The sequence below is a fragment of the Bacillus sp. NSP9.1 genome (assembly GCF_000465465.2).
GTDB classification, from domain to species: Bacteria; Bacillota; Bacilli; order Bacillales; family Bacillaceae; genus Bacillus; species Bacillus sonorensis_A.
Genome location: NZ_CP048273.1, coordinates 749,730 through 1,206,368 on the forward strand (window position 1 = coordinate 749,730; position 456,639 = coordinate 1,206,368).

Below are 456,639 nucleotides of genomic sequence, written 5' to 3' on the forward strand. Positions count from 1 at the left end.
TTCGGTCAGCCATGATTCCGCCAAGTCCGGCTCCCGCTCCTGAAGCGAGCGCAAGCGGCGTCATCCAGTATCCCGCTTTTTCGGGTGCGACATGCAAATATTGTTCCGCATAGGCGGGAATAAAAATCACGGCCGCTAAAAGACCTCCTGATAAAAAACCGATCAAAAGCGTCCACTGGAACACTTTATTTTTCAGCAAGGTATAGGCGAGTATCGGATCACCGCCTTTTGATTCCACACGTTTTTCATAGAAAAACAACCCGGTAAACAGGGTGGCGCCGATGATCAAAAAAAGGTAGACGCGCGGATCGGCGAGGCCGGCGAGTATATCTTGGCCATCGAGGTTTGTGATGCCGTACATCACAGATAAAATCGCCAGGGATAATATCACTGTTCCGGCGGTATCGAGCGGTTTTGCTTTTGCCGCCTTTGTTTCGATCATAAACGGAAAGCTTAGCGCGATCAGTCCCGCAGCAATCGGCAGGTTGATCAAAAACAGCCAATGCCAGCTTCCGGTAAGGTCCAAAATAAAGCTGCCGATATTTGGCCCGAGGACCGCTGCGATTCCATTCATCGCCCCTAACAGCCCGAGTGCCGTTCCTTGTTTTTCCTTTGGCAATGTCGCAAGGATGTGGGAGCTTCCGATGATAAAGATTCCCCCTCCGCCGAGCGATTGAATCAGCCGGGCAAGCAAAAACATCGGGAAATTCAGGCTTAAGGCAACGAGAAGAGAGCCTGTGCCGAACAGCAGCACCTCAATGATAAATAGCTTTTTTCGTCCGTAGCGGTCGGATAATTTCCCCACAATCGGCACGCTGACAGCTAAGCCGAGAGTATAAAGCGTGATCCCCCAGGCTCCCCATGATGGTGATACATCAAAAGAATGATTGATTGTCGTAAGAGCTGCGGAAATGATGCCGTTGTCTAAAGCAGCCATAAACACCCCGATCGTAAACAGAAAAATGGCCCGTTTTTGGTTTGTATCATGTTTCGTCAAAGCTTTGGACACGGTGTTTTCCCCCCCCCTTGTTAATTAATTTTAAGTGAATAATTCACTTAAAATGAACTAATTTTATCATCTTAGAAAAAAATGGTTTTGTCAAAGGTGATTTTTCAACAAAAAAAGCTGCACCGCGCCGGGTGCAGCTTGTCCCTAATCTTCCTGATTGGCTTTAAGCGCTTTTTCAAGAATGGTAAGGCCTTCGTTCACTTTGTTTTTCTCCTGCTCATTCATCATTTGGAGCGCTTTTTTTAGCTTTTCGTGCCCTTTTTGATATAAGCTTCGGAAAATATCTTTCGCTTCCTCTGTTAATTCGACGACGATCGCACGCCGATCTTGCGCGGAATGCGTTCTTTTAATAAAGTTTGCCTGTTCAAGACGGCTGAGCAGCCCGGTCATATTTGACAGGGAGGCGCCCATTTTTTCGGCAATTTCAGAGACTTTCAAGTTTCCATGATTGTTGAGCAGCATCAACACTTTCATTTGCGGCATACTGATATCGAGCTTCATCCATTCGGATACGTCTCCGAGTCCCGCGGCTGTCAGCACTTTCATATAAAGGACCCATGTTTCTTTTTCCTCCGGGGAGAGGATGTCCTCATTCAGCACGGTTGTATCGTGAATGTTGTATTCCACGGTCTCTTCACTTCCTTTAAACATTCCTCTTTTCATACTACTGATTTTCCGGCCTGAAAGAAAGCCCGGAAAACGATGTTTCTAAAGGCGGCGGCAGCGCCTTCTGCAAAAATTGTTTTAGGTTTATTTTGAAAGTGATAGAATAAAGCTGTATGTCAAGTTCTTCACCTTTAGAAAAGGAGGGTGCAATCATCATGCCGAAAGTTCGAACAAAAGATGTAATGGATAAATTTAAACTTGAGCTCATCAGCGGAGAAGAAGGGATCAACCGTCCGATCACGATGAGTGATTTATCAAGACCGGGCCTTGAAATGGCGGGTTATTTTACATATTATCCAAAAGAGAGGGTCCAGCTTCTTGGAAAAACGGAAATCACCTTTTTCGAGAAGCTTCCCGAGGAAGACAAAAAACAGCGGATGCTTTCTTTATGCACGGAAATTACACCGGCGATCATTCTGTCGCGCGATTTGCCGATCCCGCCTGAATTGATTGAAGCGTCGGAAGAAAACGGTGTGCCTGTTCTGCGTTCCCCGCTCAAGACGACGCGTCTGACCAGCCGCCTGACGAATTATCTTGAAAGCCAGCTTGCTCCGACGACTGCGATCCATGGCGTGCTTGTCGATGTCTACGGTGTCGGGGTGCTGATCATTGGAAAAAGCGGCGTCGGAAAAAGTGAAACGGCGCTGGAGCTTGTCAAAAGGGGCCACCGTCTTGTCGCAGACGACTGTGTTGAGATCAGGCAGGAAGATCAGGATACATTGATCGGAAGCGCCCCTGAATTAATCGAGCACCTTCTTGAAATCAGAGGTCTCGGCATCATCAATGTCATGACGTTGTTCGGCGCCGGTGCCGTCAGAAGTTTTAAACGGATTACACTTGTGATGAGCCTTGAGCTTTGGGAGCAGGGAAAACAATACGACCGTTTAGGCCTTGAAGAGGAAACAATGAAAATCATTGATACTGACATTCCAAAGCTGACCATTCCGGTCCGTCCGGGAAGAAACCTTGCCGTCATTATCGAAGTGGCCGCCATGAACTTCAGGCTGAAGCGTATGGGTCTGAACGCGGCGGAGCAATTCACTCATAAACTGGCGGATGTCATTGAAGATGGTGAGCTTGAAGAATAGGAGATGACAATATGAATGAAACGATTGAACCTTTGAATCCGATTGCCTTCCATCTTGGGCCGATCGCCGTACATTGGTACGGTATCATCATCGGTCTCGGCGCTTTGCTGGGATTGTGGCTTGCGGTCAGAGAAGGCGAACGGAGGGGGCTGCATAAAGACACGTTTGTCGATCTGGTGCTTTTTGCGATCCCGATTGCGATTTTGTGCGCAAGGGCGTACTATGTCATTTTTGAATGGGGCTACTACAGCGAACACCCCGACCAGATCATTCAGATTTGGAACGGCGGTCTTGCGATCCATGGCGGTCTTATCGGAGCCGTCCTGACCGGACTTATCTTTGCAAAGGTAAAAGGCCTGTCATTTTGGAAGCTTGCCGATATCGCGGCTCCCAGCATTCTTTTGGGCCAGGCCATCGGCCGCTGGGGAAACTTTATGAATCAGGAAGCGCACGGAGGCTCCGTATCAAGAGCGTTCTTAGAAAATCTCCACCTGCCTGATTTTATCATCAACCAAATGTATATTAACGGGCAATATTATCAGCCGACGTTTTTGTATGAGTCATTATGGAGCTTCACGGGTGTTGTGATTCTGCTTCTTTTAAGAAAAGCGAATTTAAAGAGGGGCGAACTGTTTTTAATCTATGTCATTTGGTATTCTATCGGCCGCTACTATATTGAAGGCCTTCGGACGGACAGCCTGATGCTGACGGAAGCGCTGCGCATGGCGCAGGTTATTTCAATCGTGCTGATTATCATCGCGGCCGCGCTGATTCTATTCAGACGCTTGAAAGGCGGAGAGATTAAACGATACCAGGAGATGTAGATTGTCATTAAAGGGGAGACAGCAATGAAGGGAACGTTGAAAGCCGGACTGGAAGCCGGTCTGAAAACGACGTGGACACTCGGCAAGGTGATCTTTCCGGTGACACTGATTGTCAGCCTGCTTCAGCATACACCGGTCATGGACTGGCTGATCAAGATGATCACTCCGGCTATGGGAATTTTCGGTCTTTCGGGAGAAGCGGCGATACCGCTTGTGCTGGGCAACATGCTCAACCTGTATGCGGGGATCGCCGGGATTTTGACGCTTGATTTAACGGTTAAAGAGGTCTTTATATTGGCGATCATGCTGTCGTTTTGCCACAACCTGATCATCGAATCGACAGTCGCTTCAAGGGTCGGCATCAAAATATGGGTCATTTTACTCGTCCGCATCGGTCTCGCTGCCTTCGCCGCTGTTATCATCAATCTTGTTTGGCACGGCGGGCAGGACGCGGCTGAATACGGCCTCGTTTCAGCGCAGAGCACAGCTCCGTCCGGCTGGCTTGACATCGCGCTTGAGGGCGTCACAAAAGCGGGGCTGGGGATCCTTCAGCTTGCCGCCATTGTGATACCGTTGATGATCATCATTCAATATATGCGGGATCTCGGCTGGCTAAACACTTTTTCAAAGTGGTTTGCACCGGTGACGAGAATGCTCGGGATGAAAGAAAACACATCGATGACAATGGTCGCCGGGCTGACGATCGGACTGGCGTATGGTGCCGGTGTCATGATCAAAGCCGTTGAGGAAGACGGCGTCAGCAAACGCGATGTCACGCTTGCCTTTATTTTTCTTGTCGCCTGCCATGCTGTTGTCGAAGACACATTGGTATTTATTCCGCTCGGCATACCTGTCTTGCCGTTGCTAATGATCAGGCTTGTGACAGCGGTGCTGCTGACAATCGCCGTATCGCGTTTGTGGAAAAAACCGGGATATTCCGTTCGGAGAAAGGAGGCTTTCTATGAAAATTAATACGGTTTTATTTGATTTGGATGGAACGCTTATCAATACAAATGAGCTGATAATCGCGTCGTTTTTGCATACGCTTGATCATTATGCACCCGGCCGGTATCAGCGGGAGGATGTGCTAAGTTTCATCGGCCCGTCATTGTATGAAACCTTCAGCAGCATACATCCGGATCAAACAGATGAGATGATCAGGATGTACCGCGAATTCAATCATCAAATGCATGATGAGCTTGTCACAGAGTATGAGACGGTATACGAGACGCTTGAGCGTCTGAGAGCTGAAGGATACAAGCTCGGAATTGTTACAACCAAGCTGCGGGATACCGTCAACATGGGGCTAAAGCTTACCGGTCTGGATGCTTTTTTTGAGACGGTAGTGACCCTTGATGACGTAGAGCGGCCAAAACCGGACCCGGAGCCGGTGCTGCTCGCGCTTTCAAAGCTTGACAGCCGTCCCGCGGAAGCGATCATGATCGGTGATAATTACCACGATATATTAGCGGGGAAACATGCGGGAACAAAAACCGCGGGTGTCGCGTGGACGATAAAAGGAGAAGAAAGCCTTGCCAAGCACCACCCCGATTATATGCTCAGCAAAATGAGCGACCTCCTTCAAATCCTTGGAGTGGAAACAACTTGAGAAAAACGAAACGCTATCCGGTGTCAGGCGCCAATTCGTTATGGCACGTCTATCAGACGGTTCCGTTTTTCAAAGTGGTCAAAAATTTCATCGTCATACAAGCGGCGCGCTATACGCCTTTTTTAGGGGTCAAAAATTGGCTGTACCGGACCTTTTTGCGAATGGAGATCGGTGAAAAAAGCTCATTTGCCCTGATGGTCATGCTTGATGTGATGTTTCCCGAAAAAATTTCCGTCGGACGAAACACCGTGATCGGCTACAATACGACCATTTTAGCCCATGAATATTTAATCAAAGAGTATCGGCTCGGCGAGGTTAAAATCGGTGATGAAGTGATGATCGGAGCGAATGCGACGATCCTTCCCGGTGTTGAAATCGGCGACGGCGCAGTCATCTCCGCCGGTACGCTCGTCCACAAAGATGTTCCGCCCGGAGCGTTTGTCGGCGGCAATCCAATGCGGCTTATCTATACAAAAGAAGAAATGGAAAAACGTTTGAAAACCCCTGCTGAATGACGGCAGGGGTTTTCAAGCTTGTAATGTCTGAAAAAAGACATCTTCCTCCTAAAAATCCGGCTCCTGTTTCATGTTAAAATGAGGAAAAAGAAAAGGAGAAACTTGATAATGAAAAAGAAATTGTGGGTATGTCTCGCTTTTTCAACTGTTTTGGTGTTTCTGACGTATGTGAAAGCGGATGCTGCGGAGAGGATGATTGTCGGCTATACGACTGGCGACAGCGCTTCATATCAATCGCTGGCCGCATATCATGACTATATCAATTCGATCGCCACCGATACATTCGCTTTTGATGCCAAGGGAAATCTCATAGGAGAAGCGCCTGAAAACCAGCTCTCCTTTGCAGAAAAGCACCAAATCAAGACATGGGCTGTGATCTCCAATTATAACGAAGCGATTCAAGATTTTGACGGGGATTTAGCTTCCGCGGTTATGACAAACGAAACAAACAGAAAACGCTTTACGGATCAGCTTGTGAGCCTGGCTAAAGGGCATGGTTATGATGGCATCAACATCGATTTTGAAGCTGTTTTTCCGGAAGAGCGATCCGGATACACGAAATTTATCCAATACATCTCTGATATTTTAAAAAGGGAAGGAATCCAAACGATGGTTTCCGTGCCGGCCAAAAGCGCCGATGACCCGGAGGATGATTGGAGCTGGCCTTATGATTACGGGAAAATCGGAGCCGCCGCCGACTTTGTACAAGTGATGACATATGATGAACACGGCAGCTGGAGCGAGCCGGGATCAGTCTGCAGCATGGGCTGGATCAAAAGCTCACTCGAATTTGCAGTCGAAGAAATCAGCTCGGATAAAGTGATCATGGGGATTCCATCGTACGGATATGATTGGGATTTAACAGATCAAGGCAACAACACGTTGAAACAATGGAATGAAATTCGGACGCTCAAAAATGAGACGGGGGCCAAACCGAAGTATGACAGCGGAACAGCATCCATGACGTTTTCTTATGTCGATCAGAAGCGTCATCAGCATGTCGTTTGGTATGAAAATGAAAACACGGTAGAAATGAAAAGCCGCCTCACAAACGATGATCATCTAGCCGGGGTCTCGGTATATTCATTAGGTTATGAATCCGAGTCCTTCTGGCAGGCTGTTCAAAAAGGAACAGAATAACACAACCTAAAAACAAGCTTGCCGGTGACTCGGCAGGCTTGTTTTTCCGTTAGGAAGCAATCACAATCGCCTGGCTGCCCATTTGCTTCCATGATTTTTCAAAATTGCTTTTATCTGTTTTCCGGTTTTTATAGCCATATGGATCGTTCAGATAAACATAGTTTTCATCATAGCCTGTAACAGCCACACTGTGTACACTGTAAGTCACATCGACTTTGCCGCTTGGCGTCTCCCAAGTCTCCATATCATTCACCGTGTTGAAATGAACGGTTGTAATCACCCAAACCGGTCTCCCTTTATTCAGCTGTTCGTAAATATCTTCAGGACTGTTTCCTGTCAGGTCGATGACTTTGTCTCCTGCATAAGATGAGGCTAAATCATAAATCGGCCCATGGTAGACGCTGAGACCGGGGCCGTTTTCCATATCGCCGACAAAGCCGTCATTTGGATTTCCTTTCAAGCCGTTTTCATATTGCAGCGGCACCCTTTTGATTTTTTCAGCCAATTCATTCTTTGTCACATCATATCCGCTGTAGTTTAAAATCATCGCCAGGCTGGCAACTTCACAGCCGTTGTAAAGCTTTGGCGAATCCATTTGTTTGATCAGGGGAACGTCCAGGGGAGCCCGGCTCGTTTCCTTCGTTTTAATGCCTACAGTTGTTTGGAAATTTTTGATGCCCTCAGCCAGCGGGCTCAGCGCATCTCTAGAAAACAGGATCAGAACGGCGGTCATGACTGCTGTAAGGAATAAAATAAGAAAAAACGTTTTTAAAATTTTCATATCGATCTCCTGTTCATACAATGCTGATTAACCGTAAATAAGTAGTCCTTTTTTATTATATCATCAAGCTGTTCATGAAATAAAAGAAAGAATTGCCCAGCCCCATGGCCCATTTGAATATCATCTGTTGCTTTTGATTCTTTTATCTGTTAGCATATTATCATATTAGCGAACTAAAGGATTCGGAATATTCCTTCTAGCGTATATGGGGGTGCAAGTGTATATGTTTATGTTCGAAAAACCGTACGGCATGAGAGACACTTTGCCTGAACTTTATGAAACAAAGAAAAAGGTGCGTTCATCTTTGACAGAGGTTATGGTTTTGTGGGGATATCAGTTTGTAGAGACGCCTACGCTGGAGTTTTATGATACCGTCGGTGTTCAATCGGCGATATTAGACCAGCAGCTTTTTAAGCTCCTGGATCAGGAGGGGAAAACCCTTGTTTTAAGGCCTGACATGACCACACCGATTGCAAGGGTGGCGGCGTCCAAGCTCCATAAAGAAAACCATCCGCTCCGAGTCGGATATGCGGCGAACGTTTTCCGGGCTCAGGAACGCGAAGGCGGCCGCCCCGCTGAATTCGAACAGGTAGGGGTCGAACTGATCGGCGATGGATCGACAAGCGCTGATGCCGAAGTGATCGCACTCGTGATTTTCTCGCTGAAAAAGGCGGGGCTGTCCTCTTTTAAAATCTCGATCGGTCATGTCGGCATTGCCGATGCTTTGTTTATGGAGGTATTGGGCAATGAAGAAAGGGCGCAAGTGCTGAGAAGGTATTTATATGAAAAGAACTATGTCGGTTATCGTGAGCATGTGAAGTCGCTGAATTTATCATCCATCGATAAAAGCAGACTGCTTGAGCTGCTGAAGCTTAGGGGCGGTATTGAAACGTGCGGCAAAGCAGAGCAGCTCGTCGATTCCGAAAAAGGAAAAAATGCGATCACAGAACTTGAGACGCTTTGGGAAACGCTCGGTGACTACGGATGTACGAATGATATCAAACTCGATTTCAGCATGGTCAGCCATATGAGCTATTACACGGGCATTTTATTTGAAGTTTATGCCGAAAACGTCGGCTTTCCAATCGGAAACGGCGGCCGCTATGATCAGCTTCTCGGTCATTTCGGCTCTCCGGCCGCGGCCACCGGCTTTGGAATCAGGATCGACAGGCTTCTGGAAGCTTTGAACCCAGACGAGGAGCAGGAAGACATGGATGTCGTGATTTTCAGCACAGAACAGCGGGCGGAAGCGATCAAATTTGCCGAAGAAGAGCGGCTGAAAGGCAAAAAAGTCGTTGTGCAGGATTTAGCGGGAATCGAAAATATCGACCGGATGACCAAATCTTTTCAAAATGTAACCTATTTTATCGGGGCCAGAAAGGAAGAACAGCATGGATAAGGAATTGACGATTGCGATGCCGAAAGGACGGATTTTTGAAGAAGCCGCCGGATTGCTGCGGCAAGCCGGCTATCAGCTTCCGGAAGAATTCGATGATTCAAGAAAGCTGATTCTTGATGTCCCTGAAGAAAACCTTCGCTTTATTCTCGCCAAGCCGATGGATGTGGCGACATATGTTGAGCATGGAGTGGCTGATGTCGGAATCGCCGGCAAAGATGTCATGCTTGAAGAAGAGCGTGATGTGTATGAGGTGCTTGATTTGAAAATCAGCAAATGCCACCTTGCTGTGGCCGGCCTGCCTCTGGCGGCGGCCGGCGGAGTTGCACCGCGGGTCGCGACGAAATATCCAAACGTCGCATCAAGCTATTTCAGGGAACAGGGAGAGCAGGTGGAAATCATCAAGCTCAACGGCTCGATTGAGCTCGCTCCGCTCATCGGCCTTGCCGACAGGATCGTTGACATTGTGTCGACGGGGCAGACTTTGCGGGAAAATGGTCTTGTAGAAACAGAAAAGATTTGTGAGATCACGTCCCGGTTGATCGTAAACCCTGTCAGCTACCGAATGAAGGATGAAGTGATCGATGAAATGGCTTCACGGCTGTCTCTCATTGTGGAAGGGGAAAAGACAAAATGAAGATTATATCCATCAGCGGAAACGCGGCTGTTTCATTAAAACGTTCCATCAGCTCCGGGACGGAAGAACAGAGAAAAGCGGTCTGTGCGATCATTGAAGAAGTGAAGAAAAATGGAGACGCGGCTCTTTCTGCTTATACCCGGCAGTTCGACGGAGTCGATATTGCCGATTTCCGCGTTTCTGCACAGGAGATTGAAGAAGCATACGGCAAGCTGAAACAAAGTGATCTCACCACCTTAAAAGCGGCGATCTTCAATATCAAAGAGTACCATGAACGCCAGCTGTCATCTTCGTGGTTTTATCACCGGAAGGACGGGACGATGCTCGGCCAAAAGATCACGCCGCTGGATTCAGCCGGTGTTTATGTACCAGGCGGGACCGCCGCTTATCCATCATCTGTCATGATGAATGTGATCCCTGCACTTGTCGCGGGCGTCAAGCGGATCGTCCTCGTCTCCCCGCCAGGAAAAGACGGCAAATTGTCTCCCGGTGTTTTGGTTGCGGCGGCCGAGCTCGGCATAGCAGAAATGTGCAAAATCGGTGGTGCACAGGCGATCGCGGCATTGGCATACGGAACGGAAACGATTCTGCCCGTTGATAAGATTACGGGGCCGGGGAATATTTATGTCGCTTTGGCAAAGCGGGAAGTATTCGGCCAGGTTGATATTGACATGATTGCAGGGCCAAGCGAAATCGCGGTGCTTGCCGATCAGACGGCAGACCCGCGGGAGGTGGCCGCTGATCTTCTGTCACAGGCTGAACATGACACAATGGCTTCAAGCATTCTTGTCACCGACTCCCGTCTGCTTGCCGAAGCGGTTCAACAAGAGATCGAGCAGCAGCTTGAGCGTCTGCCGCGAAAAGAGATTGCCCGTCAGTCGATTGAGGACTACGGCCGCATTTATGTTGCAGATACGCTTGATGATGCGGTCTCTGCGGTGAACGAGCTTGCTCCTGAACACTTGGAGATTTTAACGGCTCACCCTGAGGCGCTGCTAGGGAAGATCAGACACGCAGGCGCCATTTTCCTGGGGCGCTACAGTTCCGAACCTGTCGGTGATTATTTTGCGGGCCCGAACCATGTGCTGCCGACAAACGGAACGGCCAAATTTTCAAGCCCGCTCAATGTCACAGACTTTCAAAAGCGATCCAGCATCATTTCATACAGCAAGGAAGCGTTTGCGGAAAACGCTGAAAAAATCGCAGCCTTCGCCAGATTGGAAGGGCTTGAAGCCCATGCCAGAGCAATCGAATTCAGAAACCGGGAGGAAGACCGATGAGAAAAGCCGAACGGGCAAGAAAAACGAATGAGACAGACATTAAATTGTCCTTTAACATCGATGGAGAAGGAAAAGCAGACATTCAAACAGATGTCCCCTTTATGACGCATATGCTTGATTTATTTACAAAACACGGACAATTTGATTTTTCTGTTGATGCAAAAGGCGATGTGGAAATCGATGATCACCATACAACAGAAGACATCGGCATATGCCTGGGGCAGGCGCTTTTGGAAGCGCTCGGCGATAAAAAAGGCATCAAGCGCTACGGTTCAAGTTTAGTGCCGATGGATGAAGCGCTCGCCCAAGTCGCTGTCGATTTAAGCAACAGGCCGCATCTTGAATTCAGGGCCGAGTTTCCGAGCCAGAAGGTAGGAACATTTGATACGGAGCTTGTCCACGAATTTTTATGGAAGCTGGCTCTCGAAGCAAGGATGAACCTTCATGTGATCGTTCATTACGGCACAAATACACACCACATCATCGAAGCGATTTTTAAAGCGCTGGGACGCGCGCTTGATGAAGCGACAATGATTGATCCACGTGTCAAAGGAATTCCATCAACGAAAGGAATGCTGTAAATGATCGGTGTCATTGACTATGGAATGGGCAATTTGTACAGCGTTTCTAAAGCGCTTGAGCGGATTGATGCCCCTTATTTTGTATCGGAGTCGCCAGGCGAGCTTCAGAAAGCTGACAGCTACATCCTTCCCGGTGTCGGCGCTTTCCGGGATGCGATGGAGATTTTGCATAAAACAGACCTGATCCCCTTTATTCGGGACGCTGTCAGTGAAGGAAAGCTTCTTCTCGGCATCTGCCTAGGGATGCAGCTTTTGTTCGCCGAAAGCGAGGAGCAGGGAACAACAGAAGGTCTCGGACTGTTAAAAGGGAAAGCCATCAAGCTGAAGGGGAGCGATCAAGCCGGAAACCGCCTGAAAGTCCCGCACATGGGCTGGAACCGCCTGACGGTTCATCGCGATTCACCGCTTTTGCAGGAAACTGAGGAAGGGTACGCGTATTTTGTCCATTCCTACTATATCAGCGGTATGGATGAAGAAGCATTGCTGGCCAGTGCGGATTACGGTGTTCGCATTCCCGCCGTCGTAGGTTTAGGCAATGTGTACGGCGCCCAATTTCATCCGGAAAAAAGCAGCACGGTCGGAATGTCGATTTTAACACGGTTCCAACAGCTGACAGAAGAACAGAAGGTGAAAAAATGAGCGGATTTACATTATATCCTGCCATCGATATGAGAAATGGAAAATGTGTAAGGCTTGTACAGGGAGACTATGCAAAAGAAACGGTATACGGCGATTCCCCGCTGGAAATGGCGTCTCTTTTTGCCGGCGAAGGCGCCGATTGGATTCATCTTGTTGATTTGGACGGCGCCAGGGAAGGGAAAAAAGTAAATGACAGCCATGTGGTAAGGATCGCCAATGAGCTGAATGTCGATGTACAGGTCGGCGGCGGCATCAGAACCGAAAAAGATGTCTATGAATATTTGTCACAAGGCGTAGAAAGGGTTATTTTAGGAAGCTCAGCCGTTTCAAACCCGGATTTTGTCAAAAGGATGCTGAATACATATCGGCATCACATCGCCATCGGACTTGATGCAAGAGACGGGTTTGTCTCGACGGAAGGCTGGCTTGAAACATCGGCCGTGAAAGCGGAAGAGCTTGGCCGTGAGCTTGCAGGAGAAGGTGCGGAGGTTTTTATCTTTACCGATATTGCAACGGACGGTATGCTGTCCGGGCCGAATATCGACAGCACGGTTCAGCTTGCAAAAGCAACCGGCAAGCAGGTGATTGCCTCCGGAGGCGTCAGCTCCCTCGCCGACCTTGAAGCATTGGCGATCCGCAGCGCAGACGGCGTCAGCGGCGCCATTGTCGGAAAAGCTCTTTATACAAACAAATTCACCGTGTCTGCAGCGCTTGAAAGGGTGGGAAGCAAGTGATCACAAAGCGAATTATTCCATGTCTGGATGTGAAGGACGGCCGGGTTGTCAAGGGCATTCAGTTTCTTGAACTGAAAGATGCCGGTGATCCGGTCGAACTTGCTGAGATATATGACAAAGAAGGCGCTGATGAACTCGTTTTTCTCGATATTTCCGCTTCTCATGAAGGGAGAAAAACGATGGTTGACGTTGTGGAAAGAGTGGCGGCAAAGCTCGCCATTCCGTTTACTGTCGGCGGGGGCATCAATCATCTTGAGGATATGAAAACAATTTTGCGGGCGGGAGCGGACAAAGTGTCCGTCAACACAGCGGCTGTTCTCCGCCCTGAACTGATCGCAGAAGGTGCGGCATTCTTCGGCTCGCAATGCATTGTCGTCGCCATTGATGCGAAATATGATCAAGACGCGGGCCAATATTTTGTATACACCCATGGCGGCCGAAAAAAAAACGATCTTGAAGCTGCATCATGGGCGAAGGAAGCCGTTCGGCGGGGCGCCGGTGAAATCCTGTTGACAAGCATGGATTCAGACGGGGAGAAAACCGGCTTTGACCACAGGCTGACAAAGCTTGTATCAGAAGCGGTTCCGGTCCCAGTCATTGCATCGGGAGGCGCGGGAAGCGCCGCGCATATGCACGCGGTATTTGAAGAGGGCCAAGCAGACGCCGCTCTGGCCGCTTCAATTTTTCATTATAAAGAAACATCTGTCAAAGAAGTGAAAGCTTATTTAAAAGAGCGCGGGGTGAATATCAGATGATAACGGCAGAAGAATTGAATTTTAATGAAGCTGGTTTAATCCCGGCGATCGTCCAGGATGCAGCAAGCAAAGAAGTGCTGACCCTGGCTTATATGAACAAAGAATCGTTCCAAAAAACACTGGATACAAAGGAAACATGGTTTTACAGCCGCTCACGCGGAGAGCTGTGGCACAAAGGAGCCACATCGGGCAATATCCAGCGTGTCAAGGATATCCGCCTGGACTGTGATCAGGATGCGCTTGTCGTGCTTGTTGAACCGGCAGGTCCGGCCTGCCATAAAGGAACGTACAGCTGTTTTACTTCATTGGACGGACACAAGACAGCCGGAGGAGACCGTTTCGCGATCATAAACGAACTTGAATCAGTGATTGCCGAGCGTCAGGCTGAAATGCCTGAAGGAGCTTACACGACATATTTGTTTCGGGAAGGCGTAGATAAGATTTTGAAAAAAGTCGGCGAAGAAGCTGCGGAAGTTATAATCGCTGCAAAAAACCGGAATCATGAAGAATTGAAATGGGAAGCGGCGGATCTCCTCTATCATCTGCTTGTCCTTTTAAGGGAACAGTCACTCCCGCTTGATGAAGTGTTAGACGTATTGAAAAAACGTCATGAAGGAAACGAATGATTTGACCAAAAGGGGCTTGTACCCCTTTTGTCCGTTTTTCACCCGATGTTCAGGCTCATCACCAGCTGCTCTCCGATAGGGCCCATTTTTCTTTCTCCGGTGTCTTTAAAGCCTGCTTTCCCATACAGACGCTGTGCCGCAGTGTTTTTATGATTGACGGCTAAAACGATTTCATCACATTGGCTGAATTCCCTGCCGGTGAATTCCGGAAGTTTGAGCATCCCCATTGTGCCGAAGCCTTTACCTTGCTGTTTATAATCGATTGATAAAGCTGTCAGCAGCATTGCCTTACGGTTTTTCGTATAATCTTTCACCCTGTCGCTTGTGTGTAGAATAAAGAATCCCACGGGTGTCCCTTCATTTAAAATCACGATTGGATGCTGTCCGTCTGCCGGGCTTAATACATCTTTAGGAAAAGCGGTAAATCGGCTTTGTTCTTCCGGAAGCTCGAACGCAAGCAATACGGGCAGATGTTCCTCGGAAAAATGCACAAGTTCCAGCTTGTTGTCCAAATCATGTCCCCCCTTTTTTATTATCATATAACGGGAACGTATATTCGTCATCTATAGAATTTCAATATTCTGAGGCAAAAAACTCTTTTTTACGGAATGATTCGCTGGAAAATAATGATGAAAAATAACGGCTTAACATCCGATATAAAGCGTGTGCGGAGCAGATGACAGCTGCATGCATCAGGGAGAAAAAAGTCAAAATCCGCTGGTAAAAGTGGAAATTGGAGAGAATTTTCTCGAAACTTGTTTTTGACCTGTTAAGCCTGCTGGAAACTATGTTATACTACTCACGGTATACAGTTTGAATTGGAGGGTATCTGTGGGAAAGTACACTTCTGAACACCAAAAAAACACGACGATTGTCCAGCTGTTTCAAGACGGACAATATTTATATCATAAAGGGCTGAAAGCGTACAGAGAACGAAATTTATCCCGCGCGAGCAAGCTCATTCAGAGAGCGATTTTTCTTGAGCCCGACAACACGGGCATGCTGAGTCAGCTTGCCGTCATTTATACAGAAATGGGCTTTTACCAGCAGTCAAATGAACTTTTAGATTTTATATTGAAAAACATGAATGAAAAAATGACGGAATGCTACTATTTTAAAGCGAACAACTATGCTCATCTCGGCCTTTTCCAGGAAGCTTATAAAGCGGCAGAGACGTATTTGAAAGAAGACCCAAACGGTGAATTCAGCGCGGAAAACGCAGAGCTCCTTGATTTATTGGATATGGGGGAAGAAGGTCAAGGCTTCTCGGAGTATGATCAGGATGATTTGATCCTGAAACAGGATCGGGCGAAGTCGCTGCTTGAGAACGGACAGCTTCAGGAATCCATCGTGATGCTAGAAGAGATTATCGCCGATTATCCGGAATTTTGGTCGGCTTACAACAATTTGGCGCTTGCGTATTTTTATGCGGGCGACGTCCAAAAAGCCAAGGCGACGATTTTTACCGTTTTGGAAAAAAGCCATGGAAACCTGCATGCGCTATGCAATCTGCTTATTTTTTACCATTATGAGCGAAAAGACGACAAGGTTAAAGAGCTTTCTGAACAGCTCTCCAATATTTATCCGATGCTGATTGAACAAAGGTATAAGCTCGGGGCCACACTTTCGCTCGTCGGCAGGCACGATCTCGGTTTTAAATGGCTGAAATCTCTTTACCGTATGGGTTTTGAAGGAGATGAAACCTTTTATTACTGGCTCTCCTGCTCCGCATACTTTACAGGCCGCACCCAGTTTGCCCGCTCCGTATGGAAAAAGATGCAGGAGGAGCACCCTGATGCCGCCCGCATGGAGCCGTGGAAAGAACGGCGGGAAAAAACCCCCGTTCAGCGCACGCTTGAAGAACGCCTTGCCGCATACTATATCAGCGGAAGAAAAGGGGAAAAAGAACAGCTTAAAGCCGTGCTTGATTCAAAAATGGCCAAAACGACGTTTGAAGACCAGTTTATCAGGCTCGTGCTGTACGGTGAAAACGGAGAAGCCGCCGCATCGAAGGAGGCGCTTCTTGCGTACAGGACGGCAAAAGCGATTGAAGAGGCGGACAGATCCGCAATCGAACAGGAAGCGATGTGCTTTTGGATATTCCATGTCATTCAGCAGATCAGGGCTTACGGCCTTCAGCTGAAAAACGCCGGCGGTTTGGCCGCGGCCATCTATTTCATCTGGAAAACAGCGCACCATGAGCGCCTCACCAAAGCTGAAACGGCAAAGCTTTTTCACATCTCGCCGGGAACGCTTTCCAAATATGAACGTACATTAAAAGAGCATCTATAAACAGGTATGAACGGACGTTCAGCCTGTTTTCTTATTGTGTGAGCAAAAAGATAGCGCTTATTCATGATATTTTATAGGATATGGGTAAGGAAGATACAAGAAGGGAATCTTATTTGAAGAGGATTGGACTGCTTGCCGACAAAAGCAGCAAGAAGATTCATGAAGGAGTGAACATTGTGTCAGAAGAAAAGATTTATGACTGCATTATTATAGGAGCGGGTCCTGCAGGAATGACAGCGGCCGTCTATACATCGAGGGCGAACCTGTCAACATTGATGGTTGAAAGAGGGGTTCCCGGCGGACAAATGGCCAATACAGAGGATGTTGAGAACTATCCGGGGTTTGAAAGCATTCTGGGGCCTGAACTTTCAAATAAAATGTTTGAGCACGCGAAAAAATTCGGAGCGGAATACGCATACGGCGATATCAAAGAAGTCGTTGACAACGGAGACACGAAGATCGTCAAAGCCGGTTCCAAAGAATTCAAAGCCCGTGCTGTCATCATCACAGCCGGCGCTGAATACAAGAAGCTCGGCGTTCCGGGCGAAAAAGAGCTCGGCGGCCGCGGCGTTTCCTATTGTGCGGTATGTGACGGCGCATTCTTTAAAAACAAAGAGCTCGTCGTTGTCGGAGGCGGAGATTCTGCTGTAGAAGAAGGCGTCTACTTAACCCGTTTCGCTTCAAAAGTAACGATTGTTCACCGCCGCGATAAACTGAGAGCGCAAAGCATTCTTCAGGCCCGGGCGTTTGACAACGAAAAGATCGACTTCAAGTGGAACAAGACGGTCAAGGAAATCCACGAACAAGACGGAAAAGTCGGCAAAGTGACGCTTGTTGATACCGTCACAGGCGAGGAAGAAGAATTCCGTACGGATGGCGTCTTTATCTACATCGGCATGCTGCCGCTGTCAGAGCCGTTTAAAAACCTCGGCATTACAAATGAAGAGGGCTACATTGTAACAAACGAACAGATGGAAACAAAAGTCGATGGCATCTACGCCGCCGGGGACATCCGTGAAAAAACCCTTCGCCAAATCGTTACTGCAACAGGCGATGGAAGCATTGCCGCACAGAGTGTTCAGCATTACATTGAAGAGCTGAATGAAAAAGAAAAGGCTGTAAAATAACGCCATTTAATCGTCATCATGTTTTAACCGCGCTGTAACACCAGTGAAACAAAAATTCGTTATGATTGGTACAGTAATTGACCCCCTTTTATAATGAATTCTTTTGGCACGGATTGTCATAATCCGTGTCCTTTTTTTGACCGGATCACTTTTTACAAATTTTCGCAATTTGTTCATATTTACGCGATGAACAGGCGGATTTTGCTGTAAAATAGAATGCAAGAACAGTTTTCGCAAGCGCTTTCATTTTCTTGTTTATCCCTGTTCTGCAATCTGCCGGTCCGCGTATTCAAAATGGCCGGATTCATCCAGGAAAAGACGTTTTTTACAGTTGGACTGCATGTTCATTGTGACTGGCTCCAGGAAACGGTATAATAGAAAAAAGAATTGAAGGAATTAAAGGATGGGTGACAGACTTGCAAAGAGTGACGAATTGTGTGCTGATTTCCGATGATCAAGTCCTTTTGCTGCAAAAACCGCGCAGAGGCTGGTGGGTGGCTCCCGGCGGGAAAATGGAACGCGGGGAAACGGTAAGGGACGCCGTCATCAGAGAATACCGCGAAGAGACGGGCCTGTATGTGTTAAACCCGAAGCTGAAAGGAATATTCACCTTCATCATAAAAGAAAATGATCAGGTTGTATCAGAATGGATGATGTTCACGTTCGTCGCCGATCATTATACTGGAAAGCATGTGGAGGAGTCTGAGGAAGGCATCATTAAATGGCATCAGACAGAGGACATAGAGAATTTGCCGATGGCGCCCGGCGATGTTCACATACTTGACTTTATGATGAAAGGCAAGGGTCTGCTTCACGGCACCTTTACTTATACACCTGACTTTGAACTGCTGTCCTACCGTCTGGATCCGCAGCGCGACTAAGCTTAAGGGGGGAAAAGCATGAATGCAAACGGAAGCCATGACATTCAGCTTGTGATAATAACCGGTATGTCTGGAGCAGGGAAAACAGTGGCGATTCAAAGTTTTGAAGACCTCGGTTTTTTCTGTGTCGATAATCTGCCGCCGTCCTTGCTCCCGAAGTTTTTGGAGCTGATGAAAGAGTCAAGTTCAAAAATGAGCAAGGTGGCTCTTGTGATGGATTTGCGCGGAAGGGAGTTTTTTGACAGCCTGATTGAGGCGCTTGATGAAATCGGTGAAACGTCTTGGATCACCCCGCGCATTTTATTTTTGGATGCAAAGGATTCGATTCTTGTGTCAAGGTATAAAGAAACAAGGCGGTCACACCCTCTCGCCACGACAGGACTGCCGCTTGAGGGAATCGAAACCGAACGCGAGCTTTTGGAGGAACTGAAAGGCCGATCACAGATTATTTATGACACATCTGATATGAAGCCGAGGGATCTTCGCGAAAAAATCGTCCAGCACTTTGCGACTGACGCGGGACACACCTTTACGGTAAACGTCATGTCATTCGGTTTTAAATACGGAATTCCGATTGACGCCGACCTTGTATTTGATGTGAGGTTTTTGCCGAACCCGTACTACATTGACAGCATGAGGCCGCTGACAGGCAAGGATCACGAAGTGTCTTCCTATGTGATGAAATGGAATGAAACGCAAAAGTTTCTTGAAAAGCTGACTGATCTTTTAAGCTTTATGCTCCCTTCGTACAAGCGCGAAGGAAAAAGCCAGCTCGTGATTGCGATCGGCTGCACAGGCGGTCAGCACCGCTCTGTGACGCTTGCGGAATATCTTTCCGATTATTTTAAAAAGGACTTCTATACTCATGTTACTCACCGGGACATCGAGAAAAAGAGCAGAAAATAGCATGGCTGATCAGAAAAAAATCGCGATATTTGGCGGCGGAACAGGTCTTTCTGTTTTGCTGAGGGGATTAAAGCACCAGCCGGTCGACATTACGGCGATTGTGACGGTCGCTGATGACGGCGGCAGCTCCGGGAGATTGCGGAATGAGCTGTCCATTCCCCCGCCCGGGGATGTCAGGAATGTGCTGGCCGCGCTTTCCGACGTTGAACCTCTCGTTGAAGACCTGTTTCAGCACCGCTTCAACAAAGGCGGCGATTTGCTCGGCCATTCGCTTGGAAACTTGATTTTGGCGGCGATGACGAATATAACCGGTGATTTCTTTCACGCCGTCACCGAAATGAGCAAGGTCTTAAATGTGCGGGGCAGAGTGCTCCCGGCTGCAAATACAAGCGTTGTACTTCATGCGGAAATGGATGACGGAAGAATCATATCGGGCGAGTCGACCATACCGTCCTACGGCCGGCGGATCAAAAGGGTGTTTCTAACCCCGGAAAAGATCGAGCCTGTTCCGGAAACAATTGAAGTCATACGCGAGGCTGATCTGCTCATACTTGGACCCGGCAGCCTGTACACGAGCATTCTGCCGAACTTGCTCGTCCCGAAAATAGGGGAGGAAATATTAAACGCAGCGGCTAAAAAGGTCTATATTTGCAATGTGATGACACAGCCCGGCGAAACGCTATATTACAGCGCTGCCGACCATGTCAAAGCGCTTAATCAGCATTTGGGAAGTCCGTTTATTGATACGATCCTTGTCAACAGCGAGGAAATTCCCGGGGATATCCGGGAAAGATATGCAAAAGAACAGGCTCAGCCCGTACAGTTCAACATTGACGATCTGACCGAGATGGGGCTTGAAGTCATCAAGGATCAGATTGTCACGTATGAGAATGGCGTCATCCGCCATGATACACATAAAGTCGCTTCGCTTCTTGTTGATTTGTTAAAAGAATAGCAGGCCTTGGAATGGGGGTGTCTAAAAAATGTCATTTGCATCGGAAACGAAAAAAGAACTTACAAACCTTGAAGTAAAGGATTGCTGCGCTAAAGCGGAACTTTCTGCCCTCATTCGGATGAACGGTTCATTGTCTTTTTCAAACCGAAAAGTGGTTCTCGATGTCCAAACCGAGAACGCGGCCATTGCAAGAAGGATTTATACTTTGCTCAAGAAGCAATATGACGTATCCGTCGAGCTGCTGGTGCGAAAGAAAATGAGACTGAAAAAAAACAATGTGTACATCGTGCGCCTGATCGAAAACGCAAAATCAATTCTCGAAGACTTAAAAATTCTCGGAGACAACTTCGTCATCGTCAGAAGCATTTCGGAAGACCTCGTCAAGAAGAGATGCTGCAAGAGGTCTTATATGAGAGGTGCGTTTTTAGCCGGAGGATCTGTCAACAATCCGGAGACATCTTCCTACCATCTCGAAATTTTTTCGATGTACAAAGAGCATAACGATTCATTATGCAGCCTCATGAACCTTTTTCATTTGAACAGCAAAACACTCGAGCGGAAAAAGGGATATATCACTTATCTGAAGGAAGCGGAAAAGATCACAGAATTTTTAAATGTCATCGGCGCACACAATTCTCTGCTTCGCTTTGAAGACGTCCGGATCGTGCGCGATATGAGAAATTCTGTCAACCGTCTCGTCAATTGCGAAACGGCTAATCTAAACAAGACGATCGGCGCTTCGCTCAGACAGGTTGAAAACATTAAATTCATCGATGAAAAAATCGGCCTTGATGCTTTGCCCGAAAAGCTGAGGGAAATTGCACAGCTCCGCATCGATTACCAGGAAGTGACCTTAAAGGAGCTCGGGGAAATGATGACGAGCGGGAAAATCAGCAAATCGGGCATCAATCACCGCCTCAGAAAACTGGATGAAATCGCAGAACAACTGCGTTCAGGACAATCTGTCTCTTTGAAATAATCTGCAGGGAATGGGGGAGATCGTATGGTGCAAAAAAAAGTGGAAATTCTTTTGAAAACAGGCCTGCAAGCCCGGCCGGCGGCACTGTTTGTTCAGGAAGCCAACCGTTTTCAATCAGATATCTTTCTCGAAAAGGGAGAGAAAAAAGTGAATGCGAAAAGCATCATGGGGCTGATGAGCCTTGCTGTCAGTTCGGGGGCGGAAGTCACGCTCATCGCCGACGGAACCGATGAACAGGAAGCCCTTGATACGTTGACCGCATATGTTCAAGAAAAAAGCTGAACCTCTTTCGGGGTTTGGCTTTTTATTCAAAGTGAAAGGGGAATCATGATGACGGCTCTGCTCGATTCGCTCTATAAGAGGATCGGATACCGGTCCAATCAGCCTGTGACATTTGCCGATCTGCCTGAATTTTTATCATTAATGGCCCTTCAGTTTCCTTTTGAAAACAGTGCGGTTTTAAACAAGGAACGGATACCGATGACAAAAGAAGGTTTGGCGGACGCCTTGCTCAACAATCAGCGGGGCGGATTATGCTATGATTTAAACGCTTTTTTATATTATATTCTGAAGGAAATTGGTTTTTCTGTTGAGCTGGTTCAGGGAACGGTCTTCAAAGAAGATACGCAAACATGGACGCTGACAGGAACACATGTCGCCGTTGTCCTGCGGGAAGGCCATGATACTTATCTCCTTGACACGGGCTTCGGCACCAATCTTCCGCTTGCACCTGTCCCGTTTTCAGGAGAAACCGTCACTTCGAAAACGGGGGCTTACCGCGTCAGAAAGACCAAGACGGATAAAGGCGATTATCTTCTTGAAATGAATAAAGGTGAAGGCTGGCAGAAGGGGTATGCCTTTACATTAAAGCCGATCGATGAAAAAGTGCTCGCAAGCGTTCGCGATGTCATTTTTGATGATGAAGGATCACCATTTAATCAAAAGCCGCTCGCATCCAAACTGACGAAGAACGGAAAAGTGATTTTGTCAAAGGATCATTTGACAAAGCATACGGAATACGGGGTGACAAAAGAAAAGGTGAAGGACGGGGAATTTGCAAACATTTTTAAAGATATATTCTTTGATGAATAGCATAGCTTAGCCGGCATGCCGGCACCCGTCAAAAAACTTCTTTCGTTCAGGCGCCTCTCAGGTCATCCACAAGAAGATACGAGAATACAAGTGTTTGTCTTGAGAAGATTCGGTGTGAACAAAAAAGGATCGGGCGATTACCGAAAAACAAATGGGGTTTCTGTTTTTGATCCCGTTTGACGTCGGATCCATGCCGCCTCCCTGCGTATAAAGTGCTCAGCAATATGCTCGGCTCCAATCTGATGTTGAGCGCAGCAGCCGACATCGACGTTTATTTTATCTTCAAGACCGCTTACTATACGGCTCGGAAGGTGTATGAACAGGCCGTTTGACATCATATTATATTTAATAAAGTAAAAATAAAAGCTGGTGAACCATATCGAGCGATTCGCCAGCTTTTGTTTTTTTGTATCTGAGCGATGGTCATCCGTCACTCATTTCCTCACGGCGAGAAGTTTAAGCTCGATGTTGATGTCCACTTTGCACAAAGGTGTGGTGTAGTCTTCGGACGCCGCGGTTTGTTTGACATAACCAGATGCGCTCCCCACATCTTTTTGGTAAAGCGTTCGGCCTTCTTCGCTTTTCCGTTTTTAATGCTCCTTTTCTTTTCGTGCCTCATACACCGGATGATAGTCCACTTGGCGATTTTCGTAATGTACTTGTTCACATCTTGCTATTTAAACGAAACTCGAACACGCATCATTTCTCATCATTCTTCTAACTGGACGCCACGGCGGCGTAATTGGATGTACTCCGATAGCCCGATGTCCATATTAAGGATCATTCAACCTTTTATCGTGTTCCACAATGTTGTTCCATATAATTGTGACCCCAATCTTCTAATGCTTTGAGAATTGGAAATAGACTTTCACCTTGTTTTGTCAAGGAATATTCTACTTTAGGGGGAACAACTGGATATACTTCTCGATGAACGAGTCCGTCTTCTTCCAAATCCCTAAGTTGAGTCGTCAACATTTTCTTTGTGATAGCCGGAATGAGTTTTCTAAGTTCTCCAAATCGCTTTGTTCCTTTTAAGCCTAAATGACATAAAATAATCAGCTTCCATTTACCCTCTATAACAGACAATGTTAGTTTCTTCTCAGAATACATGCCGTCATCTTTTTCCTTCATCTGTTCTAAATGTTTTTTTCCCCAGTCATATAACATATCTAGAATGGGCAATAAACTTTTCCCTTGTTCTGTTAAGGAATACTCTACTTTAGGGGGCGCAACGCGATACACTTCCCGATGAATGAGTCCGTTTTTCTCTAATTCTCTCAGCTGATTCGTTAACATTTGTTGTGTGATTTTAGGTGTTAATTGCTTAAGCTCGTAAAAGCGTTTTGTTCCTTTTAAACCTAAATGACATAAAAGAGTCAGTTTCCATTTTCCCTCTAGGATAGACAATGTTAATTCTTTTTCAGGGTATATTCCTTTGATTGTTTTCGTCATCATCCCATCCCTCTCTCTTGCATTAGTCTATTTTAAGATACTATATCAGAAAAAAGTGCCTACTTACATAAATAAGGTTTTGTATCTATTATAGATGATGACAAATTTCTATATAGAAGATTTAGTGATTTGATTTATCTGGATAGGATAAAAATTTGACCAGCAGGAGGAATAATCAATGAAATTACAATTAGCGTTAGATCTTGTCAACATTCCGGAAGCGAAGAAAGTCGTCAAAGAGGTAGAAGAACATATTGATATCGTAGAGATTGGTACACCCATTATTAAAATTGAAGGGCTTAAAGCTGTTCAAGAAATAAAAGAAGCTTTCCCCGGGTTGCAAGTATTGGCAGACTTAAAAACAATGGATGCTGCAGCGTATGAAGTACAGAAAGCTTCCGAAGCAAATGCGGATATCGTGACGATTCTAGGCGTGGCTGAAGATGAATCGATTAAAGGAGCTGTTGAAGAAGCGAAAAAGCAAGGGAAGGAGGTTCTTGTTGATTTGATCGCGGTGAAAGATATCGAAGCGCGGGCAAAAGAGCTAGATACATTCGGCGTCGATTACATTTGTGTACATACGGGCTATGATCTTCAAGCCGTCGGTAAGAACTCATTCGAAGATCTTCAAACTATTAAACGTGTTGTTCAACATGCTAAAACAGCTATCGCCGGCGGAATTAAACTGGAAACATTGCCAGAAGTGATCAAGGCCCAACCGGATTTGGTTATTGTCGGCGGGGGAATCGCTGGGCAGGAAGATAAAAAAGCTGTTGCAGCCAAAATGCAAGACATGATTCAACAAGGTTGATCCGATGAAGACTACTGAATTTTTACAGGAAATCATGAAGGAGCTCAATCATTCAGTAGGTTTAATCGCTGATGAGGAAGCTGAAACATTAGTAGACAAAATTCTTGAATCCAAAAAGATCTTTGTGGCTGGAGCCGGCAGATCAGGATTTATGGCAAAATCCTTTGTGATGCGAATGATGCATATGGGGATCGACGCTTATGTTTTAGGTGAAACGGTGACGCCGAACTTTGAAGAACATGATATTTTAATGATCGGCTCAGGTTCAGGTGAAACGAAGGGGTTGGTTACCATTGCTGAAAAGGCAAAAAGTATTGGCGGAACAATTGCCGCTGTTACATTAGTACCGGAATCAACGATTGGAAAGCTTGCTCATTTCACCATTCAATTACCCGGGGCAGTCAAAGACCGAACCAACAGCGATTATCAAACCATTCAACCGATGGGCTCACTATTTGAGCAAACCCTTTTGCTTTTTTATGATGCGGTTATCTTAAGGTTGATGGAGAAAAAGGGATTAGATACAAATAAAATGTATGGAAAACATGCCAATCTAGAATAATTGCAGGGGTCTGTCCTTTGTACACCATCGGCCATTTCGTTCACAACACGCGCCTTCCCGGAAGGAATGAGGTCGGATGAATCCATACTGCTTAGAATCAGTATGGAAAACGTAGAAAAAAGCTGTCCCAAAAGGTCAATTTCTTATGATCTTTTGGGACAGCTCTTTTTTTATTGAAAGGCCGAAAACGCGTTCCAGTTCTTTTTCGCCTTTAGGCGTGACGGTGACAGCTCTTGTTTTCGGACGGCGCCTGATCCAATCCATGCGGAAAAATAAGTCCAGCAATGCGGCCCCTAAAGCTCCCGCAATATGGTGCCGTCTTTCGCTCCAATCGAGGCACTTGTGGCAAAAGGAGCGGCGCTTTCTTCGGACTTGGGAAATGTCGATACCCAGTTCTTTGAAGCATGCGGCGCCTTTTTCAGTCACAGCAAAAGCGCTCTCCTCTTCTTGCAAAAATCCCATTTCCACAAGCCGTTCAGCAAGTATGACACCGAGTGTCCCGGCCAGATGATCATAGCATGTCCGCGCTTTTCGGAGCGCTTGATCTTCGGCTGACTGCCTGAGGGAGCGAATCTCGCCGGGGGGTGCAATGTTCAGAAGACCTTCCAGCGCTTGGGCAATGTTTGCGTTTTTCAGGCGGTAATAACGATGCCGGCCTTGTTTTTGGCAGAACAGCATATCGGCATCCGCCAGCTTGGAAAGGTGAAAGCTTGCAGTCTGCGGCTTAATACCAGCAAAGCCGGCAAGCTCACTGGCCGTATAGAAGCGGTCATCGAGCAGTGCGGTTAACATGGCTGCCCGCGAAGAATCGCTGACAAGCTTTGCGGTCTCGGCCATTTTCGTCGGATGAGCGTTCATCACGTTTCCTCCTCCTAAAATGTAATCGATACTTCGATGATAATCGAATGAATGATGAATTACAATGAAAGTATGATAGGAGGAGAGAGAGATGAACCAAACAATCAAAGAGATCGAGCCAAGTATTTTATATTACGGGACGCCTGTCATTTTGCTCAGCACGCTGAATGAAGACGGTTCAACAAATATCAGTCCGCTTTCATCTTCCTGGGCGCTCGGGGACTGCATCGTGCTCGGAGCCGGCACCTCAGGAAAGGCCTTTGAAAACATCCAGAGGGAAAGACAGTGTGTCATCAATGTACCTGATCCATCATTATGGAGAAACGTAGAGCAACTCGCTCCTTTAACCGGCAAGCATCCCGTCCCAAAAGACAAAGAACGGCTCGGCTTCACTTTTCACAAACGAAAATTTGCGGCAAGCGGCTTTATGCCGGCTCCTTCCCTGTCGGTCAAGCCTGATAGAATCGCTGAATGTCCGCTTCAAATCGAAGCCGAGGCCGCGAGCATCCGGATTCCTGAACATTCTCCATTCTTCGCAGTCATCGAAACAAAAGTGCTGAAAGTCCATGCACATGAGCGCATTATCAAAGAGGGAAATCACATTGATCCGCAGAAGTGGAGCCCTTTGATTTATAACTTCAGACATTACTTTAGACTCGGCGATGAGCTTGGTAAGACGTTTCGAGCCTGAGCTGCGTATCGCCAGACGGCTATCTCAATTCTTTCACAATGTTCTGCGGCCGTCTTCCTTCAAGGCCGTCAATCATGTTTTTTGCGGCGCATTTCAGCATGTTGATATGAGTGATGCGGGTGGATGAGCCGATATGGGGAAGGAGTGTGACATTGGGAAGACTGATGAGCGGATTGTCCCCGGCAATCGGCTCTTTTTCAAATACATCAAGCCCCGCCCCTTTAATCCATCCTTCCTCCAACGCTTTGATTAACGCTTTTTCATCAACGGTTTGGCCGCGGGAGATGTTAATAAAGATGGCCGACTTTTTCATCCGCTTTAATTCGCGTTCTCCAATGAGGTGATATGTTTCCTCTGTAAGCGGTGTGATCAGAACGATGAAATCTGAACGCTCCAGAAGCTGATGAAAATCCGTATACACGGCGCCCGTTTTCTTTTCGGTCTCCGGTTTGCGGCTGCGATTGTAGTAAAGGACCTCCATGTCAAAGCCAAAGGCGGCCCGTTTGGCGACCTGCTCGCCAATGCGTCCCATCCCGATGATACCGAGTGTTTGATGATGAACATCGCTTCCAAACAATGTTTCATCATCCTCGGACTTGGTCCATTTGCCTTGACGGACATAGCGGTCAAGCTCAGCGATTCGGCGAGCTGAAGCCAGAATCAGCCCAAAGGCGAGATCGGCGACGGTATCGTCAAGAATGTATGGTGTATGCGTCCCAATGACAGAATTCTCTTTCATCGCTTCAATATCAAAATTGTCATAGCCGACGGAATTGTTGCTGACGATCTTTAATTTCGGTGCACAGGATAATAATTCACGATCAATTTTTGTTCCGGACGTCAAGAGACCTTCCGCTTCCCCGATTTTTTCAAGCAGCGTGCCCCTGGGAATACGCTCCCGCGACGGCCAAATTTCATATGTACAAGCTTTGCTGAGAAGCTCCTCAATCTCTTTCGGTATCGGTTTTGTCACGTATACAAACGGCTTCATCTGCATTCTCCCTTTCGAAAAATAAGATCTACTGCCATTATAGAGGAAAAACGGATTTTGCAAAAACACAGGACTATCAGATCATTTGTTTAAGAAACACATATTCATAAATTATTGTTTCAATTTTTTAATTTATTTTAATACATGAATATGACTATAAATCCAAAAGTTTACTTTCCTAATTTGTTTCCAGTTTTGTTTTTATAGGTGAAGAAAAGCGTAGATTTTATTATTTTAGAAAGATATAAAATTTGATTTTTAAAAATTTTCAGTACATTTTTAGTGAATTTTTGGAATCAAATCCAAAGGCAGGATCCATGTGCTATAATGCGTCTGTAACAATATCAAGGTCATATGACTATGAAAAGGAGTGAGAGAAGAATGGCTAATTTATCTTCCATTTTGAAACACAACCAGTCTTTTGTAGAGGAAGAGGGGTACAAGTTTTACGAAACGACAAAATTTCCTGAGAAAAAGCTTGTGATTTTGACATGCATGGATACACGTTTATTGGAGCTGCTCCATCATGCTATGGGGTTGAAAAATGGAGACGCAAAAATTATCAAGAATGCGGGAGCCGTTGTTTCTCATCCTTTTGGAAGCGTGATGCGCAGCATTCTTGTTGCCGTTTATGAACTGAAGGCCGAAGAAGTCTGCGTCATCGGCCATCATGAATGCGGCATGGCCAGTCTAAATGCTTCATCTATTCTCGAAAAGGCTAAACAGCGGGGAGTGGGAGAGGACTGCCTGGAACTATTAGAAAACGCCGGGGTCGATTTGCGGTCGTGGATGACGGGTTTTGCCAGTGTAGAAGACAGTGTCTCACACAGCGTCAATATGGTGCGGAATCATCCGCTGATGCCGCCGGATGTTCCCGTTCATGGATTGGTGATCGATCCAAGGACCGGCCGTTTGGAAGTTGTAGAAGATGGATATGTTCAGGAAGATGCACCACTCTCAGGTATAGGTAGAACGTGATGGGGAGGATTGGATGAATGCTACGTTTTTCAGGCAGATTTGAAGGATATAACCTGAAACGGTTTCAAAAAGATATTGTTGCAGGGACGGTTGTAGGCGTCGTTGCGATTCCGCTCGGCATGGCTTTTGCGATTGCCTCAGGCGTGAAGCCGGAGCACGGCCTTTACACCGTGATCGTCGCCGGGATTTTAATCTCTCTTCTTGGGGGATCGAAATACCAGATAGGCGGGCCAACAGGCGCGTTTGTGCCGATTTTGTTCGGAATCGTGCTGCAATATGGATTTGAGAATCTGTTAATCGCCGGTTTTATGGCTGGAGCGATATTGGTCATGTTGGGGCTGCTGAAGCTCGGAAAGGTGATCAAATTTATTCCCCGCCCCGTCATTATCGGGTTCACAGCCGGGATAGCAGTGATTATTTTTACCGGGGAAATCGCAAAGTTTTTAGGCTTAAAAGATGTCGAGAAGCATGAAAGCTTCTATATGAATATGAGGGAGATCGTCATTAATCTCGATACCATCGGTTTTTACAGCGTTTTGACAGCTGTTGTATCCCTCTTCTTTGTGCTTTTTACACCGAAGATTTTGCCGAAAGTGCCAGGTGCGCTGGCCGGCCTTTTCATATCGACGGTGATGGCGACCATGCTGTTTCCGGAACAAGTGGTCACCATCGGCTCCGCATACGGAGAGATCCCGCGCAGTTTACCGAGCTTTCAGTTTCCGGAACTGTCATTGGAAAAGATCATCTATTTGCTTCCGCCGGCGCTTGCGATTGCAATGCTTGGAGGAATTGAGTCACTGCTTTCCGCAATGGTGGCCGACAATATGAAAAGGACAAGACATGACAGCAACAAAGAGCTTGTCGGGCAGGGGATTGCGAATATGGCGGCGCCGCTGTTTGGAGGCATTCCAGCGACAGGCGCGATTGCCCGCACGGCGACAAATATTAGGACCGGAGCTGCTTCACCGGTTTCGGGAGTCGTCCATGGCGTGTTTGTTCTCCTTGTTCTCCTCTTGTTTGCGCCATATGCCTCACTGATCCCGCTTGCAAGCATGGCGCCGATTTTAATGGTTGTCGCCTGGAACATGAGCGAGCGGAAAGAGTTCGTTAATATTTTGAAAATTAAAAATTCCGATTCCGTCGTTCTTGTCGTCACCTTTCTTTTAACGGTATGGCAGGACCTTGTATTTGGCGTGGCCGCCGGGATCCTTCTGGCGATTATCATGTTTATCGCGCGGATGAGCCAGTCGTTCCGCATTAAGAGGGATGCGTCAGAATCGATTATTCAAGCGGCTGCCACAGCGGAGGAAAAGAAGTTTCACCGCTCAGTCAGCATCTACACGGTCGAAGGCCCGCTCTTTTTTGGCTCATCAAACTCGTTGGTCGATTCGATTTTGGACAAGAATCCCCCGCCAAAACTGTTAATTTTGATGATGAATAAAGTAGATTATATGGATTCGTCAGCAGAAGGCTGCCTGATGACGATTGTCGATCGCGTTCATCAGCAAAACGGAAGGGTCATGATTGTCGGCCTTCAGCAGCAGCCGCGTGAGCTTCTGCATAAAACAGGCCTGTTTCATAAAATCGGTAAAAAGCATTTTGTCGACCGGCCTGAACAAATCTTTGATGTGACATAATCGTTGAAACCGCCTGTTTCGATAACAGGCGATTTTTTATTGATCGTTTGCTTTGACAAAAGCGCCTTTTTTCATTACAGCAACAGCCGTCTCTTTCATCGAACGCACATTCTCCGAAAGAGCGGAAGCGGGGACTTTACAGCCGTGAGCGACGACTTTTGGGTCGATCCAGCGTACTTTTAATGTTTGATGAACGGTGAAATCGTCCTTGCTGCCTTGTTTGACATGCGCTTGGGCCATACCGAGCTTTTCCATCCTGTCTCTGAAGCGGGACTCCTGCCTAAGCGTCGCGAGCAGTTCCCTGTCGGTCTTAAAAAAATCGTCACGACTGATCAGTTTTGTCTCCAGCGCCTGCTGCAACAGCCGGCTGAGCGTGTGCAAGGCATATACATTGAGGGGATCCATGAAAAAGCCGGTCACTTCCCGATAATAAAGGCGTGTGAACCATTCGGCATGCTCGACTGAAGTACAGCAGATTTCATTTTCAAATACGGTCATCCCCGTTCGTATAAATTCGGCAATCTCCTCTTTGGCGGCAAAGCCGTAAGCATAAGAATCGCGAAGCGTGTAATCGATCCGGTCTGCACATAACGCCGGAGCGGGCTGTTCGAGCAATGTCCATTTTTTGACGTCACCTAAAATCTCTTCCCAGCTGAATCCGTATGTATGGAGAATGTCCGGTATATCAGAATGCCTGACCCATTTGTCAAACACACGCTCATGATAATCTTCATTTTCCATCTGAAATACATCATCAACGACATGGGAAAATGCCGTATGGGAAACATCGTGAAGCAAGCCGGCGATTTGTTCCTCAAGGCTGCCTCCGAGCTTCCGAATCAATAGCATCACACCGGTGCTGTGTTCAAAGCGGCTGATGTTCCATGAAGGATTGACGAGAAAGCATGCTCCGCCCTGATGGATGCCTTTAAGCCGCCGAAGTGCGTTTGAATCGATTAAATCGATGAGCACAGGTTCCAGATCAGCTTTTCCGTAAAGGCGGTCATCAATCTTCATCCTGCCGGAATCTTTCCGTCAGTTTTTTTTGATGGGCTTCCATCATCTCTTCCAATGTGATGTCGTAAATGCCGGCGAGCATGATCAAGTTTCCCATGACATCGCCCATCTCTTCGACAAGCTCCTGTTTTAATTGAAGCGCCGGCTTTTTCGCCTCGTCCGGCCGGTCTCTGCCGATTTCATAGGTCCTGACAGCCCTTGCCAGCTCACCTGTTTCCTCCATCAGAAAACCCATGCGGATGAAAGGGCCGTATTCGCTCCATCCCCTTTTTTGATAAAATGCTTTCGTCCATTGTTCCGCATCTGTTAACACTAATAAACACTCCCATTCAAAAAATTCTATTATATTATCGCACATGAAATGAACAATATATAGTACAATGTTAATTGTTTTAATCAGTATATTGAGTTGGAGTGAATGGGATGAAAACGGTATGCGTATATTCAGGGTCAAATATGGGAGCGAATCCGGAATACAGAAGTAAAGCGGCCGAGCTCGGCGCTTACATAGCCCAAAAAGGGATCCGGCTTGTCTACGGAGGATCAAGAATGGGATTAATGGGTGTGATTGCGGATACCGTACTGGAAAATGGCGGGGAAGTGATCGGTGTCATGCCGAAGGGACTTTTTAAAGGGGAAGTTGTCCATCAGCAATTGACAGAGCTGATTGAAGTAGAGGGCATGCATCAGCGCAAAGCAAAAATGAGTGAATTGGCCGATGGCTTCATCGCGATGCCCGGCGGATTCGGTACATTTGAAGAGCTGTTTGAAGTGCTGTGCTGGGCGCAGATCGGCATCCACCAAAAACCGATTGGACTCTACAATGTGAACAATTACTATGAACCGCTGATGCAAATGCTGAAGTACAGCATCCAAGAAGGCTTTTCAAACGAATCACACCTTCAGCTGATCCATGCTTCCGAAAGTCCGGATGAATTGATCGGGAAGATGAATGATTATCATTATCCGGTGTTAGAGAAAAAGTGGAAGGATTTTTAAAGATTCATTACATAAGGAAATGAGGGGGAAGCCGGCAAAATGCTTATAAGAAAAGAGCTGCCATCGGCAGCTCTTTGACTTATTTTTGCGAGTCGACATTGCGTGTCAGCACTTTATCAATCAAGCCGTATTCTTTTGCTTCTTCGGCCGTTTTGAAGTTGTCGCGGTCTGTATCGCGCTCGATCACTTCAAGCGGCTGTCCTGTGCGCTCAGCAAGGATTTTGTTCAGCTTGTCGCGCAATGAAAGAATGCGCTTCGCGGCAATTTCAATTTCAGTCGCCTGACCTTGGGCGCCTCCAAGCGGCTGGTGAATCATCACTTCACTATTTGGAAGGGCATAGCGTTTCCCTTTCTCACCGGCAGCAAGAAGGAACGCACCCATGGATGCCGCCATTCCCGTACAAATCGTAGAAACCTGCGGCTTGATAAACTGCATGGTGTCATAAATCGCCATACCGGCTGTGATTGAGCCGCCAGGGCTGTTAATGTAGATGCTGATATCTTTTTCAGGATCTTCAGCTTCAAGGAATAAAAGCTGTGATACAATGGAGTTCGCAACATTGTCATCGATTGCCGATCCCAGCATAATGATGCGGTCTTTCAACAGGCGTGAGTAAATGTCATACGCTCTTTCCCCGCGATTCGTCTGTTCAATGACTGTAGGTATTAAATTCATAATGCTCCTCCTTCACCTTAAAAGGTAAGTATGTAGTTTTATCATACATTTTTGGTCAATAAAGGTCAAACAAAAAGCAGTCTTCATCAAAAGACATACTGGGCTTTATTTTTCCCACTTTCAATTAAATTCAAACAATACGGCAAAAATCCTTCATCAAATCGGGATAAAGGCAAACAAATTTAAAGATACTGGCATTGACTTATTTAAGATAAGCCCTTATAATATGTATTGCTGACGTTAAAAAATATGCGCTCGTAGCTCAGCTGGATAGAGCGGTGGTTTCCGGTACCACGTCTGCCGGGGGTTCGAATCCCTCCGAGCGCGTCATATACGTTTTAGCCCCGTCAGATCAACATTTTCCGACGGTCCGTTAAAGCGAAAAGGGTCCGAATGGACACGAACCGGAGCGAAATGTGACCGGCCAAAATCGGTTGGTTCGCATCACCTAAAACGATATAGTCCGATTCAGCAAACGCAACCTCGCGGATAAATAAATCCGGGAGGTTTTTTGTTGTGGCCGTTTTGAAACGTAGGAAAGGTGTCAGGAATCGGCGCGAGACGGGACGGAATGGGAAGAACTGAAGCAGCTACTTACGGAAATGTCGGAGTATTCGGTACCTTTAACGCATGTATTCGTCAATCAGTACGGAGAAAAGCTCGCCAAAGATTCTTTACGGAAAAGGGCTGACAAATACGGAGAGAAGGCGGATCGGAAAAAGAATGCCGTCCAAAGAAGAAGACACAGACAACCGCCAAAAACGGCTGAATCTGTTGGCGCTCTAAGGCCGAATCCGATTTTTGCGTGTTCTATTTTCGCACACTAAAAAGGCACCTTAATTGGGCCTTAATTTCATGTTCGGAAACAGTATTCGATTGTTGTTTGATCATAACTTATTTTGAATTCCGTCTTTATAAACTACTTTTCTTCATCAGACTTTTTCACTTCTTCAAACCATAAGTCAAAAATATCATCAGGTAACAGCTCATCATCATTTGAATATACTAAATCGTATCTATAGTTACCCTTCAGACTGTTTTGCTTTACATCGTAAATTAATTTTATTTCTGTAGGCATCTCATGGTCAAATTCAGTGCATTTACTATGGATTTCTTTTAAATTTTCAATCCCGATATCTAAAACAGCCTCTTGCCGATTTTCTGATGTATCGTATTTCTCACTATCTTCTACTGCATCGTTAATCTTATGCTTATACACATACTTGCCATTTATTTTATAAAAAACATCAAATGCATACATATCTGGTTCATATGAACAATAAATATAAACAGCATCTGCCTGATTATCAACATACTCAAGACAAATATCGACCATATCTGTTTGTAATTCAGATAAATAATCTTCAAATGTTTTAGTCACAAAATCACTCCTAATTCTCTAAAGTTACTTTCTTTAAATTGCCATCGTGTTTCCTTTTCCACAAGATTAATCGACGCGTTCAAATTGGACGACCGGACAGTTAAGTATTCGCAAATTTGCGCAATCACCTTTAAAGCGACGAACTCTCCGGCTGTCAACTCAACTTTTATTTTCTCCTATTTCCTCGACATGAAATAATTCTTCAATAGGCACATTTAATCCCCTGTTAATAATGGAACCCGACAGGAAATGCGAGTGGAAGATCGTACAGGACTTCGCACTTTTCGCCGATTCCCCATTCGCCCTGTTCTTAATTTCGAGACCGTTAATCGCAATAAGTGTCTGTAAAGGGTTGCGGATGCTCGAACGGATATAAAATCGGGTTAGGTTTCCGGTACCATGTCTGCCGGGGGTTCGAATCCCTCTGAGCGCGTCTGGTAAACTGTGAAAAGACAAGGGTTAGGCATTTGCCGTCCTTGTCTTTTTTATACTTCAAACCAATCATTTTCGATCGCATTTTCACTTTCATCTAAAATAAATGATAAAAATGATCTGCCGTATGGTACATGCCTTTTTCTTAAGCACTCCAATTGACCACGGGATGTAAAGAAAGAAGAATCTGCTCTTTTTGAGAAGGCGGAAAATAGGATGGCTGAATACCTACATAAAGAATACAAAGGGATAGAAAAGATTACGTACTATGATGATTGCTTTATTGACTCAACTGGAGCTATTACCGTGAAAGGTTATTTGAACGGTGATAAATCTAAAGAGTTCGATGGCTTATATGATCCAGTAGGTGATAAAATAGGTAGCTCATCTGTAGATGCAGAAGAAAAATAAAGCCTGTCATTCTGTTACTTCTGATAGTTAAAATCAAATGCTATTTTTTTGTGAAGTAACTCAAATAGTTAGATTGGTTATTTTTGTTGAAGAACTTGGGTAGGACTGAATTATACAGAAATCAGGCCTTTTTATTTATCACATTTTCGATCTCTTGTTAAAAATGCCAAAGAATTTTAATTATCGCAAAAACAGCATCACTCTAGTATACCACCCTAAATCTAGCATTAAAAAAACAGGTGCCCAAGGACACCCGTTTCCCTAATCGCGAACCGAACGAAAGTGTTTGATTTTCAGATTTTCAAAGACGGCTGTCCCGTTTTCGGCAAAGAGTGTGATGCCTGTATCATTGATGCCTGGGAATGCTAGATTTGAATGTGTCGTTTGGCCGTCATCAATAAATGTTTCAATCGTGTTTTTGTCTACGATAATCGTCAAATGAACTCTTTTTTTGTTCGGGTCAAAGGGGGCTCTGCTTTCAATAAACGTGCGGGTGCTGTCCGGCTGTCCAGTAGCTCCTCTATTCACATAAGAGTATCCGCCTTCAACAAAAATGCCTGTGTCGATATGACGCTTTCGATCTGCTGATTCCCTGAGCCTCAATCCCACATTTGTGAGATCAGACCATGTGATATCCGTTTCAAGCTGATAAGTGTCGCCTTTGACATGGAGCGTTTTTGAACCGGTCACCTTCATTTTTTCGAACTCATCGGTTGAAACGGTCAGCTCATCCAATTGGTCGATCGGCTGAGAGGCGAGAGTATAAGAATTGCCGCCTTTTCGTTTTAGTTGAATTTGGCGAACGATCGAATCGGTGCCGTTAAAACCTTCCCGCCATGTCGGCGTGCGGGTTGAATAATCCCAGTTGTTCATCCATGCCAAAGCATAGCGTTTGCCGTACGGGTCGCTGGCCTTACCGTCCTCAAACGTTACCCCCGCATACCAGTCAAAGCCGTAGTCCAGCCACTGGGGCTCTTCATCGTCTGCAGAGAATTCCGTTCCATTGAAGCTGCCTGTCCAGTATGCATACGTATTCGGTTTTCCGTCAGCTTTGCCATTGGCGCTGGCGCCAAGCACCCATTTGTATGTCCCGTCATCTGCACGCATCTTAAAGAGGTCAGGACATTCTATAATGCCGATATTCCGTGTCTGAAATCCTCCTGTATAGCGCCATTCTTTCAGGTTGGCAGATTCGTAAAAACCGATTTTCTCTCCTTCCGCAAGAACCATGACCCATTTATGATCCTGTTCATCCCAAATCACTTTCGGATCTCTGAAATCTACGGTGCCCGGATTTTGCAAAACCGGTTCATCACTGTAAGGCTTAAATGTTTTTCCTCCGTTTTTGCTGTACCATAAAAATTGCTCTTCTTTTCCGTTATCGGCCGAAGGCTGTGTCATGATGGCGATGACCGTGTCCTCGCCAAATCCCGCCGTGTTTTGTGAGTCGACAACAACCGAGCCGGACCATGGATCACCATTTTTGGTTGTATATTTCGGGATGGCGACACCTTCATCTTTCCAATGCACAAGGTCGTCTGACACCGCATGGCGCCACTCCGTCCCATTGCCGTCCGGATAATCGCGATTATAGAGATAATAGTAATGATATTCTCCATTGAAATAGACAGGCTTCTGTGGGTCGTTTTTCCATTTGTCAGGCGTTGTCAAATGGAATGCCGCCCGATATTCCGGAGTGCCCGAGTGTTCTCCTCTTTTTTCCGAGTCCCGGACTGAAGCCATCATCACCATGAAGATTCCAAGACAAACAGTTAAAATGCTGATCCGCTTATATACTGTTTTCTTCAAGCAAATTCCCCGCTTTATTTTCTTAGATGACATACGAAAAGAAAATGCCGATATTCACCGGCATTTTCCTCTGTTGATTTATTCGTTCACTGTTAATTGTCCCTGCGCAAGAATGCTGTTTTTGACAACGGATGTTTTCGATCCTTTGATCTTCAGCAAAAAGCTTGGTGCAAACGTGCTGTGGTGTTCGGTTGAAATACCTCTGTTTGTAATATAGCTCGTGATCACGACATTGTTGCCCTCGGCTTGCGGCACTGCAAAATGTGAGTAAGTAAATGTGATGTCATTGTAATCTTGATCCATGTGCAGCACAAGTCCGGTTTTGTTTAACGGTTTGAACGGTCCAGTTAAAGAATCGGATACATACCCGAGCATGTAGATGTCTTTTTCGCCGATGCCGTCGATGGTCATTTTTGAGCCCCTTGAGTCAGTGAACAGATACCATTTGCCATTCATTTTAAAGAGATTGGCGCGTTCGATTTCATCTGTCACTGTATTGGAAGCGATCAATGGCTTCATGACTTTTTTCAATGTATAATCATCGTTTAATTCAATGATTCCGAGCGCTCCATTTGCTAAAGAAGCATCCTTTTTCTTCGAACCGTTGAGCAGTTTGCTGCTTTCTTCCCTGAAGAAGTTCTTGCTTCCGCCGTAGTAGGTTCTGTTCAAGAGAGAATTTTCCCCTTGATAGCCGGTTTTTGTTCCTGTATTGGCTTCAAAAACGAGATATTTGTGGCCATGGTCTTCAACATAATGCGGATCTCTCATCGTATGGTTGTCGCCGGAACTGTAATTGCCTTCATCAATGAATTGCTGGATGTTTTGATAGACTGTGCCGTTACCGCCGTCAAAAACGGATTTGTAATCCTCGACACCTTCTATTTTCAGTGAATCGCGATCTGGCTGGGAGAAATTAACCTGTGCGGTCGCCAGTGTTTGTTTGCCGTATTGCTTGCCTGAAAAAGAAGTGTAAAACAATCTGACTTTTCCGTCTTTTGTCAGTGTTGCAGAGCCTGACCATTCCTGTGTTTGAAGTTTTAGGTATGGATCGTTGGGATCGAATTTATCGCTGTCCTTAAACACTTTGCCGGCGTTTTTCCAGCTGTTGATTGATTTTTCGCCTTCCTTTTTATAGAACATGTAGATGGATGTGTCATCGACATTATTCGGGTTGCCTGCTAAAGCAAAAACAAGCTGATAGCCATGGTATGTAGCGACTGTCCCGTCGGCGTTTTGCAACGGCCAGCTGTCCCACACGTCTAGATCAAACTGCTTTCCTGAACCGTCATAAGCTTTTGCCGAAGGAATGTTTTGAATCGTGTTTGCATCAAATTGAGGTACTTTAAATTGTTCACTCTTTTGCTGCTCAGGGATTTTCAGCATGTCTTTCCTTGTAATATGGGAAAATCCGTAGCTTTTTTTGTAATCTTTTGTTCCGCTTTCTTTTGCAAAAGCTTGCGGCGCTCCTCCAGCGAGCAATGCTGCTGCAAAGGTTAATGCTGTAGCTTTTTTTGCAATGTTTTTGATGTTCATCGAAATTCCTCCTTTTGATTTTTGATCGTGTGCATATGTCTTAAAAATAAGCTTCGCCCCATCATCACCCCTATTCGCAGGATTGCAACCCTTAAAAGAGCAGAAAAAAGACCTAAAATGTGTAAGGTTATGCACGGCGAAAGATAGACTTTGCCCTCTACACATTTTAGGTCTTGCCTGATGAACAGTAACAATCCCGACGTTATTGAATTACCATCATTCTAATATACTCATGTCTAGGACTCAACTGGTCTAAGTTCCTCTTTTATCATCCATTTTTTTGCAAATGACATCAATTATAAGTGAAAAGACACCTTTTTTATATGAATCTATAGTCCATATAAGGGGGGAAATCGTCAATCGCTGAAATCAATATACATCGGTATAGTTTCCCAAAAGGCGTCTGGAATCACGAGCTTTCGCTGATCATGTCTTGACAGGGTTGTTTGAATATCGGCCTCTTTTCCGGCTTGGACTTTTTGAAGCCATTCCGGATCCATCAGAAGTCCCCGCCCGATTCCGACGAGATCGGCTCCTGTTTCGAGCGCTTGAAGGGCGTCTTCCGGTGTGTGTACTTGCCCGGCTCCGATCAGGGGGATGCGGTCCCCGGCGGCTTCCTTGATCAGTTCCATCCTTGTGCGGGATCTGTCTGCACCACGGCGCGGGAAGGACCGGAAATCAATGAGAGAAACGTGCAGGTAATCCAATGCTTGTTCCCGCAGTACATTGACGAAAGACAACGTTTCATCCATCGTGATTCCAGGTGTTTCCGGCTCTTCGGGCGAAAATTTGTAGCCGATGATAAAGGATGGTTTATGGCAGCTTTCCGCTACGCGTCTGATTTCTTCTATGATCTGAAGCGGAAACCTCATCCGTTTTTCTAAAGTGCCGCCCCAGCTGTCATTGCGCCGGTTGTAATAAGGGGAGAAGAACTGATGGATGAGAAACCCGTTTGCACCGTGAATTTCGACTCCGTCAAACCCGGCTTCGATCGCTCTTCGCGCCGCCTGGCCGAAAGAATGGATAAGGTCTTGAATTTCTTGGTCAGACAGCGCTCTTGGTACAGGTGCATTCGGTTGATTCGGAGCGACAGCGCTGGCGCTGACTGTTCGTTCTATACCTTTGGCTCCGGAATGGAACAGCTGCAGGATTGCTTTTGCTCCGTGTTTCTTTAAAGTGGCTGCAAGCCGGGTTAATCCTGGGATTTGCTCATCGTTCTCAGCTCCGGGGATGCCGGGAAATCCGGTTCCGGGCTGTACGGTTGTCGCAGATGTGATGACCATCCCGACTTCTATTGCCCGCGCGGCATAATAGACCAGTTCGTCATCAGAAATGAATCCTCCCGGCAATGAGGATGAATGCCCCATTGGCGGCATGATGATCCTGTTTTTCAATTGGATTCCGTTTTTAAAAGTAAACGGGTTGAATAAGGAAGCGTATTGTTTTTTCATGTTTTTTTCTCCTTTTTGATATAACAATAGCAACCACCGGGAGGCTCCACAAGAACGCAATTTTTTTATATATGCTTTATAAAAATAAACCGTAAGATCGTTCTCTTGAATGCTCTGGCGTCCATATGGTAGGATCAAGTCAAAATTGGCGAATGAGGCAATGGAGGAATTGCTATGTATTCAGCTGTCGACCATAAAAAATGCTCTTCTTTAATTCAGGATGTATTGAAAATTTTCTCTGGCAAATGGTCATTTTTGGTTCTCGCCGAACTCATTCAGGGCAAGCGGCGATTCAACGAGCTCAGAAGGAACTTGGGAAACGTCAACACGAAAGGATTAACTGACACATTAAGACATCTTGAAGAAAGCGGTATGATTTCCCGGAAGGTGTTCCCAACGGTTCCTATTACTGTTGAATATGCATTAACAGAAAAAGGTAAAGCGTTCCACAGCATCTTTAAAGAGATGGCCGCGTGGGGGGAAAAGTGGATGGATGAACGTGAACGATAGCCGAAAAAATAACGAAACCCGACTTTTCAGAGTCGGGTTTTTTTCGATCTAAAATGATTTCAAAAGATGATCTCTGTATGTTTTCGCGCTTTCGGCGAGCTCGCTTTCACCGGTTGAACCGGCTCCGTAAAACACGTACGGCGGAAGATAGGTTGCGCTGATAAAATTGCTTGTCGCCTGAAAAGGGCGTAACAGTTCGCTGATGGAGTAGTGGTTCGAACCTCCTGCCTGATAGGCTTCTTCAGGAGCCCCCGCGGAAATTGCGACCATGAATTCCTTGCCGCGAAGCGCAGTCCCGTTTGTTCCATAAGCCCAGCCGTAAAGCAGGACATGATCCAGCCATTTTTTTAATAACGGTGGTGAACTGTACCAATAAAGAGGAAATTGAAATACGATCCGGTCGTGTTCTTCACAGAGACGTTGTTCTTTTTCCACGTCGATCATCTCGTCTGGATATTCCTTGTACATATCGCGGAAAGTAACAACCGGTTCGTCTTGCAGCCCTTTCGCCAAGGCTTTGTTCACAATCGACTGTTCCATATCCGGATGAAACGCCATCACTAATACTTTCATCTATTCATCACCTGCTTTCCATTTTCTTCATTCTAATAGATTCACCGCAGTCGGCACAACAAAAAAGCATCGCCCTCTGTCAAAGGAATCGTCAGGTGACAAAGGTCACTTTATATCCGGCATTTGGCGCATTGAGCCGAAAGGGAGGAGCCTCTTGATCCGAGTTTCTTCCTTTATATATGAACATGAGCAAAAAGTCTTTAAGCACTGAGTGGTTAAAGACCGCCATCTGAGTAAATAAGACAAACATGTGAAAACGGAGCTAAAGACGTATGTCATTCGGTTGATGGGAACATTATATAAATATGACAATTCGGAATTTTTAGCAGATTTGATTTGGATTGACTGATTGCTGCGTCAACTAAAGCATCTGTATGAAGGGTTTAAAGTCAAAAGCTCTTAAAAATGAATGAGTGCTGTAAACTAATGGTTTCTTGTCCTCATGAGGAAATTCTCAATCTCCTGAACGGTCAGTCCCATTTCTTTCGCTTCAAGCATAAGGGCTCTCCATTCGTCAATGTTGGCCTGTGTCAGCTCCCTGTTTCGGTAAAGGTGCCGCTCTTTCTTTTTTTGTTTGAGGCGGTGTGTAAATTGAAACAGTTCCTCCTGATTCATACCAGCTTGTACGGCCTGCACCAAATGGGTTCTCCACTCATCTTCATGCTCAGCCCGCCGGTAAAGGATGACTTCGGTATCGAACAGCTCCTTTAAATCAACTTTCAGCGCCCGGGAGATTTTTTTAAGAAATTCAACGGACGGGTTTCTGTGAACTCCGCGTTCAATTTTGCTTAAATACGATTTTGATACACCTGCTATATCCGCAAGCTGGTTGATGGAGTAGCCTTTTCTCTTACGGTACATTCGGATGACTTTCCCGATCATGCTCTTTCCTCCCCTTCCCCTAGCCATTCAGTTTAAAACGCTTACTTGTTCATTATAAGAAATTATTTGTTCTTTATAAAATTCAAAAATTTAAGATATCGACAGGAAACAAAAGAAAACGAACGAATTTGTTCTCTAAAAAGAACTATATAGCTAAATTCAGCATTTTTCAATTCAAATTTTTTCTTTTATAATCCAATCATTAACAAACGGCATTCCTGAGGAGGCAGTCAAGCATGAAGGAAAACATTAATTTTAGAGAACTGATTGCGATTATACGAAAAAGAACCGTTCTCATTCTTTTTTTGACAATATGTTCAACATTGACTTGCGGCATCTTTCAGTACTTTGTGCTGACCCCTGTCTATCAGGCATCAACGCAGATTTTAGTCAATGAGAAAAAGGGAAGTGCCACTTTCAGCGATATTCAAATCAACCTGCAATACACGAGAACGTTTCAGGCGCTGCTGAAAAACCCGGTGATTCTCGAACAAGTTAAAAAAGAGCTTGATTTGCCGTATTCAGCGGCCAGCTTAAGCGAGAAAATTACAACGAGCACTGAAAGCGAGTCGGAGATTATCAATATTAGCGTTCAAGATGAAAGCCAGAAAAGGGCGGCCGGAATCGCGAACACTTTAACGGCCGTTCTCAAAAAAGAGATCAAAAACATCATGAACACCGACCGTGTCACTGTGCTGTCAAAGGCTGAAGTCGTCGATTCTCCGAGTCCTGTCAGGCCGAATTACAAATTGAATATGCTGCTGGCGTTCGGTGCCGCTTTGATGACCGGAATCGCCTTGGCATTCTTCCTTGATTTTATCGACGACACGGTAGCGCGCCCGTCTCAAGTGGAAAAAGAGGCCGGGTTCATCTATTTGGGAAGCATTGAACAAATGAAACACAAAAAAAGCCGGTTCCGCGGAGATCACGATTCGAACATCCGCGTGAAAACGGGAAGGAGTGAGCCGCTTGGCTATTAGAAAAAAACGCTCTCGCAAATATCAGTCGGCACTTGTTGCCCTGCATCAGCCGAATGCCCCGATTGTCGAACAGTACCGGACGATCCGAACGAATATTGAGTTTTCTTCTTTTGAAAAGCCGTTCAAATCATTGCTCATCACTTCCGGCCTTCCAGGAGAAGGAAAGTCGTTTTCCGCCTCAAACTTGGCGGTTGTGTTTTCACAGCAGGAGAAAAAAGTTCTTTTGATTGATGCGGATTTAAGAAAGCCGACGATTCATAAGATCTTTGAGCTTAACAACCAGTCGGGGATGACGAATATTCTGATGAAAAAAACGTGTCTTGAACATGTCGTTCAAGAAAGCCAGGCGGAAAATCTCCATGTGCTGACAAGCGGTCCGATTCCGCCGAATCCGTCAGAGCTTCTCTCGTCCCAGGCTATGGAAGAGCTGCTTACAGAAGCGTACAGCCGATATGATCTGGTCATCTTTGACTCACCTCCGCTTTTGCCGGTGGCTGACGCGCAAATTTTGGCGAATCAAGTGGATGGCAGCGTTCTTGTCATCCTGAGCGGAAAAACAAAGCTCGATAACGCAATTAAGTCGCGGGATGCGCTTCATTCTTCAAAAAGCGAGCTGCTTGGCGCCGTCTTAAACGGACGGAAAGTGAAAAAAGCCCGTCAATATAATTACGCAACAATGTAATACATGGAAAGCGGCGCTGCCGCTTTCAGGCGATGTCTCCTTGCCTTTATCAATGGAGGCACTCGGCCCTGTTGTGGGCAGTTTTTTGAAGCTGCCTTAGATGCAAGTCGTCGCTGGCGGGGCGTGAGGACGGGTTAAATGCCCATTTTTATTGTATGTACTTTCTTATTTTAGATCCTAAAAATCGCCCGTATCTTTTTAGCTTATGGGATTTTACCTTAAAAAGATCCCATAAGCTAGAAAGATACATTAGGAGGTAGGAAATTGACATATCGGAGAAGGCTTTCCATTATTACCGCACTCGATTCGTACTTGGTTTTGCTGTCTATTTTCATCGGGTATCAGCTGATTTTGCCATCATATGATTTGTATCCTTCGGAAATGCTGCTGATGACCTCGTTGATTCTGCTTGCCGCCCAGCACTTATTCGCCCATTGTTTTCATCTTTATAAAAAAGTGTGGGAGTATGCGAGCATTGGAGAATTGTACATTCTTTTAAAATCGATCACCCTTTCACACCTGGTGACAATCGCAATTGAGCTGCTGATATTCCAAACCGTCCCCGTGCGCCTTTTATGCTTAAGCTGGCTTTTCCAGTTGCTGTTGATCGGCGGTTCACGGATGATGTGGCGGATCATCAGGGAACAGGTGAACAAGGAAAGCAAAGGCTCCGCAAGGGCGCTCATCATCGGAGCAGGTTCAGCCGGAAGCTTGATCGCAAAACAGCTCTTGCAGAAACCGGAATTGAATATTAAGCCTGTCGCATTCATTGATGACGACAAAACAAAATACCGGCTTGAAATCATGGGTCTGCCCGTTTTGGGCGGAAAAGAGCAAATTGTTGAAGCCGTCCGGCGATGGAATATCGACAGAATCATCATTGCCATCCCCTCGTTAAGCGTCACACAGATGCAGGAGATGTATAAAGCCTGTGCGCAGACAGGTGTAAAAACGCAAGTCATGCCGAAAATCGACGAGATTTTGCTTGGCAGGCATCCTGTCGGTCAGCTGCGCGATGTCAGAGTGGAGGATCTCCTCGGAAGGGAGCCTGTTCAGCTTGACACGAGCGAAATTTCCAATACCGTCAAGGACCGTGTCGTAATGGTGACGGGCGCCGGAGGTTCGATCGGCTCGGAAATTTGCCGGCAAATCAGCAAATTCAAGCCGAAATCGATCGTTTTGGTCGGTCATGGAGAAAACAGCATTCATTCGATATTGCTTGAGCTAAAAGAGAAATTCGGCCGAAATGTCAGTTATCATCCGGAAATTGCCGACATTCAGGACAGGGAAAAAATGTTTTTGCTGATGGAGCGCTATAAACCGAATGTCATTTACCATGCAGCTGCACACAAACATGTTCCGCTCATGGAACATTGTCCGAAAGAAGCGATCAAAAACAATATTCTGGGGACGAGAAATGTCGCCGAAGCCGCAGATGAAACCGGTGTGGAAACGTTTGTCCTCATCTCGTCGGACAAAGCGGTCAACCCCGCCAATATAATGGGGGCGACAAAACGGTTTGCGGAAATGCTGATTATGAATCTCGGCAAAACAAGCAAAACCAAGTTTGTCGCCGTCCGGTTCGGCAATGTGCTCGGCAGCAGGGGAAGCGTCATCCCGATCTTTAAAAAGCAAATCGCAAAAGGCGGTCCTGTCACCGTCACACACAAGGATATGACGAGGTATTTCATGACGATTCCCGAGGCCTCCAGGCTGGTGATTCAAGCGGGAGCGCTTGCCAAGGGAAGACAGATTTTTGTGCTCGACATGGGCGAGCCCGTGAAAATCGTCGACCTCGCCAAAAACCTGATACAGCTGTCAGGCTACACGACTGATCAAATCAAAATCGAATTTACCGGCATCCGCCCCGGCGAAAAAATGTATGAAGAACTGCTCAATCAAAATGAAGTGCTGGCTGAACAGGTATTTCCAAAAATCCATATCGGCAAGGCGGTTGATGTCGAATGGACGGTGTTGAAGGCCTTTATGGAAGAGTTTATGTATTTGCCTGACAACGAGCTGAGGGAGCGTTTGTTCAGCGCTATCGGACAGCATGAGAAAAAGCTGGTGACAGCGCACTAGGGGGACATGATCATGCCAAGAACGGTTTTGTTTTGCGCGACGGTTGACTACCACTTTAAAGCCTTTCACCTGCCATATTTAAAATGGTTTAAGGAACAGGGCTGGAACGTTCATGTAGCGGCAAAAGGGGAGATGACCCTTCCCTATGTCGACAAAAAATACGATATCGATATCAAGCGCTCTCCGCTTCAAGCGAGCAATTTGGCGGCCTATCGCGATCTCTCGCGGATCATAGATGAGAATGGCTACACTATCGTCCACTGCCACACGCCGATGGGAGGGGTGCTGGCCAGGCTTGCCGCCCGAAAGCAGAGAAAAACAGGAACAAAAGTGATCTATACGGCACATGGTTTTCATTTTTGCCAAGGTGCGCCTTTCAAAAATTGGCTGCTGTATTATCCGATTGAAAAAACGCTGTCTCGTTTGACCGATTGCCTGATAACGATCAATGAAGAAGATTTCCGCCTTGCGAAAGGTTTGTGTAAAACGATGCGCACGGAAAAAATCCACGGCATCGGAGTCGATACGAACCGGTTTCATCCTGTCGATGAAAAAGAAAAAATGCTGCTCAGAAGGAAACATGGATTCAATGAAGATGACTTTATCCTCATTTATCCGGCGGAGCTGAACACGAATAAAAATCAGGCGCTGCTCATCGAAACGGCAGCATGTTTAAAAGACAGGGCACCGAACCTGAAGCTCGTTTTTGCAGGCAAAGGGCAGATGGAAGAAAAGTACCGCAATCTGGCGGAACAAAAAGGCGTCGCTTCCACCGTCATATTTGCGGGCTTTCAAAAGGAGATTCACGAATGGATTCAGCTTGCAGATGTATCTGTCGCATCAAGCATCAGGGAGGGCCTCGGCATGAATCTGCTCGAAGGAATGGCCGCTGGAAAACCAGCCGTTGCAGCGGATAACCGCGGGCACCGGGAAGTCATTCAGGAGAGTGTCAACGGTTTTCTGATTCCGCAAGGAGATGCCGGAACGTTCAGCGACAGAATCTTGCAGCTTTATCGTTTGCCTGCACTGCGAAAACAGATGGGTGAGGCGGGAAGAAGGACGGCCGCCGCATATTCGGAGCAGCGTACGCTCAAAGAGATGGCCGGCATTTATTCTACCTTCATGGAAAACGAAGCAGCTGAAAGGAGGCAGAAAGGATGACGGACGGACAAAAGCCGAAAGTTTCTGTCATTATGGGAGTCTATAATTGTGAAGACACGCTTGCCGAAAGCATTGAGTCCATTTTGGACCAAACCTATAAAAATTGGGAACTGATTATTTGCGATGATGCTTCAACAGACCGCACTTATGAGATCGCGAGGACATACGCCGAGCATTACAGCGGTAAAATCAAACTGATCAGAAATGAGAAAAACAAGCGGCTGGCGGCGTCGTTAAACCATTGCCTCAAGTATGCGGAAGGAACATATATCGCGCGCCAGGACGGCGATGACATTTCTTTGCCGAGGCGATTTGAAAAACAGGTTGCGTTTTTAGAATCCCAGTCCCATTATCAGGTCGTCGGAAGCGGGATGATCGCTTTTGATGAAGAGGGTGTGAGAGGCGTCAGAATGATGCCGCCCTCTCCGGGACCAAGAATCATGGCGAAGGGGACCCCGTTTTGCCACGCGACGATCATGATGCGCACGGAAGCTTACCAGGCTCTTGAAGGATACCGTGTAGGCCGGCGAACAAGGAGAATGGAAGATATCGATCTTTGGCTCCGCTTTTTTGAAGCGGGCTTTCGGGGCTACAATCTTCAGGAAGCTTTGTACAAAGTAAGGGAAGACGAATCGGCGTTTAAAAGGAGAAAGCTCAGCTATTCCATCGATAATGCCTGTATTGTCTTGACGGCGTGCAGACGGCTGAAACTGCCGCTTTCGGACTATGTATATGTATTGAAACCGATCATCAGGGGGCTCATGCCACCTTTTGTCATGAACAAATATCATAAAAAAAGATTGATGAATGAAGGCGGAGGGGTCGTAAAACATGAGTGACGGAAGCGCGAGACCAAAAAGGGTGCTTCACATCGTCAGCGGAATGAACCGAGGCGGTGCGGAGACGATGATTATGAACATGTACCGCCATACAGACCGGCGCCATGTTCAATTTGATTTTATTTCCCACCGGGAGGAAACGTGTGACTATGATCCTGAGATCATCCGCCGCGGCGGCCGCGTCTTCTATGTGCCGAGCATCGGCCAATCCGGTCTGATGTCCTATATCAAAAACGTCAGGGACATTTTAATAGAAAAAGGCCCGTATTCGGCCGTGCACGCCCACACGGATTTTCAGACGGGCTTCGCCGCTTTGGCGGCAAAGCTTGCCGGTGTTCCCGTCCGGATCTGCCATTCCCATAATACGGCCTGGAAGCCGAATCCCCGGCTGTGGGATACGGTTCAGCTTCACATATTCCGCCGCCTGATCCTCTCTTATTCTACGGCTCTATGCGCCTGCGGCCGTGATGCCGGCCGGTTTTTGTTCGGCGGAAAAAAGATGAGGAACAAAGCGGTTCATCTTTTGCAAAACGGGATTGACCTTGACCGTTTCAGAGAAACGAACAGCCTTGCAAAAGCGGAGATCAAAAGAAGATTCGGCATTCGGGAAAACACAATGGTCATCGGACATGTCGGCCGGTTTTTCGAGCAGAAAAACCACGCGTTTCTGCTTGATCTCACAGCACATTTGAAGAACTCGGGCATCTCCTTTCAAGCGGTTTTCGCGGGAGACGGCCCGCTGCGCCCGCAAATAGAAGAAAAAGCGGCCCGTCTCGGTTTGGAAGGCGATATTCATTTTCTCGGGGTTGTCGAAGACATTCCGGCGCTCATGCAGACGTTTGACGTTTTCGTCATGCCTTCTTTATTTGAAGGGCTGCCGCTCGTTCTCGTAGAAGCGCAGGCTTCAGGTCTTCCTTGCGTTGTGTCCGACAACATTACGGAGGAGACGGATTTGGGCCTCGGTTTGTTGCAGAGGGTGAGCCTTGAAACGGGTTTTGAGCGGTGGACGGAAGAAATCGTTCGCGCGGTGCAGACGGAAAAGCCGCGCTGGCCGGATATTCAGCACAGCTTGACGGAAAGAGGCTATGACGCGAAGGCCAACTTAATGAGACTGATGAATATCTATTCGATCCCCGCTCAAGAAGGACAGTAAATCATGGCTGTTTATATGTTGAATTTGGGGGTCGTTTTTATCTGGTCATGGTTTGCGAAAATGTACGGCAGAGAAGATCACAGACTCGCGACAGGCTATCGGCCGAATGCGATTCTTGCCATCATCCCGCTTATGTCATTGATCATTGTTGCCGGATTAAGATACAAGGTCGGGACGGATTACCAAACGTATATGCTGCTTTATGAATTGGCAGGCAAATACAAGAGCATAGGGGAGATCTTCGGATTCGGCGCCGCCAAAGCGTCGACAGATCCCGGATTTACAGCGCTTTTATGGATCTTGAATAAGATCACGGACGACCCGCAGATCATGTTTGTCACTGTGGGCGCGATCACCTACATTTTGATCGTCCGGACGCTTTATGTATACGCACGGCCGTTTGAACTGGGCATGTTTTTATTCATCGGCATGTTTTACTACTATGCCTCATTTAATGGCATCCGCCAGTATATGGTCGCAGCCGTTCTGTTTTGGGCGGTCAAATATCTGATCAGGGGAAACTGGCTCCGCTATACCATGATCGTGCTGATCTGCTCGCTCTTTCATTCTTCGGCATTGATCATGATTCCGGTCTATTTCATTGTCAGAAGAAAAGCGTGGTCGCCTGTTCTCGGCTGTCTGACTCTTCTGTTTTTGGCGGGGACTTTTTTATATCAAAAATTTCTTTCCGTATTCCTCGTCGTTCTGGAAAACAGCTCCTACGGACACTATGAAGAGTGGCTGATGAGAAACACAAACGGGATGAACGCGATTAAAATCATCGTTCTTCTTCTCCCGCTCGTGCTCGCTTTCATCTGCAGGGAGCAGCTGCGAAAGCACTGGCCTGAGATCGATTATATCGTCAACCTTTGTCTGATCGGATTATTGTTCGGGATTTTGGCGACAAAGGATGTCATTTTTGCGAGGTTCAACATTTACTTTGGCCTTTATCAGCTGATTCTCGTTCCATATTTTGTGCGGATTTTTGAGCCGAAATCGAATGCGCTTCTTTATGTTTTGATTTTGATCTGTTATTTCTTATACAGTTTTATGCTCATGCCGTTCGATTCTTCGGTGCTCCCGTACAGAACGATCTTTGAACGGTGAGCGATAGTAGATCAGGCCGGGCGGATTGATTCCGTCTTGTGAAAAATGTCGACAAAGGAGTAATCATATTGGAAAATCCAGCAGTTAGTCTACTGGTCGCAGTATATAATACAGAAGCTTTTTTGCCGAATTGTTTACAATCGCTGGTCAGCCAGACCTTAAAAAACATTGAAATCATTATCGTCAATGACGGTTCGACGGATGGAAGCCAGAAGATTATCGACCACTTTGCCAAAAAAGACAGCCGCATCAAAACGATCGTTCAGGAAAATCAAGGCCTCGGCGCTGTCCGGAATAAAGGCATTGAAGCGGCAGCAGGGGAGTACTTGGCTTTCATCGATTCGGATGACTGGATTGAAGCGGACTATTGCCGGTCCATGTATGAAAAAGCACAAGCCGAAGACGCCGATCTCGTCATCTGCGATTACGCGGTAGACATTCAGGATACGGAGAAAACGGTCTATCCCGAAATCGCCAAAACATACGCAGGAAAGCCGAAGGATGCCTTCATCAAAGATCTCCTGAGGGGGAAAGTGAGCGGTTTTTCCTGGAATAAACTTTACAGACGGAGGCTGATTGAACAGCATCAGCTCGTTTTTCCGCTTCGGGACGAACTTGAAAATATCGAAGATCAATATTTCAGCTTTAGATGCCTGCTCTATGCGAATGCTGCGGTGTTTGTGGAACAGCCGCTTTATCATTACAGGGTTCACCTGTCTTCGATTGTCCAAAAGTATCAGGCGGGGCTGTTTGACGACGGGCTTGCCCTTTATGAAGCCAACATGGATTGCCTGACAAAGCGCGGGGAGCTCCCGGCTTTAAAGGAGGAACTGCAGGTCTTTCTCATCAACCACGGCTGCAACAGCATTTTGAATGAAGTCAAGAGCAGAAACAAAAGCCCTTCGGCTGAGAAATATAAAAACATCCGCCGTATTTGTACGTGTCCCGAATTCAGAGGGAAAATACCAGCCGTCGATTTGACGGCTTTTGATTCAAAGAAAAAGCTGCTTCTTTTGCTGGTTCGCTGGCGGCTGATTCCGGCCGTGTATGGATTCGCAGCAATCTATCAGAAAATGATCGAGTACAGAATGAAAAAATAGGCGGTGAGGACATGACCTTTCAGGAATGGAAAATCAATCTCGCGGAGTGGCTTCTGCTGAAGGTGAAATATCCTTCGGAATATATGATGGGAACGCCGGGGTTAAAGCGGTTTGAGCAATACAAAGGCAAGAAGAAAATCATTCTGACTTTAATTCCTTCCCATGATAATTTGGGCGATCATGCCATTGCCCTGGCAAGCAGGACATTCGTAGAAAACGAGTTTGCCGATTTTGAAGTCATTGAGATTGGCATCAATGAGATTTATAAACACGCCAAAGCGCTGAGGCGCATCCGTCATCCCGAGGATATGGTGTTCATCATCGGCGGCGGCAATATGGGCGATTTATACAGACATGAGGAATGGACAAGGCGCTTCATCATGAAGAAGTTTAAGCATTATAAAATCGTTCAGCTGCCGGCCACTGCCCATTTTTCTGAAACGCCTTACGGTCAAAGGGAATTGAAGAGGGCGAAAAAGATCTATAATGCCCATCCGCGCCTCCTGATGATGGCGCGCGATGAGACAACCTATCAATTTATGAAACGGCATTTTTCAAAGCAAACGATTTTGAAGCAGCCCGATATGGTGCTCTATTTAAAAAAAGAGCAGCAAACTGAACGGGACGGTGTATTCGTTTGTTTGCGGGAAGATAAGGAGAGCTTTCTCAAACCGGAAGAGCGGAAAACGCTCCTTTCGGCTGTTCGCGACGAGTATGGGGAGGCTAAAACGTTTACGACGACGATCGGCAAACGGGTCAGCCGCGTCTCGCGCGAAAAGGAGCTCAATCAGCTTTGGAATCGGCTGAGAGGCGCAGAGGTAGTCGTCACAGACCGGCTCCACGGCATGATCTTTTGCGCGATTACAGGAACTCCTTGTGTTGTGATCCGTTCGTTTGACCATAAGGTTGTTGAAGGGTTCCGCTGGCTGCAACATGTTCCGTTCATGAAGCTTGTGGAGAATCCGAACACAGGGGAGGTCCTCCGCGCGATTGAAGAATTGATCAAAAACGATTCATCGTATCAAGAACCACCGTCAAGGGACCATTATTTTATCAATCTAAGACAAAAAATCATAGGTGATATCAAATGAGGCCATATGTCAGTATCATTGTTCCAATGTACAATGTCGAAGATTATATCGAAGAATGTGTCAATTCATTGCTCAGACAGACGCTGAAGAATATTGAAATCATCCTCGTCGATGACGGATCTCCCGATAGATCGGGTGAGATCGCGAGACGATATTGCGGACAGGACGCCAGAGTCAAAGTGATCCACAAAAAGAACGGGGGGCTCAGTTCAGCAAGAAATGCGGGTCTCCAGGCGGCGACGGGTGACTATGTCGGGTTTGTCGACGGAGATGACTATGTCGCGGCGGAGATGTTTGAAAACATGTACGCGGCCGCCAAGGAAGATGATCTTGATATCGTGATGTGCGGTTATCATAAATGCTACGGCAAGGAGCAAGCCTATTTTCCGCCTTCATTGCCGGCAGGACGCCTGCTTTTAAGCTGGGATATTAAACGCGCGCTGAAAAAGGCGCACGAAACCCAGTTTATCTGGTATGTGTGGCGGAATCTGTACAAGCGCCGCATGCTGAAAGAAAACGAGCTGTATTTTTATGAAGATATTCGCTTTGCAGAAGATTCGCCGTTTAATCTTTATGCTTTTTATGCCGCCAAACGGGTGAAGGCGATCGATGAAGGCTATTACATGTACAGATCGAATCCGCAAAGCCTGACGGAGATCCCTTATAAACCGTATATGGATGAAAGCCTGAAAAGGCAATTTCGGGCGAAAAAGAGGTTTTACGAGACTTTTGAGCTGCTGGATGAATGTGCTGACGATCTGCAAACATACATGTGCAAGCACCAGATTCCGATGCTTCTGGCCAATGCCTGCGCCGAACCGAAGCCTTCAAAGCAGGTGAGGCGTCATATTAAAGACATCCTCTCTTATCGGATGGTGCAGTCATGTATCAAATCAACGTCCATTCGCAATGAAAAGCTCTTAATCGGTCAACGTCTCGTCTTGCTGTTGTGCAAGCTGAACGTTCCGTTCCTGCTCGAACTGTTTTTTAAACGAAATCTGCCCAGTAAGGGATGAGCCTTTTGAATAAGACCTTTTTCTTGAATCTCGGCGCCAATATGGCGTACTTTGTGTTATCCGTGCTGTTTTCAATGTGGCTGACTCCGTTTGTGATCAAAAACCTCGGGGTGGAGGCATTCGGTTTCGTTAATTTAACGCAAAATATGATCAATTATTTTTCGATTATCACGGTCGCCCTGAGCGCGGTCGTTGTCCGCTTTTTTTCGATTCATGCCCACAGGGGGGCGCTCGCTGAAGCGCGGGGCTATATGAATACTTACATTGTGTCATCGCTAGTCCTTGCCCTTGTCTTGCTTGTGCCGCTCTCCGGAACAGTGTTTTTTGTCGACAAGATCATCCGCGTGCCCGCCAGCCTCCTGGGAGATGTGCAAATCGCCCTGTTGATCGGCAGCATGCTATTTTTACTCACCTTTTTCATGTCGGGGTTTGCCGCCGGGCCGTTCTTCGCCAATAAAATCTATATCACGAGCTCGATCCAGGCCGTCCAAATGCTCATCCGCGTTGTGAGCGTACTGTGCATTTTCTCATGGTTTGCGCCGAAAATCTGGCACATTCAGCTTGCGACTCTGATCGCTGCAGTCTCGGCGTCCATTTTATCGATTCTGTTTTTTAAAAAATTAATTCCGTGGTATAGGTTTCGCGTCAAGGATATGTCGCTGAAAAAATGCAAGAAGCTGCTGCAGGCTGGGGGATGGAGCTCTGTCAGCCAGATCGGTGTGCTGCTTTTTCTGCAAATCGACTTGATGGTCGCCAATGTTATGCTGGGCGTTTCAGCGTCCGGGATGTATGCGGCGATCATACAGTTTCCGCTGTTAATACGGACGATGTCAGGCACGCTCGCCGCCGTTTTTTCACCGACGATTACGCTTTATTATTCAAAAGGCGACAAAAAAGGGCTTGTCCGCTACGCCAATCAGGCCGTCAGGTTTAACGGAATTCTGCTCGCTTTGCCGGCGGCGCTCTTGGGCGGGCTTGCCGGTCCGTTTCTTACGCTTTGGCTCGGCCCTTCATTCGAGCATTTAAAATGGCTGTTATTGATACATGCCGGATACTTGGTTGTTTCATTAAGCCCGGCGCCGCTTTTTTACATTTTCACAGCTTACAACAAGCTGAAAACGCCGGCTTTGACAACGGTCGCCTTCGGAGGCTGCAACTTGCTCTTGGCTATTGTTTTGAGCGGTCCTGCAGGCCTTGGGCTTTACGGGATTGCAATTTCCGGAGCTGTTGCCTTAATGCTGAAAAACGTTGTCTTCACGCCGATTTACGCATCGATCATCACAGGCGAGAGAAAACGGGTTTTCTATAGAGGGATTTACGCGCCGCTTGCCGGAGCTTCCTTTACATTGGGCGTGCTGTTTGCCATGCAGTTCTTTTTTTCGATCGACAGCCTGCTTTCCCTGATCATGACGGCGCTTGCGGCATCCGGAGCGTATGTGTTGTTTGCCTATTTTGTCATGTGTACGAAAGAAGAACGCCATGCCTTGTCAGCCAAGCTGCAGGCATTTCGGGCTTCGGCATCGATCCCTTTTCAGAAGGGATTTTTTAAATAAACGAAAGGGGTGCGGTTTCATGAAAGCGAAACGTTTTTTCGATCTTGTATGCGCGGTCATTTTGCTGATTGCTCTCAGTCCGGCCATGCTTTTCACAGCTTGTCTCATCAGGTGGAAAATCGGCTCGCCTGTCTTATTTCGCCAAACCCGTCCGGGACTGAACGGCGAACCTTTTACATTATATAAGTTCAGGACGATGACTGATGAAAGGGATGAAGCGGGAAACCTGCTCAGCGACGAAATCCGGCTGACAAAAACGGGCAGGCTGATCAGAAAAACGAGCCTGGATGAACTGCCGCAGCTGATCAATGTCATCAAAGGCGATCTCAGTCTTGTCGGGCCCCGTCCGCTTTTGATGGAGTATATTCCCCTTTATACAAAAAGGCAGTGGAGACGGCACGAAGTCAGACCGGGCATCACAGGCTGGGCGCAAATCAACGGCAGAAACAAAGTGACATGGGAAGAAAAATTTGAGCTCGATGTCTGGTATGTGGATCACCGGTCTTTTTTGCTTGATCTGAAAATCCTTTTGCTGACCGTCGGCAAAGTGCTGAAATCTGAAGGCGTCAGCCAGGACCGCCATGTGACGGCGGAAAAATTCACAGGAAGAAGGAATGCCTGATGCAAGCAATCGTGATTATCGGAGCCGGCGGCCACGGAAAGGTCATCAAGGACATCGTTGAAGAGTGTCCGGATCTGTCGCTTGCCGGCATTCTCGATGACCGGTTCGAGTCGCTTGCTCGTAAAAACGGCTTGTATTATGGATCTGCACATGCGACAGGCGAGATGCTGCGCTTCTTTCCGGATGCGAAATTTATCATAGCTGTCGGCAGAAATGAAGTGAGAAAAAAGCTATTTGAAAGCCTCGGCCTTCCGCTGGAGCGGTATGCGGTGCTCGTTCACCCGTCTGCTGTCATCAGCAGCTCGGCCCGAATTGAAAACGGAACGGTTGTGATGGCGAAAAGCGTCATCCAAGCTGACGCCCATATCGGGATGCACAGCATTATCAATACCGGTGCGATCGTCGAACATGACAATCGAATTGGCGACTATGTCCACCTTTCACCGGGAACGATTTTGACCGGAGGCGTAACCGTTATGGATGAGGCGCATGTCGGAGCGGGAACGGTCGTCATTCCTGGAAAAAGGCTCGGGCGGAGAAGCGTGACGGGAGCCGGCGCTGCGGTGATTGACGATATTCCTGATGATTCAACAGCAGTCGGTGTTCCTGCAAGAGCAATCAAATCACAGTTGTAAAAAGGGTGAAAAATATGAGTCAGAACAAGCGAATTTATTTATCGCCGCCGCATATGGGCGGGGAAGAAGAGCGCTATGTCGCCGAAGCGTTTCGGACAAACTGGATCGCGCCGCTTGGCCCCCTCGTCGATCAATTTGAAGAAAAACTTGCCGCTTATGCGGGTACGGCCGGGGCTGCAGCGGTCAGCTCGGGTACGGCCGCGATTCACCTTGCGCTCAAGTTATTGGGAGTCGGAAAGGGCGATACCGTATTTTGTTCTTCTTTTACATTTGTCGCCAGCGCCAACCCGATTTTGTATGAGCAGGCCGAGCCGGTGTTTATCGATTCCGAAAGAGACACATGGAACATGTCGCCTATAGCGCTGGAGCGCGCCCTTGATGAGGCGGAGCGTACGAGAAATCTTCCGAAAGCCGTCATCGTTGTCAATCTATACGGTCAGAGCGCCAAAATGGACGAAATCATCGCCATTTGCGACAAATATGCGGTGCCCGTCATTGAAGATGCGGCAGAATCCCTCGGATCAGAGTATCAAGGAAGAAAGAGCGGAACATTTGGCCGCTTTGGCATATACTCGTTCAACGGCAATAAGATCATCACGACCTCGGGCGGCGGGATGCTTGTCAGCGATGACGAAGACGCTTTGGCAAAAGCGCGCTTTTTAGCTACTCAGGCCCGGGAGAAGGCGATCCATTACCAGCATGAAAAAGCGGGCTACAATTACCGGATGAGCAATGTGCTTGCCGGAATCGGCATCGCCCAGCTCGCCGTATTGGATGACAGAGTGAACGCCAGACGCGCCGTTTTCAAGCGCTATCAGGAGGCGCTCTCTGAGATGGACGGTGTAGACTTCATGCCTGAGCTCGGCATGTCAAACCGCTGGCTGACGACATTGACATTTGATGAAAAGAAAATTCAAACATCACCAGCGGAGCTCATCGAACAGCTGGCCGCTGAAAATATTGAAGCGCGCCCGTTATGGAAACCGCTGCACCAACAGCCGCTTTTTCATGGCGCTTCCTATTATCCGCATGATGAAAGCGAATCTGTCAGCGACGATTTATTCCGCAGAGGGCTTTGTCTGCCGTCAGGCTCAAATCTGACACATGAGGAACAAGACCGGATCATTCAGCTTCTGATCGACCGGATCAAATACAAATGAGGTGCTAATCATGGCGATTACATATTCCATGGACAGCTTGAAAGATAAGCTGGCCGACATTTTGGATGTCATTCCGAGGCACTCGGAAGTCGTTTATTTGGACTACCCGCTTTACGGGAATGTTGGCGACTTATTGATCATGAAAGGAACGGAAGCTTTTTTTCAAGCATACGGGATTCAGGTTCGCGAAAGATGGAACGCAGAAAACTTCGCCTGCGGCCGTAAAATTCCCAAGCATGCGATCATTGTCTGCCAAGGCGGCGGCAACTTCGGCGATTTGTACCCCCACTTTCAGCAATTCAGGGAGCGGGTTATCGAGCACTATCCGGACAACCGGATCGTGATTCTGCCGCAGTCTATTTATTACGAAAAGGAAGAAAACATCAAACGGACGCGGGACATTTTAACACCGCATCCCGACCTCCACTTATTCGCCAGGGAAACGGCGTCATTCCAATTTGCGGCTGAGCACTTCGGCATCAAGAATCTCAGAATGATGCCGGATATGGCCCATCAGCTCTGGCCGATCGCCCCTTCTGAAAAGCCGTCGGCATCTGTGCTGCGGTTGATCAGAACGGATAAAGAAGCAAACAGCAGCTTACAAACGGCGGGAGAGCCTGACACGTATGACTGGAACGTGATTTTATCAGACCGTGACAAGCGGGGGATCAAACGGCTGCAAACATTAAATATTCTCAACAAAAAAGCGGGCAATCCGCTGCCGATTGCTTCTTATTGGAGACGCTATTCCGACAGCCTCGTCAGCAAATCGGTCCGTTTTTTCAGCCGCTATGAATCAGTCATCACATCAAGGCTGCACGGCCATATTTTATCGTGCCTCCTGGACAAGCAAAACGTCGTCATCGACAACTCTTACGGGAAAAACGCGAACTATTACAATACATGGATGAAACACATCCCGAACACAGAGCTGATTCAGAAAAACGAATCGGAAATAGAAAAGCCGCCTGTTCATGTGTAACAGACGGCTTTCCCCATTATGCTTCTCCGCGCTTTACCTTGTTATAGGCTTCATCCAAATGCTGAATCCGTTTTAAGACAACGGCGTTTTTTGTCAGCTGATCCTGCACAAGTGTTGAAACGACCGAGCGGTAATAGCTGTTCATCGCATGGATCTTATCCTCATTCGGGTTCATTTCAATATGGGTTTTAAAGTTTTCGATAAAATACGGTACTGAAAAAAGTTCTGTCAATGAAAACACTCCTTTTTATGTCTATACGGTACGGAACCGATCGTGTAAACTATAAGTGGGAGGGGGAGAAGATGATGAAATTGCATGTACAGCAGCAGCAAACGGTAAAACTTCATTTGACACAGGGGCTTACACAAGCCATTCAATTGCTGCAGTATTCCTTGGCTGAACTAAACAGCCGGCTTGATGAGCTCTCACTGGAAAACCCTCTTATCGAACGGAAAGACACCGATATTCCCCGATCATTTTACCATAAAACCAATCACCAATTACAACGAGACTCCGGGACGGCGCATGAGGATTTGCAAGGCGCGTTAAAGCGGCAGGCGCTCGACTTGCAATTGTCAGACCGGGAAAAGCGCATTTTCGGCTACTTGGTTGAATCGCTTGATTCAAACGGGTATGTCAATGAACAGCTTACCTTTATCGCCTCCGCCCTGTCTGTGCCCGGAGAGGAAGTGGAAACCGTTCTGGCGAAGCTGCAGACACTTGAACCGGCCGGAGTCGGAGCGCGTTCTTTAAAGGAATGCATTCTCATTCAATTAAGGCGCCTCCCAAGGCAGACGGCGGATGCTGAGAACGTCATTTCCGGCTATTTCGAACTTTTTGCCAAAAAGGCATGGAAGGAGCTTTCCGCGAGAACGGGCCTTTCCCTTTCACAGCTTCAGGATATTCAGGATCTTGTCGCAGAACTGTCTCCGAGGCCCGGTTTGCTTTACGAAGCTGAGGAGCGGAACGTCTATATTGAGCCTGATGTGATCATTTACATTCAGGACGGAGCATTGAGTTTGGAGCTCAGCAGCCGCTCGTTTCCGGACATCCAGCTTAATTCATTTTACGAGCCAATGCTCAAAGCACGGACCAATGATGATACAGCCGCTTTTTTATCAGACAAATACAGTCAGTGGAAATGGCTTGATCATGCCCTCAGGCAAAGAAGGGAAACGATGAAAAGGGTGATGGGGGAGATCCTCGTTCGTCAAAAAGATTATTTTCTCAAAGGGAAAGAAAAGATACAGCCCTTGACATTAAAGGATGTCGCCGATGTCCTCGGCATTCATGAATCCACGGTGAGCCGGGCGGTGAAAGGGAAATTTGTGCAGACACCGTATGAGCTCTGTGAACTGAAACGGTTTTTTTCGGCAAAAGTGAAGGATGTCTCAGACGGCCATACGTCAAGCCATACGGTCAAAGTGCAGCTCCGTCGTCTGATCGAAGAGGAAAATAAAATGAAACCGCTTTCTGACCAAAAGCTGGCTGACCTGCTCAAAGAACAGCACGGCATCGTCATCTCCCGGCGAACGGTCGCCAAATACAGAGATCAGCTCAACATCTTGCCTTCATCCGTGAGAAAACGCTATGAATAGAGGCCGTCCGGCAATGCCGGCGGCCTTTTTTTACGGGATCATCCAGGAAAACAGATGATGCTGCAAAAATGTGATGATACAGACAAGGAACAAGAGAAATAAGCTGTGCTTCAATGTAAAGCGGAGCAGATCGGATTCTTTTCCCGCGAGTCCGACAGCCGCGCAGGCAACCGCAATCGATTGCGGGGATATCATTTTTCCGGTGACACCTCCTGAGGAATTGGCCGCCACCGCCAGGACGGGCTCCATTCCGACCGATGTTGCGGTGACTTTTTGCAGACTGCCAAACAACAGGTTCGCTGAAGTATCCGAGCCTGTGATGAAGACCCCGAGCCAGCCGAGCACGGGAGAGAAAAACGAAAACATCGCACCCGTCATCGCCAGTGACATGCCGAGCGTTGTGCTCATCCCGGAAGAATTGGTGACATAGGCGAAGCCCACGACGGAAGCGATCGTCAAAACGGGCTTGCCAAGCTCTGTCAGCGTTTCGGCAAACACCTGCCCCCAGTCTTTCCAGGTGATTGCAAGCACAAACTTTGCCAGCACGGCCGCAAGCAGAATCGCCGTACCCGCCGATCCGAGCAGTTCAAGTTTAAAAAGAGCCTCAATCGGCTCTCCAGATGAGCCGATGATTTGATTGTGCAGGAAAGGCACACCTGGTGCGAATGACAGCCGTCCGCCGATTTCATTTAAAAGCAGCAGCACTGGATTTGCCCCTTGATAATGCCCGACGAGCGCCTGCTTCACGGAAGGAATCCCCCAAAGGGAAACCATGGCGGTCAACAATAAAAACGGTGTCCATGCCTTGAAAATTTGCCCCGGTGAATAGGCAGCCGCCTGATCTCTTGACTGCGATTCTGCGGCAGCCGCCGCTTCCTTCTCGTGCGGAAATTTGAATGGCGTTTTCGGCTTCCAAAACTTTAAGAACACGGCAAGGGCGATAAGCGAAACGATCGCCGACAAAATATCCGGGAGCTCCGGTCCCAGGAAGTTTGAGCTGAGATATTGGGTTACCGCAAACGAAATGCCCGACACGAAAATCGCCGGCAGCACTTCAAAAGATCTGCGAAATCCGCTCATGATCACGATCAAATAAAACGGAATAAAAACAGATAAAAACGGAAGCTGGCGCCCGACCATTTTTGAAATGTCCATCGCCGGAATGCCGGTCGGACCCTCCACCGCAATAATCGGTATGCCAATCGCGCCGAAGGCCACAGGCGCCGTATTGGCGATTAAACAGAGGCCTGCCGCATATAAAGGATTGAAACCGAGACCTGCTAGCAGTGCCGCCGAAATGGCGACCGGCGCTCCAAAACCTGCCGCCCCTTCTAAAAACGCGCCGAATGAAAACGCTATCAAAAGTGCTTGCAAACGACGGTCATCTGTAATCGAGAGCACCGAGTGCCGAATGATTTCAAATTGCCCGCTTTTAACGGTCAGCTTGTACAAAAAAACAGATGTGATGATGATCCAGCCGATCGGCAAAAGTCCATAAACTGCGCCCTGTGACGCCGACATGACCGCTTTCTCCGCAGGCATGCCGTAAACGAAAACGGCCAGCGCCAATGCGATCAGCAAGGTCGTCAAGCCGGCCATATGCCCCTTCATTCGTTTGACGGCCAAAGCCCAGAAAAAATACAAAATCGGGATAAGCGCCGCAAGTGAAGACAGCAGCAAACTGTTTCCCAAGGGTGTATACTCTTGTGTCCATCCCATTTTTATTCCCCCTTTGTTTTAGTCATCTGATGACATGATGACAAGACCAATCATTTAGCATTATATTTCTGAATCTTCAAAATTACAATCTTTTTTTTTGCATGGCGCCCAAGCTATATGTTCCGGACGCAAAGAACGGTATAATAAGAAAAATGACGCATCATGCCCAGTCTGTCTACGAGGTGAAGAAATTGAAATACAAGCAAATCAAGACGAAAAAAATATACGAAGAAGTGGCGGAAGCCCTTCTTGAATCGATCAAAAACGGGGAGCTCCAGCCGGGTGATCAGCTAGATTCCGTTCAGTCGCTCGCCGACAGCTTTCAAGTCAGCCGTTCGGCCGTCAGGGAAGCGCTGTCAGCCTTAAAAGCGATGGGAATGGTAGAGATGAGACAGGGGGAAGGCACCTATGTGAAAAGGTTTGAACCTGAACAGATTTCGATCCCTCTTTCTGCCGCACTGCTGATGAAAAAGAAGGATGTCGCAGAGCTTCTTGAAGTCCGCAAAATTCTGGAAATCGGCGTTGTTTCCGGTGCGGCGCAAAAACGCACGGAAGAGGATCTGGAAAATATGCGCACGGCGCTCGAGGATATGAAGCTGGCCGACGGCAACGACGAACTCGGCGAAAAAGCGGATTTTGCCTTTCATTTGGCGCTTGCCGGTGCATCGCAAAACGATCTCCTGAAAGGCTTGATGAATCATGTATCATCCCTTTTGATCGAAACGATGAGAGAAACGCGCAAAATCTGGCTGTTTTCCAAAAAAACATCTGTAAAGCGCCTTTATGAAGAGCACGAGGCTATCTACGAAGCCGTAAAAGAAAAGGACGGCGAAAAAGCGGAACAGGCGATGCTCAACCATCTGACAAACGTCGAAAAGGTGCTCTCCGCCTACTTTGAAGAAACAAAACAGGCCGACGAATCAGGTATTTGAAAGCAGGCGGAAGCCTGCTTTTCATGGATAGGCCCTCTATGATAACGAATAAGAAACCCCTTTCAAAAAATGTTCACAAGTTGTAAGATGAAGAAAGAGGGTTTTTTACCCAAGTCATCAGATGACCTGATAAATGAGGTCTGGAGAGGGGATCAAGATGAAAGTTTCACTGTTTATCACGTGTTTGGTTGACATGTTTCAGACGAATGTCGGAAAAGCAACCGTTGAACTGCTGGAGCGGCTCGGGTGTGAAGTCGATTTTCCTGAAGGGCAGATCTGCTGCGGGCAGCCGGCTTACAACAGCGGCTATGTCAAAGACTCCAAAAAAGCGATGAGGCGGATGATTGAAACATTTGATGATGCTGAATATGTCGTCAGCCCTTCGGGATCATGCGCTTTCATGTTTAAGGAATATCCGCACCTGTTCCAGGATGAGCCTCTATGGGCGGAAAAGGCGCAGCGGCTTGCTGATAAAACGTATGAGCTGACAGATTTTATCGTCAATGTTTTGAAAATCAACGACGTGGGGGCGAGATTAGAGAAAAAGGCGACTTATCACACATCATGCCATATGACAAGGCTTTTGGGCGTTAAGGACGCGCCGATGAAGCTGTTACAGAATGTGAAAGGGCTTGAATTTACACCGCTGCCGCGCCAACATGACTGCTGCGGATTTGGCGGTACTTTTTCGGTGAAAATGTCGCAAATATCAGAGCAGATGGTTGATGAAAAAGTGGCTTGTGTCGAAGATGCGGGTGCGGAGGTGTTGATCGGGGCCGACTGCGGCTGTCTGATGAATATCGGAGGGCGGATCGGCAGAAAGAATAAGCCGATCGAAGTCATGCACATTGCAGAGGTTTTAAACAGCAGATAACAGATATCCGGTCATTTCACAGATAGAGGGGGACATTGGTCATGGCAATGAAGATCGGAACGGAAACATTTAAAGAACGCGTATCAGATGGGCTTGATAATACGTTTATGAGGGGGGCCGTCTCAAGCGCCCAGGAACGGTTAAGAGCACGGCGGCTTGAGGCGGCAGAAGAGCTCGGAAACTGGGAAGAATGGCGGTCGCTTGCCGAAGAAATCAGGCAGCACGTGCTGGAAAACCTAGACTATTATCTTGAGCAGCTCGCCGACAACGTCGCCAAAAAAGGCGGACACGTTTTCTTTGCCGAGACGGCCGAGGAAGCGACAGGCTACATCCGCGAAGTCGTGAAAAAGAAAAACGGCAAAAAAATCGTCAAGTCAAAATCGATGGTCACGGAAGAAATCAATATGAATGAAGCGCTTGAAAGCGAAGGCTGCGAAGTGGTGGAAACCGATTTGGGAGAGTACATCCTTCAGATTGACGACCATGATCCACCGTCCCATATCGTTGCACCTGCGCTCCATAAAAATAAAGAGCAGATCCGCGATGTCTTTAAAGAGCGGATCGACTACCGCAAAACGGAAAAGCCTGAGGAGCTTGTCATGCACGCGCGGGCCGTTCTCAGAAAAAAATTCCTGGAGGCGGACATCGGCATCACGGGCTGCAATTTTGCGATTGCCGATACAGGGTCTGTCAGCCTTGTCACAAACGAAGGGAACGGACGCCTCGTGACGACCATTCCGAAAACGCAGATTACCGTGATGGGGATGGAGCGAATCGTCCCGTCATTTGACGAGTTTGAAGTGCTTGTCGGAATGCTGACGAGAAGCGCGGTCGGTCAAAGGCTGACAAGCTATATCACAGCATTGACGGGGCCGAAGCTGCCGGACGAAGCGGACGGGCCGGAGGAATTCCACCTCGTGATCGTCGACAACGGGCGTTCGAAAATTCTCGGGACCGACTTTCAATCCGTTCTCCAATGCATCCGCTGTGCGGCCTGCATCAATGTCTGCCCGGTCTACCGCCATGTCGGCGGACATTCCTACGGCTCGATTTATTCCGGGCCGATCGGAGCGGTGCTCTCCCCGCTTCTCGGCGGATACGACGATTACAAAGAACTTCCTTATGCATCATCATTATGTGCGGCCTGCTCTGAAGCCTGTCCTGTCAAAATTCCGCTTCATGAGCTGCTGTTAAAGCACCGGCAGCGGATCGTCGAAAAAGAAGGGCGCGCACCGATTTCCGAAAAGCTGGCGATGAAAGCGTTCGGTCTCGGAACATCGACGCCATCGCTTTATAAAATGGGCTCAAAATGGGCGCCGGCGGCGATGAAGCCGTTTCAAGAAGGCGAAAACATTACGAAGGGTCCGGGACCGCTGAAGCAATGGACGCAAATCCGCGACTTTCCTGCGCCGAACCGATCCAGGTTCCGCGACTGGTTCCAGGACAGACAGAAGGGGGAAGACAGATGACAAACGGAACGATTCAAAACAAGGACAGCTTTTTAAACCGGATTGCGGAACGGCTAGGCCGCAGCAGGCGGACAGCCGGCGTCTCTGTCCCCGATTACGCACATCAGCCGCAGCACCGTGTGTATCAAGGCTTTACACAGGATCAGCTTCTCGGCGTCTTAAAGGAGCATTGCCGGAAGATTCATACGGAACTGCTTGAAACAGATACTCTCGGCCTGTATGAGGCCCTTTATGATCAAGCATCACGATTCGGAGGCGGCCCTGTGATTGTTCCGAAAGACGAGCGTTTTCAAGAATACGGACTGTCAAGCCTTTTAACAGACAGATGGCCGAATGAAGGCACACAAGTATGGGAGTGGAATGCGGCAGCCGGCAGAGAAAATATTCTGCGGGCGGAACAGGCGAACATCGGCATTACATTCAGCGAGGTCACGCTTGCGGAATCCGGAACAGTCGTCCTTTTCAGCTCGAAAGATAAAGGACGCTCGGTGAGCCTCCTGCCAACGACATACATTGCGATCGTTCCAAAGAGCTCGATCGTCCCGAGGATGACACAGGCAAGCCGGATGATCACAGACGGCAAAGTCACACCGTCATGCATCAACTATGTGACGGGACCGAGCAACTCAGCCGATATTGAAATGGACCTTGTTGTCGGTGTCCATGGTCCGGTGAAAGCCGCATATATCGTGGTAACCGACCGCTAGAAACATACCTTCAGAGCATATCAGCCTCTGAAGGTATTTACATCAGGTCAGTTTCTAGGGAATCACAGGGAGAATAATGGCAGACGGGTGCTGCTTGTCATGCAAAATGGTTTGCAATGCTGTTTGAGCATCATCTCTTTGCCCGGCGCCGATATCAAACCCGGTATTGGGATTTCGATCCCAACGTGGAAAATGGCTGCTTGTAACATCCAAGCGGAGTTAAATACATTGCTTGTGGACCACAGATCGATTTCGTCGAGATATGCTTTTCCCGGTTTGATCAGGCTGGGCTTTTCTCCTTCCGAGACATTCCGAAATCGGGCCCGAATGATTCCGTCTGTCAAATTGTATGCCGAGCATCTGGATGCACATCAATTAAGCGGACGACAAAATCAGTATCCGGTGTACTCGATGCAGCCCAGGGCCTGACTTTTACCGGACCCGTCACCTCCATGTTTTCTTCGAGAATAGGTGAGCTGTACACCAGTACATCTTGCCGCTCTTCAATGTCTCTTTGCTCAAAGGCTCCGCTTGTAAAAATCCGGCGGCATCATGATGGCTCCTCTTTTGTAGGAACAGGTTGTAATGGATCGTAGAGAAAACGATCAGGTGTTTCCCGTTCAGGAGGAGTGATACTGCGTGTTCCATCTCCATGACAGGTGTTCGCATGACCGCCGCTATGCAGATAATATGCCGTAACTTCGCGTTTCCAAGTAAATGTCCACAAAAAACCTCATTTCAATGCCCCTTCCCGCATCAAAAAGATCGCTCCTGGAAAATGCCGGAGCGGCTGCTTTAAACGGTTTTGAATTGTGCTCCATTCCCGCCATTGCGTAAATGCGTAATTAGACGAACCTTCCGATCCGCCCGCTGCTGTAAGGAACTTATATACACCTTCCAGCCTGGGGGAAAGTCAAGCTGCAACCGTTTTTCGAACGATTTAAGGTAATGTTAAGGATCAGATTATTTTCCGATAATGTTCGCTTACTATAATGGAGGGAGTGAAGGAGTGACACGTCTTGTGGACAATCTGTCTGAATGAATGTAAAAGTCTTTTTAAAAGTGTAAAATCGCTCATTATGATCGTGCTGATTTTTTGGGTAAGCTATAAAGTTGCCGACCTCATAAAAAGCGCGCCGACCGAGGCTGTTCGGGAAATGGGCCTTGGTGAAAACCCCTACGAAGCCGGAATCTCGGTTATCGTCTTTTTGTTTGGTTTTCTGCTGGTTTCGGGATTGTCCCATGACATGATCAGCCGGGAAGTCCATTCGCGGACGATCAGATTTCTTGTGACCAAAACCTCACACAGCAAAATTATTTTGGGGAAATTTTTGGGTGTCTTATTGTTTTGGTTTCTTTGCATCACGGTATCTTTCATATTGGTGATGATGGTTTCCAAATCTTTTTTGGGGCTGGGGGCTGTTGAATGCATGGCGTTTCTTGCAGCTGCAATCGCTTTAAATCTGCTGTTTTCCGTCATCTTTTCCAAGCCTGGCATGACCATGTTTTTCGCGGTTGTCTTTTCCCTGCTTTTCCCGGCCGTCAGCTATTGGGCGATCAATTCTCAAAACGCGATGATCAGCTGGTTTCAATTTGTGACACCCTATTATTATTCCGATCTTGGGGGCTGCTTCAGCCTGATCAACTTAGTTTACGCCGCCGTGGCTTTGTCCGGGGCCATCGTGATCTTGAAAAGGAGAGACCTATAATGAATGTGGTGATCGAGGCAAACGGATTGACGAAAAGCTACGGGGCGAAAACGGTCGTCAACAAGGTCGATCTGCAAGTGGAAAAAGGCGAGATTTACGGATTTCTAGGCCGCAATGGCGCGGGGAAATCGACATTTATGAATATGATCACCGGCATCACTCAGCCGTCTGCGGGAAGCTTTCGATTATTAAACGAATCTTCGCTTGAAAAAGTGAAGCACCGGATTGGCGTGCTGCCGGACTATTCCATGTTTTATGATTCGCTGACAGCGGTCGGCCACTTGAAATATTTCGCCAAGCTCAACGGATGCAGGGCATCAACAAAGCGGTGCGAAACCGTTTTGGAAAGGGTTGGTCTCTTGGAAGACGGGTATAAAAAAGCGGGCCGTTTTTCATTCGGCATGAAGAAAAAGCTAGGCATTGCCCAGGCTATAATTCATGATCCTGAGCTGATCTTTTTGGATGAACCGACCTCCGGTGTTGATGCCGAATCGGCTCTCTATATACATAAACTACTTATCGATCTGCAAAAAGAGGGAAAAACGATATTCATGACTTCTCATAATCTTTATGAGATCGAGAAAATGTGTACAAGAATCGCAATTATGAAGAACGGAAGCATTTTAAAAGAAGGTACGATTGATGAGTTACGGAAACACTTCATGTCGAACATTTCCGTTCAGATTCGCCATTCGGATATTCCTGATCAGCATTTCGGTCTGATCAACGGCTTCCTCGAATCAGCCGGGGAACAGCTTGAATACCGCGGTCGTGAAATCTCGATTATCGTAAATTCGGAGGAAAAAATTCCGGCTATCGTCAGAGTATTGACCAACTGCAAGGTGGGCATTTACAGAATTCATGTCGATGAACCGTCGCTTGAAGAGATTTTTTTGGATGACACTGAGAAGAGCAGTGTGTCGTCGATATGAATTTAAAAAGACCCTGAAGTGTTTTTCAGGGTCTTTTTGATGTCGTATCCGTTGATCTATGGCCTGAAAGGATGGCTCCAACCGGCAGATTAAATCTGTTCACGTTTCATAAAATCATCCAGCATGGCGTGAAATTGTCTGATATGTCCGCTGTTTCTTTTCCACATGATATAGGTTTTGGAAGCGGGCAATTTGATGTTTGGTATATCGACCGTGATCAGTCTTTTTTCATTTTGATCATGCTTAATCATATATGCCGGCAGGAATGATGCGCCGATTCCCGCCTTCACCATGTGAAGTGCCGCATCAATTTGTCCGGCGGACATCGTTTGTACGCCTGGGTAATGCACAAGAATGGTCCTTAACAGATCATCCCCTGTGGAAGAGTGATCATGCGTCAGCAGCCTGTAGCGGCTGAAAATGGTGCCGGCATTAGCAGGGCCGGTTTCTTGATACGGGGCGGCAAGGCATAGTGTTCCTTCGCATATGTGCTGATAGTAAAGACTGTTAGTATTTGGGTCGTTTCGCGATATTCCGATATCAGCTTTATTGTCTTCAACTGCTTTTTTGATGTCATCTGCCTCGGCCACAATGGTTGAAATCTCCATATCCGGCTGTTTTTCGATAAAAGCCGGCAAAAACCGGGGCAATATATAGGAAGCGATGTAGGGATGTACTGCCAATCTAATCATGCGGCTGTAGCCCTGCTTCCATTGAGCCACCTTCTGCCTTCCCGAATTGTACACATTCATCATGTCTTTCGCATAAGGCAAAAACAGTCTGCCCTCGTCGGTGAGAACGACACTTCTTCCGGTATGTATAAATAATCTCATATCCAATTCGTTTTCCAATTTTCGAATATGCTGAGAAACGGCAGGCTGGGTCAGGTAAAGCCGTTCAGCCGTTTCTCTGAAATTTTCTGATTCTGCAGCGGCGATAAAAGTCTGCAGCCATTTTAAATCCATGAACATATCTCCTAACAGGTCCCAATCTATAACAAAACATTATCTCAAAAAAGCCGTTTACTTATCAATGATTATACATCGATTCGTTTAATATAAATAGAGAATCAAAAATTGAAAGAAGGATAGACATGAACATTTACGTAGAAGCAAAGCCATATTTGCATGATAAGTATTCTAAATACGCGAAAGATGAATTCAGGAGAAAGGGGCATCCATTTGTTTCATTTCCTATTGGATTTGAACATCTTCCTAAAGGGGCAAAAACGATTGCACTGACATTAATCGATCATGATGCGATTCCTGTATGCGGGTTCAGCTGGATTCATTGGACAGCCGCCAACATTCCAGCGGACATAAGGGAGCTTCCTGAACATGCAAGCGAAGAAAGGCAAGATTTAATGATCCAGGGACAAAACAGCTTCGCCTCTGAGCTTGGGGGAAGCCGGGACCCTAAGATTATTCACCAGTACTGCGGACCGACACCTCCTGACAAGGATCACTTCTATACATTGACAGTGTATGCTCTAGACGCTGAACTGGAGCTAGAAAGAGGATTTTACTTAAATGACCTGTATAGAAAAATCAAAGGACACATTTTAGCCGTGGCAGAACTTGATTTGAAAGCAAGAGTGTAAGAAAAACACTGTTTTCTGAATGCATCAGAAAACAGTGTTTTCATTTTGATTAAGGTAATTTATTCAGCGGTTTCAGCTTGATGTTTTTCCTCGTGTTTTCTCCCAAATTAATCTTAAATTCATACGGGCTGTAGCCTTCCGCAAGCACTCTGATCGTGTAGGCTCCTTGATATGCGTTCAGGTTGTATTCGCCTTTTCCGTTTGTCACAGCAGGGGTGACGGAAGCGTCTTCGATCAGATAGAGGGTGGCGTTTTCAACAGGCTTCCCTGTGACCGCGTCTTTGATCGTCCCGCTGAGCACTCCTTCCTTTGCTTCTTCAAGCATCAAGTTTTCGAGGATCGTGTCTTTTCCCCATCCTAGTTCCACCTTTTTCGTGACGGTTTTATAACCGTATGCTTCGGCTTTAAGTGTATATTCCCCTCCTGTATGCTTCAGGGCGAACTTTCCAGTCTCAGGGTCGGAATAGGTCGATTTTTCGGTTTCAGCGATGCTGACTTTTGCTTGAACAGGGGGGAGCCCTGTCTGAGAATCATTCGGTTTTGGTTGATTCTGTTTTGCCATTTTGGAATTTAAACCTAAACCGCCAAATGGATGATAGAGTTCAACATCATCAAGGTAAAAACCGTCTTTTTGAACGGTGCCGTTTGATACGACTCTCCATTTGATTTCGATGCTTGATGTCCGATATTTATAGCCAGTGAGCGGTATCTCTTCATCAATCCATTTGGATGAAGAGCCGGTGTATGTTTTAACGATTTCCCATTTTGGATCAGGTTCATAAGGTCTAATCATGAGATAAGCGAAGTCTTTGTCATCTTCAAGTTCATACCATGCTTTAAACCTGAGATAGGTTCTTCCTCCCATCGGCAATTCGACGGTCGGCATGTATAAGTCCATTTCGGCATCAGCGTCATAAGGACCATTTAAGTTTGTAGCGAATACCTTTTCACCCGAAGCGGCTGCGTTCGGTCCTGAAGCCGGTGTCCCCCATTCCCAGCTGTTATGCTTTCCTTCGCTGAACCAGCCGTTTGTCCCTGATTCAAAATTTTCTTGATAACCGCCGGTAATCCGGTCGGAAATCGGCAACTCATAAATCTGCGATTCCGTCTTGTTTCCGCTGAAATCAGTTGCGATCCATTTGTAATTTAAGGTTTGGCCGCTTTTTCCAAAAGTGATTTTTGTTTGATATATGTCGATTTGCGCGTTCCCATTTGCCGCATTCACTTCCTCCGTCTTCCATTCAGACATCCCCGCAATTTTATATGCGAGCTCCGCTTTGCTGACGCTTGTGTTGTCTGATATTTGCGCGGTCAGCTGAACAGGACTGTTTTCAAACGCTGCGGTCGGCATTTGATGGGAGATGGACGGCGGCTCCTCGTCAACGCCTTTTTTTCTGACTTCTCCTTTAATGATGGATTTGCTGACATTGTAGGTTAGAAAGACGCTGACTAAGCCATAGCCGTAGCCGTTGTTTGGTGACTCGGAAAATTCATTGTCCGTTAATTTATTTGTATGTTTTGTTAAGATTTCTTTCATTTCATTCGGCGTAACTGTGGCATCGATCTGCTTCAATATGGCCGCCGTTCCCGCAACATGCGCTCCCGCCAGCGCTGTTCCTTTCAATCCTTCTTCGTATGATTGATTTAAAGCGGAGGTGCGGATCTCCTCTCCCGGGGCGGATAGCTCGGGTTTGATTGCTTTGTCAGGGGAAGGCCCCTGTAATGAAAAATCAGACAAGGTCAAATCTCTATTGACAGAGCCGACTGTAAACGCTTCTGGATAGTTGGCTGGACTTGATATTGTTCCGGGGCCGGCGGGATTCTTGTCATCCGCGTCTCCGGCCGCAAATACCGGAAAGATCTCGGCTTCTCTCCAGGTTTTTAAGATGTCCTTGTACCACTCATCAAGGCCTGGGCCTCCGCCCCATGCATTATAGACGACATCAGGGGCAAGTTCAGGATGGGGATTTCCCTCCGCATCTTTCGGGGCTAATATCCATTCGCCCGCCGCTAATAGGTCGGTATCTTTTCCGCTCGCATCCGTAAACGCTTTAACCGCGATCCACTTCGCGCCGGGGGCGACGCCGATTTCGTTGTATCCGTCCGGTTCAGAACCGACCATCGTTCCCATTACTTCGGTTCCGGAACCGATGTCGTCATATGGCGCTTCCCTTCCGTTGACCGCGTCAAACCAGTTCAGCGTATGGCTCGGATCATCGGGATGCTCAGGATCGTATCCTCTGTACTTTTCTTTTAATGCAGGGTGATCCCATTCCACTCCCGAATTGATTGTGGCAACGACTGTACCTGAGCCGTCATAGCCGTGAAGCCACCAAGCTATTTGAGAACCGATTATCTCTATATTCCATTCGATCTCTTTTTTTCGGGGTTCTGATATTTTCGCAGAAGTTTTAATCGGTTTGTACAGCTTTCTCGTTTCATTTGGGAGGATTTTCTCCACTTCATCATAGGCGGCTGCTTTTTCCATGACTTCTTTCGTGCCGTGAACGGCGATCGCGTTAACAATGTAATAGGATCGGATGTGGTCGGCATGACCTTTCTTTTCTTGCGTCTTGAGGAATGTCTTGAGGTTTCTTTGGGTGTCGTCAGCTGTCATGCGAAGGGAAGAAACAATGGCTGAGCGTTTTCGATCTTCTGCTTGGCCGGTGGTTTGTTGATTTTTTTGACTGGTTTCCTTTCCTTTGCTGACGGCTTTTTTAGGATCAGCTTTTTCCTTCAGCTTAATCAGAAAAGTGACTTTTTCGCTTTGTTTAAATTGCGAATAGAGGGTGGCGGAAATCTTTGCTGATGGACGGTCTTTAACCGCAGCTGCAGGTTCTTGCTGAAACATTGCCGCTGTAAGCAACATCATGATGTATAAGATCATAACAGAACGCTTTTTCATGTTTTTGTCCTCCTTTGTCATTTTACAGTTCTAATGTAACCAATGAGATTTGCGAGATTTGTCGTTTTTTGAAAATAAATTCTAAAAATTTACATTATCAAAAGGAATCCTGGCCGCTTGTGAGAAATGATAGATACATTGGTCGAAAAATGATGTTGGAGGAGGGGGCAGATGTGCAAAACAAAAAAACAAGCCTTCTTAACAATAAGAACTACCGCTCTTTATGGATGGGGCAAGCCGGAAGTGTCATGGGGGACTGGTTCAACCAGGTGGCGATGGCCCATGCTTTACTTCATGCGAGTCAGCTCAGGCGTTATCATCCCGCTGGACAGCTATATGCTGCAGACCAACACGAGGGAAGAAGTCCGCGGGCGCGTGTTTTCATTTCATCTTGCAACGTACGGGGGATTTATGCAGCTGTCATATCTCGCTTCAGGCTTTGCTTATGACCAATGGGGAATTCCATTGGTCGGGCTGGTGATAGGGGCGGTTTCATTAATTTGCGGAACTGGCTGGCTGATTCAGTATATGCAAGGAAAGCTGGGACCTGCCGACAGGGCTTATTCCGGCGGGGCTTATCGCCGGGATGTCTCCAAATGAGAAAAACACCCTGTATGTAAAAGGGTGTTTTTTAAAGGGAGCATTCAGGCTTTAATATTTCCACAAAATCGACATGTCGCCGACTGTCTTTTCATCGATCACATTTCCGTCCTTGTCGACCTTGACAAAATATTTTCCTCCATTGGTTACATTTTTGTATTCGGTCTCAGATGTACCGTCATCGTTTTGTTTAAATGTAAATTGCACTTGTGCGATTAATGTGCCGCTGTTGAGGTCGACATAATACGAATCGAAGCTGACATGGCTCCAGTCCTCTTTTTCAGCGGGGATGTCGGAAATGATACCGATTTTTTCTGCGGGATCATTGACGATCACCCCGTAATCCTTTTCTAAGTTTTCGGTTTGAATACCCGCCTCATCGAGTATTTGTTCAATCTGGCTAAATTCTGTGTCAGTCGGTGAAGTATACCGATTTTCAGGGAGGTCTTTCGCAAAGCTGACAGGCGATGAACCGAAGACAAGCGTCATAACGGACAAGAACAACATTAACGAAAGCTTCTTCATGGATTCTCCTCCTTTAGCGAATCATTGATTCGGTTCACACTCTATCATCGTTAAAATATTTTGTAAAGTTTGAATAATATATCAATTTAACTATTTTTTTCGGAGGATATAGGACTGTTTTTCTTGAGAGTCTCTATGTGAATCACTCCATTCGAGAAAAAGTTGTGCTGTTTTTCTCTTGTATTTTCTGATAGAAAAGGCGATTTTCCTTGAAAATAAAGAAAAATTCAAATTTTAAAAAGAAGTTCTATCATTTTATATTGACAAAGTGAAAATAAGAACGTATATTATATGAATATATTTTCAGTGGATAATAAAACACAGAGAACGGGAGCAGTAAAAGATCCTTCATTAGCCAAGAGAGCTGCGGGGCGGTGTGACGCAGTCTAATGAATCTTTGAACTCGCCCGGGAGTGGACTTGCTCAAAAAGGAAAGACATCGATCCTGCAGGCTTTACGGCTGACCTTCGTTATCGGGTTTTTAAGCTGGGTTCTTATGAAAAGGAATCAAAAAGAGTGGTACCGCGGTAGGCGTTCAAAGGCTCATCGTCTCTTTATCTTCAAAGTAAAGAAGAAAAAGAGACGATGAGCCTTTTTAATTGATATAGAGGAAGTGAAAAAGTTGGAAAAAGAAATGCAGAAGCTTGAGCGAACGATGACAGCCCGCCATATTATGATGATGGCGCTGGGCGGAGCCATCGGAGCGGGATTATTTAAAGGAAGCAGCAATGCCATCGATTTGGCCGGGCCGTCCGTGATGATCGCTTATTTGATCGGCGGAGTCATTTTGCTGTTTATCATGCAGGGGCTCGCAGAAATGGCGGTTCGAAATAGTAAAGCGAGAACGTTCAGAGATCTGGTGCAATCGATTTTGGGACCGTATGCCGCATACTTTTTAGATTGGATTTACTGGAAAATGTGGGTGCTGAATATTGCCGCAGAGGCTGTCGTTGCTGCGATATTTTTGCAGTACTGGCTTCCGGGGATGCCGGTTTGGGTGCTGGCGCTGTTTGTTTCCCTTGTTATCACCAGTGTGAATTTGCTTTCTGTCAAAAGCTTTGCAGAGACTGAATATTGGCTCGCTTTGCTTAAAATTACAGTGATTGTCGTCTTCATCATATCCGGATTTATATTGTTATTTTTCTCTTTTGGCCATCACTCTGCTGTGGGATTTTCGAATTTGACAGATCATGGCGGCTTTTTCCCGAACGGCGCCGGCGGGCTCATTACGGCAATGCTTGTTGTCATTTACTCTTATGGAGGAACTGAGATCATCGGCGTGACCCTTGCGGAGACGAAACGCCCGGAACAGGTCGTCCCCAGAGCTGTCCGCGGCACACTGACGCGAATTATTGCCTTTTATCTTCTGCCGTTTTTCATCATCGTCAGCCTGATTCCGTGGAATCAAGTCAACAGTGTGCCGGAAAGCCCTTTTGTCATGGTCTTTAAAATGATCGGGATTCCCGGAGCGGATCACTTGATGAATGCCGTCATTTTATTGGCGGTCATCTCATCGATGAACTCAGGACTTTACGGAGCCTCCCGTGTGTTGTATACACAGGCTTCTGACGGCCGGGTGCCGAAAGTTTTTGCAAAGCTTTCCGTTCGAAAGGTGCCGGTTTACGCCATTTTGCTATGTACGTCATTTTTATATTTAGGCGTATTGTTTTCCTTATTTGCGGGAAGTCAGACATTCGAGTATTTGATGGGGTCTCTCGGCTATACGGTCCTGATGATCTGGATGCTGATCGCCATTGCCCATGTGAAATCGAGAAAACGCGGCGCAATCGTAACAGAAGGCTACTATGTGAAATGGTTTCCTTATACGACCTGGCTGGCGATTCTTGCGCTTGCGGCTATACTCATCGGCGTCATTTTGACCACGTCGATCGTCATCACCGTTGTCACGGCAGGTATTTACCTGCTCATTACTGCCGCTTATTTTTTGAAAGGGCGAAACCAAAACGTCAATGCTTAAGCTGCTATGCTTGCCTCCTTCCTCAGGGGGCAAGCATTTTAAACATTAGTTCGAGAATGGTCGAACTAATTTCTTTTAATCCCGCCCTCTGTTATGTTATCGTTCTATCTGACAATACACTCTAGGAAGAAGGAGAAAATATGTCAGTAGAGCCTTTTAAACATACAAAGTATTCCGTGCTGAATTTGTCCCCAATCGTACAGGGCGGAAATGCGGCGCAATCCTTCAGGGATTCCATCGATTTGGCGCGCCATGCCGAAGACTGGGGATACCACAGGTTCTGGCTGGCCGAGCATCATAATATTGAAGGTGTTGCAAGTTCGGCCACTTCGGTATTGATCGGCTATATTGCCGGGGGAACGAAGACGATTCGTGTCGGGTCCGGCGGCATTATGCTTCCCAATCACTCTTCCCTTGTGATTGCCGAGCAGTTCGGAACGTTGGAGTCCCTTTATCCGGGAAGAATCGATTTAGGACTCGGCCGGGCTCCGGGCACCGATCAGCTGACAGCGAGGGCATTGCGGCGGAACATTAGCAGCGGAGAGGACTTTCCAGAGCAATTGGAAGAGCTGCGCCGATATTTTAAACCGTCAGGCAATGTGAGAAATCATGTGCGCGCCATTCCGGGGGAAGGCCTTGATGTGCCGATTTGGCTGCTTGGCTCCAGCGGATTCAGCGCCCGTCTCGCGGGAGAGCTCGGTCTGCCGTTTGCGTTTGCAGCCCACTTTTCACCGGCGAATACGATACCTGCTTTAGAGCTGTACAGGAGCTCGTTTACACCCGGTATATTGGATGAGCCGTATGCGATGGTCGGCGTGACCGTGATCGCCGCCGATACGAATGAGAAAGCACAGCGCCTTGCGACATCCCACTATCAGAAATTTTTAGACCTTGTCCGGGGGGCTCCGACTCAGCTCAAACCGCCTGTAGACGATATGGATCAAGTCTGGACGCCGCGAGAAAAAGCGATGGTCAATGAACAGCTCAGCTCCACCATCATCGGAGGTCCAAAAGAAGTGAAGGCAAAGCTTGAAGATTTTATCCAGACGACGCAGGCAGACGAAATCATCATCAACTCAGAAACATTTGATCATGGAGACAGACTGCGCTCATTTGAAATCATCGCCGACGTATGGAAAAACGGATAATCGGTAAAAAGCAACGGTATGGCAATGTCCATCCGTTGCTTTTTAATGTTTCAGAATATGGATCATGACCTTTGATTCGAAGGGCTCGTGCGGCTGACGTATTTTCGCAATATATTGATTCCCCGACATGTTCACGAAAAATTCTCAGGTGAAATGAAAGCGCTAACCGAAAAAACGTTGACAGAAAATACAAATATAATTATTCTATAATTGTACGTACTAATTGAGGTTTGAGTTCTTACGTTTCAAAATATGTACGTACAAGAAAACTTCACATTGAAAGCGCTTTATCATTTCGTGGGAGGAGAGGCAAATAATGAAGAACAATCCAGCTCAGTTAGAAACAGAAGTGTCAGTTGCTCGAAGCCATTCAATGGGATTTGTGATATTGATTTCATGTGCGGCGGGTCTCGGCGGTTTATTGTACGGCTATGATACAGCGGTCATATCCGGTGCAATCGGTTTTCTGAAGGATTTGTACAGTCTGACCCCATTTATGGAAGGCCTTGTGATATCGAGCATCATGATCGGGGGCGTTGTGGGCGTTGGCATATCCGGTTTTCTGAGCGACAGGTTCGGAAGGAGAAAGATTTTGATGACAGCGGCGCTGTTGTTTGCGATATCAGCGGTCATTTCAGCTCTTTCACAGAATGTGTCCACATTAATCATCGCAAGGATCATCGGCGGTTTGGGAATCGGAATGGGGTCTTCTCTGTCTGTCACGTATATAACTGAAGCGGCGCCGCCTGCGATCCGCGGCAGCTTATCTTCCTTATATCAGCTCTTTACGATATTGGGGATCTCCGCGACTTACTTTATCAATCTCGCAGTTCAGCGGTCTGGTACATATGAATGGGGTGTGCACACCGGCTGGAGGTGGATGCTTGCCTATGGTATGGTGCCGTCGGTCATTTTCTTCCTCGTGCTGCTGGTTGTGCCGGAAAGTCCGCGATGGCTGGCGAAAGCCGGAAGGACAAATGAAGCGCTAAAGATTCTGACACGTATTAATGGAGAAAAAGTGGCAAAAGAAGAATTACAAAACATTGAAGATTCCTTGAAGATCGAACGGATGGGGTCGTTGTCACAGCTTTTCAAACCGGGCCTCAGAAAGGCGCTGTTCATCGGGATTTTGCTGGCGCTGTTCAATCAAGTCATCGGCATGAACGCGATTACCTATTACGGTCCGGAAATTTTCAAAATGATGGGCTTCGGCCAAAATGCCGGATTTGTTGCAACATGTGTCGTCGGTGTCGTCGAAGTGATTTTTACCGTGATCGCAGTTCTCTTGATCGATAAAGTCGGGCGGAAGAAGCTTATGTCCATCGGTTCTGCCTTCATGGCCATTTTTATGATCTTAATCGGTACATCATTTTATTTTCATCTGACTGAGGGACTGATGCTGACCTTCTTTATTTTAGGATTTGTCGCCGCCTTCTGTGTATCGGTCGGTCCCATCACATGGATCATGATTTCTGAAATATTCCCGAATCACCTGAGGGCGCGGGCCGCAGGGATTGCGACCATTTTTCTATGGGGAGCCAACTGGGCGATCGGACAATTTGTGCCGATGATGATCAGCTCGCTGGGGCTTGCCTATACCTTCTGGATTTTTGCGGTGATTAATATTCTCTGCTTCCTGTTTGTTGTCACGATCTGTCCTGAAACAAAAAATAAGTCGCTTGAAGAAATAGAGAAGCTTTGGACAAAATGAAAACGTTTTAATAAAGACGAGGCCCTTTCGAGAAAAGGGCTTTTTATGATGGATGCACCTTTTTGGAGGATGGGAATAAAATAGAGATGATAGGAAACAATGCTGAATAAGACGGTTGTGTGAAGATGTGCGAATATTGTCGAGGAATTGACGCTTAACAGTTGAATAAACGATTTAACCCTGTTAAAATAATGAATGTAAGCAGGAGTAATTTTTTTTTGGCTGAGGTGGGACGTTTTCAGTCATAGCGGGACAATATTTGTCCATGACGGGATGAAAGGAACGTTTGACATGAATCAACTAATACAGGCTCAAAAAAAATTATTGCCGGATCTTCTCGATGTCATGCAGAAAAGGTACGAAATTTTGCAGTACATAAGGCTGACTGAACCGATCGGCAGAAGAAGCCTTGCCGCCAGTCTCGGAATCAGCGAGCGGATTTTAAGGGCGGAGGTTCAGTTTTTAAAAGAACAAAATCTCCTCGAGATCAAAACGACCGGCATGACATTGACAACGGAAGGATCTGACCTGCTGAAAATTCTCGAAGATACAATGAAGGATGTTTTAGGCTTAACCCATTTGGAAAACACATTAAAAGAGAGGTTGAACCTTGAACAGGTCATCATTGTCTCAGGAGACAGCGACCATTCCCCATGGGTCAAAAAAGAAATGGGGAGAGCGGCCGTCGCATGCATGAAAAACAGGTTTAAAGGGGAAAATATCGTCGCCGTAACCGGAGGTACGACCCTTGAAGCCGTAGCAGAAATGATGACGCCCGACTCGAAAAACCGCAAGCTGCTTTTTGTTCCGGCAAGAGGCGGACTCGGCGAAAACGTCAGGAACCAGGCCAATACGATCTGCGCTCATATGGCTGAAAAAGCATCCGGTACATACAAGCTGTTATTTGTTCCGGGTCAGCTAAGCAAAGAAGCCTATTCTTCCATCATTGAAGAGCCTTCTATCAAAGAGGTGCTGCAGACGATTCAATCGTCCAGTATGGTGATTCATGGAATCGGGGATGCTAAAACAATGGCCGAACGAAGAAACACACCTGAGGAAGATTTGAGGAAGATCGAAGAAAATGAGGCTGTTGCAGAGGCTTTCGGCTATTATTTTGACCGTCATGGAGAGGTCATTCATAAAGTGCACAGCGTAGGCATTCAACTGGAGGATCTTGATTCGATCCCCAACATCATCGCGGTGGCGGGAGGCTCATCAAAGGCGGAAGCCATCGAGGCTTACTTTAAAAAGCCGCGCAACACGGTTCTGATCACTGATGAAGGAGCCGCAAAACAGTTATTAAGGGAAGTTTCTTCCCTCAATATAAATTAAATATCTCTTATTTACTTAAAGGAGGAAATCATCATGGCAGTAAAAGTCGGTATTAATGGTTTTGGTCGTATCGGACGTAATGTATTCCGCGCAGCATTGAATAATCCTGAAGTAGAGGTTGTAGCAGTTAACGATTTAACAGACGCTAACATGCTTGCTCACCTATTACAATATGACTCAGTACACGGAAAATTGGACGCGGAAGTTTCTGTAGACGGAAGCAACCTTGTTGTAAATGGCAAGACAATCGAAGTTACAGCTGAACGCGATCCTGCTAAATTAAGCTGGGGAAAACAAGGTGTTGAAATCGTTGTTGAATCAACTGGTTTCTTCACAAAACGCCCAGATGCGGCAAAACACTTAGAAGCTGGCGCGAAAAAAGTCATCATCTCAGCTCCTGCAAGTGAAGAAGATATCACAATCGTTATGGGTGTAAACGAAGATAAATACGATGCAGCTAACCACCAAGTTATCTCTAATGCATCTTGCACAACAAACTGCCTTGCGCCGTTTGCAAAAGTTCTGAATGACAAATTCGGCATCAAACGCGGTATGATGACAACTGTTCACTCTTACACAAACGATCAGCAAATCCTTGATCTTCCGCACAAAGACTACCGTCGTGCGCGTGCAGCAGCTGAAAGCATCATCCCAACAACAACTGGTGCAGCGAAAGCCGTTTCCCTTGTACTTCCTGAACTAAAAGGAAAACTGAACGGCGGAGCAATGCGTGTTCCAACACCAAACGTATCACTTGTTGACCTTGTTGCTGAACTTGACAAAGACGTAACAGCAGAAGAAGTAAACGCAGCGTTTAAAGAAGCAGCAGAAGGCGAACTTCAAGGCGTTCTTGGCTACAGCGAAGATCCGCTTGTATCTAAAGACTACAACGGCAATGCCAACTCTTCTACTATCGATGCCCTTTCTACAATGGTGATGGAAGGCAGCATGGTGAAAGTGATTTCTTGGTATGACAACGAAAGCGGATATTCTCACCGCGTAGTTGACCTTGCCGCTTACATTGCAAAACAAGGTCTTTAATTCGTAACCTTAAGAATCAGACTTGGTTCTGATAGACAAAAAGCGCTATAATGAAAGCGGACAAGGGAAGGGGATACACACTCCCTTTCCCTTTTTCCATATGCGCCGGGATTTTCGAGTTTTCAGGCTTGTAAATCATTTAAAGGAGGAACTCCTCGAGTCATGAACAAAAAATCAGTAAAAGACATTGATGTAAAAGGCCGCGTTGTTTTCTGCCGTGTTGACTTTAACGTTCCGATGAAAGAGGGAAAAGTTACGGATGATACGCGGATCCGCGCTGCACTTCCAACGATTCAGTACTTAACAGAGCAGGGAGCAAAAGTTCTTCTGGCCAGCCACTTGGGCCGTCCGAAAGGTCAAGTTTCTGAAGAGCTCCGCCTGACTCCTGTAGCAGCACGCCTTGGAGAGCTGCTTGGCAAGGATGTGAAGAAAGCGGACGAAGCCTACGGTGACGCCGTAAAATCACAAATTGCCGAAATGCAAGAGGGAGACATTCTCGTACTTGAAAATGTCCGCTTCTATCCTGGAGAAGAAAAAAATGATCCTGAGCTTGCAAAAGCGTTTGCCGATCTGGCAGATATTTATGTCAATGATGCGTTTGGAGCGGCTCACCGCGCCCACGCTTCAACTGCGGGCATCGCTGAACACCTTCCGGCTGTTGCGGGCTTCTTAATGGAAAAAGAGCTTGAAGTGCTGGGTAAAGCCCTGTCAAACCCGGAACGTCCGTTTACAGCGATTATCGGCGGAGCGAAAGTAAAAGACAAAATCGGTGTCATCGAAAGTCTTCTTGATAAAGTCGACAATTTGATCATCGGCGGCGGTCTTGCTTACACATTCGTTAAAGCGCTGGGATACGAAATCGGCAAATCCTTGCTTGAAGAAGACAAAATTGAATTGGCCAAATCGTTCATGGACCGCGCCAAAGAAAAAGGCGTCAACTTCTACATGCCAGTTGATGCACTTGTAGCGGACGACTTCTCAAACGATGCCAATACGAAGATCGTGCCGATCAGCGAGATTCCTAGCGACTGGGAAGCACTTGATATCGGTACGGAAACGAGAAAAACGTATGCCGATGTCATCAAAAACAGCAAGCTTGTCGTTTGGAACGGACCGATGGGCGTCTTTGAAATCGATGCGTTTGCAAAAGGAACAAGAGCGGTCGCTGAAGCTTTAGCAGAGGCAAAAGATACATACTCTGTCATTGGTGGAGGAGACTCTGCAGCTGCTGTTGAAAAGTTCGGTCTTGCTGACAAAATGAGCCATATTTCAACCGGTGGCGGAGCTTCCCTTGAATTTATGGAAGGCAAAGTACTTCCAGGCGTCAAAGCATTAAACGATAAATAAGAACAAAACACAGCATAAGGAGTGGAGCACATGAGAAAACCAATTATAGCCGGCAACTGGAAGATGAACAAAGTGCTTTCAGAAGCTGTAAGCTTTGTAGAAGAAGTGAAATCTTCCATCCCTGCAGCGGATAAAGCGGAAGCTGTTGTCTGTGCACCTGCGCTGTTCCTTGAAAAGCTGACTTCAGCCGTAAAAGGCACTGACCTTAAAGTCGGCGCGCAGAACATGCATTTTGAAGAAAGCGGTGCTTTCACAGGTGAAATCAGCCCTCTCGCTTTAAAAGACCTAGGGGTTGAATATTGCGTGATCGGCCACTCTGAGCGCCGTGAAATGTTTGCCGAAACAGACGAGTCAGTCAACAAAAAAGCGCATGCCGCGTTCAAATACGGCATTGTGCCGATCATCTGTGTGGGTGAAACGCTTGAAGAACGTGAAGCCGGCAAAACAAATGATCTTGTTGCCGACCAGGTGAAAAAAGCGCTCGCGGGTCTGACAGCTGAGCAGGTATCTGCTTCTGTCATCGCATATGAGCCAATCTGGGCGATCGGAACAGGAAAATCTTCAACAGCCCAAGATGCAAATGAAGTTTGCGCACACATCCGTAAAACAGTGTCAGCTGAATTTGGACAAGCTGCAGCAGACAGCATCCGCATCCAGTACGGCGGCAGCGTAAAACCTGTGAACATTAAAGAATACATGGCCGAATCCGATATCGACGGCGCTCTTGTAGGCGGCGCAAGCCTTGAAGCACAGTCTTTCGTGCAATTATTGGAGGCAGGTCAATATGAGTAACAAGTTAGCCGCGCTCATCATTTTAGATGGGTTTGGACTAAGGGACGAAACCGTCGGAAACGCCGTAGCGCAAGCGAAAAAACCGAACTTTGACCGCTATTGGAACAAGTATCCGCACCAGACGCTGACAGCTTCAGGAGAAGCGGTAGGTCTTCCAGACGGCCAGATGGGCAACTCGGAAGTCGGCCATCTGAATATCGGCGCAGGCCGGATCGTTTACCAAAGTCTGACGCGCGTGAACGTTGCGATCCGCGAGGGAGAATTCGAACAGAACGAAACATTCCTTGCCGCGATGAAGCACGCCAAAGAAAAAGGCACAAACCTCCACTTGTTCGGACTGCTGTCTGACGGCGGAGTTCACAGCCACATTCACCATTTGTACGCACTCTTGAAGCTTGCGAAAAAAGAAGGCGTTGAAAACGTCTATATTCACGGCTTCCTTGACGGCCGCGATGTAGGCCCGCAAACAGCCGAGAAATATATCAAAGAGCTTCAGGAGCAAATCGAAGAAATCGGTGTCGGCGAAATCGCCACATTGTCGGGCCGCTACTATTCAATGGACCGCGACAAGCGCTGGGACCGCGTTGAAAAAGCGTACCGCGCGATGACATACGGAGAAGGACCGAAATATCAAAATCCGCTCGATGTCGTGAAAGATTCTTATGAAAACGGAATTTACGATGAATTCGTCATTCCTTCCGTCATCACAAAAGAAAACGGCGAGCCTGTTGCGACAATCAAGGACAACGATGCGGTCATTTTCTACAATTTCAGACCTGACCGTGCGATCCAGATTTCCAACACGTTCACAAATGATGATTTCCGCGACTTCGACCGCGGAGAAAATCATCCGAAAAACCTTCATTTCGTCTGCTTAACGCATTTCAGTGAAACGGTTGACGGGTATGTAGCATTCAAACCGGTCAATCTCGACAACACAGTCGGTGAAGTGTTGTCACAAAACGGACTGAAGCAGCTTCGCATCGCTGAAACTGAAAAATATCCGCACGTCACATTCTTTATGAGCGGCGGACGCGAAGAGAAATTCCCGGGCGAAGAGCGAATCTTAATCGACTCGCCTAAAGTCGCAACATATGACTTGAAGCCTGAAATGAGCGCATATGAAGTAAAAGATGCGCTTGTCAAAGAAATTGAGGCTGAAAATCATAACGCGATCATCCTCAACTTTGCCAACCCTGACATGGTCGGACATTCAGGAAAAGTCGAGCCTACGGTCAAAGCAATCGAAGCAGTTGACGAGTGCCTCGGCGAAGTCGTTGATGCGATTCTTGCAAAAGGCGGCCACGCGATTATTACGGCCGATCACGGTAACGCAGACGTGCTGATTACCGAAGAAGGCAAGCCGCACACCGCCCATACGACAAACCCGGTTCCTGTCATCGTCACAAAAGAAGGCGTGACATTAAGAGAAGGCGGAATCCTCGGGGATCTGGCGCCAACTCTTTTAGACTTGCTGGGCGTTGAAAAACCGAAAGAAATGACAGGATCGTCATTAATTCAAAAATAAGCATTGAAGGAGAGAAACAAACATGCCATACATTGTAGATGTTTATGCACGTGAAGTATTAGACTCCCGCGGTAATCCGACGGTTGAAGTTGAAGTATATACTGAATCAGGAGCTTTTGGACGCGCGCTTGTTCCAAGCGGAGCTTCCACTGGCGAATATGAAGCTGTTGAGCTTCGCGACGGCGACAAAGATCGCTACCTTGGAAAAGGTGTTTTAACTGCCGTTAACAACGTAAACGAAATCATCGCCCCGGAAATCCTTGGCTTTGATGTGACTGAACAAGTATCAATCGATAAACTATTGATCGAACTTGACGGAACTGAAAACAAAGGCAAGCTCGGCGCCAATGCGATCCTTGGTGTATCAATGGCCGTTGCCCGCGCAGCTGCTGATTTCTTACAGATTCCGCTTTACCAATACCTTGGAGGATTCAACTCCAAAACGCTTCCAGTACCGATGATGAACATCGTCAACGGCGGAGAGCATGCGGATAACAACGTTGACATTCAAGAATTCATGATCATGCCTGTCGGCGCAGAAAACTTCCGTGAAGCGCTTCGCATGGGCGCGCAAATTTTCCACAGCCTGAAATCAGTTCTTTCTGCTAAAGGAATGAACACTGCTGTAGGTGATGAAGGCGGATTCGCTCCAAACCTTGGATCTAACGAAGAGGCGCTGCAAACAATCGTTGAAGCGATCGAAAAAGCCGGCTTCAAACCTGGCGAAGAAGTGAAATTGGCTATGGATGCTGCATCTTCTGAGTTCTACAACAAAGAAGACGGCAAATACCATCTGTCCGGCGAAGGCGTTGTGAAAACATCTGCTGAAATGGTTGACTGGTACGAAGAAATGGTTTCTAAATACCCAATCATCTCAATCGAAGACGGTCTTGATGAAAACGACTGGGAAGGCCACAAGCTGCTGACTGAGCGCCTTGGCTCAAAAGTTCAGCTTGTCGGAGACGACCTTTTCGTAACAAACACGAAAAAGCTTGCTGAAGGTATCAAAAACGGTGTTGGCAACTCCATCCTGATCAAAGTAAACCAAATCGGTACATTGACTGAAACATTCGATGCGATCGAAATGGCAAAACGCGCAGGCTACACTGCTGTTATCTCTCACCGCTCAGGTGAAACGGAAGACAGCACAATCGCTGACATCGCTGTCGCAACAAACGCAGGACAAATCAAAACAGGTGCTCCGTCTCGTACGGACCGTGTTGCGAAATACAACCAGCTTCTTCGCATCGAAGATCAACTGGCTGAAACTGCACAATACAACGGAATTAACTCTTTCTACAACTTGAACAAGTAAGCATAAAAAAGAGCTTGGCCGTGTGATGCGGCCAAGCTTTTTTTAAGTGTGCAAGCTGAATTTCCTTTACCCTGACAAAAGCTGTCAGGGTTTTTGATTATAATAGGCTGTATCAATTGCGATTGGAGTGTTACTGGATGCAGTCGAAAACAGTTTATCTTTATGCATTTCATACCATGTCAGATTGGGAATATGGATATTTAATGGCCGAACTGAACTCGGGAAGATATTTCAAAAAAGATACGGCACCTTTAAAAGTCATGACAATAGGAGTGAATAAAGAAATGGTGACGACGATGGGAGGGCTGCGCATAAAACCGGATATCTCCCTTGATGAGTGGACGCCTGAGAGTACGGATCTAATCATTTTACCCGGAGGGAATACTTGGGGAGAAAAGATTCATCAGCCGATCTTGAAAAAGGCCGGCGAAGCTTTAGAGCTTGGCGCGATGGTTGCCGCAATTTGCGGTGCAACTGCGGGACTGGCGAATAGCGGATATCTGGATTCAAGAAAGCATACAAGCAATGACTTGGCCTATATGAAAATGGTCTGTCCTCATTATAAAGGAGAACCGTTTTATGAGATGGGACCAGCGGTATCTGATGGGAATCTGGTTACTGCATCAGGAGCGGCTCCTCTCGAATTCGCAAGGGAAGTACTGAAAACATTAGACGTGTTTGCATCGGATACATTGGATTCATGGTATCAACTCAATAAGACCCACCAACCTGAATACTTCTTCAAGCTAATGAATTCAATCAATAAATGAGCTGAAAGACCAAGAGTTTAGCCGATGCCGAAGCATGGTTTTTTCGGCGGAAAAGCTAAATTTCATGAGTGAAAAAGGTTTTTTTCTTTATTTTATGTTCTGCTTGATATGGTATAATCTACCTCGTATTAGAAGCTCTGCTCACTCAAGGGAAGTCTTGCTCATCCCCTTCTGAAAGGGGGTGATAAAGATGACAGCATATGAAACAATCTCTTTAATGATTGCTTTTGGCATGCTGATTGCCGTGTTGTCAAAGAATAAAGAAAAATAGACCGCCCCTTGAGCCTGGAAAGTGATAGGGAGTGGTCTATTTTTGGATCAATCTGAGCAAGCCCTTTCGATGGGCTGGCTTTTTGTACAAGCCGAAGTGTTGGAGCACTTCGGTTTTTTTAGTATATGCAACATGCTTCCTTATATCATAAAGAATTTTCATTAATTTGTAAATGGCGAAAGCAAATTGTTGTTTTTAAAAATCAATCGTCAGATTACGCATCGGCAAGTGATTTTTATCCCATACAGAAAAACACTAAGTTCGACCTTGGGCTCCAACACCCCTTCAACCAAAGAAGAACCCACCCGTTATCACAGATTTTTCACAGGCTTCAGAAACCAGGCGGGAAGAAAACCGCTGATGCCAATGATCAAAAAACCAATGATCGACAACAGCGCAATCGCGATGGGAGAGAGCGCTTGCTGAAGGCTGTAAGCCGTGCAGGAAAGCAGCACGCCTAATCCTAAAGCGATGAGGTAGACCTTTTGATTCGTAAAAAACAACGTTTCAGATCTTTTGAATTTGATATAAATTAAAGGAAGCCCCGTATAGCCTCCTATGATAAGTGTGAATAACATCGCTAAAATAAACTGAAGTATTGCTGAAACATTTACTCCGAACATGTCTCCAAATGAAACTGACCAGCTGCTTAACATCACAAATCCTAAAAGATAGAGAATGGATAAGGTCAAATGTTTCATTTAAATCCCTCCAATTGAATACATTTATTCAGAACACATGAATCTGCTTATTTGTTTTATACTGATGTTCTTTGGATCGGCAGGATTGTGGTTTGCGAATATTTCAATCTTATTCGTTCTATGCTCTTCATTATTCGGCTTTTCCTTTGGTTTCATTACGATATTTCTGCAAAAAACAATTGCAAAAAATATTGAAGATCACCTTCAAACAAGTGCATTCTCCCTTTTTAGTTTAATGTCATATTTGGCAGTGGGGTTTAGCGGATTTATTTTTTCACCGATTGTCAATCACAGTATTAAGTTGCCATTTATCATAACTCCATTGTTTTCATTGATATTTGCAACTGTCTTCGTATTATTCAGTAAGCCAGCAAAAAAGGCTCGTAATGAAAAGTCGATGTGAGTACTTCAAAAAAATAATCATCAGGATATACAGTGATTCAACAAGTCCTGGTTGGAAGATCTGCTAAGAAAACAGAGTTGTGAGCTGATAACATGATATTCGAAAAAAACACCCTCTCCTATATAAATAAGAGCGGGTGCAAATCGTTACACTTTAAACTGCGAAATCTTCTCCTGCAAATCCTGCGCCATGACGGCCAGGTCTTCTGACGCCTTGGCGATTTCCGCCGTAATCGATGACTGTTCTTCTGTTAGAGCGGAAGAATTGTTAATATGCTCGTTTGTGTTGACCGAGTAGTCCTGCACCTGTTTGGCGATGTCGCGCATTTGTTTCGTATTTTGCGTCGCTTTTTGGACATCATCCGTCACCAGCTGAATATTGGAGGTGACATCGCGAATCGATTGATGGATGCTTGAAAAGGATTCTCCCGTTTGTTTGACTTTGGCGATGCCTGTATGGGCTGCTTGCTGGCTTGCCTTCATCGATTCGACAGAATGAGAGATTTCGTCCTGGATCGATTGAATTGTCGCTGTAATGTCTGTAGACGCATTTTTCGTTTCTTCCGCCAGCTTCCGCACTTCCTCTGCGACGACGGCAAATCCTTTTCCGGATTCGCCTGCTCGTGCCGCTTCAATCGCGGCGTTTAAGGCGAGCAGATTGGTCTGTTCAGAAATGCTTGATATCAGGCTGGCCATCTTGTTAATATCCGCCGATTTTTGTTCAAGCAGTTCGATTTTTTCTGCTGTTTCCGTCATTTTTTCATGCAAATGTGTAATATCTTGTATGACTTCTTTGACCGTCTCACTTCCTTTGTTTGCCAGAGCGGTTGAGTGGGCGGATTTTTTGCTGACCTCCTGGACCGCTTCCGATATCGTGCTGATTTCATCTAGCAGCGTATCGCTTGTCGAAGACATCTCAAGTGCCAGATTGGTTTGCGAACCTGCGTCGTTTGCGACTTCCTGCATCGTGTTGGCTGTTTCATGGACCGCCGAGTGAATTTCTTCGGCGCTTGCGGACAGCTCTTCGGCAGTTGAAGCGACTGTTTCCGCCCCGCCGGCAACATCAGACATCATCGTTTGCAAGGCTGCTGCTGATTGGTTGTAGTATGCCGCCATTTGTCCGAATTCATCGTTGGTATCAGCTGCTGCGCGATGTGTCAAATCCCCTGTCGATAAATGTTTTAAATAACCGTTGATCACCTTGGCTTCTTTCGATACTCTTCTTCCGAGAAAGACGATGATGAGAATCATGATGATGATGGCACCCAAGCTCAGCAGGATCAGCTGCTGAACCAATTGTGACAGCGATTCGTACAGTTCCTCATCGGGAGCGACAAGAACGAGCTTCCAATTTGTTTTAGGGAGCGTGTTGTAATATAGCTCATATTTTTTCCCGGCTGAAGTGGAGACGATCATTCCTTGTTTCTTTTGCGCGGTTTCCTTCCATTGCTCCGCCGTGAGAAGATCGGAAGAAATCGACTGCTCGAGCCGTTTGTCTTTGTCAGGATTGGATAAATATGTGCCATTTTCATCAAGCAAAACGGCATAGCCTGTCTTTTGAACCTTGATGCCGGATACTAGCTGCTGGACTGAATCCAGAACATAGTCGCTTGTAATAACCCCTGTATTTTTTCCATCTGCATTTTTAAACGACAGCGCAGTGGTAATAAATGTTTGTTTTAGATTGTCGTCATAATAGGGAGCAGACCAAATGATGTCATCGGTTTTAATGGCTTCTTTATACCAATCCTGGCTGAAATAATCGTATGAAGGCTCTTCATAGTCCCGCGTGTATACAAGCTGATCGCCGTCTTTATATACGTAAGGTCCGGCAAACTTTTCTTTTTTGCTGTACGCATATGGTTCATACCAGATGCCGATTCCGAAAGTTTGTTGATTGAGGGGCAGCAAGTTTTCAAAGTAACGTTTGTATTCCGTTCGGCTCAATGGAGTGCGCTGTGCCTCGGCAGCCGCTTTAACCCCCGTCAGATTCCGTTCGTGTACGGTAAGACTCTTATCCATTTGCTCGATTGTCTTTGCAAGCGATTCATTCATTTGCTTCGAAATCATTGAATTCAGCTGTCTTTCCGATTCTTTATAGCTGATAAACATGATCACGGATAAAACCACAGCGAGGAGCGGTATCAAGATCATGATTTTCCAAAGAGTCGGCAAGTTTTTAAAGTTCATGTACTTCAATTTGTAACCTCCTTAACCCCCTTGATTATGATTAATATCGTCTATGTATCAGACGGTTTTCACTGGATAATTCCCACCTGTTGGTCTGAAACGGTGCATGCGGGCGTTCTTGGCACTTAAAAGAAATTTTTGCGGAATGGATATTGACACTGCAGGGTGGATCAGATAATCTAAATGATAATGAATATCATTTAGAAAAGGAGATCATCGATGAAACGTCTGAAATGGATGACGCTGCTTGCTGTGCTTGTCCTCTTATTGGCCGCTTGCGGAAATCAAAATACAGATACGTCTGCGGACAAGGATGGCAAAGGGTCTTATACCGTAAAACATGCAATGGGGAACACAAAGATTAAAGGTACACCGAAAAAGGTTGTTGTATTGACCAACGAAGCGACAGAAGCAGTTCTCGCCTTAGGGATCAAGCCTGTCGGAGCTGTGCAGTCATGGCTTGGAGACCCGTGGTACGACCATATTAAAGATCAAATGGACGGCGTCGAGAATGTCGGAACAGAGACAGCGCCGAATATTGAGAAAATCGCCAGCCTCAAGCCCGATCTGATTATCGGCAACAAAGTGCGCCAGGAGGAAGTGTATGACAAGTTAAGTGCGATCGCGCCGACAGTCTTTGCTGAAACATTGTCAGGAGAATGGAAAAGCAATTTTGAACTGGCTGCGGAAGCCCTCAACAAAAAAGATGAAGGCGAAAAAGTCATCGCCGATTTCGATCAGCGGGTCAAAGACATTCATGACAAGCTCGGCGACAAAGTGAAACAAAAAATCTCACTCGTCCGCTTTACAGATGCCGATGCCCGCATCTATCATAAAGCATCTTTTGCGGGAACGATTTTGGACGAACTCGGTTTTGAAAGGCCAAAAAGCCAGCAGGCCAATGATTTGGGACAAATGGAAGTAACGAAAGAGCAGATCCCTGATATGGATGGAGACGTGCTTTTCTACTACACCTATGAGACAGGCGATGACAAGGCAAGCGCCATTGAAAAAGATTATGTCAATGATCCGCTTTTTAAAAACTTAAGCGTCTATCAAAAAGGTCAAGTACATAAGGTGAGCGATGCCATCTGGAATACAGCCGGCGGCGTCCTGGCGGCGAACTTGCTGCTCGATGATATCGAAAAATACTTTTTAAAATAGTCTTATTCGAAAAAACCAAACAGAGCTCTGAGCATCTGTTTGGTTTTTCTAATGTGATCCAGCAGCTAAAAAATAAATTCCTCCTTACGATAAATATAGTATAAAATGATTATGTGAGGTTTTTATAATAGGAGGAAAGTCATGAATTTTTGTAAAGAATGCGGCAGGGAATTAACTGCTAAAGCCCGTTTTTGCAAACATTGCGGGTTTCAGGCGGACGGCAGCGGAACATCTATATCTGAAGAATCCGCACGCCAAGACATACATAAGCCGAAGATGTCCAAGAAAAAAATAATCGTACTGGGTGCCATTGTCGTATGCTGTGTCCTGCTGTTTGCAGGCTATAAAACGGGTGAAGCCCTGACGTCAAAGGAAAAGTTAATCAGCGATTTTGAAAATGCGCTCGACCATGAAGATGCCGAGAAAGCGGCGCAGCTGCTGCAATCTTCAGATGTCGACCTGGCCATCACAAAAGAAAATGTCAAACCGCTGCTGACATATTTAAAAGAGAATCCAGATGATGAAAAGGAACTCATTTCTTCTTTGAAAAGCGATTCCGGCAATCAACTTGTCTCAATCGAAAAATCAGGCAGGCACTTTTTTATTTATGACCGCTATGTTTTAAATGTAGCCCCTGTTTATTTAACGATCAAGACGAACTATAAAGATACGGATCTATTTGTAAACGGCAAAAAGGTCATGACAACCCAAAAAGAGAACTTTGAGAGAAAGTTCGGGCCGTATGTTCCGGGTGTATATGAAGTTAAAGCCAAGCTGAAGAACGATCTGACCGAGCTGAAAAAGACAGAAAAGGTCGAGGCGTTGGAAAGCGATGTCAACGTTGATGTAGCTGTCGACGGTCACAAGGCGAAGCTGGTGTTCGAAGACGGATATGAAAAGCTGAAAGGGACGCTCTGGATTGATGGGCAAAAAACGAACATCGATCCATTTAAAGGAACATCCTTCGGGCCCGTGCTGACAGACGGTTCAATGTCTGCCGAAGTTGAAGGGGAATTTCCGTGGGGAACCTTAAAAAGCGCAAAAACGCCGATTGACAGTTCTGACATTCAAGTCAATCTTGCTTCAGATCAAACATTTATGGATCAGATGATGAAGACGCTTGTGAAGCATACGAAAGAAGAGATGAAGGCTTTGGCAAGCGGAAATGTCAACGATTTGACCGTTGCCGCCCCGTCGTATAAAAGCGATTTGAAAGAGATCATTGCCGGTTATAAAAGCTCTGGCACGTATTACAAAGGCACTTATCTATCCACCGTATTTGATCTCGATTCTTTCCGGCTGTACAACGAGGATGGCAAATGGAAAACCGATATTGACGGGGTTGAAAAGCACAAATCAGCCTATTTTGACGACTACAGCTCACCTGATATGGCAGAAAACGAAAACGGATTTACGTATACGCTGGTCTATTCCGGCGACCAACACAAGTGGCTGGTCGAACAAGCCGACCCCTCGAGCTTTATAAACATCGAAAACAAAAAAGAAATCAAAAACGACAAGCCGCAGGAATATACATCGGCATGGGCTTCTGAAAAAGGGGCTTCCAAAAATACTTCATCAGGCGAAGAGCTGACAGACCGCAAAGTCGAGTCAGCGATTGAAGGCTATTTGTATAGTTTGCAGGATGCCATCAATGAGAATGATTTTTCATTGGTCGCCGACAATTTGCAAAAAGGAAGCTCGCTTTACAATGATCAAAAAGCATTGGTGAAAAAATTAAACGGAAGCGGGACACAGGAGGAAGTCGTTGATTTCAGCGTTACCAGCTGGAAGCAAAACGGTTCTGCTGTCACGATCAAAACTGAGGAGAAAATCAATATTATCAAAAATGGCAAAGAGCAAGTGAAAACATACCATTGGACATACCAGGCCGTTGTTGAAGACGGCGAGGTGTTATTGACCTCGATACAATAGTAAAAAGCCTTTTTTCCCCACGTGGAAAAAAGGCTTTTTTTCTTAAAATATCCGGTTTAGAATAGAGCCGCCAATATTGGCGAAATAATCGAGAAACAGATTGCTCATCGCCCGGACTGCAATCAATGTCATCAAATAAACGAGCAGTGTTGAATAAATCATATCGACGGCGCCTTTCGCCTTTTCATGGTAGCTGTAAAGAACGGCCGGCGGAATCAAAAAGACAATGCCGCAAAGCGCGAACAATAAAACACTTAAAAACAAGGCCGTTTTCATCAATGATAACAGAAAAGCGATAACGAGAAGCGCTGTAAATGGGACTAAGAGCGCCCCAAAACGTCCCATGACTTCTTTAAATGGCGCCTGAGCCCCTTGGATTCTCACACCTGCGTATGTAAAAACAAATAATAAGAAAATATAAATAGCAAAGGTAAAAGCGGGTTTGACTACGATATCAAAAAACGTCGGCATCATGTCAGAGCCGCTCCAAATCCCGGAATAGCGCCCTAAAGAATCGAAAAAGCCCTTTAACCCGAAATAAAATGTCAATGGAACGATAATCGCAAAGACAACCATCGTGATGATGCTGTTAGTGAAATGCTGTTCTCCGGCGTTTTTCATCTCTTTGTACGGGCGTTTCAACGCTCTTAAACAAAATGAAAAGTACATGGATGAAGCTTTTTTCGCCGCTTCCACATACATTTGCGTCTGCGCCGTCTCCGCTTTAGTCCCGGCGCTGTCACTCTCTGCGGACAGATTTGCACCGCAGTTCTCGCAAAATCTTCCGCCATCTGTTTGATGGCCGCATTTTGAACATGTCATTAAATACATTCTCCTTTAAACTAGTTATTTTGTCCTATCTGAAAATTCATTATAAATGAAAATGGAGCGGAATGTAATAGCTTTAAAAAAGTTTCAGCAAGCATCATCCGAGGTAAAAACAGAATATCTGTTGATGATTTTGTGTTCAGAAAGGAGCGACCTTATGTTTAGTTCTATCATTCATGTTTTTGTTTCCTTGTTCGCCGTCACAAATCCGATCGGCAACGTTCCCATCTTTCTTGCCCTTACGGAAGGATATCAGGCGGAGGAACGCACCGTTTTAGCGAGAAGGGCCGCCATATTATCCTTTCTCATTATGATCGGGTTTTTGCTTTTCGGTGAACTGATCTTTCAGGTATTCGATATTAACATTCACGCATTTCGGGTGGCAGGCGGGATTTTTATATTCGGAATCGCCTATAACCTGCTGAATGCCAAACAATCGCATGTTCAGACGCTCCATCATGAAGAACATCGGGAAAGCAGGGAAAAGGAGGATATTTCCGTGACACCGCTGAGCATTCCGATCATTTCAGGACCGGGAACGATTGCGACTGTCATGAGTCTCTCGGCCGGAAGCCGATCACTGCTTCATTTCGGCGAAATGATCATCGGCATTGCCGCCGTGCTTTTATTGACCTTTGCAGCGTTTCACTATTCAACATTGATCAGCAGCAAACTGGGCCGGACGGAAATGAATGTCATCACAAGGCTGATGGGACTGATTTTAGCCGTGGTGGCCGTTGGCATGATCGGGACGGGGCTGAAAGGGTTGTTTCCGATATTGGCCGGGTGAGGAAAAGTGAAAAGCTGCACGGCTGTGCAGCTTTTTAGCGATTATGATGGCTTTGGCACATATTTGAAAATGTCTTCGCTTTCGAAAAACTCGATCAAGTTGTCAAGCCACTGATAGTAGTCGAGCCACTGTTTTGTTTCTTTCAGAAGGTCGTTGATTTTTTCTTCCGTTTCAGGGGAAATGTGTTCCTCTTCAAGCGCTTCTAAAAGCTCTTTTCTGATCTTTTTTCCGATCATCCGGTTTTTTTTAACGACCTTGCTCCAGTTGGCGGCAAACAGTGAAATAAATGTCTGATAATAATCCTGTTCAACATCGTATAAGTCTTTGCGGACGCCTTTTTCAAAAACCTTTTCAGCGATATTCAAATCGAGCATTTCGCGGACGACCTGGCTCATTCTCGTTTTGCTCATCCCCGTTGCATCAGATAGTTCATTTAAGGTCATCGGCTTTCTGTTCATATAGATGATTCCCAGCACGCGGCCGACAGTTGATGATATAGCATATGTATTCATGTTTTCGGCAATTTTTTCTATAAAATATTCTTCAGCTTGTTTAATCGTTTTTAAAACGTTTTCTTCCAAAGCGCATCACCCCAAGGACAGCCAATTTTATTGTCAATATATCATAATTTGGTTAGCGGTTGAAAACAATAAAATGAAAGCAAAACTAAGGATTCGGCCGCTATCTTAAGAATAAGCGGCTTTTGAAAGAAGTAAACATATTTTTTTAAGCATTATTCATACATTTTAAACACTTTATAAACTTTTTATTTTACAAAGTGTATCCTATAATAAACGAGATGTTGAAATATTTAAATAATAGTTGGAGGTGTGCTGATTGCTAAAGCTAGAAAATGTATCCAAGGTTTATAAAGGCGGCAAAAAAGCCGTCAACAGCATTAACCTTGATATCGCAAAAGGGGAATTCATCGTTTTTATCGGGCCCAGCGGCTGCGGGAAAACGACGACGATGAAAATGATCAACCGGCTCATTGAGCCTACTTCAGGAAGCATTTACATCGACGGAGAAAATATTTTGGATCAGGACCCGGTTGAGCTGCGCCGCAAGATCGGCTATGTCATTCAGCAGATCGGCCTTTTCCCGCATATGACGATTCAGCAAAATATCACGCTCGTGCCAAGGCTGTTGAAATGGCCGGAAGAAAAAAGAAAAAAACGGGCAAAAGAGCTGCTCCAGCTCGTCGACATGGGGCCGGAATATTTGAGCCGCTATCCCCACGAGCTAAGCGGCGGACAGCAGCAGAGAATCGGCGTGCTGCGGGCGCTTGCGGCGGAACCGCCGCTGATTTTAATGGATGAGCCATTTGGGGCGCTTGATCCGATTACCCGCGATTCGCTTCAGGAAGAATTTAAGAAGCTGCAGAAATCATTGAACAAAACGATCGTCTTTGTCACGCACGATATGGACGAAGCGATTAAACTCGCCGACCGGATCGTTATTTTGCGCGCGGGTGAAGTCGTGCAGGTCGGTACGCCTGATGAGATTTTGCGCAATCCGGCGGACGATTTTGTCGAGGAATTTATCGGAAAAGAGCGGCTGCTTCAATCGCGCCCTGATGTCGAGCATGTCGAACAAGTGATGAACTCCAACCCGGTTACGGTGACAAGCGAAAAAACCTTGTCAGAAGCGATTCAAATCATGAGGGAGCATCGCGTCGACTCGCTGCTTGTCGTTGATGATAACCATGTCTTAGAAGGGTATATCGATGTTGAAATCATTGATCAAAACCGCAAAAAAGCCGGAACGGTCGGAGATGTTCTCAGCCGGGATATCTACTCTGTTCAGAAGGGCACAATGATCAGGGATACCGTCAGAAAGATTTTAAAAAGAGGGTTTAAATATGTTCCGGTTCTTGATGAAAAGGGACGCCTTGTCGGCATTGTAACAAGGGCAAGCCTTGTGGACATCGTCTATGACTCCATCTGGGGAGACGAAAACCATCTTGTCCAGAGTTAATGGAAGGAGAGGGCACCAATCATGAATGAAATCATTCAATTTTTGCAGAAGAATGGCGGAGAAATGCTTTATAAAACAGGTGAGCATTTATATATTTCGGTCATAGCCGTTCTGCTTGGCATCATCGTGGCTGTTCCGCTCGGTGTATTGCTGACGAGAATGAAAAAAGGGGCGGGCGTTGTCATCGGTGTTGTCAACATTGTTCAGACGTTGCCAAGTCTCGCGATACTGGCATTTTTCATTCCGCTGCTCGGCGTGGGAAAGATCCCCGCAATTGTCGCGTTATTTTTCTATTCAGTCCTACCGATTCTAAGAAATACGTATACAGGTGTAAAAGGCGTCAACCAAAACTTGCTGGAGTCCGGAAAGGGAATCGGTATGACTGCATGGGAACAAATCCGCCTTGTCGAGCTGCCGCTGTCGGTTCCGGTGATCATGGCGGGTATCCGCACGTCAACCGTTTATTTAATCGGTTGGGCGACGCTCGCTTCATTCATCGGCGGCGGCGGCCTCGGCGACTATATTTTCATCGGGCTCAACCTGTACCAGCCTGAATATATCATCGCCGGCGCGGTGCCTGTCACGATATTGGCGATTCTGATCGATTACATTCTCTCGAAAACCGAAGACAAAGTCACACCTGAAGGATTGAAAGGGATGAAGGAAGTATCATAAGGAGTTGGCATTCATGCAGAAGAAAAAACGAAGATTAGTCACAGCCTTCGTGCTGGTGTTTGCGCTTTTATTAAGCGGCTGCAGCCTGCCCGGTCTCGGCGGGGCTTCCAAAAACACGATCAAAATCGGATCGCAAAGCTTTACGGAATCTGAAATTATGGCGAATATGCTCGCCCAGCTGATCGAGCATGACACCGATTTAAATACGGCGCTTGTCAAAAACCTCGGCTCAAACTATGTCCAGCACCAGGCGATGCTCGGCGGCGACATCGACATTTCGGCCACGCGCTATTCCGGCACAGACTTGACGAGCACGCTTGGCAGGGAAGCGGAAAAAGATCCGGAAAAAGCGCTTAAAATCGTCCAAAAGGATTTTAAAAAGAAATTTAACTATAAATGGTATGATTCCTACGGATTTGATAATACGTACGCGTTTACCATCACGAAAGAAATGGCTGAAAAAGAGCACTATGACACGATTTCCGATTTGAAAAAAGACGCCGACAAGCTGAAGCTCGGGGTGGATAACGCCTGGCTGAAAAGAAAAGGCGACGGATACCAAGGATTTAAACAAACATACGGTTTCGCATTTGGTTCAACCTTTCCAATGCAAATCGGTCTCGTTTATGACGCCGTCAAGAACGGCAAGATGGACATCGTCCTCGCCTATTCGACGGACGGCCGGATCAAGGCCTATAATCTGAAAATATTAAAGGATGACAAACATTTTTTCCCTCCGTACGACTGTTCTCCTGTCGTCCCGGAAAAAGTGCTGAAGGCCCATCCGGAACTTGAGGGTGTCATCAGCAAGCTGATCGGGAAGATCGACACCGAGACGATGCAGGAGCTGAACTATGAAGTCGATGGAAAGCTGAAAGAACCTTCTGTCGTCGCAGAAGAATTTTTGAAAAAGCATCATTATTTTGAGTGATCAGGGAGGGATGATTGAAATGGAAATGCTGAAACAGCTTTGGACGTACTATGCGCAAAACGGCGGCTATGTGCTGCACGAATTTTACCGCCATTTTCTCATGTCGGCCTACGGCGTCTTGTTTGCGGCGATCGTCGGGATTCCGATCGGGATTTTCATCGCCAGATACAGAAAGGCGAGCAGATGGATCTTTTCCATTACAAATGTGATCCAGACGATTCCGGCATTGGCGATGCTTGCCGTCCTCATGCTCGTGATGGGCCTCGGGGCGAACACGGTCATCCTTTCATTGTTTTTGTATTCGCTCTTGCCGATCATCAGAAATACGTATACGGGAATCGTCAGCATTGAGCACGCCTATCTCGAATCGGGAAAAGCGATGGGGATGACGAAGTTTCAAGTGCTGCGGATGGTCGAGCTTCCCCTGGCATTATCCGTCATTATGGCGGGTCTCAGAACCGCTTTGGTGATCGCGATCGGCATTACCGCGATCGGAACCTTCATCGGCGCCGGCGGTCTCGGCGACATCATCGTCAGAGGGTCAAACGCGACGAACGGAACAGCGATTATCCTGGCGGGCGCGATTCCGACCGCGCTGATGGCTGTCATCGCCGACCTGATTATGGGATGGCTCGAGGGCGTCTTGAGCCCGGTCAAAAACCGCAAAGGCCAAGCGCCGAATCCAGATGGTGTCTAGAAAAATAAAAGCCCGAGTTTCTGTTTAAAGGAAACTCGGGCTTTTTATGATTTCCGCTTCTCGGCTTCACTCACCAAAAAGTGAAAATACTGCTCAAGATTTAATATATCTTCTCGTGACAAGCTGTCCCATTTGCGCGCGTCAAACAGCCACAGGTCTTCCGCGTCGTGTTTTGCCGCAATATCATATATGGTGAGGTACTCCGGCTGCTCTTCACAGATTTCCCCCGGCGCCATATAACCGGCGATGTCCATCAGCTGTTCATATGGGATCTTCAAGGCAGCGGCCAACTTTCTGATCGTCGCCGGCTTCGGCACTCCGCGATGCCCGTTTTCGATTCTGGAAATGGTCGCGGCGCTCACCCCGGCGTACATCGCAAGCTGATTGACCGACAATCCTCTTTGTTCGCGCAGCTCTTTCAACTGCTCGCCGAATGTTGTTTTCATCACCATCACCTCGCCGTCATCGTGTTATGTAACATTTTAATACAAATGTTGACTAAAGGAAACAGTTCAGGTGGAAAAATATTGACAAAAGTTAACATAAGGTATAAAATAGCAGCAAGAAAAGTGTACAGGCTTACAAGAGGAAAAGCGGAGGGAGCTGGAATCAGGAGTTGTTCCGTCTGCGTGCTTCCTGCACGAGAAAATTGAAATATTTCTCGAGGTTCTCGATGTCAGCCTTTGACAGAAGCCTCCATTTTTCCGCGTCAAATAATGAAAGGTTCTCAAGCTGATATTGAGAAACGATGTTGTTGATGGTATCGTAGCCGCTTCTTGACTCATTGACGGCGGCCGCGCTGATATAGCCGGCTGATGCCATCAGCTCCTCATACGGAATTTTCAAGGCGTCGGCCAGCTTTCTGATCGTCGCCGGCTTCGGTACACCGCGGTGGCCGTTTTCGATTCTTGAAATGCCGGCGGAACTGACGCCGGAATACATCGCGAGCTGATTGACAGTCAGCTTTTTCCGCTCCCTTAACTCCCTCAATCGACTTCCAAAATCCGTCATCTTCAAAACCTCACAATCTCTTATATTCAATATTTTAGTATGAATATTGACTACAGGAAACATATGGATGATAAAAGTATTGACAAAAGTTAACATATCAATTATGGTTGATATAGATAAAAAGAAATATAAAACAAAAGGAAGGGGAGTCATAATGGTAAAAAAGATTCATATCAGGAGAGATTTTGTTCTTCAGTATATGGTTGAGCATAATCTTTCCTTAAATCAGCTTGCCATTGAAATCGGTGTATCCCCGGCAACACTTAGCAGAGTCCTTAATGGGGAAAGGAGGCCGGGTCAGCTTGTCATTGGAAAAATGATTCAGTATTTCAACAAAAAATTCGAAGATCTCTTCTATTACAAAGATGTTGACAAAAGTCAATGAAACAAGGAAAAAAGGAGGCCGCACAAATTATGAAAAATACGGGAATTGTCCGGAGAATCGATGAGCTTGGAAGGGTGGTGCTCCCGGTGGAAATGCGGAAGGTGCTGAACATCAATGAAAAGGACCCGCTGGAAATATACAGTGAAGGTGAAAGCATCATTTTGACAAAATACGCCGCCAACATGGCCTGCCTGATGACAGGGGAAATCACGACGCAGAACAAAACGTACGCGGGCGGCAAGATCGTGCTCAGTCCCCGCGGTGCAGAGATGCTTTTGCAAGAGATGAAGGAGGTCTTGAAACAGAAACACCATGCTGCATATTGAATTAAAGCGGAGCCTTTCCAATCATGTGTGTATACGCCTTTCCGGGGCTGGCAAAAAATAAACAAGACGGTCGATTCAGCCCGTGACAGCAACTTCGTTTTCATGTAAAATAAAACTATTGTCAGCCAGTTTGCCTGGAGGTGTAGGAAATGACCGCATTTTTAACGGTCTTATTAGTGATTGTTTGCGTTGCACTTATCGTTGTCGTGCTGCTGCAATCCAGCAAAAGCGCAGGATTATCGGGCGCGATTTCCGGAGGAGCCGAGCAGCTTTTTGGAAAGCAGAAAGCAAGAGGATTGGATTTAATTCTTCACCGGATTACGGTTGTTTTAACCGTGCTTTTCTTTTTCTTAACGATTGCGCTTGCTTACTTTGTATAAGACAATGAAGCATGAGGTCTGATGTTGAAGTCAGGCCTTTTTCCTATTTGCCGGCCTCTGTCTTGCGGCCGGTTCTATTTATTAAGTTTGTTTCCAGATCAAACGTGGAAGAATACATATGAAAAGGAGACAGTGAATCATGAAAATCGTCAAACCACAACCTTTCACATTTAAAGGCGGAAAAAAAGCCGTCCTGCTGCTGCACGGATTTACGGGAAACACAGCAGATGTGAGAATGCTCGGGAGATATTTAAATGAAAGGGGCTATACGTGCCACGCTCCTCAATATCAAGGACACGGCGTCCCGCCGGAAGAACTTCTTTCCACAGGCCCTGAAGACTGGTGGAAAGACGTCATGGACGGTTACGAATATTTGAAATCGGAAGGATATGAACAAATAGCGGCTTGCGGACTGTCTCTCGGAGGGGTTTTTTCTCTGAAATTGGGTTACACTGTACCCGTAAAGGGAATTGTTCCAATGTGCGCGCCGATGTATATCAAAAGCGAAGAGACGATGTATCAAGGTGTGCTTGATTATGCCCGCAATTATAAAAAATTTGAAGGCAAAACACCGGAACAGATTGACGCCGAAATGGAAGAATTCAAAAAAACGCCGATGAACACATTAAAGGCTTTACAGGAGCTTATCGCCGATGTCAGACATCATGTAGACATGATCTACTCGCCGACGTTTGTAGTGCAGGCCCGCCATGATCATATGATCAATACGGACAGCGCAAACATCATCTACAATGAAGTCGAGACGGATGATAAAAAACTGAAATGGTATGAAGAATCAGGGCATGCCATCACTTTGGATAAAGAGCGTGAAACATTGCACGAAGATGTGTATCAATTTTTAGAAACGTTGGATTGGCAGCCTTAAGGAGGTCTGGTTAGTGGAAAAAGAAGAATTTATGGATAAGCTTCTTTCCTTTATGAAGGAAGAAGCATATAAACCTCTGACAGTTCAGGAACTGGAGGAGATGCTTGAGATTACAGATGCAGATGAATATAAAGAGCTTGTCAAGGCATTGGTGAGCCTTGAAGAAAAAGGGCTTGTCGTCCGAACGAGAAGCAACCGGTACGGATTGCCGGAAAAAATGAATTTAATCAAAGGAAAGATTTCGGCGCACGCCAAGGGCTTTGCGTTTCTCCTTCCTGAAGACGCCGCGCTTGATGACGTCTTTATTCCGCCTTCCGAGCTGAATACGGCGATGAACGGAGATACGGTGCTCGTCCGCATGAGCACGGCAACCGGAGGCACAAAAAAAGAAGGCTCTGTCATCCGCATCATTGAGCGGAACGTTCAGAAAATCGTCGGTACGTATACGGAGACGAGAAATTTCGGGTTTGTCATTCCGGACGATAAAAAAATCACAAACGACATCTTTATTCCGAAACACGCCAAAAACGGCGCTGTCGAGGGCCATAAGGTCGTCGTCCGCCTGACAAGCTACCCTGAAGGACGGATGAGCGCCGAGGGGGAAGTCGTTGAAATTCTCGGCCATAAAAACGATCCCGGTATTGATATCCTATCGATCATTCATAAACACGGTCTTCCCGGGGAATTTCCGAGGGAAGCGTTGGAACAGGCCGGCGCCACACCGGAAACGATCGATGAAAAGGATCTTCAGAATAGACGCGATTTGCGCGATCAAACGATCGTCACGATCGATGGCGCGGATGCCAAAGATCTCGATGACGCCGTTACCGTTACAAAACTTGAGAACGGGCATTATAAACTCGGCGTTCACATTGCCGATGTCAGTCACTATGTAACAGAAGGATCGCCGATTGATCAAGAGGCGTATGAACGGGGAACGAGCGTTTATTTGGTCGACAGGGTCATTCCGATGATCCCGCATCGGCTCTCGAACGGCATCTGCTCTTTAAATCCGAAAGTCGACCGCTTGACGATGTCGTGTGAAATGGAAATTAACGGCCAAGGACAAGTCGTAAAGCATGATATTTTTCAAAGCGTGATTAAGACGACTGAACGGATGACATATTCGGACGTCAACAAAATTTTAGTTGATGATGATGAAGAGCTGAAGCAAAAATATGAAGCTCTTGTGCCGCTGTTTAAAGATATGGAAGAGCTTGCCGCCATTTTACGCGACAAGCGGATGAACCGCGGAGCCGTCGATTTTGATTTTAAGGAAGCGAAGGTTCTTGTCGATGAGGAAGGCAAGGCGAAAGACGTCGTGATCAGAGAGAGGTCAACGGCGGAAAAGCTGATTGAAGAGTTTATGCTTGTGGCCAATGAAACGGTCGCTGAGCACTTTCATTGGATGAACGTGCCGTTTATTTACCGGATTCACGAGGACCCGGATCAGGAGAAGCTGCAGAGATTTTTGGAGTTTGTCGCCACATTTGGCTATGTGGTCAAAGGGACGGCCGGCAGCATCCATCCGAAGGCGCTCCAGAACGTGCTCGATGAAGTGAGAGACCGCCCGGAAGAAGCCGTCATTTCTACGGTGATGCTCAGGTCGATGAAACAGGCGAAATATGACCCGCAAAGCCTCGGCCACTTCGGGTTGTCAACTGAATTTTACACCCACTTTACATCGCCGATTCGCCGCTATCCTGATTTGATCGTCCACAGGCTGATCAGGACATACTTGATTCAGGGCAAGACCGATGAAGCAACAAGGGAAAAATGGGCGGAGAAGCTTCCGGATATTGCCGAGCATACGTCAAATATGGAACGCAATGCCGTCGACGCGGAGCGGGAAACTGACGACCTGAAAAAAGCGGAATATATGATGGATAAGATCGGTGAGGAATTTGACGGCATGATCAGTTCGGTCACGAACTTCGGCATGTTTGTCGAGCTTCCGAATACGATTGAAGGACTGGTCCATGTCAGCTTTATGACGGATGATTTCTACCGCTATGATGAACAGCATTACGCGATGATCGGCGAAAGGACGGGCAATGTCTACCGGATCGGCGACGAGATTACGGTCCGCGTCGTCGACGTCAATAAGGACGAACGGAACATCGACTTTGAAATCGTCGGAATGAAAGGATCGCGCCGCAGGCCGAAACCTGAAGGCAAACAGAAGGGGAAAGATTCCAAAAAGACGGCGCCTGCTTCTGACAAAGGGGAATGGTTCACAAAGCCGAAAAAGAAAAAAGTAAAGAAAAAACGCGGTTTCCAAAACGCACCGAAGCAGAAAAGAAAGAAAAAGAAAAAATAATCCCGGCACGCGTCACAAAAGGGGCGGCGAAATTGTAAGAAAGGCGTTCATTTGGTAGAATAAAACGTATTCGCCGCCTTTTCGAAAATGAAAGACTTCAGGCGGGAGGAGGTTGCCGTATGCCAAAGGGAGAAGGGAAGGTTGTTTCCCAAAATAAAAAAGCAAACCACGATTATTTTATAGAAGAAACATATGAAACAGGCATTGTGCTTCAAGGGACCGAAATCAAATCGATCCGCGCCGGCCGCGTCAATTTAAAGGACGCGTTCGCCAAAATTGAGAGGGGAGAAGTGTTCCTTCACAATATGCATATCAGCCCGTACGAGCAGGGAAACCGCTACAACCATGATCCTTTGCGGACGAGGAAGCTTTTGATGCACAGAAAGCAGATCAACAAGCTGATCGGTCTCACAAAAGAACAGGGCTATTCGCTTGTACCGCTTAAGCTTTATTTAAAAAACGGCTTTGCCAAAGTGCTGCTCGGCCTTGGAAAAGGGAAGAAGAAATTTGACAAGCGCGAGGACTTGAAGCGCAAAGACGCCAAACGAGAAATTGAACGGGCGTTCCGCGACCGTCAAAAAGGCTTGATCTAAGCCTCTGGCCATGTTATTCTATATAAACGCGGTCACAAAGATTACCATTTGAATTGATGTGTAATCTTGATATAATAGGAATACAGCCAGTTTTTCCGACATCCTTCACAAGGGGACGTTACGGATTCGACAGGGATGGATCGAGCTTGAGTTGCGAGCCGAGAGGCGATCTCGTAAACACGCACCTAAATATAACTGGCAAATCTAATAACCAGAACTTAGCACTAGCTGCCTAATATAGCGCAGCGAGCTCTTGCCCGCATCGCCTATGTGCCGGTTAAGAGCCCATAACGAAGTAGGCTACGCTTGCGCTCCCGTCTGAGAGCGCAGGAAGAGACCCATCAGACTAGCTCTCTGAGGGCCCGCCCGCAGGCACGAAGATGAGCGAATCCAAATATGCAGGGCTACGCTCGTAGACGCTGAAGCAATCGACGTTTCTGGACGTGGGTTCGACTCCCACCGTCTCCACCATACATATGATGGTGGTTTTTTTGTTTTTGGGGATTTTTTATGTTTGTGTAAGAGCGGTGAACGGCTTCATGAACATATGAATGATACTGCTGGAGGACGCCGGGCTCATGCCATGAGAAAATTCAAGGACGTTTTCCATATTGTAAGAGATTTTCAACATTCCCTGCACAGACATTACACCAAGATATATCAGGAACATTCATAAAGAGACAATTGACAGACAATGGACGGCAGCTTTGCCGATCAGCGTTGAAATGTATGTCGAAAAGACGGCGAGATTCACAGTCAAACGGTTTAAAATGCCGCTGAATTGATCGCTGAATCATCAAACAGAAAAAATCACCATACATGTCCGGCAATAAACCCGTCCTACAGATTTAGGAGGCGCTGGCTGCCCTTTATTACTAGGCGCCAAAAATAACGGTATTGATGGCTTTTACGGGCCGAAGACGGCTAAGACGGTCAAACGGTTCTAGCTGATGCACGGGCTGTCTCCTGACGGCATTTACGTTCCAAAGACAAAGGCAAAACTTGAATCACTATTGAAATAATACAAAAAGGCCCTCTTTCACGAGGGCTCAGCTTTTTAAAATTTAACTCGTCTATAGGTATTCATTAATGTCCAATTCCCATACTGTCTGACCATCTACTAAAATTATATTTGGCGGATCATCATAAAGAGAGATCTCAACCAAGGAGCTTTCCCCTTGACTTAACCAATCATATACACTGCCTTCGTTATTAGTAGGGTGGGATATAATGTTATTCACTCTAAAGGCAACTGCATAATATTCTGTGTAATTGATATCATCATCCTCTAATCCAGTATCTGTTTCGCTCCGCTCATTCAATCAAACCGTTGACGCTTTGGCGATGTTCTTATACTCCTTTTTCTTTCCGCGATTATGAACCACTTCTACTCAACATACGGATGTTTACAAAACAAACCTTTGTCCTGTTTTCTTTTAAATAAAATGAAATTAGTTCATAAGAATTAATTTTTAGATTTGTGAAAAAGAAATGATAAAAGACACTTAATAAGCTAAAAAAATTATGGTAAGTTTTTGAAGGTGTTAAATGTAAAAGTTTGTATGACTAACACTTATGACAGAACGGTGGTCAAAAACTTTAAGTCGGTTATTAAATATGAACTGCAGGAGGGGATGTGAGAAAGAAGAGCAAAGCGCCGGCAGATAAATCACCGGTCAGGTTACTGCGGTTGATTGAAGACGGCCAAGATTCAGAACGCGTTCTTCCGGAAGAGACTTATGCTCGGCTTCGCGAAGGAATGGAGCTCTGAAAGAAGCCGCTTCAAGATCAGAAATCGCCCCAAATCCGGATCACACTTTCCAAAGACAGGGGCTGCCGCCGGAAAAATCAGCAACTCACCTGATTTTATAGATAAAAGGAGGATGTTGGTTATGAAAATGAAGTGCAGTGCATGTTTATTGGTTCTGGCGCTATTCATAAGCTGTATACCTGGGAAGTCTGCACTTGCTGCCAGCACTACCATTGCAAAGCATGTAGGAAATTCAAATCCGCTAATAGACCATCATTTAGGAGCGGATCCCTTTGTGCTGACCTATAACGGAAGAGTCTACATCTATATGTCCAGTGATGATTATGAATATAACAGCGACGGAACGATTAAGGATAATTCATTCGCCAATTTGAACAAAGTGTTCGTCATATCTTCAGCGGATATGGTGAATTGGACAGACCACGGAGCCATTCCGGTAGCGGGTGCCAATGGCATCAATGGAGGCCGGGGGATTGCGAAATGGGCAGGCGCGTCCTGGGCCCCGTCAGTCGCAGTTAAAAAGATAAATGGTAAGGATAAATTCTTCCTTTACTTTGCAAACGGCGGCGGAGGCATCGGGGTTCTCACCGCAGACAGCCCGACCGGGCCGTGGACAGATCCGATCGGAAAAGCGTTGGTTACAACGAGTACACCAGGAATGAACGGCGTTGTTTGGCTTTTTGATCCGGCAGTGTTCGTAGATGACGATAGCCAAGGTTATCTGTATGCCGGCGGAGGCATCCCTGGCGGTTCAAATCCAACACAGGATCAATGGGCAAATCCTAAAACAGCACGAGTCATCAAATTGGGGGCCGATATGACCAGCGTTGTTGGAAGCGCGTCTGTGATTGATGCGCCTTTCATGTTTGAAGACTCGGGAATGCATAAGTATAACGGGAAATATTACTATTCCTATTGCATCAATTTCAGCGGTGCGCACCCGGCCGATATACCGCCGGGTGAAATCGGTTACATGACCAGCTCAAGCCCAATGGGTCCTTTTACGTATCAAGGGCATTTTCTGAAAAATCCGGGTGCATACTTTGGAGCCGGGGGTAACAACCATCATGCAGTTTTCAATTTTAAAAATGAGTGGTATGTGGTGTACCATGCTCAAACTGTCAGTTTCGCTTTGTTCGGAGCCGGCAAAGGATACCGTTCTCCCCATATTAATAAGCTGGTGCATAATCTGGATGGGTCCATTCAAGAGGTTGCAGCAAATTATAAAGGTGTAGGACAGCTTGCCAATCTGAATCCATATAACCGGATAGAAGCTGAAACGTTTGCCTGGAATGGACGCATTTTGGCAGAGAAATCTTCAGCATCTGGTGGGCCGGTAAATAATCAAAACATCACAAGCATTCATAACGGAGACTGGATCGCTGTAGGAAATGCCGACTTCGGCGCGCGCGGAGCCAGGACGTTTAAAGCAAATGTGGCATCCGCTGTAGGCGGGGAAATTGAAGTGCGTCTTGACAGTGTGACCGGAAAGCTTGTGGGAACGCTGAATGTACCTTCAACAGGAGGAACGCAAACCTGGAGAGAAGTCGAAACTGCTGTAAGCGGCGCGACCGGTGTTCACAACGTCTACTTTGTATTTACCGGAAACAGTTCAGGCAACTTGTTTAATTTTGATTACTGGCAGTTTACACAAAATTAGCACCGGTGCCGGCAAAAAGGCGGTTTCAGAGGTGAGAAAAACTTTCGGCTGCAGTGAAAGAGTCATATACCGCAACCGAAAACGAAGTTTCAAAAGACATCGTTTTATGGAGAATATGTTGTTTATGAGAGGATGAAAGCGTGTGAAAAAATGTATTTGTGTATTGTTGGCATATGTAACGATGCTGTCGCTCATGTTAACCGGGCCGGCCGCTGCTGAAGTTTTAGCAGCCAGTGACGCGAAAGTTAATTTATCAGCAGAAAAACAAGTGATTCGCGGTTTTGGAGGAATGAACCACCCGGCTTGGATTGGGGATCTGACAGCAGCTCAAAGAGAAACCGCTTTTGGTAATGGAGGGAATCAGTTAGGATTTTCAATCTTAAGAATTCATGTGGATGAAAACAGAAATAATTGGCACAGAGAAGTGGAGACGGCAAAGAGTGCGATTCAACATGGAGCAATCGTTTTTGCTTCCCCCTGGAATCCTCCAAGCGATATGGTTGAGACCTTCAATCGTAATGGTGACACATCCGCTAAACGGCTGAGATACGATAAGTATGCCGCATACGCGCAGCATCTTAACGATTTCGTTACCTATATGAAGAATCATGGTGTGAATCTGTATGCGATTTCCGTACAAAACGAGCCCGATTACGCACATGATTGGACGTGGTGGACGCCGCAAGAAATGCTCCGCTTTATGAGAGAAAATGCCGGCTCGATTAATACCCGTGTCATCGCGCCTGAGTCATTTCAATACTTGAAAAATATGTCGGACCCGATTTTGAACGATCCGCAGGCGCTTGCCAATATGGATATTCTTGGCGCACATCTTTATGGTACACAGCTTAGCAATTTCGCTTATCCTCTGTTCAAACAAAAAGGCGCGGGAAAAGATCTTTGGATGACGGAAGTATACTATCCGAACAGTGACAACAACTCTGCGGATCGCTGGCCAGAGGCATTGGATGTCTCCTACCATATTCACAATGCGATGGTAGAGGGGGATTTTCAAGCCTATGTTTGGTGGTACATCCGCAGATCATACGGTCCTATGAAAGAGGACGGCACGATCAGCAAACGCGGTTACAATATGGCTCATTTCTCAAAATTTGTTCGCCCCGGCTATGTAAGGGTTGATGCAACGAAGAACCCTGATACAAACGTTTACGTATCTGCCTATAAAGGTAACAACAAAGTCGTTATTGTTGCCATTAACAAAAACAACTCAGGGGTCAATCAAAACTTTGTTCTGCAGAATGGCGCTGTTTCACAGGTTTCCAGATGGATAACGAGCAGCAGCACCAATCTTCAGCCTGGAACGAATCTCAATGTAACAGGCAATCATTTTTGGGCTCATCTTCCAGCTCAAAGCGTGACAACATTTGTAGCTGACCTCCGCTAACTTTCACGACACTACGTATGAAGCGGAGCCGAAACCTGTTATTCGGGCTAAACAGGTTCTGGTTATACGACTGAATCTGATGCAGCCATTGCGTTGAAGATAGGAGCAGGCAATCAGGGCATTGATGTTAATGAGAGAAGGTGCCGCTTTCACTGGCGGCGCCTATCCCGTAAATTTAGGTTTATTTTTTCGGAAACTTCACCTCCGGATATGACGGATTCGGCTTCTTGAGCAAATCCCCGCCGACTCCTTTTAAATGCTTATTAAAAAAATCCAAAACATACTGATTGACGATGTCTGCGCCTCGTCCGCCATCGATTTCTCCCGTCATGCCGATCCATTTCAAAACCTTTGAAAATAGCTGAAAGTCGGTGAAATTGTAATGCTCCGTTCCTTTTATATATACCATTGATGCGTTGTCGATGATGCTGTATTCCTTTTTTCTTTCCTCAATCATGTTGTGAAACGCTTCTTTCGTTAACCCCGAATTTTTGATTTCTTCCTCGGATATATTGCCGCTCAGAGCCTTGTTCCTTATCGTGATAAAACTGCTTGATTCCATAAACAAAAACGGTTTTGAAATGGCTTGTTTATCGCCTATATTGTAAAGCGACCCGTCCATATTGATTCCGGCTTTAATGTTTTGATTCGAATAAGCGGTGTTAAAAGCGGTGGCTCCGCCAAATGAATGTCCCATCATGCCGATGTTGTCGAGATCGATTTTTCCTTTGAAGCTTCTGCCGTTCAAGTTCTTTAACTGATCGATGACAAATTCGGCGTCCTGCGTCCAAATGTTTCCGAGCTTTGCGCTGTTCTCGGAAACACCGTTCATGTATTGTTCCGTTGTTAAGCCTGTGACCCGTCCGTCGGGAAAAGCGGTCGCCATCGTGCTGTATGTATGATCAATCGCGACTGCGATAAATCCGTGGCTGGCCAGATTCTCGGCTTGTGAAGCGTGCAGCAGCCGGCTTGTTCCGAATCCGTGGCTGATCACGACAACCGGATAACGATTTTCCGATGAGGAGATTTCAGCATTTTCATATGAGTTGGTTCGAATGTAGCGCCAATAGTCCAAAGCAAATGCAGGCACGTGTAATTGCTCAGCGAAATTTCCGATATACTGATCGAAAAAACGATCTTCAGGGAAGAGGGGCTGTAGCTTTTCGCCATTCTGCTGTTGTGCCGGATACCAGACCTGAATCATCAGCTCTCTTTTGTCATCGGGATCTTTCGTCAGCACTTCATCTCTGTTCTGATCGACCAAATGAAATGTTTTCGTCCCAACCGCATATGCGCCGTCAGGCTTCGGCAGGTGAAACACAGGGAGATAAACAGCCAGAAAGACAGAGAGGAGCAGCAGGGCGAACATGAGAAAAGACAAACCGTATCTTAACGGCTTCCACATGCTCATGCGCAGCTTTTTACCAAAAAACACAGTGAGCGAGAGGAAAAGGGCAATCAAATAAACAAACACCATTTGCCATCTATAGCCTTCGAAAACGAGCTGTCCGGCTAAGAGACCGATGCTGGCCACGGCGAGTGGAAACGCCCATTTTTTCGGCATCTTTTGCTGAAAGAACAGCAGAAAAGCGGAGAGAGTTAATAATATTTCCAATATTCTCATTATGCTTCTCCTTAAATTGATTATTTTGTCTTATATATAACGGATTTCCCATTCTTTTGGTTGCAGTGATATTTTTGTACACAAAAAAACGCCGGATGACCCGGCGGCTACAGCTTATATTTGACGAGCTTTCTAAAAATGAAAACCAAAGCACATACAGCAGCGAACGACAAAAGGAATTTGAGGAAGAAAACAGAAGCAAGCCATTCTTTGTTTAAGATTGCGAGTATTACTTGACCCGCAAACACGGCGGCAAATATTGATAAAATGATTCTCAAACCTTTCCCCTCCTGAAAATATGCTCCATTTTCCTCAATATAACATATTTTTTCATTTTGGACATTAGGTCTGTTTGATCTGTTTGATGGCTGCGACAATCGGTTCTCTGGCCGTTTCTTCTAATGTGTCAATCTTCGGGGCGAGAGGTACATCAAATCCGGCATGGGAGTGATAGAAATCAAACAGCAGCGTGCCGACCGGATGTTGTTGCTGATCACCGATGACCGTCCAAAACACTCTGGAGCGGCAGTTTTCAGCTCCCCATTTTTCCATGGATTGTCTGAAATTCAGTCCTTTCCCAATGAAAAAATCGCCTTTTTTCGCGGTTTGAATCATTGTAAAGCCGGACTGTTCGAGACTTGCAAATACAGGCGGAAGCAGTTTATCCAAGTAAAGTCCGTAAGTCGCATCCTCCAATTCGGGAAACGCTTTTAAGAATTCGTCCCGATGATCTTCAAGCGTTTGTTTCCAATGGGCATCCACATAGCTTTGCACTTGTTCGCCGATTTCTTTCATCGACATGTCCTGTCTGAAACGAATTGTTTCCATCAACGAAAACCTCCTTTTCATCACTGTATATTCAGTTTATAACATTCATGCAAATGATAAAGTTTGTCAGAATATTGATTCCTGCGATGAAGAAAACTTTATCATGCGGTTTAGAATGGATCGTCAATATGAGAGCGAACCGGACCTCTGCCGCGGATAAAGGATTTTATCGATTGTAAAAAAGGAAACGGCAATCATGATTTCCGCCGAAGTCGTCAGCAGAACGTCGTCCAGCAATTCGTCCGCTGTATAAATGGCGGCCCATAAACAGCCGATTGTGATCATTTCGGCGGCAAAAAACGTGATCCTTCGATTGAAGCGCAATAATTGAATGCTCTGGATGAGCAGCTTTTCGGCCGGTTCCATGACGAAGGTCAGCACGATATAAAAAAGGGTAAACATTAGCAGGGACCCGACCGTTTGGTAAAATGCGCCCGACAGATGAAACAGAATCGAGATCCCGAGAAAGTGGGCGAAATAAACGAATATAACCGATAAGCAGCAAATAACGAAATGTTTCATGACACAGCTCCTTTACGATATGTACACACAGCCGTAGGCTTGCAGGATATGTCTCCTGCAAGCCTGGCTGGTTATTTCTTAGCAAATTTCACGACCGGATGCTTTTCTTTAGAGAGCATTTTTGTAAACTCGCTGCCAACGTCAAGATGCTGGCGGACAAGCTCTTCTGGTACGAGGGCAAGCCACTGGTTTAAAGAAATGTCAGCATAATGGTCGTCTTTAAAGATTTCCAGGAAGCGAAGCGGTTCGTCTCCTGTATTTTGGATATAGTGCCCCATCGCAAACGGCACATAGCCGACATCACCGGCCTGATAATTAAATGTTCTGGCATGTCCGTCAGCCGCGAAAACCGTCATTTTCGCTTTGCCGGAAATATAGTACTGCCACTCGTCTGTATTCGGATGCCAGTGCAGCTCCCGGACGCCTCCGGGTTCGACTTCCACCAACGCCGAGGCGATCGTTTTCGACGCTTTAAAATTGGTGGAATCGGCAATCCGTACTTTGCCGCCGCTTGAGACGATCGGTTCCTGTTCAAGCAATTTGTAGCTGAAAGATTCCGGAACCGTTCCGTTCGGGCTTTCAACCTTGTCTTTCTCAAGCGAGCCCGGAACCGCTTTTTGGAAAATATATTTTTCCTCAGGCGGAAGTGATGCGACGACGTCTTTAGAGATGCCGAAGTTTGCGGCAATGACATCATCTGGTGTATGGGCGAGCCAATCTGTCACCTGGAAGGTGCTGTTTTCAGAGAAGGAGCCGTCATCGAAGACGAGCAGGAATTCACAGCCGTCTTCAAGGCCTTGAAGCGAATGCGGAATCCCGGACGGAAAATACCATAAATCGCCCGCCTTCACATCATCAATAAAGTTTCTGCCGTCCTGGTCGACAGCTGTAATTCTTGCTGATCCATAAATTACATAAGCCCATTCGGCTTCCTTATGCCAGTGCAGTTCTCTGATGGCACCCGGTTTCAGCCTCATGTTGACAGACGCGATATTATCGGAGATCGGCAGCTCGCGGACGGTGACTTCCCGTGCGTATCCGCCCTTTTCGAGACGGTTATGGACATCGGAAAATGAAAATTTCATGTTTGGTACTGTTCCGTGGTCGGTTTCAGGCGGCACGAGCATGTCCGGATTTTGCCGGTCGCGCTCAACGTTGTGCGGAATTTTCGTTTCCGCTCCTTCTTCTCCTCTGATCGGCTGCGGAATTTGTTTGTTTTTTTCCATGTGATATCCCCTCTTTCTAAAATGTAAAGGAGAGCTGAAAGGCCTTTCGTTTTCCCCTTCTGTCATGTTAAGTGAAAAAAGTGAGGCCGATGTCAATCCTCGGTGTCATTTTTTTCTTTGATCAATTCGATCAGTTCATCGATCTTCTTTTCAAAACGCGTGAGCAGGTAAATTGCCAATACAGCGGGAAAGCCGACATTGCCGATTTGCTTCGCTGCTTCCTCAATGAATGTGCTGTCCATATATACCACCTCCTATCTTATGAAGTGACGAAAGTTTGAAAAATGTAAGCAAAGAACTATTTTCTCTGGATGGGAACTTATGTTTGCATGTTAATAGAGGAGATGAGTTTACTTTTTTTTCATTTCTTTCATCTAAATAAATAGGAGGCGGTTTTTATGATTGATCAAACGTTACTGCGTTCGAAAATCAAGGAGATCACAAGGCATCCGCTTGTGAAGCATTTTTTGAGCAACCCCCGGTATGAACGGCTTTTCAACCACGTATTGGACCATCCGGATTCAAAAGAGGCAGAATGTCTCGATCGTGAATTTAAACGGTTTTACAAAAACATCCGCATGATCAAATACATCAACTCGATGATCCGGATTTTCTCCGTTGACTTTGATAAAAGAGTCCGGAAAAACCGAGAACGCTTTCCGCTGATGATCGACGACAGTCCAACCTTGCCTGAGCCGCCCCACGGGGACCTGTTAGATGACGTTTTGGAACACGAAGAGGATTTAAGCGAGCATCTGCAGGACCGGTTGCTTTACGAGGCGTTTTTACAATTGACGGACAAGCAGAAACAAGTGCTGGCGCAAGTTTATCTTCACGGGAAATCCATGCAGGAAATTGCTGACTCCTTGGGAGAATCGAGGCAAAATATTTCGAGAATTCATAAGAGGGCGATCGAAAAAATAAGAATGCTGCTGAATTCTAAGGCAGAGGGGAATGATAACAGTGAGTCTGCACGATGAAAAAGATATTGAAAAATTGCTGGAAAACTTCACACCGATGATCAAAAGCAAGTTAAACAACACATCCTATCAAGAGAGGGAAGATCTTGAGCAGGAGCTGAAGATGAAGATTTGCGAAAAAGCGGAGATGCTTTTAGGTCAAGAGGTGCCTGGTTTTTGGGAGTTTATCGCGGAATTGCTGAAAGTCCTTTAATCTGAGCTGTTTTGCTTGCGTTAAGCGGTCGGAAGTGATAAAATTTTTAACATTTGATTAATGGAATGTCCAAGCTGCTTTCATTGAAATCATGGTGATGATTTGTTTTCATATGACTGAAGGTTTAACAATGTAAATGGATGAGGGTTCCATTTTTTATCTTATAAAAACATGGATCAGATAGGTGGTAAGATATCATGAAAAATCAATACCGAGTATTGTTGTACTATAAATATGTTCATATCGAAGATCCCGAACGGTTTGCACAAGAACACCTTGAGTTCTGCAAAAGCCTGGGATTAAAAGGTCGCATCCTTGTCGCAGAAGAAGGAATAAATGGCACCGTATCGGGAACGGTTGAGCAGACAGAGGAATATATGAATGCCATGAACAACGATCCGCGCTTTGCAGATATGGTCTTTAAAGTGGATGAAGCCGATCAGCACGCTTTCAAAAAAATGCATGTCCGCCATCGCGATGAGCTTGTGACACTGCGCCTTGAAGATGATATTGACCCGAATGAATTAACGGGGAAATACCTCGAGCCAAAGGAATTTTATGAAGCGATGCAGAATGAAGACACGGTCGTCGTCGACGCCCGAAATGACTATGAATATGACTTAGGCCATTTTCGCGGGGCGATCAGACCCGACATTAAAGCATTCCGCGATTTGCCTGAATGGATCCGTGATAACAAAGAAAAGCTCGAAGGCAAGAAAATTTTGACCTACTGCACGGGCGGAGTCCGCTGTGAGAAATTTTCCGGCTGGCTGAAAAAAGAAGGCTTTGAAGATGTTTCCCAATTGCACGGGGGGATCGTAACTTATGGCAAAGATCCCGAGGTTCAAGGAGAGCTGTGGGACGGCAAATGCTATGTCTTCGATGAAAGGATCAGCGTTCCGGTCAATCAAAAGGAACACGTCGTGGTCGGACGGGACTACTTTACCGGAGAACCTTGCGAGCGCTATGTCAACTGTGCCAATCCGGAATGCAACAAGCAGATTATCTGCTCAGAAGAAAATGAGCACCGCTATTTGCGCGGCTGCACACATGAATGCCGGGTCCATCCGCGAAATCTGTATGTAAAAGAACATGGGCTGTCTGATGAAGACGTCCGGATGAGACTTGAAAAGTTAAAAGAGGAAGAACATACAGCAAAGGGATAAAAGAGCAGATCTTTTATCCCTTCTTTTTTACCTTGCGGACGGATCCTCTCTTGGATCAAGCAGTGAACTGCATTCCCGGCCTCTTGGAAAAGGAATCACCTGTCTGTAAGGCGGCGGAGGGAGATCAGCGTCGCGGTCTTCCAATTCCGGTATATCGATTCTGACCATGTCCGAATCGCGCTGACTTTTCAGTTCATTGACGATGATCCGGCCAATTTGCCTTCCAAGTCTGAGGCCGCCTTCACCGTTTACATTGTAATGTACCCCGCCGTATACCCTTGACATCGCGTTTTCCTCGGCGAGCTCTCGCAATCTTTCCGCTTCCGTCGGGAAGTAATAGCTTAAGACGACTTCCGCACATCCGGAAATACCGGCATGGCCTGAAGGGTATGAAGGAAACTTCGGTGTGCAAATGATGGTCCGTAAGCTTTGATCAAACTGATTCGGCCGCGGAATCTCCCAAAGATATTTGAAGTACCAGACGACAACAAATGTATCATTGATGGCCGCATGGACATTCGCGAGCAACCTGGCCGCTCTCGCCGGCGTTAAGCCGTACGTATCAATGAGACGGTCGATGATCGGCGTCCATTGCTTTGTGGCCGGACCTGATCCCCAATACTCGGCGATCGTGATCTGTTCAGGGGTGAGGTTTCGCAAGATTTGCCTCACATTGTCAAGCTCTTCACCTTCAAAATCGATCGTATCGGGGTGACGGATGTCAAAAGCGATCGGACATCCGCCCGGATCGAGAAAATCGCCGGATGGACTCCGTTTTAAGAAAAAGGTCGGCCAGGAGCCTGCGGTCGAATCGACCGGCTGAGGAACACGCTTTTCTCCTGCATAGGCTAATTCAGACCATAGACGCGGCAGGTTTTTGCACTCATTTTTGCATTTTAGCATCGCAAAACTTCCTTTTTGTGTAAAATATTGGAACGTTATATTATATAAAATAAAATCGGTGATGCAATGGACAAATTCTATCAAAGGAATGCCTTTTTTTTCGGCTACCCGAATATTTGTCCTGCTGTTTTCCATACTAACAAACAACAAACGAAAGGCAGGTAGCAAAAATGGCAAAGACTCTTTATATCACAGCACATCCTCATGATGAGAGAGCATCGTACAGCATGGCCGCTGGAAAAGCGTTTATTGATTCCTACAAAGAAGCGCACCCGGATGATGAAGTGACTCACCTTGATCTCTATCGGGAAAACATTCCGCAAATTGACGCGGATGTTTTCAGCGGATGGGGAAAGCTTCAGTCAGGTTCGGGTTTTGAGCAGCTTTCCGATGACGAAAAGGCCAAGGTCGGCCGTCTGAACGAGTTGAGCGAACAATTTATCGCACAAGATCAATATGTCTTCGTCACACCGCTGTGGAATTTCTCTTTTCCGCCGGTGATGAAAGCTTACTTTGACGCGGTCGCTGTGGCAGGGAAAACATTTAAGTATACAGAAGAAGGTCCGATCGGACTGTTAACAGATAAAAAAGCGCTCCACATTCAGGCGAGAGGCGGTTATTATTCAGAAGGACCTGCGGCAGAACTGGAAATGGGACACCGTTATATCAGCGTCATGATGCAGTTTTTCGGCGTGCCGTCATTTGAAGGCTTGTTTATAGAAGGCCATAATGCAGAGCCGGATAAAGCCGAAGAGATCAAACAAAATGCGATCGCCCGGGCGAAGGAATTGGGACGGAGATTTTAAAAAAACCGCGGAGATATTTCCGCGGTTTTCTTTATTCGTTGAAGAAAATGGTTTTGTTCAAGTTGCTGCTTTTTTGCGCGGCTTCGATGATCCGGATGACGGCGAGGCCATCTTCGGCAGAGACCGGCGGTTTGCTGCCTTCAAGGATGCTTGAAGCAAGCTGTTTGTAAAAGGTTACATAAGAGCCTTTCAGCGTCTCAATGGTTTCTTGTTTGACTTCATCCCCGTCGATCACCGTCAGCTCTCCGAAATTCTCGGCGACACCTTTTCCCCAATCATCGCCGGCCGGTTGTTTTCCTGCTCTCAGCGCATCTTCCTGGCCGTCAATTCCGTATTTGATAAAGCTGCCTTTTGACCCGTGCACTAAGTAGCGGGGGCCGTTTGCCGCAACGATTGAGCCGGAGTGCAAAACCGCCTGAAGCTTGCCGTAATGCAGGACGACATGAAAATAGTCGTCTGTTTCCGCATGGTCCCGTTGAGCTGTCACTTGAGCGGTGATGCTGGCCGGCATACCGAATAAATGCAGAGCCTGATCGATCAGGTGCGAGCCCAAATCATAAAGCGCACCGGAACCCGGTCCTTTCTGCTCTCTCCAGCGCTGTCTGACATTTGGCCGGAAGCGGTCCCAATAAGCATGGAAGGTGTTGACTTCTCCGAGACGGTCGTCCTTGATCAGCTGCTTGATCGTCAAAAAGTCATTGTCCCATCGTCTGTTGTGGTATACGCTGAGGACGACGCCTTTTTCTTCAGCTATTGCAATCAGTTCTTCCGCTTGCTGAGGCGAGGCCGTCATCGGCTTTTCCAGGACGACATGCTTGCCGGCGAGAAGGCATTCCTTTGCCATTTCATAATGGAGTCCGCTCGGCGTTGTCACGATGGCGAGGTCAATGTCGGGATCACCGGCGATCTCTTCGATTGAACGGACGGTTTCCGCCTCCGGAATGTCCTGCTCGACTTGTTCTCTTCTTGATGTCATCACTTTTTTGATCGCAAATTCCTCTAATACCGAAAGTAAAGGCGCGTGAAAAACAGAGCCTGACAACCCGTATCCCAACAAGCCTGTGCGAATTTTGTCCACTTTCATTCTCCTCCCTTTATGTTTGTGTGATATGTAATCAACTGTGTCTCTCATATTTATTTTACCCTGTTTCCGCGGATGAACAAACCGTTCCGCATTCCTTCTAAATGCCCTTCAACTTTCAGACTTTAGTTGGTGGACAGCAGCTGGTTTTAATCTGTAAAATTTTACATAGTGAAAGGAGTGAGAGAGCATGGCAAACATTTTAATGATCAATGTTCCGGCAGAGGGGCATGTGAATCCGACTCTCGGCATCGCCAAGGCTTTTGCAGAAAGAGGTGACAATGTTCACTATATTACAACAGAGAAATTTAAAGAAAGGCTTGAAGCCCTCGGTGTCAACGTTCACCTTCAGCCTGATTTGATGGGGATGCTGGAAGGCGAAGAATCAGTGCTGAAGCTTTTTATTCGGATCGCGCAGGATACTTTGCGTGCCGCTAAGGAATTGGCGGGAGAGATCGATTTTGATTTTGTTTATTATGATACATTCGGCGCGGGCAAGCTGGTGCGCGACTACCTGGGGATTCCGGGTGTTTCTTCGTCAGCCTCATTTTTATTCAGCGAAGAATTTATGAAATCCCACGGTCCGATCAAAGCCGCCCAGGGAAACACGGAAGTTGAAGCTCTCATCAGGGAGATCAAAGACGAGTACGGTGTAGAACCGGAAAGTCCGGCACAATTCATGAGAAATGACGGCGAGCTAAACATCGTCTATACAAGCCGCTATTTTCAGCCGGACAGCAGCCGTTACGGCGGCCAATACGTCTTTGTCGGCCCGAGCTTTCCCGAGCGAAAAGGTTCACGCCGCGGCTTCCCGTTGGAGGAGCTCCGCGGAGAGCGGGTCCTTTATATCTCAATGGGGACCGTTCTGGACAATAAAGAAGACTTTTTCAATATGTGCATTGATGCATTTTCGGACTTTCAAGGGAAGGTGGTCATCGCCGCCGGGGAAAGGACCGATCAAAGCAAGCTGAAAGAAGCGCCTGACCATTTTATGATTTCCGCTTATGTGCCTCAATTAGAGGTGCTGAAAGCTGCCGACGTCTTCATCACACACGGTGGAATGAACAGCGTGAATGAAGGGATTCATTTCGAAGTGCCGCTCGTCGTCATTCCGCACGACAAAGACCAGCCCATCGTCGCCGGCCGTGTAACCGAGCTTGGCGCCGGCTGTGCACTGAGCGAGGATGAAGTGAACGCTGAAACCTTAAAGAAGGCTGTACATGAAGCATTGGCGAATGAAGCCTATTTACAGGGCATTCGAAAGATCAAGGACAGCTTTCAAAACGCAGGCGGAGTCGAGCGGGCGCTGGAGGCTATTGACCGGTTTGTAGAAGAAAAGAAGCTCGGACGATCGGCTGACCATTCTAGCATCTCTTAAAAGCCATGGAATATTTCTTCCTGAAAATCTAAAATGGAAGATTTTATCACCATTTTGTTTCCTCAACTGTCTGCCGCAGGTTATCGTTGAAGCAGGCTTGCTGAAGGGGGATGTCAGATGGAGAAGCATTGGGATGCATTTATAGATGAGAAGCTTGAAATGGCACCAGAGAACAGCGCTGGAAGCTTAAAGAATACGATTTTTGCGGTTAAGGACGTTTTTGCCGTAAAAGGTCATGCGAATGCCGCGGGAAATCCGGATTGGCTGAGGACGCACGGTCCTTCTGAAAAAAATGCCGCAGTGATCGACCTTCTGCTTATGGAAGGGGCGAGGCTGAAAGGGGCGACACATACAGATGAACTGATGTACAGCCTGAACGGGGAAAATGCCCACTATGGAACACCGGTGAATCCAGCAGCCGAACAGAAGATTCCCGGAGGCTCATCAAGCGGTTCTGCCGTAGCGGCCGCTAGCGGTTTGGTCGATTTTGCCCTCGGTACGGATACGGGCGGCTCTGTCAGGATTCCTGCGTCATACTGCGGCATCTTCGGATTTCGACCGACTCACGGAGCGGTATCGACAGAGGGTGTGATCCCGCTTGCCAAAAGCTTTGATACAGTTGGCTGGATGGCGAAGGATATCGGCGTCTTGCATACTGTAGGCCGCGTCCTGCTGGGCGGAGGAAACAGCGTCCGGAAGGGGTTTGACAGACTTTATTTTGAAAAAGAGGCATGGGGGATGCTTGAAGATCAAGATTTGGCGCAAGTCTATGCGTACGCCAAGGATTTGATCGGCGGCGAAATGGCTTGGATCAATGCGGCGGACCATGGGCTGCCTGAGTGGCAAGAGATGTTCAGGGTGTTGCAAGGCTTGGAAATTTGGGAAGAACACGGAGAGTGGATCACACGTGAAAAGCCGGTGTTCGGCCCGGGAATAGCAGAGCGGTTTCAATGGGCCGCAACGCTAAAAAAAAGCGATCATGAACACGCGTTGACAAAAAGAGAAGCGATCAAAAGAAGGCTTTCTGATTTGCTCGGAGACACCGGCCTGCTTGTTATTCCGACGGCACCCGGCACTCCGCCGCTCCGGGGATTGCAGGAATCAGAATTAGAGGAAAGAAGGGCCCGCACCATTCAGCTGACATGTATAGCCGGACTGGCCGGGCTGCCGCAGATTACGATCCCTTTGTCCGCCAAAAATGGAGAGCCGCTCGGATTATCATTGATTGCCGGTTGGAGACAAGACTTAAAGCTTCTGTCGTGGGCGGAAAGGCTCGTGTTGTCGCTTCAACCGTGAATTGAAAGCATATGATGCCTCCGCATCATATGCTTTTTTTGTCAAGATGCTTGCGGAAAACATTGTTAACTGGTAAACTATAAAATAGTTAACCGGTTAACGATAAAGAGAAAGGAAATGAAAAGAGTGGAAAACAGCACATATGAACAGGCATTTCAAGCCGTACAGGAATTTATCCTGAAAAGGGAAAAGCGGGCTCAGCACGAACAGCAGACGCTTGCGAAGGAAGCTTTTCAAAATGATGAAGGGATGCACAAGAATTGGACGCTGACACAGCTTCACATCGTCTCGATCATCAATGAGAGCGAAACCCAGGTCAACAATGCTTTACTTGCCGCACAATTGCATGTGTCAAAGGCGGCCATTACAAAAGCCGTCAATGTTCTGATGAAGCACAACATGATCGAGTCGCACAAAAAACCAAACAACAACAAAGAATTATATTACACATTAACAGAGGAAGGAAAAAAGCTGGCTCGTGTCCATGACCGCATGCATGAAATCGCCAAACAGCGCTACAGCAGTCTGTTTGCGCAGTTCTCAGAATCTGAGCTGCAAACGGTCATCCGCTTTTTATATGAATGGGCAAAACACATCTGACAGCGAGAGAGGTATTCTGATGAATAGAGAAGAAGCAAAACAATTTTTAAGCCGAATGTATCAAGATATCGTTTCAGAAATGAATATTGAAAAGATTCCTGCGTACTTCAGCAGCGGCTATGTTCAAGTGACAGACGGCAAAAAAATGGATCTTGGCGAATTGACAGAGCACATGCTGACATTAAAGGAAGTGACCCGTTCGATATCGGTTTCACCTTTTCAGCTATTTTTATTTGATGAGGATCTACAAAGTGCAACATTGAGATATATGGTCGAGGTCGCCAAAAAGGATGGAAGCAGCGGGAAGATCGAATTAATCGCCATTTTCAAGCTGGACAATCATCAAATCATTTCCTGCCATGAACTCTCAAAGGTAATGGAAGGAGGAGGCGGTTTTGCCGGGATGGCCAGTATAAATGAAGGGAAAGCCTCCCCGTGGGAGGGGGAGGCCTTGTCATAAGCTAACGTTTTTGATCAAACAATATTCGAAGTGAGACGGGGCCGCGCGTATACAGACCTGTCTCGCGGTAAACGAAGTCTTTCTCCAGCTTAATGTTCCGCATATGGTCCAGGACGATGTTTGCGACAATCTCGATTTCCGTCTTGGCAAAACCGGCTCCTACACAATTGTGGACGCCTGAACCAAATGCGAGATGCCGGGCCGCGCCGCTGAATGCGCTTTTGATATCAAGATCGCCGCGGTGGATGTTGAATTCATCCGGCCGTTCAAATGCCTCAGGATCGCGGTTGGCGGCGCCGATCATACAGAATACAGTCGTTCCTTCCTTCAGTTTGACACCGCCGATTTCCGCGTCTTGAGACAACTGCCGCGGTATCAGCTGAACCGGCGGCTTATAGCGCAATGTCTCGGCAATCGCTTTCGGCAAAAGTGTACGGTCTAAAAGGACAGCGTCCATTTGCTCGGGATGGTGCAGCAAATGGTAGATCATCAGCGCGAGCGTCTTGTCAGCCGGTTCTGTAGCGGCAAGCAGGATGTTGAGGATCAGCGCGCGGATATCCCTGTCCGACATGGCCACACCTTCGTAATCTGAAGTACAGAGAATGGATATTAAATCTTGTCCGGGATTTTCGCGCCTTTCCGCGATGATTGGATTCAAATATTCAGCAAGCTGTTCGCTGCAAGTCAGGGAATGCTTGCGGTCTTCCGGCGACTGATTCAAACTGGTGATGAAATCGGCGACCCCGCTGTGCCAATGTCTGACCGTTTTATGATCAGTCTTGTCCAAACCTAAAATGTCCATTGTGACGCAAACAGCGAAGGTTTTGCCAAAATCGTTGACAAGGTCGATCCGCCCTTTGTCCAAATGCGGCGCCAAAAGCCTTTCGGCGTTCTCTTTGATGAGCGGAGTAAGGTGATCAAGGGATTTGCCCATAAAACGGCGCAGCACAATTCTGCGTTTCGCCGCATGTTCTTTGCCTTTCATCTGCGCCAGTACAGGTCCGCGCATCACAGGCTCCGCCCGTTTGGCGAGCGATTTCGTCGTAAAGACGTCCTGATTCTGAAGCACGTGGCGGACATCCTGATATCGGCTGATGAAATAGCTGTCAAGCGATTCTTCATAATGCACGGGATCTGATTCGCGAAGGTATGAGAAATATTTGTACGGATCCTCATGGTATTGTTCAGACAACACGCTGAATGTTTTAAGCGATTGATTCATACTCGTTCCTCCTGCATGTTTTTAGATTCCATGCTGCCGTCCGGTTCGGAAACCATCAGATACCCTTGATTCGGGCGCATTCTGACGGCAAATTCATTTCTTGAAATCCGTTCACCCAGCTTCCAGGGCCGGTGGTAAGCAAGAAGTGTTTCTTCCACGCCTAAAATATCCGGAGCGCCGATGAAAAACGGAAGCTCGGCAATGACGTATTCAACTGCAAGATTCAGCATGGCGTCATTCACATCTCCAATGGCAAGCTGAGTCCCGCGGGCTCGTCCAAGGATCGCCGCATGGGACATGTCCAAGCATGCCTGGCGGAAATGCGGCTGCTCGCTAAAGGCGTGCTCAACTTCCTGACGCAGGCTAATGTATGCGGTCTGTTCTGCAAAATCCGAGAATGTATGGATCGCTTCCGGGTTTCCGCCGTGCGCCACGAGCGCTCTTTCAGCAAATCTTCTGTTTCGGGAGACCTCTTTTCTCACCTTTCGTTCGGCTTTTCCTTTTGGAGTGCCGAGCGCTTCAAGGAGGTTGGCGGCTTCCTTACCCGCCAGAAGGACGGAAACATCTTGAAATTCATCGAGCGCCCAGCCGATGAGACGGTATATATAGTCGTCAGAGAATCGGCTGTTAAAAGGGCTGATCCCAATTAAAACATGGCGGCGGCGCGTCAATATTTCATGGCAGTTTTGAGACAGCGTCTCTGTTTTGAATAAGCTGTGCTTGCTCTCAATCATAAGCTCTGTCATTGATTTCCTCCTTAGCGGATATAAGATTTTAAAATCAATGATGCATCGTCATACGGCTGATCGAGCTGGGAATAGGCTGATTTCGTTTCGGCATAAATCATGAAGAAAGTGTGGGGGTATGGACATTTGTTCAAGTGAAACATAAAGGTTTACTAGTAAACAATAGTCATTTTATCCCTAACTTTTCCAAGTGTCAACACGATTCTATGCAAAAATATGAAAATATTCGCAATATACCTCATTGAAACTGAGCATATGTAATTAGATGTAAAGCGGGATTCTTCATGATTCAAGGTGTCTTCGCTTGAAGAGGACGCAAATATAAAAGGTATGTAAATAGACGTAAAAATTGTTAAAAATCCCATCGTTGACATTTATTATTGGGGAGGTTACAATTAATTTTGTTAACTGGTAAACAAAAGTTGTGAAAGAAGATCATATTGTTCACGAATAAACAAAATAAGGCAGGCGGTTTTCAAATGAAACCCTTGAAATTAAATTCTTCTTTTGTCTTGTATTTAGTGTGTATGAGCGCGTTTTTTGCTTCATTAAATCAAAATATTTATTCACCTATCATTCCTTTGATTAGAGATTCGTTTCACGTTTCGGTTGCGATGGTGAATTTGTCCGTTTCCCTATTTATTTTCATTACAGCGGTGATGCAGATCATTCTTGGCTCGCTTGTCGATTTTAAAGGTGCGAGGTTTGTTGTGATCGCAAGCATTATCCTGACCGTCATCGCCACGATCGGCTGTGCCGCCGCTCAGGATTTTACTTCGTTTCTTATCTTCAGGGTGCTTCAGGCTGTCGGGACGGCAGCGCTTCCTCTCGTCGCAGCCACGACGATCGGCCGATTGTTTGAAGGAACGAAGCGGGGCAGTGCAATGGGTACTTATCAAATGCTGCTTTCCGTAGCGCCCGCAGCGGCGCCGATTCTGGGCGGCTTCATCGGCGAACGCTTTAACTATCCGGGTATTTTTTGGTTTTTGGCCGTGCTGTCCGTCATTTTGTTTTTGGCGAACGCGTTTTTCTTTCCGCGGGAGAACGGAAGAAAGAAGACGAACCTGACCGTAAACAAACTATTGTCACACTACAGGGACATATTCAAAAACAGGACGGGGAACGCGATTCTCATTTTAAGCTTTTTCATTTTTTTCATTTATTTCTCCATCATCGTTTATTTGCCGATTTTATTAACGGACAGGTATCACCTTGATCTGAACATCGTCGGTCTTCTTTATTTGCCGGTAGCGGTCAGCACGATTGTCGGCAGCATACTGTTCAAATCGATTCAAAAGAAAGTAAAGCTCGGACGCCTGTTTTTGTACGGCAATTTAACGGCGGCCGGAGGCATCGTGTTTTTCGGCTTTACGCATACGTTCTCACTTGTTTTCATGTCCGTCGCCCTGGTCCTTTTCGGCATCACAATGGGGCTCATCCCGCCGCTGTTCTCGACGATGATGACGAACGAATTTGAGGAAAGCAGAGGCAGTGCGATGGGGCTGTTTAATTTTATCAGATATACGGGTATGGCCGCAGGACCTGTCCTGTCGGGGATTTTTTTAGAAAGGCTGTCATCGGTTTTTGTATTTGGCTGTTTCGGAATCGCATATGCGGCCGTCAGTCTGGTGATGTTGATGGCTGTGCTGAAAACGCGGCAAACAAACACAACAAAACAGCATGAAAAAGCTGCCAGATCATGAGTCTGGCAGCTTTTTTTGTCACATTCGCTCTGTTTCCCACATCGCTTTCGTCTGTCTTTTTTCAGACGCATAAGCAAACATCGTCAGCATCAGGCCGCATAAGGTCATCAGCGCACCGCCTGTGGCAAGGTATGTGTAATAGCCGGACGCATTGAGAATGAGTCCGCCGATCCATGCCCCAAGCGCATTGGCCAAATTAAAAGCCGCAATGCTGACAGAAGTGGCAATCGTTGTTCCGTATTCGGACGCGGCCACGACTTTTGTTTGCAACAGCGGCACCGTTCCAAAGGCACCTGCCCCGAATAAAAAGGTAACGATGATGGCGCCGGCCGGATGTCCGGTTACAAAAGGAAAGACGGCAAGGATCGACATCAATGCGATCATCACGCCGATCATCGTGCGGGTTAATAAATGAAACGGAACTTTCCCCGCATAGAAATTGCCGACGACACCGCCAAAGCCATAAGCAAAAAGGGAAGCGGTAATCCCAAGGCTCCCAAAGCCGGCTGAGTGCCTCAGCATCGGTTCGATAAACGTATACGCGATGAAAACGCCTGAATAGCCGAAGATCGTAATGGCAAAAGAAAAGAGAACCTGTTTATTTTTAAACACACCCCATTCGTGGATCAGTTTTGGCACTACTTTTGGCTTTCTGTGCGGCACGGTCATAAGAATGCCGATAAAACCGATCAACCCGAGGCATGCGACCATCGCAAAAACAACCCGCCAGTTGAAAAGGTCGCCCAAAAAAGAACCGAAAGGAACGCCCAGCATCAGTGCGATGGTCAAGCCGCCATTCATGGAGGCTGCGGCGGCAGCGCGTTTTTCAGGCGGCACCATTTCGCTGACGAATACCATTGTCGTCGCAAAAAATGCGCCATGGATGGATGCGGATAAAATTCTGGATATCAATAAAACGGTGAAATTTGGCGCAAATATACTGAGTGTATTGGCTATTATAAAAATCCCCATCAAGCCCAGCAATACCGGTTTGCGCGGCAGTTTCACCGATAAGATCGTCACGATCGGCCCCGTCAGACAAACGCTTCCCGCATAAGCCGTGACCAAAAGGCCGGTGGAAGAAATCGGGATAGAGAGATCGTTTGAAATAGAGGTTAATATGCCCATCACAATGTATTCCGTAAAGCCGATGGAAAACGTGCAGATCATAAAAATCATGATGATCAGTTTGACTGGTGTGTTGTGTTTTCTGTTCATCGCTATCCCTCCTCTTTAAAAACATGAATTTATATATTAAAAAATGAAAAGGAGGATTTCAAGAGCCTTATGCAGCCGAATGTCTTCTGCCGAGCTAACGGCTGGCGGCAAAAAAAGCACTGACAAGAATGTCAGCGCTTTCCGCGAATTTCAATTTTTTTATTTTGGCTGCTTGGTCTTCTTTACATGCCCGTCTTTAGATCAATTCGATCTGACCAGGACGGAAGACACTTCATCATTCCACGTTCTCGATCCGTCGCCGACCGGCCCCAGCAGATTATACAGACCGCCGGTGTTGGCGAGCGCAAGGGCATTGCCGCCGCCATTGGCATCGATGTAAACATATGTGTAATTGCCGTGAGGATGGGTTCTGACAGATGAAACGGCATCATTGGCGTTTCCGGCAAGGTTGGTCATGACATTGGCATATGCCTGAATGGACCATCCTCCTCCGTTGATGTTTTCATAAAGCGTACTGTAAATCCGGTCTGCCGGGAAAAATTTGTGTTTCGGTTTTACGGGATGCTGTTTGACATATTGGTCAAATGCGATTTTGTTGTTAAAACTAACGGCCGTCTGTGTGCCATCTTCATCTTGAGTAAGTACTTGATAATGTGAAATCTTCTTGTTCCCCTCTTTAGCCTGTGCGCTGTGTTGGACGCTTCCGAACAGCACGAGACCGAATAGGCTGAGAAAAGCGAGCAGTCTGACAGCAATTTTCATGTTTAAAACCTCCTTATTTTCCACACGTCTTTGGTGTGGTCTATGCAAGGTTACTATAAGTAATGATAGATTACAATATATACCATGTAAAATAATTCTATTTTCTTACGGAAATATAAATTATGATATGTTGTTCCTTGTTTAACAAAATCGCGCGTTAAAAAAAACGCTTACAAAATAAATCAATATATGATACTCTAAAAACAAAAATATTCAAAAGTAAACAAACAAAAACGGAGTGATTGATATGGTGGAATATTTATGGTCTGATGAGAAAGCTGCCGAATGCACCGGTCTTGCTGAACTCGTGTACCGCTCCAACCTGATCGGCTCTGACCGTTCGGTTTGCAACTGGGGCGGCGGCAATACTTCGATGAAAACGGTAGAAAAAGATTTTCGCGGCCGTGACATTGATGTGATGTGGGTCAAGGGCAGCGGATCAGACTTGGCGGCCATGACAGCCGAGCAGTTTACCGGATTGAAACTCGAGGACATTCAGCCGCTGATCGAGCGCGAGCATATGACTGACGAAGAAATGACAGCTTATCTATCCCATTGCATGATCGACGGCAGACACCCGCGGCCATCGATTGAAACGCTTTTGCATGCTTTTCTGCCCTTTCCGCACGTGGACCACACACATCCGGATGCCATCATCAGCATTTGCTGCGCTGAAAACGGGAAGCAGCATGCAGAAGAGATTTTCGGCAGCCGTTTTGTATGGGTTCCTTATGTACGGCCTGGATTTGCTTTATCCAAAATGATCGCCCAAGGGGTGAAGAACAACCCGAATGCGGAGCTTGTGCTGATGGAAAAGCACGGTCTTGTCACATGGGGCAAAACGGCAAAAGAAAGCTATGATCAGACAATTGCCGTGATCAGGGAAGCGGAAGCGTATATTAAACGGCGGTCAGCCGAGACTCAACCGTTCGGAGGCAAGGCGTGTGATGCGCTTCCGGCTGATGAACGAAAGCGCATCTTTGCAGACATCATGCCCGTTATCCGCGGCCTTGTCAGTGATCAAAAAAATCTGCTCTTGACATGGAGCGATTCGGATGAAGTGCTGGAATTCGTGTCAAGCAAACATGCTCCGGCGCTTTCACAAATCGGCGCCGCCTGCCCGGATCACCTCGTTCATACAAAGCGCGTTCCGGCATACATCCCGTGGAACCCGTCTGAAAACGACTCAAACCGCCTGATTGAATTGATCAAAACAGAGATCGCCAGATTTAAAGATGAATATAAAGCCTATTTTGAGCGAAACAAGCAGGAAGGAGACCGCATGTTTGAACCGGCGCCGCGCGTCATCCTCATCCCGGGACTCGGTATGGTCACAACCGGAAAAAGCCTGGCGATGGCGAAGGTGACCAGGGATTTATACCATCGGGCGATCGCCGTCATGAAAGGGGCGGAAGCCCTTGGAAACTTTGTTTCTCTTCATGAAGAAGAGTCCTACAATGTTGAATATTGGCCGCTTGAACTTTATAAGCTGACACTTGCTCCGCCGGAAGCCGAATTTTCCCGCAAGACGGCCTTTGTGACGGGAGGAGCTGGAGGAATCGGCAGTGAGACGTGCCGCCGCCTTGCTGCTGAAGGAGCGCACGTCATCGTCGCTGATATTAATCAGGAAGGTGCAGAAAAAACGGCGGCGGAGATTAATGAACAGTACGGAGGGGAGCGGGCGGCGGCCGTCCGGCTCGACGTGACGAAAGAAGAGGAAGTGCGGCAGGCTTTCAAAACAAGCGTCCTCAAGTACGGGGGAATCGACATTCTTGTCAATAATGCGGGGCTTGCCACATCAAGCCCGCTTGATGACACGAGCCTTGAAGAATGGAATCTGAATATGAATGTGTTGGGAACAGGATATTTCTTAGTCGCCAGAGAAGCTTTTAAACAAATGAAAAAACAAAATAACGGTGGAACCATGGTGTTCGTCGGCTCCAAAAATTCCGTCTATGCAGGCAGGAACGCTTCGGCATACAGTTCCGCAAAAGCGCTGGAAGTCCATCTGGCGCGGTGTATCGCCGCCGAAGGCGGAGCGTACGGAATCCGCGTGAACTCCGTTCTTCCTGATGCCGTTCTTCAAGGATCGGCGATCTGGGATTCGAAATGGCGTGAAGAAAGGGCGGCCGCTTACGGGATTGAGCCGGACCGTCTTGAGGAGCATTACCGGAAGCGGACGGCTCTGTCCGTCAATATTTATCCCGCTGACATTGCTGAAGCGATCGCTTATTTTGCTTCGGATAAGGCGGCAAAAACAACTGGGTGTATGCTGACGGTTGACGGAGGCGTACCGGCTGCATTTTCAAGATAATCGAAAAAGCGGCCTGAGGGCCGCTTTTGAAGACAAAGGGGGAAAAGGGAGATGAAAGGTGAAAGGCATTGGATCATACCGGACGGCTTTATCCCGCCTCAAAGCTCCGGGAGTCTCACCAGCCATGAATCGATTTGCGTTTTGAATTGCCATGAGGAGGATGCGGAGCTTCACATCACAGTCTATTTTGAGGATCGGCCGCCGCTTGAGGGGATGGTGGAGACGGTTGGCGGCAGAAGAACAAAACATATCCGCACAAGCTCGCTGGAGACATCGGGAGCGCGTATTCCCGAAAATGTTCCTTATGCCATTGAGATTGAAAGCAATCTGCCCGTTATCGTCCAGTACAGCCGGATGGATACAACACAGCCTGAACTGGCTTTAATGTCGACAATGGCGTATCCGCTACCAATAAAATAAAGGGGATGGGTGTACAATGAGTGATCAATCTTACGCTTTATTTGAACAGCAGCAGAAAGACAGGGGGATCAGCCTGACGGAAGCAATCGAAAAAATGAAAGCGCTTAAAATCGAAACGCCTTCATGGGGGTACGGAGATTCGGGCACACGTTTTAAAGTGTTTCAGCAAGAAGGTGTGCCAAGAGATCCTTTTGAAAAAATGGAGGATGCCGCAGTTGTCCATAAGCTGACTGGCGTTTGTCCGTCCGTTGCCATCCATATTCCATGGGACAGGGTCGATGATTATGCAAAGCTGAAAGCACACGCCGAAGATCTGGGTGTTGCGATCGGGGCCGTCAATCCGAACCTGTTCCAAGACGATGACTACAAATTCGGCAGCATTACCAATGTAAAAACGGAGATTCGCAAGAAAGCGACAGACCATCTGCTTGCATGCGTGGACATCGCAAAACAAACCGGCTCAAAGGAAATCAGCCTCTGGCTTGCCGACGGAACCAACTATCCGGGGCAGGCTGACATGAGAAAGAGGAAAAGCTGGATGTATGAATGCCTGAAGGAAGTGTACGCGGCGCTTGCTGATGATATGCGGCTTCTGATTGAGTATAAATTTTTTGAGCCGGCTTTTTACCATACCGATTTGGCGGACTGGGGCATGGCCTTCAATCTGGCGCAAAAGCTCGGTCCAAAGGCTGATGTGCTCGTCGATACCGGCCACCATCCGCAAGGAACGAACATTGAACATATTGTTGCCTATTTACTCGATGAGCAGCGTTTGGGCGGCTTTCATTTCAACAGCCGCAAATATGCGGATGACGATTTAATCGTCGGCGCCCACAATCCGTACGAATTGTTTCTCATTTTTTATCAAATTTTAGACGCCTCCCGCGATACTGACCCACATGTGAGGAGGAAAGCGGAACAGATTTCCTACATGCTTGACCAATGCCATAATCTTGAGCCGAAAATCCCGGCTGTGCTGCGCTCGGTCGTCAATGTACAGACCTATTATGCAAAAGCGCTTCTCATCAATTTTGAAGAAGTCAAAGAAGCGCAGGAAAACCACGATGTCCTTGCTTGTGAGGCGGCGGTGCGCGAAGCTTTTGAACTGGATGTGAAGCCGCTTCTTCATGCCGTACGCGAGGAGATGAATGTCCCGGCCGATCCGCTGAAAGCCTATCAGGAAAGCGGATATGCCAAAGAAATCCTCGTGCGCGGCAAAGGCGGTGCAAGCTGGTGACAATCTTGGCATTTGATCTCGGGGCGGGCAGCGGAAGAGCTTTTGCAGGGTATGTTGACGACAGCCTGATCAAAGTGCGGGAAATTCACCGTTTCGCAAATGAGCCCGTTCAAGCGGGGAAGCATCTGTATTGGGACATTCTCCGCCTCTTTCATGAAATCAAACAAGGGGTGTTGAAAGCGAAAAACGGCTGCGGCCGAATCAGCTGCATCGGGATCGATTCCTGGGCGGTTGATTTCGGCCTCCTTGATCAAAACGGAGAATTGCTGGGAAATCCTTATCATTACCGCGATCCCCGCACAGAGGGTGTGATGGAGGAAGTATTTGAAAAAATAGGAAGGGAAAAGATATTTGCACATACGGGCATTCAGATGCTGCCCTTCAATACGATGTTTCAGCTTTACGCGCTGAAACGGGCGAATTCTCCACTCCTCGAGCGCGCTGAGACGCTTTTAATGATCCCCGACTTGCTCCGTTACTTCTTGACAGGCGAGAAAAAAAGCGAATGGACCAATGCGACAACCACCCAGCTGTTTAATCCGACAATCTCCGGCTGGGATCGTGAACTGATCAGCCGCCTCGGTCTTCCGGCTGCGATTTTCCCAAACGACATCCTCAAACCCGGAAGTGAAGCAGGGCGCCTTACATCATCTGTATGCGCAGAATTGGATGTTCCGGCAGTGCCGGTGATCGCGGTCGGTGAACACGATACGGCTTCGGCGGTTGTCGGCGTTCCCGCGGAAACGAAAGACTTCGTCTACTTGATCTGCGGGACGTGGTCGCTGATCGGAACGGAGCTCGACAGGCCGATCATGAGTAAGGACGCTTTAGACTGGAACTTTACAAATGAAGGCGGTGTCGGCGGGACATTCCGTTTCCTGAAAAACATTATGGGATTATGGCTTTTTCAGCGCTGCCAAGCCGATTGGGAAAAAAGGGGGCTTATGTTTACGAACGAAGAACTTGTCAGGCTTGCCGGACGGTCCGCTCGTTTTAAAGCGGTGCTCGATCCTGATGACAGCATGTTTCTCAATCCCGTCAATATGCCTGAAGCGATTCAGACCTACTGTCGGAACACAAACCAGGAGGTGCCGGAAACGCCTGGAGAGATCATCCGCTGTGTCCTGGAAAGCCTTGCGTTCAAATACCGTTTTACCTTGGAGCGGATCGAGCGGCTGACCGGAAAACAGTACGAAGGGCTTCACATGGTTGGGGGAGGCATTCATAATGAGCTGCTCTGCCAGTACACGGCGAATGTATTGGCCAAAAAGGTCTGGGCGGGGCCTTCCGAGGCGAGTGCGATCGGCAATGTTGCCGTTCAGGCGATGGCGCTTGACATGTTTTGGGATGTTCAGGAAGCGCGTCATGCCATTAAAGCCTCCTTTCCGCAAAAAACGTACACACCTGAAGATGTGCGGGCCTGGGAAGCGGCTTATCAACATTATTACGAACATATTCTGTAGCGTCTCTTCCCGCTGAACCGCTGATGCGCTATCATGGAGAAAACAGTGATTTTTCAATAGAGGAAGGAAGTAAACGGATGCTTGTAGCTGAAAGACACCAAAAAATCGTTGAGCTTGTCAATCTGCGTTCGAGCGTGCGCGTCACCGAGCTGAGTGAAATTTTCTCCGTCACGGAGGAAACGATCAGGCGCGATTTAGAAAAGCTTGAAAAAGAAAACAAGCTGAAAAGAAGCCATGGGGGCGCCGTCAGTGTACAGACCGAGGAAGCCGAGATTCATTTTCGAAAACGGGAGATTACAAACGTCGCGGAAAAGAAAATGATTGCCTATGAAGCCGTCAAGCTTGTGGAAAGCGGGGAACGGATCATCCTCGATGCCAGCACGACGGCGTGGTATATGTCCAAAACGCTCGGAAACATCCCGCTGACCGTCATTACGAATTCAGTCAGAGTGGCGATGGAGCTTGCGAAAAAAGAAAAGATAACGGTGATTTCCACCGGAGGGATGCTGCTTCCTGAATCGATGTCATTTGTCGGGCCTCTGGCGGAACGTTCCCTTGATTTGTATCACGTCAACAAAACGTTTCTCTCATGCAAAGGCGTCGATCCCGAGAGCGGCTTAAGCGATTCAAACGAATGGCAGGCCCTCTTGAAAAAGCGTATGATCGACATCGCCGACCAGACGATTTTAATGGCGGACAGCAGCAAATTCGGCAAGCGGGCATTTTCGCAGATCGACCGGCTTCACGACGGATATCACATCATCGCGGATTCAGGGATCGATCAAGGAAGCCTCGAAGAGCTGAAGGAGAAAACCGAACAGATCACCATTGTCGGCTAAATCAGGTCTGAGCACTTTGGTTTTAAATTACAGCCCGATTCAGATAAAATAGAAGAGTAAAAAAAGAAAGGAGATGTTTTTGATGGCGAAGAAAGTGTTGATTGTAACAGGTGACGCTGTGGAGGCATTAGAGGTGTATTACCCTTATTACCGCTGTCTTGAAGAAGGTTTTGAAACAACGATTGCCGCGCCTAAAAAGAAAAAAATCCATACGGTTGTTCATGACTTCTTAGATTGGGATACATATACGGAAAAACCGGGCTATTTAATTGATGCGCACGCTTCATTTGACGAGGTCGACCCTTCCGAGTATGACGGCCTGATCATCCCCGGCGGACGAGCGCCTGAGTTCATCCGGATGTATGATTCCTTATTAAAGATCGTCGCCCATTTCTTTGAAGAAAATAAACCTGTCGGTGCCATCTGCCATGCGAGCCTGATTTTCACAAGCCTGAGAGAACATCTGAAAGGCCGTGAGCTGACGGCTTACATTGCCTGCAAACCTGAAGTTGAAGCGGCTGGCGCGACATACATCGAAGAAAAGCTCCATGTGGAAGGAAACCTTGTTTCAGGACACGATTGGTCGAATCTTCCTGAGTTTATGAGGGAATTCTTCAAAGCATTAAATAAATAAAAGCGAAACAGACACACCCCGCAGCCAATGCGGGGTATCTTTTTTTAGACATGTTTCCTTTTGCATTTTATAATGGTAACAAGGTTGTGGCAGACTATAACTGAAAGAGAGGTGTTCCGATGTCAGAACATCATGATGATCATATGCTTAACCCTAAAAGTTCCAAAGAAAAGGAACAGATCAAAAACCGCTTGAAAAGAATCGAGGGACAAGTCAGAGGTATTCAAAACATGATTGAAAACGACCGCTATTGCGTCGATATTTTGGTGCAAATCTCCGCCGTTCAGGCGGCCATGCAAAAGGTGGCTTTCAGCCTGCTGGAAAATCATACACACCACTGTGTAGCCAACGCCGTGAAAAAGGGCGAGGGAGATGAAGCCATTGAAGAGCTTCTCGATGTATTTAAACGGTTTTCAAAATCATAACGTATTGAAATACCCTACAGGGGTATGGTAATATAAAATCAAGGAGGTTTTCAATATGGAACAAAAAACGTTGAAAGTCGAAGGAATGTCTTGCAATCATTGTGTTCAGGCTGTTGAAGGAAGCGTCGGCGAGCTTGGCGGCGTTGAAGCGGTAAAGGTGGATCTGGGCGCCGGCACTGTCGAAATTTCTTTTGATTCAGAAAAAGTATCGCTGAAGGAGATCGTTGATACGATCGAGGATCAGGGGTATGATGTCGCAAGCTAGGAAAAGCGTTCGCGCTTTATCAAGCGCGGTTTTTTCTGCACTGAATATACCTGTTAGGGGTATATAAGGAGTGATAAACATGGATGGACAAAAGGAGGCCACACTGCAAATATCCGGCATGACGTGTGCAGCATGTGCAGCGCGGATTGAAAAAGGGCTGAAACGGCTTGACGGAGTTGAAGACGCAAATGTGAATTTAGCTTTGGAAAAATCCAAAGTCGTCTATGATCCCGCTCAAGTCGATGTCGGACAGCTGGCTGAAAAGGTGGAGTCGCTCGGTTATCAAGTAGCTGTCGAAAAAGCCGAATTTTCCATCTCGGGCATGTCATGTGCGGCTTGTGCAAACCGGATCGAAAAGCGCCTCAACAAACTGCCTGGCGTCAAAAGCGCCGCCGTAAATTTCGCGCTTGAAACGGCTGCAGTCGAATACCATCCCGGCGCGGTTTCTCCGGAAGATATGGAAGAAGCTGCACAAAAGCTCGGCTACAAGCTGGAGTTGAAAAAAGACCGCACCCGGGACAGCTCGGCCGAGCAAAGAGAAAAAGACATTGAAAATCAAACAGGCAAATTGATTTTTTCCGTGATCTTGTCTTTTCCTCTCCTTTGGGCAATGGTCAGCCATTTCAAATTCACGGCTTTTATCTGGCTGCCGGACATGTTCATGGATCCATGGGTGCAGTTCGCTTTGGCTACACCGGTGCAGTTTATCGTCGGCAGGCAGTTTTATATCGGGGCCTATAAAGCGCTCCGCAACAAAAGCGCAAACATGGATGTGCTGGTTGCGCTGGGGACGTCGGCCGCTTATTTCTACAGCTTTTATTTAAGTATTGAAAGTCTTAGACGCGGCCATCACGCCGAAGGCCTCTACTATGAAACGAGCGCCATTCTTCTGACACTGATTATTTTAGGAAAGCTGTTTGAAGCGAAAGCGAAAGGCCGCTCATCAGAAGCGATCAAAAAGCTGATGGGGCTGCAGGCGAAAACGGCGACCGTTGTCAGAAACGGCGCGGAAATCACGGTGCCGATTGAAGAGGTTTTAGCCGGTGATATCATGCATGTCAAACCGGGGGAAAAAGTTCCCGCCGACGGAGAAATCGTCGAAGGACGTTCAGCCTTGGATGAATCGATGATTACCGGTGAAAGCATCCCTGTTGACAAAACGGTTGGAGACGCGGTGATTGGCGCCACCATCAATAAAAACGGATTTATCAAAGTCAAAGCCGAAAAAGTCGGCAAAGATACCGCTTTAGCGCAAATTATTAAAGTGGTGGAAGAGGCGCAAGGATCAAAAGCGCCGATTCAGCGCCTGGCCGACCGGATTTCAGGAGTATTCGTGCCGATCGTTGTGGCGATCGCCATTGTGACGTTTATCGTTTGGTACCTTTTGGTGAGCCCCGGAGAATTCGGGACAGCGCTGGAAAAATTGATCGCGGTGCTTGTAATCGCGTGTCCTTGTGCGCTCGGGCTGGCGACGCCGACTTCGATTATGGCGGGGTCCGGCCGCGCCGCTGAATACGGCATTTTATTTAAAGGCGGCGAACATTTGGAGACGGCCCACCGTTTGGAGACGATCGTGCTCGATAAAACAGGAACCGTAACAAATGGAAAGCCGCAGCTGACCGATGTCCGTCCGGCACCGTGGATTGAGGAAGCACAATTTCTCAAACTGGCCGGTTCGGCGGAAAAAAACTCCGAGCATCCTCTTGCCGAAGCGATTGTTGAAGGAATCAGCGAAAAAGGGATTGAGCTGACAGGTCCTGAAAGCTTTGAAGCGATACCCGGATACGGTATTGAGGCGGTTGCCGGCGGCCAACCGATTTTGATCGGTACAAGACGCCTCATGGAGCGGCATGATATTGACATTCATGAAGCAAGCACCGAGATGGAAAAGCTTGAAAGCCAAGGAAAGACGGCGATGCTTGTCGCTGTTGACGGACGCTATGCCGGGCTGATTGCCGTGGCTGATACGATCAAAGATACGTCAAAAGCGGCTGTCGAAAGGCTGAAAAACATGGGGCTGGAGGTCGTGATGATGACCGGCGACAACCGGAAGACGGCTGAGGCGATTGCGGCTGAAGCGGGGATTGAGCATGTGATAGCCGAAGTTCTCCCGGAAGGAAAAGCAGATCAGGTGAAAAAGATCCAGGCGGAAGGCAAAAAAGTCGCCATGGTTGGCGACGGAATCAATGATGCTCCGGCACTGGCGGCGGCCGACACCGGAATGGCGATCGGAACCGGAGCAGACGTCGCCATGGAAGCAGCCGATATTACCTTGATCCGCGGCGATTTGAACAGCATTGCGGACGCGATCGGCATGAGCAGGCTGACGATCAGAAATATTAAACAAAACCTTTTCTGGGCGTTTGCTTACAATAGTGTCGGCATTCCGTTTGCCGCTTTGGGGCTTTTGGCGCCGTGGATCGCCGGAGCGGCGATGGCCTTCAGTTCAGTGTCGGTCGTGCTGAATGCGCTCAGGCTGCAAAAGGTGAAACTGGAATGGAGGAACCCGTCGTGAACAATAAAAGAGTGCTCATCTGGGCGGTTTCAGCGATTGTATACGTCGGCATCGTCATCGGCGTATACACCATCTTCTTCAGCCAGAATTCCGCTCCCGCAGAACATTCGAGCCATCAATCAGAAATGAAATGACATCTGGATGTTGAACCGGACGCCTGCAAATCAGGAAGGCGTCCGGTTTTTTGTGATTTAATATTTGCCATCACTCATGCACATCAGAATTTTTTCTTCTGCGATTTTTTCATCTCTTCTTTGGTTTTCTCGGGTCGTTTGCATCGGGATGCTCCTTTACATAGCGCCGCAGCTGATTGGAAAATGCCGTTCAGAATCGCTGAGCGTCTGATATATGTCAGAAGTCATTTGAAACAGGCCGCCTTTCATCTGGAAACCTCCTTTTATAGTTCTATTGTATCGGTTTGCGAGAGAGGATGAAGAAAAAATCAAGATACGCTATTTTTGAGGGGCAAGCCTGGCAAGATCGTGGGGCGGGCTCTGAAAGAGATGGAAACAAGCATAAAAAAACTGCTGTACTTGATGTACAGCAGCGCAAGTTTATTCGGCGAGCCCTTGATGGATCCGGTCGAGGTTTTCTTTCATCATATCATAATATGAATCTCCGGCTTCCCCCGGTTTTCCGATGGAGTCTGTGAAGACTTTTCCTTTGATCGGCACGCCGGTTTCCGCGGACAAGCTTTCCATGCTTCGCGGGTCAACGCTTGTCTCAACAAATAACGCCGGAACGTCCCTTTTCTTCACCGTGTCGACGATTCTTTTCATCTGGCCCGGTGTCCCTTCATTTTCGGTATTAATCTCCCAAATATAATTGGCGTCGACACCGTAGGCCGAAGCGAAATATTTAAAAGCGCCTTCGCTTGTCACGAGGATGCGGCGTTCTTTCGGGATGTCTTTGAAGCGGTTGACGGCATCGTCATGGAGCTTTTGCAGTTTTTCGATATAGGTTTTCGCGTTTTTTTCATAGTCTTCTTTATGATCAGGATCGTTTTTGATCAGCGCGTCTCTGGCATTTTTGGCATATCGAATCCCGTTTTCAATATCGAGCCAGGCATGCGGGTCTTCTTCCGTTTCTTTTCCTTTAGAGGTGAGGTGCTTTGCTTTGACCCCTTCGCTCAGCTTGTAGACTGGGGCGTCATCGCCCGCTTTTTCAGCCGTTTCAAGCAGCTTGTTGAACCAGCCGTTGCCCGTTTCCAGGTTCAGTCCGTTATAAAAGACGATATCGGCATCCGTCGTTTTTTGGACGTCTTTTGGAAGCGGATCGTATTCGTGCGGATCTGTGCCGACCGGTACAATGCTGTAGACATCAATGTGGTCACCGCCGACATGTTTGACGATGTCATAGAGAATGGAGTAGGTGGTGACGACTTTCAATTTTCCGTTTTCACCGCTGCTTTCTTTCGATGAGCAGCCGGCGGCAAAAAGCATGACCACAGCCGCCAAAATCGCAAATGTTCGCAAGGTTTTCATGATTTGTTTTCCCCCTTTATGTTCGATTAATGTTGAAGCTCTGCCCTTTTTCTTCTTGACTTCAAAGATCTCCACAGCACGCCCTGTTTTGGTGAAAACGTAAAGGCAAGACCGAAGAGAATGGTGGCCACCAGTACGATCGCCGCTCCTGATGAGAGGTTGTACGTGTAGCTTAAACCGAGACCGATGACGGCTGACAATGCGCCGAAGAATGCGGCCATATAGATCATCACCCAAAGCCGGTCCGTTAATAAATAAGCGGTGGCGGCCGGTGTGATCAGCATCGCGACGACGAGAATAATGCCGACGGTCTGGAGAGACGCGACGGTGACCAGTGTTAAAAGCGTCATTAAAAAGTAGTGGATCAGCCGGTTCGGCAACCCGTAGACGGCAGCCATCGTCGGATCGAAAGACGTGATGAGCAGTTCTTTATAAAATAAAAAGACCGCTGTGAGAATGATGATGCCGATGACGAGCGTGGTCCACATGTCTGATGAACGGACGGCCAGGACGTTGCCGAACAAAATGTGGTACAGGTCGCTTGAGCTTTTCACAAGTGTGATCAAGATAATGCCGATGGCGAAAAACGCCGTAAAGACGATGCCGATGGCCGAGTCGTTTTTAATCCTGCTGTTTTGGCTGACATAGCCGATTCCAAGTGCCGTCAGAACCCCTGTAAAGACGGCTCCGAAAAAGAAATTGACGCCGAGCATATACGAGATGGCGACACCTGGGAGGACGGCGTGGGAAATGGCGTCACCCATCAGCGCCATCCCCCGTAAGATAATAAAGCAGCCGATCACACCGCAGATGATCCCCACCATCATCGAAGTGAACAGCGATTTTTGCAGAAAGGTGTAGTCCATCAAGCCGCTGATAAATTCCATCAGATGGCCCCCCTTTCTGTTTGCAGAAACGGAAGCTGCGATTCATAAGCTTTCATCATGACCTCGGGCTTGAGAATGTCGGTGACAGGGCCTGTTTGAATCAGCTTTTTGTTCAGCAAAATTAATTCGTTGAAATAGCTGTCCGCCTTGCTTAAATCGTGATGGACGACAAGGACGGTTTTTCCTTCGTCACGCAGTTCCTTTAAGATGGCGATAATCATGTCTTCGCTTGTGACATCAATGCCGACGAATGGTTCATCAAGGCAAAACAGCTCCGCATTTTGGGCGAGGGCCCGCGCGAGGAAAACGCGCTGCTGCTGTCCGCCCGACAGTTCGCCGATCTGACGCTTGGCAAATGACGCCATCCCGACTTTTTCCAGGCAGTGGTATGCCAAGTCTTTATGGCGCTTTTTCGGGCGGCGGAGAACACCGAGTTCAGGGTATGTTCCAAGCAGAACCGTATCGAGCACATTGATGGGAAACGTCCAATCCATGTCATTCCGCTGAGGGACATAGGCGATTTTTTTGCGAACGTCTTTAAGCGGTTTTCCCAGCAGGCGGATGTCGCCTTTATCCTTCGGAATCAGCTCCAGTACGGCTTTTAATAGCGTTGATTTTCCGGCGCCGTTCGGTCCGATTATACCGGCCATTCTGCCCTGGCTGATTGAGAAAGTGATATTGTGGAGCGCTTCAGTGCCATGGTATGAAACATATAAATCTTTTACAGTGATTGCGGGTTTCATAGTGTTCATTAACCCCTTTCTATGTCTATATCAAATTTGACCTAAATACAATATTTTTATCTTAGTAACTTTTTATTACCTTAGGCTATTTTTTTTACCTAATGCAACTTTTCTAGAATTCTAATACATATCTCCCAAAATGTAAAGCGTGAAAATACACAAAAAATGACGAAAGCCATGCAGAATCCTCTGCATGGCCTTTTTTATTTTGTCAGCGTTGAAATTGAAAGGTATCGATCGAAATGCTTCCTTGGAAAACGAAATAAATATGGTGTGTTCCTGCTGTTCTTTTGACGGGTGTTTCGAGTGTTTTCCAGTTTTGCAGTCCCGATGTGTCAGGGATCTTTAAAGAACCGATTTTTTTGCCTTTTCCCGGATGCCCAAGGTAGATGCCGACTTCTCCGCCTCCGCTGCTTGCGGCTCTGATTTTCAAATGCTTTTCACCTTTGAAGCGGACATCTTTATAGGAGATCCATGCGCCGTTTTCGTCATTTTTGACCGCATCACCGCCTGATTTGGACTCTTCGGTGATCTGTACGCCTTTGTAGTCGTCATAGTTTTCGGCTTTTGTTTTTTGCGCCGGGTTCCGCTTCGGAATTGTTTCTCCGTCAACAAGGATCGGCTTTGTCCGGCGGATATCTGTTGATGAGCTGCCGACGGCGATTCGGTAAGGGCCTTTTTCAACGGCAAACTTTTCTCTTGTCACATCCCAAAAGGCAAGGTCTGTTTGCTTCAGCTTGAAAGACACGGTCTTCGTTTCCTGCGGAGAAAGCGTGATCCGCTTGAAGTCTTTTAAATCTTGTTTTGCCTGCTTAACCCGTGTTTTAAACCGGGGGGAGGTATAGAGCTGGACGACTTCATCACCTGTTTTGTTTCCCGTATTGGTGATCTTGACTTGAACCGTGACGGCTCCCCGTTTTTTTAAGGTGTTTGAGGAAACGGATAAGCTTGAATAGCGGAATGATGTGTATGATAAACCGTGTCCGAACGAATACAGGGGATCGCCGTCAAAATATTTGTACGTTCTCTTTCCTTTGATGATGTCGTAGTCCGTCATATCAGGGAGGTCCCTGGCAGATGTGTACCACGTTTGTGTTAACCGTCCCCCGGGATTTTTATCACCGAAGAGGATGTCGCTCAGAGCGCTTCCCGCTTCCTGTCCCCCGTGGGAGGTATACAAAATCGCGGGGATGTGTCTGTCGGCCCAATTCAGTGCGAACGGATAGCTGCTGATGACGGCTAGCACTGTGTTCGGATTGGCTTGATGGACAGCTTTGATCAGCTCTTCCTGGGCGAAAGGAAGCTTGATATCCTCTCTGTCTTCGGTTTCCCGGCCGTTGATGTAAGGGTTGTTTCCGACGAAAACGATCGCTTTGTCAGCCGATTTCGCCAATTGGACGGCTTCATCTATTCCGTTTTTGACGATGGTTTTTGCAAACCTTTCTGCCGCTGAAGCCGGTTTTTCCGCGGAGGCCGTTAAGGTGCCGTCTGTTGCGGCGGAGATGAATTTGCCGTTGGCTTTGTTTTTGATAGCGAACGTTCCGTCAGACAGCTTTTCGAACTGAAAGGTTTCGCGAACCGTCCAGCCGTTCGGCTGTTTTTGATTGGCGATTAAACGACCGTCGTCTTGAAGCGAGACATAGCGGCGATTCGCTTGGGCGCGCAGTGTGTATACATCGCCTCCCCAGTCGGCCAAGTCGAATGTCTCATTGTGCTCAAGCTTCTCCGCTGCGGCTGCTAGCGGCTGTTTGCCGCCGCGCCCGGCCGTTACATATTTTCCGGTCAGTATGGATTTGAATCCGGCATGTTCGAGGCCTTCTGCAAAAGAGACACGCTCTTCGCCGATTTTGTCTTTGATTCCGTCAAGCGGGGTGATTTGATAAGGCATCGTACCGCTGTACCAATCTTCATAAAGCGTATTCCCGAGGTGGCCGATGACTGCAATCTGTTCTTTTTTCCGCTTATTGAAGGGGAGAAGCTGTTTGCTGTTTTTTAATAAAACGATTGATTTTTGCGCGGCTTCTTTCGCAAGCCTTTGGTGCTTTGGACTGTTGATGACGTCATCAGTCAGGCGGCTGTACGGATTGCGTTCATCGGGGTCAAATTCGCCTGTGCGAAAGCGGAGGCTGAATACGTTTGCCAATGCCTGATCCAGGTCTTTTTCGGAAATTAGCCCTTTTTTTAACGCTCCCGTGATGGCGTTCTTTGTCAGCTCGGGATTTTGATCCTGATCTGTGAAGCTGTCAACGCCTGCTTTGACAGCGTGGGCATGTGCTTCTTCATGGTTGTCGTAGTAATGGTGGTCATTGACAATCCCTGACGGATCATAAGCATCGCTTACGATAAAGAAATCGTCCCCGGCCCATTTTTGTTTGACAGTGCTTTGAAGGAGCGGGCTCAAAATCGCGGGCTTGTCGTTGATGGAATGGTAAGCGGGCATCAGGCCGAACGCCGCTTTTTCGGTAATGGCCGATTCAAACGGCTTCAAATAATATTCCTGCATATTCCTCGGGTCAATGCTCGCTGAACTGAAGCCCCGGTTCGTTTCCGTATTGTATCCGAGAAAGTGTTTTAAAGTTGGAATCGTTTTCAAATAGAAGGGGTCATCTCCCCTTAACCCTGCCGCATAAGCGGTTGACATTTCTCCTGTTAAAAAAGGGTCTTCAGAATAGCCTTCTTCATTTCTGCCCCATCTTGGATCGCGGAGCAAATCGACGACGGGAGCCCAGACATTGACGCCGTTTGCCGCCGGATCAAGATGATGAAAACCGCGGACCTCGTCACCGACCGCTGAGCCGACCTCCTTGATCAAGGCGCGGTCCCAAGTGTGGGCGAGCCCGACGGCTTGGGGAAAAACGGTCGCTTCCCCGAGCCAGGCAACACCGTGAAGCGCTTCGGTACCCGTCTTGAAAGCAGGAATGCCGAGGCGGGGAATGGCCGGCTGATACTGATGCATCAGCGACACTTTTTCAGCGAGCGTCAGATGGGAGATCAAGTCACTGACTCTTTTCTTAACGGGAAGCTTGGGATTTTGAAACGGGAAATCGTATCTCGGGGCCTTGCCTGCCGCCGGCTGCGGCAGACTGAAACCGGCGGCAAGGAAGGCGCACAACAAAGACAAGAGGAGGATCCGGGTGATCTTCAGCATGTCTTTCACTCCTTTTAGAAAAAAATCACAACATCGCGATCCGCTTCTTTTGGCCGAATCGCACTTCCTTCCTGAAGGGCCTCCAATGATCCGTTTATCACTGTGCTGACGGGGGAATGACCGCGGATCAAAAGCCTCCATTTCTTTTGGGTGCCTTGAGCTTGAACCGTAATGGTGTTTTGCTTTCGAAAAGCCTTGATCGTCATCACTTCGCATCTTTCGTTATATATCGTCCGTTCAGCTGTGCATCCGTCTTTCAAATGGTAGAGGCAAAACGAAACATCATCGAGGTAGTCGTAATCAGGACGGTCTGCTTCACAGCCGAGCGGCAGCAGCGTGTTTTCCCTGACGAAGAGGGGAAGCCCCATATAGCCGTATTGCTCTTCCTTCCACTCTCCGCCTTCGGTGTCTTCTCCTGTTAAAAGGTGTGTCCACGTTCCTTTCGGCAGATAGTAGCTGACAGCGCCGTCTTCCCGAAAAATCGGCGCGACAAGCAAAGCATCCCCCAGCATATATTGTCTGTCAAGAAAGTCGCAAGTTCTGTCTAGAGGGAATTCGAGCAGCATCGCCCGCATCAGCGGGACGCCTTCTGTGTGCGCTTCATATGCGGCGGCATACAGATAAGGCATCAGTCTGTGCTTCAATTTGACAAAATACCGCATCACATCTGACGCTTCTTCGTCAAACAGCCACGGCACCCTGTACGATTCGCTGCCATGGAGGCGGCTGTGCGTCGATAAAAGTCCAAATGCCGTCCAGCGTTTATACAAGTCGGCAGTCGCCGTGCTTTCAAAGCCGCCGATGTCATGGCTCCAAAACCCAAAGCCGGAAAGGGAGAGGGACAGGCCGCCGCGCAGGCTTTCCGCCATTGAATCATAGCTGGCAAAACAATCTCCGCCCCAGTGAACGGGAAACTGCTGACAGCCGGCAGTCGCCGAACGGGCGAAGACGACGGCTTCCTGTTCACCGCGTTTTTCCTTCAGCAGGTCAAACACGGTTTTGTTATATAAAAATGAATAATAATTATGCATTTTCTCAGGGTCTGACCCGTCAAAATAGACCGCATCCGCTGGAATTCTTTCGCCGAAATCCGTCTTAAAGCAGTCGACTCCCATATCCAGCAGTCTTTCAAGCTTTGAACAGTACCAATCGCGCGCTTTTGGGTTGGTAAAGTCGACGATCGCCATTCCCGCCTGCCAGCGGTCCCACTGCCAGACATCGCCCCGGGCGTTCATTAGAAAATAACCGTTTTCTTTGCCTTCTTCAAAAAGCTTTGATTTTTGAGCGATGTAAGGGTTGATCCAGACGCAGATTTTAAGCCCTTTGTCTTTCAAGCGGCCGAGCATTTCCTGCGGATTTTGAAAAAAGCGCTCATCCCATTCAAAATTGCACCATTCGAATTCTTTCATCCAAAAACAGTCAAAGTGGAAGACGCTGAGCGGAATATCCCGCTCCTTCATGCCGTCGATAAAGCGGGTGACCGTCTCTTCCGAATAATCGGTTGTAAAAGATGTCGACAGCCACAGTCCAAACGACCATGGCGGCGGAAGAGCCGGTTTTCCTGTCAGACGGGTGTAATTCTTAAGCACTTCTTTTGGTTCTGATCCGCTGATAATGAAATAATCAAGCGATTCGCCTTCAACCGAAAATTGCGCTTTTGAAACGACTTCAGAACCGATTTCATAAGAGACGAGTTCAGGATGATTGACAAAGACGCCGTACCCTTTGTTCGACAAGTAAAACGGGACATTTTTATAGGCCTGTTCAGTGCTTGTGCCCCCGTCCTTGTTCCAGATATCAACGCTCTGGCCGTTTTTCACAAATGCCGTAAAGCGCTCCCCGAGGCCGTAGATCATTTCACCGACGCCGATATCGAGCTGTTCCCTGATAAAGGTGCGTCCGTCATCGCCCGCGATGTAGGCGAGGCTGTTCGGCTCGCTGCCTGTGAGCTTCTGTCCGTCCCGCGAAAATTGATAGCGCCAATCTTGTTGATTTACGGTGACGCTTAAGCGGCCGCTTTTCAGCGTCAATTCATTGTCCGTATTTGAAACGAGAGGCTTCGTGTCTGTCATTTGCAGCTTAAATTCCGGTTGTTTTGGCGACCTTCCTTTATAATGAAAAACCTGCACGCGGATCACATCCCTAAACGGGCTTGAAAACCTGACGGTGAGCATGCGGGTATCCAGCGTGTCTCCTCTTTTTTGAATCGCTTTGACGGGTCCGTAAACCGTTAATGAATGTTCATCAATCCGGTGGTCGTAAGCTTCTTTTGGCGTGCTGATCTCATACCCGTCACGGGTCAGCCAGTAGCCGTCGGAAAATTTCATGGTAAAGCACCCTTTCTTTTTACTTGATTGAACCGCTGACAAGCCCTTTGACAAGATGTTTTTGCAGCATGACAAACATGATGATGACCGGAACAACCGAAATGACGGCAAATGCCATCAGATGATTCCACTGAATGCCGTATTGGCTGATCACATTGTAGATGCCCGCCGTAAGCGGCCACAATTCCTGGTTTCTGTTGAATGTCATGCTGTAAATTAAATCGCCCCATGCGAAAAAGAAGGAAATCGCTCCGCTGACGGCAATTCCCGGCATGGCAACAGGCAAAATGATGCGGACAAACGCTGTAAAACGGCTGCACCCGTCAATTTTGGCGGCATCTTCAAGCTCCTTCGGTATCCCGAGAAAAAAGGTTCTGAGCATCAAAACCGAGAAAGGGATGCCAAGTGTTGCGGCGGCCAAAATCGGTCCGATGTACGTGTTGAGGATGTGCAGCTTGTTAAACGCGATAAACAGCGGCGTCAAAATAACGGTCGCCGGCAGCATCTGCGTCACCAGAAACAACAGGATGAACCATTTCCTGCCGCGGATTGGAAAGCGGGCCAAACCGTAGGCGGAAGGGACGGCCAAAAGCAGAACAATCGCGGCCGCAACTCCCGAAATCAGCACGCTGTTCATGAAATGTCCGGTGACACCCTCTTTAAAAACAGCTTGAAAATTGGAAAGCTGGAATGTCTCAGGCCACAAGGAAGGCGGCATCTTAAACAATTCGGCTTCGCTTTTCAAGGCCGTGACGATCATCCAGTAAACGGGAAAGAGAAACACAGCCGTGATGAAAATCCCGATGATGTTGAGGAGCCATTCTTTTCGTCGCGGCATGACTACATCACCTCATCTTTTTTAATCAGCCGCAGATAGACGAGACTGACCAAAAGGAGAATCAAAAACAAGACATTGGCGCTGGCAGCTCCCATACTGAATTGAAACTCGTTAAAAGAATAGCGGTAGCTCACGGTTGAAAGGACTTCGGTCGACTGTACCGGACCGCCGCCCGTCATCACAAAGACAAGGTCGAACACTTTGAAGGTGTAAATAAAGCCGAGCATCATGACGACGGTAATCACCGGGCGCAATAAGGGCAGGGTGATATGGATGAATTTCTGGAAACGGGCTGCGCCGTCAAGGCTGGCGCTTTCATAGACATCTTCCGGAAGCGAACCGAGGCCGGCGGATATGAGCAGCATATTGAAAGGGATGCCGACCCAGATGTTGGCGATGATGACAGACCAAATCGCAACATTCGGGTTTGACAGCCATGGGACGGGGTGGTCAATGATGCCCCATGAAAGCAGGAGCTGGTTGAAAACCCCTTCACCCGAAGCCATCATAAATTTAAATAAAAGCGCCGTAACCGTCAGCGGAATCAGCCAGCTTACCATCATCAGCCCGCGGAGAAACGGGGCGAGGCGGAACTTCATGCTGAAAAACAAGGCCAGCAAAAAACCGGCCGCAAATTGAAAAACAACGCTTCCGACGGTGTAAAGCAGCGTGTTTTTCAAAGAAACCCAGAATACGTTTTCTTGAGCGAGCCGCTTGTAATTTTCAAACCCGACAAAGCCGGCGTCCTGGGAGGCGAAGTTGGCAAGCGACAGGTTCTGAAAACCGAGCAGAATATTGTAGATCAAGGGATAGCCGATCAGGGCCAACATAAACAGGACAGCCGGAAAAATAAAGAAATACCCTTCCCATTTTCGGACGAACGCTTTGATCATGATCAAACTCCTTATTTTAGTGTTTCGACCTTCCGTGCGGCCTCATCCAGCGCTTCCTTCGGTGTTTTGCTTTCACTCAGAGCCTGCTGAAGAGCCATTTGCAGCGATTCGGAAATGTGCGGCCAGTCTTTGGAAGGCCCCCGCGCCGATGCGATATCCATGATTGGGATAAACGACTTTAGATTCTGATCCGTTTTCCAATGATCCGACGATTCGAGCAGATCTTTCCGCGGCGGAAAAACGCCGGTTTCCGCCGTCAGCGTTTCAAGCCGGCCGGGATCGAGGAGCCAGGTGATAAAATCCCATGCACCTTCGGTATTTTTCCCTTTGACAACGGCGAGATTTTCTCCGCCGAGAGCAGATGCATATCTTTGATCTTTCGGGATAAAAGTGATGCCGTAATCCAGTTGTTCGGCTCCTTTTAACCGTTCAATATTCCAGGAGCCGTTGATCATCATGGCGAGCTGTCCCGCCGCAAACTGTCTGGCCAGATCATCCTGTGTGGCGTTTAACACTTCTTTGCTCATCGCGCCTTCCTTGACTAAATCGGTTAAAAATTGCAGGGAATGTTCGGCTTCCTTTGATTGGAGGCTGTCAAAATCTGCACCCGCAGACAGGAGGAACGGGTAAAATTGAAAAGCGCCTTCCTCCGATTTGACCGCCGACATCGCAAAGCCCTTCGTCTGGCCTTTGCTCGCTTTTTTGGCCGCTTCCTTCAATTCGTCCCACGTTTTCGGCGGCCCCGTCACTCCGGCTTCCTGGAGCAGATCGTTGTTGTAAAACAACGCCAGTGCGTTGCTTGCAAACGGAATGCCGTAATACTTTTCTTGATAACGGGCCGATGATAAAGGTCCTTCATAAAACTGATCGATCTGCCCCCATTTTTCAATTCTGTCCGTCAAATCCTCAAGAACACCCATTGCGGCAAATGAAGCATTGTCGACATTGTCGAGAAACACCGCATCAGGCAGCGCATTTCCGGCTGTCCCCACGGAAAGCTGCTTTTTAACTTCGTTAAAAGGGATGTATTCTGTGACCACTTGAAACCGGTCCTGTGATTGGTTGTACTGATCGACCAGTTCATGGTAAAGCTCCTGCTGTTTGCCTGTGAAATAATCCCATACTTTGACTTCTTTTGCATTCTGCCCATCTGTACCGTCGCCGCTGCATCCGGAGGCAAACACGAACAAAAAGGCGAGGCAGATCATCATCAGACATCGTTTTTTCAAAGACGCTCACTCCTTGTGAATGAAAGCTTGTTAGTTTAATAGCTAAACTAAGTATATTGAGACAGCGTTTCCAATATGCCCATTTGCGTTTTACCGGCAAGAAAAGGGACCGATTCATACAAAAGAGCGATTGACACATTTTCCGGATCGAGCATATAATAAGGTTACATAATATATGCATATATGCTCATATATAAAATGAACCGTCACGGCGCTTAAAAGAAAGGTGAGAGAGATGGACAAAGTGAAGCAAGAATACATGCTAAACGGCCTTGACTGCGGGAACTGCGCGCAGAAAATTGAAAATGAAATCGCCGGCATGGAAGGAATTGATGCGTGCTCGGTCAATTTTGCCACAACCACTCTGACCGTCAGGGTCAACAAAGACACAAGCCAAAACATATCCTCGGAAATCGAGAAAAAAGTGACGGCCATTGAACCGCACGTACATGTGGCACTGAAGGAAGGCGCCTCTTCTTCAACGCATACCGCAGGAAAGCGCATGAAAAAAACGATCGCAAGACTGATCGCGGGAACCGTTCTCGGAGCGGCAGGCTTTCTTTTTTCTGCCGGCGGTGCACCTGAATTTCTCTTCTTTATCCTTGCTTATCTTCTCATCGGCGGTGACGTCGTGTTAAGAGCGGTTAAAAATATGTTTCGCGGCCGGGTTTTTGATGAGCATTTCTTAATGACGATCGCGACGATCGGCGCATTCATCATCAAGCAGTACCCGGAAGGTGTCGCCGTTATGCTGTTTTACCAAATCGGCGAGCTGTTTCAGGGAGCCGCTGTCAACCGCTCGCGAAAATCGATCAGCGATTTGATGGACATCCGCCCCGACTACGCCGATCTGCAAACAGAGGACGGGACGGCCAAGGTATCCCCGGACATTGTCAAAGCAGGCGATGTGATCATCATTAAACCGGGGGAAAAAATCCCTCTTGACGGCAAGGTTTTAGAAGGAAAGTCGATGGTTGATACTTCTGCGCTAACCGGGGAATCCGTGCCGCGCGAAGCGGCGCCCGGGGAAGAGGTGCTCAGCGGCTTTGTCAATAAAAACGGCGTGCTCAAAGTCGAAGTCGTCAAGGAATACAGCGAATCGACCGTATCTAAAATTCTTGATTTGGTTCAAAATGCGAGCGCAAGAAAAGCGAAAACCGAGAACTTTATCAGCAAGTTTGCCAAGTATTATACGCCGTTCGTCGTCATTGTCGCCCTTCTTCTCGCATTTGTGCCGCCTTTGATCGTTCCGGGAGCTCTATTATCGGATTGGGTTTACAGAGCGCTTGTCTTTTTGGTCATTTCTTGTCCATGCGCGCTTGTTGTCTCTATTCCGTTAGGCTTTTTCGGAGGCATCGGTGCGGCATCAAAAGCCGGCATTCTGGTCAAAGGAAGCAATTATTTAGAAGCGCTCAATGATGTCAAATATGCTGTATTTGATAAAACGGGCACATTGACAAAAGGTGAATTTGCCGTCGTCAAACTGACACCGGCCCATCAGGACATAACGGAGGAAAAGCTCCTTGAATACGCGGCGTTCGCCGAATATCACTCCGCACATCCGATCGCCGAATCGATCCGCGACACATACGGGAAATCCGTATCAGCCGAAGCCATTCAAGATTACAATGAAATATCCGGCTACGGGGTGAAGGCGGAAGTGAACGGAACGGTCATTTTGGCCGGAAACGCCAAACTGATGGAGAAAGAAAATGTTCGCTATCAGGAGAAAAACGGCATCGGAACGGTGATATATGTGGCGGCCGACGGAGAGTTTATCGGTTCGATTTTGATTGCCGACGATATAAAAGAAGATGCCCGGCAGGCGATTTCATCCTTGAAAAAAGCGGGTGTTAAGAAAACGGTGATGCTGACGGGAGATGCAAAAGAGGTCGGCGAAGCCGTTGGGAAGGTGCTTGCCATTGATGAAGTGCATGCGGAGCTGCTTCCGCAGCATAAGGTTGACCGGATTGAAGAACTTGAAGGGCGGAAGCTCCGGAAAGAAAAGCTGCTTTTCGCCGGAGACGGAATCAATGATACACCGGTCTTGGCGAGGGCGGATATCGGAATTGCGATGGGCGGCCTTGGTTCTGATGCGGCTGTTGAAGCCGCCGATATCGTCATCATGACGGATCAGCCGTCAAAAATCGCTGAAGCGATCGGCATTGCCAAACGGACGAGAAGGATCGTCTGGCAGAATATCATGTTCGCGCTCGGCATTAAAGGCGTTTTTCTTCTCTTGGGCGCGTTCGGCATCGCGACGATGTGGGAAGCCGTATTTTCAGATGTCGGTGTCACGCTTCTCGCTGTTTTAAATGCGATGCGCGTATTAAAAGTCAAGGAAATGTAACTTTTTTTCCGTCCAAAGAACTGGAAAATCATTTTTTGGCATCTTCACGAACACGGCTTGTCTTGTTAAAATGAAGAAGATATAAAACTGATGGTACAAAAATAAGAAATAATGAGGTGTCTAAGTGAAAAAGAAACAGCAGTCACCGATGAAATTTGCAGTGATCATGACAGTCGTGGTCGTTTTTCTGATCGGAGCGCTCGTCGTTTTGAACAATCAAACAAAAAACGCTTCACAAAACTACGATGAAAAGCCGTCAACAGAAGGACAGCCGATTCTAGGGGACAAAAACGCGGCCGTGACGGTGACCGAATTCGGAGATTACAAGTGTCCGAGCTGCAAACAATGGACGGAATCGGTATTTCCTGATTTGAAAAAAGATTACATCGACAAAGGAAAAATCAATTTTTCATATATTAATTTCGTCAATGAGCAGCACGGCAGAGGATCAGAGCTGAGCGCCCTCGCTTCTGAACAGGTATGGAAGGAAGACCCTGATTCATTCTGGGCGTTCCATGAAGCTTTATTCAAAGCGCAGCCGGACAACGATACGATGGAAAATGAGTGGGCGACACCGGCCAAATTGGCGGACATTGCCGAAGCCCATACAAAGGTGAAGGGTGACAAGCTTGTCAAAAGCTTGAATGATAAGACGTTCTCTGAACAGCTGGGAACGGACGAGTCGCTCATCAGCCAATACAATGTGGACTCGACGCCGACCATCTTTGTCAACGGTGTAAAGATCGATAAACCATTTGATTATGACAAGATCAAAGAAGCGATCGAAAAAGAGCTGAAAGGCAACTCGGATGAGAAATAAAGCAGTCTTTCTGTACGGCGCCTGGATCGTTGCTTTGACCGCGACCCTCGGCAGCCTGTACTTTAGCGAAATCCGTCAATTCATTCCTTGTGAACTGTGCTGGTATCAGCGGATCATGATGTATCCGCTGGTGCTGATTCTCGGGATCGCCACGTTTCAAGGTGATGTCAAGGTTAAAAAATATGTGCTGCCGATGGCGATCATCGGCGGGTGCATTTCCCTGATGCACTATTTGGAGCAGAAGATACCCGGCTTTAACGGCATTAAGCCGTGTGTGACCGGTGTGCCTTGTTCAGGGGAGTACATCAATTGGTTCGGCTTCATCACGATTCCGTTTCTCGCCCTTACCGCATTTATTTTGATCATTATTTTGATGTGTTTTTTGAAGGGGAAAGAGGAGTAAAAGAGCATTGTCAAGCAATGCTCTTTTTTTCATGCCATCTACCTCTTTACAGTTATCAATGTTATAATATTTGAAATTATTGAATGATTTGGAAGGGTGATGGAGTTGGAGTTTGACATACGCAAAATGGAGATGGAAGACATTGCTTCCGTTCAGCAGGTTGCAAAAACGAGCTGGAATGATACGTATGATGGCATTATTCCCCGCAGTGTTCAAGAGGAATTTCTGCAGTCCGCATACAGCGATGAGAGAATGCTTGAGCGTATGGAGCGCTCTTTGATTCTCGTGGCAGAAGCGGGCGGGGAAATCGTCGGTTTCGTCAACTGCTCCTTTGTCAAAGAAGGAGGGGAGGCGTATCTCGCGGCCATTTATTTATATCCGGAATACCAAGGAAACGGCATTGGGTCCGCACTGCTTAAAGAGGGGATCAAGCGCTTGGAGGGTGTGAACAAAATCTTTGTAGAAGTGGAGAAAGATAACCGCACCGGAAAACATTTTTATAAAGCGAAAGGTTTTGAGGAGATTTCCGAATATGAAGAAGACTTTGCAGGACACAGCCTCAAAACAGTCAAAATGGTTTTAGACGTATAAGACCGGTTTTTGCGGTCTTATTTACTTTGTCATTTGCACATAATAATACAATAAGACAGCCATGATGAACGCAATCGCAATCGTGATCAATTTTTGTTTTGTCTTTTTAAACATGCAACATGCTCCTTTCGTTTATTCCTGATGTTTTGCTTTTGCAATGACCGCTCTAATGAACGGTTCTTTCCCCTTTGTGTAAGAGGTATATGGAAAGCGGCGGGCCAAGTCTTTTTTCAATGATTCATAGGCTCGCCTCGTCCTTGGGTCCTTTCTTCATTCATTTCGGAATTTCAGCTGATTTTTCCACTCTTCGCTCTGAAAAACATAAATATCCAGATGGTGTGTGCCGGCCCGCCATTTTCCTTTTCGAAAAAAGCGCATTGCCGAAAATGCTTCGTGTATGACATTTCATAGCCCAGCTTTTGCAGCGGTTCAATCAAGCGTTCAGCATCATCAAGGCGCTTGACGCCGGCCATGATATCGAGGGACCGGCTTTGCGGCAAGGCCGGGAACAGCGGTGCTGCCGATGTGTTCGATTGCGAGAAACAATGTTCCGCAGACATGGCTGAGCTTCTCTTTTTCCGCTGCAAAATCCTTCGCCTTAGGAGACTTTTGCTTTTTCGATGATGATTCCCTGTTCCATGTTTTTTGCTCTCCAAAAATAGGTCGTTTTTTTATTATAAGACATTTTGTTTCACAGGGTTGATTTAAATGATTGAGAAGTTATAAAATCAAAAAGATTGAAGATGAGTATGGAGGACACCTTAGATGGCTTGGGAAGCGTTGAGCATCATCGGAACGATCGCTTTTGCGATCAGCGGAGCGATCGTCGCAATGGAAGAAGAGTATGATATTTTAGGAGTTTATATTTTGGGAATTGTCACCGCCTTCGGAGGCGGCGCGATCAGAAATCTGCTGATCGGAGTCCCCGTGTCCGCTCTCTGGGAGCAGGGAGCCCTGTTTCAAATCGCTCTTATTTCGATTACGTTTGTCTTTTTGTTTCCGAAGCTGCTGTTGAAGCACTGGAAGATATGGGGAAGCTTTTCAGATGCGATCGGATTATCCGCGTTTGCGATCCAAGGGGCGTTATATGCCGTACACATGAACCATCCGGTCAGTGCGGTGATCGTTGCTGCGGTTCTCACGGGAAGCGGCGGCGGAATGATCAGGGATCTATTGGCCGGGCGCAAGCCGCTTGTTCTGAAAACGGAAATTTACGCCGTGTGGGCCGCTTTAGGCGGATTGGTGATCGGAATGGGCTGGGCGGAGAAGCCTCTCACATTGTATATGCTGTTTGCCGTGCTTGTGGCCTGCAGAGTATGCTCCTATATGTTTAACTGGAAGCTGCCGAACCGATCGCTCAGGTCGAACGGCTGAACAAATACCATCCGTGATCACGGATGGTATTTTATGATTAATTTATTCCGAGCGAAAGTGAATGATTGAAGCTGTCTACATCAAAGTGAACGCTTAAGTTCTATTCCTGTTTTGAGGTGATTTTATTTCTTTATATATATTTATTCCAATAAAAATCAATATACCAAGTATACTGTAAATAAAAGAAATAACTAAAGCTCTATGATATGACGTGGGGATTGAAAATAATAATATCAAAGGTAAGTAGACAGAAAAAAGCAAGATGAAAACCGATTTTCTATTCACTAAAACCCGTCTTTTTTCGAGAATATCATCAAAACATGCAATGAGTAATAATACAAGAATGATTGCAGCTACCAGTTTTGTTTCGCCCCAAAAATCACCTGATAACACAGTTGCTAAAGTTAAATACAAAACTGCAATAACAGAAATAATCGGAGGTATAAATGAATCTTTTAAGATCGAAAACATTCGAGTGAAGGTTTCTAAAATACTCTCACTGTAAAGTGTATTTTCATGAATTTTTATCAGTTTAGTAGCCTTAACAATCTCCTTTTTTATTCTTTTTGGTTTGCAATTTTCCTCATCATCCAAAATATTTCTGATATTTATATACGATTTGAAATCGAGTAAAGGCAATTTTGTTTCTATAAATGCCAAAAAAGCCTTTTCTTTTTCGATGGTATCTCCTGATTCAATAAGATGGTACTGCTCTATGATTTCAGAAAAAATATGTAAGCTTTGTTCTCTTTGAGTTTTCCTAAGTTCTTTCTCATTCTCGTAAATAGTCTTGGTTTGTCGACTTAACCATATCGTAAATATAAAAAAACATGTTATGGTTATCCCTAATAAAGTGTCATTCCCGGTTAAAGTATTGACCGCATCATAAATCATTTTATCCAATTTATTCTCTCCTAAGCCAAGATTAAACATTGATCATTATAACATTCTTTAACAATGTCGAATATTCCCGTGAATAGGTGTTAGTAACCTTGAAAAGGAATTGGAAAATTATACAGGTAATTGTGTTTAAAGAGGAAACATGCTGGTATTAAGATGGTCTTATGTCTTCTGATAACCATAACAGAAAAACCGATTTTTCATTGATTTGAAAAATCGGTTTTTCTGTTGCTTTCATTCACGCTGATATGATAAGATGAAGTGTGTTTTAACACAAAATATCATTTTTTATATTTTTATCCATATTTATTTTATCACGGATATTTTTCAATGTCAAATCTTTTTAGGGAGTGATTTTGATGCAGGAGGCCAATCAAGAATGGCTTGAAGAAGAAAAACGAATTGGACTCGTTTTAAAAGAATTGGAGCAAAAGCTTCATTCTCTAAAGGAGAAGACCGGCGGCTTAAAGGAGGATATCATCGGTTTAAGAAAAAACTTTTGGGATGATGTCTCCTTGAACCTGGCTGATGACATTGAAACGGCCGAAACATTCTCAAGCATTCAACAGCAGGCGGGGATTTTGTCAGAAAGGGAAAGAAGCCATAAGCAGTTTTACAGCCAATTGAAAAAACTCTTAAAAGTGAAGGAATCGCCGTATTTTGGCCGCGTCGATTTTTTAGAGGATGGGGAGGAACAGGTTGAATCTGTTTATATCGGGCTCAGTTCACTGATGGATGAGAAGGAAGAGCAATTTTTGATATACGACTGGCGGGCACCGATTTCCAGCTTGTTTTACAACTATCCGCCCGGACCCGCCCAATATGAGGTTCCGGAAGAGACGATAAGCGGGACGGTCGAGCTGAAAAGGCAGTTTCTCATCAAAAACGGGCGGCTGAAAGCGATGTTTAATACAGATATGGCGATTGGTGATGAAATGCTGCAGGAGGTGCTGGGGAACCAGGCCAATACCCGGATGAAAAGCATTGTCGCCACGATTCAGAGAGAGCAAAACCAGATCATCCGCAATGAAAAAAGCCGTTATTTAATTGTTCAGGGAGCGGCGGGAAGCGGTAAAACGTCGGCGGCGCTGCAGCGGGCGGCCTATTTGCTGTACCGCGGACGCGGACGGATCGAATCCAATCAAATGCTTCTTTTTTCGCCGAACCTTCTTTTTAACAGCTATGTTGCCAATGTCCTGCCTGAGCTCGGGGAAGAAAACATTCAGCAGACGACATTCCAGGAGTATGTAACACGCCAGCTCGGAAAGCAGATATCTTGTGAAACGCCGTTCGATCAATTGGAGTTTTGTCTGACGGCTGCAGAACGCGAGGACGGCCGGATTCGGCAGAGAGCGATTGAGTATAAATCAAGCCTTGCCTTCAAAACCTTGATTGATGATTATGCGCGATTTTTGGCAAAAGGAAATATATTGTTTAAACATATCGTGTTCCGCGGCAGCAAAATGGTGTCCGCTGAGCAAATTCACGATTATTTTCAAACGTTCGACGCCTCAACCCCGCTTCCGCAGCGAATTGAAATGACAGCGAAATGGCTCTTGTCGGTGTTGAAAAAAGAAGAACAGCAAGAAAGAAAAAAAGACTGGCCTCTTGAAAAAAGCGAGCTGCTGGATAAAGAGGAATATTTGCAAGTCTATCAGCAGCTGCAAAAAGAGCGGAAATTTGCCGGAGACACCTTTGATGATTATGAAAGAGAGCAGAAGCTGCTTGCAAAAATCATTGTCGAAAGGGAATTCAAACCGCTGAAGCAAGCGGTAAAGGCTTTGGGCTTCATTGATTTCAAGAGAACATACTTGCAGCTTTTTTCAGACTGGCACGGTGGAGCCTGCCGTCCGGAAGGCTGGAGAAGCATTTGCGAATATACGGCGGAAACCTTTCGCTTCAGCCGGCTTCCGTATGAAGATGCCGTTCCTTTTTTATACTTGAAAAACAAAATGAAGGAAAGGGAGAAAAATACCGCGATCCGCCATGTGTTTATCGATGAAGCGCAGGATTACTCGCCGTTTCAGCTGGCTTTTTTAAAGGAGATGTTCTCTGCAAGCAAAATGACGATTCTAGGCGACTTTCATCAGGCGATTTTTGCCCATACCCCCGATCAAAAAGAGCTCCTTTCAGAAGGCGTGTTTGAGGGGGAGAAAATGGAGATGGTCAGGCTGATGCGAAGCTACAGATCGACTAAGGAGATCGTCGAGTTTACAAAGCGGCTGCTCAAGGGCGCCGGAGAGATCGAGGCGTTCAACCGCAGCGGTGTAAAACCGGTGCTGACGGTTTCGGATGATGCCTCTCTGCATCATGAAAGGATCGCGTCCTGCATTGCCTCCCTTCAAAATGAAGGACGGGAGACGATCGCGGTCATCTGTAAAACGGTTCAGGAATGCAGAGAAGCGGCAAAGCATCTGCAAAAGCAGACAGAGCTGAAGCTGATTGATAAAGAAACACGCACATTCCAAAAAGGCGTGATTGTCATCCCCGTCTACTTGGCAAAAGGGATTGAGTTTGACGCCGTCATCCTTTATGACAGCTCGGAAAAACGATATTGGCGGGAAAGCGAGCGGACGCTGTTTTATACCGCCTGTACAAGAGCGATGCATGAGCTCCGGCTTTTTTCGCTTGGAGAGGAAAGTCCGTTTTTAAAAGATGTTCCAGACCGGTTGTACACGCTGAAGAGAGTGACATGATCACTCTCTTCGCCAATCATATGTATCTGTACGGACGTCGAGCACCTTGTTATTAATCGACACATGGCGGCGGTCTTTCCATTTGACATTCGCCTCGTATTCTTGCTTCCCCCAGTACAAATTTCTCCGTTTGCCGGTCGAGACTGTTGTCACTTCGGCTCTGATTGAATACCCGTTGGCTGCCCCGATTTTTTTTACTCTGTAGATATCCAATTTGTATTTTTGATTTGGAGATGTGGAGGATTCAATCCATTCACCCTTCGGCAAGTGGTTCATCGAGTAAAAATGGGTGTATACGATATAGCTGATGGGAATGCCTGCTGCAAGGATAACGGCCAACAGTGTAAATAAAACTTTGCGGCGGTGTGTCTTTTTCATCTCTTCTAAGTCCTCGTTGACATAACGCTTCAATATATCTCATTCCTTGATGAAATGTTTGCTAATAGTTTAAGTAAAAAATCCTAATCTGTCTATTTTAAAGTACGGCGATGAATCAATGCGGCCAGCTCATCGACTGCGTGCGCGATGTCCTCTTTCGTATTATAAAAATGGGGGGCGATTCGAACCGCTCCATTTCTTGCTGATGTGATGATATTTTTTTCTCTGAGCAGCGCTTCGATCTGCGTCGCATCTTTGACGCGGAATGAGGCCAGGCTCGATCTGTTATGAAGGTTTTGAGGCCCGATGATCTGCAAGCCTTTATCAGCGCCGTACTGCAAAGAAAATCGGGCAAGCTTTTGCAAATAAGCTTCGATCTCTTCCGGCCCGGCCTCAAGCAAGAGCTTTAGCGCCGCATCAGCCGCATAAAGGCCGATGAATGATGGTGTTCCGGTCTCAAAACGTTTAGCCCCCTCTGCAAAGCCTGAATGGAGCAAATCAAAGGAAGACGGCCGGCTCTTTCCAAACCACCCGGTTACTTTTGGTCTCAACTGTTCGCAAAGTTCGCGTCTGACATACAAGAACGCCGTTCCCGGGATGCCGAGCATATATTTTCGGGTACCAGCGGCAAGCATATCGATTTTCATGTCTTTGACATGTATCGGAATATGTCCTGCCGATTGATAGGCATCAACAAACAAAAGCGAGCCTTTGTGATGAACGATTTCCGCTATCTCTGTCAAGCTTTGTTTTACGCCATTGCAATAAGAGACATGCGGGACACAAGTCAAAAGCGTCTGATCGTTGATTTCTTTTTCGTATTGCTCTGTGCGAATCATCCCGTCTTGACTGTGTATCACAGTCAGATGATGGTTAAAGCGGTCTTGAGCGAGCCAAATCTGGCCGATGGCAGGGAAGTCAAGGTCAGTGAAAGCAATCTGGCGCCTTTTGGGATGTTCGGGCAGGGAAACGGCAATAGCGGAAACCGCGTCGGAAACAGATGGCACAACGGCGATCTCGTCTATTTCCGCCCCGATCAGCCGGGCGAACTTCTCTTTCGCTTCCTCCATCTTTGCAAGGTGCGCCTGCCAATTCGCACCTGTTTCAAGCAGTGTGCTGTGATATTTCTCGATTGCCCTTGCTACAGGCAGCGCCAAAGCGCCTCCCGAGCAGGCGGCAAGGTGGACGTATTTTGTTAATACAGGAAACAAAGCGCGATAGATATGGTAAGGATGCTCCATCATTTTCCCTCCTCGGGTAACACTTCGTTTTCACCTGCGACAACACCTCTTTTCCGATCGCATGTATATGTTCCTTGATTTCATCAATACTGAACAAAGAAGAACACATAAGAGATATGTTCAGGAGCAGCCAGGAGGTGCACCAGTGGCCATTTTCCTCGCCGTTTTGGTTTTGTTGTCCATCATTGCGATTTCAAATATCATTCACCGGTTTCTTCCATTTATCCCGATTCCCCTGATTCAGGTAGGATTGGGGATGATCGCAGCTGTGTTTCCGGGCGGGCTGCAGATGACACTCAGTCCTGAGCTGTTTTTCGTTTTATTTATCGCTCCGCTTTTGTTTAATGACGGAAGAAGGATTCCGAGAAATGAATTGTGGAACTTGCGGATTCCCATTCTGCTGCTTGCGTTTGGCCTTGTTTTTGTTACCGTGCTTTTGGGGGGATATGCCATCCATTGGCTGATTCCGAACATTTCATTGCCGGCGGCGTTTTCGCTGGCCGCGATCCTGTCGCCGACAGACGTTGTGGCCGTCAGCGCGCTTTCGAAACGAATCAATCTGCCCAAGGATGTCATCCGTCTCCTTGAGGGAGAGGGCTTAATGAACGATGCCTCAGGGCTTGTCGCTTTTAAATTTGCGATCGCCGCCGCTGTGACAGGAGCTTTTTCCTTATCTCAGGCGGTCGTCAGCTTTTTCATCATTGCGATCGGCGGCCTTTTGACCGGGGCCGTTCTTTCCTTTTTCATTTTGCGGTTCCGCTATTTGCTCCGCCGATTCGGGATGGAAGATGTCACAATGCATATGCTGATTCAAATATTGACGCCTTTCGCGGTTTATTTGGCGGCCGAAGAGCTCGGCGTATCAGGTATTCTTGCCGTTGTGGCGGGCGGAATCGTTCATGCGGCGGAACATGACAGAGCCGAATCGGCGATGGTCAAGCTTCAGATCGTTTCGTCCAGCACATGGAGCATCATCCTGTTTGTCTTGAACGGTCTCGTCTTCGTCCTGCTCGGCTTGCAGATGCCGCAAGCGCTGTCTGTCATTTTTGGTGATGAAGCGTTTAATAATCTGAAAGTGATCAGCGACATTTTGCTGATTACACTTCTTTTGACGGTTCTCCGCTTTGTCTGGCTATTGTTGTTTTGGCAGGGGAATTGGGGGCTCAAAACACAAGAAACTTCAAAAAGGGAAAAGCTGCGCTCCCTGGTGCAAATCTCGATTGCCGGAGTCCGCGGCGCTGTCACGCTGGCCGGTGCATTTTCGATTCCTTTCGTATTGGGGAACGGCCGCCCTTTTCCGGAACGCGATTTCATCATTTTTTTAGCCGCAGGCGTGATTTTAAGTACCTTATTGATCGCAAGCGTCTTTTTGCCGCTTCTGTCAGAAAGAAAACCGCAGCCGGCGTCCGGCAGCCAGCTGCAAAGTATCAGAAGAAAATTGATGAAAACGACGATCAAGGCCCTAAAGGAGGAGATGAATGAAAAAAACCGGGCCGCTGCTTTGGCCGTCATATCCGAATACAATGACAAAATAAAGAGCCTCAGGTTTGAACAATATTCGCTAAAGCAGCTTTTGCGCCTCAGAAGGATGGAAAATAAAATCCGCGTATACGCTTTAAAAGCGGAGCAGTCGGAGCTGGAACAGATGCGGAAAAACAAACAGCTGACAGAGCAAATGGCGCATCAGCTGCAGGAAAGGCTGCAGGAAAAAGAACTGCTCTTTTCCAATCCATTCAAAGCGGGTGTATCACTCACAAAATGTCGGCATCTCATGACTAGATTTTTCGCAGACAACAAAAAACAAGACATCAGCCGGTCCCCTCATCAATACAGCGGATTGCTCAGGAAAGCAAGGATGCAAACGGCAAAAGCGGCCATTGAAGCGGTCAAAAGGCAGATGAATGATGATAATAAAGAAGTGTCCAAGTCGGTCATCGCATTTTATCGGCATTTCATATTGAAGCTTCAGCACTGGGATGCTGATCATAAGGAAAACAAGCGCTATGAAAGGCAGAAAAAAGAGATTCGGCTGAAATCTGTGCAAATCATCCGCAATGAGATTCAGAACCTGTTTGAAAACCGGCAAATTTCCCGGGAAACCGCCTATCGGCTGCGCCAGTACATGAATGATCTGGAAGCTGCGATGCTGGATGAATAGGCTCCCGTGATTGCTTTCCTGAATGGTCTGATTTATCATTCAATTAAAGAAGTGAAAAAATACAGACCAAAAAGGAGCCGAGAGGATGAAACATTACGGTGCAATAGAAGCAGGAGGCACAAAGTTTGTTTGTGCAGTTGGAACAGAAAACGGAGAAATCATAGACAGGCTGACGATTCCGACGGAAACGCCTGAAGAAACGATTGGAGAGCTGACGGCTTTTTTCAGCAAGTATCAGCTCACATCCATGGGAGTAGGGTCTTTTGGACCTATATGTGTTGCAAAAGAAAAAGAGGAATACGGATACATCACCAATACGCCGAAGTTAGCCTGGAAGGCATATCCGTTTATTCCCGAACTGGAAAAAAGGCTGGGTGTACCCGTTTCCTTTACGACTGATGTAAACGCTGCCGCGCTTGGGGAAATAACCAAAGGAGCGGCACAAGGTCTGAACAGCTGTTTATATATTACAGTCGGTACAGGTATCGGCGCCGGAGCGATTATCGGGGGCGAACTGGTTCAAAGCGCTACACATCCTGAAATGGGGCATATTCTTATCAGGCGCAGTCCGGAGGATTCCTTTGCAGGAAACTGTCCTTATCACAGCGATTGCCTTGAGGGGATGGCGTCAGGCCCCGCTCTTGAAAAACGCTGGGGCAAAAAAGGGAAGGATCTTGCCGGGGAAACAAAAGTATGGGAGCTTGAAGCCGATTATTTAGCACAGGCGCTTATGCAATACATCCTGATTTTATGTCCTGATAAAATCATTATGGGCGGCGGGGTCATGAAACAGCAGCAATTGTTTCCGCTCATTCGGAAAAAGCTGTCCGAATATCTCAACGGCTATGTTGATCTTCCGGATCTTGAAGATTTTATTGTGCCGCCGGGACTTGGAGATGATGCCGGGATCACAGGTGCGCTCGTTTTAGCCCTATCCGCCGAATGAGCAATTTATTATGTCAATTCCCACCATTATGAGATAATGGAAATGATGCGGTTCACGCACCTAAAATCAATGAAAGGTGGTCATTCATATGGTAAGCAGTTTGAAGGACACTGTGACGTTACATAACGGGGTCAAAATGCCATGGTTTGGTCTCGGAGTTTTTAAAGTGGAAGAAGGCAGCCAGGTTGTTGAATCTGTAAAAGCAGCCATTAAAAACGGATACCGGAGCATCGATACCGCTGCTATTTATCAAAATGAAGAAGGCGTCGGCAAGGGAATTAAAGAGTCAGGCGTCGCCCGAGAAGAATTGTTTGTCACTTCAAAAGTGTGGAACAGTGACCAAGGCTATGAAAAAGCATTGGCGGCTTTTGATGAAAGCCTTAGAAAACTCGGCCTTGACTACCTTGATTTATATTTGATCCACTGGCCGGGAAAAGATCAAAATAAATTTAAAGAGACATGGCGCGCCTTAGAGAAGTTGTACAAAGACGGCAAAGTCAGAGCCATCGGCGTCAGCAACTTCAATGTGCACCATTTGGAAAGCCTGCTGGAGGACGCGGAAATCAAACCGATGGTCAATCAGGTTGAATTCCATCCGCGGTTGACGCAGCTTGAATTAAGGGACTACTGCAAAAAGCAGGGAATCCAGCTGGAAGCATGGTCTCCGCTCATGCAGGGGAAACTCCTTGATCATGAAGGGCTAAAAGGGATCGCAACAAAATACAACAAATCCGTGGCACAAGTGATTCTGCGCTGGGATCTGCAAAACGAAGTCGTGACTATCCCGAAATCGGTCAAAGAACACCGCATTATCGAAAATGCCGATATTTTCGACTTTGAATTAGCGAAGGAAGATGTCGAAAAAATCAATGCGCTTAATCAAGATGAACGCGTAGGTCCAGATCCTGATACAATGGACAGAGGATTTGAATGATCATTAAAAAACCGGACTCTTTTACAGAGTCCGGGTTTTTTTATTCTTCGTGAAAAACCAAACGGCTTTTCGTCTGTTTTTTTCTGCGGTCGCCGAGGCTGCCGCGGTGGTTTTGCTTGATAAAGAAAGAAAGGACCAATCCGATTCCGGCCAACACGGCCGCTGCCATAAAGGCGACGTTTACTCCGTGAATCATCGCCGTTTCTGAGCCGGGCCCAGCCGGGTCGGCGAGCGCGCGCTGCGTCATGATGGTAATTAAAACCGCCGTGCCGATCGACCCCGACATCTGTCTCATCGTATTGTTCATGGCGGTGCCGTGCGGAATCAAATGGCGCGGAAGCTGGTTCAGGCCCGCAGTCGTTACAGGCATTAGCACCATTCCCATCCCAATCATCCGCACCGCATAGACGACGGACAAATAGGCGAAGGGAGTCGTTTCAGACAGGTGGGTCAACAACAGCGTTGTAATGAAAATCGCCGTTAAACCGGTAATGCTCAACGTGCGCGCGCCGATTTTATCAAAAATCCTGCCGGTAATCGGGGACATCAGCCCCATCATCACCGCTCCCGGAAACAGCATCATTCCCGATTCCATGGCAGTGAAGTGGCGCATATCCTGCATGTAAATCGGAACGATCGTCGCCGCTCCGATCATCGCCATAAAGACCACCATGCCGATGACCGTAGCCAGCGTAAACATTGGGTATTGAAAGACCCTGAATTCCAATATCGGCTCTTCCAAATGAAGCTGTCTCCAAATGAACCAAACGAGTGTAATGCCGCCGACGGCAAATCCGATCAGCACATCCGCGCTTGACCAGCCGGAAACGCCCGCACTGCTGAAGCCGTATAAAATGCCGCCGAATCCTAAAGAAGACAAAATAATTGACGCCACATCGAGCTTAGGCGATGTTTGCTCCGTCACATTTTTCAGGATAAAGTAGGCGACAATCACGTCGATGACGGCGAAAGGAAGCAGGAGATAAAACAGCACTTCCCATGGATAGCGATCGACGATCCAGCCGGATAAGGTCGGTCCGATGGCGGGCGCAAAGGCGATGACAAGCCCCACCATTCCCATCGCAGAGCCGCGTTTTTCTTTCGGGAAGATCAATAAAAGCACGGTCTGCATCAACGGCATCATGATTCCTGCGCCTGCGGCCTGAACGATTCGTCCCACAATCAAAACAGGGAAGCTGAACGAAAGAGCGCAGATCAGCGTTCCTGCCGTAAACAGGGACATCGCGGTCATAAACAGCTTTCTGGTCGTGAATTTTTCAATTAAAAAAGCCGTAACTGGAATCATAATTCCGTTCACGAGCATAAAAATCGTCGTCAGCCACTGGGCGAGTCCCGGTGTAATGTTTAAATCTTCCATGATCGGCGGGAGAGCCGTCGTCAGCAATGTCTGATTTAAAATCGCGATAAAAGTACCCGTAATCAGCACGGCGACAATCGGTAATTTGTTTGTTGTTCGTTCTGTTTCACTCATGTTATTACCTTCTTGTTTATCATATTTTATATCACTTTATGAAATAATCGCCCCTCGAAATAACCTTGCTTTTTTAGAGTAACGAAGGGTGCGTCAATCCGCAAGCTCATTTCAAATATTCGGTATATATTACCCATATGACCGCTAATCTAAACAGCCCCTTTAAGCAGCCGGCTTAAAGGGGAAGCGGTCTATTTTTTATAAAATCTCAGCAAATCCCCATTGATGATTTTATCGGAAAGGGACAGCTCCTCATTTGCTTTTTCGACAAGCGGGCCGCACGTGTTTCCAGCGTCCTCAATGATGTCTCCGGTTTTCTGGCTGTAGCAGGTGTTTTTTGTAAAGACATAGTCATCGGTAATAAAGCTTCCGTTTCTTAAGACTGCAAACGGCATTCTGTCTTCAGAGAAAAGGTCGTTGCCGAATTGAACCATGCCTTTTGTATCAATTCCCAGCAGGTGAAGCAATGTCGGTTTGACATCCACTTGCCCGCTTGTTTCGGAAATTGTTTTCGGCGCTTGATCCGTGATCCCCGGTATATGGATGATCAGCGGGACCCGCTGCAGCTGAACGGTATCATAAGGTGTCACTTCCTCCTTGCCCAAAAATTGCGCAAGCGCATCATTGTGTGCTTCAGAGATGCCGTAGTGGTCTCCCATCAGTACGATAACCGAATTTTCGTAAAGGCCGTTTGCTTTCAGCTTGGCGATGAAATGCTTTAATGCTTCATCCTGGTAGCGGACAGTTGTTACATAACGGTTCAAAATCTCACTGTCGGAATCATATTCGTCAATCAGCTTATCCTTATCATCAATAATAAACGGAAAGTGATTGGTCAATGTAATCAAATTGCTGTAAAACGGCTGCGGCAAATCCTTCATCAAGTCTGCCGATTGCGTAAGAAACTCCTTGTCCTTCAGCCCCCAGCCTGTGGAATGTTCAGGCGTTACATGAAAATACGATACATCAAAAAATCTGTCGATGCCGAGAGATTCGTACATCACATCTCTGTTCCAGAAATTTTTATGGTTGGCGTGGAAAACAGCTGAGGTGTAGTCTTGTTTTCCAAGTGTTTGATACATCGAATTATACTCGTTTTCGCTTTTGGTGAAAAAAACCGAACCGCTCAAAGACGGATAAAGCGAATTGGCGACGATAAATTCGGAATCCGATGTTTTTCCCTGCTCAGTCTGCTGATAAAAATGGTCGAAATAATAGCTTTGATGGATCAACTCATTGATAAACGGGGTGATGTCCTGTCCGTTCACTTTTTCATTGACCACGAAATTCTGCGTCGACTCGAGCGTAACAAAAATCACGTTTCTGCCTTTGGCAATGCCGAACATGTCTTGATTCGGCTTACTGTAGTCGGCGTTCGTGTAATTTTCGATCGTCGCCAGGCTGGTCTCATCGGCAACCGCTTTTTGCGTTAAATTAAAGGTTTGGGAAACGCCGTCAAGCAGATGAAATTGATACAGTCCGATATTTTTGACCAGCGCTTCCCTGTCAAATGAATAAGATAAAAGCTTCGGCTGTTCAATCTCCGCCAAGGCAATATTGAACAATACCGCCCCCGCAGCCGCCGCATAATAAACCTTGATGGCTTTCGCCGTCAGTTTTTCTCCTGTTTTTCCACGGGTTTTCGCAAGCCATAGCAAGAGGGCCAAATCAAAGAAAAGAACGATGAACATCGGATTGAACAATTCCTGAAAACTGCTTCCAAGCCCCCCGAGGTTTTTCGCCTGAAACAGGACGGGAATCGTAATGAAATCAATGTAAAAGCCGTAAAAAATGCTGTTTGAGATGAGTATGCCCGTAAGGATGATATTCGCTCCGATTAAAAACATGCGCTGTGCCTTTTCACGGAAAAAGAGGCTGATGCCGAATACAGGGATGAGAAAGCTAAGCGGGTTGATCAACAGAATCAGCTCCTGGAGCCAATTGTCAATTTGTAAATGAAACCCCAGCTTGTAAATGAAATATGTTTTCATCCACATGAAAAAAATCGATAAGCATAAAAACCATTGCTTTTTGAAGAATTGTTCTTTCATTTATAATAGCTCCTCGCGTATAGTCAAGCCCCTCAAACATTTCGCCTTAAAAATCAAATCCTTTTATCATGCCATCAAGGCGGCAATAAAATAACATGAAAGAACGGTGAGGGCTGCCATAACAGCCTGTTCAGCCTTTCCGCCTGTCTTGATGTAAAGCGGAAGGCGAAACTTGATGGAGGACGGAAAGAAAAGCTTGATGCCGTTTGTCGTTCCTGCATCGAGAAGTAAATGGCTGGCCATTCCCGCCGTCAGCCCGATCAGTATGCTCTGGTCTTTAAAATACAAATGAGCTGTGAATGCCGTCAGCAGCAAAAAGAGCAGGCTGTGTGTAAATGTCCGGTGTCCGAAAACAGAGCTGACCAGCGCAGATAAAATCGGAAGCTTTCTGCCGATTTTGCTTTTCGTATGGCAAATATCGGTATCAATGCCCCGAGGACTCCGGAAGCGGTCATCCATACGGGATCAAATCCATAATAATAAGCGACAGCCGTACAAGAAGCGACTCCCCCCATGATGTGTGTTTTTCCTGTCATCTCGCTTCTCCTTTAAGACTGTATAACAAATTCCTAAAGAAAACTATATCAAGAGATCTAATGGTCATCAAGACTGATTCTGTCAACTTTCGGATGCGATTTTAAATTTTTGCAGCATAAAAACCCAAAATGTTCTGTGCCTTTGGTGCAATGCCTTCATTCGATTTGCTGAATAAATTTTTAAAGAAAGGTCAAATTAACAATGTATCACAATATTAAAGAGGTGATTCATGTGGGTTTTCTCTTCAATCATAAGGACAGAGAAAAAAGCAAAACAAAAGACCGCAATGCCGTTCAGGGAGCTCTTGAAGACGCTGGACAAGCGCTGCAAGGAGATCCTCTGCAACAAGCGGTCAACAAAAAGAAAAATAACCGATAACCATCTATAGATGAAAGGGCGGAGAATGCCTCCACCTTTTAGAGGCTGCCTGTAAAAAGGCGGCCCTTTCTATTCTTTCCATCAGTTCCCTTTGACAGATTAAAATTTCTCTGGTAACCTTCGGATGTGAATATGTGATAAATCCTCACTCTTAACTCTTAGTGAGGTAGAGGTTGCGCGGATGATGAGTCGCATGTGTGAGGCTGATGGGGCCTATGACCATATGCAAAAGGCATCAGCGCCGAAGCGTAAAGAAGCCATTCCTTCTTTATGCTGGGTCTGCATTGAATAAGTGCAGGACTGCCGCGGGTTTTTCCGCGGAGGGCTATCCGGGGATCAAGAGTGTATGTGAAGTAAAGCATGGACTTTTGTTCATGCTTTTTTTATTTTGAATGATCTCGCGGTCTGGTCCGGCATATTTTTTATAAAATGCTCGGAGGTTATATTTTATGGAACAGACAAAAAAATGGGGCTTCTGGCTTCTGACGGCATTTGTTGTCGGCAATATGGTCGGCTCGGGGATTTTTATGCTCCCTAGTACACTCGCCCAGACGGCAAGCCCGTTCGGCGTAACGGCGGCATGGCTTGTGACGGGTGCGGGAGTGCTCATGATCGCCCTTGTTTTCGGTCATTTATCGATCCGCCGTCCGGATTTGAAAGCCGGCCCGCAAAGCTATGCAAGAGCTTTATTCTCAGATCCTAAAAAAGGAAACGCCGCAGGCTTCACGATGGTATGGGGCTATTGGGTGGCAAGCTGGATCAGCAATGTGGCCATCATCACGAGCCTTGCCGGCTATTTGACTACGTTCCTGCCGATTTTGACGGACGGACGGGAGATGTTTGAGCTTGGCGGCCACACCGTGACGCTTGGACAGCTTATGACATTTATCGTTTGTACGATTCTCTTGTGGGGAACACATTTCATACTCGTCTCCAGTATAAACGGAGCTGGAAAGCTCAACTTTTTGGCGACCTTTTCGAAAGTGATGGGCTTTGTCCTGTTTATTGTTGCCGGATTATTCGTTTTTCAGGTGTCATTATTTGAATCATTTTATTTTCCGATTGAATCAGAAGGCAAAAGCATCGGACTCGGCGGACAGGTTCACAATGCGGCGATTTCCACGCTGTGGGCGTTTGTCGGGATCGAATCAGCTGTTATTTTATCAGGACGCGCATCCTCCCAGCGGGATGTCAAACGGGCGACGATTACCGGCCTTTTGATCGCCCTCGGCATTTATATGGTCATTACGTTAATTACAATGGGCATCATTCCGCATGATCAGCTGCAGGCTTCAGACAAACCGTTCGTTGATGTGCTTCATGCGATTATCGGCGGCTTTGGCAGCGTGGTGATGGCGGTCTTGGCGATCATTTCTTTATTCGGCTCCATGCTCGGCTGGATTTTGATCGGTTCCGAGGTTCCGTATCAGGCGGCAAAAGCCGGCGATTTCCCCGCATTTTTTGCGAAAACGAACAAAAAAGGAAGTCCGGTCAACTCTCTGATCATCACCAATCTGATGTCCCAGATCTTTATATTCTCAACGATTTCGGGAACGATCAGCCAGGCTTTCACGTTTTTGACAACGTCAGCGACTCTTGCGTATCTCGTCCCTTATCTCGTCGCAGCTGTTTTCAGTTTGAAGCTGATTATCAAAGGCGATACGTATGATGAGCTGAAAGGATCGCGAACAGGAGACGGCATCATCGCACTGGCCGCCCTTGGATATTCTCTATGGGTGATTGTGTCGGGGACTTCCGACTGGTTCACCTTTATTTTGGGAATCGGGCTGTTTTTTGTCGGGCTTGTGATCTATCCGTTCGTTCATAAAAAATTCAGTAATAGCCAGGCATCATAACCGCCGGGCCAGCCGTGTCTTGAAGCGGAAGACCGGCTGGCTTTTTTTTATTTTGCAAAATTTATGATGAAAAAATGTGACTGAGGCTGTTATACTATACAGTGAAAATGATAATCGTTATCGATCGCGAATAGAATGAAAGGAATGGCATCGATTGAGGTCATACAGAAATATACATCATATCAACAGCGGGGACGAGCCCGGCAATGAACAGCGTCCGCTGAGCCGTCCCCTTCTAGCTATTTCCGTCCTGATAGGCGGGATCGTCATTTTGCTGTTCGGCGCGGCATTGTCGGTTGCCCTTGGTGCGGCTGACATCAAGCTCGGCACGGTTTGGGATGCGCTGTTTCATTTCGATTCAAAAAATACGGCGCATCAAATTATCCAGGAACTCAGGCTGCCGAGAACGGTCGGCGCAGCGCTTGTCGGCGCCTGTCTGGCCGTTTCCGGGGCGGTGATGCAGGGGATGACGAGAAATCCGCTTGCATCTCCGGAAATCATGAGTGTCACCCAAGGGTCAACGTTTGCCATCGCCATCGCTTTTGCCTTTTTTCCGGGGGTCTCTTCGGTCGGGCTGATGATGTGGTCATTCGCCGGAGCCGGCTTTGGAGCCGCGATCGTATTTGCCGTCGGCATGTTTTCAAAAGGCGGTCTTACACCTGTGAAGCTGGCTTTGGCGGGGACGGCAGTGGGCACTTTCTTGAGCGCTTTCTCATCAGCCATCGGAATTCACTTTGATGTGGCGCGCGATATGAGCTTTTGGTACGCAGGCGGAATTGCGGGAACCAAATGGCTGAGCATCAAGCTCCTGCTGCCGGCAGCGGCGCTCGGTCTCGCGCTCGTCTTTTTCATCGCCCGTTCCATTACGGTGCTAAGCCTTGGGGAAGAATTGGCCAAAGGGCTTGGCCAATATACAAAAACGGTCAAGGCGCTCGGCATCATATCCGTCGTTTTGCTGACAGGCGCGGCTGTATCTGTGGCTGGAGCCATCGGCTTCATTGGACTGATCATTCCGCATATCACCCGCTTTTTAGTCGGTGTCGATTATCGCTGGATTATACCGTGTTCAGCGATATTGGGAGCGGTGTTGCTCATCTATGCCGATATTGCGGCAAGGATGGTCAATCCCCCATTTGAAACACCTGTCGGAGCGGTTACGGCGCTTGTCGGTGTACCGTTCTTTCTCTATCTGGCCCGCAGGGAAAGGAGGGGGCTCTAATGGAGACGATCAAGAAAAAAAGCAGCCGTGCGGCAGTGGTGATGCTGATCATGGCCGCACTGATCTTTGCAATATTTTTACTAAGCATGAATACGGGGGAAATACGTATAGCCCCGCTGGATGCCTTGAAAACGTTATTCGGCGGCGGAACACCGCAGGATGAACTTGTGCTGTTTGAATTCCGGCTGCCCCGGATGTTGCTCGCCATGCTGATCGGCGCAGGGATTGCCGCAGCCGGCGCCGTCTGGCAGGGTGTTTCCCAAAACGATCTGGCTGATCCGGGAATCTTGGGGATCAATGCCGGAGCGGGCTTTGCCGTTGTCGTGTTCATCTTCTTTTTCCAGGGCACAACCGACAACCTGCAGACAAGCACGATTTTTTCTTTGCCGATTTTTGCATTTTTGGGCGCCTGTGTCGCGGTCATCCTTGTCTATGTGCTGGCGTGGAAAAAGGGGCTTGACCCGGTGCGCCTTGTTTTAGTCGGAATCGGGGTCAATGCGGCGTTCAACGCGGCAATTTTGCTGCTGCAGCTGAAAATGGACCCGAATGATTTTATGCAGGCCGCTGTATGGCTGTCAGGAAACATCTGGAACGCAAATTGGAACTTTGTATCCGCCATCTTACCGTGGATTGCCGTACTGATCCCGTTTATCATTTATAAAGCGCGCTATTTAAATGTCCTGAACCTTGGCGACCAGATCGCTGTAGGCCTTGGAACGGCCGTGGAAAAAGAGCGGCGCACACTGCTCCTGGCGGCGGCAGCCCTCAGCGGCGCCTGTGTGGCCGCGGGCGGCAATATTACCTTTCTCGGTCTTGTTGCCCCGCATATCGCCAGAAGGCTTGTCGGCCCGAAGCATCAGCTTCTCATACCGGCGTCTGCGTTGACCGGTGCATTGCTCTTTTTGCTGGCCGATTTGATCGGCAGGGTGGTTCTTTCGCCTTCGGAAATTCCCGTGGGGCTTGTCATCGCCGCTTTAGGAGCGCCGTACTTTATTTACTTGCTTATGAAAACAAACTAAAAGAAGGGAAGATTGCAAGGTGTCGCTTTCTGCAAACGGGCTGGGGATTGCCTATGGGGAACAAACCATCGTCGAAAACCTAAATCTCAATATTCCAAAAGGGAAAGTCACGACTATGATCGGACCGAACGGCTGCGGCAAGTCAACGATTCTCAAGACCTTGGCGAGAATACAGCGGCCGAAAACAGGCGCCGTTTATTTGAATGGCAAGGCGATTCATCAGCTGTCGACGAAAGAGATCGCCAAACAAATGGCGATTCTGCCGCAAACACCTGAAGCACCCGGCGGACTGACCGTGTATGAACTTGTCTCCTACGGTCGTTTTCCGCACCAAAAAGGGATCGGCAGACTGACGGATCGCGACCGCCGCATGATCGAGTGGGCGCTTCAGGTCACGGGAATGCTGCCGTTTTATGAACGGCCGATTGAAGCCCTGTCAGGCGGGCAGCGCCAGCGCGTCTGGATAGCGATGGCGCTCGCACAGGAGACGGATTTGCTGCTGCTTGATGAACCGACGACCTATTTGGATTTGGCGCACCAGCTCGATATTTTAAAATTATTGGAGAAACTGAATCAGGAAGAAGGCAGAACGATTTTGATGGTCATCCATGACCTGAATCATGCCGCCCGTTTTGCCCATCATATGGTGGCTATGAACAGCGGCGCGATCATTAAAGAGGGAGAGCCGCATGAAGTGATGACACGAGAAGTGTTAAAAGAGGTATTTCAAATCGACGCGGAGATCGTAGCCGATCCGCGCACAGGCAAGCCGGTGTGTTTGACTTACGACCTTTTGCCAAAAGCGGAGGATCAAAAGCTTGCCACCGGATGACAGACATCGAAATGGTGTCTGTTTTTTTATTCCAATCATTATCCAATGGAATAAATGATTACTAAAAAAGTTTATTTTTACTTTAAAATATAAAAATGGCTGCCGATATAGATAAGATAGATGGTAAGATGAGGATATAACAAACATGATATAGAGAGAAAGGAAAGAAGGATAGTGGAAAATGCAGCGATTTTGATTGTGGATGATGAAGATGCCATTGTTCAAATGGTGAAGCGCGTCCTGACGAAAGAAGGCTTCAACGAAGTGCTGACTGCAAACAGCGCAGAAGAGGCACTGGAAATCGTAAAAAAAGAAACCGTACATTTAATTCTGCTTGATGTCATGATGCCGGGACAGACCGGGTTTGATATATCACCTGAAATCAAACGGCACACAAATGCCCCGATCTTTTTTCTGACGGCGAAAACGTCTGATCTTGATAAGCTTTCCGGATTTGCCTACGGTGCGGATGACTATATTACAAAACCGTTTAATCCGCTGGAGCTTATTGCCAGAATTAAAGCTCATTTAAAGAGAACCTACATACATAAAGAAGTCGCTGCTGCTGCGGCGTCTTCAGCCTACGAATATGACCGCTTTACTTTTCACCCTGACTTCGCGGAGCTTATCGTTGACGGTGAAGCCGTCAACTGTTCAGCACAGCTTCTTCAGCTTCTGCAATACTTTTGCGATCATCCGAACAGGGTGCTTTCAAAGGATCAAATCTATGAGAAGGTGTGGGGGGTTCCTTCTTACGGCGACAGCAACACTGTCATGGTGCATATCAGAAAGCTGAGAGAGAAAATCGAAAAAGACCCGAGCAATCCGGAGTATATCGTCACCATTCGCGGATTGGGCTATAAATTCATGCCAAACCCTGCAAGAAAAGAGAGTGAAGGATGAAGCTCAGGGGAAAATTAGTTGTCCATTTCGTCAGCCAAATTTTCCTCATCTTGCTGCTTGTCGCCTCGACTCTGTTTTTATCATTAATCTTCTTCGCTCTCCGGTTAAGCGAAAGCGAAGCGGATACCGGTTTGGCGAAAGCTACTTCAGATACGTTTGAAACTTGGATCAGTGTTGACGATCATAACAATTGGCAGGTTGAAGACATTCTGAAAGCGGCTGTTGATAAGCAGGGAGGCTGGCTGCAAATCTTAAACGGCAAAGAGGAGACCGTTTATTCCTATCATCTCCCGCCGGAAATCCAGAGAAAGTATCAGAAGGAAGACCTGGTCTCCGTTTTTGACCAAAAAAAATTAAAGACTACCAGGTCAACTTTTGGTCGGCGTCTATTCATGACAAGGACTACGTCATCATTTTCGGATGGGAGTCGAAAAGCGATACGATCCTGTCCTATTTGGAGAGAGAAGAAAAGGATTTGGCAGACATTTCTTCCTATAAACAGAGCACGCTTGACTTTATTAAGAAAAATAATGGCTCCGTTTATCTGTTTAATGAAAAAGGTACGCTTTTACAATCCGTTTTTCAAGATATTGACTACAGTCAGGGAATCAATGAGCTGGAGCTTATAAAATATCAATCAAAGCCGTGGAACTACGAACATGAGTTTTCATACCGGCGCTTAAGCGCAACGGAATGGCTGATCGCGGCGACGCCGAATCCGATTTTTAACCCGGATCATGAGTTCAACCGATCAATGATCGGTCTTGCCTTAAAAATCATTCTCTTTGTGATCGCCATACTGCTCGTTTTGATGAGCGTGATGACACTATGGTATTCCTTCAGGTTCGGCATGCCGATCATCCATACGATCAAATGGATCGCCAATCTTTCGAAAGGGCGTTTTGAAGAGCCGAAAAACCGCAAGGGCCGTCCGAGAAGCAGAAATAAAAAAGGGAAAAGGAAGCAGCCGTACCGGCTGTTTAACGAAGTTTTTGAATCGATGGAGCAGCTGATGGAAACACTGCAAAAAGACGAGCAGAACCGCAAAAAAATCCAGACGACGAGAGAAGAGTGGATTGCCGGGCTCTCCCATGATTTAAAAACGCCGCTCAGCACGATTTACGGCTACAGTATGATGCTTGAGTCTCCGAATTACGACTGGTCAAAAGAAGAAATTTGCGAAATCGGCCAAGCGATGAAAGAAAAATCAGACTATATGTCCCAGCTGATCGAAGATTTGAATTTGACATACAGATTAAAAAACGGGGCGCTGCCAATTAAGCGCCAGCCGGTCAGACTTGTGCCGTTTTTAAAAAGTTTTGTCGAAGCGTTCAAGCGGCATCCGTTTTCAGAAGGCTACCATGTATCGTTTGAGTATCAGCAAGAGGAGACCACTTTTGCAATTGATCGGAGCTGGTTTAAAAGGATTTTGGAAAACCTTCTCGCCAATGCGGTGAAACATAATACAAAAGGCACCGAAATTAAAGTGAAGCTTGAAGAATCAAAGCAATACATCATCGTCAAGATTCAAGACAATGGCAAAGGGATGGACTCCGAAACCGTCTCAAACTTATTTAACCGCTATTACAGGGGCACGCATACAAAAGATGCGACTGAAGGCAGCGGCCTCGGCCTCGCCATTTCGCTTGAGCTTGTCCACCTCCATGACGGATGCATCCAAGTCGACAGCCGCACCGGACGGGGGACGGTGATTACGATGGAATTTAAGAAAAAGCCATAAAGAAGCCGCCTGCGGCTTCTTTCAGCGTGTCGACAAACCCTGGCGTTCGTTGTCAGGCCTGCTAAGTCGGTGCTCACGAATAGAAAAAGGAACGGCGGCTAAATTGCGCAGGCGTCCTGCCTGAACGCCGCCGTCATCACATCCTGCGAAAGTCCGCTCCGATGCTCGGCCTTTCTAGACTGTAAGGGTTGAGGGTCACGCTGAAAGGATGACAAAATCCCAAAATGAAAAGCCGTTTTGGGATTTTCTTATGAGAAAATAATGGAAAAATCGATCGGGGTGATATAAAATAAGAGTAAATGTTAACGTTCACATTTTTTCTGAACCATCAAAATGTGAACGTTAACATTATAACAAAAGGAAGGTGAAAAACAGTGAAAGTGTTTCTGAACGACGATTTTCTTCTATCAACCGACACCGCGAAGACGTTGTACCACCAGTATGCCAAGGATATGCCGATCATCGACTACCACTGCCATTTAAGTCCAAAAGAGATTTACGAAAACAAGACCTTCAACAATATCACCGAAGTATGGCTGTACGGTGACCATTACAAGTGGAGAGCGATGCGGGCCAACGGAATAGCCGAGGCATATATCACGGGAGATGCGCCTGATGAAGAAAAATTCAAGGCCTGGGCCAGGACCGTGCCGATGACGATCGGCAATCCGTTATATCATTGGACACATTTAGAGCTTAGAAGATTTTTCGGCATCTATGATCTGCTTGATGAAAAAAGCGCTCCGGAGATTTGGAAGCGTGTCAATGAACAGCTGAACGGAGACGGCTTTGGTGCGAGGGACTTGATTGAGAAATCAAATGTTGAAGCGGTCGTGACGACGGATGATCCGACAGACAGTCTTGAATATCATCTCAAGCTGAAAGAAGATGACTTCAATGTAAGCGTTTTACCTGGTTTCAGGCCTGACAAGGCCCTGGAAATCAATCAGGAAGGGTTTTCCGGCTGGGTGAAAAAGCTTGAGGCAGCAAGTTCGATGGCAATTGACGATTATGACGAATTTTTGAAAGCGCTTAAAAACAGAGTTGATTTTTTCCATGAGGCAGGCGGCCGAATTTCCGACCATGCGATCAATGAAATGATGTATGTGGAAACAGATGAAAAAGAAGTGCGGCCGATTTTCGCCAAGGCGATGAACGGCGAACGGGTGACGGAGGAAGAAGAATGCAGATTTAAATCGTATACACTCCATGTTCTGGGAACCTATTACGCAGAAAAAGGCTGGGCGATGCAGCTCCATATTAATGCGCTCCGAAACAACAGCAGCAAAATGTATGAAAAGCTCGGCCCTGATACAGGCTATGACGCCATCAATGATCAGGATATTTCAAAACCTTTATGCCGTTTTCTCGATTCCCTTGATCAAAAAGATGCCCTGCCAAAAACGATTCTGTACTCTTTGAACCCCCGTGATTATGTCGTGATATCCAGTTTGTGCGGAAGCTTTCAGGACGGGCGAATCCCGGGGAAAATGCAGCATGGGACCGCGTGGTGGTTCAACGATACGAAGGACGGCATGCTCCAACAAATGACATCACTCGCAAACATCGGATTGCTGAGCCGTTTTATCGGAATGCTCACCGATTCGCGCAGCTTTCTTTCTTATACAAGACACGAATATTTCAGGCGCCTGCTCTGCGATATCATCGGTGACTGGGCGGAAAAAGGCGAAGCCCCGGACGACATTGACCTGCTCGGGCGGATTGTCAAAGGAATCTGCTATCACAATGCAAAGGAATATTTTCAATTTGAGGTGAAAGACCGCTTGAATGTGAAATAAGACAAAATGAACTAGAGGAGCTGCATTCCCATGGAAATACAGACGAACAAACAAACTGAAACAGTCGTCGCCACCCAGGAGAAATTAAGTTTAAAAGAAAAAGTTTCTTATGGCTTCGGAGATTTTGGGAACGGATTCATGTTTGACCTCGGACAGCTGTATTTGCTGAAATTTTTTACGGATGTAGCCGGGATTCCCGCTGCTGCGGCAGGAGGCATTTTTCTTGTGAGCAAGCTTTTCGCCGCTGTCGTAGATCCGATTGTGGGGACATCGATCGATTACCGGAAGAACATCGGGCCAAAGGGGAAATTCAGGCCGTATTTGTTATATGGAAGCATTGTGCTCGCGATTTTGACCGTTTTGACATTTATTTCGCCAAACCTTTCGCCGACAGGCAAATTGATTTACGCTTACGCATCATACATGCTTTGGGGGCTGGGGTATTCATTTGTCAACATCCCTTACGGATCGCTCGGCGCCGCCATCACGCAAAATTCGGTGGAACGGACATCGCTCGCTTCCTTCCGTCAGGCCGGAAGCCTCGGCGCCCTTTTTGTGACGAGCATTGTCGTCATTCCGATGATCGTCAGATTTGACAACCCTGCCGTCGGATATCCGGTCGTCATGGGATTGATGTCGCTTTTGGGCGTGTTGTTTTTCTACATTTGCTACCGGAACTGCCGGGAGAGAATTATCGTCAAGGATCAGACATATAACAATGAAAAAGTGACGCTCAAGGCCATTTCAAAAACGTTTTTTACAAACAAACCGCTCCTTACATTGATTTTCATGACGATTTTTACGATTTCCGCGTACAATCTCAAATCTGCGATGCTCGTCTACTTCGCCGAATACAACCTCGGCAATGCCGAGCTGATGGCGTCGATGAACTTCATTATTATCGGTTCATCCTTTATCGGCGTCATGATGCTGCCGAAGCTTGTCAAAAAGTTCGGCAAAAAGAAGACCGCGATCCTCGGTCTTGCGATCTCTGTCACGGCTGACATCATCAACTTCGCGATGCCGAGCAATGTGATTTTATTTACGCTTCTTGCAAGCATCGCCTTTATCGGAATCAGCATTCCGAACGGCATCACCTGGGCCTTTGTATCAGACGCGATCGATTACGGACAATGGCGGACCGGGGAGCGGAAAGAAGGAACCGTCTATTCATTGTTCAATTTCTCCAGAAAGCTGGCCCAGTCGCTTTCAGGGTTTCTTTCGGGGATCGGGCTCAGCATCGTCGGCTATGTCCCGAATGCTGCCCAAAAAACGGGGACGCTTCTCGGCATTAAAGCGATTCTCCTTTTATATCCGGCGGTCGCCCTGTCTCTCGCCATGCTTGTGCTCGGCTATTTATACCGCCTGACAGACCAGAGGCACGCCGAAATGGTGCTTGAGATTGAGTCCAGGCAATAGCGGAAATTCTTTCTAAAAGGCGCTCTTCTTGTGATAAACTGTTGGTATCAACAGCAGGAAAAAGGCGGGTTAAAAACAATGTCAGTAACGATTAAAGATATCGCCAGGCTGGCGAATGTATCACACACCACAGTATCCAGAGCGCTCAATAACAGTCCGCTGATTAAAGAAAAAACGAAACAGAAAATACTCGATATCGCAGCCGAAATGAATTATAAACCGAATTTCAATGCGAAAAGCCTTGTCACGCAAAAGTCGTTTACGATCGGCCTGTTTTTGACAAGCCTGACTGACGGGACGTCTTCGAGCTTTTTTGCCGACATTCTCCGCGGCGTCAACAAAGTGATCGATGAAAACTACAACATGTTTGTCAGGGGGATCGACGATTACCATGACTTTTCTTCCATTCACCGCAACCGCTATGACGGCGTTATTTTAATCAGCCAAAGCGAACGGGATCAGGCTTTTCTCGATCATGTGCTGAAACAGGAGATTCCGGTTGTCGTGCTGAACAGAAAAATTGAGGAGCAGTCCGTCATGAATATCGTCGCGAATGAAAACGAAGGAGCGAATCTTGCGGCATCGCATTTCATCGAAAACGGCCATACACGGATTGCGATGGTTCAGGGAAAAGAAGGTTTTAAATCTTCCCAGGAAAGAAAAGCTGGTTTTCTCCGCGCACTTCACACACATGATCTACCGGCGAAGAGCGAATATATGCTTCGCGGCGACTATACGATGAAAAGCGGCTATAGCGCAATGGAAGCGCTTCTTAAGCTGGAACAGCCTCCGACGGCCCTGTTTTGCGCGAATGATGATATGGCGATCGGTGCAATGAATGCCCTTTATGCCAACGGTAAACGCTGCCCGGAGGACATGTCGATTATCGGCTTTGATGATATAGGTTTTTCGGCTTATACGACACCGTCTTTGACAACGGTTAAAAAACCGACGGAAAAAATCAGCATGATCGGAGCAGAGAGCCTGCTTTCCCTGATTGAAAATTCGCGTACAGAAACAAGGCAGACGCTGCTCAGCACAGAGCTGATCATTCGGAATTCAGTGATGAGATTATAGCATCTTCATTGATGCGCGATAAAATGTTAACGTGTGCAAAAGAGAGGGAGGGGATTATGATGGAAAGGCTGTCCCGGCATATCAAGTCTAAACCGGCTTATCCCGAACGGATTTTGCAAATCGGGGAAGGGAATTTTATGAGGGGATTTGTGGATTGGCAGATTCATAGATTGAATGAAGAAACCGATTTTAACGGCAGCGCTGTCGTCGTTCCTCCGCGGCGCGGTTCAGTGCAGGCTATCAATGAACAGGATGGTCTTTATACACTTTATTTGGAAGGCTTCCAAGAAGGACGGGAAATTCGCGAATCTGTCGTGATTACATCGATCAGCAGGGGGGTGAATAGCTATGAGCATTATGATGGGTTTATGGCTATTGCCGATCTGCCGGACTTGCGGTTCGTCTTTTCAAACACGACTGAAGCGGGCATTGTTTTCCTGGAAGAGGACCGGCTGCACGACCGCCCGCAGCGGAGCTTTCCGGGAAAGCTGACCGCGCTTTTATACAGAAGATACCGCACATTTCAAGGAAGCGGGGATAAGGGGCTGGTGGTCCTCCCGTGCGAGCTGCTTGAGGATAACGGCCGGAAACTGAAAGAGATTGTTTTACGGTATGCCGATTTGTGGGAGCTTGAAAAAGGGTTCGCAGATTGGCTTGATCACGCGAATGTGTTTTGCAATACGCTTGTAGACAGGATTGTGCCGGGCTATCCGCAAGAACAGGCGCGCGAGCTTGAAGCAGCCGCCGGTTACCGCGACTCACTGATTGTCAAAGCCGAGCCGTACCATTTATTTGTGATTGACGGACCGGATTGGCTCCAGGATGAGCTGCCGTTTCAACAGGCCGGTTTGAACGTCGAATTTGTCGATGATGTGGCACCGTACAGGTTAAGGAAGGTCAGAATGTTAAACGGGGCGCACACGGCGATGACGCCCGTCGCTTATTTGGCTGGTTTTGAGACGGTGCGTGAAGCGGCTGAAGATGAGACAATCGGCCCGTTTATTCAAGAGCTGATCGAACATGAAGTGATGCCGACGATTGACCTGCCGAATCAGCAGCTGCACACGTATATGGGAGAGGTGCTGGACCGCTTTAGAAATCCGTTTATTCGTCATCGACTAATCGATATCTCTCTGAATTCGTTTGCGAAATTCAAAGTCAGAAATGTACCTGTTTTAGAAGAGTACTGGAAACAAACCGGCAAGCTCCCCGGAAGAACCGTTTTTGCTTTAAGCGCTTTAATTTATTTTTACCAAGGCAGGCGGGCCGGCGAAAACATTCCGCTGGCTGACGATCCGGAGACACTTGGCTTGCTGAAGCGGCTTTGGACAGAAAATAAAGATCCCGCAAACATAGCCGGCGGTGTTCTTGCGTCTGAAAGGTTATGGGGGCAAAACCTGAACGGCATTCCAGGCTTGGCGGATCAAGTCGCTGCCCATTTAAGGGACATTGAGTCGACAGGGATGAAAAAAGCGCTGGAAAAAATGATGAGTAGCCAGATGGCTGGGCTGGGGGATATATAATGAAAGACTGTTTGATCATCAATCCATTAGACAATGTCGGCATCGCCTTACGAGATTTACAGGCAGGCGAAGAGATCACAGCGGGAGAACAGACGGTTCTCATCAAGGGAACGATACTCAAAGGCCATAAATTTGCCTTAAAGGACATCGCGGAACATGAAGACATCATCAAATACGGTTTTCCGATCGGGCATGCGCGAGAAGCCGTTCAAAAGGGGGAATGGGTGCATACCCACAATACAAAAACAAATTTGGGCGGTGTTGAAGAATACAGCTACAACCCGAATTTTACAGAAAGCCCGTATCAAAAAGGGGCGCTCACTTTTAAAGGCTTTAGGCGAAAAGACGGGAAAACGGGAATTCGAAACGAGCTTTGGATCGTCCCGACGGTCGGCTGTGTAAATGGTGTCGCGGAACTGATCATCAAACAATTTAAGGCGGAGATCGGCGATATCGCTCCATTTGAAAGTGTTCATGTCTTGAAGCATCAATACGGATGCTCACAGCTCGGCGATGATCATATCAATACGAGAACGATATTGACGAATGCCGTCAACCATCCGAATGCAGGCGGCGTGCTTGTCCTGGGACTCGGCTGTGAAAACAACAGCATCGGCGAGTTCCGGGAAGCGCTCGGGGAGTATGACGAAGACCGCGTGAAGTTTCTTCTGTCCCAAGAGGTGACCGATGAAGTCTCAGAGGGTGTCGAACTGTTAAAAGAGATTTATGAACAGGCAAAATACGATAAACGCGAAGATGTTCCCCTTTCCGAATTAAAGATCGGATTGAAATGCGGGGGATCTGACGGATTTTCCGGCATCACCGCCAATCCGCTTCTCGGCAGACTGTCCGACTTTCTGATTGCACAAGGAGGCACTGCGGTTCTGACGGAAGTGCCTGAAATGTTCGGAGCGGAGACGATCTTAATGGAGCGGGCGGAAAACGAAGAAGTTTTTCATAAAATCGTCCGTTTGATCAATGAGTTTAAACAGTATTTTATGGATCACCGGCAGCCGATTTATGAAAATCCGTCGCCAGGAAATAAAGCAGGGGGCATTACAACGCTGGAGGATAAGTCTCTCGGCTGCACGCAAAAGGCCGGCACTGCAAAGGTGACGGATGTGCTCCGATATGGAGAGACGTTGAAAAAAGCAGGACTGAACCTGCTGAGTGCGCCCGGCAATGATCTTGTCGCTTCAAGTGCGCTCGCTGCCGCAGGATGCCAGATCGTCCTGTTTACGACTGGGCGGGGCACGCCTTTTGGCACCTTTGTTCCGACAATGAAAATTTCGACCAATACGAGCGTTTACGAGGCGAAGCGCCATTGGATCGACTTTAACGCGGGCCGGATGCTGGAGGATCTTTCTGAAGAGGAGATCTTGAAGGAATTGATCGACTTTTTGCTTGAAGTTGCCAGCGGCCGACAGCTGAACAATGAGAAAAACGATTTCAGAGAACTGGCCATTTTTAAAACGGGCGTCACATTGTAAAGGGGGAAGAAACATGTGGCTGAAGGAAAAAAAAGACGAGATTTTAAGAGAGATGACCGTTCCCGTTTTTCCTGAGCGCCGTTTTGATATTACCGGGTTCGGAGCTGATGGCGCAGGCCGTGCGGATTCCACGGCGGCGATTCAGCAGGCGATTGATGAAGTGCATCAGGCAGGGGGCGGAACGGCGGTTGTCCCGAAGGGCGTGTTTCGTTCCGGCGCGCTCAGGCTGAAAAGCAATGTCGAACTGCATATCGCCCAAGGGGCTGTGATCCAGTTCAGCCGGAATCCGGACGATTACCTTCCGGTTGTGTTAACGCGATTTGAAGGGGTCGAGCTCTACAATTTTTCACCATTCGTCTATGCTTATGAAGCTGAAAATATAGCGATTACAGGAGAAGGAACGCTGGACGGCCAAGCTGATGACGAGCATTGGTGGCCGTGGAAGCGGGGCACAAACGGCCAGCCATCACAGGAAAAAGACCGCGACGCACTGTTTGAAATGGCGGAGCGCAATGTGCCTGTTGAAGAACGGCGCTTTGGAAAAGGCCATTATCTGCGGCCGAATTTTATCCAGCCGTACCGCTGCAAAAATGTTTTGATACAAGGGGTCACCGTCCTGAATTCTCCGATGTGGCAGATTCATCCCGTACTGTGTGAAAGTGTGACGGTGGACGGTGTCAAGGTGATTGGACATGGTCCGAACACCGACGGCGTCGATCCGGAATCATGCAAAAACATGGTCATTCAAAACTGCCAATTTGACAACGGTGACGACTGTATAGCCGTCAAATCGGGGAGAAATGCCGACGGCCGGAGGATCAATGTACCTTCGGAAAACATTGTCATCGAAAACAATGAAATGAAAGACGGACACGGCGGGGTCACGATCGGAAGCGAAATTTCCGGAGGGGTGAAAAACGTATTTGCAGAAGGCAATTCCATGGACAGCGCGAATCTTGACAGAGCCCTCCGCATTAAAACGAATTCCGTCCGGGGCGGTGTGCTGGAGAACATATATTTTTACCGGAATACCGTCAAAAGCCTGAAGCAAGAAGTCATCGCGATTGATATGGAGTATGAAGAAGGGGATGCCGGAGAGTTCAAACCAGTCGTCCGCCAGATTGAAGTGGATCAGCTGAAAAGCTGTGGCGGACAATACGGAATTCGCGTTTTGGCATACGAGCATTCACCTGTTACCGGACTAAAGGTTACCAATTCGGAAATCAACGGCGTTCAAATCCCGATGGAGCTGAAGCATGTGAAAGACCCCGTATTTGCAAACCTTTATATTAACGGAAAGCTTTATGACTAGCGGGAAAATCCTCTGCGCAGACGGCAGAGGATTTTTATGTGAAGTTTTCATCTTGAACCGTGGAAATAAACCGCTCCATAAAGACCCGGCTTGCTGCACACAAATATTTGTTTTTTCGGTAAACGATGCCGATCTCTGTTGTGATAACCGGGCTTTGAATAGGAACAGTCTGTATCGATTCATCGTCGATATACTCAAGATAGCCTTTAGGCAGGATGGTAGCGCCGACTCCTTTATTGACCATGTTCGTGATCGATTCCAATGTCGTCATTTCCATGACCGGCTCAAGAATAAATCCGAGCCTGCGGCACTGTTCGTTGATCAGCTGCCGCAGAAAATACGTATCAGGCAGTAAAATGGTCGGAATCTCTTTTATCATTTCAAGAGTGGCAAACGGTTCTTTGGCAATGGGGTGATGAAGCGGCGCGGCCAGGGCAAGCGGTTGTTTACATAATGGAACCGCTTCTAAATCATCATGCTCAATGGGCAGACAGACAATGCCCAGATCGAGTTCGTTCTGCAGCAGTCCTTCATAAATATCTCCGGTTCGCAGGCCTAAAACAGACAGTTTAATATTTGGATAGCTGCGGTGAAATTCAATGATGGTACGCGGAAGCAAGTAATTTACAACTGTCAGAAGGGCCCCGATCTTTAAGGAGCCCCTTTGTAAACCTTGAAGCTCGCTGATGGCAGCGCGCGCCTCTGACAGTTCATGAAAGATATGATAACTGTGATGAAGCAATGTTTTTCCCGCTTCCGTCATCAAGGTTCGTTTGCCGATGCGGTCAAACAAAGGCGTCCCGATTTCATCCTCAAGCAAGCGAATTTGCTGGCTGAGCGATGGCTGGGCAATCCCCAGTTTCTCGGCGGCGCGGGTAAAATGAAGTTCCTTGCAGAGGGTGATGAAATACTCCAATTGCTTTAACTCCAATGATCGTTCCTCCTGTCGCTCATTGATTAAATCATAGGCTGTAACTATTATTTTAATCATAATGATTGAATTGTTTAATAGGTAAGTGCGCCATTATACTATATTCAATAAGTTTTTCTCTTATCAACCATCAATATGAGGTGATGTAAAATGGAACTTGCCGACATTCTGTCGATCAATATCGGGAAACCGAAACAGGTACAATTTAAAAACAAAACGGTCTCGACCGGGATATACAAGACGACTGTGCAAGAACCTCTGTTTCTGTCATGGACCAATTTGGAAGGAGACGGACAGGCGGATCTCGTTCATCACGGAGGCAGGGAGAAGGCCGTATGTGTCTATCCTTATGAGCATTATTCGTTTTGGGAAAATGCGTTGCAAAGAAAGCTGGAATACGGCGCGCTTGGAGAAAACCTGACGATCAAGGGGCTGCTGGAAACGGATGTTTCGATCGGAGATGTCTTTCAGCTTGGTGAAGCCGTTGTTCAGGTCAGCCAGCCGAGGCAGCCCTGCTACAAATTATCTGTCAGGTACGGTGTTCCCGACATGGTTTTGAAGGTTCAGGAAACAGGTTATACAGGTTTTTATTTTCGCGTGCTGCAAGAAGGGCGTGTAGACAAAAACAGCGGCTTGAGACGAATCTCCCGCCACCCGAAAGCATTGACGGTTTCTTTTGCAAATCGCATCAAACATCATGAAAAGGACCATGTCGAGGGCATCAAAAAGCTTCTGGAGGTGGAGGAACTGTCAGCAAGCTGGCGCGCGTCATTTTTGAAACGTCTTGATGGCGAAGAGGCGGATCAGCATGAGAGGTTAACCGGCCATTTATAAACGCCGAAATGAAGAAAGATCCTCCGCTTCAAAGCGGAGGATCCTTTTAGATGGAGCGGATGATCCCGCCTTCCACCCTTTGAGCCGAACCGTTGATAGCTGCGGCTTTTTCCGAAGCGAGATAGACGATCGTGCTGGCGACTTCCTCAGGCTTCGCATAGCGCTGAATTAATGAAGTGGGCTCATTTACTTTGAAGTAATCTTTGACAAACGTATCCAAGTCGGTATTTTCCGCTTCGGCGGCCCCTTTCATATAGTTGGCGACGCCTTCGGTCCAGGTCGGTCCGGGCAGAACCGAATTTACCGTTACATTCGTTCCCTTCGTCATTTCCGCAAGCCCCCTTGATAAGCTGATCAAAGAGGTCTTGGTCATCGAATAAGGAATCATTTGCGGAAGCGGCTTAATGCCTGCTTCACTTGCCAGATTGAGAATTCTCCCCGCGTTCCGTTTCAGCATTTTCGGAAGGAAAGCGCGGCACAGGCGGACGGCGCTTAATACGTTCACTTCAAAATACTCAAGCCATTCTTCATCAGTGACATCCGCAAAGTCTTTCACTTCAAAAAATCCCATGTTATTGACAAGGATATCAAGTTCGCCGATCTGCTCCGTTTTTTCAATCAAAGTCCGGCTTTGCTTTGGATCGGACAGATCTGCGGCGATACCGTGAACGGTTCCGTACTTGGACAGCTCATCAACGACTGACTGAACCTTATCTTCTGTCCGGCCGTTGATGATGACCCGGGCGCCTTCAGTCAAAAAGGCTTCGGCCGCAGCTTTTCCAATCCCTGCCGTAGAACCTGTTACCAAGACGAGTTTGTTTTTTAGTTGTAAATCCATACATATCAATCCTTGTTTTTGAAAGTTGAGATGAAAAACATCTATTTAAAGTATAGCGCAGTCGGGCTTTAGCGTCGAAAGCCCTGCTTGACACCTCTATTTTTCCCTTTCTTTCAGCAATTGATGAATATCTTTCATCGGCCGCAGCCAATTTTGTTTCATCATCTCAGCCGCTTTCTCCGGATTGTTTTTTTCAAGTGCGTCAATCATTTGCCAATGCTCTCTGGCTGATTGCAGTTTCGGGGAGGCGGATTGATTGAGAAAGACGTACTTCATTCGTCTGATATGGAGCTGCAGCACATCGGAAAATTGCCGGACATACGGGTTGTTGGCTACGTCTGTTATGAGATTGTGAAAATGTTCGTCAAGCTCAGCCGCCTCATGAATATTCTCGTGCTTGACCGCGAGTTCATAGTCAGCCGTCAATGCTTTCAGCTCGGCGATCTCTTCAGATGTCAAAAGCGGAGCGGCCATTTCGGCCGCCAGAGCCTGAAGCTGGGCGAGCGGAGGATACACTGTCAATACATCGTCGGGATGAATGGATGTAATTTTCGTTTCCTTTCCGGGCCTCATTTCGACAAACCCTTGAGACTCAAGAAGCTGGAGCGCCTCCCTGACAGGGGTGCGGCTGACGCCGAGCGCCTCGGCAAGGTCGATGTCTGTGACTTTTTCCCCGGGTTCAAGCGTCCCGTCGACGATCCAGCGCTGCAACTGATTGAACGCTTTTTCTTTTGCTGAAAGTCTGATTTGCGGAGTGAAATTTTTCGGTATCGGCATGGAATCACCCTTTCTCTATATGCAATATATCGTAATTGCTGTTCACAAAACAATGGTTTCGTTCCGAAAAGATCCTTTTTCAAATCTCGTATACAAGCCTGATCTGATTATAGTATAATAATTCAGAAATTAGGATACGACTGAGTCAGAAAGGTGCTGCCCGGCATTGCTTGGCAGCTTAAAAGGGGAAGCCGGTGAAAGTCCGGCGCGGTCCCGCCGCTGTGATTGGGAGCGAAACGGATGATGAAGAAGTCCGAAAAGCGATGAACAAGAGCCAGAATGCCTGCCTGGATGATGACGCGCGTAATCTGCGAGGACAGATGCGGTGTGAACGGTGTGCTTATTTTTGGCATTCATTGTTTGCTGCATCTTTACTGAGTAGAGATGTTTTTTTATTTTATCCCGAGGAGGAAAGCAAGATGAAGAAGTTTGCATATTTATTGCTTTCACTGCTCCTGGCCGCCGGCGTTCTCGCCGGATGCGGCGGATCGGCGGAAGCGCCGGCGGAGCAGCATAAGCAGGAAAAGACGGCTGAAGCATTTCCGGTTTCAGTGAAGGATGCGACAGGCAAAGAAATCAAAATTGAAAAAGAACCGAAAAAAATCGTTTCTCTGATGCCGAGCAATACAGAAATTACATATGCGCTGGGCCTGGGCAAAAAGGTGGTCGGGGTCACAGATCTTGATACATATCCAAAAGAAGTGAAAGAAGTCGAAAAAATCGGCGGGATGGAATTCAACACGGAGAAGATCATTTCGTTAAATCCCGACTTGGTGCTGGCCCATGCTTCAACGATGCAGAGCGCAGAAGAAGGGTTGAAACAGCTGCGTGACGCCGGTATTACAGTCGTCACGGTGAATGATGCACAGTCATTTGAGGAAACATATCAGTCGATCGAGATGATCGGCGAGGCAGCAGGTGCAAAGCAGAAGGCTCAAGATCTTGTGAAGAACATGAAATCAGACCTTGCCGCCATTAAAGAAAAAGCTGAAAGCATTTCAGAGAGTGAGCAGAAAAAGGTGTTCGTCGAAGTCTCTCCCGCTCCTGATATTTATACGACCGGAAAAGGCACTTTCATGAATGAAATGCTGGAAGCGATCCATGCGAAAAATGCCGCTTCTGAGCAGGAGGGCTGGGCTAAGATGACAGAGGAATCGATCATCAAGCTGAATCCTGATGTGATCGTCACGACAAGCGGTGCTGCGGCCGTCAGCGAGATCAAAAAGCGAAGCGGCTGGAGCGGTGTTAAAGCGGTCAAAAACAATCAAGTATATGACGTGGATCCCGACCTTGTGACCCGTCCGGGGCCGCGGTTGATCAAAGGGGTCGAAGAGCTTGCGGAAACCATCTATCCTGACGTTTTTAAGAAGTAACCGCATTGCGGCCTATCTCATCAGCCTGATCTTTTTGTCGGTCTCTATTCTTATGGGAATCTCCATCGGATCTTTGGAGATTCCCATTCCGTCTATTATCAAGGTATTTTTGCATGAATGGATCGGTGTACAGGGAATAGCTCCTGATCCGACAGAGGCGAACATCATCATGAACATCAGGCTTCCGCGGGTGGTATTGGCATCGCTCGTCGGAGCGGCCCTGGCTGCGGCTGGCGCCGGTTTTCAAGGGCTTTTGAAAAACCCGCTCGCAGACCCTTATACGCTCGGCATTTCATCCGGCGCATCCGTCGGAGCGGTCGTTACGCTGTTTTTCGGGATTCAGCTGCCGGTTATCGGGAGGTTTACCCTTCCGTTTCTGAGCGTTGCCGCGGCGGTTGCCGTGATTTTTTTCGTTTTGTTCTTTGCCCGGCTCGTTCACCCGTCGCTTACGGTAACGGCATTAATATTAACCGGGATTATCTTCAGTTCGTTTTTCGGTGCGCTCATCTCTTTAATGATCGCACTGACGGGCGATGATTTAAAACCGATCGTCCACTGGCTGCTCGGCAGCGTATCGATGCGGGGATGGAGCTATATTGCTCTGTTTTTGCCATTTTTTATAGGCGGTATATGCGGTTTGCTGCTGAACGCAAGAGAATTGAATGTGATGACGTACGGCGAGGAAAAAGCAAGGCTGCTCGGAGTGAATGTGAAGCGGAGTAAATATGTTGTTCTGTTGGCGGGGTCTATTTTAACAGGCAGTGCTGTCGCGGTGTCTGGAACTATTGGCTTTGTAGGCCTCGTCATTCCGCATTTTATCCGGCTTCTGTCTATTACGGATCACCGCCATCTTCTGCCGCTCTCAATGCTGAACGGCGCTTCATTCCTTGTGCTGTCAGATCTTTTGTCGAGAACCATCATTGAGCCGTCCGAGCTGCCGATCGGTATTATTACCGCACTGGTGGGAGCACCTGTTTTCGGCTTTATATTGATTAGGCGTTATCAGGGAGGGCGAGTTCATGATTGATGTCATCCGTGTGTCCGGCGGCTATGGAAAAACGGATGTCTTACAGGACATCAGCTTTGCGGTAAAGCAGGGTGAATTTTTAGGAATTCTCGGTCCGAACGGCAGCGGAAAGTCAACCTTGCTGAAAATATTGTCGGGGACAATCGCCCCTCGAAGCGGTGAGGTGCTGCTTGACTGCCGCTCAGTTGGGTCGTATCAAACGAAGGAGCTCGCTCGCAAAATGGCAGTGCTTCCTCAAAAAACGGAGCAGGCCTTTTCCTTTACGGTCGAGGAAACGGTTCAGTTTGGCCGCTATGCGTATCAATCAGGCTTTTTTCGGCAGCTGACAGCTGAAGACCGTGATGTCGTGAAAAGGGTGATGAAACAGACGGACACGCTTCGCTTTGCCCAAAAATCCATACACGAGCTGAGCGGCGGAGAGCAGCAGCGGGTGTATTTAGCCCAAGCGCTTGCCCAGGAACCAGAATACTTGCTGCTTGATGAACCGACAAGTTTTCTTGATTTGTCATTTCAAAAAAGTCTTCTTGATTTAATGAAACAAGAAACAGTTGTATCCAAACTCGCAGTGATCGGGGTGTTTCATGATGTGAATATTGCGAGTTTATACTGTGACCGCCTGCTGTTGTTGAAAGATGGAAAAGCAGAAGTTATTGACCGCCCGGAAGCTGCCCTTTCTGCCGGGCGTATCGAACGAGTGTATGATACAGATATCACAGCGCTCGACCATCCTGAGCGTGCGAATCCGCAGTTTACAATCAAAGCGAAAACGATCCCGCAGAAAACCAAGCCCCTCTTTCTAAAAGAGCAAATTGAACAATATTTGCCGCACGGCATCGCATTTTTGGCAGACCGCCCGCTGCGTCTTCTGTCTTCAGAAGGGGGCTTTGCTTGGAGACGAAAACTTGTTTTCGCAAGCGGAAACAACTCTGGATGGCCGCATGACCTGTCAGCCTTTGAACAGGAAACGCTGTTTATGCAACATGATGCTGAATTGGCTGACTGTCATATTGTGTCGGAAAGCGGTGATCTTTGCATCGTCGGCATGAAAGGTGTGGATGGGTATTTGGCCATATGGGTGTTAATTGATGGCTGTTTGCACGATGGTCAATTTGTGCAGGCGATAAGTGCTGCAGCAAATGCCGCAGCTCAGCACCGTGTTTCGTGCAGTGATGTGCTTGTAGCGGCCACTCAATCCGGTCGGTCAGCGGATCAAACCGCTTTTTTGACACAAATTCAAAATAAAACAGCGGTTTGTGTGAAAGCTTTAAAAGATTAATTTGACCTGTCTTTGGACAGGTTTTTTTTATTGTTTTAAAACGCATCAACTGAAGGTGAGGATTCATTCTTTTGTCCCGAATTCGAAAAATGTGTTGTTTAATGAATCAATAAACCTTTATAATAAAGTTCGAGAAAGCGATTTATTGTTAATATGTTTAAAAATGCAACAGAAGGGAGCGAAGTCACTTGAAAGTAGAGGGAATTATCCCTGCTATATTGACACCGCTTACAAAAGAGCAGGCTTTTCATCCTGGAATCGCCGAAAAGCTGGTGAATCATTTAATTGATTCAGGCGTCCACGGTATTTTTGCCTTAGGGACAAATGGGGAATTTCATTTATTCTCACAAGAGGAAAAGCTTCAAATTGCTAAAACGATTGTGAAAGCGGTTAATAAACGTGTGCCTGTTTTCATCGGGACAGGAGAAAACAGTACTGAGGCGACTATTTCCTTATCCAATCAAATGGCGGATATCGGAGCGGACGCTCTTTCGATCATTACGCCATTCTTTGTCGCACCTTCCCAGGAGGAATTGTATCAGCATTTCCGCACGATTTCTGAAAATGTCGCGCTTCCTGTCCTGCTCTACAACATTCCGTCGAGAACAGGAGTGTCATTGGAGCCCGAAACGGTTGAGAGGCTGGCGGCATTGCCGAACATCATCGGCATTAAGGACAGCAGCGGCAGCTTCGCCAATATTAAGGCGTATCTTGAACGTACAAAAGACCAGTCCTTTTCCGTCCTTGCAGGAACCGATTCATTGATTTTAGACACATTGAAGGCGGGAGGAACAGGAGCTGTGGCTGCCACAGCCAATGTGCTTCCGGAAACTGTTGTTTCAATCTATAAATCTTTTAAACAAGGAAACATTGAAGAGAGTGAGCATTATCAACAGCAGCTGCAGCCGCTTCGCGATACGTTTTCACTCGGTTCACTGCCGGCGCCGTTAAAAAAAGCAGCGGAGCTTGCCGGCATTGATGTTGGACCGCCTAAAAGTCCAATTGCAGAGTTGTCAGGAGAGCCGCTGCTAAAAGTGAAAAAGATGCTGGAAGGCTACGGAATTAACGCAAAACTGGCAAAGGAGCAGTGAGGATATGAAGACGCTTTATCATTTTCAAACAGCCGCCCGAATTGAGGCTGGTCCACATTCACTCAATTTGCTTGGTGACCACTTAGATCAGATTGGATTGAATGAGATTTGCTCGGTGTTTATTTTAACTCAGCCGTCGATCGTTTCTCTCGGCTATGCAGACCAAATCAAAGAGGTGCTGGCTGAGAAAGGCATCTCAAGTGAAGTCAACACGGATATACAGCCGGAGCCGACGGAACAAAACATCGAAGAGGTTTTTCAGCTTTTTTCTGAAGGAGGCCATGACGCGATTCTAGGAATTGGCGGAGGCAGTGTGCTCGATGCGGCTAAAATCCTCTCTGTTCTGAAAACAAATGAAAAACCAATTTCAGCTTTGATTGGCACGAATCTCGTTGAAAAGCCCGGCGTTCCGCTTGTGCTGATTCCGACAACATCCGGAACAGGGTCAGAGGTGACGCCGAATGCGATTGTGACGTTCCCGGAGAAAGAATTAAAGATTGGTATAGTCAGTCCGCATCTGCTGCCGTCGCTTGTCATTTTAGATCCGGTTTTGACGACCGGTCTTCCAAAGGCGATCACAGCTGCAACCGGAATGGATGCATTTACACACGCACTTGAATCCTATATTTCCAACAAAGCAAATCCATTCAGTGACATGCTTGCACTTGAATCTATGAGACTGATTTCCTCAAGTATTCAGGAGGCTTATCACCATGGAGACAACCTGGAGGCGAGAGAAAAAATGCTCGTTGGCGCCATGTATGGCGGAATGGCCTTGACAAGCGCAGGAACAGCAGCGGTTCATGCGATGGCTTATCCGCTCGGAGGAAAATACAAAATATCTCACGGTGTGGCCAATTCAATGCTGCTTCCGCATGTAACGGCCTTCAACGCGGATCATGTAACTGACCGCCTTGCGGATGTGGCCGGCGTGATTGGAATCGAGCCAAAAGGTTCGAAGGCCAGCCTAGCAGAGCGGGTTATACGAAAAATTGAAGAGTGGACCGCAGATTTAAATATTCCGCAAAATTTAAAGACATTCGGGGTATCAAAAGAGGATGTACCATCGCTTGCTGAGGCGGCAGCCGACGTTAAAAGGCTCATGGATAACAATCCAAAGCCGATGTCCATTGCGGAGATTGAAGCTGTCTATTTGAAATTGCTGGATATGTAGGCTGCCCGGATCTGTACATGTTTTTCACCATGAGCCTGTAAGAGGCTCACAAACAAAGGGGGAGTTTGGGTGGATGTTTTAAGCGGTTCGATCATAACGTTTATTTTGGCAGTGATTGTGGTATACATTCTCTTTACGACATGGCTGACGATGCGGTTTCGCAGTAAATCCAGTTCGGAATTCAACAATGCTGCCAAAACGCTGCCGGCGATTGTTGTCGGCATTCTGCTGATGAGTGAATTCATCGGCACCAAATCGACAATCGGGACCGCTGAATCAGCTTATACACATGGTTTGGCAGCTTCATGGTCGATTGTAACGGTCTCGATTGCGTTTTTTATTTTTTCCTTCTTCTTAGCAGGGAAATTTTATAAAACAGGCCAATATACGATCTCCGGGATTATTAGTGAAAAGTTTGGCCGTTCGACCAAGCTTGTCGTTTCTATCATTATGATTGTGGCCCTTTTACTTGTGAATCTTGGAAACTATTTAAGCGGATCGGCGGCCATTTCGTCTATTTTAGGTCTTCCGCTCATGACGTGTGCAATTATTACAGCGATTGTCAGCACCTTTTATTTTACGTTTGGCGGAATGAAGGGCGTTGCCTGGGTGACAATTTTGCATTCTCTTGTTAAATATACGGGAGTTCTGATCACATTAGGGGTTGCACTCTATTTGACAAAAGGCTGGGAGCCGATGACGCAGCAGCTGCCGGAGCATTTCTTCACTTGGGACGGCAGCATCGGATGGGGGACAATCGGCGCCTGGTTTATCGGCAACATGGGGGCGATTTTTGCGACTCAGTTTATTATACAGGCTATTACCTCATCGAAAAGTGAGAAAGAGGCAAAGAAGTCGACGCTCTATGCAGCGCTGCTTTGTCTGCCGCTGGCGATTGCCATTGGAGTCATCGGCGTTGCAGCGCGGTATTTGTACCCGGATATTGATCCAATTTACGCATTTCCGGTGTTTATGCAGCACATGAATCCTGTGCTGAGCGCAATTGTAGCGACATCCCTTGTGGCGTCTATTTTCGTCGGCGTCTCGACGGTTGCGCTGGCGACAACGACGCTGATCATTGATGACTTTTATGTACCGAAAGCAAATCCGACACCAGAACAGCGCATGAAAATTACGAGATATGTTTCTATTATCGTCGGTTTTATTCCGCTGCTCGGGGTTGCGCTGGCGCCGGAATTGTTAACGCTTTCTTTCTTTACGAGGGCGCTTCGGACATCAATTGCCGTTGTGGCGGCGATGGGCTTTTATTTGCCATATTTTAATTCAAACCGCGGAGCAACCATTGGTCTGGCGCTTTCCGGCATAGCGACGACGGCATGGTACTTATTGGACAATCCGTTTGGCATCGATAACATGTACATCGCCATCATTGTTCCGTTTATTGTCCTCGTATTAGATCGTCTGATCAGCTCGCCTGCGAAAAAAGAATCAAATGTTGAGGAGGAATTGTGATGAAACAAAGTGAAGCTTCCCTGCCGATAGATGGTCGCATCAGAGAAAATAAAACCGACGCGGCCAGAAAGGATGCGTTTTTGCCGACAGACTGCCCGCAAAACCATGCAGCCAACCTGCTGGAGCTGGATAATGGCGATCTGTTGTGCGTCTGGTTTGGGGGAACACAGGAAGGCATCCCGGATATATCGATTTACATGTCAAGGCTTGAAAAGGGAAGCAGTGAGTGGACACAGGCAGAAAAGCTTTCAGATGATCCTTCCCGCTCCGAACAAAACCCTGTGCTTTTCCAAGAGCCTGACGGCCGGCTCTGGCTTATGTATACGGCACAGCTTTCCGGCAATCAGGATACAGCGATTGTCAGATACCGCACTTCGGACGATAGAGGCTATACATGGAGCAGCATTGATACATTGTTTGCCGAAGCGGGTACCTTTATCCGCCAGCCGCTGATTGTCCTGAATAACAACGATTGGCTGCTGCCCGTCTTTTACTGCATCACGCTGCCGGGCGTGAAATGGACTGGAAACCGTGACATCAGCGCGGTGAAAATTTCATCTGATAAAGGCAAGTCGTGGGAGGAAGTGAAGGTGCCGGGCAGTACTGGCTGTGTTCATATGAATATTGAAAAACTGCACGACGGCACATTGCTTGCGCTGTTTAGGAGCCGTTTTGCAGACTCGATTTATGTGAGCCGTTCTAGTGATAACGGCCGCACCTGGTCAGAGCCTGAGCCGACCGAGCTGCCGAACAACAACTCTTCCATTCAATTTACAGCGCTTCAAGATGGGACGCTTGCTCTCGTATACAATCATATGAATGCCAATGAAACGACCGAAAGAAGAGCATCTCTATACGATGAAATTGAGGATGAGGATGATACAAGAACAGGTGTTGACACAGAAGCGCGTCCAGCCTTCTGGGGAGCGCCGAGGGCGCCGATGACATTGGCGTTTTCACGGGACGGCGGCGTCACATGGCCTGTCAAAAGAAACATCGAAGTCGGCGACGGTTATGCGCTGACGAACAACTCAAAAGACAAGCTCAATCGCGAGTTTTCCTATCCGTCGATCAAGCAGGGGAAAGACGGTGATCTGCATATAGCATTTACGTACTACCGTCAGGCGATTAAATATGTACGGGTCCCGCAAACGTGGGCCACAGCCGGTCAAGAATAAAGCCGTTTGAATGAGCGCGCGGCACTGGCATGAATTGTATCCCTATATCGCATCATTTATAATTTAAGTTCGAGGGGGCTGTCCCAATCGTTTGAACGGACTCCCTCGCTGTCTCCTTGACTGAGAGAGAATGAAAGAGGGGGTCCATTTCATGAAAATTAAAGTGCTTGGCATTGCGCCGTATAAAGGCTTAGGGGATTTATTGACAGAGCTCGCGAAGGAAGAACAAGACATACAATTTCAGCTGGAGGTCGGCGATTTGCGTTCTGGCGTTGCGATTGCAGAGCAAGCTGAATCGCAGGGAACCGATATCATTATGAGCCGCGGCGGTACAGCCTCGCTCATACAGCAACACGTGCACATCCCTGTCGTGGATATCCCTGTTTCCGGGTATGATCTGCTGCGGGCGCTGACGCTTATTAAAGATTATCAAGGAAAAACAGCCGTCGTCGGCTTTGAAAATATTACCCAAGGGGTTCGCACTATCAGCGAGCTTTTCGGAATAGAAGTTGATTTATATACGATTAAAGAAGAAATGGAAGTATGGGATCTCTTGAGGGACATTCAGCAGCAGGGGACCCAAATTGTATTGGGAGACGTCATTACCGATAAAGCGGCAAAGGAGCTGGGCATGCAAAGCATGCTGATCACGTCCGGCCGTGAATCGGTTAAAGAAGCGTTTCACAGTGCAAAGCAAATGTACCGGCTCTTTATGGAGGCATCTGAGGAGCAGCGGATGTTTAGAGAGATGATCGATCAGGAAGAAAAAGGGATGATCGTCATTGATGACAACAGCCGGATCCGCTTTGTGAACAAAACGGTAAAAAATTGGATCGATGAGGGTCTTCTTGAACCTATTGCTCCTGCCGATGCCATCCTTGAATGGTGGGAAGAGCTGGCTTTTGCCGTACAGTCTATAAGAGAAGGCAAACAAAGCGGGTATTTTCAATTAGAAACAGGAGAAGTTGTCTGGCATATGAAAGGCTCCCTTCTTTCAAAAGGAGAGCTGCTGATTGCCATTGAACAATCAGTGTCCAGCCGCGATCATCAGCATCTTGCATGGTCGTTTGCAGCGCCCGTTCATTCATTACAGCCATTTTCATCATTTACACAACAAAGCAGGTCTATGAGGGACACGGTGCAGCAAGCGCAGGCATTCAGCCAGACGCATAAACCTATTTTACTGTACGGAGAGGAAGGAACGGGGAAATCAGATCTCGCCTTTGCGATTCATCAAATGAGCCCCCGGCAGCAGCAGACGTTTGTGACCATTCATTGCAGCAAGGTGAAAGAGTACGCATTGCTGAAAGACCTTCCGGTTGTTCAGAACGGGACGATCTTTCTTCGGCATATCGAGCATCTGCCGCTCGAAGTCCAGCATGATCTCGCCGTGTGGATGAAACAGGATCGGCAAATCCGCTGGCTCGCCTCTTCATCTGCCGATTTATTTGCAGAAATGAAAGCAGGGCGATTTGACCCTGATTTATACAGCTGTTTACAAGGATTGACGCTCTATGTCCCGTCGTTATCAGAGCGGGTGGAAGACATGGAGGACATGAGCAGACTGTTTATTGCTGAATTTAATTCAGCTTATGGCACACAAGTGGTCGGACTTGCGCCTGAGGTGATGAACGCGTTTCGCAAGCAGACATTTCGGGAGAATGTCCGGCAGTTTAAGCGATTACTTGAGGAGCTTGTGCTGACGGTGAAAAGCGGATATATCACATTGGCTGAAGCCGCACCGCAGCTTGACCGTCTGTCCAGCGAGAAAAAGGAAGAGAGCTTAAAAGGCTGTTTGGAAGGGACGCTTGCGGACATCGAACGGCGCATCATTCAAGCGGTGCTGCAGGAGGAGAATATGAACCAATCCAAAGCGGCGAAGCGATTGAATATCAACCGCACCACCTTGTGGAGAAAACTGAAAGAATAGCTTGAGACCGAGGTGTCGATATGACAAACGTACGTTGCAAAAAAGGAGCGGACATCAGCCAAAAAATATTGATAGTCGCTGACGATTTGACGGGTGCCAATGACACAGGCGTTCAGTTTGTTAAAGCTGGACTGAGCGCGGCTGTTCTTTTTGACCAATCCGGTGCAAATCCAGCGGATGTCAAAGAAGATGTCATGATTTTAGATACGGACACGCGCGGTGCGTCGCCGAGCGAGGCTTACAAAGAAGTCAGTTCAGCATCGCATCCGTTCGCACACCTTGAATCATACCTTTTTTTAAAGAAAATTGACTCCACATTAAGGGGAAACATCGGGAGCGAAATCAAAGCGCTGATGGATCTGGGACGTTTTGATGCAGCAGTGATTGCCCCTGCTTTTCCTGATGCAAGGCGGATTACTGTGGATGGCGTTCATTATGTCGATGGCGTGCCCGTTCACAAAACTGAAGCCGCCATTGATCCGAAAACACCGGTTACTGAATCGCGGATCGCTGAATTGCTTTTCGGTCAGACACATGTTCAGCCAAAAGCGGTAGGCATCGAACAGCTTCGCAGACCTGATGATCAAGTCCAGAAAGACCTTAAATCGTGGATAGCCCAAGGGTATGAATGGTTTGTCTGCGATGCAGAGACAAATGAGGATCTGCGCTGCATCGTGCAGGTGTTCATGAACAGCGGGCAATCCATATTATGGGTCGGCGCTGCCGGACTGGCCGGTGCACTCGCCCAACATGTCAGAAAGAGGCCGCTGCAGACAGACAGACGGAATGAGCCGGTAATGATCGTCTCCGGCAGTGCATCGAACATAACAAATGGACAGCTCGCATATTTAAGAGGTCAGCAGGACCCCCTTGACGTGTGCATCAATCCGCTGAACGTATTGAATGGATGTGAAACACGGGAGCAGAAGCGCGCGCTCGATCAAGTGCTGGCTCATCAAGGGAAAGATGTTCTGCTTTATACTGATGCGAAGCCGGAAATGGTGCAGCGCATCATCGCTTTTGGGAGAACCCAAGGCCTTGAGCGGCAGACTGTAGGCGAACGGCTTTCCCGATTTCTTGGTGCAGTTACAACTGAAATCGTCAAGACGACAGGGTTAAAACGCCTCGTTTTGACAGGCGGAGACACAGCGCGTGCGATTTGCAACGAGCTTGGTGCAGACGGCATTCAGCTGCTGGGGGAGATTGAAGCGGGCATACCGCTCGGCAAGCTGCTCAACACAGATATATATGCGGTGACAAAGGCGGGCGCCTATGGTCAAAACGATACTGTTCTAAAAGCTGTTGAGGTGCTGAGAAATATAGAGGAGGAAGACAGATGGCAAAACCAATCATTGCATTGACGATGGGGGATGCGGCAGGTGTCGGCCCGGAAATTATCATCAAGGCATTTGAGCAAAACAGTTTGCATGAAAACGGAACATTATTTGTGATTGGGGATTACAGCATTTTAAACAGAGCGAAGACGTTCACTGGCTCAGCGGCAGACATTGTAAAAATCAGCGAGCCGGAAGAGGCAGCTGATGTAAAGCCCGGGGTCATTCCTTGCCTGGACCTTCAGCTGCTGACAGATGATCTGAGAGTCGGCGAAGTGTCGGCTGAAGCGGGAAACGCAGCGTTCCGCTATCTTGAACAGGCGATTGCCCTTGCCAACGAGAAGCGGATTGACGGCATTTGCACAGCGCCTTTAAATAAAGAAGCCCTCCATAAAGCGGGGCACATGTACCCGGGCCATACGGAAATTTTAGCGGAATTGACGCAAACAAAGGACTATGCGATGATGCTGGCTGCACCGAACCTGAAAGTGGTCCATGTCACAACCCATGTCGGTCTGCTTGACGCCATTCATCTCATTGATGTGAATCGGGTGTACACGACAATTCAATTGGCGCATGACACGCTGATTCGCGCAGGCATTCCGCAGCCTAAAATCGCCGTGTGCGGCATTAACCCTCACGCCGGTGAGAATGGTTTGTTTGGGCATGGAGAAGAGGAAGAGAAAATTGTCCCTGCCGTTGAACGCGCACAAAGTGAAGGTATACAGGCATTCGGCCCGCTGCCCGCTGACACGCTTTTCTTCAGAGCAGTGAGAGGCGACTTTGATATAGTGGTGGCGATGTATCATGATCAAGGACACGGCCCGATTAAGGTGCTTGGCCTTGAAGCCGGTGTGAACATTACAGTCGGCCTGCCGATAATCCGTACGAGTGTTGACCACGGAACAGCCTTTGATATTGCGGGAACCGGCAAAGCTGATCCCGCCAGTTTAGAAGAAGCGGTGAGACAGGCGATCATGCTGTCCGGTACGAGTGAGCGGCATGCATAAAAAAAGAAGAGCCTTCCGATTAAGGAGGCTCTTCTTTTTAGTTCATATAGGTGCCGCCGTTAATATTAATGGTTTCGCCTGTCATAAAGTCAGATTTGTCAGAGGCAAGAAAGGCGACAACGTTTGCGACATGCTCTGGTGAGCCGAGCATTTTCAGCGGAATCCGTTCGACGACTGCTGCGCGATACTCCTCGCTCCACTGCTTGCTCATATCCGTTTCAATCGGCCCGGGGCAGACGGCGTTGACATGAATGCGGTGTTCAGCAAGCTCCTTTGCCAAATGCATCGTTAAATAGTTGATGCCTGCTTTCGATGCACCGTAAGCAGGAGAGGCATTGTGATGCGGTGTTTTGCTCGTCGTAGAGCTCATGTTCACGATTTTTCCGCCGCCCTGTTTGATCATTTCCGGGATGACAGCCTGACACATGAGAAAGGTGCCGGTTAAATTTAAATCTATCACTTTTTTCCACTCTTCAAGCGACGTATCAACGGTTGTTTTGCGCAAATTAATGCCGGCGTTGTTGACCAAAATATCGATCCGCCCAAACCGCTGTTTTGCCTCAGCGATGAGAAGCGAAGCTGTTTCTGGCAAACTGGCATCACCGGCAACATAAGAAGCACACTTTCTCTCAGTATTCAATTGTGTGCACAGAGACTTGAGCAATTCTTCGTTTGTCCCATTGATGACGACATTTGCCCCTTTATCCGCAAGCAACTCCGCAATGGCTCTGCCGATGCCGCGGCTTGCACCTGTGATAATGGCCGTTTGCTGATTCAATTCCATCCTCATCCCACCTGTCTTTGAATAAAACCGTTTACAATTCTATTATAAAAGTGAGTGTTTCTTTATTCAACAACATTTTGTTTTTGATAATTGTTTCGAAAATGTGTGTTTCATAATGAAACGATCTATGCAGCCGTTATAAACAGGGTATACTATAGAGACAAGTGATCAAGAGAGGAGTATGAAATGAAACTCTATACAAAAACAGGCGATCAGGGAAAAACGAGTTTAATTGGCGGAAGGGCCGATAAAGATCATCTTAGAGTGGAAGCGTACGGTACACTGGATGAAGCAAACAGTTTCATCGGGCTGGCTCAATCTTATTTAAAAGCAGAAGAGGCGCTCTTTCATGATGTTTTGTCAGAGTTGACTGTCATCCAGCATGAGCTGTTCGACTGCGGTGGTGATTTGGCGCATGTCAATGTTCAGGAAGAAGGCAAGCTGAAGGCTGAATCGATCACCATGCTTGAAGAACGAATTGATGCCTATGTCGAGGAAGCACCGCAGCTGACTAAGTTTATACTTCCAGGCGGAACAGAAGCGGCATCATATTTGCATGCAGCGAGAACGGTCATCAGAAGAGCTGAACGAAAAATTGTCGCTTTGGCCAAAGAAGAAGACATTCCGCCGCTTGCGCTGCCATACGTCAACCGGCTGTCCGATTATTTATTTGCGGCGGCGCGCATTGTCAATCACCGGCTCGGGGAAGCGGATGTCGAATATGAACGAAGCGCTGACGTATTCCGGACAAAGAAAAAATCAGAATGAGCCATTTACTTCACCAACTTTTTTTCAAACAGAAACGGGTCGATTGAGCAGATCAAGCCGTTTTCCGGCAGGGGAAAACGGCTTTTTGTCGTAAACTTTAAAGTAAGCGTTTTCAAAAAGAGGGGGAGTTCTGTTGAGCAATCGTGGAAAAGCGGCAATCAGGCTGACGGTATCAAAAGATGGGGACGGCGAATTTCATACGGTTCAAGAGGCAATCGATGCATTGCCGGAGTACAATTATGAACAAAAGGAAATCTTCATTAAAAAAGGCGTTTATAAAGAAGTCGTTCACATCCCTGCGACAAAGCCGTTTGTTAAGCTGATCGGCGAAAGCGGACACGACACCGTCATCACGTATGATAATTACGCAGGTAAGGAAAAGGAAGGGGGAGGAAGGTATGGAACGAGCGGAAGCGCCAGCGTATTTATATATGCAGATGATGTTGAAGCCAGAAATTTGACATTTGAGAATTCGTTTGACCGAACGAAAGTAGATACGGATGGAACACAGGCGGTGGCGGTCTATGCGAAAGGAAACCGGATGATGTTTAAAAATTCGCGGTTTATCGGCAGACAGGATACGTTGTTTGTCAATGATGGAACACAATATTTTGACCGCTGCTATATTGAAGGGGATGTCGATTTTATCTTTGGAGGAGCAAGGGCGGTTTTTGAAAATTGCCAGATTCATAGTACGGACCGCGGCTCCGCCACCAACAACGGCTATGTGACAGCTGCCAGCACACATATCACGAAACCGTTCGGCCTTTTGATCCAAAACTGCAGGCTGACAAGCGATGCAGCTGCCGGAACGGTATGGCTCGGACGCCCGTGGCATCCGGGCGGAGATCCTGACGCTATTGCCAGCGTGTTGTATCGCAATTGCAGCCTGGACGCCCATATTCAGATTGAAGGGTGGACAGATATGTCAGGCTTTGCGGCCGCTGATGCCAGGTTGTATGAATACCGGAATACCGGGCCTGGGGCCATTTTGCATGAAGCGAGGCGGCAGTTGACCGATCAGGAAGCGGAAAGCTGGACCATTGAAAACGTACTTGACGGCTGGAATCCGAAAATGAATTGACACAAGGACCGCTCGGGAAGAGCGGTCTTTGTGATGTTTGGTCTTATCCGAATTACGACTCTGGTCTGACGGTAAAATCAATCTGTGACTCGTTTTGTCGAAAGCAGAAATTGACTATAGTGAATACATGAAGAAGAAAGGAGGAGCAAACATGAATATAAATGGAAAATCGATCATCGGCTTTTTTCTGATCCTGTTTGGCATTTCGCTGTTTTTCGGGGGAGGCCATATCGGGGGGCTGATCACAGGAGTAATCGGTGTTTTGCTGATTTATCTCGGCTTGAAAAAGTGGAAAGAAGACCGACGATTTGCCGCTGTCATCTTGGCCATCATCGGCATCATGTTTTTGGGAGGGTCTCTTCCATTTCTGATCGGCATCGCACTGGCCGCAGCCATGGTTTATTTCGGCTGGAACATGATGAAGCAGAGTGGAAAGCAAGAAGAAAGCATCTATTATGGAGAGAATACAGAGCCTTCTGCAGCATCCTATGATACAAGCTTTGATGCGGAATGGGAAGACTTTTTGAAAAAGAATAAATAAACTTTAGGGAGGACGAAATCATGGCGTTCAAAAGAATCAGAGATATGTTTGTCGCAACAGTAAATGAAGGATTGGATAAAATGGAAAACCCGCGGGTGATGCTGAATCAATACGTACGCGATATGGAAAGCGACATCGCGAAGGCAAAACATACGATTGTCAAGCAGCAGACGATTGAGCAAAGTTTCAAAGGGAAGTATGAAGAGGCTGAAAAACTGACCGTTAAACGCAAAAACCAGGCCCAGCTTGCTTTTGATGCAGGTGAAGAAGAGCTTGCCAAAAAAGCGCTTTCCGAAATGAAGTATTTTGAAGCCAAAACCGCTGAATATCAAGAGGCTCATCAGCATGCGAAAAAACAGCTTGCTGAATTAAAAGAACAGCTGAAAACGCTCGAAGTCAAACTGCGCGACATTAAGGACAGAAAACATGCATTAATCGCCCGGGCAAACGCTGTCAAAGCAAAAGAGCATATGAATGCTTCCTTCAATAAAATCGATAGCGAAAGCGCGTACCGTGAATTTATGAGAATGGAAAACCGTATTGAAGAAATGGAAACGAAAGTCAACAGCTATGCCGAGCTTTCCGCGGGATCTCCGTACAGCCGCCTTGAATATGCGAAAGAGGTTGAACAAGAGCTTGAAAACATGCGGGCGAAAAAAGCCGGATTGGAAAAGAAAACAGCAGCCGGCAATGAATAATCAGGGGGCTTTAAAGGCCCCTTCCTTCAATTTTTGATTTCTTTCAAACAAAATGTTCCTTATAATAAGGAGCATACACTTACTTGCCGAAAGGATTAAGCATATGAAGAAAACGATAGGGAAGCTGATGATTCTCGCCGGCATTCTGATCTTTGCCTGCTTCATCTATAATGGCGCAGGCGGTTTTTCATTCGGCGGTTTCAATCAAAAGGCAGACCATACAGCCGCGGCTTCGCTGAAGGGAATCAGTGCGATCGATATCAACGCCAAAAGCATCACGGTCAACATCAAAGCCGAACAGCGCGATGATATAACCGCCGAGCTGACAGGCAATGCGCGCCTCGAGTCAGCGGAAAAGGGAAATACCCTTCAGCTCACCGTTCACCCGAAGCCTTTTCAATTTTTCTTTTTTCAAAACAATGAACTTGTTGTCAAAGTTCCTTATGAATACAAAGATGATCTGTCCGTTATATCAGGAAGCGGCAATGTGAAAATATCAGGCGGACGTTTAGCCTTAAATAAGGTCACATTAAGCTCAGGAAGCGGTACCCAGAAAGTGGATCAGCTCCAGGCAGAAGAGCTGGAAGTCCAAGGGACATCGGGAAATATTCGTTTGAAAGATGTTCGGACAGCGGAGGGGGATATTCGCTCAACATCCGGAAACACAGAGCTTGAAAATGTGACAGGCAGATTGAACATCAAGCAGACGTCAGGTGACTTGCGAGCTTCTTTTTCTGCTGTTGATGCCCCTTTGAGCATCAAACAGACATCGGGAAACGCCAAACTCGACCTACCCGACGATGCGGACATCAGCCTTGAAGCAACATCGACAAGCGGCAGCATCAGCCATTCTTTTTCCTTTGATCAGATCAGCAGCGATAAACGGACCCTGACTGGAAAAAACGGAAATGGCAAAAATAAAATTGATATCTCGCTGACAAGCGGGAATGTATCCATTGAATAACCAAGCAAAAGAAAGGGGGCCCGGGTCGGCATGCGTCTTACAAAAAACCAATTGATCGGACTTATCATCGTCTTGTTCGGAATCAGCATATTTTTGCAAAACAGCGGGCTTGGAGACGTTTTATTCTGGCCGCTCGCTTTTCTGTTTGCCGGGTATTTTCTTCATAAATATTCGCGCCGCTGGCTCGGGTCCGTGATGTATATTTTTGCAGGCTTCCTGCTGTTAAAGGATATTTTCAGCATTACATTCAGCCTGTTCGGCTTCTTTTTTGCCGCCTTTTTAATCTATGCGGGATACAGGCTGGTCACAAATCAGCCTGTTTTTGACCGCAGTAAACCGAAAGACCGCCAAGCGCGCGAAACGGACCCGGAACGGTATCGGAAAAAAAAGAACGCAGGCCAGCGCAGCTTTTTTTTCGGTGATGTGAAATTGATGAAAACGCCTTTTGATTTAAATGATTTGAACATATCGGGTTTCATCGGAGATGTGAAAATCGATTTGTCGAAAGCGATCATTTCAGATGAGGATCATACGATCGTGATCACCGGGCTGATGGGGGATGTCGACATTTACATTCCGTCCGACCTCGATGTGTCGATCAGCTCTTCGGTGTTAATCGGCGATGTTGATATTATCGGGGAAAGGCAAAGCGGCATGGGCAACCAAATCTACACCGAGTCGGAGCATTACGAACAATCGGCAAGACGGGTCAAAATCTCGATCTCTCTGTTGATCGGTGATGTGGATGTGCGGTTTATATGAAAACGAACAGGCTTGCAAATATTCAGTGGCGCGCCGTCCGTTTGTCATTGGGGGTCAGCTTTACAGTCTTTATTGCCGTTTTGGGCTTCATGCTCTTCTACTATCAGCTCGACCCGCGAGTGCTCATCGCTTCCAGATGGTTCGGCATTCCGTTTATCGCTCTCCTGCTGTTGATCAGTGCTGCTGTCGGCTTCGCTTCCGGCTACATGTTCGGCAATCAGCTCAAAAAACGGCTCGAAAAACTGATCGAATCGATCATAAGGTACGAAAACGGCAATTTTGCGTATAGGATTCCGTCGCTTGGCGATGATGAAATCGGGCTTGCAGCCGATCAATTGAACGAAATGGCCGTAAGGATCGAAAGGCAGGTCGCCTCTCTGCAAAAGCTGTCCAATGAAAGGGCGGAATGGCAGGAGCAAATGAAAAAAGCCGTTGTCTCAGAAGAGCGCCAGCGGCTGGCGCGGGAATTGCACGATGCGGTAAGTCAGCAGCTGTTCGCGATTTCGATGATGACTTCAGCCGTTCTCGAAGGAGCCGCGGGTGATGAGAAACTCACACAGAGGCTGAAAATGGTCGAAAAAATGGCGGCCGACGCACAAAATGAGATGCGGGCGCTGCTGTTGCACTTAAGGCCGGTTACCCTTGAAGGAAAAGGTTTAACAGAAGGGCTTGCCGACCTTTTGAAAGAGTTTAAAGCGAAACAGTCGATTGATATCGATTGGGAAATCGATGATACCGAAAAGCTCGCGAAGGGTGTCGAAGACCATCTGTTCAGAATTGTCCAAGAAGCGCTTTCCAATGTCTTCAGGCATTCAAAGGCGACCAAAGTGTCCGTCAGGCTCTTGTTCAGAAACAAGCAGCTTCAGCTGAAGGTGATTGACAACGGGGAAGGGTTTCAGATGGACGACGTGAAGACCTCCTCTTACGGGCTCAATTCTATTAAGGAAAGGGCGAGCGAAGTCGGCGGGGTGGCGGAAATTATTTCATTTGCGGGAAAAGGAACACAGGTTGATGTAAAGGTTCCGATCTTTGACCAAGGAAAAGGAGAGACCGAAGGTGATTCGAGTACTGTTAATTGATGATCATGAAATGGTGAGAATGGGGCTGGCTGCTTTTTTGGAATCACAGCCGGACATAGAGGTGATCGGCGAAGCTTCAGATGGCAGGCTCGGCGTCGAGCTGGCGATTGAAAAAAAGCCCGATGTTATTTTGATGGACCTTGTGATGGAAGGGATGGATGGCATTGAGGCGACAAAGGAAATCTGCGGGAAGCTTGACGATCCGAAAATCATCGTTTTGACAAGTTTTATCGATGATGACAAAGTATATCCGGTCATCGAAGCAGGCGCGCTCAGCTATTTGCTGAAAACGTCGAAAGCGAGTGAAATCGCCGATGCCATCAGAGCGGCGAGCATAGGCGAACCAAAGCTGGAAGCAAAGGTAGCCGGAAAAGTGCTGTCAAAGCTGAGACATTCGTCAGGGGAACAGCCGTTGCATGAATCGCTGACAGCGAGGGAACTTGAAATCCTCAAGCTTGTGGCGGAAGGAAAAACAAATAAAGATATTGCCGAAGAATTATTCATTACGATTAAAACCGTCAAAACCCATGTCACCAATATCCTTTCCAAGCTTGAGGTCGATGACCGTACACAAGCCGCCGTCTATGCGCACCGAAACAAGCTCGTTCAGTAAAAAAAGCCAAAAAACAGCTTTCTGATGAAAGCCGTTTCAGCCGTTCCAATATTTCCGGTCATCAGCTGCGGGCAAAGTGAAAGATTCTGCCTCAGCGGTTTGAACGGGTTCTGCTGCGGTCTCGTTTTTTTGATGATCATGTTTGCCCGTGATATCGCTTGTCTTGCAAATGAGATCGAGCCGTTCGGCGAGAGCGGTGTTGTTTTTTTCCTGCAAATCAATCAGCTTGCTGATGCCGAGCAAAATAAAGCCGCCGATGACGGAAAAAACCGGTGTGGAGAGATACGAACCAATCGTGAAGAACAGCATCGACTGCGAATCCTCCATATACGGGTCATAAAGGACGTCATTGATAATAAAACCGGACAAAATAATTGCCGCCGCAATCATTACAATCCCTGTTACCTGCAATATCCGCTTCAAGCTACATCACCCTTTCACACCCATTCTATCAAAAAATTCTGCGCCTATCTCACCTTCGCCGCCCCTTTTGTTCCAAAGTCCTGGATGGTGGCTTTGATATGATAGTCGATATCGGCTTTTGTGAAGTAGTGATCCCAATTGTGTTTTTCTTTTTTCCATCTTTTCGGATATTGGATTCTGACATAGTCGGAAAAATCGGTGACATCTGCTTTGATATCGCGCTGCAAGCGGTTGATGAGAGTCCTGACTCTTTTTTCAATATCTTTTTGAATGGAACGTTCAATGGCTTTAATATAATCGGGATTAAAAGAATCCTCGCCTTTATACCAGTCTTCAGACAATCTTCCTTTAATATCGGAATGAACATCAAACTGATATCTTCCGTTTTTTCTCGTTGTTTGAACGCGGTGTGTCATCGAAAACACTTCAAAGGAAAACAAATGCCCTTTGTGTCTCGCATCAATGACGCCGCCTGTCACTTTCCCCGTCAACAAATTCAAAGCCATAATTTCTTCCGGAGAAATATTGGCGATCGGCCTGTTATTTTTGAGAATGGCCCCGCCGCCCATCTGCAGCTCACCCTTTATCGCGGTAATCTTTGGCATGATAAAAGACAAGCCCTTCTGCATGTTAATTGAAATGTCCCCCAATGTGACCGGCTCAAGCAATTTAATCGTCGACTGCCTGTTCTGTGAGACGTTGTGTATCACTTCTGAAGCGGGATCCCCTGCATCATCGATTTTCAAAAAAGGACCGGCTTCTCCTGATGTCATATAGACTTCACTGCTTCTTCTGAGGCTGTTGTCACGGATGAACTGGTTGACTATGGCGTCTAAAGAAATCTCCGATACGAGATCCTCCGAGAACAGAATAACCTGCAGGTGCTGTGAGAAAACCGGGAAGTTTTTCAAAGCGGTCGACCGGATCGTTTGATGGACCGTATCTCCGGAGGTGGATACAACCTTGGTCGGATCTTGGGCGTTGCCGGGTTGGCCGATTTTTTTGGGAACGAGAAACTGAAATGTCATCTTCACTTTTTTGTCGTCTTCGCCTTTGTCCATCGCAAGGCCGATGGCAATGCTGAGCTCTTCGATCTGCCTGCTGTCCCAGCAGCCTGTCAAAAGGAGAGTCAGGGACAGCACGGCTAACAATCCCTTTTGTCTCACGAAGCTTTAAACCTCCTTTTAGCGGAAACGATGATAAACATGAGAAGCGGAAGCACGCAGAAAACGACGATAAAGACATAACCTAAATTATCGCTGAAAACGGAGACATCATTGACGTCTTTCGGCAAAAGGGATGCCAGGTAAGCAGCGGCGCCGATGAAAAATACGTTTTTTTTGACGGGCCATCCGAATACATGTTCAAGCCCTGACGCGGCAAAGTAGGTATAGACGACAAACGTGGAGAAAAACTGAATCGTCCAGATGACGAGCAAAAAAGATTCGAATCGTTCGATGAAAATACCTCTGATTTCAAATGATTGAAATAAAGAAATCGTCGGCCAGGTCATCGTCATCACTTCAGTTGCGGTCAGCGCGCCTACGACTACGGTGAACGTCAGCACATATAAAATAAGCGGGATGCCGAAGCCGATGGCGGTGGCTCTGAACAGCTTTTCTTTGTTTTTAATATACTTTGGCAGAAACAGCATGGTCTCGACGCCTAAAAATGAAATGGAGACAACTGTCAAAGCGCTTGTGACCGAGCCGAATCCCAAACCGAGAATAGGCCTTAAATTGTTGATTTGAAACATATTCAGGCTCAGACCGTAGACGACAAGCAGAACAACGAGCGTGATCGACAGAAAAAACGGGAAAATCTTTGACATGTCGCTGATGCCGCCGACAACCATATAGATCGCGCAAATCACGAACGCGAAAATCGTCACACCCATCGGGGTGAATTGAAGCAGGAAAAATTTGACCATCTCAGCCATCGCTCGCGCTTCAAAGCTTGCCACTGCAAAAAAATACAAAACGATCATTAGGTTCAATAGATTCCCGATGATGAAGCCGCAGCCTTCTTTCGTATAATCAAAAAAGGTGAGGACGTTGTGTTTTTTGACGATTTTGGCGTTCAAATAAATGATCAAAATAAAAACAATTCCTTCCAAAGCCAAAACGATCCAGCCGTCAGGGGAGACCGTTTTTTGCGTGAGTGACCTTGGAAGCGTCAAGAGTCCCGCGCCAAGCATCGTGCTTGTGATAATAGAAGCGGCTTCATATGTGCTAATCCGATCGTGCTGATTTTTTTGCCCCATTTTGATGACTCACCTCACGATTCTTTGTCGGTAAACGAATGATCGCTTCATCCGAATGTTTTAAGCTGAAAAAATGGTTGGGATTAAAATACGGGATGCCAAAGCTTCGCTGCCTCACCAAATGGGTGAAGATCACCATCATCCATAAAATGATCCCGTACAGTCCGAACACGGCAGCGACAATCATGGAAATAAAGCGCAGCACCCGAAACGACAGCCCCATCCCATATTGAGGAACCGTGAATGAAGCAAGAGCGATGATGCTGACGATGATCACCATGACCGAGCTGACAATATTCGCTTGAACGGCCGCCTGACCGATGACCACGCCTCCGACTAAACCGATCGTCTGGCCGAGCGGGTTTGGAAGTCTTAAACCCGCTTCCCTTAAAAGCTCAATCGTCACTTCCATAATCAGCGCTTCAAGCAGCGGAGGAAACGGAACATTTTCCCGCGTGCTGGCAATGGTTACAGCAAGAGCGGTCGGCAGCATCCCCTGGTGAAATGAAACGAGGGATATATAAAAAGCCGATAAAAACAAGGTGATAAAAATCGAGCTGAACCTTAAAAACCTGATCAGGGTCGTGGCGATCCACCGCTCGTAATAATCGTCCGGAGACTGCATCACCATGCCGAACGATGCCGGAACGATCAAAGCAAACGGCGAATAATCGACAAAGATGGCGATCCGACCGTTGAACAGTGCGGACGATACTTTATCAGGTCTTTCTGTGTTTTGAATCTGCGGAAACGGTGAAAACTTGTTGTCTTCAATCAGTTCTTCAAGCACACCCGAATCTTGAATGTCATCAAGCTGAACCTTTTTCAAACGCTTTTTCAGATCGGTGATGATCGCCTTGTCCGCTTTGCCGTTTATATATAAAATGGTTGCGTGTTTCAGCTTGCTTTTACCGATCGGCATCTTCTCAACGATCAAATCCTGATCAGGAACGCGCTGCCTGATGAGCGCCACATTTGTCTCCACGTCTTCGATAAAGCCGACTTTCGGCCCTCTGACGACATTTTCTGTATTGACCTCTCCGAGGCTTCTTTTCTTTTTTGCAAATGTCGGCAGCGAAAAAACGGTATTCATGCCGTTTACCAACAGGAGGCACTTTCCTTGAAAAATCGCGTTTATCGCATCTTTTTCCTTGCGGATGGGCTCGGCGTTCAGTTTGTTTAAGCGGAGGCGGACGTCTTCCAGTGTGAGAGAACTTCCATCAGTGCACAGCGTTTTGGCGGCTTTCTGAATTTTGGTGTCATCATTCAGTTCGCGAAAATACAAAAAATAGAAAATGATGCCGCTGTCCAGCATTTTTTTGTTTTGAACGAGGTCATCGTTTTGCTCGAGATGAGGAAGAAGCAAACTGAGATTTTCGTGGATATGATCCTTAAACTCCGACTGATTCATGCTGTCACCTGCCTTGCTCGTTTCTGATGATGGATATAGGTTATCTTTTCCTGTTAAAAAAACAATATACTGTGTTACAGTAGTGTTTGGTGAAATTTTCATTGAACAGAGACGGAGTGAGAAGAGTTGGCGCAGATCAGGCTTACGGGGAAGTCGGAGGAGATTGAACGCATTATCCAATCTTTTTCAAAGCATTATGACGTATCATACGTTTCAAAGGAATACGGAAGGACAAATCCGAAATATAAATATGCAAAAGATTCGCGAGTTTATATTGAGCTAAAATTAAAATAAAGCTAAAATTTAAATAAGAGGGTTTTTGCAAAATGTATCGAAATAAGATGAATGCAGACTATAGAAGGAAGGGATACATAGTGGATTACAGAATTGAAAAAGATACGATGGGTGAAGTCAAAGTTCCCGCTGATAAGTTTTGGGGGGCGCAAACCCAGCGAAGCAAGGAGAACTTTAAAATCGGTTCTGAGAAAATGCCGCAGGAAATTGTGTATGCGTTTGCAATTTTAAAAAGAAGCGCAGCCATCGCCAATGAAAAGCTCGGAAATCTCGAAGCGGAAAAGGCCGAAGCCATCGTGTCCGTTTGCGACGACATTTTGAAAGGCAAATATGACAGCCATTTCCCTCTTGTTGTCTGGCAGACCGGAAGCGGTACGCAAAGCAACATGAATATGAATGAAGTCGTCGCCAACAGAGGTACGGCCTATCTTGAGGAAAAAGGGTCAAGCCTGAAAATCCACCCGAACGATGATGTCAACCGCAGCCAAAGCTCAAACGACACCTTCCCGACAGCGATGCACGTCGCAGCGGTTCTGGCGATTTACGAAAAGCTTGTTCCGGCGATTGACCGCTTAAGAAACACGCTGAATGAAAAGGCGGAAAGCTATCAGGATGTCGTCAAAATCGGCCGCACCCACCTGCAGGATGCGACACCTCTTACACTGGGACAGGAGATCAGCGGCTGGGTGTATATGCTTGACCGCTCTAAGGAAATGATTCTGGAAGCGACCGAGAAAATCCGCGAACTTGCCATCGGAGGCACGGCGGTTGGAACAGGGATCAACGCCCATCCGGAATTCGGCAGCAAGGTTGCCGAAGAAATCAGCAGCCTGACCGGGCAGACTTTCAGAAGCTCGCCGAACAAATTCCACGCGCTGACAAGCCATGATGAGCTGACACACGTGCATGGCGCTCTTAAAGCGCTTGCAGCCGACCTGATGAAAATCGCCAATGATGTCAGATGGCTGGCGAGCGGACCGCGCTGCGGAATCGGCGAGCTGATCATTCCTGAAAATGAACCGGGAAGCTCCATTATGCCGGGCAAAGTAAACCCTACACAAAGCGAAGCCTTGACAATGGTCGCCTCCCAAATCATGGGGAATGACGCAACGATCGGCTTTGCGGCAAGTCAGGGGAATTTTGAATTGAATGTCTTCAAGCCGGTGATCATTTATAATTTCCTGCAATCGGTTCAGCTCCTCGCCGACGGCATGAATTCATTCCACGACAAATGCGCCGTGGGCATTGAACCGAATCAGGAGACAATCGATAAGAACCTGACGAACTCTCTGATGCTTGTCACCGCTTTAAATCCGCATATCGGCTATGAAAATGCGGCGAAGATCGCGAAGCTGGCTCATAAAGAGGGATTGACCCTGAAAGAAGCGGCGCTTAAACTGAATCTGTTAACAGAAGAACAGTTTGATGAGGTCGTGAAACCTGAAGAAATGGTAAAACCGAAAGCATAGCAAAAAAACGGCTGCACATTGCGGCCGTTTTTTTATAGCTATAGCGGTTAAAGGAGCCGCTGATCATTCGTTTCCGGTTTTTTTCTGAGCAATTCGGCGAGTTTGACCGCTTCTTTTTGCAGCGCTTCGTATTCCTTTATATTATACAGCATGCCTTTAATGATCGCGTTTCTAGGCTTTTGTTTCCGCAGCTCTTTGTCCAAAATACCGAGGCTTTCAGTCAGATCGGAAGGCGGGGCCCCTTGATAGCGCTTGTCTGCTTTGATCCGCATTTCTTTGAGCAGGGCTTCTTTGAGCGGATCGAACGTATAGAAAGGCCCGAACCACTTGTCAGCTTCTTCGATGGAAATGAGCGGCATTTCGTTTCGCTTCATGATTCCTTCGGCCAAGTCGTCAAGACGGTTCAGCAGATGGTCTGCGAGAAGGTGAAGATCAATAGAATGGTGCAGCAAAATCATCAATTCAAGATATACGTCGCTCATTCCGTTGATCATAAAGCAGAGTTCGGCGCTGTACGGTTCAATATCTTTGCCGTAAATTTGGCGGATGTTTTCCATATGGAGCTTAAGCGTTGTCGTCCGCATTTTTTTGGCGAAAGATTCAATCTCTTCATTGATCGGCAGCGAGCGTTCATTGAACTGCATGGTGATGAATTCTTTATGCTCAAGAATATTTTCAAAAAATACGGCGAGCTGTTTCCGGTAGACGTCCCGTGGATTGTCATTTTCCGTTTGAATTTTTTGGATTCGGGTAAATATTTTATCGTAGTAATAATGAAGCACTGAAAGGAGAAGCGCTTCTTTTGATTTGAAATAGATATAGAAAGCGCCTTTTGAGATTTGGCATTCCTTTGCAATTTCCTGTACCGATGTAGAACTATACCCTTTTTTGGCAAATAGCTTAATCGCTGTTTCGATTATGACTCTCTCTTTTTCTCTCACGACCTTCACCTTCCTGAAAGGTTAACATTTCAAGTTTTTTAGGCTGCACCCGCTGACTGCGGGGTCACCTCTATTGTCCCGTCATAATTTTAACTAGATTGTAACTTGTTTTTTTGTTTGATATTATTTATATTATAAAGTAAGGTGACCGAGTGGTCAAAATTTGCGGAGAAAGGGTGAATATTGATGAAAGAAATCGATGAAATGATCAGCCGCCTGCGCAGCAGGGGAATCAAAGTGGACAAAGTCAAATACCCCAAACACATGCTGTCGGAAAAGAAATGGCTGAAAAAGCAAAAGAAAGCGATCAAACCGAACTACCGCGATTTCAACGGCTATTCGTTTATATAAAAAAAGACTGCAGCGTCTACAGTCTATTTTTTAGGAACGGATATCGTGTAACAAACACCTGTTTCATCATTTCGAATGGTCATATCAGCTTGATGAAGAGTCAAAATTCGTTTGACGATGCTGAGCCCAATGCCAAATTCGCCTTTCTTCCCTTTATTAAAAGGCTCGTACAGGCTGGAAAGCATCTCTTCTTCAATGTGGGGACCGTCATTTTTGATGATGATCATCGTATATGTTTTCGCAGATTTCACGCTGATTTCGATACGTGTTTCCGCATAGCGGATCTGGTTTTCAAGAACGTTTTCCATCAGCTTGCTCCATTGTTCTTGATCGCCTGTCAACATTGTTTCCTCTTCAAAATCAACCTTCCAGATCAGTTCTTTTTTAGACCATCTCAAGCGTTCAACAACTTCTTTTATCACCTTTTGTATATCAAACGTTCCGTATTGTCTTTCCTGTCTCAGCAAATAATCGAGCTTTGTGAGGTACAAGAGGTCTTTGATTTTCTTTTCCAGCTTTTCAGCTTCACCTTCGATAACATGAATCGTGTTTTCCAAATCGCCTTTCGGATAAATGCCGTCTTTGATTGACTGGGTATATCCGCGGATCACCATGACGGGCGTTTTCAGATCGTGGGAGATGTTTTGCAGGAGCGTCCGCTCTGTCTCATCCTTTTGAATCAGTTTCTGGCGCATATCCTCAATGGTATGTCCGAGCTTTCCGATTTCATCCTCCCTGTCGACGATGACCGGATCGTCCCAATCCTGTTTTGAAATCCGTTTGACATGCTTTTCCAGCGTCACAAGCGGCCTTGATAAATACTTTGCCAGCCAAATCGATGGTATCCAGCTTAGCAAAATGACGACGATCAAAATAAACAGAAGCTGTTTGAACAGGGTATATGATAAGTCATCCCTGTAGGAATCAAGCGCATATGACAATAATAGAAACGTCTCATCCTGGGTCCTGAATTTTTTGAGCACAAAGAAAACATGCTTGCCATTGACATTTTCTGAATATCTCTTTGAAGATGCCGTCTGTTTTTTACCCAGTTTTTGCACTTTCTTGATAAACGAATCCGGCAAAATCTGCGGACTTTGGTAGACCGTCCCGTTTTCGGGCAGCAGAACATGCTGTACATAGCGGTTCGTGCTTCGCGAGCCATTGCCTCCGCCAAATTCCCTTTCGGGTGAATCGGAAAATCCGTATTCCGTCAGGACGTGCTGCTCATTTTCAATGTTTGTATAAATCTCATCTGTGAAAAAGTTTCGTAACGTCGATGAAAATAAGAATATAAGGAAAATCGAGACGGTTAATAAAATTCCGCAAATGACCGCCCAGATTTGAAATGCGAGCGATTTATTTTTCATGATTTCAACATCCTGTATCCAAACCCGTAGATCGTCTCCACTTTGAGTTCAGGCATTTTTTTGCGCAGTCTTCTGACAAGGTCGTCCACAACCCGGTCTGTCCCAAAGTAATCATCTCCCCAGACGCTGGTGAGAATATCCTCTCTTGAAAAGGCGCGGCCCTGGTTGTTCATAAAGAGGAGCAGAAGGTCGAATTCCTTTGATGTCAGATTAATCATCATGTCCTTTTCATAGACTTCCCTCAGATCCTCGAAGACTTCATAGACGGAAACAGCCGTTCCTTTTTTCTTTGCGGACGGGTCTTCTTTATATATAAGCTTGAGAAGCTTCTGAACGCGGATGATCAATTCGCGCGGAAGAAACGGCTTGGAAATATAATCGCTGCTGCCGAGTTCCAGACCGAGCACCCTGTCGATATCCGCATCCCGTGCGGAAATAAAGATGACGGGAACATCGGGATCTTCATTTTTTATTTCTTTTATTAGCGTATAGCCGTCGATATCTGGTAACATAATATCGAGAATCCATAAATGAGGTGACTGGCCGATTTTTTGCCTGGCGCTTTCACCATTCAGAAAAGAAGTGACGTGCCAGCCTTCGCTTTCTAAATATTTTGTCAGCAATTCATTTAAATTCTCTTCATCTTCAACTAGATAAATGGTGTATGACAAGGTCGGTTCACATCCTTTCTACGTCATTATACTAGTTTTAACACACGTCTGGTCAATTTTCATAATTTCACATATTCTTTTCATTTTTATCCCATAATGTTTCGATAAGATGCTTAACAGGGAAGAAAGGAATTTGCATGAAATGAAACATATACGGCCGGTATCTCTTTTTTTTTGTGAGTGTTAAAGCTTTCTGCCATTTGCGAACGTTGAAGACAAGAAAAATAAAGGAAGTGTACGCTTATGGACTTTAGACGCGATGACGAGCAAAAAAATGAACATGAACAGCCTCAGCAAGAAGAGGCAAAGATACCGCAAACAGCGGGTTCTGAGGAACAAGGCAGAAGCCTGCCGGCAAACGAACCCGAATTGATTTTACAAAAGGATGCGGATGAAGAGCCGGATCCTGCTCATGAGGAAACAGCCGCAGCCCTTGAACAGGGCAGGGAAGCGAGAACAGCAAAAGAAAAGCGGCGCAAGGCATCATGGCTCAGTCCGATTTTGGGAGGCATCATCGGCGGCGGACTGGTATTGGGGATTTCACCGTATCTGCCGGCCGATCATCAAGATGATGCAGCAGGTGGCAAACAGACGGTGCCGAAACAATCGCAGAACTTTACGACAAAGCCTGTGACAGACGCCAACAATGTTGCCGATATGGTGGAAGACTTGGAGCCGACGATTGTCGGAGTCTCCAATATTCAAGCCAGCTTCGGCTTTTCCGAGGATGATGTTGAAGAAAGCGGGACAGGGTCCGGCGTCATCTTTAAAAAAGACGGCGATAAAGCCTATATCATTACAAACAACCATGTTGTTGAAGGAGCAACAAAGGTTACGATTTCTTTATACAACGGGAAAACGACCGATGCCAAGATCATCGGCAGTGATGCGCTGACCGATTTGGCAGTTTTGCAGATCAGCAGCAAAAACGTTGAAAAGGTTGCAAGTTTCGGAGATTCTTCAAAACTGCGGGCAGGCGAGAAAGTGATCGCGATCGGAAACCCTCTCGGCCTTCAATTTTCACGAACGGTCACAGAGGGGATCATCAGCGGTGTCAACCGGACGATCGAAGTCTCCACATCTGAGGGCAATTGGGATATGAACGTCCTTCAGACGGATGCGGCGATCAACCCGGGCAACAGCGGCGGGCCGCTGATCAACTCCAGCGGCCAGGTCATCGGCATCAACAGCCTGAAGATCAGTCAGACCGGCGTCGAGTCGCTTGGCTTTGCCATCCCGAGCAATGATGTACAGCCGATTGTCGATGAGCTGTTGCAAAAAGGAAAAGTGGAACGGCCGTTCCTGGGCGTTCAAATGATCGATATGCAGCAGGTTCCTGAACAATATCAGACGAATACGCTGGGTCTCTTTGGAGATCAGCTCAATACCGGTGTGTATATTGATAAAGTGTCGCCGAATTCGCCTGCAGACAAAGCCGGAATGAAGGCGGGCGATGTCGTCATCAAAATGAACGGAACAAAAGTTGAAACGACTTCCGATCTCAGAAAAATTCTTTATACGGAAACAAAAGCGGGAGAGACCGCCACATTTGAAGTGCTGAGAAAAGGCAAGGAAAAAACGCTGAAAGCGAAGCTTACGAAAAGTAAATCATAAATAAAAAAGCCATGGCGCGTGCCATGGCTTTTTTGCGTGCCGACTTTGATATCGGCATCAGAGCGTTTTTTAAAACATTTGAAAGCCATGGCAATCTGCCACGGCTTCAGCGTGTCGACAAACCCTCGCATTCGTTGTCAGGCCTGCGCGTCGGTGCTCACGAATTGCAACATTCGCTGTGCTCCGATGCTCGGCCTTCCTAGACTGCAAGGGTTGAGGGTCACGCTGAAAGGATGACAAAATCCCAAAACTAAAAGCCATTTTGGGATTTTGTCAACAATCTGAAGCCATGGCAATCTGCCACGGCTTCTGTATATTACTCGCCCAAAAATGAAGAAAGCATCCAAATTTGCTTATCAATTTCCTCTGTTAAGGCGATATAAAGGTCAGCGGTAGAATGGTCTGATTTATCTTCGGCAAGTTCAATGGTATGCTGAATTTCCGTCCGGATTTGCCGGTAGTCGCTGATCAGTGATGATACCATATCAGATGCTGTTTCTTCTGAACCGGAATCAGAGATGGTGCCGTGATCAAGATATTCTTTCATGGTTGAAAGCGGACGCCCGCCGATGGCAAGCAGCCTTTCCGCGATGACATCGGCTGTTTCAGCGGCGTGATTGTAGAGCTCTTCAAATTTTTCATGCAAGGTAAAGAAGTGCGGTCCTTTTACATACCAATGGAAGCGGTGAAGCTTCGTGTAGAGGATGAACCAGTTTGACAAATTTGTATTCATTGAGTTTTCAAGTACAGGATTTTGTTGTTTTAGTTGTTGTGTGATCATGTAAAATTTCCTCCTCGTGTTTTTCATTTGTTAATTATATTATAACAAATATAAAATTAAAATCAATACTAAATTATAATTATTTTAAATAACCTGATTTAAACAGATTTTTGCCGACCGCCCACTCCCATATCCGCCATGGCAGCAATGCGTGGCAGAAAATCAGCAGGCCTACGCCTTTGCCGATCGGATAGCGCAGCTTTTTAAGCCGCTTTTTTTGCGCGAGACGGCTGATCAATCGGGCCACTTCTTCGGGATTTCCGTATTGCCTGCGGTTTTTTGCAATGAAGTCCGAGATTTGGGCAAAGTATCCGGCGTATGGAGAACCCGCATCAGGGACAGTTACCTGTCCGGCTAAAGAAGTGTCCCAGATCGCCGTCTTATAGGAGCCCGGCTCGATGACGGCCACATCGATTCCGAATGGGCGCAGCTCGAGGCGAAGGCTTTCTGAGAATCCTTCGACGGCATGTTTTGAAGAGGCGTAAGGCGAAAAAGCGGGAAAAGCGATTCGTCCGCTGATGCTGCTGATATTGATGATCTTGGCGCCGCCGTTTTTCTTCATATAAGGAAGAACGGCTTGAGTGACGGCGATTAATCCGAACACATTCGTTTCATACTGTTTTCTGTACTGCTCTAGAGGCAGCTCTTCGGCAAAGCCCCCGTAAGCTGTCCCCGCATTATTGACGAGAAGGTCAACGGCTCCGTAACCTTTAAGTTTTTCAGAGAATGATGAAATGGAATGCTCTTTTGTGACGTCAAGCGCTGTGACGGTAATCGAAGCTTCAGCGCCAAGCTCGGCGATGCGTTTTTGCAATGCTGCCGCTTTTTCCGGCTGCCTCGCCGTTGCGATCACAAAATGGGTTTCGGCAAGCTTTAATGCGGTCAATAAACCAAAGCCGCTGCTGGCTCCCGTTACGATTGCGGTTTTGTCTTTCAAAGCGTTTCCTCCGTTCCTATTTTGACATGTTGACAAATTGTTCTTGCCAGAGGATTGATAACATTGATAGAATTTAGAAAGTGCTAAAAGACCTATTTTTCAGAAAAAGTCTGCTGATTCACGCAGCAGTTTGATATTAAAGGCAGGGTGACACGATGAAAACGAAAATACATCTCCTCTTCTGCATTGTACTATGCTCGACCATGTTTTTTCATGGTTCGGCTAAAGCAGGGGAAAAAAAGAAGCCGCGTATTCAAAGCGTTTCCGCTATATTGATTGACGCGAAATCGGGACAGGTGATATATGAAAAAAACGGCGGCAAAAAAATGTATCCCGCCAGCATTACAAAAATTGCGACAGCGATTTATGCGATCGAAAAAGGAAATCTGAAAGATCGTGTGAAAGTCAGCAAAAGAGCGGCTGATACGGAAGGGACAAGCGTTTACCTGGAAGAAGGGGAAACGGTGCCCTTAAAACGGCTGCTTCAAGGGCTGCTGATGAATTCCGGCAATGATGCCGGAACGGCGATTGCTGAACATGTAAGCGGCAGTGTTGAACGGTTTGCCGACGACTTGAACGCGTTTGTCGCAGAGCGTGCGGGAGCCAAAGATACGCATTTCACAAATCCCCACGGACTGTTTGACAAGGATCATTACACGACGGCCTCAGACATGGCGAAAATAACGGAATATGCGATGAGAAACAAGACCTTCCGTGACATTTTTTCACAGAAGCAAATGGCCTGGCACGGCGAGACCTGGGACACGACATTGAAAAACCATCATCGCATGCTGATCGGAGAAATTCCTTATCAAGGGATAACCGGCGGCAAAAACGGATATGTGGATGAATCGAAGCACACCCTTGTCACAACGGCGTCGCGGGGAAGCCTGGATTTGATCGCCGTTGTGATGAAAGCAGACCATCAAAACATGATGTACAAGGATACAAAAGCGCTTTTGGATGAAGGGTTTAACGGGTTTGAAACAGCCGCATATAAAAAGGGAAGCCGGTTTGCGACCAAGGACGGGACAAGCCTTGAACTGGAACACCCTGTATTTGTCACAAAAAAGAAAGGCGAAGTGCTCAGTGAAAGCCTGGGAAGCGACGGAGTGCTGAAAATCAAAGGGGAGGACGGGAGACTGTTGAAATCCGTTAAGATCGCCGATCCGTCCGTGGAAAACGGCGCGGATCAGGCTGCGGCCGCTCAAGGCGGACCGCAGAATAAAAGCGGGCTATTTTTATTCGCCTTCGGTCTGGTCAGCCTGGCGGCCGCAAGCTATGCCGTCAAACGGCTGCGCCAGCTGTAAAAACATCATAAAAGCGTGCCGGTTGCTCATGGCCCGGCCGCTTTTTTTACCTCAGGAAGGTAAAATTATCTTATAATGGAAACATGACGAACAAGGGGGGTTTTTCAAGTGGCATATCATCATCTCAAGGACACATGGGATCTCGATGTTTTCTTTAAAGGCGGGAGCGATTCTAAAGCCTTTCAGGCATATTTAAAAGAAATCAGCTCACTGCTCTCCACTTTTAAAGAAAAGGCGGAAGCCCTGTATGTATCAAAAACGGAGCTCGGCGCCCTCAAAGAGGCGCTGGCGCTCTTTGAAGAAACCGATGTGAAAATCAGGGAGGCGCAGGCGTATATCGGCTGTCTGCAAGCACAGGACACGACCGATTTAAAGGCGAACGCCCTCAATTTTGAAATCACACAGATGGCTGCAGAGTTTCAAAAGGTGTTGACCGTTTTAGACAGCAAGCTTGCTGACGTTTCAAACGAAGACTGGAAAACGATTCTGAAGGATGAAGAGCTTTCGGCTATCGCCTATATTTTGAATGAAAGGCGAACACGGGTAACCGAAAAGCTCGGCACCGAACAGGAGTCATTGATTCAAGGGCTGTCTGTCGACGGATACCATGCCTGGGGGGATCTGTACAACAGCATCATCAATCAAATTCAAATTCCGTATGAAGAAGATGGGGAAACGAAAATTCTGTCTGTCGGACAAGCGCAAAATCTGACGTCCAAACCTGACCGGAAGATCCGCAGCTCCGTATTTGAAAACCTTGATCATGGCTGGAAGCAGCACGCCGATTTATTAAGCAGCACCCTGAATCACCTGGCGGGCTTCAGACTGAACGTATATAAGGCAAGGGACTGGGACAGTGTCCTGAAGGAGCCGCTTGACGTCAACCGGATGAAGCAGGAAACCCTTGATGTGATGTGGGAGGTCATTATCGATCATAAACAGCCGTTTGCCGACTACCTTTTGCGGAAAGCGTCTCTTTTTGGTTTGGATCGGTTGAGCTGGTATGATGTCGATGCTCCAATCGGCTCTGCCGCAAAGGAATATTCGTATCATGAAGCGGCCGGTTTTATCACCAGCCAGTTTGACAAGTTTGGCAAAAAGCTGTCCGCATTTACGGAAAAGGCGTTCAAGGACAGATGGATTGAAGCGGAAGACAGGGGAGGCAAACGTCCAGGCGGCTTTTGCGCCAACTTCCCTGACAGCGGTCAATCGAGGATATTTATGACATTCGCCGGCAGTCCGTCGAATGTATCGACACTTGCGCACGAGCTCGGCCATGCTTTTCACCAGGAAACCATCCTTGGCGAAAGGCCGCTGAACAGGGCGTATGCGATGAATGTGGCGGAAACGGCTTCAACATTCGCGGAAATGATCGTGGCCGATGCCGCTTTGAAAGAAGCTGATTCAGATGAGGAAAAGCTCGTTCTTCTGGAAGACAAAGTACAGCGGAGCGTCGCTTTCTTTATGAACATCCATGCGAGATTTTTATTTGAAACCCGCTTTTATGAGGAACGCAAAAAGGGGGTCGTCTCTGTCGACAAGCTGAATGAGCTGATGGAAGAAGCGCAAAAAGAAGCGTTTTGCGGGGCGCTTGGGGAATACCATCCTTATTTCTGGGCTTCCAAGCTCCATTTTTACATTACATCTGTGCCGTTTTACAATTTTCCTTACACGTTCGGCTACTTGTTTTCGCTCGGTATTTATGCACAGGCTTTGAAAGAAGGGCGCGCGTTTGAGGAAAAATATATCGCGCTTTTAAAAGATACAGCCTCCATGACGGTTGAAGATCTGGCGATGAAGCATCTCGGCGCTGATTTGACACAGCGGGGCTTTTGGGAAGACGCCATTCAGCTGGCTGTCCGGGATGCGGAAGCATTTTTAGCGCTGACTTAAAAAGTGAGGTTCCTCCTGTTTGCATGAGTTTACGGCAAACTGGACATAGCTAATAATAATGTCCATATAGGAGTGAACTGTATGAACGTTTTTCGGATCGCCTGTTTTCTTGTGTCCGTCGTCTTGTTAAACGGGTGTCAGTCCGTTGCCGAACAGCAGGCGGAAGGCGAGGAAACAATCGGAAAGGACGCCCCTGTTGCGGATGTAAACAGCATTCCCTTTGACCGGTTTGTGTTAAAGGTGAGCTACGGTGACGGCAAACATAATACATTTGAAGCAAGCTACGCAAAACAAGAGCGGGAAGAAGCTGAAATCATCGACAGGCTGAACGATCTGGATCGCGAGGGAGAAGAAGCGCTGAACGAAATGAAGATGGTGTTGAGCGAGCTATCAATCGCCAAATCCGATTCGCAGTCAGACGTCATCCGCCATGTGCTGGAAGCCTTTAATCTGGATGAAGGATATGACCGGTTTCAGCTGCAGGTTAAATGGCCTGACGGAACGGCAAAACGGTATACCGGAAAATCATAAAGGAGCATTTCCAAGGCGGAAATGCTCCTTTTTTACTGTGATTTAAGATTTCAAAAAGTATTTTTCGATATCATCAAGAAACAGGTAAGCCGCTTTTACACCGCCTGCCGTCGTCCAGATGGCATCATCGACTTCATGCGCGTTTCCGGATTTCACTGCTTTTAGCTTTTTCCAAAGCGGATCGCTTGTCCAATCGTTTTGCCATGTTTCTGCATCTTTTTTGCTTTCCGCAGGTTTATATGTGAAATAGAACAGAACATCTCCGTCCATCTCAGGAATCGATTCCTTGTTTTCCGTCATAAAAGCAAACTTGTCGTCTTGTTTTGCAAACAGCTTTTCCTGTTTTTCAGGGAACTTGAAGCCGATTTGCTGCAAAATGATCCCCGGGAATGAATCTTTATAATAAATTCTTGATTGGCCGGCCATAAATCTGACAACTGAGACTCGTTTCTTCTTTTGATCACCGAGTTTATCGCTTAATTCGCTGACCTTTTTATCGAAATCTTCTAAAATTTCTTTGCCCTTTTCTTCTCTGTTTACCGCTTTTGCATAGAGGGAAAAGTTGTCCTTCCATTCGCCGCGGAGCGTTTCAGAGAAAACGGTCGGAGCGATTTTCTCCAGCTTGTCGTAGATTTTTTCTTGCCTCATTTTATTGCCGATGATTAAATCAGGCTTCAATTCGGCAATCGCCTCAATATTCGGCTCGCCTTCAAGGCCGACCACTTTGACGCCTTTCATGTCGTCTTTAATATGATGATACCAAGGGTCGCCTGTCCAGGATTTGACTGCGCCCACAGGCTTAATTCCCAATTTCAGCAGCGCTTCTGTTCCTTCATTTGTCAGTACGACAACCCTTTTTGGATTGGCCGGGACCTGATCCTCTGTACCCATAGCGTGTTTAACGGTTATCGTCTTTTTATTGTCTGCACCGTTTGAAGAGTCTTCATTACCGGCGCTGCAGGCCGCAAGAAGTGAAATCGCTAACATAGCGATGAAACCAAGCATTGTCCATTTTTTCATGTTTGTCCTCCCAAAGAATGTTGTTGTTCATCATGATCATAATTTTCAGCAGGAATTTTGTCAATTGTTAATTGAAAATGATTTTCAAGATCATTGATATCTGATACAATAACCGTAGATGTTTCCAGTCAGACTAGGAGAATTTTAATCTATGCTCTTAAGAACGAATAAATATAGAACAATCGTACTACTGTCCTTTATTTTGCTTCTGATTGCCGCACTTTGCGCAAGTGTCGTATACGGCTATACGAATACGTCGTGGTCGATGGCCTATAAGGCGTTCACCGATTTCAGCGGATCCAATGAACATCTTGTGCTTAGAAACGTGCGTTTACCGCGCGCGCTGATTGCCGCAACTGTGGGGGCTTCCCTCGGGGTTGCCGGGGCATTGATGCAAGCGATGACTAAAAATCCCCTGGCTGAGCCCGGTATATTCGGTGTCAACGCAGGAGCCGGCTTTTTTGTTGTCTGCTCTCTGTTTTTCTTTCATGTCGGCTCGCTTCAGGTGATCGCCTGGATCTCATTTTTGGGCGCTGCCGTTACCGCTTTAATCGTCTATTTTGTCGGTTCCCTTGGCAGGGAAGGCTTGACTCCGGTGAAGCTGACGCTTGCGGGGGCGGCGATGTCAGCAATGTTTTCATCGCTGACTCAAGGGTTGCTTTCAGTTAATGAGGCGGCGCTCGAACAGGCGCTGTTTTGGCTCGCCGGCTCTGTCCAGGGACGCGACCTGAGCCTTTTGACGACCGTCCTCCCGTATATCGTTCCGGCATTCATCATCAGCTTTCTGCTTGGATCAAAAATCAATGTCTTAACGATGGGGGAAGATGTGGCCAAAAGCCTCGGCCAGAAAACATGGCTGATCAAAGCGCTGATGGCGTTGGCGATTATCCTGCTGGCCGGCGGTTCCGTCGCTGTTGCCGGGCCGATCGTCTTCGTCGGGCTTGTCATACCGCATTTTGCGAAATATATCGTCGGCAACGATCACCGCTGGATCCTTCCGTATTGTGCCGTGCTGGGCGCAATATTGCTTGTCGTCGCTGATATCGGCGCCAGATACCTGATTATGCCTGAAGAGGTGCCGGTCGGCGTCATGACGGCCATCATCGGAACACCCCTCTTTGTGTATGTTGCGAGAAGGGGGTTCCAAAATTGAAAAATTATCGCAAACTGAGGATTGGAAAAGGAAGCATTTCATTTTTAATCGGACGAAAGGCGCTTTTTTCATTCATCATCTTGGCGCTGCTGACAGCTTGTGCAATCGTCTTTAGCGCCGGTATCGGCGAGCGTTTTATTTCTCCGGGGACAGTCGCGAAAACATTTTTCGGAATGGGAGATCCGGCGGATGAGCTGATCATCATGTCCTTCAGAATGCCGCGGATTTTGGTGGCTTTGTTTGCGGGAATCTGTCTGGCGGCAGCCGGCTCGATCCTGCAAGGGCTCATCCGCAACCCGCTTGCTTCCCCCGACATCATCGGTGTGACGGGCGGGGCATCTGTCGCTGTTGTCTTGTTTTTAATGCTGTTTTCAGATAAAAGCAATGCGCTGATCGTCAGCATCAGCTGGCTCCCTGTCGCCGCATTTGTCGGCGCGGCGCTTGCCGGAATGATCGTCTATTTTCTGTCCTATAAAAACGGCGCCTCAACCTTTCGGCTCGTGCTGATCGGGATTGGTTTTTCAATGCTTGCCAAGTCCTTGACGACATTGTTTATGATCAAAGGGCCGATATACAGAACATCTCAGGCAAACGTTTGGATTACCGGATCAGTATATGGTTCCAACTGGCAGGATGTGAATATTTTAATCCCGGTTGCGCTCATCCTCCTGCTGATTTGTGTCATCACCGCCAGAAACATCAATATTCAGACGCTTGGGGAGGAGCTTGCGACAGGTGTGGGAAGCTCTGTTCAGCGGAATCGCTTTTTGCTCCTGCTTTTGAGCACGGCTTTTGCCGGAATCGCCGTCGCGTTTTCAGGAACGGTCGGGTTTGTCGGGCTGATGGCTCCGCATATCGCAAGGAGGCTTGTCGGTTCGTCGTTCGGCGCGCTGTTGCCGGTGGCTGCGCTGATTGGAGGATTGCTCGTGCTGATCGCCGATATCATCGGGAGAACGCTTTTTGCACCAGTTGAAGTGCCTGCGGGCGTTTTCACCGCTGCCATCGGCGCCCCGTACTTTATCTACTTGCTGTATAAAAGCAGAAACCAATAAAAGGAGAGATTTCATTTATGAGTGCCATTTCAACAGAAACGTTAAGCTTAGGTTATGGAGAAACAATCATTATTGATGAGTTAAACTTAACGATCCCAAAAGGTGAAATCACCGTGTTTATCGGCAGCAATGGCTGCGGTAAATCGACTCTCCTTCGGTCTCTCGCACGTTTGATGAAGCCAAAGGGCGGTTCAGTGCTTCTTGAAGGCAGCTCCATCGCCAAGCTGCCGACGAAAGAAGTTGCGAAGGGGCTTGCCATTCTGCCCCAAGGTCCGACTGCACCCGAAGGCTTGACGGTTCTCCAGCTCGTCAAGCAGGGGCGGTATCCATATCAAAACTGGCTCAAGCAATGGTCGGCTGAAGATGAAGAAGCCGTAAACAAGGCTTTGAAGGCGACAAGGATGGAAGAGCTTGCCGAGCGCACGGTCGATTCATTGTCCGGCGGCCAGCGCCAGCGCGCCTGGATTGCGATGACGCTTGCACAGGAAACGGATATCATTTTATTGGATGAACCGACAACATACTTGGATATGACCCATCAAATCGAAATTCTGGATCTCCTGTTTGAATTGAATGAACACGAAAAACGCACGATTGTCATGGTGCTTCATGATTTAAATCTCGCTTGCCGCTATGCCCATCACCTGGTGGCCATTAAAGATAAGCAGATTTACGCGGAAGGCCGGCCGGAATCGATTATCAACTGCCGGCTTGTTCAGGACGTTTTTGAGATGGATTGCGAAGTGACGAAAGATCCGCTTTTCGGAACGCCGCACTGCATTCCATACGGCAGAGGAAGATGTATCGTACAGCAGGTGGCTGAGTCCCATGCTTAATCTGAACAAAGAGGAGCTTGAGTCATTGCTTCGTTTTCGCTTGGGAACGAAGCAGACCGGCTCCTCATTGTCTGTCAAAGGCAGCCAGCTATTAGATGAGGATTTTTTAGGGAGCTATGTGCAAGATATAAAAGACCGGCTCAACGCCCCGAATCCAAAAGTCGCCGCTTCCATGATCATCAAGCGCTGCGGTATGCTGGCGGCCCTCCATTTCTACCTGTTTACCGTTTACGGAAAGCGCTTGCCAACCGAGGCTTCCTCCGTATCATGGGAAATTGATCCCGATGATGAAGGATGGTTGCCTTCGTTTTATTTTGCCGAGGGAGCAGAGCCTGCGGGGGAAAACCGCAGAAATGCGCTTCAAACACTAACGGAAGACATCTTCAGGAATCATATCGGCCGATTGATCGCTTCCTGCCGCAAAGCATGCTCGATTTCAAAGCATATCCTCTGGGAAAACATTGCGATTTACCTGTATTGGATGTATGAAACGCTTCAGACTGAGACCGCGGATTCAAACGTGAAGGAACGGGCCGCCTCGGATTTTCATTTTCTTTTATATGAAGCACATCCCGACCTTTTTGAAGAGGGCGCTGCAGAAAACCCGCTGAACAGGTTTTACCCCGGCCGCGATGTGAAAGATCGGACACGGGCTACCTGCTGCTTATATTACACGACGGACAAAAGCGGCCGCAAATGCAGCACATGCCCGACAAATAAGCGGAAAGAAAGGGTGTCATGAGTGGAAAAACTCGAGCAGCAGCTGGACGGACTCGTTGAAAAGTATACGGAGCTGCTTTTGGGGGAAACGAATGAAGAGCTGAAAGAACAGGTGAAGATGTGGATCATCTATACCCATATCGCCAAAAGCATGCCGCCGCTCGCCAAGCATTGGAATGCAGCATATCCAGACGCAAAGCGCGACATCAAAGAAGTCATCCAAAGCATCAAAAAAATGAATGAAGCCCACCGCGCCGAAAAATAAGCAGAGATTTGGAGCAATCTCTGCTTGGTTTTCGCTTTATCGGTTTTGCTGGTAAGGCGACTGGTTTTGAAGTGTGGATTGAAACTGCTGATACGACTGCGCGATTTTCTGTTGCTCTTCGGGCTCCACTTTGTACCAGCCGTTTTGAAACATGAGCTGATACAGCCTTCTTTGGCTGTTTTGCGCTTCGTTGAACAGCGGCTGAATCGCCTGGTACAGCGACTCATGGCTCAATTCGTTCAGCGCTGTGGAATATGAGGCCGTCATATACTTTTCAGTTGTTAACAGCTCATTGACGAAATCCCTGTCATTCATCGCGCTCGTATTAGGCACTGGTGTTTCCTGATTGCCGATTTTCTGCTGGTTTTGCTGCTGATTCATTTCATTTCCTCCTATTGCATGTATGCCGACGGATTTTGCGCTTGATTGTTCCTGAGCTGCTCTAAAATCACTCCGTAGTGGTGATGATGCATTTGTCCGACGCGGTCAAGCTCTGTTTTAAGCGACATATCTTGGCACTGGTCGGCCAAAAAGCGTGCTTTTTTCATCGCAAGCAAATTCCAGTGCAGCATATCCTGTAAATATAAATGATCCTTTGTCGAAATGACGGGCGGCGGGGTTGTCATTCCCTGTTGATTCTGGATGATAAACGCCTCCTTTTCTCGTTGATATCACGGAAAGTTTCTCTTGTTTAATAATGTTCAGGTCCACCCATGTTGTGCTTTTTGTACTGCTGGTTTTGGCTTGTCCGTTTTCCGCCGGCGTCTTCCTTTTTATAGTCCGGGCCCGCATTTCCTTTCATACTTGCAGCGCTGACTGCCGCCGAGGACGGATTTTTTCGTTCGCGTACCATGCCTTCACCTCCTCTATATCAATTTGTCCCAAAAGCCGCGAAACATGTAGAGCGAGATGAGGGAGAAGCGCTTCAGGCTCATAAAAAAATTTCTGAAATTTGCGTCAAGGCTATTGAACTCATTTCCAAAATCTTTTAAGATGAAAGAAGACAGGAGTTTATTTTTTTGGAGTAAAAATGAATGAGTATTCATTCAAAGTAGGGGAGGATCATTCATGGTCAAGCATATTCGTAAAGCCGCTGTTTTAGGATCGGGAGTCATGGGATCTGGCATTGCGGCTCATCTAGCCAATATCGGCATTCCCGTTTTGATGCTCGATATGGTTCCGCGCGAGCTGACGGAAGAAGAAAAGAAAAAAGGCCGCACACTCGAGGATCCCGATGTCCGCAACCGGCTTGCACAGTCAGCCGTACAAAAGCTGTTGAAACAAAAGCCGGCTCCGCTGACATCGAAAAAAAACATCAGCTATATCAGCACAGGGAACATGGAGGACGATTTTGAAAAAATAAAGGATGCCGATTGGATCATTGAAGTTGTAGTCGAAAATTTGGACATCAAAAAGCAAGTGTTTGCGAAGGTCGATCAGTACAGAAACAAAGGAAGCATCGTCAGCAGCAACACGTCGGGCATCTCTGTCAGACAAATGGCAGAAGGGAGATCAGCTGATTTCAAAAAAAACTTTTTGGGCACCCATTTTTTCAATCCGGCCCGTTATTTAAAGCTGCTTGAAGTCATTCCGATCGAAGAAACGGACCCTGAAGTGCTGGCCTTTATGAAAAAATTCGGCGAGGATGTGCTCGGCAAAGGGGTGGTTGAAGCGAAAGACACGCCAAACTTTATTGCCAACCGCATCGGAACTTACGGTCTGCTCGTGACCGTTCAGGAAATGCTGAAAGGCGGATATTCGATAGGTGAAGTCGATTCGATTACAGGCCCCTTGATCGGACGCCCGAAAAGCGCGACCTTTAGAACGCTTGATGTCGTCGGCCTTGACACTTTTTCACATGTTGCCAAAAATGTCTATGACCAAGTGGACGGAGATGAAAAAGCCGTTTTCCGTCTGCCTGAATTTATCGGGAAGATGCTTGAAAAAGGCTGGATTGGAAGTAAAGCAAAACAAGGCTTTTATAAAAAAGAAGGAAAAGACATTTTTGAACTTGATCCGATGACGATGACATACAGCGAGCGAAAAAAATTAAAAACCCCGGGGCTTGAAGCAGCCAAGCAGATCAAAGGCTATGGAGCAAGAATGAAAGCGCTTGTTTATTCGGATGACCGGGCGGGAAAGCTGCTTTGGAATACGACTGCGCCTGTCCTCGTTTATTCCGCGGAACTGGCAGGGGAAATCGCCGACAGCATCACCGCCGTCGATCAGGCGATGAAATGGGGTTTCGGCTGGTCGGAAGGACCGTTTGAAATATGGGACAGCATCGGTGTAAAGGCTTCGGTTGAAAAGCTTGAAGCCGGCGGCTGGAAGGTTCCTGACTGGATCAAAGACATGCTCGGAAAAGGGCATGAGACGTTTTACCTTAAAGAAAACGGAAAAACGTTTTTCTATTGTTTCAAAAGCGGTGAATACCGGGCGCTTCAAGAAAACAAGAAAAATATTCATCTATCAACAATCAAAGAAACAAAAGGTGTCATCAAGAAAAACAGCGGTGCGAGTTTAATTGATTTGGGCGATGATGTTGCCCTGCTGGAATTTCACTCGAAAAGCAATGCGATCGGCTTTGACATCATCAAAATGCTGAATGATGCGCTTGAAGAAGTCGATCTGAACTTTAAAGGACTTGTGATCGGCAATCAGGCCAAAAATTTCTGCGTCGGCGCCAATCTGGCGATGATGCTCATGGAAGCCCAGGATGACAACTATATGGAAATTGACATGATCATCCGTCAGTTCCAGCAGACGATGATGAAGGTGAAATACAGTTCCAAGCCTGTCGTCGCTGCGCCGTTCGGCATGACACTCGGAGGGGGAACAGAGCTGTGCCTCCCTGCCGCCCGTGTGCAAGCCTCGAGCGAAGCTTATATGGGCCTTGTTGAAACAGGCGTCGGTCTGATTCCGGGAGGCGGCGGTAATAAAGAACTTTATTTGAATCATTTAAAAGGGCTGCCGGAAGGTGTCGAGCGTGATCTGCAGCAGGCGGCAAACAAGACATTTGAGACGATTGCCCTTGCAAAAACATCGACATCGGCCCATGAAGCGAAGGAATTGAATATATTAACCGCTCACGATCAAGTCAGCATGAATCAGGACCATCTGTTGTATGATGCCAAATCGCTCGTGTTGACGCTTCATGAAAACGGCTACCGCCCGCCGGTGAAAGAAAAGGTTCCGGTTGTCGGCGAAACCGGCTATGCGGCGCTCCTTCTCGGGGCCGAAGCGTTGAAATTGTCCGGCGCCATTTCTGAACATGATCTGAAAATCGCGAAAAAGCTGGCGTTTGTCATTGCCGGCGGCAGGGTCGCATACGGCGCAGAAGTAACGGAGGAATATCTGCTCAATTTGGAAAGGGAAGCTTTTCTGAGCCTTGTCAGTGAACCAAAATCCCAGGCGAGAATGCAGCATATGCTTGTCAAAGGCAAACCTTTGCGTAATTAGGAGGGAAAAACATGAAAGAGGCAGTCATAGTGTCGGGTGCGAGAACCCCGGTCGGAAAAGCAAAAAAAGGCTCATTGCGGACGGTCCGCCCTGATGACCTGGGCGCGTGTGCAGTGAAAGAAACATTGAAAAGAGCGGGCGGCTACGAAGGCAATATCGATGATTTGATCATCGGCTGCGCCACACCGGAAGCCGAACAAGGCTTGAACATGGCCCGGAACATCGGCGCGCTTGCCGGTCTCCCCCACACGGTTCCGGCCGTGACGATCAACAGATACTGTTCATCAGGCCTTCAGTCGATTGCATACGGCGCCGAGAAAATTATGCTTGGTGCGGCGGATACGATCATTGCCGGAGGAGCTGAATCGATGAGCATCGTCCCGATGATGGGGCATATCGTCAGACCGAATGCGGCGCTGGCGGAAACGGCTCCCGAATATTATATGGGGATGGGCCACACGGCCGAACAGGTCGCTGTTAAGTACGGTGTTTCAAGGGAAGATCAGGATGCCTTCGCTGTCCGCAGTCATCAAAATGCAGCCAAGGCGATTGCCGAAGGCAAATTTGCCGATGAAATCGTCCCTGTAGAGGTCACCGTCAGGGAAGTGGATGAAAACCATCAATTGCAGGAACAGACGTTTAATTTCGCATGTGATGAAGGCGTTCGAGCGGGGACCACAAAAGAAGTCCTCTCCACTTTGAAACCGGCGTTTTCCGCAAACGGATCGGTCACCGCCGGAAATTCGTCGCAAACGAGCGACGGTGCCGCGGCGGTCATGATCATGGACAGGGAAAAAGCGGATGCGCTCGGACTCGCTCCGCTGGCAAAGTTCCGCTCCTTTGCGGTCGGCGGTGTTCCGCCGGAAGTCATGGGCATCGGCCCTGTTGAAGCAGTGCCGAGGGCGCTGAAGATGGCCGGGCTGGATCTGTCGGACATCGGTTTATTCGAATTAAATGAAGCATTCGCCTCACAGGCGATTCAAGTCATCAGATCGCTCGGCATCGATGAAGAAAAAGTCAATGTCAACGGAGGAGCGATCGCGCTCGGGCATCCGCTCGGCTGTACGGGAACAAAGCTGACCTTGACGCTGATACACGAAATGCGGCGGCGAAACGAGCAGTTCGGCGTTGTGACGATGTGCATCGGCGGCGGCATGGGGGCTGCAGGAGTATTCGAGTTAGTTTAAAAACAAAGGGGATGGGATCATGGAGCAAACAAAAGACCATATGAAAAAAGGCGGCGCCTTTCTGATAGAAGAAGTGACAGCGGATCAGATGTTCACACCGGAGGATTTCACAGATGAACATAAAATGATCGCCAAAACGACGGAAGACTACATTATTGGTGATGTGCTGCCTTTTGTTGACGAGATTGAGGAACATCATTTCGACCACTCGGTCAGGTTGTTGAAAAAAGCCGGGGAACTCGGCCTCCTCGGCGCTGATGTCCCGGAGGCGTTCGGCGGGCTGGGTCTTGATAAAATCAGCTCGGCGTTAATCACCGAAAAATTCTCGAGAGCGGGCAGTTTTTCCTTATCATACGGCGCCCATGTCGGGATCGGAACACTGCCGATCGTGTTTTTCGGAACAGAGGAGCAAAAGCAAAAGTATCTGCCGTCGCTCGCTACAGGCGAGAAATTTGCCGCATATGCATTGACAGAGCCGGGATCAGGGTCCGATGCGCTCGGGGCGAAAACAACAGCCGTCCTGAATGAAGCGGGGACACACTATATTTTAAACGGCGAAAAACAGTGGATTACAAACTCGGCCTTTGCTGATGTCTTTATCGTATATGCGAAAATTGACGGCGAACATTTTTCCGCTTTCATTGTTGAAAAGGACTATCCGGGTGTGTCAACAGGGCCGGAAGAGAAAAAAATGGGGATCAAAGGCTCATCGACCCGCACGCTTATTTTAGATCAGGTGCAGGTGCCGAAGGAAAATCTTTTAGGTGAAGCGGGCAAAGGGCATGTCATCGCCTTCAATATTTTAAATATCGGCCGCTATAAGCTGGCCGTCGGAACGATCGGCGCATCTAAGCGGGTGATAGAGCTGTCAGCTGCATACGCCAACCAGCGTCAGCAATTTAAAACACCGCTTTCCAAATTCAGCCTGATCGGTGAAAAAATCGCCAATATGTCAGCCAAACTGTATGCGATGGAAAGCTCTGTTTACCGGACCGTCGGGCTTTTTGAAGACAAAATGGGCACATTGAGCGAAGAAGATCAAAAAGACGGGCGCCAGGTGGCCAAATCGATTGCCGAATATGCCATCGAATGTTCGTTAAATAAAGTTTTTGGATCGGAAACACTCGACTATATCGTTGATGAAGGCGTGCAGATCCACGGCGGCTACGGCTTCATGCAGGAATACGAAGTGGAACGGGCCTACCGCGATTCGCGGATTAACCGGATCTTTGAAGGAACAAATGAAATCAACCGCCTCATCGTCCCGGGCACCTATTTGAAAAAAGCCATGAAAGGGGAACTGCCGCTCTTTGAAAAAGCCAAAGCCCTTCAGGAAGAGCTGATGATGCTTATGCCTGAAGAACCGGGAGACGGCGTCCTCGAACAGGAAAAGTATCTGCTGCAAAACGCCAAAAAGATCGCGCTGATGATCGCAGGGCTTGCTGCACAAAAATATGGAAAAGCGATCGATCGCGAACAGGAGATTCTCGTGAATATCGCTGACATCGTCAGCCAGGTTTACGCGATGGAGTCAGCCGTTTTGCGAACAGAAAAAGCCATCACGGCGCTCGGCGAAGAAAAAAATGCCCAGAAAATCCTCTACACGCAAATTTTCACACAGGAAGCGTTTCAGGAGATTGAAAGCCATGCCAAGGAATCATTAATCGCCATGGAATCCGGCGATTCGCTGCGGATGATGCTCTCCGCCCTCCGCAAGCTGACACGCTTTACACCTGTCAATGTCATTGAGAAAAAACGCGAAGCCGCCAAGGCCGTCTTCGAAGCGGAAAAATTTATTGTGTAAATCCAAAAGCCCCGTTCTTTTCGAGCGGGGCTTCTAAGCTGAACAAAGGACTGCAAACAACGGTTTGGGCTTTTAAAAAGATCTGTGTTAAAATAACCTCGGATAAATCGAGAGGGGTGAGTGCATGGCTTTAGATTTTTATTGGTACCCGAAATGCGGGACATGCCGAAAAGCGAAAAAGTGGCTCGAAGATCACGGCAAAGAAATCAATGGGATACATATCGCAGAACATCCGCCAAGCAAGGAAAAGCTGAAAGAGCTTTATGAAAAAAGCGGACTTGAATTGAAAAAGTTTTTCAACACAAGCGGTCAAAAATACCGGGAACTCGGCTTGAAAGACAAGCTGCAAAACATGTCTGAGGATGAGCAGCTTGAATTGCTTGCTTCCGACGGGATGCTGATCAAACGTCCGATTACGACAGACGGCCGGAAGGTAACAGTCGGTTTTAAGGAAGATCAGTTTAAGACATACTGGTTATAATGCATCAAGATGTGATATCTTCAATGTAGGACGATTTAAAACACTTTATGGAGGGGTAGCCATGAGCACACCAAAAGAACTGCGTTATTCTGAAGAACACGAGTGGGTCAAAACCGAAGACGGCAAAGTCAGAATCGGAATTACTGATTTTGCGCAATCTGAGCTGGGGGACATCGTTTTTGTCGAGCTGCCGGAAGTCGGAGACGAAATCAAAGCGGACGAGCCATTTGGAAGCGTTGAATCTGTTAAAACCGTTTCAGAATTGTACGCCCCGATCAACGGGAAAGTGGTTGAAGTGAATGGGGAACTCGAAGACAGCCCTGAGTTTGTCAATGAATCACCGTATGAAAAAGCGTGGATGATCGTCGTTGAACCGTCTGACGCATCAGAAATCGACAGCTTGATGACTGCCGAACAATATGATGAAATGATCAAAGAAGACTAAAACTTTAGGATAGCAGCCTCTCATTTGGACACGCTATAGCATAGAGGGGGTGTCCAAATTGACGCTGAAAAAAGAGCGTATTGATATTACAGAGCATGTGAAAGGCCATTTTAAAGACGGCGGCATGCATCTGTACCATGAAAACGAACCGATCGGCCGGATGACCGGTATGGATCAATACGAGCTGAAATCTGGATATATATTCCAAGATCAAAAATTTTACAAAATGGCTGATACGATAAGCAAACCGGATGCAAAATATGTGGACTGTGATGACCAGCAAGGCTGGTGTTAAAGGCCGGGCGGTGAATACTCACTGCCTTTTTTTATGAAAATCTATTTTTCTCTCAAAGGTGATCCATATGCCGGAAAACGAAAAAGTCATGATCGTCGAAGGAAAGTCCGATAAACTGAAAGTCAAACATGTCGTTGAAGAACCCATTGACATTATTTGCACAAACGGAACGATCAGCCAGACAAAGCTCGATGAATTCGCCGAGAACCTGTATGATAAAGACGTTTACATACTGGTTGATGCCGATGAATCCGGGGAAAAGCTGCGCCGGCAGCTCAAAAGGGAACTGCCCGAAGCGTCCCATTTATACATTGACAAAGTCTATAAAGAAGTCGCTGCAGCCCCGAGCCGCCATGTAGCGGAGATCCTGTTCCGGTCAAACATACGAGTGCATAGCAAATTTTTATGATGAGGTGTGTAAAACCTATGCAGGAACTTCAGGAACAAGAATTAAAACAGCTTGAGCAGAAGACATGTGTCCTCTATTTATACACGCCGTTTTGCGGAACGTGCCAGCTGGCTGGAAAAATGCTGGAGGTTGTTGACGAAATGCTCGCCGACATCCCTTTCTATAAAAACAATCTCAATTATTCCCCGTCATTCGCCAAACAGCATGAGATTGAAAGTGTGCCGTGTTTTATTCTTTATCAAAACGGACGGATCGTCAAAAAAGGGTATGCGTTTCATTCCGTTTCCTATTTATATGAGACAATTAAACAAAATGCTGTTGATTAAGGGTATTTTTGACATATTTCTCGGGAAATAACCCGCAAAAACTTGTCGAGCAATTCATAAAGGACTCCCGCTGTATACAGAGAATCTGTAAGTATGACCAATTTACAGGAGGTTATACAGTTGGAGAAAACAGGATTGATAGAAAGAGAGGATCGGTCTCTTTTTTTAAAACCTCTATTATCCACAACAGCTTTGCTGATTACATTTCAAGGAGAAAAAGAAGCTTTTACGTTAGCGATCAACGAACAGGGGGAAATGGAAAAATCTACTCCTGTGGAAAAAGCTCACTTGACTTTTTTTGGAGAGCAAAGCGAGATTATCGACCTTCTTCATGGAGATATTTCCCTGCAGCAGCTCGTACAGCGCGGCACCGTCAAGGTTAAAGGCTCCTTCAGAGCTTTATTGAAGCTCGAAGCGATTTTATGGCTGACAGACGGTTTCTTCAAAAACAGCGACCTTCAATTATAAACTTTCCAAATGTTGAAAATTAGACACTTTCACCGTGTTAAGGCAGACAAGGGGGGAGGCGGACGTTCAGCACGCCTCTTTTATCTGTTCATCAGATCGGATAGGCCGTTTGTCTTACGAAAAGTAGTTGACAACTATTTTTTTGCGTGATATTCTACTGTAAGAATTCCGATCATAATAATCAAAAAATAAATATATGTTTCTCTTATCCAGAGAGGTGGAGGGAAGTGCCCTATGAAACCCGGCAACCATCAACAGATGTTGAAATGGTGCCAATTCACACGAAGCGTTAAGCTTTGAAAGATGAGAGAAAGGCCCAAGCTTTCAAAGCCTTTCTGCTCATGTGTGCAGAAAGGCTTTTTTTCATAATATGATTGGACCTCAAAGAATAGAGCAAGAAAGCAGGTGGTGGCTTTGATAAATCTTCAAGGTGTTTCAAAGGTTTATCAGTCAAAGCATGGAGATGTCAATGCCGTCCAGGATGTCACCCTTTCGATCAAAAAAGGTGAAATCTTCGGAATTATTGGATATAGCGGAGCCGGTAAAAGCTCCTTGATCCGTCTCTTGAACGGACTAGAACAGCCCACTTCAGGCACAGTTGAAGTAGCGGGCAGAACGATCAGCGAAATTAAAGGGAAAAAGCTGAGAGATGCGCGAAAAGAAATCAGCATGATCTTTCAGCACTTCAACCTTTTATGGTCAAGAACGGTGCGCGACAATATTGCGTTTCCGTTGGAGATCGCCGGCGTCAGCAAAGCAAAACGGCAGAAAAGAGTCGCTGAACTGATCAAGCTCGTCGGCCTTGAAGGGAAGGAAAACGCCTATCCTTCACAGCTGAGCGGCGGACAGAAGCAGCGCGTCGGGATCGCAAGGGCGCTCGCAAACAATCCGAAAGTTCTCCTTTGTGATGAAGCGACTTCAGCGCTTGATCCGCAGACGACTGACTCGATCCTGGGTCTTCTGTCTGATATCAATGAACGGCTCGGGTTGACGATTGTCCTGATCACACATGAAATGCATGTCATCCGGAAAATCTGTCACAGAGTCGCTGTCATGGAAAACGGCAGAGTTGTTGAAGAAGGCGACGTATTGGACGTCTTCAGAAAGCCGAAGGAAGACATGACCAAGCGCTTTGTCCAGCAGGTGACCGAACCGGAAGAAACGAAGGAAACTTTGAAGCATTTCCTTGAAGAAACGAAAACCGGGCGGACGATTAAGCTTACATTTGTCGGCGAAGCAGCCGAAACGCCGCTGATGACGCAGATCATCCGAACATTTGATGTTGAAGTCAACATTCTGCAAGGGAAAATTTCGCAGACGCAGGATGGTGCTTACGGTTCGCTGTTCATCCATGTTGACGGCGATTTGGATGAGGTCAATAAAGCGGTCGAATTCATCAAGAGCCGGCAGGTAGAAGCAGAGGTGATCACAAGTGTTTGAAAAACTGTTTCCGAATGTAGACATGGAGCAGCTGTGGAACGCGACATATGAAACGGTTTATATGACGGGGATTTCGCTTTTGTTTGCATTTATCATCGGCGTGCTTCTCGGTTTGCTTCTTTATTTAACTTCAAAAGGAAACATCTGGGAAAACAAACCGATTAATGCGGTAATCGGGGCTGTTGTCAATGTGTTCCGGTCGATTCCGTTTATTATTTTAATTATCATATTGCTCAGCTTTACGAAATTTATCATGGGAACGATTTTGGGTCCTAATGCGGCGCTGCCTTCATTAATCGTCGCATCGGCACCGTTTTATGCCCGCCTTGTGGAAATCGCCCTCCGCGAAGTCGATAAAGGTGTGATTGAAGCGGCGAAATCAATGGGTGCGAAAACATCGACAATCATTTTCAAAGTGCTGCTGCCTGAATCGATGCCGGCTTTGATTTCCGGTATTACTGTAACAGCGATTGCGCTGATCGGTTCCACAGCCATGGCCGGTGCGATCGGCTCCGGCGGACTCGGCAACCTTGCATATGTCGATGGATTTCAAATGAACAATAATGACATTATCGTCATTGCAACGATTTTTATTTTGGTTATCGTTTTTATCATCCAATTTATTGGGGATTTTATAACAAATAAACTAGACAAACGTTAGGGAGGATACGAAAGTGAAAAAAGGGTTATTAACGGCTTTACTTATCATTTTTGCCGGCGTACTTGCCGCATGCGGGTCATCGAACAGCGAAGGAGATAAAGACAGCAAAGTGATCACAGTCGGAGCGACGCCGACGCCGCACGCCGAAATTCTTGAAGAGGCAAAACCGCTGTTAAAAGAAAAAGGCTATGAGCTTAAAATCAAGAAATTCACCGATTACAAACTGATCAACAAAGCGCTCGCTTCAAAAGATCTTGATGCAAACTATTTCCAGCATGTTCCTTATCTTGAACAGGAAATGAAAGAAAACGAAGACTACGATTTAGTCAATGTCGGTGCAGTCCATCTTGAGCCATTCGGGATTTACTCTAAAAAGTATAAATCATTGAAAGATCTTCCTGACGGTGCGACGATCATCATGAGCAATAACGCCGCTGAACAGGGCCGCATGCTTTCAATGCTGGAAAATGCCGGTCTCATCAAGCTGAAATCAGGCATTAAAAAAGTGGACGCAACAGTGAAGGATATTACGGAAAACAAGAAAAACCTGAAAATCAAAAACAATGTTGCACCTGAAATGACGGCAAAAGCATATGACAGCAATGAAGCAGACGCCGTGTTCATCAACGTGAACTACGCGATCCAAAACAAGCTGAATCCGAAAAAAGATGCCATTGAGCTTGAGTCTCCAAAAGACAATCCTTACGCGAACATCATCGCTGTTCGCAAAGGTGACGAAGATTCTGCGAAAGTCAAAGCGCTGATTGAAGTGTTGCACTCTGACAAAATCAAAGATTTCATCGATAAAAAATATGAAGGCTCAGTCCTTCCTGTAACAGAATAAAAGTGAAACCCCGGTTTGTGAGCAAACCGGGGTTTTTTCTCGTATGTTGTGCATAAAGTTGTCCATAATAAAGAGAAAATCTACATATTAAATGGAGGAAATTCGCGTGAACCAGCATGAATCAGAAAGCATCATCGAATCCGCCCTGCACGAATATAAAGCGGGAATCGGCATCTTCTCAGAAAAAATGCCGGGCATTGCCACAAAGTACAACGAGTTTACTCAAGAATGCTTTAAAAAGGGTGTCCTGAGCGAAAAAGAAAAGCAATTGATTGCACTCGGGATCAGCATCAACACCCAGGACGAATATTGTATCATCTATCACATCAAAGGCTGCCTTGACAGCGGAGCGAAGGAAGAAGAAATTCTTGAAGCCGTCGGGGTCTCCGCGGCATTTGGCGGGGGAGCGGCGATGAGCCAAGCCGTCACGCTCGTCTTGCAAGCTATGGAAGAATTCAAACAAATGAAACATTGACCGAGAAATTAAAAGAATGTTCCAGCTAGCGCCTGTGAAATGCCGGAAAATCGACAGAGGTCAGCACATTTAATGCGTACTCATCTTTGAAGAGTCTGTATATAATTGGTATCATGTAAGAAAATCTCTGAAAGGATGATTCATTATTTGTTCAAGCCAAGATCAGCTTGACCTTGAATTTACGGCGGAAATGGAAAAAGCGATGCACAGATCCCATGGCATGGGTTACGAGGAATACAGCAGAAGCCATGAAAATCGGCTTGAAGTCGAAAAAAGAAGGGAAAAGCAGCATCAAAAAAGCAAACAGATCATTTCAGACATGAAATGGATGAACGGATAAAGCAAAGCAAAAGGACGGAAGATATCCGTCCTTTTGTATGCCCGACGCTTGGATACAGGTTGACCTGAATAAAGACAGAAGATAAAATTATAATATGAACATATGATCATATTCAGAGGAAAGGAGTTTTGAAATATGAGCCATTCCCACCATCATCATCATACTCATCAAGCCAGCAAAAAAGCGCTTCTTTTCAGCTTCATCCTCATCTTTCTCTTTATGGCGGTTGAAGTCGTCGGCGGGATTTTGACAAACAGCCTCGCCCTTTTATCTGATGCCGGACATATGCTAAGTGACGCTGCAGCCCTTGGCTTAAGCCTCATCGCTGTTATATTTGGAGCAAAGACGGCAAATGAAAACAAAACCTACGGCTATAAGCGCTTTGAAATTTTGGCCGCTTGTTTAAATGGCATCACACTGCTTGTGATTTCACTTTATATTTTTTGGGAAGCGTTCCATCGCTTTTTCAATCCGCCGGAAGTCGAAAGCGCCGGCATGCTTGGGATCGCTTTTCTCGGACTGCTTGTCAACATTGCCGCGGCCTGGCTTTTAATGCGGGGAGACACAGGCGAAAATTTAAATGTCAAAAGCGCATTTCTGCACGTCATCGGTGATATGCTGGGCTCTGTCGGTGCGATCATCGCCGGTTTCTTGATGCTGTTTTTCGATTGGAATGCCGCCGATCCGATTGCAAGCGTTCTTGTCGCCATCCTGGTGCTTGTCAGCGGCTGGCGCATCACAAAGGATGCTGTTCATGTTTTAATGGAAGGAAAACCGAAGCATATCGATATGGAATTGCTCCGGAAAGGGGTGCTGTCGATTCCGTCTGTCAAGGATGTTCACGATCTTCATATTTGGTCGATCACTTCCGACTTTCCATCCTTAAGCTGTCATGTGACAGTCGCAGATAACAGTGACAGGGATAGAATCCTGCAACAAGTATCAGAATATCTAAGGAAAGAATTTAATTTGAAGCATGTCACCATCCAGATAGAAGGTGAAAAGCATTCCCATCATGATTCATGCAATTGAGAACGAGCTCCCTTCAGTGTGAAAAATCCGCCTCCTCTTAAAGCACACTCCCCGAGAACAGATCTTCGAATGCGAGGCAAATGTAAATAATCGTTTTTACTGGATGGTTATGGACGAAGGAAGTTTCTTACGGCAATCACTTTAAGAAAAAAACGATTTTTGTTACACTTGAAAACATGTACACACGAAAAAGATCTTAAAGACTTTTGTTGTATTCAATTTTCATTTGTTATAAAATTAGAATGAGAATAAATTGAGAATAATGATTATCTATATTGGAGGTATATTTCATGGCTGCTTCGACATTAACAATCAAAGATCTTCACGTTGAGATTGAAGGGAAAGAGATTTTAAAAGGTGTAAACCTTGAAATAAAAGGCGGGGAATTCCACGCTGTCATGGGACCTAACGGAACGGGTAAATCGACTTTATCCGCGGCGATCATGGGACACCCTAAATATGAAGTAACAAAAGGCAGCATTTTGCTTGACGGCAAAGATGTTCTGGAAATGGAAGTGGATGAACGCGCGCAAGCCGGCCTGTTCCTGGCCATGCAATATCCGAGTGAAATCAGCGGCGTCACGAATGCCGACTTCCTCCGCTCTGCAATCAATGCACGCAGAGAAGAGGGCGATGAGATTTCGTTAATGAAATTCATCCGCAAAATGGATGAAAATATGGAATTTCTTGAAATGGACCCTGACATGGCGCAGCGCTATTTAAATGAAGGATTTTCAGGCGGGGAGAAAAAGCGCAATGAAATCCTGCAGCTGATGATGATTGAACCGAAGATCGCCATCCTTGATGAGATCGATTCCGGTTTGGATATCGACGCCCTGAAAGTCGTCTCAAAAGGCATCAACAAAATGCGCGGCGAAGACTTCGGCTGCCTGATCATCACGCACTATCAGCGCCTGTTGAACTACATCACGCCTGACCATGTGCACGTTATGATGCAAGGCCGCGTTGTGAAATCAGGCGGACCTGAGCTTGCACAGCGTCTTGAAGCTGAAGGATATGACTGGATTAAGCACGAGCTGGGAATCGAAGACGAAACTGTCGGTCAAGAAGCGTAAGCGTTAGGGGGATAAACATGACATTGGAAACAAAACTATCTGTAGATCGGGAATATGTCAAAAGCTTCTCTGAGAAGCATCAGGAACCGGCCTGGCTGCAAGACCTACGCTTAGAAGCGCTTGAAAAAGCAGAAGATCTGCCTCTGCCACGGCCTGATAAAACAAAAATCACAAATTGGAATTTCACACAGTTTGATAAACATACTGTAGAAAATAAACCGCTTGAATCTTTGAATGATCTTTCAGATGAAGTCAAATCGTTGATCGATCTCGGGAATGAAGACAAGACACTTTACATCCAAAGAGATCAGACACCGGCTTACCTGTCTCTTTCTCAAGAGCTGCAGGATCAAGGCGTGATCTTCACAGATATTCATACGGCATTTCGCGAACACGGCGATCTCGTCAAAAAATACTTTATGACGGACGGCGTAAAAGTCAATGAGCATAAATTAACTGCATTACATGCAGCGCTGCTGAACGGCGGAGCATTCCTTTACGTTCCGAAAAACGTCGAGCTGAAAGCGCCGGTGCAGGCGGTGTATGTCCATGAAAGCAACGATACAACGCTTTTCAACCATGTACTCGTCGTCGCAGATGACAACAGTGCGGTCACATATGTAGAAAACTACATCAGCACGGTCAACCCTAAAAAAGCGGTATTTAACATCGTGTCAGAAGTGATCACAGGTGCGAATGCCCGCGTTCAATACGGAGCGGTGGACAATCTTTCCGCAGGGGTAACGGCATATGTCAGCCGCCGCGGAACAGCGCTCGGACGCGACAGCAAAATCGAATGGGCGCTCGGTTTGATGAATGATGGAGACACCATTTCTGAAAACACGACAAATCTTCACGGAGACGGCACTTTTGGCGATACAAAAACGGTTGTCGTCGGCAGAGGAGAACAAACCGAGAACTTTACAACACAGATCATTCACCACGGCAAGCACTCGGAAGGCTACATTTTAAAACACGGCGTCATGAAAGATTCCGCATCCTCGATCTTTAACGGCATCGGAAAAATCGAACACGGCGCATCAAAATCAAATGCCGAACAGGAGTCACGCGTGCTGATGCTCAGCGAAAAAGCGCGCGGAGACGCGAATCCGATTCTTTTAATCGATGAAGATGACGTTACAGCGGGCCACGCCGCATCTGTCGGCCGCGTCGATCCGGTTCAGCTCTACTACTTGATGAGCCGCGGAATTCCGAAAGAAGAAGCAGAACGTCTTGTCATTTACGGCTTCCTGGCACCGGTGGTCAATGAGCTTCCGATCGAAGGCGTGAAAAAACAGCTCGTCTCTGTAATCGAAAGGAAAGTAAAATAATGAATGTCAAAGATATTCGCGAACAGTTTCCGATTCTCGACCAACAAGTCAACGGACACGATCTTGTGTATTTAGACAGCGCGGCTACATCGCAAAAGCCGCGTGTCGTCATCGACAAGCTTGACGAGTATTACAAATCCTACAATTCAAATGTCCATCGCGGCGTTCATACATTGGGAACGAAGGCGACTGATGGATACGAAGGGGCGCGCGAGAAGGTCAGGAAGTTTATCAACGCGAAATCGATGCAGGAAATTATCTTTACGCGGGGCACGACAACGGCGCTGAACACGGTCGCGCTCAGCTATGCCCGCGCCAACCTGAAGCCGGGTGATGAAGTCGTCATCACGCCGATGGAGCACCATGCGAATATCATTCCATGGCAGCAGGCGGTAAAAGCAAGCGGCGCTACATTGAAATACATTCCGTTACAGGAAGACGGCACCATTTCACTGGATGATGTCAGACAGACGGTGACAGCCAATACGAAAATCGTATCAGCCGCACATGTGTCAAATGTTCTCGGGTCGATGAATCCGATTAAAGAAATCGCCAAAATCGCCCATGACAACGGCGCGGTGATGGTGGTTGACGGGGCGCAGAGCACACCGCATATGAAGATCGATGTTCAGGATTTGGACTGCGACTTCTTTACTTTCTCAGCCCACAAAATGTGCGGCCCGACCGGGATCGGAGTATTGTATGGCAAAAAAGCGCTGCTTGAAAACATGGAACCCGCGGAATTCGGCGGAGAAATGATTGATTTTGTCGGTCTTTACGAATCAACCTGGAAGGAGCTGCCTTGGAAATTCGAAGCGGGGACACCGATTATTGCCGGTGCGATTGGATTGGGTGCAGCGATTGACTTCCTGGAAGACATCGGACTTGACGCCATTTCAGAACATGAACATCGTCTTGCTGCATATGCACTAAAACGTTTTGAAGAGCTTGAAGGCGCAACTGTATACGGACCGAAGCAGCGTGCAGGACTCGTGACATTCAACCTTGAAGACGTCCATCCTCACGATGTGGCAACCGTATTGGACGCAGAAGGCGTCGCTGTCAGAGCCGGACATCACTGCGCACAGCCTTTGATGAAATGGCTGAATGTTTCCGCTACTGCAAGAGCAAGCTTTTATCTGTATAATACAGAAGAAGACATCGATAAACTGATTGAAGCTCTTCAGAAGACAAAGGAGTATTTCACAAATGTCTTTTAATGTGAACTTGGATACACTGTATCGGCAGGTCATTATGGATCACTACAAAAATCCGAGAAATAAAGGGGTTTTAAATGACAGCATTGTCGTTGACATGAACAACCCGACATGCGGTGACCGGATCAGACTGACGATGAAGATTACGGACGAAAAGGTAGAAGACGCAAAATTTGAAGGTGAAGGCTGCTCCATTTCCATGGCGTCCGCTTCCATGATGACGCAGGCGATCAAAGGAAAAGACGTGGGGACCGCCCTTCAAATGTCACAGATCTTTTCGGATATGATGCAGGGCAAAGACTACGACGATTCGATCGATTTAGGCGATATCGAAGCCCTTCAAGGCGTTTCAAAGTTTCCAGCCCGGATTAAATGTGCGACACTTTCTTGGAAAGCCCTTGAAAAGGGTGTTGCCAAAGAAGACAGCGATAATGAATAAAGATTGGAGTGAAAATGGATGGCTAAAAAAATGCCGGATATCGGCGAATATAAATACGGTTTTGCCGACAAAGACGTTTCCATTTTCCGTTCAGAGCGGGGACTGACAAAAGAAATCGTAGAAGAAATTTCACGCATGAAAGAAGAGCCGGAGTGGATGCTCGAGTTTCGTCTGAAATCTCTTGAACATTTCTACAACATGCCAATGCCGCAATGGGGCGGAGATTTAAACGCATTGAATTTTGACGAAATTACGTACTATGTAAAACCATCTGAGCGTTCAGAAAGATCATGGGATGAAGTGCCGGAAGAAATCAAACAGACTTTTGACAAACTCGGAATCCCTGAAGCTGAGCAAAAATATTTGGCCGGTGTATCCGCGCAGTATGAATCAGAAGTCGTTTACCACAACATGAAGGAAGACCTTGAATCTCAAGGCATCATCTTTAAGGATACGGACAGCGCCCTCAAAGAAAATGAAGACATTTTCCGCGAGCATTGGGCAAAAGTCATTCCGCCGACTGACAACAAATTTGCGGCCCTGAACTCAGCCGTTTGGTCAGGCGGATCATTCATCTATGTACCAAAAGGCGTCAAAGTCGAGACACCGCTGCAGGCGTACTTCCGGATCAACTCTGAAAACATGGGTCAGTTTGAACGGACGCTGATCATCGTCGACGAAGGCGCGCACGTTCACTATGTAGAGGGATGTACAGCACCTGTTTACACAACAAACTCCCTTCACAGCGCAGTCGTTGAAATCATCGTCAAAAATGGCGGATACTGCCGCTATACGACGATTCAAAACTGGGCGAACAACGTCTTTAACCTTGTTACAAAACGCGCCGTTTGCGAAGCGAACGCGACAATGGAATGGATCGATGGAAACATCGGTTCCAAACTGACGATGAAATACCCTGCCGTCATCCTGAAAGGCGAAGGCGCTCGCGGTATGACGCTTTCTATCGCTCTTGCAGGAAAAGGACAGCATCAGGACGCAGGTGCGAAAATGATCCACCTGGCACCGAATACGTCATCTACGATCGTGTCAAAATCGATCTCAAAACAAGGCGGAAAAGTCACATACCGCGGAATCGTCCATTTCGGCCGCAAAGCTGAAGGCGCCCGCTCAAACATCGAATGTGACACGCTGATTATGGATAACAAATCAACATCAGATACGATTCCTTACAATGAAATCTTAAACGACAACATTTCATTGGAGCACGAAGCAAAAGTTTCCAAAGTATCTGAAGAACAGCTCTTCTACTTGATGAGCCGCGGCATTTCTGAAGAAGAAGCGACAGAAATGATCGTCATGGGCTTCATCGAGCCGTTCACAAAAGAACTGCCGATGGAATACGCGGTTGAAATGAACCGTTTGATCAAGTTCGAAATGGAAGGGTCAATCGGTTAACCTTTCATATCAAAGGGTGTGATCAGATTGAAATTGGATCACACCCTTAAAAATTTTATGCGTTTTATGTACCGCAGATATCATTCAAGTTGCCATTGTTTTTTAAGAGTGGACAAGAATGGATCTGCGGTTATTTTTTTTATTGATTAAGATGGTCTCACATCATTCATTTAAAACAACGATGATTAAACAAATGCGGTGATACTTCTTTACCTGAAATAATATAAAAAGGCTCCTCACATGTTGAGGGCCTTCTTATGATTCGTGAAATCTGAAATCCTTGCCGCACTGTGCATTTATCATATCAAAGCAGAACTTCTTCGAAACGTTATTTTATTTTTGATTATCTACACGAAAGACCGTTGTATAGTATGTATTGCCAACCAAAGCCTTGTCTCCCTTTGTAAATGTCACTTTTATTCTGCAGTTTCCATAGCCTTTTTTAAATACGCCTTTGTTTAGATATGTATAATCATTTATATCAAAAGAGCGGTGAGAGGGAGAGTTTTTGGAAACATAACCTGTTTTCACAAAGTTGAGAGTTGTCCATCCGTTTGCCCCATACATTTGAAATTTCATTTCCCAGTATGTTTTAGAGTACGTTCCATCTGATGGCACTTTTAGTGTAACATCTACGGTATCGGCTCTTTTTGTATAGCGATTAGCATCTGTATAAAAATCCACATTCCAATTATAATTGTGTCTTCCGCTTCTATCCATATCCGCTGCGGAAGCAATTCCTGCATGTGACGCCAAACCTGCTGCTAAAATCAGCAATAAAACAAATAATTGTAGAAACTTTTTAAACATATGTCATCCTCCAATATAATATAATAAGAACATTTTACCATAATATTTATATAATAACAAATTTTTATTTTGCTAGAATAGTTTGTCGCAACAGTTGTCTTTAAGGGAGATATTCGAACATAGGGAGCTTTATTGGCAGTTCCAGCCCATATCTGCAGGCATCAGCTATTTTCTTTTTCCTTAAAATAGCAATCTGCGGTATGCGGCTTTTCTTTTAAATAGAATCCTTTAGTCAGATGATAAAGTCATGTATAATGTAGGTATACATGTGATTTTCATCCTATTTATAGAAAGGACATGTCCAGTGAAATTTAAGATAAGGGCTATGTTTATAGTGGTCATTTTCTTATTGGGTGCATTGGCCGGAAGTCCCAAAGCCCTGGCCATGCCTTCAAAAGGCGCGGTTAAATTCAGAACAGATGCCAATACCTATTCAAAAAACGCCTCATCTATCGTGGTGACCGGAAAAAGCCCTGTCACAGGGGCGATGATTTCCGTCCGTTTAATCAATAAAAAAGGAAAAGTTCTGTTATATAAGGATATTTATCTAGCTCGCGGAAAAGCTCATTTCCGCGTAAGCTTTCCGACGAAAAGGCTAAAATCCGGCAAGTATGATGTTTGGGTTGATGTTATCAAAGATAGGAAATGGCATGGCGAACTAAAGCGTTACATTAACGTCAAGAAATGACTGTTTTTCAGTGTTCGGTAAGGAGGACGGTATCATGACGGCTGCTGGATTTTGCATCCTATTGTTATCAGCATTCATCCATGCAACATGGAACTATCTTTCCAAAAAGGCTGGAGGCGGAGCTGCTTTTATTTGGCTGTTTACTGCGATTGCCGCCATAGTATACGCCCCTATGGCGATCGGTGTTGTTCTTTATGAAAAGCCGGATTTTGGAATCTGGCAAATTGTATTGATCATGGCGAGCATCCTTGCCCATTTAGGGTTTTTTCTTGTTCTTCAAAAGGGATACCAAAAGGGCGATCTTTCACTCGTCTATCCGATCGCAAGAGGAACAGGACCGCTGATCACCTGTCTGCTCGCGGTGGTCGTCTTTCATGAACAACTGACGCTGCCCGCTGTCATCGGCATCCTGTTGATTGTGGTGAGCATTCTGTTTTTCACGGGGGGAATAAAGCGGTTAACAGAATCCGGATCGCTCATTCCAATCCTTTACGGGCTGTTGATCGGCGCAATCATCGCAGCTTACACCCTCCTTGACAAAGCAGCGGTCAGCCATTTTCTCGTCCCGCCTTTGCTGTTGGATTATTGCAATACATTAGGGCGCTTCATCTTATTGACGCCTTTTGCCGCAAAAAACTGGCATCAAGTCCGGTCTGAATGGAAGCAACACCGAATCGAAGCGGCCGGGGTCGGCATTTTGAATTCTCTGGCCTACATTTTGGCATTGTCGGTCATGGTTTTCGCTCCTGTCAGTCATGTGGCCCCGATTCGGGAGGTCAGCATTTTGATCGGAACGGTGATGGGGGCCGTCCTTCTTTCAGAAGGGTTTGGTCATCGGCGGATCATCGCGGCTCTTTTTATGGTGAGCGGTGTAATATCGGTAGCCATCGGTTAAATTCATAGGTGAAACCGGTTGTGTTCAGAAGATTTGATCCGTTATATTTGTAGAAAACAGAAATGAAAAAGGTGTTTTGATGAAAACATATATCGTAGTCGGAGCAGGAATTCTCGGAGCGTCCACCGCTTATCATCTGGCAAAAGCCGGTGCAGATGTGACATTAATTGACCGCAGGGATCAAGGAAGGGCTACAGATGCCGCGGCGGGTATCGTGTGTCCCTGGCTTTCCCAGCGCAGAAATCAGGCTTGGTACAAACTCGCAAAGGGAGGTGCCGGGTACTACGCCGATTTGATTAAACAGCTGGAAGCTGATGGAGAATCGGACACGGGGTACAAACGGACAGGCGCCATCAGCTTGCACACTGACGAACGAAAACTGGAGCAGATGGAAGAGCGCGCATACATGAGACGCCAGGATGCGCCGGAGATCGGCGAGATTTCCCGGCTGTCGCCGGCTGAAACAAAGCGCTTATTTCCGCCCTTGGCAGACGGATACGGAGCCGTTCATATCAGCGGCGCAGCACGGGTCAACGGAAAAGCTCTGCGGCGTGCACTCGTGAATGCCGCGCAAAAACACGGTGCAAAAGTGCTTGAGGGAAATGCCTCTTTAGTGCATGAAGACGGACGGGTGATCGGTGTTCAAACCGCAGAGGGGACGATGTTCGCTGATCAGGTGCTGATCACAGCCGGGGCTTGGGCAAGTGAGCTGCTGAAGCCGCTGGGAATCCAGTTTGCGGTCACCTATCAAAAAGCGCAAATCGTCCATCTCCGACTGCCTGAGACTGATACAGCCGCCTGGCCGGTGGTCATGCCTCCGCATGACCAGTACATTCTCGCGTTTGAAGACGGGAGAATTGTTGCCGGTGCGACACATGAAAACGACGCTGAACTGGGCGACTGCCGCGTCACAGCGGGCGGGCTTCAAGAAATTTTGACAAAGGCGCTCACCATTGCGCCCGGTTTGGAGAACGGAATGATCCTGGAAACGAGGGTCGGATTCAGGCCGTTCACTCCGGGATTTCTTCCTGTGATCGGTCCGCTTCCCGGTCTAAAGGGGCTGCTGATTGCCAACGGGCTCGGCGCTTCAGGGCTGACTTCAGGACCTTACCTTGGCCGAGAAATGGCAAGACTTGCACTGGGAAGGCTCCCAGAGATTGATGTTCATTTGTATGACCCGGCCGGAGCGCTGGACATACAATAGCTTGAAAAAACGTTCACTCATGACAGGAGTGAACGTTTTTCTTTTTCAGAGAAAATGGAGTTTTAAAGTATGAGGCGAGATAATATATATGGAAGAGGAAAAAATAGTAAATCCTGGAGGTGTGTTCATTCGTGAAAGCCATTGCCGGCATCCTTAAAACGATTCAAAGATTGCCTCAACAATGTGTTCTCACCACCATCCATGTCGAAGATTCGGCAATGCTGCTGCAGGAAGAAGGGACCCGAACCGGGATGCTGAGCGCCGGATGCATTGAAGATGACCCGGCCGTGCGGGACATGGCTGGGCAACACAGCGGAGAAACGCGAACTTTTACATATCATCTGAAAGCCGGGAACGATCTTGCATGGGAGGATGGAGCGGGTTGTCACGACGTAAGCCTGTCAATCGCTGCCGCGATCCCATTAAATCAGCTCTCTCTCATTTGTGAACTAGCAAGGCGAGTGAAGGAGGGCCGGCATGATCTCCATTAACTTTGAGTACTACCGGCCGCAAAGCGCACAAGAAGCGGCACAGCTGTTTCGGGACCTTGACTTGAAGGGAAAAAACCCCGCCTTTTTTTCCGGGGGAACAGAACAAATCACACATGGCCGTTTCAATGCGGTTATCGATATTCAGGAAGTACCCGAATGCCGGATGTTACAATCTGAGCGGGGCTATCTTGCGCTAGGTTCAGCTTTAACATTGACGGAAATCACGGAAAGCCGGGGCTTTCCTTTATTAAGCAAAGCGGTGAGAGAGATCGCTGATCACACGTCACGCAATAAAATTACGCTCGGCGGCAATATTTGCGGACAGATTTTTTATCGCGAAGCGGTTCTCCCTTTTTTATTGACCGACAGCAAAGTGGTGACGTTGGGAGCCAATGGAAAACATATCTATTCGATTCATGATGTATTTGACAAACAATTGCAGCTGAAAAAGGGTGAAATGCTCATTTTGCTGTTGACTGAAGAGCGCTATCTCCTGCAGCCTTTCGCAAACATTAAAGTCAGGCAGCGGTGGGATACGGGATACCCATTGGTGACGATTTCCGCGCTGGAGATCGACGGCCATATGCGCGTCGCCTTCAGCGGTGTTTGCCCTTTTCCGTTTCGCTCTCAAGAGGTGGAAGAAGTATTAAATGATGCAGAACGGCCTGTTGAAGAAAGGATTGAAGAAGCTGTTCACCGCATGCCCGGCCCGATTTTGCACGATTCGCAAGGGTCTATCGAATATCGGCAGTTTGTCATTAAAAATACGCTGTTTGACATCCTCAGCATACTTAAAAGGTGATCTCACGACATACCGCACTTGAATTTTACATTGAACAAGAACGGCTGTTGTCAGGCTTGTTGCAAAGCCCGGGGACTACGATCATTCATCACATGAAATGAGCGCCTAAGGCGCTTTTTTATTTATTATTTAAAATTTCAGAAAATTATATTGACAGCCACAACGGTTACCTATTAACATAACAATATATAATGTTATATAACGTTATATAATAAAAGCAAGGAGTGAATGATTTGAGTCAGGCTACAGCAAAGGTAAATCCGGGAGTTCAAGGTTTTTTGCAAGATTTGAAGGGAAAAACGATTGATCATGTCTTCTTTGTTGCTTGTGGAGGGTCTTCGGCGATTATGTATCCGAGCAAATACGTGTTTGACAGAGAATCCATATCCATCAGCTCTGACCTCTACAGTTCAAACGAATTCATCCAGCGCAATCCCGTTCAGCTCGGAGAAAAATCGCTCGTCATCTTGTGTTCGCACTCCGGAAATACGCCGGAAACGGTGAAAGCGGCAAGCTTTGCAAGGGATAAAGGCGCGCTGACGATCGCCATGACTTTTGAGCCGGCATCTCCGCTGGCCAAAGCGGCGCAATATGCCGTGCAATACGACTGGGGTGATGAAGCCGCGGCCATCAATACAAACTATGGCGTTTTGTATCAAATCGTTTTCGGTGTGTTGCGGGTGTTGGAAAACCATGCAATGTTTGAACAGGTGATCGACGGACTTGACAAACTTCAGGCCGTATATGAAGAAGCTTTGCAAAAAGAAGCCGAAAAAGCGCAGCAATTCGCCAAAACCCATCAAAAAGAACAGGTCATTTATACGCTGGCGAGCGGTGCGAACTATGGTGTCGCATACTCCTACAGCATATGTATCCTGATGGAAATGCAATGGATTCATTCGCAGGCGATTCACGCGGGGGAATATTTTCACGGGCCGTTTGAAATCATTGATGAGTCGGTCCCGTTTATCATTCTGCTCGGTCTGGACGAAACAAGGCCGCTTGAAGAGCGGGCGCTTGCTTTTTCAAAGAGATACGGCAAAAAGCTGACTGTGCTCGACGCCAAGACATACGATTTTTCAAATATCAATGAAGATATGCAAGGATATCTCGCTCCGCTCGTGCTCAACCGGGTGCTGCGGATGTATGCCGATGCTCTCGCTGAAGCGCGGAATCATCCGCTGACAACGAGACGGTATATGTGGAAAGTCGAGTATTGATATAACATTATATAACATCTTATTTCAGCCGCGGGTGGCGGCGAGGCCGATCTTTAGCCGTCACCCGGTTTCTTTTTAGCGAATGAAAAGGAGGTATACCATTGAAAAAGAGATGCGTATTTGTTGCTGCCGCCGTTTTCCTCATGCTGCTCACAAGCGGCTGTTCAGGGTTTCAAAGCTCGGGAACAGAATCGGGGAAAGTATCGCTGAAATTTTTCCATCGCTGGCCGAAGGAGCCTGAAAAAAGCTTTTTCGAAGAAGCGGTCAAGGAATTTGAAAAGAGCCATCCCGATGTTTCCATTCAGACGGAAGCGGTGCTGAATGATTCCTATAAAGATAAGATCAAAGTCATGCTGGGGACGAGTCAGCCTCCCGACATTTATTTTGCCTGGAGCGATGAGTTTGCCAAGAAAATCATCAGAGGCGAGAGGGCGCTTGATCTCACGTCTTATTACAAAGATGATCAGAAATGGGCTTCACAGCTGTTGAAATCTCAGATTGAACCGTTCAGTGTTCAAGGAAAGAGGTACGGTGTGCCGTGGCAAATGGCCTCCAAAGAGCTTTTTTACAACAAAGATATATTCAAAAAGCTCGGTCTTTCACCTCCGAAAACATGGGACGAACTCATCGATGTCTGCAAAGTATTAAAAGAAAACGGCTATACACCGATCGCTTTCGGAACGAAAGCGCCGTGGACCATCTCCCACTATATTGCGACACTCAATCAAAAGCTTGTCGATGAAGAAACAAGAGAAAAAGATTATCATACGAAAAATGCCGCTTTCACGGATAAAGGATATGTCGAGGCTTTATCCAAATTGCAGGAGCTTTCGCCTTATTTTTCAAAACACGTCAACTCGATCGATCACGAATATGTCAGGCAGCAGTTTAAAAGCGGAAAAGCCGGAATGATTTATGCGGAGACATCGGAAATTAAGCTGGTCAATGACACTGTCAACCTCGGTTTGTTTCCGTTTCCCGACATAGCCGGGCAAAAGGGGAGACCGGGGATGCTGACAGGTGCGCCCGAGGGCTTTATGATTTCGGCGAACACAAAGCATCCGCAAGAAGCGATGGCGTTTCTGAAATTTTTGACGTCAAAAAAAATGGGTGAAAAACTCGTCAAAGATGTCGGCAAGTTCAGTACAGTCAAAGGAACGGCCAAGCGGGAAAATGCGGATTCCAACCAGCTCGAAGCCGTCAAAAGCCTCAATGAAGCGAAAGGGATGGTCCCTTGGTTTGATATGGATACAGATCCTCAAGTCGTTGATGCCTATTTAACAAACGTGCAGCAGATGCTCAGCGGTGACAAGACGCCTGAAGCGGTGATGAAAGAGGTGCAAAAAGCGGCAAAATCTTAATGCAAAGGAGCTGAAACGCTTTGGTGAACCAAAATCGGTGGCTTCCCTTCATTTTTTTGTTTCCGGCATTGCTTTTTCTTTTGTTTGTTTATTATCCGATCCTGCAAAACATATTCTTGAGCTTTTTTAAGTGGAGCACGTTTGAACCGCAAAAAGCGTTTGTCGGCTTCGGCAATTACATCCAGCTGTTTCGCGATCCGGTATTTTATCAGTCCTTGAAAAACAATGCGCTTTATGCGCTGGTCTCCATTGTGTTCCAGGTCGGCGGCGGGCTGGTTACCGCCGCCATCCTTGAGGATCGGCTTTTCAGAAAACACGCTCCTTTTTTCAGAACGGTTTTTTTCCTCCCTGTTGTCATTTCCATGACCGTGATCGCCTTGTTGTTTACTTTTATTTACAATCCGGAGACAGGCCTTCTCAATCAGTTTTTAGAGGCCGCCGGATTGAAACAATGGACGAGGGCCTGGCTTGGCGATGAAGAAACGGCGATGCTATCCGTCATCTTTGTTTCTCAGTGGCAATCGGTTGGCTATATCGCCATGCTCTACATCATCGCCATTCAGAAAATCCCCGACGAGCTTTATGAGGCGGCGCGTCTGGACGGAGCGGGAAAAATCAGGACGTTTTTTGCCATCACTGTCCCGGGGACGAAGGAAATGTCATTTGTGGCCGTCGTGATGACATTGACCGGTGCCTTTACCGTCTTCAACGAACCTTATATTTTGACGGGCGGCGGCCCTGGAAACGCCACAGAGGTGCTGGGGACATTTTTGTATAAGCAAGCATTTTCACAGGATATGATGGGATATGCATCAGCGATTGCGACCGTTGTTCTGCTGATCACGCTCAGCCTTTCCGTCATGCAAATGCGGCTTTTTAAAACGGGAAAGGGGGATTAACAGATGGCATCTGGGAAAATAGAAGTGTCCGGGGCAGTTCCAAACCGGAAGGCGAAACCCTCATACCGGATAAAGAAACGCCATATCGGTGTGCCGGCCGTATACTTATATTTGCTTTTATACACGGCCGCTGTCAGCTATCCGCTCTTGTGGATGGTGCTGAGTTCGCTGAAAAGTTCTGAGGACATTTTCGAGCACAGCTGGTCGCTGCCGAAAGAATGGCATTTTGAAAACTATGCGGCCGCTTGGAATCAAGGGATATCGGCTTATTTTTTGAACAGTGTCATCGTCACGTTTCTGACGTGTGTGATCACCGTCTTTGTCAGCGCGTGGGCGGCATACGGCCTTGCGAGGTTTGAATTTAAAATGAAATCGGCTGTTTTTATTTTATGTCTCGGCGGACTGATGCTGACGCCGCAGATCAGCATCGTTCCCCTTTATTCCATCATTCAGTCGCTCGGACTTTACAATACGTATTGGGCGCTGATCTTGCCTTATGCGGCTTATCGGATTCCTTTTACCATCATTTTGATCCGTTCGTATTTTTTGGCGATTCCGAAAGAGCTTGAGGAAGCGGCATATATCGACGGCTGCACAAGCTTTGGTGTGTTTTTCAGAATTTTCTTGCCAATGGGTCTGCCGATCTTGCTGACATCTGCGATTTTGACGGCTTATCATACATGGAACGAATTCATGTTTGCGATTATTTTTATTGATGATGAGAATTTGAAGACGATTCCTGCCGGTCTGATGCAATTCAGGGATGCTCTTGCCACAGATTGGGGCGTTCTGCTTGCCGGCTTGACGATTTCTGCTGCGCCGATCGTGATCCTGTTTTTAGCGATGCAAAAGTATTTCGTCCGCGGCATTGCCGCAGGAAGCATAAAAGGATAATGGGGGATGGATGATGAAAATACTTGCGATAGGTGACAATGTCGTTGATTATTACATCGATCAGGACATGTTTTATCCCGGAGGCAATGCGTTAAACGTCGCTGTTCTCTCAAAGCGGTCCGGAGCTGAAGCGGCATATATCGGGATTATCGGCACTGATGAAGCCGGAGATCATGTATTGAATGTGCTCAAAAAAGAGGGGATCAATATCTCGAGAATCCGGCGGGCCCACGGACAAAACGGAATGGCCGCCGTCAAGCTCAATGAACAGGGGGACAGGGTGTTTGTCCGCTCCAACAAAGGCGGCATTCAATCTGAGCTCGGCTTGTTGCTCACCGATGAAGACACCGCGTTGATCAAAAGCCATGATATCGTTCATACGAGCGTGTACAGCCGGTTGGAGCAGACGCTTTTTGAGCTTAGCAGACTTGCGCCGGTGTCTTTTGATTTTTCGACAAAGCATGACCGGGCTTACATGGAACGTGTTTGTCCCTATTTGACGTATGCTTTCTTTTCAGGAAGCGGATTCACAAAAGAGGAGTGTCTGAGGCTGATTGACGATGCAAGCCGGTTTGGCGTGCAGACGGTATGTGTCACAAGAGGGGACAAGGGTGCTGTGTTGGGCCGGGGAGGAAACATCGTCGAGCAGCCGGTTTTTCCGGTTCGGGCGGTCGATACGCTCGGAGCGGGCGACTCGTTTATCGCCGGATTTTTGACGGCATATCTGAAAAGCCGGGATGTCAAAAAAGCCCTCATGCATGCAGCCGAAGCGGCGGCAGACACATGTCTGACATATGGGGCGTTCGGCTGCGGGCATCCGTGTACACTGCGGGATCAATCCCATTCATGAGAACTGTTAATCGTAAACGTCACACGGTTCGTGTGCATTAAAAACAATGAACAATAAATCGGATCGTCTTGGGCGCAGTAGGCGACTTTATCAATCTCAAAGAGGGCATCCCCGATATCGCATGCGAGATGCTTGCTATCCTCCGCTTTTGCAAACACGACGTTTAACAGTTTCGTATTGTAGGCCGGAGTGACCTGGTATTCTGTTTTTAAAATGTGATGCATGGACACAGAGTCGCTGATGAATCGGCCGATATCAGGAAACCGGCTGATCGGGTAGTGGGTGATTTCAAACGTAAACGGCTGATCATCATTGAACATGACCCGCTTCAGTTCGAGGACGGGGCTGTCAATTGGCAGCTTGAGACGCTTGGCGATGTGCCCCGGAGCTGTAATTGTTTCCACGGAAATGACTTGATGCTTCGGCTTTTTTCCGCTCGACATCATATATTCGGAATAGCCGTCCACGGCAACAAGCTCCCGTTTCATTTTCGGGCTTTTGACGAAGGTTCCTTTTCCTTGCTGCCTTGTTAAATAGCCTTCTTCCACAAGGTCGGAAATCGCTTTTCGGACTGTAATCCGGCTCACCTGATAGGTCTGGCAAAGCTCGCTTTCAGCAGGCAGTTTTTCGGAAGGAGAATAGACGCCCCGCTTGATATCGTCTGAGATGATTTGTTTCAGCTGAAGGTATAAAGGTTTGGAACTATCGTTATTTAACAAAATAGAAGTCCTCCTTAACGTATTCACCATTATTATAATGTATTATTACGTTATAATACAATTCGCGGCTACGCAGAAGTTTGCAAAATGATGATCGGGTATCAAAGGTGTGGATCAATGTGGGAATATCGGATTCGGATGGCGCTGTCCTGCTGTTTAACGGGGAAATCTGCTGGGAGGAAACAGATTGTTTAAGAAAGAGAGGGCGCCCGGTAAGCGCCCTCGGATGACAACGTCTAATGCCAAATCTCTTCGGCCCATTCGGGATGATCAATGAATGGATTGCGGTTATGCTGGTATCGTTCATATATGATGTTGTTTCTTCTTCTCTCGAGATCATCGACAGGATCTTCTTGGTTCCATTTCAATAAGACTGCCATTTTGCCGTGGAAAGGCAGGGAGCCGTTGCCTGTTTTATCATTCATTTCGAGATCGGGGTGTCCGTCATCACCTTCATATCGGACGGCCATATAGAAAATCATTCTGGCGACATCACCTTTCACCCGGCTGTCCGGCTCCCATGAATCACCGTCGTAAAAATTATCGGGGGCACCAGGATACGCGCTGCCGCCTTCATCAAAATCGAGGTTGCCCCGGGCGGAATTCACTTGCACATCGCTTGGCCTGATGTGATGCAAATCTGTTCCGGGCCCTTTGCTTGTACCGAAGTCTCCGTGTGATTTAGCCCAGACGTGCTCTCGGTTCCAGTCGCCCACATTTCCTCCGTTTAAATCTTTAGAACGGGACTGTCCGGAATAAAGAAGCAGGACATGATGGGGATTGGCCGGGTCTTCATCCGTCGTTTTCAGCGCGTCCCAGACTTCGCTGTATGAAAGTTCTGTATGATGATCAATCGTTTCGTGGAGCGCTTGTTTGAGCGCCGCTCCCGTTTTCCCTTCAGCATTCTCATAATAATCCTCTAAAGCGCCGGATGGCTGAAGCGAAGATTGCAGTGAAAAAAGCGGGGCGGCGTCGGCTTTTTCAAAAGGGGGGAAAACGGCTGATAACATGAATAGAAGCGGAATGGCAAACATGCGAATCATCGGCTGAAACCTCCTTTTCATTTGTTTTTATTATCCATTGTTTTCATGAAAAGGAAATGTCATTTTGATTACGGTTTTCTTACCGTCTTGTAAATGTAGCTTGCCATTTTCTCAGAATGTTGAGACCTGATCCGTCTCGAAGCTGCTGTTCTGCGGTCCGGATGCCTTCTTCGATTGTCGGATGAAAACCGAATAAGAAATAGCGCAATGCCGCGTTCATGATCACCTGTTTTCTTTCGTATTCCACATCTTCCGAATCATCCCCAAAGAGAACGGCTTCGATTTTTTCAGCCTGTTCGACGGCTGACAGGGGCTTGTTCTGCCTGCTTTCCTCGACATGGAGACCGTATTCCTCAGGCTGCAAAATAAACGAAGTGATCCCGCCGTCTTTGATGGTGAACACAAAGCTCCCCCGGTGGACGGGAACATCCTCAGATCCTTCAGCCCCTTGAACGATAAACACTTCCTGATATGAAAGATGCTGAAACACAGGGTGCATTCTTTGAATGGCTGTTCTGTGAAAAGCGCCAAGCATCAGTTTTTTTGAGTTTGAAAAATTGATCAGTTTTTCGGCTGTATTCAGAATCGTGCGGACGCCGATTTCCTCGCGGATCTGCCGAATCCGGGAAAACGGCTCGCACAGCTTTTCAGCGGCAGTGAAGCCGATTGACAGCTCCTCAAGCGTGTTTGCCGTCTGGCGGGGACAAGCGTCGGCGGAAATTCCCAGCTTGTTCAGACTTCCTTTATGCTTGTCCCATATTTTGGCGGCAGGGAATCACTGCTGTGCAAACATGAGGGAAGACCGTTTGCTGCGAGAAGAATCGAGATGGGAATCGTTGCCAGAAACGAATGTCTTCCCGTGTACGGACCGGCAAAATCAATCACCTTTTCTTGAATCTCCGGAGATATGGGCAGTTGTTTGGAGTGATTTCTCAAGGCTTCAATAAAGGCGAGCAGCTCTTCGGCCGACTCCGTTTTCATGCGCTCCGCTATCAAAAAAGCGGCGGTCTGGGCGGGTGTGGCTTTGCCTGTCATGATGGCTTCGGCGGCCTCTTTGGCTTCTTCATAAGTTAAATCCCTTGCGCCTCTTTTTCCTCTTGCCGTTTCTTTAATCCATTGCTGCAATATAGACCTCTCCTTTTATCTGCTTCTTTTTCTTATGACTTTACATGAAAATACTAAAAACGAATAGTGGAGATTTACGCTTGTTTTTTTGGAAGAAAATCTGCCGATGAACTGGATCAAAACGCGTTTTTTAGATAATTTAACTGAAAATCTTCTTGGATTCGGATGATCTTTCAATGCGAACGGTTTCTGGGTTCATTTAAGATGTGAAAAAAGCTCACATTGGATGAAGGAGAGGATCAAAATGGGAATGCCGGCCTATCAACGCGGGGATTTGAAAAAGAATGAGAAGCGTAAACATGAGTTTCCCCATATTTATGTCATCCTCGCTGTCATGATTGGATTGATGGCGCTTGCGACATACCTGGTGCCTGCAGGGGAATATCAAAGAGTGGAAAGTCCGGATGGCAGGGAAATGATTGATCCCGGATCATACAAACGGGTTGAACAGACTCCGGTCGATGTGCTGTCGCTCTTGTCCGCGGTTCCGAAAGGGATGACGGAAGCCGCTCCGATCATCGTCTTTACCTTTATGGTCGGCGGTGTATTTGCCGTTTTGCGAAAAGCGTCGGTCATTGAAATAGGCGTCCGCTTGCTGGCGGGCATCTTCAGCAGAAGGCCGGTTTTTGTTATTCCAGTCTTCATCTTCGTTTTTTCAGGTATCGCCTGTTTTATCGGGACACCTGAACTGTCAATCGTTTATGTCCCTGTCATTCTGCCGCTTGTGCTGTCTTTCGGATACGACAGGATGACCGCGGCAGCAATCGCGTTATGCGGGACGATTGCCGGCTTTACGAGCGCCTTGACAAATCCCTTCACAGTGGGCATCTCGCAAACGATTGCGGGCCTGCCTCTTTACTCCGGCATGGGGTACAGAGCGGTCATCTTTCTTGTCATAACGGCGCTTGCTGCCATCTATGTGCTGGCATATGGAGAAAAGGTCAAAGCAAATCCGGAAAAAAGCTTAACAGGAATGGAGGCGGCTGAACCGGTGTCCGCTTTTAAATCGGGCAAACGGGTGAAATGGGCCGGAACCGCGGCACTCATTTTGTTTGCCGGATTGATCGGATGTGTGATTACCTTCCGGTGGGACATGGTGACAATGTCGGGGTATTTTCTAGCGCTCGCCGTTATTCCGGCATGTATTGCCGGAATGAGTGCAAGAGACATTGCCGAATCTTTCAATGAAGGATTTAAAGAAGTCCTCATCGGCGCAATGGTTTGCGGGATCGCCAGAGGGGTCGCGGTCGTCATGAATGAAGGACAGATTATGGACACGATTGTTTATGGGCTGTCACATGCCGTTTCCCAGCTTCCTTCCTATTTGACCGTTGCAGCCATGCTGTTGACACAGATGCTGTTTAACTTTTTCGTGCCGAGCGGAAGCGGACAGGCTTTAATCATGATGCCGATCATGGCGCCTTTGGCTGATATCGTCGGCATGACGAGGCAGACGGCGATACTGGCCTTCCAATTCGGCGACGGCTTTTCAAACATCCTTTTTCCGACATCGGGCTACTTTATGGCGACGCTTGCTGTCAGCCGTATTTCCTGGAATCGCTGGGTGAAATTCATCCTTCCGCTTTTTTGTATCTGGATGGTAGCGGCTGTTGTTTTCTTAATGATTGCCCATGCTGCCGGCTGGTCGTGAAAAAGCGCGGAGCAGCCCCGCTGTTTTCGTTTAATCTTGTTCCTTCAGCAATCCGAAAACGCATATCAAAAGCAATGCGATAACCGATGACAGGAAGATGGATGTGCTGATGCCGCCGATGTACATCCCTCCCAACCGCCGATGATCAAACTGATGATGCCGAGCGTCATGACACCTGACGGAATTGCGTACTGCAATGGGGATTCCTTTTTCCGGAATATAAAGGATATTCTGAAAATGATAGCGGCGAGAAAAGCTGTGGTCAGCCAGAAAGAAAACATACTGTGCCGCCTCCCTTTAGAAATATTTGGTATGGTTCGAATCGCCTTCCTTCATATGTATTCTCGGCAGCATACATATGAAACCAACAAATCTCGGGAATTTTTTAAGAGTCGGTCCCTGTAGTATATCATTTGTTTTTTATTGGAAAAACCACTTAATCGCGATCGGGAAATGGGTATATATTTTGCAATCTCTTGCATTATTGTCTGTCTGATTCTTTAAATCTGTCGATATCAGATGGAGCCCCGAGAGTGGCCGATGATGGTCGCGACCTGCGGAAACATGCTGCGGTTTCAGCGGGAAATGCAGCGAAATCATGGCCGACAATTGCGCTGTAATGGTCGCCCATACAGCGCCCTGATCATGTCCGAATCAAAAGGTCCCCCGGGCACTGAGTAATGATTGTTTCAAAGAACGTTAGATTTTCTTACAATCCAAGCATCATTTGAATTCTCAGCGCCAGCCTCAAGCGAAGCGTTGTATCTGCATCTTTCAGGCTTTTCCCGAGCAGCTCTTCGCATTTTTCAAGCCTGTAGATGACCGTATTTCGATGAACATAAAGGCGTTTGGCCGTTTCGGAAATCTGGCAGTGCGTTTCCAAATAAACGGATAATGTATGAAGGAGCCCATGATCATCGCCGGGCAGGTTCGCCAGTTTTTGCAGTGTGTATGTATAAAATTTTTTCAAGTCATCAATGGGAACCATCCTTAAGAGCTCTGAGACATCTTTCGTATGATACGTCTGGATGAATTCGGTGCTTCCGGAAAGGTGTCCGGAATGAAGGGCGTCGACCGCTTCTTTGAAGATGCCGGGAACATCGAGCAGCTGATGGCTGAGGTTGCTGATCCCGAAAGAAATCGTTCGCTGAAAATGCTTGGCACAGAGCTGTTGAAACCGCCTTAAAAAACCGCAGACCGCTGCGTTCATTTCAGCCCAGCTGTCGGTTCCCTCAGCGAGCAGGACACACATATTTCCTTTCGTGAAAAGGTGGGGCGGAAATGGAAAATCGGCCAGCTCTTCTTCAAGACACTCAAACACGCTGTCTGACTCAAGCTGGTTTTCAGTGAAGCTCACCGCCTGTTCTTTGCGGTCCAATTTGCCGGTGATACATACATATTTTTGATCCGATTTCAGCTTGAATTCCTTGGCCCGGTTTTTGATTTCCGCTGGCGAAGAAAAGGAGCCCTCTAAAAAATTGCTGAAAAATTCATTGCGCGCTCTTCTCGTATATTGCTTTAGCGCGTTTTCTTTCATCAGTTCAAAGCCGATCACATTGGCGGCTTGTTCAATCGTTAAAAGCAAGCCTTTGTCCTCTATGGGAATCATCCCGCATACGACCAGAAATCCGCATTTTTTTTCATGAGTATAAATCGGAAATACCGAAAAGGTTTGTCGTTTGGAAAGGGTTGAAAAGCATGTAAATGCCGTTTTGCTGTTTCTTTGGAAAAGACCTTCATAAAGCGGAGGCGCCTCACACATCCCTGCTTTTGAGGAAGCGGCCGGCTTGAGGTGCCGGTTTAAAAGCAGAACGGGCAGATTCAGCGTAATGGAGATGTTTTTTATAAGGGACTGAACGCTTTTTCCGCTCATAATATGGCTTGTAAATTGCTTTTGCGCTTTAATCGCCTGTTCAAGCTCTGCCGTCCGTTTATCTAAAATGCGGCTCAATGTATGATTGACAATGTCTCCGAGGCGGACGTTATCACTTAATTCAATAATCGGAAAAGCCCTTTTATCGGCAAGTTTGATCACGTCTTCCGGAATTTCCTGCAGAAAGCGCTTCGTTTTAAGGCCCAGTCCCGCACATCCGCGTCTGACCATTTTTTCGATCAAATCCTTTAATAATTGCGGGTGGTCTTTGATGTGATAAGCGGTCGTCACCAGAAGCTCACCCTGATGCAAAAAATCGGCAATGTCGGGGGCATCCATCATGTTAATGTGCTCAATCTGTCTGAAACCGCCCGATTCTCCGGCGGCGAGTTTTGCTCCTTTAAAAACGGGAAGCTCCAAGATCTCAAAAATATTCATTGCTGCATTAGACCTCCTTTTTCGTAAACGGCTGTTTCCTTATTAGTCAACATCAACAAAAAAATACTGGATTTGTGACAAATCTGCCGATGTATATGTTTTATATTAACAGTAAACTAGATTTTAGATAGGAAGTTGTCAAGAAATATAACGAGAAAAAGAAAGGAAGCTTCTTTCATGACCATTGATACGCATATAACCGACGGGAGCGCATCGGACAGAATTGAAGACATGATCCATTGGCTTGCTTCATTTGGAAAAAGCGGGGAAGGGGGCGTGACAAGGCTTCTATACTCCGAGCCGTGGCAAAACGCCCAGCATGCTCTAAAGAAGATGATGGAAGGCTTTGGGATGGACGCTTATTTTGATGACGCAGGCAACCTGTTTGGAAGAATAGAAGGAACCGAGAAGAAGAGATCGATATTGACCGGTTCGCATATCGATACGGTCGCAAACGGAGGGAAATTTGACGGAGCATACGGGGTTTTGGCCAGCCTGTTTGCGGCAAAAAAACTCCTCGATACATACGGGCCGCCGAAAACGACCATTGAAACCGTATCGCTGTGTGAGGAAGAAGGGAGCCGTTTTCCTCTGACATTTTGGGGATCGGGAAACATCACCGGTTTGTTTGATTGCTGTCACGCTCCGCCTGTTTTTGACCGGGACGGAATCCCGCTTGAGCGGGCGATGAAGGATTGCGGTTTTGGGAATGGACATTACAGGCCGCCTTTCAGACATGATGCCGAATGTTTTATCGAGCTTCATATCGAACAAGGCGGCATTCTTGAGGCGAGCGGCAGGCAGATCGGAATTGTGACGGACATTGTCGGTCAAAAGCGCTATACCGTGACAGTCAAGGGTCAAAGCAACCATGCCGGAACGACACCGATGAATGTGCGGAAGGATGCGCTGGCATTTTCGGCACTATGCATTTCTTATCTGACAAAGAAGGCGAATGCCGTCGATCCGCTCCTAACAGCGACCGTCGGCCGGCTTGAAGCGAAGCCGAACATGCCGAATGTAATCGCGGGCGAAGCCGTTTTTTCGCTCGATATCCGCCATCATAATGAAGCGGTTTTGGTCCAATATTGCGAGGATATTTTTGCGTTCTTCAGAGAGCTGTCAAAAGAATGGGGCATAGAGGTCGACGTCTCGCAAACGACGAATGTGAAGCCCGTTATGATGGACCCGGAGCTGATCCGTATCTCGAAACAATCGGCCGAGAATGCGCATGTCACGTATCAGGAAATGGTGAGCGGAGCGGGGCACGACGCCCAGATTTTTGGTGCGCACTGTCCGACGGCGCTGCTGTTCGTTCCAAGCAAAAACGGCATCAGCCATTCCCCCGAGGAGTGGACATCCTCCAATGATCTTGATTCGGGAATCCGGCTCTTGTCCGATGTTTTATACAAGCTGGCATATGAATGAAAGGAGAAAGAACAATGACAATCGGAGAAATGAAGATTCCAAAACGGACGATCATGACCCCGGGGCCGGTCGAGGTGCATCCAAGAGTGCTGAGCGCACTCTCAAATCCTATAGTGGGGCAATTTGATCCGGTATTTACAGAAATGATGAACGAAGTCATGCAGCTCTTGAGGCAGATTTTCCGGACGAAAAACAAGTGGGCGTTTCCGGTCGACGGGACATCAAGAGCAGGACTCGAAGCCGTGCTTGCGAGCATCATCTTCCCGAAAGACAAGGTGCTCATCCCGATTTTCGGAAGATTCGGCTCCCTTTTGGCCGAAATCTGTGAACGCTATCACGCAGATGTGTATACGATGGAATGTCCTTGGGGAGAGGTTTTTGCCCCGGAGGACGTCATCGCTGAAATCAATCGGGTCAAACCAGATATCGTTGCGATTGTGCACGGGGAGACATCGACCGGATGCATTCAGCCCCTTCGGGAAATCGGCCGGGCCTGCCGCGAGCTCGATGTTTTGTGTGTTGTCGACGCGGTGGCTACAACCGGCGGCACGGATGTGAATACGGATGAGTGGTGTCTTGACGCCGTCATCGCCGGCACGCAAAAGTGCCTGTCCGTTCCTTCGGGGATGGCGCCGATCACGTTTAACAGCCGGATAGAAGAGCGGATCAACCAACGGAAAAAGGTCGAACAGGGCATTGCGACAGAACAAGATTTGCTGCGGGAAGGCGGTTGTATGCCTGTCGCCAGCAATTATTTTGACATCAGTCAGCTGATGGATTACTGGAGCCCGAGACGGCTGAACCACCACACAGAAGCGACTTCCATGCTGTACGGTTTACGGGAAGGGGCCCGTCTCGTTCTTGAAGAAGGGCTTTCCGAGCGTTTTAAAAGACACCGCCTTCATGAAGCGGCTTTAATAGAAGGAATCAAAGCAATGGGCTTGGACTTGTTCGTGGAAGGAGAGAAGAAGCTTGCGACTGTCACATGTGTCAAAGTGCCGGATCAGATTGACGCAGATCAGGTCAGAAGGATGATGCTCGCCGATTTCGGGGTGGAAATCGCCAGCTCATTCGGTCCCCTGCACGGCAGGATTTGGCGGATCGGAACAATGGGATACAGCTGCCGAAAAGAGAATGTCCTGTTTACCTTGGCTGCGCTTGAAGCGGTTCTGCTTCAGACCGGGGCATCCGTTCTGCCGGGAAAAGCACTGCAGGCTGCCCTTTCCTTTTATCATGAAAAAGCTGCTGCAGAGGAGGAGTTTCATGAAAAAGTATGACTTGCTGCTGCAAGGTGCCGAAGCGGTCTGTCCTGAAGGTGTGAAAAAAACGGATATCGGCGTAAAAGACGGAATCATCATAGAGCTCGGCGAGCTTGATGAAAACATGGCTGAAAAGGTTTTTCAGGCTGAAGGACTGCACGTCTTCCCGGGAACGGTCGACTGCCATGTCCATTTCAGCGAACCGGGCCGGGCAAATTGGGAAGGGATCGCAAACGGCTCGCAAATGATGGCTGCCGGCGGATGCACCACTTATTTTGATATGCCTTTAAACGGCATTCCCTCAACCGTCACCGTTGAGGCGCTGCGGGAGAAGGCTGACATTGCCAAAGAGAAGTCCCTCACCGATTTTGCGCTTTGGGGCGGCCTTGTTCCCGGAAATCGGGAGCAGCTCAGAAAGATGGCCGATGCCGGAGCGATCGGTTTTAAGGCCTTTCTTTCCATGTCTGGAAATGACGAATTTCAAGCTTCCGACGATATGACACTCTTACACGGCATGAAAGAAATTGCATCCTGTGGGAACATCCTGGCGCTTCATGCTGAAAGTGATGCCATTACCAAGTTTCTGCAAAAAGAAGCGGAAAACGGCGGGATGACGGACGGGGATGCCTATGCTGCTTCAAGGCCGCCTGAGGCCGAAGCAGAAGCGGTTTTCCGCGCCCTGCAATTTGCCCGGATCACGGGCTGTCCGCTTCATTTTGTGCATATCAGTACAAAGGAAGCGGTCGATTTGATTGGGGAAGCGAGACAGGAAGGTATGAACGTGTCATTGGAAACGTGTCCGCATTATCTCCTCTTTGATCATGGGGCGGTTTTAGAAAAAGGGGCTGTGGCTAAATGTGCGCCTCCGCTGCGTTCAAAAGACCGGCAATCGGCACTTGTCAAAGCTTTGCTTGCAGGGAAAATCGATTTCGTCTCTTCAGATCATTCCCCATGCCCTCAGGCATTAAAAGAAGGCGAAAACTTTTTTAGTGTATGGGGCGGGATCAGCGGCGGACAGTTCACCCTGCTTGCGATAATCGAGCTCGCTTTGGCAAACAAAGCGCCGCTCGTAAAGGCGGCGGAATGGACGGCGCGGGCTCCAGCTGAGCGCTTTGGCCTTGGCGAACGAAAGGGACAAATTAAAATCGGCTATGATGCCGACTTTGCAGTGGTGAATCTGTCGGAGACGTTTACTGTGACAAAGGAAAATATGTTTGCGAGGCATCAGCACAGCCTTTATGAAGGCCATGTCTTTCCCTGCCGTATCACGGCTGTCTTCAATCGGGGCAGGCTTGTCTTTGATGGTGAGGGGACGTCTGAAGAAGCCGGGGGAGAGTGGCTTAAAAACAAAGCATATTCAGAGATTTGCTAAAAGTAAAACAGCCCGGCACACCGGGCTGTTTCATCATTTTTTCAATGCTTTGAAATGGCTTGTCAATATGGAATCGATCATTTCGGCTGTGACTCGTTCGGGCTCAAAGAGGGTGTGCAGCGCCAATCCGTCAACAAGTGCATACAGCCGTTCTGTTTCCCGGCTCACATCAATACCGGACATCTCACCGGATCTATTGATTGTATCGACAGCCAGTCTGCAGGCTGAATAAATTTCTTCATTCATCTCCTTCGTTAACGGTCTGAGCGCCGGGTCACTGAGCGATTTCACCGTAAATGAAAGCCAAGCCTCCATTTCCAGTTTTCTTTCTTCGTCTATGGGCAAAAGCTGGAGGAGAAGCTGTTTGACACACTCGACAGGTGTTCCTGTAAACCTCATATTTTCAATCCGCACTTTTACCCTGTTTGTGACAAGCTTCATTGAGTAAATCAACAGTTCAGACTGGTTTGGAAAATAGTGCCGCAAAGAACCTGCGGAGAGTCCGGCCTCCTTTGCAATCTTCCGGACGGTGCACTGTTCCAAACCTTCGCTGTGAATCACATTCCAAACGGCTTCGGCTATCTTCTCTTTTTGTTTTTCATGATCAACGATTTTTGGCATATATTTATTATAACACGGTTGTGTTATTTAATACATGTGTGTTATTATTTTTTTGACACGTTTGTATTAAAAAGGAGAGGCCAACATTAGATGATCGGTTTATTGATAATCGCCTGTGAAATTGGATTCTGGATCTTTATTCTGATGGGACTGTTTTTTCGATATATTGCAAGGAAGAAGACAATCGGCATGATCATGTTTGCTTGCACCCCTGTGTTGGATTTGCTTTTGCTGATAGCGACAGCGGCCGATCTGCATAATGGGGCGAAAGCGGACACACTGCACGGTTTGGCTGCCATATATATCGGAGTCAGCATCGCATTCGGCAGCCGCATGATCAAATGGGCCGATGCCAGGTTCGCCTACCGTTTTGCCGGGGGCCCGAAGCCTGATAAGGGACCGCAATACGGCAAAGAACATGCCAAAAGAGAGCGTGAAGGCTGGCTGCGCCATTTGCTGGCCTGGGCGGTTGGAGCGGCGATTTTAGCCGGAATGCATCTCTACATCGGTGACGCGGAAAGAACCGAGCCCCTCATACGGCTCGCGTCTTTATGGACGCTTATTCTTGCGATCGATTTTCTTTACAGCTTCAGCTTTACTCTTTTTCCTAAGAAAGCGCGTTAAAGGAGCCGGAGATTCCGGCTTCTCAGCGTGTCGACAAACCCTCGCATTCGTTGTCAGGCCTGCGCTTCGGTGCTCACGAATTATTACAAGGATCGGCGACTAATTGCGCAGGCGTCCTGCCTGAACGCCGCCGTCATCACATCCTGTGAAAGTCTGCTCCGATGCTCGGCCTTCCTAGTCTGCAAGGGTTTTCAATCACGCTGAAAGGATGAAAAAAGAAGCCGGGATCCGGCTTCTTTTTTACGGAAAAGAATTCCGCCTCTAAAAAAGGAAAAGCTACAAACAGGCCTAAATATAAGATTCTGAAAAAAACCTGTGATAAACTAAAAAGAGAGGTGAACTGCATTGATTTATATCGGATTAACGGGATGGGGGGACCATGACAGCCTGTATCCGCCCAAAACGAGCAGCCAAAACAAACTGATCCACTATTCCGCTCACTTTCCGATCGTAGAATTGGATGCGAGCTTTTATGCGATTCAGCCGGAGCGGAACAATGAAAAATGGGTGAAAGAAACGCCGGAATCCTTTCAGTTTATCATAAAGGCTTACCAGGGGATGACCGGTCATCAGCGCGGGGAAATCCCCTTTGAATCGAAAGATGAAATGTTTGACGCCTTCAAGCTTTCCTTAACGCCATACATAAAAGCAAACAAGCTAGCGATGGTGCTGTTTCAGTTTCCGCCATGGTTTGACTGCCGGAAGGAAAATGTCGATTACTTAAGATGGTGCAAAGAGAAAATGGGAGACATTCCGTGCGCCCTCGAATTCAGGCACCGGTCATGGTTTATCCCGCAGTTTTACGATAAGACGCTCGCCTTCATGGGGGAGCAAAACTGGATTCACAGCATTTGCGATGAACCGCAGATCGGTGAAGGCAGCATTCCGACCGTCCTTCATGCGACAGACAGCGAAAAAACGCTCGTCCGCTTCCACGGGCGCAATAAAGAGGGATGGACAAGGCCGTCTTCAGGGCAAAACTGGCGGGAAGTCAGGTATTTGTATTTATATAATAAACAGGAACTGCTCGACTGGAAGGAAAACCTGGAGCTGCTAAAACAGCAGTCAAAAAATCTATATGTGCTGTTTAACAACAATTCCGGAGGAGATGCCGCCGAAAACGGCAAACAAATGATGGAATTGTTGGATCTTGACTATAAAGGGCTCACGCCAAGACAGCTCGATTTATTCAGCTAGAAAAGAGGACTTTTTATGGAATATTTCATACTGATCGTACTTGGATTCATCGCCGGAACCATCGGCAGTCTTGTCGGTCTAGGAGGAGGAGTGGTCATTGTTCCTTCTCTGCTTTTTTTAGCCGGCATTCACGGGATGTTTGAACATGTGACACCGCAAATAGCGGTGGGCACATCGCTTCTCGTCATCATTTTTACGGGGCTCTCTTCAACGATAGCTTATATGAAGTATAAAACCGTCGATTACAAGAGCGGTCTTATTTTTTTCATCGGATCAGGGCCCGGAAGCATCGCCGGGGCGCATGTTTCCAAGTATTTCAGCGCAGATTCGTTTTCCCTGTGGTTCGGGATGTTTATGATTCTCATATCCCTTTCCCTAATGCTTAAGAAAAAATTAAAAGCTGCCGATCGGGAACATGCCGGCATCATCCGTACCTTTAAAGATGACGAAGGCCGGGATTACACGTATTCCTACCATCCGCTCACCGGAATTGCGATCGCGTTTTTTGTCGGCTTCCTCGGCGGATTATTCGGCATTGGGGGCGGCTCATTGATGGTGCCGGCGATGATGCTGCTGTTTTTGTTTCCGACCCGCGTCGCTGTTGCAACATCGATGTTTATCATTTTTCTGTCGTCTGTTGCGGGTTCTGTCGGCCATGTCATCTCAGGCCATGTCGATTGGCTCTATGCATTGGCGCTCATTCCCGGCGCATGGTTTGGCGGACAGCTAGGCGCCCTGATCAATAAAAAAATGCAGACGAAAACAATCGTTGTCATCATGCGGTTTGTTCTGATTCTGATCGGACTCAGATTAATCTATCAGGGTGTATTCAGTTAAACATTAGGGAGAGATTTGCATGCGGAAAAAGCTCCATATTTATCATACAAACGATTTGCACAGCCATTTTGAAAACTGGCCGAAAATCGTTGATTATATCCAGATACAAAGGCAAAAACACGCGGATCAACAGGAAGAGGTGCTTCTGTTCGATATCGGCGATCACGTCGACAGGTTTCACCCGATATCAGAAGCGTCGTTCGGAAAAGCGAATGTGGAGCTCCTGAATCATCTGCACTATGACGCCGTCACGATCGGAAATAATGAAGGAATCACATTGCCGCATCAAGAGCTGGATACGCTCTATGACGGCGCCTCATTTCCGGTCATTGTCTCCAACTTGTTCGACATGAGGGGAAACCGGCCGCCCTGGGTGCAGCCTTATATGATCAAAACGCTGACGGGCGGCATCACCCTTGCGATCCTCGGTGTGACGGTTCCCTATTATCCGATTTACGCCCAGCTCGATTGGAAAGTCACGGATGCATTCGCAAGCATTGCCGAGATATTGCAAGAGATAAAAGGAAAAGCGGATATCACAATTCTTCTCTCTCACCTGGGCATTTTAGACGATGAGCGCGCAGCGAAAGCATTTCCCGAAATCGATGTGATCCTTGGCTCACACACCCATCATCTGCTTGAAGACGGCATGTTGAAAGACGGCGTGTTGCTCGCCTGCGCTGAAAAATTCGGACACTATGTCGGCCATGTTGAACTCGAGTTCGATAAACGGCTGGAAGCTAAAAAGGCAAGCGTTCTGAAAACGGCCGACTGGAAAAACGAATCGAAAGAAGCTGTGCTGATGCTGAACAAACAGGAAAAAGAGGCAAAACGGCAGCTGCAGGAATTCGTGACGGTCCTGGATCAGCCGCTTGAAGCCGCCTGGTTTCGAACATCGCCTTTGCCGCAACTGCTCGCTGACGCCCTGAAGGAATGGTGTGATGCCGAAATCGGAATGGTCAACGCCGGGATTGTGCTTGAATCTCTTTTGGAAGGTCCTGTCACAAAAGAAGACATTCATCGCATTTGTCCGCATCCGATCAATCCGGTCGCCGTTCAGCTGACAGGAGCCGAGCTTAAAGAAATCGTCCGCATAGCTTCGCTCAAGGAAACGGAGCAGCTCCGCATCAAAGGGCTCGGCTTCCGCGGGAAAGTCATGGGGAAAATGATGTACTCAGGGCTTGACCCCGAAAAGCTCTCGGTCAATGGTGCGCAGCTTGAAACGGACAGGGTGTATAACATCGCCACCATTGACATGTTTACGCTCTCGAGACTGTTTCCCGCCATTCGCGATCGCCTTCATATCGACTATTTTATGCCCGAATTTTTGCGGGACCTGCTTTCCTGGAAGCTGAACAAGAAGGGCTCTTCAATCCGGCCGCGTGTATGAACCCCTGTCCGGAAAAGCCCGGAACATGTCTTTCCGCTTTATCATAGATTGGTGGTAAAGGGAGGGATTGCGATGGTAAACTTAACTCCGATCATGATCGAAGATCAGCCCTTCACGGCTGTCACCGTCAAATTGCCAAAAACGAATTTTATGGCGGTTGCAAACGACCATGGATATATTATGTGCGGAGCGCTTGACGTCGCGCTGCTGAACGATAAATTAAAGGAACGAAAGATCGTCGCGGCAAGGGCGGTCGGCGTCAGGACGATCGACCAGCTTCTCGAAGCCCCGCTCGAATCTGTGACAGATGCGGCGAAAGCGCTTGGCATCTATGAAGGGATGAGCGGGAAAGAGGCCCTTTTGAAAATGACGGAATAAAGTTGTCTGATTGAATCGTATATCCCCTCTTACAAGCATACACTTGTGATGTAAGGGGGGATTTTGCTTGCGAAGATTTCGCGGCCCTCTGTCAAAAAGAGGACCTTTGCCTTTTCGGTATGTCATGCTTCTTTCGTTTGTCTTTTTCATTCTTTCCACAACAGCCAGCTTATTGATTATCAACACATCAATCAAGCCGACGCTTCTGAACATCGCGGAGATGGAGACAAACAGGATTGCAACCCACGTCATCCAGGAAGCCGTTGAGGACTATATGAGCGAAGATGAAAATGTGAAAAACATGGTGGAGATGAAGTCGGATGAAAATGGAAAAGTGACGACGATCGACTTCAACTCCCATGTTCTCCGGGATATGCATTCGAAAATCACGAAACAGCTTCATCATAAGTTGAAAGAAACAGAAACGGAAGAATTTAATTCTTCTGCAAAAACGCCTAAAGACCGCCATGACGGTGTTATTTACAACATTCCTCTCGGACAGACAACCGGAAACTCGCTCCTTGGAAACCTGGGGCCAAAAATCCCTGTACGTCTCAATATCATCGGCGATGTCTTTACAGATTTCAAACAGAGCGTCAAACCATACGGCATTAATAACGCACTAATTAATATCGGCGTCCTTGTCGAGGTCAAAATTCGCGTGGTCATTCCGTTTGCGACAAAAACCGCGGTTGTCAAAAATACGGTTCCGGCGACGATTCAGGCGGTTCACGGAGATGTGCCAGACTTCTACAGCGGAAGCGGCAGCCAGACGGCGCCATCCATTCAGATTCCGTCCAAAGGCGAAAAAACGGACGAGAAATCCGATCAAAAAGAGTAAATGTTTCCAGGCATTCTGCAAAACCCATGCAGAATGCTTTTTTCATTTAAGCAAAAAGGACATGCGTCTATTTTCTTAAAAAAATACTTTGACATAGGCAAATAGACTGGATATACTATTCAATAATAATAATTAGAAAATTCACTGTTTTCTGATGTTTCAAAAAGGTAAAGGAGGAAGCTTATGGATAATCGTCCGCAATGGGGAACAAGAGCGGGTTTTATCATGGCTGCAGTCGGTTCTGCTATCGGTTTAGGGAATATTTGGAGATTTCCGGCTGTCGCTTATGAAAACGGTGGCGGCGCATTCTTTCTGCCGTATTTGTTTGCACTGTTAACCGCAGGAATTCCTCTTCTCATAATGGAATTTACAATCGGTCACAAATACAGAGGATCGGCTCCGCTGTCCTACGCCAGAATGGGGAAAGGAAAAGAATGGATCGGCTGGTGGCAAGTTGCGATATCATTTGTCATTTCAACTTATTATGCTGTTATCGTGGCCTGGGCCATATCCTACGCCGTCTTTTCCTTCAACTTGGGCTGGGGAAAAGATACAGAAAATTTCTTGATGAATGAATATTTAAACAGAGTTGATATCAGCGGCGGTGCAATCGGCCAATTCGGCGGCTTTGTGCCGGGTGTCTTGATCCCGCTGGCGATCGTTTGGATTGTCTCACTCGGCATTTTATTTGCCGGCGTCAAAAAAGGAATCGAAATTGCGAACCGGATTTTCATTCCGCTGCTTTTGGTCTTATTTTTAATCATCGTTGTTTATTCGGTTACGCTGGACGGAGCCGCGCAAGGGCTGAATGCGTTTTTCACCCCTGACTGGAGCCAGATTACAAACGGAAAAGTATGGGTTGCAGCCTACGGGCAAATTTTCTTCAGCCTGTCGATTGCCTTCGCGATCATGATTACGTATTCCAGCTATTTACCGAAGAAATCAGATATTACCAACAACGCGTTTATCACCGGATTCGGCAACTCCTCGTTCGAGCTTCTGGCGGGGATCGGCGTATTCAGCGCCCTTGGATTTATGGCGGCGCAGCAGGGTGTTCCGGTAAAAGAGGTTGTCTCTTCCGGCGTCGGCTTGGCATTTGTCGTCTTTCCGCAGATCATTAATGAGTTTCCGGCGTTTAATGTGCTGTTCGGCTTTTTATTCTTTGGCTCACTCGTTTTGGCGGGCTTGTCTTCTCTCATTTCGATCTCGGAAACCTATGTTGCCGCAATTCAGGATAAATTTAATGTGCCGCGGCGGAAGGCCGTCCTCTTCGGCGGAGGAGCCGCTGCCGTTTGTTCATTGGTGTTTGCTACAAAAGGCGGCTTGTTCTTCCTTGATGCGGCCGACTACTTTATCAATAATTTCGGTGTCGCGCTTGCCGGGTTGATTGAAGTCATCGCCATCGCTTGGTTTGCCAGAGAGCTCAAATCTCTTCAGGCTCACGCAAATTCGGTTTCCGACATTCAGCTGGGCGCATGGTGGAGAATTTGTTTAAGTGTTGTCACTCCGCTTGTATTGGGCTATATGATGTTTGATAATATCAAAACGAATCTGACAACGGCTTATGGCGATCTGCCGATGGAATTTTTGCTGAAGTGGGGCTGGTGTGTGGCGATCGGCGCCATCGCAGCCGGCATTTTGCTCTCGTTTTCAAAATGGAAGAATGGGATCACATATACGTCACTTCATCAAGATAAGGAGGTTTCCTCATGAGCGGCGCAGCTATTGCTATGATGGCAGCAGGCATCATCATCATTTGGGGAGGATTGGCCGCAAGCATCACAAACGCGGTCGCAAAAAGCAAAAAGTAAATAAACATCCCTATTCGGCTGAATAGGGATGTTTTTTATTTTTTCTTTCTGATTTCCTTTCGTTCCCAGGCCCTCAAGTGAGGATACGGATCAAAAGACCATTCGGTTCTTCCATTATCTTTATACATCCCATAGTGAAGGTGGGGAGGGAATTTTCCGGCTGTCCCGGGCGGCCCGTATCCCGTATTGCCGACCGACCCGATGACCTGTCCCGGTTCAACGATCTGTCCGACTTTCAATCCTTTCGTGAACCCGTTGAGATGGGCAAAGTAGTGGTACGTATTATTGATATCTCTGATGCCGATTCTCCATCCGCCGAAGCGGTTCCAGCCTTTCATTTCAATAATCCCATAGCATGTGGATCGTACGGGCAGGCCGAAGTGGGCAAACAAGTCAGTTCCCTCATGTATACGTCTTCCCCCGAATCCGCGGGCGTCTCCCCACGTGCTTCTGTAGCTGTAATCAGATTTGACCGGCAGGGGAAAAGCGTGTTTTCCCAAATCGATGTGGCCATAGGTTTGGAAAAGTCTCATAAATCCTGAAATAATTCCGACCGTCTGATCCCTTTCATAAAATTCCCACAATCCGATGCGGATGTTATCGATATCTCTTCCATATGTCAGCAAGTATTGGCCGAACGTATAAAGGACATCTTCATCCTGATCAGATTCAGCCCGTCCGTCTCCGTTTCCATCCATTCCGATTCCGTCAAACACTTTGATGCTGAGCGGAGATGTATCGTTAGGATTCGGATTTTCCGGCCCGCTCCAAACGCTTTGCGGAATATAGATTCCGGTGTAGCCTTTTTGCTTTGGCAGGTCTCTTCGGTTTTTGCGGATGTTGATTTCATATTGATCGACTGCTGCAAAAACATACCAGGGAATATGTGTGGCCGCCTCTGTTTTATGATAAAGCGCCATTCTCGTCTGCAGATCCGGCTCTTTCTTTTCCTGCCCGAAAGCCGCGGGCTGCGAGCTGAACAAAAGGAGGATGAGAACGGATAATACAACTTTCACAGTGTCCTTAGCTCCTTTCCGTTTGAATACATTTAGTTTGTGACATATACAGGGAACGATAATATGAAAATGTTAGTAATTACATGTCATGCAATCAACCACTTGTTCACAAATCTGTACTATGTTAAAGTGACTAAAGATGACGATTTAATTTTTAAGCGGTTCCAAAACGAGGGGACATATCCGGCGTTATGTCAGAAATTTCATATCTGAACTTGACTACAATCCACGATGGAGATGATGGAATTGGCAAAGAAAGACGAGCACCTGAGAAAGCCCGAATGGCTTAAAATCAAGCTGAACACAAATGAGAACTACACGGGCTTGAAAAAATTGATGAGAGAAAACAACCTGCATACGGTTTGTGAAGAAGCGAAATGTCCGAATATTCATGAATGCTGGGCCGTCAGACGAACTGCGACCTTTATGATTCTCGGTTCTGTCTGCACGAGAGCATGCCGCTTCTGTGCGGTGAAAACCGGATTGCCGACAGAGCTTGACTTAAATGAACCGGAACGCGTCGCAGATTCCGTCAGCATCATGAATCTGAAACACGCGGTGATCACTGCGGTTGCCCGCGATGATTTAAAAGACGGAGGAGCAGGCGTTTTTGCTGAAACTGTACGCGCTGTCCGCAGAAAAAGCCCGTTTACGACGATTGAAGTTCTCCCTTCTGACATGGGCGGAGACTATGATAACTTAAAAACGCTGATGGATACCCGGCCTGACATTCTAAACCACAACATCGAGACGGTCCGCCGCCTGACGCCGAGAGTCCGCGCACGAGCTACATATGACAGATCTTTGGAATTTTTGCGCCGCGCAAAAGAGATGCAGCCTGATATTCCGACGAAATCCAGCATCATGATCGGCCTCGGCGAAACAAAAGAGGAGATCATTGAGACAATGGATGACCTGCTTGCGAATCAAGTTGATATTATGGCGATCGGCCAATATCTGCAGCCGTCTAAAAAACATATCAAAGTGCAAAAGTACTATCACCCTGATGAATTTGCCGAACTGAAAGAAATCGCTATGGAAAAAGGCTTCAGTCATTGTGAAGCAGGGCCGCTTGTCCGTTCTTCATACCATGCCGATGAACAGGTGAATGAAGCCTCCAAAAAGCGGCAGGCTCAGGCATAACGAAAAAAACGCCAGAACATTTCTGGCGTTTTTTATGTTAGGATCCCGTATTTTTCCCTTTTCCGTCAAGATCGGTTTCTTCATCATCCATCTCTGTCGTTGCCTTTCCCTGCGGCGATTTTTGCATGTCTTTAATCGTATCAGCCATCAGCTGATCGACGTTCCTTGAGTTGGAACCGAGCCGGCTGAAATTGGCGATCGATTGCATCAAGCTGGCATCATCGGAAATGTAAATCTTGTAATACCTTGGAATAACCGATGCGGCCGTCTTTTTCACCTGATCCGCCGTCTCTTCCCGCTCTTTGGTATCCGTTTGATAGACGACGAGCGCCTCCTCATCTGTGACAAGCGCTGAGGCATCTTGAATATTGGGAAGCTGAACCGTTAAACTAGAGATAATATGGGCCATTTCTTCCCGATTGATTTTGGGAGCCCGCATTTTTTCTTTGTTTGCAACAGGTGTTGCCTGATGACGTGCATAACCGAATCTGCCTTTTCGGTCATCGTACGGGTTTGTTTCGTTGTATTGGCGGTTCTTGTCCGCCACATGAACGGTATTCCCGTCTTTCTCATAAATATCGTTGTTGTTTTCTGTGTCATTTAACGCCGCCTGGCATCCGGCGAGCGGCGCCAGCAGCAGTCCTATGAAAAGTAGTTGTTTATTCATTCTGCATTTCCTCCTTGTCTTTAGCTTTTCCAAAGCGGAGGAAATATTCTTAGCAATTGATGGCGGCCTGGGTTTGAATTATCATATAAAAGAGGTGAAAAGAATGATTGTCGTCCAGAACGCTGCATTTGAAGTCGTCAAAGATGTAAAAAACGGTTTTAATGAAGAAGCATTCAAAGCCAGATACTCAGACATTTTAAACAAATACGACTATATTGTCGGAGACTGGGGTTACAGCCAGCTGAGGCTGAAGGGCTTTTTTGACGATCAAAATCAAAAGGCCACATTTGATACAAAAATCAGCACCCTTGATGAATATATTTACGAATACTGCAATTTTGGATGTGCCTATTTTGTGTTAAAACGAATGCGAAAATAAATGGGGGTGTCAAGCTGATGTATTTTGTCGATCGAAACAAAATCGAAAGCACGCTGAACTTTCTTGAAGACGAACTCCGCCTGTTTCATGCGCACGAAGAATGGACTTCCGCTATCGAAAAAAAAGCGCTTGAACGAATCGGCCATACAGTGATCGAATGCATCTTGGATGTAGGAAACGATATGATTGACGGCTTTATTATGAGAGACCCGGGAAGCTATGACGACATCATGGATATACTGATGGATGAAAAGGTTGTCGGCAAAACAGAAGGAGACGGCCTGAAAGATGTGATCGCCTATCGAAAAACACTGGTTCAGGACTACTTGCACGTGAATCATGAACAACTGGTGAAGCTGCTTGAAGAGCACGCGGAAACGCTTGGACGTTTTCCAGCCCGAATCCGCGATTATTTGAACAATGAACTCGGTCCTGTATCGGCATTTAAACCGCATTAAAAAAACTGGAGTGTACAACATGAAAACATACAAAGGATACTTAATTGATCTAGACGGAACAATGTACAAAGGAACGGAAAAAATCGATGAAGCGTGCGAATTTGTCAGAAAGCTGAAAGAACGCGGCATCCCATACTTATTCGTCACCAACAACTCGTCCCGCACTCCGAAACAGGTCGCGGACAAGCTCGTTTCTTTTGACATTCCGGCAACCGAAGAACAGGTATTTACGACAAGCATGGCGACCGCGAATTTCATCGCCGAACAAAAACCCGGCGCTTCCGTATACGTCATTGGTGAAGAAGGAATCCGCCAGGCCATCGAACAAAAAGGCTTGACATTCGGCGGAGAAAACGCCGATTTTGTCGTTGTCGGCATTGACCGCGGCATTACATATGAGAAGCTTGCTGTCGGCTGTCTCGCGATTCGCAACGGAGCGACATTCATTTCCACGAACGGCGATATCGCCATTCCGACTGAAAGAGGTCTGTTGCCGGGAAACGGCTCACTGACATCTGTGTTAACCGTTTCCACGCGGACAGAGCCGATTTTCATCGGCAAGCCTGAACCGATCATTATGAAGCAGGCGATGAAAGTGCTTGGCACGGACATCAGTGAAACGCTGATGGTCGGGGACAACTATGACACAGATATCATGGCAGGCATGAATTCCGGTATGGATACGCTTCTTGTCCATACAGGCGTGACCAAAAAAGAGCATCTTGAAGCCTATCCGGAAAAGCCGACCTATGTGATCGATTCGCTGACAGAATGGATCGAGCGTATTTAAATATAGGCTCTGTTAAAGTTTGTTGTTGAAAATAACCTTTAAATAAAGATTGCTCTTATCCAGAGCAATCTTATTTTTTACTGGTGAAAAAATTGATTAACTGAGTCCTCAGACTTTAGGTGTTCTTGTACCAGTTTCTTTAAGTCTTGTTCATTTTTATACACATCCAATTTATTGTTGTACCAATTTTGTAATTTCTCTTTTGATACAGTGAATTCTTGGTCTGGAAACTTGAATGTAATCCAATCCACATTTTTGATTAAAGCAAAAAGAAATGTGGAATTTGAGATAACAGTTTCCTTTATTTCTTGATCTGCTTTTTTTGCATCTATATCTTTATATTCCAAAGTAATTCCATATGGTTCTTTCTTGGTCTTGAGTGAAACTTGATTCAACTCTTTGTTGTGTGCCAATTGTTTTACGATATTTACAACTGCACTGTTGTCACCCACATATGAATTCTTATATTGAAACAAATCTGTTTTTGAATCAGCATTTAGGCTACATCCACTAAATAATATCATTAGCGATAACAATGAAATGAAATAAATGGTGATACGCTTCACTATTTCCTCTCCTTTTATTTGATTTTTTTAGCTGATTTTATCATATACAATAAAATCCCTTCTCAAAATTTCTTGTTTTAGGGTTTTCAATGTAATCAATTTATAGAGAATTTAGAAAGTCATAGGATATCATAAGTATCTGTCATTTCAAATAAAAGTGATTGGTTGTGTCAGTAAAAGTCTTGTTACAGCACTTACAGCGATACCGCAGCCGACCAATATATTTTCCGAACCGAGCAACGTATTCCGATGAACAATGAGAACTCGAATCCTTCCTTGAAGCGAGTTTCCCTCATTTTATTGATTAAACGACCACCAGCGGAGGAAGAAGGTTCAACATAGCGTTTGACCCATTGATATACCTGTTCTTTTTTGGTGTGTGGTAATTTGTCGATATACTTAAATATCAACATTTATCTTTAACAGAGCCTAAATAAAAAACACTTGTTCCAAATGAACAAGTGTTTTTTGTTTTATTCCGCGTCTTTCGCACGGTGCGCCAGCCTGCTTGAAGCTGCGGCGGCGATGGCGCCGACGATATCATCCAAAAAGGTATGGCATTCGCCCGTTGATTTATCATTTAAACGGCCCAGCACCCCGGGTTTTATTTTATCGATGTATCCGTAGTTCGTATAGCCGATCGAACCGTATAGATTCACGATTGAAAAAGATAAAATTTCATCGACTCCATAAAGGCTTTCATCGGTTTCAATTAACGTTTGGAGAGGCTCAAGAAGCTTTTTCTCCTCCCCTAATATATCCAATTGAATGCCTGTGATCACTGCATTTTGCACTTCGCGCTTTTTCAGGACACGGTTGACATTCTCTTCACATTCTTTTTTTGTTAAGTTTGGATGATACGTTTTTTGCAGGATGTAGACAAGCTCGGCAATATCTGCGACCTTGACTCCCCGTTTCTCAAGCCACTCTTTTGCTGCTGTTTCGATTTGAGTCATGCTGTTGTTTTCCGGCATCATTTTTCACCCAATCTTTTTTACTTAGTGTATACAAATGTCCTTGAAAATGTAACGATTTTCAAAACTGTTTTTCCTGACGGATCATAATCGGGCGTCTTTTCGATTACGATGTGTTAGAAGGCCATTTTTTAGGAGCGCAGGTGATCATCATGAAGGATTTGATTAAAGAAAAGTTCGGCATTCACATCCGCGACATGACGTCATACCTTTCTTACCAGAGTTTTCAGACCCCGAACTCCATTTTTTTAATTGTTCCGGTTCCCCATTTAACACAGACTGAACTGGCGGAATTGTACGGTATGAGTCAGTATTTGCAAGAACAGCGGGACCCATACGTTTCAACTTTTATATTTACGAAGGACGGGGAGATGACCTTTGAGGATGGAGGCGCGACATATGTACTGCTTCAGGCTGCGCCTCGCTTTACGAACAGGTCGTTTCCATTCGGGGCGGAGCTTGCCGAATTTCATCAAAAAGGAAGAGGCTACCCGTATGAGGTAAAAGAAACCTCAAGGATCGGCCAGTGGAAAGAATTGTGGGGCAAGCGTCTTGATCAGCTTGAGCAATTCTGGATTCAAAAGTCCCAATCAAAGCAATTGGAACCCTTTGAAAAACAGTTTATCGAATCGTTTCCTTATTATCTTGGATTGACGGAAAACGCGATTCAGTACTTGGCTGACACAGAATTGGATGATCAGCCGCAATCGATGGATTCGGGAACGATTTGCCAGCAGCGCCTTTCAAGTGAGACATGGAAGCGGGAACCATTGATCAAAGTCCCGCTGGAATGGGTGTTTGATCATGCCGCCCGCGATCTTGCCGAATACACGCGAAGCATGTTTCAAGAAAACAATACCTTCAATGAAATCGCGTCATTCCTTCAACAATATGAACAAGTCACACCTCTTTCTTCATTTTCAAAACGGCTCCTGTACAGCAGGCTCCTGTTTCCGCTTCATTATTTTGAAACCGTTGAAGGCTATTATATCTCTTCCGAATCAGAGCACCATTACTTCGAGAACAAGCTTGATCATCTGCTGTCCCGCTCAGCGGCATATGAAAAGTTTCTGGGCGCCTTTCAGGAAATGGCCGCCATGAGAGGCGGAGGATATGCTGTCATACCTCTGGTCAATTGGCTGAAACGGACGCCTTAAAACGCCTGGGCGTCTTAACTTTTCCCGCTTTTTTCGATATGCTTAGAGTGGAAGCTATGCTTAGAAAGGAACGAGGCAGCAATGGAAAAACCGTTTGTCTATGTGACGAGAGCTTTACCTGAAGAACAGCTGTCTTCATTAAAAGAAGCGGCTCATATTGAAATGTGGGAAAAGGAAGATGAACCATGTCCGCGGGCGGTTCTGCTTGAAAAAGCGAAAACGGCCGCCGGACTTTTGACCATGCTTTCAGACCGGATCGACAGCGAGCTGCTGAGCGAAGCACGTCAACTAAAAGTGGTCGCCAACTTGGCGGTAGGGTATGACAATATCGATGTCGAAGCGGCAAAGAAGCACCGTGTCATTTGCTGCAACACGCCCGGTGTTTTGACAGAATCAACGGCAGATTTGACTTTCGCTTTATTAATGGCTGCATCAAGAAGGATCATCGAAGCAAGCGATTGGATCAAACAAGGCCGGTGGACAGGCTGGGGGCCGCTGCTGTTGGCCGGTGCAGATGTCCATCATAAAACGATCGGCATCGTCGGCATGGGAAGCATTGGACGGGCTGTTGCCCGCCGTGCGAAAGGCTTTGGTATGAAGATTTTGTATCACAACCGGAGCCGGAGCCAAGAGGCGGAAGCGGAGCTTGGCGCTGTCTATACATCTTTTCCTCAACTGCTTGAACAGTCCGACTTTGTCGTCTGTCTGACACCATTGACAAACGAAACAAAGCATCTGTTCAACCGTTCGGCTTTCCAAAAGATGAAGCGCACTGCCATTTTCATCAATGCTTCAAGAGGGCAGGTCGTTGATGAAGCCGATTTGTATGAAGCGCTTGTTAACAAAGAGATTAGAGGTGCGGGGCTTGACGTTTTTGCAGAGGAGCCGATTTCCAAAGATCATCCGCTCGTGAGTCTTCCTCAGGTAACCGCGCTCCCCCATATCGGAAGCGCTACTAATGAAACGCGGGAAGCGATGATGAGGCTTTGCGCTGAAAACATTGCCTTGGTTCTCGGCGGAGAACCGGCCAGGACCGAGCTTTGATTCTGTCTTCCGTCTCGATGAACGAGTCGGAAGATTTTCTCACAAAAATATTTCTGAATATATAGAATCTTGCTATATCAATGATTGAAGCGTTTTCATTATTTGCTTTCAACCATTGTCATCTTGTCAAAAAAACAATCCCCCATTATAATATTTGTAACTCAAATGTCTGCGTTATGTTTACAAATGTCCTCTTAGAAAGGACGATCGGAAGAGAAAGGTGGAATTTCAGTGAAGGCGATACGAGTGGGGCTTCTAGGTTTAGGAACAGTCGGGAGCGGTGTGGTGAAAATCATTCAGGATCACCAGGATAAATTGACACACCAGGTTGGTTGTCCCGTCACCATTCAAAAAGTACTTGTAAAAGACAAGAATAAGAAGAGGGATGTCGAGCTTTCCCAGGAAGTGCTGACAACCGAAGCTTATGATGTGATAGATGATCCCGAAGTGGATGTCATTATTGAAGTCATCGGCGGAATTGAACAGACAAGAAAGTATCTGCTTGACGCGCTTCGCGCCAAAAAACACGTCGTGACTGCCAATAAGGATTTGATCGCACTTTACGGGTCAGAGCTGTTGGCCGCGGCGAAAGAAAACGGCTGCGACCTTTATTTCGAGGCGAGTGTGGCGGGAGGCATTCCGATCCTGCGCAGTTTGGAAGACGGCCTTGCTTCGGACAGAATCACAAAGATGATGGGAATCGTCAATGGAACGACGAATTTTATTTTAACGAAGATGAACAAGGAAAATGCCTCATATGATGATGTGCTGAAGGAAGCGCAAAGGCTCGGTTTTGCCGAAGCGGACCCGACTGCTGATGTGGAAGGGCTTGACGCAGCGAGAAAAATGGCAATTTTGGCACGGCTCGGCTTTTCCATGAACGTCGATCTTGAAGATGTCAAAGTAAAGGGCATTTCCCAAGTGTCTGATGAAGACATCAACTTCAGCAAACGTCTCGGCTATACAATGAAGCTGATCGGCATCGCCCAGCGGGACGGCAAAAAAGTCGAAGTCAGCGTGCAGCCGACATTGCTTCCGGAGCATCATCCGCTGTCATCTGTGCACAATGAGTTTAATGCCGTTTACGTGTACGGGGAAGCCGTCGGAGAAACGATGTTCTACGGTCCGGGAGCGGGAAGCATGCCGACTGCCACAGCCGTCGTGTCCGATTTGGTCTCCGTCATGAAAAACATGCGTCTAGGCGTCAATGGCAGAAGCTTTGTCGACCCGCAGTTTGAAAAGCAAATGAAGGCGCCGGCGGAAATCTTTGCCCAGCAGTTTTTAAGAATCCATGTCAAAGATCAAGTCGGGTCCTTTTCAAAAATCACCTCGATTTTTTCTGAAAGAGGTGTCAGCTTTGAAAAAATCCTCCAGCTTCCGATTAAAGGTCATGACGACTTGGCTGAAATCGTCATCGTCACGCATCATACGTCTGAAGAAGATTTCACCGAAATTTTGCAAAAGCTGAATGATCTTGAGGTTGTTCACCAGGTTAAAAGCACTTATCGAGTAGAAGGGAACGGTTGGAGCTAATGTGGAAAGGACTTATTCATCAATATCAAGACTATCTGCCAGTAACGGACAAAACACCAGAACTGACGCTGAATGAAGGAAACACGCCGCTGATCTATCTGCAAAACCTTTCAAAAAAGCTCGGCATTGAGCTCTATGTCAAAACAGAAGGTGTCAACCCGACCGGTTCCTTTAAAGACCGCGGCATGGTCATGGCGGTGGCAAAAGCGAAGGAAGAGGGCAATGACACGATCATGTGTGCATCGACAGGAAACACATCGGCAGCAGCCGCGGCCTATGCGGCGCGAGCCAATATGAAATGCATCGTGATCATTCCCGACGGCAAAATCGCCTTCGGAAAATTGGCCCAAGCCGTCATGTACGGCGCTGAGATCATCGCGATCGACGGAAACTTTGACGACGCGCTGAAAATGGTTCGCAGCATTTGTGAAAAAGAGCCGATCGCATTGGTCAACTCTGTCAACCCTTACCGAATTGAAGGGCAAAAAACCGCTTCATTTGAAATTTGCGAGCAGCTCGGGGAAGCACCTGACATTCTGGCAATCCCTGTAGGAAATGCCGGCAACATTACGGCATATTGGAAAGGGTTTAAAGAATATCACCAAAAAAATGGAACAGGTCTGCCGGTTATGCGCGGTTTTCAGGCGGAAGGCGCCGCTCCGATTGTCAAAAACAAGGTTGTTGAAAATCCTGAAACCGTTGCGACAGCCATTCGAATCGGGAATCCGGCAAGCTGGGATAAAGCCGTCAATGCCGCAAATGAATCGAACGGCAAAATCGATGCAGTGTCAGATGAAGAGATTCTCCATGCCTATCAGCTTCTTGCCCGGGAGGAAGGTGTTTTCGCAGAGCCGGGATCATGCGCGTCAATCGCAGGCGTGCTGAAACAGGTGAAAACGAAAGAAATTCAGCCTGGAACGAAGGTTGTCGCGGTATTAACCGGAAACGGCCTGAAAGATCCGAATACAGCTGTAGATGTATCACAGATGAAACCTGTCACACTGCCGACAGACGAAGAAAAAATTCTCGAACACTTAAAAGGAGCCGCACGTGTATGACAGAGGCTGACATGCTGTTTTCCATTACGGTTCCTGGAAGCACGGCGAATTTGGGCCCGGGTTTTGATTCGGTCGGCATGGCGCTGTCCCGCTATTTAAAGCTGTCCGTTTTTCCGTCTGATGAGTGGCGTTTTGCAGCTGAAACAGATGTCCTCGCCGGCATACCGGAAGGAACGGAAAACTTGATTTACCAAGTGGCCAAACGGACTGCTGATCATTTCGGGAAAGAGCTTTCGCCGAGCCTTGTGAAAGTGTGGAGCGACATTCCGCTGGCGCGGGGCCTCGGCAGCAGCGCCGCCGCAATTGCCGCGGCCATTGAACTGGCAAACGAGCTCGCTGATTTACAGCTCTCAGACAGTGATAAGCTCCATTTTGCGAGTCTTGAAGAAGGCCATCCTGACAATGCCGGTGCTTCCCTTTCCGGCGGCCTTGTGATCGGGCTGCACGAAGAAAATCACACGGAGATGGTCTCTGTCAAGGAAATTGATTTGGATGTCGTCGTTGTGATTCCTTTTTATGAAGTGCTCACAAAAGATGCGCGGGACGTGCTCCCTGACAGCCTCTCTTATCCAAAAGCGGTTGAAGCGAGCGCTGTCAGCAATATGCTCGTCGCCGGGCTCATGTCAAAGGACTGGCAGCTTGTCGGCCGCATGATGAAAAAAGACCTTTTCCACCAGCCGTACCGGCGGGCCCTCGTCCCTGAGCTTGCCAAGGTGGAGCATGAAGCGGGCTTAAACGGGGCATACGGAACGGCTTTAAGCGGCGCAGGACCCACGATCCTTTCCTTTATCGAAAAAGGCAAAGGCGAAGCGCTTCAAAGCAAGCTCGCCGCAAAGTTTCCGCACTGTGAGGTCGACTGTCTTCATATACCGGATACCGGCTGTGTCGTCGAGAGAAAATCAGTGAATAGTGTTTAATGAAAAGAGCCTTTAACGGCTCTTTTTTGTTTCTCGCACAAAACAAGGATTTTTATTTAGGAAGTCGAAATAGAATATAGAATTCAACATGAAGGAGGAGAATCAACGTTGAAGCAGCTCATAACTGAAGCAGACCTCATCAAGCTGGCGTCTATCACAGACCCGCAGTATTCACCTGACGGCAGGAAAATCGCTTATGTGCAAACATCTGTGAACGAAGAGCAGGATTCCTATGACGCACAGATCATGGTTTATGATGTTGAAAAGCGGAAAACGGCGCAATGGACGTTTGGAAAGGGCAGAAATCAGCATCCCCGCTGGTCGCCAGACGGCAGTATGCTCGCCTTTACATCAAATAGGGATGAAACGGCACAGGTCTACATCATTCATACAGCCGGAGGAGAGGCAAAAAAGGTGACCGATATTCCATACGACATCACAGAGCCCGAATGGTCGCCAGACGGTAAATCCTTGCTTTGTTCAGTGAAACTGACTAAAGACGAAAGTGTAACAGATAAAGAAAAAACAAAAATTGATGATCACGAACCTTTAGAAGTCGATTCTTTAGTATATAAAGCGGACGGACAAGGCTTTAAGAGGGGGAAATACACCCAGCTGATCCTCGTTGAGCTGGAAACGGGGGATGTTCAACAGGTCACGGATGAGGAGAGAGAGCACTTTAGCCACACGTTTTCGCCCTGCGGGAATAGGATCGCTTTTTCCGCCAATGTGACAGGGAAAGCCGACGCCCGTGTAAACGATGTCTACCTCATGACGCTTTCGACAGGAGAGACAAAGCGGCTCACAGGACAAAACGGGGTGTTCTCGTCACTGTCTTTTTCACCTGATGGTCAGTATCTTGCGTTTTTAGGAAATGAACAGGAATTTAAAAATGCTACCTTTGATAAAGCTTGGCTGTACGATATGGAAAAAGATCAAGTGACTTGCCTGACAGAAATGCTTGACGTCCATCTTCAAGACGCGGTTGTCGGGGACAGCCTTGTCGGAGGCGTCCTCCCGAAACCGGCCTGGACAAAGGACGGAAACGGCTTTTATGTGATTGGAACCGACCAGGGCTCAACAGGCATATATTACATATCAACAGAAGGCCTTGCATATCCGGTCCGATTTGAAAAGGAACATCTGAACGGGTTCAGCCTCCATCCGGATGAAGCGGGCTTTGCCGCTGCCATCGCTTTGCCTGATTGGCCGAGCGAGCTTTATGATGTCCCTCTGGGGGAAGACAAAGCAGAGCGGCTTACAGATGCCAACCTGGCTTTTATAGAGGAACATATCATCTCAGAACCCGAAGAGCTGCAATTTGAAACAAAGGACGGTTTGACGGTGCACGGATGGCTGATGAAACCGGCACAATATGAGGAAGGAAAGACGTATCCGCTTATTTTGGAAGTGCACGGCGGCCCTCACGCCATGTATGCCAATACTTATTTTCACGAATTTCAAGTGCTGGCTGCCAAAGGCAATGCCGTCGTCTATGTCAATCCGAGAGGAAGCCATGGATACGGGCAGGAATTCGTCAATCAAGTGCGGGGCGATTACGGAGGAGGAGACTATGAGGATGTCATGGCAGCTGTAGACTATGCCGTTGCAGAAAATGACTTCATCGATCGGGAAAGGCTCGGCATCACGGGAGGAAGCTACGGCGGCTTTATGACGAACTGGGCCGTCGGCCATACGGACCGCTTTAAGGCTGCGGTGACGCAGCGGTCGATATCCAACTGGATCAGTTTTTACGGTGTGAGTGACATCGGCTACTTTTTCACAGAATGGCAGCTCGGTGCAGATCTCTTTGAAAACCCGGATATGCTGTGGGACCGTTCTCCTTTGAAATATGCGGAACGCGTCAAGACCCCGCTGTTGATCCTGCATGGCGAACGGGATGACAGATGTCCGATTGAACAAGCTGAACAGCTGTTTACCGCGCTGAAGAAAATGGACAAAGAAGTGAAGTTCGTCAGGTTTCCGAACGCATCCCACAATTTATCAAGGAACGGGCATCCAAAACAGCGGATCAAGCGGCTGCAATATATAGCGGAATGGTTTGAAGATTATTTATAAACAAAAAAGGCTGCCGTTGCGGCAGCCTTTCGGGTCATTAAAATACTTGTTCTACTTCAAGAACGCCCGGTACTTCTTCCAAAAGGGCGCGTTCAATTCCCGCTTTCAGGGTGATGGTTGAACTTGGGCAGCTTCCGCAAGCGCCGAGCAGGCGAAGTTTCACGATGCCGTCTTCCACGTCGACAAGCTCACAGTCTCCGCCGTCGCGCAGCAAAAATGGACGAAGTTTGTCCAGGACTTCCTGTACCTGTTCTTTCATTTCGACTTCTGTCGTCATTCATATCGCTCCTTTCAAATCATACAACCATTATATTCAGTCGAACAATAAAAAGCTATTGTTTGGTTTCATCGTTTTCCCACATATTATATCATATTTACCGTTAAAGACAAAAAACGATTTTCATTTCTGATATGGAGCACGGGAAAAAAATAGACTAAAATAAAAGTAAACAGAAAGGAGTCTGCTTAGATGAAAAAACCTGCTGAGCTTTTTGTCTATGGTGCGGAAGTTCTCTGTCCAAGCTGTGTCAATCTGCCCTCATCAAAAGAAACATATGAATGGCTCGAAGCAGCCCTGAAACGAAAATATCCCGGCCAGCCTTTCTCGATTACCTACATCGATATCCACCGCCCGCCGAAAAATGATCCTGAAAAACAGGAAATTTCAAAAAAGATACTCAATGATGAATATTTTTATCCGCTCGTCCTTGTCGGCGATCAAGTGGTCGGCGAGGGAAATCCAAAGCTGAAGGACGTCTGTAAAGAGATGGAAAAGCAAGGATATGAGCCTGCAAAAATATAAACAGCATGGGATTTTACCCCCTGCTGTTTTATTTTTGCATGATTGTTCTTTTGGAAAACAGGACAGACTAACTAAGGCTGATGGATAAAAGTTCGGGAGTGTGTTGTATGGCAAACGTAGAAGGGCAAATCGTGTCCGGTGTATTTGACGGTGAAACGAACATGTTTTCATTAAGAAAAATCAAGCAGTTTCAAACGCAAACAAATTTGAATGCAAATCAATTGCAGGCTTTGCAGCAGTATTTAAAGCAGCATGAGCATGAAGAAGACGGACAGATCATCACACTGTATGATCAAATGCTTGTCCCTCTTTCCCGAGACGACATTCAAGCTTTGCTGCATGATTTATCAAAGGTCCAATCCTTATATCATTAACAAAGAGGCTGAGCGGCCCCAGCCTCTTGTCTATCCTCTGTTCACACCCGTTTTCCTGCACGGATGTCATCCGTCATTCCGGGGTAGGGCGCTTTTGAAATAAGCTCTTCATTATCGATGCCGGCGTTCTCCATAAACGTAATGTCGGCAAATTCAGGTACGACATATTTTGGATATGTCTCATATTTTTCGCGTGATTCCTCCATTAAGTCAATATGGTCATTTTGAAAGCAAACCGTGATGTCAGGACGTTCGTGCACCCATTTTGGGAAGAAGATGATGCCGTGCATCCGCTTTTCCTCCGGCATAAAGTTTAATGAAACATCAGTGCCTGTCGGCTCGGTCCAGGATACTTTATAGACGCCGTCAGTCAGTTTGACGATATTTGTTTCCTGATCGCGGACCCAGCGGCCCCCCACCATTCCGCTGTGAATACGGTAGTCGATGGTATGATCATTTTTGATATAGATCTCATATTCCCAGCCGTTTTCATAAGTATAAATCATATGACTTCCAACAAAATCTTTTACATCTTCATTCATTAAAATCTCTCCTTTATTGTAAACTCAAACATGTTTATATTTACATATATAATTATAGATTTTTCGCGGATAAAATTCAACTCACAGACGCTTTTGTCAAAATGGAGGTGAAATAAAAGGATTTTAGGAAATTATGCTAATATTTAGAAAAATACATTGTCAAAAAATGAGTGATTCTGTAAAATGAAAAGCAACCCATAAAAAGGAAAAAATCGAAGGGAAGGAATGATAATCGGTTGAAGACAAAAATCGCATACGAAGAAGTCGCGAAAATGCTGAATCAATGGTATGTCATGATTAAGCGCCACGAAATATCCCAAGCGGTCTCCATAAAACATGAGATTGAACATCTGCTGCCATATATGGAAGAAAATCAGGATTTGCTGCTCTATTTTAATCTGCTCGACTACCGCCATAAATTGGTAACGGAAGAATTTGCCGCTTCCAACAGGCTTTTTGAGGACATCCAGTATCAAAAAGCCGATATGCAAAGCACCGATGACATGATTGAATATTATTTTTTCTTTTTTGCCGGCATGTACGAGTTTCATAAGAAGGACTACACAAATGCCATCAATTACTACAAAATGGCTGAGGACAAGCTTAGAAAAATCCCCGATCAAATCGAAAACGCCGAATTCCATTACAAACTGGCCATCGCCTACTATCAAATCAAACAAAATTTCTTCTCCTTGAACCATGCGAAAACAGCTTTAAAAACCTTCAAAATGCATGATGATTACATCCAAAAAGCGATCAGCAATGAAATGCTCATAGGTGCGAACAAACTCGATTTATTTCGCTTTGACGAAGCTGAACAACATTATAAGCAGGCGCTTAAAGATGCTGAACTGATCAAGCACCATGTCCTCATCGGAATGGCGCATCACAACTTGGGGTTAAGCTATTTTAACCGCGATCTCCTCACCCTGGCGGAAAAGCATTTCATAGAAGCGCTCTGTTTAAAAGAGCATGAGGAATCGGTTTACGGCATTCATTCAATGTTTGAATTGACCCACGTCCTGTACAAAGCGGGCCGCTTTCATGAAGCGCGCGAATGGTTTGAAAAAGGATTTTCCCGCGCGAAAAAAGCAGGAGAAAGGGAATATTTGTCGAAATTTAAACTTATACATGCTCTGTATGATGAACAAAATCCACTGATCGTCGAAAAAGCTTTAGAATACCTCAAAACAATCAATCTTTGGACGGATATAGCGGAATTAACACTGGACGCTGCGCTTTTCTATAAAAAAAATGGTGATGCAGACAATGCTGCCGGATATTTTGAAGAGTCTCATCATGCAAGAGACCAAATTCTTAAAAGAACGGAGGAGATAAAGTGAAAAAGATCATTGCCGTTGTTTCAACGGCCGTTTTCGCCGGCCTTGTCGTTTTGAGTTTTGCGTCTCAGGCAAGCAACAACGCCGAGTTGGCGGGACGTGCCATTTTTCTTGATCAAGCGTCCGCAAAGCTGATGGCGGGAAGAGCGATCTTCCTTGACAGCTATCCCGGAACATCGCTTGCAGACAAATCTTCTGCATTAAGCTGACAAGCTCGATCGGACAAGTCTCCCCCAGACTCGTCCGCACACTGCCATCCATTTTATAATGGCGCCATGATCGGCGCCTTCTTTTTTTGGAGCTTATGAAGCCAGCTCACATAGAAATGAAGGAGTCAGAGGATGATACATATTCAGAAGAATTCAGAGCAGGCGATGATCGTATTACATGAAATATACGGGATCAACCGGCATATGGAAGATGTTTGCCGCTCGCTTTCCCACCGCGGGTTTGATGTCATCTGTCCGAATTTATTAAATCAGGAAAAACCATTCGATTATATGGAGGAGAAAGCCGCCTATCTTCATTTTATGGAGAACGTCGGTTTTGCGGGTGCTGCCCGCAAAATCAAAGTGTTGATATGTCATTTGAAAGATCAATATCAAAAGATCATACTGGTCGGGTTCAGCGTGGGAGCGACTTTAGCCTGGCTGTGCAGCGAAGAGAAACACGTCAGCGGGGTTGTCGGATATTACGGCTCCCGTATTAGAGATTACTTGGACATATCACCTGCATGCCCCGCGATGCTTTTCTTTCCGGAAAAAGAGAAGTCTTTTGACGTCGACGAAATTATTGCAGTCCTGGAAGCAAAATCTGTTAAAGCGTTCAAGCTGAAAGGGGCGCATGGATTTAGCGACCCTTATTCAGTCAATTACAACAGCGATTCTTCACAGATTGCATACGAGGAAATGATGGACTTTTTAAAACAATGGCGGATGGTTGAGAAGATAGAACAGGTCACTTTGTCTGACTAAACTTTGATTCTGCCAAAATTACGATATCATGTAGAAGCTTGATATCCATTATGAATCATTTTTGTGGATAAAGTCTATTATATAGGACAACAAGGCAAGAACTAAACGGACCGTATAAGCAGCACCCCCCTTTATAGGGAAGTGGAGAGCCAAAATTATTTTACAAAAACACTCTCAGGATACCGAGAGTGTTTTTTTATGATATTAATAAAACAAGCCCATCCTGACAGATGAACTTGTTCCGGTCTGAAAATACATATTTCTGTCATGTGATGCCAGAAAGTACAACATTTTTCTCAGCGAAAACTCAAATCGGAAAGCCCTTGATATATCAAGGGTTCGCAGGAGAAGCGCACGACGGCTCTCGAAACCCTATCCATTATGATGCTTATACATCCAAAGCAGTCCCGATTTCAACAGGCGCGGTACTCGGCCGATCAGCGGCCTGTCAGCGACCAGTCCGAAGCCGGCTTTCTTGCCGAGTGAGCCGAGTACGCCTTTCAGTTTGAATTTTGGCATCTCTTCCGGGAGAGGCTCGCCTTTCCAGCGCCATTCCAGAACCTGAACGATCTGCTCCGCCTGTGCTTCGGCAAGCTGTGCACTTGGTGCGTGAGGAAGGCTTGCACAATCTCCAACGACATAGACGTGTTCGTCGACAGGCAGATTGTGGTGCGGTGTTAAGACGACGCGGCCTTGCGCGTCCTTTTCCACATCAAGCTCGCGGACGACTTGATTCGGCTGGATGCCCGCTGTCCAAACGATCGCATCCGCTTGAATCGGATCGTCATGGTTATAGACGATACCTTGCTCCACTTTCGTAATATTCGCACAGTTAATAATCTTGACGCCGTGCTCTTCAAACCAGCTTTGAACATATTTGCTCAGCCGCTCAGGGAAGCTTGACAAAATGAATTCACCGCGGTCGAAAAGAATAATGTTCAAGTCTTTTCTGCTCTCTCTCAATTCGCTCGCAAGTTCTACACCGCTCAGTCCCGCACCGACGATCGCAACGGTTGCTTCCGCGTTTAAGTTGTTGAGCGCCTGATAAGTGTGGCGCGATTGATCGATCGTCTGGATGCTGTATGTGTGTTCAGGAGCACCAGGCACATTGTGATATTTATCTTCACAGCCGAGTCCGATGACTGCATCATCATAAGAAATCGGCTCTCTGTCATGAAACAAAACCTTTTTTTGCTCAAGGTCAAGACCGGAAATATCGCCGTATTCCAGCTTTAATTTAGGGTGATCCGGGAAGGATACTCTGATATGATGATCAGAAATCGTTCCGGCAGCAAGTGCGTAATATTCGGTTTTTAAACAATGGTAAGGGTTTCTGTCAATTAAAGTGATCATCACATCATCAGGCAGCTGATTTGGCAATAATCGATGGATGACGCGCATATTTCCGTAGCCGCCGCCGAGCAGGACTAAATTTCTCATTGCTAATTCCCCTTTTCCCCTCAGATTCAGAAACTGATCTATTGCAAAAATAAAAAACTATGAAAATACCCTCTAGAATTATATCTAATTTGATGTAAAATCACAATATTTCTCGGAAAAATAACCTACACAAACACCGCTTTGGCACAATTAGTAAAACTCTTTAAAGTATTAATATGTTACAAAAGCTTTATCAAGCAAATGAATACTTTGACTATTCAAAGGAGATTAGGGTACGATAAAAAAGATAATGAGAGGTGAGAGAACGTGTTTCCAATTGTTGAATTTTGCGTCAGCAATCTTGCCCAAGGTTCCCAGGAGGCAAAGGAAATTTTGGAAAAAGATCCGAATTTGGACGTCGTTGAATACGGCTGCCTGAGTTACTGCGGTCAATGTATGCAGACAATGTTTGCTCTTGTGAACGGTGAAATGGTTTCAGGGAATAATCCGGCTGAATTGGTCGAAAATATATATGAGTTCATTGAGGAAAATGAAATGATATAAGCGGGGTCATGCGAATGATCCCGTTTTTTTTATCAGCCTAAACCCTCATTTGAAAGGGTTTACATAAAAAGAGAAAAAATTCTTAAAAATTTTTGTGGACAGGCAAAAAATTAATTGTTATCTTAATAAAAGTTTAAAAAATAATAAGAGGTGTGGTCATTGAACATATTATGGGGACTTCTTGGAATTATTGTCATTTTCGCGATTGCGTTCTTGCTTTCAGAACATAAAGGCAGAATTAATGTAAGAACGATTTCCATCGGTTTGGCGATCCAGCTCCTGTTTGGCTTTATCGTACTGAAATGGGAAACCGGGCGGGAGGCGTTTCTTTGGTTTACGAAAGCTGTGCAAAACCTCGTGAATTATGCGAATGAAGGTATCAGTTTTCTTTTCGGACCTCTATTAAAAGTGGGAGACAGCGCTGCCTTTGCTCTCAGCGTTCTACCCGTTATCATCTTCTTTTCATCGTTGATTGCCGTTCTTTATCATCTGAAAATCATGCAGGCGATCATCCGGTTTATCGGCGGAGGATTGTCCAAGCTTCTTGGAACGAGCAAAACAGAATCACTTTCAGCAGCGGCGAATATTTTTGTCGGGCAGACCGAAGCTCCATTGGTCATTAAGCCGTTTATTGCCAAACTGACAAAATCTGAGCTGTTTGCGGTTATGACAGGCGGACTGGCTTCAGTTGCCGGCTCTGTTTTATTCGGCTACGCCCTTTTGGGAGTTCCTCTTGAATACTTGCTGGCGGCGAGCTTTATGGCTGCACCGGCAGGATTGATTATGGCAAAAATGCTGATTCCGGAAACGGAAAAATCGATGGCTTCATCTAAGGATATTCAAATGGCTGAAGACGAAGATGCTGCAAATGTCCTCGACGCCGCGGCAAAAGGGGCATCAACAGGTTTGTCGCTTGCTTTGAATGTCGGCGCCATGCTTCTGGCGTTTGTTGCCTTGATCGCCGTTTTAAACGGAATTCTCGGAGGAATCGGCGGATGGTTCGGCTTTAAAGGCCTGTCTCTCGAATTCATACTCGGATATATTTTCGCGCCGCTCGCATTTGTCATCGGTGTCCCTTGGGATGAAGCCGTTCAAGCCGGGAGCTTCATTGGTCAAAAACTCGTCTTAAACGAATTTGTTGCTTACTCCAATTTTGCGCCGGTAATGGAGCAGCTTTCTGCGAAAACCGCTTCAATTATCAGCTTTGCCCTTTGCGGATTTGCCAACCTGTCTTCGGTTGCGATTTTGCTAGGTGGGCTCGGAGGAATGGCGCCAAACCGCCGTTCTGACATCGCCCGTCTCGGTTTAAAAGCCGTAGCGGCCGGAACATTGGCCAACCTTTTAAGCGCGGCAATCGCCGGAATGTTCATCGGATAAATGATAAAAGCTCCCTGCAATATCGCAGGGAGCTTTTATGTATGAAAAACGGGGGATATTCGTATTGTGTCCATCCCGTTCAGCTTTTATACTAAAAGAAATAAAAAAAGTTGGAGGCCGCGATGAATTTTTTTCGTTTTACTAAAATGCACGGTTTAGGAAACAGTTATATATATGTCAATCAATTTGAAGAAAATCTTCCGGAAGAGCTTCTGCCGGATCTTGCTGTCAAAGTTTCTTCGGTCTACACGGGCATCGGCTCGGACGGCATGATTCTGATTTGCCCTTCTGATAAGGCACCGGTTAAAATGCGGATTTTCAACAGCGATGGATCGGAAGGGAAAAACTGCGGAAACGGTTTGCGCTGTGTCGCCAAATATGCGTATGAGCATAACCTGGTAAAGGAAACGTCTTTCTTAATTGAAACATTATCAGGCCTCGTGACGGCAGAAGTCGAAGTGAGAGACGGGAAAGTGGTTTCAGCGACAGTTGACATGGGCGAACCTCGCCTTTTGAAAGCGGATATGCCAATGCTCGGGGAAGAGCAATCGCAAACGGTCAATGAACAGATGACATTCGCCGGACATGACATGAAAGGAACGGCTGTATCAATGGGCAATCCCCATATTGTTTTTTACTTGGACAATATTGAAGAAGCACCTCTTACGACATTGGGTCCGGTGATTGAAAAAGACGAGAGATTCCCCGAAGGTGTCAATGTAGAGTTTGTGGAAGTGGAAAACGCGCAGGAACTGCATTTCCGCGTTTGGGAAAGGGGCTCAGGCATTACCCAGGCGTGTGGAACAGGCGCCTGTGCGGCCGCGGTTGCCTCCATTCTGAACGGCTTTTCCGAAAGAGAAACCGACATTACCGTCCATCTTGCCGGAGGGGATTTGATCATTAACTGGCAAAACGACGGCCGCGTCATGATGACGGGTCCGGCGGAAACGGTTTGTGAAGGCGTATATTACATTTGAAGACAGTCTGTTTGAGAAATGCGGGATTCACATTTATAATAAAGGTACACATGACAGCTGAAGGAGGTGCTTTGTCATGAGTGAAAAAACGATCACGCTTACGGAAGCGGCCGCCATTCATATTAAAGATATGATGAAGGAGCATGAAGAGGAAAATGCTTTCTTAAGAATCGGTGTAAAAGGCGGCGGATGCAGCGGCCTTTCCTATGGCATGGGCTTTGAACACGAAAAAAATGAAGATGACAATGAATTTGCCCAGCATGGGATCACGATGCTGATTGATCAAGAAAGTCTTGATATTATGAACGGAACGGTTATCGATTTTAAACAGTCCATGATGGGCGGAGGCTTTACGATCGACAACCCGAACGCCATCGCATCATGCGGCTGCGGCTCATCATTCCGCACGGCGGTAAACGCCGGTACGCCTGAAGAATGCTGATATACGCGGGTAAAACAACGCCTTTCTCATCGTTTTTGTGAGAAAGGCGTTGTTGTGATATGAAAAGCTTTTATTGCGACTAGGGGGTAAAGACGTGAAGGTTATCCCGGTGAACGAATTGCCAAAAGGGACTGTAACGGAATTTTTTTGCCTCCATTGGGGCAGCCCTGAAATGGTGAATTCAAATGGAACATTTCAATGCGATGAATTGGAAGGGTATGCTGTTTTAGATGAAACGGGCAAAATAGCAGGTCTGATTACTTATATCATCGAAGAAAACGAGTGTGAAGTCGTCTCTTTGGACAGCACTATTGAAAATAAAGGGATTGGCTCGGTTCTTTTAAAAGAAGTCGAACACGTTTCCGAACAAAAGCAATGCAGCGTGGTGAAGCTGATCACCACCAACGATAATATACGCGCCCTGGAATTTTATCAAAAGCGGGGCTATGTATTCAGAGAGCTCTATGTGAATGCGGTGGAAAAAGCAAGGAAAATCAAACCGGAAATTCCCCTTACGGCGGATAACGGCATTCCAATCCGCGATGAAATCCTGTTGCTGAAAAGCTTGGCATAAAAAAAGAAAGTGATTTAAAAGCACCCTGCCTTAATAACGCGAAGTGCGGAACATAACCATCCCTCATGCTCATTTTGCCCAGCCGCACCCCGACGGCTGGATTTTGGCAAATGAACATGACAATCCCAATTGTATGATGAATAGCAACATCTTCTTTTCATACAGGGGGATGGAATCGAAGTATGATTGGACAGTCAGGCGAAAACATAAATATGCGGGAAATCAAAGAATTGATTAAAGAAAGGCATCCACCTCGCTTGGTTTCAGCAAGGGAGTATTTCTATTTTTGATTAAACAGACGATGGAGGTTGCTCGTATTGTTGGCGATTGAGGTTAAATAACGGCTTCCGCTCACCATTTCCTGATTGCAAAGAGGGCATAAAGGACGTTCACTGCTCGTGAAGTTTTTTCTCATCCAGCCGTTGCATTCCTCTGCTGTGCACTCCCAAGTGCTGATATCTTCCTTAGGCAAAGGTTCTTGATTTCGGTTGTTGTAGTAAGACATACCGTCACTTCCTAACAAAGGTTTTTATTCATTTTAAGGATATTTTGTGAATCCTAAGACATTCTATTCGTTTATTTGTTATTCTATTCTGGACAAGTTCTTTTAGGAACAAAAGCCCATCAGGGAAAAGGGGGCCCATCATGGAAGAAAGAATCAACTGCAAAGCATGCGGTCAGCTTATTCCATACAGCTCAAAAGTATGTGAAGCGTGCGGATGCGAAAGCCCGCTTCCTCAATCACAAAAAATCAAAGACAGGATGATCCTGACTGTAGCAGGAATGGTTGCGATTTTAACGATCGTGCTGATTTTGGGAACGCTATTTTCATATATGAATGTCTTTTGACAAAAGGAGCCTTTTCTGTAAGGCTCCTTTTTGTTTTATTTGTTCTCAAACATGCTCGTCGAATGAAGAGGCTGAACGCGGGCTTTGGGATCCATATAAGCTTTTGCGTTGTTTACCGCGGTCGGAGCTTCTCCAAATCCGCTTGCGATCAGCTTGACTTTTCCTTCATATGTGCAGATATCACCGGCTGCATAAAATCCTTCAATATTTGTCTCCATCGTCGATTTGACAACGATCGAATTTTTCTCGATCTCGAGCCCCCAGTTTTTGATCGGTCCGAGGGATGAAACAAATCCGAAGTTGACGATGACGTCATCGACATCAATGACTTCTTTTCTTTCTCCTTTGACTTCCTCAATGACGATCTGCTCTATTTTGTTTTCGCCGATCAGCTCTGTCGGCACAAACGGCGTCAGCACGTTGACTTTGGAATTTCGGAGGTTTTCGACGCTGTGTTCATGGGCGCGGAATTTGTCGCGGCGGTGAATGATCGACACCTCTTTTGCAATCGGTTCAAGCATCAGCGCCCAGTCTACAGCTGAGTCCCCTCCGCCCAGCACTGCAACGCGTCTGCCGGCGAATTGATTCAGATCATCGATGAAGTAATGAAGGTTCGCGTTTTCAAATTGAGCCGCGGATTCAAGTTCAAGCTTTCTCGGCTGAAACGCGCCGTTACCGGCTGTAATAATGACAGTTTTCGAATAGTGAACTTCTTTGTTTGTGACAAGCTTAAATATGCCGTCGGCTTGCTTTTCCACGCTTTCGACAGCCTGTTCAAGGCAAACGGTCTGTTCAAATTTGGCCATTTGCTCCTTTAAGTTGTCGACAAGCTCCTGGGCGCGGATTTTAGGGAAGCCGGCAACATCATATATGTATTTTTCCGGATATAAAGCGGACAGCTGGCCTCCGAGCTGCGGCAGGCTTTCGATGATTTTGACGCTCGCCTGTCTCATTCCGCCGTAAAACGCGGTGAACAGGCCGACCGGGCCGCCTCCGATAATCGTAATATCATATACTTTTGAGTCTTCACGCATGAAAATAATGCCCCCTAAATGAAAATTGTTCTTAATTATATCATATCACATAAAATAAATACGAGTATGTCTGTTGTTTTTCAGCGGTCAAAACCGCTTTTCGCCGGCGGCATATCGAATCTTGAAAAACCAATTCTGAATCGCTATGATGTAGTTGTGAACATTTCATAAATGTTTTATGAATTTTTTTTGTCAATCAGTTGGAAAGCGATCCGTTTTTGGACGGATCTAAAGTGAAGGGTTTCACAATCTTTTTTTCATAAAAAGCCGGAGAGAGGGCGAAAATAACCCAAAGGCTATTTTTATCCGGCTTAGCAGTAAAATATAGAAAAGGTGGATGTGATTCCGTTGAATAAGCCAAAAGTAGTAGTGTTAGGTGCAGGTTACGGTGGATTAATGACTGTGACGCGACTTGTCAAAAAAATCGGCATCAATGAAGCGGACATTACGCTTGTCAATAAGCACAACTATCATTATGAAACAACATGGATGCACGAGGCAAGCGCAGGCACGCTTCATCACGACAGGTGCCGCTATCAAATTAAAGATGTCATCAACACATCCCGCGTCCGTTTTGTTCAGGACACGGTGAAGAAAATCAATAAAGAAGAAAAAAAGGTCGTTCTGGAAACCGGCGAGATTGCATACGACTACCTTGTCGTTGCCTTGGGAGCCGTTCCTGAGACATTCGGCATTTCGGGATTAAAGGAATACGCTTTCCCGATTTCAAACATCGATTCCTCCCGCCAGCTTCGGGAGCATATTGAATACCAGTTTGCGACATACAACACAGAAGCCGAAAAGCGCCCTGAGCGTCTGACGATTGTTGTCGGAGGCGCAGGTTTTACTGGAATCGAATTTTTAGGTGAGCTGGCCAACCGCATTCCCGAATTGTGCAGGGAATACGATATTGACCGCCAGCAGGTCCGCTTGATTTGCGTCGAGGCCGCACCGTCCGCCCTCCCTGGTTTTGACCCCGAACTTGTCGATTATGCGGTCAATTTCCTTGAAGGAAAAGGCGTCGAATTCAAAATCGGAACAGCCGTAAAAGAATGCAAACCAGACGGCATCATTGTCGGAAAAGATGACGAGACCGAAGAAATTAAGGCCGGAACGGTGGTGTGGGCTGCCGGTGTCCGAGGAAATCCGGTGATTGAAGAATCGGGTTTTGAAAATATGCGCGGCCGTGTCAAAGTCAAGCCGGATCTTCGGCTTGACGGCCATGATGAGATTTTTGTCATCGGTGACTGCTCGCTTGTCATCAACGAAGAAACCGATCGTCCATATCCGCCGACAGCGCAAATTTCCATGCAGCAGGGAGAGACTTGTGCGGCAAATATTGCGGCGTTGATCCACGGCAAAGAAACTGAAACATTCACGTTCGATAATAAAGGATCTGTCGCTTCGCTTGGCGAACACGATGCAATCGGCATCGCTTTCGGCAAAAAAATGACCGGTACAAGTGCTTCCTTTATGAAGAAGATGATCGACAACCGTTCGCTCTTCATGATCGGAGGACCGGGGCTCGTCCTGAAGAAAGGGAAATTTAAATTTTTCTAAGAAGCTTGCAGCATGTGCTGCGGGCTTTTTATTTCCGATCAAAAACTTCAAAAATGAAAGAAAACGGAAGAAAGTCTTGTTTTTAAGCGCTTACATGAAATATTCCGTTATATTTTCTGACTTTCTCATTGACAATCTTCATGATATTATTATCTGAAAATTAAGAAAAAAGGTGTGTGTGTGATGAAGACTTCTTCAACTAAGCAGCGCTCAGAAACCTGCACATTTTGTTCAGGCAAAGGTTATTTTCAGCTTCTGCTCGGCGGTTCGGAAACGTGCAGCCACTGCCAGGGGACCGGAAAAGACCGCTGAATCAAGACTTTCCAATGATTGACTCAAGCTCCTTCTCCAATGTACACTAAAAGAGGTTACTTGGGGGTGGAAGGCTTTGATCAGTTTACCAGTTGTCATCATATCAGTTGTCTTGTTTTTCGTCTTGTTTTTCGGAATCGGTTTTTTGCTGAACATGCTGCTCAGGATGTCGTGGATCATGGCTGTCATTTATCCGATTGTATGCCTTTTCATTGTCAATAAGGAAAAATTAATTCGCTATGTGGAGACGCCCGGAGAGGCGTTTTCCGGACTTTTTGACAGGGTGGCTTCATTGGCTGCGGCGGACATTATTATTTTAGCAAGCGGGATGGCCGGGGCCCTTTTGTCAGGAGTCACGATCAAAGCTTTGCGAAAAAGAGGATACCAAATGTTTTAACCTTCTTCTTTTTGCTGAAGAGGGTTTTTTGGTGTGAATTTTCCCAACTTTCTTGAAATTATCTCGCCATCTGAATATTTCCGCCCACTCTTGGAAACAACTAGATGGTGAGAGGAGTGGGAAGATTTGAGAAAAGTGATAACAATGTGCAGGCGCTTTTTGATGACGATATTGTTCGTCCTGGCTTTCATGACGACTTTCTTTGCCGTATCAGGCGTCGAAGCAGAGGATTTATCAAACTGGGCAAAAGAACGGGACCTGTCCCTTAAACAATTGGGGCTAACCTTTAAATCACTTCCGAAAGAAAGGGCGGAAAAGACGTCTTTGTCTGCCGCCAAGCAAATTAAAAACAAACCGAAAAAACTTGAAGACGCATTTGACTGGAGTAAATATCCGAAACAAAAAGTCACGGCAACAGGCTATACCGCAGGGGTTGAATCGACTGGAAAACAGCCTCACGATCCTGAGTACGGGCTTACATATTCAGGAGTCAAAGTGAAAAGAGATTTATATTCGACCGTTGCAGCGGACCCGAACGTGTTTCCGATCGGAACGATTTTGTTCATTCCCGACTACGGCTACGGCGTGGTCGCTGATACGGGATCGGCGATTAAAGGGAACAGGCTGGACCTGTATTATGAAACGGTTGAAGATGTCTATAATGAATGGGGAAAGAAAACCCTTGATGTCTATGTCATTAAAAAAGGGGACGGCTCCGTGACCGAAGAGGATCTCATGAAGCTGAATGAAAACAAATCGATGCAGGTATTCAGGCAAAAATATAAAATGGCGAAAGAATAAGCAAAAAAACGTTTAAGTCCGAAAAACGGGCTTAAACGTTTTTTATTTTACATGAATAAATAGTGCAGAATCAGCGTTAAAGCGATGCCGGTCAATCCTCCGAAAAAGACCTCGATCGGCTGATGGCCCAACAGCTCTTTTAACTTTTTTTGCTTTTCCTCCTGATGCACTTTTGGAAAATCCTTTGCCTCACTGACAAAGCGGTTGAAGTCGCGGACGAGCCGGTTGATGACCGTCGCCTGTTCTCCGGCGTGCCTTCTGACTCCGGTCGCATCAAACATCGTAATGACCGCAAATATCGAAGAGACGGCAAATAAAGACGAATCCATCCCATGGTCAAGAGCCACACCCGTTGACAGGGCCGTAACGGCCGCTGAATGAGAGCTCGGCATCCCCCCCGTGCTGGTCAACAGCCGCCAATCCCATTTTTTTGAGACGACAAAATAAATGGGCACTTTGATGAACTGAGCAAAAAAGATGGCAGCGAAGCTCGCCAGTAAAGGAAAGTTATTGAGGATTTCCATTTTCAGAACATCCTTTCTAAAAGAAAATAGAGATGAATTCAGAAAAGTATGCGGTTATTTGCTAAAATATATCATATGAAACCTCATAAGGAAAAAATGTTTTTCCTATTATAACATTGTTGCTTCAATTTTACTCACTCTGCTGGTAAGGAGCTGTGGACAGATGTTTTATGCCTTTAAAGACTTTGAAAAAAAAGAAACGCTGCTGATCGGATTGTTTAAAAAAAGCCGCCTGTACGGAAAAGCGGAAGAAATCGACCGCCTGTTGAACGGCCAGCTTTTGCAGCTGTTAAAAGACGGTGATGTATCCTCCAAAAAAGCGCAAGTTTCTAAAATATTTACCCCCTCGCTTACGGGAGTTAAACGGCTGTATGTCGTCGGATTGGGCCGGGAAGCGGACTTCTCGTTCGAGGATGCAAAGCGGTGCTTTGCAGAAGCGGTTCAAATGATTCACAAAGACAAAAAGCAGGACATAACCGTTTTGCTAGACAGCTTTGTATCTGATCAAATCGATGCAAACGATGCCGCCCATGCACTGGCGGAGTCCTGCATGCTCTCAACATATGAGGTGCAGGATTACAAGCACAGACCGAACGAACCCGAGCACCACCTGCAAAACGTTTTCGTATTAACTGATCATGACCTGAAGGAGGTTCAGGCAAGCCTTCATGTCGGCCAAGTGTATGGACATGCCACGAATTCAGCCAGAACGCTCGTCAATATGCCGGGCAATATGCTGACCGCGGCCGATCTCGCTTCCTATGCGGCTGAACTGGCGGCTAAATACGAATTCGAATGCGAAATCCTTGAGAAAGAGGAAATGGAAGAACTCGGCATGGGCGGGCTCTTGGCGGTCAACCAAGGGTCTGAAGAACCGCCGAAAATGATCGTGCTTAAATATCAAGGAAAAGAAACATGGGATGATGTGATCGGTTTGGTCGGCAAGGGAATCACGTTTGATACAGGTGGCTATTCTCTTAAAACGAAGGACGGCATTGTCGGGATGAAATCGGATATGGGAGGAGCCGCAAGCGTTTTAGGGGCGATGGAAGCGATCGGCGAACTTCGTCCCGAGCAAAATGTTCTCGCTGTCATCCCGTCCACGGACAATATGATTTCCGGAAGCGCCATGAAGCCCGACGATGTCATCGTTTCCTTAAGCGGCAAGACGATTGAAATTTTGAATACGGATGCTGAAGGACGGCTTGCCCTGGCCGACGGTCTGACTTATGCGAAACACCATGGAGCAAACGTATTGATCGATGTCGCGACACTGACAGGCGGCGTCATCGTCGCTCTCGGCACGGAAACAACGGGGGCCATGACGAATCACGCGCCGCTTTATGACCGGGTGCGGGAAGCTGCTGATGAAGCGGGAGAAGCGATCTGGCAGCTTCCGATAACAGAAAAGGACAAAAAGAGAGTGAAAAACAGCCAAATGGCCGACTTAAACAATTCGCCCGGCAGAGAAGGCCACGCCATAATGGCCGGGACTTTTCTCGGTGAATTCGCAGAGCAGACGCCATGGGTGCATCTTGATATAGCCGGAACGGCAACGACAAATCAGCATACATGCTTCGGGCCAAAAGGCGGGACAGGTGTGATGGTGAGAACGCTTGTCACGTTTGTTGAGCGGTTTACAGGAGATGTATGATCTTTTAGAATCCCCTTCACCAGGGGATTTTTTTATTGGTTAATTTTCACATTTTCAAAGCTTCATTGACGCAATCGCAAAAGATGTGGTAATATACGTTCATTACTTTAATTATCTACTACATTAGCAAACTAAAGTGTTTTTTCGGAGGTTTAAATATGAATGCAGTTGTGATTGCAGTTATTGTTATGCTGATATTAAGCCTGCTGCGGGTCAATGTTGTCATTGCCTTGATTGCGGGCGCCCTTGCCGGCGGTCTGACTGGCGGGCTCGGCCTCGGTCAGACGGTCAGCGTCTTTACCGAAGGGCTTGGAGGAAATGCGACGGTAGCCGTCAGCTATGCGCTTCTCGGCGCATTCGCGGTCGCTTTGACGAAAACGGGCCTCCCGGATGCCATGGTTGAAGCGGCTGTAAAGCTGATCGGCAAAGAAGGGGACACGCGGCGCAAAACACTGTCAAAAGTGTTGATCGTTCTTGTGATTTTAATCATTTCCTGTATGTCGCAAAATGTCGTTCCCGTTCATATCGCATTTATCCCGGTGTTAATCCCGCCGCTGCTCAAAATTTTAAATGAGCTTCAAGTTGACCGCCGGATCATTGCGTGTGCGATGACTTTCGGATTAACGGCTCCGTATATTTTGCTTCCGGTCGGTTTCGGCCAGATTTTCCAGGGGATTTTGAAAGATAATATGAAAGACGCGGGACTCTCCGTTTCTCTTTCGGATATTCCGCTGGCGATGATCATTCCGGTTGGTGGAATGGTTGTGGGGCTAGCAATCGCCGCTTTCGTATACCGGAAACCGCGCACATATGAAATGAAGGAAATCGCCGGTCAAAAACCTGCGGCTTATACGAAAAAAAGCCTCTCTATCGCAGTGCTGGCCATCGCCGTTTCATTAAGCGTGCAGCTGTATTTGTCACAAAGCCTTGATGTTGACGGGATGATCTTCGGCGCGCTCAGCGGATTGGCGGTCTTATTCTTAAGCGGCGCCATGAAACGAGGCGAAGCCGACGAATTGATCACAAACGGGATGAACATGATGGCGTTTATCGGCTTTGTCATGCTTGCCGCTGCAGGTTTTGCCAATGTGCTTGAGAAAACGGGCCATGTCAAATCCCTTGTTGAAGCATCCACCGGTTTGATCAGCAATAACCAGGTTGTCGGCGCGCTATTGATGCTGATCGTCGGGCTGTTGATTACAATGGGAATCGGCTCATCATTTGCGACGATCCCGATCATTGCCACGATATTCGTCCCGCTCTGCTCACAGCTCGGCTTCAGCCCGCTGGCGACGATCGCCATTATCGGAACGGCGGCAGCTTTGGGAGATGCCGGCTCGCCTGCGAGCGACAGTACGTTAGGACCGACATCAGGCTTAAATGCCGATGGACAGCACCATCACATTTGGGATACTTGTGTGCCGACGTTCATCTTTTATAACATCCCGCTGATCCTGTTTGGCTGGATCGCGGCTATCGTCCTTTAATTTTGGATATTTGTTAAAATGAAAAGAGAACCCGCAAAGGTTCTCTTTTTTTAAAAAGTGGGATTTCTTTTGAAGCCGGCGGCTTTCTGAACCGCTTTGTAAACTTTTGAGGCGAGGGCGGCCAACAGAACGGAGAAGGCCAGATCCTTGATGAAAAACCAGGTCATCATGACCCAGGCGTAAGAATAGGTGATCGGTGTGTTCAGCCAAGTTTTAAAAGCGAAATACATATAGTTGACGCCGATCAGGTAGATGATCAATGTACCGATGACTGAAGCGGTGAAAAAATCGGCTGCTTTCGGCTCGGATTTTCTGTCTGTGATCCAGCCTGCGGCATATGCCGCGGGGATGTAGGATAAAATAAAACCGCCGCTGCCCTTGAAAAGAGCGGATATTCCCCCGGAAAACGAGGCGAAAACAGGCGCGCCGATAAAGCCAACCAACGCATAAACAATCATGGATAACGCCCCCAGTCTGCGGCCGAGCAGAAGGCCCGCCAGCAGGCAGAAAAACGGCTGCATCGTCAGCGGAATTCCGCCGATTTGCAGGAAGGGAGCAAACGAAGTGATGTTGGCGCCGATTCCCATCAGAGCGGCAAACATTCCAGCAAGCGCCATGTCACTGGCACGAAGCTTTTGTTTTGTCATGTTGTTCTTCCTCCTTCATTCTCCTCCTATCGTAAAAGATGATGAAAGAGTTTGTCAACCTTATTTATATACTAGTTAACAAAAGAGAGGTGCTTGCCACATGTTTTTTGGAAAAGCAAAACAGCACAAGCCATCTGACAGAGTGCCCCCGAACCAGAATGTCACCACGACGTTTCCCGTCCTTCACACAGGCGATGTTCCCGATTATGGAGATTTGTCAAAATGGAATCTGCAAATCTACGGATTGGTTGAACAGCCGCTCTTATTATCCTTTGAGGAACTGTGCGAGCTCCCGGAAAGCGAAGTGTCAAACGACATCCACTGTGTGACGGGATGGTCAAAACTCGATAATGTCTGGAAGGGAATCAAGACACAGGAGATAGCCAAAATCGCAAAGCCGCTTGAGGAAGCCCGATATGTGATCTTGCACGCTGAGGAAGGCTGGACGACCAATGTGCCGCTGAAGGATTTTTTGCTGGATTCCTCTTTGCTGGCCCACTCCCATAACGGCGCTCCGCTTACTCCTGAGCACGGTTTTCCGCTGAGGGCGATCATGCCGCACCTTTATTTTTGGAAAAGCGCCAAATGGCTGAGGGGCATCCAGTTTACAAAGGAAAACCACCCGGGATTTTGGGAGAAAAATGGTTACCATATGAGGGGAGACCCTTGGAAAGAAGAAAGATACAGCTTTGATTAAAAAAAGACAGAGGCCTGCGAGTAAGCCTCTGTCTTTTGAACATGTCACGCCCCAGCCGCTGACGACGAACTTTCAAGCGCCAATTCCGGCGGTACATAGCTGTCATTTAAAGCTTTTGCCACCGCTTCATATGTGATATGTCCGCTTGCCACATTGACGCCGGCCTTTAAGGCTGGATTTTCAAGAACCGCTTTTTCCGCGCCCTTGTTTGCGATCTCAAGGGCGTATGGAACCGTTACATTTGTCAGCGCCACTGTGGATGTCCGCGGGACGGCGCCGGGCATGTTGGCGACGGCGTAATGGACAATGCCGTGCTTTTCATATGTCGGATTGTCATGGGTCGTGATGTGGTCAACCGTCTCGACAATTCCGCCTTGATCAATGGCGACATCCACGATAACGGAGCCGGGCTTCATCTGTTTGACCATTTCTTCCGTCACCAATGTCGGAGCCTTTGCGCCGGGAATCAGCACCGCACAAATGAGAAGATCGGCTTCAGCGACAGCATCGGCAATATTGACCGGGTTTGACATCAGCGTTTTGATTTGATGGCCGAACTGATCGTCAAGCTGGCGGAGCCGATCTGCGTTCAAATCGATCATTGTCACATCGGCGCCAAGACCCGCCGCGATTTTCGCCGCATTTGTGCCGACGACGCCTCCTCCGATAATCGTCACTTTTCCGCGAGCCACACCGGGAACGCCGGCTAATAATATGCCTTTTCCGCCTTTCGGCTTTTCAAGGAATTGCGCACCGATCTGGGCGGCCATCCGTCCGGCGACTTCCGACATCGGCGTCAGCAAAGGAAGGGAACGGCCGTCACTTACCGTTTCATAAGCGATGGCGATGACACCGCTTTGTTTTAGAGCTTCAGCCAAAGAAGGCTCCGCAGCCAAATGGAGATAGGTGAACAAGATCAGCCCTTCGCGAAAATAGGGATACTCTTCAGGCAAAGGCTCTTTTACTTTCATCACCATCTCCGCAGTATTCCAAACCGTTTTTGCCTCTTCGGCGATCTCCGCACCTGCTGACACATAATCCTCATTTTCGAATCCGCTTCCCGCACCTGCATCTGTTTCCAGGATGACGCGGTGGCCGGCGGCAATTAGCTGCGCTGCTCCACCGGGAGTCAGCGCCACCCTGTTTTCATTGTTTTTGATTTCTTTCGGAACCCCGATCATCATCGCGTCGCTCCTCCTTCTATGGTTACTGTTCTTTTAGTTTATACTGACAATTTAGAATTTTCTTTGTTCGAATAAGAAAATAAAAAAACATGCATTTGTGGAATCTCACAAATGCATGTTGCGAAGCTTGATTTCAAGGTAAATCGTAAACTTTTCATTAATGTTTTTTAAATCGATTTCCGCGATTTTGCCGATCCGCTTCAGCCTGTAGTTTAATGTATTGACATGAATGTTCAGCTTTTTGGCAGCGGTGTTGACATTGCTGTCACACTCGATAAACTGCTCAAGGGTCTCGACGAGATTGGAGTGGTGTTCTTGATCATAAGCCTCAAGCTGCATGAGCGAATAATTTGGATAGTTCGCGTGTTTTCTTTTTTCGGCAAGCACATCGAGGTATTGATAAATGCCGAGCTCTGAAAAGCTGACGAGATGCTTTGTTTCGTCCGCAAACCGCTCCTTTACTTTTAAGACGGAGAGCGCTTCCTGATAGGATTGGTGCACACGGGTGATCGACCCGTACATTCCTCCGATCGAAATCGTGCAGTCGTTCAGCTTGTACCGCTCACTAAGCTGCTTTTGAATACTTCCGGCAAACTGTTTTAAATCGTTAAAAGGCTGTCCGTTTTCCCCTGTTTTCGGAGCGGCGAGGATGATCAGCTCATTATAGTCGATCGTGGCCAGCGAAATTTGCACCTGTTGTGTCGTCTCCAATAAATAATTGAGCTGTTTTTCGGTTTTTTCCTCAATTTCGTTTTTCAGGCGGATGATGAAGACAGAGTAGGAAGACGGCACCCTGATGCCGAGCTGATGAAAGCCGTCGGCAATTTCCTGTTCCTCTGAAATATGCCCTGTGAGCAGCTTCCAGAAAAATTCCTGGCTGCGCTGTTCATTCTTTCGTTTGCGGACCTGGTATGGCAAAAGCTTATTCTTCACGGAATCGGCGGCATGCCTTAAGAGGTGAAGCTCGTCTTCCGACAGTGTTTTTTGGCTTTCGAGAGCCCAAATGAAACCGATGACTTCGCTGTTTTTCCAGATTGAGATCGCCACGCGGCTGCTCAGACCGACTTCATCGATTTGCTCCACCCTGATCGGTTCGTCTGTTTTCATCAAAGCTGGAATCGTTCCGTCTCTCCAGAGCTTGTTGATCACCTTTTCCGGAACGCGCCGGCCGATGATCGTCGATGTTCTCGCCGGATCGGTATAGTCGCTGTGCGTGCTGTAAGCAAGGAGGCGGTGGTTGACATCCTCTATCGTAATCGGGCAGTTCAGCACCTCGCTGATATGATCCGCCACATCTTCCAAACGGTCGTATTGGTATTTAAAAGGATTCACTCGATTGTTCATAAAAAACCCCTACTTTTATGTTTGCATGAAAAAATTTTGACATATACCCATCTTACTTTTATTATGAATATAGTTGTTTGTGAAAATCAACAAAAAAGTTAATCTCGATTCATTATATTTCATGAATGGTGACAGCTATTACAACAAATTTAATTATTTTGGAATAAGAGGAGTAGACAGCGGTGTTGGTATTAGAGAAAATTAACAGCATTTTATGGGGAGTCCCGGGCATCGTTCTGCTTGTAGGGACCGGAATTTTTTTGACGGTGATCCTGAGGGGGCTTCAATTTAAACGATTGATATATGCTTTCAAGCTCGCTTTCGGAAAAGAAAAAGAGTCTGCGGGTGCAGACGGCGATGTCAGCAACTTCAAAGCGCTGATGACGACGCTGGCCGGGACGATTGGAAACGGCAATATCGCCGGGGTGGCCACGGCGATTACGGTAGGGGGCCCGGGGGCTTTGTTCTGGATGTGGCTCGTCGGCCTTTTGGGTATGGCTACCAAATACAGTGAAGCTTTGCTGGCCATGAAATACCGTGTCAAAAATGAACGCGGCGAGTATTCCGGAGGACCGATGTACTATGTTGAAAAAGGTCTCGGAAAGAAGTGGAAGCCGCTCGCCGTCTTGTTTGCGCTGTCGGGCGTGCTCGCTTCTTTTGGAATCGGCGACTCTGTCCAGTCCAATACGATTGCTGAGGTCGTCACACATACATTCGGCATCCAAGATTGGATTATCGGCCTTGTGCTCGCAGTGCTGACAGCGGCGATTATTTTCGGCGGCTTTCAGCGCATCAGCACGGTTGCAAGCATTTTTGTGCCGGTGATGGCGATTCTTTATATCGGCGGTTCATTGATTATCATTTTCCTGCATTATGATCAAATCATTCCGGCGTTTCAGCTGATTTTCTATCATGCTTTCAACCCGGTGTCTGCGGCTGGAGGCTTCACAGGAGTGGTCGTGTCCGAAGCGATCAGAAACGGAATGTCCAAGGGGATCTTTTCAAACGAAGCCGGTTTAGGAACAGCGGCTCTCATCGCCGGGAATGCCAAAACCGATCATCCTGTTAAATCGGCGCTGGTGGCGATGACGGGAACGTTTATTGTGACATTGATCGTTTGCACAATGACAGGGCTTGTCCTCATCATTACAGGGTTCTGGGATCCTTCAGGCGGGTTGATTTCCGGAGTTGCCCATGATACATCCCTTGACGCGGGGGCGCTCACGAATGCGGCGTTCGCCTCTTCTTTAGGGTTAACAGGGAAGTACATTGTTACGTTTTCGGTGATCTTTTTCGGCTATTCAACAATTGTCGGCTGGTATGTATATGGAGAAAAATGTCTTGAATATCTTGTCGGCTTAAAATGGGTGCCGATTTACCGTGTTGCTTACGTATTCATCACGTTTTACGGTGCTGTGGCAAGCCTGAATACGGTATGGGCTTTTGCCGACATGGCGAACGCGTTGATGATGATTCCCAACCTGGTGGCTCTTGTTTTATTATGGAAGGTCATTCGCGCGGAAACCGACGATTTCTTTTTAAATCATTACAACCGGCAAAAGCCGGCGAAACTAAAAGCCGGGTGAGGCGAAAAAGCCTGTCTCCAAGATAAGGAGACAGGCTTTTTTGGTCTGAGCGCCTTCTCGGCGTTTTTCTTCATTATAATGCAATCCATCCTTTTCACTATGGACTTTAAAAAGCTTGCACGTAGTCAAATAGAACCATCACTTTTGATTCAAATTGAATATTTGATGAAAATTGAGATTTTTTTACTAGATTTCTAGAATTTTTGCTGGATGGAAATAGAGGAATGATAAACCTTTAGACTCATTTTGTAAAATAACAACAGATTTGTTTGACTGTGCCTCAATCTTGTTTTTATAATAAAAGCGTTCAAAAAAATAAGTTATTTAGCCCATATCTAGGGCGAATAGCGCAGGAGGTATAAGGAATATGTCAGGAATCATTCGTGTTACGCCGGCTGAACTGCGGCAAATGGCTGACAGATATCAAAAAGAAAGCGGAGACGTTACTGAACAGGTCAACCAGCGTCTTGATCAAATGATCAACCAGCTTCAAGATATGTGGGAAGGTGAATCAAGCCGCGCGTTCGCAGAGCAATATCAAGAGCTGAGACCTTCTTTTGTGAAAATGGCTGAACTTCTAAGCGACGTTTCTAAACAGCTTCATCAGACTGCTAACACTCTTGAAAGCACTGACCAAGACATCGCTAGCCAAATTCGCGGCTAATTTACAGATTAGAAGAAAGAGAGAAGCGCCTAATTCAAAAGAAGATGACGGCGCTTTTTCTATTGAGAGGTGATGAACTGGTGTATGTTGACATTACCATCGATTTAAAACATTATGACGGCGGCGCTTTTGATCTCAGACTGTCAGATTACCATTCTGTCAAAAAGGTGGTCGACATCGCTTGGCAGGCCAAGAGCATATCTGTCCCTCCCCGCGAAGGCTGCTGGATCAGGGTGACAAATAAGGATGCCGTTTTTTCAGGCGAATACACACTGTCACAGTGCGGTATAACGACTGGAGACCGTCTTGAAATATTATGAAAGGATCTGGATGAATGGCAGAAAAAAAGAAAACGTATCTGGAAAATCAACTGGAAGCCGTCATGACGAAGGAAGACGATGCTTACATTTTTCGTTTTCAACGAGAAAAGATCAACCTTGTCAACGGCTTGGAAGCAAACGTCATCAAAGAAGTCGATCCTTCCTTTAAAAAAGAAACCGTCATGACCGATGATGAAGTCCAAATTTCGATTCAGCCTCCTGCTGAATATAAAGAATTTCGCTACTTGAAATCCAAAAATAAAAAAAGCAAATGGCTTTTCGCCTACCAGCTCGTCAAAGCTGTTGAAGAGCACTCGGTCAAAAGGCTGCATCTCATTGCGACGCCGGAAAACATTGTCTTTGACAAAGGGTTGACCCCGAAATTTTTACATTATGGAGTGAAAGAAAGCATTCCGCCATACGAACACGATGAAGAAAGACTTTTTAATGAAGTGAAGGCAGCAGCGGCGCTTGCCGTTGACGGCGAATTCACCTTTGAAGAGTATTTAAAATACAGCGAAACCATCAAGTTTTCAGACGAAGTGAAAAACATCGTCTCAAGCGGGACATACGGCGATTTAAAAGCTGTCATTCAAAGACGGCTTGATGAGCTTGACGCCGAAGAAAAAACGCTTGTCCACCTTCCGAAGAAGAAGTGGAAGACGCAAAGATACATAGGATTGGGCCTTATTTTATGTTTAGTACCGGCTTTATTGTTTTCCTTCTATTCTTTATTCTTCGCTCAGCCAAAACAGGAGGCGTTTGTCGAAAGCAACCGCTACTTTTTAAATAAACAGTACAGCAAAGTCATCAGCACGCTTGATAAATACAAACCTGATGAGATGCCGGATTCCGTTCAATATCAGCTCGCATATTCCTATATGATTGTTGAAAACGCGCTGAAGGAATTAGACTGGCAGGAAGATGCCCTGAACAGCCTTACGCTGCAGGTCGATCCGAATAACTTCCTCTACTGGATTCAGATCGGACGCGGGGAAAATAAAGAGGCGTTAGAGACGGCTCGTAAGCTGGAAAACAACTTCCAAATCATATTTGCAATCTCGAAATATATCATTGAGATCAAGGCGGATAACCAATTGTCAAGCGAAGAGAGGCAGAAACAGCTGGATCCGCTGCAAAAGGAATATGACGAATTGTATGAGACATTGGAAAAGGAAAAAAACGCGCAGAAAAATACTGAAGAAAACCAGCAGGTAACGACTGAGCAAAAACAGGCTGATATAGAGGCTGCAAAGACTGAACAAGAAAAAGCGGAAAAGACTGAAAAGGAGCAGGAGAAAAAAGAAAATAAAGAAAAGGAAGAGCAAAAGAAAAAAGATGATAAATAAAGTGAAGATAACCTGTTGTTGGCAGGAGGCGGAAAAATGAGTCTGTTATGGATTTTTTACCATGAAAATTATCAAAAAATAAAACTGGATGATCACAGCAGCCGCACGCTGACAATCGGACCGGATGTCAAGCATTCCGTCACCATCAGCCGTTTTCCGTTTGAAAAAGGTCCGGTGACATTGGAAAAACAAAAGGACTCCGATCTGTACAGCGTCTATCGCAAGGATGAGCCGGCCTCTTCTTTGGCGCTTGGTGATAAAACGGTCCTAAAAGACGGCGCCGGGGAGCTGACGCTCTTTTTAACGGAAGAATCCGAAGACGCCCCTGCCTATTATTTAGGAGAGAGAAAAGAAATCGCTGTTTCCTCCTGCAATGAGGAGGCGGATGTCTCTTTTACCGAAGCGGATTCGCCTTTCGGAGACCGCGGCACCTTCTTATTGATCCGCCTTGAAGGCAAGTGGCATGTGATCCCGAATGGTGCGCTCGTCTATATGAACGGGGAAAAAATAACCGCTCCTGCCCTGGTGCAAAATGGGGATGAAATTTTATACGGCCTGAATGCGTTCCGCATCATTGAAAACGACCTTTTGGAAATTCATGGACAAGAGGAGTTTGCTACAAACCTGGAAAAAATGCTCAGGCCTACCTCTGAAACGAAAAATAAATATCCGCATTACCGCAGGCCGCCGAGGATGATTTACGACCTGCCGGATGAGAAAATATCCTTCAGCTTTCCGGCGCAGGAAAGCGATGAGAACAACAGAGGCTTATGGCTGATGATATTGCCTCCGCTTGTCATGCTGCTTGTGATGGGAATCGTGGCGATCATTCAGCCGCGGGGCATCTTTATCGTCGTTTCCCTGGCGATGTTTATGATGACGCTGATTACATCAACTGTGCAATACTTCCGTGATAAAAGCCAGCGCAAAAAACGCGAAGAAAAAAGGGAGCGCGTCTATACGCTTTACCTTGAGAATAAAAAGAAGGAATTGCATGAACTGGCGGAAAAACAAAAATTCGTCCTGGAGTTCCATTTTCCTGCCTTTGAACGGATGAAATATTTAACAAAGGAAATCAGCGGCCGAATTTGGGAAAAAACAATTGAAAGCGCAGATTTCCTGCAAATCCGCCTTGGCACGGGAACGGTTGCCTCTTCCTATCAAATCAACCTGAATGGCGGAGATTTGGCAAACCGTGATACAGACCATCTGCTCGAACAGACGCAAAAGATGGAAGAGGTTTACAGAGAACTAAAAAACGCGCCGATTACCGTCAATCTCGCCGAAGGACCGATGGGGGTTGTCGGAAAAGAAGCTGTCGTCAAAAACGAGATTCATCAGCTCGTCGGACAGCTCGCTTTCTTCCACAGCTATCATGATTTACGCTTTGTCTTTATTTTTGACGAAGCCGAGTATAAAGAATGGGAATGGATGAAGTGGCTTCCGCATTTTCAGATGCCGCATACATATGCGCGAGGATTTATTTACAACGAACAGACGAGGGATCAACTTCTTTCAAGCGTCTACGAGCTGTTAAGAGAACGCGATTTGGATGAAAACAAAGACAAGACCCGGTTCAGACCGCATTTTGTCTTTATTATCACAAACCAGCAGCTGATCGCTGAACACGTCATACTTGAATATTTGGAAGGGAAGCAGAAAAACCTCGGAGTGTCGACAATCGTTGCGGCAGAGACGAAAGAAAGCCTGTCCGAAAACATCCATACCCTCGTTCGTTATATTACCGAACAGGAAGGCGACATTCTGATCAAGCAAAAGAAAGCCGTGCAGATCCCGTTTCAATTGGATCAGCATACAAGGGAAGACAATGAGATCTTTTCACGTACATTAAGGACGCTTGACCACCAGCTTGGAATGACCAATTCAATTCCTGATACGGTTTCGTTCCTTGAGCTGTTCCATGCGAAAGAAGTCGATGACATCGGTATCGGACAAAAGTGGCTGACAAGCGAATCGGCCAAATCGTTGGCTGTGCCGATCGGCTATAAAGGAAAAGATGACATCGTGTATTTAAACCTGCACGAAAAAGCACACGGTCCCCACGGATTGCTTGCGGGGACAACCGGATCGGGAAAAAGTGAATTTTTGCAAACGTATATTTTGTCTTTGGCTGTTCACTTCCATCCGCATGAAGTCGCTTTTCTTTTGATCGACTATAAAGGGGGCGGAATGGCGCAGCCGTTCCGGAACATTCCCCACCTGCTCGGAACGATCACGAACATTGAAGGCAGCAAAAACTTCAGTACGCGGGCATTGGCATCAATTAAAAGCGAGCTGAAGAAAAGGCAGCGCCTTTTTGATCAGTACAGCGTCAATCATATCAATGATTACACAAAGCTTTACAAGCAGAAAAAAGCGAAAACGGCAATGCCTCACTTATTCTTAATATCGGATGAGTTTGCCGAATTAAAAAGCGAAGAGCCGGAATTTATCCGCGAGCTCGTCAGTGCGGCAAGGATCGGCCGAAGCCTCGGCGTGCATTTGATCTTGGCGACGCAAAAACCGGGCGGCATCATCGATGACCAGATCTGGAGCAACTCGAGATTTAAAGTGGCTTTAAAGGTGCAGGACGCCAATGACAGTAAAGAGATCCTCAAAAACGGGGATGCGGCCACGATCACGGTAACCGGCCGGGGGTATTTGCAGGTCGGCAACAATGAGGTATATGAGCTGTTCCAGTCTGCCTGGAGCGGAGCGCCTTATGCCGAGGACGCCTACGGAACGGAAGATGAGGTGGCAATCGTCACCGATACCGGATTAATTCCTTTATCAGATGTAGACGCAGACCATGCCTCGAAAAAAGAGGTTCAGACGGAAATTTCCGCTGTTGTGGAACAAATTGAGCGCATTCAGGAGGAAATGGGAGTCGAAAAGCTCCCGAGTCCTTGGCTGCCGCCGCTTGAGGAACGCATTCCCAAAGCGCTTTATCCGTCGGAGGAGGCCGATACATTCAACTTCGCCTTTATCGATGAACCCGAAAAGCAAAGTCAGGAGCCGATCAGCTACCGCATGATGGACGACGGCAATATCGCCATCGTCGGATCATCCGGCTACGGAAAATCGCTGAGTGCGATCACCTTCCTGATGAGCTTTGCGGCTGAATACACGCCAGAAGAACTGCACAACTACATTTTTGACTTTGGAAACGGAACGCTTCTGCCGCTTGCGAGACTTCCGCATACGGCCGATTATTTCCTGATGGATCAGACAAGAAAAATCGAAAAATTCATGGTCCGCATCAAAGAGGAAATCGAGCATCGGAAAAATCTGTTCCGCGCCAAAGAAATCAGCCATATTAAGATGTACAATGCGCTGAACGAAGAGAAGCTTCCGTTCATTTTCATCACGGTTGACAACTTCGACATCATCAAAGATGAAATGCACGATCTCGAAGCTGAATTTATTCAGTTCGCCCGCGACGGCCAGTCATTGGGGATCTATTTGATCCTGACGGCGACGAGGGTCAACGCGATCAGACAGTCGCTGTTGAACAATCTGAAAACAAGGGTCGTTCATTATTTGATGGACCAGTCCGAAGCCTATTCCATTATCGGAAGGCCGGAATACAGCCTTGAACCGATTCCGGGGCGTGTCATCTTAAACAAAGAAAACCAATACTTTGCGCAAATGTTTTTGCCTGTTGAAGCAAACAGCGATATCGAACTGTTTGAAAACATCAAAGCCGATATTCAGGACATTGCCGAGCGCTTCAAGGACATGAGAAAGCCTGCGCCGGTGCCGATGCTGCCGCTGGAGCTTTCCGTGACGCAGTTGATGAGGGACTATCCGCTTCAGCCTGAAAGAGGACTGATTCCGATGGGGCTTGATGAAGAGTCTGTCGAACCTGTTTACTTTAACCTTGAGAAAAACAAACATTGCCTTATCATGGGGCAGACCCAGCGCGGAAAAACAAATGTCATCAAAATCATGCTTGAGCATCTGCTTGATCATGATACGAAAAAGATCGCTGTGTTTGACTCCATCGACCGCGGCTTATCTCAATACGCGACAGAGGATCAGATCAGCTACCTTGAAACAAAGGATGACATTCTTCTATGGCTGTCCGAAACAGAAGAAATCTGCCGGACGAGGGAAGCCATGTATGTGGAGGCTGTCAGACAAGGGGAAATCGCAAACCTTGACTTTTCGCCGATGGTCTTTATCGTCGACGGAATTTCGCGGTTCCAGCAGACGATTGACGCATCGATCCAAGATAAGATGGCGATGTTCATGAAGTCTTATGCCCATTTAGGTTTCCACTTTATACCTGCCGGAAACCACAATGAATTTACAAAAGGATATGATGCATTGACAAGCGAAGTCAAGCAAGTCAGACATGCCGTCCTGCTGATGAAAAAGTCCGAGCAAAACTTGATCCAGCTTCCGTATGAACGGCAGGAGCCGGAAATTCAGCCGGGCTTCGGCTATATCGTTGAAAACGGCAGGGAAAGAAAAATTCAAATTCCTTTATGTTCTGTAGAAAGGAAGAAAACGACATGACGGAACAACAAAAAAGCACTCTGAAAATCATCAGCGCGATGGTCATCATCATCCTTCTGCCCGTCTTATTCTTTCATTTCATCGGCGAGAATCCGACGAAAAAGGTTTCGAGCGCGACAAGGGAAATCGCCGTTGTCAATGAGGATACCGGCGTCTTGAAAGAGGACGGAACCGTTGATGAAGATACGTTATTTGGAAACCAAATATCGGCGTTTTTGGCTGAACGTCCGGACTACAAATGGACGGTCGTCAGCCGAAGCGCCGCCGAAAGCGGACTTGCGGAAAAGCAATACGATGCGATTGTCTACATCCCGTCCGATTTTTCGCAAAACATTTTAAGCTATAATCATAAACGTCCGCAAAAAGCGGAGTTGGAATTTAAAATTCAGGGCCAGCTTGACGCCGTCAACAAGGAAAAAGTCCAGCGTGAGCTTCAGGACGCCCAAAAAACGGTGAGCAAGAAAATGACGACTCTGTATTGGGGGCTTGTCAAACAGGAGGTCAAAAAGGTCAGAAAAGAATTCGACAGCATCGTCAACAAAGAGTCGGAATTCCAAAACGCCATGTACAACTTTTATAAGCCGAGCTCCAATGACTTAGCGGGCGAGGTGAACAGACAAAAAGAGATGATCGAAAGCCTCAAGGAGTCGATCAATGAAACACACGGCACATCAAAAGAACGCAACGCAAGCGTTGAAGAAACGAAAAAGCAGCTGGACAGCTTTGTTGACAATGTCAATCAGTATAAAGAGTACCAGGAAAAGCAGTCAGAGCTGCTTCAATCAGCCCAGGCGGACAGTGAAGAACAAATTCAAGACGGCCTGACATCCATCAAAGAAAAGCAAGCCAGCGCCCAAAGCCGCTTCAGCGAACAAATGAACGGTATGGCAATGTCGCTCAGCGGTTTGCAAAACCAGTTTAGCTTGACTTCTACCTCTCTTGAAAACCTGCAAAAAACGCGGGAGGATCAGATTTCAATCCAACTGAATGGGATTAATTCGATCCAAAATAAGTTGATAGATAACTATCAGGCTGAAACAAGAAAAGCGAATTTGAGTAAGCTTGAGCCTGACTTAATTGTATTACGGTCTGATCTATCGAAAGGCTCTGAAGATGATTCACAAAACGGCACGGACCCGGGTGATGAGGATAAAAATGATCAGGATAATAATCAAGATGATGAAGAACAGCCGAACAATCTAGAAATCAATCTCCAAGAACAGCAAGATGAATTGAAGAGCATTGCGGCTGAACTGAAAGAATTATCGGACGGGTTAAAAGATTCTTCTGATAACGATGGTGGAGGTACGGAACCAACTCCTGAAGAACCAACTCCGAACCCGAGCGAAGATCCGACTTCCGAAGAACCGGCTCCTGATCAGAGTGGAGACCCTTCAACAGAAGAACCGGCTCCTGATCAGAGTGGAGACCCTTCAACAGAAGAACCGACTCCTGATCAGAGTGAAAATCCCGCTGCCGAGAACACGACTCCTGATCAGAATCAAGAACCGGCAGCCGACACTGGAGAAAACGGACAGCAAGACACATCAAATCCTGAAGATCCGACAAATGATCAAGCAACAGGTGAAGACGGAGATACCCAGAACCCTGGAAATGAGCAGCCTTCAGAAGGATCGGATGACGAGGTTGCCAAATTAAAAGAGCAGCTGAATGAAGCTGCTGCCCGGCTTGAAAAGGTGGAAGAAGACCTTCGTGCAAAACAGGACACTCATAATGAAGAGCTGAAAAAGAAGCTTGAAACCTTGAGTGGGGAAATTACAAAGCTAAATGAAAACATTGACGATTTAAAGAAAGAAATAGTGGATCTGAACGATAAGATTACAGATCTCAACAATAAACGAACAGAAGATTTTGATGCTATCTATAAGAAAATTCAAAATATAGAAGCGAGAGTATCAGAAAATCTTCCGGAAGATAGCACCTTAAAAAAAGCTTTTGAATCTAACATACGTACGAGAGATGTCGATCAACTGCTCAATTACTATAAGTTACTATCAAATTATGAAACAACATTTTTCGGTTCGGTCAATTATTCAACTAAGGAAAGCGTCATCTCCGGGACGCAAGACGGTCTCAATACAGTCCTTAAAGTCGGTGAAACCGAAGCGGAAAAATGGGAAAACCTTAAAAACAACATGCTGTTATCAAATGAGGACATTCAAGATTACACAGAAGGCATGTCCGATTTTGTAACAACCTACGGAGAATTCATTGATGAAAAGCAGACGGAAACGCTGAATGAGCTTAGCACAATCTCAGAGAGAGCAAATGCCGTCTCTGAACAGCTCAGCAATCCGGTGGGTGCCGGAACGGCGGTCTTTGAAGGAGATGCGACAGACGGCTCCATGGTGATCAGCATGCAGGATACGCTTGGAAATGACATTCTGCAGCTGTCAGATATGCTTGGTTCCTTGTCAGAAACGCAATCAGGTGTCATCGAGTACACCAACAATATTACGGAAAGTGTAAACGATGTTCAGCAAAAAGCGGATACCCTGAATTCAAACTGGGGTCAGAACGTCAATACGACAAAGCTCGTCCGCGGTGATGTGTACAGCATCCTCGGCAATGCTTTTGGAGGAAATGACGGATATGTATACGATCATCTGGCGAGTCCTGTGAAAATCAGCGGGGATGTTCCTGAATCAAAAGCGCAAAACGTACCGCCGGTTGTCATTCTCGTCATTGTCATGATCTCAAGTTTGTTGATCGGATACTTCAGCCACCACTACCAAAACGCTCCGCTTCTCGTCAGAGGCGCGCTGTTTGGAATACTGAATATCATTGTCGGATTGATGATCAGCCTGTTCGGCTTGAACATCTACTCTCTGGCAGATGACCAGGCCGTGATGTGGTCGGCCTTTACGATCATGCTGCTTGTCGCAAGCTCCGCCGTCATCCGTTCGGCATTCATGCTTGGCTCCATTGCTGGAGGCGCGGCAACAGCTTTCATGATTTTGTTCTACATTGCTCCGCTGCTTGATTTGGCCATGCCGAATTTCAGCTTCGAGAATCCGGTGTCAACCGTATATATGTCCATTCAGTATGGAACAGGCGATATGTTCGCACTTGGAATGGGAGCATTGGTTCTTATCGCAATCATCGCATTGGCCGTTCCGTTTATTGTCGATTTTGCAAAATCAAAAACGGAGGAAAGCGAGAATGACATTGATGCGTAATGCGAGATGGGGAAAGAAGGGGATCATGGCTGTCATGCTCTCCTTCTTTCTTTTCACACCGCTTGTGAAAGCGGATGAAACCGATGAAGTCGACGTCAAGCCAAACGAGTATGAAAAGCAGGATGTCAAAATCGAAACGGACTACCTGCAGGAAGACGATGCTGAATACAAAGAAGATATACCGATACCGGAAGAGCTGAAGGAATTCTCATTTTCGGACAAGAAAAAAGACGGTCCCCTCGAACAGCTGAAAGGTCTATCGGGAAGCTTCACAAATAAAAGCAATTCCGTCGCCTCAAAGCTGAAAGAGCTCAATCTGTCATTTTCAGCGGAGCCATCATTAGGCAAACAGGTAGATGACATGGCAGAAGACAAGCAATCTATCTTCCTGCCTATCTTGTATGGAGTCCTGATCCTTCTCTGTATTGCGGGCCTGTTCTTCTTGATTCCGAGAGTTGTCAGCGGCCAGCAGAAGAAATAGGGGCTGCCTTTCTTCCGGGACAAACCGCGGAAGCACTTGAGAAGCCTGCCGACGAATCAGTACAATGATGGATAAGGAGGGAATTCAGATGCATTTATCCATTGTCACAGGAGCGTCAAAAGGCCTCGGCGCAGCGATTGCCAACGGTTTTTTGGAAAACGGCCATTTGGTGCACACCGTCTCCAGGACCAAGTCCGATATTTGCCATGACAGACTGATTCAGCATGAGGCTGATCTGACAAATCCGGCGGAAACAGAGAAGTGGTTTCAGCAATTGACTGATTCTGTGCAAATCGACGAGTTGGCTTCGATCACACTGGTCAATAACGCCGGCATGGTGACCCCGATCAAGCGCGCAGGCGAGGCCGGGTGGGAAGAACTGAGCCGGCACTATAACCTGAATCTGCTTGCTCCGGTTATCCTCAGCCAGCAATTTACAAAGTGGCTCGCTCCATTTAAAGGCGAAAAAACGATCGTCAATATTTCGTCCGGTGCAGCCAAAAACCCTTACAAAGGCTGGAGCGCCTATTGCAGCTCAAAAGCCGGGCTTGATATGTTCACAAAAACATTCGCCTTTGAACAGGAGGACGAGGAATATCCTGTGCGGATGATTTCGTTTTCTCCGGGAGTCATGGATACCGGCATGCAAGAGGTCATTCGCTCATCATCCAAAAAAGACTTCCATGAGATTGAGCGGTTTAAAAACTATCAAACAAAGGGCAGCCTGAGAAGCACTGCCTTTGTTGCCGGAATGCTTCTTGATCTGCTTGAGACGGAGTTTGAAACCGGCAGAGTGTACGACATCAAAGAATTTTTGTGAAAGGCAAAAACAAGCACAGTGAGATATATTGTGCTTGTTTTTTTATTTTCACCCTCAGGCTTTAGTGTTCTTTAAGAAGGGGTGCCCACTTTTCTTTGTGTGGGGTGTAATCATTCGATGACAATGTGTTTTGTCTGTGAATGATAAAAGCGGTCATGATGAAAAATGATGTGCCAGATCAATTGAGATTTGCGCGAAAATATGTTAGGATTCTAAAAATATATAAAGGAGGGGTTTACATGAGAAACGTAACATTAATGGATGTATTCACCCATCCCATTGCACAAAAATATTTGACTCGTTCAGGCGTCGCCCATGCCGTTGCCTGTGCTTTCCACGCATATCGTCTGGCGGTAAAAACGGGAATAGACCCCGATCTTGCGACAAAAGCGGCATTGCTCCACGATATCGGCCATTATGAATGGTATACGGACGGGGAGTGGGACTATGAAAAATACAAACAAAATGATATTCATGCCATTAAAGGAGCGGAGCGGGCCCACAAGCTTCTGATCCGGCTCGGCGAGGACCCGAAAGCCGCAAAAGAGATCGCTTTGGCCATTCTCCTTCATACCGATTCATACTTGCCTGAAGGCGATCTGGACAAAAACACGCTGCAGCAGATTGTCAAAAAAGCGGATGAACTCGATGAAGAGCCGGGCGGCAATCACCACTACCGCAAAATCGACCATAAGCTTGCGATCGAAAAAATCAAGCAGCTTGATCGGATGGTGGATCAAGCGCGTTTACCCATGAAAGAAACGGTTTAATCTGACAAAGGGTTATATTCAAACCTTTCCCCTTTGTCATTTACATAGACGGAACGGATGATCGTTCTGTTAAACGGCACGCGGTCAGCTGTTTGACCGGAAACATCGATCGTGACGGAATACATCCCCGCTTTTTGAACGTGCTGCAAGGCATGGAGTGAAGCGGAGCGGAGCTCTTTTTTCTCCACTTGCTTTCCATTTTGATAACGGATTGAGCGGACGGCCGTTTTCACATTTGCAAGACTTGACCCTTGTGCCTTAAATTCCTTTTCAATTTGCTGATCAAGAGGGGAGTCAAAGGTGACGACGAATAAAAAAGCTTCTTTCTGTTTGACGGAAGACGTTATTTTCCACTTGCCAGAGGCCGGATTTTTGATGACAGCGGAGTGAGCATATCCGCCCGCAAACACATCTGCTGTTTTGGAAAGGGAAAAATCTTTCGTCGCTTTGCCATGAGGATCTGTCAGTTTGATATTTCCCGAGGAATGATTGCTCAGCCAGTGAATGGTTATTTCTTCTACCCCTTTCTCCACCGCAAATTCTTCTTCTGTAAGGCCCTCATTCACCCCGCCTCTTATATAAGGATAGGACCTATTTTCTTTTGTCAGCTTGTTCATTTGCATGTTTTGATCAGTTCCCAATAAAGACTTCAATACAGGGAACGTCTCGCTTCCTTTAATGATGGAGAAATGATCCCAGCTGCCGGTGTCGAGATTAACGGCATATGGAAGCCGGGCATTTTTTTCAACGACGGCCCCGTCATTTGCGCCAAACATGTTTAAATAAATGCCTCCGAAAAACAAGACGCTCCCAAATCCGCCGATTTTATTGCCGGCGAGTGTAAAATACTCGGTTTTCTGTCTGTTGGGATGGCTGTCGATCTGCTCGCGGAATGCTTTCATATACCCGGTTTGCAAAGAATAGACCGCATCATTTTGCTGGCCTAAAATGTCCGCGAGCCATCCGGCCCAGCTGCTGTATGCAAGGTCGGCAAGCTGTGAACCGTAGTGGGGAGTCCCGAGTGTGATGACGTGTTCGACATAGCGGTAAGCATCATGGCGGATCAGGGCGGACTGGCTGTCAATCCCGCCTTTGCTGTAGGATATGAGAATCACTTTCCTGCCGAAATGATCATACATCTCGCGGAGCTTGGCAGCGAGGAGGGCCCCGTTATCATCCATGTCTTTATCGGGATGGAGATCGATAAAAGCCGTTTCATAACCGCTTTTCCAAGCCTGTTCCGCCATGTCGTTTTCATCAAACCAGGCAGCGGACGAGCCGTTTAAGCCGTGGACGAAAACAAGCGGCGGTTTTGCCGGATCGGGCTTTTCAACAGGATCGCCTGTAAACCAGTAACCAGGATCGCCTCCTCCGCCTTTAAAGCCCCCAGCATGTGAGCCGAGAGGAAACAAAAACAATAGAACAAGCAGCACCAGCGCCATTTTTTTCATAAAGTGTTCACCTCATGTTTTATTGTAAACGCTTTCATAATATTTTCTTGAAGTGCACTTTATTCCCAGCGGGTGAAAAAAATTTAGAAAATTTTCGAAAATAGCAGGCATATTTAAAGAAGACCAGATGCCGCCGGTCTTCCCATTGTTTTATTTGGTCTTTCTTTCCTTTAGATGAAACTCTTTTTCCTGTTTGTCCGTATTGAAGGATGAAAACAGTTGACAGACGATGGTGTCAATAGTACTTTTTAGAGTAATGAATAAACCGGGAGGAAACAAAGCTTGTTTAAATCAAAAACCCATTTTTGGACCGTGCAGATATTATTGATTCTGCTGATTATTTATGTGTCGACGAAGGTGACTTTTCTTTTCCAGCCGATTATCATATTTGCGTCAACATTATTTACCCCGATTTTAATCGCGGGCATTTTGTATTTTATATTTAACCCGATCGTACGGTTTCTCGAGAAAAAGCTGCCGAGAACGCTGTCCATTTTGCTGATCTATTTGGCGTTTTTGGCTTTCATCGGCTTTGTTTTATCATCTGTCGGGCCGATTTTTACAAAACAGGTGAGCGACCTATTCAGCAGCATCCCTGGATATGTGAAGCAGATACAGGTTTTTATTAAGCAATTATCCACTTCCCAATGGTTCACTTGGATGATGAATCAGGATTTCGTGTCGGTTGCAAAAATCGAAAACTCGATCGGAGAGTTTCTGACAAGTCTTCCTGAAAATATTACGGGAAGCCTGACATCTGTATTTGGCTTTGTCACCAATATCGCGCTAACCGCCGTGACCGTGCCGTTCATCTTGTTCTACATGCTGAAAGACGGTCATCGTTTTCCGAATCTGGCGGTCAAAATTCTCCCGGCCAATTACAAAAATGAAGGGCTGAAGATTTTTAAAGATCTGTATGATACGCTTGCGGCGTATATTCAAGGCCAGCTGATCGTCTGCCTTTTTGTCGGAACGGCTTGTTTTATCGGCTTTTGGATCGCCGGAGTGAAGTATGCGCTTATTCTCGGTCTGATTATTGCGGTGACAAACATTATTCCCTATGTCGGCCCGTTTCTCGGCGCGACCCCGGCTGTGATCATCGCGTTTCTCGATTCGACGACAAAAGCGATCATCGCGCTGATTATCGTTGTCGTCGTCCAGCAGACGGACGGCAATCTGCTCTCTCCGCTTATTATCGGAAAGCGCCTGAACACGCATCCGTTGACCATCATTCTCTTATTGATCGGCGCCGGCAGCTTCGGGGGGATTCTCGGCATGATTGTCGCGGTGCCTGCCTATGCTTTGCTGAAGGCTTTTACACTCAATATCATCAGGCTTGTCCGTTTGCGGCAGCGCTCCAAAAAAGAATCGGCCGAACGTACTTGAACGTTTTTTCCGCTTTCACATATCATGCAAATAAAATGGTGGGCGGAGGTGTGAAGATGCCAGCAATCGTTGGTCCGGTTTTGATCAGGACACTCGCTGACGACAGTGCAGCCTTTTTTGGAGATGTGTTTGCGATTTCCCCGAAATCGACGGATTTTTCCGGAGGAGGGGCGGGTTCTTTTTCAACAGGCGATTACAGCGTGGTTCATAGCGGAATCAGCAATACGGTCCTGACAGATGCCGATGTCTTGGATGGAATACAAGGCTTTAACGGCTGACAGCCTCTTTTAAAGAGGCTGTTTGTTTTTTATAGTATAATGGGAAAAAAGATGGATAGGGCAGGTGAAAGAGAGTTGAAAATAAGGAAAGCCAACATCATCAATCAAAAAGAAATGATCACAGATGTATATCTTCATGAAAACAAACAACAGTTTCATACGCTTGTGGCAGTGCCGCAATTGGAATGGAGCACGCTGATCTCATATGAAGAAGAAAAGGCGGAACTCATTCAAAAACTGAATGCTTCCTTGGCCAACATCGCAGAAAAAGAGGCCGCTGAAGAGCTTTCCCAAAAAATCGCGCATTGGGTGACGGAAATGTAGCCTTCAGTTTATGCTCTTTCGTTTCAAGGCATACTGATAAAAAGCAGCCGCAAATGTGTAAGCAATGATAAAACTGGAGGGTCTGAATGTGAGCGATCAATCAATGGATCTATATTTACAGCAGGGGATGCACGGACCACGCGAGACAAAACCGGATGAACGCCGGCTGTTTTTAGGTTCGCTGAGAGAAAGGGTGCTGATCGCCCTGACAAAGGGACAAGTGCTCCGCCAGAAAGCATACAACGAGGTGATTGAAGCGATCGGGGCACATGCCGATGCCGAGCTGCTATTAAACGGTGAGATCGACTACTCCCGCTTTTCGGCCTACATCAAGGAGGCGAACAAGCATGGAGTCCCATTTTCGATCGTATCTGATCATGAGACGGATACGCCGCTCGGACTGATTTTGGTGTCGAAGGATGCGGTGGAGAAGGAAACGATTTATATTCAAGATGATATATTTGAACGCTCGACGCTAAAAGAATAGGCGTCTGGCGCTAGCTTTTGTTTTTTTCTGAAAACGTGATAAGCCGCTTGTGGCGCGGCTTATCAAGGGTTTTCACTCGTTTTAAGCCATTCACTTGTCTTTATAGATAAGGTATAATGTTATCTATCATCCAAAAGGCAGGGAGGGCGGCAATGAAAAAAGCTCTTATTTGTATAGATTATACGAACGATTTTGTTGCCTCTGACGGCAGACTGACGTGCGGAGAACCCGGACAGAAAATTGAAGACGCCGTCGTGCGGCTGACGGAAGCGTTTATTAAAAACGGGGACTATGTCGTGTTCGCTGTCGATGCGCACGATGCGGAAGATCCGTATCATCCGGAAACACGCCTGTTCCCATCCCACAATGTGAAAGGGACAACAGGGAAAGACTTGTACGGAAATCTTGAAACGCTTTATCAAAAACACGCACACGACAACCATGTTTACTACATGGAAAAAACAAGGTATTCTGCTTTTGCGGGGACAAATCTTGAGATCAAGCTTCGCGAAAGGGATATTAAAGAGCTGCACTTAATTGGCGTTTGCACGGATATATGTGTGCTCCATACGGCAGTAGATGCTTACAATAAAGGGTTTGACCTTGTCATTCATCAAAAAGCAGTGGCTAGCTTTAACCCGGACGGACACAACTGGGCTCTTTCTCATTTTGCAAACACCCTGGGAGCCTCAGTGTCAGATTGAGGAAGGAGAAATGAAGGTTGGAACACCGGTTTACAGACGACAGTCTATCACTACACACAGACCTATATCAAATTAATATGGCGGAAACGTATTGGCGCGACGGCATTCACCAAAAGAAAGCGGTATTTGAGCTGTTTTTCAGAAAACTCCCTTTTGACAGCGGCTTTGCCGTATTCGCCGGCTTGGAGAAGGCGATCGAATATTTGCGTGATTTCCGGTTTACTGAAAGCGATTTAACGTATTTAAAAGAACAGCTGGGATTTAAGGATGACTTTCTCGGCTTTTTAAAAGATATGAGATTCACCGGTTCGCTTTATTCCATGCAGGAAGGTGAAATCGTCTTTGGCAATGAACCGATCATGAGGATCGAAGCGCCTTTGGCTGAAGCGCAGCTGATTGAGACGGCTTTGCTCAACATTGTGAATTACCAAACATTAATTGCTACGAAAGCGGCCAGAATCAAAAGTGTGATCGGAGATGAAACGGCGCTTGAATTCGGAACAAGGCGGGCGCATGAAATGGACGCCGCGATGTGGGGAGCAAGAGCGGCGATTATCGGCGGTTTTGATGCGACAAGCAATGTCCGCGCCGGCAAGCGATTTGACATTCCAGTCTCGGGTACGCATGCACACGCGCTTGTCCAAGCTTATCGCGATGAATACACAGCTTTTAAAAAATATGCGGAAACCCATAAAAAATGCGTCTTTTTGGTCGATACATATGATACGGTCCGTTCCGGCATTCCCAATGCGATTAAAGTAGCAAAGGAATTCGGCGATCAAATTGAATTTTCGGGAATCCGCCTTGACAGCGGCGACCTTGCCTATCTTTCCAAGAAAGCGAGAGCCATGCTTGATGAAGCCGGATTTAAGGATACAAAAGTCGTTGCATCAAGCGATCTTGATGAATACACGATCATGAATCTGAAAGCGCAAGGGGCGAAAATCGATGTCTGGGGCGTCGGAACAAAGCTGATCACCGCTTATGATCAGCCGGCGCTCGGAGCGGTTTACAAACTCGTGTCCATCGAAGAAAACGGTGAAATGACCGATACGATTAAAATCTCTTCAAATCCGGAAAAGGTGACGACCCCGGGCCTGAAAAAGGTATACAGAATCATCAATCAGCTGAACCACCATTCTGAAGGGGATTATATCGCTTTGGACTACGAAAAGGTCAATGAGCAGGAACGGCTTAAAATGTTCCATCCCGTTCACACGTTTATCAGCAAATTTGTGACGAACTTTGATGCCAAAGACCTTCACAAACCGATCTTTGAAAAAGGCAAGCTTGTTTATGACAATCCATGCATTCAAGACATTAAGCTGTATGTCCAGGAGAACCTTAATCTGCTTTGGGAAGAGTATAAACGGATCAGCAAGCCTGAGGAATATCCGGTCGATTTAAGTGAAGCATGCTGGAATAACAAAATGCAGCAGATTCACGAAGCCAAAATGAAAGCGAAAAAAGGTCTGGATCAAAGCTGACTCTGTAAACGATAGTTTTTACCATAACTCGGGATTGAAACAGATAATTTCTTCGGGGATTATCTGTTTTTCAATACGCATTTTGAGCGGTTTATCCATCCGGCAAAATCCGCTCATTGATCACTGAAGAGCAAAGGCGCCTCAGTCCGCTAGGGGGAAGATGAATGAGGGTATTTGTTGCCAGACAGCCAATCTTTAACCGAAAAGAGCAAGTTGTCGCATATGAGCTTTTATACAGAGGAAGTGAAGAGAACTTTTACTCTGGTATAGATGGTGACCAAGCGACGACGGAATTAATGATTAACAGCTTTTTAAATATAGGAATCGATAAGTTAACTGAGGGCAAAAAGTATTACGTGAATTTTACAGAGGGTCTTTTGGCATCAGGTTTGCCGACTTATTTTGATCCGGACCGGCTGGTAGTCGAAATTCTTGAAGATGTGCCGATCACCGTTGAATTGATTCAAAAATGCAGGGAATTGAAAAGACTCGGCTATACGATCGCCTTGGATGATGTTTGTTTAAAGCGCTTCGTCACTTGCGATTTGCTTCACCAGCTTTTGGAGTCCGTCGATATTTTGAAGGTCGATTTTTTCAAAACGACGCAGCAGGAAAGGCGGAGCATTTTGCAGTCGTGCCGGGCTCACCGCTTGATGTTTCTCGCCGAGAAAGTGGAGACGAGAAAAGAGTATGAACAGGCGGCAAAAGACGGATTTCATCTGTTTCAGGGCTATTTCTTCAGCGAACCGATTGTCATTGACGGCCACGATATTACATACCATTTTCATGCCTATTACGAATTGCTTCACGAGCTGAGTGAAGATCAGCCTGATATTGAAAAGGTCACGAATATCATTGAGCGGGATTTGTCGCTTTCTTATCAGCTGCTGAGGCTTTTGAATTCTCCCGCCAACAGGCCGACGCAAAAAATCAAAAGCATCCGCCAGGCGATCGTGCTGCTTGGGTTTAAAGAAATTAAAAGATGGATCTTCATCCTCTCTTTTAAAGATTTAACGAAGAAGCAAAATTCCAGCAAAAACGAAGTGGTTAAAATATCGCTGATCCGTGCCAAGCTGTGTGAACTGCTGGCGAAAAAAACACGCCGCTCCCAGCCATCAGCCTATTTGCTGACAGGCATGTTCTCATTTATTGACACGCTGCTGCATAAAGAGCTGAAAGAAGTCGTCAATGAACTGCCGCTGACAGAGGAAGTAGGTCAAGCTTTGCTCGGCACAGAAAACGATTACCTGAAAATCTTAAGGCTTGCGAAGTCGATCGAACGAAATGAATGGAATGATGCAGCTGAATCAGAAGGCATCACAAAAGAGGACGCATATCGATGCTACCTTGAAGCCATTGACTGGTGCCATAAGATCTTGTAAACAAAAAATTCCGGCTCTTCTCCCAGAAGAGGCCGGAATTTTTTTTGATTTAAGACCAGCGCAAAATCAAAAATATCCGACTGTTGGGGTTGATGAGCATGATCGTGATGCCGTCCGGATTAAAGGATGCATCAAGCCCGCTCCGGACGCCGGTTTGCCTGAGCAATGAAATAACGGTTTCCTTTTGGGAGCTTTGGGCGGCGGTCATGATTTTATGAGCCAGATCCCTGGAGGAAGAAAGCCTGTTTAAGATCGTATGGCCGTCGGCCAAGAGATTGCCCGCATCTTTCGCGGAACGGCGAAATGTACTTGTTTCGACTTCGGGATAGACCGGACGCCAATGGTAATAATGATACGGAAAACAGTATGGAGGATACACATTGAACACCTCTTTCTTTCATTTTACGGGTCCAATTGCGGTTTTTGCGGTGTGAGCCGGACGAATGGTTTTTTTCGGCTTGGATTTGCGCGGGGGTCTTTTGCGTTTTTTTCGGTGTTGTACCCGTCATTGCGTGCCGCAATATCTTAAGTTTTTCTATTGGAGGAAAGGTCATACTTTCGTTCTACACTCATAAAGCGAACAGATTTCACCTCCAGACATGATATATATAGGGGTTTAGCGGAATGTAAAATTTGAAAATGAATAAATCAATTAAAAATTTTATGTTTCATTAGGAATTGAGTACCATTGACACATCGTGTAAAATAGGTGTTATGGTCTATTGAAAGTTTGCGGTGTAACGCATGAATAGAAGGGCAACTTTTCGGTGAAAAAGAGACCAATTCCCTTTAAACTTGTATTAACAGATCAAATACCTATGACTCGTTCACTATACACAAATTGATTGATCTTCCAAAAGGAGTGTGGAATCGGTGGAAAAGCAACAAATTGAAGAATTAAAGCAATTGCTTTGGCGGCTGGAAAATGAAATCAGAGAAACAAAGGACTCCTTGCGCAAGATTAACAAAAGCATTGATCAATACGACAAATACACATATTTGAAATCCTCTTAAGAAGACTTGTTTTCAGACAAGTCTTTTTTTTTGTGCCGAAAACCAAAAAAAGGTTAAATTATTATATAATTGTTAAATAAAAAAAATGCTCTGTCAATCGGGAATTTGATTTAGTAAAATATTAAGAAAGGAGTGAGCACCATCTCTAAGCTTTTTTGTCTAGACCACAACAAAATCAAGCAAAGAATGAATCATTTTATAGACGATGACATTCCCAATCCCGACTTAAATCAGACTTTACGCTCCTTTGTAGATGCAAAGGACCAGTTGCCTTTCGCCGAGCTTGTTTTTTACCATTACTTTAGTTTCGGCGGCACGGACACCAAAGCGGCAGAAACGCTCGCAGCCGGAATTGAACTGCTGATCCTTTCTTTTGATATTTTCGATGATTTGGAGGATGAAGACAGCTTTGACGCACCTTGGATGAAGGCGAACCGCTCAATCGCCCTGAACGCGGCGACGGCTCTTTACACCCTCAGCATCAAAGTAATCAGCTCTGTTTCAAATGATCCTTTGTTTGTGCATAAGCTGATGGAATATGTATTGCAATCATCGCAAGGACAGCATGACGATCTTAGTGATAAGCCCGCCACTGAAGAAGAGTGTCTTGATATGATCCAGAGAAAATCTGGTTCGCTAATTGTTATACCATGCGTTTTGGGGACGGTTCTAGCCACAGGAGAATTCAATCCAACAGTTGAAGAATACGCCTATCAGCTCGGGATCGCCTTTCAAATCGAAAACGATTTTAAGGCCCTTTTTTATGATTCAAAAAGCGACATCGCTAAAAAGAAAAGAACGCTCGCATACTTATATTTGTCACGAAAATTTAATCAAGCTTCAATTGATTTGTTAAAAATATTTGAATACAAGGATAAAATTGCCGATATAGAAATAAAATGCTATAAAGAGAAATTGAAAGAAGCAGGCGTCACCCAATATATGTATGTCATGAACCAGCTTGCTATTCAGAAGTTTAAAAAAGGAATCGAAAAGTTGGAACTGGGAGAGAAAGAGAAGAAAAAACTGGTTTCTTTGATTTTAAATAAGTTTGAAAGGGAGGATTAAAATAAATCGTGCAGGAGATTGTAAGTTATTTAATCCAACATCCAGAGGTTTTAGAACAGATTATTAAGGGAAATGCCAGCTTGATTGGACTAGATCAAGATCAAATACTAAGTATAGTAGAAGGTTTTAAAGAATGGGAATCTATTGGAAGAAGAGTTCCTGTTTGGGGATAAATTTAAAATTAGGACGTTTAAAATGAAGTTTTCGTTGAAATTGATTTCGGTCGCCTTAGTTGCTATTAGTTTTATTTATACTGTTTTTGTTGTATTTCTATGCTATAACAACATGTTTGTAGGTGCATATTTAGAGTACAATTCTAAAAATCAGCTTGTTGTTGAATATGTTGAGAAAGATTCCTTAGCGGATTATACCGGTTTACAATCTGGAGATATCATTCTTGAAGTAAATAACGAAAAACCATCTACAAATGAACCAAAGAAAAGTATTCTGTCTGACGTTCGCTCATTGTCGATTGAAAGAAACGGAGAAATCATTACTACTGATACTAGAGAAACTATTATAAGCTATGATATCTTATTTACTGTTTTAATTCCGGTTGTATTTTATTTATTATGTATGTTATGTGTTTTTTTGATCTTAAAATCAAATAAAACTAAAAAACAAACATCATCTTTTTTGTTGATTTTATTTTTACTCGTAATTTCAATAGCATATGTTAGTATTGGCGGCGTATCAAGAGGTGATAAATTTAGTAGATATCTAAATTTGTTAACTTTCTTATCCATACCTGCTAGTTATTATCACTTTATACTTCAATATTTCAAAGAAGTTGGAGAAAAATTCTTCAGCAATAAAATGTTGTTGCTTTATATCTTGCCAATCCTAAACATCGTAATAGAAATTTTATATGATCTTTTTGGAATTCTTGAAGAGCCTATAACATATATCAATTTATTTTCGTTTTTTATTGGAATTGCTTTAGTTTACGCAGTTATTATTTATGGTTTAATTAAGTATAAGCATAATGAACAAATATATTTTCTGAAAATGCTTATGTTGGGAAATTTCTTTGGAGTCTTCCCTTTTGTAGTGTTTTTTGTTATTCCAATTTTATTAATTGGTGATTATATTTATTCTGCGGCAGTAGTTGCTCCATGTATATTAATTATACCATTTTCTTTAGTTTATCAATTTATCTCTAATAAAATTTATGATGTAGAGTTTTTGGTAGGAAGATTAAAATACTATGGGTTATTAGCAATTATTCCGACAATAATTCTGATATCGTCTATTAAGTTAATGAAATATCAAACAGGTGATTATTATGATTTAAGATTAGCTGTTTATATTTATCTTCTCATGCTCGGAGTCTTCTATTTAAAAGAAATCTTAGACTACCGCTTCCGTCTGAAGCGGTTCTCGGAGAAGTTCAATTATCAAGACAGCATTTTTAAATTTACACAAACGATTCGCTCCTTCACATCTTTAAACCAGGTTCTGTTGGAATTGAAGCAAACCATTTTAGATGTACTGGTTGTCAGTCAGGCGCATGTACTGAGGGTCAAAAACAATGGATCAATTTCCTTACTCGAAGGAGAAACGGAAGAATACCCGTGGATTCCGTATGAAAAAGAAGTCGCCAAGGTCATCACCGAAATCGGCAAAATCGTCGAAGTCGACCGCGGGTTTTTGATTAAAATCGGGGAGCGGGGCGGAACGTCGTATGTGATGCTGTGCCTGTCGGTTTTAAACACGCCTAGATTGACCCGTGATGAGATTTCCTGGCTGGAGACGCTGGCCTTTTATACGAGCGTGTCCTTGGAAAACGTGCTGAAGATCGGCGAGCTGATGGAGCATCTGGAAAATGTCAAACAAGAAGGGCCGAATCCGGCTTGGCTGAACAAGCTGATGTTTGCGATCGAGGAAAAGCAAAGGTCTGATTTGGCACGTGATTTGCACGATTCAGTGCTGCAGGACATGATTTCATTGAAGCATCAGGGCGAGATGTTTCTGGCCGATTTTGAAAAAGATAAAGTCTGTACGAATCAAATCCGGCAAAGGCTGATCAATATGAATGAGCAAATGTCCACCGTCATCCAGACGACAAGGGAAACATGCCAGGAGCTGAGGCCGCAGCTCTTGTATGATCTAGGCCTTGTTAAGGCGCTTTCCAAACTGGCGGCACAGCATCGTGAATCTTCGGCGATTGAAAAAATCCGCCTGAATACGGAAAAGTTTACAAAGGTATTGGATCTCGATACACAGCTCAATCTGTACAGGATTGTCCAGGAGCTCTTGAGCAATGCGGTCAAGCATTCAAAAGCTACTGAGGTGTTGATTATGCTTGTCTGCATTAAGGAAAAAGTCGTGCTGCATTATGAGGACAACGGCATCGGCGTCGATCAGGACAAGCTTTATCAAAACAGCGCAAGCATGGGGCTGTCAGGGATTCGCGAGCGCGTCCGTGCATTGAATGGAAACCTGGATATTCAAACGGCAGAAGGGAAAGGATTCAGAGTCGTCATTGAAATGGAATTGTAATGATTCGTTAACGATTTTGCTTGGCATCTGCCAAGTTTTTTCTATAAAATGGTGATAGGGCAAGGTAACGCAAAAGGGAGGAAATTATGAGAAGATTACTTGTGATCGATGATCATCCGGCTGTTATGGAGGGGACGAAGGCAATTCTTGAAACAAATCAGGACTTCATTGTCGATTGCCTCAGCCCTGAAGCCAGCGAACAATTTCTGACGAACCATGATTTTTCTGCGTATGACCTGATCTTAATGGATTTGAATCTAGGTGAAATCAACGGAATGGACCTATCCAAGAAAATCCTTGAGACCTGTTCATCATGCAAAATTATCGTATATACCGGATATGAGGTGGAAGATTATTTTGAAGAAGCGATTCGTTCAGGTATGCACGGCGCGATCAGCAAGACGGAATCAAAAGAAAAGATCATCGAGTACATATACCAGGTGTTGGACAATAAAATTGTCGTCGACTACGATTATTTTAAACAGCTGATTACACAGCAAAAGACGAAGACAAACAGCCAGCAGACCGAGCACGAGCTTTTGACAGAAAGGGAATGCCTGATTCTGAAAGAAGTTGAAAAAGGCTATACGAATCAGGAGATTGCCGATGCCCTCCATTTGAGCAAGCGCTCGATTGAATACAGTCTGACGTCGGTATTCAGCAAGCTGAATGTCGGCTCGCGGACCGAGGCTGTGCTGATCGCGAAATCCGAAGGTGTACTGTAATCAAGGAGGGACTTGTAGAGTGGAGACAAAGCACACACTTCTCGAAGCTTTAGGGATTGAACTGACGGAATGCAACAAGGAACGGTGTGTCGCCGTTATGCCTGTTGATGAACGGACGCGACAGCCTTTTGGCTATCTTCACGGAGGCGCATCTGTCGCGCTTGCCGAAACGGTCGCCAGCATCGGAGCATATCAGCATATCGATCCAAAACAGCAGGCATGCTTCGGACTTGAGATAAACGCCAATCACATCAAGTCCGTTAAGGACGGAACCGTTCAAGCTGTCGCAACCCCTCTTCATGTCGGGAAAACGACAATGGTGTTCAACATTGAAATTCGCGATGAACAAGACCGGCTCATTTGCATTTCAAGGTGTACGATGGCGGTCATCCAGCGGCCTTCATCATAACGATACGTTGTAAAAAAACTCGCCAAACGGCGAGTTTTCTTTATACATGTGAATCTTCCTTCTTTTTGCCGATTACATTCCGATAGCCTTCATAATCATCCTGCACGCTTTTCTCTTCCATTTTAACCCCCGTATTGTAGGCGGCCCTGGCGATCAGGTGGGCGCCCACCGGAGACGTCAGGAAGACAAAAACGATGCCGAGCAGCACTTTGGCTGTAATGATGCCGTGTAGCAGCCAGAAATAAAAGAACACGCCGAGGAGAACAGCGATGACTCCCAATGTGGCTCCTTTAGAAGCGGCATGAATTCTCGAATAGACATCAGGAAGCCTCAATGTCCCAAAAGAAGCGGCCAGGGAGATCAGCGCGCCCAATAAAATGAAAAAAGCGATCAACAATTTAGCGGCTTCGATCATTTTCGATAATCTCTCCCTTCTCAAGGAATTTAGAAAAGGCAACGGTCCCGATAAAGGCAAGAATACCGATCAAGAGGATAACCTCTAAATAGGCCGTCGTATTTAACAGGATGGAGACGAGAGCCGTAATTCCGATCAGATTGATGCCGATCGCATCAAGGGCCACCACTCTGTCCGGGATGCTCGGTCCTTTAATGACCCTCAGGACGTATAACAAAGTGGAGACCGCCAGAATACCGAGCGACAATTGCAAAATAAATTCAAACATCAGCGGCTTACCTCCTTAATGGCTTCTTCAAATGAATCGCGAATGTCGCTGATGGCTTTTTCGGCATCATCTATATCAACTGCATGAATATAAAGAATCGAACGGTCATCGGAGACATCGACGACTAGCGTGCCGGGTGTCAGCGAAATCAGATTCGCCAAAGTCGTGATTTCCCAGTCCTCTTTAAGGTCTGTCTTGAACGCGAAAATGCCCGGTTTATTTTTCAGCTTTGGCGACAGGATCGTCTTCAGAACGGCCACATTGGCTAAAATCAGCTCTTTCATGAAAATAAACAGCAGCCTGACAATCGCCCATATATTAATCAAATAAAAACGGCGGTGGAAAAAACGCCTCATCAAAAAGAGCGTGAACAATCCGATCGCGTAACCGATAATAAAGCTGGCAGCGGTGTAGTCGTTGTTTAAAAACATCCAGCATAACGCAAGAATAAAATTCAACAAGATTTGTAATGCCATGCGATCTACTCCTTCAAAACGGCTTCAATATATTTTTCCGGGTTGACCAGCGTGTCGGCCGCCTGATGAAAATACGGTGCGACAAACTCGGTGCCGATTCCGATGGCAAGGGACAGAAAGAGCAGTATCGCCGCCGGATAAAGGTAGCTTTTGAGCGGTTTTGCCGCCGGGGCGTCTTCCCGTTCTTCACCCCAAAAGCCGTTAATAAAAATTTTCATAACGGAATATAATACGAGCAAGCTTGATAAAAGCATGAGCAGTGTGATGACGAACTCTCCGCTTAAAAATCCGCCTTCAGCGATTTTCAGCTTGCCGATAAATCCGCTAAAAGGAGGGACTCCGGCCAATGAAACGGCGGACATCATAAACATCCAGCCGAGGACGGGATGGTTTTTGATGAGTCCGCTCATTTTTTTCAGGTTGTGTGTTCCGGTCAGCGCAAAGAGCGTTCCGGCAAGCATAAACAGCGCTCCTTTGATGATCATATCATGAATCAGATAATAGATGGCCCCCTCGATCGACGCCGGTGTATTGGCGGCGATCCCCAAAAGGATCACGCCGACCGCTGTCACGATATTGTAGATGATGATTTTTTGGACATCCCAATATGCAATGGAGCCGATCACGCCGAAGATGATGGTGAGTGCCGCGAGCCAGACCATCAGCTGGTGGGTGAAAGCGGCATCTTGTGTGAAAATCAGCGTAAACACCCTTGCGATCGCGTACATTCCGACTTTGGTGAGGAGCGCTCCGAACAAAGCCGAGACTGGCGCAGGCGGTGCGTAGTATGAACCCGGCATCCAGAAGTAAAGCGGGAAAATCCCGCCTTTCAGACCGAAAACGATCAGAAATAATACGGCGATGACGGTGATCAGTCCGGTTTGGCCGGATTCAGCGATCCGAACGCTCAAATCCGCCATGTTCAAGGTCCCCGTCACAGCGTATAAATAAGCGACTCCAATGACGAACAGGGCGGAAGAAATGATATTAAAAACGATGTATTTTAAAGATTCCCGCAGCTGAATCTTCGTTCCCCCGATGACGATCAGTACATAAGAAGACATCAGCAATACTTCAAAGAAGACGAACAAGTTAAACAAATCTCCTGTCAAAAAAGCGCCGCTGACGCCTGCCAGGAGGAATTGGACAGCGGGATAATAAAAGAAGCGCTCCCGCTTTTCCCCGATGGAACGAAACGAATAAAGAACGGTCAGAAATCCGATGATGGCCGTTGTGAATGCGAGAAGGCTCGCGAACTGATCGGCGACAAGGCTGATCCCAAACGGAGGTTTCCAGCCGCCGACGTACAGCGTTTGGATGCCGTCTGTAAACACGGTTTGCACGAGGAAGCCTGCCGCAATCACAGCTGCAAGGGAAGATATGGCACTGAATACACGCATTAGTTTTATCGATTTGTTCATAAAGATAAGCAAAGCGGCTGCCAATAACGGAATGAGAATTGGCAGGATTACAAGATTATTCATGTTGATCATTTCCCCTCATTTGATCCATATCATCCATTTTCAGCTCCTGGTAGGCGCGGAAGGCCATGACCAAAAGAAATGATGTCACACCGAAAGCGATAACGATGGCCGTTAATATCAGAGCCTGCGGCAGCGGATCGACATATGATGCCGTTCCCTCTTTTAAAATGGGCGGAGCACCTTTTTTTAACCCTCCCATCGTCAGCAACAGAAGGTGGACGCCGTGGCTGAGAACGGCCGTTCCGATAATCACCCGCAGAAGGCTCTTGGACAGCATTAAATAAGTCGCTGCCATGAATAGGATCCCTACGATAAAAGACATTAAAATTTCCATTATTCTCTCTCTCCAATCGTCTGAATAATGGTCATGGTCACGCCGACCACCACGAGATACACGCCGATATCAAACAATACGGCGGTGGCAAGCTCCGTTTTCCCAAGCAGCGGAAGATCAAAATAATCAAAAGCGTGCGAGAGAAACTGAGCACCGAAGACAAAAGAACCGATCCCCGTGCTGAGGGATATCAATAATCCGGTTGCGGCCACATAAATAAAGTTGATGGGGAGAATGTTCTGCACCGTTTTTAAGTCATAGGCGAGCAATAGCAGCACGATTGACGAGGAGGTCATCAAACCGCCGATAAAACCTCCACCGGGATCGTTATGGCCGGCCATAAGAATGTGGAAAGAAAAGAGCAAAATAATAAAGGCGGCGATCTTCGTAACCGTTTGAAGGATCACATCATTTGTCTCGTGTTTTCTCAATGCTCTTCTCCCCCTTTCTCCATTCTTAGCTTGATCATTCCGTAAATGCCTAACGCGGCAATGGCAAGGACGGTAATTTCAAACAATGTATCAAATCCCCTGAAATCGACCAAAATCACGTTGACGATGTTATGGCCGCCCCCGAGTTTATAGCTGTTTTCGATAAAGAAAGCCGAAATGCTGTCCAGCGTCCGCTGGCTGTTTGCCGACAAAGCCAGAAGCGTTACGACCGCACCGACTCCGATCGAGACGATGGCATTGGTCAGCCTGAATTTTGCCGACTTCGGCTTGAATCTGAGCTTCGGTAAATGGTAGAAGCACAACAGGAACAGCGCCACGGAGATGGTCTCAATAATCAGCTGTGTCAGCGCCAGATCCGGCGCTCTGAAAATGACAAAGAATAACGCGAGCGTATAGCCGATGACACCGAGTCCGATAATCGCCGTCAGCCTTGACCGCGCGAAAACGGTCGTAAATGTCGCGGCAATCATCACGATCGACAGGACGAGCTCGTACACGCCGATTGAAGCATTTCCTTTGACGTCATATGAAAAGCCTCCTGTGATCGCAAGCGAGCCGCCGATGAGAACAATAAAAAAGACGAAAACATAGACAAGGTAATCGCGGAGAAAACCCGTCATATATCCCCTGGTCAACCTGTTGGAGCTCTTCTCAAGGCCGGTGAGGGAGCTGTCATAGAGCTTGTTCAGCGCCAGCTTTTCCGGGAACAGACCATAGACTTTTTTCCATTTGCTGATGGTCAAATATGCGAGAACTCCAAGGACAACGACCCCGACCGTCATGAAGAACTCCGGTGAAAAGTCGTGCCACATGTATATATGAACCTTGAACTTCTCATCATCGCCCAAAAGGGTCGGCATAATCGATGCGGCGGCAGGTTCGATGATGCTGTACGACAAAATGTTTGGGAAAAAGAAAAAAATCACAACGAGAGAGGCGAGAACAATCGGCGAAATCAGCATGCCGAGCGGAGCCTCATGCGCTTTTTTCTCCAGTTTTTCCGGCTGATATTTTCCGGTGAATGTTTTGAAAAATAAAACCATGCTGTAAATAAAGGTAAACACGCTGCCGATCCATGCCAAAACAGGAAGCAGGACACCCCATGTATCGGCATGATAAAGACCGAAATCCGTGATTCTGAGCATGCTGGTGAAAAACATTTCTTTACTCAGAAAACCGTTGAACGGCGGCAGTCCGGCCATCGAAAACGCGCCGATCAGCGTGATCGTAAAGGTGATCGGCATGACCGTCATCAAACCGCCGAGCCTGCGGATGTCTCTCGTTCCTGTTTCATGGTCGATAATCCCGACGGCCATGAACAGGCTGCCTTTGAATGTCGCATGGTTGATCAAGTGAAAGACGGCGGCGATAACCGCGACCATGTAATATTCAAAGTTTTGATAGTGCAATGCGGCGGAGCCGACGCCAAGCATCGACATCACCATCCCGAGCTGGCTGACCGTCGAAAATGCGAGAATCGCTTTCAAATCAGTCTGTTTGACCGCATTGAAAGAGCCCCAGAACAGCGTGACAATCCCCGTAATTGAGACAATCCAAAACCATTCTCCCGAAAAAGCGAAGATTGGTGTGAATCTTGCGACAATATAAATACCCGCTTTTACCATTGTAGCGGAGTGCAGATAGGCACTGACGGGTGTCGGCGCTTCCATGGCATCAGGAAGCCAGATATAAAATGGAAATTGCGCCGATTTTGTAAAGGCGCCGATTAAAATCAACACGAGTGCGGGAATATAGAAGCCGCTGGCCGAGATGAGATCGACCTGGCCGATCATCTCTCTAATGCTGAATGAACCCGTTATCGTGTAAAGCAGGATGAAGCCCCCGAGCATCGCCAGACCGCCGAAAATCGTGATAAGCATCGATTTTGTTGCGCCATAGCGCGATTTTTCCCGCTTGTACCAATAGCCGATAAGCAGAAAAGAGGATATGCTGGTCAATTCCCAAAATAGATAAAGTACAATGACGTTATCAACAAGAACAACTCCGAGCATTGCGCCCATAAACATGAGCAGGTAAACGTAAAACGGTCCGAGCTGTTCTTTTTCTTTAGACAGATAGTAGATGCTGTAGAGGACAACCAAAGAGCCGATCCCTGTTATCAAGAGGGCAAACAGCAGTCCGAGGCCGTCGACATAAGCGGTGAAATTGATCCCGAAGGACGGAATCCACTCCATGACGGCTTTTAATGTGCCGCCATCGGCCGTCATCCCGATCATACGGAAAAAATAAATAAATAAGAGAACAGGAAGTACCAGGACAAACCATCCCGTATGAATCTTCCGGGCGTATTTCGCCAAGAGCGGGATCAAGAAAGCGAGTGCAAAAGGCGATAAAATAGCAATATGTAAAGACGTCATCGTTAACCTCCCTTAGGTAGCATGTATAAATACATTCTGATCCATACTAAAATTTTCAAACGTTATGTACTTTTTTAGAGCTGGTGACCTAGACAAATTATAACTCAAATTTTAATCGGCTGCATGATCGCAAAAGGTTTGCTGTTTATGTGGTCTTATGAACCTGAAAACAATTTTAACAAAAAATGAACGATTTGTATAATGGAAAGTTTTTTTGAACAAGCTGAAAACTGAGGTGATGAAAGATGAAAAGAAAAGCTTTTGTCAGCTGCAGTTTATTTTGTTCGCTTTTTGCGGGAGCGTTTCTGATCAACAGGGAAATGACCCGTGAGGCTCCAGCCGATGCAGAAGCCGCCGAAAAACGGCAGTACCGCGGCGATTACACCCCGATTAAAACAGGGACCGATGATATGCGCTTCACAACGAATGAACGCGTCCCTTTTAAACCGAGAGAATATATCAGAGTTGAAAAACGCTGAAAGCAAAAAAGGAATCCGATCGTATAGATCAGACTCCTTTTTGTTTTTTTATGCGCTTTTTACGAGGTGAAAAGCTTCAATAATATAGTCGCCGCAATGACGGTGGACGCACCTCCGATACGCGTTGAAATTTGCGCGAAAGGCATGAGCCCCATCCGTCCTGAAGCTGAAAGAATCGCGACATCCCCGGTTCCGCCAAGTCCGCTGTGGCAGCCTGTGACGATGGCTGATTCTACAGGATACATGTTCATTAATTTTCCGACGTAGTATCCTGATGCCACCATCGCAATTACGACAGAAGCACAAACGGCGATAAAGCGAAGCGAGATGACGGATGCGACATCATCAAGCGGGATATAAAGAATGCCAAGTCCGACCATCAATGGCCACGTAAAGCTTGAGGACATGAATTTGTAAAGCTGGTGAGCGCCTTTTTCCATGCTCGCCGGCAGAAGCTTCGCGTATTTGACCAGGGCTGCGGAGATAATCATTAAAATCGCTCCCGGAATCGCGATGAACTTGGATACCAGGCCGCCGAAAATGAAGAATGAACAAGCGATCAAGACGCCCGCGCCCATTAATTTCAAATCGATTTTAGCTTCCTCTTCTTTCTGATTGAATAATTCATGATCTTTGTTCGATTTGACGAGGCGTCCGTTCCCGTTTAATTCCGGCCGTTTTTCACCAAGTTTTTTCATCAGGCCTGCGGCGATAATCGCCACCACGTTTCCGATAATAGCGGCTGGAATCAGCTGTGATACAAACGCTTCATGAGACTGGCCCAATATTTGCGAGTAGCCGAGAGAAAGCGGCAAGATCCCTTCGCCGATGCCGCCGGCGATAATCGGCACAATGATAAAGAAAAATGCTTCATAAGGACTGTAGCCAAATAAAAGGCCGACAAGAATTCCGGCGGTCACAGCGGCGATCGTACCGGCCAAAAGCGGAACGAACATTCTCATAAACCCTTGAATCAAAACCGTCCGATGCATGCCCAAAATGCTTCCCGCTACAAGGCAGGCGATATAGAAATATAGAAAATTCGATGTCTTCATCAGTGTGGTAACCGCTTCCAAAGAAACGGGATTCAACACTTTAAAAAAGACTAAAAATGAAGGAACGAACAACGATAGAATAGCCGGACCGCCGATGTCTTTCAAGATCGGAATGCGCTGTCCGACATCCCCGAGAATGATTCCGAGAATCATGATGATGGCAAAGCCGCCGAGCATGTCATTCGGCAGTTGATTGAAATAGGCTGCCAAAAAAATAATCAGTGCGAGCGCAATGTACAGCGGGAAGGGAATCACACCAACCTTCCAGCTGATCAATTTTTGGAAAATATTTTTATTTTGTTGATCATTCTGATTTGTAATCGGTTTCAAATCTTTTGCTGCTTCCATGAAAAACACCCCCATGTTTGTATGGTTTCAATTGTAGAAGAGAAGTGTCAATTTTGTGCGTTTTTTTAATTAAAATAAGTGATTGATAATTAAATAAAAGAGAGAAAAGGGTGTTTTCTTTGCTGAATCAGCATATTTTATAGGAATTTTGACTTAAATGGGGAGCTTTTGGCCCCGTTTTTTAAAGTGAGGAATAAAAAATCCCCCGAAGTCGTTTTCGGGGGATTACGAAGTCCGCTTTGTCAGAGAGCCCAGCACATCTCCCATTTTGACTTTCAGTGAGGGGCCGAGGCGCTCAGCGGGGACAAAGGTGTCTTTTTCAAACAGGAGAATAACGGTTGAACCGAACGAAAAATAAGCGATTTCTTCTCCTTTCCGCCATTCAGTTGAATTCGACAGCATGACGATCGAGTTAATATACATCGCGCCAACCTTCACCAGTAAGGCTGAACCATATTGATGCCTGAATTCGGAAATCATTCTGTGGTTTTTCGTCAGCGGCGATTTTCCATATGTCAAACCGATGGTGTTCACCGGGTATGAAGCGCTTCCCAATGAATATTGTTTTTCAAGCGTCCCGTCGGCCGGGCTGTGGATTCTGTGGTAGTCTCTCGGACTTAAATAGATGATGATATATGTTCCGCCTATATAGCGGCTTGCGACTTCATCTCTGTCGATCATTTCCTCCAGAGAATAAGGCTTATTTTTCACAATAAACTGTTTGTCGGAAGAGATTGTGCCCCATTCTTCAACAACCCCGTCCACCGGACTGATCAGGCTGTTTGGATCAGAGGGAAGCGGGCGCACTCCGTTTTTCAACTTTCTGATGAACAGCTCATGCAGACTGTTAAAAGAGCCGACGTCTTCCAGCATTTCTTCGGTGTTGATACGAAAGGTTTTGATATAGGAGGGGATGAGCGGTTTGCTGAGCTTTGACTGGGCAAATCTTTTCAATGCCGTTGAAACTTTCTTTTTATTTGTCAATTCAATCAAACATCGGTAAAGCCGCTTTTTCAAGCTGTTCACTCCTTTTGTTGTCATCGGTAAAAAGCAGCCTGCTTTTATATAACGCCGAGCGTATAGCCGATCGTAATAAAAACGAGACACCAAATTAAAGCTCCTGAACCGGCATATATCAGAAACCTTTTCATTTTCATTTCGTTCATTCCGGACAAATAGCATGTGACATGGCGAATGCCGGGAACAAAATAGCCGAACACAATCGTCCACGGACCGTATTTATCAAACCAGCGGTGAACAGTATCCAATCTTTTCGGCGTTAAACCGATCCATTTACCGAACCTGTCAAGCAGCGGCTTGCCGATTTTATTCCCTAAAAAATAGCTGATGATCATCCCCGACAACGCACCGGAGAAACTGATCAACAGCGACAGCTCATAGTTTAGGATATGTATAGAAGACAGATACCCGACAAATGTCATCATCACCTCGTCGGGTATCGGAAGGCCTACGATGCCGAGCACGAGCATGCCGAATATCGCAAAATACCCGTAGTGGGAAATTAATTCTTTTGCCAACTCCATGAAATCCTAGCTCACTTTCTTCAATAGATTTTTCCCTTTTAAACTGATGACTCTGATTTTGCTGACCATGAGATAGGACAAACATAAAGAGAACATAATGACCGTTTTTGGGCCGATAATCCCCCATAAAAGGTTGAGGCACACCAAAATGGTGCCGGCAGCGGTAATAGGCAGCCCCGTAAAATAAGTTTGGTTCTCAGATTGAATATTAAATCGGGCCAGCCGCAGAGCCCCGCAGACCGGGAATAATAGTGTAGAAGGGAGGCCCAGAACCGGAGCATCATGAAAAACGATCGAATATGTAATAATAGCCGGAGCGACACCGAACGTAATAATATCAGACAAAGAATCCAACTCTTTTCCGAACAGGCTGACGGCGTTTAATTTCCGCGCCGCCATGCCGTCAAGGCTGTCCAAAATGGCGCCGATGATCACAAATATAATCGCTAAAAATAAATACCCTCTGAATGCCAGCAATATTGAAGACAAGCCTGAAACAAAGTTTCCAATCGTTATCAAAGAAGGTATGATAGATTTTTTCAATGTTTTCGCATCCTTTAAATAAAGCCGATTAATATAGAAATAAACAATAGTTAATTGTATACGATTTAAACTGCATCTGCAATAAAATTCCTGTCATGATTTGCTAACAAGACTTTTTCATCATACCATAAAAGTGGTAAAAACATTGCCGCCCTCGCAAAAATTTTATCTTCAATTAAGGTCCGGGCAAATAGAGATGCCCTCTTATTCCATCAATCTATTTTCGATCCCGCGAAAAATCCCCTTCCGCCTGATGGCAAAAAGGGGAGGAGGATTTATAAATATTGATTGATCGCGTTCATGTCATTGGTATTTAATTTATATTGGAATACCGGTCTTCCGATGGTCCCATAGGCCATTTCCACATCCAATACTTCGATTTCCTCAAGGAATTTCAAATATTTGCGGATGGAAACCTGCGAAATTTCGGTGTGCTTGGCTAAATCCTCCGTCGTGAACGTCATGCTGTCAAACGATTTGATGCTTGACCAAATAAGCTTCAGCGTGCTTTTTGTCAGCCCTTTTGGCAAATGGACTTTTTCCGGTGTCCGCTTTTTTTGGAACAGCTCGACATCCAGTTCTTTTTGGCTGATGTTCCGGTTGCTTGAATAGAGGTGCTGTTTCCGTTTGTAATCGGTGAGTGCGGACTGAAACCGTTCAAATTCAAACGGCTTGATTAAATAATCGACAGCTCCGAAGCGCAACGTTTTTTGCACAACGTCCATCTCGCTCGCCGCTGAGATGACAATCACATCGACGGCCTTGTTTTGCCGCCTGATTTCCGTTAACAGTTCGACTCCGTTTCTGCCGGGCATATAAATGTCAAGCAGAATTAAATCGATGTGCTCCTCTCTGAGAACGGAGAGAGCCTCTCTGAAAGAAGCGGCGACGCCTTTTAACTGAAAGCCGTCGATTTGGCTGAGGTAGCGCTTATTCAGTTCTCTCACCATTGGGTCATCTTCAACGATTAATACATCAATCATAGTCATCCTCCTTTGGTTCATACGGTATGCGGAGACTGAATGTCGTTCCTTCATGTTTTTCGCTCGTGACGACAATATGTCCGTTTACATTTTCCAGGGCTTGCTCGACAAAATAAAGTCCGAATCCGCGGTTGGCGCCTTTTGTTGAAAAGCCTTGATCAAACATTTTCTCCTGCTCCTCTTGCGATAAGCCGATACCCGTATCTGTGACTTCAATGTCCAGAAGGCCGTCATGATACCGGAAAGAAATCGAAATATTTTTTTTGTCAGCAGAGGAGACGGCGTCCAGCGCATTGTTGAGGAGATTTCCGATGACGGTGATCAAGTCGTGGATCACCGCAGTGTTTGCGGCATTCGGAATCCTTGTGCTGCAATGGACTTCAAGGACGGCACCCTGTTCTCTTATATAGCTTTGCTTGCCAAGCAAAAAGCCGGCGAGCACGGAATTTTTAATGTGGTTGATAATTTCGTTCGCTTCGGCCTGCTGATAGATCGCGATGTCTTTAATATAGTTGCCAAGCTCATCATAATTTTTCAGCTGGACAAGTCCAAGAATGACATGAAGCTTGTTCATGAACTCATGGGATTGCGCTCTGAGCGCGTTTGCGTACATTTTAACGCCAGAAAGCTGTTCAGCTAAGTGTTTGACCTCGGTTTTGTCGCGAAATGTAGCAATGGCCCCGACGATGTCTCCTTTTTTTAAATGGATCGGAACCTCGTTAAAGACAAGCTCAAGCCCGTTGATCCTAACGTCGCGGTCATTGACCGGCTGCTGGGTGTTAATGACCTGCTTCAGCCGGGTGTTTGGCAGAAGCTCGCTCACGTCCCGATCAATCGGATTTTCATCGATCCCCATTTTTTTGAAGAGGCGTTTTGCTTCCGCGTTGGCAAGCTTGATTTTTCCGTTTTGGTCGACGGCGAGAATGCCTTCTTTGGTCGATTCAAGCATGGCGCTCCGCTCGTTCAAAAGCGTTGCGATTTCATACGGTTCCATGCCGAACATGATCGTTTTCACTTTTCTGGCCACGATGACGGCTCCAATGATGCCGACACAGATGCTGAGGACAATGACCGTATATAAAGGCCGAAGATTTTGCTCGATGATCTGCTCAATTTCGTTAAGAGTGATGCCGACGGCAACGGCGCCGACCTGTTTTCCTTTTTCATTGAAGACGGGAACAAAAGCTCTCAGTGATTCACCAAGCGTACCTTTCGCCGTGCTGATATGCTGATGGCCTTTCAGCGCCTCTTTTTCATCTCCGCCCGCAAATTTCTTTCCGATTTTGTCGGGATCCGGATGGGTTTTTCGAATGCTGTTCATGTCCATGACGACGACAAATTCGGTCTTTGTCGCTGCTTGAACACGGCGTGTATAGCGCTGCAGCTCTTTGTATCGGCCGCTTTCAAGCGACTGCGCCGTAATCGGAGCTTCAGCGACCATCTTCGCCGTCTGGAGCGCGATCGTCTGCTCCTGCTCGCGGATATCCCGTGCGGTTTCCGCGCCAATCATAAAAAAAGTGATGAATAAAGAGATAAAGACAACAACACAGACAAAGATCGTTAACCGTGTCTGCAGCTTTAATGTTTTTTTCAATGGCGATTCCTCGCGATCTATTGATAAAGTCAACAAGTAATACTTTACAGGTAATTGGCGAATTTGTGAAGAATCCTGCATGTCCCTTGACATAAACTTAGATTAAAATAATGGAAAATATTCTTGTCAACAGGTACTAAGTCGTACATAATGAATGATGGAACATATCAGAAAGGGTCTTTTTTATGAAAAATACGTATATATCAGGTTTTTTCCCGTTTATTGCAATCCTTCTTTTTAGTTCATCGTTGGCCATTTCCTCCGTGATGTATGCTATGCAGGTCCTGTCATCCTTCGGTATTTATAAAGGGATGCTTGAGTTTTTTTCTGAGAGCGGTATTAGAATGGCCTTATTTATCGTGTTTGCGCTTGTCTTTTTTATGGTGTTTTCCGCACTCAAGCTGATTGCCAATACGGTAACAGAACTCTCGCTTTTATTTTTTGCCAAGGATCCTGAAGGGGCAAACTTGAAGAAAATCAGGGCCGGTTCCGCGATTTATCTCGGAGCGAGCCTTTTGTCCTTTATTTTTGTCCAATATGCGATAGGAATTGCAGCGATTCTCGTATTGGCGACACTTGTTTACTTTGTCTATATCGTGTATACGATTCACGGTACGCTGTCATTTTTTTCACTCATCGGTTTTGTGATGTTTGAACTGTTGTTTTGGTTTACATTTTTGATCGGAACGATCTATATTGTCATCAAGCTTTACAACAGCATGATGGCCAGCTTGCCTGTATAGGCGGATTAGGCTAAAAAAAACGACGACGACGACGTAGGTACGTACGTTACGTTACGTACGGTAACGGTACGGTTTACCGGGTTTTTTAACGGGTTTTAACGGTTAACGTTAAACCGTTTTTAACCAGCATGGACATTTGTCCAGACGTCGTCGTTTTTTTAGGATAGAAACCTTTTTCTGATTTCTGGTCCCGGGATCGTGCATTCATTTTTTTGGCCAAACCATTTATAGCGGTTTTTCGCAATCAGGCTGTAGACGGCGTCGCGAAGCGGGCGCGGCACGATTAGAAAGACGGCCGCCGCCTTCCACGGACCTGAAAGGTTTTTCAGCACGCGGAGCGCCGCCGCCGATTTTTGGTAGATGCGGCCGTTATCGATCAATATAAAGCTGTCAAAATGATCGGTTGGGAGCTGATGGTTCTTGAGCAGCTCCCCGCCGATGTCGGATTGCAGAGAAGCGAAGGAAAATAAGCCTTTCGGATCATGTTTAATGATGAACTGAACAGCTCCGTCACAAAAATTGCAGATGCCATCAAACAGAACGATGCGATCAGGCATTTCCGTCATACGTGCATCAGCTCTCCCTTCTAATATGCGTATTGAAGCGTCCCTTTCCATATTAAAAGCTGGGGTCCTGTATGATGAAGAAATTCGACATTGCCTTTTTTCTCTTTTCCAACCCATACACTCATTGTATACGTATCGGTCAATCCGACAAACCACAGGTCTCTGTAGTCGTTTGACGTTCCCGTCTTGCCTCCGACATATCCACCGCTGAAATTGGCTTTTCGTCCGGTTCCTTCTTGAACAACCGCTGACAAGAGGATGCGCAATTGATTGTTTGTCCGCGGGCTGAAGACCTGCTTCGGTTTATCTTTCCACTTGTAAAGCGTTTTTCCTTTTAAATTCGTAACCTTTGTGATCGCATGGCTTGGCGTATAGCTGCCATCATTGCCAAACGTCGTATAAGCGTTCGCCATCTCAAGCGGTGAAAAGCCATCCGTAAACCCGCCCAAAGCGGCTGGGAGACGGTAGTCCTTCGGATCGATTTTTTCAAATCCAAACGGCTCTAAATAGCTGAACCCTTTCTGGACGCCGATTTGATTCAACGCCCGGACGGCCGGTGTATTATAGGAATATTTAAAAGCCGTTTTGATCGAGACGGTTCCATATGTTTTTTCATTAAAGTTGTTCGGGCAGTAATCTTTGCTGCAAAATCTGCTGGCATCGATCATGCTGCCGGCCGTGGCGCCCGTTTCTTCCATATAAGGTCCGTAGTCAAGCAGCGGCTTGATCGATGAGCCGGGCTGCCTATGGGCTTGATAAGCCAGGTTGAAATCGTATTTCTTATAATTTTTCCCGCCCGACATGGCGACGATTTGATGGGTTTGGTGGTTGATGACGACGGCACCTCCCTGGACTTCTGTATACGGGAGCCGGCTGTTGACTTGCTGGACGACTCTGTTTTGCATCTCGGGATCAAGCGCCGTGTAGATTTTAATGCCGCCTGTCAAAAGGGAGCTGATCCGGTTTGACAGCTCTTTTTCAATTTTCTCCTTCTCTTCCTTTGTTTTCGCCTTTTTCAGCCGTTTGTCAAAGCCTTCGGAAGACGAAACCAATTTGGTGAATTCATCATTGACATATGTTGCGTAATCGGGATAGGCGTCTTTCTTTTCTTTCACATTGAGTTTAATTTTTTCCTTGACCGCTTTTTTATATTCTTTCTCATTGATGACGCCCGCTTCTCTCAGCTCTCCGAGAAGCCGTTTTTGACGGGTTTTTGTGTAGTCAAAATGTTTCAAAGGATCATATAATGTAGGGTTATTAGGGATCGCGCAAATAAACGCCGTTTCAGCGAGCGTAAGAGATTTGAGCGGCTTGTTGAAATAATATCTGGACGCAGATCCAATCCCGTATACGCCATTATTAAAATAAATCGTATTTAAATATTTCTCGAAAATCTCTTCTTTTGATAGCTTTTTTTCAAGCTGATAGGAATACAGAAGCTCTGTCAGCTTGCGGTCGAAAGTCCGTTCATGGCTCAAATACAAGTTTCGCGAGAGCTGTTGGGTAATCGTGCTCGCTCCCTGATCAATGCCGCCTTTTTTAAAATTGGCTGCGGCGGCCCGGACCATCCCGAGAAAGTCAAAGCCTTTATGTTGAAAGAAATGGCGATCCTCCGATGTCAAAAACAGCTGCTTGACATGTTCGGGAATATTTTTGTAAGAGACAAACACCCGATTCTGGTGATCAGAGACAATCTCTGAAATCAGGGCGCCGTCCCTGTCATACATGTAGCTGTTTTGTACAAGGCCGATGTCCTTTAAGTTGATTTTCTCATCGAGCACTTGGTCGAGAGGCTTCATTTTTTCGGCTTCTTCACCTGAGGCCATTAAAGTATATACAAATATGGGAATAAACATGATCAGCAAAATCCATCCAAGGATCAAACGCAATTTTGTCACTCTATGTCACACTCTTTTCGCTAAATTCTAGCCATATCGTACCATTCTTTTTCAAGATCGAGAAGAATAATTTGATAGATTTCCTTATTTTTATATGTCAGCTTGCCTTTGCTTCTGATTTCTTTTGCTGGGACCTTTGGAACAGCAGGAGGCAGGCTCCGCTGAAAAAGAGAACAGCGGTTGCGTAAAAGGCGGAAGAAATGCCGAAACCGCTTGACAGCATACCGCCGAGCACCGGACCGATCACATTGCCCAAAAATCTGAAGCTGACATTGTAGCCAAGCACTTCCCCCTGGATGTCACCCGGTGTTTGAACGCGGATGGATGCCGTGATGCAGGGAATCATTCCGCCTAAGGCAATTCCGAATAGAAATCTGAAAGCCACAAGCGTTTCATAAGTCGATGTGAGCCCTTGGGGAATGACACATCCCGCTGCCAAAAGCGACAGTATGGCTAATATTTTTCCATGCCCGAACCGGTCGCCCAAGGCACCCCATTTTCTCGCGGCCAAAAGGTTTCCGAGACCGGTTGCTGAAAAAGCGAGCCCGGAAAAAAACGCAAGGTGCTCTGGGCCGTGCAGCTCGCTGACATACAAGGCGAGCAGCGGCTGGACGCTGAAGTTCCCGATTTGAATCACCGCCGTCAGCACCATGACAGTGATCAGCGGACGCCGTTTTAATATCGTTAGGAGCACTTGTTTTCTTGTATATGGAACCGTCCGGCTGCGATGCGCTTTCAGCGGATGTTCCCGGACACCGACAAAAACGAGGAAAACCGCACCGTAAATCACAAACGCCGTAATAAAAAAGGTATATGTAAAACCGGCATGATCGGCGAGAAGGCCGCCGAGCAACGGGCCGAACAATCCTCCCGATACCGTGCCCATCTGCAATGTGCCAAGCGTTTTGCCGGCTTTCGATTTCGGCGTCTGCGCCGAAATCATCGCGAGGGAGGTAGGGATGAAGCCTGTGACAAGGCCCATTGCCATTCTCAGAAAAAACAGCTCATATACAGAGGAGACAATCGACATGAGGAGAATGCTCGTTCCAATGCCGGTCCCGGTGATCAGCAGAATTTTTTTATAGCCGTGTTTATCACCGAATCTCCCCCAAAAAGGAGAGACCAAAAAAGCCATCAAAAATGTGACGCCAAACACATATCCGCTCCATTTTTGCGTAAATCCGTCGGAGTAGCTGCCGAGCGTCTCGATATAGAGAGAAAGAAACGGCAGAACCATTGTGGAGCTTGCCGCGACAAAAAAATTTGCAAACCACATGATGACTAGGTTTTTCTTATGAACAGAGATGAGAATCACCTTCTTAAAAAAATGAAGTTCCATTTCATTATAAAGGAAATGTTGCAGAAGGACGGGACGGGCGACTTTTCGATGTGAAAAAGGCGTTTGAATGAATTTTCGTCATTTTCAGAAAATATGAGCGTGAATATAGAAATATAATGATATAATAAAAGAAAGAAGAACGGAATTTTTAAAAAAACAGACAATGAGCCTTGGCCCCGGACGATCAACATCCGCTGCCCACAGTTGGGAAGGTTTTATACTGCGATAGAAAGGCAGGTGTGAACATTGAAACAAAGCCCCTTACTTGTTATTGATTTTGAATTTACAATGCCGGAGGGGAAGTATCATCCGCAAAATTTTTTCCCGGAGATTATCGAAGCAGGGATTGTAAAGGCGGTTGATGATGAGGTGGTTGAAACGTTTTCAAGCTATATCAAGCCAAAGAAGTTTCCCAAGCTGACGCGGCGCTGCAAATCTTTTTTGAACATTACGCAGGAAGAAGTCGATCAAGGCATTACATTTCAAGCATTGATTGAAAAGCTGAAAGAGCTTGATCCTGATCAAAACAGCGTCATCATTACATGGGGAAACATGGATATGAAAGTATTAAAGCAAAATTGCATGTTTAACCATGTCGCGTTTCCATTTAAAGGAGAAATGAGGGATCTGTCGATGGAGTACAAGGAATTCTTTGGCGACAAAACGTTGACGAATTTGTGGAAAGCGGCTGAGGAGTACGGGGACTCCGGCACCGGGAAGCAGCATAAAGCGCTTGATGACGCCATGACGACCTATAAATTATTTCAGCTTGTCGAACGTGATAAACAGTACTTGGAGAATCCGAAGCCGACGACGATCGGCGACCGGATCGATCTGTCAAAGGTATTTCCCCATGCAACATAAACAACCCAATCTTAAACAGAAGATTGGGTTATTTGTTTGGAAAATACTCTTTTTCAAGTGCAGCGGCGCATGCCAGCGATTTCGCCGCGTAATCTGACGGATCGTTTGCCAATTCCGCTTGAAAACGGCTCAGCGCCTCGCGAAGTGAATCCTCGTAATCCGGCACAGGGCCGTCGTAAGGCTTCACCATATGGTGCGGAATGTTTGTCTGCTCACGGTAAGCGAGAGCCTTTCGTTCATGGAAAAATGCCACTTCGGCATCTTTGGGATGATGAAGATCCCCCTGCTTCGGATGGGTTAAGACGGCGAGAATTTTCACTAAATAGTGCATCGGCTTGATATCCGTTATTTCTCCTATATAAACGCCTGTTTTATAAAAACCTTTTACCTGATCTCCGACTTGAAACTGATTCACTGCGTCCACCTCCAAATGGTATGATTATATTTGGAAACAATAAACAATCGGGGGAGTGGCGCCATTGCTCATTCAGTTTATGCTTTATTTTCCTGAAGATAAAAGAGAGTATATTCCTTCTTTTATCACGTTGGCCATTTTCTTTATCATCGCTCTTTTTGTATTCCGGCTGATCATCAGACATTCCAGAAAAGAAGCTGAAAAAGCGGAAAAGCTCGAACAAGAAATGCAGCAAGAAACGCATAAACGATAGACATGCCGTGATGCTTATGAAAAAGCCGTTTTTAAGCGGCTCAGTCCGTCCTTTACCACGGACAGTGAACATCCGACATTCATTCTGACAAACCCTTCTCCACCCGGGCCGTACTTCGGTCCGGATTCAAGAATCAGCTTTCCTTTATGAAGGAGCCTGCGCTTCAATTCCTGATCTGACAGTTCGAGGGCTCTGCAGTCCAGCCATGCTAAATATGAGGCATCCGGCTTCATCATCCGCACCTCAGGCAGCTCCTGCTGCAAAAAGCGGCTCACTTCCTCCATATTATGTTCGATATAGGGGATTAATCGGTCCAGCCAAGGTTCGCCTTTTGAATATGCGGCTTCAATGGCTGAGACCGCAAATGCGTTTAGCGATGACAGCCCTTGGCGCTGCATCACCTGTGTGAAAGCCGCCCTTTTCGCCCGGTCGGGAATGATGATGGCCGAGGCCTGCAGTCCGGCCAAATTAAATGTCTTGCTCGGAGCGATGCATGTGATCGAAAGCTCTGCGAATTCCCGGGAATTCGAGGCAAACGGGGTATGTTTGCGCCCATACAGCATCAAATCGGAATGAATTTCGTCAGAAATGACCGTCACCCCATGGGCAAGGCAGAGCTCGCCAAGCTTTGTCAGTTCTTGTTTCGTCCAGGAGCGGCCGGAAGGATTATGCGGGCTGCAAAGAATGAAAAGCTTCACATCCGGTTCGCTCAAGCTTTTTTCAAGATCGGCAAAATCGATCTCATAGCGTCCGTCTTGTTCGATTAAAGGGTTATGTAATACAGACCGTCCGTTTTTCGTCACCATGTCAAAGAACGGGGTGTAAACAGGCGGCTGAACGACGACTTTGTCACCCGGTTCAGTGAATGCCTGGACAGCGGTGGCAATCGCTGTAACGATGCCGGGGCTGAACGTAATAAACGACGGTTCAGTCTCCCAGCCGTGGCGGCTGTTGAGCCAGCTGACGACAGCTTCCTTCGTTTTTGCGCCTGCCGACGTATAGCCGAAAACCCCGTGCTCCAGGCGCTCTTGAAGAGCATCAATAACCGCTTCAGGCGCGCGGAAGTCCATATCCGCCACCCACATCGGCAGCGCGTCATTGACGCCGAATAATTCTTGTGTTAAATCCCATTTCACAGACTGCGTTCCGCGTCTGTTATGTTCTGTATTAAAATCCATGATCTCACCTCATGTCTTTTTCATATGTTATACATTAACGATGATAGCAAGAGATTGCAATCTTTTCGCGGAGAAAGCCTCATTTAAAAAAGGAGTGGGTGCAAATGGAATGGAACAGCGTGCTTGAATGGGCTTTTCAGCGCCATCTCAATCCGCTTAGCTGGTATATCCGCCCGTTATTTCTCATTGTGCTTTGTTATTTTTGTTATAAACGATCATGGAAAGGCGTGATCATCACCTTTTTGCTGATGATGAGCAGCATGGTCTGGTTCCCAGTCCCTGAGACGATCGATCCCCGGATGCAGACTGTTTTGGAATATGAACAAATGCTCTTGTCCTCTTCGCTTACAGCCATGTTGACGATTGCTTTGATGATGGGGTTTCTCGTTTTGATATGTGCGGCATTTTGGCAGCGCTCATTGGGATGGGGGCTCGCGGTATTGAATGCGACTCTTGTCGGCAAGGTTGTCCTGTCGCTGGTTATGACGGGGGAAAGCGGCTGGGCGCCGCTTGGCAATACGGTTTTCGGCCTCGTTCTCGTCAACGGCCTCGGAATTTATTTGATCACTCGGCGGCGGAAAAAGGAAAACACGGATCTTTAAAACGGTGTTTTTTATCAAAGATTGGCCAGGTTATGATACAATAGCTTTGAAAAATTTCAGTTTAAGCGGTGATCCATATGAAAGAAAGTCAGGCAGCAGCTCAAATTGTACAGATGATCAAAGAATGGGACCCTTTCTCCGCCGGGGCTGATTTTTACGAAACAGAAGCGGCGGAAATCGTTCAGGCCGTCTACACCGAGGACGATAGAAACCGGCTCGGCAAGGCGATTCAAGCCGTTTTTGAAGTGTCATTTGACGAGACACTGCCATTGGAGGAATGCATAAAAATGGCAGATCGGCTCCTTGTACTGAAAGACAGCAGTTCCTGCTAAAACATAGAGTCCAAACTGTTTAAAAAACCGCCGCCGGCGGTTTTTTATTTTATGTGATGACAAAATTAGCGATTTTGTCTGAAACAAAATCCGGATTTTCCTCGGGAACGAGATGCCCGGTGTGTTTTAAAGAATAAAAAGAGGAATTGGGCAAGTCCTGATGAAGCCTTTTTCCGATCTGAACGGGCACGACCCGGTCCTCTTCCCCCCAGATCAAAAGGGACGGCGTTTCGATTTGTTTTAATTCGTCGGGCGCTAAATCGCCCTCCCGATGTCTGATCAGGCGTGCGAGCGCTCTGAAAATCTGATCGTCGAGAAATGGCTTCAAATAGCCGTCAATCATGTCCTGATCGATCAGGGATTTGTCATAAACGACATTCATCAGGTTTTTGAGCACGCCTTGTTTGGAGAGCCAGCGTTTGATATACAAGTGGAAATAGGGGATGTGGCTCCCGAAAATGAGCCGCCGCGGCGCCCGTGTTAAATATCCTGAGCTGCAGAGCAGCACGACCTTTTTAAACAGCTCGGGCCGCTCCTTTACGGCATAAAGGGAAATCTGTCCGCCCATTGAATGCCCGACCAAGACCGCTTCTGTGATCTTCAGCCGTTCGATCAGCCCGATCACCACTCTGGCCATGTTTTGGTACGTATAAACAAAGGTCTGCGATTTTTCCGATTGTCCAAAAGGGGGCAGATCAAGAGTGATGATATTAAACTCATTCTTCAAAAGAGGAATGAGCTTTCTGTAGCAGAACGAAGAGGAAAGAAAGCCGTGAATTAAAATCAGCGTTGTCCTGCCGGGATTTTCATAATGTTCATAATAGATATTAACCCCATGAATGTGCTGTGTGGTAGGTTTCGATAACTGCATGATCAAAATCACTCCGAGATCGTTTTCTTCATGTAAAACAAGCCCGACTGCATGTTGCGGAGCCTGTTTGAGTATGTTATTTATCGTACCCGAAAAAATTTTTTTCACCCCGTAATTTCGCTTTTTTTACCGACTTACAATCGCCGAAAAACGTGCTATAATATTCAGAAGATTTCTCAGACATTTAAAGGTGTGATAACAAGATGAAGCTTACTGAAAAAGAAACCGAAGTATTGGAAATTTTAGAGGAAAACAGCCGCCTCGAACCTGAAACGATCGCGAAAATGGCGAATATCTCTCAGGAAGAAACGAAAGCGATTATTGAAAAGCTGGAAAAAGAGAAGGTCATTATCGATTATTCGGCAATGATCGATTGGCGCAAAGTCGACGGCCATGAAGGCGTAACGGCGATGATCGATGTCAAGGTGACACCGAAGCGCGGCGTCGGGTTTGATGAAGTGGCCGAACGGATTTACAGGTTTGATGAAGTTGAATCCGTTTACTTAATGTCAGGAGTTTATGATCTGTCAGTTGTCATTCGCGGCAGAACGATGTCTGATATTTCGCACTTCGTATCAGAAAAATTATCGACGCTTGATTCCGTCGTATCGACAACCACCCACTTTATTTTGAAGAAATACAAGCACGACGGGAAAGTTTTTGACTCCGGTGATGATGACAAAAGAATCGTGGTGTCTCCGTAAATGAGATCGAGTTATATATCCAAAGCAGCACAGCAAATCAAGCCGTCCGGCATCCGCAAGTTTTTCGATCTCGCATCAACGATGGAAGGCGTCATTTCCTTAGGCGTCGGAGAGCCCGACTTTGTGACGGCGTGGAATGTCAGGGAAGCGAGCATCCTTTCCCTTGAACAGGGTTATACATCCTATACGGCAAACGCCGGTCTCCTTTCCTTGAGGAAAGAGATCAGCGCTTATTTGAATAAACGCTTTCAGCTTGACTATTCGCCGGAGAGCGAGCTGATCGTGACCGTCGGGGCAAGCCAGGCCCTCGACATCGCGGTAAGGGCGATTCTCGATCCGGGAGAAGAAGTGCTGATTCCCGAACCGTGTTTTGTCGCCTATGAAGCGCTTGTCTCCCTGGCAGGCGGAAGAGCCGTCCACATCCATACGAATGCTGAACGGGGATTTAAAGCGAAGGCCGAAGACTTTGAAGCGGCCGTCACGGAACGGACAAAAGCGATCATTCTTTGCACGCCGTCCAATCCGACCGGTTCTGTGTATTCAAAAGAAGAGCTAAACGACATTGCGGCATTTGCGAAAAAGCATGACCTGATTGTCATTGCGGATGAAATCTATGCCGAGCTTACATATGATGAACCATATACCAGCTTTGCGGAAATCAGCGGGATGAAAGAGCGGACGATTTTGATATCCGGTTTTTCAAAGGGCTTCGCCATGACGGGATGGCGCCTCGGCTATGTCGCGGCTCCGGCTTTTTTACGGGAGCCGATGCTGAAAATCCATCAATATTCCATGATGTGTGCTCCGAGCATGGCTCAATTCGCCGCAGAGGAAGCGCTTAAAAACGGGCTCAACGATGTCGAAAAGATGAGAAAAAGCTATCGGCGCAGGCGAAATGTGTTTGTCGACAGCCTCAATGAGATCGGACTTGACTGCCATCAGCCGGGCGGCGCTTTTTACGCGTTTCCGTCGATCAAAAAAACCGGTATGAGCTCTGAAGCGTTTGCAGAAGCGCTGCTCATGAAAGAAAAAGTCGCCGTCGTTCCGGGCAATGTCTTTGGGCCGAGCGGAGAAGGCTATATCAGGTGCTCCTATGCGTCCTCGCTTGAACAGCTTCAGGAGGCGCTTGTCAGGATGAAGCGGTTCGTCGGCAGCTTGTAAGTTATAAGGACAAAAAAATACGCACCTTTTGACAGGTCCGCATACAAAATAAGGGGGGGATACTAGAAAGCCTTGATTATTCTCAGTATTCCCCTTTGGCGTGAGTTTTAAACATGTATGTTTTAAAAAAAGTTTTTTTGCTTAAAAAGGACTTGTGTGATATAATTTTTTATTGCGTATAAAAAGAGTTAAATTCATTAGATGTAGGAGTTGTTAGTTATGACAGCAAAATTTGAAGTGGGCAGTGTTTACACTGGTAAAGTGACTGGATTACAGGCGTATGGAGCGTTTGTTGCCCTAGATGAAGAAACACAGGGACTTGTGCATATTTCTGAAGTGACACACGGTTTCGTTAAAGATATCAACGAGCACTTGGCCATCGGTGATGAAGTGCAGGTTAAAGTTCTTTCTGTCGATGAGGAAAAAGGCAAAATCAGCCTATCCATTCGTGCTACACAGGCAGCTCCTGAACGAAAAGAAAGCAAGCCTAGAAGACAAAAGGCTGTCCAAACTGAAGATGCGGCTGCTCCGCAAGGCTTCAATACGCTAAAAGACAAGCTTGAAGAGTGGATTGAGCAGTCTAACAGAAAAGATTTAATCAAAAAGTAAGCTGAACGCAAATAACTCCGGCCCCCGCCGGAGTTATTTTTTTATGGACGGCTACCGCATTTCCGGCTGTTTCGCGTCTTCCCCGGCGGTTTCTTCTTGCGGTTTAAATAAAAGGCCGAGATTGATCAAACCGGCAATCCCGACAAGCGCATAAACCGTACGAGATATGGCAGAACCGGGTCCGCCGAAAATGGCTGCAACCAAGTCAAATTGAAAAAATCCTATCAGTCCCCAATTGATTGCTCCGATAATCGTCAATACCAATGCAATACGCTGAAGCACACTCATTTTTCATTTTCCTCCTTTATTTGTCATGAACATTTATAGATTGTGAACGTTTTGGATAGTTTATACGTATAAAAGCAGATCGCTTTACATAGCGTACAGCCTTTTCACATAATAGTGGTTAAAGGAGGAGATTAGATGGATCAATTTACATATTGGAATCCGACCAAACTGATTTTCGGACGCGGAGAAGTGGAAAAGCTTCCAGAAGAAATTAAACCATACGGCTCCAACATTTTGCTCGTTTACGGCGGAGGCAGCATTAAGCGAAACGGTTTATACGATCAAGTCGTCTCGATCCTCGAAAAAGCGGGTGCAAATGTTCATGAACTGGCCGGTGTTGAACCGAATCCGCGCGTCGCCACAGTCAATAAAGGCGCGGCGATCTGCAAGGAGAATGATATTGATTTTCTTCTGGCGGTTGGAGGCGGAAGTGTCATCGACTGTACGAAAGCGATTGCGGCGGGCGCTAAATATGATGGTGACGCCTGGGATATCGTTACAAAAAAACACATTCCGACTGAAGCGCTCCCGTTCGGAACGGTACTCACATTAGCGGCGACCGGATCTGAAATGAATTCAGGGTCTGTGATTACCAATTGGGAAACTAATGAAAAATACGGATGGGGGAGCCCGCTTGTATTCCCTAAGTTCTCAATCCTAGATCCGGTCAACACGTTTACGGTACCTAAAGATCATACGATTTACGGCATGGTCGATATGATGTCCCATGTGTTTGAACAATATTTTCATCATGTCGAAAATACCCCTTATCAGGACCGGATGTGTGAAAGCCTGTTAAGAACGGTGATTGAAACCGCTCCTAAGCTCATTGACGACCTTGAAAATTATGAACTGCGCGAAACGATTCTCTTCACGGGTACGATTGCCTTAAACGGCATGCTGTCAATGGGAGCCCGCGGCGACTGGGCGACACACAACATCGAGCACGCCGTCAGCGCCGTTTACGATATTCCTCATGCCGGAGGACTTGCCATTCTCTTCCCGAACTGGATGAAGCACACGCTTTCTGAAAATGTCGGCCGCTTTAAACAGCTTGCCGTCCGTGTGTTTGACGTTGATGAAACAGGCAAAACAGATCGTGAAGTCGCTCTGGCGGGTATTGAAAAGCTTTCAGAATTCTGGACGAGTCTTGGAGCGCCGAGCCGCCTCAGCGATTATGATATCACGGATGAAAAGCTTGATCTCATTGCCGACAAAGCGATGGCCAACGGAGAATTCGGCCGTTTTAAAACGTTGAATAAAGCGGATGTTCTGTCCATCCTGAAAGCTTCGCTGTAACTACAAAACGGCTCCGGAAAGGAACGCTCTTTCCGAGCCGCTTTTTGATTTGTTGTCATTTTGACAAAAATTCAAAGTTCCATGCGAATTCGGCATTTTTGGCTGCCAAGCCGCCATCAAGGCATTGGTCGCTCCTGTTCATCACTTGATTTCGCGATGGAGTTCATATAAAGTGAAAAGGGAAGAGGCTGTCGCCTTAAATCGACATGTTTAACAGACCCATACTAGCCGGAGCCCGAGTCAAAAATGAAAGCGCTGGCGGGAATATTAGAAAACAGTGAGAACTGGAGGTTTATTCATATGACGCATGTCCGTTTTGATTACTCAAGAGCATTGCCGTTTTTTAAAGAAAAAGAGCTTACATATCTGCGTGATTTCGTAAAGGTTGCCCATCACTCGATTCATGAAAAAACCGGTGCCGGCAGCGACTTTTTAGGCTGGGTGGATCTTCCGTCCAACTATGACAAAGAAGAATTTGCCCGCATTCAAACAAGCGCCGAAAAAATTAAAAACGACTCTGACGTCCTTCTTGTCGTAGGAATCGGCGGTTCTTATCTCGGCGCGAGAGCAGCGATTGAAATGCTGAATCATTCATTCTACAACACCCTGCCGAAAGAAAAACGGAAAACGCCTCAAGTCATTTTTATCGGCAACAATATCAGCTCTTCCTATATGAAAGATGTCATGGACCTTCTCGAAGACGCCGATTTTTCAATCAACGTCATTTCCAAATCAGGAACAACGACTGAACCGGCGATCGCCTTCCGGATTTTCCGCAAGCTTCTGGAAGAGAAATACGGAAAAGAAGAAGCGAAACGCCGCATTTATGCGACAACAGATAAAGAGCGCGGCGCACTAAAAACGCTGGCCAATGAAGAAGGCTTTGAATCATTTATCATTCCTGACGATGTCGGCGGACGATACTCTGTTCTGACTGCGGTTGGGCTGCTTCCGATTGCCGTCAGCGGTGTTGATATCGATGACATGATGAAAGGCGCTCAAGATGCAAGCAAAGATTTTTCCGTATCAGAGCTAGAGGATAACCCGGCTTACCAATACGCGGTTGTCAGAAACGTTCTTTATAATAAAGGAAAAACAATCGAAATGCTGATCAACTACGAGCCTGGCCTTCAGTACTTTGCGGAATGGTGGAAGCAGCTGTTCGGCGAAAGCGAAGGAAAAGACGAAAAAGGGATTTACCCTTCTTCCGCCAATTTCTCTACCGATCTTCACTCACTTGGACAATATGTTCAAGAAGGAAGAAGAGATATGTTTGAAACCGTCTTGAATGTTGAAAAGCCAAGACATGAACTGACGATCGAAGAAGCGGACAATGACCTTGACGGCCTGAACTATTTAGCGGGCAAAACCGTCGATTTCGTCAATAAAAAAGCGTTCCAAGGCACGATGCTCGCACATACGGACGGAAATGTGCCGAACCTGATCGTGAACGTACCGGAAATGAACGCCTATACGTTTGGCTACCTTGTATACTTCTTTGAAAAAGCCTGCGCGATGAGCGGATATCTGCTCGGTGTCAACCCGTTTGACCAGCCTGGGGTTGAAGCTTACAAAGTGAACATGTTCGCCCTTCTCGGCAAACCGGGATTTGAAGAGAAAAAAGCGGAGCTTGAAAAACGCTTGAATCAATAAGAAGAGAAAATGGCCGGCAGCACAGTGAAGTGCAGCCGGCCATTTTTACGTTTTGTGCAATATGTAGGACGGGTGGTGAAGGCCTGTTGGCGGATAAAATTCGTCATGTGTATAACGGAAGCCGAGCTTGTTCAAGAGCTTTCGTGAAGCCTGGTTTTCAGGATGATGGCCGGCAAACAGCTTGCTTGCGTTTACTTTTGTATAAGCATAATCAATCATGGATTTGGCAGCTTCACTAGCATAGCCTTTATGCCACATCGAACGCACGAGATGAAATCCGATTTCATAAACCCGCTCATCAAGGTTGTATGGACGGAGTCCGCAACATCCGATAAAGGCATGATTGTCTATGGCAAAAATCGGAAAATATTGAACACCGTCCGTTTGATATTGTTCGATTTCTTGCTGTAAACGGTTTTTTACCTCTTCAGCTTCAAGCCTGCCGCGGCTGGATATATATGCTGTTACATCCGGATCTCCCCACAATACGTTTGCTAAATCCATATCCTCTTTTGACCATAGCGAAAACCCAATCCGTTTCGATTGCAGAAAATAGTCCCTCATTCATCTATCCACTCCCTATAGATTCCTCATCATGATTTTACCACGGCTTCCGCTGGCAAAAGAGGGGGACTGGGAAGGGGAGTACTCCAGATGAGTCTGTTTTTTATTACATGTTCGCCATTGATTTAGAAACTTCAAGCAGCTCAATTTTATTATCGAACGGGTCGACAATGACCGTATAATGACCCGGAGGACATGTTTGCGGTTCTTCGTACAAAACGTGTACACCGTTTTGTTTCAGGTGATTCATGTCCTTCTTTATATCATCGGTCTGTAAACCAAGTACGACTTGTGAATGTTCTCCATACTCTAAGGTGTTCGGTTTCGAAGCTTTCTCAAGAATAATTGGAAAACCGTCGACATTTAATTCAATGATATTTTCCCCATACTCTTTTTCCAATTTAAAATTCAATTTTTCACAATAAAAACTCTTCGCTTCTTTCATATCCGTTACTTTAATGGATACCATGCAAACCTTAACATTCACCTTTTGCACCTGCTTTCTTTATATGCGATACAGTAATTTTCATCAATTACATTTTCTTCAATCGAAAATAAAAATCCTTCTTTTAATGGGCAGATCAATGAAAACTGGACCGGTCCTGAGGTCTTTCGGAGCTTTCGATATATCTCATTTCCTCTTTTGAATATTCGTTATTTGCCAGTTTTGCCGCAAACATACTCATAAGAAAACACTTCTGAACCATAATAAAGAAATAAAAAGGTTTGGGGTGAGGTCATGCTTTTTGTTCTGAAAACACTTCTTCTTATTTTAACGGGGATTATCCTGCTGCGAATTTCCGGAAGAAAATCGATATCGCAAATGACGATAGCGACAACCGTCGTCATGATTTCCATCGGAACGATCATCGTTCAGCCGATCATCGAAGACAGCGTCTTCAAAACGGTGACAGCCGCATCAATTTTTATCATCGTTCTCTTGTTGATCGAGTATTTAAAAATGAAATTTGACTTTTTTGAAACCCTTATAGCGGGAAAAGCGGTTGTCCTGATCGAAAATGGGGAATTGCAAACAGACAACCTCAAAAAACACCGACTGACCGTCGACCAGCTGGAAATGAGGCTGAGAACCCAGGGAATTTCAAAATTATCTGATGTCAAAAACGCAACCCTGGAGTCTAATGGCCAGATCGGCTATGAATTAACTGATGATGCAAAGCCTTTTACCGTCGGGGAGTATAAAAAATTTCTGCAAATGCAAAACAATGCACTGCAGCCGGAGGGTACGCTCTTTAACGAAATTACAGAAGGCCATTTGAACAAGCCTGACAAAGAATTGCGGTAGTGCTGCTGATGTAAGGTAAATGTAAAAACGAAAAAGGGGTTTTTTTATGATAAACATACCATCTGAATTGGAAAATCGTTCTTTCTCGCTCTATCACCTTGAACAAACGCTAAAACCGCTCGGATATGTGATCAGCGGGGGATGGGAGTACGACCACGGCTTTTTTGACTATAAGATGGATGATCAAGACGGATATTTGTTTTTGCGGGTGCCGTTTGAGGCGGAAGACGGACAGCTTGATTCGCAAAACGCGACAGTCAAATTGGGTAAGCCGTTTTTGCTGCGCCATGTTTATCAGGAGGCGCTCGATGATCACGTCATTCAGGGGAATTTTCGTGCCTCCTTTGACCAATTTGCAGAGCCAAAGGAAAAAGATGCCGATATCGCAAGTGTCTATGAAGATCTGGGCCGTTCTTATGTAAAAGAACTCGAACAGGCGCTGTTGTCTTAAAGCGCCAGCAACTGATCAGTCGGCTCGAGTTTGTACGAAAAGGAAGGCGATAAAGCCGGTCCGTCTTTTTGCTGAATACCGACAAGCAAAATATCGTCATTCAAAAAGTGATGGATCGCATCTTGGAACGTTTTTCCTTGCAAAGATGCCGGAACAGGAAAGGCATGGACTTTTAAATGAATGTCGGCTTCTTCGAAAACCGGACCAGGAAGCTGGCTTTTAATGAGAAAATGCTGCAGCATCGCGGTTTTTAATAACTCAGCCGTACTGATAATTTGACTTGCTCCGGCCCGCTCGGCATTCTTTTTTTGTTTTTCCGTCAGGATTTCGGCGATGCAATAAACGGAAGGGTTCAGCCCTTTGACAGCCACTAATGTTAAGATGGTCTGCGTATCTGCGGCCGCTTCGTTTTTATGCTGATCAGCGGTTATCAAAACAATGCCGGCCTCTTCGATATTGGCACTTGTTAATGTGGCATCGTCTGCGGCATGTCCGCTGATGAAGTGAACGTCCTCCATCAGCGGGCCTTCCTTTAATGTTTCATCAATCAGCACGATCGTTTTGCCGGGATTGTTGGCTTGCAGAGAGCGAATCAGTTTATTGGATTTTTCGTTCCAGCCGACCAGAACGATATGCCCCTTTCCTTTGTAATTCACCTTGCCTTCTGCATAGCGCTGCTGCCTATTGAAAGCCGCTGTCGCCATCGTTGCAAAATAGGCCGTCACAAAAGCGGCGCCTAATAAAATGAGCACCATGCTGACAAGTTTTCCAGCGGCCGTCTTCGGCACCGCATCGCCGTATCCGACGGTCGAGACGGTAATGAGCGACCACCAAATCCCGTCAAAGACATTTGAAAATTGATCAGGTTCAACGATTGTGATCAGTTCTCCAAAAATAATGATCAATAAAAGGATGATGATAGAAACCCGAACATACATCGGCCATCTAAGCCATGCGATAAAAATACGGTTTGATTTCACGTTTTTTCACCATCCTGCAAAAGGGAAAACGATAAAATTTCTTTTATGATCGCGTTTAATTTTTGATTGATGCTTTCTTTTCCATGGTGTTCAATCGCTTTTTTGATAATGTCCGCGGTTTCATCTTCATACTCGATCAGCGGCTCGTCTTTTTCCGATTCGTTGTAAAGGAGAATGAATGCATCAAGCCCTTCATTCATTTTATCAATCGCTGTGCTCAGCTGTTCTTTTTCTTGGTCTGTAACTTTCACCGTGCCACCACCCGCTGCGCTTTTTTTATTCAGTATATCCAAATATTTTCAGGAGAAAACAACAGGGAGTTACCGACAATAGATATGAGAGATATGATATTTTTGATGCGCCGGTATAACAGTTCCGATCCCTCCATACAATTTTACAAAACGGGTGGGGGATGCGAGTTGAATGTCCTGTTTATTGAGAATCATCCTGGTGTTGATCGGCGTGCAGCTGATGGCGGGCGCGGCCATTCAATTCATTTTTGATTTGAATTCCGTCTACCTGACGACAAATGAAGTGTTTTGGAGCGAGTTTTTCAAGGAGCTGACGGTAAGGCCGCCATTGTATGTGATGATTTCGGGAATGGCCTGTTGTTTTATCGGGATTTGTTTTCCGCGGAAAAGCAGGTAATGCATTTTCCTGTACAAAGGGGATCCCCTCAAATAAAATATATTTTAACCATTTCGAATTCATAAACCATTTTACTTTAAAGAGGGAAGATGATTTGATGAGCATGATTTTTTTGTTATTGACATTTGCTGCATTAGGTTTATCAATTTGGGCACAATTTAAAGTAAAGAGTAACTTTGAAAAATATTCAAAAGTGGAGGCCTCAAGCGGAAGAACGGGGGCGGAAGTGGCCAGACAGATTCTCGACCGCAACGGCCTCTACGATGTTCCGGTTGAACCGGTAAGAGGAACCTTGACAGACCATTATGACCCGACAGCGCGCGTTGTACGGTTATCTGAACCCGTATATTACGGCCGTTCGATCGCTTCAGTTTCCGTTGCTTCCCATGAATGCGGACATGCCTTGCAGCATCAGGAATCATACGGCGCCCTTGTTTTAAGGCATAAGATGTTCCCGATTGTCAACTTTTCTTCGGGAGTGGCGCCGTTTTTATTTCTTGGCGGCTTATTGCTTGGAAGCCTGAATCTGATCGGCCTCGGCATCATACTGTTTTCCGCAGCCGTACTCTTTCAGCTTGTGACGCTGCCTGTTGAATTCAACGCAAGCTCCAGGGCAAAACGGATCATCGTCTCGGAAGGAATGATCCGCAACACTGAAGAAAGAGGCGTCAGCAAAGTACTTGATGCCGCGGCATTGACATATGTAGCCGCAGCGCTCGTTTCATTGTTTGAACTGCTGCGCTTCGTAGCGATTTTCCTGTCCGGCCGTAATGACTAACCATTCGTCAGAGGAGGTGACCCCTTACCAATTCATTTGGTAAGGGTTTTTTTTGAATATCTTAAATCTCATACTCGTCATGCTTTTAATTGCAGCAACAGCTTTTTTTGTTGTCGCCGAGTTCGCGATTGTTAAAATTCGCGGGACAAAAATCGATCAATTGGTGGAAAACGGGGATACGCGGGCGATTGCAGCCAAAAAGGTGATTTCAAATTTAGATGAATACTTATCGGCCTGCCAGCTGGGAATCACGATCACCGCTTTAGGGCTCGGCTGGCTCGGGGAATCTACATTTGAGAGGATCATTCACCCGCTTTTCGAACTCTTCGGTCTGCCTGAGTCGGTCATAAGGATCGGGTCAGTGGTGACCGCTTTTGTGATTATTACGTTTTTGCATGTTGTGGTCGGTGAGCTGGCTCCGAAAACGATTGCCATTCAAAAGGCGGAAGCCGTCAGCCTCTGGACGGCGAAGCCGCTGATTCTTTTTTATAAAATCATGTATCCCTTCATTAAATTATTAAACGGCTCGGCCCGTCTGCTGACCAGACTTTTTGGTTTCCATTCGGTCAAGGAACATGAAGTGGCCATCAGTGAGGAAGAGCTGCGAATTATGCTGTCTGAAAGCTATAAAAAAGGCGAGATCAACCAGTCGGAGTTTAAGTATGTCAACAAAATCTTTGAGTTTGACAACAGGCTGGCGCGGGAAATCATGGTTCCGAGAACGGAGATGGCGACGCTTGATGAAGATCAGGCCATCAAGGAAGCGATTGAAACCGTTATGAATGAACGCTATACGAGATATCCGGTCATTAAGGATGATAAAGATCATATTATCGGAATCGTCAACAGCAAGGATCTGTTTAAATCCTATTTCCTTGATCAGTCGATCCATTTAACCGAAATCATGAGGCCGGTGATCAGGGTGATTGAAAGCATCCCGATTCAGGAACTATTGATTCGGATGCAGAAAGAGCGTATTCATATGGCGATCCTTGCTGATGAGTACGGCGGAACGGCTGGGCTTGTGACGGTAGAAGATATTTTGGAAGAAATCGTCGGGGAAATCAGGGATGAATTTGATCAGGATGAAATGCCTCACATCGTTAAAAAAGGCGAGCATCATTATATTATGGACGGCAAAGCGTTAATTGACGAAGTGAATGATCTTCTTCATATTGCGATCGATAATGAAGAGGTGGATACGATCGCCGGGTGGCTCTTGACGCAAAAAATGGAGCTGAAAAACGGCGATGTCTTTAAGACGGAAGGATGCGAATTTAAAATTCTTGATGCCGAAGATCACCATATTCGCTTTGTTGAAATAAAAAAAACAGACTTTTAACCCGGATTGCGGTTTAAAAGTCTGTTTTTAGTTCGATAGCAGCTGAAAACTTCTTTTTTTTGGCGATTTTTTTAAAGTTAAGTATAATGATCTATGGAAAATCATGACTTTCTATGAATGTGCTGCTGCCGATTCTTTTTTATAATGGTCGTGTATTATCACGAGGAGGTTCATAAAACGTTGAAAAAACATTCGTTCGCAAAATCGCTTCTTTTGTGGGGCTTCGCGCTCACCATCTTATTGGCGGGACCGTTCACGGCGCTTGCCGCGTCTTCATCCAAGCCAGCGGAAAAAATGTATTTTAAAAACAATCAATACTACATATTCAACAATGTCTGGGGAGCCGACCAGGTCAGCGGCTGGTGGCAGACGATTTATCATAACAGTGATTCGGATTTAGGCTGGGTATGGAATTGGCCGAGCACGACAAGCACAGTTAAAGCCTATCCGTCGATCGTCAGCGGCTGGCACTGGACGGAAGGCTATACGAAAGGAAGCGGCTTCCCGACCCGTTTGTCAGATCAGAAAAACATCAGCACGAATGTCAGTTATTCGATCAGTGCGAACGGCACATACAACGCGGCATACGACATTTGGCTGCACAACACGAATCATGCGAGCTGGGACACCGCTCCAACCGATGAAATCATGATCTGGCTGAACAACACCAATGCAGGCCCCGCAGGTTCCTATGTCGAAACCGTGTCAGTCGGCGGGCACAAATGGAAGGTGTATAAAGGCTACATTGATGCCGGAGGCGGAAAAGGCTGGAATGTCTATTCATTTGTCAGAACGTCAAACACCCGGAGTGCTAGCCTGAACATCCGCGACTTCACCGATTATTTGGCCGATTCAAAAAACTGGCTCAGCAAAACGAAGTATGTCAGCAGTGTCGAATTTGGTACAGAAGTATTCGGAGGAACAGGACAAATCAATATTTCCAATTGGGATGTGAAGGTTCATTGATTTTTGCCACCGCTCTTTTTAAAGGGCGGTGGTTTGTTTATGAAACAGTTCATAACTTGTATTGTTTCCTTATATAATATGGAAACAACAGCTAAGGAGTGTTTGAATGACAAGGGCATGGTGGAAAGAAGCGGTCGTCTATCAAATCTATCCGCGCAGTTTTATGGATTCCGACGGGGACGGGATCGGGGATTTGAACGGGATCAGGATGAAGCTGCCTTATATTCAGGAGCTTGGTGCGGATGCGATCTGGATCTGTCCGGTCTTTGATTCCCCTAATGCCGACAATGGCTACGACATCAGGTATTATCAAAGCATCATGAAAGAATTCGGGACGATGGCCGACTTTGACGCATTATTGGCCGAAGCGCACCGGCTCGGTTTGAAACTGATCATTGACCTCGTCATCAATCATACAAGTGATGAGCATCCATGGTTCATTGAATCAAGGTCAGACAAAACATCGCCAAAACGGGACTGGTATATTTGGAAGGACGGGAAAGGCGGGCATGAGCCAAACAATTGGGAAAGCATATTCGGCGGTTCCGCCTGGAGCTTTGATCCAAAAACAGATCAGTACTATCTCCACATTTTTGACGAAAAACAACCCGATTTGAATTGGGAAAACGGTGATATGCGCCGCTCGCTCTACAGCATGATCAATTGGTGGCTTGATAAAGGAATCGACGGCTTTAGAGTGGACGCGATTTCGCATATTAAGAAAAAAGCAGGGCTTCCGGATCTCCCCAATCCAGAAGGGCTCCGATTTGTCCCGTCCTTTGCCTTCCATATGAATGTTGAGGGAATCATGGACTTTCTCCTGGAACTGAAGGAAGAAACATTCGCCAGGCATCCTGATATCATGACGGTCGGAGAAGCGAATGGAGTCAGCGCTGAAGAAGCGGAGGCATGGGTCGGCGAGAAAAACGGCATCTTCAACATGATTTTTCAATTTGAACATCTCGGACTTTGGGATATTGACGATGAAGAACAGATCGACATCGTGCGCCTGAAGCGAATTTTGTCAAGCTGGCAGACCGCTCTTGAAGTGACGGGATGGAATGCGCTTTTTATCGAAAATCACGATCAGCCTCGCGCCGTTTCAGTTTGGGGGGAGGATGGGACTTACAGAATTGAAAGTGCAAAAGCTTTGGCTGCGATGTATTTTTTGATGAAGGGAACACCGTTTATTTTTCAAGGCCAGGAAATCGGCATGACAAACGCGGCATTCTCTCGTATAGAAGATTATGACGATGTTTCCGTCAAAAGGTTCTATCGTATTCAGAAAGAAAAAGGCCGCTCACATGAAGACATCATGAAGGCGGTGCGGAAAAAGAGCAGAGACAACGCCAGAACACCGATGCAATGGACGGATGGGCAAAATGCCGGGTTTACCTGCGGGAAGCCGTGGCTGAACATCAATGACAATTATTGCACGATCAATGTCGCAAACGAGCAAAAAGAGAGGCATTCCATCTACCGCTTTTATAAACAGATCATCGCCCTCAGAAAACGCCATGACGTTTTCATCGATGGAACGTTTGAGCTGCTTCTTCCAGAGGACCCGCAGATTATAGCCTATCTGCGCAAGCTTGGGGGAGAGAAAGCGATTGTGATTGTGAACTTAAGCCGGCGTATTGCATTTTATCAGCATTCAGCATATCCATTATCAAGCGACATGATCCTCATGTCCAATATCGATATCCAAAACCATAAACATCTGACTTCCTTTATCATGAAGCCGTATGAAGCACGCATTTACTTATATTCAGAAAGGAAATCGGCGACTTTTAACGAAGTGAAGTAATGGGCGCGAAAAGAAAGGAGCCGATTGTATATGCTGAAAAAAATACGGATACAGACAGCCCGGCGCGATGAAATGCTTGACATCACTGATGAAGTGCAACAGTTTATCACGGAAAAGGGCGTTTCAAACGGCGCCGTGATCATCTATTGCCCCCATACAACAGCCGGGATTACGATAAACGAAAACGCTGATCCCGATGTAAAACGCGATATGCTGAGACGGTTTGATGAAGTGTATCCTTGGGAGCATCGACTTGACCGCCATATGGAAGGCAATACTGCCGCTCACATGAAATCGAGCACTGTCGGGGCGTCACAACACATCATCATTGCAGACGGAAAGCTGATTCTTGGCACATGGCAGGGCATTTATTTCTGCGAATTCGACGGTCCGAGATCGCGAACCTGCTATTTTAAAATCATAGCCGATTAAAAGGGGGATCACGGCAATGAACGAATTAATGAAGCTTCTCTCGCTGTCAAAGCCGATTATACAAGCGCCGATGGCCGGCGGACCGGCAACGCCCCGGCTTGCTGCCGCTGTTTCCAATCAAGGCGGTCTGGGCAGCCTGGCTTCGGGTTATTTGACACCTGCAGCTTTAAAAAGGCAGATCGAAGAAACGAAAGAGCTCACACCCGCCTTGTTTCAAGTCAATCTGTTTGTTCCGGAAAAAAGGGAACAGGTCAGCCGCGAAAAACTGGAAGGCTGGCAAAAGAAAATCCCTTTATCACAGTCGGCAGAGCCTGAGACAAGCGAGGAACAGGATTGGTCTGATTTTAATGAAAAAATTGACATCATTCTCAAATCGGATGTCAAAGTCTGTTCGTTTACGTTTGGTGTCCCGCCCGTCGAGGTTGTAGGAGAGCTTAAAAAACGACAATGCTGTTTGATCGGAACCGCAGTGTCTGTTGAAGAAGCGCTGCTGCTTGAAGAGAAAGGCATGGATGTCATCGTTGTTCAGGGAAGTGAAGCGGGCGGTCACAGGGGAGCTTTCTTACATACGAAGGGAGAGGCCGCCGTCGGGTCAATGGCCCTGATTCCGCAAGCGGCAGACCATGTGTCGGTTCCAGTAGTCGCGGCGGGAGGCATTTTTGACAAAAGAGGAGTAGCGGCAGCTTTCGCGCTGGGCGCACAAGGCGTCCAATTGGGAAGCGTATTTTTGGCGTGCAGTGAAAGCGGAACATCTCAAATTTACAAGCAACAATTGATCAGGGCGGCTGAGACGGACACAAGGCTGACGAGATTGTTTTCAGGAAAACCGGCAAGAGGCATTGTCAATCAGTGGATGGAAGACAGGCGGCAAGATGAGGATGAGGCATTGCCGTATCCGCTGCAAAACGCATTGACAAAACCGATGAGAAAAAAGGCGCAGCTTGAAAACAACCCCGGCAACATGTCTTTATGGTGCGGTCAGGCCGCGCGCGCTATAGAAAAAGAAACAACCGTAGAAGAGCTGATGGAACAGCTCTGTCCCGCCGGCGTTATCTGATGATCTGAAAGATCGTCGGAATATCGACCCGTGTCACCTGACTCATCAAATAGGCGGAGATCTGTGCATTCGGTTTTCTCAGCTTATTCAACTTTTCTATGATAGCTTCGGCGCTCAGGATACCCAATCCGTGTGCCGCATATTGATTATGGCCTAAATAAATGGCGTTTTCTCCACGCCATTGCGGCCTTTCCTGATCAAATTCGGGATTTTTAAAATACAGGCAGTCTCCGGGCAGATAATCGTTCCCTTTATCCGTGTAGATCGGAAGCTTCTCATAATGCCAGTCATATAAGATGATTCTGTCATAATGCTGATCAAACGTTTGCCCGCCAATCGTTTTGATCAACGCCATATAAAAGATGATGACGATGGCAGTTGCACATTCAAACGCATAAAGAGAGCCCCTTTCAAAAATGTCTTTTATCGCATTGGAAGGGGACACTCTGTATCTCAACTCCAATGCCCCTTCAGGCGACACCCTCCAATACGCCTCATTGCCATATGTTTTTGAAAATGTGGCAAACCTGGCACCGCTGTTGATCAGCGCCCTGGCTGATTCGATCGTATTCTCCCTGAAGCTGAGCTCGAATAACAGTTCAGACACCGTGCTGTAGCTGTAGCTGGAAGGCATGGCGAGCATCTGGTCGGCAATCTCTTTTTGCATCCCGCTGACATTCAGTTTTTCCGCATCCTCAGGGCGAAGCCAATAGCCCGAAATATTTATCATGGAAAAACACCCTTTTCCTTTTTTATTAAGATATGCCTTAAAGCTTGGGCACGAAAATGGTTTCATTTCCCGCTTTTTTTATTTAAAAAATATGATCTCTCTCCGATAAAAGTAGAGAAAGGAGAGACATCATTTATGAAAAGGCTATTGGACTGGACAAGGCGTCCTTCTATTTCAAAAAGACTCATTTTTTCATTTATATTAATTTTAACCATTCCGATTTTAGTACTTTCGTTTACTTCATACTACACGGCGAGCAGTACGCTTGAAGACGAGATCATGAGGAGCGCCAAAGACAATGTCGATGAATTGAATGAAGTGATCACCCAAAATATCGGCGCCAAGGAAACATCTATCGCGTATTTCAGCGAATGGGTGGATCAAAAGGCGTACGAGGAGAAGGGACAGGCTTCCATCAAACAAAGATTTGAGCAATTTTCCAAGCAAAATCCTGATGTGGAGCTCGTGTTCACCGGCTCGAATGAAAGCATCTATGCTCAATATCCTAATGCACCACTGCCGGATGGATATGATCCGGTGGAGAGGGATTGGTATAAACAGGCGGTAGAAAAAAAAGGCGAAACGATCGTCACAGAACCATATGAGTCGGCATCAACAGGACATATGGTTGTCACCATCGCAAAGCAAACGAAAGACGGATCAGGCGTTGTCGCGCTTGACATGAATATTGACAAGCTGATCGAAGCGGCGAACAGCATCAATATCGGCAAAACCGGCCATGCTTTCATATTAAGCAATGACAAAAACTATATCGCCGATCCTGAGATCAAGGCCGGCACTGAAGCGGGAACGGCTTTGACCGACAACATGTACAGCAAAGCAAGCGGCGTGTTCGATGTTACGGAAAAAGGTAAAGAAAAGAAAACGGTTTACACGACGAACAAATTGACTGGCTGGAAAATCGGCGGCTCGATGTATAAAGACGAAATCAAACATGCTGCACAGCCGGTCTTCAATATGGCGATCATCACGCTGGCTGGAGCCATTGTATTGGGCGGCCTTCTCGTCTACTTCATCGTCCGGGCGATCAGCAAACCGTTAAATCAGCTCGTTTCATCTGCCAAGAGCATCAGCAATGGGGATCTGACACAAAAAATCGAAGTGCGCTCCAAGGACGAACTCGGTCAGCTTGGCACAAGCTTTAACGAGATGGCCGACTCATTGCGCGCGCTGATCAGTGCCATTCAAGAATCGGTTGACAATGTAGCCTCATCCTCAGAACAGCTGACAGCAAGCGCTGATCAGACGAGCAAAGCGACCGAACATATTACATTGGCCATCGAGCGGTTCTCAAGCGGCGCTGAAAATCAGAACGAAAAAGTCGAAACAAGCTCACGACAGCTCAGCCAAATGAATGACCAGCTGACCGAAATGGCCGGTGTATCAGAAACGATTACGGCTTCATCCATTCAATCGACGGAAATTGCCGAAACAGGCGGAGAGCTCGTCCAGAAAACCGTCGGTCAGATGAATTCGATTGATCAATCAGTCAAGCAGGCTGAACGCGTTGTCAAAGGATTGGAATCAAAATCCAAAGACATCACGGCAATCCTCCGCGTGATCAACGGCATTGCCGACCAGACGAATCTTTTGGCGCTGAACGCCGCCATCGAAGCAGCGCGCGCCGGAGAATCGGGCAGAGGCTTTTCAGTCGTCGCTGAAGAAGTAAGGAAGCTCGCCGCACAATCAGCAGGATCGGCGAAAGAAATCGAGACGCTGATTCAGGACATCGTCAAAGAGATCGAACACTCTCTCAACATGTTCAAATCCGTCAACGAGGAAGTGCAGTCAGGTCTTGTCATTACAGAAGAGACGGAATCAAGCTTTAAGCAAATCTATGATATGACAAATGAAATCGCCGGAAAGCTGCAGACGATGAATGGCACGGTCGAACAATTAACAGACGGTTCACAAGCGATTTCGGGCGCTGTCGAAGAGATTGCAGATGTTTCACGAGAAAGCTCCGCCGGCATTCAGGACATTGCCGCATCGGCGGAAGAACAGCTCGCTTCCATGGAAGAGATCAGCTCATCAGCTGCAACTCTTGAACAAATGGCAGAAGAGCTTCGCGATTTAACGAAAAAATTTAAGCTTGAATAGCAGAAAGGGCTGTTTTAACAGCCCTTTCTGCGTGTCGACAAACCCTCGCATTCGTTGTCAGGCCTGCTAAGTCGGTGCGCACGAATAGAAAAAGGAACGGCGGCTAATTGCGCAGGCGTCCTGCCTGAACGCCGCCGTCATCACATCCTGTGAAAGCCCGCTTCGATGCTCGGCCTTCCTAGACTGCAAGGGTTGAAGGTCACGCTGAAAGGAAGACAAAATCCTAAAACTTTAACCGTTTTAGGATTTTTTGCTTCGCTTTAAAGAATTTTCTGAAATACTTATAAAAGTTTTTTAATATACACAAATGAGCCCGGTCTCCGATATTAGTTTCATAATCTTGAACTAAAGGAGTTATATCAAATGAAAACACAATTGGACTGGCTCAAACGTCCGTCTATTTCAAAAAAGCTGTTTTTGAGTTTTTTATTGGTGCTGACAGTACCGATCTTAGCTCTATCCTACAGCGCCTATCACACGGCGGGAAGCTCTCTCGAAAGCGAGATCATGAGAAGCGCCCAGGATAATGTTGAACAGCTCAATGAAATCATTGATCAAAATATCGGAAAGAAAGAACATGCGGTTTCCTATTTCAGCGATTGGGTGAATGAGAAGCTTTATAAAGAGAAAGGAAATGTGTCACTGAAGGAAAAATTCGAGCAGTACGCCAAGCTGAATGAAGACGTGGAAGCAATCTTCACAGGTTCAAATGACGGATTGTTCGTCCGCTACCCAAATGAAAAGATGTCAAGCGATTATAATCCGGTTGAAAGGGACTGGTATAAGAAAGCCGTTGAAAATAAAGGCAAAGTCATTGTGACAGACCCTTACAAAACGGCTTCGACCGGCACGATGGTCGTCACGATCGCACAGCAGACGGCGGACGGCTCCGGTGTTGTCGCTGTCAACATGAAAATCGATGAGCTGATTAAAGCGTCAGAGCGCGTCAATATCGGCAAAAACGGGTTTGCGTTTATTTCAAGCGATGACAAAAAGTATGTGGCCCATCCGACCATTAAAGCCGGAACGGAGGGCAAAGGTGATTGGGTGGCACAAATGTACGGCAAAGAAAAAGGTTCTTTTCAATATACGTTCCAAGGCAAAGAAAAGCAGATGGCCTTCACAACAAACAAGCTGACCGGTTGGAAAATCGGCGGAACGATGTTTACGGAGGAAATATCTGAAGCGGCCCAGCCGGTATTTAATATGGCGATGATCATTTTGGCGGCTGCGATCGCCCTCGGAGGGATTCTCGTCTACTTCATCGTTCGCGGAATCAGCAAACCGTTAAATCAGCTTGTTTCCTCGGCGAAAAGCATCAGCAGCGGAGATTTGACGCAAAAAATCGAAGTCCGTTCTAAAGACGAATTCGGCCAGCTTGGGACAAGCTTTAATGAAATGGCCGATTCTCTCAAGAAGCTGATCAGCGTCATTCAAACGTCGGTCGACAATGTGGCGTCTTCATCTGAAGAGCTGCACGCAAGCGCTGCACAGACAAGCAAAGCGACCGAACATATCACAATGGCCATTGAACAATTCTCTGACGGGAATGAAAGCCAGAAAGAAAAAGTAGAAGCGAGCGCACAGCAACTGAATGAGATGAACAACGGACTGCAGGATATGTCCAAAACGTCCGCAGTCATTACCGATGCTTCTGTCAAATCGACGGAGATTGCCGGCAAAGGGGAAGAGCTTGTGCAAAAGACGGTCGGCCAAATGAATTCAATTGACCGGTCCGTCAAGCAGGCCGAAGCGGTCGTCAAAGGACTTGAAGGCAAATCAAAAGACATCACGAGCATTTTGCGCGTCATTAACGGAATCGCTGATCAAACGAACCTGCTTGCGCTGAATGCCGCGATCGAAGCTGCCCGTGCCGGGGAATCGGGCAGAGGCTTCTCGGTCGTAGCCGAAGAAGTAAGGAAGCTTGCGGCCCAATCAGCGGATTCGGCGAAAGAAATCGAAAATCTGATTCAGGAAATCGTCAAAGAAATCGATCACTCTCTGAACATGTTTCAATCGGTCAACCATGAAGTCCAGTCAGGGCTCAACATAACTGATGAAACGGCGTCAAGCTTTAGAACCATATATGAGATGACAAATGATATTGCCGGCAAGCTGCAGACGATGAATGCCGCTGCAGAGCAGCTATCGCAAGGATCACAGGAAGTGTCGGGCGCTGTCGAAGAGATTGCAGATGTTTCCAGAGAAAGCACCGCAAGCATCCAGGATATCGCCGCTTCAGCGGAGGAACAGCTCGCCTCAATGGAGGAGATCAGCGCTTCTTCAACAACATTGGCGGAACTGGCTGAGGAGCTGCGGGATTTGACAAAGCAATTCAAGATCGAATAAGTGAGAACACCCAGAACCATTCTGGGTGTTTTTAGTTCATTTTGACTATAAAAAAGTTAAAAAACCCATATGGGAAAACCGATATTAAAGAATATAAAAGAAAAGGAGTCAACAAGACATGTCAAAAATGATCAAATGGATCAAACATCCTTCAATAGGCAAGAAATTAATTCTTTCATTCTTGTTTATTTTAACCGTTCCGATCATTGTTCTCTCATACAGCGCTTACCAGACGGCAAGCAGTACGCTTAAAACGGAGATCATGGACAATGCGCGGGAGAACGTCGAACAGCTGAATGACATCATCGATCAGAATATCAGTCAAAAAGCGGATGCGGCATCCCATTTCTCAAGTTTGTTTAAGGAAAGTTCATATCAAGAGAAAGGGAATGCCTCCATCAAAGACAAATTTGAACAGTATGCCAAACTGCATCCTGATGTCGAAGGTATTTTTACGGGATCAAAAGACGGGCTGTTCGTCCGCTATCCGTTTCAGGAAATGCCAAGCGGCTATAATCCGGTTGAAAGAGATTGGTATAAAAAGGCTGTTGAACATAAAGGAGAAGTGGTCATCACAGATCCTTACAAGACAGCGTCAACAGGCACGATGGTCATCACGATCGCCAAGCAAAATGAGGACGGCTCCGGCGTTGTGGCGATCAACATGAAAATCGATGAGCTGATTAAAGCAACAGAGCGCGTCAAAATCGGCAAGAGGGGCTACGCTTTTATCACAAGCGCTGATAAAAAGTATGTCGCCCACCCGAAAAATGAAGCGGGCTCAGCTGTTGACGGCAGCTGGTCTAAAGCGGTTTACGCCAAGGAAAAAGGGACAATATCATATCGATTAGACGGCGATAAGCAAATGGCTTTCGCGACAAACAAACTGACCGGCTGGAAAATCGGCGGAACGATGTATTCAGATGAAATCGCCGAAGCATCAAAGCCTGTTTTAAACGCCGCTTTGATCACGCTCGCCGTCAGCATCGCAGCAGGCGTCTTTCTGATGATCTTGATCATCAGATCGATCACAGGCCCGTTAAGAAGGCTTGTTTCGTCCGCGAAAAACATCAGCAGCGGAGACCTGACACAGACGATCAATGTCCGTACAAAGGATGAGCTTGGACAGTTGGGCATAAGCTTTAATGAAATGGCTGAGTCGCTTCGTTCATTGATCAGCGTCATCCAGACCTCTGTTGAAAATGTCGCTTCTTCGTCAGAACAGCTGACGGCCAGCGCAGATCAGACAAGCAAGGCGACAGAGCATATTACATCGGCGATCGAACAATTTTCCAACGGAAATGAAAGCCAGAATGAGAAAGTCGAAACAAGCGCTGAGCAGCTGACAGACATGAATAACCGCTTGCTTGACATGTCCAAAACCTCCGCCTCGATTACGGAATCATCGCTGCAATCGACCGAAATCGCCGGAACAGGCGGAGAGCTTGTGCAAAAAACAGTCGGACAGATGAACTCAATCGACCAGTCAGTCAAACAGGCGGAATCTGTCGTCAAAGGCCTTGAAGGCAAATCAAAAGACATTACAGCCATCCTGCGTGTCATCAACGGGATCGCGGATCAAACGAATTTGCTGGCGCTGAATGCGGCGATTGAAGCCGCAAGGGCTGGAGAAGCCGGACGGGGCTTCTCAGTCGTAGCTGAGGAAGTGCGCAAACTGGCCGAACAATCCGCTTCATCCGCTAAGGAAATCGAAGGCCTGATCCAGGAAATCGTCAATGAAATCGGAAAGTCCCTTGAAATGTTCCAGAACGTTAACCGCGAGGTACAGTCCGGGCTCAACATAACAGATGAAACAGATGCAAGCTTTAAACAAATCTATGACATGACAAACGAAATCGCAGGAAAACTGCAGATGATGAACACCGCTGTTGAACAGCTGTCACAGGGCTCACAGCAAGTCGCCGGTGCGGTGGAAGAAATCGCCGAAGTATCGAGAGAAAGCTCAGGCAGCATTCAGGATATCGCCGCTTCCGCGGAAGAGCAGCTTGCTTCAATGGAAGAAATCAGTTCATCCGCAGCCACGCTCGAACAAATGGCTGAAGAGCTTCGCGATTTGACGAAAAAATTTAAAATAGACTAATTTCCCAGGCTGCCGGCTTTATCCGGCGGCCTTTTCGGAAAGAGGCATGTTTACCGCCAGAACGGGAAGGGAATAAATATAGGACCTGATGGAAAAATGGGAGGGAATCCGAATGCGATTGGAAGGAAAGAAAGTCATGGCTCTGGTGAGCGATGAATTTGAAGATTTAGAGCTTTGGTATCCGATTTTAAGGCTTAAGGAAGAAGCGGCGATCGTTCATATCATCGGTGAAAAAGCGGATCATGAATACAAAGGGAAACACGGCGTCCCTGCGGTATCGGATTATGATATGAGAAGCGTGAACATCGAAGAATATGACGCGATTCTTGTTCCGGGGGGATGGGCGCCTGATAAGCTGAGAAGATACCCCGAAGTGCTTGACATGATCCGGACATTCAACGAAAGGCGGAAGCCGATCGGACAAATCTGCCACGCCGGCTGGGTGCTGATTTCCGCCGGCATTTTGGAAGGCAGGAAGGTGACGAGCACGCCGGGGATTAAAGATGACATGGAAAATGCCGGCGCCACATGGGTGAATGAACCCGCTGTCGTTGACGGCCATATCGTGTCCAGCCGCCGCCCGCCCGATCTGCCGGCTTATGTCAAAGCATTTGCCGATCTTTTGGCGCAATATTAAGAGAGGAGCCGCCCTTCAATCCGGCGGCTCATTTGTTTGTCTTTCGGTCTGCCGGAAAAACGAGGCCGATCTGCTTTCGCGCTTCATCCATGACCGCTAAAGTGGCGAGAGACCGTTCAAACGAATTCCAGGTTGATTCGATCCGGCCCTGTTTAATTAAATTGATAAATTCGACTGTTTCATAAAACATCGCCGGCTTTTTATCAGCGAGTGTGATATCTTCAATGCTGCCGTCGCGGAAACGGATTTCGACCTTTTCAGGCCGGTGGATTTTATCGATGATGATTGAGCCGTCTTCCCCCTGAATTTCCGCCGGGATGTAGGAGTCGGCGATTTTCGAATGCATCAGGACGGCTTCATGCCCCTCATATGTTAAAAGCACCGTTCCTTCCCCATCCGCTCCCGATTCAAGGATCAGCCCGTTCGCCTTAATATCGAGCGGCCTCCCAAACAAAACGACAGCCGGATGGATGCAATAGACGCCGATATCCATCAGGGAGCCGTTTGAAAAAGCGGGATTGAACGCATTTAAAACGGTGCCGTTTCGATAGGCGTCATAACGCGAGGAATACTGGCAGTAGCTGGCTATAAAGCGACGGATTTTTCCGATCCTCGGCAAATGGCTGATGATGTTTTGAAAGTTTGGAAGAAACGTGGTTTTCATGGCCTCCATCAAAGCGACCCGGTGAGCTCGGGCTGTTTTCACCATTTCCTCAGCCTCTCCGACATGGGACGCAAGCGGCTTTTCGCATAAAACGTGTTTCCCGTTTTTCATGAAGGTCACCGCTTGTTCTTTATGTAAAGAATTGGGACTTGCGATGTAAACCGCATCAAGACAGTCGCTTGCAGCCATCTTTTCAATATCAGTAAAAACGGCGGTCACGCCGTATTTTTGGGCAAATTCGCTCCCGCGCTCCTCCGTCCTTGAATAGACGGCTGTCAATTGAAAATCGTCCGTCATCCTTGCCGCTTCAAGAAAGCGGTCTGTAATCCAATTGGTTCCGACTACACCGAACCGTATCATGCTCATTTCCCCCTCCGCAGGTGATATAAGAATAGTATACCGCGTTTTGTTTTGCAGCCGGAAGACAAAAGTCGGAAACACTTGATCACCATCTTGATGAACAAGCGGAAAAAAAGACCAAAATGCACGGTTTTTATTTTTCAGTACAGAAGCAATAGTGTACAATCTATTTAAACGACGTTAATGGAGGAACGCCATGGAATCATTGCAAATGTGGGGCGGCAGGTTTAAAAAGTTTTTCTTAGACAATAAATTCGTGTTGTTTTTGCTTGTCCTGCTGCTGATCGGACTGAACATCCTAGTATTTACGAAAGCTTCATTTGTCTTCACACCTTTTATTGTTCTCATCGAGACGGTCGCTCTGCCGGTTGTGCTGACAGGCGTTGTCTATTATCTGCTAAATCCGATCGTCGATTTTTTGGAACGGAAAAAAGTGAAGAGAGTGTATTCGATACTCCTTCTTTACATCGTGATCATCGGTTTGATTACGATCTCGATCGTCTCGGTCATCCCGTTTTTGAAGGAACAGATTATGAGCCTCGTCAACAATTTTCCAAGGTATGTCCACATTGTCGAGGATCAAATTAAACAGCTGATCGGAAGCCGGTTTTTCAACCAAGTGCAGCAGACGCTGAATATTAACCTGACGGATCTGGCCGGAAAATTATCCGATCAGGCAACAAGTATTTTAAACAGTACGTTCACCGGTGTGGGAACCTTTATCGGGGCTGTGACCGAAGTCGTTATCTCCATTGTGACCGTGCCTTTTATCCTGTTTTACTTGCTGAAGGACGGCAAAAAACTGCCGTTGTTTATTTTGAAAGTCGTCCCGGTCCGTTTAAGAGAACAGACGTATGTCATGATGTCTGAGATGAACCACCGCTTAAGCTCCTACATCAGGGGACAGATCATCGTCAGCTTTTGCATCGGCTGTCTTTTGTTCATTGGGTATATGATCATCGGCCTTGAATATGCTTCTCTTTTGGCGGTTGTCGCAGCATGTACGAGCATTGTCCCGTATCTCGGGCCGACGATTGCGATCACGCCGGCGATTATTATCGCCCTTGTGACATCCCCGTTTATGCTTGTGAAGCTGATTATCGTCTGGACCGTTGTCCAGCTGTTTGAAGGCAAATTTATTTCGCCGCAGATCATGGGGAAAAATCTGCATATCCATCCGGTGACGATCATTTTTGTGTTGCTGACGGCCGCCAAGCTGTTCGGCGTCATCGGCGTCATCCTTGCCATTCCGGGATATGCCGTCATCAAAGTCATTGTCATCCATCTGTTTGAGTGGTTTAAACAGCGTTCACACCTGTATGAAAAAACAGAAGAAGACCAAACATAAACCCCGGAAACGAACAATATAAATGCTGATAAGGACAGGTTTCCAATTTCGCGCCGTGAGATGCGAAAAAAGAGAAAGGAATGACATATGAATTTTTGGGATCTTATTGTCGCCGTTATGTTGGGAATTGTTGAAGGGCTCACTGAATATGCGCCTGTCTCGTCAACAGGGCATATGATCATCGCCGATGATCTGTGGCTCAAGTCAAAAGAGCTGCTTACTCCGGAAGCGGCCAACACCTTTAAAGTTGTGATTCAGCTCGGCTCCATTCTGGCCGTCGCCATCGTCTTCAAAGACCGGATTCTCAATCTGCTCGGCATGAAGAAAAACATCACGGAGGAGCAGAAGCAAGGCAGCCGGCTGTCGCTCGCACAAATCGCCGTCGGGCTCGTTCCCGCCGCAGTGCTTGGGTTTTTATTCGAGGATTATATTGACCGGTACCTGTTCTCCGTCCGCACCGTCGCCGTCGGACTCATCGCAGGGGCGGTTCTGATGCTGATTGCGGATGTGATCAATAAACGGAAATCTACGACTGACTCAGTCGACAGAATGACATACAAACAGGCGCTTGGTATGGGGCTGTTTCAATGTCTGGCGCTTTGGCCGGGCTTTTCCCGGTCAGGCTCAACGATTTCGGGCGGTGTCATTCTCGGATTAAATCACAGAGCGGCCGCCGATTTCACGTTCATTATGGCGATCCCGATCATGATGGGGGCAAGCTTGCTTTCCTTGATTAAAAACCGCGAATTCTTAAGCGCGGACGTTCTCCCGTTTTTTATCGCGGGATTTATCAGCGCTTTTGTGGTTGCCCTTTTCGTCGTCCGTTTTTTCCTCAGACTGATCAATAAAATTAAACTCGTTCCGTTTGCGATTTATCGGATCATTCTCGGCATTCTCCTGTTCATTTTATTTCTTTAGACCGATTTCCGAAGAGAAATCGGTTTTTTATATAGGTCAATAGATTGATATACTATTATTTCCCACTATCAAACATCCTGCCGGCTTACTATACTAGTAAGAGGGAGGAGATGTTGTTATGTTTATCATTGTACTCTTATTGTTGATATTAGGAATGATTCCTATTTTATATAAAGCGAATCACAATACAAAAGATGTGAAAGTCAACACGATTACCGTCAACCGGACACATGCAAAGACGTTCAAAAAAAAGCTGAACATCCTGCATCTATCAGATCTTCATTTAGAAAACATTTCGATCTCTCCGGAAAAGATTGTTGATCTTGCCGGCAAAAAACAAATCGATCTGATCGCGTTGACAGGCGATTTTCTTGATCGAAAACGAAGCATTCCCAAGCTGATTCAGTACTTGAAAGCGTTGCGGGAGCTCAAGCCGGCCTACGGGATGTATGCCGTGTTCGGGAACCATGACTACGTCTTGAAAGGTGAACATTTTCAAAAGCTGAAAAGCGTTCTGGAGGAAAACGGATGTGTCACCCTGCAAAACAAACACGTCTCCATAGAAGTGGAAGGCGAGGTATTAAACATTATCGGCATTGATGACTACAGTACAAAAAGAAGCAATGTCCGAGACTCATATAAAGGGGTAAAAGACGGCTATCATCTCGTACTGACGCACGATCCGAATGTTGTGCTTGATATGAAGGAATTTCACTTCGACTACCTTTTGTCAGGGCATTTTCACGGCGGACAAATTCATTGGCCGAAGCCTTATCATCTCGTGAAGATGGGAAAGCTTGTGCGAATGAATATGATCAAAGGCTTGCACTATCATCATGATAAACCTTTTTATATCAGTGAAGGATTGGGTCAGACCGGAGCCAACATCCGCATCGGAAGCAGGCCGGAAGTGACATTCCATCATATTTCATAAAAAGAAGAGGCTGCTGCATAGCATCAGTCTCTTTTTTGTTATTTTTGAAGGTAGGAATGAAACAGTTTTTCTTTTGAGATAAACAAATAATGGGATGGCGGGATGTTGCGAAAAGAAAATTGCTTTGTCATTAAAAATAAAATCGGGATTTGCGTGAGTTTCTTAAATGTCCTGTAAAACTTATTGGCAGGCTCAACCGCTTCAAATCCGAGCCGTTCAACACCTTTGTGCAGCGTTGTTATGCCGATGATCCCTTTGATTTGATCAGTGTGCTTATGGCTTTTTACATATTGTGCCAGAATCGGCATCGATACGCAAGCCTTTTGATAAATGATAATTCCCCTTCTGACAGCGCTTTCGATATTTTGCAGCTCTTTGATCAGTTTAATATTATGCAGATGAATTTTAATGAGAACATCGTTCTTTTTAATCACCGTTCCATCGCTTAATATCACATCGATCCCTTTATACTTCGTCAAACGGACGCGAAAAATGCTTCTTTTGTTTTTATCGATCAGCGTCAGTCTGGAAAAAAAATAATAAAACGGGTCAATCACACTCCATATTGACAAAAAACAGCTTCTCAAGTTGTCACCTTCCTTTCGCTTCAAAAAATTCACTTATATTTTGGCTGGATTATTTCAAAATATAAATGGAAAACATTTATCATCTGAAATGGAGGACCTTGAAATGACAACGGCACTGATTTTCCCTTTTCTCAGCATTTCAACAGGTCATCATCATGTTGCCGATTCACTTCAGGCCGAGCTGAGCCTGAAAGCGCACCACTCTGAGACAATTGATATTTTTTCACATACATATCGGCGCCTTGAAAAGGTTTCCTCCGCGGCGTATTTAAAATGGATACAATACTTCCCGAAAGTCTACAGCTCCGTCTATCACATCCTTGCCTGCGGGAGCCATGAGACGTATCGGCGCCACCTCATGTATGAACTGATCTTTTTAAAAAGCATGAAGCAGATGATCGAAGACAAACAGCCGGATATTGTGTTTTGTACGCACGCATTGCCCTCTTATTTATTAAACAAGCTGAAAGGTCAATTTCCAAACATGAAAGTCGTCAACGTCTATACCGACTTTTTCGTCAACCGGATCTGGGGCAGGGAGCATATTGATTATCACTTTGCGCCGATCAAAGATATTAAAGAGCAGCTCTTGTCCGAAGGAGTTGATGAAGAGAAGATTTTTCTAACCGGCATACCGGTTCACCGCGCCTACAAAGCGCAGGATCAAACCGCCCATCATAGCGAGAAAAAACCGTTTTACAACATGCTGATTACCGGCGGAAGCATGGGGGTGGGCGGTATTTTTAAGCTCGTGCGGGAGCTCTCGCCAAAAGGAGATGTCGCCTATCACATTCTATGCGGAAAAAACCGAAAGCTCTACCGTTATGTCAACAGCTTAAACCATCCCTTGATCCAAGCCTTTCCCTATATTGAGAGCAAGTCTGAGATGAACCGCTTATACGAACGGGCTTCGGGAATGATCACAAAGCCCGGAGGTGTTACGATCAGCGAATGCATTGAAAAACAGCTTCCGGCTTTCATCTATCATGCGCTGCCGGGGCAGGAGGAAATGAACATGAACTTGCTGAAGAAACGGAATCTTGTCATTGAGCTGAAGGACGGGAACAAACAGCCGATCGAAGAACAGCTGCTTTCTTTTTTTCGCTCGAAAGAAAGCCTCACTCGTTTCCAGGCGAATGTCAGTCAATATCTGCAAGAAAAGTCGGACCTGGACATCAGCGAAATACTCGAAAGGATTATTCATAACCGGCCCGATTTGGGGAATGCTCACGTATAAGAAAGGAGATGAATCCATGAGATCTGAAAGCCGAAGCAAACCCGTCATCATGCTGCTTGTCGATTCTTTGATGGATGAGCCCCTAAAGGAAGCCGTTAAAAGCGGTCAGGCTCCCGCCTTCAAGTTTTTTCTTGAAAACGGCCGATATGAACCGGAGGTCGTCAGCCCGTTTCCGACAATGTCAGTCAATGTTGACAGCACACTTTTGACAGGTATCAATTGTGACGGGCATAAAGTGCCTGGGCTCGTTTGGTATAACAAACAGGAGAGGCGGATTATCAATTATGGAAGCCATGTCAGAGAACTGCTGAAACTGGGCATCAAACGATCTGCAAAAGACGTTTTTTACAACCTGAATCAGACGCATTTAAGCAAACAAGTGAAAACCGTTCATGAAGAGCTTGCCGAAAAAGGAATCGACACATGCTCCATCAATGCGCTGATGCACAGGGGCGCCAGGGATGGCTATCTGCATGTTCCCGCGCTGTTTTCATGGATTACAGGTCTGAATCAGATGTTGAATATCAATGCGCCGCAGCTGTTTTCATACGGAGGCTTTTCCAAACTCAATCCGCGGAACCGATCACTGTTGAAAAAATTCGGCTTCAATGACCGCTTCTCGGTTAACGAATTAAACCATCTCATCGATTCAAACACAGTTCCTCCGCTTACCCTCGTCTATTTTCCCGACCTTGATCAGCATGTACATAAAAACGGGAGATTTGATGTCAAGGGAGTGGCCAAAGTCGACCGGCACGTCCAAAACATCTTAAACAGCTTTCGGTCAAGGGAAGATGCATTAAGGAATTATATTTGGATCATTTTGGGCGACAACGGACAGGCCTGGATCAGCAAAACGAAGACAGAAGCATTGATCGATTTAAGAGGTCTTTTGGATCGCTATCAAATCGTCAAATTAAAAAAAGGCGTGGCGGCGGATGATCAAATCGTCCTTGCTGTCAACGAAAGAATGGCCTTTATATACACGCTGGACAAACGAAAGCTTTCACTGGAACAGCTGGCTGCCATTCTGGAGAAAGACGCGAGAATCGACGTCATCGCATGGAAAAATGACGCGAACGCCATCGAGGTCATCTCGGGTGACCGTGAAGGAAAGCTGACATTCAAACCGGGCGGCGCTGCCGCAGATGAATATGGACAAACATGGACGCTTGAAGGCGATCCTGACGTTTTGGATTTGACGCTCCAAAATGACAGCATCACCTTCGGCCGGTTTCCGGATGCGCTGGCGCGGCTCCACTCATCGTTTTTTTCACATGAAGGCGATTATCTCATCGTCAGCGCAAAGCCCGGATATGAATTTATCGGCGAAGGTTCACCGACACACGTCGGCGGCGCCAGCCACGGTGCCTTGCACAAACAGGATTCTCTTATCCCGATGATCATCACCGGAACGGACTCTCTGCCGAAATATAACAGGCTCGTCGATGTGAAGGAGTGGATCATCCGTTTGGTCGAAACCGAAAACGCCGCTGACATTGGTGGAAAAGGGTGATAAAATCATGTAAATTCCAAATATAGAAAGTGGTGGGAATGTGAAGAAAGCCATTTTAGCCGTCTTCCTGATCCTGAATCTTTTCTATATCACAAATTATTTATTTCGATATGCCAGACCGTTTAACATATTGGGGACCTTTTGGCTGGTTGATTTTGTGATCGGCATCCTCTTGTCTGTCACAGTTCTCTTCTCCTTTCATCGCCATTCCAGCGGAAGCTTGTTTTTGGCGATCGTGTTTTAGCGTCAGCTATCCGTTCACTTGGTGTTTATAGCCTTTATTTTCTGCTGGCAACATAAAAAAGAGACTCACTTTCATGAGTCTCTTTATCCTCCAAAAAACAAATCGAGAATGTTTCCCGCTGTTGATGACTCTTTATTGTAAAGCTCAGAATAGCCGCATTTTTTGCAGTAAACGACGAGAAAACGGTTATTCTGCACATCAAACAATTTGGAAAGTCCGGTGCCTGTGGCTGCAATTTCCTTCTGGCCGGCTTCCGTACTCCCGCACTTGATGCATCCTTTCTGTTCACTCATGACGCTTTCTCCTTTCCCAGTGTCTAATCGAATAATTCCATTATACTGTAATGTCCTTTATAAGAAAAATATTTCTCAGGAAATGATTAGAAGAAGCGCTCGTTTATCCCTGTTTTTCAAGTTTGAAAATGCGTCTTTAGCTGTGTTGACATCAAAAATACACGGATCAGAGCATGAAGAAATGGCCTCGGAAATAAAGTGAAAAAGGATAATAAGACTAATCCTTTATCCTTAGTAAATAGGCCTATGATCTCATTCGTTTCATAAAAACGATTCATTTAACCTATTCATTCATATAGGACCTTCATGTAAAATTAACCTATTACAATATCATCCACTAGAGGAAAATAGTTTTTATTGACTAGTAGAATCGAAAGGAGCCGCTGCCGTGGGCGAAAGTTTTTGGGATTCAGCAGGTAACTTTTTGCACATTTCCTACACGGAAAATGAACGCAAACGGGATCAGTATAAAGATTTATATGACTATTTGGCTGATAAAGAAAGCGAAGTCAAAACCGAATTATCGGATGTTAAATCGACAAAGAACAGTTATAAGACGAGCAATCTGCCAGACATGAAAATTCCTTCTCATGAATTTGAGGACACCCGTCATGAAAAAGATGCCGATCTAAAGAAATTGATCAAGCATTTTGACGATATGCTCGATGATATTCAACACGCTAAGACGAAGGCCAAAAGCAAGTGGGAGCATTATAAAGCGAAAGCGGAAGCTGAAGAGAAAAAGGGCTAAAGGAGGGAAAGGCGGATCATGTACGGATATTCCAACTATAATACTGCCAAGTCGAAAGTAAGCGGAGAAGCCGTGGAAATTTCCCATAACGGAGCGGCTGAAGCTCTTGCCCATGCAAAAGCAATCGAAAAGCATGTCAGCGACTCGCTGAACAAGGCGAACGAATTAAAATCATATGTTGAGAGCGGTAGATGGAGCGGAAAAACGCGAGATGCTTTTCTGAGCTATCTTGAACTGATTATTGATTTAAATGCAGATATGAAAAAGGCATTGAAAGATCATACGTCTTCTTTGAAGCATTTAGAAAAACACATCGGCGATTTTTCAAAGCTCAGCGAAGTGAAGGATATACAAAGCCTATAAACATGGAAGGGGAACGGACATGCAGGTGAAAATAGATACGCTGACAGCGGCTGAGCTCTACGCTTTGGCTGGAGCGGCCGAAGTATCATACATATTCGGCCTTCCCGAGCGCGAACAGCTCGCACTGGTTGAGCCCGATTGCGCGGTGACGGCTAAGGACGGCCTCATTCGAAAGGGCATCCTGACAGAAAAAGGAGATTTGACACATGCTGCTTTTTTGCTGACGGAAATGCTGAAACACTATCACGAAAGCAAAGAATACGTGCGTTTCAATAATGTGATGTGCGCTTTTCTGCCGGACGACGAAGACCGCGTCATCGCATTAACAGAAATCACCCCTGGCACAGCCTACACATTGGACTTTTTGGAAAAGCGGGAAGTTTATTTATCGCTGATTTCAAAAGTGTCCTTTTTCATGAGAGAGCCGCGGGAAAAAGACCGGACCTTTTTAACAAAACCGATGAATCCCGATGAAAAAGCGGAAGTGAGGGCGATGGATCTCGACCAAAGAGAGGTCCTGGCTGTTGAAACATTCAAGTTTGCTGCAGTTCAAAACCTGACAGACCCTGGTTTTCAAACAACCAGCCTGTATTTCACAAAGGGTGAAGATTTTATTTGCATCGATCCGTTAAATGAACGATACGAATGGATCAGCCTTTACATCATGAATAATCGGATTTTCGACGCGCTTCACATGAACTTCAGAGCAGGGAGGGCGATGGTATGAATGCGGAAAGCGCAGGTTCTGGCGGCGGAGGCACAAACATCCAACTGGAGTTTGAGGAAATGATCAACATTTCAAATAAACTGCAAAGCATTTGCGAGATTTACACAGAGGGTGTTCAGTCGGAAATTCAAAAATTGACGAATTCTAAATTTTATAAAGCTGGAAAAGCATTGAAAACGATTGAAAGCTACCCGGAGATTCTCGGGAAAACAATGGAGCTCATGGATAATTACGCGATGGCCGCCCAGATTGTCAACTATGCAGCGGAAAAAATGTATGAAACAGATAAAGAGCTCCAAAAACTTTACAAGATCCAGAAATAGAAGCGAGGCGATCACCTGATGGATGTGAAATTCAGCCCGGAAGATTGGCAGACCATGAAGGACGGCCTGGATACGTTAACGGGCGGAAAATACGGAGGCGGAGCGAAATCCGGCCTTTTAAATCTGAATAACCTCATGGAAGATATCGAATCAAAAATTAAAGACAAGGACAGCGACAGAGCGATCGGCTTTAGCCATACCAGTAAAAAGAGCAAGATCGAGGAGCTGTTCAAGGATTATCAAAAACTGTCTGACTTTTGCCTGAAAGCCGGCACTCTAGTAGATGACCACATTGACAACCCTTTCTACAAAGAGCTGGACGCTTTTGCAGATCAGATGGAAGGCTTATCCATCCACAACTACAAGACGAAAAACCGCATCGGCTCCAAAGAGACAACTTATGTCGGCTACGGCATGAACAAGACGGCTGTCGAACAGGACAAAAGTGACATCACCGTAGATGATATTTTCAAAGATTCAAAAGCGTTTGATGATGTGCTGAGTGAACAATATAAAGCATATAAGGAAGTCAATCCGGATGTTGAATTGACGTATGAGGAATACTCGAAAGCGATTGTGTCCGCCCGCGGTTTTGAGTACGAATCGATCAGCGACGTCCAAAAGGGTCAGGAATTTTGGCGTGATCTGATCGTTGGCGGCGGTATTGTCGTGCTGGCGATCTTCTGCGCACCCGCGGCTATCACTGTAGGAATCGCATACGGAGGAGCGCAAATCTCCAGCGGGATAACAGGGGAAGACTGGATGACGAAACGCGAGTTAAACAAAGGCGAACGCATTGAAAGAACCGCATTCGGCGCCCTTGATATGATCCCAGCGGCAGGAGCGGCGACAAAATCGTTCAAAACAGCGGCAACGGTCGGAAAATTATCAGGCAGAACGGAGCCTGTGGTACAATCTCTTAAAGAGAGCAAGTCCCTCTGGGCGAACCGCATGAGAGTCCATACACTAAAAGCACAAGACAAACTCAATGACGCCGGCTTTGCCATTAAAAAACAGTTCGCCAAAAGCGCGGACGCCTTAAACGACATCGCCCGCGGCACAGAAGTAGGCGCCGGCGGCACCCTCGCCCGAAAAGGCTCCAATTACTACGGCCATGTCAACGACGCCCATACAGCTTCGAAAGCGAAGATGCAGGACTCGATTCAGCGGGTTGAGAGGGAGATTGAGGGTGGGAAAGGTACAAATGGTTTAAAGAATGTTACTAAGGATGTACCTAAGATTACAAAAGGAAAATATGGATTTAATGAAACCCGACAGTTAAAAGGGTTTGGGCATCAAATTGATGATGAAATAAAAAAGCATGAGCTAACGTTAAAGCAATTTAATGAATTAAAATTAAAACCCATATCTGAGTTAACAAATAAAGAAGTTAAGATAATGAAAGATATTCGAGATGCAGTGCCATTGATTAACAAAGATACTTTGTTACAAAAGACAATTCCTTCATCAGATATTGAGAAATACTTATCTGGACAATACACTGAAATTGGAGGGTATATTGCTAAAGCAGAGGATGTTGGGCATATAAATAAATATGACGATGTAGTCGAATCATTTAGATTAGATTATTCGTTTCCAGATGGAACAAGGCCTTTTCCTGAAGGGGGAAGTACTTACGGTATGATTAGATTCAAGACCAAAGAAGTTGATAAAATAAGTATCCCCTATGGAGAAAGAATGGGGGGGACAAATACTGATGGTCCGCCGTGTACACAAAACGGTTTTACTAGTGCAAGGAATGGAGAAATCGTACCCGAATGGCAATTCCAAGGAAGATTTGAACCTGAAAAGGGAGCAGAGCTTTATACAGTAATCAACGGTGAAGAGAAATTAATTGCAATCTTTGATAAAGGTAGGTTTAGACCAATTGAATAGGAGAGGAAGACGGGATGAGCAAAACAATAAAAAAAGGTAGATTTGGTGTTTACCACGGTAAGGAATATAGAATTTATGAAGGTGATAATGGGGAGTATGAATTAGTTTCAAACGATCCAGAAGATTTACAAAATGGTTTTGTTGAAGAGTATCCATTAACTTATGTTAAAAATGTAAAGAAAGAAGAAATAGCAAGTTCTTATAGGATAATACCCTATGCCATTTATCAAGGGGAAAAGCTTGATATAAGTGAGCAAATTAAAGATGGAAAAGTTAATTTAGGTACTTCAGATGCTGCAATTGCCAAGAAATTGAATTTCGAAAGAACAGATAAATATTTTCATGAAAAATGGATTCCTAAAGAGGAAGTGCAAATTGTAGAAGAACGAGAAGAGATAAAATTATAAATTTTCTCGGTTTGTTTTGGAGCTATGAGATACTATAAATGCCCTTTATAGTTGAAACCTTTCGATTCCATTGCAATAAATCTGGTTTGAGTAGCCTATGGAGTTCGGAGCCATCTGCCGGAGAGTTTTTATATTGTATGATGTCAGATTCCAGGAAATTATTAATGGTCTTGAATTTCCAGTCTTTCGTAAAGTAGATAAAAGAGTTTTAAATTAGAAGCTGAAGAATAGCCGAGGATTTTTCTGATAAGGACATCAATGGTGAGGGGCTATTTCATAGATAATCGGCAAAGTTAGTAAAGAAATTATGGGAAACTTGAGAATTGGAACCTTGATCGGCCGGCAGAAACATTAAGAAAAACTCTTCAAAAACGGGCTGCAGCCAGCGTCACCCTGTTACTAAAACGTAGCCAGGTGATTGCAATTAATGAATAAATAGAGGTTAAGTTTATGAGAAATGGCATTTGGGCTCTTTACAAAGGTAAAGAATACGAAGTTATTAAACATGACCATGACAATTACGAATTATTCACCAAAGATCCTGATACTGCACAAGTTGGTTTTGAGTTAGATATGACAGGGTATTATTGTAAACATGTTCGAAGGAATGAAATTTCTTCTGTTTACGATATCAGATTCCAGGCAATTATGAATGGTCTTGAGTTCCCTGTCTTTCGTGAAGAAGATAACAGAGTTTTACTTGGGAGTGAACTGCATGGTCCAGATGTTATTAAACATTATGGATTTGTTCAAGTTGATCGCTTTGAATATGAAAAATGGGTTGATAAAAACGAAATAAAGAAAATTGAAGAAATTAAAATACCTATGTGGGGATTTCCTGCGCCCAAAAATTAATCGTTTTTGAAATTATTTATTGCTTGTAAAGGGCTCCACTTTATTTATCTTTTAAATAGTATAGAAAAAGTACCACAATTCAGGATAATTCTTATAATAAGACATTGGTTGATAAAAACATTGTCTCACTATATGCATTTTAGGCTTACACAAGCTGTTGGTATCTTTCCCAAATAAGCACTGATCTCAACGCAATAGCTCACCTACTCCTGCAAAGCTTCATACAAGAGTCAGAATTCAACAGGGGAGAAGGGATATAAAGGGTGTATTTGAAATTAATAATGTGCGGCTAAAACACATTGGTCAAAATTATGCAATTCATAGACCTTTGAAATAAACCAGAAACCACACCAAGGAGCAAACAAATGACCAACCAAACCAAAAAACCAAAATGTCCGCTATGCGGCAGTGACAACCTCACCAAGAAAAAAAGAGGCTGGACGATTACGACAGGTGTCTTCGGAATGAATCAAATGCGATATACATGCCATGACTGCGGGAAGAAGTTTATGGAATGGAAAGCGGATTACAGCTGACGCGGGAGACACGTATGAAAACAAGAGAAAAAAACGTCTTTCTAATGTTAATCTTAACGATCTTTACGTTGGGTATTTATTATATTTACTGGATTTTCGACACATCCGAGCATATGGAGGATGAAAGCCGTCTGCCGGCAACAGAGGTTTTCTTCGGTATCATCACCCTTGGGATTTACTTTGTTTATTGGCATTATAAAACGGCTAAAAAGGTCTACCATTTCGCACAGTCTAAAGGGTATAAAGGGATAAGCGACCAATCGATGATCTGTCTGCTCTGTTCTCTCATCCCGTCAGGGGGCTGGATCATTTCGATGGGATTGATTCAAACGAATATCAACACGCTGCACTTTTTGGAGAGCAGAAAAAATCAGCAGAAGTAAGCGAGTGTGATGAAAATGGCGGATCGTCTTTTCCCCGTAATCATCGGCGGTATTGTCGGTGATGCGCTGGGCGTGCCGGCGGAATTTAAAGCGAGAAATTTGAATATTAAAGGAATGACCGGGTATGGCACATACAATCAGCCGCCCGGTACATGGTCGGACGATACATCGTTAACATTGTGTTTCATGGAGAATTTGATAGAAGAAAAAGATGAAACAGAATTGATGAAAAAGTTTGCGGCCTACCGAGAAGGATACTGGACGCCATACGGCCGCATGTTTGATATTGGAAGAGCGACAGATGAAGCGATTGAGTGTTTCATGCGGGGAACACCTGTCGAGCAATGCGGCGGGGCCTCTGAGTTTGATAATGGAAACGGGGCATTGATGCGTATATCTCCGCTGGCGTTTACCCAGTCGGCAGAACCCGATTTTTCCAAAAGGAAAGCGGAGATCGAACGTTGGGCGCATATCACACACCGCCATCCCCGTTCAACGCTCGGATGCATCATTTACATCGAATGTTTAATCAACTTAATCCGTCATGATCAACCTGACATGGCTTATCGAAAAGCGGTTCACTTATGTTTGGACCATCTTTCTGAGAGCGAATACGAGCGTGAATTTGCAGCATATGAGAGAGTCCTTAATGAGGAAATGGCCGGACTTCAAAGAGAAGACATCATCTCCGACGGCTATGTCGTCCATTCATTAGAAGCGGCGCTTTGGTGTTTTCTCCATCATGATCGCTATGCCGATGCTGTCTTAGAAGCCGTGAATCTTGGCGGGGATACGGACACCATCGCGTTTATCACGGGGACGCTGGCAGGCGCGTATCATCAGCTGGAAGGCATTCCGGAAGAATGGATCAACGCCTTGGCGAGAAAAGACGACATATTGGCCTTGTGTAAAAAGTTTTCGCAATTTTGCCTTGAACAAGCAGCAAAGTCATGAAGGAAAATACCGTTTTAAATCGGTATTTTCTTTTAATTGAGCTAATATGAAATAAATCAAAAAACCCCTTGCTTTTATTCGAAATTCCATCTATAATAAATCATGTCTCAAATAAACGGGGCATTAGCTCAGCTGGGAGAGCGCTACACTGGCAGTGTAGAGGTCAGCGGTTCGAGCCCGCTATGCTCCATACTCCGTAAAAATACCGGTATATCAACGATGACTAAACGTTGACTTATCCGATGACTTAAACAGCGTAGCGCTTCCGATCACAACAGCGCAGCGCACCGTTTTTCAATCGTCTTCCAAACGAAATGGGAGGCGATTTTTTAATGCACTCGGAAAATCGAAAAGGAAAACGCGTTAAATCCGGACGGTCTAGCGTCAAGACTTCGCGGAAAGGAACGTATGATCTCGAATACATTTTCGAAAGACTTTACGATGCCAAACGCGCAGAGGATGTCGTACAAGAAACGATCGAGCGTTATCAGCGGGCATGTGAGTACCTCACTTTATACGCTGGAACAATCGGACTGGACGCAGACATTCGTCATATTGACGTTGACTTTGCGCGCGGGTTCGTTTCTTGGTTGCGGACCGAAAAGGTTAAGTTTGACGGTCACAAATTCAAATTGGACAAACACAAAACGAAGGGTCTTTCGGCTAGGTCTGTGAACGATTATATAAAGACTGTTCGAACTTTCTTTAGATTCGCGGTTAAAGAAGGGTATACGGATGATAACCCTTTTCAAGACATTTCATTAATAAATGCACCGGAAAACCCTGTGAACATCTTAACGCCCGATGAAATGCGCTCTCTTTTAAATACGATGGACCAACGATCATACGTCGAGTTTCGAGATTATGTCGCGGTAACATGTCTAATTGATTCGATGATGAGGGTTGGCGAAGTGATGTCGATTAAGGAGCAGAATATTGATTTTGGGTCGAAAATGCTAGTCCTTGAAGGGAAAGATGTAAAAAATCGAAAGGGAAGGTTCGTTCCGTTGGAGGATGACACACTTCGATTGTTGCGTGAACTAATAAGGGAGAATGAGGATTTCGATAGTGACTATGTATTTTTGGCAAATTACGGAGAGAAGATGACTACAAATAATTTTAGACAGCGTTTAAATGCCTATGCAGAAAGAGCAGGAATAAAGAAGCGTGTTCATCCACATTTGATACGACATACAGGGGCAACAATGTTTCTGGAAAATGGAGGAGATATTCGTCATTTACAGATGATACTTGGACATAAGGATTTAAGGATGGTAATGAGATACACACACCTATCTAAAAAAGCATTAACTGAAGAGCATAGCAAGCACTCTCCATTGGTTCAGATAAAAGAAAATTCGAATAAGAAAAGGAAAACACGACGCAAATAGACTCGGCCAATCGGCCGGGTTATTTTTTTTTGTCTAAAACGTGTGCCGATCCGAAAGTGACTTCGCAACTATTTATGACAGCGAAATTTTAAAAACGGTGTCCATTTCGGAAAGTTACCTTGCAGTTATAAGTGAAGGCGGGAAAATCTTCGGAATTGATGTCCCAAAAACGGTGTAACTTGTGGGGTTGTATAAGTGAAGGCGAAAAAATTTCGAATTTATTGTGCGGTTTTGAAAAGTCGCGGGTATTATTACGTGAGGAGGTGGTCGGATGGGTAACGCAATAAATAAACGAAACTTTTACGGGTACGCAGCGGAGAATATCGTTCGCGCAGATTTAGCGAAGAAAGAAATCGTCAGCCTAAGTCCGGATATTCCGTGGACGCATTACGATCTGGTCGCGGACATTAACGGATCGTTCGTAAAGATACAGGTTAAGACGAAGATAGAGCATGACGGCTACCGGATGGTTATCGATAACAGAAAATCGAACGGAGTTAGTCGTCCATATACCAAAAGTGACTACGACATTCTAGCAATCGTAGATTTAGAGAGTCGGAGGATTGCGTATCTACCCTACGGAGTATGGCAGGGCCGTTCGCAAATTTCGATCATGCTCCGGGAGGTGGTTGATATGAACGGATATGGGCGAGGAAAACAGCCATTATATTTTTCGGATTACACGGATTTTCCGGAAGTTATAACGAAAGATATTGCGGGGTGATGGTATGAATAGAAGAGGAATGATCGGTTACGCATCGGAGAAGCTCGTAGAACTAGATTTACTGTTTCAAGGAGTAGTAGTTTTGCTTCCGTCACAGCCCGATTTAGAATACGACCTAGTCGCGATAGTAGACGGTGGGCATTTTAAAGTGCAGGTGAAAACGGGAAAAAGGAAGGAAGATAAGGCATTAATTGCGGATCTTAGGAAGTCTGCCAATCCGAGAAATCCGTATAAAAGACTTCATTACGAACAAGGTGACGTAGATATATTCGCCATCACTGATCCAGAAACCAGGAGAGTAGCGTACTTCCCTTTAGGCGAAGTGAAGCGTGAAGTGACGTTTAGGTTTGAAGAAAGATCGTGCAATAACGGACATGAGGAGAGGCCATTCGACGACTTCACCGACATAAGGACGGCAATAGAACGAATGAAAAGATTACGTGGAAACGCGGAGGAGGTATCCGCATGACAAACGAACATCAACGACTTGTCTCAGTCGAATCGCAGTCCGAATATAACCTGACGTCCGGCAAGTCCGAAACGCGCATCTTCGTCAAAATGTACGTCGATGCCGTTAAGAAAGGACTGATCGCGGACATCGGAGCCGACCGTTGGCAAACGTTGTGTGTCCTCTCGTCATTCATGAACGAAAAGGGCGAATGCTACCCAACGCAGGATCAGATCGCGAAGGCGTTAAACGTACGAAGAGAGGCCGCAAACAAACGTATTAAGGCTCTTTGTGATTATCGTTGGCAGGGGCGTCCGTTAGTCGTAAAGCAGAAGACGAGAGATCCGAAAACTCAGCGGTGGGAGAACGCGCGATACACGATCATGCCGATCAGCCAACTTGCGATTTTTGACGGGGACACGGAGGAATTACCGGAGCCACGTGACGAGTAACCACACATGGCTTAGCCATATACGGCTAGACAACACACTAACAAGAACCATCTTTTAACTAGAGCCATTAAGAACTAGATAAATAATAGCGCTCATATACATTCGCGCGGATATTCTTAAATAAAAGATGTATCGCGATTAAAAACATCTGCAAGAGTGAGCGAAAGCGAACGATTGCTAGGTCTAATTAGTAAAAGAAAGGATGTGCTCTTTATAACGTTTGTACTGCTTACTCTGTTCATACTACTTTTATTAATATACGGAGAAAAGAACTGCAAGGAAAAGGTTTATAGGTGCCATAAAGGGCATGTGTTTAAAAGTCCTCAAACAAAAACTGTTATGGATTACGACGGTTTCGATACAGACATACAGGTTTGTCCTGAGTGCGGGTGTGATGAGGCATTTTATAAAGAAATTCAAGCAACTTATTAACGAAGGAGCTGACGAAAACCATGCCGATTGAAATCGTACTATCCCCCGATTACAAACTCACGTCAGACGAACGCAATATCATCGTAAATGAACGCTATTTCACCGATCCAACGAAAGCACCGAACTGGCCGAAGCGTCTCGCCGAAAATCCCGACTTAGATCCTTCCCCGATCGCACGTTGGCGAGAGGTCGCGTACTTCTCATCGGTTGATCGCGCAATCATGTTCGTCATGGATCGGCGTGTAAAACTATCGGACGTCAAGACGCTGGAAGACCTCGCACGAATTATACGAGAATTTCGCGGGGAATTAGCGGCTTTGCTGACGATCGAGGGTAATCGTAAGGGCTGACGTTGGAAGGGCGAAAATACGCGTAATGGAGGCGTTAAAATGACGGACGAAATCGCAGACCTTCGCTGTACTATTGCGGGATTGATTGCGGAAAACGAGCGGTTGAAGGCGGAGTTAGTGAAGGCGTCCGAACTATTATCGAAATCACAAGACGCTTTCTACGAATGGAATATGTATCATTTTCCGATATGTGAAGAGATCGGTTTATATCTATACGAAGAGGAGGGCGAATAGATGAGCGAAATTAAAAAGCCGGTAATTACGAAGGAGCAGGCGGAGGCGTTAGAGATAATGCGGAGAATCGGAGGCCCCGATAACTATATCCTTATGGCAGCTTGCGACGGGATAATCGGTGGTGAGCTTGCGGATATCGATATCATGACGCTCGCGGCCGCATTAATCAACGGATACGAAGTCGAAAAGACGCCGGAGGAGAAGGTGCGGGAGTGGTTCGAAGAAGAACGAGAAATAGGTGACGAGTACTATAATCGCGGTGAAGAACATCGGTCCCAGGACGTAGTTCAGACGATTATAGACACACTTGATATTCTCGGAATCAAAATCGAAGGGGTGAATGCGTAATGACAAAAGATGAACTCGAAGCGATCCGTCAGCGTGTGGAAGCGGCAACGGAGAGCTATTGGGCCGCAGATGATAGTGAGTGGCCGGGAAACGAAAATCTTCGGTATTGGGTAAACACACATTGGGACGGCGTTGCGGCGGCAGTAACGAAAGAAGACGCAGAGTTCATCGCGCACGCCCGCCAAGATATTCCGACTTTGCTCGATCACATTGCGGAGTTAAACGAAATAGTTTCGCGTTGTCGATGCGAAGAATGTGGCGATGAAGTAGGCGATAATTGGACGGAAGTTGGAGGCGTTATCTATTGTGGATTTTGCGCAGGTGGTGACGAAAATGCCGACGACAGATAAACCGGTATCCAAATGGAATGTGCGCGACTTCCAGGCGTATTTAAAGGCGGAGCATGAGCGGCTGTACGGCGTCCCCTACGTTCCGATGCGCGGATGGCAGGCCGAAGCGGGAATGCTCGGGCGCTGGGTCGGAACGAAGCGGAAGCCGGGCGAATACGGGCCGGAAGTAACGAAGCGCTTCATCGATCTATGCTTTGCGGAATACAGGCCGACGGCAGAATGGCCGGGGATCAGCTTCGGATTTATGCAGACGTATATGGGACGGAATTTACAGAGGGCAGTAGCGGAAATCAAGGCCGAAGAAGAGGCGCAACAAAGGCGAGAGCGGCAGGCGGAAATCGGCGACGACTTTTATTAAACGGAGGGATTGCGAGATGGCTAAAACGAAAAAGTATGTGCGGATTTTGAAGGCGGGAGAACCTTCGTATTGGTATGTAAATAAGATCGGTCGGATGTTTGAGTTCGAAAGAGAAGGCAATTTTACGTACAAAACAAGAGAAAAAGACGGTAGTTTAGCAGTAATACGAAAAGAAGACGCCGAACTTATCGTCACAGAAAAGCGTCCGGCTAAGGTAGGCGAGCGTGTGTTGATTACGGATACAGAAGATTCACAAGAGTATAGGAACGGCGAGGAATACGAAGTGACCGATGTTCATTACTATAGTGTTTCAGTTAAGGGGCGTTCTTTAGTGCTCTATAATGATGAATACGAAGTCATCGTCAATAACGAAGTTAAAAACGAGGAGGCTGACGATATGAAAATCGATTTGAACGCAATGGGGTACGATGAACTAATCGAGCATGGAGAAGCGGTTATGAGGGCGATCAGACTACGCTCTTATGGCGAGGGCTATAAACAAGGAAAATTCGATGCGGACATGGATGCGACTTATATGCGGCCACAGGAAAAGACCGCACAAGAACGACGAGATGAAATCGTTGAGCAGGCGAAGGCGGACGTTGAGCGGCTTAGAGAGAATAACAGACGGCTGAGGACGTTCAACATTTCGTTAGAGGTTAATCGAAAAGCCCGATCCGTTGAAGCTGTCGCAAAGAAACCAAATAGTAGGACTGCGTTTTATGGAACGGCAATATGTGCACCGGACGACTGCTTCAACGTCCATATCGGAAAGGCTATCGCTCTTCATCGCGCACTTGGACTCGAAGTACCTGACGAATATTTGAACGCGCCAAATCCGACTGAGGTTCGTGTGGGAGACGTGGTTGAATGTCGTCCTTTGAAAGATATAAGACATGTGAAAGTTGTTGCGGACGGTGAATACATCGGCACTGGGCTAGATAAAGCCGCGATCTCATCTGTTGCAGTCACATGCCGTCTTAGACGAATCATCGACGACAGCCGGACGGAGGTGGGCGAATGACATACGATCCAGCAGGAGTAACGACTGACCTCGATTTTGTCGAAGGTATGCTACGCGTCTTAAAAACCTCTGAGTTCACCATATATCTACTCGTAGACAAACTTAACGGAAATATCCACGTAGTAAACGTAATCGAGAACTAACGGAAGGAGTGAACGCCATTGACTAACGAAAGAAACTGCGTCCTGGCTAACGGATGCAAAGCGGCCGGCACGGCATCTTGCACGCAACACTGTACGTTTTTTATCGGAATGCATGGCGCGTCTGGCAACGGCGGCCGGTCTGCGGCGGCAGGCTTACCGCGAGAATATCGTCTGACAACGCTCGCCAATTCGCCAGCCAGGGCGGATCAGCCTGCGGTATATAAATCGGTTGAAAACTACGTCAAGACGTTCGAGCGCCAATTTGAGCAAACGGAAGGCTATATCGAACCGGCTGACCGGATTAAGTCGCTGTATCTCTACAGCGAAAAGTCCGGCACCGGCAAGACGACGACAGCGGCGGCGCTACTTAACGAATGGCTGCGCGTCCATTACAGCGGATCTTTGCGTAGAGGTTTAACGCCGTCATTGCGTCCGGCCTATTTCCTCGATGTGAATGAATGGCAGACGGAATTCAACCTCGCAACCATGACGAACGATGAGGACGGCCTGACGGAATTCAAACGGAAGATGACGCTAGCGATGTCGGCTCCTTTTGCGGTTCTGGATGACGTAGGTGTGCGGGATTGTACGCCGGCCTTTCGTGGATACCTTCACGCAATAGTTAACGCAAGAGTGACGAATCAACTTCCGACTGTCTATACGAGTAATATTGCGCTCGGACGTCTTTCGGATGTGTTCGGAGAGAAAAGGCTGGCGGACCGGATCGGCGATTTGTGCTGGGTGAGCGAATTCGAAGGCGAATCGAAAAGGGGGCTGCGGAGATGAACTTCTTCAGACGAAAGCGAGAGCGGTCGCTATGTTTCCATGAATGGAAAATTTGCGATTTTGGCGTTGATTATGAGTACAACGGCTTTAGTGAAGACGCGGTCGATTATTACGAGATTGGCTGCTCGAAATGTGGAACGATTAGAAAGATTGACGAATATGAATTATCCCGAATGTGTAGTACCGGTATGATCGCGAGGGATTCCGAATGAAAACGGACATCACTTTCGGAGATCTAGTCGCAGTAGACGGATATCCTGACCGCATATTCTTCGTGGATGCGCGTCGAGACGTTAAGGAAACGGATGATACCGGCGTCTCTACCTACGTCGAGTTCGATCTGACTGACGCAATTCACGGCGAATGGATTCTCGCTGATCTGGAGGACGTTCGGTTGGTTTGCCGCAGTCAGTATGTCGACGAATTTCTTAACGAAGTTGATTACGAAAACTATCCGGAGCCGGAGGGAACAGCGTTTCATTTTGCGGAATTTCTTCCGGAATTGCCGAGCGTTGAACTGGCGACCACGATTAGCGAAGGACTAGAAAAGGCGGGGAGTGAAATGGCGAAAGAGAAGACGAAGAAAATCGATGAGCTGCTCGACGAATTAAACGATTATAAGCGTCTGGAAGCGATGTATGGTGACGAAGAATACAAGGCGAAGCAGGACGAGGCAAAGGCGAAATTGAAGCGGGAGGTCGAGCGATAATGTACCGCCTACTTTATCCGTTAAAGTGGACGTTTGCTGCGCTAGATTGGGCGTTTTATTACATCGGTGTCGCTGCGGATTCCGTTTCGGATATGTTTGGGAATGCGGCTGACTTCTTCCGTATTCGAATCGAAATCGCAGAGCAGGCGAAAAGAGGCGTCCGAGTGATTTACGTTAAGAGAGTGAGGAGGGATCGCGGATGAACTACGGTGTTTTAATGCTATCGAAAGTAATCGAACAGAACGATCCGAACGCGTTGCTACGCTTTAATATTACCGCCGAGGATCTACCGACGGAAGGCGAACGCAAGGCGCTCCGTTACATCACGGAATATGCGGAGAAACACGGAGGCCAGGCGCCAACGGCCGAAATGGTGGCGAATGAGGTGCCGGACTTCCAGCCGGATTTTAATATCGAAGCCAATTACCATTACCTTGCGGAAAAGCTACGGAAACAGGCAGCGATGAGGGAATTCGTAGACTTGGCGGAAAAGGAGCTTCCGGAAAGATTTAATGCTGCGCAAGATAATCCGGAGGAATTATTTTCGTGGTTGACGGAAAAAGTCGAAAGGCTTAAAATGAGAACAAACGTTCGTAATTCGGTTGGGACCGACCTCAAAAAAGATGTCGACAAATTCAAAGCCGAATACGAAAACCGCAAGGCTGGCGAGTCTTTCCGGATCTGGAGTAGCAAATTCGACTTTATAAACCGTGCCATGGGCGGCTATGTTTCGTCGAACGTATACGTTATTTACGGGAAATCCGGACGGGGAAAATCGGCCATTGCGTTGGAGGAAGCGATTAATTGCGCGATGCAGGGGGCGAACGTTCTAATCTGGTCGATGGAAATGGGATGGTACGAGGTTCTCGTTCGTCTATACGTTTCTATTTCGGCAAGCATTGGCGTGACAAAAGCGAATCTTGACGGCGTCGATATTGAGGCCGGATTTAATTCGCGGGATGTTCGCCAAGGCAAGTTGTCCGACGAATTCGAAGCCGGATTTATGGAGTTCCTCGATAAGATGAACGAATTGATCCCGGGCAACATCATTGTTCGCGCGGTAGACGACGAGGACTTTGACTCCCGAAAACTCCGCGATCTGAAGGCGGATATTCTCGAAACGAAAGCTGACGTCGTGCTTATCGATCCGTTTTACTATCTCGATTACGAAAAGAACACGTCAAAGACTGCGGGCGGAGACGCTGCTGAAACATCGAAGAAACTCCGTCGTCTAGCCGGCCAAACAAAAACGACTGTCTTTGCGTTGACGCAAGCGGAAGAAGGCGAAGGGAAAGACGCTGACTCCGAATTAAAGCTGCCGCAGCGTAAGGACGTCAAGAAAACGAAAGCTTTACTCGAAGATGCTGCGCTATTGATTGCGGTGGATACGAACGCAGAGGAAGGTCGAGGCCTGATCGGTCTGAACAAAGGCCGGGATGGCGGCGAAGGGAAAAGCGCCGAGATCGTTTATTTGCCACAGTTTGGCGTCATTAAGCAGCTAGGAGGAGACGAAGGGTCAGCGGATCAGTTCGATTTCTAAGACGATGGAAAATAGCGGTTGATATTGTCAACATTTACCGCGGTTCTTTCGACAAATTACGAAGGATTTTTCAAAAACTAGGGCGTAATATATAGAACAATCCGGTGTTTTTAGTACGAAAGGGGGATTACGAAAGTGCCGATTTTAACGTTAAATGGCCGCCAGGTCGACGTCGACATACGATATGAACTCGAACAATTCGAATGGACGCGGCCGACCTGGACGGACGATCGCCTTCTGGCCGCAAGTCCTTTCCGATATGACCGGACGCCTAGCTTTTACGTTTATCTCGACGACACAGCGTCCGCAAAGGCCGGCTATTGGGGCGATAGCGGCTATTATGACGCAGAGTATGCGCGGGGCGGATTCGTTAAGCTGCTGGCGTTCTTGCGCGAAGAAACCGAAGAGGAGACGGTCGAATACCTGATCGATGCGTATGCGCCGGAATCAGATGACGGAAAACTCACGCTCAGGCTTCCGAAGCTGAAGGTCGCAAAGAATCGCGAACCGTTGAGCGAATCGATTATCGACGACGTGGCTGCGGGGCCTAACGATTATTTAAACAAGCGCGGAATCATGCCGGCTGTTCAACGTCTGATGGATGTCGGAATGGCAGGCGGTGCGGTTGCACTACCCTGGCGGCTTCCAAACGGCCGGCTCGCTAACGTAAAGTATCGGTCAACGTGGGGAAAGGCGTTCTGGTACGTCGAAGGCGGATGGCCGATACGGGACCTTGTTTACGGAATGAATGTCGTGTATGACAGGAGACTGACACGCGTTGTATTATGCGAGGCGGAGATCGATGCGCAATCGTGGATGACTGCGGGAGTGCCGGCGATCGGAACCGGTGGATCTTCGTTTAACCAGCGGAAGGCGGACATCATCGTCCAGTCTCCGATCGAACACGTAACCATCGTGACGGATAACGATAAGGCCGGCGAGAAGTTGCGGGCGGAGATCGAGCGTTATTTATACGGGAAAGTCGGACTGGCACACGGATATATTACAGAAGGGAAGGATGCGAATGAATTTTTGCTTACGAAGGGGAAAGCGGAGTTGAAGGCGGTGTATGAGCGTGCGGAGGCCGTTAAGAGCTGGCGTTGTCATTTTAAGTACGGGAATACCCGTACTGAAGGTCGGCGGAGGTTAAGTTAACCCTCCGTGTTATTGTCGGATACCTCGGACCATTCGTAGAGTTCTTCGATTGAGCAACCGAGTATTTTCGCAAGGTTGTAGGCCCTTTCGATACTCGGCTTGTTTCGTAAACTTACGTAGTCCGTTATGTGTTGTTTTGTTAAACCGACTTTAGCTGCGAGTTGAGTCTGATCAATGCCGCGCTTAGAGCATAGTTCAGGTATCCGGCATTTGCCGACCTTAAACGTAACAAACACCTCCTTATCTTTAAGGTGTCCGTATTATTTTACACTAGTCACTACCATCTCGCTATAGGCTAGTTAGTCCCTTATAATCCTTACGATACATTCGATCGGAACATCCAATTCTTTACAAAGAAATTCGATTGTTGAGAGGCTTACTGCTTGTCCTTTATTTATTCGAGCCTGTGTTTTAGAGTTTAGTCCTTTTTCTCGGAAGTGACTTAAAGCTATTCCTTTTTCGTTAAGACATTTAAATAGTGGGGTGTAATCAATCATATTTATCTTCCTTCCAAATTTTTTGAATAATAATGTGTACAAAAGTACACATTTGTATTATACTTAGAACTATAAACAAACGCAATTCTGAATAGAGGGGGTTTAAATTTGGGCGCACTTCAGCAAGATGTTTTAAACTGTTTCGATGATTTATTTTTAGACTTTGATTCAGCTGCAAACAATTTAAATATTCATGTGAACCAGCTTTATAATTTCAAAAGGACTGGAAAAATCGGCTTTCGAACGTTATTAAAATTGTCGCAATTTTTCTATAAAGGGAATTATCATGAATTAATGCAAAAATGGTGCTTAAAACTTACTACGACTGAGTCGATTAAACATGCCTTTGAATATGCGGCAATACAGCGTGATATTCCTTTGTTAGAAAAATTACTGAAAGCGCACAGAACAGATTCCAGCTTAATCAATTATACACAATTTTATCAAGTAATATATAACTACATGTTAGGAGAATTCAGGCCGCACGAATTGAGGAATTACGTAAATACTTTAAAATGTGGCAAGGATAAAGAATTGAAGGTGTTAAAGGATATTTTTTCTTGCTATTGTCTTTATTTTGATAATAAATATGCCACAATTGTTGAAAAAGCGTCTGATATTGAAAAGGAGATATATGAATTAAGCGACGCAAGAAAAACATTTTTTAAAGACTGTTATTTAATACGTCTTTCTGAAGTATTTGCGCCTGCTTATTTATACCTCAAAGACCTTCCCAAAGCACGCCGTCATGCAGATTTTCTTTTTTCTTCGAATTTAAGTGCGAAAACTAAATCTGATGGGTATTATTACATGGGTGTTTCTTTTATAGAGGAGGATAAGCGAGCGTGTCTTCGCTACATGAGGATGAGCGCTGATGAGGCCAAAAAAACAAACGATCCGAGGATTGCCGTAGAAGCAAATAACACTTTAAAGCTAGTCGAGGGGTTTTATTCATACAGAGAGAAGAGAGAGATTCCTCAAAATTTACCAACACCAGAAGATATGATACTCGGTGAAAAAAACCTTTTTCTGCGGTATTTTCGAATGGTCAAGTACGGAGATTTATCTGATCTAGCTGAAGCCTACAGCACATTCACGCAAGAGTTTAACTTTCTGTTTTCTAGTATTGTCGTAGGTGACATGATCGCCGCTGGATTAGACCCTCTCGTAGCCGCCCCTATAAAGGACATTCAACTAAATTATAAGGGAGAGGTTTATTTTGAAAAAGATTTTATTAGCAGTTTTACTTACAGCAGGGGTTCTAGTAGCGGGAAGTTCGTTAATTAATACCGTGGCGGAAAGTAATACAACTCAGTTAGCAGACCCTATTCCAGGAGGTTAATCTATAATTTTTGTTAGCCCGTCGAAAGACGGGATTTTCTTTTATTTGCGGAATATTCATTACATTAAATTATTTTTCGGAAACATAGTGTGATAGAGAAGAATTACCCAAAATACATGTTATTATTTCTTTACAGAAGAAAAACTTAGAAAAAATTAAAGAAATATGTGCGACTTTAAATTGTCGAGGGTATTATTAAGTGAGAAAGGGATGGTGATCTTTTTTGAAAGAAAAACTGAATAATCTGGTACTGAATTATCAACAGTCTAGGAGTAACACTTCATTCGATGAGATTTATGAAATGACCATCACTCCGATGAGAGACGCCTTTAAAGGAGTGGCGCGATCATTAAGGTCGAGCGTTCCGGAGGTGGTTGCTTTGTACGAAGATGTTCTAATGAATTGTATTGATTCTTATTCAGGCGAACACGACTTCGAAAATTACTTTAAGTACAGTTTGAAAAATAAACGTGCAAATTTGTACAGAGACAAAAAGAAGCGATTACAGAGGGAAGTATTAGAATGCGTGCTATCTTCGAGTGATGATGGTGATGAAGGCGCGGCAACGCTGATAGTCACCGAAGAGGATACGCCAGAAACATTATTATTAAGTAAAAAAAGAGCCGATCAGCGGCAACTGATCGACTACTTGGTTGAAAAATCGGACGAAACAACGAAAACAATCGTTGAGACGTTCCTAGAGTGTGAACGCCCAACACCGACGGCAATCGGTAAAAAGCTAGGCGTTCATCACATGACAGTCATTCGCAAACTCGAAAAGCTGGCAGGCTACTTCGATTCGAAACAGTTCGGTGACCACCGAGACTATTTGTTTGCGAAATAACTAAACGTAACTAGCCTCGGAAGGCGTAGCTACATCCTCATGATAACCGTTCTCATGTCAAAAGACAAGCGAACACCATACGAACACACCTTCCGAACTAGTGCGTTTACCCTAAAAACATATGGAGGCGAACGTACTATGAATATCCCCAAAATTACCGATTCCAATACGTATCCTGCGCTAGATCCGCGCAAACTAACCGAAATTTTATATCAAGGCGCATGGCCAGCCGACGAAGATCCGGCGGACTACTATCGTCCACTTTCGATCCAGGCGGTGCGGGTCGGATGAAGCAATACGAGGCCACAAATCACGCTATTGACCGCGCAGTCGAACGTCTCGGCATCATGCGAATACACGCGAAAAATCATTTGCGGAGTTTAATGCAAACGGCATACTACGTCGGCGAAAGGCCGAACGGGGAAGGTCGTATCGCGAAAATTTTCGATCATATAAACAGCCGAACTCGTTTAATCGTAGACGGTAACCGTATCGTGACCGTTTATAAAATGGCGGAGCCTCTCGACTCAATTTCTAACGAACTTCCCGACGAAATGAAGGCGGCATTAAGACGAAAAGCAAACGCAATGATCCGCCGTATCAAACGCGAAGTCCGCGCTCTAAACGTACAGATTGCGGAAAAGAACCTCGAAATTGCGCAGCTCGAACTCAATCGCGCAAAGGCACGTTCGAACAAAGTTATCGCAAGCATTGACGCAAAGATCTCCGTTTTGAAATCCGAATATAGCGAGCTTGCGTCCAAACGTTCGGAACTGTCCGAAAAGGAAAAAGGAGTCGCCGCCTATGTCTGACGTATGGGTTATCGAAATAGTCGGCGTCATTATTGCGATATTATTTTGCGGAATTATTCACGAAGTTAATCGCGATGAAAGCGAATAGGGCGGCGGATATGCGGCCCAGCGCTCGGAGAATGTCGGGGTGTCCGTTAAGTAACAGAGTCGCGTCGCTACGGCTTAGCGCTGGCGGCGTTTCGGACGCAGGTACCGGCATTTTGCGAGGGCTAAAAGCCTCAAAATTAAAACGTAGGGGGAAATCGAATGAGCATTAGAGACATTTTGAAGAAGCGCGAAGAAGAACGTGATAAGGCGGCTAACGGCGATAGCGAATTCCCGGAAGGCGTTACGCGTTATGTCCGCGTCGGAAGTCACGGGGAGATCAACAAGGAAGGCCGTACGTTGGTTATCCTTGCGCCGTACGAAGAGTGGTACGTCTATTTCGTTCACGAGAATAAAGAATATACCGGTAAAGGTTACGATCACAAATTCCGAAAACATACGTGCCTTCATTCTCCTCGCAGCACGGTCGGCGTTGACGAATTACAAAAGTATTTTCAACCTGGAAAAGACGAATGCATTTCATGTAAAGCGGGAGCAAAACGAAAAATGTTCTTTATGATCCCGGTATACGATCCGAAATATAAGACTTATCGCGTTATCGATATTGCGGAGTTCCACGCGAATAGTTTGATGGATGATTTTGATAAAGCGGAGAAGCCAGTCAAGAAAATTCAGCCGGAGTATACGCTCGTAGGGCAAGCGGTTCATTTTAAGCAGGCCGACAAAACGTATTCGTTGGAATCTGGCGATCTGCCTGACGACGTTCTTGAAGAGGCAAAGGCGTTCATTGGCATCGACTACAAGTACGAAGAGCTCGCTAACTTCCGCGACGAAGAAGATATCGTTAAGATTCTTCACGAAGCGAAAGAGGGCGTCAAGAAAGCCGTTCTGCCCCCATTAACGGAATCAAATAACGAAAAAGATAACGGAACAATTGACGATGATGATCTACCGTTTTAATAAAACGAAGGGGGATGATTGAATGTATCAAACTCGAATTGTTCTCGCGATTATATTTTTCGGTTTAGCCGCTGGGCGAATACTTTACGGAGATATTGCAGTTGGAATTTTAAACGTATCATGCGGCGTGTTGCTTTTAGAAACGGCGAGACTATACAAGTTATTGGAGGCGAAGTGATGGCGCATCAAACCGAAATTATCGGCAAATATTCCGAACTAATTGCCCGCGCTGCTTTAATGGCTAGCGGGTGGCAAGCGATATCAAAAGCGGAGACAGAAGAACCGTTCGACATTAGCGCAAGAGATCCGGGCACTGGCGAATGGAAAACGTTCCAGGTTAAGACAATTCGTGACCGAAGGAAGCAGCGCGGTTACTTGACGGTTAGCGGACGTAAAGGAGACGGAGAAGCCTACACACCTGAGGATGCGGATTATTTTATCGGCGTTCTGGTCGGTGAAGGAAAGTTCCCTCGCGCATGGATGTTCGATACTCGTAGCATTACCGACTATTGGGGCCCGCAAGAAAAGGATGGCAAGCGTTGGGTCGAAATGAATCTGAATTTCATGCGGGAAGATCTTGCGGAAAATAACGAAGCGGAGGCGGTATGATGGCGAGATTACATGGCGTTAAGACTCTCGATATGGTGAACGGTGAAATTACGAAGGTTGCGTATGATGGTACGGAGTATGAGCGTGTGGAAGGAGGTGCGCAGAAGGGTGATATCGTGCTCGTTAAAGAAGAGTGGGGCGATCAGAGAGTCGGTGAGTTTTTCGTCGTAACATACACAAACGACAGTTTTGATCCACGCGAACAAATTGTCGGCATGGTTGGAAACACTTGCAATGCGTCGACATACAAACGTCGGTTAGATGTCTTCCGTAAAGTCTCCGAAATCCAACCGTCATTAGAAGACCGCGTCGATGCGTTAGAATCCGACGTCGCTGCGCTAAAAGGCGAAGCTAAGACGGAGTACGTACGGATTGACAAGAGCGAGGCGAAGGCGGGCGATTTCGTTAAGTTTGACGAATCTCCAAACGATTATCTAACCACCGGGAAGTATTACGAAATCTATCGCGTAGATGGACATGGAGATCCGCACATCATTGATGACGAAGGAGACGATTTTGATACTTACGAAGATGTTTTCGAAGTCTACCGTAAAGTCAGCGCCGCCGAGCCGAAGCCTGAACGGTTAAAAGTCGGTGATTATGCGAAGGTGGTCGGAAAAGAAAGCGGTCATTTTGCGGAAATCGATGAAATCGTAATAGTGAAAAGGGACGACAAAGATTTTGCACCTTACCATTGCGAAAATTTAAACGGAAATGATGTCGGAATTTTTTACGAATATGAACTTGTCCGAGCCACTGACGAAGAAGTTGCCGAAGCAAAAGACGCGACGGCTCGCGCAAAGTTTAAGAAAGGCGCTAAAGTCCGGTTGAAGTCGGGTGGCGGTGAATGTCCGCTAAACGGTTTCGAAGACGGAAAAGTTTACGGGGTTGGAGATCAACAGGTAACGGGAGGTTGGGACGGTAGAATCTGTATTACCAACGGTCCTTTATACGGCTTCGCAACGCCTGCCCAACTCGAACTCCTAACGGAAGAAGAGGTCGCGGAGGTCGAAGAGATCGAAAAATGGGCCGCAATCGGGCGGGAGGTTGGCGAGTATAAGGCCGGTGACATCTTTCGGAATCCTAGCGGCGACTTGTTCGAAATTAAGCGAATTGACGCCTCCTCTTCATTCCCGATTGTATTTATCAGGCCGACGGGTTGCGAAGATGGGTACAAATACGACGCAGCAATCGAACTCGTAACGCCTGTCGAAGCGCGTTTCGATCGAAAGGACGCCGAGTAAGTGTCCGCAAAACCTGCCGCCATCTGCGCCGAATGTAGCCGGATTTTAAACGAAGGGCGATCCGCAACATACGATTCGCTCTTCGACCGGTACTTTTGCGACAACGCTTGCTGGTCGGATTGGTATGCGGATAACGAGGCGGAATACAAGCGGAAATGGACGGAGGAGGTCGATTTATGAGCCGGAAGACGGAGCGTATATTATCGTACGTATCGGGCGTGGTGCTGGCGTTCTTAGCGGGATTGAACGTCGATAAAGAGACGTTAATCACGCTTCCTATTGCGGCATTAGCGATTATTTTGATCGGTATCGGGGTCGCAGAAGATAAAGACGAAAAGTAGTCCGAACCTATCTCGCGAGAAAGGAGGATGCGAATGGAGCTCGGAAATCTGCGGTTGAATCTTAGCGCGTTGACGCCGAAAAATGACGAAGTTAAAAACGAAAAAGTTACCGAAACGGCCAAACGGAAGCAGAAGGCGAAAACGGCCGAACCGATCGAGGAAAGCTGGCGCCGCATATTCGCGAGCAAGCTATCGGAAACTGACCGCCAACGATTAAACGAAGTTAAGGCGGAAATGGACGCAGGAAAGCTCGCCAGGAATCCGTCTGACTGCGTAAACAAGGCCGGCAATCCGAAAGTGTTCAGCAAGGCGGAGGCCATGCGCCTATGGAAGACGCTACAAGAATCCAAGCGCGAAGAAACCTTACGGAAGATGGTCGAGAATACGCCGGAAAACTACTGGCTGATTACGGACGAAGCGCGGCTCGACGAATTTCTTGCGTTGCTTGCTGACGAAGAAGAGATCGTATTCGACGTTGAGACGACGGGCACAGACGTATGGAACGACTGTATTGTCGGCCATGTGCTGACGGCTATTAAAGCGGACATCCACGCGTACATCCCGACGAAGCATAAGACGGACCATCCGCAATTGGATAACGGATTTGTCGTCGAAAAACTGCGGCCATTTTACGAAGATGAGTCGATCGGAAAGCTCGCTCATAACGCAAAGTTCGATATTCACATGCTGGATCGCGAAGGAATTACGTTGCGTGGACTTACGTGGGATACCCAGGAAGCGATGCGACTGCTTAACGAAAATGAACCGTCCTTTGCGCTGAAGAACCTCGTCACGAAATATCTACGGATTAAATCGGACATATACGAAGACTTATTCGGAAAGATCGGCTTTGACGAAGTGAGCGATCTACGAATTGCGCTTGCTTATGCGGCAAAAGACGGTGATGTGACGAGAAAGCTTCGCGATTTCCAACGCGAACACCTGAAGAAGTTTCCGGATATCCTTCGCTACTATGAGACGGTCGAGGTTCCGTTAATCAGCGTCGTGCAGAAGCTTGAGTCAACCGGATTCGATATCGACCTAGAATTCGCTGAGGAATACGGTAAGGAGATCAAAACGGAGATTGATCGTTTGTATTCGGAGATTATCGACGAGTTGGACGACATCAACATTAACTCGCCGGCGCAGCTTAAGCCAGCGTTAGAAGAAGCAACCGGAGAGAAGCTCGACTCAACTGACGCAAAGAAAGCCCTGAAACCACTCGCGAGCAAACATCCGATCATTAAGAAGCTTCTCGAATACAAAGAGAAATTCAAACTGTATTCAACGTACATCAACGCTTTGCCGGAATTAATCGACAAGAGGACCGGCAAACTCTACACGAATTTTAATCAGAACGGCGCAAAGACTGGCCGATTTTCTTCCGGTGGAACAGGCGTCAACCTACAGAATCAACCGAAGGAAGCCCGGAAAATGTTCGTAGCTCCTAAAGGATACGCGATTTTAGGCGGAGACTGGAGTCAGCAAGAATACCGATGCCTGGCGTACTTCTCGCAAGATCCGAAGCTAGTCGATAACTACTTGCAAGGTAATGATCTATATGCGTCAATCGCTGCGGAGGTTTTCAATAAGCCGATCGAAGAGTGCGGCGACGGATCAGTCTACCGTAAACAGGCGAAGGTCATCATGCTTGCGGTTGCTTACGGAGGCGGCGCGAACATGCTCAAGGACGCTATCGGAATATCGAAGAAAGAGGCGCAGAAGTTCCTCGACAACTTCTTCGAGAGATTTCCGATCGTCAAAAAGTGGGTCGAAACGAATCAAGCTTTCGTTAAGAAGCACGGTTATGTTTGGATGGATCGCGGCCAACGTAAAAGACGGTTGCCAGACGCGAAGGATCGTAACGCCAAAGGCCATTACTCGGCTGTTTATACGCAGTCAACTAACGCAAGAGTTCAAGGATCAGCAGCGATTCAGACAAAAGCGACGATGATTGCGTTGCAAGAGTTATGCGATAGGAAGACGGCTGAAGGTCGCGGAGAATGGCGGATATGGTGTGTAGTACATGACGAAGCGCTGCTTTTAGTGCCGGACACTATCACGCGAGAAGACGTTAAAGACTTCGAGGATGTCATGCTGAATACGTACGTTTTCGGCAACATTCCGAACAAGACTGATATCGAGATCTGCCGCAGATGGGGAAACGGTTTCTCGGTGGATGAATGGTTTAAAAATAAGGAGGCGGTTTGATATGGCGGAAATTCTCGTAGATGCGCAGACGATAGAGCAGGCGATTTATGCAATTGAAAGTTTGTTAGAGGCGCTTGGGATTGATTTCGAAGATGACCCAGTTTACGAGACTATCTACAACGACCTACAAAATGCGCTTAACACTTCGAAGGGAGACGATTAATTGACGAATTCAAACGGAAGATCAGCCGCAAATTCACTGCGGGCACATTTATCGCAATCACAACCGAAAGACATTGCGCAAGCTTTCATCGATCAGCTAGACGCCTATTATGCGCATCCGAGCTCGTCATATTACATCGATAAGATTGAGCGTCGATTCTACGAACAAAAGCTGAGTCATCTCGGTTGGAAGCCGTATCCCGACAAAAAAATCGTTACGTTTGGCGCATCCGGAACCGACATGTGCGATCGTCAGGTCTTTTTCAAAAACAGCGAAACGAAGCCGGAGAAGTCCCACGACGAACCTTTTCGCGGAAGACAAAGGCGTCAAGGTACGGCGATAGTCGACTTCGTGCAACTCGATCTCATCCACATGCCGAAGCGACTCGGGAATAAAGCCGAATTTACCATCGAAGAAACTGACGATGGACAATACGCATTCGAGGACGCAGTGAAGGCGTGGAAAGTGTTCGAACGAAACGGAGTCAAGTTCGCCATCACCGCAAAGCCGGACGGCATTCTCGATTATCAAGGACGGAAGCTACTGTTCGAATACAAAACGAAGGCGACGGGTCTAGTCGCGATGAATGGGAAACTCGATTTCAAAGGCGCCGACGGCCATCACTTACGTCAGGTTACGGCCGAGTCGCTGTTATTCGGAATTAACGAAGGCATTATTCTCTACGAATCTACCGAAAAGCCGTCGTGGTTCTCGGACGAAGATAAGAAGAGCGTTCCGAAGACGCGCAAGACTTGGGCGGACGGTAAGCCGAAGCCGGATCTGCGAGCTTTCCATTTCGTAATTACGGAAGATATGCAGGAGGCTTTACTTGCGGACTTAGCGGAACAAGCGCGGCTAGTTTACGAGAAACAGATTCCGCCAATGACGATCGAAATGACTGGGAAATGCGCGTTCTGTGCGTTCAAAGGACACTGTAAATCGCAGTTAACGGACGAAGAAAAGACGATGTTGTTCGCGGCCGAGCGACGTTATGCTACGTCAAACTTGGCGGGTAAATACGATCATAATAACTTGCGAGAATACTTGGCGGATGTCCAAGTCGAAGAGGAGGCGGAATGATGACGAAATATCTTATTTTAGAAACTGACGAAATGGATTTTAAGATTGTTGATTCGGAAAAAGAGGCGAATGAAGCATACGAAAGATTTGTACGGTACGCGGTCGAAAATGGCTTAGGCGATGGGGAAGTTATCTTTGCGGAAATTAAAAAATCTACGGATGTTGAATCGATTGTCAAGGCGGCCTTGAATGAGTAGCGCCAATCCTATCCGAGTCCTTGCGTTCGATACGTCAATGACCTGCCCCGGCGTGGCGATCATCGAGGTACGAAACCGAAAGCCAACGATAAAAGCGTTATCGCACGTCAAGCCGAACCCTAGCCGGTCACACGCGCACCGAGCGGAAGTTATCGAGGGCTGGGCGATGATGTTTCTCGATAAAAATTGTCCTCGCGACGGCTTCGACTATGTGGTGCGGGAGGACTTCGCGGGCAAAACGTCTACATCGAACTATCCGGTACTGTCAGCATGGAATGCGTGTGAGAGGGCAGCGTCACGATTCGGGTTAACGTTCGATAAGTTTCGGAAGCCTGGTAAACGTACGCCAGACCTCGGAATACCCGCAACGACGGTTAAGTCGAAGGTGGCTGGATCGGGCAGGGCAGAGAAAGACGAAGTGGAGGCGGCGGTGCGGAGGATCACCGGATACAAGGGCGCGTTTGCAAACTTCGATGAGAGCGATGCGGCTGCGATTGGGCTTGCGTGGCTGATTCACGTAGGCGTAATAGATAAACCGAAGGAGGACGCGAAATGATTGACGGAAAAGTTTTTCGGGTTGGAGGCGTTGATTACTCGGTCGAATTAGTGCCGGACTTAAACCGACTTCATCAGCTTTGGGGTCAAGTAACGTATCAAGATACGAACATTCAGATCGAGAAGGGTCTATCGCCTTCACGCATCAATAACGTTTTAATTCACGAACTTACACACGCAATCTTTAACGAAGCGGGTTTCATGGAGCAGGACGAGGACGTTATTAACCGTGTGGCTGCCGTTCTCCATTCGGTTCTTCGCGATAATGATTTCGGATTTGTACGAGATAAGGAGGACGAGTAGATGGATAAAGCGATGGAATACATCGATAAGCTGGCGGCAAAGCTCGGGGTCGCGGCCGATCATGTGTACGGAGTTCTCGTTAAGCAGGCGTTTGCTAGCGGTGTGACTGATTTGATTATCGGGTTCGTTTTTCTAATGATCGCAGTTATTGCGGGAGTCATAATTACGAAGGTGACTATAAAGATATACGGGGAGCGGTATTGTAATTGGGATTGCGAATGGTTTTTCGTAGTGCTTGCTGTCGGTCTGTTAGTGATTCTTCCGGGAGTGTTCGGTATTTATGCGATCACTGAAGGTATCAAAGCGCTAATCAACCCGGAATACTACGCGATCAAGGAAATCCTCGACACGATCGGAGGGAAATGATCAGTGGAAGAGCATAGAAATATGATGATTCTTAAACAGGAGATATTTGATGGCTTTATTTATTCGGCGGTTGCTTTAACTCGCCAAATTCAAGCTAAGCAAGGTAAAGAAAATGAAATAATAACGCAGGAAGAGGCTGATTTTGTCAATGCGTTTCTTGTGTACGCTAAGGAACTCGCAGACACATTGCATGAACGATATAAGGATGAATTAGGAGGTGGCTCGGATGTTTAAACAGCGACTTATCGGAGCATTAGCGTACTTGGCTGCGCTCACCTTATTACTCGGTCTGTTTTCTGCGGGATGCCTGACCGGCTTTGTCATCGTGACGGCACTGTTATCGGTCCCAGCGGTCGGAACAGTCGTTAAAGTCGGAATCACAATCGCAGTAGTTTTCATGGTAACTGCGTTACTTACCGGATTAGCTGATCGGCTGTACACCGCGTACCGCGAACATAAACGCGTTCAAAAGGACGTAGAGGAGGAAGCGCAATGAATAACGATTATTTCATTATTGCGGGTAAAGAGGAAGGCTTTTCATATAAAGAGGCGGAGATACTCCGTGTGGAGTCTGATACAGATGCAGAAGCGACGGTCAATTCGCTCAGGGGGTCCGGTTACAAGATCTTTTATATTACGAAAACGATCGGATACATTGACGATATTGTCGGAGTTGTTAACCGATGACCTACGAATGCTATGGCGTCCCGGCCGCACAGTTGCGACAGTCCTTGCGATGGCTTGACGAACAACTTACCGATGTTGATTATGCAATCAGTCGGCATGAGCGGAAGAGACTCGAACTTGAAATCGAGCGTGACCGGATTCTGGCGCGAATAAACGAAATAGAGGCGGAATTAAAACGGAAGGAGTCTTCCGAATGCTAATCGCCTATTATTCGCTGGCCGGCAACGTCCGCCGATTCGTAGCCAAGACCGGCCTGCCTGCGGTCGAAATCAAACCGGATATGCTCTTAACGGAGCCGTTCGTATTGGTAACGGGAACTTACGGATTCGGCCAGGTTGCCGGCACCGTTTGGGATTTCCTTGCGGACAATGGCGATTTAATGGCGGGAGTGGCTGCGTCAGGCAATCGCAACTGGGGCGGTAATTACGCCAAGGCGGCGGACTTGATTGCGGAAGAATACGGAGTGCCGATCGTTCACAAGTTCGAGTTAGCGGGCACGGCGGAAGATATACGGATATTTACGGAAAGGGTGGGAGCTATTGACGAATAAACACGCGAAGTATATCGAACTTAATAACGAAATAATGATACGGAAGAACGGCGGCTTTCAGTTCGAAAAGGATGCCGAAGCCGTCCGCAGTTATTTCATAGATTACGTGAATCAGAATACGGTATTTTTCCACGATCTGCGCGAAAAGCTCAACTATCTGATCGAGAACGACTACTACGAACGCGAGGTCTTCGAACCGTATACGTTCGATGAAATAAAAGCGGTCTACAAGGCGGCCTACGCGAAAAAGTTCCGTTTCCCTTCGTTCATGAGTGCGTTCAAGTTTTATAACGATTACGCGCTGAAGACGAACGATAAGAAGAAGATCCTCGAACGCTACGAAGACCGCATCGCCATCTGTGCGCTGTTCTTCGCGAAAGGAGACGCAGCCAAGGCGATCGAGTTTGCGGAAATGATGATTCGTCAGGAATATCAGCCGGCCACACCGACGTTCTTGAATGCCGGGCGGAAGCGACGCGGCGAATTAGTATCGTGCTTCCTTCTCGAAGCAGGCGACTCTCTGAACGATATCAGTCGCGCGGTAGACATGGCGATGCAGCTTTCGAAACTTGGCGGAGGCGTCTCGCTTAACCTATCGAAAATCAGGGCGAAAGGTGAGTCGATTAAAGGCGTTGAGAATTCGACGAAAGGCGTCGTCGGCGTCATGAAGCTGCTCGATAATGCGTTCCGGTATGCCGATCAAATGGGCCAGCGGCAAGGAGCCGGCGCAGCGTATCTCAACGTATTTCATGCGGACATTGACGCGTTCCTGGATACGAAGAAGATCAGCGCAGATGAAGACGTCAGGGTCAAGACGCTGTCGATCGGCGTTGTCATTCCGGATAAATTCATCGAACTGGCTCGCGAAGATCGGGACGCGTACGTTTTCTATCCGCATACGGTCTATAAGGAATACGGCGAACATCTTGACGAAATGGATATCGGAGAGATGTACGACAAACTCGTCGAGAATCCGAACGTCCGCAAAGACAAAATCAATCCGCGTCAGCTACTCGAAAAGCTTGCGATTCTGCGATCCGAATCGGGGTACCCGTACATTATGTTCGAAGATAACGTAAACGCGGCTCATGCGCTGAATCACATTTCGAAGGTTAAATTTTCGAATCTCTGTAGCGAAGTGCTTCAGGCGTCGCAAGTATCGGAGTACACCGACTACGGCGAACCGGACACAATCGGCCTCGATATTTCGTGCAATCTCGGATCACTCAACATTGCGAACGTCATGGCGAATAAGTCGATCGAGCAAACGGTTAGGCTCGCAGTCGATTCGCTGACGATCGTATCGGAATCAACGAATATCAAGAACGCGCCGGCAGTCGCTAAGGCAAACCGTCATATGCGTTCGATCGGTCTTGGCGCGATGAATCTACACGGATATCTTGCGCAGAATGGGATCGCCTATGAATCGGAGGAAGCGCGGGACTTCGCTAACGTATTCTTTGCGCTCGTCAATTATTGGTCGCTGGTGCGGTCGATGGAGCTTGCAAAGGAAACCGGTAGCACGTTCGAGGGCTTCGAAGGGTCAACGTATGCGAGCGGAAGCTACTTCGATAAGTACGTCGCAGGAGATTTCCGTCCTAAAACGGAGAAGGTCGCGAAGATGTTTGAAGGCGTTGAAATTCCGGAACGCATCGATTGGGTTCGGCTGGAGAATAACGTACGAAAATACGGACTCTACCATTCGTATAGACTCGCGATTGCACCGACCGGATCTATTTCGTATGTGCAGTCGGCTACCGCATCAGTCATGCCGATTATGGAGCGCATAGAGGAACGGACATACGGAAATTCCAAGACGTATTATCCGATGCCGGGGCTTAGCGCGAAGAACTGGTTCTTCTACAAGGAAGCGTACGACATGGATATGTTCAAAGTCGTCGATATGATCGCGACAATTCAGCAGCACGTCGATCAAGGTATCTCATTTACGCTGTTCCTGAAGGATACGATGACGACGCGCGATCTGAACCGGATCGATTTATACGCACATCACAAAGGTATCAAGACGCTTTACTATGCGCGAACAAAGGATACGGGGCAGGAAGGTTGCTTATCGTGCGTAGTCTAAACGATGAGGAGGACGAATGATGCGGAAGGTTAAAATTGAGGGCTACGTGATTTACAACGAGGACGAATTAATTCACGGAACGTGTGTGACGCATGGAATTGATCATTGGTTATTCAACGAAGACTTTCCTCGCGAATGGTCTTTCAGCGCCGTATCAGACGAGGAAGTAGATTATGACGAGGAGGACGAATAATGCTTACTTCATTAGCGATTTGGTATTTAAGAAAACGAAAGCTGTCTGTTCTTATCGGCTTTGAAGCGATCGATGGGCAAGTTAAGCCGCAAAACAATCGCACATTTGTCTATGACAACACACTGCGAAACACAGTTTTTAAATCACCAGATGGCGAGGTGCTGATTTTACCCGAAGGAAAGTTCTCGATCACCCGTAAAAATAAGCTTAATTCCTAAGAAGGAGGACGAATAATTGACGCAATATACAGCGGCCAACTGGTCGCAGCACGAAGACGGATTCACACAAATGTTTTATGAACAGAACGTTAAGCAGTTTTGGCTCCCGGAAGAGATTTCGCTAAACGGCGACCTTCTAACGTGGAAGTATCTCGGAGCCAACGAACAGGACACGTATATGAAAGTGCTCGCGGGCTTAACGCTACTCGACACGGAGCAAGGAAACACGGGTATGCCGCTAATTGCCGCCCAGGTTTCCGGACACCAACGTAAAGCAGTCCTGAATTTCATGGCGATGATGGAGAACGCAGTCCATGCGAAATCCTATTCGAACATATTTATGACGCTTGCGCCAACGGAGAAGATAACGGAACTGTTCGAATGGGTGAAGACGAATCGCTACTTGCAGCGGAAAGCCGCAATCATTGGCGGACTGTATAACGCGATTGAGGCTGGCGATGACATTTCGTTATACAAGGCGATGGTTGCGTCGGTATATCTCGAAAGCTTCCTTTTCTACAGCGGCTTTTATTATCCGTTATATTTCTACGGTCAAGGAAAGCTGATGAACAGCGGCGAGATTATAAATCTGATTAATTAATAGTCCCTTTCGTCGGCGACGGCGATTGTGAACCTCTCTAATTGCTGGGAAATCCTTGAAAGGACGATCAGCAGCGAAGCTATGCGAACCAGAAGGAGGTGAAGATTGTGCGAAAAGAAGTAGAGGAAGCCCCTTGGTGGATTACCGAGAGTGGAATAATTATTTCGAAGAAACTTAATAAACCTAGAAAAACATTTGTGACACCTCACGGGTATGAGGTTGTTGGATACACCCACCCACAAAAAGGAACTCAGAACTTTCTAGTTCATAGATTGGTAGCAAAGTACTTCATACACAAAATACCAGACGGAATGTACGTCAATCATAAAGACGGCAACAAACTAAATAACCACGTTAGCAACTTAGAAATAGTCACTCCTAAAGAAAACACTCAACACGCATTGAAGATTGGATTAATGTCAGGACAACCCGGGGAGAGCAATTCGATGTCAAAGCTTTCAGATGAACAAGCCACGAATTTAATCTGTGATTTGCTTGCGGGGATGAGCAATGGCGAAGCCGGAGAGAAGTACGACTTGCACCCGCGATACGTTAGCTTAATTCGGCATAAACGAAGATGGAAAACTTTATGGGATCGCATAGAACGTTCAACGACTATCGCATAGGCGGTGAAATTCCGCAAAACGAGTAGGGCGCAAGCTATTGGCGTGGGTGAGAACCCCTTAAATCGAAACGGGAGGCGCCCCATGTGGGTGATGATATAGTCTGCTCCTTGCGGTAACGTAAGGCGGCTGCATTTCGCAGCGGGTCGAGAGTAGCGATCTCGGCTGAACAAAAGGTATTAGAGATGAAGCGATCCACGGCGTCTATGTCGGCTTGCTTGCGCAGGAAATTTACATTCGTCAATCACCGGGCGTACAGATCGAATTGCGCGACTTTGCTGTCGAACTGCTTGCGGAACTCTACGAAAATGAGGCCGCATATACCGAGGATCTTTACGATCAGGTCGGACTGACTCACGACGTTAAGAAGTTCGTGCGATACAACGGAAACAAGGCGCTTGCTAACCTTGGATTCGATCCGTATTTCGAAGATGAAACGGTAAATCCGATCGTGCTGAACGGGCTTGATACGAAGACGAAATCGCATGACTTCTTCGCAGCAAAGGGTAACGGATACAAAAAGGCTACAGTCGAGGCGCTCCAAGATGACGATTTCTACTTCGAGTGAGCGTCCATTAACGAAAGTATATGCGCAGTTATTAACGAGGAGGTTTTCGTATGAACGTAAATATTAAACGCTTGTCACCCGATGCACAAATTCCGCAATACGCTCACGCTTCAGACGCCTGCTTCGACCTGGTTGCGGCAGAAGACGTCATTATCGAGCCGGGAGAAACCGCGCTAGTCAAAACGGGGCTAGCGTTCGAGATTCCGGAAGGTTACGAAATGCAGATTCGACCGCGTTCCGGCATTACGTTGAAGACGAAGCTGCGCGTTCAGCTCGGAACGGTCGACGCGGGCTACCGGGGAGATGTCGGAGTGATTGTCGATAATATTGCGCCTGTTATATATCGGACTATCAAAGACGATGAGGGAGAGCGGTACGAAACGTTAACATCGAAAGTTCTTTACGACGTGGAAGGGAGTTTCGTTCCGACAATTAGCGACGGTTATGTTGACGGTTCGTACAGCATCCGCAAAGGAGATCGCCTCGCACAGGCCGTAATTAAGCCGATCGAGCAGGCGGCTTTTACGGAAGTGGCCGAGTTGGGCGATAGCGATCGGGGTGCGGGCGGATTCGGGAGTAGCGGGGTCAGCTGAGTCCTAACTTTTGTTTAACATAAGTGAGGGCAATTTCTTTTAAAATGTTCAAAGATGCCCCACCGACCTTTGATGCAGATGTTTTTGTCATAGCCCATACTTCAGGATCTCGAACATTGTCTAAAAATTGGTGACCATCGTATGTAATCTCTGAGACGAGAAATTCTCCTCCTAAATAAAACTTAGCTTTAATGTAGCCTGCTTCCTTAAGTTTGGAGATTGTGTAAACAATATCTTCCAAACTATATTTCTTAAGCGACTCCATTTCAAGAATCTCAGATTTTTTCAAAGCTCGATATAAACCGAGATTTTTTTCAAGAGCTAATAACAAATCTCGAATACAATCGTGTTTTAATTCCATAATACCACCCTCTCTTAATAGGTTATTCCTATTATAACATATAATACCAAAGGAGGACGAACAAATGAACGATGCAGTTAGCGTACTCGACCGCGGCTATGTCCGCCTGACAAACGTAATGGGCTCCGACCTTTCTGTCGTTAACTCCGCCCGCGTATCCTACGACAAGGAATCTACCGAACTATCCGAAAAGGACATCCGTCTCATAAAATTCCTTGCGCGAGAAGGCCATACGTCGCCGTTCCGACACGCTACGGTTCAGCTCGAAATCTATGCCCCGTTAATGGTTGCGCGGCAACATTGGAAATATATCGTCGGTTCCGACCACACAATGGATGCTTGGAACGAATCGAGCAGGCGTTATGTTACCGAAGAGCCTGCGTTTTACATTCCACAGGCGGACGAATGGCGTTCAGCACCGGAGAGTTCGAAACAAGGCAGCGGGAAACCAATAGACGTTATTAACGCAGAAAATGGATATGCGGACGTCAACGCAGGCTCACACTACACGAATGCTTTACTCCAATATATCGATAAGGGACTGGAGCTTTACGATAGCGCAATGGGAGCAGGCATCTGCGCAGAGCAAGCGCGTTTATTCCTTCCGGCCTACGGAATGTATGTACGCTATTACTGGACGGCATCGCTTCAATCGGTCGCTCATTTCTTGAATCAACGCCTGGCACACGATAGCCAAGTCGAAATCCAAGCGTATGCTAAAGCGGTTTATTCGTTAGTTAAACCGAAATTTCCGATTAGCATTGACGAGTTAACAAGGACGGAGGTGTAAGCATCGGTATCCTAACGAATCTCACGCTAACAGCGCAGCTCGCCGCCGGTCATTGTCCGGCAGAGCAGCCGCCAGAACCGCCAAGGATAACGCCAGAGCAGGCGGCCATCCAATCGGCTGAATCGCGCAACAGAGAATTAACGAAAGAGATAACGGAAAAGGATGCGAAGATACAGGCGCTCAAGGACGAAATTAAGGCGCTGAAGAAGTCGAAGAAACCGACGCAAGCGAAGAAAACAGCGTCAGCCTGGCGGACTTATGAGGCCACGGCTTACACGGCCTATTGCTCGGAAGGCTGCACCGGCATCACCAAAACGGGAGTCGACGTCAGCCATTCGATCTATTACGAAGGAGCGCGCGTCATAGCGGTCGATCCGTCTGTGATTGCGCTTGGCTCTACGGTTGAAGTCCGGCTCGCTGACGGTTCGAGCTTTCGGGCGAAGGCGATTGACGTTGGAGGAGCGATTAAAGGCGCACGGCTCGATCTATTGGTCGCGAATGAAGCCGACGCAGTACAGTTCGGACGGCAGTCGGTAGAATTGCGAGTGATCAAATGAAAATCGAATATGTTCCGGAATTAGACGTTTATCGCGTAGGAAAGCTCATCACAACGGATAGAGAGTTCGCAGAAGCGTTTCTCCGATCAGCGGAAATGTTCGCCGAAGCCGGACGTATGGTACGGGATATACCGGAACCAAAATCGAGACAGGTATTTGCGGAGTGTGTGATTCGAAAATAGAGAGGGCGATCAGATATGACGGAGTTGCAGAAGGACATCGTCAAACTTTACGAAGCTATTCGCAGTTTATACGCAGGGGATTACGAGCTGATTGATCTTGACGATATTGCGTCGATACCTGAAAAGTACGGACTAACCGTATCGGAGGAAGGATATATCGAAATGGACGAGGAGGACGAATAAATGACGAAAACTAACGAAAAAATCCACGTATTGGCTGACGAATCCCTGGGCGGAATCAAACGCGAGTATGTAGAGGTCGATAGGAAGGCGGAGGTTGGCGATAAGATCGTAATTGTTGATAAAAATGATCCGGATGACGAGTACGAGAACGGAGATATTTTTACGGTAGATCGCGAAGTTTCTCCCGGATTGGGGTACGTGGAATGTGACGAAGTTAGAAGCGTTGCTAATCTAGGAGGGTTTATCCTCCGCAGAGAATACCGCGTCCTCGAACCGACCAACATCGTCCACGTTGACGGAGAGCGCTACGAAATGGTCGATCGCAAGGCGGAAGTAGGCGAAAGGTTTATATACTTAGACGATACAGGTGTCGACTTAACTATCGGAGGTATATACACACTTTACGAAATCATCGAAGGAGTATACGGATTTATCGATGACATGGGAGACGATCGCGCACTTCGGGACGAAGCTAAATATCGCGTCCTCGTACCGGTCGAATCCTCCGAAGAAGAAGAACCGCAGCCATCCGACCCGATCGACGTTATCGCTAACCTAGCGACGCGCATATACGAATTAGAAAAGAAATTCGAAGAAGTTAACGCAGGACTATCCGTCCTGAGCGAAGACAATCCGTGGATTCATAAACGCATAAATGTCGTTAGGAGCGAAATCGACACGTTACACAAAGACAATCGGAGGCACGGCGAAGAGTTGGAGGCGCTCAAATATGCTACGAAGGAAACGGGCGGAAAGGCGGCGCACCTCGAATCCGATTCAGATATGCGCTTGTTTACCTTCAAGGAAGTTTCGTTACTTCTTAACGCAATGAGGGAACGCCGATGAAAATCGCCCTCACCGCACCACTTCGCGCAGGCAAGTCGCTGGCGGCATCGTACATTTCGCTTCACTACGCCTTCCAGCCGTTCGCATTCGGCGACGAACTAAAGGACGCATTTCACCGCGCATTCCCTCACGTTCCGAGAAAACCGAAGCCGCGCGCTCATTATCAGAAGTTCGGACAGTGGGCGCGGGAAGCCTTCGGAGAGGACGTATGGATCGACGCTCTCATGCCGAAAATAACCGCCTATCTCGAACGCCATCCTTGCGACTGCGGCAACACAGCGCTAAAGAATCGCGTAATCATCGATGACTGCCGCCAGCCTAACGAATACAGGCGGCTGAAGGACGAAGGCTTCGTATTTATCCGCATAACAGCACCGGCCGATCTCCGTATTGAACGCGCAAAAAAAGCCGGCGATCAATTCGACCTTGCCGACTTGGAGCACCCGACTGAGCTTGCCGTTAACAGTTTCGAAGTTGATTACGAAGTTGAGAACGCAGGCAAGCCGGAAGAGTTGTACGAGAAGCTGGACGCGATTATGGCGGAGGTGTTGGCGTGACGAATATTCCGAATCATTACGGTTATGGCTTGCGAAATGACGAAAAGCCTTATGCGCACAAGATTCCGGATGGTGGTAACTGGCGTGATCTCCCGGAAGACGATCAAAAGGCGTTTATGAAAGGTGCGTTCTATAGTGGCGGCGGACAAACGACCTATTTGCGTAAGATGTCCTGGAACGAACCAGCGTTAACAATTACCGCATCAGTAATGGCGAAAGCTACGTGTCATTTACATCCGACTGAACCGATTGAAGGGGGCAAGTACATGAACGGGATTCCGAATCACGATCCGAAACCTCTAAGCGAACGAGTAATATCTCGTATGGAGTCTGGGGGGTACGAAACATATTTCAAAAAACATCCGATTGGAAAACTCGATCGACCAGCATACACGGTTACGGCACATTATGCGAAGGGTGCGCCAGACGGCTTGGTTAACGTTTCAGACAAGGAGAGGAGCGAATATATGGGCGACTTTAACTTAACGCCGCAACTGCCGGCGAACGGACTGACGGTACTCGAACTATTCTGCGGAGGAGGACTTGGCGCAATCGGATTCAAAGCGGCCGGTTACGATATCGTAAAGGCGATGGACTTCGATAAGAATGCCGTCAAAGCCTACCGACACAACTTTGGTGATTACGTAGAACAGGCGGACATTAACGAAATTGATATCGATAGTTTGCCGGACACAGACGTAATCTTCGGTGGACCACCATGTCAAGACTTCTCGGTTGCGGGGAAAGGCGAAGGAGCAAACGGAGAACGCGGTAAATTAGTCTTCCGTTACCTCGAAATCATTGATCGCAAGAAGCCGAAAGCCTTCGTATTCGAAAACGTGAAGGGGCTTATTACGAAGCGACATCGTCCAACATTCGAAGCGCTTATCGATAAATTTACCGAAATAGGTTACGAGATTAGTTGGCGCGTTATGAGCGCGTGGGACTACGGAGTAGCCCAGAAGCGTGAGCGCGTATTCATTGTCGGTGTGCGGAAAGACCTCGGCTTCACATTCGAGTTTCCGAAGCCGTTAGAAGGCGATTACCAGACGCGAGTATTGCGGGATGTTATCGGGGATTTGCCGGAGCCGGGCGTTCAGGTAACCGCTAATCATGTTGGTAAATATTTAGGCGATTATAAAGGCTTTGATAGCCGAACGAGACGGCGCCCAATGAATGAGCCTAGCTATACTGTAGATACGCGTTGGGATATAAATTATGTCCATCCGACAGTGCTACGCCGTTTCACCGTCCGCGAATGCCTCCGAATCCAATCTGCGCCTGATACTTACGTCCTGCCAGACGATATTTCCTTATCGGCACAGTATCGGATCGTCGGAAACGGAATCGCTTCGCGTGTTGCGTGGTATGTGGGGCGAGCGCTTTCGGATCAATTGGCGTCGGTGTCTAGCTGAAACGCAAACGTGCCTTTAGGGTAAGCCAGATACGGTTGTTTAGACGCCTCACCATCGCCGATCAGGTAGAATCGCTGTGGAAGATCCGGACCATATAAATTCTGTTTGCGGATATATGGCCGTGCCGACGAGTAGCCGCGCGGATCAAATTTAAACGGCTTCACATCGCCCTTTATCGAAACATGTCCGGGCTTTCCTACGATTATCCTTTGCTCGTCTTTATCATACGCAAGGAATAGCTGGAATCCCGTTTTTTCCGGAAGCTTTAAAACACGGCGTGCACCCATCGACATACAGAACCTACCGTAATTATCGACTGTAATAAACGCTTTGAGATCGCGAATTGTTTCGCTTGAAATCCATTCGATCGCCATATCGAATCTCCTTACGAAAGTATTTACGTTCAGTATAGACGGAATAGTTACCGATAGTCAACAGAGATGTACGAATTGTTAACGAAGTTATTAACGAAAAAATTCTTTCGCAACTATCTCGTTTGATAATGCGATTCCTAAGGCGCAAGGACAAAACAACGAAATTGGAGGCGGTTGTTATCGGAAAAGTAAAAATCGATCTTCACCGAAAGGATCGCGAATTTGAGGCGGCGTATGCGCTAGACAATGCGGAGGGTGTTAAAACGCTGCTCTCCGACTATCCGAAGTTCGTCAGCCGCAAACGACTCGGAGAATACGAAGCTGCCGAAGTGCTGCTCGACCTGCACAAAGCGATTGAGCTTGCGGATCTGACCGACAGGCAACGAGAGGCCATCCGGCTCGTATATTTCGAAGACCTGACGCAAGTGGAGGCGGGGAAACGGATGGGGATTAGCCAGATTACATTGCGTGAGTACGTGGAGGCGGCCACAGAAAAAATCGCGGATATTTACTACTATTGGGCGGGACACAGCGAAGGGTACGCCATGGGAGGACGAGTTGATGGATAAAACGCTACTGGACGAAATGATTACGGAATTACAGCAACGAACGAAAGCCGGAGAATTGGACCGCATTCAACGTATCGAGGAAATTACTGCGCTGGCTGACGCTTATTTCGACTCGGTCGGAGAGCACCCGGATTCTACTGCGCTTGAACGCATGGCTAATCTCGTAATCTACGAAGAACTGTCGGACACGAATAAAAATAAATGAAGGACTTGGAGTACCCGATAATGAGCGATCGCATGGAGAAAACGCGCAGATCTGGAGAAACTTCCGAGAAGATGGCTGAAGAGTACGATGAGTTTGGCAAAAATCAAGGGAAACCGGCTCGGAGACGCCTTTCAACTTACGAAGGGATTCAGATGGATCGATGCGCTAAAGCTCGTAATAAAGAGAGACGGAAAAAATATTCGGATTTCGTGAAAGGGAAAACGCCGGGACAATTTACGGTCAATATCACAACAGGCGAAAAGACCATTCATTGAGGGCGCCATTCCAGCGCTCTTTTATTTTGACGAAGAGAGGACGATCTGATGGCAAAATATGAACGTGTCGTAAACGAAAACGGTGAAATTGGCGTGTTTGTTCCGGAGGCAATAAACGCAACTATTAGGACGCCGGAAGAAGCAGAGAAAGCGAAGTATTACGCAACCTTACCGAAAAAGAAACGATTTCATCATGGACGGAATTATGTCGTATCTTATAACGACGCCATTTCCGATATCATACGCGATCTAACACTAACGGAAGCCGGCGCAATGGTTAAAATCATGATCCAACTTCGGGTAAAGAGCGACGGGCAGCTACTGAAAGGTTCGATACTGGACGGAGAGCCGATGAATAAAGCGGACATTGCTCGCATACTCGGCCGCAGCAGATCGAATACTAATTCGTTAATTGACCGCTTAGTCGCGCTTGATCTTCTCGACATCAGACCGAACGGAATCTACGTCAACAAACGGTTTCATTCGATGGGAGACCGAATATCAGACGAAGTTTTTACGAAAGTGTACACGGTTAAAGCGAAGGAGATCACGAATAATCTGCGGTTGAATGAGATCGGCATGTTGTACAAGATCATCCCGTTTTTCCACTACAGCGAATATTATCTCTGTGTAAATCCTAACGTGGACAAATCATTGATCGAATATATCGGAAGGGAAACGCTCGCTAGTTTAATCGGTCATGACGTTTCGACAGTTTCGAAGATTATGAGCCGCCTTCAAAGCGTTGGGGCAATACTCGTAACTGGAACGCGAAAAGAAGTCCGTTACTTAGTACACCCGGATCTAATGTTCCGTCAGGCAGAAGGGTTCGAATCGGACTGGACGGTTGCAGTACGTAAATTATTCGATGACCATGCGAAAAAGTCAAGACGATAGGTAAACGAAAAAAGGGGCGCCGTCATTGGCGCCTTTATCTCGTCTTAAACCCGTTCACAAAGCTTTCTCCGTCCTGCTCCGTGTTAATAAGCTGCTGGGCGCTTTGGCTGATCCGTTGTGCCAGCGCCTGCTGCGCTTTCCCTTTGAAGCTGTAGAGAAGCGATGAATAGACGCTGTTCATTTCTTTCTGAATCTCGTCCACTTTAAATTTCGGTCTGAGGGTATTTCGCACGGATTCGAGCTTGGCTCCTGCCGTGCCTCTCATACCGGATTTCAGCATATTAAGCTGCCTTCGCTTTTCCATTGGGTCGTTTTGCTTTTGAATGAAGTTATCTAATGTATCCATTTATTCCACTCCTAAAGTTTTAGCCAGTTAGCGAGCATTTTATCTTTTGCTTTAAAATCCTTTGCGATTTGCGCAAGGTAGCCGCTGATGTCTTCCAAATCGGAAATCGTATTTTGCAGTGAAGCAATATATGCTTTTTCGGCATGGACATCGTAAAACAGCGGGTTGCCTTTCTTATCAAACGACTGTGCCAGATCATTCAGCGTATTGTTTACGTCATCGAGTGTCAGTTGATCGTATAAGCCGTGGCCGACTTGGCGATAGGTCTCGTGTTTCAGATCGTTTATCGTGGCGTCGTGCTCCTGATAGGCGTTTTCCGCTTCTCTTTTCATTGTGCGCAGGTCATTGATGATCGCGTTTACCTTTTCCGCGAGCTGCTTCGCGACTTCAGGCGTGACTTTAATCGCGTCGCTTCCAGAAGTAACCTCCGGTGGAAGCATCGCTTTTAAATTTTTGTCATACACAAGTTCATCGCCTTCTATATTTTGAATGTTGCCGCTTTCGTCGAAGGAGAAGTTTCCTTTGTTGAGGCCGTGAGTATCGGGCATTCCCATTGCGGTCGTAGTGATATAGTCATAAGCGACGCCAAATACTGTACCGAATACACCGTCGTTAAACTTCGGATCAAGTCGGATTTCCCGCTCTGCACGCGAAACAGAAGGGTCTTTTGTATATATCGTTCTGCCGGCATGTCGTTTATACTCAAGCCACCACCCTGAACCGGTCATATCGTCCGGATTGACAATCGCTTTGACATACGAATCATATTTGCCGCTGTTGATTTCCTTTTGCTTTTCTTCGGAATGTAATTTCACAACGGACGGATTGTTGAAGGCGACTGCGTAGATATCGTTATTGACCGCGCTGTATTCAGCCTCTGCGCCGCCAAGCGAGTGTCCGGTTGTTGAAACGATAGTCGATGTCCCTTTATACTTCTGTTTGATTTCTCGAACAAGGTCGTCGGCTTGGCCGATTTGGGATGTTTTTGTAATCAGTTTGTAGTTGCCAGAGCTAAGCATTGCGTCTTGTGAGGGAGTCCCGTTGTATTTTCCGATTGTTTTAGACGTATCTTTTGTTCCCTTTTTAACTATGTATGGGACTTCACTTTTCGGATCAAATCCCGCGACAACATTTCCGCCGTCTGCATCAACAACATCTTGAAAGAATTGGCTTTTCGGATCAGTTCCTGCGAAGGCTACAACGACGTTTTTCGGGTTGTCTGATTTTACCCACTTGCCGTCCTTTGTCTTTTGACCTTGAGAAAAAACTACTGCGTCAAGTCCTGTGTCATTATCTCTCTTTATCTTTTCAACATACCAATACGTACTTTGGTCCGTCTGTATTGGCTTTCCTGTTTTTAACTTACCATCTAATCTATCGCGGTTGTAAGATTCTTGACTTAACGTATAATAAGTTTTATCTGTTATTTTTGGAACTTTTATCTTGTCGTTCATATACATCGCCTCTTTGTTTTTGTAAAATAGGATAAGAAAGGACTGATTTTCAAATGAAAAAGAAAAAGTACATAATTATCCTTATTTTAATAATTATAGCAGTTGGGGGATTTTTTATGAAGCATCAGCATGATCAAAAAGAAAAAGAGATTGCTTTATTTGAAGAAGCACAGAATCATATGGAAAAGTTTTTAACAACCAATTATAAAGATGTTGGTGATATCCACTTTTCCGACGATTATTATATTAATCCAATGGGAGGTATAACAGTAAAGGGGTATACCAACGGAAAAAAAGAGTTTGAAGGCTTGTATGATCCTGGAAATGAAGAAATATTGTCATATACCGTGGACGCTGAACCTAAAGAAGAATGTAAAGATAAGCTATGCACGCGTTAATATGCTTAAAAATAGCCCACCTCAATTGAGTGGGCTTTCGATTTATATACTCTTCTTCATCCCGCATCTGCGGCACTCACGCAAGAAAACGCCATCCTTCACCGAGCTTTTAAACAGCGTATAATCACAGTTATCACAGCGTCCGTAATGAACGTCCGGATATTCCTTGTAGTCGTATACCTTCTCCGTATCATAGCCTTTTGTTTCGTAATCCATTCGTCCTCAACCTCCGACTATTAGAATACGATAAATGGCCGACACATTCAACGCCATTCATGGAACGAAGGAATGCGCAGCAGTCCGTTTTTCGTCTTAAATCGGTGTTTGACGCGACACTCAATTGGCTCAATATAGACGTATTTATCCGTTTCCTCAACGTCTTTTCTCTTCGAATGTAACTTTCGCCGCGCATCGTATGGCATGAACTCCATAACGCCAGCGTATTGGCCGTCCATATACGAAAGCACAAGCGCATTGTCTTCCTTGCGGAGCCCTGTTATCAAAACGTCAGTATATTCGTAGTTCACGATCTTCAGCCAGAGATCCGACCGCTTATTTTCCGTATACGGCGCGTCTGTTCGCTTCATAACGATGCCCTCGATCTTATTTTTGCGGACTAATTCGAAATAATCCGCAGCATGGCCGCGAACACCTTCGACTACTTTAACGTTAGGATGATCGATCTTTAGGCCGGCGAGTATTTCTTTTCGTTCACTTAGCGGCCTAGACGTAGTGGAAACGCTATCTATCCGCAGGACATCGAACACACAAAATACTATCGGATGATAACTTTTTCGCGACTGGAATCGTTCCATGACGGCCTCGAAATCGCCTGCACCAGTAGGACCGGGCACTATAAGCTCGCCGTCTAGTACGGTTCCGTCCGGTATGTCGAGCGTTAATAGTTCCGGAAATTTAGAGGTGACTTCGTTGTTGTGGCGTGTGTATAGGCGAATTAAGCCGTTATTCCTGGACGCGATCAGACGGATGCCGTCGAACTTGGTTTCCGTGATATAGTCGTCCGAGTCGAACGGCTCCTTTGCGGACTCAAGCAGCATGGGCGAAATAAACAAAAAGAATCACCTCGTTTCAGCGTAGTTACTATAATGATATAGTAAGAGTGCGCCGAGACAAAGTGATTCGGTTGCGGTAAATAATTCCGTCATTTAAATAGTTTGCGAAGGGCTTTTCCGGCCTGCTTACCGGCTGCCCTTCGAACGATACGTTTTCCGACCGTTCCTTTCTTGACCGCGTTCACATCGCCAAGCAGGCGAGATAAGCCGTAAAGAAAGCCGCGCGTTTTATTGATCGACATTGTTCATCGTCTCCTTTCAACGATTTTTCCACGAAATTAAAGCGTAGGAGCCGCCGGAATCTACTGCGGGTATCTTAGGTATCGGCGGCCGCTTAACGCCTTATTTTCCGTCAAAATACTTTCGAACATCGTGATAGCGTTCGACTGAATCCCGTTTAAGAATTTCCGTTGACTGGCCGATCGCCTCCGCTGCTTCTGCGCCTAATTCTTTCACCTTCTCTGCGACATCAACTACGTCCGGATTATCCGTCAACGCCGCAAGATAGCGAGCACACGCAACCATTTCGACAAGCGCTGCGTATTCCTTTGTGTTCATCGTAATTCCCTCCGATCGTTACCATTATTATAACGGAAAATCTATTCGTCATGACCTCCGTGTTTGGTTGCGATCAAATATCCGAGACAGCTCAACGCCGTGTTGAAGCCGATCTGATACGCTTTTCCAGCGTCTTTGAACGTCGCAATAGGACGCTCATAGAGATCGAGGAGCTGTTCGGTCTGCTGCCGGGATAATCGCGGTGTGTCCGACCACAAGCGTTTTATATAAAGCGTCATTTCCGATTCCTCCCCGATTTAAAGAATAGAAGCGCGATAAAAACGATAGCTGATCCGAGGCCGACGCAGTCCAGAACGGACAGCCGGTCGAAGTTCATATCCGCAATCCAGGCGAGCAAGACGACGATTAACAAAATTTCCGTGGTATTAATTCGCTTCATTCGTGTTATAATTGATTGACAAGGGGCGAAATGCCCCTCGTGTTTATGTTCGGCGACGGTGCTTCTTGGTCGGAGGCCGTCGCTTCTCACTTTCGGTATCTTTTCGCATCTTGCGGAGTTCTAAGACGATCTTTAGAATCCCGAGCCAAGTTGCGATGATTGCCGAAAGTTTCATCACTATGTCAATCAATTACGTTCACCTCCTTTCGTTAATTCTATTATAACGCATAACCGTTATAACGTCAATACGTTATTTACAAAAATATCGCTTTTACGATATAATGAGCGCAGGAGGTGCCGGCAATGATCGTTAAACTAAAGTTAGCCGAGCTACTTGATCGGAAGGATATGACGCAGAAGGAACTCGCTGAACTGACCGGAATACGTCCGTCTGCTATCAGCGAACTAAGCCGCGGAATTAAGGAACGGGTACAACTCGACCACCTTAGCCGGATTGCGACTGCGTTGAATATAACGGACATACGGGAGCTTATCGACTTGACTGAAGACGCTGACGAATAGGTTGGCGCCTTTTTAGTGTGGCGAAAACAGAACAAATCGGCCTTTTAGTGTGGCGAAAACAGAACACGCAAAAAAGGGCTTCGGCCTTAGAGCACCAACGGATACAGCCGTTTTTGGCGGTTGTCGGTGTCTTCTTCTTGTTTTCAAACACTAGCGGGAACTTCGTTACACTGCGTCCCGCGGAAACGCAATCAGGTACTTATATATTGTATCGCGATAAAGGTACTTAATAATATCCGCGGACACGGAGGAGCGAAAGCGACGGAGTGGACGCTAGTATTTAAAACATACGAAAATACTTCGTTAATATAGCGTATATCCCTATAAAATACGTCCATATGCTGTCTTACGTTATAGAGGGATGTAACATACGTTTCATACCGTTGTACCTATACGAAAAGGGGTACCGGATAACTACGGCAGGGTGGCGGTAGGTACTCCGCATATACGCCCCGCCTGTTGCATACGGTAGGGGCATCGCTATACATATAGGAAGGGAAACGGTGAGGAGCAGGCGAGAGGGACAACGGACTGTCACCCGAACATCAGCGAGACTGTGTCGAAGGATAAGCCCTTCCGAAACTCACGGGGTCAGCCGACCAACACCACCGTCATACTACCGATATGCAGTATCTTATACATACCGGCCCGCACCACACTATCGCACCAACGTTGATCTGACGCGACTTCTCGAATGCATAATGTTCATACGTTTCCTTGCGATATGTAACGTCCAACGAACGTAGTAATATCAACGATTCATTCGTTTGTTCAATGTAACAAAAAGTGTTTGTGTTACATTCGATATGCAAAACGATGAATGGTTTATTCAACGGAAATCCCAAACGAAATCCGAAAATCGTCCGACCCCCAAGCCGCCCCGACAAAACCCGGACGACTGCTGTTCAGAACTTGCGCACAATTTTTCGAACTCGGGGCGTAACTCAAACGGAGGAGATGCGGATATGAAATTCGAAACTAAAGGCGGAGCGTCACTAGAACTACGTAATTCCAGCGGAGAGGTTATCGAAAAGTTGAACGTCGAGACCACGCCAATCAAAATCGGTGATATTCCCGATAACCATACCTAACTCAACCGGAGGTGATTGCGGTGTACATTCCGACAAATGAACTAACGGAGCGTGACAAGGAGTTGCTACGACAGCAATTCGATGAAATGCTCGAAGGAAACGGCGAAATACTAATCGAATTTAACCGGGAGGACCGCGCACTTTCAAGCGGAGTTATGGCCACGGAACTTATGACCCGTTTAGAACTACGCAGTCATAAAACCGTTGTTGAGAGAACCGTAGAAGACTGACGGAGGTGCTACCGTTGAAACCGATCAGACCGATGCGGATAGAAATTGAATCCGCCGAGAAAGAAGCGGAATTCGATGCGTGGGTATTTTCGAAAGAGAAATCGCAGTCAGAGTCCGCAAAAAGATTGCGAAAGGCTTTAGCGTCTTATACGAAAATGAAAGATAAACGATGATCTAACGAAAAGGAGGCGGAATCATGGCGGTGCAATGCGACGAGTGTCTAAAGGATTTCGAAGTCCGGCCGAAGGAACGTCCGCTGAATAATTCCGGTATAGAAGAAATGTATTTCGAATGTCCGCACTGTTCGAAGCACTATACGGTAATCATCACCGATCGAGAAACGCGGAAATTAATTCGCAAGGTCAAGCGGCTACGTCAGACGCCTGATTCCGTGAAAGAAGCGGACGAGATTCAGCGGCAGATCAAAACGAAGGTTGACGCGCTTAAAGAGGAGTACCGAAGGGCATAACGATTTTCACGCTCAAATCACACGAAATTAGACGTTTCAGTCTCCGCCGAGGGTATTCGGTAGGGTGACGGTTAGAAGCGCTAATTTCGTGCAATTTTATACGCAATCAGAACGAGGGTGATCCGAATAAGGGTCGCTCTTTTTGTGCTTGCGTTGCCTACGGGCCTTCCGGTTCGCAGGCGATCCTAGGGGCGCATGTTCCTCGGTGGCGATGCGGTCTCCAAAACCGCGTGGGCAGGTTCGATCCCTGTCGCCCCTGTAAGAGACGGTTTTGCCGTCTTAAATAACGAAAAAGGAGACGATGAAGATGACGAGAACAGAGGAATTACTGGCGTATTTAGATCGTTTGATTGCATTGCAGACTTCCGGACATTTGGTGCGTGACGAGATTGCAGAAGTCATCGACGCGATCAGATACGAATTGATGCCTGAAATCAAATAAACGAAAAAGGAGACGGTGTGAATGGCGGACAACCGCGAATCAATCGGCAAAATTAAAATCGACTTGGATGTATCCGACGCGATAACCGGCCTCAAGGCGGTTCAACGCGAAGCAAAGGCGGCGACTAAGGCGCTTGCTGAATTGCGGGATGCAGAGGAGAAAATGTTCGAACGAGATTTACCGAGTGTTGAAGATGTTTATTACGGACGAGTAGATAAAGATGCAATAACGAAAAAAGCACCGAAGTCTTAAACCTCGATGCTTTCGTAAGCTTCCGATATCTCATCCGCAGTAATCCCGATATATTTTAACGTATCGCGCTCGCTTGAGTGGTTAAGTATCGACATAATGCGCGAGACATCAACGCCGTTCTCGTACAGGCGGTATCCGAATGTCTTGCGGAGCGTATGCGTACCAATGCCGCCGATCTTGTCGTAAATGCCGGCTCGTTTGGCTGCGTCGTTTAGGATGCGATAAGCCTGAACGCGGGTGATCGGCTCGCCGCCTTTGCGGCTGGCAAATACGTAGTCATCGTCGTCACCTTCGAGTTGGGAAACGATTTTGAGAACGGAAGAGCTGAACGTAATCACGCGTTTTTTCTTCCGTTTCTTTTCTCGGAGTGTGATCGACTTCTGGCCGCGAAGCTCTCCGATTTTAAACAGCAACAAGTCGCTGATACGCAGGCCGAACGCCGTGCCTAATTGCGCCAGCCACTGATCACGGCCCGGCTTGAGCGCTTTTATGAACTTGTTATAATCGCGTTTTGATTTTATCGGGAATACTTCGTTTGCCATGTCGATTCACTCTCCGTAACATAAAAATGTTTTTGTTACATTCATATTAACGAAAAAGATAACGAAAGTCAATACGAAATTAAACGAAAGGAGGCCGCCAATTTTGGCTTACACTAACGGAAAATGGCTGGATCGCGAAGAAAGACAGGGGCGGATCGATTTATTGACCGAGCGTGTCCGTAAATTGGTGGCGCTCATTAAGGCCGGGAAAGCTACGGAATATCACATCGACACCTTCCGGAAAGATAAAGCGGAATTAACGAAGCTGAGGCGGGTCCATAAGGCCGAACTCGATGTAGCGTACTTTACTTACGAGTACCTAAGCGACGGTTTGAACCCGGATAATGAGGACAACGTTGTTCGGAATTCCGACGATGGAACTCCGCATGACGGGATCGAGAATATCGCGAAGATTCACGAAGAGTTTTTCGGTCTTTGTAACTATGTAAATAACGAAAAGAGAAACGCACGGTTGGCGATTGCGGCCGCCCGGGGCCATTCAAAGTCTGGGATGTTTTCGAACGCCCTTCCGTTACATCAAGCGGCTTTCCGAAAACGCAAATACATTCTGATCATCTCCGAAACGGACTCGCTCTCGAAAAAACTTATCGGATGGGTCAACAAACAGATGAAATACAATCAGAAGCTGCGTGAAGACTTCGGTCCTATGATGCACGAATCCGCAAGCCGTAACGAAAAAGATAACGAAGAAGCGTTCATCACAACGACAAATATCCTGATTGAATCGTCTTCGTCCGGTAAGCAACTTCGCGGTAAAAGGCACGGGGCTGTCCGGCCAGATCTCGTTATTATTGACGATCCGTCGTCCAGTAACAACGAAGGTACGAAGGAAGCTCGCGAAAAGCTCGTTCACTGGTTTAACTCCGTTGTCGTACCGATCGGATCTAAAGCGACGGCGATCATACTTGTCGGAACGATGGTGTCGGCGACGGGTCTATTAAACCACGTTCTGAAGCGGAAGGACTTTAAATCGAGCTTTCATGGCGCCATCATCAGTGAACCTTCGAATCCGCAGTTATGGGAAAAATACTGCGAAATCTATGCGCGATCAGAGTCGATGGAGGAAGTCGATGAGTTTTACGAGCAAAACAAAAAGGCGTTGGAGGAAGGCGTTGAACTTGCGTGGCCTTGGCGTTGGACTTATCGAGAGCTCATGCACGAAAAGGTAAACATGGGAACGCGGGCCTACAATTCGGAGTTCCGAAACCTTGCGTTCAGTGAAGACGAACAGTTCTTCTTCCCAGAAAACTATGCTTATTACCATTACTACCACGAAAACGGCGTTGCCTATGTCGTCTATAACGAGCTGAAAATACCGATCAAGGACTTGACGATCAGCGGCGCCTGGGATATTGCGCAAGGAAAAAACGCTCGGTCTTGCTACAACTCGGTTATTACGCTCGGAAAGCACGAACCAACCGGATATATTTTCGTACTTGACGAGTACGCATCGAAAGAGCCGGCGCATGTTTACATTGACATCATCGTTAAGAAGATCAAGCAGTATCGTCACCGGATGTTTAACGTTGAGACAATCAATGCTCAACACGAGTTTTATCGACAGCTCCAAGAGGCGGTTAGAAAAGAAGGATTATATACGTGCCGGGTCAACGATGTAAAGTCGCACAAGTCATCGAAAGATGAGCGTATCCAATCGTTGGAGCCGATGCTTCACAATAAAACGCTTATTCTTAACGACCGTCACACGATGCTCCTCGATCAGATGGCGCAATATCCTTTCGGGGATTACGTGGATTCACTCGATGCACTACAGCAGGCCGTCGAGGGAGTTTTCCGACCTAAAACGAGGCTTGTAGCAAAACCGAATTGGATTTAAAGGGGGAGGCGACATAATGACACGATTAAAAGAATTAGAGGCAAAATTAACGTTACAACAACGAAAGGCCGCGCTTTTGCTCGTAGAGAACGAGTTGATGGCCGAAGCAAGGAAGACGCAGGAGGAGCTCGCCAAGGATATCGGAGCCGACCGCGTCACAGTCTATCGATGGCGGACGCAGAACAAAGCGTTCATCGAATATATGAACTTGCTTGCGGACGATATGCTCTCCGGACACAGATCAGAAGTGTATGCGCAGCTAATGAAGCTCATCCGAAGCTCTCAACCGTCAGTAAAAGCGATTGACTTGTTCCTTAAACGTTACGGCTTGCTTACCGACCGTCAGGTCACGGCGACAGAAAACGAAGGCGGAACGTCCAGCAACGAAGATATCGCGAAAGAAATCGAAGACATTGACGAATTGCTTAACGACGGGAACGAGTAACTATGAATCTATTTAAACGAAAACATGACGAGGCAGACGAATTTACGTACGTTAAAACCTACGGAATTATTCGTAAAGGCGCGCAATTTCCGCCGCAGGATTCGATCGAAAGACTCGCTAAATATAAGCGGGCTAAGAAATGGTTTGACGGAAAGCAACGCGATGTGTACGAACGGGCAACGGCCATTTTAAAGGATTCGCCATTCTCGGTGCAGCTCGAAAAGCTCTATATCGCGGTTAACCTTGCGGATATTCTCGTCACAAAACCGGCGGACTTACTTGTCGGCGAGCCGGTCCGTTTTGAGAGCGGAAAATCGGACGATAGTAAAGAACAAAAAGCGCTCAATAGATACGTAGAGGAAAACGACATCAATCAACTGCTACACGAAAGCGCGACAGCTAACGGATATCGCGGTGATGCGTGGTTTAAAGTTCGCTATGGCTATCGTCAGGATTATTCGGAGCTTAAAAAGATGGGACTTATAGAAGGAGATGCGCCAGAAGGCGTTGAGATGGAGCCAATCATCGAACACGTTAACGCAAGTTGGGTATTTCCGGAGACATCAGCCGGCAATGTAAAGCAGACCAAAGCGTTAAATATTGCGCAAGTCGAGTGGGTTGAAACAGAAAAAACGGAGATTCCTTTCCTAAATGTCGAGCGGCACATCCCGGGGTACATTCTATACTCGCGTCATCGACTCCATGAGAACGGCGTTGACACATCGACAGGAACACCGGTACAGCTATTTACTATCGGGGATGAGGTTCCAACAGGACGAGATGAGGACGTAGATGTGACAAACCTTCCGCATATTCCGGTTTTTCACATCCCATACAAATCAGTTGATGATTCGTTATTCGGAATCGGCCTCATCGAAAAGCTCGAAACGGTATTCGCCGCGATTAATGACCGCCTTGTTCAGATCGATTACATCCTCTGGAAGCATAGTGATCCGACAGCGTACGGTCCGGATTTAGAAGCGACTAACGGAGCCGTACAATTTGGCGGCAAATATATTCCGGTGACTAAAGAGGATCCGACGCCTGGATATATGGTGTGGCAGGCGCAGCTAGACGCAGCTTTTAAAGAATTAGATATTCTGTTCAGCAACGTCTTTCAGATGTCCGAGACTCCGCAATGGCTTTTCGGAACAACGATGTCCGGCGATAATTCCGGCGGAACCGGTACTTCGCATACTGACGGAGCCGCAATTAGAGCGAGATTCATGCCAATCCTTTCGAAAGTAAAACGTATCCGGGCCCACTACGATAAGGCGATCCGTGATGCGCTTTGGACTTGCATGCTTTTCGATAAAGAATTCGGAGGATTAGACGTAGCAGATCCGGTCTATCCGAAAGCCATTTGGAACGACGGCATTCCACGAAACGAAAAAGAAGCGGCTGAGATCGCAAACATTCGGACCGGCGGCAAGCCTACGATTGACGTTCGCTCTGCTATTAAAGAGCTTGACGAAGTTGATGACGAAAAAGCCGAAGAGATCATCCGTAGAATTGAAGACGACGAAAAGAGCGTCAACGGGTTCGTAGACGGTTCGGTATTTAACGAGGAGACTTCGGAGCCAAAAGCGCCGGTGGAGGAAAAGGAAGAGATCGTCGAAGAGGTTAATGAATAATGCGCGTTCCTGAGCCGACTTACAAGTACGAAGTAGATCAGCTTATCGCGTATTATCAAGACGCTGTCCATGACATCTTAGCCGAGTTGGAGCGCGTCGACATTGATAATTTCCGCAGGGCAAACGCAAAAGCAACTCTCGATTCGATCGCGGAAATCCTTTCGGAATTAGACGATAAGTCGAAAGCTTGGGTCGAAAAGAATATTCCGAAAGCGGCTAGAGACGGCGTAATAAACACGATCGTCTCTCTTGGCGTTGCGGAAACAGTAGAAAAGGCGGCTCAGATCGCTTCTTTTTCTCGGCTCAATAAAGAAATGGTTGCGGCTGCGGTTGCCGATACTCAGGCGGACCTGTTAGCGGTCACGCAGAATATCGACCGGAAAACGAAAGCGGCTGTCAGAAAAGCCGTATCCGATTCAATGCGCTACCACATGACGCGTGGCACGAACGGTCGTCGAACTATTGCGTCCGACATTCGAAATACACTTCAGCAGTCGGTAAAGACCGGAATTATCGACGCAGCAGGCAGGCGTTGGCGTCCGGAAGTTTATGCGGACATGGCAGTCCGAACGAAAATGATGGAGACTTATCGGCAGGCCACTACGAACGAGTCGCTTAGTAGAAACGTTTACTATGCCGTCATTTCATCGCACGGAGCGAAGGATGCTTGTCGGTTCTACGAAGGAAAGATCATGAAATTGACGGATGATGCGCCGGGGAAGTATCCGACCTACGATCAGTTGAAAGCTTCGGGCCAAATTTGGCACCCGAATTGTAAGCATACATTTTCACCAATTAGAAATCCAGAGGGGGTTTAATGTTGAACGTTAATAACAAAATGCGCGTAGGAATCTCGAATGATTCACACGGCGTCAGCAAAGTCGTAGACGAATCGCTCGACGGCACGAAAGCCATACCGGTTGTATTCGTACAGAAGACCGCAGACGGAAGGTTTTCATACGGAACTGATCCTGAAGCTGGTACGGAAATAGACAATGAAATGCGGCATCCGATTGAAACCGATCCGGCTGGAACTACCGAAGTTGTTGACGAAGATGCAGACGGGGTAAAGGCGGTTCCGATCGTTCCCGTAACGAAAAACGCCGAAGGTAAATTCGTTTACACAAGCGTTGGCGGAAGTAATGCCGACGTTGATTGGGCGGACGTTCAGAATAAACCAACAACGTTCCCGCCGTCATCCCATACGCATCCGATTTCGCAAATTACGGATTTACAAACAACGCTGAGCTCCAAATTGACCGCGAGCCAAGCGGCTGCACTAGCGGATAGCACAGCTACGGATGTCGAAGGGTTGAAGGCGGATCTTAACGCTCTACTTGCCGCACTTCGAACCGCAAAAATTATGGCGGAATAGAAGGAGAAGGACGTCGAATAAGACGTCTTTTTACTTTGTCCAATATCGGCTATGACATTAAACTATCCGATAAATTCGTCGCGTTGGACGTTAAAAACGTAATGGGAGGAAACAAAGTTATGGAACTATTGAAATCACTATTGCCGTTAGATTTACAGTATTTTGCGGAAGAAAATAAAGATCAGGCGGAACCCCCGGCTGCGGAGCCGAAAAACCCCGATACACCCGAACCGCCAAAAGACGATGTAAAAACGATACCTTACGACAGATTTAAGCAAGTTAACGACGATTTAAAATCGTTTAGATCTACGTTTGAAGAATTAGGCATTGACGGAGTAGATTCACTTAAATCGCTTGTCGAAGACTACAACGCGAAGAAAACTGCCGAAGAGGAACGCAAGCGCAGCGAAATGACGGAGCTTGAGCGCCTCCAAAACGACTTGAAAGCGAAGGAAGAGGCCGAGAAAACTCTCGCTCAGCAACTCGAAGAAGAGAAGAAAGCCCGTGAACGCGAAAAAATCCAAAATGAATTTATTAAGGTTGCTACGAGCAATGATATCGCCTACATTGACGACGCCATTGCGTTGGCTGACCTATCCGCGGTAAAGGTCGAAGACGGAAAGGTTGTCGGAGTGGAGGACGCAGTCAAAACGCTCGTTGACAATAAACCGTTCTTGGTCAAGAAGAAGGCGCCAAAGCCTATCGGGCAGAGCTCGAACGGAGATGCCGCAGGAGCTTCCGAAAAGACAGCGGAACAACTATTGAAAGAAGCCGCAGAAAGAGCGAAGCATAGCGGCCGGCCTGAGGACAAAGTGGCCTACGCAAAATTGAAAAGAGAACTATCGAAGTAATCGGCGCCTTAAAAGGGCGCTTTTTTAATGCAAAAATAAGGGGGAAATTTAATGTCTAAGATTTTGTCAGGAGAGTTAGTAGGTAAAAAGGAATCCGTTGTAGATGAGATTCTACTTTTAAACGAGCATCAAACACCGTTGTTGAATTTACTTGGATTCAGTAATCCGGTTACTCAGGTCGAACACCAATGGTTCGAGGATGAAATGATCGCTGATGAATCTAGGGTTGTCGGCGCAAAACTGGCTGCGGACACAGATATCGTAGTAGCTGACGCAGAACCTTTCCGTCCTGATCAAGTCGTTAAGATTGGCGACGAACTGTTAAAAGTCGTGTCTGTTAGTGGAACTACTCTTACGGTCGTAAGGGGATACGCTGGAACTACTGCGGCTGACATCGCTGACGGGGCAGTAATTCAAGTACAGTTCGTCGAAGGTCGTGAAGGTGCGGACGCACGCGACGCTAAATACAAACCAAGAAAACGCGTGTCCAACATCACGCAGATTTTTGACGAAACAATCTCAATCACTGGCACAGCGGCAGCTGTAAGTAACTACGGTATTGATAGTCTTTACGAATACGAGAAGCAAAAGAAACAGCTTGAACTTGCGCTTCAGCTCGAAAAAGCCGCAATTAGCGGTATCAAGTACGAATCACCAGACGGAATCGTTCGTCAAATGGAAGGTATGCGCGAATTCATCAAAACTAACGTAATTGACGCACAAAATTCCGCGTTGACTGACGAAAAAGTTAACGATGCTATGCAGAAGATCTACGAAAAAGGCGGATTCACAACCGGTGGCGCATTTAAGATTATGGTCGGCGCTAAACAAAAACGCGCGATCTCAAACTTCGATAAATCTCAAATCCGTCTGACTCGCGCCGAAAACGGTCGTGGTCAAGTCGTTGATCACTTCGTTTCTGACTTCGGTCAAGCGGAAATCCTTTTGAACAACAACCTAAATGCGGATGAGTTGTTCATCTTCGACGCCAACCGTACAGAGATCAGACCTCTTGCAGATCGCGGATTCTTCCACGAATACCTCGGTAAGAAAGGCGACTACTTCGAGGGTCAAGTCGTCGGTGAGTATACGCTTCAATTCCTGCAAGAAAAAGCTCACGCACGAATCAAAGGATTAGCGTAATCAACGGCCCGCAAAACGCGGGCCTATTTATTTTGACAGAGGTGTTGCGAAATAATGGCGGAATTTAAATCGAAATATCCGGAACTCGGATTCTATGTGGACGCCGAATTCAAGTCGTTTAAAAATGGCGTATATAAAACGGAAAGTCAGGACGAAATCAAAGTCCTATCCGAACTGGCAGACGTAACTCGAATCGATAAACCAACGGAGGAAGCCGCACCTAAACCGGCAGCTAAGAAACAAACGCGTAAATCCTCCGCAAAATAATAGGAGGTGGCGCTAATGGCGTTAAGCGTCGAAGGTGCTGACGAATATATCAACAGTTTCACGATCGATAACGAAGATTGGAACGATTACGCAACCGAAAAGAAGCAACGAATTATAAACAGAGCTGATGACGTTCTAGTGCGTAAATTTCCCGACTATAAAATACCGGATAAAGCGGTCTATGAGTTTGCGAACGTGCTTGCGATTGCCTATAACGATACGAACCGCCTGAACAAGCAAGGCATTGCGTCCTTCTCTATTACGGGCGTTGCTTCCTTTAATTTTAAAGATACGTTAAATGTCGATGATGAATCGTTGATCCCGAAAAAGTCGCTCGATCTTATCGGAGAAGAAAACGGTGTGAAACTCGGCGGCAGGCGTATTCAATGGACGGTGATGTAAATGGCGATCGTTCCTATGCGTCAGATCATTACGATTGAACGCGACTCTACCGGAGAACTTGATCCGTGGGGAAATCCCGTAAAACAAGATCCGATCATCTTAAAGTGTCGCGTTGATGAAGGCTCGCAGATTACTTCGTCACGATCTTCCGGTGTTATAAAGAGCGAAGAATCCGTTGCGACAGCGAGAATTCTGATCGACAAACTGGCAGACGTTCGGTACTCGGATACGGTCATATTTACGAATGAGCTCGGAGAAACGATCAAGCGAAAGCCGAAAGAAATCAACGTAAAAAGACACATATCCGGAAAGCCGATTCTGACGGAGGTGGTTGTTTGAGTTTCGTTCTGGACGCAGGCGATTTCCTTAGTCGATTAGATCGAACTGAACACGGCGCAGAGAGGGCGGCTACTCAAGCGATGGAGGACAATGTCGATGATCTCGCCCGTATCGCTCAAAACATCGCGCCGATTAAAAAAGGGATTCTTCGTCGGGGTATGAAAAAGAAGGTAACACTAACACGGAACCGATTGATTGGCGAGGTCTCCTTTCGTGCAGTTGAAAACGGATTTAACTACGCAATATGGACGCATGAGGCCGACTACAATCTCGGTCCTACTTCTGCACAAGCTGGCGGAACAGATGGATATACGGTCGGTAACAAATATCTGGAACGTCCGTTAAAGGGGGAAGCCGAGAAGTATATAAAAAACGTCGCAAATGCCGTCGGAGAGGAGTTGAGGTAAGCGTTGAAGATACTCGAATTAATATCGTTCATTAAGTCGCGGGTTCCTGGCGTTTACTATCCCAATCGTTTTCCTCGCGATGCGGATGACGAATGTATTTCCGTAAAACTTACCGGAGGGTTTCCGACATCGCAATGGACCGGGAAGAAGCAGCCGTCGTTTCAGATATTAGTGCGAGGGCGGCAAGCAGGCGAACAAGATTGCGAGGATAAAGCTAACGAAATCTTCGATTCGCTTACCAATCTTAAAGAAGTAATCATCGGAGAAAGTTCTGTCGTTATCATCCGCGCTACGACCTCGGTTCCTTTGTTTATAGGTTATGACGACAACGAACGTCCTCAATATTCTTTAAATTTCGATTGCGTAATTCGCCCCTAAATAGGGGCTTTTTATTTTGATAACAAGGGGGAAAACGAATGGCAGGCATTAATGTACCAATCGGTCCGGCAGTCGTTGAATACGGAGAAGGTACGGATATGGTCGTATTTGACATCACAAAGGGCGGTATTCAATTTAAAGCGCAAACTTCAAAACAAGATACAACCGTTGACCAATACGGTGACACGATCGTTAAATCGATCATGAAAGGTAGGACGGCAGAGGTAACGGTCCCTTTCGCTCTCCACGATCTTGATAGACTATCAAAGGCTATTCCGAACAGTAAACTCGTAACGGATGCGACAGATCCGACGAAGAAAAAACTCGTAGTTAGCGGTAAAGCAGGATACGATATGCTCGCGGCAGCTAAAAAGCTCGTCATCAAACCGACAGCGCCATCGACCACACCGAACGATTATATTACGGTCCCGTTGGCCGGCGCAATTGCAGACCCGGAGTATACGTATGATTCCGATAATGAACGGATTGCAAACCTCACTTTCGTCGCTTATCCGGATATGACCAACGACGGCGATCTTTATATTATCGGAGACGAAACCGCAACTGCATAAACGTAAAGGCATCGCTTAACTGCGGTGTCTTTTTTATTTAAACGAAAGGAGTTGCTTTATGAAGATTTTCGCTAAAAAAGATCCGGATCAGCTTTACTTCGGAGAGTATCCGGTTGAGGTTCCGAAGCTTACTCCGAATAAGTGGAAGCAACTATTTGGGGCCGTGGATAAACTACCGGGAATTATCGTCCAGGTATTAGGCGCGCCCCAGGAAGATTTTTATTCATACGTAGTGACTGGCCTCGAAGTAGGTCTCGACGAAATCGTCGGAATTGTATCGGTTTTGAGTGGCGTGGATAAGGAGTACATCGCGGAAAACGTCGGAGCTGACGAGATGTTCGAATATATCTCCTTAACGGTTAAGAAAAACCGATTGTCGTCTATGGCAAAAAACGTGAAAAGCCTTCTTCCGAACCTCGGCGAGTAGGCGAAGGAGAGGGCGATTCTTATACGATCGATGATTACCTAATCGATGCGGCCGTCATACTAGGCGTTACGCAGCGTGAGATTGAAAACGATTATTACATGGTTGATATCCCGAAATTCATACGTGCGAAAACAAAACAAAACGCAATCATGAGGCTCGAAGAAATTCGAATTAAACTCGCTACGAATAGTCGATCTAGTGAGGAAAGCGATTTTACAGCGTTAACTAACGGATTATCAAGAGCGGCAGGGATTAAACAGCCTGATCAATTCGATAGAGAGAAATTCGAACAACTACGAATGATGCAAACAGCTTTTCGGAAAGGAGGTAACTAGATGGCCGGAGCAACAGTCGGAGAAATACGCGCCCGTTTGATTCTCGATATGTCCGATTGGTCGCGCAGATCACAGCAGGCTCGGAACGACATGACGCAGATGGGTCGGTCATCCGAAAATCTATCGAAGCAAATGGGGCTCGTTCAGAAGGCGTCGCTGGCCGTTGGCGGTGCGGTAGCGGCCGGTATCGGAGCATCCGTTAAGACTGCGGCAGACTTCGAAGCGGCCATGTCGAACGTTAAAGCGATTAGCGGCGCGACCGGCGACGAATTCGAAGCGCTAAAGAACATCGCGGCCAAGATGGGTGCCGAAACGAAATTTACAGCGGTAGAGGCGGCGGAGGGACTCCAATTTTTAGCTAAACAATCTTGTCTTCCTATCGGCTTTATAAGCTTAACGTTTTTAAGGTTATGGCGCTGGACAAAATCTGTAAAAGTCTGTTTTTGCACTCCATAGCCAATAACGTTTAGAGAAATATTATGTTCACTCAGCTTTTTTGCAAGCTGCATTAAAATTGTGACATCTTGAGCCAGTCCAATGTTGCCTGCATAAACGACATTAAACATTGAGTCGCCGTCTCTTTTCTTCAGTATCGTCTCTTTTTTTCTGGCAGCATTCGGCAGGAATATCAGCTTTTTTGTTAAACCCTCGGATTTATTTTTAAAATGGTTTATAAATCCCTCACTGTTGATAATGATATGGTCCGCTTTTTTGTATAAAGCAGATTCCATTTTTTCAAATAACCAAATGATATAAGAACGATTAAATACGCCAACACCTTTCAGTGATTCCGGCCATAAATCTCTGACATCCAACAGCAGTTTCGCATTGTAACGATTTTTAGCGATTAAACCGACAAATGCTACAAAAATAGGCGGAGAAGTAACAAACACAATATCATATTTATTTTTATCCTTCTTCACGTAAAAAAACATTTTCAACATGATCTCAAGATAATAGAACAGGCGGTCAAAAAGTACAATCTCGAATTGGATGACGCAAACGGAAATCTGAAGCCGTTGCCGGAGCTGATCGGATATATTTCGAAGAATCTCGAAGGAATGTCCGATGCTCAGAAGACCGCGACGGCGGCGCAGTTGGTCGGAACGGAGGCAGCGTCCGGATTCGTTACTTTGCTTAATGTCGGCGAGAAGGGATTGCGTGATTATTCCGACGAACTCAAGAACGCTGGTGGTACGG

At 46.7% G+C, this 456,639-nt stretch carries 494 protein-coding genes, 3 tRNA genes, 1 other RNA gene, 13 pseudogenes, 3 riboswitches and 1 other annotated feature (2 of these 515 running past the window's edge); of the genes and pseudogenes, 371 read left to right on the forward strand and 140 right to left on the reverse strand.

What is annotated here, in order from left to right; translation table 11 throughout:
• On the reverse strand, positions 1-1,009 hold the 5' portion of the coding sequence (locus tag M654_RS03640) for an MFS transporter (protein ID WP_026588901.1). 575 nt of this gene lie to the left of the window's left edge; only the first 1,009 of its 1,584 coding nucleotides appear in the window; its start codon is at positions 1,007-1,009; its stop codon lies off the left edge, out of view.
• 144 nt (positions 1,010-1,153) lie between these two features.
• Positions 1,154-1,636, reverse strand: coding sequence for a MarR family transcriptional regulator (locus M654_RS03645; RefSeq protein ID WP_026588900.1), 483 nt, complete (start codon positions 1,634-1,636; stop codon positions 1,154-1,156).
• Between the two features lie 194 nt (positions 1,637-1,830).
• Between M654_RS03645 and hprK the strand changes: the two genes are divergently transcribed.
• The 6 genes from hprK (at position 1,831) to M654_RS03675 (ending at position 6,851) form a co-directional block, all read left to right on the forward strand.
• Positions 1,831-2,763, forward strand: coding sequence for an HPr(Ser) kinase/phosphatase (gene hprK / locus M654_RS03650; RefSeq protein WP_026588899.1), 933 nt, complete (start codon positions 1,831-1,833; stop codon positions 2,761-2,763).
• A gap of 11 nt (positions 2,764-2,774) precedes the next feature.
• Entirely contained in the window at positions 2,775-3,587 is an 813-nt protein-coding gene (lgt, locus tag M654_RS03655; RefSeq protein ID WP_026588898.1) for a prolipoprotein diacylglyceryl transferase, read from the forward strand.
• A gap of 24 nt (positions 3,588-3,611) precedes the next feature.
• The gene (locus M654_RS03660) at positions 3,612-4,559 is read left to right on the forward strand and encodes a nucleoside recognition domain-containing protein (protein WP_026588897.1); all 948 of its coding nucleotides are present in this window, start codon (positions 3,612-3,614) and stop codon (positions 4,557-4,559) included.
• On the forward strand, positions 4,549-5,196 hold the full coding sequence (ppaX, locus tag M654_RS03665; RefSeq protein ID WP_026588896.1) for a pyrophosphatase PpaX: 648 nt from the start codon (positions 4,549-4,551) through the stop codon (positions 5,194-5,196). Before M654_RS03660 ends, ppaX begins: the two co-directional genes overlap by 11 nt.
• Entirely contained in the window at positions 5,193-5,711 is a 519-nt protein-coding gene (locus M654_RS03670) for an acyltransferase (RefSeq protein WP_026588895.1), read from the forward strand. The genes ppaX and M654_RS03670 overlap by 4 nt, the downstream gene beginning before the upstream one ends.
• 108 nt (positions 5,712-5,819) lie before the next feature.
• A complete protein-coding gene (locus M654_RS03675; protein ID WP_026588894.1) occupies positions 5,820-6,851 on the forward strand; it encodes a glycosyl hydrolase family 18 protein in 1,032 nt (343 codons plus the stop codon).
• A gap of 49 nt (positions 6,852-6,900) precedes the next feature.
• Here the strand turns inward: M654_RS03675 and M654_RS03680 are convergent, their stop codons facing one another.
• Positions 6,901-7,632, reverse strand: coding sequence for a C39 family peptidase (locus M654_RS03680; RefSeq protein WP_026588893.1), 732 nt, complete (start codon positions 7,630-7,632; stop codon positions 6,901-6,903).
• Between the two features lie 223 nt (positions 7,633-7,855).
• Here M654_RS03680 and M654_RS03685 point away from each other — a divergent pair, with 223 nt between their 5' ends.
• From M654_RS03685 to hisIE, 8 genes are read left to right on the forward strand one after another with little or no spacing between them, the layout of a single operon-like run.
• Positions 7,856-9,031, forward strand: coding sequence for an ATP phosphoribosyltransferase regulatory subunit (locus M654_RS03685; protein WP_026588892.1), 1,176 nt, complete (start codon positions 7,856-7,858; stop codon positions 9,029-9,031).
• The gene (gene hisG, locus M654_RS03690) at positions 9,024-9,665 is read left to right on the forward strand and encodes an ATP phosphoribosyltransferase (RefSeq protein ID WP_026588891.1); all 642 of its coding nucleotides are present in this window, start codon (positions 9,024-9,026) and stop codon (positions 9,663-9,665) included. Before M654_RS03685 ends, hisG begins: the two co-directional genes overlap by 8 nt.
• A complete protein-coding gene (hisD, locus tag M654_RS03695; RefSeq protein WP_026588890.1) occupies positions 9,662-10,945 on the forward strand; it encodes a histidinol dehydrogenase in 1,284 nt (427 codons plus the stop codon). Before hisG ends, hisD begins: the two co-directional genes overlap by 4 nt.
• Positions 10,942-11,526 (forward strand): imidazoleglycerol-phosphate dehydratase HisB, encoded by a 585-nt coding sequence (gene hisB, locus M654_RS03700; RefSeq protein WP_026588889.1) that lies wholly within the window; start codon positions 10,942-10,944, stop codon positions 11,524-11,526. Before hisD ends, hisB begins: the two co-directional genes overlap by 4 nt.
• Positions 11,527-12,165, forward strand: a complete 639-nt coding sequence (gene hisH, locus M654_RS03705) for an imidazole glycerol phosphate synthase subunit HisH (RefSeq protein ID WP_026588888.1) — start codon at positions 11,527-11,529, stop codon at positions 12,163-12,165.
• Positions 12,162-12,899 carry a 1-(5-phosphoribosyl)-5-[(5-phosphoribosylamino)methylideneamino]imidazole-4-carboxamide isomerase gene (hisA, locus tag M654_RS03710; protein WP_026588887.1) on the forward strand — a complete coding sequence of 246 codons (738 nt, stop codon included), beginning with the start codon at positions 12,162-12,164 and terminating at the stop codon, positions 12,897-12,899. The genes hisH and hisA overlap by 4 nt, the downstream gene beginning before the upstream one ends.
• Positions 12,896-13,654, forward strand: coding sequence for an imidazole glycerol phosphate synthase subunit HisF (hisF, locus tag M654_RS03715; RefSeq protein WP_026588886.1), 759 nt, complete (start codon positions 12,896-12,898; stop codon positions 13,652-13,654). The genes hisA and hisF overlap by 4 nt, the downstream gene beginning before the upstream one ends.
• Positions 13,651-14,280: a bifunctional phosphoribosyl-AMP cyclohydrolase/phosphoribosyl-ATP diphosphatase HisIE gene (gene hisIE / locus M654_RS03720; RefSeq protein WP_026588885.1), complete on the forward strand. Its 630-nt coding sequence runs from the start codon at positions 13,651-13,653 to the stop codon at positions 14,278-14,280. Before hisF ends, hisIE begins: the two co-directional genes overlap by 4 nt.
• Positions 14,281-14,318: 38 nt before the next feature.
• Here hisIE and M654_RS03725 read toward each other — a convergent pair whose 3' ends face one another.
• Positions 14,319-14,813 (reverse strand): GNAT family N-acetyltransferase, encoded by a 495-nt coding sequence (locus M654_RS03725; protein ID WP_026588884.1) that lies wholly within the window; start codon positions 14,811-14,813, stop codon positions 14,319-14,321.
• Between the two features lie 298 nt (positions 14,814-15,111).
• Between M654_RS03725 and M654_RS03730 the strand changes: the two genes are divergently transcribed.
• The 8 genes from M654_RS03730 to M654_RS03765 all read left to right on the forward strand — a co-directional run bounded on the left by M654_RS03730 (position 15,112) and on the right by M654_RS03765 (position 22,512).
• A complete protein-coding gene (locus M654_RS03730; protein WP_026588883.1) occupies positions 15,112-16,572 on the forward strand; it encodes a tetratricopeptide repeat protein in 1,461 nt (486 codons plus the stop codon).
• A gap of 176 nt (positions 16,573-16,748) precedes the next feature.
• A complete protein-coding gene (gene trxB, locus M654_RS03735) occupies positions 16,749-17,699 on the forward strand; it encodes a thioredoxin-disulfide reductase (protein ID WP_026588882.1) in 951 nt (316 codons plus the stop codon).
• A gap of 407 nt (positions 17,700-18,106) precedes the next feature.
• Positions 18,107-18,580 carry an 8-oxo-dGTP diphosphatase gene (locus M654_RS03740; protein ID WP_142246078.1) on the forward strand — a complete coding sequence of 158 codons (474 nt, stop codon included), beginning with the start codon at positions 18,107-18,109 and terminating at the stop codon, positions 18,578-18,580.
• Positions 18,581-18,598: 18 nt separating this feature from the next.
• On the forward strand, positions 18,599-19,486 hold the full coding sequence (gene rapZ / locus M654_RS03745; protein WP_026588880.1) for an RNase adapter RapZ: 888 nt from the start codon (positions 18,599-18,601) through the stop codon (positions 19,484-19,486).
• A 1-nt stretch (position 19,487) separates the two neighbouring features.
• Positions 19,488-20,441 (forward strand): gluconeogenesis factor YvcK family protein, encoded by a 954-nt coding sequence (locus M654_RS03750; protein WP_026588879.1) that lies wholly within the window; start codon positions 19,488-19,490, stop codon positions 20,439-20,441.
• A 28-nt stretch (positions 20,442-20,469) separates the two neighbouring features.
• Entirely contained in the window at positions 20,470-21,420 is a 951-nt protein-coding gene (whiA, locus tag M654_RS03755) for a DNA-binding protein WhiA (RefSeq protein ID WP_026588878.1), read from the forward strand.
• 24 nt (positions 21,421-21,444) lie between these two features.
• Entirely contained in the window at positions 21,445-21,702 is a 258-nt protein-coding gene (locus tag M654_RS03760; RefSeq protein WP_026588877.1) for an HPr family phosphocarrier protein, read from the forward strand.
• Positions 21,703-21,750: 48 nt separating this feature from the next.
• Positions 21,751-22,512 (forward strand): arylamine N-acetyltransferase, encoded by a 762-nt coding sequence (locus M654_RS03765; RefSeq protein WP_026588876.1) that lies wholly within the window; start codon positions 21,751-21,753, stop codon positions 22,510-22,512.
• Between the two features lie 792 nt (positions 22,513-23,304).
• On the opposite strand, the gene M654_RS23760 is transcribed toward M654_RS03765, so the two are convergent.
• On the reverse strand, positions 23,305-23,643 hold the full coding sequence (locus tag M654_RS23760; protein ID WP_026588874.1) for a winged helix-turn-helix transcriptional regulator: 339 nt from the start codon (positions 23,641-23,643) through the stop codon (positions 23,305-23,307).
• A gap of 60 nt (positions 23,644-23,703) precedes the next feature.
• A pseudogene (locus M654_RS23765) lies at positions 23,704-23,967 on the reverse strand (winged helix-turn-helix transcriptional regulator); the annotation flags it as partial.
• 175 nt (positions 23,968-24,142) lie between these two features.
• Here M654_RS23765 and hxlA point away from each other — a divergent pair.
• Entirely contained in the window at positions 24,143-24,775 is a 633-nt protein-coding gene (gene hxlA, locus M654_RS03775) for a 3-hexulose-6-phosphate synthase (protein WP_026588873.1), read from the forward strand.
• A gap of 4 nt (positions 24,776-24,779) precedes the next feature.
• Positions 24,780-25,337, forward strand: coding sequence for a 6-phospho-3-hexuloisomerase (gene hxlB / locus M654_RS03780; RefSeq protein WP_026588872.1), 558 nt, complete (start codon positions 24,780-24,782; stop codon positions 25,335-25,337).
• 135 nt (positions 25,338-25,472) lie between these two features.
• Here the strand turns inward: hxlB and M654_RS03785 are convergent, their stop codons facing one another.
• Positions 25,473-26,195 carry an ArsR/SmtB family transcription factor gene (locus M654_RS03785; protein WP_026588871.1) on the reverse strand — a complete coding sequence of 241 codons (723 nt, stop codon included), beginning with the start codon at positions 26,193-26,195 and terminating at the stop codon, positions 25,473-25,475.
• 91 nt (positions 26,196-26,286) lie between these two features.
• On the opposite strand from M654_RS03785, the gene M654_RS03790 reads away from it, so the two are divergent.
• Positions 26,287-26,886, forward strand: coding sequence for a flavin reductase family protein (locus tag M654_RS03790; protein ID WP_026588870.1), 600 nt, complete (start codon positions 26,287-26,289; stop codon positions 26,884-26,886).
• Between the two features lie 19 nt (positions 26,887-26,905).
• On the opposite strand, the gene M654_RS03795 is transcribed toward M654_RS03790, so the two are convergent.
• Complete coding sequence (locus M654_RS03795; RefSeq protein ID WP_026588869.1) at positions 26,906-27,877, reverse strand: 2-hydroxyacid dehydrogenase; 972 nt, start codon at positions 27,875-27,877, stop codon at positions 26,906-26,908.
• Positions 27,878-28,258: 381 nt separating this feature from the next.
• Between M654_RS03795 and M654_RS03800 the strand changes: the two genes are divergently transcribed.
• Both M654_RS03800 and M654_RS03805 read left to right on the forward strand, forming a co-directional pair.
• Positions 28,259-28,855, forward strand: coding sequence for a beta-class carbonic anhydrase (locus M654_RS03800; protein WP_026588868.1), 597 nt, complete (start codon positions 28,259-28,261; stop codon positions 28,853-28,855).
• 17 nt (positions 28,856-28,872) lie between these two features.
• A complete protein-coding gene (locus M654_RS03805) occupies positions 28,873-30,492 on the forward strand; it encodes a SulP family inorganic anion transporter (RefSeq protein ID WP_026588867.1) in 1,620 nt (539 codons plus the stop codon).
• Positions 30,493-30,528: 36 nt separating this feature from the next.
• Here the strand turns inward: M654_RS03805 and M654_RS03810 are convergent, their stop codons facing one another.
• Both M654_RS03810 and M654_RS03815 read right to left on the reverse strand, forming a co-directional pair.
• Positions 30,529-31,509 (reverse strand): HD domain-containing protein, encoded by a 981-nt coding sequence (locus tag M654_RS03810; RefSeq protein WP_026588866.1) that lies wholly within the window; start codon positions 31,507-31,509, stop codon positions 30,529-30,531.
• A complete protein-coding gene (locus tag M654_RS03815) occupies positions 31,499-31,867 on the reverse strand; it encodes a MazG nucleotide pyrophosphohydrolase domain-containing protein (RefSeq protein ID WP_051290436.1) in 369 nt (122 codons plus the stop codon). The genes M654_RS03810 and M654_RS03815 overlap by 11 nt, the downstream gene beginning before the upstream one ends.
• 65 nt (positions 31,868-31,932) lie before the next feature.
• Here M654_RS03815 and M654_RS03820 point away from each other — a divergent pair, with 65 nt between their 5' ends.
• Positions 31,933-32,508 (forward strand): LOG family protein, encoded by a 576-nt coding sequence (locus M654_RS03820; protein ID WP_026588864.1) that lies wholly within the window; start codon positions 31,933-31,935, stop codon positions 32,506-32,508.
• 79 nt (positions 32,509-32,587) lie between these two features.
• On the opposite strand, the gene clpP is transcribed toward M654_RS03820, so the two are convergent.
• The gene (gene clpP / locus M654_RS03825; RefSeq protein WP_026588863.1) at positions 32,588-33,184 is read right to left on the reverse strand and encodes an ATP-dependent Clp endopeptidase proteolytic subunit ClpP; all 597 of its coding nucleotides are present in this window, start codon (positions 33,182-33,184) and stop codon (positions 32,588-32,590) included.
• A gap of 251 nt (positions 33,185-33,435) precedes the next feature.
• Between clpP and M654_RS03830 the strand changes: the two genes are divergently transcribed.
• Positions 33,436-33,511, forward strand: a tRNA-Arg gene (locus M654_RS03830).
• Positions 33,512-33,814: 303 nt separating this feature from the next.
• Positions 33,815-33,970 carry a hypothetical protein gene (locus M654_RS03835; RefSeq protein WP_163170544.1) on the forward strand — a complete coding sequence of 52 codons (156 nt, stop codon included), beginning with the start codon at positions 33,815-33,817 and terminating at the stop codon, positions 33,968-33,970.
• 133 nt (positions 33,971-34,103) lie between these two features.
• On the opposite strand, the gene M654_RS03840 is transcribed toward M654_RS03835, so the two are convergent.
• On the reverse strand, positions 34,104-34,565 hold the full coding sequence (locus tag M654_RS03840; RefSeq protein WP_026588862.1) for a hypothetical protein: 462 nt from the start codon (positions 34,563-34,565) through the stop codon (positions 34,104-34,106).
• Between the two features lie 600 nt (positions 34,566-35,165).
• Here M654_RS03840 and M654_RS03845 point away from each other — a divergent pair.
• Positions 35,166-35,408: pseudogene (locus M654_RS03845) on the forward strand (DUF1433 domain-containing protein); the annotation flags it as partial.
• A 261-nt stretch (positions 35,409-35,669) separates the two neighbouring features.
• Here M654_RS03845 and M654_RS03850 read toward each other — a convergent pair.
• The 3 genes from M654_RS03850 to M654_RS03860 all read right to left on the reverse strand — a co-directional run bounded on the left by M654_RS03850 (position 35,670) and on the right by M654_RS03860 (position 40,201).
• A complete protein-coding gene (locus tag M654_RS03850) occupies positions 35,670-37,217 on the reverse strand; it encodes a glycoside hydrolase family 32 protein (protein ID WP_026588861.1) in 1,548 nt (515 codons plus the stop codon).
• Positions 37,218-37,295: 78 nt separating this feature from the next.
• Positions 37,296-38,750, reverse strand: coding sequence for a glycoside hydrolase family 68 protein (locus tag M654_RS03855; protein ID WP_026588860.1), 1,455 nt, complete (start codon positions 38,748-38,750; stop codon positions 37,296-37,298).
• A gap of 356 nt (positions 38,751-39,106) precedes the next feature.
• The gene (locus M654_RS03860; RefSeq protein ID WP_026588859.1) at positions 39,107-40,201 is read right to left on the reverse strand and encodes an NADH-dependent flavin oxidoreductase; all 1,095 of its coding nucleotides are present in this window, start codon (positions 40,199-40,201) and stop codon (positions 39,107-39,109) included.
• A 174-nt stretch (positions 40,202-40,375) separates the two neighbouring features.
• Here M654_RS03860 and M654_RS03865 point away from each other — a divergent pair, with 174 nt between their 5' ends.
• On the forward strand, positions 40,376-40,711 hold the full coding sequence (locus M654_RS03865) for a winged helix-turn-helix transcriptional regulator (protein ID WP_026588858.1): 336 nt from the start codon (positions 40,376-40,378) through the stop codon (positions 40,709-40,711).
• A gap of 48 nt (positions 40,712-40,759) precedes the next feature.
• Here the strand turns inward: M654_RS03865 and M654_RS03870 are convergent, their stop codons facing one another.
• A complete protein-coding gene (locus M654_RS03870) occupies positions 40,760-41,284 on the reverse strand; it encodes an NAD(P)H-dependent oxidoreductase (protein ID WP_026588857.1) in 525 nt (174 codons plus the stop codon).
• Positions 41,285-41,707: 423 nt separating this feature from the next.
• Positions 41,708-42,166, reverse strand: a complete 459-nt coding sequence (gene slrR / locus M654_RS03875) for an HTH-type transcriptional regulator SlrR (RefSeq protein ID WP_026588856.1) — start codon at positions 42,164-42,166, stop codon at positions 41,708-41,710.
• A 236-nt stretch (positions 42,167-42,402) separates the two neighbouring features.
• On the opposite strand from slrR, the gene M654_RS03880 reads away from it, so the two are divergent.
• The 15 genes from M654_RS03880 to M654_RS03950 all read left to right on the forward strand — a co-directional run bounded on the left by M654_RS03880 (position 42,403) and on the right by M654_RS03950 (position 58,329).
• A complete protein-coding gene (locus M654_RS03880; RefSeq protein WP_026588855.1) occupies positions 42,403-43,146 on the forward strand; it encodes a YveK family protein in 744 nt (247 codons plus the stop codon).
• The gene (locus M654_RS03885; RefSeq protein ID WP_179115685.1) at positions 43,136-43,828 is read left to right on the forward strand and encodes a CpsD/CapB family tyrosine-protein kinase; all 693 of its coding nucleotides are present in this window, start codon (positions 43,136-43,138) and stop codon (positions 43,826-43,828) included. The genes M654_RS03880 and M654_RS03885 overlap by 11 nt, the downstream gene beginning before the upstream one ends.
• Before the next feature lie 264 nt (positions 43,829-44,092).
• Complete coding sequence (locus tag M654_RS03890) at positions 44,093-45,910, forward strand: polysaccharide biosynthesis protein (RefSeq protein WP_035428503.1); 1,818 nt, start codon at positions 44,093-44,095, stop codon at positions 45,908-45,910.
• 12 nt (positions 45,911-45,922) lie between these two features.
• Entirely contained in the window at positions 45,923-47,071 is a 1,149-nt protein-coding gene (locus M654_RS03895; protein WP_026588852.1) for a glycosyltransferase family 4 protein, read from the forward strand.
• Positions 47,068-47,910, forward strand: a complete 843-nt coding sequence (locus M654_RS03900) for a glycosyltransferase EpsE (RefSeq protein ID WP_026588851.1) — start codon at positions 47,068-47,070, stop codon at positions 47,908-47,910. Before M654_RS03895 ends, M654_RS03900 begins: the two co-directional genes overlap by 4 nt.
• On the forward strand, positions 47,903-49,063 hold the full coding sequence (locus M654_RS03905) for a glycosyltransferase family 1 protein (RefSeq protein WP_026588850.1): 1,161 nt from the start codon (positions 47,903-47,905) through the stop codon (positions 49,061-49,063). The genes M654_RS03900 and M654_RS03905 overlap by 8 nt, the downstream gene beginning before the upstream one ends.
• Positions 49,064-49,066: 3 nt before the next feature.
• Positions 49,067-50,170: a biofilm exopolysaccharide biosynthesis protein EpsG gene (locus M654_RS03910; protein ID WP_026588849.1), complete on the forward strand. Its 1,104-nt coding sequence runs from the start codon at positions 49,067-49,069 to the stop codon at positions 50,168-50,170.
• A 68-nt stretch (positions 50,171-50,238) separates the two neighbouring features.
• Complete coding sequence (locus M654_RS03915; protein WP_026588848.1) at positions 50,239-51,270, forward strand: glycosyltransferase; 1,032 nt, start codon at positions 50,239-50,241, stop codon at positions 51,268-51,270.
• Positions 51,271-51,281: 11 nt separating this feature from the next.
• Positions 51,282-52,361, forward strand: coding sequence for a polysaccharide pyruvyl transferase family protein (locus M654_RS03920; RefSeq protein ID WP_026588847.1), 1,080 nt, complete (start codon positions 51,282-51,284; stop codon positions 52,359-52,361).
• Positions 52,358-53,377 carry a glycosyltransferase gene (locus M654_RS03925; protein WP_026588846.1) on the forward strand — a complete coding sequence of 340 codons (1,020 nt, stop codon included), beginning with the start codon at positions 52,358-52,360 and terminating at the stop codon, positions 53,375-53,377. The genes M654_RS03920 and M654_RS03925 overlap by 4 nt, the downstream gene beginning before the upstream one ends.
• Positions 53,374-54,930 (forward strand): MATE family efflux transporter, encoded by a 1,557-nt coding sequence (locus M654_RS03930; protein WP_236251198.1) that lies wholly within the window; start codon positions 53,374-53,376, stop codon positions 54,928-54,930. Before M654_RS03925 ends, M654_RS03930 begins: the two co-directional genes overlap by 4 nt.
• 19 nt (positions 54,931-54,949) lie before the next feature.
• Complete coding sequence (locus M654_RS03935; RefSeq protein WP_026588844.1) at positions 54,950-55,552, forward strand: sugar transferase; 603 nt, start codon at positions 54,950-54,952, stop codon at positions 55,550-55,552.
• On the forward strand, positions 55,552-56,187 hold the full coding sequence (locus M654_RS03940) for an acetyltransferase (protein WP_026588843.1): 636 nt from the start codon (positions 55,552-55,554) through the stop codon (positions 56,185-56,187). The genes M654_RS03935 and M654_RS03940 overlap by 1 nt, the downstream gene beginning before the upstream one ends.
• A gap of 14 nt (positions 56,188-56,201) precedes the next feature.
• On the forward strand, positions 56,202-57,347 hold the full coding sequence (locus M654_RS03945; RefSeq protein ID WP_026588842.1) for a DegT/DnrJ/EryC1/StrS family aminotransferase: 1,146 nt from the start codon (positions 56,202-56,204) through the stop codon (positions 57,345-57,347).
• A gap of 10 nt (positions 57,348-57,357) precedes the next feature.
• Complete coding sequence (locus M654_RS03950) at positions 57,358-58,329, forward strand: polysaccharide pyruvyl transferase family protein (protein ID WP_026588841.1); 972 nt, start codon at positions 57,358-57,360, stop codon at positions 58,327-58,329.
• A gap of 16 nt (positions 58,330-58,345) precedes the next feature.
• Here the strand turns inward: M654_RS03950 and yvfG are convergent, their stop codons facing one another.
• Positions 58,346-58,561, reverse strand: a complete 216-nt coding sequence (yvfG, locus tag M654_RS03955; protein ID WP_026588840.1) for a protein YvfG — start codon at positions 58,559-58,561, stop codon at positions 58,346-58,348.
• Positions 58,562-58,635: 74 nt separating this feature from the next.
• On the opposite strand from yvfG, the gene rpoN reads away from it, so the two are divergent.
• A complete protein-coding gene (gene rpoN / locus M654_RS03960) occupies positions 58,636-59,928 on the forward strand; it encodes an RNA polymerase factor sigma-54 (protein WP_026588839.1) in 1,293 nt (430 codons plus the stop codon).
• A gap of 30 nt (positions 59,929-59,958) precedes the next feature.
• Here the strand turns inward: rpoN and M654_RS03965 are convergent, their stop codons facing one another.
• Entirely contained in the window at positions 59,959-61,647 is a 1,689-nt protein-coding gene (locus tag M654_RS03965; RefSeq protein WP_026588838.1) for an L-lactate permease, read from the reverse strand.
• Positions 61,648-61,838: 191 nt separating this feature from the next.
• Between M654_RS03965 and M654_RS03970 the strand changes: the two genes are divergently transcribed.
• The 4 genes from M654_RS03970 to M654_RS03985 all read left to right on the forward strand — a co-directional run bounded on the left by M654_RS03970 (position 61,839) and on the right by M654_RS03985 (position 65,629).
• Positions 61,839-62,579, forward strand: coding sequence for an L-lactate utilization/bacilysin biosynthesis transcriptional regulator LutR (locus M654_RS03970; protein WP_026588837.1), 741 nt, complete (start codon positions 61,839-61,841; stop codon positions 62,577-62,579).
• A 157-nt stretch (positions 62,580-62,736) separates the two neighbouring features.
• A complete protein-coding gene (locus tag M654_RS03975; RefSeq protein ID WP_026588836.1) occupies positions 62,737-63,453 on the forward strand; it encodes a (Fe-S)-binding protein in 717 nt (238 codons plus the stop codon).
• Positions 63,454-63,494: 41 nt separating this feature from the next.
• Positions 63,495-64,922 carry a LutB/LldF family L-lactate oxidation iron-sulfur protein gene (locus M654_RS03980; RefSeq protein WP_026588835.1) on the forward strand — a complete coding sequence of 476 codons (1,428 nt, stop codon included), beginning with the start codon at positions 63,495-63,497 and terminating at the stop codon, positions 64,920-64,922.
• A complete protein-coding gene (locus tag M654_RS03985; RefSeq protein WP_026588834.1) occupies positions 64,919-65,629 on the forward strand; it encodes a LutC/YkgG family protein in 711 nt (236 codons plus the stop codon). The genes M654_RS03980 and M654_RS03985 overlap by 4 nt, the downstream gene beginning before the upstream one ends.
• Before the next feature lie 340 nt (positions 65,630-65,969).
• Here the strand turns inward: M654_RS03985 and M654_RS24280 are convergent, their stop codons facing one another.
• Positions 65,970-66,083: a CocE/NonD family hydrolase C-terminal non-catalytic domain-containing protein gene (locus M654_RS24280; RefSeq protein ID WP_372708937.1), complete on the reverse strand. Its 114-nt coding sequence runs from the start codon at positions 66,081-66,083 to the stop codon at positions 65,970-65,972.
• A 565-nt stretch (positions 66,084-66,648) separates the two neighbouring features.
• On the opposite strand from M654_RS24280, the gene M654_RS04000 reads away from it, so the two are divergent.
• Both M654_RS04000 and M654_RS04005 read left to right on the forward strand, forming a co-directional pair.
• Positions 66,649-67,338: an ABC transporter permease gene (locus M654_RS04000; protein ID WP_026588832.1), complete on the forward strand. Its 690-nt coding sequence runs from the start codon at positions 66,649-66,651 to the stop codon at positions 67,336-67,338.
• A complete protein-coding gene (locus M654_RS04005; RefSeq protein WP_026588831.1) occupies positions 67,338-68,270 on the forward strand; it encodes an ABC transporter ATP-binding protein in 933 nt (310 codons plus the stop codon). The genes M654_RS04000 and M654_RS04005 overlap by 1 nt, the downstream gene beginning before the upstream one ends.
• 89 nt (positions 68,271-68,359) lie before the next feature.
• On the opposite strand, the gene M654_RS04010 is transcribed toward M654_RS04005, so the two are convergent.
• Positions 68,360-69,235, reverse strand: coding sequence for a LysR family transcriptional regulator (locus M654_RS04010; protein ID WP_026588830.1), 876 nt, complete (start codon positions 69,233-69,235; stop codon positions 68,360-68,362).
• Between the two features lie 128 nt (positions 69,236-69,363).
• Here M654_RS04010 and M654_RS04015 point away from each other — a divergent pair, with 128 nt between their 5' ends.
• Complete coding sequence (locus tag M654_RS04015; RefSeq protein ID WP_026588829.1) at positions 69,364-69,870, forward strand: YbhB/YbcL family Raf kinase inhibitor-like protein; 507 nt, start codon at positions 69,364-69,366, stop codon at positions 69,868-69,870.
• A gap of 49 nt (positions 69,871-69,919) precedes the next feature.
• Here M654_RS04015 and M654_RS04020 read toward each other — a convergent pair whose 3' ends face one another.
• Positions 69,920-72,775, reverse strand: a complete 2,856-nt coding sequence (locus M654_RS04020; protein ID WP_051290435.1) for a S8 family serine peptidase — start codon at positions 72,773-72,775, stop codon at positions 69,920-69,922.
• Positions 72,776-73,057: 282 nt separating this feature from the next.
• On the opposite strand from M654_RS04020, the gene M654_RS04025 reads away from it, so the two are divergent.
• Positions 73,058-73,375, forward strand: coding sequence for an MFS transporter (locus M654_RS04025; protein WP_026588828.1), 318 nt, complete (start codon positions 73,058-73,060; stop codon positions 73,373-73,375).
• Positions 73,376-73,426: 51 nt separating this feature from the next.
• Here the strand turns inward: M654_RS04025 and M654_RS04030 are convergent, their stop codons facing one another.
• A complete protein-coding gene (locus M654_RS04030) occupies positions 73,427-73,900 on the reverse strand; it encodes a hypothetical protein (RefSeq protein ID WP_026588827.1) in 474 nt (157 codons plus the stop codon).
• 314 nt (positions 73,901-74,214) lie between these two features.
• Positions 74,215-74,457, forward strand: a binding site (T-box leader).
• Positions 74,458-74,534: 77 nt separating this feature from the next.
• Between M654_RS04030 and M654_RS04035 the strand changes: the two genes are divergently transcribed.
• The 11 genes from M654_RS04035 (at position 74,535) to M654_RS23770 (ending at position 87,133) form a co-directional block, all read left to right on the forward strand.
• On the forward strand, positions 74,535-75,878 hold the full coding sequence (locus M654_RS04035; protein WP_372708939.1) for an amino acid permease: 1,344 nt from the start codon (positions 74,535-74,537) through the stop codon (positions 75,876-75,878).
• 140 nt (positions 75,879-76,018) lie between these two features.
• The gene (locus tag M654_RS04040) at positions 76,019-77,026 is read left to right on the forward strand and encodes an LLM class flavin-dependent oxidoreductase (RefSeq protein WP_026588825.1); all 1,008 of its coding nucleotides are present in this window, start codon (positions 76,019-76,021) and stop codon (positions 77,024-77,026) included.
• 316 nt (positions 77,027-77,342) lie between these two features.
• A complete protein-coding gene (locus M654_RS04045; RefSeq protein ID WP_026588824.1) occupies positions 77,343-78,737 on the forward strand; it encodes an arabinose-proton symporter AraE in 1,395 nt (464 codons plus the stop codon).
• Between the two features lie 291 nt (positions 78,738-79,028).
• The gene (locus M654_RS04050) at positions 79,029-80,069 is read left to right on the forward strand and encodes a sugar-binding transcriptional regulator (RefSeq protein ID WP_026588823.1); all 1,041 of its coding nucleotides are present in this window, start codon (positions 79,029-79,031) and stop codon (positions 80,067-80,069) included.
• Positions 80,070-80,102: 33 nt separating this feature from the next.
• The gene (gene gap, locus M654_RS04055; protein ID WP_026588822.1) at positions 80,103-81,110 is read left to right on the forward strand and encodes a type I glyceraldehyde-3-phosphate dehydrogenase; all 1,008 of its coding nucleotides are present in this window, start codon (positions 80,103-80,105) and stop codon (positions 81,108-81,110) included.
• Between the two features lie 162 nt (positions 81,111-81,272).
• Positions 81,273-82,457: a phosphoglycerate kinase gene (locus M654_RS04060; protein ID WP_026588821.1), complete on the forward strand. Its 1,185-nt coding sequence runs from the start codon at positions 81,273-81,275 to the stop codon at positions 82,455-82,457.
• A gap of 30 nt (positions 82,458-82,487) precedes the next feature.
• On the forward strand, positions 82,488-83,249 hold the full coding sequence (gene tpiA, locus M654_RS04065; RefSeq protein WP_026588820.1) for a triose-phosphate isomerase: 762 nt from the start codon (positions 82,488-82,490) through the stop codon (positions 83,247-83,249).
• Positions 83,242-84,777: a 2,3-bisphosphoglycerate-independent phosphoglycerate mutase gene (gene gpmI, locus M654_RS04070; RefSeq protein WP_026588819.1), complete on the forward strand. Its 1,536-nt coding sequence runs from the start codon at positions 83,242-83,244 to the stop codon at positions 84,775-84,777. Before tpiA ends, gpmI begins: the two co-directional genes overlap by 8 nt.
• 22 nt (positions 84,778-84,799) lie before the next feature.
• The gene (gene eno, locus M654_RS04075; protein ID WP_026588818.1) at positions 84,800-86,092 is read left to right on the forward strand and encodes a phosphopyruvate hydratase; all 1,293 of its coding nucleotides are present in this window, start codon (positions 84,800-84,802) and stop codon (positions 86,090-86,092) included.
• 137 nt (positions 86,093-86,229) lie between these two features.
• Positions 86,230-86,862 carry a type 1 glutamine amidotransferase family protein gene (locus M654_RS04080; RefSeq protein ID WP_026588817.1) on the forward strand — a complete coding sequence of 211 codons (633 nt, stop codon included), beginning with the start codon at positions 86,230-86,232 and terminating at the stop codon, positions 86,860-86,862.
• A gap of 190 nt (positions 86,863-87,052) precedes the next feature.
• The gene (locus M654_RS23770; protein WP_256860326.1) at positions 87,053-87,133 is read left to right on the forward strand and encodes a putative holin-like toxin; all 81 of its coding nucleotides are present in this window, start codon (positions 87,053-87,055) and stop codon (positions 87,131-87,133) included.
• A 311-nt stretch (positions 87,134-87,444) separates the two neighbouring features.
• Here the strand turns inward: M654_RS23770 and M654_RS04085 are convergent, their stop codons facing one another.
• The gene (locus M654_RS04085; RefSeq protein ID WP_026588816.1) at positions 87,445-87,834 is read right to left on the reverse strand and encodes a hypothetical protein; all 390 of its coding nucleotides are present in this window, start codon (positions 87,832-87,834) and stop codon (positions 87,445-87,447) included.
• Positions 87,835-87,871: 37 nt separating this feature from the next.
• On the opposite strand from M654_RS04085, the gene M654_RS24285 reads away from it, so the two are divergent.
• Positions 87,872-88,237 (forward strand): MFS transporter, encoded by a 366-nt coding sequence (locus M654_RS24285; protein WP_152520999.1) that lies wholly within the window; start codon positions 87,872-87,874, stop codon positions 88,235-88,237.
• A 146-nt stretch (positions 88,238-88,383) separates the two neighbouring features.
• Here M654_RS24285 and M654_RS24290 read toward each other — a convergent pair whose 3' ends face one another.
• Together M654_RS24290 and M654_RS24295 are read right to left on the reverse strand one after the other, a co-directional pair.
• Entirely contained in the window at positions 88,384-89,352 is a 969-nt protein-coding gene (locus M654_RS24290) for a methyl-accepting chemotaxis protein (RefSeq protein WP_442858862.1), read from the reverse strand.
• A pseudogene (locus M654_RS24295) lies at positions 89,326-90,426 on the reverse strand (PDC sensor domain-containing protein); the annotation flags it as partial. The gene M654_RS24290 and the pseudogene M654_RS24295, both read right to left, overlap by 27 nt.
• A gap of 219 nt (positions 90,427-90,645) precedes the next feature.
• On the opposite strand from M654_RS24295, the gene M654_RS04095 reads away from it, so the two are divergent.
• Positions 90,646-91,590, forward strand: coding sequence for an ABC transporter substrate-binding protein (locus M654_RS04095; protein ID WP_026588814.1), 945 nt, complete (start codon positions 90,646-90,648; stop codon positions 91,588-91,590).
• A gap of 141 nt (positions 91,591-91,731) precedes the next feature.
• A complete protein-coding gene (locus M654_RS04100) occupies positions 91,732-93,525 on the forward strand; it encodes a zinc ribbon domain-containing protein (RefSeq protein WP_026588813.1) in 1,794 nt (597 codons plus the stop codon).
• Positions 93,526-93,567: 42 nt separating this feature from the next.
• On the opposite strand, the gene M654_RS04105 is transcribed toward M654_RS04100, so the two are convergent.
• Positions 93,568-94,347: a zinc ribbon domain-containing protein gene (locus M654_RS04105; RefSeq protein ID WP_026588812.1), complete on the reverse strand. Its 780-nt coding sequence runs from the start codon at positions 94,345-94,347 to the stop codon at positions 93,568-93,570.
• A 133-nt stretch (positions 94,348-94,480) separates the two neighbouring features.
• Between M654_RS04105 and M654_RS04110 the strand changes: the two genes are divergently transcribed.
• Entirely contained in the window at positions 94,481-95,143 is a 663-nt protein-coding gene (locus M654_RS04110; protein ID WP_236251199.1) for an NAAT family transporter, read from the forward strand.
• Between the two features lie 41 nt (positions 95,144-95,184).
• Here the strand turns inward: M654_RS04110 and M654_RS04115 are convergent, their stop codons facing one another.
• Positions 95,185-95,724, reverse strand: coding sequence for a GbsR/MarR family transcriptional regulator (locus M654_RS04115; RefSeq protein ID WP_026588810.1), 540 nt, complete (start codon positions 95,722-95,724; stop codon positions 95,185-95,187).
• A gap of 256 nt (positions 95,725-95,980) precedes the next feature.
• On the opposite strand from M654_RS04115, the gene M654_RS04120 reads away from it, so the two are divergent.
• From M654_RS04120 to M654_RS04135, 4 genes are read left to right on the forward strand one after another with little or no spacing between them, the layout of a single operon-like run.
• Positions 95,981-97,120, forward strand: a complete 1,140-nt coding sequence (locus tag M654_RS04120) for a betaine/proline/choline family ABC transporter ATP-binding protein (RefSeq protein WP_026588809.1) — start codon at positions 95,981-95,983, stop codon at positions 97,118-97,120.
• A gap of 21 nt (positions 97,121-97,141) precedes the next feature.
• Positions 97,142-97,795 carry an ABC transporter permease gene (locus tag M654_RS04125; RefSeq protein WP_026588808.1) on the forward strand — a complete coding sequence of 218 codons (654 nt, stop codon included), beginning with the start codon at positions 97,142-97,144 and terminating at the stop codon, positions 97,793-97,795.
• Between the two features lie 13 nt (positions 97,796-97,808).
• Positions 97,809-98,726, forward strand: coding sequence for an osmoprotectant ABC transporter substrate-binding lipoprotein OpuCC (gene opuCC, locus M654_RS04130; protein ID WP_026588807.1), 918 nt, complete (start codon positions 97,809-97,811; stop codon positions 98,724-98,726).
• A 19-nt stretch (positions 98,727-98,745) separates the two neighbouring features.
• A complete protein-coding gene (locus tag M654_RS04135) occupies positions 98,746-99,423 on the forward strand; it encodes an ABC transporter permease (RefSeq protein ID WP_026588806.1) in 678 nt (225 codons plus the stop codon).
• 44 nt (positions 99,424-99,467) lie between these two features.
• Here M654_RS04135 and M654_RS04140 read toward each other — a convergent pair whose 3' ends face one another.
• A complete protein-coding gene (locus tag M654_RS04140; protein WP_026588805.1) occupies positions 99,468-99,869 on the reverse strand; it encodes a helix-turn-helix domain-containing protein in 402 nt (133 codons plus the stop codon).
• A 163-nt stretch (positions 99,870-100,032) separates the two neighbouring features.
• Positions 100,033-100,434 carry a transcriptional regulator gene (locus M654_RS04145; RefSeq protein ID WP_026588804.1) on the reverse strand — a complete coding sequence of 134 codons (402 nt, stop codon included), beginning with the start codon at positions 100,432-100,434 and terminating at the stop codon, positions 100,033-100,035.
• Positions 100,435-100,585: 151 nt separating this feature from the next.
• On the opposite strand from M654_RS04145, the gene M654_RS04150 reads away from it, so the two are divergent.
• The 8 genes and pseudogenes from M654_RS04150 to M654_RS23775 all read left to right on the forward strand — a co-directional run.
• Entirely contained in the window at positions 100,586-100,819 is a 234-nt protein-coding gene (locus M654_RS04150) for a helix-turn-helix domain-containing protein (protein WP_142246090.1), read from the forward strand.
• A gap of 29 nt (positions 100,820-100,848) precedes the next feature.
• Positions 100,849-101,145: an AbrB/MazE/SpoVT family DNA-binding domain-containing protein gene (locus tag M654_RS04155; protein ID WP_026588802.1), complete on the forward strand. Its 297-nt coding sequence runs from the start codon at positions 100,849-100,851 to the stop codon at positions 101,143-101,145.
• Positions 101,146-101,294: 149 nt separating this feature from the next.
• Positions 101,295-101,525, forward strand: a complete 231-nt coding sequence (gene secG / locus M654_RS04160) for a preprotein translocase subunit SecG (RefSeq protein WP_026588801.1) — start codon at positions 101,295-101,297, stop codon at positions 101,523-101,525.
• A 139-nt stretch (positions 101,526-101,664) separates the two neighbouring features.
• Positions 101,665-102,411, forward strand: a complete 747-nt coding sequence (locus tag M654_RS04165; protein ID WP_026588800.1) for an alpha/beta hydrolase — start codon at positions 101,665-101,667, stop codon at positions 102,409-102,411.
• A 13-nt stretch (positions 102,412-102,424) separates the two neighbouring features.
• Positions 102,425-104,731 carry a ribonuclease R gene (gene rnr, locus M654_RS04170; protein ID WP_026588799.1) on the forward strand — a complete coding sequence of 769 codons (2,307 nt, stop codon included), beginning with the start codon at positions 102,425-102,427 and terminating at the stop codon, positions 104,729-104,731.
• A gap of 119 nt (positions 104,732-104,850) precedes the next feature.
• Positions 104,851-105,324, forward strand: coding sequence for an SsrA-binding protein (gene smpB, locus M654_RS04175; RefSeq protein WP_026588798.1), 474 nt, complete (start codon positions 104,851-104,853; stop codon positions 105,322-105,324).
• 111 nt (positions 105,325-105,435) lie between these two features.
• Positions 105,436-105,795: a transfer-messenger RNA gene (gene ssrA, locus M654_RS04180) on the forward strand.
• Between the two features lie 407 nt (positions 105,796-106,202).
• Positions 106,203-106,346 (forward strand): annotated as a pseudogene (locus M654_RS23775) (peptidoglycan-binding domain-containing protein); the annotation flags it as partial.
• A 51-nt stretch (positions 106,347-106,397) separates the two neighbouring features.
• On the opposite strand, the pseudogene M654_RS23780 reads toward M654_RS23775, so the two are convergent.
• Positions 106,398-106,631: pseudogene (locus tag M654_RS23780) on the reverse strand (hypothetical protein); the annotation flags it as partial.
• A 329-nt stretch (positions 106,632-106,960) separates the two neighbouring features.
• On the opposite strand from M654_RS23780, the gene M654_RS24075 reads away from it, so the two are divergent.
• The 3 genes from M654_RS24075 to M654_RS04195 all read left to right on the forward strand — a co-directional run bounded on the left by M654_RS24075 (position 106,961) and on the right by M654_RS04195 (position 110,160).
• Complete coding sequence (locus M654_RS24075) at positions 106,961-107,095, forward strand: hypothetical protein (protein ID WP_256860191.1); 135 nt, start codon at positions 106,961-106,963, stop codon at positions 107,093-107,095.
• 121 nt (positions 107,096-107,216) lie between these two features.
• Positions 107,217-108,755 (forward strand): glycoside hydrolase family 43 protein, encoded by a 1,539-nt coding sequence (locus M654_RS04190; RefSeq protein WP_026588797.1) that lies wholly within the window; start codon positions 107,217-107,219, stop codon positions 108,753-108,755.
• 181 nt (positions 108,756-108,936) lie between these two features.
• Positions 108,937-110,160 (forward strand): glucuronoarabinoxylan endo-1,4-beta-xylanase XynC, encoded by a 1,224-nt coding sequence (locus M654_RS04195; protein WP_051290454.1) that lies wholly within the window; start codon positions 108,937-108,939, stop codon positions 110,158-110,160.
• Positions 110,161-110,341: 181 nt separating this feature from the next.
• Here the strand turns inward: M654_RS04195 and M654_RS04200 are convergent, their stop codons facing one another.
• The 6 genes from M654_RS04200 to M654_RS04225 form a co-directional block, all read right to left on the reverse strand.
• The gene (locus M654_RS04200; RefSeq protein WP_026588795.1) at positions 110,342-111,784 is read right to left on the reverse strand and encodes an alpha/beta hydrolase family protein; all 1,443 of its coding nucleotides are present in this window, start codon (positions 111,782-111,784) and stop codon (positions 110,342-110,344) included.
• 107 nt (positions 111,785-111,891) lie between these two features.
• Positions 111,892-112,062 carry a hypothetical protein gene (locus M654_RS04205; protein WP_163170545.1) on the reverse strand — a complete coding sequence of 57 codons (171 nt, stop codon included), beginning with the start codon at positions 112,060-112,062 and terminating at the stop codon, positions 111,892-111,894.
• Between the two features lie 64 nt (positions 112,063-112,126).
• Positions 112,127-112,612: a DUF6022 family protein gene (locus M654_RS04210; RefSeq protein WP_026588794.1), complete on the reverse strand. Its 486-nt coding sequence runs from the start codon at positions 112,610-112,612 to the stop codon at positions 112,127-112,129.
• A gap of 123 nt (positions 112,613-112,735) precedes the next feature.
• The gene (locus M654_RS04215) at positions 112,736-113,134 is read right to left on the reverse strand and encodes a YrvL family regulatory protein (protein WP_026588793.1); all 399 of its coding nucleotides are present in this window, start codon (positions 113,132-113,134) and stop codon (positions 112,736-112,738) included.
• Between the two features lie 71 nt (positions 113,135-113,205).
• A complete protein-coding gene (locus M654_RS04220) occupies positions 113,206-114,360 on the reverse strand; it encodes an oxalate decarboxylase family bicupin (RefSeq protein WP_026588792.1) in 1,155 nt (384 codons plus the stop codon).
• Between the two features lie 92 nt (positions 114,361-114,452).
• On the reverse strand, positions 114,453-114,602 hold the full coding sequence (locus tag M654_RS04225) for a YvrJ family protein (RefSeq protein WP_077735585.1): 150 nt from the start codon (positions 114,600-114,602) through the stop codon (positions 114,453-114,455).
• 156 nt (positions 114,603-114,758) lie between these two features.
• On the opposite strand from M654_RS04225, the gene M654_RS04230 reads away from it, so the two are divergent.
• From M654_RS04230 to trhO, 3 genes are all read left to right on the forward strand, one after another.
• On the forward strand, positions 114,759-115,340 hold the full coding sequence (locus M654_RS04230; RefSeq protein ID WP_026588791.1) for a sigma-70 family RNA polymerase sigma factor: 582 nt from the start codon (positions 114,759-114,761) through the stop codon (positions 115,338-115,340).
• Positions 115,315-115,533, forward strand: a complete 219-nt coding sequence (rsoA, locus tag M654_RS04235) for a sigma-O factor regulator RsoA (protein ID WP_179115650.1) — start codon at positions 115,315-115,317, stop codon at positions 115,531-115,533. Before M654_RS04230 ends, rsoA begins: the two co-directional genes overlap by 26 nt.
• 197 nt (positions 115,534-115,730) lie before the next feature.
• Entirely contained in the window at positions 115,731-116,699 is a 969-nt protein-coding gene (gene trhO, locus M654_RS04240; protein ID WP_026588789.1) for an oxygen-dependent tRNA uridine(34) hydroxylase TrhO, read from the forward strand.
• Between the two features lie 27 nt (positions 116,700-116,726).
• On the opposite strand, the gene M654_RS04245 is transcribed toward trhO, so the two are convergent.
• Positions 116,727-117,602, reverse strand: a complete 876-nt coding sequence (locus tag M654_RS04245) for a vanadium-dependent haloperoxidase (protein ID WP_051290453.1) — start codon at positions 117,600-117,602, stop codon at positions 116,727-116,729.
• 170 nt (positions 117,603-117,772) lie between these two features.
• Between M654_RS04245 and M654_RS04250 the strand changes: the two genes are divergently transcribed.
• A complete protein-coding gene (locus M654_RS04250) occupies positions 117,773-118,408 on the forward strand; it encodes an FMN-dependent NADH-azoreductase (RefSeq protein WP_026588788.1) in 636 nt (211 codons plus the stop codon).
• A 31-nt stretch (positions 118,409-118,439) separates the two neighbouring features.
• Here M654_RS04250 and M654_RS04255 read toward each other — a convergent pair whose 3' ends face one another.
• Entirely contained in the window at positions 118,440-119,492 is a 1,053-nt protein-coding gene (locus tag M654_RS04255) for an oxidoreductase (protein WP_035428491.1), read from the reverse strand.
• Positions 119,493-119,679: 187 nt separating this feature from the next.
• Between M654_RS04255 and M654_RS04260 the strand changes: the two genes are divergently transcribed.
• The 4 genes from M654_RS04260 (at position 119,680) to M654_RS04275 (ending at position 123,223) form a co-directional block, all read left to right on the forward strand.
• Positions 119,680-120,867 (forward strand): macrolide family glycosyltransferase, encoded by a 1,188-nt coding sequence (locus tag M654_RS04260; RefSeq protein WP_026588786.1) that lies wholly within the window; start codon positions 119,680-119,682, stop codon positions 120,865-120,867.
• 117 nt (positions 120,868-120,984) lie between these two features.
• Positions 120,985-122,163, forward strand: coding sequence for an amidase (locus M654_RS04265; RefSeq protein ID WP_026588785.1), 1,179 nt, complete (start codon positions 120,985-120,987; stop codon positions 122,161-122,163).
• Between the two features lie 117 nt (positions 122,164-122,280).
• On the forward strand, positions 122,281-122,763 hold the full coding sequence (locus M654_RS04270; RefSeq protein ID WP_372708720.1) for a MarR family transcriptional regulator: 483 nt from the start codon (positions 122,281-122,283) through the stop codon (positions 122,761-122,763).
• A 19-nt stretch (positions 122,764-122,782) separates the two neighbouring features.
• Complete coding sequence (locus M654_RS04275) at positions 122,783-123,223, forward strand: hypothetical protein (RefSeq protein ID WP_026588783.1); 441 nt, start codon at positions 122,783-122,785, stop codon at positions 123,221-123,223.
• Between the two features lies 1 nt (position 123,224).
• Here the strand turns inward: M654_RS04275 and M654_RS04280 are convergent, their stop codons facing one another.
• Positions 123,225-124,445: a pulcherriminic acid synthase gene (locus M654_RS04280; protein ID WP_026588782.1), complete on the reverse strand. Its 1,221-nt coding sequence runs from the start codon at positions 124,443-124,445 to the stop codon at positions 123,225-123,227.
• Entirely contained in the window at positions 124,442-125,191 is a 750-nt protein-coding gene (locus M654_RS04285; RefSeq protein WP_026588781.1) for a tRNA-dependent cyclodipeptide synthase, read from the reverse strand. Before M654_RS04285 ends, M654_RS04280 begins: the two co-directional genes overlap by 4 nt.
• A gap of 479 nt (positions 125,192-125,670) precedes the next feature.
• Between M654_RS04285 and M654_RS04290 the strand changes: the two genes are divergently transcribed.
• Positions 125,671-126,894 carry an MFS transporter gene (locus M654_RS04290; protein WP_026588780.1) on the forward strand — a complete coding sequence of 408 codons (1,224 nt, stop codon included), beginning with the start codon at positions 125,671-125,673 and terminating at the stop codon, positions 126,892-126,894.
• An 18-nt stretch (positions 126,895-126,912) separates the two neighbouring features.
• Here the strand turns inward: M654_RS04290 and M654_RS04295 are convergent, their stop codons facing one another.
• Both M654_RS04295 and M654_RS04300 read right to left on the reverse strand, forming a co-directional pair.
• Positions 126,913-128,112 (reverse strand): MFS transporter, encoded by a 1,200-nt coding sequence (locus M654_RS04295; protein WP_026588779.1) that lies wholly within the window; start codon positions 128,110-128,112, stop codon positions 126,913-126,915.
• A 201-nt stretch (positions 128,113-128,313) separates the two neighbouring features.
• Positions 128,314-128,835 (reverse strand): hypothetical protein, encoded by a 522-nt coding sequence (locus M654_RS04300; protein ID WP_026588778.1) that lies wholly within the window; start codon positions 128,833-128,835, stop codon positions 128,314-128,316.
• 247 nt (positions 128,836-129,082) lie between these two features.
• On the opposite strand from M654_RS04300, the gene M654_RS04305 reads away from it, so the two are divergent.
• The 10 genes from M654_RS04305 to M654_RS23470 all read left to right on the forward strand — a co-directional run bounded on the left by M654_RS04305 (position 129,083) and on the right by M654_RS23470 (position 139,081).
• Positions 129,083-131,149 carry a bifunctional rhamnulose-1-phosphate aldolase/short-chain dehydrogenase gene (locus tag M654_RS04305; protein WP_026588777.1) on the forward strand — a complete coding sequence of 689 codons (2,067 nt, stop codon included), beginning with the start codon at positions 129,083-129,085 and terminating at the stop codon, positions 131,147-131,149.
• Between the two features lie 51 nt (positions 131,150-131,200).
• Positions 131,201-131,569, forward strand: a complete 369-nt coding sequence (locus M654_RS04310) for a sensory rhodopsin transducer (protein ID WP_026588776.1) — start codon at positions 131,201-131,203, stop codon at positions 131,567-131,569.
• Between the two features lie 16 nt (positions 131,570-131,585).
• Positions 131,586-132,806: an L-rhamnose isomerase gene (rhaI, locus tag M654_RS04315; RefSeq protein WP_026588775.1), complete on the forward strand. Its 1,221-nt coding sequence runs from the start codon at positions 131,586-131,588 to the stop codon at positions 132,804-132,806.
• Complete coding sequence (locus M654_RS04320; protein WP_026588774.1) at positions 132,803-134,269, forward strand: rhamnulokinase; 1,467 nt, start codon at positions 132,803-132,805, stop codon at positions 134,267-134,269. Before rhaI ends, M654_RS04320 begins: the two co-directional genes overlap by 4 nt.
• 77 nt (positions 134,270-134,346) lie before the next feature.
• Positions 134,347-135,108, forward strand: coding sequence for a DeoR/GlpR family DNA-binding transcription regulator (locus tag M654_RS04325; RefSeq protein ID WP_026588773.1), 762 nt, complete (start codon positions 134,347-134,349; stop codon positions 135,106-135,108).
• 82 nt (positions 135,109-135,190) lie between these two features.
• On the forward strand, positions 135,191-135,742 hold the full coding sequence (locus M654_RS04330) for a DJ-1/PfpI family protein (protein ID WP_026588772.1): 552 nt from the start codon (positions 135,191-135,193) through the stop codon (positions 135,740-135,742).
• Positions 135,743-135,861: 119 nt separating this feature from the next.
• The gene (locus tag M654_RS04335) at positions 135,862-136,167 is read left to right on the forward strand and encodes a metal-sensing transcriptional repressor (protein ID WP_026588771.1); all 306 of its coding nucleotides are present in this window, start codon (positions 135,862-135,864) and stop codon (positions 136,165-136,167) included.
• Between the two features lie 55 nt (positions 136,168-136,222).
• Positions 136,223-136,432 carry a copper chaperone CopZ gene (copZ, locus tag M654_RS04340; RefSeq protein WP_026588770.1) on the forward strand — a complete coding sequence of 70 codons (210 nt, stop codon included), beginning with the start codon at positions 136,223-136,225 and terminating at the stop codon, positions 136,430-136,432.
• A 79-nt stretch (positions 136,433-136,511) separates the two neighbouring features.
• The gene (locus tag M654_RS04345; protein WP_026588769.1) at positions 136,512-138,947 is read left to right on the forward strand and encodes a heavy metal translocating P-type ATPase; all 2,436 of its coding nucleotides are present in this window, start codon (positions 136,512-136,514) and stop codon (positions 138,945-138,947) included.
• The gene (locus M654_RS23470; protein ID WP_179115647.1) at positions 138,944-139,081 is read left to right on the forward strand and encodes a hypothetical protein; all 138 of its coding nucleotides are present in this window, start codon (positions 138,944-138,946) and stop codon (positions 139,079-139,081) included. The genes M654_RS04345 and M654_RS23470 overlap by 4 nt, the downstream gene beginning before the upstream one ends.
• 420 nt (positions 139,082-139,501) lie before the next feature.
• Here the strand turns inward: M654_RS23470 and M654_RS04350 are convergent, their stop codons facing one another.
• The 8 genes from M654_RS04350 to M654_RS04385 all read right to left on the reverse strand — a co-directional run bounded on the left by M654_RS04350 (position 139,502) and on the right by M654_RS04385 (position 150,496).
• On the reverse strand, positions 139,502-140,431 hold the full coding sequence (locus M654_RS04350) for a metal ABC transporter substrate-binding protein (RefSeq protein WP_026588768.1): 930 nt from the start codon (positions 140,429-140,431) through the stop codon (positions 139,502-139,504).
• 26 nt (positions 140,432-140,457) lie between these two features.
• On the reverse strand, positions 140,458-141,318 hold the full coding sequence (locus M654_RS04355) for a metal ABC transporter permease (RefSeq protein WP_026588767.1): 861 nt from the start codon (positions 141,316-141,318) through the stop codon (positions 140,458-140,460).
• On the reverse strand, positions 141,318-142,061 hold the full coding sequence (locus M654_RS04360; protein WP_026588766.1) for a metal ABC transporter ATP-binding protein: 744 nt from the start codon (positions 142,059-142,061) through the stop codon (positions 141,318-141,320). The genes M654_RS04355 and M654_RS04360 overlap by 1 nt, the downstream gene beginning before the upstream one ends.
• Before the next feature lie 211 nt (positions 142,062-142,272).
• Positions 142,273-145,209: a glycoside hydrolase family 3 C-terminal domain-containing protein gene (locus M654_RS04365; protein WP_026588765.1), complete on the reverse strand. Its 2,937-nt coding sequence runs from the start codon at positions 145,207-145,209 to the stop codon at positions 142,273-142,275.
• A gap of 14 nt (positions 145,210-145,223) precedes the next feature.
• Positions 145,224-147,536 (reverse strand): alpha-xylosidase, encoded by a 2,313-nt coding sequence (yicI, locus tag M654_RS04370; protein ID WP_026588764.1) that lies wholly within the window; start codon positions 147,534-147,536, stop codon positions 145,224-145,226.
• A 19-nt stretch (positions 147,537-147,555) separates the two neighbouring features.
• Positions 147,556-148,374 (reverse strand): carbohydrate ABC transporter permease, encoded by an 819-nt coding sequence (locus M654_RS04375; RefSeq protein WP_026588763.1) that lies wholly within the window; start codon positions 148,372-148,374, stop codon positions 147,556-147,558.
• Between the two features lie 2 nt (positions 148,375-148,376).
• Positions 148,377-149,267, reverse strand: a complete 891-nt coding sequence (locus M654_RS04380) for a carbohydrate ABC transporter permease (RefSeq protein ID WP_026588762.1) — start codon at positions 149,265-149,267, stop codon at positions 148,377-148,379.
• 11 nt (positions 149,268-149,278) lie between these two features.
• Positions 149,279-150,496, reverse strand: coding sequence for an ABC transporter substrate-binding protein (locus M654_RS04385; protein ID WP_026588761.1), 1,218 nt, complete (start codon positions 150,494-150,496; stop codon positions 149,279-149,281).
• Positions 150,497-150,731: 235 nt separating this feature from the next.
• On the opposite strand from M654_RS04385, the gene M654_RS04390 reads away from it, so the two are divergent.
• The 4 genes from M654_RS04390 to M654_RS04405 all read left to right on the forward strand — a co-directional run bounded on the left by M654_RS04390 (position 150,732) and on the right by M654_RS04405 (position 154,660).
• The gene (locus M654_RS04390) at positions 150,732-152,846 is read left to right on the forward strand and encodes a heavy metal translocating P-type ATPase (protein WP_035428486.1); all 2,115 of its coding nucleotides are present in this window, start codon (positions 150,732-150,734) and stop codon (positions 152,844-152,846) included.
• A 124-nt stretch (positions 152,847-152,970) separates the two neighbouring features.
• Positions 152,971-153,666: a DsbA family protein gene (locus M654_RS04395; protein ID WP_026588759.1), complete on the forward strand. Its 696-nt coding sequence runs from the start codon at positions 152,971-152,973 to the stop codon at positions 153,664-153,666.
• The gene (locus M654_RS04400) at positions 153,656-154,069 is read left to right on the forward strand and encodes a disulfide oxidoreductase (RefSeq protein WP_026588758.1); all 414 of its coding nucleotides are present in this window, start codon (positions 153,656-153,658) and stop codon (positions 154,067-154,069) included. The genes M654_RS04395 and M654_RS04400 overlap by 11 nt, the downstream gene beginning before the upstream one ends.
• A gap of 105 nt (positions 154,070-154,174) precedes the next feature.
• On the forward strand, positions 154,175-154,660 hold the full coding sequence (locus M654_RS04405) for a GNAT family N-acetyltransferase (protein ID WP_026588757.1): 486 nt from the start codon (positions 154,175-154,177) through the stop codon (positions 154,658-154,660).
• 132 nt (positions 154,661-154,792) lie between these two features.
• Here M654_RS04405 and M654_RS24300 read toward each other — a convergent pair.
• The 3 genes and pseudogenes from M654_RS24300 to M654_RS04420 all read right to left on the reverse strand — a co-directional run.
• Positions 154,793-154,918, reverse strand: a pseudogene (locus tag M654_RS24300) (hypothetical protein); the annotation flags it as partial.
• Between the two features lie 29 nt (positions 154,919-154,947).
• Positions 154,948-155,220 carry a GrpB family protein gene (locus tag M654_RS24185; RefSeq protein WP_051290434.1) on the reverse strand — a complete coding sequence of 91 codons (273 nt, stop codon included), beginning with the start codon at positions 155,218-155,220 and terminating at the stop codon, positions 154,948-154,950.
• Entirely contained in the window at positions 155,111-155,338 is a 228-nt protein-coding gene (locus M654_RS04420; RefSeq protein WP_152521007.1) for a GrpB family protein, read from the reverse strand. The genes M654_RS24185 and M654_RS04420 overlap by 110 nt, the downstream gene beginning before the upstream one ends.
• Before the next feature lie 87 nt (positions 155,339-155,425).
• Between M654_RS04420 and M654_RS04425 the strand changes: the two genes are divergently transcribed.
• Positions 155,426-156,034, forward strand: coding sequence for a trimeric intracellular cation channel family protein (locus M654_RS04425; protein WP_026588756.1), 609 nt, complete (start codon positions 155,426-155,428; stop codon positions 156,032-156,034).
• A gap of 93 nt (positions 156,035-156,127) precedes the next feature.
• Here the strand turns inward: M654_RS04425 and M654_RS04430 are convergent, their stop codons facing one another.
• Entirely contained in the window at positions 156,128-156,937 is an 810-nt protein-coding gene (locus M654_RS04430; RefSeq protein WP_026588755.1) for a hypothetical protein, read from the reverse strand.
• 356 nt (positions 156,938-157,293) lie between these two features.
• Between M654_RS04430 and helD the strand changes: the two genes are divergently transcribed.
• On the forward strand, positions 157,294-159,630 hold the full coding sequence (gene helD, locus M654_RS04435) for an RNA polymerase recycling motor HelD (RefSeq protein ID WP_026588754.1): 2,337 nt from the start codon (positions 157,294-157,296) through the stop codon (positions 159,628-159,630).
• On the opposite strand, the gene M654_RS04440 is transcribed toward helD, so the two are convergent.
• Both M654_RS04440 and M654_RS04445 read right to left on the reverse strand, forming a co-directional pair.
• Positions 159,631-160,041 (reverse strand): DUF5412 family protein, encoded by a 411-nt coding sequence (locus M654_RS04440; protein WP_026588753.1) that lies wholly within the window; start codon positions 160,039-160,041, stop codon positions 159,631-159,633.
• A 59-nt stretch (positions 160,042-160,100) separates the two neighbouring features.
• Positions 160,101-161,249, reverse strand: a complete 1,149-nt coding sequence (locus tag M654_RS04445) for an aminotransferase class V-fold PLP-dependent enzyme (RefSeq protein ID WP_026588752.1) — start codon at positions 161,247-161,249, stop codon at positions 160,101-160,103.
• 145 nt (positions 161,250-161,394) lie between these two features.
• Between M654_RS04445 and M654_RS04450 the strand changes: the two genes are divergently transcribed.
• The 3 genes from M654_RS04450 (at position 161,395) to M654_RS04460 (ending at position 165,287) form a co-directional block, all read left to right on the forward strand.
• The gene (locus M654_RS04450; RefSeq protein WP_026588751.1) at positions 161,395-163,407 is read left to right on the forward strand and encodes a Na+/H+ antiporter; all 2,013 of its coding nucleotides are present in this window, start codon (positions 161,395-161,397) and stop codon (positions 163,405-163,407) included.
• 85 nt (positions 163,408-163,492) lie between these two features.
• Positions 163,493-164,353: an ROK family protein gene (locus M654_RS04455; RefSeq protein WP_026588750.1), complete on the forward strand. Its 861-nt coding sequence runs from the start codon at positions 163,493-163,495 to the stop codon at positions 164,351-164,353.
• An 88-nt stretch (positions 164,354-164,441) separates the two neighbouring features.
• The gene (locus M654_RS04460; protein WP_026588749.1) at positions 164,442-165,287 is read left to right on the forward strand and encodes an aldo/keto reductase; all 846 of its coding nucleotides are present in this window, start codon (positions 164,442-164,444) and stop codon (positions 165,285-165,287) included.
• 40 nt (positions 165,288-165,327) lie between these two features.
• Here the strand turns inward: M654_RS04460 and M654_RS04465 are convergent, their stop codons facing one another.
• From M654_RS04465 to M654_RS04475, 3 genes and pseudogenes are all read right to left on the reverse strand, one after another.
• Positions 165,328-166,779: an MDR family MFS transporter gene (locus tag M654_RS04465; protein ID WP_026588748.1), complete on the reverse strand. Its 1,452-nt coding sequence runs from the start codon at positions 166,777-166,779 to the stop codon at positions 165,328-165,330.
• A 191-nt stretch (positions 166,780-166,970) separates the two neighbouring features.
• Positions 166,971-168,830 (reverse strand): LTA synthase family protein, encoded by a 1,860-nt coding sequence (locus tag M654_RS04470; protein WP_026588747.1) that lies wholly within the window; start codon positions 168,828-168,830, stop codon positions 166,971-166,973.
• A 66-nt stretch (positions 168,831-168,896) separates the two neighbouring features.
• Positions 168,897-169,366, reverse strand: a pseudogene (locus tag M654_RS04475) (metal-dependent hydrolase).
• A 232-nt stretch (positions 169,367-169,598) separates the two neighbouring features.
• Here M654_RS04475 and sspJ point away from each other — a divergent pair.
• From sspJ to M654_RS04540, 13 genes and pseudogenes are all read left to right on the forward strand, one after another.
• A complete protein-coding gene (gene sspJ, locus M654_RS04480) occupies positions 169,599-169,745 on the forward strand; it encodes a small acid-soluble spore protein SspJ (protein WP_026588746.1) in 147 nt (48 codons plus the stop codon).
• 159 nt (positions 169,746-169,904) lie between these two features.
• Positions 169,905-170,081: riboswitch (Lysine riboswitch) on the forward strand.
• A gap of 113 nt (positions 170,082-170,194) precedes the next feature.
• The gene (locus tag M654_RS04485; RefSeq protein ID WP_026588745.1) at positions 170,195-171,601 is read left to right on the forward strand and encodes an amino acid permease; all 1,407 of its coding nucleotides are present in this window, start codon (positions 170,195-170,197) and stop codon (positions 171,599-171,601) included.
• A gap of 154 nt (positions 171,602-171,755) precedes the next feature.
• Positions 171,756-172,820 carry a FecCD family ABC transporter permease gene (locus M654_RS04490; protein ID WP_035428481.1) on the forward strand — a complete coding sequence of 355 codons (1,065 nt, stop codon included), beginning with the start codon at positions 171,756-171,758 and terminating at the stop codon, positions 172,818-172,820.
• Positions 172,821-172,861: 41 nt separating this feature from the next.
• Positions 172,862-173,839: a FecCD family ABC transporter permease gene (locus M654_RS04495; RefSeq protein WP_442858863.1), complete on the forward strand. Its 978-nt coding sequence runs from the start codon at positions 172,862-172,864 to the stop codon at positions 173,837-173,839.
• Between the two features lie 19 nt (positions 173,840-173,858).
• Positions 173,859-174,671 (forward strand): ABC transporter ATP-binding protein, encoded by an 813-nt coding sequence (locus M654_RS04500; protein ID WP_026588742.1) that lies wholly within the window; start codon positions 173,859-173,861, stop codon positions 174,669-174,671.
• A 174-nt stretch (positions 174,672-174,845) separates the two neighbouring features.
• A complete protein-coding gene (locus M654_RS04505) occupies positions 174,846-175,574 on the forward strand; it encodes a response regulator transcription factor (RefSeq protein ID WP_026588741.1) in 729 nt (242 codons plus the stop codon).
• Positions 175,571-177,315, forward strand: a pseudogene (locus M654_RS04510) (sensor histidine kinase). Before M654_RS04505 ends, M654_RS04510 begins: the two are co-directional and overlap by 4 nt.
• Positions 177,316-177,689: 374 nt before the next feature.
• Positions 177,690-179,114 carry a glucuronate isomerase gene (gene uxaC, locus M654_RS04515; RefSeq protein WP_026588740.1) on the forward strand — a complete coding sequence of 475 codons (1,425 nt, stop codon included), beginning with the start codon at positions 177,690-177,692 and terminating at the stop codon, positions 179,112-179,114.
• Positions 179,115-179,150: 36 nt separating this feature from the next.
• Positions 179,151-180,533, forward strand: a complete 1,383-nt coding sequence (locus tag M654_RS04520; RefSeq protein WP_026588739.1) for a glycoside-pentoside-hexuronide (GPH):cation symporter — start codon at positions 179,151-179,153, stop codon at positions 180,531-180,533.
• A 78-nt stretch (positions 180,534-180,611) separates the two neighbouring features.
• Positions 180,612-181,610: a LacI family DNA-binding transcriptional regulator gene (locus M654_RS04525; protein WP_026588738.1), complete on the forward strand. Its 999-nt coding sequence runs from the start codon at positions 180,612-180,614 to the stop codon at positions 181,608-181,610.
• Between the two features lie 59 nt (positions 181,611-181,669).
• A complete protein-coding gene (locus M654_RS04530; protein WP_026588737.1) occupies positions 181,670-183,133 on the forward strand; it encodes a tagaturonate reductase in 1,464 nt (487 codons plus the stop codon).
• Entirely contained in the window at positions 183,133-184,623 is a 1,491-nt protein-coding gene (locus tag M654_RS04535; RefSeq protein ID WP_026588736.1) for a UxaA family hydrolase, read from the forward strand. The genes M654_RS04530 and M654_RS04535 overlap by 1 nt, the downstream gene beginning before the upstream one ends.
• A gap of 13 nt (positions 184,624-184,636) precedes the next feature.
• Positions 184,637-185,935: a glycoside hydrolase family 28 protein gene (locus tag M654_RS04540; protein ID WP_026588735.1), complete on the forward strand. Its 1,299-nt coding sequence runs from the start codon at positions 184,637-184,639 to the stop codon at positions 185,933-185,935.
• A gap of 34 nt (positions 185,936-185,969) precedes the next feature.
• Here the strand turns inward: M654_RS04540 and M654_RS04545 are convergent, their stop codons facing one another.
• A complete protein-coding gene (locus tag M654_RS04545; RefSeq protein WP_026588734.1) occupies positions 185,970-186,866 on the reverse strand; it encodes a LysR family transcriptional regulator in 897 nt (298 codons plus the stop codon).
• A 150-nt stretch (positions 186,867-187,016) separates the two neighbouring features.
• On the opposite strand from M654_RS04545, the gene M654_RS04550 reads away from it, so the two are divergent.
• The gene (locus tag M654_RS04550) at positions 187,017-187,700 is read left to right on the forward strand and encodes an MOSC domain-containing protein (RefSeq protein ID WP_026588733.1); all 684 of its coding nucleotides are present in this window, start codon (positions 187,017-187,019) and stop codon (positions 187,698-187,700) included.
• A gap of 46 nt (positions 187,701-187,746) precedes the next feature.
• Here the strand turns inward: M654_RS04550 and M654_RS04555 are convergent, their stop codons facing one another.
• Complete coding sequence (locus M654_RS04555) at positions 187,747-188,538, reverse strand: SDR family NAD(P)-dependent oxidoreductase (RefSeq protein WP_026588732.1); 792 nt, start codon at positions 188,536-188,538, stop codon at positions 187,747-187,749.
• A gap of 96 nt (positions 188,539-188,634) precedes the next feature.
• Positions 188,635-189,315 carry a GntR family transcriptional regulator gene (locus tag M654_RS04560; RefSeq protein WP_026588731.1) on the reverse strand — a complete coding sequence of 227 codons (681 nt, stop codon included), beginning with the start codon at positions 189,313-189,315 and terminating at the stop codon, positions 188,635-188,637.
• 134 nt (positions 189,316-189,449) lie between these two features.
• A riboswitch (cobalamin riboswitch) is annotated at positions 189,450-189,620 on the forward strand.
• Positions 189,621-189,734: 114 nt separating this feature from the next.
• On the opposite strand from M654_RS04560, the gene M654_RS04565 reads away from it, so the two are divergent.
• The 10 genes from M654_RS04565 to pdxA all read left to right on the forward strand — a co-directional run bounded on the left by M654_RS04565 (position 189,735) and on the right by pdxA (position 202,181).
• Positions 189,735-190,688, forward strand: coding sequence for an ABC transporter substrate-binding protein (locus M654_RS04565; RefSeq protein WP_026588730.1), 954 nt, complete (start codon positions 189,735-189,737; stop codon positions 190,686-190,688).
• A complete protein-coding gene (locus M654_RS04570) occupies positions 190,651-191,715 on the forward strand; it encodes a FecCD family ABC transporter permease (RefSeq protein ID WP_026588729.1) in 1,065 nt (354 codons plus the stop codon). Before M654_RS04565 ends, M654_RS04570 begins: the two co-directional genes overlap by 38 nt.
• Positions 191,708-192,991, forward strand: coding sequence for an ABC transporter ATP-binding protein (locus M654_RS04575; RefSeq protein WP_026588728.1), 1,284 nt, complete (start codon positions 191,708-191,710; stop codon positions 192,989-192,991). Before M654_RS04570 ends, M654_RS04575 begins: the two co-directional genes overlap by 8 nt.
• Positions 192,992-193,179: 188 nt before the next feature.
• Entirely contained in the window at positions 193,180-194,082 is a 903-nt protein-coding gene (dapA, locus tag M654_RS04580; RefSeq protein ID WP_026588727.1) for a 4-hydroxy-tetrahydrodipicolinate synthase, read from the forward strand.
• Positions 194,083-194,086: 4 nt separating this feature from the next.
• Positions 194,087-195,256: an iron-containing alcohol dehydrogenase gene (locus tag M654_RS04585; RefSeq protein WP_026588726.1), complete on the forward strand. Its 1,170-nt coding sequence runs from the start codon at positions 194,087-194,089 to the stop codon at positions 195,254-195,256.
• A 69-nt stretch (positions 195,257-195,325) separates the two neighbouring features.
• Positions 195,326-196,729, forward strand: coding sequence for a sodium:solute symporter family protein (locus M654_RS04590; protein WP_026588725.1), 1,404 nt, complete (start codon positions 195,326-195,328; stop codon positions 196,727-196,729).
• On the forward strand, positions 196,729-197,907 hold the full coding sequence (locus tag M654_RS04595) for a sialidase family protein (protein ID WP_026588724.1): 1,179 nt from the start codon (positions 196,729-196,731) through the stop codon (positions 197,905-197,907). Before M654_RS04590 ends, M654_RS04595 begins: the two co-directional genes overlap by 1 nt.
• A 151-nt stretch (positions 197,908-198,058) precedes the next feature.
• Positions 198,059-199,837 carry a sigma-54-dependent Fis family transcriptional regulator gene (locus M654_RS04600; protein ID WP_026588723.1) on the forward strand — a complete coding sequence of 593 codons (1,779 nt, stop codon included), beginning with the start codon at positions 198,059-198,061 and terminating at the stop codon, positions 199,835-199,837.
• Positions 199,838-199,857: 20 nt separating this feature from the next.
• Positions 199,858-201,198 (forward strand): four-carbon acid sugar kinase family protein, encoded by a 1,341-nt coding sequence (locus tag M654_RS04605; protein WP_026588722.1) that lies wholly within the window; start codon positions 199,858-199,860, stop codon positions 201,196-201,198.
• Positions 201,174-202,181: a 4-hydroxythreonine-4-phosphate dehydrogenase PdxA gene (gene pdxA, locus M654_RS04610; RefSeq protein WP_026588721.1), complete on the forward strand. Its 1,008-nt coding sequence runs from the start codon at positions 201,174-201,176 to the stop codon at positions 202,179-202,181. Before M654_RS04605 ends, pdxA begins: the two co-directional genes overlap by 25 nt.
• A 37-nt stretch (positions 202,182-202,218) precedes the next feature.
• Here pdxA and M654_RS04615 read toward each other — a convergent pair whose 3' ends face one another.
• The gene (locus tag M654_RS04615; protein WP_026588720.1) at positions 202,219-202,965 is read right to left on the reverse strand and encodes an SDR family NAD(P)-dependent oxidoreductase; all 747 of its coding nucleotides are present in this window, start codon (positions 202,963-202,965) and stop codon (positions 202,219-202,221) included.
• Positions 202,966-203,151: 186 nt separating this feature from the next.
• Between M654_RS04615 and M654_RS04620 the strand changes: the two genes are divergently transcribed.
• From M654_RS04620 to M654_RS04655, 8 genes are all read left to right on the forward strand, one after another.
• Positions 203,152-203,733, forward strand: coding sequence for a cob(I)yrinic acid a,c-diamide adenosyltransferase (locus M654_RS04620; RefSeq protein ID WP_026588719.1), 582 nt, complete (start codon positions 203,152-203,154; stop codon positions 203,731-203,733).
• A 133-nt stretch (positions 203,734-203,866) separates the two neighbouring features.
• Complete coding sequence (locus M654_RS04625) at positions 203,867-204,817, forward strand: pectinesterase family protein (protein WP_026588718.1); 951 nt, start codon at positions 203,867-203,869, stop codon at positions 204,815-204,817.
• Between the two features lie 151 nt (positions 204,818-204,968).
• Complete coding sequence (locus M654_RS04630; protein WP_026588717.1) at positions 204,969-205,358, forward strand: MnhB domain-containing protein; 390 nt, start codon at positions 204,969-204,971, stop codon at positions 205,356-205,358.
• A 20-nt stretch (positions 205,359-205,378) separates the two neighbouring features.
• Positions 205,379-206,056 (forward strand): stress responsive protein LiaH, encoded by a 678-nt coding sequence (liaH, locus tag M654_RS04635; protein WP_026588716.1) that lies wholly within the window; start codon positions 205,379-205,381, stop codon positions 206,054-206,056.
• Between the two features lie 103 nt (positions 206,057-206,159).
• On the forward strand, positions 206,160-207,020 hold the full coding sequence (gene liaG, locus M654_RS04640) for a LiaG family protein (protein ID WP_026588715.1): 861 nt from the start codon (positions 206,160-206,162) through the stop codon (positions 207,018-207,020).
• Between the two features lie 30 nt (positions 207,021-207,050).
• A complete protein-coding gene (gene liaF, locus M654_RS04645) occupies positions 207,051-207,782 on the forward strand; it encodes a cell wall-active antibiotics response protein LiaF (protein ID WP_026588714.1) in 732 nt (243 codons plus the stop codon).
• The gene (liaS, locus tag M654_RS04650) at positions 207,779-208,861 is read left to right on the forward strand and encodes a two-component system sensor histidine kinase LiaS (protein ID WP_026588713.1); all 1,083 of its coding nucleotides are present in this window, start codon (positions 207,779-207,781) and stop codon (positions 208,859-208,861) included. Before liaF ends, liaS begins: the two co-directional genes overlap by 4 nt.
• A complete protein-coding gene (locus M654_RS04655; RefSeq protein WP_026588712.1) occupies positions 208,839-209,474 on the forward strand; it encodes a two-component system response regulator LiaR in 636 nt (211 codons plus the stop codon). Before liaS ends, M654_RS04655 begins: the two co-directional genes overlap by 23 nt.
• A gap of 36 nt (positions 209,475-209,510) precedes the next feature.
• On the opposite strand, the gene M654_RS04660 is transcribed toward M654_RS04655, so the two are convergent.
• Genes M654_RS04660 through M654_RS04675 form a run of 4 tightly spaced genes read right to left on the reverse strand, consistent with a single transcriptional unit; the run spans position 209,511 to position 213,571 of the window.
• The gene (locus M654_RS04660; RefSeq protein ID WP_026588711.1) at positions 209,511-209,897 is read right to left on the reverse strand and encodes a hypothetical protein; all 387 of its coding nucleotides are present in this window, start codon (positions 209,895-209,897) and stop codon (positions 209,511-209,513) included.
• 44 nt (positions 209,898-209,941) lie between these two features.
• Positions 209,942-211,063, reverse strand: a complete 1,122-nt coding sequence (locus M654_RS04665) for a Ger(x)C family spore germination protein (protein WP_026588710.1) — start codon at positions 211,061-211,063, stop codon at positions 209,942-209,944.
• Positions 211,060-212,160 carry an endospore germination permease gene (locus M654_RS04670; RefSeq protein WP_026588709.1) on the reverse strand — a complete coding sequence of 367 codons (1,101 nt, stop codon included), beginning with the start codon at positions 212,158-212,160 and terminating at the stop codon, positions 211,060-211,062. The genes M654_RS04665 and M654_RS04670 overlap by 4 nt, the downstream gene beginning before the upstream one ends.
• Positions 212,129-213,571 (reverse strand): spore germination protein, encoded by a 1,443-nt coding sequence (locus M654_RS04675; RefSeq protein ID WP_026588708.1) that lies wholly within the window; start codon positions 213,569-213,571, stop codon positions 212,129-212,131. Before M654_RS04675 ends, M654_RS04670 begins: the two co-directional genes overlap by 32 nt.
• Positions 213,572-213,697: 126 nt before the next feature.
• Between M654_RS04675 and M654_RS04680 the strand changes: the two genes are divergently transcribed.
• Both M654_RS04680 and fumC read left to right on the forward strand, forming a co-directional pair.
• Positions 213,698-213,865: a YvzF family protein gene (locus M654_RS04680; protein WP_077735545.1), complete on the forward strand. Its 168-nt coding sequence runs from the start codon at positions 213,698-213,700 to the stop codon at positions 213,863-213,865.
• 80 nt (positions 213,866-213,945) lie between these two features.
• Entirely contained in the window at positions 213,946-215,334 is a 1,389-nt protein-coding gene (gene fumC / locus M654_RS04685; protein WP_026588707.1) for a class II fumarate hydratase, read from the forward strand.
• 47 nt (positions 215,335-215,381) lie between these two features.
• Here fumC and M654_RS04690 read toward each other — a convergent pair whose 3' ends face one another.
• Positions 215,382-216,275: a TetR/AcrR family transcriptional regulator gene (locus M654_RS04690; RefSeq protein WP_026588706.1), complete on the reverse strand. Its 894-nt coding sequence runs from the start codon at positions 216,273-216,275 to the stop codon at positions 215,382-215,384.
• A 186-nt stretch (positions 216,276-216,461) separates the two neighbouring features.
• On the opposite strand from M654_RS04690, the gene spxO reads away from it, so the two are divergent.
• Positions 216,462-216,626 carry an anti-adapter protein SpxO gene (gene spxO, locus M654_RS23475; RefSeq protein WP_179115645.1) on the forward strand — a complete coding sequence of 55 codons (165 nt, stop codon included), beginning with the start codon at positions 216,462-216,464 and terminating at the stop codon, positions 216,624-216,626.
• A gap of 23 nt (positions 216,627-216,649) precedes the next feature.
• Here the strand turns inward: spxO and M654_RS04695 are convergent, their stop codons facing one another.
• Together M654_RS04695 and M654_RS04700 are read right to left on the reverse strand one after the other, a co-directional pair.
• Complete coding sequence (locus M654_RS04695; protein WP_026588705.1) at positions 216,650-217,996, reverse strand: two-component system sensor histidine kinase CssS; 1,347 nt, start codon at positions 217,994-217,996, stop codon at positions 216,650-216,652.
• The gene (locus M654_RS04700) at positions 217,993-218,667 is read right to left on the reverse strand and encodes a response regulator transcription factor (RefSeq protein WP_026588704.1); all 675 of its coding nucleotides are present in this window, start codon (positions 218,665-218,667) and stop codon (positions 217,993-217,995) included. Before M654_RS04700 ends, M654_RS04695 begins: the two co-directional genes overlap by 4 nt.
• 243 nt (positions 218,668-218,910) lie before the next feature.
• Here M654_RS04700 and M654_RS04705 point away from each other — a divergent pair, with 243 nt between their 5' ends.
• The gene (locus M654_RS04705; RefSeq protein ID WP_026588703.1) at positions 218,911-220,281 is read left to right on the forward strand and encodes a S1C family serine protease; all 1,371 of its coding nucleotides are present in this window, start codon (positions 218,911-218,913) and stop codon (positions 220,279-220,281) included.
• A gap of 316 nt (positions 220,282-220,597) precedes the next feature.
• Here M654_RS04705 and M654_RS04710 read toward each other — a convergent pair whose 3' ends face one another.
• The gene (locus M654_RS04710) at positions 220,598-221,062 is read right to left on the reverse strand and encodes a Dps family protein (RefSeq protein WP_026588701.1); all 465 of its coding nucleotides are present in this window, start codon (positions 221,060-221,062) and stop codon (positions 220,598-220,600) included.
• Positions 221,063-221,141: 79 nt separating this feature from the next.
• Complete coding sequence (locus M654_RS04715) at positions 221,142-221,999, reverse strand: oxidoreductase (protein ID WP_026588700.1); 858 nt, start codon at positions 221,997-221,999, stop codon at positions 221,142-221,144.
• A gap of 155 nt (positions 222,000-222,154) precedes the next feature.
• On the opposite strand from M654_RS04715, the gene M654_RS04720 reads away from it, so the two are divergent.
• The 3 genes from M654_RS04720 to M654_RS04730 all read left to right on the forward strand — a co-directional run bounded on the left by M654_RS04720 (position 222,155) and on the right by M654_RS04730 (position 225,733).
• Positions 222,155-223,309 carry a D-alanyl-D-alanine carboxypeptidase family protein gene (locus M654_RS04720; RefSeq protein ID WP_026588699.1) on the forward strand — a complete coding sequence of 385 codons (1,155 nt, stop codon included), beginning with the start codon at positions 222,155-222,157 and terminating at the stop codon, positions 223,307-223,309.
• A gap of 108 nt (positions 223,310-223,417) precedes the next feature.
• Positions 223,418-225,202, forward strand: coding sequence for a M3 family oligoendopeptidase (locus M654_RS04725; protein ID WP_026588698.1), 1,785 nt, complete (start codon positions 223,418-223,420; stop codon positions 225,200-225,202).
• Between the two features lie 81 nt (positions 225,203-225,283).
• The gene (locus M654_RS04730; RefSeq protein ID WP_026588697.1) at positions 225,284-225,733 is read left to right on the forward strand and encodes a YusW family protein; all 450 of its coding nucleotides are present in this window, start codon (positions 225,284-225,286) and stop codon (positions 225,731-225,733) included.
• 42 nt (positions 225,734-225,775) lie between these two features.
• On the opposite strand, the gene M654_RS04735 is transcribed toward M654_RS04730, so the two are convergent.
• A complete protein-coding gene (locus M654_RS04735) occupies positions 225,776-226,753 on the reverse strand; it encodes an ABC transporter substrate-binding protein (RefSeq protein WP_026588696.1) in 978 nt (325 codons plus the stop codon).
• Positions 226,754-226,904: 151 nt separating this feature from the next.
• Here M654_RS04735 and M654_RS04740 point away from each other — a divergent pair, with 151 nt between their 5' ends.
• From M654_RS04740 to M654_RS04760, 5 genes are read left to right on the forward strand one after another with little or no spacing between them, the layout of a single operon-like run.
• A complete protein-coding gene (locus M654_RS04740) occupies positions 226,905-227,906 on the forward strand; it encodes a FecCD family ABC transporter permease (RefSeq protein WP_026588695.1) in 1,002 nt (333 codons plus the stop codon).
• The gene (locus M654_RS04745; RefSeq protein ID WP_035428471.1) at positions 227,903-228,958 is read left to right on the forward strand and encodes a FecCD family ABC transporter permease; all 1,056 of its coding nucleotides are present in this window, start codon (positions 227,903-227,905) and stop codon (positions 228,956-228,958) included. The genes M654_RS04740 and M654_RS04745 overlap by 4 nt, the downstream gene beginning before the upstream one ends.
• 17 nt (positions 228,959-228,975) lie before the next feature.
• The gene (locus tag M654_RS04750) at positions 228,976-229,794 is read left to right on the forward strand and encodes an ABC transporter ATP-binding protein (RefSeq protein ID WP_026588693.1); all 819 of its coding nucleotides are present in this window, start codon (positions 228,976-228,978) and stop codon (positions 229,792-229,794) included.
• Complete coding sequence (locus M654_RS04755; protein WP_026588692.1) at positions 229,787-230,536, forward strand: IucA/IucC family C-terminal-domain containing protein; 750 nt, start codon at positions 229,787-229,789, stop codon at positions 230,534-230,536. Before M654_RS04750 ends, M654_RS04755 begins: the two co-directional genes overlap by 8 nt.
• Complete coding sequence (locus M654_RS04760) at positions 230,537-230,779, forward strand: YusU family protein (protein WP_026588691.1); 243 nt, start codon at positions 230,537-230,539, stop codon at positions 230,777-230,779.
• A 36-nt stretch (positions 230,780-230,815) separates the two neighbouring features.
• On the opposite strand, the gene M654_RS04765 is transcribed toward M654_RS04760, so the two are convergent.
• The 3 genes from M654_RS04765 to M654_RS04775 are packed head-to-tail and all read right to left on the reverse strand — an operon-like array spanning position 230,816 to position 231,632.
• A complete protein-coding gene (locus tag M654_RS04765; RefSeq protein WP_026588690.1) occupies positions 230,816-231,160 on the reverse strand; it encodes a spore coat protein in 345 nt (114 codons plus the stop codon).
• 11 nt (positions 231,161-231,171) lie between these two features.
• Positions 231,172-231,423 carry a hypothetical protein gene (locus M654_RS04770; RefSeq protein ID WP_026588689.1) on the reverse strand — a complete coding sequence of 84 codons (252 nt, stop codon included), beginning with the start codon at positions 231,421-231,423 and terminating at the stop codon, positions 231,172-231,174.
• 47 nt (positions 231,424-231,470) lie between these two features.
• Positions 231,471-231,632 (reverse strand): YuzL family protein, encoded by a 162-nt coding sequence (locus tag M654_RS04775; protein ID WP_081692872.1) that lies wholly within the window; start codon positions 231,630-231,632, stop codon positions 231,471-231,473.
• Positions 231,633-231,847: 215 nt separating this feature from the next.
• Between M654_RS04775 and M654_RS04780 the strand changes: the two genes are divergently transcribed.
• The 20 genes from M654_RS04780 (at position 231,848) to sufB (ending at position 249,924) form a co-directional block, all read left to right on the forward strand.
• Positions 231,848-234,238, forward strand: a complete 2,391-nt coding sequence (locus M654_RS04780; RefSeq protein WP_026588688.1) for a 3-hydroxyacyl-CoA dehydrogenase/enoyl-CoA hydratase family protein — start codon at positions 231,848-231,850, stop codon at positions 234,236-234,238.
• Positions 234,239-234,249: 11 nt separating this feature from the next.
• Entirely contained in the window at positions 234,250-235,425 is a 1,176-nt protein-coding gene (locus M654_RS04785; protein WP_026588687.1) for an acetyl-CoA C-acetyltransferase, read from the forward strand.
• Positions 235,426-235,444: 19 nt separating this feature from the next.
• A complete protein-coding gene (locus M654_RS04790; RefSeq protein ID WP_026588686.1) occupies positions 235,445-237,229 on the forward strand; it encodes an acyl-CoA dehydrogenase family protein in 1,785 nt (594 codons plus the stop codon).
• Between the two features lie 124 nt (positions 237,230-237,353).
• Positions 237,354-237,710, forward strand: a complete 357-nt coding sequence (locus M654_RS04795; protein ID WP_026588685.1) for an arsenate reductase family protein — start codon at positions 237,354-237,356, stop codon at positions 237,708-237,710.
• A gap of 61 nt (positions 237,711-237,771) precedes the next feature.
• Positions 237,772-238,155, forward strand: a complete 384-nt coding sequence (gene gcvH, locus M654_RS04800; protein WP_026588684.1) for a glycine cleavage system protein GcvH — start codon at positions 237,772-237,774, stop codon at positions 238,153-238,155.
• A 58-nt stretch (positions 238,156-238,213) separates the two neighbouring features.
• Complete coding sequence (locus tag M654_RS04805; RefSeq protein WP_026588683.1) at positions 238,214-238,450, forward strand: YusG family protein; 237 nt, start codon at positions 238,214-238,216, stop codon at positions 238,448-238,450.
• A gap of 67 nt (positions 238,451-238,517) precedes the next feature.
• Positions 238,518-238,859, forward strand: coding sequence for a toprim domain-containing protein (locus M654_RS04810; protein WP_026588682.1), 342 nt, complete (start codon positions 238,518-238,520; stop codon positions 238,857-238,859).
• A gap of 17 nt (positions 238,860-238,876) precedes the next feature.
• Entirely contained in the window at positions 238,877-239,185 is a 309-nt protein-coding gene (locus tag M654_RS04815) for a thioredoxin family protein (protein ID WP_026588681.1), read from the forward strand.
• Between the two features lie 120 nt (positions 239,186-239,305).
• Positions 239,306-239,653, forward strand: a complete 348-nt coding sequence (locus M654_RS04820) for an SCP2 sterol-binding domain-containing protein (protein ID WP_026588680.1) — start codon at positions 239,306-239,308, stop codon at positions 239,651-239,653.
• Positions 239,654-239,855: 202 nt separating this feature from the next.
• Positions 239,856-239,963: riboswitch (SAM riboswitch) on the forward strand.
• A 104-nt stretch (positions 239,964-240,067) separates the two neighbouring features.
• Positions 240,068-241,093: a methionine ABC transporter ATP-binding protein MetN gene (gene metN, locus M654_RS04825; RefSeq protein WP_026588679.1), complete on the forward strand. Its 1,026-nt coding sequence runs from the start codon at positions 240,068-240,070 to the stop codon at positions 241,091-241,093.
• Entirely contained in the window at positions 241,086-241,754 is a 669-nt protein-coding gene (locus tag M654_RS04830) for a methionine ABC transporter permease (protein ID WP_026588678.1), read from the forward strand. Before metN ends, M654_RS04830 begins: the two co-directional genes overlap by 8 nt.
• A gap of 13 nt (positions 241,755-241,767) precedes the next feature.
• On the forward strand, positions 241,768-242,598 hold the full coding sequence (gene metQ / locus M654_RS04835; RefSeq protein WP_026588677.1) for a methionine ABC transporter substrate-binding lipoprotein MetQ: 831 nt from the start codon (positions 241,768-241,770) through the stop codon (positions 242,596-242,598).
• Positions 242,599-242,689: 91 nt separating this feature from the next.
• Complete coding sequence (locus M654_RS04840; protein WP_035428468.1) at positions 242,690-243,073, forward strand: carboxymuconolactone decarboxylase family protein; 384 nt, start codon at positions 242,690-242,692, stop codon at positions 243,071-243,073.
• A gap of 190 nt (positions 243,074-243,263) precedes the next feature.
• Positions 243,264-243,413: a YuzK family famiily protein gene (locus M654_RS23480; RefSeq protein ID WP_179115644.1), complete on the forward strand. Its 150-nt coding sequence runs from the start codon at positions 243,264-243,266 to the stop codon at positions 243,411-243,413.
• A 135-nt stretch (positions 243,414-243,548) separates the two neighbouring features.
• A complete protein-coding gene (locus tag M654_RS04845) occupies positions 243,549-244,445 on the forward strand; it encodes a cation diffusion facilitator family transporter (protein ID WP_026588675.1) in 897 nt (298 codons plus the stop codon).
• 290 nt (positions 244,446-244,735) lie between these two features.
• The gene (gene sufC / locus M654_RS04850; RefSeq protein WP_026588674.1) at positions 244,736-245,521 is read left to right on the forward strand and encodes a Fe-S cluster assembly ATPase SufC; all 786 of its coding nucleotides are present in this window, start codon (positions 244,736-244,738) and stop codon (positions 245,519-245,521) included.
• 17 nt (positions 245,522-245,538) lie between these two features.
• Positions 245,539-246,852, forward strand: a complete 1,314-nt coding sequence (gene sufD / locus M654_RS04855) for a Fe-S cluster assembly protein SufD (protein WP_026588673.1) — start codon at positions 245,539-245,541, stop codon at positions 246,850-246,852.
• Positions 246,852-248,072 carry a cysteine desulfurase SufS gene (gene sufS / locus M654_RS04860; RefSeq protein ID WP_026588672.1) on the forward strand — a complete coding sequence of 407 codons (1,221 nt, stop codon included), beginning with the start codon at positions 246,852-246,854 and terminating at the stop codon, positions 248,070-248,072. Before sufD ends, sufS begins: the two co-directional genes overlap by 1 nt.
• On the forward strand, positions 248,062-248,508 hold the full coding sequence (sufU, locus tag M654_RS04865; RefSeq protein WP_026588671.1) for a Fe-S cluster assembly sulfur transfer protein SufU: 447 nt from the start codon (positions 248,062-248,064) through the stop codon (positions 248,506-248,508). The genes sufS and sufU overlap by 11 nt, the downstream gene beginning before the upstream one ends.
• An 18-nt stretch (positions 248,509-248,526) precedes the next feature.
• Positions 248,527-249,924, forward strand: a complete 1,398-nt coding sequence (gene sufB, locus M654_RS04870) for a Fe-S cluster assembly protein SufB (RefSeq protein WP_026588670.1) — start codon at positions 248,527-248,529, stop codon at positions 249,922-249,924.
• A gap of 333 nt (positions 249,925-250,257) precedes the next feature.
• Here the strand turns inward: sufB and M654_RS04875 are convergent, their stop codons facing one another.
• Complete coding sequence (locus M654_RS04875; protein ID WP_026588669.1) at positions 250,258-250,734, reverse strand: hypothetical protein; 477 nt, start codon at positions 250,732-250,734, stop codon at positions 250,258-250,260.
• A gap of 247 nt (positions 250,735-250,981) precedes the next feature.
• On the opposite strand from M654_RS04875, the gene M654_RS04880 reads away from it, so the two are divergent.
• The 10 genes from M654_RS04880 to M654_RS04925 all read left to right on the forward strand — a co-directional run bounded on the left by M654_RS04880 (position 250,982) and on the right by M654_RS04925 (position 260,038).
• Positions 250,982-251,422 carry a hypothetical protein gene (locus tag M654_RS04880; protein ID WP_236251200.1) on the forward strand — a complete coding sequence of 147 codons (441 nt, stop codon included), beginning with the start codon at positions 250,982-250,984 and terminating at the stop codon, positions 251,420-251,422.
• 34 nt (positions 251,423-251,456) lie between these two features.
• Positions 251,457-252,317: a DMT family transporter gene (locus M654_RS04885; RefSeq protein ID WP_026588667.1), complete on the forward strand. Its 861-nt coding sequence runs from the start codon at positions 251,457-251,459 to the stop codon at positions 252,315-252,317.
• Between the two features lie 79 nt (positions 252,318-252,396).
• Complete coding sequence (locus M654_RS04890) at positions 252,397-253,521, forward strand: NAD(P)/FAD-dependent oxidoreductase (protein WP_026588666.1); 1,125 nt, start codon at positions 252,397-252,399, stop codon at positions 253,519-253,521.
• 131 nt (positions 253,522-253,652) lie between these two features.
• Positions 253,653-254,012, forward strand: a complete 360-nt coding sequence (locus M654_RS04895; protein WP_026588665.1) for an XdhC family protein — start codon at positions 253,653-253,655, stop codon at positions 254,010-254,012.
• Positions 253,999-254,814 carry an FAD binding domain-containing protein gene (locus M654_RS04900; RefSeq protein WP_026588664.1) on the forward strand — a complete coding sequence of 272 codons (816 nt, stop codon included), beginning with the start codon at positions 253,999-254,001 and terminating at the stop codon, positions 254,812-254,814. Before M654_RS04895 ends, M654_RS04900 begins: the two co-directional genes overlap by 14 nt.
• Before the next feature lie 233 nt (positions 254,815-255,047).
• Positions 255,048-256,034 (forward strand): SIS domain-containing protein, encoded by a 987-nt coding sequence (locus M654_RS04905; protein WP_026588663.1) that lies wholly within the window; start codon positions 255,048-255,050, stop codon positions 256,032-256,034.
• A 143-nt stretch (positions 256,035-256,177) separates the two neighbouring features.
• On the forward strand, positions 256,178-257,395 hold the full coding sequence (locus M654_RS04910) for an ABC transporter substrate-binding protein (RefSeq protein WP_372708722.1): 1,218 nt from the start codon (positions 256,178-256,180) through the stop codon (positions 257,393-257,395).
• Positions 257,396-257,415: 20 nt separating this feature from the next.
• On the forward strand, positions 257,416-258,294 hold the full coding sequence (locus M654_RS04915) for a carbohydrate ABC transporter permease (RefSeq protein WP_026588661.1): 879 nt from the start codon (positions 257,416-257,418) through the stop codon (positions 258,292-258,294).
• A 3-nt stretch (positions 258,295-258,297) separates the two neighbouring features.
• Positions 258,298-259,188: a carbohydrate ABC transporter permease gene (locus tag M654_RS04920; RefSeq protein WP_026588660.1), complete on the forward strand. Its 891-nt coding sequence runs from the start codon at positions 258,298-258,300 to the stop codon at positions 259,186-259,188.
• Positions 259,189-259,201: 13 nt separating this feature from the next.
• A complete protein-coding gene (locus tag M654_RS04925; protein WP_026588659.1) occupies positions 259,202-260,038 on the forward strand; it encodes a PfkB family carbohydrate kinase in 837 nt (278 codons plus the stop codon).
• Here the strand turns inward: M654_RS04925 and M654_RS04930 are convergent.
• From M654_RS04930 to M654_RS23790, 4 genes are all read right to left on the reverse strand, one after another.
• On the reverse strand, positions 260,023-260,757 hold the full coding sequence (locus tag M654_RS04930) for a transcriptional regulator FrlR (protein WP_026588658.1): 735 nt from the start codon (positions 260,755-260,757) through the stop codon (positions 260,023-260,025). The genes M654_RS04925 and M654_RS04930 overlap by 16 nt on opposite strands.
• A gap of 236 nt (positions 260,758-260,993) precedes the next feature.
• On the reverse strand, positions 260,994-261,800 hold the full coding sequence (locus tag M654_RS04935; protein ID WP_026588657.1) for an endonuclease I family protein: 807 nt from the start codon (positions 261,798-261,800) through the stop codon (positions 260,994-260,996).
• Between the two features lie 79 nt (positions 261,801-261,879).
• The gene (locus M654_RS23785; protein WP_328700282.1) at positions 261,880-262,560 is read right to left on the reverse strand and encodes a hypothetical protein; all 681 of its coding nucleotides are present in this window, start codon (positions 262,558-262,560) and stop codon (positions 261,880-261,882) included.
• Positions 262,533-262,925: a hypothetical protein gene (locus tag M654_RS23790; RefSeq protein ID WP_035428464.1), complete on the reverse strand. Its 393-nt coding sequence runs from the start codon at positions 262,923-262,925 to the stop codon at positions 262,533-262,535. The genes M654_RS23785 and M654_RS23790 overlap by 28 nt, the downstream gene beginning before the upstream one ends.
• Before the next feature lie 244 nt (positions 262,926-263,169).
• Between M654_RS23790 and M654_RS04945 the strand changes: the two genes are divergently transcribed.
• On the forward strand, positions 263,170-264,576 hold the full coding sequence (locus M654_RS04945) for a YfcC family protein (protein WP_026588656.1): 1,407 nt from the start codon (positions 263,170-263,172) through the stop codon (positions 264,574-264,576).
• Positions 264,577-264,641: 65 nt separating this feature from the next.
• Here M654_RS04945 and M654_RS04950 read toward each other — a convergent pair whose 3' ends face one another.
• Both M654_RS04950 and M654_RS04955 read right to left on the reverse strand, forming a co-directional pair.
• A complete protein-coding gene (locus M654_RS04950; protein ID WP_026588655.1) occupies positions 264,642-264,857 on the reverse strand; it encodes a YesK family protein in 216 nt (71 codons plus the stop codon).
• A 428-nt stretch (positions 264,858-265,285) separates the two neighbouring features.
• Positions 265,286-266,887: a PucR family transcriptional regulator gene (locus tag M654_RS04955; RefSeq protein WP_026588654.1), complete on the reverse strand. Its 1,602-nt coding sequence runs from the start codon at positions 266,885-266,887 to the stop codon at positions 265,286-265,288.
• Between the two features lie 177 nt (positions 266,888-267,064).
• On the opposite strand from M654_RS04955, the gene M654_RS04960 reads away from it, so the two are divergent.
• Genes M654_RS04960 through M654_RS04970 form a run of 3 tightly spaced genes read left to right on the forward strand, consistent with a single transcriptional unit; the run spans position 267,065 to position 270,946 of the window.
• Positions 267,065-268,315, forward strand: coding sequence for a Zn-dependent hydrolase (locus M654_RS04960; protein ID WP_026588653.1), 1,251 nt, complete (start codon positions 267,065-267,067; stop codon positions 268,313-268,315).
• 14 nt (positions 268,316-268,329) lie between these two features.
• A complete protein-coding gene (locus M654_RS04965; RefSeq protein ID WP_026588652.1) occupies positions 268,330-269,592 on the forward strand; it encodes a pyridoxal-phosphate-dependent aminotransferase family protein in 1,263 nt (420 codons plus the stop codon).
• Complete coding sequence (locus M654_RS04970) at positions 269,579-270,946, forward strand: allantoinase (RefSeq protein WP_026588651.1); 1,368 nt, start codon at positions 269,579-269,581, stop codon at positions 270,944-270,946. The genes M654_RS04965 and M654_RS04970 overlap by 14 nt, the downstream gene beginning before the upstream one ends.
• Positions 270,947-270,979: 33 nt before the next feature.
• On the opposite strand, the gene M654_RS04975 is transcribed toward M654_RS04970, so the two are convergent.
• Positions 270,980-271,567, reverse strand: coding sequence for a TetR/AcrR family transcriptional regulator (locus M654_RS04975; protein WP_026588650.1), 588 nt, complete (start codon positions 271,565-271,567; stop codon positions 270,980-270,982).
• 90 nt (positions 271,568-271,657) lie between these two features.
• On the opposite strand from M654_RS04975, the gene M654_RS04980 reads away from it, so the two are divergent.
• From M654_RS04980 to M654_RS05015, 8 genes are all read left to right on the forward strand, one after another.
• The gene (locus tag M654_RS04980; protein ID WP_026588649.1) at positions 271,658-272,191 is read left to right on the forward strand and encodes a hypothetical protein; all 534 of its coding nucleotides are present in this window, start codon (positions 271,658-271,660) and stop codon (positions 272,189-272,191) included.
• A gap of 345 nt (positions 272,192-272,536) precedes the next feature.
• The gene (locus M654_RS04985; protein ID WP_026588648.1) at positions 272,537-273,388 is read left to right on the forward strand and encodes a DUF72 domain-containing protein; all 852 of its coding nucleotides are present in this window, start codon (positions 272,537-272,539) and stop codon (positions 273,386-273,388) included.
• Positions 273,389-273,403: 15 nt separating this feature from the next.
• Positions 273,404-274,225 (forward strand): sulfite exporter TauE/SafE family protein, encoded by an 822-nt coding sequence (locus tag M654_RS04990; protein WP_026588647.1) that lies wholly within the window; start codon positions 273,404-273,406, stop codon positions 274,223-274,225.
• Positions 274,226-274,244: 19 nt separating this feature from the next.
• A complete protein-coding gene (locus M654_RS04995) occupies positions 274,245-275,615 on the forward strand; it encodes a bifunctional metallophosphatase/5'-nucleotidase (protein WP_026588646.1) in 1,371 nt (456 codons plus the stop codon).
• A 72-nt stretch (positions 275,616-275,687) separates the two neighbouring features.
• Positions 275,688-275,993 carry a YunC family protein gene (locus M654_RS05000; RefSeq protein WP_026588645.1) on the forward strand — a complete coding sequence of 102 codons (306 nt, stop codon included), beginning with the start codon at positions 275,688-275,690 and terminating at the stop codon, positions 275,991-275,993.
• Between the two features lie 67 nt (positions 275,994-276,060).
• On the forward strand, positions 276,061-276,834 hold the full coding sequence (gene yunB, locus M654_RS05005; RefSeq protein ID WP_026588644.1) for a sporulation protein YunB: 774 nt from the start codon (positions 276,061-276,063) through the stop codon (positions 276,832-276,834).
• 183 nt (positions 276,835-277,017) lie between these two features.
• Positions 277,018-278,547, forward strand: a complete 1,530-nt coding sequence (locus M654_RS05010; RefSeq protein ID WP_026588643.1) for a sodium-dependent transporter — start codon at positions 277,018-277,020, stop codon at positions 278,545-278,547.
• Positions 278,544-278,645 carry a methionine/alanine import family NSS transporter small subunit gene (locus M654_RS05015; protein ID WP_142246043.1) on the forward strand — a complete coding sequence of 34 codons (102 nt, stop codon included), beginning with the start codon at positions 278,544-278,546 and terminating at the stop codon, positions 278,643-278,645. The genes M654_RS05010 and M654_RS05015 overlap by 4 nt, the downstream gene beginning before the upstream one ends.
• 35 nt (positions 278,646-278,680) lie before the next feature.
• Here M654_RS05015 and M654_RS05020 read toward each other — a convergent pair whose 3' ends face one another.
• Complete coding sequence (locus tag M654_RS05020; protein WP_026588642.1) at positions 278,681-279,661, reverse strand: M23 family metallopeptidase; 981 nt, start codon at positions 279,659-279,661, stop codon at positions 278,681-278,683.
• A 231-nt stretch (positions 279,662-279,892) separates the two neighbouring features.
• Between M654_RS05020 and lipA the strand changes: the two genes are divergently transcribed.
• Positions 279,893-280,804 carry a lipoyl synthase gene (gene lipA / locus M654_RS05025; protein ID WP_268884390.1) on the forward strand — a complete coding sequence of 304 codons (912 nt, stop codon included), beginning with the start codon at positions 279,893-279,895 and terminating at the stop codon, positions 280,802-280,804.
• A gap of 37 nt (positions 280,805-280,841) precedes the next feature.
• Here the strand turns inward: lipA and M654_RS05030 are convergent, their stop codons facing one another.
• A complete protein-coding gene (locus tag M654_RS05030) occupies positions 280,842-281,471 on the reverse strand; it encodes a YhcN/YlaJ family sporulation lipoprotein (RefSeq protein ID WP_026588640.1) in 630 nt (209 codons plus the stop codon).
• 103 nt (positions 281,472-281,574) lie between these two features.
• Here M654_RS05030 and M654_RS05035 point away from each other — a divergent pair, with 103 nt between their 5' ends.
• The 3 genes from M654_RS05035 to M654_RS05045 are packed head-to-tail and all read left to right on the forward strand — an operon-like array spanning position 281,575 to position 283,098.
• Positions 281,575-281,850, forward strand: a complete 276-nt coding sequence (locus M654_RS05035) for a YutD family protein (protein WP_026588639.1) — start codon at positions 281,575-281,577, stop codon at positions 281,848-281,850.
• Positions 281,851-281,867: 17 nt separating this feature from the next.
• A complete protein-coding gene (locus tag M654_RS05040) occupies positions 281,868-282,308 on the forward strand; it encodes a DUF86 domain-containing protein (RefSeq protein WP_026588638.1) in 441 nt (146 codons plus the stop codon).
• Positions 282,309-282,327: 19 nt separating this feature from the next.
• A complete protein-coding gene (locus tag M654_RS05045; protein WP_026588637.1) occupies positions 282,328-283,098 on the forward strand; it encodes a TIGR01457 family HAD-type hydrolase in 771 nt (256 codons plus the stop codon).
• 77 nt (positions 283,099-283,175) lie between these two features.
• Here M654_RS05045 and M654_RS05050 read toward each other — a convergent pair whose 3' ends face one another.
• From M654_RS05050 to M654_RS05060, 3 genes and pseudogenes are all read right to left on the reverse strand, one after another.
• Complete coding sequence (locus M654_RS05050) at positions 283,176-283,664, reverse strand: DUF4825 domain-containing protein (RefSeq protein ID WP_026588636.1); 489 nt, start codon at positions 283,662-283,664, stop codon at positions 283,176-283,178.
• 160 nt (positions 283,665-283,824) lie between these two features.
• Positions 283,825-284,077 (reverse strand): annotated as a pseudogene (locus tag M654_RS05055) (IS1/IS1595 family N-terminal zinc-binding domain-containing protein); the annotation flags it as partial.
• Between the two features lie 60 nt (positions 284,078-284,137).
• Positions 284,138-284,638 carry a phosphatidylglycerophosphatase A family protein gene (locus tag M654_RS05060; protein ID WP_026588635.1) on the reverse strand — a complete coding sequence of 167 codons (501 nt, stop codon included), beginning with the start codon at positions 284,636-284,638 and terminating at the stop codon, positions 284,138-284,140.
• A 149-nt stretch (positions 284,639-284,787) separates the two neighbouring features.
• Between M654_RS05060 and yutH the strand changes: the two genes are divergently transcribed.
• The 6 genes from yutH (at position 284,788) to M654_RS05090 (ending at position 292,426) form a co-directional block, all read left to right on the forward strand.
• The gene (gene yutH, locus M654_RS05065; RefSeq protein WP_026588634.1) at positions 284,788-285,795 is read left to right on the forward strand and encodes a spore coat putative kinase YutH; all 1,008 of its coding nucleotides are present in this window, start codon (positions 284,788-284,790) and stop codon (positions 285,793-285,795) included.
• 81 nt (positions 285,796-285,876) lie between these two features.
• Entirely contained in the window at positions 285,877-286,839 is a 963-nt protein-coding gene (locus tag M654_RS05070) for a 2-hydroxyacid dehydrogenase (RefSeq protein WP_026588633.1), read from the forward strand.
• A 231-nt stretch (positions 286,840-287,070) separates the two neighbouring features.
• Positions 287,071-288,372, forward strand: a complete 1,302-nt coding sequence (locus M654_RS05075; RefSeq protein WP_026588632.1) for a homoserine dehydrogenase — start codon at positions 287,071-287,073, stop codon at positions 288,370-288,372.
• Complete coding sequence (thrC, locus tag M654_RS05080; protein WP_026588631.1) at positions 288,372-289,430, forward strand: threonine synthase; 1,059 nt, start codon at positions 288,372-288,374, stop codon at positions 289,428-289,430. The genes M654_RS05075 and thrC overlap by 1 nt, the downstream gene beginning before the upstream one ends.
• Positions 289,427-290,347: a homoserine kinase gene (gene thrB, locus M654_RS05085; protein ID WP_026588630.1), complete on the forward strand. Its 921-nt coding sequence runs from the start codon at positions 289,427-289,429 to the stop codon at positions 290,345-290,347. The genes thrC and thrB overlap by 4 nt, the downstream gene beginning before the upstream one ends.
• Before the next feature lie 108 nt (positions 290,348-290,455).
• On the forward strand, positions 290,456-292,426 hold the full coding sequence (locus M654_RS05090) for a S9 family peptidase (RefSeq protein WP_026588629.1): 1,971 nt from the start codon (positions 290,456-290,458) through the stop codon (positions 292,424-292,426).
• Between the two features lie 37 nt (positions 292,427-292,463).
• Here the strand turns inward: M654_RS05090 and M654_RS05095 are convergent.
• Positions 292,464-292,762, reverse strand: a pseudogene (locus M654_RS05095) (NifU family protein).
• Positions 292,763-292,895: 133 nt separating this feature from the next.
• On the opposite strand from M654_RS05095, the gene M654_RS05100 reads away from it, so the two are divergent.
• Positions 292,896-293,228, forward strand: coding sequence for a YuzD family protein (locus tag M654_RS05100; protein ID WP_026588627.1), 333 nt, complete (start codon positions 292,896-292,898; stop codon positions 293,226-293,228).
• 107 nt (positions 293,229-293,335) lie between these two features.
• Positions 293,336-293,602, forward strand: a complete 267-nt coding sequence (locus M654_RS05105) for a hypothetical protein (RefSeq protein ID WP_026588626.1) — start codon at positions 293,336-293,338, stop codon at positions 293,600-293,602.
• A gap of 41 nt (positions 293,603-293,643) precedes the next feature.
• Here M654_RS05105 and M654_RS05110 read toward each other — a convergent pair whose 3' ends face one another.
• Positions 293,644-294,144, reverse strand: coding sequence for a phenolic acid decarboxylase (locus M654_RS05110; protein WP_026588625.1), 501 nt, complete (start codon positions 294,142-294,144; stop codon positions 293,644-293,646).
• 236 nt (positions 294,145-294,380) lie between these two features.
• Here M654_RS05110 and M654_RS05115 point away from each other — a divergent pair, with 236 nt between their 5' ends.
• From M654_RS05115 to M654_RS05125, 3 genes are all read left to right on the forward strand, one after another.
• Positions 294,381-295,487, forward strand: coding sequence for a Rap family tetratricopeptide repeat protein (locus M654_RS05115; RefSeq protein ID WP_026588624.1), 1,107 nt, complete (start codon positions 294,381-294,383; stop codon positions 295,485-295,487).
• A complete protein-coding gene (locus tag M654_RS05120; protein ID WP_026588623.1) occupies positions 295,484-295,693 on the forward strand; it encodes a hypothetical protein in 210 nt (69 codons plus the stop codon). Before M654_RS05115 ends, M654_RS05120 begins: the two co-directional genes overlap by 4 nt.
• Positions 295,694-295,825: 132 nt before the next feature.
• Positions 295,826-296,458 carry a dienelactone hydrolase family protein gene (locus tag M654_RS05125; RefSeq protein WP_026588622.1) on the forward strand — a complete coding sequence of 211 codons (633 nt, stop codon included), beginning with the start codon at positions 295,826-295,828 and terminating at the stop codon, positions 296,456-296,458.
• Positions 296,459-296,830: 372 nt separating this feature from the next.
• Here M654_RS05125 and M654_RS05130 read toward each other — a convergent pair whose 3' ends face one another.
• Positions 296,831-297,898: an NAD(P)/FAD-dependent oxidoreductase gene (locus M654_RS05130; RefSeq protein ID WP_026588621.1), complete on the reverse strand. Its 1,068-nt coding sequence runs from the start codon at positions 297,896-297,898 to the stop codon at positions 296,831-296,833.
• A gap of 267 nt (positions 297,899-298,165) precedes the next feature.
• Between M654_RS05130 and M654_RS05135 the strand changes: the two genes are divergently transcribed.
• The 5 genes from M654_RS05135 to M654_RS05155 all read left to right on the forward strand — a co-directional run bounded on the left by M654_RS05135 (position 298,166) and on the right by M654_RS05155 (position 301,772).
• Complete coding sequence (locus M654_RS05135) at positions 298,166-298,402, forward strand: YuzB family protein (protein WP_026588620.1); 237 nt, start codon at positions 298,166-298,168, stop codon at positions 298,400-298,402.
• 159 nt (positions 298,403-298,561) lie between these two features.
• The gene (locus M654_RS05140) at positions 298,562-299,779 is read left to right on the forward strand and encodes a NupC/NupG family nucleoside CNT transporter (protein ID WP_026588619.1); all 1,218 of its coding nucleotides are present in this window, start codon (positions 298,562-298,564) and stop codon (positions 299,777-299,779) included.
• Between the two features lie 122 nt (positions 299,780-299,901).
• On the forward strand, positions 299,902-300,756 hold the full coding sequence (gene dapF / locus M654_RS05145) for a diaminopimelate epimerase (RefSeq protein WP_026588618.1): 855 nt from the start codon (positions 299,902-299,904) through the stop codon (positions 300,754-300,756).
• 76 nt (positions 300,757-300,832) lie between these two features.
• Positions 300,833-301,198 carry a HesB/IscA family protein gene (locus M654_RS05150; RefSeq protein WP_026588617.1) on the forward strand — a complete coding sequence of 122 codons (366 nt, stop codon included), beginning with the start codon at positions 300,833-300,835 and terminating at the stop codon, positions 301,196-301,198.
• 94 nt (positions 301,199-301,292) lie between these two features.
• Positions 301,293-301,772, forward strand: a complete 480-nt coding sequence (locus M654_RS05155) for a GNAT family N-acetyltransferase (protein ID WP_026588616.1) — start codon at positions 301,293-301,295, stop codon at positions 301,770-301,772.
• Positions 301,773-302,052: 280 nt separating this feature from the next.
• On the opposite strand, the gene M654_RS05160 is transcribed toward M654_RS05155, so the two are convergent.
• Positions 302,053-302,277: a cold-shock protein gene (locus M654_RS05160; RefSeq protein ID WP_026588615.1), complete on the reverse strand. Its 225-nt coding sequence runs from the start codon at positions 302,275-302,277 to the stop codon at positions 302,053-302,055.
• Positions 302,278-302,417: 140 nt separating this feature from the next.
• Between M654_RS05160 and M654_RS05165 the strand changes: the two genes are divergently transcribed.
• Entirely contained in the window at positions 302,418-302,621 is a 204-nt protein-coding gene (locus M654_RS05165; protein WP_026588614.1) for a DUF2116 family Zn-ribbon domain-containing protein, read from the forward strand.
• A gap of 35 nt (positions 302,622-302,656) precedes the next feature.
• Here M654_RS05165 and yumC read toward each other — a convergent pair whose 3' ends face one another.
• The gene (gene yumC, locus M654_RS05170) at positions 302,657-303,655 is read right to left on the reverse strand and encodes a ferredoxin--NADP reductase 2 (RefSeq protein ID WP_026588613.1); all 999 of its coding nucleotides are present in this window, start codon (positions 303,653-303,655) and stop codon (positions 302,657-302,659) included.
• 342 nt (positions 303,656-303,997) lie between these two features.
• On the opposite strand from yumC, the gene M654_RS05175 reads away from it, so the two are divergent.
• The 4 genes from M654_RS05175 (at position 303,998) to M654_RS05190 (ending at position 306,725) form a co-directional block, all read left to right on the forward strand.
• The gene (locus tag M654_RS05175; protein WP_026588612.1) at positions 303,998-305,215 is read left to right on the forward strand and encodes an NAD(P)/FAD-dependent oxidoreductase; all 1,218 of its coding nucleotides are present in this window, start codon (positions 303,998-304,000) and stop codon (positions 305,213-305,215) included.
• 183 nt (positions 305,216-305,398) lie between these two features.
• On the forward strand, positions 305,399-305,527 hold the full coding sequence (locus tag M654_RS05180; protein ID WP_035428456.1) for a YuiA family protein: 129 nt from the start codon (positions 305,399-305,401) through the stop codon (positions 305,525-305,527).
• 76 nt (positions 305,528-305,603) lie between these two features.
• A complete protein-coding gene (locus tag M654_RS05185) occupies positions 305,604-305,924 on the forward strand; it encodes a YuiB family protein (RefSeq protein WP_026588611.1) in 321 nt (106 codons plus the stop codon).
• Positions 305,925-306,059: 135 nt separating this feature from the next.
• A complete protein-coding gene (locus M654_RS05190) occupies positions 306,060-306,725 on the forward strand; it encodes a 3D domain-containing protein (RefSeq protein WP_026588610.1) in 666 nt (221 codons plus the stop codon).
• A 47-nt stretch (positions 306,726-306,772) separates the two neighbouring features.
• Here M654_RS05190 and M654_RS05195 read toward each other — a convergent pair whose 3' ends face one another.
• Positions 306,773-307,249, reverse strand: coding sequence for a divergent PAP2 family protein (locus M654_RS05195; RefSeq protein WP_026588609.1), 477 nt, complete (start codon positions 307,247-307,249; stop codon positions 306,773-306,775).
• Positions 307,250-307,412: 163 nt separating this feature from the next.
• Here M654_RS05195 and M654_RS05200 point away from each other — a divergent pair, with 163 nt between their 5' ends.
• Both M654_RS05200 and M654_RS05205 read left to right on the forward strand, forming a co-directional pair.
• Positions 307,413-308,903: a leucyl aminopeptidase gene (locus M654_RS05200; protein WP_026588608.1), complete on the forward strand. Its 1,491-nt coding sequence runs from the start codon at positions 307,413-307,415 to the stop codon at positions 308,901-308,903.
• 158 nt (positions 308,904-309,061) lie between these two features.
• Entirely contained in the window at positions 309,062-310,390 is a 1,329-nt protein-coding gene (locus tag M654_RS05205; RefSeq protein ID WP_026588607.1) for a Na+/H+ antiporter family protein, read from the forward strand.
• Between the two features lie 50 nt (positions 310,391-310,440).
• On the opposite strand, the gene M654_RS05210 is transcribed toward M654_RS05205, so the two are convergent.
• Positions 310,441-311,037, reverse strand: coding sequence for a biotin transporter BioY (locus M654_RS05210; RefSeq protein WP_026588606.1), 597 nt, complete (start codon positions 311,035-311,037; stop codon positions 310,441-310,443).
• Positions 311,038-311,137: 100 nt separating this feature from the next.
• Here M654_RS05210 and M654_RS05215 point away from each other — a divergent pair, with 100 nt between their 5' ends.
• Positions 311,138-311,734, forward strand: coding sequence for a sulfite oxidase-like oxidoreductase (locus M654_RS05215; RefSeq protein WP_026588605.1), 597 nt, complete (start codon positions 311,138-311,140; stop codon positions 311,732-311,734).
• Positions 311,735-311,778: 44 nt separating this feature from the next.
• Here M654_RS05215 and ald read toward each other — a convergent pair whose 3' ends face one another.
• On the reverse strand, positions 311,779-312,918 hold the full coding sequence (gene ald, locus M654_RS05220) for an alanine dehydrogenase (protein WP_026588604.1): 1,140 nt from the start codon (positions 312,916-312,918) through the stop codon (positions 311,779-311,781).
• 105 nt (positions 312,919-313,023) lie between these two features.
• Positions 313,024-314,262: a sporulation transcriptional activator AdeR gene (locus M654_RS05225; RefSeq protein WP_026588603.1), complete on the reverse strand. Its 1,239-nt coding sequence runs from the start codon at positions 314,260-314,262 to the stop codon at positions 313,024-313,026.
• 182 nt (positions 314,263-314,444) lie between these two features.
• On the opposite strand from M654_RS05225, the gene M654_RS05230 reads away from it, so the two are divergent.
• The 9 genes from M654_RS05230 to M654_RS05270 all read left to right on the forward strand — a co-directional run bounded on the left by M654_RS05230 (position 314,445) and on the right by M654_RS05270 (position 327,973).
• A complete protein-coding gene (locus M654_RS05230; RefSeq protein ID WP_026588602.1) occupies positions 314,445-315,848 on the forward strand; it encodes an alanine/glycine:cation symporter family protein in 1,404 nt (467 codons plus the stop codon).
• Positions 315,849-316,215: 367 nt separating this feature from the next.
• Positions 316,216-316,512 carry a WXG100 family type VII secretion target gene (locus M654_RS05235; protein WP_026588601.1) on the forward strand — a complete coding sequence of 99 codons (297 nt, stop codon included), beginning with the start codon at positions 316,216-316,218 and terminating at the stop codon, positions 316,510-316,512.
• 80 nt (positions 316,513-316,592) lie between these two features.
• Positions 316,593-316,832 carry an ESX secretion system protein YukD gene (locus M654_RS05240; RefSeq protein ID WP_026588600.1) on the forward strand — a complete coding sequence of 80 codons (240 nt, stop codon included), beginning with the start codon at positions 316,593-316,595 and terminating at the stop codon, positions 316,830-316,832.
• A gap of 14 nt (positions 316,833-316,846) precedes the next feature.
• Positions 316,847-318,181 (forward strand): type VII secretion protein EssB, encoded by a 1,335-nt coding sequence (gene essB, locus M654_RS05245; RefSeq protein WP_026588599.1) that lies wholly within the window; start codon positions 316,847-316,849, stop codon positions 318,179-318,181.
• Positions 318,182-318,217: 36 nt separating this feature from the next.
• Entirely contained in the window at positions 318,218-322,702 is a 4,485-nt protein-coding gene (essC, locus tag M654_RS05250; RefSeq protein WP_026588598.1) for a type VII secretion protein EssC, read from the forward strand.
• Positions 322,699-325,902, forward strand: a complete 3,204-nt coding sequence (gene esaA / locus M654_RS05255) for a type VII secretion protein EsaA (RefSeq protein WP_026588597.1) — start codon at positions 322,699-322,701, stop codon at positions 325,900-325,902. The genes essC and esaA overlap by 4 nt, the downstream gene beginning before the upstream one ends.
• Positions 325,886-326,383, forward strand: coding sequence for a type VII secretion protein EssA (essA, locus tag M654_RS05260; RefSeq protein ID WP_236251201.1), 498 nt, complete (start codon positions 325,886-325,888; stop codon positions 326,381-326,383). Before esaA ends, essA begins: the two co-directional genes overlap by 17 nt.
• An 88-nt stretch (positions 326,384-326,471) precedes the next feature.
• Complete coding sequence (locus M654_RS05265; RefSeq protein ID WP_026588595.1) at positions 326,472-327,203, forward strand: (S)-benzoin forming benzil reductase; 732 nt, start codon at positions 326,472-326,474, stop codon at positions 327,201-327,203.
• Between the two features lie 239 nt (positions 327,204-327,442).
• Positions 327,443-327,973 (forward strand): HD domain-containing protein, encoded by a 531-nt coding sequence (locus M654_RS05270; RefSeq protein WP_026588594.1) that lies wholly within the window; start codon positions 327,443-327,445, stop codon positions 327,971-327,973.
• Here M654_RS05270 and M654_RS05275 read toward each other — a convergent pair.
• Positions 327,970-329,424 (reverse strand): esterase/lipase family protein, encoded by a 1,455-nt coding sequence (locus M654_RS05275; RefSeq protein ID WP_026588593.1) that lies wholly within the window; start codon positions 329,422-329,424, stop codon positions 327,970-327,972. The two genes, M654_RS05270 and M654_RS05275, sit on opposite strands and share 4 nt — an antisense overlap.
• Positions 329,425-329,706: 282 nt before the next feature.
• On the opposite strand from M654_RS05275, the gene M654_RS05280 reads away from it, so the two are divergent.
• From M654_RS05280 to M654_RS05310, 7 genes are all read left to right on the forward strand, one after another.
• On the forward strand, positions 329,707-330,810 hold the full coding sequence (locus M654_RS05280; RefSeq protein ID WP_026588592.1) for an AI-2E family transporter: 1,104 nt from the start codon (positions 329,707-329,709) through the stop codon (positions 330,808-330,810).
• A gap of 56 nt (positions 330,811-330,866) precedes the next feature.
• Positions 330,867-331,088: a spore germination protein gene (locus M654_RS05285; RefSeq protein WP_026588591.1), complete on the forward strand. Its 222-nt coding sequence runs from the start codon at positions 330,867-330,869 to the stop codon at positions 331,086-331,088.
• 75 nt (positions 331,089-331,163) lie between these two features.
• Positions 331,164-331,412: a YueH family protein gene (locus tag M654_RS05290; RefSeq protein WP_026588590.1), complete on the forward strand. Its 249-nt coding sequence runs from the start codon at positions 331,164-331,166 to the stop codon at positions 331,410-331,412.
• Between the two features lie 88 nt (positions 331,413-331,500).
• Positions 331,501-331,899, forward strand: coding sequence for a YueI family protein (locus M654_RS05295; protein WP_026588589.1), 399 nt, complete (start codon positions 331,501-331,503; stop codon positions 331,897-331,899).
• A 152-nt stretch (positions 331,900-332,051) separates the two neighbouring features.
• Complete coding sequence (locus M654_RS05300; RefSeq protein WP_026588588.1) at positions 332,052-332,603, forward strand: cysteine hydrolase family protein; 552 nt, start codon at positions 332,052-332,054, stop codon at positions 332,601-332,603.
• Positions 332,604-332,620: 17 nt separating this feature from the next.
• On the forward strand, positions 332,621-334,090 hold the full coding sequence (locus M654_RS05305; protein ID WP_026588587.1) for a nicotinate phosphoribosyltransferase: 1,470 nt from the start codon (positions 332,621-332,623) through the stop codon (positions 334,088-334,090).
• A 164-nt stretch (positions 334,091-334,254) separates the two neighbouring features.
• Positions 334,255-335,472 carry an EAL and HDOD domain-containing protein gene (locus M654_RS05310; RefSeq protein WP_026588586.1) on the forward strand — a complete coding sequence of 406 codons (1,218 nt, stop codon included), beginning with the start codon at positions 334,255-334,257 and terminating at the stop codon, positions 335,470-335,472.
• A 49-nt stretch (positions 335,473-335,521) separates the two neighbouring features.
• On the opposite strand, the gene M654_RS05315 is transcribed toward M654_RS05310, so the two are convergent.
• Positions 335,522-335,851: a YuzC family spore coat inner layer protein gene (locus tag M654_RS05315; protein WP_026588585.1), complete on the reverse strand. Its 330-nt coding sequence runs from the start codon at positions 335,849-335,851 to the stop codon at positions 335,522-335,524.
• A 494-nt stretch (positions 335,852-336,345) separates the two neighbouring features.
• Here M654_RS05315 and degQ point away from each other — a divergent pair, with 494 nt between their 5' ends.
• From degQ to M654_RS05345, 6 genes are all read left to right on the forward strand, one after another.
• Positions 336,346-336,486, forward strand: coding sequence for a degradation enzyme regulation protein DegQ (degQ, locus tag M654_RS05320; protein ID WP_026588584.1), 141 nt, complete (start codon positions 336,346-336,348; stop codon positions 336,484-336,486).
• Positions 336,487-336,672: 186 nt separating this feature from the next.
• Positions 336,673-337,554 (forward strand): polyprenyl synthetase family protein, encoded by an 882-nt coding sequence (locus M654_RS05325; protein WP_026588583.1) that lies wholly within the window; start codon positions 336,673-336,675, stop codon positions 337,552-337,554.
• 8 nt (positions 337,555-337,562) lie between these two features.
• Positions 337,563-337,727, forward strand: coding sequence for a competence pheromone ComX (comX, locus tag M654_RS05330; RefSeq protein WP_026588582.1), 165 nt, complete (start codon positions 337,563-337,565; stop codon positions 337,725-337,727).
• Positions 337,728-337,749: 22 nt separating this feature from the next.
• The gene (locus M654_RS05335) at positions 337,750-340,056 is read left to right on the forward strand and encodes an ATP-binding protein (RefSeq protein WP_026588581.1); all 2,307 of its coding nucleotides are present in this window, start codon (positions 337,750-337,752) and stop codon (positions 340,054-340,056) included.
• 86 nt (positions 340,057-340,142) lie between these two features.
• On the forward strand, positions 340,143-340,781 hold the full coding sequence (locus M654_RS05340) for a two-component system response regulator ComA (protein WP_026588580.1): 639 nt from the start codon (positions 340,143-340,145) through the stop codon (positions 340,779-340,781).
• A gap of 19 nt (positions 340,782-340,800) precedes the next feature.
• Complete coding sequence (locus M654_RS05345) at positions 340,801-341,190, forward strand: hotdog fold thioesterase (RefSeq protein WP_026588579.1); 390 nt, start codon at positions 340,801-340,803, stop codon at positions 341,188-341,190.
• A gap of 40 nt (positions 341,191-341,230) precedes the next feature.
• On the opposite strand, the gene mnhG is transcribed toward M654_RS05345, so the two are convergent.
• The 7 genes from mnhG to M654_RS05380 are packed head-to-tail and all read right to left on the reverse strand — an operon-like array spanning position 341,231 to position 346,997.
• Complete coding sequence (gene mnhG, locus M654_RS05350; protein WP_026588578.1) at positions 341,231-341,605, reverse strand: monovalent cation/H(+) antiporter subunit G; 375 nt, start codon at positions 341,603-341,605, stop codon at positions 341,231-341,233.
• Positions 341,589-341,873, reverse strand: coding sequence for a Na(+)/H(+) antiporter subunit F1 (locus M654_RS05355; protein WP_026588577.1), 285 nt, complete (start codon positions 341,871-341,873; stop codon positions 341,589-341,591). Before M654_RS05355 ends, mnhG begins: the two co-directional genes overlap by 17 nt.
• Positions 341,873-342,349, reverse strand: a complete 477-nt coding sequence (locus M654_RS05360) for a Na+/H+ antiporter subunit E (RefSeq protein ID WP_026588576.1) — start codon at positions 342,347-342,349, stop codon at positions 341,873-341,875. The genes M654_RS05355 and M654_RS05360 overlap by 1 nt, the downstream gene beginning before the upstream one ends.
• Positions 342,350-342,354: 5 nt before the next feature.
• Positions 342,355-343,833, reverse strand: a complete 1,479-nt coding sequence (locus tag M654_RS05365) for a Na+/H+ antiporter subunit D (protein ID WP_026588575.1) — start codon at positions 343,831-343,833, stop codon at positions 342,355-342,357.
• Positions 343,826-344,167 (reverse strand): Na(+)/H(+) antiporter subunit C, encoded by a 342-nt coding sequence (locus M654_RS05370; protein WP_026588574.1) that lies wholly within the window; start codon positions 344,165-344,167, stop codon positions 343,826-343,828. Before M654_RS05370 ends, M654_RS05365 begins: the two co-directional genes overlap by 8 nt.
• Positions 344,167-344,598 (reverse strand): Na(+)/H(+) antiporter subunit B, encoded by a 432-nt coding sequence (locus M654_RS05375; RefSeq protein ID WP_026588573.1) that lies wholly within the window; start codon positions 344,596-344,598, stop codon positions 344,167-344,169. The genes M654_RS05370 and M654_RS05375 overlap by 1 nt, the downstream gene beginning before the upstream one ends.
• Positions 344,595-346,997, reverse strand: coding sequence for a Na+/H+ antiporter subunit A (locus M654_RS05380; protein ID WP_026588572.1), 2,403 nt, complete (start codon positions 346,995-346,997; stop codon positions 344,595-344,597). Before M654_RS05380 ends, M654_RS05375 begins: the two co-directional genes overlap by 4 nt.
• A 245-nt stretch (positions 346,998-347,242) precedes the next feature.
• Between M654_RS05380 and M654_RS05385 the strand changes: the two genes are divergently transcribed.
• Complete coding sequence (locus tag M654_RS05385) at positions 347,243-347,476, forward strand: hypothetical protein (RefSeq protein ID WP_026588571.1); 234 nt, start codon at positions 347,243-347,245, stop codon at positions 347,474-347,476.
• A 59-nt stretch (positions 347,477-347,535) separates the two neighbouring features.
• Here M654_RS05385 and M654_RS05390 read toward each other — a convergent pair whose 3' ends face one another.
• The 6 genes from M654_RS05390 to malK form a co-directional block, all read right to left on the reverse strand.
• Complete coding sequence (locus M654_RS05390) at positions 347,536-348,879, reverse strand: 2-hydroxycarboxylate transporter family protein (protein WP_035428452.1); 1,344 nt, start codon at positions 348,877-348,879, stop codon at positions 347,536-347,538.
• Between the two features lie 225 nt (positions 348,880-349,104).
• On the reverse strand, positions 349,105-349,896 hold the full coding sequence (locus M654_RS05395; RefSeq protein WP_026588569.1) for a phosphatidylserine decarboxylase: 792 nt from the start codon (positions 349,894-349,896) through the stop codon (positions 349,105-349,107).
• Between the two features lie 44 nt (positions 349,897-349,940).
• Complete coding sequence (locus tag M654_RS05400) at positions 349,941-350,423, reverse strand: DedA family protein (protein WP_026588568.1); 483 nt, start codon at positions 350,421-350,423, stop codon at positions 349,941-349,943.
• A gap of 6 nt (positions 350,424-350,429) precedes the next feature.
• On the reverse strand, positions 350,430-350,966 hold the full coding sequence (gene pssA, locus M654_RS05405) for a CDP-diacylglycerol--serine O-phosphatidyltransferase (RefSeq protein ID WP_026588567.1): 537 nt from the start codon (positions 350,964-350,966) through the stop codon (positions 350,430-350,432).
• A 275-nt stretch (positions 350,967-351,241) separates the two neighbouring features.
• Complete coding sequence (locus M654_RS05410) at positions 351,242-351,949, reverse strand: response regulator (RefSeq protein ID WP_026588566.1); 708 nt, start codon at positions 351,947-351,949, stop codon at positions 351,242-351,244.
• Positions 351,942-353,543 carry a malate sensor histidine kinase MalK gene (gene malK / locus M654_RS05415; protein WP_026588565.1) on the reverse strand — a complete coding sequence of 534 codons (1,602 nt, stop codon included), beginning with the start codon at positions 353,541-353,543 and terminating at the stop codon, positions 351,942-351,944. Before malK ends, M654_RS05410 begins: the two co-directional genes overlap by 8 nt.
• A 185-nt stretch (positions 353,544-353,728) precedes the next feature.
• Here malK and M654_RS05420 point away from each other — a divergent pair, with 185 nt between their 5' ends.
• Entirely contained in the window at positions 353,729-354,286 is a 558-nt protein-coding gene (locus M654_RS05420; RefSeq protein ID WP_026588564.1) for a YufK family protein, read from the forward strand.
• Positions 354,287-354,444: 158 nt separating this feature from the next.
• On the opposite strand, the gene M654_RS05425 is transcribed toward M654_RS05420, so the two are convergent.
• The 3 genes from M654_RS05425 to M654_RS05435 all read right to left on the reverse strand — a co-directional run bounded on the left by M654_RS05425 (position 354,445) and on the right by M654_RS05435 (position 358,089).
• Positions 354,445-354,852 carry a thiol-disulfide oxidoreductase DCC family protein gene (locus M654_RS05425; RefSeq protein WP_026588563.1) on the reverse strand — a complete coding sequence of 136 codons (408 nt, stop codon included), beginning with the start codon at positions 354,850-354,852 and terminating at the stop codon, positions 354,445-354,447.
• 20 nt (positions 354,853-354,872) lie between these two features.
• The gene (locus M654_RS05430) at positions 354,873-356,750 is read right to left on the reverse strand and encodes a transglycosylase domain-containing protein (protein ID WP_026588562.1); all 1,878 of its coding nucleotides are present in this window, start codon (positions 356,748-356,750) and stop codon (positions 354,873-354,875) included.
• A gap of 97 nt (positions 356,751-356,847) precedes the next feature.
• A complete protein-coding gene (locus M654_RS05435) occupies positions 356,848-358,089 on the reverse strand; it encodes an MFS transporter (RefSeq protein ID WP_035428450.1) in 1,242 nt (413 codons plus the stop codon).
• Positions 358,090-358,335: 246 nt separating this feature from the next.
• Between M654_RS05435 and kapD the strand changes: the two genes are divergently transcribed.
• On the forward strand, positions 358,336-358,953 hold the full coding sequence (kapD, locus tag M654_RS05440) for a 3'-5' exonuclease KapD (protein WP_026588559.1): 618 nt from the start codon (positions 358,336-358,338) through the stop codon (positions 358,951-358,953).
• Between the two features lie 28 nt (positions 358,954-358,981).
• Here kapD and M654_RS05445 read toward each other — a convergent pair whose 3' ends face one another.
• Entirely contained in the window at positions 358,982-359,368 is a 387-nt protein-coding gene (locus M654_RS05445; RefSeq protein ID WP_026588558.1) for a kinase-associated lipoprotein KapB, read from the reverse strand.
• Positions 359,369-359,423: 55 nt separating this feature from the next.
• On the opposite strand from M654_RS05445, the gene M654_RS05450 reads away from it, so the two are divergent.
• Positions 359,424-359,621: a hypothetical protein gene (locus M654_RS05450; RefSeq protein ID WP_026588557.1), complete on the forward strand. Its 198-nt coding sequence runs from the start codon at positions 359,424-359,426 to the stop codon at positions 359,619-359,621.
• A gap of 14 nt (positions 359,622-359,635) precedes the next feature.
• Here M654_RS05450 and M654_RS05455 read toward each other — a convergent pair whose 3' ends face one another.
• A complete protein-coding gene (locus M654_RS05455; protein ID WP_026588556.1) occupies positions 359,636-360,799 on the reverse strand; it encodes a MalY/PatB family protein in 1,164 nt (387 codons plus the stop codon).
• A 104-nt stretch (positions 360,800-360,903) separates the two neighbouring features.
• Between M654_RS05455 and M654_RS05460 the strand changes: the two genes are divergently transcribed.
• The gene (locus M654_RS05460; protein ID WP_026588555.1) at positions 360,904-361,401 is read left to right on the forward strand and encodes a hypothetical protein; all 498 of its coding nucleotides are present in this window, start codon (positions 360,904-360,906) and stop codon (positions 361,399-361,401) included.
• Positions 361,402-361,478: 77 nt separating this feature from the next.
• Positions 361,479-361,733, forward strand: a complete 255-nt coding sequence (locus M654_RS05465) for a DUF1871 family protein (RefSeq protein ID WP_026588554.1) — start codon at positions 361,479-361,481, stop codon at positions 361,731-361,733.
• A gap of 49 nt (positions 361,734-361,782) precedes the next feature.
• Here the strand turns inward: M654_RS05465 and M654_RS05470 are convergent, their stop codons facing one another.
• On the reverse strand, positions 361,783-362,604 hold the full coding sequence (locus tag M654_RS05470; protein ID WP_026588553.1) for an alpha/beta fold hydrolase: 822 nt from the start codon (positions 362,602-362,604) through the stop codon (positions 361,783-361,785).
• A 203-nt stretch (positions 362,605-362,807) separates the two neighbouring features.
• Between M654_RS05470 and M654_RS05475 the strand changes: the two genes are divergently transcribed.
• From M654_RS05475 to yugI, 3 genes are all read left to right on the forward strand, one after another.
• Positions 362,808-363,308: an Lrp/AsnC family transcriptional regulator gene (locus tag M654_RS05475; RefSeq protein ID WP_026588552.1), complete on the forward strand. Its 501-nt coding sequence runs from the start codon at positions 362,808-362,810 to the stop codon at positions 363,306-363,308.
• The gene (locus M654_RS05480) at positions 363,309-364,469 is read left to right on the forward strand and encodes an aminotransferase (protein WP_026588551.1); all 1,161 of its coding nucleotides are present in this window, start codon (positions 363,309-363,311) and stop codon (positions 364,467-364,469) included.
• A gap of 219 nt (positions 364,470-364,688) precedes the next feature.
• Positions 364,689-365,078 (forward strand): S1 domain-containing post-transcriptional regulator GSP13, encoded by a 390-nt coding sequence (gene yugI / locus M654_RS05485; RefSeq protein WP_026588550.1) that lies wholly within the window; start codon positions 364,689-364,691, stop codon positions 365,076-365,078.
• A gap of 51 nt (positions 365,079-365,129) precedes the next feature.
• Here the strand turns inward: yugI and M654_RS05490 are convergent, their stop codons facing one another.
• Positions 365,130-365,366, reverse strand: a complete 237-nt coding sequence (locus tag M654_RS05490) for a DUF378 domain-containing protein (protein ID WP_026588549.1) — start codon at positions 365,364-365,366, stop codon at positions 365,130-365,132.
• 135 nt (positions 365,367-365,501) lie between these two features.
• Between M654_RS05490 and M654_RS05495 the strand changes: the two genes are divergently transcribed.
• Positions 365,502-366,665: an iron-containing alcohol dehydrogenase gene (locus M654_RS05495; RefSeq protein ID WP_026588548.1), complete on the forward strand. Its 1,164-nt coding sequence runs from the start codon at positions 365,502-365,504 to the stop codon at positions 366,663-366,665.
• A gap of 300 nt (positions 366,666-366,965) precedes the next feature.
• Positions 366,966-368,318 (forward strand): glucose-6-phosphate isomerase, encoded by a 1,353-nt coding sequence (locus M654_RS05500; protein ID WP_026588547.1) that lies wholly within the window; start codon positions 366,966-366,968, stop codon positions 368,316-368,318.
• Positions 368,319-368,363: 45 nt separating this feature from the next.
• Here M654_RS05500 and M654_RS05505 read toward each other — a convergent pair whose 3' ends face one another.
• On the reverse strand, positions 368,364-368,882 hold the full coding sequence (locus M654_RS05505) for a GNAT family N-acetyltransferase (protein ID WP_026588546.1): 519 nt from the start codon (positions 368,880-368,882) through the stop codon (positions 368,364-368,366).
• Between the two features lie 106 nt (positions 368,883-368,988).
• Positions 368,989-369,369, reverse strand: coding sequence for a VOC family protein (locus M654_RS05510; RefSeq protein ID WP_026588545.1), 381 nt, complete (start codon positions 369,367-369,369; stop codon positions 368,989-368,991).
• A 252-nt stretch (positions 369,370-369,621) separates the two neighbouring features.
• Here M654_RS05510 and M654_RS05515 point away from each other — a divergent pair, with 252 nt between their 5' ends.
• Positions 369,622-370,188 carry a DUF421 domain-containing protein gene (locus M654_RS05515; RefSeq protein WP_026588544.1) on the forward strand — a complete coding sequence of 189 codons (567 nt, stop codon included), beginning with the start codon at positions 369,622-369,624 and terminating at the stop codon, positions 370,186-370,188.
• 46 nt (positions 370,189-370,234) lie between these two features.
• On the forward strand, positions 370,235-370,639 hold the full coding sequence (locus tag M654_RS05520; RefSeq protein WP_026588543.1) for a YugN-like family protein: 405 nt from the start codon (positions 370,235-370,237) through the stop codon (positions 370,637-370,639).
• On the opposite strand, the gene M654_RS05525 is transcribed toward M654_RS05520, so the two are convergent.
• Together M654_RS05525 and M654_RS05530 are read right to left on the reverse strand one after the other, a co-directional pair.
• A complete protein-coding gene (locus M654_RS05525) occupies positions 370,636-371,619 on the reverse strand; it encodes a potassium channel family protein (protein ID WP_026588542.1) in 984 nt (327 codons plus the stop codon). The two genes, M654_RS05520 and M654_RS05525, sit on opposite strands and share 4 nt — an antisense overlap.
• Positions 371,616-371,870, reverse strand: coding sequence for a protein mistic (locus M654_RS05530; RefSeq protein ID WP_026588541.1), 255 nt, complete (start codon positions 371,868-371,870; stop codon positions 371,616-371,618). The genes M654_RS05525 and M654_RS05530 overlap by 4 nt, the downstream gene beginning before the upstream one ends.
• A gap of 172 nt (positions 371,871-372,042) precedes the next feature.
• Between M654_RS05530 and M654_RS05535 the strand changes: the two genes are divergently transcribed.
• The 7 genes from M654_RS05535 (at position 372,043) to M654_RS05565 (ending at position 378,649) form a co-directional block, all read left to right on the forward strand.
• Positions 372,043-372,267 (forward strand): YuzI family membrane protein, encoded by a 225-nt coding sequence (locus tag M654_RS05535; protein WP_026588540.1) that lies wholly within the window; start codon positions 372,043-372,045, stop codon positions 372,265-372,267.
• 103 nt (positions 372,268-372,370) lie between these two features.
• Positions 372,371-373,045, forward strand: coding sequence for a zinc metallopeptidase (locus M654_RS05540; protein WP_026588539.1), 675 nt, complete (start codon positions 372,371-372,373; stop codon positions 373,043-373,045).
• Between the two features lie 52 nt (positions 373,046-373,097).
• On the forward strand, positions 373,098-374,387 hold the full coding sequence (locus M654_RS05545) for a hemolysin family protein (protein WP_026588538.1): 1,290 nt from the start codon (positions 373,098-373,100) through the stop codon (positions 374,385-374,387).
• A gap of 180 nt (positions 374,388-374,567) precedes the next feature.
• On the forward strand, positions 374,568-375,353 hold the full coding sequence (locus tag M654_RS05550) for a GH12 family glycosyl hydrolase domain-containing protein (protein WP_026588537.1): 786 nt from the start codon (positions 374,568-374,570) through the stop codon (positions 375,351-375,353).
• 106 nt (positions 375,354-375,459) lie between these two features.
• The gene (locus tag M654_RS05555) at positions 375,460-377,160 is read left to right on the forward strand and encodes a glycoside hydrolase family 13 protein (RefSeq protein WP_051290433.1); all 1,701 of its coding nucleotides are present in this window, start codon (positions 375,460-375,462) and stop codon (positions 377,158-377,160) included.
• Positions 377,161-377,190: 30 nt separating this feature from the next.
• Entirely contained in the window at positions 377,191-377,592 is a 402-nt protein-coding gene (locus M654_RS05560) for a secondary thiamine-phosphate synthase enzyme YjbQ (RefSeq protein ID WP_026588536.1), read from the forward strand.
• Between the two features lie 16 nt (positions 377,593-377,608).
• Entirely contained in the window at positions 377,609-378,649 is a 1,041-nt protein-coding gene (locus tag M654_RS05565; protein ID WP_026588535.1) for a nitronate monooxygenase, read from the forward strand.
• Here the strand turns inward: M654_RS05565 and M654_RS05570 are convergent.
• Entirely contained in the window at positions 378,642-379,379 is a 738-nt protein-coding gene (locus M654_RS05570; RefSeq protein WP_026588534.1) for a protein-glutamine gamma-glutamyltransferase, read from the reverse strand. The genes M654_RS05565 and M654_RS05570 overlap by 8 nt on opposite strands.
• Before the next feature lie 135 nt (positions 379,380-379,514).
• On the opposite strand from M654_RS05570, the gene tlpB (M654_RS05575) reads away from it, so the two are divergent.
• The 4 genes from tlpB (M654_RS05575) to M654_RS05590 all read left to right on the forward strand — a co-directional run bounded on the left by tlpB (M654_RS05575) (position 379,515) and on the right by M654_RS05590 (position 386,587).
• Positions 379,515-381,500, forward strand: coding sequence for a methyl-accepting chemotaxis protein (tlpB, locus tag M654_RS05575; protein WP_026588533.1), 1,986 nt, complete (start codon positions 379,515-379,517; stop codon positions 381,498-381,500).
• A gap of 363 nt (positions 381,501-381,863) precedes the next feature.
• Positions 381,864-383,849 (forward strand): methyl-accepting chemotaxis protein, encoded by a 1,986-nt coding sequence (gene tlpB, locus M654_RS05580; protein WP_026588532.1) that lies wholly within the window; start codon positions 381,864-381,866, stop codon positions 383,847-383,849.
• A 127-nt stretch (positions 383,850-383,976) separates the two neighbouring features.
• Entirely contained in the window at positions 383,977-385,950 is a 1,974-nt protein-coding gene (gene tlpB / locus M654_RS05585; protein WP_442858864.1) for a methyl-accepting chemotaxis protein, read from the forward strand.
• A 112-nt stretch (positions 385,951-386,062) separates the two neighbouring features.
• Entirely contained in the window at positions 386,063-386,587 is a 525-nt protein-coding gene (locus tag M654_RS05590) for a type 1 glutamine amidotransferase domain-containing protein (protein WP_026588530.1), read from the forward strand.
• 28 nt (positions 386,588-386,615) lie between these two features.
• Here M654_RS05590 and M654_RS05595 read toward each other — a convergent pair whose 3' ends face one another.
• A complete protein-coding gene (locus M654_RS05595; protein ID WP_026588529.1) occupies positions 386,616-387,611 on the reverse strand; it encodes a Gfo/Idh/MocA family protein in 996 nt (331 codons plus the stop codon).
• A 196-nt stretch (positions 387,612-387,807) separates the two neighbouring features.
• Here M654_RS05595 and M654_RS05600 point away from each other — a divergent pair, with 196 nt between their 5' ends.
• The 3 genes from M654_RS05600 (at position 387,808) to M654_RS05610 (ending at position 390,811) form a co-directional block, all read left to right on the forward strand.
• Positions 387,808-388,959 (forward strand): AI-2E family transporter, encoded by a 1,152-nt coding sequence (locus tag M654_RS05600; RefSeq protein WP_026588528.1) that lies wholly within the window; start codon positions 387,808-387,810, stop codon positions 388,957-388,959.
• Between the two features lie 87 nt (positions 388,960-389,046).
• Positions 389,047-389,877: an undecaprenyl-diphosphate phosphatase gene (locus M654_RS05605; RefSeq protein ID WP_026588527.1), complete on the forward strand. Its 831-nt coding sequence runs from the start codon at positions 389,047-389,049 to the stop codon at positions 389,875-389,877.
• A gap of 118 nt (positions 389,878-389,995) precedes the next feature.
• The gene (locus tag M654_RS05610) at positions 389,996-390,811 is read left to right on the forward strand and encodes a metallophosphoesterase (protein ID WP_026588526.1); all 816 of its coding nucleotides are present in this window, start codon (positions 389,996-389,998) and stop codon (positions 390,809-390,811) included.
• Between the two features lie 38 nt (positions 390,812-390,849).
• Here the strand turns inward: M654_RS05610 and M654_RS05615 are convergent, their stop codons facing one another.
• Positions 390,850-391,398, reverse strand: a complete 549-nt coding sequence (locus tag M654_RS05615) for a YkoP family protein (protein ID WP_026588525.1) — start codon at positions 391,396-391,398, stop codon at positions 390,850-390,852.
• A gap of 103 nt (positions 391,399-391,501) precedes the next feature.
• On the opposite strand from M654_RS05615, the gene M654_RS05620 reads away from it, so the two are divergent.
• Genes M654_RS05620 through M654_RS05630 form a run of 3 tightly spaced genes read left to right on the forward strand, consistent with a single transcriptional unit; the run spans position 391,502 to position 394,395 of the window.
• Positions 391,502-392,635: an MGDG synthase family glycosyltransferase gene (locus tag M654_RS05620; protein ID WP_026588524.1), complete on the forward strand. Its 1,134-nt coding sequence runs from the start codon at positions 391,502-391,504 to the stop codon at positions 392,633-392,635.
• A 16-nt stretch (positions 392,636-392,651) separates the two neighbouring features.
• Positions 392,652-394,151, forward strand: a complete 1,500-nt coding sequence (locus tag M654_RS05625; RefSeq protein ID WP_026588523.1) for an alkaline phosphatase family protein — start codon at positions 392,652-392,654, stop codon at positions 394,149-394,151.
• 40 nt (positions 394,152-394,191) lie between these two features.
• Positions 394,192-394,395, forward strand: a complete 204-nt coding sequence (locus M654_RS05630) for a hypothetical protein (RefSeq protein ID WP_026588522.1) — start codon at positions 394,192-394,194, stop codon at positions 394,393-394,395.
• Between the two features lie 83 nt (positions 394,396-394,478).
• Here the strand turns inward: M654_RS05630 and M654_RS05635 are convergent, their stop codons facing one another.
• Entirely contained in the window at positions 394,479-394,688 is a 210-nt protein-coding gene (locus M654_RS05635; RefSeq protein WP_026588521.1) for a zinc ribbon domain-containing protein, read from the reverse strand.
• Positions 394,689-395,076: 388 nt separating this feature from the next.
• Here M654_RS05635 and M654_RS05640 point away from each other — a divergent pair, with 388 nt between their 5' ends.
• The 27 genes from M654_RS05640 to M654_RS05770 all read left to right on the forward strand — a co-directional run bounded on the left by M654_RS05640 (position 395,077) and on the right by M654_RS05770 (position 412,327).
• Positions 395,077-395,439 (forward strand): hypothetical protein, encoded by a 363-nt coding sequence (locus tag M654_RS05640; protein ID WP_026588520.1) that lies wholly within the window; start codon positions 395,077-395,079, stop codon positions 395,437-395,439.
• Positions 395,440-395,457: 18 nt separating this feature from the next.
• Complete coding sequence (locus M654_RS05645; RefSeq protein WP_051290432.1) at positions 395,458-395,802, forward strand: WXG100 family type VII secretion target; 345 nt, start codon at positions 395,458-395,460, stop codon at positions 395,800-395,802.
• A 19-nt stretch (positions 395,803-395,821) separates the two neighbouring features.
• Entirely contained in the window at positions 395,822-396,529 is a 708-nt protein-coding gene (locus tag M654_RS05650; protein ID WP_026588518.1) for a DUF5081 family protein, read from the forward strand.
• Complete coding sequence (locus M654_RS05655) at positions 396,526-396,852, forward strand: hypothetical protein (protein ID WP_026588517.1); 327 nt, start codon at positions 396,526-396,528, stop codon at positions 396,850-396,852. Before M654_RS05650 ends, M654_RS05655 begins: the two co-directional genes overlap by 4 nt.
• Positions 396,853-396,987: 135 nt before the next feature.
• Positions 396,988-398,748, forward strand: a complete 1,761-nt coding sequence (locus tag M654_RS05660; protein WP_236251202.1) for a hypothetical protein — start codon at positions 396,988-396,990, stop codon at positions 398,746-398,748.
• A gap of 14 nt (positions 398,749-398,762) precedes the next feature.
• Positions 398,763-399,155, forward strand: a complete 393-nt coding sequence (locus M654_RS05665) for a hypothetical protein (protein WP_026588515.1) — start codon at positions 398,763-398,765, stop codon at positions 399,153-399,155.
• A 450-nt stretch (positions 399,156-399,605) separates the two neighbouring features.
• Entirely contained in the window at positions 399,606-400,010 is a 405-nt protein-coding gene (locus M654_RS05670) for a hypothetical protein (RefSeq protein WP_026588514.1), read from the forward strand.
• Between the two features lie 365 nt (positions 400,011-400,375).
• Positions 400,376-400,546 carry an IS1 family transposase gene (locus M654_RS05675; RefSeq protein WP_142246039.1) on the forward strand — a complete coding sequence of 57 codons (171 nt, stop codon included), beginning with the start codon at positions 400,376-400,378 and terminating at the stop codon, positions 400,544-400,546.
• A gap of 14 nt (positions 400,547-400,560) precedes the next feature.
• A complete protein-coding gene (locus tag M654_RS05680) occupies positions 400,561-400,929 on the forward strand; it encodes a DUF4234 domain-containing protein (RefSeq protein WP_163170546.1) in 369 nt (122 codons plus the stop codon).
• Positions 400,930-400,938: 9 nt separating this feature from the next.
• Positions 400,939-401,883, forward strand: coding sequence for an ADP-ribosylglycohydrolase family protein (locus tag M654_RS05685; RefSeq protein ID WP_026588513.1), 945 nt, complete (start codon positions 400,939-400,941; stop codon positions 401,881-401,883).
• A gap of 117 nt (positions 401,884-402,000) precedes the next feature.
• Positions 402,001-402,073 (forward strand) — tRNA-Ala (locus tag M654_RS05690).
• Positions 402,074-402,215: 142 nt separating this feature from the next.
• Positions 402,216-403,274 carry a tyrosine-type recombinase/integrase gene (locus M654_RS05695; protein WP_026588512.1) on the forward strand — a complete coding sequence of 353 codons (1,059 nt, stop codon included), beginning with the start codon at positions 402,216-402,218 and terminating at the stop codon, positions 403,272-403,274.
• Between the two features lie 271 nt (positions 403,275-403,545).
• Positions 403,546-403,998 carry a group I intron-associated PD-(D/E)XK endonuclease gene (locus M654_RS05700; protein WP_026588511.1) on the forward strand — a complete coding sequence of 151 codons (453 nt, stop codon included), beginning with the start codon at positions 403,546-403,548 and terminating at the stop codon, positions 403,996-403,998.
• A 4-nt stretch (positions 403,999-404,002) separates the two neighbouring features.
• Positions 404,003-404,467: a group I intron-associated PD-(D/E)XK endonuclease gene (locus tag M654_RS05705; RefSeq protein WP_152520996.1), complete on the forward strand. Its 465-nt coding sequence runs from the start codon at positions 404,003-404,005 to the stop codon at positions 404,465-404,467.
• Positions 404,464-404,898: a helix-turn-helix domain-containing protein gene (locus tag M654_RS05710; RefSeq protein WP_026588509.1), complete on the forward strand. Its 435-nt coding sequence runs from the start codon at positions 404,464-404,466 to the stop codon at positions 404,896-404,898. Before M654_RS05705 ends, M654_RS05710 begins: the two co-directional genes overlap by 4 nt.
• A gap of 452 nt (positions 404,899-405,350) precedes the next feature.
• Entirely contained in the window at positions 405,351-405,680 is a 330-nt protein-coding gene (locus tag M654_RS05715; protein WP_026588507.1) for a hypothetical protein, read from the forward strand.
• 39 nt (positions 405,681-405,719) lie between these two features.
• Positions 405,720-405,914, forward strand: a complete 195-nt coding sequence (locus tag M654_RS05720) for a hypothetical protein (RefSeq protein WP_035428443.1) — start codon at positions 405,720-405,722, stop codon at positions 405,912-405,914.
• A complete protein-coding gene (locus M654_RS05725) occupies positions 405,915-406,262 on the forward strand; it encodes a hypothetical protein (protein WP_026588506.1) in 348 nt (115 codons plus the stop codon).
• Complete coding sequence (locus M654_RS05730; protein ID WP_026588505.1) at positions 406,262-406,612, forward strand: hypothetical protein; 351 nt, start codon at positions 406,262-406,264, stop codon at positions 406,610-406,612. The genes M654_RS05725 and M654_RS05730 overlap by 1 nt, the downstream gene beginning before the upstream one ends.
• Positions 406,596-406,970, forward strand: a complete 375-nt coding sequence (locus M654_RS05735; protein ID WP_035428441.1) for a hypothetical protein — start codon at positions 406,596-406,598, stop codon at positions 406,968-406,970. Before M654_RS05730 ends, M654_RS05735 begins: the two co-directional genes overlap by 17 nt.
• Positions 406,971-406,986: 16 nt before the next feature.
• Positions 406,987-407,994 (forward strand): hypothetical protein, encoded by a 1,008-nt coding sequence (locus M654_RS05740; protein ID WP_026588503.1) that lies wholly within the window; start codon positions 406,987-406,989, stop codon positions 407,992-407,994.
• Between the two features lie 161 nt (positions 407,995-408,155).
• Positions 408,156-408,923, forward strand: coding sequence for an ATP-binding protein (locus M654_RS05745; protein WP_026588502.1), 768 nt, complete (start codon positions 408,156-408,158; stop codon positions 408,921-408,923).
• Positions 408,920-409,135, forward strand: a complete 216-nt coding sequence (locus M654_RS05750; protein ID WP_035428438.1) for a hypothetical protein — start codon at positions 408,920-408,922, stop codon at positions 409,133-409,135. Before M654_RS05745 ends, M654_RS05750 begins: the two co-directional genes overlap by 4 nt.
• Entirely contained in the window at positions 409,132-409,632 is a 501-nt protein-coding gene (locus M654_RS05755; RefSeq protein ID WP_026588500.1) for a hypothetical protein, read from the forward strand. The genes M654_RS05750 and M654_RS05755 overlap by 4 nt, the downstream gene beginning before the upstream one ends.
• The gene (locus M654_RS05760; protein ID WP_026588499.1) at positions 409,632-409,835 is read left to right on the forward strand and encodes a hypothetical protein; all 204 of its coding nucleotides are present in this window, start codon (positions 409,632-409,634) and stop codon (positions 409,833-409,835) included. Before M654_RS05755 ends, M654_RS05760 begins: the two co-directional genes overlap by 1 nt.
• Positions 409,832-411,172: a DnaB-like helicase C-terminal domain-containing protein gene (locus M654_RS05765; RefSeq protein WP_026588498.1), complete on the forward strand. Its 1,341-nt coding sequence runs from the start codon at positions 409,832-409,834 to the stop codon at positions 411,170-411,172. The genes M654_RS05760 and M654_RS05765 overlap by 4 nt, the downstream gene beginning before the upstream one ends.
• Before the next feature lie 135 nt (positions 411,173-411,307).
• The gene (locus tag M654_RS05770; protein WP_026588497.1) at positions 411,308-412,327 is read left to right on the forward strand and encodes a toprim domain-containing protein; all 1,020 of its coding nucleotides are present in this window, start codon (positions 411,308-411,310) and stop codon (positions 412,325-412,327) included.
• Here the strand turns inward: M654_RS05770 and M654_RS24305 are convergent.
• Positions 412,324-412,563, reverse strand: a complete 240-nt coding sequence (locus M654_RS24305) for a helix-turn-helix transcriptional regulator (protein WP_081692869.1) — start codon at positions 412,561-412,563, stop codon at positions 412,324-412,326. The genes M654_RS05770 and M654_RS24305 overlap by 4 nt on opposite strands.
• Positions 412,564-412,932: 369 nt before the next feature.
• Between M654_RS24305 and M654_RS05780 the strand changes: the two genes are divergently transcribed.
• The 28 genes and pseudogenes from M654_RS05780 (at position 412,933) to M654_RS05910 (ending at position 430,018) form a co-directional block, all read left to right on the forward strand.
• Positions 412,933-414,111 (forward strand): AimR family lysis-lysogeny pheromone receptor, encoded by a 1,179-nt coding sequence (locus tag M654_RS05780; protein WP_026588495.1) that lies wholly within the window; start codon positions 412,933-412,935, stop codon positions 414,109-414,111.
• Positions 414,112-414,389: 278 nt separating this feature from the next.
• Positions 414,390-415,010, forward strand: coding sequence for a sigma-70 family RNA polymerase sigma factor (locus tag M654_RS05785; protein WP_051290430.1), 621 nt, complete (start codon positions 414,390-414,392; stop codon positions 415,008-415,010).
• 287 nt (positions 415,011-415,297) lie between these two features.
• Positions 415,298-415,822, forward strand: a complete 525-nt coding sequence (locus tag M654_RS05790) for a hypothetical protein (RefSeq protein ID WP_026588494.1) — start codon at positions 415,298-415,300, stop codon at positions 415,820-415,822.
• Positions 415,823-416,068: 246 nt separating this feature from the next.
• On the forward strand, positions 416,069-416,827 hold the full coding sequence (locus M654_RS05795) for a hypothetical protein (protein WP_026588493.1): 759 nt from the start codon (positions 416,069-416,071) through the stop codon (positions 416,825-416,827).
• A gap of 22 nt (positions 416,828-416,849) precedes the next feature.
• Entirely contained in the window at positions 416,850-417,005 is a 156-nt protein-coding gene (locus tag M654_RS05800; RefSeq protein ID WP_163170547.1) for a hypothetical protein, read from the forward strand.
• A complete protein-coding gene (locus tag M654_RS05805; RefSeq protein WP_026588492.1) occupies positions 417,005-417,436 on the forward strand; it encodes a hypothetical protein in 432 nt (143 codons plus the stop codon). The genes M654_RS05800 and M654_RS05805 overlap by 1 nt, the downstream gene beginning before the upstream one ends.
• Positions 417,436-418,680 carry a hypothetical protein gene (locus M654_RS23485; protein ID WP_026588491.1) on the forward strand — a complete coding sequence of 415 codons (1,245 nt, stop codon included), beginning with the start codon at positions 417,436-417,438 and terminating at the stop codon, positions 418,678-418,680. The genes M654_RS05805 and M654_RS23485 overlap by 1 nt, the downstream gene beginning before the upstream one ends.
• Positions 418,681-418,860 carry a hypothetical protein gene (locus M654_RS05815; RefSeq protein ID WP_026588490.1) on the forward strand — a complete coding sequence of 60 codons (180 nt, stop codon included), beginning with the start codon at positions 418,681-418,683 and terminating at the stop codon, positions 418,858-418,860.
• Positions 418,857-419,021: a hypothetical protein gene (locus M654_RS05820; protein ID WP_163170548.1), complete on the forward strand. Its 165-nt coding sequence runs from the start codon at positions 418,857-418,859 to the stop codon at positions 419,019-419,021. Before M654_RS05815 ends, M654_RS05820 begins: the two co-directional genes overlap by 4 nt.
• A gap of 33 nt (positions 419,022-419,054) precedes the next feature.
• Positions 419,055-421,232, forward strand: a complete 2,178-nt coding sequence (locus M654_RS05825; RefSeq protein ID WP_026588489.1) for a DNA polymerase — start codon at positions 419,055-419,057, stop codon at positions 421,230-421,232.
• 1 nt (position 421,233) lies between these two features.
• Positions 421,234-421,395, forward strand: coding sequence for a hypothetical protein (locus tag M654_RS05830; RefSeq protein ID WP_163170549.1), 162 nt, complete (start codon positions 421,234-421,236; stop codon positions 421,393-421,395).
• Positions 421,396-422,475, forward strand: coding sequence for a hypothetical protein (locus M654_RS05835; protein ID WP_236251203.1), 1,080 nt, complete (start codon positions 421,396-421,398; stop codon positions 422,473-422,475). It begins immediately after the preceding gene.
• Positions 422,475-422,672, forward strand: coding sequence for a hypothetical protein (locus tag M654_RS05840; protein WP_026588487.1), 198 nt, complete (start codon positions 422,475-422,477; stop codon positions 422,670-422,672). Before M654_RS05835 ends, M654_RS05840 begins: the two co-directional genes overlap by 1 nt.
• A complete protein-coding gene (locus M654_RS05845; RefSeq protein ID WP_026588486.1) occupies positions 422,665-423,228 on the forward strand; it encodes a RuvC family protein in 564 nt (187 codons plus the stop codon). Before M654_RS05840 ends, M654_RS05845 begins: the two co-directional genes overlap by 8 nt.
• Positions 423,225-423,530: a hypothetical protein gene (locus M654_RS05850; RefSeq protein WP_026588485.1), complete on the forward strand. Its 306-nt coding sequence runs from the start codon at positions 423,225-423,227 to the stop codon at positions 423,528-423,530. The genes M654_RS05845 and M654_RS05850 overlap by 4 nt, the downstream gene beginning before the upstream one ends.
• A complete protein-coding gene (locus M654_RS05855; protein WP_026588484.1) occupies positions 423,531-423,896 on the forward strand; it encodes a hypothetical protein in 366 nt (121 codons plus the stop codon). It abuts the gene before it with no gap.
• Positions 423,897-423,899: 3 nt separating this feature from the next.
• Positions 423,900-424,130, forward strand: coding sequence for a hypothetical protein (locus M654_RS05860; RefSeq protein WP_026588483.1), 231 nt, complete (start codon positions 423,900-423,902; stop codon positions 424,128-424,130).
• On the forward strand, positions 424,123-424,392 hold the full coding sequence (locus M654_RS05865) for a hypothetical protein (protein ID WP_026588482.1): 270 nt from the start codon (positions 424,123-424,125) through the stop codon (positions 424,390-424,392). Before M654_RS05860 ends, M654_RS05865 begins: the two co-directional genes overlap by 8 nt.
• Positions 424,389-424,583: a hypothetical protein gene (locus tag M654_RS05870; protein ID WP_026588481.1), complete on the forward strand. Its 195-nt coding sequence runs from the start codon at positions 424,389-424,391 to the stop codon at positions 424,581-424,583. Before M654_RS05865 ends, M654_RS05870 begins: the two co-directional genes overlap by 4 nt.
• Positions 424,580-424,783 (forward strand): hypothetical protein, encoded by a 204-nt coding sequence (locus M654_RS05875; RefSeq protein ID WP_026588480.1) that lies wholly within the window; start codon positions 424,580-424,582, stop codon positions 424,781-424,783. The genes M654_RS05870 and M654_RS05875 overlap by 4 nt, the downstream gene beginning before the upstream one ends.
• The gene (nrdI, locus tag M654_RS05880; protein WP_026588479.1) at positions 424,777-425,133 is read left to right on the forward strand and encodes a class Ib ribonucleoside-diphosphate reductase assembly flavoprotein NrdI; all 357 of its coding nucleotides are present in this window, start codon (positions 424,777-424,779) and stop codon (positions 425,131-425,133) included. Before M654_RS05875 ends, nrdI begins: the two co-directional genes overlap by 7 nt.
• Entirely contained in the window at positions 425,123-427,222 is a 2,100-nt protein-coding gene (gene nrdE / locus M654_RS05885; protein ID WP_026588478.1) for a class 1b ribonucleoside-diphosphate reductase subunit alpha, read from the forward strand. Before nrdI ends, nrdE begins: the two co-directional genes overlap by 11 nt.
• Before the next feature lie 19 nt (positions 427,223-427,241).
• Positions 427,242-427,415, forward strand: coding sequence for a hypothetical protein (locus M654_RS23490; RefSeq protein WP_179115704.1), 174 nt, complete (start codon positions 427,242-427,244; stop codon positions 427,413-427,415).
• Positions 427,415-427,633, forward strand: a complete 219-nt coding sequence (locus tag M654_RS05890; RefSeq protein ID WP_026588477.1) for a hypothetical protein — start codon at positions 427,415-427,417, stop codon at positions 427,631-427,633. The genes M654_RS23490 and M654_RS05890 overlap by 1 nt, the downstream gene beginning before the upstream one ends.
• Before the next feature lie 16 nt (positions 427,634-427,649).
• Positions 427,650-428,228 (forward strand): annotated as a pseudogene (locus M654_RS05895) (ribonucleotide-diphosphate reductase subunit beta); the annotation flags it as partial.
• Between the two features lie 110 nt (positions 428,229-428,338).
• The gene (locus M654_RS05900) at positions 428,339-428,860 is read left to right on the forward strand and encodes an HNH endonuclease signature motif containing protein (RefSeq protein WP_026588476.1); all 522 of its coding nucleotides are present in this window, start codon (positions 428,339-428,341) and stop codon (positions 428,858-428,860) included.
• 175 nt (positions 428,861-429,035) lie between these two features.
• Positions 429,036-429,425 (forward strand): annotated as a pseudogene (locus M654_RS05905) (ribonucleotide-diphosphate reductase subunit beta); the annotation flags it as partial.
• A gap of 50 nt (positions 429,426-429,475) precedes the next feature.
• Entirely contained in the window at positions 429,476-430,018 is a 543-nt protein-coding gene (locus M654_RS05910) for a dUTP diphosphatase (protein WP_026588475.1), read from the forward strand.
• Here M654_RS05910 and M654_RS05915 read toward each other — a convergent pair.
• A complete protein-coding gene (locus tag M654_RS05915) occupies positions 430,011-430,379 on the reverse strand; it encodes a DUF2513 domain-containing protein (protein ID WP_026588474.1) in 369 nt (122 codons plus the stop codon). The genes M654_RS05910 and M654_RS05915 overlap by 8 nt on opposite strands.
• Before the next feature lie 64 nt (positions 430,380-430,443).
• Here M654_RS05915 and thyX point away from each other — a divergent pair, with 64 nt between their 5' ends.
• The 7 genes and pseudogenes from thyX to M654_RS05950 all read left to right on the forward strand — a co-directional run bounded on the left by thyX (position 430,444) and on the right by M654_RS05950 (position 434,909).
• Complete coding sequence (gene thyX, locus M654_RS05920; RefSeq protein WP_026588473.1) at positions 430,444-431,169, forward strand: FAD-dependent thymidylate synthase; 726 nt, start codon at positions 430,444-430,446, stop codon at positions 431,167-431,169.
• 362 nt (positions 431,170-431,531) lie between these two features.
• Complete coding sequence (locus M654_RS23795; protein WP_268884452.1) at positions 431,532-431,726, forward strand: 3D domain-containing protein; 195 nt, start codon at positions 431,532-431,534, stop codon at positions 431,724-431,726.
• Positions 431,723-431,908 (forward strand): hypothetical protein, encoded by a 186-nt coding sequence (locus M654_RS05930; RefSeq protein ID WP_152520995.1) that lies wholly within the window; start codon positions 431,723-431,725, stop codon positions 431,906-431,908. Before M654_RS23795 ends, M654_RS05930 begins: the two co-directional genes overlap by 4 nt.
• 15 nt (positions 431,909-431,923) lie before the next feature.
• Positions 431,924-432,091, forward strand: a complete 168-nt coding sequence (locus M654_RS05935; protein WP_163170550.1) for a hypothetical protein — start codon at positions 431,924-431,926, stop codon at positions 432,089-432,091.
• Positions 432,092-432,250 (forward strand): annotated as a pseudogene (locus M654_RS23800) (hypothetical protein); the annotation flags it as partial.
• A 683-nt stretch (positions 432,251-432,933) separates the two neighbouring features.
• Positions 432,934-433,494 carry a nucleoside/nucleotide kinase family protein gene (locus M654_RS05945; RefSeq protein ID WP_026588471.1) on the forward strand — a complete coding sequence of 187 codons (561 nt, stop codon included), beginning with the start codon at positions 432,934-432,936 and terminating at the stop codon, positions 433,492-433,494.
• Positions 433,491-434,909, forward strand: a complete 1,419-nt coding sequence (locus M654_RS05950; protein ID WP_051290429.1) for a DNA cytosine methyltransferase — start codon at positions 433,491-433,493, stop codon at positions 434,907-434,909. The genes M654_RS05945 and M654_RS05950 overlap by 4 nt, the downstream gene beginning before the upstream one ends.
• On the opposite strand, the gene M654_RS05955 is transcribed toward M654_RS05950, so the two are convergent.
• Complete coding sequence (locus M654_RS05955; protein WP_026588470.1) at positions 434,885-435,283, reverse strand: hypothetical protein; 399 nt, start codon at positions 435,281-435,283, stop codon at positions 434,885-434,887. The genes M654_RS05950 and M654_RS05955 overlap by 25 nt on opposite strands.
• Positions 435,284-435,447: 164 nt before the next feature.
• Here M654_RS05955 and M654_RS05960 point away from each other — a divergent pair, with 164 nt between their 5' ends.
• From M654_RS05960 to M654_RS05970, 4 genes are read left to right on the forward strand one after another with little or no spacing between them, the layout of a single operon-like run.
• Positions 435,448-435,852 carry a sigma factor-like helix-turn-helix DNA-binding protein gene (locus M654_RS05960; RefSeq protein ID WP_026588469.1) on the forward strand — a complete coding sequence of 135 codons (405 nt, stop codon included), beginning with the start codon at positions 435,448-435,450 and terminating at the stop codon, positions 435,850-435,852.
• The gene (locus M654_RS23805) at positions 435,845-436,057 is read left to right on the forward strand and encodes a hypothetical protein (protein WP_236251205.1); all 213 of its coding nucleotides are present in this window, start codon (positions 435,845-435,847) and stop codon (positions 436,055-436,057) included. Before M654_RS05960 ends, M654_RS23805 begins: the two co-directional genes overlap by 8 nt.
• 20 nt (positions 436,058-436,077) lie before the next feature.
• A complete protein-coding gene (locus M654_RS23810) occupies positions 436,078-436,332 on the forward strand; it encodes a hypothetical protein (protein ID WP_236251206.1) in 255 nt (84 codons plus the stop codon).
• 48 nt (positions 436,333-436,380) lie between these two features.
• Positions 436,381-437,229: a MarR family transcriptional regulator gene (locus tag M654_RS05970; protein WP_035428435.1), complete on the forward strand. Its 849-nt coding sequence runs from the start codon at positions 436,381-436,383 to the stop codon at positions 437,227-437,229.
• A 34-nt stretch (positions 437,230-437,263) separates the two neighbouring features.
• On the opposite strand, the gene M654_RS05975 is transcribed toward M654_RS05970, so the two are convergent.
• Both M654_RS05975 and M654_RS05980 read right to left on the reverse strand, forming a co-directional pair.
• Positions 437,264-437,575 (reverse strand): hypothetical protein, encoded by a 312-nt coding sequence (locus M654_RS05975; protein ID WP_026586474.1) that lies wholly within the window; start codon positions 437,573-437,575, stop codon positions 437,264-437,266.
• 11 nt (positions 437,576-437,586) lie between these two features.
• A complete protein-coding gene (locus M654_RS05980) occupies positions 437,587-439,029 on the reverse strand; it encodes a lipase (RefSeq protein ID WP_026588467.1) in 1,443 nt (480 codons plus the stop codon).
• Between the two features lie 53 nt (positions 439,030-439,082).
• Between M654_RS05980 and M654_RS05985 the strand changes: the two genes are divergently transcribed.
• Entirely contained in the window at positions 439,083-439,427 is a 345-nt protein-coding gene (locus M654_RS05985) for a DUF1433 domain-containing protein (RefSeq protein ID WP_026588466.1), read from the forward strand.
• A gap of 42 nt (positions 439,428-439,469) precedes the next feature.
• Here the strand turns inward: M654_RS05985 and M654_RS05990 are convergent, their stop codons facing one another.
• The 5 genes from M654_RS05990 to M654_RS06005 all read right to left on the reverse strand — a co-directional run bounded on the left by M654_RS05990 (position 439,470) and on the right by M654_RS06005 (position 441,297).
• Positions 439,470-439,643, reverse strand: coding sequence for a DUF8096 family protein (locus M654_RS05990; RefSeq protein ID WP_142246096.1), 174 nt, complete (start codon positions 439,641-439,643; stop codon positions 439,470-439,472).
• A gap of 47 nt (positions 439,644-439,690) precedes the next feature.
• Positions 439,691-440,500 (reverse strand): ATP-dependent DNA ligase, encoded by an 810-nt coding sequence (locus M654_RS05995; protein ID WP_026588465.1) that lies wholly within the window; start codon positions 440,498-440,500, stop codon positions 439,691-439,693.
• 89 nt (positions 440,501-440,589) lie between these two features.
• Complete coding sequence (locus M654_RS23495) at positions 440,590-440,742, reverse strand: hypothetical protein (protein WP_035428434.1); 153 nt, start codon at positions 440,740-440,742, stop codon at positions 440,590-440,592.
• 100 nt (positions 440,743-440,842) lie between these two features.
• A complete protein-coding gene (locus M654_RS06000) occupies positions 440,843-441,058 on the reverse strand; it encodes a hypothetical protein (RefSeq protein ID WP_026588464.1) in 216 nt (71 codons plus the stop codon).
• Between the two features lie 41 nt (positions 441,059-441,099).
• Entirely contained in the window at positions 441,100-441,297 is a 198-nt protein-coding gene (locus M654_RS06005) for a hypothetical protein (protein WP_026588463.1), read from the reverse strand.
• A gap of 464 nt (positions 441,298-441,761) precedes the next feature.
• Here M654_RS06005 and M654_RS06010 point away from each other — a divergent pair, with 464 nt between their 5' ends.
• From M654_RS06010 to M654_RS06035, 8 genes are all read left to right on the forward strand, one after another.
• Positions 441,762-441,980 (forward strand): helix-turn-helix domain-containing protein, encoded by a 219-nt coding sequence (locus tag M654_RS06010; RefSeq protein ID WP_026588462.1) that lies wholly within the window; start codon positions 441,762-441,764, stop codon positions 441,978-441,980.
• 965 nt (positions 441,981-442,945) lie between these two features.
• On the forward strand, positions 442,946-443,071 hold the full coding sequence (locus tag M654_RS24080) for a hypothetical protein (protein WP_268884395.1): 126 nt from the start codon (positions 442,946-442,948) through the stop codon (positions 443,069-443,071).
• Between the two features lie 20 nt (positions 443,072-443,091).
• Entirely contained in the window at positions 443,092-443,301 is a 210-nt protein-coding gene (locus M654_RS06015) for a hypothetical protein (RefSeq protein ID WP_026588461.1), read from the forward strand.
• Positions 443,302-443,315: 14 nt separating this feature from the next.
• A complete protein-coding gene (locus M654_RS06020; RefSeq protein ID WP_163170551.1) occupies positions 443,316-443,474 on the forward strand; it encodes a hypothetical protein in 159 nt (52 codons plus the stop codon).
• A 23-nt stretch (positions 443,475-443,497) separates the two neighbouring features.
• Positions 443,498-443,770 carry a hypothetical protein gene (locus M654_RS06025; protein WP_026588460.1) on the forward strand — a complete coding sequence of 91 codons (273 nt, stop codon included), beginning with the start codon at positions 443,498-443,500 and terminating at the stop codon, positions 443,768-443,770.
• A 187-nt stretch (positions 443,771-443,957) separates the two neighbouring features.
• Positions 443,958-444,029: transfer RNA gene (locus tag M654_RS06030), tRNA-Trp, on the forward strand.
• A gap of 48 nt (positions 444,030-444,077) precedes the next feature.
• A complete protein-coding gene (locus M654_RS24085) occupies positions 444,078-444,212 on the forward strand; it encodes a hypothetical protein (RefSeq protein WP_263629318.1) in 135 nt (44 codons plus the stop codon).
• 21 nt (positions 444,213-444,233) lie between these two features.
• Positions 444,234-444,464 carry a hypothetical protein gene (locus tag M654_RS06035; RefSeq protein WP_026588459.1) on the forward strand — a complete coding sequence of 77 codons (231 nt, stop codon included), beginning with the start codon at positions 444,234-444,236 and terminating at the stop codon, positions 444,462-444,464.
• On the opposite strand, the gene M654_RS06040 is transcribed toward M654_RS06035, so the two are convergent.
• The gene (locus M654_RS06040; protein WP_026588458.1) at positions 444,461-445,006 is read right to left on the reverse strand and encodes a tyrosine-type recombinase/integrase; all 546 of its coding nucleotides are present in this window, start codon (positions 445,004-445,006) and stop codon (positions 444,461-444,463) included. The two genes, M654_RS06035 and M654_RS06040, sit on opposite strands and share 4 nt — an antisense overlap.
• 103 nt (positions 445,007-445,109) lie before the next feature.
• Between M654_RS06040 and M654_RS06045 the strand changes: the two genes are divergently transcribed.
• The 16 genes from M654_RS06045 to M654_RS06125 all read left to right on the forward strand — a co-directional run.
• Positions 445,110-446,864, forward strand: a complete 1,755-nt coding sequence (locus M654_RS06045) for a hypothetical protein (protein WP_026588457.1) — start codon at positions 445,110-445,112, stop codon at positions 446,862-446,864.
• A gap of 16 nt (positions 446,865-446,880) precedes the next feature.
• Positions 446,881-447,309 carry a phBC6A51 family helix-turn-helix protein gene (locus tag M654_RS06050; protein WP_026588456.1) on the forward strand — a complete coding sequence of 143 codons (429 nt, stop codon included), beginning with the start codon at positions 446,881-446,883 and terminating at the stop codon, positions 447,307-447,309.
• Between the two features lie 2 nt (positions 447,310-447,311).
• A complete protein-coding gene (locus M654_RS06055; protein WP_026588455.1) occupies positions 447,312-448,943 on the forward strand; it encodes a phage portal protein in 1,632 nt (543 codons plus the stop codon).
• Entirely contained in the window at positions 448,940-449,761 is an 822-nt protein-coding gene (locus M654_RS06060; RefSeq protein ID WP_026588454.1) for a phage minor capsid protein, read from the forward strand. Before M654_RS06055 ends, M654_RS06060 begins: the two co-directional genes overlap by 4 nt.
• Before the next feature lie 2 nt (positions 449,762-449,763).
• The gene (locus tag M654_RS06065; protein ID WP_152520994.1) at positions 449,764-450,318 is read left to right on the forward strand and encodes a hypothetical protein; all 555 of its coding nucleotides are present in this window, start codon (positions 449,764-449,766) and stop codon (positions 450,316-450,318) included.
• A 119-nt stretch (positions 450,319-450,437) separates the two neighbouring features.
• Positions 450,438-451,169: a phage scaffolding protein gene (locus M654_RS06070; RefSeq protein ID WP_152520993.1), complete on the forward strand. Its 732-nt coding sequence runs from the start codon at positions 450,438-450,440 to the stop codon at positions 451,167-451,169.
• 51 nt (positions 451,170-451,220) lie between these two features.
• A complete protein-coding gene (locus M654_RS06075) occupies positions 451,221-452,312 on the forward strand; it encodes an SU10 major capsid protein (protein WP_026588453.1) in 1,092 nt (363 codons plus the stop codon).
• Positions 452,313-452,366: 54 nt separating this feature from the next.
• Positions 452,367-452,579, forward strand: a complete 213-nt coding sequence (locus tag M654_RS06080; RefSeq protein ID WP_026588452.1) for a hypothetical protein — start codon at positions 452,367-452,369, stop codon at positions 452,577-452,579.
• Positions 452,580-452,594: 15 nt separating this feature from the next.
• A complete protein-coding gene (locus tag M654_RS06085) occupies positions 452,595-452,981 on the forward strand; it encodes a hypothetical protein (RefSeq protein ID WP_026588451.1) in 387 nt (128 codons plus the stop codon).
• Positions 452,982-453,320, forward strand: coding sequence for a hypothetical protein (locus M654_RS06090; RefSeq protein WP_026588450.1), 339 nt, complete (start codon positions 452,982-452,984; stop codon positions 453,318-453,320).
• Positions 453,317-453,727, forward strand: a complete 411-nt coding sequence (locus M654_RS06095) for a hypothetical protein (RefSeq protein WP_026588449.1) — start codon at positions 453,317-453,319, stop codon at positions 453,725-453,727. Before M654_RS06090 ends, M654_RS06095 begins: the two co-directional genes overlap by 4 nt.
• A gap of 3 nt (positions 453,728-453,730) precedes the next feature.
• Entirely contained in the window at positions 453,731-454,105 is a 375-nt protein-coding gene (locus tag M654_RS06100; protein WP_026588448.1) for a minor capsid protein, read from the forward strand.
• 38 nt (positions 454,106-454,143) lie between these two features.
• Positions 454,144-454,677, forward strand: a complete 534-nt coding sequence (locus tag M654_RS06105; RefSeq protein ID WP_026588447.1) for a beta clamp domain-containing protein — start codon at positions 454,144-454,146, stop codon at positions 454,675-454,677.
• A gap of 58 nt (positions 454,678-454,735) precedes the next feature.
• Positions 454,736-455,104, forward strand: a complete 369-nt coding sequence (locus tag M654_RS06110) for a hypothetical protein (protein ID WP_026588446.1) — start codon at positions 454,736-454,738, stop codon at positions 455,102-455,104.
• A gap of 563 nt (positions 455,105-455,667) precedes the next feature.
• A complete protein-coding gene (locus M654_RS23815) occupies positions 455,668-455,895 on the forward strand; it encodes a hypothetical protein (RefSeq protein WP_236251247.1) in 228 nt (75 codons plus the stop codon).
• A gap of 563 nt (positions 455,896-456,458) precedes the next feature.
• On the forward strand, positions 456,459-456,639 hold the start of the coding sequence (locus tag M654_RS06125; RefSeq protein WP_236251207.1) for a phage tail tape measure protein. 1,850 nt of this gene lie beyond the right edge of the window; only the first 181 of its 2,031 coding nucleotides appear in the window; it begins with the start codon at positions 456,459-456,461; its stop codon lies beyond the right edge, outside the window.

What these genes read in the sequence shown, in the direction of transcription:
- hprK (WP_026588899.1), top strand. Translation starts at nt 1,831, where the DNA reads ATGCCGAAAGTTCGAACAAAAGATGTAATGGATAAATTTAAACTTGAG.
- lgt (WP_026588898.1), top strand. Translation starts at nt 2,775, where the DNA reads ATGAATGAAACGATTGAACCTTTGAATCCGATTGCCTTCCATCTTGGG.
- M654_RS03660 (WP_026588897.1), top strand. Translation starts at nt 3,612, where the DNA reads ATGAAGGGAACGTTGAAAGCCGGACTGGAAGCCGGTCTGAAAACGACG.
- ppaX (WP_026588896.1), top strand. Translation starts at nt 4,549, where the DNA reads ATGAAAATTAATACGGTTTTATTTGATTTGGATGGAACGCTTATCAAT.
- M654_RS03675 (WP_026588894.1), top strand. Translation starts at nt 5,820, where the DNA reads ATGAAAAAGAAATTGTGGGTATGTCTCGCTTTTTCAACTGTTTTGGTG.
- M654_RS03680 (WP_026588893.1), bottom strand. Translation starts at nt 7,632, where the DNA reads ATGAAAATTTTAAAAACGTTTTTTCTTATTTTATTCCTTACAGCAGTC.
- M654_RS03685 (WP_026588892.1), top strand. Translation starts at nt 7,856, where the DNA reads ATGTTTATGTTCGAAAAACCGTACGGCATGAGAGACACTTTGCCTGAA.
- hisG (WP_026588891.1), top strand. Translation starts at nt 9,024, where the DNA reads ATGGATAAGGAATTGACGATTGCGATGCCGAAAGGACGGATTTTTGAA.
- hisD (WP_026588890.1), top strand. Translation starts at nt 9,662, where the DNA reads ATGAAGATTATATCCATCAGCGGAAACGCGGCTGTTTCATTAAAACGT.
- hisB (WP_026588889.1), top strand. Translation starts at nt 10,942, where the DNA reads ATGAGAAAAGCCGAACGGGCAAGAAAAACGAATGAGACAGACATTAAA.
- hisH (WP_026588888.1), top strand. Translation starts at nt 11,527, where the DNA reads ATGATCGGTGTCATTGACTATGGAATGGGCAATTTGTACAGCGTTTCT.
- hisA (WP_026588887.1), top strand. Translation starts at nt 12,162, where the DNA reads ATGAGCGGATTTACATTATATCCTGCCATCGATATGAGAAATGGAAAA.
- hisIE (WP_026588885.1), top strand. Translation starts at nt 13,651, where the DNA reads ATGATAACGGCAGAAGAATTGAATTTTAATGAAGCTGGTTTAATCCCG.
- rapZ (WP_026588880.1), top strand. Translation starts at nt 18,599, where the DNA reads ATGAATGCAAACGGAAGCCATGACATTCAGCTTGTGATAATAACCGGT.
- M654_RS03750 (WP_026588879.1), top strand. Translation starts at nt 19,488, where the DNA reads ATGGCTGATCAGAAAAAAATCGCGATATTTGGCGGCGGAACAGGTCTT.
- whiA (WP_026588878.1), top strand. Translation starts at nt 20,470, where the DNA reads ATGTCATTTGCATCGGAAACGAAAAAAGAACTTACAAACCTTGAAGTA.
- M654_RS03760 (WP_026588877.1), top strand. Translation starts at nt 21,445, where the DNA reads ATGGTGCAAAAAAAAGTGGAAATTCTTTTGAAAACAGGCCTGCAAGCC.
- M654_RS03765 (WP_026588876.1), top strand. Translation starts at nt 21,751, where the DNA reads ATGACGGCTCTGCTCGATTCGCTCTATAAGAGGATCGGATACCGGTCC.
- M654_RS23760 (WP_026588874.1), bottom strand. Translation starts at nt 23,643, where the DNA reads ATGAAGGAAAAAGATGACGGCATGTATTCTGAGAAGAAACTAACATTG.
- hxlA (WP_026588873.1), top strand. Translation starts at nt 24,143, where the DNA reads ATGAAATTACAATTAGCGTTAGATCTTGTCAACATTCCGGAAGCGAAG.
- hxlB (WP_026588872.1), top strand. Translation starts at nt 24,780, where the DNA reads ATGAAGACTACTGAATTTTTACAGGAAATCATGAAGGAGCTCAATCAT.
- M654_RS03785 (WP_026588871.1), bottom strand. Translation starts at nt 26,195, where the DNA reads ATGAACGCTCATCCGACGAAAATGGCCGAGACCGCAAAGCTTGTCAGC.
- M654_RS03790 (WP_026588870.1), top strand. Translation starts at nt 26,287, where the DNA reads ATGAACCAAACAATCAAAGAGATCGAGCCAAGTATTTTATATTACGGG.
- M654_RS03795 (WP_026588869.1), bottom strand. Translation starts at nt 27,877, where the DNA reads ATGAAGCCGTTTGTATACGTGACAAAACCGATACCGAAAGAGATTGAG.
- M654_RS03800 (WP_026588868.1), top strand. Translation starts at nt 28,259, where the DNA reads ATGGCTAATTTATCTTCCATTTTGAAACACAACCAGTCTTTTGTAGAG.
- M654_RS03805 (WP_026588867.1), top strand. Translation starts at nt 28,873, where the DNA reads ATGCTACGTTTTTCAGGCAGATTTGAAGGATATAACCTGAAACGGTTT.
- M654_RS03810 (WP_026588866.1), bottom strand. Translation starts at nt 31,509, where the DNA reads ATGAAGATTGATGACCGCCTTTACGGAAAAGCTGATCTGGAACCTGTG.
- M654_RS03815 (WP_051290436.1), bottom strand. Translation starts at nt 31,867, where the DNA reads ATGTGCGATAATATAATAGAATTTTTTGAATGGGAGTGTTTATTAGTG.
- M654_RS03820 (WP_026588864.1), top strand. Translation starts at nt 31,933, where the DNA reads ATGAAAACGGTATGCGTATATTCAGGGTCAAATATGGGAGCGAATCCG.
- clpP (WP_026588863.1), bottom strand. Translation starts at nt 33,184, where the DNA reads ATGAATTTAATACCTACAGTCATTGAACAGACGAATCGCGGGGAAAGA.
- M654_RS03835 (WP_163170544.1), top strand. Translation starts at nt 33,815, where the DNA reads ATGTATTCGTCAATCAGTACGGAGAAAAGCTCGCCAAAGATTCTTTAC.
- M654_RS03855 (WP_026588860.1), bottom strand. Translation starts at nt 38,750, where the DNA reads ATGAACATCAAAAACATTGCAAAAAAAGCTACAGCATTAACCTTTGCA.
- M654_RS03860 (WP_026588859.1), bottom strand. Translation starts at nt 40,201, where the DNA reads ATGAAAAAACAATACGCTTCCTTATTCAACCCGTTTACTTTTAAAAAC.
- M654_RS03865 (WP_026588858.1), top strand. Translation starts at nt 40,376, where the DNA reads ATGTATTCAGCTGTCGACCATAAAAAATGCTCTTCTTTAATTCAGGAT.
- M654_RS03870 (WP_026588857.1), bottom strand. Translation starts at nt 41,284, where the DNA reads ATGAAAGTATTAGTGATGGCGTTTCATCCGGATATGGAACAGTCGATT.
- slrR (WP_026588856.1), bottom strand. Translation starts at nt 42,166, where the DNA reads ATGATCGGGAAAGTCATCCGAATGTACCGTAAGAGAAAAGGCTACTCC.
- M654_RS03880 (WP_026588855.1), top strand. Translation starts at nt 42,403, where the DNA reads ATGAAGGAAAACATTAATTTTAGAGAACTGATTGCGATTATACGAAAA.
- M654_RS03895 (WP_026588852.1), top strand. Translation starts at nt 45,923, where the DNA reads ATGCCAAGAACGGTTTTGTTTTGCGCGACGGTTGACTACCACTTTAAA.
- M654_RS03900 (WP_026588851.1), top strand. Translation starts at nt 47,068, where the DNA reads ATGACGGACGGACAAAAGCCGAAAGTTTCTGTCATTATGGGAGTCTAT.
- M654_RS03905 (WP_026588850.1), top strand. Translation starts at nt 47,903, where the DNA reads ATGAGTGACGGAAGCGCGAGACCAAAAAGGGTGCTTCACATCGTCAGC.
- M654_RS03910 (WP_026588849.1), top strand. Translation starts at nt 49,067, where the DNA reads ATGGCTGTTTATATGTTGAATTTGGGGGTCGTTTTTATCTGGTCATGG.
- M654_RS03920 (WP_026588847.1), top strand. Translation starts at nt 51,282, where the DNA reads ATGACCTTTCAGGAATGGAAAATCAATCTCGCGGAGTGGCTTCTGCTG.
- M654_RS03925 (WP_026588846.1), top strand. Translation starts at nt 52,358, where the DNA reads ATGAGGCCATATGTCAGTATCATTGTTCCAATGTACAATGTCGAAGAT.
- M654_RS03930 (WP_236251198.1), top strand. Translation starts at nt 53,374, where the DNA reads ATGAGCCTTTTGAATAAGACCTTTTTCTTGAATCTCGGCGCCAATATG.
- M654_RS03935 (WP_026588844.1), top strand. Translation starts at nt 54,950, where the DNA reads ATGAAAGCGAAACGTTTTTTCGATCTTGTATGCGCGGTCATTTTGCTG.
- M654_RS03940 (WP_026588843.1), top strand. Translation starts at nt 55,552, where the DNA reads ATGCAAGCAATCGTGATTATCGGAGCCGGCGGCCACGGAAAGGTCATC.
- M654_RS03945 (WP_026588842.1), top strand. Translation starts at nt 56,202, where the DNA reads ATGAGTCAGAACAAGCGAATTTATTTATCGCCGCCGCATATGGGCGGG.
- M654_RS03950 (WP_026588841.1), top strand. Translation starts at nt 57,358, where the DNA reads ATGGCGATTACATATTCCATGGACAGCTTGAAAGATAAGCTGGCCGAC.
- rpoN (WP_026588839.1), top strand. Translation starts at nt 58,636, where the DNA reads ATGAAATTGCATGTACAGCAGCAGCAAACGGTAAAACTTCATTTGACA.
- M654_RS03965 (WP_026588838.1), bottom strand. Translation starts at nt 61,647, where the DNA reads ATGGGATGGACACAAGAGTATACACCCTTGGGAAACAGTTTGCTGCTG.
- M654_RS03975 (WP_026588836.1), top strand. Translation starts at nt 62,737, where the DNA reads ATGAAAGTTTCACTGTTTATCACGTGTTTGGTTGACATGTTTCAGACG.
- M654_RS03980 (WP_026588835.1), top strand. Translation starts at nt 63,495, where the DNA reads ATGGCAATGAAGATCGGAACGGAAACATTTAAAGAACGCGTATCAGAT.
- M654_RS03985 (WP_026588834.1), top strand. Translation starts at nt 64,919, where the DNA reads ATGACAAACGGAACGATTCAAAACAAGGACAGCTTTTTAAACCGGATT.
- M654_RS24280 (WP_372708937.1), bottom strand. Translation starts at nt 66,083, where the DNA reads ATGGAGGTGACGGGTCCGGTAAAAGTCAGGCCCTGGGCTGCATCGAGT.
- M654_RS04005 (WP_026588831.1), top strand. Translation starts at nt 67,338, where the DNA reads ATGAATGTGGTGATCGAGGCAAACGGATTGACGAAAAGCTACGGGGCG.
- M654_RS04010 (WP_026588830.1), bottom strand. Translation starts at nt 69,235, where the DNA reads ATGGATTTAAAATGGCTGCAGACTTTTATCGCCGCTGCAGAATCAGAA.
- M654_RS04015 (WP_026588829.1), top strand. Translation starts at nt 69,364, where the DNA reads ATGAACATTTACGTAGAAGCAAAGCCATATTTGCATGATAAGTATTCT.
- M654_RS04020 (WP_051290435.1), bottom strand. Translation starts at nt 72,775, where the DNA reads ATGAAAAAGCGTTCTGTTATGATCTTATACATCATGATGTTGCTTACA.
- M654_RS04025 (WP_026588828.1), top strand. Translation starts at nt 73,058, where the DNA reads ATGCTTTACTTCATGCGAGTCAGCTCAGGCGTTATCATCCCGCTGGAC.
- M654_RS04030 (WP_026588827.1), bottom strand. Translation starts at nt 73,900, where the DNA reads ATGAAGAAGCTTTCGTTAATGTTGTTCTTGTCCGTTATGACGCTTGTC.
- M654_RS04035 (WP_372708939.1), top strand. Translation starts at nt 74,535, where the DNA reads ATGCAGAAGCTTGAGCGAACGATGACAGCCCGCCATATTATGATGATG.
- M654_RS04040 (WP_026588825.1), top strand. Translation starts at nt 76,019, where the DNA reads ATGTCAGTAGAGCCTTTTAAACATACAAAGTATTCCGTGCTGAATTTG.
- M654_RS04045 (WP_026588824.1), top strand. Translation starts at nt 77,343, where the DNA reads ATGAAGAACAATCCAGCTCAGTTAGAAACAGAAGTGTCAGTTGCTCGA.
- M654_RS04050 (WP_026588823.1), top strand. Translation starts at nt 79,029, where the DNA reads ATGAATCAACTAATACAGGCTCAAAAAAAATTATTGCCGGATCTTCTC.
- gap (WP_026588822.1), top strand. Translation starts at nt 80,103, where the DNA reads ATGGCAGTAAAAGTCGGTATTAATGGTTTTGGTCGTATCGGACGTAAT.
- M654_RS04060 (WP_026588821.1), top strand. Translation starts at nt 81,273, where the DNA reads ATGAACAAAAAATCAGTAAAAGACATTGATGTAAAAGGCCGCGTTGTT.
- tpiA (WP_026588820.1), top strand. Translation starts at nt 82,488, where the DNA reads ATGAGAAAACCAATTATAGCCGGCAACTGGAAGATGAACAAAGTGCTT.
- gpmI (WP_026588819.1), top strand. Translation starts at nt 83,242, where the DNA reads ATGAGTAACAAGTTAGCCGCGCTCATCATTTTAGATGGGTTTGGACTA.
- eno (WP_026588818.1), top strand. Translation starts at nt 84,800, where the DNA reads ATGCCATACATTGTAGATGTTTATGCACGTGAAGTATTAGACTCCCGC.
- M654_RS04080 (WP_026588817.1), top strand. Translation starts at nt 86,230, where the DNA reads ATGCAGTCGAAAACAGTTTATCTTTATGCATTTCATACCATGTCAGAT.
- M654_RS23770 (WP_256860326.1), top strand. Translation starts at nt 87,053, where the DNA reads ATGACAGCATATGAAACAATCTCTTTAATGATTGCTTTTGGCATGCTG.
- M654_RS04085 (WP_026588816.1), bottom strand. Translation starts at nt 87,834, where the DNA reads ATGAAACATTTGACCTTATCCATTCTCTATCTTTTAGGATTTGTGATG.
- M654_RS24285 (WP_152520999.1), top strand. Translation starts at nt 87,872, where the DNA reads ATGAATCTGCTTATTTGTTTTATACTGATGTTCTTTGGATCGGCAGGA.
- M654_RS24290 (WP_442858862.1), bottom strand. Translation starts at nt 89,352, where the DNA reads ATGGCGGCATACTACAACCAATCAGCAGCAGCCTTGCAAACGATGATG.
- M654_RS04095 (WP_026588814.1), top strand. Translation starts at nt 90,646, where the DNA reads ATGAAACGTCTGAAATGGATGACGCTGCTTGCTGTGCTTGTCCTCTTA.
- M654_RS04100 (WP_026588813.1), top strand. Translation starts at nt 91,732, where the DNA reads ATGAATTTTTGTAAAGAATGCGGCAGGGAATTAACTGCTAAAGCCCGT.
- M654_RS04105 (WP_026588812.1), bottom strand. Translation starts at nt 94,347, where the DNA reads ATGACATGTTCAAAATGCGGCCATCAAACAGATGGCGGAAGATTTTGC.
- M654_RS04110 (WP_236251199.1), top strand. Translation starts at nt 94,481, where the DNA reads ATGATTTTGTGTTCAGAAAGGAGCGACCTTATGTTTAGTTCTATCATT.
- M654_RS04125 (WP_026588808.1), top strand. Translation starts at nt 97,142, where the DNA reads ATGAATGAAATCATTCAATTTTTGCAGAAGAATGGCGGAGAAATGCTT.
- opuCC (WP_026588807.1), top strand. Translation starts at nt 97,809, where the DNA reads ATGCAGAAGAAAAAACGAAGATTAGTCACAGCCTTCGTGCTGGTGTTT.
- M654_RS04135 (WP_026588806.1), top strand. Translation starts at nt 98,746, where the DNA reads ATGGAAATGCTGAAACAGCTTTGGACGTACTATGCGCAAAACGGCGGC.
- M654_RS04140 (WP_026588805.1), bottom strand. Translation starts at nt 99,869, where the DNA reads ATGAAAACAACATTCGGCGAGCAGTTGAAAGAGCTGCGCGAACAAAGA.
- M654_RS04145 (WP_026588804.1), bottom strand. Translation starts at nt 100,434, where the DNA reads ATGACGGATTTTGGAAGTCGATTGAGGGAGTTAAGGGAGCGGAAAAAG.
- M654_RS04155 (WP_026588802.1), top strand. Translation starts at nt 100,849, where the DNA reads ATGAAAAATACGGGAATTGTCCGGAGAATCGATGAGCTTGGAAGGGTG.
- secG (WP_026588801.1), top strand. Translation starts at nt 101,295, where the DNA reads ATGACCGCATTTTTAACGGTCTTATTAGTGATTGTTTGCGTTGCACTT.
- M654_RS04165 (WP_026588800.1), top strand. Translation starts at nt 101,665, where the DNA reads ATGAAAATCGTCAAACCACAACCTTTCACATTTAAAGGCGGAAAAAAA.
- smpB (WP_026588798.1), top strand. Translation starts at nt 104,851, where the DNA reads ATGCCAAAGGGAGAAGGGAAGGTTGTTTCCCAAAATAAAAAAGCAAAC.
- M654_RS04190 (WP_026588797.1), top strand. Translation starts at nt 107,217, where the DNA reads ATGAAAATGAAGTGCAGTGCATGTTTATTGGTTCTGGCGCTATTCATA.
- M654_RS04195 (WP_051290454.1), top strand. Translation starts at nt 108,937, where the DNA reads ATGCTGTCGCTCATGTTAACCGGGCCGGCCGCTGCTGAAGTTTTAGCA.
- M654_RS04200 (WP_026588795.1), bottom strand. Translation starts at nt 111,784, where the DNA reads ATGAGAATATTGGAAATATTATTAACTCTCTCCGCTTTTCTGCTGTTC.
- M654_RS04210 (WP_026588794.1), bottom strand. Translation starts at nt 112,612, where the DNA reads ATGGAAACAATTCGTTTCAGACAGGACATGTCGATGAAAGAAATCGGC.
- M654_RS04215 (WP_026588793.1), bottom strand. Translation starts at nt 113,134, where the DNA reads ATGAAACATTTCGTTATTTGCTGCTTATCGGTTATATTCGTTTATTTC.
- M654_RS04220 (WP_026588792.1), bottom strand. Translation starts at nt 114,360, where the DNA reads ATGGAAAAAAACAAACAAATTCCGCAGCCGATCAGAGGAGAAGAAGGA.
- M654_RS04225 (WP_077735585.1), bottom strand. Translation starts at nt 114,602, where the DNA reads ATGGACAGCACATTCATTGAGGAAGCAGCGAAGCAAATCGGCAATGTC.
- M654_RS04230 (WP_026588791.1), top strand. Translation starts at nt 114,759, where the DNA reads ATGATTGATCAAACGTTACTGCGTTCGAAAATCAAGGAGATCACAAGG.
- rsoA (WP_179115650.1), top strand. Translation starts at nt 115,315, where the DNA reads ATGATAACAGTGAGTCTGCACGATGAAAAAGATATTGAAAAATTGCTG.
- trhO (WP_026588789.1), top strand. Translation starts at nt 115,731, where the DNA reads ATGAAAAATCAATACCGAGTATTGTTGTACTATAAATATGTTCATATC.
- M654_RS04245 (WP_051290453.1), bottom strand. Translation starts at nt 117,602, where the DNA reads ATGCTAAAATGCAAAAATGAGTGCAAAAACCTGCCGCGTCTATGGTCT.
- M654_RS04250 (WP_026588788.1), top strand. Translation starts at nt 117,773, where the DNA reads ATGGCAAAGACTCTTTATATCACAGCACATCCTCATGATGAGAGAGCA.
- M654_RS04255 (WP_035428491.1), bottom strand. Translation starts at nt 119,492, where the DNA reads ATGAAAGTGGACAAAATTCGCACAGGCTTGTTGGGATACGGGTTGTCA.
- M654_RS04260 (WP_026588786.1), top strand. Translation starts at nt 119,680, where the DNA reads ATGGCAAACATTTTAATGATCAATGTTCCGGCAGAGGGGCATGTGAAT.
- M654_RS04265 (WP_026588785.1), top strand. Translation starts at nt 120,985, where the DNA reads ATGGAGAAGCATTGGGATGCATTTATAGATGAGAAGCTTGAAATGGCA.
- M654_RS04270 (WP_372708720.1), top strand. Translation starts at nt 122,281, where the DNA reads ATGAAAAGAGTGGAAAACAGCACATATGAACAGGCATTTCAAGCCGTA.
- M654_RS04275 (WP_026588783.1), top strand. Translation starts at nt 122,783, where the DNA reads ATGAATAGAGAAGAAGCAAAACAATTTTTAAGCCGAATGTATCAAGAT.
- M654_RS04280 (WP_026588782.1), bottom strand. Translation starts at nt 124,445, where the DNA reads ATGAATCAATCGCTTAAAACATTCAGCGTGTTGTCTGAACAATACCAT.
- M654_RS04285 (WP_026588781.1), bottom strand. Translation starts at nt 125,191, where the DNA reads ATGACAGAGCTTATGATTGAGAGCAAGCACAGCTTATTCAAAACAGAG.
- M654_RS04290 (WP_026588780.1), top strand. Translation starts at nt 125,671, where the DNA reads ATGAAACCCTTGAAATTAAATTCTTCTTTTGTCTTGTATTTAGTGTGT.
- M654_RS04295 (WP_026588779.1), bottom strand. Translation starts at nt 128,112, where the DNA reads ATGAACAGAAAACACAACACACCAGTCAAACTGATCATCATGATTTTT.
- M654_RS04300 (WP_026588778.1), bottom strand. Translation starts at nt 128,835, where the DNA reads ATGAAAATTGCTGTCAGACTGCTCGCTTTTCTCAGCCTATTCGGTCTC.
- M654_RS04305 (WP_026588777.1), top strand. Translation starts at nt 129,083, where the DNA reads ATGGTGGAATATTTATGGTCTGATGAGAAAGCTGCCGAATGCACCGGT.
- M654_RS04310 (WP_026588776.1), top strand. Translation starts at nt 131,201, where the DNA reads ATGAAAGGTGAAAGGCATTGGATCATACCGGACGGCTTTATCCCGCCT.
- rhaI (WP_026588775.1), top strand. Translation starts at nt 131,586, where the DNA reads ATGAGTGATCAATCTTACGCTTTATTTGAACAGCAGCAGAAAGACAGG.
- M654_RS04325 (WP_026588773.1), top strand. Translation starts at nt 134,347, where the DNA reads ATGCTTGTAGCTGAAAGACACCAAAAAATCGTTGAGCTTGTCAATCTG.
- M654_RS04330 (WP_026588772.1), top strand. Translation starts at nt 135,191, where the DNA reads ATGGCGAAGAAAGTGTTGATTGTAACAGGTGACGCTGTGGAGGCATTA.
- M654_RS04335 (WP_026588771.1), top strand. Translation starts at nt 135,862, where the DNA reads ATGTCAGAACATCATGATGATCATATGCTTAACCCTAAAAGTTCCAAA.
- copZ (WP_026588770.1), top strand. Translation starts at nt 136,223, where the DNA reads ATGGAACAAAAAACGTTGAAAGTCGAAGGAATGTCTTGCAATCATTGT.
- M654_RS04345 (WP_026588769.1), top strand. Translation starts at nt 136,512, where the DNA reads ATGGATGGACAAAAGGAGGCCACACTGCAAATATCCGGCATGACGTGT.
- M654_RS04350 (WP_026588768.1), bottom strand. Translation starts at nt 140,431, where the DNA reads ATGAAAACCTTGCGAACATTTGCGATTTTGGCGGCTGTGGTCATGCTT.
- M654_RS04355 (WP_026588767.1), bottom strand. Translation starts at nt 141,318, where the DNA reads ATGGAATTTATCAGCGGCTTGATGGACTACACCTTTCTGCAAAAATCG.
- M654_RS04360 (WP_026588766.1), bottom strand. Translation starts at nt 142,061, where the DNA reads ATGAAACCCGCAATCACTGTAAAAGATTTATATGTTTCATACCATGGC.
- M654_RS04365 (WP_026588765.1), bottom strand. Translation starts at nt 145,209, where the DNA reads ATGCTGAAGATCACCCGGATCCTCCTCTTGTCTTTGTTGTGCGCCTTC.
- yicI (WP_026588764.1), bottom strand. Translation starts at nt 147,536, where the DNA reads ATGAAATTTTCCGACGGCTACTGGCTGACCCGTGACGGGTATGAGATC.
- M654_RS04375 (WP_026588763.1), bottom strand. Translation starts at nt 148,374, where the DNA reads ATGCCGCGACGAAAAGAATGGCTCCTCAACATCATCGGGATTTTCATC.
- M654_RS04380 (WP_026588762.1), bottom strand. Translation starts at nt 149,267, where the DNA reads ATGATCAAAGCGTTCGTCCGAAAATGGGAAGGGTATTTCTTTATTTTT.
- M654_RS04390 (WP_035428486.1), top strand. Translation starts at nt 150,732, where the DNA reads ATGGACAAAGTGAAGCAAGAATACATGCTAAACGGCCTTGACTGCGGG.
- M654_RS04400 (WP_026588758.1), top strand. Translation starts at nt 153,656, where the DNA reads ATGAGAAATAAAGCAGTCTTTCTGTACGGCGCCTGGATCGTTGCTTTG.
- M654_RS24185 (WP_051290434.1), bottom strand. Translation starts at nt 155,220, where the DNA reads ATGTCTGCGGAACATTGTTTCTCGCAATCGAACACATCGGCAGCACCG.
- M654_RS04425 (WP_026588756.1), top strand. Translation starts at nt 155,426, where the DNA reads ATGGCTTGGGAAGCGTTGAGCATCATCGGAACGATCGCTTTTGCGATC.
- helD (WP_026588754.1), top strand. Translation starts at nt 157,294, where the DNA reads ATGCAGGAGGCCAATCAAGAATGGCTTGAAGAAGAAAAACGAATTGGA.
- M654_RS04445 (WP_026588752.1), bottom strand. Translation starts at nt 161,249, where the DNA reads ATGGAGCATCCTTACCATATCTATCGCGCTTTGTTTCCTGTATTAACA.
- M654_RS04455 (WP_026588750.1), top strand. Translation starts at nt 163,493, where the DNA reads ATGAAACATTACGGTGCAATAGAAGCAGGAGGCACAAAGTTTGTTTGT.
- M654_RS04460 (WP_026588749.1), top strand. Translation starts at nt 164,442, where the DNA reads ATGGTAAGCAGTTTGAAGGACACTGTGACGTTACATAACGGGGTCAAA.
- M654_RS04465 (WP_026588748.1), bottom strand. Translation starts at nt 166,779, where the DNA reads ATGAGTGAAACAGAACGAACAACAAACAAATTACCGATTGTCGCCGTG.
- M654_RS04470 (WP_026588747.1), bottom strand. Translation starts at nt 168,830, where the DNA reads ATGAAAGAACAATTCTTCAAAAAGCAATGGTTTTTATGCTTATCGATT.
- M654_RS04485 (WP_026588745.1), top strand. Translation starts at nt 170,195, where the DNA reads ATGGAACAGACAAAAAAATGGGGCTTCTGGCTTCTGACGGCATTTGTT.
- M654_RS04495 (WP_442858863.1), top strand. Translation starts at nt 172,862, where the DNA reads ATGCTGATCATGGCCGCACTGATCTTTGCAATATTTTTACTAAGCATG.
- M654_RS04525 (WP_026588738.1), top strand. Translation starts at nt 180,612, where the DNA reads ATGTCAGTAACGATTAAAGATATCGCCAGGCTGGCGAATGTATCACAC.
- M654_RS04530 (WP_026588737.1), top strand. Translation starts at nt 181,670, where the DNA reads ATGGAAAGGCTGTCCCGGCATATCAAGTCTAAACCGGCTTATCCCGAA.
- M654_RS04535 (WP_026588736.1), top strand. Translation starts at nt 183,133, where the DNA reads ATGAAAGACTGTTTGATCATCAATCCATTAGACAATGTCGGCATCGCC.
- M654_RS04540 (WP_026588735.1), top strand. Translation starts at nt 184,637, where the DNA reads ATGTGGCTGAAGGAAAAAAAAGACGAGATTTTAAGAGAGATGACCGTT.
- M654_RS04550 (WP_026588733.1), top strand. Translation starts at nt 187,017, where the DNA reads ATGGAACTTGCCGACATTCTGTCGATCAATATCGGGAAACCGAAACAG.
- M654_RS04555 (WP_026588732.1), bottom strand. Translation starts at nt 188,538, where the DNA reads ATGGATTTACAACTAAAAAACAAACTCGTCTTGGTAACAGGTTCTACG.
- M654_RS04560 (WP_026588731.1), bottom strand. Translation starts at nt 189,315, where the DNA reads ATGCCGATACCGAAAAATTTCACTCCGCAAATCAGACTTTCAGCAAAA.
- M654_RS04565 (WP_026588730.1), top strand. Translation starts at nt 189,735, where the DNA reads ATGAAGAAGTTTGCATATTTATTGCTTTCACTGCTCCTGGCCGCCGGC.
- M654_RS04575 (WP_026588728.1), top strand. Translation starts at nt 191,708, where the DNA reads ATGATTGATGTCATCCGTGTGTCCGGCGGCTATGGAAAAACGGATGTC.
- M654_RS04585 (WP_026588726.1), top strand. Translation starts at nt 194,087, where the DNA reads ATGAAGACGCTTTATCATTTTCAAACAGCCGCCCGAATTGAGGCTGGT.
- M654_RS04595 (WP_026588724.1), top strand. Translation starts at nt 196,729, where the DNA reads ATGAAACAAAGTGAAGCTTCCCTGCCGATAGATGGTCGCATCAGAGAA.
- M654_RS04600 (WP_026588723.1), top strand. Translation starts at nt 198,059, where the DNA reads ATGAAAATTAAAGTGCTTGGCATTGCGCCGTATAAAGGCTTAGGGGAT.
- M654_RS04605 (WP_026588722.1), top strand. Translation starts at nt 199,858, where the DNA reads ATGACAAACGTACGTTGCAAAAAAGGAGCGGACATCAGCCAAAAAATA.
- pdxA (WP_026588721.1), top strand. Translation starts at nt 201,174, where the DNA reads ATGGCAAAACCAATCATTGCATTGACGATGGGGGATGCGGCAGGTGTC.
- M654_RS04615 (WP_026588720.1), bottom strand. Translation starts at nt 202,965, where the DNA reads ATGGAATTGAATCAGCAAACGGCCATTATCACAGGTGCAAGCCGCGGC.
- M654_RS04620 (WP_026588719.1), top strand. Translation starts at nt 203,152, where the DNA reads ATGAAACTCTATACAAAAACAGGCGATCAGGGAAAAACGAGTTTAATT.
- M654_RS04630 (WP_026588717.1), top strand. Translation starts at nt 204,969, where the DNA reads ATGAATATAAATGGAAAATCGATCATCGGCTTTTTTCTGATCCTGTTT.
- liaH (WP_026588716.1), top strand. Translation starts at nt 205,379, where the DNA reads ATGGCGTTCAAAAGAATCAGAGATATGTTTGTCGCAACAGTAAATGAA.
- liaG (WP_026588715.1), top strand. Translation starts at nt 206,160, where the DNA reads ATGAAGAAAACGATAGGGAAGCTGATGATTCTCGCCGGCATTCTGATC.
- liaF (WP_026588714.1), top strand. Translation starts at nt 207,051, where the DNA reads ATGCGTCTTACAAAAAACCAATTGATCGGACTTATCATCGTCTTGTTC.
- liaS (WP_026588713.1), top strand. Translation starts at nt 207,779, where the DNA reads ATGAAAACGAACAGGCTTGCAAATATTCAGTGGCGCGCCGTCCGTTTG.
- M654_RS04670 (WP_026588709.1), bottom strand. Translation starts at nt 212,160, where the DNA reads ATGGGGCAAAAAAATCAGCACGATCGGATTAGCACATATGAAGCCGCT.
- M654_RS04675 (WP_026588708.1), bottom strand. Translation starts at nt 213,571, where the DNA reads ATGAATCAGTCGGAGTTTAAGGATCATATCCACGAAAATCTCAGTTTG.
- spxO (WP_179115645.1), top strand. Translation starts at nt 216,462, where the DNA reads ATGAAAGAAATCGATGAAATGATCAGCCGCCTGCGCAGCAGGGGAATC.
- M654_RS04695 (WP_026588705.1), bottom strand. Translation starts at nt 217,996, where the DNA reads ATGAAAAATAAATCGCTCGCATTTCAAATCTGGGCGGTCATTTGCGGA.
- M654_RS04705 (WP_026588703.1), top strand. Translation starts at nt 218,911, where the DNA reads ATGGACTTTAGACGCGATGACGAGCAAAAAAATGAACATGAACAGCCT.
- M654_RS04710 (WP_026588701.1), bottom strand. Translation starts at nt 221,062, where the DNA reads ATGATCACACAACAACTAAAACAACAAAATCCTGTACTTGAAAACTCA.
- M654_RS04720 (WP_026588699.1), top strand. Translation starts at nt 222,155, where the DNA reads ATGAAAACGAAAATACATCTCCTCTTCTGCATTGTACTATGCTCGACC.
- M654_RS04730 (WP_026588697.1), top strand. Translation starts at nt 225,284, where the DNA reads ATGAACGTTTTTCGGATCGCCTGTTTTCTTGTGTCCGTCGTCTTGTTA.
- M654_RS04735 (WP_026588696.1), bottom strand. Translation starts at nt 226,753, where the DNA reads ATGAAAAAATGGACAATGCTTGGTTTCATCGCTATGTTAGCGATTTCA.
- M654_RS04740 (WP_026588695.1), top strand. Translation starts at nt 226,905, where the DNA reads ATGCTCTTAAGAACGAATAAATATAGAACAATCGTACTACTGTCCTTT.
- M654_RS04750 (WP_026588693.1), top strand. Translation starts at nt 228,976, where the DNA reads ATGAGTGCCATTTCAACAGAAACGTTAAGCTTAGGTTATGGAGAAACA.
- M654_RS04755 (WP_026588692.1), top strand. Translation starts at nt 229,787, where the DNA reads ATGCTTAATCTGAACAAAGAGGAGCTTGAGTCATTGCTTCGTTTTCGC.
- M654_RS04765 (WP_026588690.1), bottom strand. Translation starts at nt 231,160, where the DNA reads ATGAATCAGCAGCAAAACCAGCAGAAAATCGGCAATCAGGAAACACCA.
- M654_RS04775 (WP_081692872.1), bottom strand. Translation starts at nt 231,632, where the DNA reads ATGGTACGCGAACGAAAAAATCCGTCCTCGGCGGCAGTCAGCGCTGCA.
- M654_RS04780 (WP_026588688.1), top strand. Translation starts at nt 231,848, where the DNA reads ATGGTCAAGCATATTCGTAAAGCCGCTGTTTTAGGATCGGGAGTCATG.
- M654_RS04785 (WP_026588687.1), top strand. Translation starts at nt 234,250, where the DNA reads ATGAAAGAGGCAGTCATAGTGTCGGGTGCGAGAACCCCGGTCGGAAAA.
- M654_RS04790 (WP_026588686.1), top strand. Translation starts at nt 235,445, where the DNA reads ATGGAGCAAACAAAAGACCATATGAAAAAAGGCGGCGCCTTTCTGATA.
- M654_RS04795 (WP_026588685.1), top strand. Translation starts at nt 237,354, where the DNA reads ATGGCTTTAGATTTTTATTGGTACCCGAAATGCGGGACATGCCGAAAA.
- gcvH (WP_026588684.1), top strand. Translation starts at nt 237,772, where the DNA reads ATGAGCACACCAAAAGAACTGCGTTATTCTGAAGAACACGAGTGGGTC.
- M654_RS04810 (WP_026588682.1), top strand. Translation starts at nt 238,518, where the DNA reads ATGCCGGAAAACGAAAAAGTCATGATCGTCGAAGGAAAGTCCGATAAA.
- M654_RS04815 (WP_026588681.1), top strand. Translation starts at nt 238,877, where the DNA reads ATGCAGGAACTTCAGGAACAAGAATTAAAACAGCTTGAGCAGAAGACA.
- M654_RS04840 (WP_035428468.1), top strand. Translation starts at nt 242,690, where the DNA reads ATGGAGGAAATTCGCGTGAACCAGCATGAATCAGAAAGCATCATCGAA.
- M654_RS23480 (WP_179115644.1), top strand. Translation starts at nt 243,264, where the DNA reads ATGGAAAAAGCGATGCACAGATCCCATGGCATGGGTTACGAGGAATAC.
- M654_RS04845 (WP_026588675.1), top strand. Translation starts at nt 243,549, where the DNA reads ATGAGCCATTCCCACCATCATCATCATACTCATCAAGCCAGCAAAAAA.
- sufC (WP_026588674.1), top strand. Translation starts at nt 244,736, where the DNA reads ATGGCTGCTTCGACATTAACAATCAAAGATCTTCACGTTGAGATTGAA.
- sufD (WP_026588673.1), top strand. Translation starts at nt 245,539, where the DNA reads ATGACATTGGAAACAAAACTATCTGTAGATCGGGAATATGTCAAAAGC.
- sufS (WP_026588672.1), top strand. Translation starts at nt 246,852, where the DNA reads ATGAATGTCAAAGATATTCGCGAACAGTTTCCGATTCTCGACCAACAA.
- sufU (WP_026588671.1), top strand. Translation starts at nt 248,062, where the DNA reads ATGTCTTTTAATGTGAACTTGGATACACTGTATCGGCAGGTCATTATG.
- sufB (WP_026588670.1), top strand. Translation starts at nt 248,527, where the DNA reads ATGGCTAAAAAAATGCCGGATATCGGCGAATATAAATACGGTTTTGCC.
- M654_RS04875 (WP_026588669.1), bottom strand. Translation starts at nt 250,734, where the DNA reads ATGTTTAAAAAGTTTCTACAATTATTTGTTTTATTGCTGATTTTAGCA.
- M654_RS04880 (WP_236251200.1), top strand. Translation starts at nt 250,982, where the DNA reads ATGTATAATGTAGGTATACATGTGATTTTCATCCTATTTATAGAAAGG.
- M654_RS04885 (WP_026588667.1), top strand. Translation starts at nt 251,457, where the DNA reads ATGACGGCTGCTGGATTTTGCATCCTATTGTTATCAGCATTCATCCAT.
- M654_RS04890 (WP_026588666.1), top strand. Translation starts at nt 252,397, where the DNA reads ATGAAAACATATATCGTAGTCGGAGCAGGAATTCTCGGAGCGTCCACC.
- M654_RS04900 (WP_026588664.1), top strand. Translation starts at nt 253,999, where the DNA reads ATGATCTCCATTAACTTTGAGTACTACCGGCCGCAAAGCGCACAAGAA.
- M654_RS04910 (WP_372708722.1), top strand. Translation starts at nt 256,178, where the DNA reads ATGCTGCTCACAAGCGGCTGTTCAGGGTTTCAAAGCTCGGGAACAGAA.
- M654_RS04920 (WP_026588660.1), top strand. Translation starts at nt 258,298, where the DNA reads ATGGCATCTGGGAAAATAGAAGTGTCCGGGGCAGTTCCAAACCGGAAG.
- M654_RS04925 (WP_026588659.1), top strand. Translation starts at nt 259,202, where the DNA reads ATGAAAATACTTGCGATAGGTGACAATGTCGTTGATTATTACATCGAT.
- M654_RS04935 (WP_026588657.1), bottom strand. Translation starts at nt 261,800, where the DNA reads ATGATTCGCATGTTTGCCATTCCGCTTCTATTCATGTTATCAGCCGTT.
- M654_RS04945 (WP_026588656.1), top strand. Translation starts at nt 263,170, where the DNA reads ATGGGAATGCCGGCCTATCAACGCGGGGATTTGAAAAAGAATGAGAAG.
- M654_RS04950 (WP_026588655.1), bottom strand. Translation starts at nt 264,857, where the DNA reads ATGTTTTCTTTCTGGCTGACCACAGCTTTTCTCGCCGCTATCATTTTC.
- M654_RS04955 (WP_026588654.1), bottom strand. Translation starts at nt 266,887, where the DNA reads ATGAATATTTTTGAGATCTTGGAGCTTCCCGTTTTTAAAGGAGCAAAA.
- M654_RS04960 (WP_026588653.1), top strand. Translation starts at nt 267,065, where the DNA reads ATGACCATTGATACGCATATAACCGACGGGAGCGCATCGGACAGAATT.
- M654_RS04965 (WP_026588652.1), top strand. Translation starts at nt 268,330, where the DNA reads ATGACAATCGGAGAAATGAAGATTCCAAAACGGACGATCATGACCCCG.
- M654_RS04970 (WP_026588651.1), top strand. Translation starts at nt 269,579, where the DNA reads ATGAAAAAGTATGACTTGCTGCTGCAAGGTGCCGAAGCGGTCTGTCCT.
- M654_RS04975 (WP_026588650.1), bottom strand. Translation starts at nt 271,567, where the DNA reads ATGCCAAAAATCGTTGATCATGAAAAACAAAAAGAGAAGATAGCCGAA.
- M654_RS04980 (WP_026588649.1), top strand. Translation starts at nt 271,658, where the DNA reads ATGATCGGTTTATTGATAATCGCCTGTGAAATTGGATTCTGGATCTTT.
- M654_RS04990 (WP_026588647.1), top strand. Translation starts at nt 273,404, where the DNA reads ATGGAATATTTCATACTGATCGTACTTGGATTCATCGCCGGAACCATC.
- M654_RS04995 (WP_026588646.1), top strand. Translation starts at nt 274,245, where the DNA reads ATGCGGAAAAAGCTCCATATTTATCATACAAACGATTTGCACAGCCAT.
- M654_RS05000 (WP_026588645.1), top strand. Translation starts at nt 275,688, where the DNA reads ATGGTAAACTTAACTCCGATCATGATCGAAGATCAGCCCTTCACGGCT.
- M654_RS05010 (WP_026588643.1), top strand. Translation starts at nt 277,018, where the DNA reads ATGGATAATCGTCCGCAATGGGGAACAAGAGCGGGTTTTATCATGGCT.
- M654_RS05015 (WP_142246043.1), top strand. Translation starts at nt 278,544, where the DNA reads ATGAGCGGCGCAGCTATTGCTATGATGGCAGCAGGCATCATCATCATT.
- lipA (WP_268884390.1), top strand. Translation starts at nt 279,893, where the DNA reads ATGGAGATGATGGAATTGGCAAAGAAAGACGAGCACCTGAGAAAGCCC.
- M654_RS05030 (WP_026588640.1), bottom strand. Translation starts at nt 281,471, where the DNA reads ATGAATAAACAACTACTTTTCATAGGACTGCTGCTGGCGCCGCTCGCC.
- M654_RS05035 (WP_026588639.1), top strand. Translation starts at nt 281,575, where the DNA reads ATGATTGTCGTCCAGAACGCTGCATTTGAAGTCGTCAAAGATGTAAAA.
- M654_RS05040 (WP_026588638.1), top strand. Translation starts at nt 281,868, where the DNA reads ATGTATTTTGTCGATCGAAACAAAATCGAAAGCACGCTGAACTTTCTT.
- M654_RS05045 (WP_026588637.1), top strand. Translation starts at nt 282,328, where the DNA reads ATGAAAACATACAAAGGATACTTAATTGATCTAGACGGAACAATGTAC.
- M654_RS05060 (WP_026588635.1), bottom strand. Translation starts at nt 284,638, where the DNA reads ATGCCGGAAAACAACAGCATGACTCAAATCGAAACAGCAGCAAAAGAG.
- M654_RS05070 (WP_026588633.1), top strand. Translation starts at nt 285,877, where the DNA reads ATGGAAAAACCGTTTGTCTATGTGACGAGAGCTTTACCTGAAGAACAG.
- thrC (WP_026588631.1), top strand. Translation starts at nt 288,372, where the DNA reads ATGTGGAAAGGACTTATTCATCAATATCAAGACTATCTGCCAGTAACG.
- thrB (WP_026588630.1), top strand. Translation starts at nt 289,427, where the DNA reads ATGACAGAGGCTGACATGCTGTTTTCCATTACGGTTCCTGGAAGCACG.
- M654_RS05100 (WP_026588627.1), top strand. Translation starts at nt 292,896, where the DNA reads ATGAAAAAACCTGCTGAGCTTTTTGTCTATGGTGCGGAAGTTCTCTGT.
- M654_RS05105 (WP_026588626.1), top strand. Translation starts at nt 293,336, where the DNA reads ATGGCAAACGTAGAAGGGCAAATCGTGTCCGGTGTATTTGACGGTGAA.
- M654_RS05110 (WP_026588625.1), bottom strand. Translation starts at nt 294,144, where the DNA reads ATGAATGAAGATGTAAAAGATTTTGTTGGAAGTCATATGATTTATACT.
- M654_RS05125 (WP_026588622.1), top strand. Translation starts at nt 295,826, where the DNA reads ATGATACATATTCAGAAGAATTCAGAGCAGGCGATGATCGTATTACAT.
- M654_RS05130 (WP_026588621.1), bottom strand. Translation starts at nt 297,898, where the DNA reads ATGAGAAATTTAGTCCTGCTCGGCGGCGGCTACGGAAATATGCGCGTC.
- dapF (WP_026588618.1), top strand. Translation starts at nt 299,902, where the DNA reads ATGAATTTTTTTCGTTTTACTAAAATGCACGGTTTAGGAAACAGTTAT.
- M654_RS05150 (WP_026588617.1), top strand. Translation starts at nt 300,833, where the DNA reads ATGAGTGAAAAAACGATCACGCTTACGGAAGCGGCCGCCATTCATATT.
- M654_RS05160 (WP_026588615.1), bottom strand. Translation starts at nt 302,277, where the DNA reads ATGTCTTACTACAACAACCGAAATCAAGAACCTTTGCCTAAGGAAGAT.
- M654_RS05165 (WP_026588614.1), top strand. Translation starts at nt 302,418, where the DNA reads ATGGAAGAAAGAATCAACTGCAAAGCATGCGGTCAGCTTATTCCATAC.
- yumC (WP_026588613.1), bottom strand. Translation starts at nt 303,655, where the DNA reads ATGCGTGAAGACTCAAAAGTATATGATATTACGATTATCGGAGGCGGC.
- M654_RS05180 (WP_035428456.1), top strand. Translation starts at nt 305,399, where the DNA reads ATGAAGACTTCTTCAACTAAGCAGCGCTCAGAAACCTGCACATTTTGT.
- M654_RS05195 (WP_026588609.1), bottom strand. Translation starts at nt 307,249, where the DNA reads ATGGAAATCCTCAATAACTTTCCTTTACTGGCGAGCTTCGCTGCCATC.
- M654_RS05200 (WP_026588608.1), top strand. Translation starts at nt 307,413, where the DNA reads ATGTTTTATGCCTTTAAAGACTTTGAAAAAAAAGAAACGCTGCTGATC.
- M654_RS05205 (WP_026588607.1), top strand. Translation starts at nt 309,062, where the DNA reads ATGAATGCAGTTGTGATTGCAGTTATTGTTATGCTGATATTAAGCCTG.
- M654_RS05210 (WP_026588606.1), bottom strand. Translation starts at nt 311,037, where the DNA reads ATGACAAAACAAAAGCTTCGTGCCAGTGACATGGCGCTTGCTGGAATG.
- M654_RS05215 (WP_026588605.1), top strand. Translation starts at nt 311,138, where the DNA reads ATGTTTTTTGGAAAAGCAAAACAGCACAAGCCATCTGACAGAGTGCCC.
- ald (WP_026588604.1), bottom strand. Translation starts at nt 312,918, where the DNA reads ATGATGATCGGGGTTCCGAAAGAAATCAAAAACAATGAAAACAGGGTG.
- M654_RS05225 (WP_026588603.1), bottom strand. Translation starts at nt 314,262, where the DNA reads ATGAACAATCGAGTGAATCCTTTTAAATACCAATACGACCGTTTGGAA.
- M654_RS05235 (WP_026588601.1), top strand. Translation starts at nt 316,216, where the DNA reads ATGTCAGGAATCATTCGTGTTACGCCGGCTGAACTGCGGCAAATGGCT.
- essB (WP_026588599.1), top strand. Translation starts at nt 316,847, where the DNA reads ATGGCAGAAAAAAAGAAAACGTATCTGGAAAATCAACTGGAAGCCGTC.
- essC (WP_026588598.1), top strand. Translation starts at nt 318,218, where the DNA reads ATGAGTCTGTTATGGATTTTTTACCATGAAAATTATCAAAAAATAAAA.
- esaA (WP_026588597.1), top strand. Translation starts at nt 322,699, where the DNA reads ATGACGGAACAACAAAAAAGCACTCTGAAAATCATCAGCGCGATGGTC.
- essA (WP_236251201.1), top strand. Translation starts at nt 325,886, where the DNA reads ATGACATTGATGCGTAATGCGAGATGGGGAAAGAAGGGGATCATGGCT.
- M654_RS05265 (WP_026588595.1), top strand. Translation starts at nt 326,472, where the DNA reads ATGCATTTATCCATTGTCACAGGAGCGTCAAAAGGCCTCGGCGCAGCG.
- M654_RS05270 (WP_026588594.1), top strand. Translation starts at nt 327,443, where the DNA reads ATGAGAAACGTAACATTAATGGATGTATTCACCCATCCCATTGCACAA.
- M654_RS05275 (WP_026588593.1), bottom strand. Translation starts at nt 329,424, where the DNA reads ATGAAAAAAATGGCGCTGGTGCTGCTTGTTCTATTGTTTTTGTTTCCT.
- M654_RS05285 (WP_026588591.1), top strand. Translation starts at nt 330,867, where the DNA reads ATGCCAGCAATCGTTGGTCCGGTTTTGATCAGGACACTCGCTGACGAC.
- M654_RS05300 (WP_026588588.1), top strand. Translation starts at nt 332,052, where the DNA reads ATGAAAAAAGCTCTTATTTGTATAGATTATACGAACGATTTTGTTGCC.
- M654_RS05310 (WP_026588586.1), top strand. Translation starts at nt 334,255, where the DNA reads ATGAGGGTATTTGTTGCCAGACAGCCAATCTTTAACCGAAAAGAGCAA.
- M654_RS05325 (WP_026588583.1), top strand. Translation starts at nt 336,673, where the DNA reads ATGAATCATTTTATAGACGATGACATTCCCAATCCCGACTTAAATCAG.
- M654_RS05335 (WP_026588581.1), top strand. Translation starts at nt 337,750, where the DNA reads ATGAAGTTTTCGTTGAAATTGATTTCGGTCGCCTTAGTTGCTATTAGT.
- M654_RS05340 (WP_026588580.1), top strand. Translation starts at nt 340,143, where the DNA reads ATGAGAAGATTACTTGTGATCGATGATCATCCGGCTGTTATGGAGGGG.
- mnhG (WP_026588578.1), bottom strand. Translation starts at nt 341,605, where the DNA reads ATGATCGAAGCCGCTAAATTGTTGATCGCTTTTTTCATTTTATTGGGC.
- M654_RS05355 (WP_026588577.1), bottom strand. Translation starts at nt 341,873, where the DNA reads ATGTTTGAATTTATTTTGCAATTGTCGCTCGGTATTCTGGCGGTCTCC.
- M654_RS05360 (WP_026588576.1), bottom strand. Translation starts at nt 342,349, where the DNA reads ATGGCATTACAAATCTTGTTGAATTTTATTCTTGCGTTATGCTGGATG.
- M654_RS05365 (WP_026588575.1), bottom strand. Translation starts at nt 343,833, where the DNA reads ATGAATAATCTTGTAATCCTGCCAATTCTCATTCCGTTATTGGCAGCC.
- M654_RS05370 (WP_026588574.1), bottom strand. Translation starts at nt 344,167, where the DNA reads ATGGAAATTTTAATGTCTTTTATCGTAGGGATCCTATTCATGGCAGCG.
- M654_RS05380 (WP_026588572.1), bottom strand. Translation starts at nt 346,997, where the DNA reads ATGACGTCTTTACATATTGCTATTTTATCGCCTTTTGCACTCGCTTTC.
- M654_RS05385 (WP_026588571.1), top strand. Translation starts at nt 347,243, where the DNA reads ATGAAAAGAAAAGCTTTTGTCAGCTGCAGTTTATTTTGTTCGCTTTTT.
- M654_RS05390 (WP_035428452.1), bottom strand. Translation starts at nt 348,879, where the DNA reads ATGGAAGCAGCAAAAGATTTGAAACCGATTACAAATCAGAATGATCAA.
- M654_RS05400 (WP_026588568.1), bottom strand. Translation starts at nt 350,423, where the DNA reads ATGGAGTTGGCAAAAGAATTAATTTCCCACTACGGGTATTTTGCGATA.
- M654_RS05410 (WP_026588566.1), bottom strand. Translation starts at nt 351,949, where the DNA reads ATGATTGATGTATTAATCGTTGAAGATGACCCAATGGTGAGAGAACTG.
- M654_RS05420 (WP_026588564.1), top strand. Translation starts at nt 353,729, where the DNA reads ATGAAAAATACGTATATATCAGGTTTTTTCCCGTTTATTGCAATCCTT.
- M654_RS05425 (WP_026588563.1), bottom strand. Translation starts at nt 354,852, where the DNA reads ATGACGGAAATGCCTGATCGCATCGTTCTGTTTGATGGCATCTGCAAT.
- M654_RS05435 (WP_035428450.1), bottom strand. Translation starts at nt 358,089, where the DNA reads ATGGAACTTCATTTTTTTAAGAAGGTGATTCTCATCTCTGTTCATAAG.
- M654_RS05455 (WP_026588556.1), bottom strand. Translation starts at nt 360,799, where the DNA reads ATGGATTTTAATACAGAACATAACAGACGCGGAACGCAGTCTGTGAAA.
- M654_RS05460 (WP_026588555.1), top strand. Translation starts at nt 360,904, where the DNA reads ATGGAATGGAACAGCGTGCTTGAATGGGCTTTTCAGCGCCATCTCAAT.
- M654_RS05465 (WP_026588554.1), top strand. Translation starts at nt 361,479, where the DNA reads ATGAAAGAAAGTCAGGCAGCAGCTCAAATTGTACAGATGATCAAAGAA.
- M654_RS05470 (WP_026588553.1), bottom strand. Translation starts at nt 362,604, where the DNA reads ATGCAGTTATCGAAACCTACCACACAGCACATTCATGGGGTTAATATC.
- M654_RS05475 (WP_026588552.1), top strand. Translation starts at nt 362,808, where the DNA reads ATGAAGCTTACTGAAAAAGAAACCGAAGTATTGGAAATTTTAGAGGAA.
- M654_RS05480 (WP_026588551.1), top strand. Translation starts at nt 363,309, where the DNA reads ATGAGATCGAGTTATATATCCAAAGCAGCACAGCAAATCAAGCCGTCC.
- yugI (WP_026588550.1), top strand. Translation starts at nt 364,689, where the DNA reads ATGACAGCAAAATTTGAAGTGGGCAGTGTTTACACTGGTAAAGTGACT.
- M654_RS05490 (WP_026588549.1), bottom strand. Translation starts at nt 365,366, where the DNA reads ATGAGTGTGCTTCAGCGTATTGCATTGGTATTGACGATTATCGGAGCA.
- M654_RS05495 (WP_026588548.1), top strand. Translation starts at nt 365,502, where the DNA reads ATGGATCAATTTACATATTGGAATCCGACCAAACTGATTTTCGGACGC.
- M654_RS05500 (WP_026588547.1), top strand. Translation starts at nt 366,966, where the DNA reads ATGACGCATGTCCGTTTTGATTACTCAAGAGCATTGCCGTTTTTTAAA.
- M654_RS05505 (WP_026588546.1), bottom strand. Translation starts at nt 368,882, where the DNA reads ATGAGGGACTATTTTCTGCAATCGAAACGGATTGGGTTTTCGCTATGG.
- M654_RS05515 (WP_026588544.1), top strand. Translation starts at nt 369,622, where the DNA reads ATGCTTTTTGTTCTGAAAACACTTCTTCTTATTTTAACGGGGATTATC.
- M654_RS05520 (WP_026588543.1), top strand. Translation starts at nt 370,235, where the DNA reads ATGATAAACATACCATCTGAATTGGAAAATCGTTCTTTCTCGCTCTAT.
- M654_RS05535 (WP_026588540.1), top strand. Translation starts at nt 372,043, where the DNA reads ATGTCCTGTTTATTGAGAATCATCCTGGTGTTGATCGGCGTGCAGCTG.
- M654_RS05540 (WP_026588539.1), top strand. Translation starts at nt 372,371, where the DNA reads ATGATTTTTTTGTTATTGACATTTGCTGCATTAGGTTTATCAATTTGG.
- M654_RS05555 (WP_051290433.1), top strand. Translation starts at nt 375,460, where the DNA reads ATGACAAGGGCATGGTGGAAAGAAGCGGTCGTCTATCAAATCTATCCG.
- M654_RS05560 (WP_026588536.1), top strand. Translation starts at nt 377,191, where the DNA reads ATGCTGAAAAAAATACGGATACAGACAGCCCGGCGCGATGAAATGCTT.
- M654_RS05565 (WP_026588535.1), top strand. Translation starts at nt 377,609, where the DNA reads ATGAACGAATTAATGAAGCTTCTCTCGCTGTCAAAGCCGATTATACAA.
- M654_RS05570 (WP_026588534.1), bottom strand. Translation starts at nt 379,379, where the DNA reads ATGATAAATATTTCGGGCTATTGGCTTCGCCCTGAGGATGCGGAAAAA.
- tlpB (WP_026588533.1), top strand. Translation starts at nt 379,515, where the DNA reads ATGAAAAGGCTATTGGACTGGACAAGGCGTCCTTCTATTTCAAAAAGA.
- tlpB (WP_026588532.1), top strand. Translation starts at nt 381,864, where the DNA reads ATGAAAACACAATTGGACTGGCTCAAACGTCCGTCTATTTCAAAAAAG.
- tlpB (WP_442858864.1), top strand. Translation starts at nt 383,977, where the DNA reads ATGATCAAATGGATCAAACATCCTTCAATAGGCAAGAAATTAATTCTT.
- M654_RS05590 (WP_026588530.1), top strand. Translation starts at nt 386,063, where the DNA reads ATGCGATTGGAAGGAAAGAAAGTCATGGCTCTGGTGAGCGATGAATTT.
- M654_RS05595 (WP_026588529.1), bottom strand. Translation starts at nt 387,611, where the DNA reads ATGATACGGTTCGGTGTAGTCGGAACCAATTGGATTACAGACCGCTTT.
- M654_RS05600 (WP_026588528.1), top strand. Translation starts at nt 387,808, where the DNA reads ATGGAATCATTGCAAATGTGGGGCGGCAGGTTTAAAAAGTTTTTCTTA.
- M654_RS05605 (WP_026588527.1), top strand. Translation starts at nt 389,047, where the DNA reads ATGAATTTTTGGGATCTTATTGTCGCCGTTATGTTGGGAATTGTTGAA.
- M654_RS05610 (WP_026588526.1), top strand. Translation starts at nt 389,996, where the DNA reads ATGTTTATCATTGTACTCTTATTGTTGATATTAGGAATGATTCCTATT.
- M654_RS05620 (WP_026588524.1), top strand. Translation starts at nt 391,502, where the DNA reads ATGACAACGGCACTGATTTTCCCTTTTCTCAGCATTTCAACAGGTCAT.
- M654_RS05625 (WP_026588523.1), top strand. Translation starts at nt 392,652, where the DNA reads ATGAGATCTGAAAGCCGAAGCAAACCCGTCATCATGCTGCTTGTCGAT.
- M654_RS05635 (WP_026588521.1), bottom strand. Translation starts at nt 394,688, where the DNA reads ATGAGTGAACAGAAAGGATGCATCAAGTGCGGGAGTACGGAAGCCGGC.
- M654_RS05645 (WP_051290432.1), top strand. Translation starts at nt 395,458, where the DNA reads ATGTACGGATATTCCAACTATAATACTGCCAAGTCGAAAGTAAGCGGA.
- M654_RS05650 (WP_026588518.1), top strand. Translation starts at nt 395,822, where the DNA reads ATGCAGGTGAAAATAGATACGCTGACAGCGGCTGAGCTCTACGCTTTG.
- M654_RS05655 (WP_026588517.1), top strand. Translation starts at nt 396,526, where the DNA reads ATGAATGCGGAAAGCGCAGGTTCTGGCGGCGGAGGCACAAACATCCAA.
- M654_RS05660 (WP_236251202.1), top strand. Translation starts at nt 396,988, where the DNA reads ATGGAAGATATCGAATCAAAAATTAAAGACAAGGACAGCGACAGAGCG.
- M654_RS05665 (WP_026588515.1), top strand. Translation starts at nt 398,763, where the DNA reads ATGAGCAAAACAATAAAAAAAGGTAGATTTGGTGTTTACCACGGTAAG.
- M654_RS05670 (WP_026588514.1), top strand. Translation starts at nt 399,606, where the DNA reads ATGAGAAATGGCATTTGGGCTCTTTACAAAGGTAAAGAATACGAAGTT.
- M654_RS05675 (WP_142246039.1), top strand. Translation starts at nt 400,376, where the DNA reads ATGACCAACCAAACCAAAAAACCAAAATGTCCGCTATGCGGCAGTGAC.
- M654_RS05680 (WP_163170546.1), top strand. Translation starts at nt 400,561, where the DNA reads ATGAAAACAAGAGAAAAAAACGTCTTTCTAATGTTAATCTTAACGATC.
- M654_RS05685 (WP_026588513.1), top strand. Translation starts at nt 400,939, where the DNA reads ATGAAAATGGCGGATCGTCTTTTCCCCGTAATCATCGGCGGTATTGTC.
- M654_RS05695 (WP_026588512.1), top strand. Translation starts at nt 402,216, where the DNA reads ATGCACTCGGAAAATCGAAAAGGAAAACGCGTTAAATCCGGACGGTCT.
- M654_RS05700 (WP_026588511.1), top strand. Translation starts at nt 403,546, where the DNA reads ATGGGTAACGCAATAAATAAACGAAACTTTTACGGGTACGCAGCGGAG.
- M654_RS05705 (WP_152520996.1), top strand. Translation starts at nt 404,003, where the DNA reads ATGAATAGAAGAGGAATGATCGGTTACGCATCGGAGAAGCTCGTAGAA.
- M654_RS05710 (WP_026588509.1), top strand. Translation starts at nt 404,464, where the DNA reads ATGACAAACGAACATCAACGACTTGTCTCAGTCGAATCGCAGTCCGAA.
- M654_RS05715 (WP_026588507.1), top strand. Translation starts at nt 405,351, where the DNA reads ATGCCGATTGAAATCGTACTATCCCCCGATTACAAACTCACGTCAGAC.
- M654_RS05720 (WP_035428443.1), top strand. Translation starts at nt 405,720, where the DNA reads ATGACGGACGAAATCGCAGACCTTCGCTGTACTATTGCGGGATTGATT.
- M654_RS05725 (WP_026588506.1), top strand. Translation starts at nt 405,915, where the DNA reads ATGAGCGAAATTAAAAAGCCGGTAATTACGAAGGAGCAGGCGGAGGCG.
- M654_RS05730 (WP_026588505.1), top strand. Translation starts at nt 406,262, where the DNA reads ATGACAAAAGATGAACTCGAAGCGATCCGTCAGCGTGTGGAAGCGGCA.
- M654_RS05735 (WP_035428441.1), top strand. Translation starts at nt 406,596, where the DNA reads ATGCCGACGACAGATAAACCGGTATCCAAATGGAATGTGCGCGACTTC.
- M654_RS05740 (WP_026588503.1), top strand. Translation starts at nt 406,987, where the DNA reads ATGGCTAAAACGAAAAAGTATGTGCGGATTTTGAAGGCGGGAGAACCT.
- M654_RS05750 (WP_035428438.1), top strand. Translation starts at nt 408,920, where the DNA reads ATGAACTTCTTCAGACGAAAGCGAGAGCGGTCGCTATGTTTCCATGAA.
- M654_RS05755 (WP_026588500.1), top strand. Translation starts at nt 409,132, where the DNA reads ATGAAAACGGACATCACTTTCGGAGATCTAGTCGCAGTAGACGGATAT.
- M654_RS05760 (WP_026588499.1), top strand. Translation starts at nt 409,632, where the DNA reads ATGTACCGCCTACTTTATCCGTTAAAGTGGACGTTTGCTGCGCTAGAT.
- M654_RS05765 (WP_026588498.1), top strand. Translation starts at nt 409,832, where the DNA reads ATGAACTACGGTGTTTTAATGCTATCGAAAGTAATCGAACAGAACGAT.
- M654_RS05790 (WP_026588494.1), top strand. Translation starts at nt 415,298, where the DNA reads ATGAAGCAATACGAGGCCACAAATCACGCTATTGACCGCGCAGTCGAA.
- M654_RS05795 (WP_026588493.1), top strand. Translation starts at nt 416,069, where the DNA reads ATGAGCATTAGAGACATTTTGAAGAAGCGCGAAGAAGAACGTGATAAG.
- M654_RS05800 (WP_163170547.1), top strand. Translation starts at nt 416,850, where the DNA reads ATGTATCAAACTCGAATTGTTCTCGCGATTATATTTTTCGGTTTAGCC.
- M654_RS05805 (WP_026588492.1), top strand. Translation starts at nt 417,005, where the DNA reads ATGGCGCATCAAACCGAAATTATCGGCAAATATTCCGAACTAATTGCC.
- M654_RS23485 (WP_026588491.1), top strand. Translation starts at nt 417,436, where the DNA reads ATGGCGAGATTACATGGCGTTAAGACTCTCGATATGGTGAACGGTGAA.
- M654_RS05820 (WP_163170548.1), top strand. Translation starts at nt 418,857, where the DNA reads ATGAGCCGGAAGACGGAGCGTATATTATCGTACGTATCGGGCGTGGTG.
- M654_RS05825 (WP_026588489.1), top strand. Translation starts at nt 419,055, where the DNA reads ATGGAGCTCGGAAATCTGCGGTTGAATCTTAGCGCGTTGACGCCGAAA.
- M654_RS05830 (WP_163170549.1), top strand. Translation starts at nt 421,234, where the DNA reads ATGGCGGAAATTCTCGTAGATGCGCAGACGATAGAGCAGGCGATTTAT.
- M654_RS05840 (WP_026588487.1), top strand. Translation starts at nt 422,475, where the DNA reads ATGACGAAATATCTTATTTTAGAAACTGACGAAATGGATTTTAAGATT.
- M654_RS05845 (WP_026588486.1), top strand. Translation starts at nt 422,665, where the DNA reads ATGAGTAGCGCCAATCCTATCCGAGTCCTTGCGTTCGATACGTCAATG.
- M654_RS05850 (WP_026588485.1), top strand. Translation starts at nt 423,225, where the DNA reads ATGATTGACGGAAAAGTTTTTCGGGTTGGAGGCGTTGATTACTCGGTC.
- M654_RS05855 (WP_026588484.1), top strand. Translation starts at nt 423,531, where the DNA reads ATGGATAAAGCGATGGAATACATCGATAAGCTGGCGGCAAAGCTCGGG.
- M654_RS05865 (WP_026588482.1), top strand. Translation starts at nt 424,123, where the DNA reads ATGTTTAAACAGCGACTTATCGGAGCATTAGCGTACTTGGCTGCGCTC.
- M654_RS05870 (WP_026588481.1), top strand. Translation starts at nt 424,389, where the DNA reads ATGAATAACGATTATTTCATTATTGCGGGTAAAGAGGAAGGCTTTTCA.
- M654_RS05875 (WP_026588480.1), top strand. Translation starts at nt 424,580, where the DNA reads ATGACCTACGAATGCTATGGCGTCCCGGCCGCACAGTTGCGACAGTCC.
- nrdI (WP_026588479.1), top strand. Translation starts at nt 424,777, where the DNA reads ATGCTAATCGCCTATTATTCGCTGGCCGGCAACGTCCGCCGATTCGTA.
- M654_RS23490 (WP_179115704.1), top strand. Translation starts at nt 427,242, where the DNA reads ATGCGGAAGGTTAAAATTGAGGGCTACGTGATTTACAACGAGGACGAA.
- M654_RS05890 (WP_026588477.1), top strand. Translation starts at nt 427,415, where the DNA reads ATGCTTACTTCATTAGCGATTTGGTATTTAAGAAAACGAAAGCTGTCT.
- M654_RS05910 (WP_026588475.1), top strand. Translation starts at nt 429,476, where the DNA reads ATGAACGTAAATATTAAACGCTTGTCACCCGATGCACAAATTCCGCAA.
- M654_RS05915 (WP_026588474.1), bottom strand. Translation starts at nt 430,379, where the DNA reads ATGGAATTAAAACACGATTGTATTCGAGATTTGTTATTAGCTCTTGAA.
- thyX (WP_026588473.1), top strand. Translation starts at nt 430,444, where the DNA reads ATGAACGATGCAGTTAGCGTACTCGACCGCGGCTATGTCCGCCTGACA.
- M654_RS05930 (WP_152520995.1), top strand. Translation starts at nt 431,723, where the DNA reads ATGAAAATCGAATATGTTCCGGAATTAGACGTTTATCGCGTAGGAAAG.
- M654_RS05935 (WP_163170550.1), top strand. Translation starts at nt 431,924, where the DNA reads ATGACGGAGTTGCAGAAGGACATCGTCAAACTTTACGAAGCTATTCGC.
- M654_RS05945 (WP_026588471.1), top strand. Translation starts at nt 432,934, where the DNA reads ATGAAAATCGCCCTCACCGCACCACTTCGCGCAGGCAAGTCGCTGGCG.
- M654_RS05955 (WP_026588470.1), bottom strand. Translation starts at nt 435,283, where the DNA reads ATGGCGATCGAATGGATTTCAAGCGAAACAATTCGCGATCTCAAAGCG.
- M654_RS23805 (WP_236251205.1), top strand. Translation starts at nt 435,845, where the DNA reads ATGGATAAAACGCTACTGGACGAAATGATTACGGAATTACAGCAACGA.
- M654_RS23810 (WP_236251206.1), top strand. Translation starts at nt 436,078, where the DNA reads ATGAGCGATCGCATGGAGAAAACGCGCAGATCTGGAGAAACTTCCGAG.
- M654_RS05970 (WP_035428435.1), top strand. Translation starts at nt 436,381, where the DNA reads ATGGCAAAATATGAACGTGTCGTAAACGAAAACGGTGAAATTGGCGTG.
- M654_RS05975 (WP_026586474.1), bottom strand. Translation starts at nt 437,575, where the DNA reads ATGGATACATTAGATAACTTCATTCAAAAGCAAAACGACCCAATGGAA.
- M654_RS05980 (WP_026588467.1), bottom strand. Translation starts at nt 439,029, where the DNA reads ATGAACGACAAGATAAAAGTTCCAAAAATAACAGATAAAACTTATTAT.
- M654_RS05985 (WP_026588466.1), top strand. Translation starts at nt 439,083, where the DNA reads ATGAAAAAGAAAAAGTACATAATTATCCTTATTTTAATAATTATAGCA.
- M654_RS05990 (WP_142246096.1), bottom strand. Translation starts at nt 439,643, where the DNA reads ATGGATTACGAAACAAAAGGCTATGATACGGAGAAGGTATACGACTAC.
- M654_RS23495 (WP_035428434.1), bottom strand. Translation starts at nt 440,742, where the DNA reads ATGTCGATCAATAAAACGCGCGGCTTTCTTTACGGCTTATCTCGCCTG.
- M654_RS06000 (WP_026588464.1), bottom strand. Translation starts at nt 441,058, where the DNA reads ATGAACACAAAGGAATACGCAGCGCTTGTCGAAATGGTTGCGTGTGCT.
- M654_RS06005 (WP_026588463.1), bottom strand. Translation starts at nt 441,297, where the DNA reads ATGACGCTTTATATAAAACGCTTGTGGTCGGACACACCGCGATTATCC.
- M654_RS06010 (WP_026588462.1), top strand. Translation starts at nt 441,762, where the DNA reads ATGATCGTTAAACTAAAGTTAGCCGAGCTACTTGATCGGAAGGATATG.
- M654_RS24080 (WP_268884395.1), top strand. Translation starts at nt 442,946, where the DNA reads ATGAAATTCGAAACTAAAGGCGGAGCGTCACTAGAACTACGTAATTCC.
- M654_RS06025 (WP_026588460.1), top strand. Translation starts at nt 443,498, where the DNA reads ATGGCGGTGCAATGCGACGAGTGTCTAAAGGATTTCGAAGTCCGGCCG.
- M654_RS24085 (WP_263629318.1), top strand. Translation starts at nt 444,078, where the DNA reads ATGACGAGAACAGAGGAATTACTGGCGTATTTAGATCGTTTGATTGCA.
- M654_RS06035 (WP_026588459.1), top strand. Translation starts at nt 444,234, where the DNA reads ATGGCGGACAACCGCGAATCAATCGGCAAAATTAAAATCGACTTGGAT.
- M654_RS06040 (WP_026588458.1), bottom strand. Translation starts at nt 445,006, where the DNA reads ATGGCAAACGAAGTATTCCCGATAAAATCAAAACGCGATTATAACAAG.
- M654_RS06050 (WP_026588456.1), top strand. Translation starts at nt 446,881, where the DNA reads ATGACACGATTAAAAGAATTAGAGGCAAAATTAACGTTACAACAACGA.
- M654_RS06055 (WP_026588455.1), top strand. Translation starts at nt 447,312, where the DNA reads ATGAATCTATTTAAACGAAAACATGACGAGGCAGACGAATTTACGTAC.
- M654_RS06070 (WP_152520993.1), top strand. Translation starts at nt 450,438, where the DNA reads ATGGAACTATTGAAATCACTATTGCCGTTAGATTTACAGTATTTTGCG.
- M654_RS06075 (WP_026588453.1), top strand. Translation starts at nt 451,221, where the DNA reads ATGTCTAAGATTTTGTCAGGAGAGTTAGTAGGTAAAAAGGAATCCGTT.
- M654_RS06080 (WP_026588452.1), top strand. Translation starts at nt 452,367, where the DNA reads ATGGCGGAATTTAAATCGAAATATCCGGAACTCGGATTCTATGTGGAC.
- M654_RS06085 (WP_026588451.1), top strand. Translation starts at nt 452,595, where the DNA reads ATGGCGTTAAGCGTCGAAGGTGCTGACGAATATATCAACAGTTTCACG.
- M654_RS06090 (WP_026588450.1), top strand. Translation starts at nt 452,982, where the DNA reads ATGGCGATCGTTCCTATGCGTCAGATCATTACGATTGAACGCGACTCT.
- M654_RS06105 (WP_026588447.1), top strand. Translation starts at nt 454,144, where the DNA reads ATGGCAGGCATTAATGTACCAATCGGTCCGGCAGTCGTTGAATACGGA.
- M654_RS06110 (WP_026588446.1), top strand. Translation starts at nt 454,736, where the DNA reads ATGAAGATTTTCGCTAAAAAAGATCCGGATCAGCTTTACTTCGGAGAG.
- M654_RS23815 (WP_236251247.1), top strand. Translation starts at nt 455,668, where the DNA reads ATGTCGAACGTTAAAGCGATTAGCGGCGCGACCGGCGACGAATTCGAA.